At 39.9% G+C, this 389,399-nt stretch carries 320 protein-coding genes and 3 tRNA genes; 195 read left to right on the top strand and 128 right to left on the bottom strand.

What is annotated here, in order from left to right; translation table 11 throughout:
* Positions 1-717 precede the first annotated feature (717 nt).
* The 25 genes from ESA94_RS15055 to ESA94_RS14935 all read left to right on the top strand — a co-directional run bounded on the left by ESA94_RS15055 (position 718) and on the right by ESA94_RS14935 (position 25,345).
* The gene (locus tag ESA94_RS15055; RefSeq protein WP_129131754.1) at positions 718-1,764 is read left to right on the top strand and encodes an acyltransferase family protein; all 1,047 of its coding nucleotides are present in this window, start codon (positions 718-720) and stop codon (positions 1,762-1,764) included.
* Positions 1,761-2,786 carry a glycosyltransferase family 4 protein gene (locus ESA94_RS15050; RefSeq protein ID WP_129131753.1) on the top strand — a complete coding sequence of 342 codons (1,026 nt, stop codon included), beginning with the start codon at positions 1,761-1,763 and terminating at the stop codon, positions 2,784-2,786. The genes ESA94_RS15055 and ESA94_RS15050 overlap by 4 nt, the downstream gene beginning before the upstream one ends.
* A 184-nt stretch (positions 2,787-2,970) precedes the next feature.
* A complete protein-coding gene (locus ESA94_RS15045) occupies positions 2,971-3,528 on the top strand; it encodes a hypothetical protein (protein WP_129131752.1) in 558 nt (185 codons plus the stop codon).
* Between the two features lie 24 nt (positions 3,529-3,552).
* A complete protein-coding gene (locus ESA94_RS15040; RefSeq protein WP_129131751.1) occupies positions 3,553-4,683 on the top strand; it encodes a glycosyltransferase in 1,131 nt (376 codons plus the stop codon).
* A complete protein-coding gene (locus ESA94_RS15035) occupies positions 4,680-5,954 on the top strand; it encodes a glycosyltransferase family protein (RefSeq protein WP_129131750.1) in 1,275 nt (424 codons plus the stop codon). Before ESA94_RS15040 ends, ESA94_RS15035 begins: the two co-directional genes overlap by 4 nt.
* On the top strand, positions 5,944-6,834 hold the full coding sequence (locus ESA94_RS15030; protein WP_129131749.1) for an O-fucosyltransferase family protein: 891 nt from the start codon (positions 5,944-5,946) through the stop codon (positions 6,832-6,834). Before ESA94_RS15035 ends, ESA94_RS15030 begins: the two co-directional genes overlap by 11 nt.
* A complete protein-coding gene (locus ESA94_RS15025; RefSeq protein WP_129131748.1) occupies positions 6,831-7,985 on the top strand; it encodes a glycosyltransferase family 4 protein in 1,155 nt (384 codons plus the stop codon). Before ESA94_RS15030 ends, ESA94_RS15025 begins: the two co-directional genes overlap by 4 nt.
* A gap of 16 nt (positions 7,986-8,001) precedes the next feature.
* Complete coding sequence (locus tag ESA94_RS15020; RefSeq protein ID WP_129131747.1) at positions 8,002-9,162, top strand: glycosyltransferase family 4 protein; 1,161 nt, start codon at positions 8,002-8,004, stop codon at positions 9,160-9,162.
* Positions 9,159-10,529 (top strand): hypothetical protein, encoded by a 1,371-nt coding sequence (locus ESA94_RS15015; protein ID WP_129131746.1) that lies wholly within the window; start codon positions 9,159-9,161, stop codon positions 10,527-10,529. The genes ESA94_RS15020 and ESA94_RS15015 overlap by 4 nt, the downstream gene beginning before the upstream one ends.
* A gap of 72 nt (positions 10,530-10,601) precedes the next feature.
* Positions 10,602-11,750, top strand: coding sequence for a glycosyltransferase family 4 protein (locus ESA94_RS15010; RefSeq protein ID WP_129131745.1), 1,149 nt, complete (start codon positions 10,602-10,604; stop codon positions 11,748-11,750).
* Positions 11,751-11,759: 9 nt separating this feature from the next.
* Complete coding sequence (locus ESA94_RS15005) at positions 11,760-12,314, top strand: WcaF family extracellular polysaccharide biosynthesis acetyltransferase (RefSeq protein WP_205755989.1); 555 nt, start codon at positions 11,760-11,762, stop codon at positions 12,312-12,314.
* Entirely contained in the window at positions 12,311-13,069 is a 759-nt protein-coding gene (locus ESA94_RS15000; RefSeq protein WP_129131743.1) for a glycosyltransferase family 2 protein, read from the top strand. The genes ESA94_RS15005 and ESA94_RS15000 overlap by 4 nt, the downstream gene beginning before the upstream one ends.
* Positions 13,070-13,193: 124 nt before the next feature.
* Complete coding sequence (gene gmd, locus ESA94_RS14995; protein ID WP_129131742.1) at positions 13,194-14,306, top strand: GDP-mannose 4,6-dehydratase; 1,113 nt, start codon at positions 13,194-13,196, stop codon at positions 14,304-14,306.
* Positions 14,306-15,235 carry a GDP-L-fucose synthase gene (fcl, locus tag ESA94_RS14990; RefSeq protein WP_129131741.1) on the top strand — a complete coding sequence of 310 codons (930 nt, stop codon included), beginning with the start codon at positions 14,306-14,308 and terminating at the stop codon, positions 15,233-15,235. Before gmd ends, fcl begins: the two co-directional genes overlap by 1 nt.
* A 105-nt stretch (positions 15,236-15,340) precedes the next feature.
* Complete coding sequence (locus ESA94_RS14985; protein WP_129131740.1) at positions 15,341-16,090, top strand: tyrosine-protein phosphatase; 750 nt, start codon at positions 15,341-15,343, stop codon at positions 16,088-16,090.
* A gap of 9 nt (positions 16,091-16,099) precedes the next feature.
* Positions 16,100-17,311: a glycosyltransferase gene (locus ESA94_RS14980; protein WP_129131739.1), complete on the top strand. Its 1,212-nt coding sequence runs from the start codon at positions 16,100-16,102 to the stop codon at positions 17,309-17,311.
* A gap of 78 nt (positions 17,312-17,389) precedes the next feature.
* Positions 17,390-18,274 (top strand): MerR family transcriptional regulator, encoded by an 885-nt coding sequence (locus ESA94_RS14975; protein WP_129131738.1) that lies wholly within the window; start codon positions 17,390-17,392, stop codon positions 18,272-18,274.
* Positions 18,275-18,432: 158 nt separating this feature from the next.
* A complete protein-coding gene (locus tag ESA94_RS14970) occupies positions 18,433-18,933 on the top strand; it encodes an RNA polymerase sigma factor (RefSeq protein WP_129131737.1) in 501 nt (166 codons plus the stop codon).
* Positions 18,934-18,944: 11 nt separating this feature from the next.
* Positions 18,945-20,444: a phytoene desaturase family protein gene (locus tag ESA94_RS14965; RefSeq protein WP_129131736.1), complete on the top strand. Its 1,500-nt coding sequence runs from the start codon at positions 18,945-18,947 to the stop codon at positions 20,442-20,444.
* On the top strand, positions 20,441-21,277 hold the full coding sequence (locus ESA94_RS14960) for a phytoene/squalene synthase family protein (RefSeq protein WP_129131735.1): 837 nt from the start codon (positions 20,441-20,443) through the stop codon (positions 21,275-21,277). The genes ESA94_RS14965 and ESA94_RS14960 overlap by 4 nt, the downstream gene beginning before the upstream one ends.
* A 24-nt stretch (positions 21,278-21,301) precedes the next feature.
* Complete coding sequence (idi, locus tag ESA94_RS14955; RefSeq protein WP_129131734.1) at positions 21,302-21,838, top strand: isopentenyl-diphosphate Delta-isomerase; 537 nt, start codon at positions 21,302-21,304, stop codon at positions 21,836-21,838.
* Positions 21,825-23,318 (top strand): 1-hydroxycarotenoid 3,4-desaturase CrtD, encoded by a 1,494-nt coding sequence (gene crtD / locus ESA94_RS14950; RefSeq protein ID WP_129131733.1) that lies wholly within the window; start codon positions 21,825-21,827, stop codon positions 23,316-23,318. Before idi ends, crtD begins: the two co-directional genes overlap by 14 nt.
* Complete coding sequence (locus tag ESA94_RS14945; protein ID WP_129131732.1) at positions 23,318-24,007, top strand: carotenoid biosynthesis protein; 690 nt, start codon at positions 23,318-23,320, stop codon at positions 24,005-24,007. The genes crtD and ESA94_RS14945 overlap by 1 nt, the downstream gene beginning before the upstream one ends.
* Positions 24,004-24,486 (top strand): sterol desaturase family protein, encoded by a 483-nt coding sequence (locus ESA94_RS14940; RefSeq protein WP_129131731.1) that lies wholly within the window; start codon positions 24,004-24,006, stop codon positions 24,484-24,486. The genes ESA94_RS14945 and ESA94_RS14940 overlap by 4 nt, the downstream gene beginning before the upstream one ends.
* 145 nt (positions 24,487-24,631) lie before the next feature.
* Positions 24,632-25,345, top strand: coding sequence for a lycopene cyclase domain-containing protein (locus tag ESA94_RS14935; RefSeq protein WP_129131730.1), 714 nt, complete (start codon positions 24,632-24,634; stop codon positions 25,343-25,345).
* A 135-nt stretch (positions 25,346-25,480) separates the two neighbouring features.
* Here the strand turns inward: ESA94_RS14935 and ESA94_RS21760 are convergent, their stop codons facing one another.
* Positions 25,481-25,612 carry a hypothetical protein gene (locus tag ESA94_RS21760; RefSeq protein WP_262708035.1) on the bottom strand — a complete coding sequence of 44 codons (132 nt, stop codon included), beginning with the start codon at positions 25,610-25,612 and terminating at the stop codon, positions 25,481-25,483.
* Between the two features lie 42 nt (positions 25,613-25,654).
* Here ESA94_RS21760 and ESA94_RS14930 point away from each other — a divergent pair, with 42 nt between their 5' ends.
* Positions 25,655-26,599 (top strand): SPFH domain-containing protein, encoded by a 945-nt coding sequence (locus ESA94_RS14930; protein WP_129131729.1) that lies wholly within the window; start codon positions 25,655-25,657, stop codon positions 26,597-26,599.
* 49 nt (positions 26,600-26,648) lie between these two features.
* Here ESA94_RS14930 and ESA94_RS14925 read toward each other — a convergent pair whose 3' ends face one another.
* Together ESA94_RS14925 and ESA94_RS14920 are read right to left on the bottom strand one after the other, a co-directional pair.
* Positions 26,649-27,146 carry a hypothetical protein gene (locus tag ESA94_RS14925; protein WP_129131728.1) on the bottom strand — a complete coding sequence of 166 codons (498 nt, stop codon included), beginning with the start codon at positions 27,144-27,146 and terminating at the stop codon, positions 26,649-26,651.
* Positions 27,147-27,197: 51 nt separating this feature from the next.
* Positions 27,198-28,052: a DUF6089 family protein gene (locus tag ESA94_RS14920; RefSeq protein WP_129131727.1), complete on the bottom strand. Its 855-nt coding sequence runs from the start codon at positions 28,050-28,052 to the stop codon at positions 27,198-27,200.
* A 329-nt stretch (positions 28,053-28,381) separates the two neighbouring features.
* On the opposite strand from ESA94_RS14920, the gene serC reads away from it, so the two are divergent.
* From serC to ESA94_RS14900, 4 genes are all read left to right on the top strand, one after another.
* On the top strand, positions 28,382-29,452 hold the full coding sequence (gene serC / locus ESA94_RS14915; RefSeq protein ID WP_129131726.1) for a 3-phosphoserine/phosphohydroxythreonine transaminase: 1,071 nt from the start codon (positions 28,382-28,384) through the stop codon (positions 29,450-29,452).
* Positions 29,453-29,527: 75 nt separating this feature from the next.
* Positions 29,528-30,769, top strand: a complete 1,242-nt coding sequence (locus tag ESA94_RS14910; RefSeq protein ID WP_129131725.1) for a DUF1015 domain-containing protein — start codon at positions 29,528-29,530, stop codon at positions 30,767-30,769.
* 97 nt (positions 30,770-30,866) lie between these two features.
* Positions 30,867-31,883: a tetratricopeptide repeat protein gene (locus tag ESA94_RS14905; protein WP_129131724.1), complete on the top strand. Its 1,017-nt coding sequence runs from the start codon at positions 30,867-30,869 to the stop codon at positions 31,881-31,883.
* 121 nt (positions 31,884-32,004) lie between these two features.
* Complete coding sequence (locus tag ESA94_RS14900) at positions 32,005-33,795, top strand: AMP-dependent synthetase/ligase (protein WP_129131723.1); 1,791 nt, start codon at positions 32,005-32,007, stop codon at positions 33,793-33,795.
* Positions 33,796-33,863: 68 nt separating this feature from the next.
* Here the strand turns inward: ESA94_RS14900 and ESA94_RS21475 are convergent, their stop codons facing one another.
* Positions 33,864-34,004 (bottom strand): hypothetical protein, encoded by a 141-nt coding sequence (locus ESA94_RS21475; protein ID WP_164972755.1) that lies wholly within the window; start codon positions 34,002-34,004, stop codon positions 33,864-33,866.
* Between the two features lie 112 nt (positions 34,005-34,116).
* Here ESA94_RS21475 and pyrH point away from each other — a divergent pair, with 112 nt between their 5' ends.
* The 3 genes from pyrH to pdxH all read left to right on the top strand — a co-directional run bounded on the left by pyrH (position 34,117) and on the right by pdxH (position 36,680).
* Positions 34,117-34,830, top strand: a complete 714-nt coding sequence (gene pyrH, locus ESA94_RS14895) for a UMP kinase (protein ID WP_129131722.1) — start codon at positions 34,117-34,119, stop codon at positions 34,828-34,830.
* A 128-nt stretch (positions 34,831-34,958) separates the two neighbouring features.
* Positions 34,959-35,978 carry a hypothetical protein gene (locus tag ESA94_RS14890; protein WP_129131721.1) on the top strand — a complete coding sequence of 340 codons (1,020 nt, stop codon included), beginning with the start codon at positions 34,959-34,961 and terminating at the stop codon, positions 35,976-35,978.
* Between the two features lie 60 nt (positions 35,979-36,038).
* Positions 36,039-36,680 carry a pyridoxamine 5'-phosphate oxidase gene (gene pdxH, locus ESA94_RS14885; RefSeq protein WP_129131720.1) on the top strand — a complete coding sequence of 214 codons (642 nt, stop codon included), beginning with the start codon at positions 36,039-36,041 and terminating at the stop codon, positions 36,678-36,680.
* Positions 36,681-36,811: 131 nt separating this feature from the next.
* Here the strand turns inward: pdxH and ESA94_RS14880 are convergent, their stop codons facing one another.
* The 11 genes from ESA94_RS14880 to ESA94_RS14830 form a co-directional block, all read right to left on the bottom strand.
* Positions 36,812-36,931, bottom strand: a complete 120-nt coding sequence (locus tag ESA94_RS14880; RefSeq protein WP_129131719.1) for a 30S ribosomal protein THX — start codon at positions 36,929-36,931, stop codon at positions 36,812-36,814.
* Positions 36,932-37,046: 115 nt separating this feature from the next.
* Complete coding sequence (locus ESA94_RS14875; protein WP_129131718.1) at positions 37,047-37,316, bottom strand: HU family DNA-binding protein; 270 nt, start codon at positions 37,314-37,316, stop codon at positions 37,047-37,049.
* 284 nt (positions 37,317-37,600) lie between these two features.
* Positions 37,601-37,906, bottom strand: a complete 306-nt coding sequence (locus ESA94_RS14870) for a DUF4286 family protein (protein ID WP_129131717.1) — start codon at positions 37,904-37,906, stop codon at positions 37,601-37,603.
* A 1-nt stretch (position 37,907) separates the two neighbouring features.
* Positions 37,908-38,678 carry an exodeoxyribonuclease III gene (locus ESA94_RS14865; protein WP_129131716.1) on the bottom strand — a complete coding sequence of 257 codons (771 nt, stop codon included), beginning with the start codon at positions 38,676-38,678 and terminating at the stop codon, positions 37,908-37,910.
* Positions 38,679-38,791: 113 nt separating this feature from the next.
* Positions 38,792-39,763 (bottom strand): c-type cytochrome, encoded by a 972-nt coding sequence (locus ESA94_RS14860; RefSeq protein WP_164972754.1) that lies wholly within the window; start codon positions 39,761-39,763, stop codon positions 38,792-38,794.
* Between the two features lie 129 nt (positions 39,764-39,892).
* Positions 39,893-42,109 (bottom strand): TonB-dependent receptor, encoded by a 2,217-nt coding sequence (locus tag ESA94_RS14855; RefSeq protein ID WP_129131714.1) that lies wholly within the window; start codon positions 42,107-42,109, stop codon positions 39,893-39,895.
* Between the two features lie 18 nt (positions 42,110-42,127).
* Complete coding sequence (locus tag ESA94_RS14850; protein WP_129131713.1) at positions 42,128-43,432, bottom strand: tetratricopeptide repeat protein; 1,305 nt, start codon at positions 43,430-43,432, stop codon at positions 42,128-42,130.
* A 70-nt stretch (positions 43,433-43,502) separates the two neighbouring features.
* Entirely contained in the window at positions 43,503-44,027 is a 525-nt protein-coding gene (locus tag ESA94_RS14845; protein WP_129131712.1) for a DUF4331 family protein, read from the bottom strand.
* A gap of 38 nt (positions 44,028-44,065) precedes the next feature.
* The gene (locus ESA94_RS14840) at positions 44,066-44,725 is read right to left on the bottom strand and encodes a DUF4331 family protein (RefSeq protein ID WP_129131711.1); all 660 of its coding nucleotides are present in this window, start codon (positions 44,723-44,725) and stop codon (positions 44,066-44,068) included.
* Positions 44,726-44,910: 185 nt separating this feature from the next.
* A complete protein-coding gene (locus ESA94_RS14835; RefSeq protein ID WP_129131710.1) occupies positions 44,911-45,489 on the bottom strand; it encodes a fasciclin domain-containing protein in 579 nt (192 codons plus the stop codon).
* 200 nt (positions 45,490-45,689) lie between these two features.
* On the bottom strand, positions 45,690-47,069 hold the full coding sequence (locus ESA94_RS14830; protein WP_129131709.1) for a vanadium-dependent haloperoxidase: 1,380 nt from the start codon (positions 47,067-47,069) through the stop codon (positions 45,690-45,692).
* Between the two features lie 346 nt (positions 47,070-47,415).
* Between ESA94_RS14830 and ESA94_RS14825 the strand changes: the two genes are divergently transcribed.
* Complete coding sequence (locus ESA94_RS14825; protein WP_129131708.1) at positions 47,416-48,183, top strand: LuxR C-terminal-related transcriptional regulator; 768 nt, start codon at positions 47,416-47,418, stop codon at positions 48,181-48,183.
* A gap of 9 nt (positions 48,184-48,192) precedes the next feature.
* Here ESA94_RS14825 and ESA94_RS14820 read toward each other — a convergent pair whose 3' ends face one another.
* From ESA94_RS14820 to ESA94_RS14780, 9 genes are all read right to left on the bottom strand, one after another.
* Positions 48,193-48,987: a hypothetical protein gene (locus tag ESA94_RS14820; protein ID WP_129131707.1), complete on the bottom strand. Its 795-nt coding sequence runs from the start codon at positions 48,985-48,987 to the stop codon at positions 48,193-48,195.
* Positions 48,988-49,050: 63 nt separating this feature from the next.
* On the bottom strand, positions 49,051-51,729 hold the full coding sequence (metH, locus tag ESA94_RS14815; RefSeq protein WP_129131706.1) for a methionine synthase: 2,679 nt from the start codon (positions 51,727-51,729) through the stop codon (positions 49,051-49,053).
* Positions 51,730-51,774: 45 nt separating this feature from the next.
* Positions 51,775-52,164: a GxxExxY protein gene (locus ESA94_RS14810; RefSeq protein WP_129131705.1), complete on the bottom strand. Its 390-nt coding sequence runs from the start codon at positions 52,162-52,164 to the stop codon at positions 51,775-51,777.
* A gap of 45 nt (positions 52,165-52,209) precedes the next feature.
* Entirely contained in the window at positions 52,210-53,226 is a 1,017-nt protein-coding gene (locus ESA94_RS14805) for a homocysteine S-methyltransferase family protein (protein WP_129131704.1), read from the bottom strand.
* A 314-nt stretch (positions 53,227-53,540) separates the two neighbouring features.
* Positions 53,541-53,927, bottom strand: coding sequence for a hypothetical protein (locus ESA94_RS14800; protein WP_129131703.1), 387 nt, complete (start codon positions 53,925-53,927; stop codon positions 53,541-53,543).
* A gap of 25 nt (positions 53,928-53,952) precedes the next feature.
* The gene (recR, locus tag ESA94_RS14795; protein ID WP_129131702.1) at positions 53,953-54,573 is read right to left on the bottom strand and encodes a recombination mediator RecR; all 621 of its coding nucleotides are present in this window, start codon (positions 54,571-54,573) and stop codon (positions 53,953-53,955) included.
* A gap of 45 nt (positions 54,574-54,618) precedes the next feature.
* Complete coding sequence (locus ESA94_RS14790; RefSeq protein WP_129131701.1) at positions 54,619-56,040, bottom strand: Ig-like domain-containing protein; 1,422 nt, start codon at positions 56,038-56,040, stop codon at positions 54,619-54,621.
* A 178-nt stretch (positions 56,041-56,218) separates the two neighbouring features.
* Complete coding sequence (locus ESA94_RS14785) at positions 56,219-59,374, bottom strand: ATP-dependent helicase (RefSeq protein WP_129131700.1); 3,156 nt, start codon at positions 59,372-59,374, stop codon at positions 56,219-56,221.
* 432 nt (positions 59,375-59,806) lie between these two features.
* Complete coding sequence (locus ESA94_RS14780; protein WP_129131699.1) at positions 59,807-60,466, bottom strand: tetratricopeptide repeat protein; 660 nt, start codon at positions 60,464-60,466, stop codon at positions 59,807-59,809.
* A gap of 96 nt (positions 60,467-60,562) precedes the next feature.
* Between ESA94_RS14780 and ESA94_RS14775 the strand changes: the two genes are divergently transcribed.
* From ESA94_RS14775 to ESA94_RS14755, 5 genes are all read left to right on the top strand, one after another.
* A tRNA-Arg gene (locus ESA94_RS14775) sits at positions 60,563-60,634 on the top strand.
* Between the two features lie 598 nt (positions 60,635-61,232).
* Positions 61,233-62,588 carry a sigma-54-dependent transcriptional regulator gene (locus ESA94_RS14770; RefSeq protein ID WP_129131698.1) on the top strand — a complete coding sequence of 452 codons (1,356 nt, stop codon included), beginning with the start codon at positions 61,233-61,235 and terminating at the stop codon, positions 62,586-62,588.
* Positions 62,589-62,729: 141 nt separating this feature from the next.
* Positions 62,730-63,779 carry a hybrid sensor histidine kinase/response regulator gene (locus ESA94_RS14765; RefSeq protein WP_129131697.1) on the top strand — a complete coding sequence of 350 codons (1,050 nt, stop codon included), beginning with the start codon at positions 62,730-62,732 and terminating at the stop codon, positions 63,777-63,779.
* A gap of 206 nt (positions 63,780-63,985) precedes the next feature.
* Positions 63,986-65,125, top strand: a complete 1,140-nt coding sequence (locus tag ESA94_RS14760) for an FIST signal transduction protein (protein ID WP_129131696.1) — start codon at positions 63,986-63,988, stop codon at positions 65,123-65,125.
* A 387-nt stretch (positions 65,126-65,512) separates the two neighbouring features.
* Complete coding sequence (locus ESA94_RS14755; RefSeq protein WP_129131695.1) at positions 65,513-70,111, top strand: PAS domain S-box protein; 4,599 nt, start codon at positions 65,513-65,515, stop codon at positions 70,109-70,111.
* Positions 70,112-70,161: 50 nt separating this feature from the next.
* Here the strand turns inward: ESA94_RS14755 and ESA94_RS14750 are convergent, their stop codons facing one another.
* Positions 70,162-70,590, bottom strand: a complete 429-nt coding sequence (locus ESA94_RS14750; protein WP_129131694.1) for a DUF4345 domain-containing protein — start codon at positions 70,588-70,590, stop codon at positions 70,162-70,164.
* Positions 70,591-70,794: 204 nt separating this feature from the next.
* Here ESA94_RS14750 and ESA94_RS14745 point away from each other — a divergent pair, with 204 nt between their 5' ends.
* The 8 genes from ESA94_RS14745 to ESA94_RS14710 all read left to right on the top strand — a co-directional run bounded on the left by ESA94_RS14745 (position 70,795) and on the right by ESA94_RS14710 (position 82,315).
* Complete coding sequence (locus ESA94_RS14745) at positions 70,795-71,418, top strand: carbohydrate-binding family 9-like protein (RefSeq protein ID WP_129131693.1); 624 nt, start codon at positions 70,795-70,797, stop codon at positions 71,416-71,418.
* A complete protein-coding gene (locus ESA94_RS14740; RefSeq protein ID WP_240671066.1) occupies positions 71,396-72,466 on the top strand; it encodes a LacI family DNA-binding transcriptional regulator in 1,071 nt (356 codons plus the stop codon). The genes ESA94_RS14745 and ESA94_RS14740 overlap by 23 nt, the downstream gene beginning before the upstream one ends.
* 321 nt (positions 72,467-72,787) lie before the next feature.
* On the top strand, positions 72,788-75,709 hold the full coding sequence (locus tag ESA94_RS14735; RefSeq protein ID WP_129131691.1) for a SusC/RagA family TonB-linked outer membrane protein: 2,922 nt from the start codon (positions 72,788-72,790) through the stop codon (positions 75,707-75,709).
* Between the two features lie 31 nt (positions 75,710-75,740).
* Positions 75,741-77,243: a RagB/SusD family nutrient uptake outer membrane protein gene (locus ESA94_RS14730; RefSeq protein ID WP_129131690.1), complete on the top strand. Its 1,503-nt coding sequence runs from the start codon at positions 75,741-75,743 to the stop codon at positions 77,241-77,243.
* Between the two features lie 50 nt (positions 77,244-77,293).
* Positions 77,294-77,839, top strand: coding sequence for a discoidin domain-containing protein (locus tag ESA94_RS14725; RefSeq protein ID WP_129131689.1), 546 nt, complete (start codon positions 77,294-77,296; stop codon positions 77,837-77,839).
* Positions 77,840-78,319: 480 nt separating this feature from the next.
* Positions 78,320-79,624 carry a DUF3472 domain-containing protein gene (locus ESA94_RS14720; protein ID WP_129131688.1) on the top strand — a complete coding sequence of 435 codons (1,305 nt, stop codon included), beginning with the start codon at positions 78,320-78,322 and terminating at the stop codon, positions 79,622-79,624.
* 167 nt (positions 79,625-79,791) lie between these two features.
* Entirely contained in the window at positions 79,792-81,144 is a 1,353-nt protein-coding gene (locus ESA94_RS14715; RefSeq protein WP_129131687.1) for a Gfo/Idh/MocA family protein, read from the top strand.
* Positions 81,145-81,208: 64 nt separating this feature from the next.
* Positions 81,209-82,315: a phosphotransferase enzyme family protein gene (locus tag ESA94_RS14710; protein ID WP_129131686.1), complete on the top strand. Its 1,107-nt coding sequence runs from the start codon at positions 81,209-81,211 to the stop codon at positions 82,313-82,315.
* A gap of 98 nt (positions 82,316-82,413) precedes the next feature.
* Here the strand turns inward: ESA94_RS14710 and ESA94_RS14705 are convergent, their stop codons facing one another.
* Complete coding sequence (locus ESA94_RS14705; protein ID WP_129131685.1) at positions 82,414-83,838, bottom strand: MATE family efflux transporter; 1,425 nt, start codon at positions 83,836-83,838, stop codon at positions 82,414-82,416.
* Between the two features lie 267 nt (positions 83,839-84,105).
* Here ESA94_RS14705 and ESA94_RS14700 point away from each other — a divergent pair, with 267 nt between their 5' ends.
* Entirely contained in the window at positions 84,106-84,726 is a 621-nt protein-coding gene (locus tag ESA94_RS14700; protein ID WP_129131684.1) for a PsbP-related protein, read from the top strand.
* A gap of 79 nt (positions 84,727-84,805) precedes the next feature.
* On the opposite strand, the gene ESA94_RS14695 is transcribed toward ESA94_RS14700, so the two are convergent.
* Complete coding sequence (locus tag ESA94_RS14695) at positions 84,806-86,320, bottom strand: peptide MFS transporter (protein WP_129131683.1); 1,515 nt, start codon at positions 86,318-86,320, stop codon at positions 84,806-84,808.
* Between the two features lie 145 nt (positions 86,321-86,465).
* On the opposite strand from ESA94_RS14695, the gene purD reads away from it, so the two are divergent.
* The 8 genes from purD (at position 86,466) to ESA94_RS14655 (ending at position 95,100) form a co-directional block, all read left to right on the top strand.
* A complete protein-coding gene (gene purD, locus ESA94_RS14690) occupies positions 86,466-87,770 on the top strand; it encodes a phosphoribosylamine--glycine ligase (protein WP_129131682.1) in 1,305 nt (434 codons plus the stop codon).
* A 194-nt stretch (positions 87,771-87,964) separates the two neighbouring features.
* Positions 87,965-88,993, top strand: coding sequence for a rod shape-determining protein (locus tag ESA94_RS14685; protein ID WP_129131681.1), 1,029 nt, complete (start codon positions 87,965-87,967; stop codon positions 88,991-88,993).
* Between the two features lie 44 nt (positions 88,994-89,037).
* Positions 89,038-89,886 carry a rod shape-determining protein MreC gene (mreC, locus tag ESA94_RS14680; RefSeq protein WP_129131680.1) on the top strand — a complete coding sequence of 283 codons (849 nt, stop codon included), beginning with the start codon at positions 89,038-89,040 and terminating at the stop codon, positions 89,884-89,886.
* Entirely contained in the window at positions 89,883-90,413 is a 531-nt protein-coding gene (locus ESA94_RS14675; RefSeq protein WP_129131679.1) for a rod shape-determining protein MreD, read from the top strand. Before mreC ends, ESA94_RS14675 begins: the two co-directional genes overlap by 4 nt.
* Positions 90,414-90,445: 32 nt before the next feature.
* Positions 90,446-92,536: a penicillin-binding protein 2 gene (mrdA, locus tag ESA94_RS14670; protein WP_129131678.1), complete on the top strand. Its 2,091-nt coding sequence runs from the start codon at positions 90,446-90,448 to the stop codon at positions 92,534-92,536.
* Entirely contained in the window at positions 92,536-93,879 is a 1,344-nt protein-coding gene (gene rodA, locus ESA94_RS14665) for a rod shape-determining protein RodA (protein ID WP_129131677.1), read from the top strand. The genes mrdA and rodA overlap by 1 nt, the downstream gene beginning before the upstream one ends.
* Positions 93,880-93,928: 49 nt before the next feature.
* On the top strand, positions 93,929-94,222 hold the full coding sequence (locus tag ESA94_RS14660) for a hypothetical protein (RefSeq protein ID WP_129131676.1): 294 nt from the start codon (positions 93,929-93,931) through the stop codon (positions 94,220-94,222).
* A 134-nt stretch (positions 94,223-94,356) separates the two neighbouring features.
* A complete protein-coding gene (locus tag ESA94_RS14655; RefSeq protein WP_129131675.1) occupies positions 94,357-95,100 on the top strand; it encodes an MBL fold metallo-hydrolase in 744 nt (247 codons plus the stop codon).
* Between the two features lie 229 nt (positions 95,101-95,329).
* Here the strand turns inward: ESA94_RS14655 and ESA94_RS14650 are convergent, their stop codons facing one another.
* From ESA94_RS14650 to ESA94_RS14640, 3 genes are read right to left on the bottom strand one after another with little or no spacing between them, the layout of a single operon-like run.
* Entirely contained in the window at positions 95,330-95,755 is a 426-nt protein-coding gene (locus ESA94_RS14650; RefSeq protein WP_129131674.1) for a hypothetical protein, read from the bottom strand.
* Between the two features lie 20 nt (positions 95,756-95,775).
* Positions 95,776-96,519, bottom strand: coding sequence for a hypothetical protein (locus ESA94_RS14645; protein ID WP_129131673.1), 744 nt, complete (start codon positions 96,517-96,519; stop codon positions 95,776-95,778).
* A 35-nt stretch (positions 96,520-96,554) separates the two neighbouring features.
* Complete coding sequence (locus tag ESA94_RS14640; RefSeq protein ID WP_129131672.1) at positions 96,555-97,103, bottom strand: RNA polymerase sigma factor; 549 nt, start codon at positions 97,101-97,103, stop codon at positions 96,555-96,557.
* A gap of 325 nt (positions 97,104-97,428) precedes the next feature.
* Between ESA94_RS14640 and ESA94_RS14635 the strand changes: the two genes are divergently transcribed.
* Positions 97,429-98,430, top strand: coding sequence for a glycosyltransferase family 61 protein (locus ESA94_RS14635; RefSeq protein ID WP_164972753.1), 1,002 nt, complete (start codon positions 97,429-97,431; stop codon positions 98,428-98,430).
* Between the two features lie 16 nt (positions 98,431-98,446).
* On the opposite strand, the gene ESA94_RS21605 is transcribed toward ESA94_RS14635, so the two are convergent.
* Entirely contained in the window at positions 98,447-98,617 is a 171-nt protein-coding gene (locus ESA94_RS21605; protein WP_205755988.1) for a hypothetical protein, read from the bottom strand.
* Between the two features lie 120 nt (positions 98,618-98,737).
* Positions 98,738-99,727 (bottom strand): helix-turn-helix transcriptional regulator, encoded by a 990-nt coding sequence (locus tag ESA94_RS14625; RefSeq protein WP_129131670.1) that lies wholly within the window; start codon positions 99,725-99,727, stop codon positions 98,738-98,740.
* 81 nt (positions 99,728-99,808) lie between these two features.
* Between ESA94_RS14625 and ESA94_RS14620 the strand changes: the two genes are divergently transcribed.
* Positions 99,809-100,603 (top strand): cupin domain-containing protein, encoded by a 795-nt coding sequence (locus ESA94_RS14620; RefSeq protein WP_129131669.1) that lies wholly within the window; start codon positions 99,809-99,811, stop codon positions 100,601-100,603.
* A 165-nt stretch (positions 100,604-100,768) separates the two neighbouring features.
* On the top strand, positions 100,769-101,023 hold the full coding sequence (locus ESA94_RS14615; RefSeq protein ID WP_129131668.1) for a hypothetical protein: 255 nt from the start codon (positions 100,769-100,771) through the stop codon (positions 101,021-101,023).
* A 121-nt stretch (positions 101,024-101,144) separates the two neighbouring features.
* On the opposite strand, the gene ESA94_RS14610 is transcribed toward ESA94_RS14615, so the two are convergent.
* On the bottom strand, positions 101,145-101,903 hold the full coding sequence (locus tag ESA94_RS14610) for a phosphatidylinositol-specific phospholipase C/glycerophosphodiester phosphodiesterase family protein (RefSeq protein ID WP_129131667.1): 759 nt from the start codon (positions 101,901-101,903) through the stop codon (positions 101,145-101,147).
* Between the two features lie 361 nt (positions 101,904-102,264).
* On the opposite strand from ESA94_RS14610, the gene ESA94_RS14605 reads away from it, so the two are divergent.
* The 13 genes from ESA94_RS14605 to ESA94_RS14545 all read left to right on the top strand — a co-directional run bounded on the left by ESA94_RS14605 (position 102,265) and on the right by ESA94_RS14545 (position 123,018).
* The gene (locus tag ESA94_RS14605) at positions 102,265-103,140 is read left to right on the top strand and encodes an inositol oxygenase family protein (protein ID WP_129131666.1); all 876 of its coding nucleotides are present in this window, start codon (positions 102,265-102,267) and stop codon (positions 103,138-103,140) included.
* Positions 103,141-103,196: 56 nt separating this feature from the next.
* Complete coding sequence (locus ESA94_RS14600) at positions 103,197-106,178, top strand: SusC/RagA family TonB-linked outer membrane protein (RefSeq protein WP_129131665.1); 2,982 nt, start codon at positions 103,197-103,199, stop codon at positions 106,176-106,178.
* 53 nt (positions 106,179-106,231) lie between these two features.
* The gene (locus tag ESA94_RS14595; protein ID WP_129131664.1) at positions 106,232-107,917 is read left to right on the top strand and encodes a RagB/SusD family nutrient uptake outer membrane protein; all 1,686 of its coding nucleotides are present in this window, start codon (positions 106,232-106,234) and stop codon (positions 107,915-107,917) included.
* Positions 107,918-108,056: 139 nt separating this feature from the next.
* Positions 108,057-108,356 carry a hypothetical protein gene (locus tag ESA94_RS14590; RefSeq protein ID WP_129131663.1) on the top strand — a complete coding sequence of 100 codons (300 nt, stop codon included), beginning with the start codon at positions 108,057-108,059 and terminating at the stop codon, positions 108,354-108,356.
* Between the two features lie 260 nt (positions 108,357-108,616).
* On the top strand, positions 108,617-111,880 hold the full coding sequence (locus ESA94_RS14585) for a SusC/RagA family TonB-linked outer membrane protein (protein ID WP_129131662.1): 3,264 nt from the start codon (positions 108,617-108,619) through the stop codon (positions 111,878-111,880).
* 20 nt (positions 111,881-111,900) lie between these two features.
* Positions 111,901-113,481 carry a SusD/RagB family nutrient-binding outer membrane lipoprotein gene (locus ESA94_RS14580; RefSeq protein ID WP_129131661.1) on the top strand — a complete coding sequence of 527 codons (1,581 nt, stop codon included), beginning with the start codon at positions 111,901-111,903 and terminating at the stop codon, positions 113,479-113,481.
* A gap of 97 nt (positions 113,482-113,578) precedes the next feature.
* Positions 113,579-114,661, top strand: coding sequence for an alkaline phosphatase family protein (locus ESA94_RS14575; protein ID WP_129131660.1), 1,083 nt, complete (start codon positions 113,579-113,581; stop codon positions 114,659-114,661).
* 69 nt (positions 114,662-114,730) lie between these two features.
* Positions 114,731-117,181, top strand: coding sequence for a bifunctional YncE family protein/alkaline phosphatase family protein (locus tag ESA94_RS14570; RefSeq protein ID WP_129131659.1), 2,451 nt, complete (start codon positions 114,731-114,733; stop codon positions 117,179-117,181).
* 20 nt (positions 117,182-117,201) lie between these two features.
* Positions 117,202-119,232 (top strand): TonB-dependent receptor plug domain-containing protein, encoded by a 2,031-nt coding sequence (locus ESA94_RS14565; RefSeq protein ID WP_129131658.1) that lies wholly within the window; start codon positions 117,202-117,204, stop codon positions 119,230-119,232.
* Positions 119,233-119,284: 52 nt separating this feature from the next.
* Positions 119,285-119,878, top strand: a complete 594-nt coding sequence (locus tag ESA94_RS14560) for an HD domain-containing protein (RefSeq protein ID WP_129131657.1) — start codon at positions 119,285-119,287, stop codon at positions 119,876-119,878.
* A gap of 41 nt (positions 119,879-119,919) precedes the next feature.
* Positions 119,920-120,606: an HAD-IA family hydrolase gene (locus tag ESA94_RS14555; RefSeq protein ID WP_129131656.1), complete on the top strand. Its 687-nt coding sequence runs from the start codon at positions 119,920-119,922 to the stop codon at positions 120,604-120,606.
* On the top strand, positions 120,603-121,898 hold the full coding sequence (locus tag ESA94_RS14550; RefSeq protein ID WP_240671064.1) for a DUF5690 family protein: 1,296 nt from the start codon (positions 120,603-120,605) through the stop codon (positions 121,896-121,898). The genes ESA94_RS14555 and ESA94_RS14550 overlap by 4 nt, the downstream gene beginning before the upstream one ends.
* Positions 121,891-123,018, top strand: a complete 1,128-nt coding sequence (locus ESA94_RS14545) for a TIGR03364 family FAD-dependent oxidoreductase (RefSeq protein WP_129131655.1) — start codon at positions 121,891-121,893, stop codon at positions 123,016-123,018. The genes ESA94_RS14550 and ESA94_RS14545 overlap by 8 nt, the downstream gene beginning before the upstream one ends.
* Positions 123,019-123,127: 109 nt before the next feature.
* Here the strand turns inward: ESA94_RS14545 and ESA94_RS14540 are convergent, their stop codons facing one another.
* From ESA94_RS14540 to ESA94_RS14520, 5 genes are all read right to left on the bottom strand, one after another.
* Positions 123,128-124,087 (bottom strand): transketolase family protein, encoded by a 960-nt coding sequence (locus ESA94_RS14540; RefSeq protein WP_129131654.1) that lies wholly within the window; start codon positions 124,085-124,087, stop codon positions 123,128-123,130.
* 180 nt (positions 124,088-124,267) lie between these two features.
* A complete protein-coding gene (galE, locus tag ESA94_RS14535; protein ID WP_129131653.1) occupies positions 124,268-125,323 on the bottom strand; it encodes a UDP-glucose 4-epimerase GalE in 1,056 nt (351 codons plus the stop codon).
* Positions 125,324-126,190 (bottom strand): glucose-1-phosphate thymidylyltransferase RfbA, encoded by an 867-nt coding sequence (rfbA, locus tag ESA94_RS14530; protein WP_129131652.1) that lies wholly within the window; start codon positions 126,188-126,190, stop codon positions 125,324-125,326. It lies immediately after the preceding gene.
* Between the two features lie 94 nt (positions 126,191-126,284).
* On the bottom strand, positions 126,285-127,994 hold the full coding sequence (locus ESA94_RS14525; RefSeq protein ID WP_129131651.1) for an inorganic phosphate transporter: 1,710 nt from the start codon (positions 127,992-127,994) through the stop codon (positions 126,285-126,287).
* A gap of 99 nt (positions 127,995-128,093) precedes the next feature.
* Positions 128,094-128,744 (bottom strand): DUF47 domain-containing protein, encoded by a 651-nt coding sequence (locus tag ESA94_RS14520; protein ID WP_129131650.1) that lies wholly within the window; start codon positions 128,742-128,744, stop codon positions 128,094-128,096.
* Positions 128,745-128,891: 147 nt separating this feature from the next.
* Here ESA94_RS14520 and ESA94_RS14515 point away from each other — a divergent pair, with 147 nt between their 5' ends.
* From ESA94_RS14515 to ESA94_RS14505, 3 genes are all read left to right on the top strand, one after another.
* Positions 128,892-130,199, top strand: a complete 1,308-nt coding sequence (locus ESA94_RS14515; RefSeq protein ID WP_129131649.1) for a porin — start codon at positions 128,892-128,894, stop codon at positions 130,197-130,199.
* 169 nt (positions 130,200-130,368) lie between these two features.
* Positions 130,369-133,155: an outer membrane beta-barrel protein gene (locus tag ESA94_RS14510; protein WP_129131648.1), complete on the top strand. Its 2,787-nt coding sequence runs from the start codon at positions 130,369-130,371 to the stop codon at positions 133,153-133,155.
* Between the two features lie 28 nt (positions 133,156-133,183).
* Positions 133,184-134,560 carry a hypothetical protein gene (locus ESA94_RS14505; RefSeq protein ID WP_129131647.1) on the top strand — a complete coding sequence of 459 codons (1,377 nt, stop codon included), beginning with the start codon at positions 133,184-133,186 and terminating at the stop codon, positions 134,558-134,560.
* A 359-nt stretch (positions 134,561-134,919) separates the two neighbouring features.
* Here the strand turns inward: ESA94_RS14505 and ESA94_RS14500 are convergent, their stop codons facing one another.
* Together ESA94_RS14500 and ESA94_RS14495 are read right to left on the bottom strand one after the other, a co-directional pair.
* Positions 134,920-135,978 (bottom strand): sensor histidine kinase, encoded by a 1,059-nt coding sequence (locus ESA94_RS14500; RefSeq protein WP_129131646.1) that lies wholly within the window; start codon positions 135,976-135,978, stop codon positions 134,920-134,922.
* A 39-nt stretch (positions 135,979-136,017) separates the two neighbouring features.
* Positions 136,018-136,704 (bottom strand): response regulator, encoded by a 687-nt coding sequence (locus ESA94_RS14495; RefSeq protein ID WP_129131645.1) that lies wholly within the window; start codon positions 136,702-136,704, stop codon positions 136,018-136,020.
* A 156-nt stretch (positions 136,705-136,860) separates the two neighbouring features.
* Between ESA94_RS14495 and ESA94_RS14490 the strand changes: the two genes are divergently transcribed.
* The 12 genes from ESA94_RS14490 to ESA94_RS14435 all read left to right on the top strand — a co-directional run bounded on the left by ESA94_RS14490 (position 136,861) and on the right by ESA94_RS14435 (position 150,973).
* Positions 136,861-139,053, top strand: a complete 2,193-nt coding sequence (locus ESA94_RS14490) for a hypothetical protein (RefSeq protein ID WP_129131644.1) — start codon at positions 136,861-136,863, stop codon at positions 139,051-139,053.
* A gap of 48 nt (positions 139,054-139,101) precedes the next feature.
* Entirely contained in the window at positions 139,102-140,376 is a 1,275-nt protein-coding gene (locus tag ESA94_RS14485; protein WP_240671063.1) for a DUF5690 family protein, read from the top strand.
* A gap of 95 nt (positions 140,377-140,471) precedes the next feature.
* Positions 140,472-142,316 (top strand): ABC transporter ATP-binding protein, encoded by a 1,845-nt coding sequence (locus ESA94_RS14480; RefSeq protein WP_129131643.1) that lies wholly within the window; start codon positions 140,472-140,474, stop codon positions 142,314-142,316.
* 33 nt (positions 142,317-142,349) lie between these two features.
* On the top strand, positions 142,350-142,559 hold the full coding sequence (locus ESA94_RS14475; protein WP_129131642.1) for a hypothetical protein: 210 nt from the start codon (positions 142,350-142,352) through the stop codon (positions 142,557-142,559).
* Between the two features lie 159 nt (positions 142,560-142,718).
* Positions 142,719-143,066, top strand: a complete 348-nt coding sequence (locus tag ESA94_RS14470) for a hypothetical protein (RefSeq protein WP_205755987.1) — start codon at positions 142,719-142,721, stop codon at positions 143,064-143,066.
* 79 nt (positions 143,067-143,145) lie between these two features.
* A complete protein-coding gene (gene atpB, locus ESA94_RS14465) occupies positions 143,146-144,285 on the top strand; it encodes a F0F1 ATP synthase subunit A (protein WP_240671062.1) in 1,140 nt (379 codons plus the stop codon).
* 32 nt (positions 144,286-144,317) lie between these two features.
* Positions 144,318-144,530 (top strand): ATP synthase F0 subunit C, encoded by a 213-nt coding sequence (gene atpE / locus ESA94_RS14460; protein ID WP_026768996.1) that lies wholly within the window; start codon positions 144,318-144,320, stop codon positions 144,528-144,530.
* A gap of 100 nt (positions 144,531-144,630) precedes the next feature.
* On the top strand, positions 144,631-145,140 hold the full coding sequence (atpF, locus tag ESA94_RS14455; RefSeq protein ID WP_129131641.1) for a F0F1 ATP synthase subunit B: 510 nt from the start codon (positions 144,631-144,633) through the stop codon (positions 145,138-145,140).
* Between the two features lie 67 nt (positions 145,141-145,207).
* The gene (gene atpH, locus ESA94_RS14450; protein ID WP_129131640.1) at positions 145,208-145,771 is read left to right on the top strand and encodes an ATP synthase F1 subunit delta; all 564 of its coding nucleotides are present in this window, start codon (positions 145,208-145,210) and stop codon (positions 145,769-145,771) included.
* A gap of 25 nt (positions 145,772-145,796) precedes the next feature.
* The gene (gene atpA, locus ESA94_RS14445) at positions 145,797-147,377 is read left to right on the top strand and encodes a F0F1 ATP synthase subunit alpha (RefSeq protein WP_129131639.1); all 1,581 of its coding nucleotides are present in this window, start codon (positions 145,797-145,799) and stop codon (positions 147,375-147,377) included.
* Positions 147,378-147,529: 152 nt separating this feature from the next.
* Entirely contained in the window at positions 147,530-148,270 is a 741-nt protein-coding gene (locus ESA94_RS14440; protein ID WP_129131638.1) for a GLPGLI family protein, read from the top strand.
* Between the two features lie 54 nt (positions 148,271-148,324).
* Positions 148,325-150,973 carry a hypothetical protein gene (locus ESA94_RS14435; RefSeq protein ID WP_129131637.1) on the top strand — a complete coding sequence of 883 codons (2,649 nt, stop codon included), beginning with the start codon at positions 148,325-148,327 and terminating at the stop codon, positions 150,971-150,973.
* Positions 150,974-150,975: 2 nt separating this feature from the next.
* On the opposite strand, the gene ESA94_RS14430 is transcribed toward ESA94_RS14435, so the two are convergent.
* Entirely contained in the window at positions 150,976-151,407 is a 432-nt protein-coding gene (locus ESA94_RS14430; RefSeq protein ID WP_129131636.1) for a GNAT family N-acetyltransferase, read from the bottom strand.
* A gap of 225 nt (positions 151,408-151,632) precedes the next feature.
* Between ESA94_RS14430 and ESA94_RS14425 the strand changes: the two genes are divergently transcribed.
* The 4 genes from ESA94_RS14425 (at position 151,633) to ESA94_RS14410 (ending at position 155,067) form a co-directional block, all read left to right on the top strand.
* Positions 151,633-151,869, top strand: coding sequence for an acyl carrier protein (locus ESA94_RS14425; RefSeq protein WP_129131635.1), 237 nt, complete (start codon positions 151,633-151,635; stop codon positions 151,867-151,869).
* A 53-nt stretch (positions 151,870-151,922) separates the two neighbouring features.
* A complete protein-coding gene (gene fabF / locus ESA94_RS14420) occupies positions 151,923-153,173 on the top strand; it encodes a beta-ketoacyl-ACP synthase II (protein WP_129131634.1) in 1,251 nt (416 codons plus the stop codon).
* 70 nt (positions 153,174-153,243) lie between these two features.
* Positions 153,244-153,954, top strand: a complete 711-nt coding sequence (gene rnc, locus ESA94_RS14415; RefSeq protein ID WP_129131633.1) for a ribonuclease III — start codon at positions 153,244-153,246, stop codon at positions 153,952-153,954.
* A gap of 66 nt (positions 153,955-154,020) precedes the next feature.
* Positions 154,021-155,067 carry a TlpA disulfide reductase family protein gene (locus tag ESA94_RS14410; RefSeq protein WP_129131632.1) on the top strand — a complete coding sequence of 349 codons (1,047 nt, stop codon included), beginning with the start codon at positions 154,021-154,023 and terminating at the stop codon, positions 155,065-155,067.
* A 50-nt stretch (positions 155,068-155,117) separates the two neighbouring features.
* On the opposite strand, the gene ESA94_RS14405 is transcribed toward ESA94_RS14410, so the two are convergent.
* Both ESA94_RS14405 and ESA94_RS14400 read right to left on the bottom strand, forming a co-directional pair.
* Positions 155,118-155,204 (bottom strand) — tRNA-Ser (locus ESA94_RS14405).
* Between the two features lie 27 nt (positions 155,205-155,231).
* A complete protein-coding gene (locus ESA94_RS14400; RefSeq protein WP_205755986.1) occupies positions 155,232-156,005 on the bottom strand; it encodes a TatD family hydrolase in 774 nt (257 codons plus the stop codon).
* A gap of 165 nt (positions 156,006-156,170) precedes the next feature.
* Between ESA94_RS14400 and ESA94_RS14395 the strand changes: the two genes are divergently transcribed.
* On the top strand, positions 156,171-157,061 hold the full coding sequence (locus tag ESA94_RS14395; RefSeq protein ID WP_129131631.1) for a hypothetical protein: 891 nt from the start codon (positions 156,171-156,173) through the stop codon (positions 157,059-157,061).
* Positions 157,062-157,174: 113 nt separating this feature from the next.
* Here the strand turns inward: ESA94_RS14395 and ESA94_RS14390 are convergent, their stop codons facing one another.
* Both ESA94_RS14390 and ESA94_RS14385 read right to left on the bottom strand, forming a co-directional pair.
* On the bottom strand, positions 157,175-157,801 hold the full coding sequence (locus ESA94_RS14390; protein ID WP_129131630.1) for a polysaccharide deacetylase family protein: 627 nt from the start codon (positions 157,799-157,801) through the stop codon (positions 157,175-157,177).
* A gap of 61 nt (positions 157,802-157,862) precedes the next feature.
* Positions 157,863-158,807, bottom strand: coding sequence for an ARPP-1 family domain-containing protein (locus ESA94_RS14385; RefSeq protein WP_129131629.1), 945 nt, complete (start codon positions 158,805-158,807; stop codon positions 157,863-157,865).
* Positions 158,808-158,875: 68 nt separating this feature from the next.
* Here ESA94_RS14385 and gltX point away from each other — a divergent pair, with 68 nt between their 5' ends.
* A complete protein-coding gene (gene gltX / locus ESA94_RS14380) occupies positions 158,876-160,390 on the top strand; it encodes a glutamate--tRNA ligase (RefSeq protein ID WP_129131628.1) in 1,515 nt (504 codons plus the stop codon).
* A 50-nt stretch (positions 160,391-160,440) separates the two neighbouring features.
* Here the strand turns inward: gltX and ESA94_RS14375 are convergent, their stop codons facing one another.
* Both ESA94_RS14375 and ESA94_RS14370 read right to left on the bottom strand, forming a co-directional pair.
* Positions 160,441-161,931, bottom strand: a complete 1,491-nt coding sequence (locus ESA94_RS14375) for a hypothetical protein (RefSeq protein ID WP_129131627.1) — start codon at positions 161,929-161,931, stop codon at positions 160,441-160,443.
* A gap of 10 nt (positions 161,932-161,941) precedes the next feature.
* Entirely contained in the window at positions 161,942-163,093 is a 1,152-nt protein-coding gene (locus ESA94_RS14370) for an ABC transporter ATP-binding protein (RefSeq protein ID WP_129131626.1), read from the bottom strand.
* Between the two features lie 139 nt (positions 163,094-163,232).
* Here ESA94_RS14370 and ESA94_RS14365 point away from each other — a divergent pair, with 139 nt between their 5' ends.
* Genes ESA94_RS14365 through ESA94_RS14345 form a run of 5 tightly spaced genes read left to right on the top strand, consistent with a single transcriptional unit; the run spans position 163,233 to position 167,510 of the window.
* A complete protein-coding gene (locus tag ESA94_RS14365; RefSeq protein ID WP_129131625.1) occupies positions 163,233-164,789 on the top strand; it encodes an ArnT family glycosyltransferase in 1,557 nt (518 codons plus the stop codon).
* 49 nt (positions 164,790-164,838) lie between these two features.
* Positions 164,839-165,246 carry a cobalamin B12-binding domain-containing protein gene (locus ESA94_RS14360; RefSeq protein ID WP_129131624.1) on the top strand — a complete coding sequence of 136 codons (408 nt, stop codon included), beginning with the start codon at positions 164,839-164,841 and terminating at the stop codon, positions 165,244-165,246.
* Between the two features lie 24 nt (positions 165,247-165,270).
* Positions 165,271-166,050, top strand: coding sequence for an enoyl-CoA hydratase/isomerase family protein (locus tag ESA94_RS14355; protein ID WP_129131623.1), 780 nt, complete (start codon positions 165,271-165,273; stop codon positions 166,048-166,050).
* A gap of 34 nt (positions 166,051-166,084) precedes the next feature.
* A complete protein-coding gene (locus tag ESA94_RS14350) occupies positions 166,085-166,783 on the top strand; it encodes a hypothetical protein (protein ID WP_129131622.1) in 699 nt (232 codons plus the stop codon).
* A gap of 34 nt (positions 166,784-166,817) precedes the next feature.
* On the top strand, positions 166,818-167,510 hold the full coding sequence (locus ESA94_RS14345; RefSeq protein WP_129131621.1) for a hypothetical protein: 693 nt from the start codon (positions 166,818-166,820) through the stop codon (positions 167,508-167,510).
* 6 nt (positions 167,511-167,516) lie between these two features.
* On the opposite strand, the gene ESA94_RS14340 is transcribed toward ESA94_RS14345, so the two are convergent.
* Positions 167,517-168,938 carry an alpha-L-fucosidase gene (locus ESA94_RS14340; RefSeq protein ID WP_129131620.1) on the bottom strand — a complete coding sequence of 474 codons (1,422 nt, stop codon included), beginning with the start codon at positions 168,936-168,938 and terminating at the stop codon, positions 167,517-167,519.
* A gap of 165 nt (positions 168,939-169,103) precedes the next feature.
* Here ESA94_RS14340 and fumC point away from each other — a divergent pair, with 165 nt between their 5' ends.
* The gene (fumC, locus tag ESA94_RS14335) at positions 169,104-170,501 is read left to right on the top strand and encodes a class II fumarate hydratase (RefSeq protein WP_129131619.1); all 1,398 of its coding nucleotides are present in this window, start codon (positions 169,104-169,106) and stop codon (positions 170,499-170,501) included.
* Positions 170,502-170,551: 50 nt separating this feature from the next.
* Here the strand turns inward: fumC and ESA94_RS14330 are convergent, their stop codons facing one another.
* Both ESA94_RS14330 and ESA94_RS14325 read right to left on the bottom strand, forming a co-directional pair.
* Complete coding sequence (locus ESA94_RS14330) at positions 170,552-170,776, bottom strand: hypothetical protein (RefSeq protein ID WP_129131618.1); 225 nt, start codon at positions 170,774-170,776, stop codon at positions 170,552-170,554.
* Between the two features lie 72 nt (positions 170,777-170,848).
* A complete protein-coding gene (locus ESA94_RS14325; RefSeq protein ID WP_129131617.1) occupies positions 170,849-173,950 on the bottom strand; it encodes a PQQ-dependent sugar dehydrogenase in 3,102 nt (1,033 codons plus the stop codon).
* Between the two features lie 299 nt (positions 173,951-174,249).
* Here ESA94_RS14325 and ESA94_RS14320 point away from each other — a divergent pair, with 299 nt between their 5' ends.
* Complete coding sequence (locus ESA94_RS14320) at positions 174,250-176,595, top strand: T9SS type A sorting domain-containing protein (protein ID WP_129131616.1); 2,346 nt, start codon at positions 174,250-174,252, stop codon at positions 176,593-176,595.
* A gap of 157 nt (positions 176,596-176,752) precedes the next feature.
* Complete coding sequence (locus ESA94_RS14315; RefSeq protein ID WP_129131615.1) at positions 176,753-180,802, top strand: T9SS type A sorting domain-containing protein; 4,050 nt, start codon at positions 176,753-176,755, stop codon at positions 180,800-180,802.
* Positions 180,803-180,856: 54 nt separating this feature from the next.
* Here the strand turns inward: ESA94_RS14315 and ESA94_RS14310 are convergent, their stop codons facing one another.
* The 5 genes from ESA94_RS14310 to gldF are packed head-to-tail and all read right to left on the bottom strand — an operon-like array spanning position 180,857 to position 187,650.
* A complete protein-coding gene (locus tag ESA94_RS14310; protein ID WP_129131614.1) occupies positions 180,857-181,561 on the bottom strand; it encodes a lipoprotein signal peptidase in 705 nt (234 codons plus the stop codon).
* Between the two features lie 58 nt (positions 181,562-181,619).
* On the bottom strand, positions 181,620-184,082 hold the full coding sequence (locus ESA94_RS14305; protein ID WP_129131613.1) for a bifunctional UDP-N-acetylmuramoyl-tripeptide:D-alanyl-D-alanine ligase/alanine racemase: 2,463 nt from the start codon (positions 184,080-184,082) through the stop codon (positions 181,620-181,622).
* 9 nt (positions 184,083-184,091) lie between these two features.
* Complete coding sequence (locus ESA94_RS14300; RefSeq protein ID WP_129131612.1) at positions 184,092-185,060, bottom strand: TerC/Alx family metal homeostasis membrane protein; 969 nt, start codon at positions 185,058-185,060, stop codon at positions 184,092-184,094.
* Between the two features lie 28 nt (positions 185,061-185,088).
* Positions 185,089-186,921: a gliding motility-associated ABC transporter substrate-binding protein GldG gene (gene gldG, locus ESA94_RS14295; protein ID WP_129131611.1), complete on the bottom strand. Its 1,833-nt coding sequence runs from the start codon at positions 186,919-186,921 to the stop codon at positions 185,089-185,091.
* Positions 186,922-186,927: 6 nt separating this feature from the next.
* Positions 186,928-187,650: a gliding motility-associated ABC transporter permease subunit GldF gene (gene gldF, locus ESA94_RS14290; RefSeq protein WP_129131610.1), complete on the bottom strand. Its 723-nt coding sequence runs from the start codon at positions 187,648-187,650 to the stop codon at positions 186,928-186,930.
* A 278-nt stretch (positions 187,651-187,928) separates the two neighbouring features.
* On the opposite strand from gldF, the gene ESA94_RS14285 reads away from it, so the two are divergent.
* The 4 genes from ESA94_RS14285 to ESA94_RS14270 all read left to right on the top strand — a co-directional run bounded on the left by ESA94_RS14285 (position 187,929) and on the right by ESA94_RS14270 (position 197,506).
* On the top strand, positions 187,929-191,708 hold the full coding sequence (locus tag ESA94_RS14285; protein ID WP_129131609.1) for a T9SS type A sorting domain-containing protein: 3,780 nt from the start codon (positions 187,929-187,931) through the stop codon (positions 191,706-191,708).
* Between the two features lie 82 nt (positions 191,709-191,790).
* Positions 191,791-192,633, top strand: a complete 843-nt coding sequence (locus tag ESA94_RS14280) for a class I SAM-dependent methyltransferase (protein WP_129131608.1) — start codon at positions 191,791-191,793, stop codon at positions 192,631-192,633.
* 18 nt (positions 192,634-192,651) lie between these two features.
* Positions 192,652-196,347 carry a hypothetical protein gene (locus tag ESA94_RS21470; RefSeq protein ID WP_164972752.1) on the top strand — a complete coding sequence of 1,232 codons (3,696 nt, stop codon included), beginning with the start codon at positions 192,652-192,654 and terminating at the stop codon, positions 196,345-196,347.
* 301 nt (positions 196,348-196,648) lie between these two features.
* The gene (locus ESA94_RS14270) at positions 196,649-197,506 is read left to right on the top strand and encodes a glycosyltransferase family 9 protein (RefSeq protein ID WP_164972751.1); all 858 of its coding nucleotides are present in this window, start codon (positions 196,649-196,651) and stop codon (positions 197,504-197,506) included.
* Here ESA94_RS14270 and ESA94_RS14265 read toward each other — a convergent pair.
* Complete coding sequence (locus tag ESA94_RS14265) at positions 197,503-197,835, bottom strand: HesB/IscA family protein (RefSeq protein ID WP_129131606.1); 333 nt, start codon at positions 197,833-197,835, stop codon at positions 197,503-197,505. The two genes, ESA94_RS14270 and ESA94_RS14265, sit on opposite strands and share 4 nt — an antisense overlap.
* A gap of 146 nt (positions 197,836-197,981) precedes the next feature.
* Here ESA94_RS14265 and mce point away from each other — a divergent pair, with 146 nt between their 5' ends.
* A complete protein-coding gene (gene mce, locus ESA94_RS14260; protein WP_129131605.1) occupies positions 197,982-198,383 on the top strand; it encodes a methylmalonyl-CoA epimerase in 402 nt (133 codons plus the stop codon).
* A gap of 40 nt (positions 198,384-198,423) precedes the next feature.
* Here mce and ESA94_RS14255 read toward each other — a convergent pair whose 3' ends face one another.
* The 3 genes from ESA94_RS14255 to ESA94_RS14245 all read right to left on the bottom strand — a co-directional run bounded on the left by ESA94_RS14255 (position 198,424) and on the right by ESA94_RS14245 (position 202,600).
* Entirely contained in the window at positions 198,424-199,497 is a 1,074-nt protein-coding gene (locus ESA94_RS14255) for a T9SS type A sorting domain-containing protein (protein WP_129131604.1), read from the bottom strand.
* A 163-nt stretch (positions 199,498-199,660) separates the two neighbouring features.
* On the bottom strand, positions 199,661-200,938 hold the full coding sequence (locus ESA94_RS14250; RefSeq protein ID WP_129131603.1) for a UDP-N-acetylmuramoyl-tripeptide--D-alanyl-D-alanine ligase: 1,278 nt from the start codon (positions 200,936-200,938) through the stop codon (positions 199,661-199,663).
* Positions 200,939-201,052: 114 nt separating this feature from the next.
* Positions 201,053-202,600 (bottom strand): SUMF1/EgtB/PvdO family nonheme iron enzyme, encoded by a 1,548-nt coding sequence (locus ESA94_RS14245; RefSeq protein WP_129131602.1) that lies wholly within the window; start codon positions 202,598-202,600, stop codon positions 201,053-201,055.
* Positions 202,601-202,854: 254 nt separating this feature from the next.
* Here ESA94_RS14245 and porU point away from each other — a divergent pair, with 254 nt between their 5' ends.
* The 6 genes from porU (at position 202,855) to ESA94_RS14215 (ending at position 210,714) form a co-directional block, all read left to right on the top strand.
* Positions 202,855-206,262 (top strand): type IX secretion system sortase PorU, encoded by a 3,408-nt coding sequence (porU, locus tag ESA94_RS14240; protein ID WP_129131601.1) that lies wholly within the window; start codon positions 202,855-202,857, stop codon positions 206,260-206,262.
* A 64-nt stretch (positions 206,263-206,326) separates the two neighbouring features.
* A complete protein-coding gene (porV, locus tag ESA94_RS14235) occupies positions 206,327-207,487 on the top strand; it encodes a type IX secretion system outer membrane channel protein PorV (protein WP_240671061.1) in 1,161 nt (386 codons plus the stop codon).
* 64 nt (positions 207,488-207,551) lie between these two features.
* Positions 207,552-208,028 (top strand): 2-C-methyl-D-erythritol 2,4-cyclodiphosphate synthase, encoded by a 477-nt coding sequence (ispF, locus tag ESA94_RS14230; protein ID WP_129131599.1) that lies wholly within the window; start codon positions 207,552-207,554, stop codon positions 208,026-208,028.
* Positions 208,029-208,035: 7 nt separating this feature from the next.
* Positions 208,036-208,470: a dUTP diphosphatase gene (gene dut, locus ESA94_RS14225; RefSeq protein ID WP_129131598.1), complete on the top strand. Its 435-nt coding sequence runs from the start codon at positions 208,036-208,038 to the stop codon at positions 208,468-208,470.
* A gap of 8 nt (positions 208,471-208,478) precedes the next feature.
* A complete protein-coding gene (locus ESA94_RS14220) occupies positions 208,479-209,309 on the top strand; it encodes a DUF4292 domain-containing protein (protein ID WP_129131597.1) in 831 nt (276 codons plus the stop codon).
* A gap of 79 nt (positions 209,310-209,388) precedes the next feature.
* The gene (locus tag ESA94_RS14215; RefSeq protein ID WP_129131596.1) at positions 209,389-210,714 is read left to right on the top strand and encodes a peptidoglycan DD-metalloendopeptidase family protein; all 1,326 of its coding nucleotides are present in this window, start codon (positions 209,389-209,391) and stop codon (positions 210,712-210,714) included.
* On the opposite strand, the gene bshA is transcribed toward ESA94_RS14215, so the two are convergent.
* Complete coding sequence (gene bshA / locus ESA94_RS14210; RefSeq protein ID WP_129131595.1) at positions 210,700-211,836, bottom strand: N-acetyl-alpha-D-glucosaminyl L-malate synthase BshA; 1,137 nt, start codon at positions 211,834-211,836, stop codon at positions 210,700-210,702. The two genes, ESA94_RS14215 and bshA, sit on opposite strands and share 15 nt — an antisense overlap.
* A 241-nt stretch (positions 211,837-212,077) precedes the next feature.
* Between bshA and ESA94_RS14205 the strand changes: the two genes are divergently transcribed.
* Positions 212,078-213,451, top strand: a complete 1,374-nt coding sequence (locus ESA94_RS14205; RefSeq protein WP_129131594.1) for a M20/M25/M40 family metallo-hydrolase — start codon at positions 212,078-212,080, stop codon at positions 213,449-213,451.
* 42 nt (positions 213,452-213,493) lie between these two features.
* On the opposite strand, the gene ESA94_RS14200 is transcribed toward ESA94_RS14205, so the two are convergent.
* Entirely contained in the window at positions 213,494-215,059 is a 1,566-nt protein-coding gene (locus ESA94_RS14200) for a peptide ligase PGM1-related protein (RefSeq protein ID WP_164972749.1), read from the bottom strand.
* Positions 215,060-215,259: 200 nt separating this feature from the next.
* Between ESA94_RS14200 and ESA94_RS14195 the strand changes: the two genes are divergently transcribed.
* From ESA94_RS14195 to ESA94_RS14175, 5 genes are read left to right on the top strand one after another with little or no spacing between them, the layout of a single operon-like run.
* Positions 215,260-216,003 carry a LiaF transmembrane domain-containing protein gene (locus ESA94_RS14195; RefSeq protein WP_129131593.1) on the top strand — a complete coding sequence of 248 codons (744 nt, stop codon included), beginning with the start codon at positions 215,260-215,262 and terminating at the stop codon, positions 216,001-216,003.
* Positions 216,004-216,051: 48 nt separating this feature from the next.
* On the top strand, positions 216,052-216,405 hold the full coding sequence (locus ESA94_RS14190) for a DUF4288 domain-containing protein (protein WP_129131592.1): 354 nt from the start codon (positions 216,052-216,054) through the stop codon (positions 216,403-216,405).
* Positions 216,406-216,414: 9 nt separating this feature from the next.
* On the top strand, positions 216,415-217,467 hold the full coding sequence (locus tag ESA94_RS14185) for a sensor histidine kinase (RefSeq protein ID WP_129131591.1): 1,053 nt from the start codon (positions 216,415-216,417) through the stop codon (positions 217,465-217,467).
* 29 nt (positions 217,468-217,496) lie between these two features.
* Entirely contained in the window at positions 217,497-218,237 is a 741-nt protein-coding gene (locus ESA94_RS14180; protein WP_129131590.1) for a LytR/AlgR family response regulator transcription factor, read from the top strand.
* Positions 218,238-218,288: 51 nt separating this feature from the next.
* The gene (locus ESA94_RS14175; RefSeq protein ID WP_129131589.1) at positions 218,289-218,687 is read left to right on the top strand and encodes a hypothetical protein; all 399 of its coding nucleotides are present in this window, start codon (positions 218,289-218,291) and stop codon (positions 218,685-218,687) included.
* 35 nt (positions 218,688-218,722) lie between these two features.
* Here the strand turns inward: ESA94_RS14175 and ESA94_RS14170 are convergent, their stop codons facing one another.
* Entirely contained in the window at positions 218,723-219,328 is a 606-nt protein-coding gene (locus tag ESA94_RS14170) for an anhydro-N-acetylmuramic acid kinase (RefSeq protein WP_129131588.1), read from the bottom strand.
* Positions 219,329-219,487: 159 nt separating this feature from the next.
* Here ESA94_RS14170 and upp point away from each other — a divergent pair, with 159 nt between their 5' ends.
* Both upp and ESA94_RS14160 read left to right on the top strand, forming a co-directional pair.
* Positions 219,488-220,138, top strand: coding sequence for a uracil phosphoribosyltransferase (gene upp / locus ESA94_RS14165; protein WP_129131587.1), 651 nt, complete (start codon positions 219,488-219,490; stop codon positions 220,136-220,138).
* A gap of 134 nt (positions 220,139-220,272) precedes the next feature.
* The gene (locus ESA94_RS14160; protein ID WP_129131586.1) at positions 220,273-221,286 is read left to right on the top strand and encodes a PorP/SprF family type IX secretion system membrane protein; all 1,014 of its coding nucleotides are present in this window, start codon (positions 220,273-220,275) and stop codon (positions 221,284-221,286) included.
* Positions 221,287-221,930: 644 nt separating this feature from the next.
* Here ESA94_RS14160 and ESA94_RS14155 read toward each other — a convergent pair.
* Positions 221,931-223,388, bottom strand: a complete 1,458-nt coding sequence (locus ESA94_RS14155; protein WP_129131585.1) for an SLC13 family permease — start codon at positions 223,386-223,388, stop codon at positions 221,931-221,933.
* Between the two features lie 51 nt (positions 223,389-223,439).
* Positions 223,440-224,069: a DNA-3-methyladenine glycosylase gene (locus ESA94_RS14150; protein WP_129131584.1), complete on the bottom strand. Its 630-nt coding sequence runs from the start codon at positions 224,067-224,069 to the stop codon at positions 223,440-223,442.
* Positions 224,070-224,134: 65 nt separating this feature from the next.
* Here ESA94_RS14150 and ESA94_RS14145 point away from each other — a divergent pair, with 65 nt between their 5' ends.
* Positions 224,135-224,896 (top strand): EI24 domain-containing protein, encoded by a 762-nt coding sequence (locus ESA94_RS14145; RefSeq protein WP_129131583.1) that lies wholly within the window; start codon positions 224,135-224,137, stop codon positions 224,894-224,896.
* Positions 224,897-224,934: 38 nt separating this feature from the next.
* Complete coding sequence (locus ESA94_RS14140; protein WP_240671060.1) at positions 224,935-225,630, top strand: SAM-dependent methyltransferase; 696 nt, start codon at positions 224,935-224,937, stop codon at positions 225,628-225,630.
* Between the two features lie 91 nt (positions 225,631-225,721).
* Here ESA94_RS14140 and ESA94_RS14135 read toward each other — a convergent pair whose 3' ends face one another.
* Positions 225,722-227,419: an ArnT family glycosyltransferase gene (locus ESA94_RS14135; RefSeq protein WP_129131581.1), complete on the bottom strand. Its 1,698-nt coding sequence runs from the start codon at positions 227,417-227,419 to the stop codon at positions 225,722-225,724.
* 29 nt (positions 227,420-227,448) lie between these two features.
* Positions 227,449-228,315 carry a sigma-70 family RNA polymerase sigma factor gene (locus tag ESA94_RS14130; protein ID WP_129131580.1) on the bottom strand — a complete coding sequence of 289 codons (867 nt, stop codon included), beginning with the start codon at positions 228,313-228,315 and terminating at the stop codon, positions 227,449-227,451.
* A gap of 307 nt (positions 228,316-228,622) precedes the next feature.
* On the opposite strand from ESA94_RS14130, the gene ESA94_RS14125 reads away from it, so the two are divergent.
* Positions 228,623-229,003 (top strand): START-like domain-containing protein, encoded by a 381-nt coding sequence (locus tag ESA94_RS14125; protein ID WP_129131579.1) that lies wholly within the window; start codon positions 228,623-228,625, stop codon positions 229,001-229,003.
* On the opposite strand, the gene ESA94_RS14120 is transcribed toward ESA94_RS14125, so the two are convergent.
* On the bottom strand, positions 229,000-229,596 hold the full coding sequence (locus tag ESA94_RS14120) for a hypothetical protein (protein ID WP_129131578.1): 597 nt from the start codon (positions 229,594-229,596) through the stop codon (positions 229,000-229,002). The two genes, ESA94_RS14125 and ESA94_RS14120, sit on opposite strands and share 4 nt — an antisense overlap.
* A gap of 15 nt (positions 229,597-229,611) precedes the next feature.
* Here ESA94_RS14120 and ESA94_RS14115 point away from each other — a divergent pair, with 15 nt between their 5' ends.
* The 4 genes from ESA94_RS14115 to ESA94_RS14100 all read left to right on the top strand — a co-directional run bounded on the left by ESA94_RS14115 (position 229,612) and on the right by ESA94_RS14100 (position 234,566).
* A complete protein-coding gene (locus ESA94_RS14115; protein WP_129131577.1) occupies positions 229,612-231,039 on the top strand; it encodes an LptF/LptG family permease in 1,428 nt (475 codons plus the stop codon).
* A 49-nt stretch (positions 231,040-231,088) separates the two neighbouring features.
* On the top strand, positions 231,089-231,838 hold the full coding sequence (locus ESA94_RS14110; protein WP_129131576.1) for a superoxide dismutase: 750 nt from the start codon (positions 231,089-231,091) through the stop codon (positions 231,836-231,838).
* Between the two features lie 123 nt (positions 231,839-231,961).
* Positions 231,962-232,918, top strand: a complete 957-nt coding sequence (locus tag ESA94_RS14105; RefSeq protein WP_129131575.1) for an endonuclease/exonuclease/phosphatase family protein — start codon at positions 231,962-231,964, stop codon at positions 232,916-232,918.
* A 283-nt stretch (positions 232,919-233,201) separates the two neighbouring features.
* The gene (locus ESA94_RS14100; RefSeq protein ID WP_129131574.1) at positions 233,202-234,566 is read left to right on the top strand and encodes a dipeptidase; all 1,365 of its coding nucleotides are present in this window, start codon (positions 233,202-233,204) and stop codon (positions 234,564-234,566) included.
* A 140-nt stretch (positions 234,567-234,706) separates the two neighbouring features.
* Here ESA94_RS14100 and ESA94_RS14095 read toward each other — a convergent pair whose 3' ends face one another.
* The 3 genes from ESA94_RS14095 to ESA94_RS14085 all read right to left on the bottom strand — a co-directional run bounded on the left by ESA94_RS14095 (position 234,707) and on the right by ESA94_RS14085 (position 239,272).
* Positions 234,707-235,477, bottom strand: coding sequence for a hypothetical protein (locus ESA94_RS14095; RefSeq protein ID WP_129131573.1), 771 nt, complete (start codon positions 235,475-235,477; stop codon positions 234,707-234,709).
* A gap of 233 nt (positions 235,478-235,710) precedes the next feature.
* Complete coding sequence (locus ESA94_RS14090) at positions 235,711-237,009, bottom strand: metal-dependent hydrolase family protein (protein WP_129131572.1); 1,299 nt, start codon at positions 237,007-237,009, stop codon at positions 235,711-235,713.
* Positions 237,010-237,106: 97 nt separating this feature from the next.
* Complete coding sequence (locus ESA94_RS14085; RefSeq protein ID WP_129131571.1) at positions 237,107-239,272, bottom strand: S9 family peptidase; 2,166 nt, start codon at positions 239,270-239,272, stop codon at positions 237,107-237,109.
* A 58-nt stretch (positions 239,273-239,330) separates the two neighbouring features.
* On the opposite strand from ESA94_RS14085, the gene ESA94_RS14080 reads away from it, so the two are divergent.
* Positions 239,331-239,717, top strand: a complete 387-nt coding sequence (locus tag ESA94_RS14080; protein ID WP_129131570.1) for an RNA-binding S4 domain-containing protein — start codon at positions 239,331-239,333, stop codon at positions 239,715-239,717.
* Here ESA94_RS14080 and ESA94_RS14075 read toward each other — a convergent pair.
* On the bottom strand, positions 239,714-240,679 hold the full coding sequence (locus tag ESA94_RS14075; RefSeq protein ID WP_129131569.1) for a hypothetical protein: 966 nt from the start codon (positions 240,677-240,679) through the stop codon (positions 239,714-239,716). The genes ESA94_RS14080 and ESA94_RS14075 overlap by 4 nt on opposite strands.
* A 184-nt stretch (positions 240,680-240,863) precedes the next feature.
* Between ESA94_RS14075 and trmD the strand changes: the two genes are divergently transcribed.
* Entirely contained in the window at positions 240,864-241,541 is a 678-nt protein-coding gene (gene trmD, locus ESA94_RS14070) for a tRNA (guanosine(37)-N1)-methyltransferase TrmD (RefSeq protein ID WP_129131568.1), read from the top strand.
* Between the two features lie 57 nt (positions 241,542-241,598).
* Here trmD and ESA94_RS14065 read toward each other — a convergent pair whose 3' ends face one another.
* From ESA94_RS14065 to ESA94_RS14040, 6 genes are all read right to left on the bottom strand, one after another.
* Positions 241,599-243,398 (bottom strand): hypothetical protein, encoded by a 1,800-nt coding sequence (locus ESA94_RS14065; RefSeq protein ID WP_129131567.1) that lies wholly within the window; start codon positions 243,396-243,398, stop codon positions 241,599-241,601.
* 8 nt (positions 243,399-243,406) lie between these two features.
* Positions 243,407-245,653, bottom strand: coding sequence for a hypothetical protein (locus ESA94_RS14060; RefSeq protein ID WP_129131566.1), 2,247 nt, complete (start codon positions 245,651-245,653; stop codon positions 243,407-243,409).
* 2 nt (positions 245,654-245,655) lie between these two features.
* Positions 245,656-246,360 (bottom strand): glycosyltransferase family 2 protein, encoded by a 705-nt coding sequence (locus tag ESA94_RS14055; protein ID WP_164972748.1) that lies wholly within the window; start codon positions 246,358-246,360, stop codon positions 245,656-245,658.
* Positions 246,361-246,373: 13 nt separating this feature from the next.
* Positions 246,374-246,889, bottom strand: a complete 516-nt coding sequence (locus ESA94_RS14050; RefSeq protein ID WP_129131564.1) for a hypothetical protein — start codon at positions 246,887-246,889, stop codon at positions 246,374-246,376.
* A gap of 106 nt (positions 246,890-246,995) precedes the next feature.
* A complete protein-coding gene (locus ESA94_RS14045) occupies positions 246,996-250,112 on the bottom strand; it encodes a WD40/YVTN/BNR-like repeat-containing protein (protein WP_129131563.1) in 3,117 nt (1,038 codons plus the stop codon).
* Positions 250,113-250,196: 84 nt separating this feature from the next.
* Positions 250,197-251,822, bottom strand: coding sequence for an ArnT family glycosyltransferase (locus ESA94_RS14040; RefSeq protein WP_129131562.1), 1,626 nt, complete (start codon positions 251,820-251,822; stop codon positions 250,197-250,199).
* 311 nt (positions 251,823-252,133) lie between these two features.
* Between ESA94_RS14040 and ESA94_RS14035 the strand changes: the two genes are divergently transcribed.
* Positions 252,134-254,641: a DUF5916 domain-containing protein gene (locus ESA94_RS14035; RefSeq protein WP_205755985.1), complete on the top strand. Its 2,508-nt coding sequence runs from the start codon at positions 252,134-252,136 to the stop codon at positions 254,639-254,641.
* Between the two features lie 51 nt (positions 254,642-254,692).
* Here the strand turns inward: ESA94_RS14035 and ESA94_RS14030 are convergent, their stop codons facing one another.
* Complete coding sequence (locus ESA94_RS14030; RefSeq protein WP_164972747.1) at positions 254,693-255,400, bottom strand: outer membrane lipoprotein-sorting protein; 708 nt, start codon at positions 255,398-255,400, stop codon at positions 254,693-254,695.
* 144 nt (positions 255,401-255,544) lie between these two features.
* On the opposite strand from ESA94_RS14030, the gene ade reads away from it, so the two are divergent.
* Positions 255,545-257,206, top strand: coding sequence for an adenine deaminase (gene ade, locus ESA94_RS14025; protein ID WP_129131560.1), 1,662 nt, complete (start codon positions 255,545-255,547; stop codon positions 257,204-257,206).
* Between the two features lie 21 nt (positions 257,207-257,227).
* Here ade and ESA94_RS14020 read toward each other — a convergent pair whose 3' ends face one another.
* Entirely contained in the window at positions 257,228-259,807 is a 2,580-nt protein-coding gene (locus tag ESA94_RS14020) for a gliding motility-associated C-terminal domain-containing protein (protein ID WP_164972746.1), read from the bottom strand.
* A 54-nt stretch (positions 259,808-259,861) separates the two neighbouring features.
* Positions 259,862-260,998 (bottom strand): hypothetical protein, encoded by a 1,137-nt coding sequence (locus ESA94_RS14015; protein WP_129131558.1) that lies wholly within the window; start codon positions 260,996-260,998, stop codon positions 259,862-259,864.
* 226 nt (positions 260,999-261,224) lie between these two features.
* Here ESA94_RS14015 and ESA94_RS14010 point away from each other — a divergent pair, with 226 nt between their 5' ends.
* Positions 261,225-261,596 carry a hypothetical protein gene (locus tag ESA94_RS14010; protein WP_129131557.1) on the top strand — a complete coding sequence of 124 codons (372 nt, stop codon included), beginning with the start codon at positions 261,225-261,227 and terminating at the stop codon, positions 261,594-261,596.
* 35 nt (positions 261,597-261,631) lie between these two features.
* Here ESA94_RS14010 and ESA94_RS14005 read toward each other — a convergent pair whose 3' ends face one another.
* The 5 genes from ESA94_RS14005 to ESA94_RS13985 form a co-directional block, all read right to left on the bottom strand.
* Entirely contained in the window at positions 261,632-262,183 is a 552-nt protein-coding gene (locus ESA94_RS14005) for a TlpA family protein disulfide reductase (protein WP_129131556.1), read from the bottom strand.
* Between the two features lie 202 nt (positions 262,184-262,385).
* Entirely contained in the window at positions 262,386-262,721 is a 336-nt protein-coding gene (locus ESA94_RS14000) for a hypothetical protein (RefSeq protein WP_129131555.1), read from the bottom strand.
* 21 nt (positions 262,722-262,742) lie between these two features.
* Positions 262,743-263,657, bottom strand: coding sequence for a DUF6263 family protein (locus ESA94_RS13995; RefSeq protein ID WP_129131554.1), 915 nt, complete (start codon positions 263,655-263,657; stop codon positions 262,743-262,745).
* 19 nt (positions 263,658-263,676) lie between these two features.
* Positions 263,677-264,414 (bottom strand): glycosyltransferase family 2 protein, encoded by a 738-nt coding sequence (locus ESA94_RS13990; RefSeq protein WP_129131553.1) that lies wholly within the window; start codon positions 264,412-264,414, stop codon positions 263,677-263,679.
* Positions 264,415-264,509: 95 nt separating this feature from the next.
* Positions 264,510-265,208 carry a porin family protein gene (locus tag ESA94_RS13985; RefSeq protein ID WP_129131552.1) on the bottom strand — a complete coding sequence of 233 codons (699 nt, stop codon included), beginning with the start codon at positions 265,206-265,208 and terminating at the stop codon, positions 264,510-264,512.
* 131 nt (positions 265,209-265,339) lie between these two features.
* On the opposite strand from ESA94_RS13985, the gene ffh reads away from it, so the two are divergent.
* From ffh to ESA94_RS13965, 4 genes are all read left to right on the top strand, one after another.
* Complete coding sequence (ffh, locus tag ESA94_RS13980; RefSeq protein WP_129131551.1) at positions 265,340-266,665, top strand: signal recognition particle protein; 1,326 nt, start codon at positions 265,340-265,342, stop codon at positions 266,663-266,665.
* Positions 266,666-266,826: 161 nt separating this feature from the next.
* Complete coding sequence (rpsP, locus tag ESA94_RS21780) at positions 266,827-267,225, top strand: 30S ribosomal protein S16 (RefSeq protein WP_394342830.1); 399 nt, start codon at positions 266,827-266,829, stop codon at positions 267,223-267,225.
* Positions 267,226-267,468: 243 nt separating this feature from the next.
* Positions 267,469-267,987 carry a ribosome maturation factor RimM gene (locus tag ESA94_RS13970; protein WP_129131549.1) on the top strand — a complete coding sequence of 173 codons (519 nt, stop codon included), beginning with the start codon at positions 267,469-267,471 and terminating at the stop codon, positions 267,985-267,987.
* Positions 267,988-268,089: 102 nt separating this feature from the next.
* Entirely contained in the window at positions 268,090-268,899 is an 810-nt protein-coding gene (locus ESA94_RS13965) for an alpha/beta hydrolase (protein ID WP_129131548.1), read from the top strand.
* A 102-nt stretch (positions 268,900-269,001) separates the two neighbouring features.
* Here the strand turns inward: ESA94_RS13965 and ESA94_RS13960 are convergent, their stop codons facing one another.
* From ESA94_RS13960 to ESA94_RS13945, 4 genes are read right to left on the bottom strand one after another with little or no spacing between them, the layout of a single operon-like run.
* Positions 269,002-269,532, bottom strand: coding sequence for a hypothetical protein (locus ESA94_RS13960; RefSeq protein ID WP_129131547.1), 531 nt, complete (start codon positions 269,530-269,532; stop codon positions 269,002-269,004).
* Positions 269,533-269,559: 27 nt separating this feature from the next.
* Entirely contained in the window at positions 269,560-269,982 is a 423-nt protein-coding gene (locus ESA94_RS13955) for a hypothetical protein (protein ID WP_129131546.1), read from the bottom strand.
* A 50-nt stretch (positions 269,983-270,032) separates the two neighbouring features.
* Entirely contained in the window at positions 270,033-270,749 is a 717-nt protein-coding gene (locus ESA94_RS13950) for a tetratricopeptide repeat protein (RefSeq protein ID WP_129131545.1), read from the bottom strand.
* Entirely contained in the window at positions 270,746-271,315 is a 570-nt protein-coding gene (locus tag ESA94_RS13945; protein ID WP_129131544.1) for an RNA polymerase sigma factor, read from the bottom strand. Before ESA94_RS13945 ends, ESA94_RS13950 begins: the two co-directional genes overlap by 4 nt.
* A gap of 197 nt (positions 271,316-271,512) precedes the next feature.
* On the opposite strand from ESA94_RS13945, the gene ESA94_RS13940 reads away from it, so the two are divergent.
* Positions 271,513-273,447, top strand: a complete 1,935-nt coding sequence (locus ESA94_RS13940; RefSeq protein WP_129131543.1) for a DUF7849 domain-containing protein — start codon at positions 271,513-271,515, stop codon at positions 273,445-273,447.
* A gap of 17 nt (positions 273,448-273,464) precedes the next feature.
* Positions 273,465-276,050: a CHAT domain-containing protein gene (locus ESA94_RS13935; RefSeq protein ID WP_129131542.1), complete on the top strand. Its 2,586-nt coding sequence runs from the start codon at positions 273,465-273,467 to the stop codon at positions 276,048-276,050.
* An 8-nt stretch (positions 276,051-276,058) separates the two neighbouring features.
* Here the strand turns inward: ESA94_RS13935 and ESA94_RS13930 are convergent, their stop codons facing one another.
* On the bottom strand, positions 276,059-276,520 hold the full coding sequence (locus ESA94_RS13930; RefSeq protein ID WP_129131541.1) for a DUF6843 domain-containing protein: 462 nt from the start codon (positions 276,518-276,520) through the stop codon (positions 276,059-276,061).
* Between the two features lie 260 nt (positions 276,521-276,780).
* Between ESA94_RS13930 and ESA94_RS13925 the strand changes: the two genes are divergently transcribed.
* A complete protein-coding gene (locus ESA94_RS13925) occupies positions 276,781-277,848 on the top strand; it encodes a hypothetical protein (protein ID WP_129131540.1) in 1,068 nt (355 codons plus the stop codon).
* Between the two features lie 68 nt (positions 277,849-277,916).
* Here the strand turns inward: ESA94_RS13925 and ESA94_RS13920 are convergent, their stop codons facing one another.
* Complete coding sequence (locus tag ESA94_RS13920) at positions 277,917-278,393, bottom strand: hypothetical protein (RefSeq protein WP_129131539.1); 477 nt, start codon at positions 278,391-278,393, stop codon at positions 277,917-277,919.
* Between the two features lie 102 nt (positions 278,394-278,495).
* The gene (locus tag ESA94_RS13915) at positions 278,496-279,125 is read right to left on the bottom strand and encodes a hypothetical protein (RefSeq protein ID WP_129131538.1); all 630 of its coding nucleotides are present in this window, start codon (positions 279,123-279,125) and stop codon (positions 278,496-278,498) included.
* A gap of 71 nt (positions 279,126-279,196) precedes the next feature.
* Between ESA94_RS13915 and dinB the strand changes: the two genes are divergently transcribed.
* Both dinB and ESA94_RS13905 read left to right on the top strand, forming a co-directional pair.
* Positions 279,197-280,381: a DNA polymerase IV gene (gene dinB / locus ESA94_RS13910; RefSeq protein WP_240671059.1), complete on the top strand. Its 1,185-nt coding sequence runs from the start codon at positions 279,197-279,199 to the stop codon at positions 280,379-280,381.
* 104 nt (positions 280,382-280,485) lie between these two features.
* Positions 280,486-281,121: a peroxiredoxin gene (locus ESA94_RS13905; RefSeq protein WP_129131536.1), complete on the top strand. Its 636-nt coding sequence runs from the start codon at positions 280,486-280,488 to the stop codon at positions 281,119-281,121.
* Positions 281,122-281,240: 119 nt separating this feature from the next.
* Here the strand turns inward: ESA94_RS13905 and ESA94_RS13900 are convergent, their stop codons facing one another.
* Both ESA94_RS13900 and ESA94_RS13895 read right to left on the bottom strand, forming a co-directional pair.
* Complete coding sequence (locus tag ESA94_RS13900; protein ID WP_129131535.1) at positions 281,241-281,963, bottom strand: RluA family pseudouridine synthase; 723 nt, start codon at positions 281,961-281,963, stop codon at positions 281,241-281,243.
* Complete coding sequence (locus tag ESA94_RS13895) at positions 281,953-283,071, bottom strand: pseudouridine synthase (protein ID WP_129131534.1); 1,119 nt, start codon at positions 283,069-283,071, stop codon at positions 281,953-281,955. Before ESA94_RS13895 ends, ESA94_RS13900 begins: the two co-directional genes overlap by 11 nt.
* 282 nt (positions 283,072-283,353) lie before the next feature.
* Between ESA94_RS13895 and ESA94_RS13890 the strand changes: the two genes are divergently transcribed.
* Positions 283,354-284,595 (top strand): 6-bladed beta-propeller, encoded by a 1,242-nt coding sequence (locus ESA94_RS13890; RefSeq protein WP_129131533.1) that lies wholly within the window; start codon positions 283,354-283,356, stop codon positions 284,593-284,595.
* A complete protein-coding gene (locus ESA94_RS13885) occupies positions 284,592-287,489 on the top strand; it encodes an outer membrane beta-barrel protein (RefSeq protein WP_129131532.1) in 2,898 nt (965 codons plus the stop codon). The genes ESA94_RS13890 and ESA94_RS13885 overlap by 4 nt, the downstream gene beginning before the upstream one ends.
* Positions 287,490-287,561: 72 nt before the next feature.
* Here ESA94_RS13885 and ESA94_RS13880 read toward each other — a convergent pair whose 3' ends face one another.
* The 6 genes from ESA94_RS13880 to ESA94_RS13855 all read right to left on the bottom strand — a co-directional run bounded on the left by ESA94_RS13880 (position 287,562) and on the right by ESA94_RS13855 (position 295,859).
* A complete protein-coding gene (locus ESA94_RS13880) occupies positions 287,562-289,949 on the bottom strand; it encodes a PQQ-dependent sugar dehydrogenase (protein ID WP_129131531.1) in 2,388 nt (795 codons plus the stop codon).
* Between the two features lie 211 nt (positions 289,950-290,160).
* Complete coding sequence (gene rlmN, locus ESA94_RS13875; protein WP_129131530.1) at positions 290,161-291,216, bottom strand: 23S rRNA (adenine(2503)-C(2))-methyltransferase RlmN; 1,056 nt, start codon at positions 291,214-291,216, stop codon at positions 290,161-290,163.
* Between the two features lie 107 nt (positions 291,217-291,323).
* The gene (locus ESA94_RS13870; RefSeq protein ID WP_129131529.1) at positions 291,324-291,845 is read right to left on the bottom strand and encodes a hypothetical protein; all 522 of its coding nucleotides are present in this window, start codon (positions 291,843-291,845) and stop codon (positions 291,324-291,326) included.
* 83 nt (positions 291,846-291,928) lie between these two features.
* Positions 291,929-292,423, bottom strand: coding sequence for a hypothetical protein (locus ESA94_RS13865; RefSeq protein ID WP_129131528.1), 495 nt, complete (start codon positions 292,421-292,423; stop codon positions 291,929-291,931).
* A gap of 50 nt (positions 292,424-292,473) precedes the next feature.
* Positions 292,474-295,359 carry a T9SS type A sorting domain-containing protein gene (locus tag ESA94_RS13860; protein WP_129131527.1) on the bottom strand — a complete coding sequence of 962 codons (2,886 nt, stop codon included), beginning with the start codon at positions 295,357-295,359 and terminating at the stop codon, positions 292,474-292,476.
* Between the two features lie 293 nt (positions 295,360-295,652).
* Positions 295,653-295,859, bottom strand: a complete 207-nt coding sequence (locus ESA94_RS13855) for a hypothetical protein (protein WP_129131526.1) — start codon at positions 295,857-295,859, stop codon at positions 295,653-295,655.
* A gap of 153 nt (positions 295,860-296,012) precedes the next feature.
* Between ESA94_RS13855 and ESA94_RS13850 the strand changes: the two genes are divergently transcribed.
* The 3 genes from ESA94_RS13850 to ESA94_RS13840 all read left to right on the top strand — a co-directional run bounded on the left by ESA94_RS13850 (position 296,013) and on the right by ESA94_RS13840 (position 297,453).
* Positions 296,013-296,771, top strand: coding sequence for a hypothetical protein (locus tag ESA94_RS13850; protein ID WP_129131525.1), 759 nt, complete (start codon positions 296,013-296,015; stop codon positions 296,769-296,771).
* A gap of 71 nt (positions 296,772-296,842) precedes the next feature.
* Positions 296,843-297,244, top strand: a complete 402-nt coding sequence (locus ESA94_RS13845) for a DUF5675 family protein (protein WP_129131524.1) — start codon at positions 296,843-296,845, stop codon at positions 297,242-297,244.
* 11 nt (positions 297,245-297,255) lie between these two features.
* Positions 297,256-297,453, top strand: a complete 198-nt coding sequence (locus tag ESA94_RS13840; RefSeq protein ID WP_240671058.1) for a hypothetical protein — start codon at positions 297,256-297,258, stop codon at positions 297,451-297,453.
* A gap of 276 nt (positions 297,454-297,729) precedes the next feature.
* On the opposite strand, the gene ESA94_RS13830 is transcribed toward ESA94_RS13840, so the two are convergent.
* The 6 genes from ESA94_RS13830 to ESA94_RS13805 form a co-directional block, all read right to left on the bottom strand.
* Complete coding sequence (locus tag ESA94_RS13830) at positions 297,730-298,698, bottom strand: AlbA family DNA-binding domain-containing protein (RefSeq protein ID WP_129131521.1); 969 nt, start codon at positions 298,696-298,698, stop codon at positions 297,730-297,732.
* Positions 298,699-299,210: 512 nt separating this feature from the next.
* Positions 299,211-299,447 carry a hypothetical protein gene (locus ESA94_RS13825; protein WP_129131520.1) on the bottom strand — a complete coding sequence of 79 codons (237 nt, stop codon included), beginning with the start codon at positions 299,445-299,447 and terminating at the stop codon, positions 299,211-299,213.
* A 265-nt stretch (positions 299,448-299,712) separates the two neighbouring features.
* A complete protein-coding gene (locus tag ESA94_RS13820; RefSeq protein ID WP_129131519.1) occupies positions 299,713-300,153 on the bottom strand; it encodes a DUF6943 family protein in 441 nt (146 codons plus the stop codon).
* Positions 300,154-300,537: 384 nt separating this feature from the next.
* Entirely contained in the window at positions 300,538-301,890 is a 1,353-nt protein-coding gene (locus ESA94_RS13815) for a hypothetical protein (protein ID WP_129131518.1), read from the bottom strand.
* Positions 301,891-301,976: 86 nt separating this feature from the next.
* Positions 301,977-302,840: a hypothetical protein gene (locus tag ESA94_RS13810; protein WP_129131517.1), complete on the bottom strand. Its 864-nt coding sequence runs from the start codon at positions 302,838-302,840 to the stop codon at positions 301,977-301,979.
* A 153-nt stretch (positions 302,841-302,993) separates the two neighbouring features.
* Positions 302,994-304,139, bottom strand: coding sequence for a DUF4365 domain-containing protein (locus tag ESA94_RS13805; RefSeq protein WP_129131516.1), 1,146 nt, complete (start codon positions 304,137-304,139; stop codon positions 302,994-302,996).
* Between the two features lie 1,117 nt (positions 304,140-305,256).
* Between ESA94_RS13805 and ESA94_RS13800 the strand changes: the two genes are divergently transcribed.
* Entirely contained in the window at positions 305,257-307,128 is a 1,872-nt protein-coding gene (locus ESA94_RS13800; protein WP_129131515.1) for a DUF4365 domain-containing protein, read from the top strand.
* A 56-nt stretch (positions 307,129-307,184) separates the two neighbouring features.
* Here the strand turns inward: ESA94_RS13800 and ESA94_RS13795 are convergent, their stop codons facing one another.
* The 11 genes from ESA94_RS13795 to ESA94_RS13745 all read right to left on the bottom strand — a co-directional run bounded on the left by ESA94_RS13795 (position 307,185) and on the right by ESA94_RS13745 (position 319,766).
* Positions 307,185-312,236 carry an NACHT domain-containing protein gene (locus ESA94_RS13795; RefSeq protein ID WP_129131514.1) on the bottom strand — a complete coding sequence of 1,684 codons (5,052 nt, stop codon included), beginning with the start codon at positions 312,234-312,236 and terminating at the stop codon, positions 307,185-307,187.
* 5 nt (positions 312,237-312,241) lie between these two features.
* Positions 312,242-313,333, bottom strand: coding sequence for a Fic family protein (locus tag ESA94_RS13790; RefSeq protein ID WP_129131513.1), 1,092 nt, complete (start codon positions 313,331-313,333; stop codon positions 312,242-312,244).
* Positions 313,334-313,632: 299 nt separating this feature from the next.
* Positions 313,633-314,436 carry an SMODS domain-containing nucleotidyltransferase gene (locus ESA94_RS13785; protein WP_129131512.1) on the bottom strand — a complete coding sequence of 268 codons (804 nt, stop codon included), beginning with the start codon at positions 314,434-314,436 and terminating at the stop codon, positions 313,633-313,635.
* A gap of 1 nt (position 314,437) precedes the next feature.
* A complete protein-coding gene (locus ESA94_RS13780; RefSeq protein ID WP_129131511.1) occupies positions 314,438-315,214 on the bottom strand; it encodes a hypothetical protein in 777 nt (258 codons plus the stop codon).
* A 2-nt stretch (positions 315,215-315,216) separates the two neighbouring features.
* The gene (locus tag ESA94_RS13775; protein ID WP_129131510.1) at positions 315,217-315,594 is read right to left on the bottom strand and encodes a hypothetical protein; all 378 of its coding nucleotides are present in this window, start codon (positions 315,592-315,594) and stop codon (positions 315,217-315,219) included.
* Between the two features lie 31 nt (positions 315,595-315,625).
* A complete protein-coding gene (locus ESA94_RS13770; protein ID WP_129131509.1) occupies positions 315,626-316,600 on the bottom strand; it encodes a nucleotidyltransferase domain-containing protein in 975 nt (324 codons plus the stop codon).
* Positions 316,601-316,636: 36 nt separating this feature from the next.
* Entirely contained in the window at positions 316,637-316,879 is a 243-nt protein-coding gene (locus ESA94_RS13765; RefSeq protein WP_129131508.1) for a DUF2188 domain-containing protein, read from the bottom strand.
* An 11-nt stretch (positions 316,880-316,890) separates the two neighbouring features.
* Positions 316,891-317,517 (bottom strand): transcriptional repressor LexA, encoded by a 627-nt coding sequence (lexA, locus tag ESA94_RS13760; RefSeq protein ID WP_129131507.1) that lies wholly within the window; start codon positions 317,515-317,517, stop codon positions 316,891-316,893.
* Positions 317,518-317,688: 171 nt separating this feature from the next.
* On the bottom strand, positions 317,689-318,132 hold the full coding sequence (locus ESA94_RS13755; RefSeq protein WP_129131506.1) for a hypothetical protein: 444 nt from the start codon (positions 318,130-318,132) through the stop codon (positions 317,689-317,691).
* Complete coding sequence (locus ESA94_RS13750; protein ID WP_129131505.1) at positions 318,122-319,213, bottom strand: hypothetical protein; 1,092 nt, start codon at positions 319,211-319,213, stop codon at positions 318,122-318,124. The genes ESA94_RS13755 and ESA94_RS13750 overlap by 11 nt, the downstream gene beginning before the upstream one ends.
* Before the next feature lie 265 nt (positions 319,214-319,478).
* Complete coding sequence (locus ESA94_RS13745) at positions 319,479-319,766, bottom strand: helix-turn-helix domain-containing protein (protein ID WP_129131504.1); 288 nt, start codon at positions 319,764-319,766, stop codon at positions 319,479-319,481.
* Between the two features lie 191 nt (positions 319,767-319,957).
* On the opposite strand from ESA94_RS13745, the gene ESA94_RS13740 reads away from it, so the two are divergent.
* Both ESA94_RS13740 and ESA94_RS13735 read left to right on the top strand, forming a co-directional pair.
* Positions 319,958-320,926 (top strand): helix-turn-helix domain-containing protein, encoded by a 969-nt coding sequence (locus ESA94_RS13740; protein ID WP_129131503.1) that lies wholly within the window; start codon positions 319,958-319,960, stop codon positions 320,924-320,926.
* Positions 320,927-321,297: 371 nt separating this feature from the next.
* The gene (locus ESA94_RS13735) at positions 321,298-321,633 is read left to right on the top strand and encodes a hypothetical protein (protein WP_129131502.1); all 336 of its coding nucleotides are present in this window, start codon (positions 321,298-321,300) and stop codon (positions 321,631-321,633) included.
* Between the two features lie 34 nt (positions 321,634-321,667).
* Here ESA94_RS13735 and ESA94_RS13730 read toward each other — a convergent pair whose 3' ends face one another.
* The 3 genes from ESA94_RS13730 to ESA94_RS13720 form a co-directional block, all read right to left on the bottom strand.
* Positions 321,668-323,041: a RagB/SusD family nutrient uptake outer membrane protein gene (locus ESA94_RS13730; RefSeq protein ID WP_129131501.1), complete on the bottom strand. Its 1,374-nt coding sequence runs from the start codon at positions 323,039-323,041 to the stop codon at positions 321,668-321,670.
* A 16-nt stretch (positions 323,042-323,057) separates the two neighbouring features.
* Positions 323,058-326,618 carry a SusC/RagA family TonB-linked outer membrane protein gene (locus ESA94_RS13725; protein ID WP_129131500.1) on the bottom strand — a complete coding sequence of 1,187 codons (3,561 nt, stop codon included), beginning with the start codon at positions 326,616-326,618 and terminating at the stop codon, positions 323,058-323,060.
* 134 nt (positions 326,619-326,752) lie between these two features.
* Entirely contained in the window at positions 326,753-327,982 is a 1,230-nt protein-coding gene (locus ESA94_RS13720) for a FecR family protein (protein WP_129131499.1), read from the bottom strand.
* 717 nt (positions 327,983-328,699) lie between these two features.
* Here ESA94_RS13720 and ESA94_RS13715 point away from each other — a divergent pair.
* The 9 genes from ESA94_RS13715 (at position 328,700) to ESA94_RS13680 (ending at position 346,816) form a co-directional block, all read left to right on the top strand.
* Positions 328,700-330,196 (top strand): hypothetical protein, encoded by a 1,497-nt coding sequence (locus ESA94_RS13715; RefSeq protein WP_129131498.1) that lies wholly within the window; start codon positions 328,700-328,702, stop codon positions 330,194-330,196.
* 22 nt (positions 330,197-330,218) lie between these two features.
* Positions 330,219-334,943, top strand: a complete 4,725-nt coding sequence (locus ESA94_RS13710; RefSeq protein ID WP_129131497.1) for a DUF5977 domain-containing protein — start codon at positions 330,219-330,221, stop codon at positions 334,941-334,943.
* Between the two features lie 10 nt (positions 334,944-334,953).
* The gene (locus ESA94_RS13705) at positions 334,954-335,355 is read left to right on the top strand and encodes a hypothetical protein (RefSeq protein ID WP_129131496.1); all 402 of its coding nucleotides are present in this window, start codon (positions 334,954-334,956) and stop codon (positions 335,353-335,355) included.
* A gap of 66 nt (positions 335,356-335,421) precedes the next feature.
* On the top strand, positions 335,422-340,398 hold the full coding sequence (locus ESA94_RS13700; protein ID WP_129131495.1) for a DUF6443 domain-containing protein: 4,977 nt from the start codon (positions 335,422-335,424) through the stop codon (positions 340,396-340,398).
* Between the two features lie 5 nt (positions 340,399-340,403).
* Entirely contained in the window at positions 340,404-340,889 is a 486-nt protein-coding gene (locus ESA94_RS13695; RefSeq protein WP_164972745.1) for a DUF2716 domain-containing protein, read from the top strand.
* Positions 340,890-341,261: 372 nt separating this feature from the next.
* Positions 341,262-341,735: a hypothetical protein gene (locus ESA94_RS13690; protein ID WP_129131493.1), complete on the top strand. Its 474-nt coding sequence runs from the start codon at positions 341,262-341,264 to the stop codon at positions 341,733-341,735.
* 30 nt (positions 341,736-341,765) lie between these two features.
* Positions 341,766-342,119, top strand: a complete 354-nt coding sequence (locus ESA94_RS21465) for a hypothetical protein (RefSeq protein WP_164972744.1) — start codon at positions 341,766-341,768, stop codon at positions 342,117-342,119.
* A gap of 22 nt (positions 342,120-342,141) precedes the next feature.
* Positions 342,142-343,083 (top strand): DUF6263 family protein, encoded by a 942-nt coding sequence (locus ESA94_RS13685; RefSeq protein ID WP_129131492.1) that lies wholly within the window; start codon positions 342,142-342,144, stop codon positions 343,081-343,083.
* Between the two features lie 457 nt (positions 343,084-343,540).
* The gene (locus ESA94_RS13680) at positions 343,541-346,816 is read left to right on the top strand and encodes a T9SS type B sorting domain-containing protein (RefSeq protein ID WP_164972743.1); all 3,276 of its coding nucleotides are present in this window, start codon (positions 343,541-343,543) and stop codon (positions 346,814-346,816) included.
* A gap of 49 nt (positions 346,817-346,865) precedes the next feature.
* Here the strand turns inward: ESA94_RS13680 and ESA94_RS13675 are convergent, their stop codons facing one another.
* Together ESA94_RS13675 and ESA94_RS13670 are read right to left on the bottom strand one after the other, a co-directional pair.
* Entirely contained in the window at positions 346,866-347,249 is a 384-nt protein-coding gene (locus ESA94_RS13675; RefSeq protein ID WP_129131490.1) for a hypothetical protein, read from the bottom strand.
* 79 nt (positions 347,250-347,328) lie between these two features.
* Positions 347,329-347,901, bottom strand: a complete 573-nt coding sequence (locus ESA94_RS13670; protein ID WP_129131489.1) for an RNA polymerase sigma-70 factor — start codon at positions 347,899-347,901, stop codon at positions 347,329-347,331.
* A gap of 107 nt (positions 347,902-348,008) precedes the next feature.
* On the opposite strand from ESA94_RS13670, the gene ESA94_RS13665 reads away from it, so the two are divergent.
* The 4 genes from ESA94_RS13665 (at position 348,009) to ESA94_RS13650 (ending at position 349,473) form a co-directional block, all read left to right on the top strand.
* Positions 348,009-348,287: a helix-turn-helix domain-containing protein gene (locus ESA94_RS13665; RefSeq protein ID WP_129131488.1), complete on the top strand. Its 279-nt coding sequence runs from the start codon at positions 348,009-348,011 to the stop codon at positions 348,285-348,287.
* A gap of 15 nt (positions 348,288-348,302) precedes the next feature.
* On the top strand, positions 348,303-348,581 hold the full coding sequence (locus ESA94_RS13660) for a helix-turn-helix transcriptional regulator (RefSeq protein ID WP_129131487.1): 279 nt from the start codon (positions 348,303-348,305) through the stop codon (positions 348,579-348,581).
* Between the two features lie 209 nt (positions 348,582-348,790).
* Positions 348,791-349,180, top strand: coding sequence for a hypothetical protein (locus ESA94_RS13655; RefSeq protein WP_129131486.1), 390 nt, complete (start codon positions 348,791-348,793; stop codon positions 349,178-349,180).
* The gene (locus tag ESA94_RS13650) at positions 349,180-349,473 is read left to right on the top strand and encodes a hypothetical protein (protein WP_129131485.1); all 294 of its coding nucleotides are present in this window, start codon (positions 349,180-349,182) and stop codon (positions 349,471-349,473) included. The genes ESA94_RS13655 and ESA94_RS13650 overlap by 1 nt, the downstream gene beginning before the upstream one ends.
* A 60-nt stretch (positions 349,474-349,533) precedes the next feature.
* Here the strand turns inward: ESA94_RS13650 and ESA94_RS13645 are convergent, their stop codons facing one another.
* Entirely contained in the window at positions 349,534-349,908 is a 375-nt protein-coding gene (locus ESA94_RS13645) for a helix-turn-helix domain-containing protein (RefSeq protein ID WP_129131484.1), read from the bottom strand.
* A gap of 162 nt (positions 349,909-350,070) precedes the next feature.
* On the opposite strand from ESA94_RS13645, the gene ESA94_RS13640 reads away from it, so the two are divergent.
* The 3 genes from ESA94_RS13640 (at position 350,071) to ESA94_RS13630 (ending at position 353,602) form a co-directional block, all read left to right on the top strand.
* Positions 350,071-351,354 carry a redoxin family protein gene (locus ESA94_RS13640; RefSeq protein ID WP_129131483.1) on the top strand — a complete coding sequence of 428 codons (1,284 nt, stop codon included), beginning with the start codon at positions 350,071-350,073 and terminating at the stop codon, positions 351,352-351,354.
* Between the two features lie 108 nt (positions 351,355-351,462).
* Positions 351,463-352,632, top strand: a complete 1,170-nt coding sequence (locus ESA94_RS13635; RefSeq protein WP_129131482.1) for a hypothetical protein — start codon at positions 351,463-351,465, stop codon at positions 352,630-352,632.
* 58 nt (positions 352,633-352,690) lie between these two features.
* On the top strand, positions 352,691-353,602 hold the full coding sequence (locus ESA94_RS13630) for a hypothetical protein (protein WP_129131481.1): 912 nt from the start codon (positions 352,691-352,693) through the stop codon (positions 353,600-353,602).
* Between the two features lie 11 nt (positions 353,603-353,613).
* Here ESA94_RS13630 and ESA94_RS13625 read toward each other — a convergent pair whose 3' ends face one another.
* The 4 genes from ESA94_RS13625 to ESA94_RS13610 all read right to left on the bottom strand — a co-directional run bounded on the left by ESA94_RS13625 (position 353,614) and on the right by ESA94_RS13610 (position 357,210).
* The gene (locus ESA94_RS13625; RefSeq protein ID WP_129131480.1) at positions 353,614-354,861 is read right to left on the bottom strand and encodes a site-specific integrase; all 1,248 of its coding nucleotides are present in this window, start codon (positions 354,859-354,861) and stop codon (positions 353,614-353,616) included.
* A 264-nt stretch (positions 354,862-355,125) separates the two neighbouring features.
* Positions 355,126-355,214 (bottom strand) — tRNA-Ser (locus tag ESA94_RS13620).
* A 91-nt stretch (positions 355,215-355,305) separates the two neighbouring features.
* Entirely contained in the window at positions 355,306-356,670 is a 1,365-nt protein-coding gene (gene hisS, locus ESA94_RS13615) for a histidine--tRNA ligase (protein WP_129131479.1), read from the bottom strand.
* A gap of 57 nt (positions 356,671-356,727) precedes the next feature.
* Complete coding sequence (locus ESA94_RS13610) at positions 356,728-357,210, bottom strand: low molecular weight protein-tyrosine-phosphatase (protein ID WP_240671057.1); 483 nt, start codon at positions 357,208-357,210, stop codon at positions 356,728-356,730.
* 262 nt (positions 357,211-357,472) lie between these two features.
* Between ESA94_RS13610 and ESA94_RS13605 the strand changes: the two genes are divergently transcribed.
* From ESA94_RS13605 to ESA94_RS13490, 24 genes are all read left to right on the top strand, one after another.
* On the top strand, positions 357,473-358,297 hold the full coding sequence (locus ESA94_RS13605; RefSeq protein WP_164972742.1) for an energy transducer TonB: 825 nt from the start codon (positions 357,473-357,475) through the stop codon (positions 358,295-358,297).
* A gap of 36 nt (positions 358,298-358,333) precedes the next feature.
* On the top strand, positions 358,334-358,573 hold the full coding sequence (locus tag ESA94_RS13600; RefSeq protein ID WP_129131477.1) for a hypothetical protein: 240 nt from the start codon (positions 358,334-358,336) through the stop codon (positions 358,571-358,573).
* 2 nt (positions 358,574-358,575) lie between these two features.
* On the top strand, positions 358,576-359,511 hold the full coding sequence (locus ESA94_RS13595; RefSeq protein ID WP_129131476.1) for a PstS family phosphate ABC transporter substrate-binding protein: 936 nt from the start codon (positions 358,576-358,578) through the stop codon (positions 359,509-359,511).
* A gap of 60 nt (positions 359,512-359,571) precedes the next feature.
* Positions 359,572-361,302 (top strand): tetratricopeptide repeat protein, encoded by a 1,731-nt coding sequence (locus tag ESA94_RS13590; protein ID WP_129131475.1) that lies wholly within the window; start codon positions 359,572-359,574, stop codon positions 361,300-361,302.
* 110 nt (positions 361,303-361,412) lie between these two features.
* Positions 361,413-361,832 (top strand): NADH-quinone oxidoreductase subunit A, encoded by a 420-nt coding sequence (locus ESA94_RS13585; protein WP_129131474.1) that lies wholly within the window; start codon positions 361,413-361,415, stop codon positions 361,830-361,832.
* 89 nt (positions 361,833-361,921) lie between these two features.
* The gene (locus tag ESA94_RS13580) at positions 361,922-362,512 is read left to right on the top strand and encodes an NADH-quinone oxidoreductase subunit B (protein ID WP_205755984.1); all 591 of its coding nucleotides are present in this window, start codon (positions 361,922-361,924) and stop codon (positions 362,510-362,512) included.
* Between the two features lie 93 nt (positions 362,513-362,605).
* Positions 362,606-363,124: an NADH-quinone oxidoreductase subunit C gene (locus ESA94_RS13575; protein WP_129131473.1), complete on the top strand. Its 519-nt coding sequence runs from the start codon at positions 362,606-362,608 to the stop codon at positions 363,122-363,124.
* Positions 363,125-363,206: 82 nt separating this feature from the next.
* Positions 363,207-364,433 carry an NADH-quinone oxidoreductase subunit D gene (locus tag ESA94_RS13570; protein ID WP_129131472.1) on the top strand — a complete coding sequence of 409 codons (1,227 nt, stop codon included), beginning with the start codon at positions 363,207-363,209 and terminating at the stop codon, positions 364,431-364,433.
* A gap of 31 nt (positions 364,434-364,464) precedes the next feature.
* On the top strand, positions 364,465-364,953 hold the full coding sequence (gene nuoE / locus ESA94_RS13565; RefSeq protein ID WP_129131471.1) for an NADH-quinone oxidoreductase subunit NuoE: 489 nt from the start codon (positions 364,465-364,467) through the stop codon (positions 364,951-364,953).
* 1 nt (position 364,954) lies between these two features.
* Positions 364,955-365,161, top strand: coding sequence for a hypothetical protein (locus ESA94_RS13560; RefSeq protein WP_129131470.1), 207 nt, complete (start codon positions 364,955-364,957; stop codon positions 365,159-365,161).
* A 29-nt stretch (positions 365,162-365,190) separates the two neighbouring features.
* Positions 365,191-365,607, top strand: a complete 417-nt coding sequence (locus ESA94_RS13555; protein WP_205755983.1) for a VOC family protein — start codon at positions 365,191-365,193, stop codon at positions 365,605-365,607.
* 146 nt (positions 365,608-365,753) lie between these two features.
* The gene (gene nuoF, locus ESA94_RS13550) at positions 365,754-367,112 is read left to right on the top strand and encodes an NADH-quinone oxidoreductase subunit NuoF (protein ID WP_129131469.1); all 1,359 of its coding nucleotides are present in this window, start codon (positions 365,754-365,756) and stop codon (positions 367,110-367,112) included.
* A 42-nt stretch (positions 367,113-367,154) separates the two neighbouring features.
* On the top strand, positions 367,155-367,532 hold the full coding sequence (locus ESA94_RS13545) for a GxxExxY protein (protein WP_129131468.1): 378 nt from the start codon (positions 367,155-367,157) through the stop codon (positions 367,530-367,532).
* Positions 367,533-367,579: 47 nt separating this feature from the next.
* Positions 367,580-368,692: a 2Fe-2S iron-sulfur cluster-binding protein gene (locus ESA94_RS13540; RefSeq protein WP_129131467.1), complete on the top strand. Its 1,113-nt coding sequence runs from the start codon at positions 367,580-367,582 to the stop codon at positions 368,690-368,692.
* Between the two features lie 5 nt (positions 368,693-368,697).
* The gene (gene nuoH / locus ESA94_RS13535) at positions 368,698-369,750 is read left to right on the top strand and encodes an NADH-quinone oxidoreductase subunit NuoH (protein ID WP_129131466.1); all 1,053 of its coding nucleotides are present in this window, start codon (positions 368,698-368,700) and stop codon (positions 369,748-369,750) included.
* Between the two features lie 232 nt (positions 369,751-369,982).
* Positions 369,983-370,546 (top strand): NADH-quinone oxidoreductase subunit NuoI, encoded by a 564-nt coding sequence (gene nuoI / locus ESA94_RS13530; protein ID WP_129131465.1) that lies wholly within the window; start codon positions 369,983-369,985, stop codon positions 370,544-370,546.
* Between the two features lie 71 nt (positions 370,547-370,617).
* Complete coding sequence (locus ESA94_RS13525; RefSeq protein ID WP_129131464.1) at positions 370,618-371,121, top strand: NADH-quinone oxidoreductase subunit J family protein; 504 nt, start codon at positions 370,618-370,620, stop codon at positions 371,119-371,121.
* Between the two features lie 16 nt (positions 371,122-371,137).
* A complete protein-coding gene (gene nuoK, locus ESA94_RS13520; protein WP_129131463.1) occupies positions 371,138-371,473 on the top strand; it encodes an NADH-quinone oxidoreductase subunit NuoK in 336 nt (111 codons plus the stop codon).
* A gap of 74 nt (positions 371,474-371,547) precedes the next feature.
* Positions 371,548-373,458 (top strand): NADH-quinone oxidoreductase subunit L, encoded by a 1,911-nt coding sequence (gene nuoL, locus ESA94_RS13515; protein WP_205755981.1) that lies wholly within the window; start codon positions 371,548-371,550, stop codon positions 373,456-373,458.
* Between the two features lie 21 nt (positions 373,459-373,479).
* Positions 373,480-374,916, top strand: a complete 1,437-nt coding sequence (locus ESA94_RS13510) for a complex I subunit 4 family protein (RefSeq protein ID WP_129131462.1) — start codon at positions 373,480-373,482, stop codon at positions 374,914-374,916.
* Between the two features lie 17 nt (positions 374,917-374,933).
* Complete coding sequence (locus tag ESA94_RS13505) at positions 374,934-376,313, top strand: NADH-quinone oxidoreductase subunit N (RefSeq protein ID WP_129131461.1); 1,380 nt, start codon at positions 374,934-374,936, stop codon at positions 376,311-376,313.
* Positions 376,314-376,456: 143 nt separating this feature from the next.
* Positions 376,457-377,734, top strand: coding sequence for an ABC transporter permease (locus tag ESA94_RS13500; RefSeq protein ID WP_129131460.1), 1,278 nt, complete (start codon positions 376,457-376,459; stop codon positions 377,732-377,734).
* Positions 377,735-378,050: 316 nt separating this feature from the next.
* Entirely contained in the window at positions 378,051-379,970 is a 1,920-nt protein-coding gene (locus ESA94_RS13495; RefSeq protein ID WP_129131459.1) for an SPFH domain-containing protein, read from the top strand.
* A gap of 108 nt (positions 379,971-380,078) precedes the next feature.
* Entirely contained in the window at positions 380,079-380,957 is an 879-nt protein-coding gene (locus ESA94_RS13490) for an alpha/beta hydrolase (RefSeq protein ID WP_129131458.1), read from the top strand.
* A 60-nt stretch (positions 380,958-381,017) separates the two neighbouring features.
* Here ESA94_RS13490 and ESA94_RS13485 read toward each other — a convergent pair whose 3' ends face one another.
* Positions 381,018-383,579, bottom strand: coding sequence for a zinc-dependent metalloprotease (locus ESA94_RS13485; protein ID WP_129131457.1), 2,562 nt, complete (start codon positions 383,577-383,579; stop codon positions 381,018-381,020).
* 298 nt (positions 383,580-383,877) lie between these two features.
* Here ESA94_RS13485 and ESA94_RS13480 point away from each other — a divergent pair, with 298 nt between their 5' ends.
* The 6 genes from ESA94_RS13480 to mnmE all read left to right on the top strand — a co-directional run bounded on the left by ESA94_RS13480 (position 383,878) and on the right by mnmE (position 388,997).
* Complete coding sequence (locus tag ESA94_RS13480) at positions 383,878-384,732, top strand: MotA/TolQ/ExbB proton channel family protein (protein ID WP_129131456.1); 855 nt, start codon at positions 383,878-383,880, stop codon at positions 384,730-384,732.
* Positions 384,733-384,812: 80 nt separating this feature from the next.
* On the top strand, positions 384,813-385,496 hold the full coding sequence (locus ESA94_RS13475; protein ID WP_129131455.1) for an ExbD/TolR family protein: 684 nt from the start codon (positions 384,813-384,815) through the stop codon (positions 385,494-385,496).
* Between the two features lie 29 nt (positions 385,497-385,525).
* Positions 385,526-386,086: an ExbD/TolR family protein gene (locus tag ESA94_RS13470; RefSeq protein WP_129131454.1), complete on the top strand. Its 561-nt coding sequence runs from the start codon at positions 385,526-385,528 to the stop codon at positions 386,084-386,086.
* A gap of 51 nt (positions 386,087-386,137) precedes the next feature.
* A complete protein-coding gene (locus ESA94_RS13465) occupies positions 386,138-386,965 on the top strand; it encodes an energy transducer TonB (protein ID WP_129131453.1) in 828 nt (275 codons plus the stop codon).
* Positions 386,966-387,108: 143 nt separating this feature from the next.
* On the top strand, positions 387,109-387,585 hold the full coding sequence (locus tag ESA94_RS13460) for an ExbD/TolR family protein (protein ID WP_129131452.1): 477 nt from the start codon (positions 387,109-387,111) through the stop codon (positions 387,583-387,585).
* A 32-nt stretch (positions 387,586-387,617) separates the two neighbouring features.
* Entirely contained in the window at positions 387,618-388,997 is a 1,380-nt protein-coding gene (gene mnmE / locus ESA94_RS13455) for a tRNA uridine-5-carboxymethylaminomethyl(34) synthesis GTPase MnmE (RefSeq protein WP_129131451.1), read from the top strand.
* The last annotated feature ends 402 nt before the right edge of the window (positions 388,998-389,399 follow it).

Raw genomic sequence — 389,399 nt, 5'->3', positions numbered from 1 at the left:
AGAGTTTTGAGGAGGTGGGGGAGATGTACAAGAGGTTGTATAGGGAAGTCATGGCTGATGTATGATTGGAGTTGCGGTGCTACGCCTGGAAAGGTTTGAACCACGGAGGCACAAAGGCACAGAGTAACACGAAGTAAGCGGAAAGATTGCGGCGCTTTGCTTGCAAAGAAGAAATGGAATCACACCTGCCCAGCGGTCAGACAGGGAATACGCAGATGTGAAAGATGTACACGGATTTGATTGCGGCGCTACGCTGAGAAAGGTTTGAACCACGGAGGCACAAAGGCACAGAGTAATACGAAGTAAGAGGAAAGATTGCGGCGCTTTGCTTGCAAAGAAGAAATGGAATCACAGAATACGCAGATGTGAAAGATGTATACAGATTTGATTGCGGCGCTGGGCTGGCAATTGGATTCGCACAGGGTTCACAGGGAGCACAGAGGGTTGCGGCGCTTTGCTTGCAAAGAAGAAATGGAATCACAGAATACGCAGATGTGAAAGATGTACACGGATTTGATTGCGGCGCTGGGCTGGCAATTGGATTCACACAGGGTTCACAGGGAGCACAGAGGGTTGCGGCGCTTTGCTTGCAAAGAAGAAATGGAATCACAGAATACGCAGATGTGAAAGATGTACACAGATGTGATTGCGGCGCTTTACTTACAATAGATTTATGAAAGAATTTGAATTGCTGTTTTTTAAGAGGGTGGTAGATAGATGATCAGGCAGCTTACGTTTACACGATTTCTGGCTGCGATCGCCATTGTTATTTTTCATTTCAGTAAGGATGTGTTCCCGTTTTCGGTAAATGGCATCGACCGGTTTACGATCTTCCTGAATGTATTGGTAAGTTACTTCTTTGTGCTGTCGGGATTTATTTTAGCCATTAATGCGGCAGACAAAATTGATCTGAAACGTTTTTACTTCAATCGCTTTGCACGCATTTATCCGCTGTACCTGTTTGCGTTGCTGGCGGTACTGGCGCTTATCCGCAGTATACGGCCGTTTGATTTTTCACTGGACTTTCACCGTGTATTGTTATCGGTTTTTCTTGTTCAATCGTGGACAGAGAAATATGCACTGGTATATAACTATCCCGGATGGTCGTTATCGGTAGAAATCTTTTTCTATCTGCTTTTCCCTTTTGTATTCAGGGCATTGAAGTTGTTGCCGTTTAAACAGCGGGTGATAGTGGTTGCATTATTCTGGGCTGCTATGCAGACATTGTTTATTGTGCTGGCCCGGGATTATACTGCTTCTGTTTTGTATCATCCCTTATTTCATCTGTCAACTTTCCTTGTGGGCATACTTGGCGGCATGCTGTATAAAGAGAGGCATGATTGGCTTGTGACAAAGCAAGTATATCTGGAACGTATTTTTCTGGTTGCTTCTTTTGTGCTGTTGTACCTGATGTTTACAGGGAATAAACTGTTCAGCCAGGTTTATCATGATGGGTTACCTGCACCGGTGTTCCTGCTGTTTATTTTTATTGTGGCGATGAACAGGCATCAGTTGTTCAACGGCTTTTGTAAACGGGTACCCGAATACCTGGGTGAGATCAGTTATGGTATTTACATTTTGCAAGTGCCCGTGTTCCGGTTACTTACACAAACCTTCGATTTAAAAACCAAGCTGTCTGCTACAGCATTTTTCTATATCTATTTGCTTTTATTGATGCTGGTATCTGTTATCTGTTATGAGTTGATTGAAAAGCCTTCAAGAATATATTTGCGCAATAGATTTTATAAGCCCCTTACTGCATGAAAATTTTAATTGTTATGGATCCGGGTATTCTTGTTCCGCCAAAAGGTTATGGTGGTCATGAACGCCTTGTTTATATGTTCGCCAAAGAGTATACCCGTCTTGGACATGAAGTGCATTTGCTTGTTACTACAGGTTCGGTGGTTGAAGGTTGTACTGTACATCCGTTTGGTAGTGAAGGATTTCCTCCAAAGAAGTGGGATGCACGAAAGGCAATTCCTGTTGCATGGAAATTTCTCTGGCAACATCGTAACAAATTTGATCTTGTACACAATTTTGGAAGGCTTGCTTATTTGCTGCCGATCCTCAATCACCCGATCAAAAAAATCATGACCTATGGTCGTGAAATCAGCAGCCGGAATATTCAACTCATGAATAAACTGCCTAACCGAAATCTTGTGTACACGGGTTGCAGCAAAAACCTCATCAGCCGGGTGGAAGCAGGTGGCCGTTGGGAGGCTGTTTATAATGCCATTCCTTTTCAGCAATATACTGTGCAGCCAACCGTGCCAAGTGATGCGCCCTTGATGTTCTTAGGTCGTATCGAACGGATAAAAGGAGCACATACGGCGATTGCTGTTGCAAAAGCAACGGGGCATCGTTTGATTCTTGCGGGAAATGTATCGCCACTGGCAGATGAACGTGTTTATTTTGAGCAGGAGATAGAACCATTAATTGATGGTAAGCAAATACAGTTTGTTGGACCTGTGAATGATGAACAGAAAAATCATTATCTCGGGCAGGCAAAAGCATTTTTATTTCCTATTGAGTGGAATGAACCTTTTGGCATGGTAATGATTGAAGCAATGGCATGTGGCACACCGGTGATCGGTTTTGGCAGCGGATCGGTGCCGGAAGTAGTACAAGAAGGCGTTACCGGTTTTGTTGTAAAAACTAAAGAGGAAATGATTGCAGCGGTTGGGAAAATTTCTTCTATAAACAGAGAACAGTGCAGAACAGTTGCAGAGGTACAGTTCGATGTGCCGGTTGTGGCAGCACATTATTTGAATTTATTTACGAAGTAAAGAAGTGCAACGAAACATCATTTGTGTAATGGTTTCTGTTGGCGATAGAAAACGCTTAACGGATATTACCTGGCCACGGTTTGTTTGTTGGTGTGAGCGGCATGGGTATAAAGCTGTTTTGCTAAAAGAAAATTTGCTGAAAAAGTATGGGTATGAACGACCTCCACATTTTAATAAGTGCTTAGTGCCCATACATTTTCCAGGTTATGATGAGTACCTGATACTGGATGATGATATTTTGTTTTCGAAAAATGCACCGGCTTTTCCTAAAGGGGGAACAGATAGTTTTTTAATGGCACAAGACCCGATGAAAGGAGTTACCGATGCACCTTTTGTAAGATTCAATGGTAATACAGGAGTTTTGCTTGTTGGTAAAAACAAACGATATCTTCTTGACCGAGTATTTGATTTGCCGGTAACAATGGGTGGAGCACCTCATACAACAAATGAAGGGTTTACCATCTGGGGACCATATGATCAGGGCTTAATAAACGAAGTTGCTTTTAAAGAACAAGCAGTAACCGAGCTGGACTTTCGATTTAATTATGCATTAGTGCCAGAGTACTGGTTAAATGCCAATCAAAAAAAATGGGTGACATCTACGTTATACCGCTTGCGATATTATTTTACCCTAATGTTGCCTTTTCATCGTAATGCACGCAACATGCGTAAAGCATTTGTATTACATCTTATCAACTGCCGTTTTATTCCTTATGTTGATTTTGTTTACAACAGGTTATAAAACCTGCTGTTTAATTGGGTATTTATGAAACCATGTGCACTTTTTGTTTCGAATGAAATTTATTTTGATGCTTCCAAAAAGGAAGGAGGCGTAAGAGTATGTACAGAAGAATATCTTGAGCTGATCAAGAAGTTGTATGATGTAGAAGTGTTTAAAGTATGCTATAATATTTCCTTTGCGTATCGCTTAAGGGTAAGATTTGGACTAAATGTTTATAACGATTACCAGCCTGAGCAATACGCTGAACAACTTGCCGATGAAATCCGTAAGCGTAATGTAGAAGTTGTTTTTTTAAATCTGAGCAATACTGCACCTTTTGCCGCAGTTATTAAAGCCGCATTTGGCAATAAAGTGAAAGTAATTTTGTGTTCGCATGGTAATGAGTCGGGTGATTATTTGCATGAGGCTACCCGTTTTCAAGGACGGACTTCTTTTTTTAGAACATCGTTTTCGTCGTATGCACTTGGTCTTATGTTGAAGAGAGAAGCATTGTTTCGTCAGCAGACTCTCGATGCAGTATTAACTGTTTCTCCTGTTGAAGAGGCTTTGGAAAACTGGCTAGGTGCAAAGCAAGTGCTGATGGTATCCCGAACGGTAACAACACAGTTCGTGGAGCGAAAACCAATTGAAGGATTTGTTGGTTTTATCGGCGATCTGAGTCATGCCCCTAATTTTTATGGCATCGACGAAGTGTGTAAAGCGATTGCATTATTACCTGCCAGAGAAAAGATCAATCTGAGAATAGTAGGAGCACCTATATCTGTTGGAGAGCAACTGGCAGCAAGCTATCCCTTTGTAAGTTATCTCGGTTATATGGATAACGATACATTGCAGAGAGAAGTTAGCAGCTGGACTTACTTCTTAAATCCTGTATTTTATTATTCAAGAGGTGTAAGTACAAAACTTGCAAAAGCGTTTGGCTGGGGAATACCGGTTATTACAACAACCATCGGATGCCGTGGATATGTGTGGCATAATGGAAGTCCAGCTGTTGCAGAAACACCAACCGAAATGGCAAATGCGATTCTTCAGCTATCTACTGATGGGGAATGTTTTGAAAAAGCAGGCCGTAATGTAAAGGAACTCATTGCATCTATACCTGATATGGATGCTAATGCCAAACTGTTATCTGTATTCATCAGCCGTATCTCATGAAAAAAATTCTTATTATCACACCGCATTATCCACCCAGCAATCTTGCAGCAGTGCATCGCAGCCGTTTATTTGCACAGCATTTGCCATTGTTTGGATGGAAGCCGGTACTGCTTACCGTACATGAAGATTATTATGAAGAAGAATTGGATTGGAACCTGCATAAACTTTTACCTTCTGACCAACAGATTGAAAAAACAGCAGCTTACAAAGTAACCAAGCCAAGAATTGTTGGCGATATTGGGTTGCGTGCTTTTTTTCAATTGCGTAAACGGGCGCTTGAGCTTGTGCAAAAAGAAAAAATAGATTTTGTATACATCCCCATTCCTTCTTTTTATGTGTCGTTGATTGGTCCTTATCTGCACCGTAAAACAGGTGTAAAGTATGGTATTGATTATATTGATCCATGGGTGCATGTGTTTCCCGGTTCCGATCAACTCTTTTCCCGTCATTGGTTCAGCACAAAGCTTGCAAAGTGGCTTGAACCAAAAGCTGTAAAAAATGCAGCTTTAATTACAGGTGTTGCTGAGGGTTATTATCAAGGAGTGATCGAGCGAAATCCTCATCTTAAACAGCGTTGTGTATTTGGTGCCATGCCTTATGGTGGTGAAGCAGCAGATCATGCAGGGCTGAAGCAGTTAAATTTAAAACCGTATTTGTTTGAAGCAAACAACAAATTACAGTTTGTGTATGCAGGAGCCATGTTGCCAAAAGCGTATGCTCCGCTTGAAGAAATTTTTAAAACTGTTTCTGCCAATAAGGAGTTGTTTGCCGATGTGGAGTTTCATTTTATCGGAACAGGAAAAACACCCAACGATCCGCAGGGCTACAACATCAAACCAATAGCAGAACGTTATGGTTTATGGCAATCGGTGGTTTTTGAGTATCCTAAACGAATTCCTTACCTGGATGTATTGATCCATCTTGAAGCTGCAGATGCTGTATTTATATTGGGCAGTACAGAGCCACACTACACGCCTTCAAAAACTTACCAGGGTGTGTTGAGTAAAAAGCCAATTCTTGCCGTATTGCATAGTGCCAGTACCGCTGTTGATGTATTGCGTAAATCAGGAGCCGGACTTGTACTTGCTTTTAATGGTGAAGAAGGGCTTGATCAGGTACCGACAGGTTTTGTTTCGTTGTTCAACCAGTTCAGAGCGTTTCAACAAAATTTTAATGCCAATGCAATTGATCAAACAGCTTTTGAGTTGTATTCGGCAAAATCGGTTACAGCAGTTTTGGCCAGGTTATTAGATGCCGTACATGGAAACTAAGTCAATACAAAAAGTTTACGCCTCTTTCCCCGATACAGGCCTGGGAAATAAATTACTCATCTGGGCAAAAGCATTTGCCTTTGCACAAAAACATCAACTGGAATTGTTTTGCGGAGCATGGTGGGGCATTCATTTCGGCTCATGGATAAGAAATGAAAAGCAAAAACGTTTATACCTGGGTTATTTCCATGAAGACAGTTGGATGAAACGTGTCCGCTTGTTCTTCTATCGTCAAAAAGCAAGAAAAGTAAATGAGCCGGTTGTTTTGGAGGATGAACAGCAACCTGTTTTGTATTGTTTTCGGGAAGTGATAACAAGTAAAGATTATTTTGAACAGATCAAGCCTTACCGTACAGAAGTTAAAGAGGCGTTGTATGCAATGCTGCAACCCTCGTTAACGGAGCAATTAAATCAATTAGCTGCACCCACGATAGCAGTGCATGTGCGTAGAGGCGATTTCAAACTCGGGTCAACACTTACTCCTCTCTCTTTTTTTATTGATAGTATTACAGCAATCAGAAATGCATGCGGTTCTGTATTGCCTGTTACGGTATTTACAGATGCACATGCGGGAGAAATTGCCGAATTACTTGCCTTGCCTGCAGTGCAGATGAGCGTTGCGAAAGCCGATATACTCGATATTCTTTTGATGAGCCGAAGTAAGGTATGCTTGTTATCTATAAGCAGCACCTTTAGTTTTTGGGGAGGCTTTTTAAGTGATGGCATTGTACTGATGCATCCCGAAGAATGGCATCCTTCTATCAGGCCGGATGAAGTAAATAGACGATTTTTTGAAGGAAAGTTCGACCCCTCACAAAAAACAGATCCCGTGCTTTTACAGCAAATACAAAAATTGGTGCTTGATCAAACATTGACTTGAAAAAACTTGCTATCATAACCACCCATCCTATTCAGTACAATGCGCCTTTGTTTTGTTTACTTAACGAGCGTAAACGTATTGCCGTAAAGGTGTTTTATACCTGGGGACAGTCGAAGGAAACGGTGTATGACGCAAGGTTTGGTATTGAACGGAACTGGGATATTCCTTTGCTTGAAGGATATGAAAGTGTGTTTGTAAAAAACACTTCCAATAAGCCAGATTCAAACAGGTTTTGGGGAGTTGTAAATCCGCAGTTGTATCATCTGCTTAAAAACGAAAAGCCCGATGCGGTGTTGGTGTACCGATGGAGCGTGTGGAGTCATTTTTTCCTGATGCAACGATTGGGAAAAAAGCCGGCCCTTTTTTTTCGGGGCGATTCGCATCTGCTGCAAAAAGGAAAAGGGTTCAGGGAAAGAATAAAAGACGTTGTGCTGAAGTTTGTGTACCGAAATGTTGATGCCGGGTTTGTGGTGGGTACGCATAACAAAAATTATATGCAGCATTATAGTCAGCAAAATGCAGAACTGATCACTGCTTATCATGCTGTAGATAATGCTCGTTTTTGCATCAATGCTGAGGCAATGGAAGCAAAAGCAATTGAAGAGCGAAAAAAAATCGGCATCCCGGATGAGGCAATTGTTTTTTTATATGCAGGCAAGTTTTATGCATTAAAGCAGCTTGATCTGCTTATCCGTTCATTTAAACAATTGCAAGGCGAACAATACAGGTTGCTGTTAACAGGAAATGGCGAACAGGAAGACCAATTGCGGCAATTGGCAGCAGATGACGTGCGTATTCTTTTTCAGCCGTTCCGCAATCAAAGTGAAATGCCCTGGGTTTACCGTATGGGAGATGTATTTGTATTATCCAGCAACAGTGAAACATGGGGTTTGGGAGTGAACGAGGCTATGGCTTGTGGAAGGGCTGCAATTGTAAGTGATTGTTGTGGATGTGCTCCTGATATTATACGATCCGGAGAAAATGGTTTTGTTTTTCAGTCGGGCAATGAGGAATCTCTAAAGCATTCACTGGAAGCATTTGCAGACAAAACCACAGCTGTTGCAATGGGAAAGAACGCATTGGAGTTTATAAAAGGATTTTCGCTTGAGGCGGTAGCCGAGGCGATTGAGAAAAAAGTTATGAGTTTGTAGTTTACAGTTGATAGAGATGCAGATAAAAAAGAAGCTGGCAATTGTTACATCGCACCCAATACAGTATAATGCACCGTTATTTCGGTTACTAACCGAACGAGGTATCATTGATCTAAAGGTTTTTTATACCTGGGGGCAAACAGAGCAAGGCTTTGTATATGATCCCGATTTTAAACAATCGTTCAAGTGGGATATTCCATTGCTTGAAGGATATGAAAAAGAATTTGTCGAGAATATTTCGAAACACCCGACTGCCGGAAGTTACAAGGGGATCGATAACCGGGACTTAATTGAACGCATCGATCGTTACAACCCGGATGCATTGCTTGTATTTGGCTGGAGTTTTAAAAGTCATCTTCGTGTATTGCGGTATTATGGAGGTAAAAGGAAAATTATTTTTCGTGGCGATTCAAATTTGCTTGATGAAATTCCAGGACTTTCAGTAAAAAAAATACTCCGTGCTGTTTTTCTTACCTGGATTTACCGGCATGTGGATGTTGCTTTATACACAGGGGAAGCAAACAAAAAGTACTACCAGAAATACGGGTTAAAAGAACAACAGCTCGCTTATGCAGCACATGCTATAGAAAACGAGCGCTTTTATGACATTGATGGTCGGCATGAAGTTGCGGCTGCTCAATGGAGGAATGCGTTGGGTATTGGCCATGAAGAAAAAGTATTTCTGTTTGCAGGTAAACTGGAACCCAAAAAAGATCCGCTGCTGTTGCTCGAAGCGTTTCAGCAGCTGAATGAAAAAAATACCCGCTTGATTTTTGTTGGTAACGGTGTGCTCGAAGAAACATTGAAGCAAAAAGCCGGATCTGATAAACGGATTCTATTTCTTGGTTTTCAAAATCAGCAACAGATGCCTGTTGTATATCGACTGGCAAATGTGTTTGTATTGCCTTCAAAAGGCCCGGGCGAAACCTGGGGGCTAAGTGTAAACGAAGCTTTGGCTTGCGATCGGGCAGTACTTGTAAGTAATAAGTGCGGTTGTGCAACAGATATTGTTGGGCAGGAAAAAAACGGATTTATCTTTGAGGCAGGAAATACTGCTTCCCTCTTGCAGGGTATGAAAAAAGTGCTTTATACAAAGTTTGACCCCGCAGAAATCCGGGCTGTAGTCAGTAAGTTTCGTATTCAATCAATTGCCGAAGCTTTAGAAAAAGAGGTATGAACTTATCGAAAATCATTGTAACGCTGATCGCTTTTTTGGTGCCGTTGTTAATGAGCATGGATGCAACGTTCCGGTTTGATGAACTGGCTGGTATCGGTCTGTTTATTTTTTTTCTACTCAATTTTATTAACGATATCGGCAAGTCGTATAATCCACTTGACATACTTATCTTGATTGCACTCCTGCAATGTATGCTGATGCCGATCGTAGTGTTTCATGTGTATAACGATAATGCATTGATCATTGCATTAAAGTATGATATGTCGGTTAGTGCCGATCGTTATTACGGGTTTATGTTTCCGGCAATTCTTGCACTTATTGCCGGTATCAAGCTGCCCGGCCTTTTGCAACGATCGTACCAGGAGCGAATCTATCAAACTATTCAACGGGCTAAACAGCATTTGCAGGGAAAAGGTAATATCGGGCTGTTGTTTATTATCGTGGGTTTTGTAGCAGGCTTTTTAACCATATTCGTTCCGGGAGATCTCGGTTACGTAGTGTACCTGTTTGAGAAATTATTGTATGTAGGGGTTCTCTATATCTACTTCTCTGATTACAAGAGCAAAAAACTTTACCTGGGCTTAGCTTTTTTTGTCATTTTTTCCAAGTCGCTTTTTACAGGTATGTTTGGCGAATTAGTTTACATTATGGCATTAGGTACTATGCTTGTTTTATTAGGTAAACGAATTGGCACATTCTTGAAATACAGCATCGCTTTTTTAGGAATTGTTTTTGTGTTGTTAGTGCAAAGTGTAAAATCTGATTATCGTGATATTGTATGGAAAGGAGCCGGCGAAGGCGGAGCCGGATTATATTTTTCTTTATTAACAAACCGTATTACCGAACCCGAACAGTTTTTTGACTGGACCAGTTTGTTTCCCATTGTTAACAGGGCTAACCAGGGAATGATCATTGGTAAAGTGATGGATCATGTTCCGGCCCGAGCGCCGTTTGCCGAAGGCGAAACAATATTTACCAGCCTGGCAGCTTCTTTTGTTCCCCGCATTTTATGGCCCGATAAACCTATTTCGGGAGGTAAAAAGAATATGGAGCGGTTTACCGGCTTTATTATCGAAGGGTATAGTATGAACATTAGTCCGTTTGGAGAGGCTTACGGAAATTTTGATGTAGGTGGCGGCATTGCATTTATGTTCTTTTACGGCCTTTTCTTTGCTTTGATTATTACCTTATTGCTCTTTATTGGCAAAACGAGACCTACTATTCTTTTGTGGCTGCCGATCTTATTTTTGAATGCGGTACAAACTGAAACCGATGTTCTGATGTGTGTGAATTCTTTGTTGAAAGGGCTAATGTTTGTCTGGTTCTGCTATTGGGCAGGCGATCGGTTTTTGCGGTTGAAGTTATAAAAGATTGAGTTTAAGGTTAAGCTTAAGGCTGAGAAGAAGAATTTAAACAAATTTAAAAGCTGGACTGTTTTTTTGAAACAACGTATCCTTATTTTTTACGATCATTTTTACCCTTCTTATAAAGCTGGTGGACCAACACAGTCGTTGGTTAATCTTGTTCGTGAATTGCATGATGCATATGAAGTGTTTGTTGTATGCAAGCCGCATGAACGTGGGGAAACTACACTACTACAAGGCATCAAAGCAAATGAGTGGACTGCCTGGGAAAACAAAGCAAAAATTTATTATTGGCAATATGGCTGGAGTGCAAGAGTTGAACTGTTGAAACTGATTAAGGAAGTTTCTCCCGATGTAGTTTATATCAACGGCATCTATTCGCTGTACTTTAATTTCCTTCCACTTTGGTATGCAGTAAAATACAAAGCGAAGAAAGCAAGTTTAAAAATAGTATTAGCCGCAAGGGGCATGTTACATGGCGGTGCGCTTTCACAAAAAAGCATCAAGAAAAAGCCTTTTTTGTTTTTGTTTAAATTGCTTGGGCTACATCAACAGGTGTGTTGGCATGCAACCGATGAACGTGAAGCAGCTTTTATTCAATCTGCGATGGGGAGCAATGTGCAGGTAAAAACTGCAGCTAATTTTCCTAACCTGTTACCTGTTATCGGCGGACCTGGTAAAGCCGAAAATGAATTGGTGCTTGGCACTGTTGCATTGATCAGTCCAATGAAAAATCATTTGGCTGTATTGCAGGCTTTGCAAAAAAGTACGGCAACTGTTACATGGTTTATTTTTGGTCCGGTAAAGGATGCTGCTTATTGGAATGAATGTAAGGCGTTGATTGATCTACTCCCATCAACCATTAAAGTTAAATACAAGGGCGAGTTACCACCCACACAGTTGCAGGAAGCTATGCAACAATTCCAGGTTTTTATTATGCCGAGTAAGAGTGAGAATTTCGGGCATGCTATTATGGAAGCGCTAAGTGCAGGCAAGCCTGTTATTACCAGCACCACCACTCCGTTTGGTGACCTGGAACATGCAAACTGTGGTTTTGCAATTGAACCAGGTAATTTGGTTGAAGGGTTGCAAAAAGCGATAACGGCGTTTGCAGCAATGAACAGTCAGGATTTTGAAGTAAGTGCAAAAGCAACACAATCCTATCTCTCTGCTAAAACCGATGCAGCAACTCTGCGTGCAGCTTATCATTCGTTGTTTAACTAAGTTTGTATAATGAAAACAAATCTTGCAGCATATAATAACGATTGGTACAAACCAGGCAGACCGGCTGTTGTTCGTCTGCTATGGTTACTCACCAGTGTTTTGTTTGTGCAGTGCAATTGGAATCCGCTTTCATCTGTGCGTGTGCGGCTGCTTCGTTTGTTTGGCGCAAAAATTGGTAAGGGTGTAATAATTAAGCCGGGTGTGCAAATAAAATACCCCTGGTATTTATCAATTGGCGATCATTGTTGGATTGGAGAGCATGTATGGATCGATAATCTTACATCCGTAACAATCGGCAATGATGTTTGTTTATCACAAGCTGCTTATCTTTTAACAGGTAATCACGATTATAAAAAAAGTACGTTCGATCTAATTGTCAAACCAATTGTGTTGGAAGATGGTGTTTGGATTGGAGCAAAAGCAATTGTTTGCCCGGGTGTAATTTGCCGGTCGCATGCAGTGGTAACTGCAGGATCTGTTGTACGTAACGAATTACAATCCTATACGATCAACAGCGGTAACCCTGCTGTATTTATTAAAGAACGTGTGTTTCAAGTTTCATGAAGGTTTCCATCATTACCGTTGTATATAACAGGGCTGCAACAATTGAACGGGCTATTCTTTCCGTGTTGGGTCAGTCGTATAATAACATCGAATATATTATTGTTGATGGCGCATCGAAAGATGGCACCGTCGATATTATCCATCAGTATAAAGATCGTGTGCACGCTGTTGTTTCTGAAAAAGACAACGGCATGTACGATGCATTGAATAAAGGCATTCGTATGGCCAGTGGTGATGTGGTAGGTATTTTACATGCCGATGATGAGTTTAGTAATGATCTTGTAATTGAAAAAATTGCAGAACGTTTCCGGGCAAACACCGAAGTGGAAGCAGTGTATGGCGATGTTGGTTTTGTTCGTAATGGCGAAGATGACAAAATTGTACGTTACTATTCCTCGGCTATTTTTAAAACCAAACTCTTCACCTGGGGCTTTATGCCGGCCCATCCTACTTTTTTCTGTTACCGCCGTTTTTTTGAAGAATTTGGTTACTACCGCACAGATATGCAAATTGCAGCCGATTTCGATCTGCTGCTCCGCTTTTTGCGTAAGCATAAACTTTATGCACTCTATATTCCTGAAATGCTGGTGAAGATGAATATGGGAGGAAAAAGCACCAATGGCCTTAGCAGCACACTCCGGATCAATAAAGAAATCAAACAGATTTTAAAAGATCACCAATTGCCATCAAATTATCTCCGTCTTTATGCGAGGTATTTTGTAAAGGTTTGGGAGTTTGGGAAGAAGAAGAAATGATGAAGGATGTCTGATGTTGGATTTAGGATATATGATTTAGAGGTAAGAAGGACAAGCGGCAGAGAAGATTTTTAAACAGTAAAACAGCAGTAGTACTACTGCATAGCATAAACCGATCACTACAATGAAAAAAGCATTAATTACAGGTGTTACCGGACAGGACGGAGCTTATCTATCCGATCTGTTGTTAAAGAAAGGATATGAAGTACATGGTATCAAACGTCGTACTTCGTTGTTTAATACCGATCGTATTGATCACCTGTACGAAGATCCGCATATCAATAACCGTCATTTTGTATTACATTATGGCGATCTTACAGACAGCACCAACCTCATCCGCATTATCCAGGAAGTGCAGCCCGATGAAATTTATAACCTCGGTGCAATGAGTCATGTAAAGGTGAGTTTTGATACACCTGAGTATACTGCCAATACCGATGCAATCGGCACACTGCGTATTCTCGAAGCAGTACGTTTACTTGGCTTAACGGAGAAAACAAGAATCTACCAGGCTTCTACTTCTGAATTGTATGGATTAGTACAAGAGGTTCCGCAAAGCGAACGCACACCGTTCTATCCACGTTCGCCTTATGCCGTTGCAAAAATGTACGGCTTCTGGATCACCGTTAACTATCGTGAAGCCTATAACATGTATGCATGTAACGGTATTCTCTTCAACCACGAATCGCCTTTGCGTGGTGAAACATTTGTAACAAGAAAGATCACCCGTGCTGTTGCAAAAATTGCATTGGGTATGCAGGATAAATTGTGGCTGGGTAATCTTGATGCAAAACGTGACTGGGGTCATGCAAAAGATTATGTAGAAGCAATGTGGCTGATGTTACAGCAGGAAAAAGCAGAAGACTTTGTAATTGCAACCGGTGTTACCACACCTGTACGTGATTTTGTACGTATGGCTTTTGCAGAAGTTGGTGTTGAAGTAGAGTTTAAAGGTGAAGGCATCGATGAAAAGGGTTTTGTAACAAGCAGTTCAAATCCTGATCATCCACTTGCTGTTGGTACCGAAGTGGTGGCAGTTGATCCACGTTATTTCCGTCCCACAGAAGTTGATCTGTTGATCGGCGACCCAACAAAAGCAAATACAAAACTCGGCTGGAAACCGAAGTATGATCTGAACGGATTGGTGAAAGAAATGGTAGCAGCAGATGTAGAGATCTTCAAGAAAGAAAAGCTGTTGCACGAAAGCGGTTATAAGATCAAAAATCAATTTGAGTAATGGAGAAGAAAGATAAAATATATGTAGCAGGGCACAGAGGAATGGTGGGCTCTGCTATTGTGCGTAAGCTGCAGGCCGAAGGATTTGAAAATCTCCTGCTCCGTACATCGGCCGAACTCGATTTACGCAGCCAGGAAGCTGTTGATACTTTTTTCAAAGAGCATAAACCTGATTACGTTTTTGTAGCAGCAGCAAAGGTGGGTGGTATCGTTGCAAACAATACATATCGTGCAGATTTTTTGTATGAGAATCTGATGATCCAGAACAATGTTATTCACTCTGCATATAAACATAGTGTAACCAAGTTGTTGTTTTTGGGCTCATCCTGCATCTATCCAAAATTTGCCGAGCAACCCATTAAAGAAGACTATCTGCTTACAGGTATATTGGAGCCAACCAACGAGCCTTATGCCATTGCAAAAATTGCAGGCTTAAAAATGTGCGATGCCTACCGTGCGCAGTATGGTTGCAATTTTATTTCGGCAATGCCAACAAATCTTTATGGCCCGAATGATAATTACGATCTGCAAAATTCGCATGTATTACCTGCGTTACTGCGGAAGATGATCGTTGCAAAACGTACACAACAACCTGCAGTTGAAATTTGGGGTTCGGGTACGCCACGCCGTGAGTTTTTGCATGTGGATGATCTGGCAGATGCCTGTTTCTTTTTAATGCAGGATTACGATGGAACGGATTGGTTGAATATTGGAGTGGGTGATGATGTATCCATCAAAGAATTGGCTGAGTTAATAAAAGAGATTGTTGGATACGAGGGCGAACTTCAATTCAATACATCAAAGCCCGATGGTACACCTCGCAAGTTGCTTGATGTATCAAAACTGGAAAGCCGGGGCTGGAAAGCAAAGATCGGTTTGCGTGAAGGCATTGAACGTGTGTACGAAGAAGTGAAGTCGTTGCCTTTTTAAGGTACAAGAGGCAAGGAAGAAAAACCAGGGTACAAGGATGAAAATCCAAAGAAGAAGGAATAAGAACAATAAGTACGTATTGCGAAGTAAGAGGTAAGTAGTAGTATGTTTGGATTATTTAAGAAGAAGAAAGAAGAGCCAATAGCTGTAACTATTGATTACAGCGCATTGGGCGTAGATATGCATTCGCACCTGTTACCGGGTATTGACGATGGCTCGCCCGATGCTGCTACTTCGGTGAGCTACATTAAAAAAATGATGCAGCTGGGCTATCGTAAGTTTATTACTACTCCGCATGCTTATCCCGATCTTTATCCGAACACACCCGAAACTATTAAGTCAGCGTATACAGTATTAATGCAGCAACTGCAACAGGAAGGAATTGATGTGGAAGTGCGGGCAGCAGCTGAATATTTTATTGACGATACTTTTGCTGACCGGTTAAAAAACAAAGAGCAACTGCTTACACTTCACCAGAATTATGTGTTGGTTGAAATTTCGTTTATGCAACCACCAGCCGATTTAAATGAAGTATTGTTCGAACTGATTGTACAAGGTTATCAGCCGGTGCTGGCACATCCCGAACGTTATAATTTCTATCATTCAAAAAAAGACATCTATCATCGCTTTAAAGATCAGGGATGTCTGTTGCAGGTAAACCTGCTTTCATTGATTGGCTATTATGGAAAGAGCGTACAGGATGCTGCTCATTTTTTAGTGCAGGAAAAGCTGGTTGACCTCATCGGTACCGATCTGCATCATCAACGTCATCTTGAAGCAATGCAACATCCGCAGATCATGCAAGAACTGCAAACAGTTATGCAGCTGAATACTATTTTAAACACCCGTCTTTAATTTTTCTTTTTGCACAAACCAAGAGTACTCATTATTCTTAACAGGCTTGCAACCGGTGGTCCGGCTTTAAATACATTTTGTATGGCCGAAGGATTGAGTACTTCTTTTGATGTATTGGTTGTTGCCGGCGAACCAAATGCCGATGAACAACCTGCCGATTATCTGCTTGATCAGTACAAAGGATTTCACTTTAAAAAAATAGAATTGCTTCGCCGTTCTGTTTTGCCTGCTGTTGACTGGAGGGCTTATCGTCAACTCAAAAAAGTCATCAACGATTTTAATCCGCAAATTGTACATACACATGGTACAAAGCCAGGTGTGTTAGGCAGGGTTGCTGCACATAACTGCAAGGTGCCTGTAATTGTGCATACATTTCATGGGCATGTGTTTCATTCGTATTTCTCCCGTTTTATTTCCAATCGTATTATACAGATCGAAAGATGGCTGGCGGGGTATTCAACTGCAATTATTGCCATCAGCAACATACTTAAACAGGAGCTGGTTTATACTTACCGCATCGCATCAGCAGAAAAAATAAAACTGGTAAGGCTCGGTATTGATACTGCTTTCTTTAAAGATGTGCATGCTGAAAAAAGAAACGCTTTCAAAAAAGAATTTCATCTAACAGCATCAACAAAGGCAATTGGTATTGTTGGCCGGCTTGTACCAATTAAGCAACATCGTTTGTTTATTGATACTGCTGTTACACTTCTTCGCAACCAAAGCAATCTGCCCGCTATTCGTTTTTTTATTATTGGTGATGGTGCAGAAAAACAAGCGCTGCAGGAATATATTTTGCAGCAGGGGAGCAGTTATTGTACTTCTAGTGACGCACAAACCAACCCTGCGCCCTTTGTTTTTACATCATGGCGAACAGATATGGATATTGTATTTGCAGGCTTAGATCTTGTAATGCTTACATCGCTTAATGAAGGAACGCCTGTTTCTGTTATGGAAGCAATGGCCGCCGGCAAACCGGTAGTAGCAACAAATGTTGGAGGTGTTGCAGAACTTGTTCATCACGGGCAAACAGGTTTGCTCGGGCATACAGCCGCCGAACTTGCAATACATGTACAGTTATTATTACAGCAACCGGCAACTGCTGCTCAAATGGCTAATGCCGCACAACAAACAGCTTCTTCACAATTTTCGCATACAACCGAGCTTGCAGAACTTTCTGCTTTTTACCGGCAACTTTTATCCGGTAAGCAGCTTACTTAATTCACTACAGCTAAGAATTTCAGTAATTGGTAAACCTTTTTTGGTCTTTTTTGTAATAGTTGCCGAAGCGTATAAACAATGAATAAGTTTACAATTAAGGATCTTGAAAACCTCAGCGGTATCAAAGCCCATACTATACGCATTTGGGAACAGCGCTATTCGTTTCTGAAACCTCAGCGTACGGCTACTAATATCCGTTACTACAGCGGTCATGAATTGAAAATGCTGCTGAATATTTCTTTGCTTAACAAGTACGGTTTCAAAATTTCGCACATCGATCGTATGAGCGAAGAGGAGTTGCGGGCAAAAACACTTACACTTACCAACAATGAAGCACAACAGGAGCGTGTAATAAATGAGCTGATCCAGTACATGGCCGATCTTGAAATGGATGCGTTTGAAGAATTGATCGAGGATCAGATCAAGGCGTTAGGAGTTGAGCGAACAATTTCACAGATACTTTTTCCTTTTCTTGAGCGAATTGGCATTCTCTGGTTAACCGATCACATCAATCCTGCACAGGAGCATCTTACCACAAATGTTATCCGTCAAAAACTTATTGTGGGTATTAACGGAATAAACGGGATTGCAATTCATAAAAGTAAAATACTGTTGTTCCTGCCGGAAAATGAACACCACGAAGTAGGCTTGCTCTTCCTGCACTACATCTTAAAGGCAAGAGGGTTTAAAGTCATTTATCTTGGTGCAAATGTTCCAATGAAAGATCTGGAGTTTGTGGTTGAAAACCTGAAACCTAATTTCATTTACACACATCTAACTACAGTAATTAAAGAATTTAACTTCGATAAATTTCTGCAACAGGTAAAGAACAAATTCCCTTATCAGCAAATACTTATGTCGGGTACATTACTGAAGGCATTTGAAAAGAAAGCACTGCCGTCGAATATTAGAGTGCTGAAATCGTTTGACGAAGTAAACGACTTTATCAGGCAACTTCCATAAAAGAAAAGATATTCAAATAAAGGATCCCCCGTTTTACGGGGGATTTTTTTTGCTGTTTCGGAGTAATGTTTAATAATTTGACAAAAAAATTAAACAAAAATTTGCTTTCCTCCTTCATTTCTGTTTAACTTTAGGTGTACGATAATTAAACAGATATTATGTCGACAGTAGAATTCAACCAAATGCTTTTGACAAATACAGATTTTCTGAAGCCGTTTGCTTTTACGTTGACGAGAGATAACGAAACTGCAAAAGACTTGCTGCAGGAAACCATGTTCAGGGCATTAGCCAACAGAGAAAAGTACAATGTAGGTACAAACATCAAAGCATGGTTGTACACCATTATGCGTAATATTTTTATTAATAACTATCGTCGCAGGGCCAAGCAACAAACAATTTTCGATTTTACACCCAACGAATTTCTACTCGATTACCAGCAGGTAACTGTTGCCAACGAGGCTGAGGCCAACCTGCAACTGAAAGAAATTAAAAAAGCGGTTTACGAATTGCCCGAAATTTTCAAACAGCCTTTTACGCTTTATTTTGAAGGCTTCAAGTACCATGAAATAGCCCATGTGCTTAATGAGCCATTGGGAACAATTAAAAGCCGTATCCATTTTGCCCGTAAATTGTTGAAAGAACAGATCAGCAGAAACTAAACCTTCGTCATTTGGCTAAAAAAGCAATTGTTATTGGCAGTGGCTTTGCCGGTATGTCGGCAGCATCTTTTCTTGCAAAAGCAGGATGGCATGTTACTGTATTGGAAAAGCATGATCAACCGGGTGGCAGAGCAAGACAACTGAAAATAGATGGATTTACATTTGATATGGGACCAAGCTGGTACTGGATGCCCGATGTGTTTGAACGTTACTTTAATCAGTTTGAAAAAAAAGCAAACGACTATTACGAACTGAAGCGGCTCGATCCATCGTACCGTATTTACTATAAAAATGAAACAACCGATATACCTGCCGATTACACTGCATTAAAACATTTGTTTGAAACATTAGAACCCGGCAGCGGTAAGCAGCTTGATCTATTTATAAAAGAAGCAGCTTACAAATACGAAACAGGTATTAACAAACTGGTGTACAAACCGGGGTTGTCGCTCTCCGAATTTGCAGACAAAGCATTATTGAAAGGCGTCTTCAGACTTGATGTGTTTACATCAATGAAGAAACATGTACGGAAGCATTTTGCCGATAGCCGTTTGCGTGAGCTGATGGAATTTCCTGTTTTGTTTTTAGGTGCACTGCCCGAAAAAATTCCTGCGCTTTACAGCTTAATGAATTATGCTGATGTAAAACTTGGCACATGGTTTCCGGTTGGTGGTATGTACGAAGTTGTGAAAGCTATGCACAGTCTTGCAGTAGCGTTGGGCGTAGAGTTTCGGTTTAACAGCAATGTAGAAGAAATTAAAACGCTTCATGGCAGGGCAACAGGTGTTGTAGTAAATGATGAATACCTGGAAGCGGAAGTTGTAGTTAGCGGAGCCGATTATCATTTCACCGAAACAAAACTCCTCCATCATCACGATCAATCGTATTCGGAAGGTTACTGGAGCAATCGTGTAATGGCGCCTTCCTGCCTGCTTTATTATGTGGGGTTGAACAAACAGCTGCCTCAGCTTACGCATCACAGTTTATTCTTCGATACCGATTTTAACAGGCATGGTAAAGAAATTTATAACGATCCGCAATGGCCAACCGATCCGTTGTTTTATGTAAGTGCAACAACCAGAACCGATGCTTCGGGGGCACCGGAAGGTTGCGAAAATTTATTTTTTCTGATACCTGTTGCTGCAGGTTTACAAGGCGATACAGAAGAGTTACGTGAAAAATATTTTCAACAGATTGTTCAACGTTTTGAACAACGCATTGGTGAACCAATTGCAGATTCTGTTGTTTATAAGAAATCGTATTCGGTAAGCAATTTCGTAGATGATTACAATGCGTTTCGTGGTAATGCATACGGTTTAGCCAACACGTTGTTGCAAACAGCTGTTTTAAAACCGGGATGCCGTAGCCGGAAAGTTGAGAATTTATATTATACCGGTCAGCTTACAGTGCCGGGGCCGGGTGTGCCGCCGAGCCTTATCAGTGGCGAAGTGGTAGCATCTTTAATTAATCAACATTATTCAAAATCTGTTCAAACAACCGAGCGCTTATGATGAATATTTTTCATGAAGTATGCCAGCAGAGCAGCCGCATCACCACAGAGCGGTACAGTACTTCTTTTTCGTCGGCTATCCGTTTGCTGCATCCCGATCTGCGCAAACCGATCTATAATATTTACGGCCTGGTTCGTTTTGCCGATGAAATTGTTGATACATTTCATGAACACGATAAAGCAACATTGATCGCTGAGTTTCGTAAAGAAACATTTGAAGCAATTGAACGTGGCATCAGCTTAAATCCAATCCTGCACAGTTTTCAATTAACCGTTAATCAATACAGGATCGATCATGCACTCATTCATGCCTTTTTTAACAGCATGGAAATGGATCTTGAAAAAAAGCAATACAGCAACGAAGGGTATAACGAATACATTTATGGCAGTGCCGAAGTAGTTGGTTTAATGTGTTTGTATGTTTTTGTAGAAGGCGATCAAAAGCGATACGACCAGTTGAAGTCGGCTGCACAATCGCTGGGTGCTGCTTTTCAGAAAGTAAATTTTTTGCGTGATGTAAAAGCCGATTACAACCAACTCGACCGTACTTATTTTCCCGGTTTGGATTTCTGCAATTTTACCGACAGGCAAAAACAGGAAATTGAAACCGATATTCAGAAAGATTTTGATGCCGCATTCAAAGGCATTATGCAACTGCCTCCCAAAGCCCGTTTTGGAGTGTATGTAGCTTACAAATATTATCTCTCATTATTTGCCAAAATAAAAAAGTTGCGGCCAACAGTTATCCTGCAACAGCGGGTGCGTATTTCCGATTATTACAAGATCATGATTTTATTAAGAGCAGGTGTACGCAGTCACTTCAACATCCTGTAACCAATAATGCTTTATTTTTGATTGATGCACGAAGTTATTCTCGTAAACGAGCTGGATGAAGCGATCGGTTCCATGGAAAAAATGGAAGCACACGAAAAAGCGTTACTACACCGTGCATTCAGCGTATTCCTTTTTAATAAACAGGGTGAGATGTTGCTGCAGAAAAGAGCAGCAACGAAATACCACAGCCCATCGTTATGGACCAATGCCTGCTGCAGTCATCCAATGCCGGGCGAAGAAACGAAAGCTGCTGCCTTACGTCGGTTGCAGGAGGAGTTGGGCTTTACTACCAACATTCACAAAGCATTTCATTTTACCTATAAAGCCGAATTTGATAATGGCTTAACTGAACATGAGTTTGATCATGTTTTTGTAGGCGAATACGAAGCTGCAATGCATTTAAATGCAGATGAAGTAAGTGCTGTGTGTTACAAATCCATAGCAGTTATTAAAGATGAAATTGCACAGAATGCCGGCAGTTATACCGAGTGGTTTAAAATTGCACTTCCCCTTTTAGAAGAATGGTTGCAACAAAACAACCCAACTTATGCAGCAGCATAAAGCAGTGGTAATTGGCAGTGGTGTTGCCGGTTTAGCAGCAGCTATCCGTTTGGCAACACTGGGTTATCATGTTGATGTGTTTGAACGGAATAGCTATGCCGGTGGTAAGCTTTCTTATTTTGAAAAAGATGGGTTTGTGTTTGATGCAGGTCCTTCCTTATTTACGCAGCCACAAAACCTCGAAGAATTATTTGCTTTTGCAGGCGAACCCATTGAAGCCTATTTTCAATATGAAAAGGTTGCTGTTTCCTGTAACTATTTTTTTGAAAACGGAAAACGTGTACAGGCGTTTACGAACGCCAAACAACTGGCCGATGAGCTGCACACACAACTTGGCGAAGAAAAAAACAATGTACTCAATTACTTAAGCAAGAGTGCAACATTGTATAACAATATCGGTGAGTTATTCTTAAATCATTCATTGCAAAAAAGAAGTACCTGGTTGCAAAAGCCGGTACTGAAAGCGTTGCAAACCGTACGTTTACCACATTTGCTGGGCAGCTTGCACGGGATCAATCAATCTTCGTTCCGCACAGCAGAAGCAGTACAGATCTTTGATCGTTTTGCAACATACAATGGCAGTAATCCTTACCAAACGCCGGGCATGATGAGTTTAATTCCGCATCTGGAATTGAACGAAGGAACCTATTATCCGAAGGGAGGTATGATCAGCATTACCCATGCATTGGTTAAGCTGGCAGAAAAGAAAGGCGTACATATTCATTACAATTCACCTGCTGATCGCATTATTCATCACGAAGGAAAAGCAAGAGGTGTTGTGGTGAAGAATGAAAACATCTTTGCTGATGTTGTTGTAAGTAATGCAGATGTTTATTTTACCTACAAGCAATTACTCAACGATCCTGTTGAAACAAAAAAAGTAGAGAAGCAAGAACGCAGCTGCAGTGGACTGATCTTTTACTGGGGCATGAACAGGGAGTTTCCGCAACTGCAGTTGCATAATATTTTCTTCAGTAAAAATTATGCAGCGGAATTTCAATCATTGTTTCAGCAGCATCGTTTGTATAACGATCCTACGGTGTATGTAAACATTACCTCCAAAATGGAAGAAGGCCTTGCACCTAATGGAAAAGAAAACTGGTTTCTGCTGATCAATGCACCTTCAAATGTTGGACAAAACTGGGAAAAGTTGCGTGAACAGTTAAAGCAGGTTGTAATTGCTAAACTCAGCAGCGTATTGCAAACCGATATTGCATCGGCCATTGAAACAGAAGAATATCTCGACCCGATCCGTATTGAAGAACGTACAGGTTCGTTCATGGGTTCGTTGTATGGCACAAGCAGCAATAGTAAAATGGCTGCATTTCTCCGTCATCCAAATTTTACCAGGAAAATTGAAGGGTTGTATTTCTGCGGCGGCAGTGTACATCCCGGAGGCGGTATTCCGCTTTGCTTCAAGAGCGCAAAAATTGCTGTCGAACTTATTCAGAAAGATCAACAAAAACAGAAAGCTCATTAATGTTGCAACAATACAGTAAACAACAAATCGCTACTGCTATAGCCGTACTGTTTCATTGTGTTGGCTTGTGTGGTATTTTGTTTTACGATGTGCAGTTGTTTGCTTCGCTTACACCCATGAATCTTTTGCTGAGTGCTGCGTTACTCATTTACACCCAGCAGCAAAAGAATGTTTGGTTTTTTGTTTTTTTGTTTGTTTGTTATGCGGTGGGTTATGCTGTTGAATATCTCGGCGTAAATCATCAGTTGTTGTTTGGGTATTACCGGTATCTGCCTGCAATGGGCGCACAATGGAAAAATGTGCCGTTGGTAATAGGTGTTAACTGGTTTATTCTGATGTATTGTTGCGGCATTACCATACAGCAGATGCTTAATTATTTCTGGAATAAACTGAAAGAAAAAGATCAGCCGGCCCGCAGCAATGTTGGTTTTATTGCTGTGATTGTCGACAGCGCTTTGCTGGCTACTTTTTTCGATTGGCTCATGGAACCTGTGGCCGTTAGGCTGGGTTACTGGCAATGGCTGGGCGATGGTTCAATTCCATTACTCAACTATGCTTCCTGGTTTGGAGTGAGTTTGCTGCTGCTGTTGTTATTCCGGCTTTTATCTTTTAATAAACAAAACCAATTCGCAGTAAATTTGTTATTGATCCAGTTCATGTTCTTTTTAATCTTACGCACTGTATTATGAGTTTGTTGATCTACATTTTACTGGCATTTGCTGTGTTCTTTACAATGGAAGGCATTACCTGGCTTACACATAAGTTTGTGATGCATGGGTTTTTGTGGTACCTGCACGAAGATCATCATCAGCCACGTGGCCGTTTCTTCGAAAAGAACGATGCATTCTTTCTCATCTTTGCTATACCAAGCTGGTTGTGCATTATGCTGGGTTTAATGTACCAGGTATATTGGGTAGTAAGTATTGGTGCAGGCATAGCTATGTACGGCGCTGCTTATTTTATTGTGCACGATATCATCATACACCAACGCTTTAAAGTTTTCAGCAGGTGGAATAGTACCTATGTGCGGGCTATCCGCTGGGCACATAAAATGCACCATAAGCATTTAGACAAAGAAGATGGTGAAAGTTTCGGCATGCTCTTCGTGCATAAAAAGTATTGGGAAAAAGTGCGTAAGGAAAAGCAACTTAATCCGAATATTAAATAATACGATGACTGCAGAATGAAGAGTAATCGTTTGTCGTAAACAGACCTGACAGGTTAAGCCAACGCTTACTGTTTGTTTAAAATAACAGATGAAACATGTGAGCGCTCAACCTGTCAGGTCGAGCGTTTTTAAATAGAAATAGAATTTGAATTCACACTACACTTATTTTCTTATTCTGCTTGGCTCATTTGCCGGTCCACTGTTGTTAAGCTTCGATAAGAAAGTAGCTTTTTATACCAAATGGAAATACCTGTTTCCTGCTATGCTTCTTCCTGCTTTGTTTTTTATTGTGTGGGATGAGGTGAAAACAAAAGCAGGCGTCTGGAGTTTCAGCAATGCGCATGTCACCGGTATTAAAATTTCAACATTGCCTTTAGAAGAACTGCTCTTCTTTTTTGTTGTGCCTTATTGCTGTGTGTTTATTTACGAATGTATTGTTTGCTATTTTCCATCGGTTAAGCAGAAGAGTTGGGGAAGGCCGGTGCTGTTGTTGGTGGGTTTATTTTTTTTACTTGCTGCTATTTTTACCTATGGCAAAGCCTACACGTTTTATACATCGTTGTTCAATGTGTTGTTTATTGCAGCGCTGTTTATTTTTTCAAAATGGTTTAAAGGTTTCAATGCTTCTGCTTTTCTGCTGAGTTACCTGCTTGTGGTGATTCCTTTTCTTATTGTAAACGGATTGCTTACCGGTATTCCTGTTGTGTTGTACAACGATGCAGAAAATCTCGGCATCCGTATTTTCTCCTTTCTTCCCTGGCCAACGAACAATATTCCGGTAGAAGATATTTTTTACGGCATGCTGTTGATTTTAATGAACGTGGCTTTTTACGAACGGATGCGTAATAAAAAGGCATAACTGATTTGCAGTATTGTTGCTAAAATATTTTCATGCTTGGTTCTTTTGTATGTCGGGGAACATTGTAATTTTGATGTGTAAAAAATACTGTTCTATACAGTCAGCATGAACAACACTGCGTTTCGCATCATCGCCTTACTCCTGCATCTTCTGTCTTCTCTTTTCATTTTGTTTTTCCTGCTCGATTTCGATTTGTCCGGAGGCTGGATACGTTTTTTTCTTTTCATTGCTTTCTGTATGGTCATGCTTGTTCTGCTGATCGCCCATATAACTTCCCTCATCCGCTTTCTTAAAACCAAATAATAAAATATGATCTCTGTAATTATTTTTATTCTCGCTGCAATTGTTGCAGGGTTATTTTTCGGCATCCTCAAACGATCCACTTATGTAAATGAGCAAGGTCGGTTTAAACTTACAGCATTGCTACGTTTAGGAGCTGTAACGCTTATCGCTTTTATTGTTGTAGTAATCAATCCCATCGATATTGAACGTATTGATGCCGGACATGTAGGCATTAAAGTAAGCAACGTTGGCGATAACCGTGGCGTAGGCCGTACAGAATATGTTACAGGTTGGGTGTTTTACAATTCCTGGATCTCCAGAATTTTTGAATTCCCGATTCACCAGCAGCATATTGATTACGAAGCAAACGATATTGTTACAAAAGGTGGTTTTCGTGCAACTATTAAACCTTCGTTCAACTATTCCATCAATGCCGGTAATGTTGCCGATATGTTTCAGAACCTGCGTGTAGGTGTGCAGGAAATGGAACAGGGTTGGTTGAAAAATGCAATTGTAGGTTCGGTGAATGATGTGGCCAACCGTTACACCGTCGATTCAATTTTCAACCATAGAGAAGAGTTTGAAGCTGATATTGTAAAAGAATGTAACAAGCGGGTTGCAAAGTGGTTTAATGTATCGCAACTGCGTACCAACATTGTTCCTCCCGCAGAAATTTCGGAGTCCATCATTGCAAAAACAAGAGCAATACAGGAAGTGCAGGTAGCAGAAAACAGAAGACAGGTAGCAATAGCAGAAGCAGAACGGAAGATTGCCGAAGCAAGAGGTGATTCGGCACAGGCTGTTATCCAGGCTGCCGGCCGTGCAGAAGCCATCAGAAGAGAACAATTGTCGTTAACGTCTTTGTATATCGATTATATAAAAGTGCAGAAATGGAGTGGCCAGGTACCAACTACCGTTGCAGGTGCTAACAGCGGATTTTTAATTCAGCTGCCAAAAGATGTAAAAGAATAACCATGAGGAACCTCAATAAAAAAGCGGAGTAAAATACTCCGCTTTTTTATTATAGCTTAAGATACTCTTTTAGTTTCCCTTCTTTATTTGCATCGAGCAGTTTTTTTAATCGTTTGTTTGATTGCACGTTATTTTTTTCATTCGCACAGTAATCGGCAAACAGCTTCATTGCTCCGTAGGTTATTTCCTTGCTGTCTTTTCCTTTATCAGCATTATCCATTACAAACTTTGTAAGGCAAGCCATGTAAACAGCAAGAAGCATATCTTCTTCTTTACCATATTTGGTAACATCTGCATTCAGTTCAAAGGTATAATCGGCAGTTGAAGTCATCCATTTAATAAGAAAAGACATTGCAGAAAGTCGATTAACATCGGAACCATTAACAGGTGTAGATAAAATAAAATCAGCCGCTTCCAATGCTTTCGAATTGTAAGTACGGCATTCTTCAGCAGTTGCAAATTTAATGTCGGCTAAAGGGCGAAAATCCTGGGCAAAAATTGTTGTGTTAGCCAGAAAGAGAATGGCAAGCAAAAGTGGTTTCTTCATGTTGTTTTTTTTTGGAAAAGTACCGCAGATAAAAGACAAATCCAAACAGCTTTAGTATCCTTTTTCTCTTGTACCGGGGCAACCTACTTTTTTATTTTTCTTAAACGAAGCAATGCCCGAAGTGCGTTCGTACCAATCAACAAACGGGCGCCATACAAGTGTAAGCTGTATAAAATAATAGGCATCTTTATTTTTTTCGCTGCCACGCAAAGTGCCAGCAGTTGGATAAGCTCCGCCACCACGGTAGGCTAAGTCAACTGCAGTCTGTCCACGTGCGGAAAGCAATGCAGCCTGGTCTACATAACGTGTGCTCACATCATCAATATAATCGGTAAACGTTTTGCGATAGCCCAGTTCTAACCCAACACGCAGGTCTTCGGTAAGCAAATATTCGCCACCAATACCAAACGGAATAGCGAACTGTGTTGATTTATATGTTTTCTTTCCTGCTATAAAGCCTTGCCCTTCGGTGCTAAGTGGTTGCAGAAAAGTTTTTGCTCCATTGTTATCGGCAGTAAATGGTTTTATGCGGTAAAGGGCGCCACCTGCAAACACATAAGGTGTCCACCATTTATAATTCAGGTTAAAAATATTGTATTGCCCACCGAGCTCCCATTCAAAAAGATTGGTTTGAAAATTAAGATTACGGCTTTGATGCGATGCACTTTTGCTTTTTGCATCATCGGCACGCAGCATACCCAGGCTGATATGTGTACGGGCCAGCAAATGTTCGGTTAAATCGTAACGGGCACCAATGCTGCCAACAAACTTCGCCTGGTTGAATGTGAAATTTCTGCGTTGTAAATCGCCCTGGTAATTGGCAAAGCCACCACGAAAGGATAAATGAAAATTTTGTGCTGATGCAAAAACAGGTGCGAGGCAAATTAGCAGTATCAGTTTTTTCATTGTGTATTGGATTGTTTTCAACGATAATCCGCAACTAAGAACGCAAAACAATCGGAAAAAGTATAGGGCTAACGGGGTTGATAATGTATCGGGAAACTTCAATCCCAAGTCTGAAACAATAAACCATAAACAGGGTTCAGGTGTCTGACGCTTGCAGCGTCCTGACAGCAGTCTCCGAAAATCAGAAAGTCTTCGGCGTCAGTACGTCGAAGAGGTCAGACACCTGAACATTACAGCTAAAAACATAACCGTCGCTTCCCCGGCCGACCTTCGGTCAGACGGGGAAGCTCCTAACACCCGTTCCTAACAAATGAATTAATTTCGCCTCCATGATCCATAATTTCAACGCAGGACCTTCTGTTTTACCGAAAGAAGTATTTGAACAGGCCAGCCAGGCAGTACTCAACTTTAACAACAGCGGCTTATCCATTTTAGAAATCGGTCACCGTACGCCGTTGTTTGAAGAGGTGATGAATGAAGCCCGTTCGCTTGTGAAAGAATTAATGCAGCTGGATGATGATCATGAAGTGCTGTTCCTGCATGGTGGTGCTACTACACAGTTTATGCAGGTGCCCATGAACCTGCTCAACGAAAACGAAGTTGCAGCTTACACCGAAACAGGTACATGGGCAGGCAAGGCCATTAAAGAAGCCAAACTGTTTGGCCATGTTGAAATTGTTGGTTCATCTAAACATACCAATTACACAACCATGCCGCATGATTTGTCTGTTCCGGCAACAGCGGCTTATCTGCATATTACTACCAACGAAACAATTGCCGGTACACAGTGGCATCAGCTGCCTTACGATTGCGGTGTGCCCATTGTTGCCGATATGAGCAGCGATATCCTCAGCCGTGTACTCAACTTTAATAAGTTCGATCTTATTTATGCAGGCGCACAAAAGAATATGGGTGCAGCAGGTGTAAACCTGGTTGTGATCAACAAAAATATTCTGGGTAAAGTAAACAGGATCATTCCGGGTATTCTCGACTATCGCAATCATATCAAAGAAGGCAGTATGCTTAATACACCGCCAGTGTTTGCAGTATATGTGGCGATGCTTACACTGCGTTGGTTAAAAGAGCAGGGTGGTGTGGCTGCTATTGAAGCAATCAACAATAAAAAAGCGGAGTTGATCTATGCAGCACTGGAAGCAATTCCGTTTATTAACCTGCCGATAGCAAAAGAAGACCGTAGTAAAATGAACGTGGTGTTTACAATGGACGATCCTGCAAAAGAAGCAGCATTTATGCAGCTGTGTAAAGAACAAGGCATGTATGGGGTGAAAGGTCACCGCAGTGTGGGTGGTTTCCGTTTAAGTTTATACAATGCGTTGAAGATGGAAAGTGTGGAAGCAATGCTGCAGTTGCTGAAGGAGTTTGCAGCGAAGAATGGGTAACAGTAAATTGATTTATCGGACAAGCAGGGGAAAATTCCTTTTCTTTGCAGCCGGTTAGTAAGTACAACAAAATATATGGCTATCATCGTTCCGTTTAAAGCCCTGCGTCCGCAGGCACAGTTTGCCAAACAGGTGGCGGCACGTCCGTACGACGTGTTGAACAGCAAAGAGGCGAAGGCAGAAGCACAAGGCAATCCTTATTCTTTCCTGCATATTACAAAACCAGAGATCGATCTTCCCGAAGAAACCGATCAGTATGCTGCTGAAGTATATCTGAAAGCAAAAGATAATCTTGCTGCGTTTATTCAGCGTGATGTATTGTTTCGTGAAAATAAACCTTGCTATTATATCTATCGCCTTATTATGAATGGCCGCAGCCAGACTGGTTTGGTTTGTGGCAGTTCGGTAGAAGATTATGAAAAGGATGTGATCAAGAAACACGAGTTCACCCGCCCCGAAAAAGAAAACGACCGTATCAATCATATCAAGATCAGCGGTGCACAAACCGGTAATGTATTTTTAGCTTACCGTGATGTAGCTGCTATGAACGAACTGATTGAAAAATGGAAGGCTGATAAGAGTCCTATCTACGATTTTACAGCCGATGATGAGATACAGCATACCATTTGGGTAGTAAATGATGATGCAGCTATTGCAAACATCAGCAATCTGTTTGCAACACAGGTTCCGCAAACCTATATTGCCGATGGTCACCACCGTGCAGCATCTGCAGCAAAAGTGCGTGCCGCATTGGGCGATGCTTCAACAGAAGAAAGTGATTATTTCTTAACAACATTATTTCCTGCAAGCGAACTGCAGATTCTCGATTACAACCGTGTGGTAAAAGATCTCAACGGATTGTCGGTTGCTGAACTGCTCGAAAAAATAAAAGAAGATTTTCAAGTAAAGCTGGTTGGTAAAGATCAGGTGAAACCTTCGCAATTGCATGTGTTTGGTATGTATGCCGATGGCAACTGGTACGAGCTTACTGCAAAAGAAGGCACTTATAAAACCGATCCTATCGGCATATTGGACGTAACCATTCTTTCCGATAACCTGCTCGATAAACATTTAGGCATTAAAGATCAGCGTACCGATAAACGCATCGATTTTGTAGGTGGTATCCGTGGACTGGGCGAATTGCAAAAACGTGTTGACAGTGGTGAAATGAAAGTAGCTTTCAGTTTGTACCCTGTTACGATGGAGCAACTGTTCGATATTGCTGACAGTGGTAATGTAATGCCTCCCAAGAGCACCTGGTTTGAACCGAAGCTGCGGGATGGTTTGCTTACACATCTCATCTACAACGAAGCCTGATTGTAAAGCCTGGCAAGGTTTTTAGCTTTCTTAATAAAATTGCAATATTGCAGAGGCGGTTTTACAATCGCCTCTTTTCGTTTAATTTTGAGGCGATATGAAAAAATTACTTAGTGTATCTGTTTTGATTTTAATGTGTGTAACAGCTTTTGCCCAAGACCCCGATGCAGCGCAACTGCACGAAACGGGTAAGCAGTTTATGCGTGGTGGCGATTGGTCGAATGCGGTATTGGTCTTAACCAAAGCATTGCAGAAAGAACCAAACAGCATCTCCATTCAAAAAGATCTTGCGCTCACTTATTATTATCAACGTGATTTTGGAAAAGCACGTGAAACAGTGAAACCTTTAATTGATCGTGACGATGCAGATGTACAGGTGTTCCAGATTGCCGGCAATATTTATAAAGCATTGGCCGAACGTAAGGATGCGGAAAAAATGTACAAGAAGGCGTTGAAGAAATATCCAACTAGTGGTCCGTTGTATGCAGAGTATGGCGAATTGTTGTGGATGCTCAACGATAATTTTGGAAGTATAGAACAATGGGAGCTGGGTATTAAAACCGATCCTGCTTATGCCGGCAACTATTATTTTGCTGCACGTTATTATTTCTTTACAACCGATAAAGTGTGGGCATTGGTATATGGCGAAGTGTTCATCAATATGGAAAGCTATACAAGCCGTACAGCCGAAATGAAAAAATTGTTGCTTGATGGCTATAAAAAATTCTTCACTATCGATGAAAAAACACAACCATCAAAAACAAAGAATGAATTTGCGGATGCGTTTATTGCTGTTATGAAACAAAACAGTGCAGTAACCAATAACGGTATTACTACCGAATCGCTCACAATGTTGCGTACACGTTTTCTGCTCGACTGGAATAAATCGTATGCAGCAAAGTTTCCGCATCGTTTATTCGATCATCAAAAACAACTGGTACAGGAGGGTATGTTTGATGCATACAATCAATGGATATTTGAAGCAGCAGGCGATTTAGCTAAATACGAAAGCTGGACAAAACTGAACACCGAACAATACAACGAGTTTACAAAATTTCAAAAATCGAAACTGTTTAAACTACCCTCAGGGCAGTATTATAAACAGGCAAACTGATCAATAAAAATCCTCCTTTCAATGGAGGATTTTTTATAGGCGCATTGCGCTTTTCTGCTTAACTTACTTTTGTCAAAAAACAAGATCTGTTTTTTGTTGCGTACACTTAATTGCATGCTATATGAATCCCACAAGATTATTCGACTGCATTGATGTGCAGTTTGCAAAATTTCCGCAGGAAGCAATGTTTGCTGCTAAAGAAGAAGGCGGCATCTGGAAAAAATATTCAACAGCAGAAGTAAAAGAAACTGTTGACAGGCTTGCAGCTGGCTTAATACATCTTGGCGTTGGCGGTAATGATATGAGTGCGGAGAAGCGTGATAAAATCGCTATCATCAGCAATAACCGCCCCGAATGGATGATGCTTGATCTTGCTGTTCAAAAAACAGGAGCAGTATTGGTTCCAATTTATCCAACACTTGCAGTAAATGAACTGGAGTTTGTGTTAAATGATGCAGCTGTGAAACTGGTTTTTGTAAGCGATCAGGATCTGTACGACAAAGTTCAATCAATACGTTCTAAAGTACAAACTGTGCATGCAGTGTTTACGTTCGATTACCTGCAGCCATCATTGCATTGGAAAGATATTTTAAGCAAAGCAACCGAGAACGATTTTAAAACACTTGCAGTTTCGGCACAAAGCATCCGTTACGAAGACATGGTGACGATCATTTATACTTCAGGTACTACCGGTACACCTAAAGGTGTAATGCTTAGTCATAAAAACATTCTCAGTAATGTACTGTCGTGTACACCTGTGTTTGCAGATTTTTGTGTACCCGGCGATAAGGCATTGAGCTTTCTTCCGCTCAATCATATTTTCGAACGCATGGTTACGTATGTATATCTTTTTAACGGCGTGTCTATCTGGTATGCACAAAGTTTAGATACCATTGGCGATAATCTTAAAGAAGTGCAGCCTTCTGTTTTTACTACCGTACCACGTTTGCTCGAAAAAGTGTACGAACGTATTATGGGCAGAGGACAGGAGTTAACCGGGCTTAAGAAAAAATTATTCTTCTGGGCGGTTGATGTAGGCGGCGAGTTTGCAATCAATAAAAATCAAGGCTTCTTTTATAAACTGAAGCTGGCCATTGCCAATAAACTCATCTTTAAAAAATGGCGTGAAGGTTTAGGTGGCAAAGTAAAAGCAATTGTTACGGGTGCAGCGGCCTGCCAGGTGCGTTTGCTGAAAGTATTTACTGCCGGAAAGATCGTTATTATGGAAGGCTATGGTTTAACAGAAACATCACCGGTAATTGCAGTCAACCGTTTTGTTGAAAAGAACCGGATGTTTGGTACAGTTGGTCCTGTGATTGATGGCGTGGATGTACTGATAGCAGAAGATGGCGAGATCTGTTGCAAAGGCGATAATGTAATGATGGGTTATTACAAACGTCCCGATCTTACTGCAGAGGTAATTGATAAAGATGGTTATTTCCACACAGGTGATATTGGTATGCTGGAGCAGGGGCGCTTCTTAAAAATTACCGATCGTAAAAAGGAAATTTTTAAAACAAGCGGCGGTAAATATGTAGCTCCACAGCCGATTGAAAATAAAATGAAGGAGAGCAAGTTTATTGAGCAGATGATTGTAGTGGGACCCGAACGGAAATTTGCCGGTGCGTTGATTGTTCCATCGTTTGAAAATTTAAAAGTGTGGGCTGCACAGAACAATATCAGTTTTGGAACAGTACACGACCTGGTACGCAATCCGAAAGTGCTGGAAATGTTCAAGCATATTGTGGAAGAGTTTAATCAGCAGTTCAACCATGTGGAGCAAATCAAGAAGTTTGAACTTTGTCCTAATGAATGGACGGTTGATGGTGGTGAACTTACGCCAACATTAAAGTTGAAACGGAAAGTGATCATGGAGAAATATCGGGATGCGATTGAAAGGATTTATTTGTAAGACTAATGATTAAAATAAATGAATGAGAATTGCTGACACTGGCGCAAGCGTCTCGCTTGTGTCTTCGCTCAAACGATATAACTCAATTCAATCAACCCGTTCTTATTGTGAAAGTCCCTCGCACTACTGTACAGGTATTCTTCTTCTAATTCTACAAATCCTGCTTCTACAGGATTATAATGAATGTAGTTTGATGTCTGGTAAAACATTTCAACCTAGTTGTGGCACAAGCGAGACGCTTGCGCCAACTCCTGCATTACCGCCAGCCATCAAAAACCGCATTCCTTTTTTCCGTAAAACCAAATCGTTTATCTTCGCAGCATGCTTCCAAAATACAAACGCATCCTTCTTAAACTTTCAGGCGAATCATTAATGGGCGATAAGAATTTCGGTATGGACTCTGCCGTTATTTCGCAATACGCTCAAAGTATTAAATCCATTGTTGAGCTGGGTGTTCAGGTAGCCATTGTTATCGGCGGTGGTAATATTTACCGTGGTATGAACGAAGCAGAAACGGGTATTGAACGTGCGCATGGCGATTATATGGGTATGCTGGCAACCGTTATCAATGGCATGGCTTTACAGGCAGGTTTGGAAAAAGCAGGCGTGTACACCCGTTTACAAAGCGCCATTAAAATGGAACAAATTGCTGAACCATACATCCGTCGTCGTGCCATTCGTCATTTGGAAAAAGGTCGTGTGGTGATCTTTGGTGCAGGTACCGGCAATCCTTACTTTACTACCGATACAGCAGGTTCGCTCCGTGCAATAGAAATTAATGCCGATGTAATTTTGAAGGGTACACGTGTAGATGGTATTTACACTGCCGATCCGGAAAAAGATCCTACAGCAACCAAATACGAAACCATTACCTTCCAGGAATGCCTCAGCAAAAACCTGCGTGTAATGGATATGACGGCTTTTACACTTTGCATGGAAAACAAGTTACCCATTATTGTGTTCGATATGAACCGTACCGGCAACCTCAAGCGTGTAGTTACCGGCGAAAATGTGGGTACTGTTGTTAACGGTTAACCTGTTCGTTCACACTTTCGTTTTGTTGGGGATAAGTTTCGCTTACCAACATTTCCGCAATCCTGTTATTGCAATTAACTTTCCATTGTTATTCTGAAGTATTCTTCTACGTAACAAATTATTCGTTCATGCCAGTAACCCTGTTAGCTATAGAAATATCTGTTTTCGAAATAGCCATGTTCCAGATCGGCGCATTGGTACTCGGTTTCGTTATTCATTATTTCTGGAGTATGCGTCACGGCAACCAGTTCGATCAGGAGCTGGATGTAAAGAAGTTTGAGAAAGAAGCATACGATTGGCGCATGAAGTATTACAACATTCTTGAGCAGCAGAAAGACAGTGGCGAACATTTGCAGAAAGAACTTGCCTCGGTACAACAAAGCGAACAGGCATTGATGGAAGAGATAGAAGAACTCAACGATCTGATAAAAGAACTGAAGCAACGTCCACAACAGGTAATTGTTGAAACAGTTACAGCTACATCTTCGGGTGCTGATGTAAGTCCTGCTGCATACCTTGCACAGTTGAAGAAAGCGCAGGACGATCTGTTGCAGCACAATCAAAGTATCTCTCAATTGTTGAACCAGGTAGATCTGCTGGAGAAAGTGGAACAGAAGCACCAGGATACGTTGCAGCAAAATCAATACCTCAACGAACAGCTTACCATACTCCGTCGCTCATTAGCAGAAAAAGAAGGCGAGCTCAATACCATTCGTCAGCAAACGGTGCTTACACAGGAAATGAAAAACCGTTTGGAAACAGCGTACGATGAGTTCAACGAAATTCAATCGAAGCTGATGAAGGTTGAGCAACAGCTGAGTGTGCCGCAAACAAATGCTTTGCGTTACGATGAGCTGGAAGAAGCCAATCATCTTTTATCGGTTGAGCTGAACGATCTGCGCAGCAAACAACGGGAGTTGGTAGAAGAAAACTCCAGGCTTTCGCAACATGTTATTGAAATGGAAAGCAAGCTGAAAGAAGCCAACCTGCAACGCCAGCAATTAAGCAAGCGAAACGATTTTCTCGAAGAGCTCAACAAGGACCTGCAGCAGGTATCGGACCATAATAAAAAGCTTGAATCGCAACTTTCCCGTCTTTCCGAAATTGAAGCAATGCTTGCACGGATTTCTTCCGGACAAAATCAGTAAATCAGCGGTTATTATTCGTTCGTTCCTTAGATTTGGCGCTTCACTAAAACAGCTTGTTTTATGGCGTCCATTGCAGATATCCGCAGAGATTATTCCTTAAAAACATTAATTGAAACAGAAGTAACCGATAACCCTTTTCTCCAGTTTGGAGATTGGTGGCAGCAAGCCATTGAATCGGAAATTGATGAAGTAAATGCAATGACACTTGCAACTTCATCGAACGAAGGCGTACCATCGGCACGTATTGTATTATTGAAAGGTTACGACGAAAAAGGATTCGTGTTTTATACCAACTACGAAAGCATGAAAGGGCAGGAACTTGCGGAAAATCCGAGAGCCTGTTTGTTGTTTTTCTGGAAAGAACTCGAACGCCAGGTACGCATTATTGGGTTGGTTGAAAAAGTGAGTGTTGAAGAAAGTGATGAATATTTTTTATCACGCCCAACAGGATCGCAGGTAGGTGCATGGGCTTCGCCGCAAAGCAGAGTTATTGAAAACCGCAGTTGGTTAGAAAACCGTGTGAAAGAAATGGATGAGAAATTTAAGACAGAACAATTAACCCGTCCGGCACATTGGGGTGGCTACAGAGTAAAGCCCGTGATCATCGAGTTCTGGCAGGGAAGAAGCAGCCGTTTACACGATCGTATTCAATATACGTTACAGGAAATTGGTGGCTGGAAGATTGAACGTTTAGCACCCTAAAGGAAAATGGCTGATGTAGGATTTATGATGTAGGAAGTATGAGTGCAGGAATTGGTTTTTGGGGAAATAAAAAAAGCAGGCGATCACTTGCGTAACAACCTGCTTCAGGAATTTTTGCTTATAGCGGAAGCTTATTTAGTTTCAGCTTTCTTCGCAGCTTTCTTTACAACAGCAACTTTCGCAGGACGGCTTTTGCCGAAAGAACCTTTGAAACGTTTGCCTTTTGCAGTTTTTTTATCTCCTCTGCCCATGATAATTCGTTTATTTAAATGAGTGAATTGCAGCAATGCTGCGTAGTTACAAAGTTGAACATAAAAAAAGCAAGAAACAAAAAACGTTTCCTGCTTTTTTTATGCCTGTAAATAATCAGAGCTTCGCTGCTAATTCTTTACCTGCTTTAAATTTAGCTACTTTCTTCGCTTTGATTTTGATAGTTGCACCTGTTTGTGGGTTACGACCTGTACGTGCAGCACGCTTGGTTACAGAAAATGTACCGAAACCAACCAGTGTAACTTTACCACCACCTTTTAATGTTTTTGTAACGGCTTCAACAAAAGAATCCAGGGCAGCATTCGCCTGTGTTTTTGAAATTTCTGCATCTTCAGCAAGCTTTGCAACTAATTCTGCTTTGTTCATATGAGAGTTTTTTTAAGTGGAGCAAATATAGAAGGTTTTGAAAAGCAACAAAATTTTTTTCGCTCACAGAAAACACTTAAAAATTTTGCTGTAATGCAGGCAGGGCAAGGATTGTAAAGATTTCAACCCCCAAATTATTTTAAGAAAAAGTAAAATAAGAACGCTGAAAGCCTTGTGCAACAAGCATTTCAGCGTTCTTGCTGCTGTAATCCTTTGCCAGCAAGGGTTTCAGCAATGTGTATAATTAAATTGCGGGCAGTTGATTTTGTTGCTGTTTTCCACAATTACTGCACAACTTCCATTAATGAACGGAATGCGATAAACTGGTTACCCCATTTATCGAATGCTTTTTGCCGCAGTGTATTGGCATGTGTGTTTACATAATCTTCCTGCAGTTCTTTACTTGCAGCAAAGTACTGCACAGTGTATGTTGGCCCTTCTTCTTCTTCAGTTTCAAGTAAGCGAAAAAAACGTGCATCGGTAAAACAACCGGTTGCAATTACTTCGGGTATATGCTCTTCCTTCATCCAGCTAAGCCATGCATCATGTATAGCCCAGGTTACTTTGGATGTTACGTTGTATACGATCATATTATTTCATTTTCAGTTCAAGATAAACAGGGCAATGATCGCTGTGTTTTACATCAGGATAAATTTCTGCATCTTTCAAATTTGCTTTCAACGGTTCGGTAACACTGATGTAATCAATACGCCAGCCTTTGTTTTGTAAGCGTACACTGGGGAAACGCTGGCTCCACCAACTGTAACGATGAGGTTCGGGATGAAATGCACGAAACGTATCAACCCAGCCACTGTTATAAAACTTCGTCATCCACTCACGTTCTTCGGGTAAAAAACCGCTCGACTTTTTATTTCCTTTCGGATCGTGAATATCAATTTCATGGTGTGCAATATTGTAATCGCCGCAAAGAATCAGTTTAGGATGCGTTTTCTTTAATTCGTTCAGCCAGTTGAAATATTCATCGAGCCAAACATATTTAAATGCCTGGCGTTCGTCGCCACTGGTACCGCTGGGGAAATAAGTATTGATCAAACGAACATCACCAAAGTCAAGCTGTATTACACGGCCTTCATCATCGCTTGGTCCATGACCATTGCCTGTTACAACATTATCGGCTTTTATTTTTGAAAACACAGCCACCCCACTGTAACCTTTCTTCTGCGCACTGAACCAATAATCGTGGTAACCCAGATCGTTAAACAGTTTGTGATCTACATCTTCTTTGGTGGCTTTTGTTTCCTGCACACAGATAATATCGGCAGGATCTGTTTTCAGCCAATCAATAAACCCTTTTTTTATGGCAGCACGAATGCCGTTAACGTTATAAGAAATAATACGCATGCGAGTGAATTTATGTTGCAGCAGCGAATGTAAGCAAGGCTGCTTATATGCACATAAAAAGAAAGGCATTCCTTCCGGAATGCCTCTTCAGGAAACATCAAGACTCAGTACAACTAAGCTTTCTTTTCGTAGAATGTTTTTTCTATTTTTTTATTAACCGGTTTTACGGTTTGCAAAAATTTGTAAATGGCTTTTATTTCCATATCGCTCATGCGGCTGAATGGGCCCCATGCCATCGGGCTGTGTTTAATAAGTTTTCCCTGGCGTATGCGGTTGCGGAAAGTTTCTTCGTTCCAGCCGTAAATGCGGCCTGTTTCTTTATCGGGTGTAAGGTTGGGGCTTTGGCATTCGTAATGTTCCGGATCAATGATCGATTCCATTTTAAAACCACCGGCAAATGGTTCACCAATAAAAGCACCCGTCATCAAATCTCTGTCGGTATGGCAACCGTTGCAATTAGCAACACTCATGGCAAGGTATCTTCCATATTCAACAGTAGAATCTGCTTTTACAGATTTGGGTGGTGTGGCGGTTGGTCCAACAGGTTTTAATACAAATGCTTTGATAACCATGCCCAGCAAATTCATTTTATTATCAGGCACTTTATTGCTAACCGGTTTTATGGTGCGGATGTAGGAGATAACTGCTGTAAGATCTTCATCGCTCATATCATGAAATGGCATAAAGTCGAACAGTGCTCTGCCATCGTGCCCAACGCCAAAACGCAACGAGCGTGCAATGGCTTCATCAGAAATAGTACCGATGCCGGTTTCTTTATCGGGTGTAATGTTCTTTGGATAAATATGACCGATGGGCAATTTGAAATCTCTGCCACCGGGCAAATCAACTTCTGCGCCGCTGTTTACAATTTCTTCGGTTCCGGGTTTTGCATGACAGTCGGCACAATGCGCAGGCCCATACACAAGATATTTGCCACGTGCAATAACAGCACTGTCGGAAGAAGCTTTGATAGCGGGGTAAGGCGCATCGTACTTTTTGTTTTGATTAAGCAGTACAATGGCCGCAAGGCCAATAATAAGAAAGAGCAGGATGATGCCTGTCCATTTCAATGTTTTTTTGAGCATGTTAGTTTGGTTTTGTGATTGGCAGAAAAAAGGTAGAAACATTTTTGAGAAGATGCAATACCTGACGCTGATTAGTAAAACAAAAAAAGCCACAACAAAAGTTATGGCTTACTCTGCTTGATTGTTCTGTTAAAAGTGTACGGCTAATTTAAGTTTTAGAAAAAAAGGATTGCCGGGTGTAAAATGTAATTCGGTAACGGAAGCGGGTTCATTGCGTAATCTTGATTCTGTTGCAAACTGTGCTTCATTCCATTTTGAATTGAAGAGGTTTTCTGCTACTGCGGAAATTTCCCAATTATATAAAGCATAGCTTACAGAAGCATCCGTAATAAAATACCCTTTGGCAGTAATGCTGTAATCTTCGTTTGCTGCACGTTTGGCAATGTAACGGTAACGAATTGCTGCACTCAAGTTGTTTTGCTGATAGTTGATACCTCCTGTGCTGGTAACTGTTGGTGCTAAGGGGATGTAATTTTCATCTTTTGCATTCTCAATACTTCTGGTATGCGCCAGGTTCAAATTGCCATCGGCAAAGAGTTGCTTTAACAGTTGCCAGCGTACTGAAATATCTGCACCATAACGGCGTGTTTTGCCGGCGGGTTCAACAATTCCTTCATCGCCTACATATACAAACTCCTGTTGGAGAAAAAGATGCCATACAGCTGCATTGAGCAACAAGTTTTTGAAAGGTTTCCAGATGAAACCAAGATCAGAGCCATAAGAAGCCGGCAGCACTTCTCTGCCTGTTTGTGGTAATACTACCCGTGTATCGTTACTGTGAAATCCCTTTCCATTTTTAAAATACAATTGGAGGGTTTTATTTAACGTATAAAACAAATTTGCTTTTGGGCTAACAATGAACTGCTCCTGCGCTTTTAAAGAAGGGTTTAGTTTATCGCTGTACTTAAAATGAAAATAGTCGACTCTGGCACCAAAAGTAAGCAGCCATTTACCCATCTCGATCTTTTCATCTGCATACAACCAGCCATTGGTTTCATGCACATTACCCAAGGCAATGGCTTCGAGAACTTCTGCTTTGTTTTTAGTATGTGATAACTCCGAATTGTCTGTTATGTCAAAACGTAATCCGCTGCCAATGCTGCTTGTAAAATCTGTTTTGCCTTTTGTGTGTTTCGACTGCCAGTTCGATTGCCAGCCAAAAATATCTCTTGCTTCCTGCTGTAATATCTGATCGCCATTAACAGCATCGTTGAGAAAGAAAGTGAAATTCGAAAAAAGATTAAAATGATAACGGGAATAATACAGCTGATGTTCGAGCTGATCCTTACTATGTAAACGCTGCTGCAGTTTTGCACTGAAATTGATGCGGCCTGTGTAACCACCTTCGGTATTATCAATAGCGCCAAAGCGACTGATGCTGTTATTGGCTACTGCACGCTCCGGAATCTGGCCAGATGCATCCCATTTGCTATTAAATACGCTTGCTTGAATAAATATTTTATTGCGCTCGTTAAGCTCAGCATTGTACTTACCCCAAATATTGAAACGGTTAAAATGCTGTGCACTTTCAAAAGGCCCATCGGAATAAATGAATTCAGATGCAAGAAAGGCATTTTGTTTTTTGTTGGATGCAGGGAGCAGGTTAATTATTGCCAATGCCCGGTAACTGTTAAACAAACCTGCTTCAAGCTGTACCGTGTTTTGTATAAGCCTGTTTACTGTTTGGAGTTCTACATAACCTGCTGTGTTGAAATTACCATGCTCAGTGTAATAGCTTCCCTTTCCATAGTCGATTGTTTTTACCAGCTCGGGAATTACAAAATGCATATCAGCATAACCTTGTCCGTGTGCATGCGATGGCATGTTTACCGGTATGCCATCAACTGTAATCTGTACATCGGTACCATGATCTACATCGAAACCTCGTAAAAAAATCTGCTCTGCTTTACCGCCACCCTGGTGTTGTGCAATAAACAAACCCGGCACATAACGCAAAAACTCCTGTGCCGAATTAACAGGCCGTTTATTCAAATCAATTTTGCTGATGGTAGAATACACTTTGTTGGCATTACCGGCGGCAATAACCAGTTCTTTTAAATTAAACGTTGTACGGCGCAGGTAAATAACAGCTGATTTTCCTGCAGTATTTAGTTGTAAAGATTGGTAGCCGATAGCGGTAATACTGATGTTTGTTGTTGTTGCCGAAACCGAAATTGAAAAGCTGCCATCTTTTGCAGAGGTTGTTGTTTTATTATTGCAGAAAATAACAGCGCCTTCTACGGCTTCATTGTTTACACTGTCTATAATACGTCCGTTAAAAAAAACTTGTGCCTTTGTTGTATTAACAAGAAAAACGCTGAACAACAGAAGTAGCATTTCTTTCATAAACAACAGAAGTTAAATTCAGAGCGATTGCAGCTCTTGGGTAATATTTTTGGTTACTTGCGGTCCTAATTCAAAACTGCTTTCCAGAGCCTGGCCCAGGTAGTACTTTGCAAGGTTGTTATTACCAGCTTTTTTAAAAATTAAACCTATATGATAAAGGGCGTCGGGTTCAAATGTTTTGTTTATTACACGTCCGTTGGCTATGCCAACAGCTTCATTCAGCCGGTTGCTTTTGTATAGCGACCATGCGAGCATATCGTAAGATTGAGCGGTAGGGCGGTTCTGAATTTCTTTTTGTGCAATTAACAAAGCTGCAGAAGGGTTATTGTATTCATCCGTAAGAATGTTAAAGAGATATTTATTGTACATATCGCCGTAGCCGGGAGCCTGCACTTTTTTAATAAAGGAAAGCAGCCACTTGTTTTTTTCGGTGATGTTATTTTCATAGCCGGCAATTTCACTCAACATCAGATCATAATCAGGTATGGGATGAATTTTTTGAAGACGATGAAGGATTGTTTTTGCAAAATTTGTGTTTTTATCGTTCGAGAATGCAAGCCAGGCAATTCCTTTCCATGCATGATAGTAATTGGCATCGCTGCTAATTACTTCGTTATATAATCTGTAAGCATCATTAATTCTGTTCTGATGGCCATACATATCTGCAAGATTTGTTTTTACCCACAGCAGCAATTGTGTATTCCTGCTGTCGGCTACATCGGCATATGCTTTTTCCATATAGCGGATGCTTTCTTCACTGTTGCCTTTATGATCTTCTAACTTTGAAGCACGGATGTAGTAATCAAAATTATTTTTTGGATGAATACTTTGAAGAATTTGTTCGGCACGAAACTGTTGTCCTAACTCAAGCTTTATGTCAAAAGCTTGAAGCAAGGTTAAATATTTGTTGTCGCCCATTGTTAGTGCGGTGTCTATATACCTCTCTGCATCTTTAAACCGGTGCTGTGTAACAGCATTTGCAGCAAGTGCACGGTAAACACCTGAGGAGAAAAATTTCTGCAGTTGATTTGCTGCTTTGTATAAACTATCACTCTTAATTATATCACCGATCAGGCCACTGTGGTGAAACCGCATTGAATAAAGTGATGCAAGTTTCAGTACAGATGCATTTTCTTCTCTGTTTTCTGCAATTCTTGTTTGCCAGAAATAAATATCTTTTTCAATTAACAGAGCGCTGTTGCTTTGCGCAGGTTGCTGTTGCAGCAAATGAAGCAACAGTTCTTCCTTTACTACTTTACCGGAATTGTAAGAACAGCTGAAGCAGGTTGCAACGACAAACAAAAGCAGGAACAGTTTATACATAGCAAATACTTGTAAAGAGTGAGAATAGTACAAGCGAAGCTGAACTACAGCTTCGCTTGTAATGGTTTTGTTAGTGTGGCGTAGCTAAGTAAGGAAACGAAGCAAGAAAAGCTTTGTCGTTTTCGCTTACATGATCGCTCGTTAAACCCGGATTTGAACCTCCGGTTGGCCCGCCAAACAGTAAAAGCAGCTCTACATCAATCACATCATCGGCCAAAGCACGACCGGTTAAAATATTAGTACCGTCAAAGAAAGTTGTAGGTGCAGTTTTAGAAACATTTAATACATCAGTTGCAAGTAAACCGGTGAACTGATCGGCATTCTGACCTAACGCATTTGTTGTATATCCGGCATTTAATGCAAGCAGTCTTGCTTTAAACTTTGCTGCAAATGCTGCACCCATAGCCGAAGGAATAGTGGTGTTAAAAACATCTTTTTCTGAACTTCCAACAAACACTGTGTTAATGGCCGGGCGTGCCATCTGGTCGCCCATTTCATAAACAGCCTGCGTTGGTGGTGTGTTTTCTTTATTGCATGCAGTAAACAGAATTACTGCTGATGCCATTAAAACGGATAAACCTGTTCTTAATTTCATTGTAATGATTTTTTGAAATGAAAAATTTCTTCAGCTTTTTAATTGATTGCCTTTTTTGATTCGGCCCAAACGTTTATTGTGTTGGTACTTCCCAACAGCGATTTGGGAACTTCAATAACAATGCTCATTACGTTTGTTCCTTTAAACGTATCTGTACCGGGGTTGTTAAACCCACTTGCAGTACCGCCAATTATTTTTTGATATTGGCCAAGATCAAAAAAGAAAGGATCATCACGAGGACCGGCAAAAACTTTAATACCGTTTTCTTCACCGATTTTTGCAGCTTGTCCATATACAGTTATATCTGCCTGTACAGAAAATGCAGAAGGAGAAATTACACTCTTTGTACCAGTAGATACAGGCTTATAAGGCCCATATACTTTCATTTTTCCATTTTTAGCAATGGCTTGTATTACCAGGTCTTCAACATTATCACCATTGTTGTCGATATTAAATTCAATCAGTGTTTTTTCATCAAACATGGCCATGCTGCTTGCAGACGGAGAAAGTAACCCTTGTGTGTTTGCTACAAACACAAGGTTGCTTGTGTTTTGACCTCGAAACACATATACATCGGTAATGTCTGTTGTTTGATTAGATACAGCAGGAGAGTCAAGATGGTCAGCAGCGTAAATAATGCCGCCTGTTACAGTAACTGCTACGATAAAAGCAGTTAACAGAAATTTTCTCTTTTTCATTGTTTAGTTTTTTAATGAATAATAAATGGCGAGTATGTTTTTTATACGAGGTTAGGCGAAGCTTTAATTACTGCAGATAGAATAGTTACGTTAAAAATGATAGTATTGGATTTGAATTTTTTTTTGCGAAAAGTAAGGGCCGGTAAAAACCGACCCTTATACCAAAACCAGGACTACATCATTTGTTAACTTTTAGGCATTATTACCGTATCAATTACATGAATAACACCATTGCTCTGATAAACATCTTTAATGGTAACAACAGCCATTCCGCCTTTTTCATCTTTCAACCACAGTTTTCCGTCTTTCATCATTAGCCAGAGTTTACCACCCTGTACTGTTGTTAATTCCGTTGTGCCATTGCCCTCTTTTATTCGTTTGGCAATTTCTTTTGCATCCAATTTACCTGCTATAACATGATAGGTTAGTACGGCCGTAAGTGTTGCTTTGTTTTCCGGTTTCAGCAACGTTTCAACGGTGCCTGCAGGTAATTTATCAAACGCAGCGTTGGTAGGTGCAAATACAGTAAACGGTCCTGCACTCATTAATGTTTCAACAAGGCCAGCTGCTTTTACAGCTGCAACCAGTGTTGTGTGATCTTTTGAGTTAACAGCATTTTCTACAATGTTCTTAGATGGATACATAGGTGCGCCACCAACTTCAACTGTTTTTTCTTTCATCTTCATAGAAGATGATTGTGCAAATACATTTGCTGTAACAAGCATAGCAATAGCTGCAGCGGTAAAAAGTTTTACGCTTTTCATTTTGTGTTTAATTTATAATGAAAGGAAAAATAATGAGGCAGTAATACTGCCGGTTCTCTTTGTTTGTTGAGAACATAAATAACTACGAAGGCTGAAGCTGGATGGATTTACGAAAGCAAAAAATGTATAATTAAAAGACCCATGCAAAGCATGAGTCTTTCAATCAACAAGAGTCAGGTGTTTCTGGTGTTGCAATAATTTTAATCGTCGTCTTTCAAAAATTGAATGGTTTGTAAAATGTTTTGTGCAACCTTCTTGCCCTGTATTCTGCTGTTATCGCAGGTAGATTGGTAATGAATTCCTCCATATATTCTGCTGTTTGCCATTTCAATACTCATCTCTTCAAACGAAGCAAAACTTCTGGCAGAGAAACCAAGGTAATCGTAGGTGTGCAACGTTAGTGCAAAGTGATCGCCAAACACATTGGTGAGCATATCCATTACAGCCGAATTAATGGTTGCATGGCCCGATGGAAATTCGGGATGATTTGGGGTTGGTATGATAGTGTTCCATGTTGTATGCCCCATTACATTGCGTATGTACGTAATGGGCCTGACGGTAAGATGGATATATTTATTAGTGAAACAAATAATAGTAGCATCGTGTTGTGCAAGACCAACTTTTGCATACGCCAATGCTGCAGCATCGAGTGGAAGTTGAGCTTTACTTAATGCCTGTAAAAAGATCGACACAAAATGTCCGCCACCGGGATAGCCCGGATTGTCTCTGTTATAAATAGCCGAAGCAATCTGGTCTGCAGTAAGTACAAACGATTTATCGTAAACATCTTTTACCATATTCCAGAAATCAGAACCAGGTGTAATGGAATAAGGCGGAGGTGCAGGTATCTCTGTACCTGCAGCAACATCCGGAACCAGTAATCTGCGCTGAAAGTAATACGCATTTGCAGCAGGTGCAGCAGGCGATGTTTTTACCCATTTACCAAAACCAACCGGTGGCTCATAAGCAGGATTAGGATTACTTTGTCCGTCGGTTGCGGCCCATGCAAATATTCTTGTTGCAACTTCTTTACCAAAAGCAATGGAGCGTTCAAGTGTGGAAGCATTTACTTCTGCTGCATACATGTTTTGTAAAGTAGTTTCAAGATTGTTGATGGCTGCTTTGTTGGCATCGGATGCTGTTGGAAAAAGTTTGCGGTTCATTTCTGCCAATGCAGCATTGGCACTTGCAGCCCAGTGGTAAGCTTTGCCTGGTTCAACAGCCGGCATATCGGGAAAAACAGTTAATTGCCCCGAGAGTGAACGATAGGCAGGCATACCGTTTACAACAGCTTCATAAGCTGCAATGCCACAATAGCCTTGTGCCCGGTCGGCAGTCTGCGAGCCTGCTCCTGATGCAAGAGGAACACGCAACAGATCTAATTGCATATTAAGCCAACGCATAATTACATCTGATGAAAATGTTTTCGTTTGCTGCAGATGACCTTGTACTCCGGCGTTGTTTGCTTTTGAGGGAATATCTTCCGGTAACGATTCGGGTTTTATTTCTTTCTTGCAGGAAAGGCCTGTTATTGAAACAAGCAGCAACAGAAAGAATGCTTGCTTAATGTTCCTGGTCATGGTTTTAGCTTTATTGGTTAAATGATGTGGTTGCTGCAAAACATATTTCTGCAGTAACTTTCTTTGCTTGCGAAAAGCAAACTCAGTGTTCAATTATTTCGGGAGCGGCACAAAGTCCTGCTTCAAAAGGATAGCGGGATAAAGATGCGGAAGTGTAGAAGGAGAGAAGTGTTTGTTTTTAAACAACCTCTTTTAAATAACAAAGCTTAAATGTAATTTTATTAACCAAAGACTGAAATACCCATTTATAGGTACACAGTTGTTTTGCACACTTACTGCCTGTTTTGTCCGGCCTTTTTAACTGCTCTTACTCCGACTCTTATTTTTTATTGTTCAATCAGCGTGTATGAAGGAAGATCCTTTCCAGCAGAAATTCAGTAATGTGTTGGCCGGTACAGAACGAAAGCGTTTACATAACAAAACAGCCATAAAACAGTTTGCATTTGCAAAATTGTACAACCTGTTTCTTACAACCGATTCGTTTTATTTTATCGTCAATCACCGAAAACCTTCGGTAGAATATGTAAGCAAGGAAATTGAAAAAGTATTAGGCTACAAAGTACAGGAGTTTAACTGGGAGTTTCTCAGCAGTGGCTTACACCAGAACGACCGGTTATGGTTTTTAGCCATAGCCAATGCGGTGATTGATTTTTTTGCACATCTGCCTTTAGAAAAGCAAATGCAATACAAAGTGCGGTACGATATACGCTACCGTAAAAAGAATGGGTTGTATACACGTTTGCTCTATCAGGGTATACTGCTTGAGCAGGATGCAAAGGGCCGCATTGTACGCAGCTTTGGATTGTTTACCGACATCGGCTATTTAAAAAAAGAAGGCAACCCTGTGTTATCGTTTATTGCAGTGAACGATGATCCTTCGTTTTATGATGTGGTAGCGCACTCGCTTTTAGCCGACAATCGTGAAGCGTTAACCACAAGGGAAAAACAGGTGTTGAAACTGATGATCGAAGGCAAACCAAGCAAACAGATCGGCAGTGTGCTAAAGATCAGCAAACAAACTGTTGATACGCACAGGAAAAATATGTTGCGGAAAAAACATCTTCATAATACGGGTGAGCTGATAGGGAAGGCGATCAGATATGGATGGTTGTAGAATGAATCCTCATTCTTCATTTGGCATTGCAACGGTTATCGTTTGGTTTTTGTTTAAACGAACGAAGACTTTGGTAAAAGATCTTACTGCTCTTCCTCCCTGTAAGTTAGGTTTCCATTGACAGGCTGTACGTAATTCATCAATAAAAAACTGGGCAAAGCTGGAGTAGTTTCCTTGTGTTAGTTCAATGCGTAAAAGGCAACTGCTTTTGCTGTCTACAAGTATGGAAAACAAGAACGCAGAATCTGCAGAAGAGTGTTGACTTTTTACATATTTATTTTGATAGGCTGATTGGATTTTTTGTTGAAGTGCTTTTACTCCTCCCTCATAGCCCCATGGCACCTCCACTTTTGTAAATACTATTTCGTCTGAATCATTTTTTATTTCAACCGGGCATTGGAACTCTATTTTGCAACGAATCGAATCAGGATATATAATACCCCTTACATAAGGAAATTCACTGCATTTATTTTTTGATAAAGAATCAATCTCTCTGTCTGGAAAGCGTATAGTTCCATATTTTTTCTGGAAAAAGTAATTGTCGCCAATAAAATTTAAGTCATAGGATTCATAGCTATTTGGAATGGAGTAGTTATAAGAATCAGCTTGCCAGATTCCTTTTCGATAAACATCAATGTGTTTTGATCCGTCGGCGTAATTAGAGAAGGAAATTTTCTCAACAAGAGTATTTTGTTTGAAGAACTGTTTAGATGAAGTGTTAGCGAAGAAGGTATCGATCGTTATCAGTTGAGCATTACCAATCAGGGAGTAAACCAAGAGAAAGATGGTTAGTTGCATTTTCATAGAAATAAAGCTACTATTTAGCTTCAATATAAAAACGCCCCGTGTTGCGGGGCGTTTTTATTATCATTCTAAGATCGGTCTTAGCCATCTCGTCACTTCTTCCAAACTCATTCCTTTACGTTTGGTATAATCTTCCAACTGATCGTTACTGATCTTTCCTACACCAAAATATTTACTGTCAGGGTGTGCAAAGTACCAACCACAAACAGATGAAGCAGGGAACATCGCCAGCGATTCGGTTAAATGAATACCGGTTGCTTCTTCGCCACCTAACAAACTAAACAGTTTGTATTTTTCTGTATGATCGGGACAAGCAGGATAACCCGGTGCCGGACGAATACCCATGTATTGTTCTTTGATGAGATCTTCATTCGTCAACACTTCATCTTTTGCATAACCCCAGAACTCTTTACGTGTACGTTCGTGCAAACACTCAGCAAATGCTTCTGCAAAACGATCGGCCAATGCCTGCAACGTAATCTTGCTGTAATCGTCATGTGCTGCTTCAAAACGTTTGATGTGTTCTTCAATGCCATGAATGGTTACGGAGAAAGCACCGAGGTAGTCGGTAGCCGATGGTTGTGAGTCGTTAGCCGGTTGAATAAAATCAGCTAAGGAAATGTTTGGTTGGCCTTCTGCTTTCTTGATCTGTTGACGAAGAAACTCCAATCGTACTTTGTCATTCGTACTTCGTACTTCCACACTGTCCTTCCCATCACTGTTCGCCGGCCAGAAACCAACTGTTCCTTTTGCGGTCAACCATTTTTCTGCAATGATCTTATCAAGCATTGCATTCGCATCGTTGTACAATTTTGTTGCTTCAGTACCAACAACTGCATCCGTTAAAATTGCAGGGAAGTTGCCATGCAGTTCCCATGCGATAAAGAATGGTTTCCAGTCGATATAATTTCTAAGCTCGTTTAAATCGTAATTATCGAACTGTTTTACACCGGTGAAGGTTGGAGTGACAGCTGTGAAATTTTTCCAGTCGATCTTTGTTTTATTGGCTTGTGCATCTTCTAACGACAGGAATTGTTTTACAACTTTCTTATTATTAAAATCATCACGCAGCTTGTCGTATTCTCCTTTGATGCCTTGCAGGAAAGCAGGTTTCTGCTCCTTGCTTAACAAACTGCCCGCAACAGTCACACTACGACTTGCATCCAACACATGAATCACACCATCATCATATTGTGGAGTAATTTTCACTGCCGTGTGCATACGTGAAGTAGTAGCGCCACCAATCAACAATGGTTGCTTCATTCCCCTGCGTTTCATTTCGTGTGCCACGTGCACCATTTCATCAAGCGAAGGCGTGATCAATCCACTCAAACCAATGATGTCTACATTTTCTTTTTGAGCAACATCTAAAATTTTATCAGTCGGCACCATTACACCAAGGTCAATGATGTTGTAACCGTTACAACCCAGCACCACACCCACAATGTTTTTACCAATATCATGCACATCACCTTTTACGGTGGCCAATAAAATAGTTGGTGCGTTGCTTGCTTCCTGTTTTTCTGCTTCGATAAAAGGAGTTAACCAGGCAACACTCTTCTTCATTACACGTGCACTCTTCACCACCTGTGGTAAAAACATTTTACCTGCACCAAACAGATCGCCTACAACACTCATGCCTGCCATCAACGGTCCTTCAATTACTTCCAACGGACGGTTGTATTGCAATCTTGCTTCTTCGGTATCAACATCAATGTACTCGGTAATACCATTCACCAATGCATGCTTCAAACGTTCTTCAACGGAAGCGTTGCGCCAAGCTTCATCTTTTACTTCTGCTTTGCCTTTTGCTTTTACTGTTTCAGCAAATGCAATGAGTTTATCGGTGGCTTCGTTGTTATCGTTGTTACGGTTGAGAATTACATCTTCACACAACTCTCTTAACTGCGGTTCAATTTCATCGTACACCACCAACTGACCGGCATTCACAATACCCATGTCCATGCCTTCCTTAATGGCATAGTAAAGGAACACACTGTGCATGGCTTCACGCACATGATCGTTACCACGGAAAGAGAAAGAAAGATTACTTACACCACCACTGATCTTAGTGAGCGGCATCAGTTGTTTGATCTCTCTTGTAGCTTCAATAAAATCAACACCATAGTTGTTGTGTTCTTCCATACCCGTTGCCAACGCAAAAATGTTCGGGTCGAAGATGATATCCTGTGCATCGAAACCAACCTGCTCCGTTAAGATCTTATAAGCACGGTGACAAATTTCTACTTTACGTTGTTTGGTATCTGCTTGCCCTACTTCATCAAACGCCATTACAACAACAGCCGCACCATACATGCGACAGATGCGTGCCTGCTCAATAAACTTGTCAACTCCTTCTTTCATGGAGATAGAGTTCACAATACATTTACCCTGCACACATTTCAAACCTGCTTCAATGATCTCGAATTTCGAAGAGTCGATCATCACCGGAATTTTGGCAATATCGGGTTCACTTTGCAAGAGGTTGATGAAGGTGGTCATGGCCTGCACACCATCGAGCAAGGCATCATCCATGTTTACATCAATCACCTGTGCACCGTTCTCCACTTGCTGACGTGCAATACTCAATGCCTCTTCGTATTTGTTTTCTTTGATGAGGCGTGCAAATTTCTTTGAGCCGGTAACATTGGTACGTTCACCAACATTCAAAAAGTTTGTTTCAGGACGAACGACTAAAGGTTCTAATCCTGAAAAGCGGCTGTATGGTTTAATACTGTTCATGTTTTTTGAACCACCAAGACACGAAGTCGCAAAGTGGCACTAAGTTTATAAGATTAATCTTTTTATTCCTTCTTTCATTAGAGGCACATGGAAGTTGAGAAGAAACCCTAATCTTTTCTGAGATAATTTCAGGTAGCTTAAGATCTGAGCTTCCCACACAGGATGATAATTTTCCTGTGCTTTAAATTCCACAATAACCAAGTTATCAACTAAAAGATCTAATCGAAGGCCGTCGTCAATTTTTAATGCTTGATAAATGATCGGCACCTCTTTTTCTTTTTGAAATGGTATTTCTCTTTGGTTCAATTCATAATAAAAACACTTGGCGTACACACTTTCTAACAAACCTGGTCCAAGTTCTTTGTGAATCTTGATGGCGATATCAACAATTTCACTCGCAAGAAATTCTTCTTGCTCACTCAGTAATTTATACATAGGCTTTGTGCTACTTCGTGTTTTTAGTGTCTTTGTGGTTCAACCTTAAAAAGTCGCTTCTACCACAGGCAATTCTCTCGGCTGAATTTTTCTTACATGCTCGGCAATATGTTTAATATGATCAGGTGTGGTGCCACAACATCCACCAACGATATTCACCCAACCTTCTTCTGCCCATTCTTCTAAATAATGACCGGTATCTTCCGGACGTTCATCGTACTCACCCATAGCATTTGGTAAACCTGCGTTGGGATAAGCCGATACATAACAGGAAGCAATTTGTGATAATTCTTCAATATGCGGACGCATTTCATGTGCACCCAATGCACAGTTTAAACCAATGCTCAATGGTTTGGCATGCATCACCGAAATATAAAAAGCTTCGAGTGTTTGCCCGCTGAGGGTACGGCCACTTGCATCGGTAATGGTTCCGCTGATCATGATCGGCAACTCAGGCTTTTGCTGATCGGCAAAATATTTCTTCACAGCGAAGATGGCAGCCTTTGCATTGAGCGTATCGAAAATGGTTTCGATCAACAACACATCAACACCACCATCAACCAATCCTTTGATCTGTTCGTAATAAGCAGCTACCACTTCATCGAACGTAACTGCACGATAACCAGGGTTGTTTACATCGGGCGAAAGCGATAATGTTTTATTCAACGGCCCGATAGCACCAGCAACAAACTTTGTGCTTTGGGTAGATGGATTTTCTGCATTGTATTCTTCAATCGCTTTTCTTGCACATTGTGCCGATGCAACATTCAATTCATACGCCAGCGATTGCATTTCATAATCGGCTTGTGCTATACTGGTGCTGCTGAATGTATTTGTTTCGATGATATCGGCACCTGCATTTAAATATTGTTTATGAATACCGGTAATGATCTGCGGTTGTGTAATGCTCAACAGATCGTTATTGCCTTTTACATCGGAATGCCAGTCTTTAAAACGTTCGCCACGGTAATCGGCTTCCTGTAATTTATGCCGCTGGATCATGGTGCCCATTGCGCCATCGATAACGAGGATTCTTTTTTCGAGTTCTTTTCTGATGTCCATAACTAAGCTATTTGCTGTTGGCTGTGAGCGATAAGCAAAACAGTTCAACAGAATGATCAAATGATGCAGTGTTACGCACTGCAAACAGACGAATTGAGTATAAACGCTGGAGAAAACCGGTGAGAGTTTTTGTAACGTTTATTAGTTCTGAATGTATTTCTCGACTCCGCTCGAAATACGAGCAAATGGTTAGACTTGGCTCACCACTTACTCCGGCCGAACAATAAACAAATCCGCCTGAATAATGTGCAAATGTAAATGAAAAAACCGCATCAGCAATGATGCGGTTTTTCGGCTATAATAATGTCTGGTCTTCAGTTCTTAACGAAATATACTTTGTCGTCCTGGCCTGCATTATCATCTTTCAGCTTTAACGAAGTAGTGGTCTTTTCTGTTTTCAGCCAATCGCCATTCAAACCGGAGAGAACAGGATCGCTGCCAAAGTTGAGTGTGAGTTTGGTAGCCGTTTCGCTCCAGGTACCCGTAACCATCGATGTGCTGGTATGTGCCATAATGCTGCCGCCGCTGTTGAACATAAAAATGTATGAAGTGAAACTGGAGGTTTCATCCTTTGTATCCCAGTAATAATTGATGCGCCAGGTTCCGCTCTGGAGATCAACATTGTTGTTGGTTGTTGTTTCTTTTTTACAGGAAACCATGCAAACAAACAAAACAGTATAAAGTGAAAGACGAAGTAGCATAATTGTTGATTGTATAAGATTTGTTTTATTTCATACTCACATAGCTTGCAACAGGCTGACGGTTCTGTAAGCTTCTTGCGAGTGTTAATTCATCGGCATATTCCAGTTCGCCACCAAAGGCAATACCACGGGCAATGGTGGTTATTTTAATGGGGTGCTCTTTTAATTTTTTGCTGATGTAGAACAAAGTTGTATCGCCCTGAATATTCGGGTTGAGTGCAAAAATGAGCTCTTCCACTTCATCTTCTTTAATACGATGCAGCAAAGCTTCAATGGTTAACTGATCGGGACCAACACCATCGAGCGGTGATATTACTCCGCCCAATACATGATACAAACCGTTAAACTGCTGGGTACTTTCGATGGCAATCACATCACGGATGTTTTCTACCACACACACAATTTGTTTTTTACGGGATATATTGCTGCAGATATTACACACTTCTGTATCGGACACGTTACAGCATTTTGTACAGAACTTAATTTCCTTACGCATGCGGGCAAGTGTATCTGCAAAAAACTGTGTTTCTTCTGCCGGTTGTTTAATAAGATGCAGTACCAGTCGCAATGCTGTTTTTTTGCCAATGCCGGGTAGTTTCGCAAACTCATTTACAGCCTGCTCAAGTAAAGAAGAGGAAAAAGACATACAACGAAAGTACGAAGGAACACAGAATTTGGTTTACAGAAGAAGCTATTGCTTTCTTGTTGCTGTGCCTGAAGCCGCAGCATCGATCACCAGCTCATTATCCCAGTTCTCTTTTACAAGCACATCTTTGTTGATGGGTTGTACCAACTCCGGCTGACGTTTTGGTTTTGCAAAATAATCGCCTGCATCCCAAACGCCGTTGTTGTTTACATCGTAAAGGATAGCAATTTTATAGTTGCCCGGTTTAAACAGCTTCCTGTAAAACTCTTTGCCGTTAAAAGGATAACCGCCAACAAGATCTTTGTTGTTATAGAACAACAGCACAGGGTGACTGCCTGTATCGATACCTGTAAAACGGATACGCAGCGATCCATATTCTTTTTCGGCTTTTACACGAAAAGCAAGTGTATCAACTTTAAGAACAGCTAAACCACTGGTATCTGCTGCATAGCCTTTATCGAGAAAGAGTTGGTATTTCGATCCCGGCTTCCAGTTATTGATGATCTGTATTTGTTTGCGTACAGAATCGTTTTTAATTGTGAGGTTGCTGATGGTTTGCACAGAATCCTGCACCAGTTTTATTTTCGATACATCCAATGTTCGAACAGGCTTGGGAAATGCAATGGTAAATGTGTCGAGGAAATCGAAAGCACCTGCTGCAACATTTGCGTTGCCGATCAATCCTTTTGCTTTATCAACAGCGGTTGATTGCATCTTCGGTTTTTGCTTTTCTGCGGCAAAAGCATAGAGTTGTACAGGAGCGGTTGTTGCTCCGATTGTTACGGCAGAATCAAGAAAAGCAAACTGCTCAAGCGGCGAGCTGTAACGCTTGTCGCCATCTTCTTCTTTCAGTGCATATACATAAAACTGTCCTGCAGGCAGGTTGGAAAAACGAAAATTGCCCTGCGCATCTACTCTTGCAACATACATGGGCTTTTCTTTGGAAACAGTAGAGTCTTCCTGTTTTTTATACAGAAGAGCAAACATAGTGCTGTCGGTTTCGCCTGTTTCAGCTAAAATAATTTTACCGCTTAACGAGTTGCTGTCGATACTGGCACCTGTTGAAAAGCTGAACTCAAAATTCTTCAGCACATTGCCTTCGTTCAAATCAACAATGGCGTCGCCAAAGTTGATGTTGTAGGTTGTGTTGGGCAGTAACGAATCTTTTAAGCGAACCGTTACAGTGCGGAGTTTGTATTCGTACACCGGCTCTTTTACCGGATAAGGTGAGATGATGATTTTTTCGTTGGCATTCTTCAGCTCCACAAATTCATCAAACACAATGGTGATCTTTTGTTCTTTAACAAACGTGCCGGAGTCTTTGGGCGAAGATGCAACAGCAACAGGTGGTAAACTATCTCTTGGTCCGCCGCTCGGAGGCACAATATTGGCACAACCTGAACCGCTGAACAAACCAATAAACAAAGCACCGAAAAAGAAGAGTGATATAATTCTGCCTGCTGTCATAGAAGTTGCAAACTTAGGCTAATTGTACGAACCGTGATTTTGGCGGGGAGAAGGATTAACAAGGTTTTGGTAGAGTTCGTTTGATGTTCGGCTTAGATAAGGGGGCGCAAAGTAAAAACGCAGAGACTTGTAAAAATCTCTGCGTTAAACTCTTATTCTCTTTTCTCAGCGCCAAAGCTTACGCTGCATCTTCATCCTCTAACTCATGCAATGCCACCGCCATTTCATTTGTTTTTACAAAATTGCACCAATGGCAATCTTCTTTGCCACAGCCGATATAAAATTCCCTGTTCTGAATTTTCTCCCATACCGATACGATCTGTTGTGTTACCGTTTCAATATCGGCCGGAGTAATAACGATCTTTTCCTTGCGGTATTCTTTTTTCTTATCAGGTTCTACAAAATCAAATTCTGTACTTACTACTTTCCAGTCTTTTGCTTCGTAATTATCAACAAGAATTTTGTAGAACACTGCCTGGCGCCAGTAATCGCCACCATCGGGTTGTTTATCGTTAGGGCCTTTTAATTTGTCTTTTGCTTTCTCCACATCACCTGTTTTGTAATCAACCACATTTACTGCTTTTCCGTCAAACTCCAGTTTATCCAGCTTTCCCTTTAACGGAACGCCTTTAATGGTTACGTTGCGGATGTTGCGTTCAATAGCCACAATTTTCGAAAAGCTGTTGATGTATTTATCGTAGTAATTACTCAACACTTCCACGCCGTATTCCATACGTCGGTTAAACTGTTCCCTGGTAAAGCTTTCTCGGTGGCGACGCATATACCATTCGAAGTCTGCAATAAACTGTTCTTTGGAATGGAAACTGTCTGTTTTGCTTTCCTGCATTTTACGGAACAACTGTTCCAATGCATGATGCACCGATGAGCCGAATTCTGTTGCTTCGTTTTTTGGCGATGGGATGCGGATGAGATTTTTAAAATAAAAATCCAACGGACACTTCAGGTAGTTGTTGAGCGCTGTTACATTCATTACAAATTTTTCCAGTATGGGCGCAATGAACTGCTCTTCAATTTTATCAATTTCAGGAGCTTGTGCTTCACCAAACAGCAAAGCTGTAAACTCATTTAATACTTCCGGCGCTAATACTACAGGAATATCTGTTAGCGGCTGCTCTTCTTTTATTTCTTCCAGGAACATTGACGGTTCCATTTCCTTACCATCGTTTTTAAAACGACTGTAGGAAAGTGTAAGATGCGTTTCGGCCCTTGTCATTGCCACATAAAACAAACGGCGGAGTTCTTCAACCGAACTTTCTTTGTCATCTGCTGCAGTAAAGAAAAGATTTTCGGGTAGTTTATATCCTTTGTTGTTATTCTTTTTCTTTTCCCAGAAAGCAGAGTTACAACCGGCAACAAATACATGTTCAAATTCCAGGCCTTTTGAGCCATGTGCCGTAAGCAGGTTGATGCCGTTTTCGCTGCCGCTTACCTGTACCAATGGTAGTGAAAGACCTTCTTTTTCCATCAGCTCAATAATGGAAATCAATCCTTCGAGGTTCAGCATTGGGTTGCGTCTTGTTTCTTCTTTCACAAAATCAAATAAACCCGTAAGCACTTTCAGCAACCAATGTTTATCGGGGCTTTGCATAATGTATTTAAGAATACCCGTTTCCCGAACGCAGTTTTCGAAGAGATGTTGCAATGTAACATTCGGTACATCGCCAATGAGTTTTTCAAACATGCGGCTTGCATCTTTTAAGCCGTGATGGATGCCTTGCGAAAAAAGATCTTTTGCAGGTGCATGTGCTTTTTCGTACAATAATCTGCGAAGCGATGTCCTGTTCTCTCCGAATTGTAAACCCGATACTTCTACTGTTAATTTTGCAATTTCAACAGGTGGAATATGAAACCAATTGAAGTGCAGTAATTCAAAAAGCATTTCATCGCCACCGTACGGTATATCGTGTTCGGCAGCAAGGTATTTAAGAATAAGAATGATTTTTTGTGCAAGTGGTAACTCCAAAATATTCAAATGCCGCTTGCTGTAAAATGGTACCGCTAAGTGATTGAAGTAATGGGTTAATTCTTCGCCATACTTATTTTCTTTATAGATGATTGCAATATGGCCAGGTACCACACCTGCAGCAATTAACTGTTGCACCTGCAGTGTAAGGTCGATCATTTCTTCCCGTTGTGTCTGGTACACTTTAATTGCAGGAGCATGCGCAATGTTTGCGAGTTTGCTGTTTGCTGATTGCAGATCTTTACTGAGATTGGGCAGTTGTTTGGTTAAACGTTCGTTGTTGCGGTCAATGATTGCTTTTGAACTGTCGAGTATGGTTTGTGTACTTCGATAGTTGCTGGTAAGCACAACCGTTAACAGATCGTTGCTGTAGTTGTTGGCGAAGTCGAGCATGTTGCTCACGTTTGCACCCTGGAAACGGAAAATGCTCTGATCGTCATCACCCACAACAAATACATTCGGCTGTTGCCAGTAGCTGATGAGTAATTCCACAATTCGGTTTTGTGTGCCACTCGAATCCTGGAACTCATCAACTAATATGTATTGAAACTGCTCCTGGTAATTAGCCAGCATGTTTTTGTTTTCTTCAAACGCTTTAATTACCCAGGTGATCATGTCATCAAAATCGTAACGGTTACGATTACGCATTAGTTTCTGGAAACGATCGAACTCATTTACAGCCGCACGGAGTTTTTCCATGCGTTCGGTTTCTTCTTCCAGCTTTTCTTTTTTTACATCACCTGCGTTGAATTGTTTGTACTTGCGTTTGTATATAAACTCATCACGTGTTGGCAGGTCTTTCAGGTATTCATCAATTTTGCCAATAATGAAGTCAGGTGTCCAGCCTTCTCGTTTCATTGTGCTGAACAATTTATCGAGGTTGGTAATTTCGTAATACACATCACCACGGTAACGTTTCAGCAGATGATTTTTTGGAAAGGAATCAATCAACTCTTTAAAAAGTTCGATCTTTTCTAAATCGGAAAGTGGATCGAGCGCTGTTTTTTCAAACTGCGAAAGATTTTCCTGTATTACATCGTTACAAAAAGCATGATAGGTATAGATGTTTACTTTATATGCGTCGGTGCCAATAAATTTAAGCAGGCGTTTACGCATGGCTACCACACCGGCATCGGTATAAGTAAGACAGAGGATGTTTTGAGGCAATGCATCGGTTTCGAGCAAAATTTTTCCAATACGGCTGGCAAGGATCTGGGTTTTGCCTGTACCGGGCCCGGCAATTACCATTACGGGTCCTTCAATACGGTCAACAGCCAGCTTTTGCTGTTCATTCAAACGCTCATATTCTTCCAGAAATTTCTGCCGGAGCTTTTCATTTGCAATAGACATGTAGTAAAGTTAGTTTTCTCTTTTGGTTTGACTCTGAGATGTTTAGCCCTTTAAATTTACCCGAATGTTTGCTTTTGTGGATAATAGTTTGATAAATTCTTCAACAAGCAGACAAAACAATTGCCTTGTTTCTCTATCTTGAAACAGTTAAAAAAAGCCCGTTTTTAAAATCCAGACTTAAACGTCACTAAGCCGTCTTTTTCTTAAGAGAGAGGCGGTTTTGCTTTGGTGGGGCAGGGGATATACCCTAAAAGTGGTATTTTTTAGAAGAAGCGGCGGAGGTATTTTTACAGCATAGTAGGTTTTATAGCCGTTGTTTTTCCTTACCACACCCGCTGATTTATCAGCTTTCCTGTAAAGAGTTTAAAGAGGCAGGAATTCCAGCTATCTGAGTTTGCAAATACCTTTCGTTTCTGCCTCTTAACTTTTACCTTATCCCGGAAGACGGGAAATATATTTCTCCATTTGTTTTATCTGATCGGCAATTTGCTGCGTTGTTGGTTTTAACGCTTTTGCCTTACGGAAATAATCTTTAGCAGCACGGAACTCTCGCTTGTTCATCATAATACTGCACATCTGGAGGTTGGCAGCTGCTTGGTTTTCTTTATCGGGCAATCCTTTACGCAAAGCCTGGCGGATATAGCTTTCAGCCTGTTTAAAATTATTCTTCTGCATAGCCAGCATACCCATTTGTAAAAGACTTGCACCTTCGGTGCCCTGCATCAGCGATGAACCGGAGCCGAGGTCCATGCCCTTCTTCATCATTTTTTCTGCGCCATCAAAATCCTGCTTCATCATGGCAATATTGCCTTTCAACGTGTAGAATACAGAACGGATAGGTTTAAAAAGAAGATTAGGAAAAGTAACTGAGTTGAGGATTTTTTCAGCACCATCCATGTCGCCTGCTTCCATGTATTCCTGGATAAGGCGTAACGGGCCAAAAAAGAAATGACCAACAATACTGATTAACGCAACAAGGTAAATAATGAAAGAAGACCAAAAGCTGGTATAATAATGCACTACGCCTGCAATAACCAATAAAACGATTCCGATTATGAGCCTGTAGCGGATATAAACATTTAATAATTTCATACGTCGACAAATTGGGCAGCAAAGGTAGGGTTTGACGGCAGATTTGCGATTGGCGATTGCTGATTTATGTTATTTTTGCCCTCCTTTTTAAATTCCGGTCCCGTAGTTCAATGGATAGAATAGAAGTTTCCTAAACTTTAGATACAGGTTCGATTCCTGTCGGGACTACAGAATTAATTATTAAACAAAAGCCCTGCAGGAATAAACATTGCAAGGCTTTTGTTTTTAATAAATGCTTCATTGATGCAGTAGCCAAAAGATAAAATCGGGAGTCTCTTAAGTACCTTCTGCTTACTTTCTTTGTTTTTAAAGGGGAATACAGGACTAAAAATGCCAATCAGCCTGATCTTTGTTTTACAAAATGTGCAAACATTACAGGATGCTTTTGTGCAATTGAAGATGCCGTTGACACGGCAGTTCTAAATTTATTCAGCAGGATACAGTAACTTAATTGAGTTTTACCAGGGTTGAATTACAGTTTTCAAGGTACACGATTAAAAAAGTGGGTTTTGGGTAACCGGATTAAAAACGAGAACAATTATTTGTCTATAGAGTACGGGATTTAATATGACATCTATATATTGTATTTTGGGTAAGTACTTTCAGCGTTATTGTGTTTAACTCAAGATTTCAAAGCTGATGCCAAATGATAACTATATAAAAATCAAATGCTTAAAAAATTGCATTCTTTATTCTTGTCTAATTATTGGAAATAGTCCAATTTTTGTACTATCCTTGAACTGAAAAACCGATAAACAAATTGACTATGGCCTACACTATTTTTATAGTAGAAGACGATCCCTGGTATGGGGAAATATTAGCTTATCATCTTTCATTAAACCCCGATTATAAGATTACCCGATTTGAAACTGCAAAAGATTGTCTTGCAAAACTTTCAGCAAAGCCCGATCTTATTACCATCGACTTTTCTTTACCAGATATGAAAGGGGACGAGTTATTTAAAAAAGTAAGAGAGATTTATCCTTCCGTTCCTGTTATTATTATAAGTGCACAGGAAGAAGTTTCGGTAGCAGTAAACCTCTTGAAGCTGGGTGTTACGGATTACCTGGTAAAAGATGAAGCAACAAAAGATCTTTTATGGAACAGCGTTATTCGTATAAAGGAAAACCAATCGCTTAAAAAAGAAGTAGAACATTTGAGGGAGGAGTTGGGACAAAAATACTCATTTCAAAAAACGATTATTGGCCAGAGCGAAAATTTGAAGCGTGTATTTACAATGATGGAAAAGGCTGTTAAAACAAATATCAATGTATCGGTAACAGGCGAAACGGGTACGGGTAAGGAAGTAGTGGCTAAAGCCATTCATTATAACAGTGAAAAAAGAAAGAAAAACTTTGTGGCAGTAAACATGGCTGCAATTCCGAAAGAGTTAATTGAAAGCGAATTGTTTGGTCATGAAAAAGGCGCATTTACAGGAGCTGTTTCACGTAAAGCCGGAAAATTTGAAGAAGCAAATGGCGGTTCGATTTTTCTTGATGAAATAGCTGAGTTGGATCTGAGTCTGCAAAGCAAATTACTTCGGGTATTGCAGGAGAGAGAGGTAATAAGAGTTGGCGGAAATGAAAAAATAAAACTTGATGTGCGTTTAATTGTAGCAACACATAAAAACCTGGCCGATGAAGTAAAGAAGGGAAACTTTAGAGAAGATCTCTACTTCCGCATTATGGGTTTACCAATTGAGCTGCCACCCCTGAGAGAAAGAGGAAATGATGTATTGATTCTTGCCAAACACTTTGCCGATGATTTTGCTAAAGAAAATAAACTTGGTAATATTCAGTTTTCAAAAGAGGCCAAAGAGAAATTATTAAAATATCATTTTCCTGGAAATGTGCGGGAACTAAAAGCTGTAACTGAATTAGGTATTGTAATGTGTGAGGATAATGAAATAAAAGCCGACGACATTACTTTTACTTCCACAAAAACAGACGATTTGTTTATTCCGGAATATAAAACACTCAGGCAGCATACCTGCGATATTATTAACCATTACCTGAAAAAAAATAGTAACGATGTGGTGGCTACAGCAAAAGCATTGGATATTGGCAAAAGCACTATTTACAAAATGATACAGGAGGGTGAAATTGAAGTAGCAAATAATTAATTCCAGAATTTGTAAAGCTGTTTAAATAATAGAAGCTGGTTATTGAATTTATAAAATTGTTGATTTTTTGTTGGCGGATTAGGTTTCTGAATTGGCAGAAATCTGACCAATGATTGTGATGTATAACTTAAGACAACTGTTATGGCGGGTAATTTGAAAGTGCTTTTTGTAGACGACGATGATTTTAGCAGAGCTTACTATAGTAAGATTCTGGAGCTGGCAGGCTTCGGAAACGTAAGTTTATTGGAAAATGGTTCGCAGCTGATAGATGCTTTACAAGATAAACCAGATATCATATTCCTCGATTATCAACTTAACGATTATAATGGATCGGAGTTGCTCGAAAAAATTAATCAAAGAAGTCCTGAAACGCTTACTGTAATTCTTAGTTCACAGCAAGATGTAAAAATATCGGTTGAACTGATGAATAACGGAGCTTTCGATTATGTAGTAAAAAGCGAACAGGATGTAGATAAGTTTAAACAGATTTTTGAAAGAGTTACGGAGTTACAGTCGCCGGTTCTAAAGTCGCTTGGTTCGCTTCGGTATGCTTATATGGCTCAAAAAGAAAAAACAAAGGCACAGGAAGCGTTTGCATCGGAATTACACGACAGTATTAACCCCCTTTTATCAATATCAAAGCTGTTTCTCGAAATGGCATTGAATAACCCGGCTAAATCCGGCGATTACATAAACGAGTCGAAAGAAATTATTACATCAGCAATAGAGGAGGTAAGAAACCTTACGCACCAGGTTTTCTTTAACAGACAACAGGCAGAAAATCTGGAAACACAGCTAGGGAAATTTCTTCATTTACTGGAGAAACAAAGTATGATCCTGTTTGATATACGAGTTGATATACAAGATTTAAACAACGTTTTATCTCCAGCAGAACAAAACGATTTTTTAATGCTTTTTAAAGAAATCGTAAACAACCTGATTAAGTATTCAGAAACAGAAAAAGCCGAAATTAAAATAGAAAAAGATAAACACTACCTCAACTTAATTGTAAAAGATTACGGCAAAGGTTTCGATAGCTCTCAAATATCCTCAGGTATAGGAATGAACAGCATTACGCAACGTATTCACCGGTTAAAGGGAACTTATGTGTTAAGTTCTAAGCCGGGCGAAGGTTGTTGCTGGAGTATAAACATTCCGGTTAATGGGTTGCATTCTGCAACGTTTACTTAGCTAGCTAGCAGTAGCACATTTTCACAAAAAAGAAAGGGTTTTAGAAAACGAAACCAGTCCAGAAAATGGATTTTTTTCTAAATTCCGGAAAAAGGATTACTGTTTCGTTTATCGTAAGCTAATGATTTTCATTTGCTTAAAACTGTTTTTTTGTTTGGTTAGTAGTTTGTACTGTTTAAGGATTTTAAATTTTCTCCAAAGAGTAAATGAATACATCAATTTATAGGTTGACAGACAGTACTTGGAATTTACACCCAAACAGCCAATCCGTCAATCCTAATGAAGCCAACCTTGTGCTTTGTTTTTCGGCAAAAGCTCTTTTGGAAACTGAAGAAATTTACAATACACTCAGGTCTAAATTTTCTACAGCAGAGATTGCTTTTTGCAGTACTGCAGGTGAAATTTATCAAAACGAAGTGTTCGATAATTCATTTATAGCAGTAGCAATACAATTTGAAAAAACAAAAGTAATTGCAGCATCTGTTAACATCAGCAACTATTCAAACACACAAGAAGCGGCAATAAGCTTAGCATCAAAATTACCATCGGAGAATCTTGCACATGTGCTTGTGTTTTCAGATGGTGCACTTGTAAACGGAAGCGAATTGGTTAAGGGATTAACTACGCAGTTGCCGCAAAATATTTTAATTACAGGCGGGCTTGCCGGCGATGCTGCAAACTTCAACTCTACTTTAGTAGGTTTAAACAAACAGCCTGCGCATGGCGAAATTGTAGCAATTGGTTTATATGGAAGTAATATAAAAATTACACATGGCTCGCAAGGTGGGTGGGAAATGTTTGGGTTGGAAAAAAGGGTAACCAGATCGTCTGCAAATGTGCTCATGGAAATTGAAGGACAAAATGCACTTGATCTTTATAAAAAGTATTTAGGAAAAGAAGCCCATAACCTTCCATCCTCTGCATTACTTTTTCCTCTTTCAGTAACAATTCCCGATGCAAAAAAACCGCTTGTACGTACAATACTTTCTGTAAACGAAAAGGAAAAGCTGATGATTTTTGCAGGGGATATTCCTGTAGGTTCAACAGTAAGGTTTATGAAGTCCACCTTCGATAAGCTAATAGCAGCAGCAGACCAGGCAGCAGCATTAACGGTTACAGGGCATAAAAAAATGCCATCCTTTTCATTGCTTATTAGCTGTGTTGGTCGTAAATTAATATTAGCCGATAAAGTAGTTGAAGAAGTAAAAGCTGTTCAACAATCGTACACTAATGAAACAGTAATGGCGGGGTTTTATTCGTACGGCGAAATTTCTCCTTTTAACGAAGGCGGTAATTGCCAGTTACACAACCAAACCATGACGATAACTTCTTTTTACGAAGACTAAAATTCAGCTCCAATTGCAAACATCAGTACGAAATGCGTCTGCAAAATGTAATAACTAAAAGCTGAGCAACGATAAACAAAATTGACCGGTCAAAGAAAGGATGCAACTGCTCATGTTGTATCAACAAATTGTTCCGTAATGTTATCAGATTAAACGACAAGAGCTGTTTTTTAAATAGTAAGTTTGTTGGCAGATTAAGTGTTGAATATATTTGAGAAGAAATAACTCCTGGAAAAATGAAAACAGAAAGCATCTATCAAAACCTGCAACCGCAATTTGTATGGCTTTGCTAATCAGGCTAGGTAAAAGTGGAGGACATTCTATTGCAGAATCAAGTCAGAAAAGAAATACAGCAAGCTTACTGAACTATTTAAAGTAACCGATAAAGTGAATCGATCTTTTTTATTAGATAATGCTCAGTTTAACCGTTTGTTTCCTTTTTATCTTGTAATAAACAGGGAGCTTAGGGTGAAATCGATGGGCAACTCCATTTCGAAATTATGTAACATAAAGCCGGGCGATGTTATTACGCAGCATTTTTCAGTTCCGCAACTGAATATGCTTACAACTTCTTTTGATGAACTGGTGAGTTTACATAACCAGCTAATAGCATTAGAATCGAATACAACCGGTAAGATAAAATTAAGAGGACAGTTTGAATATCTTGAAAAAACAGATGAAGTATTGTTTGTTGGTTCTCCATGGTTTGGTACTATGGAAGAAGTAAACGAGAATAATCTTGAACTGAAAGACTTTGCCTATCACGATCATTTAATAGATCTGCTGAATATTTTAAAATCGCATGAGGTAACTAACGACGATCTTAAGAAACTGATAAAGACATACAATGAGCAAAAAGAAGATCTGAAAGCTGCAAATAAAAAAGCACACGATTTTGCACTGTTTCCAATGCAAAACCCCGACCCAAGGATAAGAATTGATTTTAACGGAGAGCTTTTACTTAATAACCCTGCGGCAGCTTCATTTGATTTTATTGAGTTTGAAAAGAAAACACTTCGTAATGATGATTTTTTTAAACTTATTGCAGAACGAATAGATAAAACAATATCCAGGTGGGATATTGAAGTGGCAACAGAGAACAAGTATTATTCTTTTGTTTGTGTGCCGATGCAACAGGAACGGTACATAAATATTTATGGAAAAGAGATTACCAAAGAAAAGAAAATTGCAAATGAATTAAGAAGACTTTCTTTGGTTGCAAGTGCAAATAAAAACGGGGTATTGTATACACAGCCCGATGGAAAAATAACCTGGGCAAACGAAGGTTTTTGCAAAATGACCGGTTTTACACTCGAAGAGGTTATGGGTAAAACACCGTTTGAACTTTGTCGTGGTCCATTAACAGATCACGAATCAATCAAAAAAGTGCTGGAGGCATTTTTTGGCGGGCTTGAGTTTAATATTGAAATTATTTATTACAGGAAAGATGGAAGTTGGTTTTGGGGGCGTTCATCTACACAACCCGTTAAAAATTCGAAAGGCGGGGTAGAAGAATATTTCGGAATAATTGAAGATATTACTGAAGAGAAGATTAATGAGGAAAAAATGAAAGTATTATCTCAGATTGCTGAAGATAATATCAACGCAGTTATAATAGCTGATGCAGAAGGATGTATAACATGGATAAATAAGAGCTTTACTAAAATGTCGGGCTATTCGCTTGAGGAGGTTGTAGGGCGTAAGCCCGGTCACTTGTTGCAAGGGGCAGAAACAGATATAAAAACAATCGACTACCTCAGCAGACAGATTAAAGATGGTAAGCCGTTTAATACCGAAATAATCAACTATCATAAAAACGGAGCAAGGTATTGGGCAAGAATTCAGGGCCAGCCAACCAGAAATCAGAAAGGAGAAATAAGCGGATTTTTTGCTTTAGAAGAAGATATAACTAAGGAAAAAGAATCGGAAAGCAGTTTTAAAAAAGCGTTGGAAAATATTGGCGATAACGTTTGGGAACATGATTTCAGATTAGGTAAAACATCATTCTCAAAAACCGACAATGAGTTTTTAGGTTACCAAATGGATGAGTTAACAAATAATGAGGAATTGTGGTGGAATAGCGTGGTTGACGAAGACAGGCATTTGTTAGTAGAAACTGACAGGAAGTACAGAAATGCAGAAGCAGATTCTCACAGTCTTGAATACCGCATCAGGGATAAAGATGGCTCTGTAAGATGGGTGTTAGACAGAGGAGTAGTTATTGAAAAGGACAGGAATGGAATGCCTTTGCGCATTACCGGTACACACACAGATATTACCAGTACTAAAAACACCGAAACAGAGCTTAGCAATCGTGTTAAACAGTTTCAATCGCTTTCAGAAAATATTCCGGGTGTAATTTATGAGTATGAGTTTAAGAAAGACGGAACAGAAGGCCTTATTTATATAAGCCCGGCAATAGAACGTATTTTTGGTATTAAGCCCGACGACTTCAAGAACTATCTTAACTACATTCATCCCGATGACAGAGATGAAATCATTCAAAAAAACCTGAGCTGCCGCAAAACGCTTGAGCCGTTTTATTGTGAATCGAGATTGATAGTGCCGGGCAGAACAATAAAGTGGCATTCGGTTCATTCTTCTTTTTCTTACCAAACAGAAAATGGCGATAATGTATTTACCGGATTTATTCTTGATATAACTGAGCGAAAGAATGCAGAGCAAAAATTAGAAGAGCAACGTAAGTTTTACGAAGACATATTAAACAATATGCCTGCAGAAATTGCAGTGTTTAATCAGAAACATGAATATCTTTTTGTTAATCCACGGTCAATAAAAGATCCGGATTTGCGTAAATGGATAATTGGTAAAAAAGATGAAGACTACTGCCTGTACAGAAATAAACCGTTAAGTTTTGCAGAAGATCGGCACAAGTCGTTTACCAATGTTCTTGAAACAAAAAAACCATTTGAAAAGGAAGAGAAATACATTACCAAAGCAGGCGAAGAAAAATATGTACTGCGCAGGTGGTTTCCTGTAACAGATAAAAATGATAATGTTTCGATTGTTATTGGATACGGGGTTGATATAACAGAAAGAAAAAAAATTGAAGAGGCAATACGCATAAACGAAGAAAAGTACCGTGGCATTATTGCCAATATGAACCTGGGCTTAATGGAAATGGATGCCACAGGTAAAATTGATTTTGCCAACCAAACATTACTTAAGATGACCGGGCTGAAAGAGATGGAAGCGTTAGGGTATGATGCAATGCGGTTTCTTGCAGAAGACAGTGTTACGGATGTAACCCAACGGATGCAGAAAAGAGTGGATGGTATAAGCGAAGCATACGAAGTACAAACAAATATTAAAGGAGCAAAAGGCTGGTGGTTTGTTAGCTCTGCACCAAAGTATGCTTCAAACGGAACGCATGTTGGTTCTATTGTGATTTGCCTTGATATTACGAACCAGAAAAAGCTGGAAAAAGAACTGATTAAGTCAAGAGAACAGGCACAATCATTAGCAAAGGCTAAAGAAAATTTTCTTGCTAACATGAGCCATGAAATACGAACACCCATGAATGCCATTATTGGCATGGGTAATCAACTGGCTAAAACAAACCTTTCCGATCAGCAAAGTTTTTATCTCTCTACAATTAATTCAGCAGCAGAAAACCTGCTTGTTATCATCAACGATATTCTTGATCTGTCAAAAATTGAAGCAGGCAAACTTACTATTGAACAAATCGGATTTGAGCCAAAGAAAATAGTTGCTGGTGCTATGCAGGTATTGATGCATAAGGCCGAAGAGAAAGGACTGCGCCTTACCAATTCGTTTTGCGATAAAGTGCTTTCGCCTGTTTTAATTGGCGACCCCTATCGTCTTAACCAGGTAATGTTAAACCTGCTGAGCAATGCCATTAAGTTTACAGAAAGAGGTTCGGTAGATGTTACCTGCACAGTAATAAAAGAAACGGCAACTACACAAACCATCGAGGCTAAAGTAATTGATACGGGTATTGGCATGGAACAGGAGTTTGTAGACAAGCTGTTCGATAAGTTTAGCCAGGAATACGAATCAGTATCCCGTAAATATGGAGGTACAGGATTGGGGATGAGTATTTGCAAAGAACTGGTTGAGTTAATGGGTGGTAAAATTGAAGTGGAAAGTATAAAAGGGAAAGGCACAGCTGTTTCCTTTACAATAGAATTTAAAAAAGGCGATAATAAAGATATTAAAATGCAAATGTTGAACGATATATCAGAAGATTTTCTTAAAGGGAAAACTATTTTAGTTACGGATGATAACGACATGAATCGCCTGGTGGCTTCAACAATATTAGAAAATTACGGAGCAGGAATTGTTGAGGCAAAAAATGGTGAAGAAGCAGTGTTTACACTAAATAAAGGCAATATTGATTTAATTCTGATGGATATTCAAATGCCCGTGCTGAATGGCTTTGATGCTTCACGAATAATAAGAAAGCAAAACAGTAACATACCTATTATTGCATTAACAGCAAATGCAATTAAAGGCGAAAGTGAGAAATGTCTTGCCGCAGGTATGAACGATTATATTGCCAAACCATTTAATGAAGAGGAGTTCCTGAAAAAAATTGCTCATTGGTTAAACAGGCAATTAACTGCCATGAATGCTGAAGAAGTAGTTAAAGAACAAACAAGTCCGCAGTTGTACGATTTATCGGCACTCAACGAGTTAAGCAGAGGAAATAAAGAGTTTATTCTCAAGATGGTTAAACTTTTTTGCGATCAGTCGCCGGTAATGATTCAGCAAATGAAAGAGTCGTATGCTTCCGGAAACTTTGAGGCAATGGGGGCAGTTGCACACAAACTAAAACCAAGCATCGATAACATGCGCATAAGTGTGCTTAAGCATGTTATTCGTGAAATTGAAAAATCGGGAAAAGACAACAATGACAATGCAGATCTAAAGAACCATATCCGACTTGCAGGCGAAGTAATTGATAGTACTGTAGCGCAATTAAAAACGGAGTTTTCTATTTAAGCATAAGAAAGATATTTTTTAAAAGGATGCTGCCGGCAGCATCCTTTTTTTTATGCACGAATAAGCGAAGCGTTTTTTTGTAAAAGTTTCACCCTTACGAGTAACAGTGTTACAGAAACAATGCATAAAAAGCTTTCGGTATAAAGCCATTGTGTGCCAAATGCTCCTAACGGGCCTTCAATACAAACGGTTATAATTCTGGAGAGCGCATAAGAGCCCCACAGAATGGATGCAAATGCAAGGCCTTTGGTATGATCTTTAAATGCGAGATAAACAAGGCTTATGCAAATGGTTAAACCAACACCGCCATATACGCCACGTATAGAACTGAAGGCATCATTATTAGGCAATGTAACCTGTACAAGGTCCATTACTTTTTGCGGATTTTGAAAAGCCATTACACTAACCATCAGGATAGCGAAAGCAGAAAAGCCGATTAACCCGGCTGATGCGAAACGAAGTAATTTGTACTTTTTCATATTGTGTGTTTTTGTAACACAAAATTGAAACCGACAAGCGAAGTAGTTCTTGGTGTTTACCAAGATTTATGTTTTTCAGCTTCAGCTGCTTTTCGCTTAGTAGCTGCGTAAGCGGTTTGCGCATACGTTTGTGCAACGCAACAGGTTCGTGCGGGCCTAATTCAGCTTAACTTGCTGTATCTATTTTTGGAGGATAAAATGTTTATGCAGGAACTTCGTATACCATATTGTGCTGTTTCAGGAGAGCTGCGTGCAGCAAAGCAATTGTTGCTTGCGGCCAATGATTTTGCATTGGAGCAACAGCCATGGCCGGCTTATAAAACAGATACAGCCGTGCGTTTTTCAATTGCACATAATAATGAAGCGGTATTTATTCTTTACCGGGTAAAAGAAAAACATGTTCGGCATGTTGCAACAGAAGTAAATGGCGCAGTGTGGGAAGATAGCTGCGTAGAGTTTTTTATTGCTTTTGATGAGGGCGGTTATTATAACTGTGAATTTAATTGCATTGGCACTGCATTAATTGGGTATGGTGCCGGTCGTACAAACAGGGAGCTGTTGCCGGCAGATGTTGTAGGTACGGTTAAATACGATGTAGCTATGCAGAAAGAAGGTGCTGATTATGCCTGGGAACTGCTGTTGCAAATACCGGCTAAAGTTTTTATAAAACATCCTGTAACTTCACTAAGCAATACCGCAGTAAAAGTGAATTTTTATAAGTGTGGCGATTTGTTGCCGGAGCCGCATTTTATTAGCTGGAAAAATATCCAAACAAGCGACCCTGATTTTCACCAACCGGCTTTTTTTGGCAAAGCCGTTTTTGAATAAAACAGCCCGTAGTAAAATGGAAAAATTACCAACTATCAAAGAAATTGCCAAGAGACTTAACGTTTCGGTATCAACCGTATCAAGAGCGTTGAGCGATCATCCACGTATAGGTTTAGGCACAAAGCTGAAAATAAAACAACTGGCCGAAGAGCTGGGTTACGAACCCAATGCGCAGGCTATTTTTTTCAAGCAAAAGAAAACATTTGTTATCGGGGTGGTAATACCGTTTATACGGGAAGAATTTTTTTCGCAGGCCATCAGCGGTATTGAAGCTGCAGCGATGGAGCATCAATACACCATCCTTTTCGGACAAAGTCATGATGATCCGGAAAGAGAAAAAGCTGTTGTGGAAGCAATGAAGAAACAACGGGTTGATGGATTGATCATTTCTTTATCGAAACAAACAAATAAATACGAGCATCTTGAAGCGTTGAATAAGTTTGAAATACCTGTTGTGTATTTTGATCGTGTTCCTCCTTTTAAAGAAGCCCATAAAGTGTTTTGTAACCTGTACAAAGGAACGGTGGATATGGTAGGGTGGCTTTTCAATAAAGGTTACAGACGTATTGCATTTATTAACGGGCCCGATAAGCTGAACGCCAGTAAAGAACGAATGAATGGTTATATAGAAGGCATATCCAAACAAAAACTGAAAGTGGACATGCAGATGGTTGAGAAAACCGATCTGTCGAAAGAAAGTACACACAATGCAATGAAAAAATTACTTGCATTAAAACATCCGCCAACGGCCATCATCACGTTTAACGATTATGTACATATGGATGCAGTACAGTTTGCACAGAAACAAAATATCCTGGTAAATAAAGATATTGTGTTTGTGAGCTACGCCAATCTGCCTATTACAAGCTACACAGCTTTTCCTCCACTTGTTTCAGTTGAGCAATATCCATACGGGCAAGGTGAACGGGCAATGGAATTGATGATCAAGATCCTTAATGAAAAAACAGATAATAAGATCATCAACACTTCTTTTTATGTAGAAGAAATGCCGGCAACCCTGGTTGCTTATCAACAAACAATTTCCTGATAAAAGATAACAGCAATAAAAAACGGAGCACTGATACTGCTCCGTTTTTTTATTCTTCAATTGCAACTCCTGTAAAGCTGCACAATCGTTTGCGCATGCTGAAAACCTTTGCTGTAAAGGGTTTCGGCGTTTCGTTGCATTTTACGAACGTTTATTTTGCGCCAACGTTTGCACATGAAAATGAAATAACAGCTGCTTAATATTGAAAACGATTTGCTTGCAACGGTTCTTTATTTTATAAGAACTACAACTAACTGCCAATACAATTACAGAGTACTGTTACAGGCATCGCTGATTATTTCACTAAACCAGATTATTGTTATGAAACAAAAACGAATGCTGGTCTTTCTGTTTGCATTGCTTGCTGCAATCTACAGTTGGGCTCAGAACAATTCCACCATTATCATCAGTGGAACAGTAAAAGACAAAGAAGGACTTTTACTTCCAAATGTTTCCGTTACAGAAAAGGGAACAAGCAACACCGTCATCACAAACGAAGCAGGTACGTTCCGTATCTCCGTTAAGAACCGCAACGCAGAGTTGCTCATCAGCTCAGTAGGTTTTCAACCACTAACCGTAAAAGCTGCCGACAACATCAGCATCGTACTTGAAGCAAAATCGGAAGAGCTGCAAGAGGTTGCTGTAGTGGGTTATTCATCAAAGAAAAGAATTGAATTGTCAAGTTCAGTATCGGTGGTGTCAGGCGAAAAATTAAGAGACGTTACATCGAACGAACTTACCAGCCTTTTGCAAGGTAAAGCACCGGGCGTGGTAGTATCAACAGGAAGTGGTGATCCTACCAGCGGATCGAATGTACTTATCCGTGGTGCCGGTACCATTAACGCAAGTACAGCACCTTTGTATGTGGTAGATGGAAATATTGGCGGCACTTTCAATCCAAACGATGTGGAGAGTGTTACCATTCTGAAAGATGCAGCGGCAACAGGCTTGTATGGATCACGTGCTGCGAATGGTGTCATCATTGTTACAACCAAAAGCGGTAAATCAGGAAAAGCAAAAATTGAATTTACATCAACAGCCGGGTTCAGTGAAGCAACAACCGGCAACTTCCGCTTAATGAATACGCAACAGTTGTACGATTACCAGAAAACATTTTTCAATCCTAATCCTGCAGCGCTCAACACAAATACAAACTGGTGGGATCTTGCGTTCAGAAGAGCAAAAGTGCAGAGCTATAATTTATCAGCATCAGGTGGTTCAGATAAAACAACCTATTACATTTCCGGAAACTATTACAAAGAAGAAGGTACATTGATCAATAACGATAAAACGGCTTATAACTTTCGTACCAATATTTCGCACAAGTTATCGGAACGTTTGAAAGTAAGTGTATTGCTCAATGGTATTTTCACAAAAGATACGTACAACCCCGATGCAACAGTATACGATGCATACCTGAACATGCCGTTTGATTCTGCATACAATGTTGACGGCACTCCGAAAGATGCACGCTATGGTACATGGTACGGACGGGACAGAGATAATTTTCTCCATTCACTTCAATATAATTTTTCGAAAGCGAAAAGCTTTAACATGAATGGTGATCTGAATCTTGATTACAAAATTTCAAAGCATTTCAGCTTTGCAACGTATAACCGTGCACGCCTGTTTAACTATCGCAGTGATGCATTTTATGATAAACGTTCAAAAGAAGGTGCAACAGATGCAGGTGCTTTGTATAATTCGACATCATTTACGAATAAACTTCTTACTTCAAACAGGTTGAAGTACACGAATAATTTTGGCAATCACGGTATAACGGCCTTGGCAGTTGCCGAAGTTGAAAAAACGTTTGCAGAATCAATTGATACCTATGCAACGGGATTACCTCCAGGTCGTCCGGTATTATCTACTTCAACAGGCGAAAAGAAAACCATTAGTGGTCGTGTAGATGAATCCATCTTCAGCAAATACCTTGCACAGGCCGATTACAATTATTCAAACAAATATTTCTTTGTTGCTTCATTTGTAAACGAATATTCTTCCCGTTTTGGTAAGAACAACCCCAGCGCCAACTTTTACCAGTTAGGTGCATCATGGATCATCAGCAATGAAGATTTCCTGAATGTAAAACCAATTACGTTCTTAAAACTTCGTGCAAGCTATGGTACAACAGGTAATGCCGATGGTATTGGCGATTATGCTGCACTCGGTTTGTATTCCATTTCACAAGGAGCAAGCTATGCAGGATTGCCCGGTGCTGCACCATCACAAAAAGCAAATCCAGATCTTACCTGGGAACGTATGACCACCAGCAACATTGGTGTGGATGTAAGTTTCTTTAAGCGTATCGATCTTACTGTTGATGCGTACAATCGTGTATCAACCGATCTGTTGTTCTTCCGTCCGTTACCGGCAACAACAGGTTATGATGGTGTTTATGAAAACGTTGGTTCAATCCGAAACCGTGGTATAGAATTCAATATCACATCAAAAAATTTCACAAGAAAGTTCACATGGGAAACAAACCTCAACATGGCATTCAACCGTAACAAAGTGTTGTCTGTTAACCAGGGAAGAACAGAAGTGTTTACAGGTGCAAGACAACCGGTTGCTGTTGGCAGAGATATGGATGAATGGTATATGCCTGTATGGGCTGGCGTAAATCCAGTGAACGGCGAACCGTTATGGGAAAAGCTATTGACAGATGCTGATGGAAAAAGTTATGTGATTTACACAAATTCATACAACGCAGCAACACGTCAGTATATCGGCAAATCAGCAGCTCCGAAGTTTACAGGTGGTGTTACAAACACGTTTGCTTACAACAATTTTACACTGACTGCCTTTTTAAATTTTGTATATGGCAATCGTGTATATAACGACAGCCGTTTTTATTTTGATAACGATGGTTTATATGAAAGCTATAACCAGATGCAATTGGCAAAAGGCTGGAGCCGTTGGTCGAAGCCAGGCGATATTGCCACACATCCTAAACCGGTTCATGGTCGTACAGATGCTTCCAATGCATCATCCACACGCTATCTCGAAGATGGAAGTTATATCCGCTTACGGAATATCCGTTTAAGTTATGATCTGCCAAACAGTGTCATCAGCAAAGCAAAACTTTCTGCAGTACGCTTCTTTGTAAGTGGCGATAACTTATGGACACTTACAAACTTCTCCGGTGTTGATCCTGAAGTGGTGCTTAGTGGAGGTGAATCAAGCATTAAATACCCGATCAGCAAAAAAGTATTATTTGGTTTGAACATTTCTTTCTGATCAGTAACTGTTCATCACAAAAACATTATTTATGCAAACAGCAAATAAATTCTTATTCATAACAGCATCGGCATTGGTGCTTGGGTTAAGCAGTTGCCGTAAAAGTTTTCAGCCATCAACTGCTATTGATGAAAATGCTGCTTTAACAAATGCAGGCGATATTGAAACAGCAACAGTGGGTACGTATGCGTTGTTTAAAAACGCAGGTTACGTTCGCAGTGGCCATTTTTTAATGGAATATCCTACTGATGAAATTGCACAGGGACAAAATTCATCGGATGATCTGACCAGAGCCTACCGTTATACGCATTTAGTCACATCAACACATCCTGCTTTATTCTGGTCGCAGGCATACAAAGCAGCAGAAGCAGCCAACAGAATTATATCTGTGATCAAGGATGATGCTACTGCCGATATGCGTCAGCTCAAGGGAGAAAATCTTTACATCAGGGCAATGATGCATTTTAATCTTGTTCGCATTTTTGGGCGCCCTTATCCGCAAAATAGTGGCAACAATCCCGGTGTGCCTATTTTGAAAGATGGCTTAAGCGATTCTGCAAAACTCTCACTTGCACGCAGCACAGTAAAAGAAGTATACGATTTTATTATTGCTGATCTTTTGAAAGCTGCAGACTTGATGAGTGTGTCAAAAACAAATGCATTTGCATCAAAGGAAGTAGCGTTTGCGTTGTTATCAAGAGTGTATTTATACAAAGAAGATAATGCAAAGGCAATTGAATACGCTGATAAGGTAATCGCATCGGGCCGGTACAATTTAATAACCGGCGCAGAGTATACGAATTACTTCCGTGGGGTTCCTGAAGGAAACAAAGAAACGATTTTCTGTATTCGTCATACAAAAGTGGAAGATCGTGGTTATTCATCCATCGGTTCTATGTATTTCAGTGGCGATGGAAGTGGTAATGCACAAAACCAGGCCTTCAGTGGTTGGGGTGAGATCTATGCCTCAAAAAAATATGTTGATAAGGTGGCTGAAAACCCTGCGGATCTGCGTATGAGTTTTGTTTCTCCCTATAAAGTAAATAATGTGTTGCAGCTTAACAGCAAGCTTACGCCGAATACGCCAATGTATTATGTCAACAAGTACAGTTTGCAGGAAGGTATTGTGAACTTGAGTTCTCCGGTTTATATCCGTCTTGCAGAAATGTATCTCAACCGTGCAGAAGCAAATGCAAAACTGGGTAATGGTCAATTAGCATTGGATGATGTGAACCGCATTCGTCAGCGTGCAGGATTAAGTGGTGCAGCATTGCACACGCTTGCAAGTGTTGCGGCAAGCAGCAAAACGGTATTGGACGTGGTGATGGAAGAACGTTGGCTTGAGCTTGCGTTTGAAGGTCATCGTATGTATGATCTGTTCCGTAATAATATGTCGATGGTTCGCAACTATCCGGGTTCACATGTGGTATCGGGTAATGTTAACCAAACCATATTGCCAACAGATAACCGGGTGATATTTTTTATTCCGCAAGCTGAAATTGATAAGAATAACAAGCTTGCTCAAAACCCATAATGTGAAAGTTGAAGGATAGAACCTGTCCTTTCATTTAAAAACTTAAATACATGAAAAAAATATTTTGTTATACATCAGCACTAATACTGTTTTTGAGTGCATGTAATAAACCGGAAGCAATTTTGTTCAACGACCGGTCAACTGCTGGTAAAGCCGACCGCACAGGTTGGACGGCAACTGCAAGCAGCGAAGAGCTGGTTGGTGAAGGTGCAACCAATGGTCGCACTACTGCATTGTTCGATGGTAATTATAATACCTTCTGGCATTCGCAATGGATGGGCGCATCGCCTGCTTACCCACATTGGATCATTGTTGATATGAAAACAGCAGTGAAAGCCATTTCAATTGATTTAACTGCAAGACAGAACAACTCAAACGGAATGACAAAGTTTACACTGGAAGGAAGTACAGATGCTACCACATGGACAAACCTGAAAAAAGGTGGAGGCAATTTTGTATTTGATCCGGCAAATAAAGCACCGCAGGGATATGCTGTGCTTTCCGGCAATGCCATCCGTTATTTACGTGTAATGATGACCGAAGGAAAAACCACCTCAACACACCTTGCAGAAATTGAAGTGTATACTGCAAAATAGAGGCAATCGTAAAACAGTTTTCTCATAATCATATAGTAGTTCGCCGGGCTTTTCTAAGCCTGGCTTTTTTATACGTAGAACGTAAGCAGAATCACCTGTATGCGCAAATTGCATGAGCAACCGTTTGCGCAGGCTGAAATGCTTTACTACAAAGGTTTTCATGGAAAACGAACAGGTGAACATTGTTGATTTTGCGCCACCGTTTGCGCATACAAAACAAAAATCGAAGTATTAATATTGAAAGCTATTTACCTGGTTTCATACAATGTAGTTTTTTCTGGTTCAGAGGTACTTGAAATAATACAGCGCAATGAAAATTTTGCATCAGTAAGCGTCTGTATGTACAATGTAAATAGGTAATTGTATTTTCAAAACAACACTGCAAAATCATTCCATTACATTAAGATGGCAGCAAAGTCGGCAGGGGATGGTTTGCAATTAGCAGCACTGCAGAAGCAGGTCTTTATTAAATAACCGAAGATGAGACAGGAACGTAGAAACATATTTGAAATCGGTCGATTGTTAGGGTTAATAAGCATACTCATGTTGCCGGTTACCGTTACTGCACAACAGGAAGTATCTGTTCCGTTGGGCGGTAACTCCTGGGTTACTTCAAAGGCCGGAAGCGAAAAGGTAACGAATAATGGATGGGTTAACTGGCAGCATGCAGATGCAATATTCAGCACATGGGTATATGTAAAGCAAAAAGGCAGTCTGCACATTGCATCAACCATTGCAGTGCCCGAAGGCAAGTCTGTTATTAACTGTACAGTAAATGGTAAGTCTGCACAAACTGCACTGGAAGGAACAGCAAAAAAATATTCATTAGGTGAATTTACTGTTAACGATAGTGGTTATGTACGGATAGATGTACAAGGCATCAGCAAAACAGGAACTGTATTTGCATCAATGGATGCATTGCAGCTATCAGGCTCGGCTGTTGATGCACAAACGCTGTTTGTAAAAAATAACGAAGGCAATTATTTCTATTGGGGACGAAGAGGACCTTCTGTACATCTTAGCTACGATGTTACTGAAGTGAAAGAGGATATAGAATGGTTTTATAACGAAATTGTTGTGCCGGCGGGAAGCGATGTAATTGGTTCCTACTATATGGCGAATGGTTTTGGCGAGGGTTATTTTGGTATGCAGGTTAATTCATCAACAGAAAGAAGAGTATTGTTTTCAGTATGGAGTCCTTTTCATACAGATGATCCCAAACAAATTCCGGAAGATAAAAAGATCATCATGCTAAAGAAAGGAACGAATGTATACACCGGCGAATTTGGTAACGAAGGTTCCGGCGGACAAAGCTACTTGAAGTATAACTGGAAAGCTGGTGATACCTGCAGGTTTCTGTTGCGTGGCAAACCGGTCGATAATAATTATACAAACTATACAGCCTGGTTTTATTCAACTGTTGAAAAGAAGTGGTTGTTGATTGCAAGTTTCAACAGGCCCGCAACATCAACCTATCTCAAACGTTTGCATTCCTTTCTTGAAAACTTTGATCCAACTACGGGATACATTACACGTAAAGCCTGGTATCAAAATCAATGGGTGCGTACTGTTGGAGGAGAATGGAAGCAATTATCAAAAGCTACATTTACTGGCGATGCAACTGCTCAAAAGCAATACAGGGTTGATTATGCAGGTGGTGTTGATGCGGCAAAATTTTTTCTGCAGAACTGTGGTTTTTTCGGCAACCGTACTGTATTACGTTCTCAGTTTGCACATACTGTAAAACAAAATGTGCCGGTAGCAGATCTTTCGGTACTTCAATAAATAGTCAACCATTTGCAGTACTTTAATAGTTCGTCATTACGGTACAAAAGCGATTGCAAACAATACATTTTGTGCAAACGGCTGCGCTTCTTTGGGCTGATTATTTCGTATAATTTCACACAAACATGAAAAGATAGTATCTGATTAAATGTTTAAAAAAGGAAACCATGCATAGAAAAGATTTTATAAAGAATACGGGGCTTACAGCTGCATCACTTGCGGTATTGCCAACAGGTTCATTGTTTGCCAATGCTGCAGATGCTAAAGTGAAAATGGTAATGATCGGCGTTGGCTTGCGTGGACAAAATCACCTCGATCTTGTGTTGCGTCGTAATGATGTTGAGCTTGTTGCCATTTGCGATATTGATGATCGTATGCTTGCAAGTTCGAAGGAAATGATTAGCAAGAGCGGAAAGAAAATGCCGCAGATCTTTACCGGCGATCCTTATGCATGGAAGAAGATGCTTGAGCTGAAAGGAATTGATGGCATCATCATCGCTACTCCCTGGGAGTGGCACAAAGAAATGATCATTGGTGCTTTGCACGCAGGTATTAAATATGTTGGTAGTGAAGTAATGCTAGGTATTACATTGGAAGATCATTGGGATGTTGTAAAAGCAGCTGAGCAGTACAACGCACATGTAATGATGCTGGAAAATGTATGCTACCGCAGAGATGTAATGGCTGCACTGAACATGGTGCGCCAGGGTTTGTTTGGTGAGCTGGTGCATTTGCAGGGCGGCTATCAGCACGATCTGCGTGAAGTAAAATTTAATAACGGTGTTGATGCATATGGCAAAGGTTGCGAATTTGGCGATAAAGGATGGAGCGAAGCAAGATGGCGCACACATCATTCTGTATATCGTAACGGCGATCTGTATCCTACACACGGTATCGGACCCATTGCCCATTACATCAACATTAACCGTGGTAACAGGTTTGTAAATATTTCTTCTTTCTCATCAAAAGCAAGAGGATTACACGATCACATTGTAAAAAAATGCGGACCTGAGCATCCTAATGCAAAAATTAATTTCAAACTGGGCGATGTTGTAACTACATCGATCGGTTGTGCTAATGGAGAAACAATTCTGCTGCAACACGATACCAATCTTCCACGCCCTTATTCATTAGGTTTCCGTGTACAGGGTACAAATGGTTTGTGGATGGATGTTGCGAAGGGTGTACACATAGAAGGCAAATCAAAACCACACCAATGGGATGCAGCAAAAGATTGGTTCGATAAATATGATCATCCGCTTTGGGCACGGTGGAGTAAAGAAACAGAAGGTGCCGGGCATGGTGGTATGGACTTTTTTGTGATCCATTCATTTGTTGAAAGCATCAAACGTAAAACAGCTACACCAATGGATGTTTACGATGCGGCAGCATGGAGTGCTATTACACCATTAAGCGAACTCTCTATTGAAAAAGGAAATGAAACCATCGAATTCCCCGACTTTACCGGAGGAAGATGGATGTACCGCAAACCCTTTTTTGCATTAAACGACGATTATTAACAGGCGAAGCATCCGGTTATAATACAACAACAAATGCAGTGTTGTAACCGGATTTATATAACACATGAGGAACAGTATTTACACAGAACGGCCGTCTATTGCAGAAACAGTGTTGCCACTTTTTGGTTGGCAGCAAGTACCCCTGTCAATAGAACCATTTGGCAGCGGTTTAATAAACAGTACCTGGAAAGTAACAGCAGTAACAGGCGAAGCATTTATTTTACAAAGGCTCAATATGCAGGTGTTTACACAACCCAACCATATTGCAGCTAACATAAGGCAGATAGCAGATTATTTACAACAACATACCCCGGGCTATCTGTTTGCAGCTCCGGTGCAGGCATTAAACGGAACTTCTCTTGTTACAATTGAAGGAACAGGTTGTTTTCGCATGTTTCCGTTTGTAAAAGGATCGGTTACCAAAGATGTTGTTGCGTCGGCGGCAGAAGCATACGAAGCAGCAGTACAGTTTGGACAGTTTACACATTTGCTCAGCGGTTTTGAAGCAGCACAATTGCACATTACCATTCCTTCGTTTCACAATCTTTCGCTGCGTTACCAACAGTTTTTAACAGCCTTGCAGCAAGGCAATACAGAGCGAATTGAAGAAGCAAAAGAACAGATAGAACAGGTAAAACAACTGGCTTCTGTTGTGCAGCAGTACGAAGCCATCCGCTCCAACCCGGGTTGTAAACTGCGGGTTACACACCACGATACAAAAATCAGCAATGTGTTGTTTGATGAACAGGGCAAAGGATTGTGTGTAATTGATCTCGATACGGTAATGCCTGGCTACTTCATCAGCGATGTAGGCGATATGATGCGCACTTATCTTTCGCCTGTAAGTGAAGAGGAGAGCGATTACAGTAAGATTGTTATACGTACCGATATTTTTGAAGCCATTGTGCATGGCTATTTTGAGCAGATGAAAACAGACCTGTCTGCAGACGAGTTGAAGCTGTTTGTATATGCAGGTAAGTTTATGATCTATATGCAGGCAATACGGTTTCTTACCGATTACATCAACGATGATGTGTATTACGGAGCCCGTTATCCAACCCATAATCTCGTACGTGCCGGAAACCAATTGGTGTTATTGCAACAGCTACTTGCAAGCGAAACGGTATTACATGAAATAGTAAACAAGGTTTGCGATTTGAAACAATCGTAAAAGCAAGAAATAAAAAAGCCATCTCAAAGCTTGATAACTTCTTTCCTGCATCACTGCCGGGAAAAAGAAGTCCGGTTCTTTGAGATGGCTTTTGTTCTTTATACTTCTACCAATTTCCATTTACCCCGTTTAAAATAATACCAGGCAACGAGGGCAATCAGTGTTTCTGCAATTGGAATGGCGAGGAATGCGCCAACGGGTCCGAGGTTAAATGTTTTGGCGAGCAAATACCCAAGTGGTATCTGAAAAAGCCAGAAACAAATAAAATTGATCCATGTTGGTGTTTTGGTATCGCCGGCGCCATTTAACGCTTGTATCATAATCATACCAATACCATAAAAAACATAACCGCTGCCGATAATTTGTAACGACAGTACACCAAAGCGATGAACCTCCGGTTCTTTGGTAAAAATGCTGATGATCGGCGCTGCAAAAAAGATAAACAGCAGCATTACTGCCGACATAAAGATGGCGTTATACTTTGTTGTTAGCAGTACACTTTGTTCGGCCCGTAACGGCTGTTTGGCGCCAAGGTTTTGACCCACTAATGTAGCAGCAGCATTACTCAGTCCCCAGGCAGGAAGAATAAAGAATACAACATTTCGAATGGCTATCTGGTAGCCGGCACTGGCATCGGTGCCACCGGTAACAGATACCAGCCATGCTAATACAATCCAGCTTCCGCTTTGAATAAAAAACTGCAAGGTAGCAGGCCAGGCTACTTCAAAAAGCGTTTTAATAACAGGAGTATCCCATTTAAAATGCGGTAATCTCATTTTTATTGATCTGCTGCCGCCAAATAAATGATAGCATTGGTACAATACACCTGCGCCACGGCCGATTGTTGTTGCAATAGCTGCGCCTTTCAACCCCAGTTCGGGAAAAGGGCCATAACCGTAAATTAAAAGCGGACAAAGAATGATGTTGAAAATGCTGGCAATCCATAAACTACGCATGGCCATTGCGGCATCGCCTGCGCCACGAAAAATGCCGTTAATAAGAAACAGCAGAATGATAACGGTAGATCCACCCATCATAATACGTGTAAAAGAAGTTCCTTCTTCTACCACAATCGGAGCAGCACCCATAAGCCGTAGAATATCGGCTGCAAAAATAACTCCTGTTATACTCAGCACTATTGCAACAAACATTGAAATAATAATTGCCTGTGCTCCTGCGTGTGTGGCTGCATCTGCATTCTTTTCGCCTATACGTCTGGCTACAACAGCGGTGGCTGCTGTACTAAGGCCAATGGCAATGGTGTACACAAGTGATATTACCGATTCGGTGAGCCCTACTGTTGCAACGGCGTTTTTACTGTTGGGCAAATGGCTTACAAAATACATGTCTACCACTGCAAAAACAGACTCAAACCCCAGTTCAAGAATCATGGGTATTGCCAGTAATACCACGGCTTTGCGAATGCTGCCTTGTGTGTAATCCTGCTCTTCTCCGCTTAGAGATTGTTTGATTATTTGATAGATATAGGATAGCCCTTTTGGCTGATGATGGTTTGTTGTCATGAAACAGGTTAAATGGTTAAAATAGAAATAACGGCTGAAAACTTCAGCTGAAAAAGTTTGTCGGGAGAGTTGTCTTCTTAAGCGAAGACGAATTAGAACTTCATATGCTAATCTGTAAGAGCAACAAAGCTACAATTTTTCTTTTTGTAACAGTGCCTTTGTGATAAAGGGATTGCATCCGTGTGAGACGGTATTTTATGTGCCGGCGACCCTTTTATTATGAGAAAGCAAAACAAGTTTGTACTTTTAGATTCATAACTCTGAGTAATGAAAAAAATAGTTGTAGCCCTCACTTTCCTGTTAACCGGTTTGGCTGCCTGGGCACAGCCCGCCCGTATACCCGTTAACGATCTTAATACAAATACCAACACAAAGCCGAACAACACAACACCAAAAACAGAAAACAACAACAATACAACTACGGGCAGCGGCGAGTTAAAAAAGTACAGCGATCCCAACGGCCGGTTTACAATCGGTTATCCAACCGACTGGACGTTTGATAACACATCGCAGGGAGCTATTGTAAAAATCACTTCACCTTCAGAAGGCAGCAGCGATCAGTATAAACAAAGTTTGAACCTGCAGATCGAAGAGCTGAAAAGCGCAATGACGATTGAAGAGTATGTGAAAGTGAATGTGGATGCAGTGAAAGATTTGATGAAGGGTTATAAAGAAGTGTCGTCTATGTATTTTAACCGCAATGGCGCACGAGCTTACCAAATCGTTTATAAAGGTAAATATGGTGATATGGCATTCGATATTCAGGTGAAACAACTGTTTATTGTTGCAAGCAGCAAAGCTTATATTCTTACTTACATCAGCAAAGAAGGAGAGCGTGATGCATTTGAAACAACAGCGAATAAAATTTTCAATTCGTTCAAATTATAACGAGGTGTTTTTATTATAAATCAAGAGGGCGGTTGCATTGCAACCGCCCTCTTTTTATTTTTTCAGATGAACCGGATATTTATTTTGTTTCGGTATGCATCATGGTTTGAAGTTTTTTGGTAAGCAGGAATAAAATGAGAGAGGCTACGCCTGCCATGGCAACAAACAACATAAAGAAGTCGTAGAGGCTGTTCATTTGATAGCCTAAGAACTGGGTTGTTTTTCCGTTTTCAGGATATAGCGCACTGAGTACACCTGCCAGTTTGTTGGCAAATGCATTGCCTAAAAACCATACAGCCATTAATAATGAAGCATATTTAAACGGCGCCAGTTTATTTGCAAGTGATAAGCCAATTGGAGATAAGCAAAGTTCGCCCCAGGTGTGCAATACGTACATACCTGTTAACCAAATCATACTCACTTTTATACCTGCGCCAACATTTTTTACCCCAAATGCAATCCAGAGGTAACCGACCGCAAGCAGCAATAAACCGATAGCCATTTTGGTAGGAGCTGATGGATCTTTTTTACCAAGCTTTAACCAGAGCCATGCAAAAACCGGCGCAAAGGATACCACAAATACAGAATTAAGCGATTGAAACCAGCTTGAAGGGACTACAAAAAAGCCAAGGTCTCTTTGTGTTTGTTCTTCAGCAAAAAAAGTAAGTGAGGCGCCGGCTTGTTCAAATGCACTCCAAAAAAAGATTACAAAGAACACTACGGCAAACAATACAATTACCCGGTGCTTTTCAAACTTAGTTAATGTTTTATCACTCATTACCATTGCAAAAATGAAAATGGCAGCACCTGCAAGTAAATAAGTTAAATAGCTTACAACTTTGGCATCAATGTATAACATGCCAATTGCAAGACTCGAAAATGCTGCCAATCCAAGGATCATTGCAATAGGCTTTGTCCAAACAGCAGGTGAATTCTCAGGCGTTAATCCTAATACTTTGTTGTCAGGCCCTGTCACATATTTTTTATGAAACAGTAATTGTACAACAACACTGATCAGCATGGCAATACCGCCGGCTAAAAATGCCCATTTAAAATCTGCAGGATCACCTGTGTCGCCAACCAAACCACAAACAAACGGTCCAATGGCCCCGCCCACATTAATACCCATGTAGAAAATAGTGTAAGCCGGATCAATACGTTGATCGTTTTTAGGATAAAGTTGCCCAACAAGTGAAGAGATATTGGGTTTAAAGAAACCATTACCTGCAATCATTAAACCAAGTCCGGAGAAGAAAAATAAGGTAGAAAGATCAGGCGAAGAAGCATAAGTTGAGCCGCAGAAAAACAAAATAAATTCGCCAATAGCCATTACCAAACCACCTGCAATAATGGAGCGTTGGTTACCCCAGTATCGGTCGGCAATATAACCACCAATCAACGGTGTTAAATAAACAAGACTGGTGTAGCTTCCATATAAATTAGAGGCAAAAACTTTGTCGAATAAGAGGGCTTTTGTCATAAAAAGAACCAATACGGCACGCATACCGTAGTAGTTAAAGCGTTCCCACATTTCAGTTCCAAATAATACCCAAAGGCCTTTGGGATGCCCCTTTTGTGTGCTTGTTTCCGTCATACAGATGGTTTAAATTAACATTAGTAAGTGCCGAAAATAAGCAAATAATGGAAACGGAAATTTGGGTAAAATACCGACGATTCAGGAATGGTTTTAGGAAGTTCCTTTGCGAAGGTTTAATTTCGGGCCGGAGAAAAAAATCGTAATGAACATCTTATTACTCGGATCGGGCGGTCGTGAACATGCGCTGTCCTGGAAATTAAAGCAAAGTCCTTTATGCGAAAAACTGTACATCGCTCCCGGTAATGCGGGAACAAGCGAATGCGGTGTAAATATTCCCCTGCGTATTGATGGCGATTTTGAAGCAATGGAACAGTTCTGCAGAGATCATGCTGTGCAATTGATCATTGTGGGACCTGAGGATCCGCTGGTAAAAGGCGTGTACGATTATTTTGAAGAAGCGCATGCAAAAAATCCTTTTGCCGAAGGTTGGGTGGGTGTAATCGGCCCATCGAAATATGCAGCACAGCTCGAAGGCAGTAAATCGTTTGCCAAAGCATTCATGGAGCGTCATAATATTCCTACTGCTTCTTACAAGGAGTTTACTGATGTTAATTTCGATGAAGGCCGTGAATACTTAATGAATCATGCCTTGCCTGTTGTACTCAAAGCCGATGGCCTGGCTGCAGGAAAAGGGGTGATCATCTGTAACAATCACCTCGAAGCGGTTGCGGAGTTCGATATGATGATTCACCAACACAAATTTGGCGATGCAGGTAAACGGGTGGTGATAGAACAATTTTTAAATGGTATTGAAATGAGCCTGTTTGTTCTTACTGATGGTAAAAACTATTGCATACTCCCCGAAGCAAAAGATTACAAACGCATTGGCGAAGGAGATACCGGACTTAACACCGGTGGTATGGGTGCTGTAAGCCCCGTTCCTTTTGCAGATGATGTATTTATGACGAAAGTGGAGGAGCGTATTGTAAAGCCAACCATTAACGGTTTCCATAGCGAAGGAATGGTATACAAAGGTTTCGTGTTTATTGGCTTAATTAAGGTAGATAACGAACCTTATGTAATTGAATATAACTGCCGCATGGGCGATCCGGAAACAGAAGTGGTTATTCCACGACTGCAAAACGACTTGGTAGAGCTGATGGTTGCAACTGCCAAGGCAGAGATTGATACCGTTACCATTGAGCAGGATCCACGTTTTGCAGTTACAGTTGTGGCTGTAAGCGGCGGTTACCCCGGCGACTATATTAAGGGCTACGAAATAACAGGTCTCGACCAGTCAAATACCGATTCGATCATTTTTCATGCAGGTACAAAAACCGAAAACGAAGCCGTTGTCAGCAATGGGGGAAGGGTACTTGCGGTTACAAGTTTTGGCAATAATGCAAGCGATGCAGTAGCAAAATCAAAAGGCTTGCTCGAGGGCATCCGTTTTATGAAAATGTATTACCGTAACGATATCGGTTACGAGTTTGCAGAAACTAACTGAAACGGATAAACGAAGATTTTTTTGTTCGCATTTTACGGGTATTTCAATTTTGCTGAAATGCCTGTAAACAAAGGGAAAAACGGGCTGTGGTTTTTTTTCTGAAAAAACACTTACGGGCACGGTTTTAGCGTTGTTATTCCAAATTTTTCTCTCAAATTTGCAATCACCGGAACAAATAATTTCCATTTAACAATATGGGCCTTTTTAATTTTTTTATTCAGGAAATAGCAATGGACCTGGGTACTGCTAATACCCTCATTATACATAACGATGAAATTGTAGTGAACGAGCCTTCAATTGTTGCACTGGATCGTAATAATCCCAAGAACGTGCTGGCAGTTGGTAAAAAGGCGTTGATGATGCATGAAAAAACCCATGAAAGCATCCGCACTGTTCGTCCGTTAAAAGATGGCGTAATTGCCGATTTCAATGCGGCCGAGCTCATGATCCGTGAACTCATCAAATTGGTTCTTACAAAAAAACCATTGTTCGCCCCTAAATGGCGAATGATGATCTGCATACCTTCCAGCATTACCGAAGTAGAAAAAAGAGCGGTAAGAGACAGTGCCGAACAGGCTGGCGCACAGGAAGTTTACCTCCTGCACGAACCAATGGCAGCTGCCTTGGGTATTGGTATTGATGTGGAAGAGCCTGTTGGTAACATGATCGTTGATATTGGTGGTGGAACTACCGGTATTACTGTTATTGCACTGGCAGGTATTGTGTGCGACCAAAGTATACGTATTGCAGGCGATGAGTTTACTGCAGATATTATGGAAGCGCTTCGTCGTTACCACAGCTTGTTGATTGGTGAACGTACAGCCGAACAGATTAAGATCCAGATTGGTGCAGCCATGAAGGAACTCGATAACCCACCGGATGATATTCCTGTAAACGGTCGTGACCTTGTAACAGGTATTCCCAAACAAATTATGGTAAGCTATCAGGAAATTGCGGAAGCACTCGATAAGAGCATTTTCAAAATTGAAGAAGCGATTCTGAAAGCACTTGAAATGACTCCTCCCGAACTGGCTGCCGATATTTACCGCAGAGGTATTTATATTACCGGCGGCGGTGCCCTGCTTCGTGGCCTGGATAAGCGTCTCAACCAAAAAATTAAATTACCTGTTCATATTGCCGACGATCCGTTGAAGAGCGTGGTAAGAGGTACTGGTATTGCATTGAAAAATTACAATCGCTATCCGTTTGTAATGCGCAACTGATAAGGGCTTACGCAAACAACGGAACAAATTAAATCCACCTTATTGTGCGGAATCTTTTTGCTTTTATCAGGCGTTTTTCCGTTTTAATGTTCTTTCTGCTTTTACAGGCAGTAAGCTTTGCTTTGTTGTTCCGGTACAACAAATTTCACCAGGCAGCGTACATGGATACTGCCGGCGAAATAACCGGGGCTATGGAAGTACAGTACAGCAAAGTAGACGGGTACTTTCACCTGAAAAAAGAAAACCAGGATCTGCGTCGCAGGTTAAACGAATTACAGAATAAGCTTTCTGAAAATTTTCAAAGTCCCGATACAACACAACGCATTGTTTCTGATTCGATACCGGTTGATACAACAGGTACATTGCGTAAGTATTTGTATATGGATGCAGCAGTGGTGAACAATTCGGTTACACAGCCCAATAATTATTTTACTGTACACAGAGGAAGTAAGCAAGGGGTGGAACCGGGCATGGTGGTAATATCATCCAATGGTGTGGCAGGTGTAGTAATGGATGTGAGTGAAAACTTTGCCACTGTTATGAGCATGCTCAACAAGCAAAGCCGCATCAGTGCACGACTGAAGAAGACAGGCGAAAGCGGACGTATTGAATGGGATGGCGTAAATGCAAGACGAGTGCAATTAAGAGATATACCGAAGAGTGTAAAACTCAAGGTGGGCGATACCGTATTAACCAGCCAGTACTCTGATTTTCCTGCAGGCATTATGATTGGTCGGATACAAAAAATTATTCTCGAACAGAGTACAAATAACTATTTGTTACAGGTTGAGCCATCAAACGATTTCAGTCGTTTGCAGAATGTATTTGTAGTTGCCAATTTGCAACGTGCCGAACAACTGGAACTTGAAAAACGTGTGAAGCAGAAAAAATGAGCAATCTCTTACGAAATATTATCCGGTTGATTTTGTTTGTGCTGTTGCAGGTGTTTGTCCTCAACAAAGTACCACCATTGCATCAATACATCATCCCTTATATTTATTTCCTTTTCATTTTGTGGCTTCCATTCAGCATCAGCCGAAGTGGATTGCTGTTGCTTTCGTTCGTTACAGGTATTTGTGTTGATTTCTTTACCAAAACACCGGGTCTGCATGCAGCGGCATGTGTCCTTCTCGGTTATATCCGTCCTTTCCTTATTAATTTATTAATGCCGCAACAAGGAGTAGAGTTTAACTACAGAGAACCATCAGTAAGCAGTCTCGGGTTTTCGCAGTATGCAACTTATGTATCTGTGCTTACACTCTTTCATCATACATGGTTGTTCCTTATTCAATCGTTTCAATGGGGTAACATGTTGTATGTGTTGCTGAAAATAATCGGTTCAACTGTTGTAAGTCTTCTGTTAATCGTTATCATCGAGATTATTTTTATACGCAAACAGAAATTCTTAACCAATACCTGATCGTTCATCTTTGAAAAACCTCAGCAAAGGCCATGGCCGAATTTAATCAATCAAGACAAATCACCATCCGACTCATCATTGCAATTGTGTTTGCAATTATTCTTGTGCGGTTAATGACGTTGCAGTTGTTTACATCGAAGTATGCAAAGCTTGCAAACGACCAGGCCATCCTCCGTAAAATTGTTTATCCCAGTCGTGGTATTATTTTCGATCGTAAAGGCAAAGCCATTCTTGATAATGTTACTATGTACGATCTGATGGTTACACCATCTCAGCTAAAGGGTGTTGATACATTTTCGCTTTGCCGCATTCTTGAAATTGATACCGCCGAGTTTAAGCAACGGGTATTAACGGCCATCATCAAAAATTCAAGAAACAGACCTTCGGTATTTGAAGCATTACTTACGCCTGCCAAATATGCTAAAGTAAACGAAAACCTTTTCCGCTTTCAACCGGCGTTCTTCTTACAGGAACGACCGATACGCAGTTATCCGTTTAAAGCAGCAGCACACTTATTGGGTTATGTAGGTGAAGTAGATTCCGGCATGTTGAAACGCTCAAACTTTTTTTACCAGATGGGGGATTTTGCCGGACGAAGCGGTTTGGAAAGCTATTATGAAAAAGTGCTGATGGGACAACGGGGTATTCAATATATCCTTCGAGATAATTTTAACCGGCCAATTGGTCCGTATGAAAATGGCGAGTTTGATACAGCTTCAGTAGCAGGTCGTCATCTCAATACCTACATCGACATTGAAGTACAGCAACTGGCAGAAAAATTAATGCATGGTAAAGTTGGTAGTGTGGTTGCTATTGAACCAAAGACAGGTGGTATCATTGCAATGACATCGGGCCCAACTTATGATCCGAACGAATTAACAGGAACAGAATCACGAAAGAATTTCAGTCGCTTGTTTTTAGATGCGGCATCACCTTTATTAAACCGTGGTATGCAGGGTGTTTATCCTCCCGGCTCAACTTTTAAACCATTGGGTGCATTGGTTGCGTTAGATGAAGGGTTGATTACACCTGATTTTGGTTATGCCTGTTTCGGCCGTTATGGCCCATGTGGCCGACCTGCATGTACGCACAGTGGAGGCGGGCACGCAGCAAATCTTAGTTTATCCATTGCCAACTCCTGTAACTCGTATTATGCACATGTGTTACGTATGGCACTCGATAATAAAAAGTTCGGCAACATCGAAGGCGGTTTGATGAAGTGGAAAGAATACATGTCGGGCTTTGGATTAGGACACAGGCTGGGTATTGATCTGCCCGGCGAATATTCCGGTTATATTCCTGATACAGCCCGTTACAATAAAGTATTTCGTAAAGGAGGATGGAGCAGCTGTACCATCGCATCATTAGGTATTGGCCAGGGCGAAATACAGGCAACACCTTTGCAAATGGCAAATGCAATCTGCTTAATTGCAAACCGTGGATGGTATTACACGCCGCACTTTGTAAAAGATATTGAAGGTGAAACAAAAGAAGATACGATTCTGAATAAATACAGGCAGAAGATATCTCCTCTGCATATCCCCAACGATTATTACCAGGCCGTAATTGACGGAATGGAAATGGTGGTAACCAACGGTACAGCACGCAATGCCGCCATTGATGGTTATGCCGTTTGTGCAAAAACAGGTACAGTAGAAAACTATTTCAAGAATAAGAAACAACAGAACCACTCGTTCTTTGTGGCGTTTGCGCCAAAGGACGATCCGAAGATCGCTATTTGTGTAGTGGTTGAAAACGCAGGCTTTGGTTCAACATGGGCTGCACCAATTGCATCGTTACTCATGGAAAAATTCCTGAACGATTCCATTGCAGGCGACAGACGCAAAGCAGAAATTGAGCGCATCAGCAATGTTGTTATCACACCCGCAAGAATCAAGTACGAAATGCATAAGCGTGATTCGATCAGGCAGGCAAAAGATTCGCTGCAACGAAAACGTACACGTCTCGATACAACGGCAATCGGCTTTGTGCATCCATCAACAACATTGCCTGTAAAGCAGCCGGCAAGAGAAATGCCGCAACGCATCAACTGGTTTGCTATATTGCCGGCAGACAGGTTTAACGTCTATAATTACACTCAACCACAGCAACGAACAGCTTAATGGAAAAACAGGCAACAATAGGAAAAGGTGTTGATACGGTAACGGTACTGCTGTACTATGCATTGGTGCTGGTGGGGTTTATTGCTATTTTCTCCGTTGAGTTTCGCATGGGCGATTCGTTTGTACAATCGTTGCTCGAGCTGAAGAAAAACTATTCGAAGCAGGTGTTGTTCATCGGCATCAGTTCGCTTGTTGCGGTGTTTGTATTGTTAACCGACAGCAAATTTTTTACAGCTATTGCCAACCTGCTGTACATGGGTGGTATACTGTTGATGCTGCTTACGTTCGTGATTGGTAAAGATATCAGTGGTTCTAAGTCATGGATTGCACTCGGTGGTGGATTTAACCTGCAGCCTGCCGAACTGTGTAAAGTGTTTACAGCATTGGCGCTTGCGAAATATTTAAGCCGGCCGGAAACAGAGTTTAAAACCTTGCGATCGCATTTGATCGCATTTGCATTAACGCTTGGCCCTGCGGTACTTTCCATTGCACAGAAAGAAACAGGTTTGGCGTTGGTGTACTTCTCTTTCTTTTTAGTGATGTACAGAGAAGGATTGCCTGCAATTTATCTTATTGTCGGGTTCTCGTTTGTGGTGCTGTTTATCTCTTCAATTGTATTATCTTTTTTAGTTTACGCAATTGCACTGGCTATCATCGCATTCATTATCATATATTATTTCTGGCGGCAGTTTAAACGGAACCTGTTCTTACTGTTGGGTATAATTATTATCTATATCGCACTACTCGGTTTTCATTGGTTTGTAAACTATGTTGTGTTTGATAAAATATTAAAGCCTTACCAAACTGCACGTGTATTAAACATGTTTGGTAAAACATATATACCAAAAAGTCCGGAGCGAATTGCACAGTTTGAAAAAGAACAGGCAAGTGGTAAGAAAAAAGATTACACTTATAACGTAAAGCAATCGAAGATCGCCATTGGTTCTGGTGGCTTTGCCGGTAAAGGCTTTTTGAAAGGCGTAACCACTCAAGGCGATTTTGTACCGGAACAGCACACCGACTTTATCTTCACCGCCATTGCCGAAAGTTTTGGCTTTTGGGGCAGTGCTCTGCTGTTGGGCTTATACTTTTTTCTGCTTTACCGCATAACCGCAATTGCCGAACGGCAGCGAAGTACCTTTTCCCGTGTTTATGCGTACAGTGTAGCCTGTATTCTTCTTTTTCATATCATGATTAACATCAGCATGACAATTGGCCTGATGCCTGTAATTGGTATTACACTACCTTTACTGAGTTATGGAGGCTCATCGCTGGTAACATTCACCATTCTTATCTTCATTATGCTCCGTCTTGATGCAGACAGAAGTATGGTTCTCCGGTAAACAGCCACAGCTTCTTTTTCGTTGTTCCCGAATTGTGAATTTGTATTGTATGAAAAAGTATCTCTGTACATTTTATTTACCCGCTTCACTGGTCGACGATTTTTGGTCAACTATTCCCTCCCATCGTCAGTATATCAATGATTTAATGCGTGATGAAACAATCGTAACCTATGCTGTAAACGAAGTACGCAGTAAAGGCTGGGTAGTACTCAATGCCAAATCGGAAGAGGAAGCAAAAGAGATTGTTGAGCAGTTTCCTATTCGTCCTTTCATCAGCTACGAAATTGATGAGCTTTTTATTTTTGATTCCATGATCGGTGCGCCTAAGCTCGTCTTAAACTGATTTATTTTCCTGCCTGTATCTTTGCAGCGCTTTTACACTGCTGCAGTATTTATTCTGTTCTTATAAAGCGCAAACAACAGCGGTTCGGAATTACAATCCGGGTTGCAGCTGCAGCATAAAACTAAATATACATAATGAAGATAATTCCACTTTCCGAAGGCAGTTTTACAGTTGATGGCACCAAGAAGTTTGTTCCTTTCGATACAACAAAAGACAGTTTAAAAGACCGACCTGCAGGAAGTTTGCTGGTTGAAGTGCAGCCTTTTGTCGTGATTACTGAAAAAGATATTCTGCTTCTCGATACAGGGTTAGGTTTTACCATGCCCGATGGTACTTTGCAGATCCATCATAACCTGATGCAGGCAGGCATTAATCCAATGGAAGTAACAAAGGTATTAATGAGTCATTTGCACAGAGATCATGCAGGCGGCATCAGCAAAGAAGATGCTGTATTGAAACAACGCTTCCTTAGTTTTCCAAACGCAACTTATGTTGTAAATAAACAGGAACTTGAAATTGCGTTAAGCAAACTTTCAAAGTCGTATGCAATTGATGATGTAAGCATTCTTGGAGAAACAGATAAATTACAACTCATCGAAAGCGAAGGGGTGATTGATGATTACATTTATTATGAATGGACAGGTGGACATAGTCCGTGGCACCAGGTTTTCTGGATAAAAGAAAACAACGAAACCGTTTTCTTTGGTGGCGATGTTGCACCGCAGTTATTTCAAATGAAAACAAAGTTTGTAACCAAATATGATTTTGATGGAAAGCTTGCTGCAGACTTACGTGTAAAGTGGTGGGAGCAGGGGCGTAAAGAAAACTGGAAATTTCTTTTCTATCACGATTTAAAAACACCCATCTTTAATTTCTAGCGAAAGTAGTTATTGCATTCTTCAGCATAAAACAGAAAAGCATCGATCTGCATTGTAAAAAGATCGATGCTTTTTTTATTTACAAAAATCAAATAGTAATACGAAGCTGATGTTTGTATAACTAAACTAACAACAAAAAAATAGGCCAACCCTGAAAAGAGTCGGCCGTTGCTAACCTATGAAAAACACCTATTCGCAAATTTATAGCATAAGAAATAATTTTTCCAAATTATTTTGAGTTTCGACGTTGCAACACTGGCTTATTGGGGCGGTTTTTAAGCTGATTCAATAACACACCACGAAACTCTCTTTCTGCTTCAAAAAATTTATTCATTCTAGGCTGTCCTATAACACCAACAAAGCGTTCTTTATATCGCTTACGTACATCAACAAGCATTTGCTCATCATCAATTACATCACGCTTTGGGTTGTTGCGTTGTGTAAGCATCACTTGTCGTACATCACGTTTGTATTCGTTGTAAATAGGCCAAAAACGTTGTGCTTCATTTTCGGTAAGGTTTAACTTACGGCTGATGAAGGCAATTTCCAGTGCCCGTATTTTTTCCTGTTCTTTTGTATCGGGTTGGTCCTGGGCATACAGCATACTGCTTAGGCCAAACAGAACAATCATTGTAAGTGTAACTATCTTTTTCATAACGCTTTTCTTGTGGTGTTTTAATTTGTTTGCTTTGCTTCCAGTTCTTTCATAAATGCTTCCAGAAACTCTTCATCAATATAATCTGCTTCTTCGGGCAGTTGTGTTCCGTCAATTAATTGCTTAATCGATTCGGCGTCTTTCGTATCGGCAGTAAGTTGCAGGTAATCAATAATTGCCTGGTCGCTTACACTTGCAAGTTGTTTATTAAACTGTGCTTCTGTTTTAATTTTTGCAGCTATTACTTCTGCATCTGTACCTTTCCGCAGACTGTAATTAATGCCAAACGCAATCATGGTAAGTACAGCAGCAGCGGCCGCATAACGCATCCATTTTTGCATACCGGAAACAGCTACAACTTTGGCTTCGGGTTTCAGCTGAGCTGTAATTGTAGTTGCAACTGTATCAAAATAACCGGCCGGCACCTGGTAAACATTGGTTTTACTGATGCCCGCTAATACAGGCGACAATTCCTGTAACTCATCGGCTATCGCCATGCTGTTTCCTGCAGCCTTAACTTTTAAAAGAATGGTATTGGCCAACGAATCAAAATAACCAGCCGGAGTAGTTTGCGGCATTTCCTTGCCTGCTACCTGCAATAGCGAGTTTTCTTCGTTACCACCGGCGGCAATGCGGGCCATAATTACGGTACTGAGTGTTTCGAAGTACACTTCGGGCACCTGGTAAGGAACCACAGCATTGATCTGTGCTACCACCGGGCTTAATGCCTCCAACTCTTTCACTATGTCTGTACTACGTGTCATATTCGTTTATATAGATGTTTGAATGGGCTGATAGTTTAACGGTTCAGGATAAAATCCTCGATTTTTTTAACAGCATGATGATAGCTTGCTTTGAGCGCTCCCTCGCTGGTTTCCAGCACTCTGCTCATTTCTTCGTAAGGCATTTCATCGTAATACCGCAGGTTAAACACAGCCCGTTGCTTTTCGGGTAGTTGCTGTATAGCCAGTTGCAGTTTCCATTCAAGGCGGTTGGCATCAAAATGCTTGTCGGCTTTAATGGTATTGCTCAGGCCGGCCTCTGCTTCGTTCATCGATACGGCCGAACGTTTCTTCCGCTGCTCAAGAAATGTAAGACTTTCGTTGGTGGCAATGCGGTAGAGCCAGGTGTACAGCTGGGCATCTTCCCGAAAGTTTTCCAGGCCGTTCCACACTTTAATAAACATGTTCTGCAACACATCGTTGGCATCTTCATGCTCAACAACCATGCGGCGGATATGCCAGTAAAGCTTCTCCTGGTATTTTTTGATGATGCGGGTATAGGCCCTCTCTTTTGTAGAGGGGTCGTGGAATTGCAGCAATAATTCCTTATCGTCGGGTTGCGTCATGTTTGAATAGAGGTTTTCTGGTTTGGATTTTTCTACCGGTATAAAGGTAAAAAATCCGCAGGTTAGATAGAGAATATGAATAAAAGTTTAAAGCCGTAAGAAATTTTTCCGGTGATGTTTAGATTTCAAAAACACAGTTATGCAACTATTTGCACAGCTGTTAAATTGATTTTCAGATTTGCATGTAATCTGAAACGTTATTCGTCTTCGCTTCCTATTTTGGTTGCAGGTAGCTGAAAAACATTTATTTACTGTTTAACCTGTTAACTCATCTATGGCGGATTCTTTACCTATTATACATAGAGCCGAAGCTGTTTATCGGAAAATGCCAGTGAATTTTAAAACCGGCGATTTTGATTTTTGCAAAGACGAATTTTATTATCAAACCAATTATGTTACTGCAAGCAGTTATACCAATGTGCTGGTAAGCGATGCCGGTTTGGTTTACGATTCTTCGTTAAAAATTATACCTGTTTCCAAGGTTGATGCAAAACAGGCCAACAGGTTTAAGAATATCAAGCAGCTCGTTTTCCGGCCTAAAAAAAGAATGCCTGATGTTGCGTACGCTTTGTGTTTTGATGGACGGACAAGTAATCACTACCACTGGATCTGCGATTTTCTTCCAAGGTTATATGCTGCAAAACACATGTTTGGCACACATGTATTTCTGTTGCCCGATACTGCTTATGTGCGCACAACAGGTGTTGAAATGTTGAAGATGATGGGCTTATTGCCGCCTGCAATTGAATGGATACTGCCAAGAACAATGCATAAGATTAAAAATCTGTCAATTGTTGAACGCCCAGTGCAATCGGGCCGTATACACGATCCGTTAATGATGCAGTTGAAAAAGTTAGTGTACAAATCGTTTCCGGCGCACGAACAGACTGCAACAAAACGTATTTATATAAGCAGAGAAAATGCAACGCATCGCCGGTTACTGAACGAACACGAAGTACAAGCTGTTTTTTTCGATTATGGATTTGACATTCTGCGGTACGAAAAATTATCCATTAAAGAGCAAATACAACTTTCGCAATCGGCCTCTATCATTGCATCCATACATGGTGCCGGACTTACCAATGCATTTTTTATGCAACCAGGTGCAGCTGTTATGGAGTTTCGCAGAGATGGTATTTATCAAAACCAATGCTTCTGGCATTTAGCCGATGCGATGCAGCTCGATTATTATTACCAGTTTGGAAAACCTGATGCAGACAGGTTTATTGAAGGGCCCAACGGGTGCAACCTTACACTCTCCACTGCTGTGTTGGAAAAGAATTTAGATCTGTTTCTTTCACGACAACCAATACCTGTAGCTAATTAACCGGAACAGTTTTGTTTTAACGTAAACTTTTATCGGTTTCCACATCTCCTTCTTCGTCTTTTGTTTTATGAAAGTCGTTGTTGAGTTGTTGTTCAAACTCTTGTTCGTCTTTTTGATTTTTGCGAATGAGAAAAACAAGAAGAGCTATAACAGCAATGCCAACAATAATAAGTACCGGCCAGTTCATGTTGTTTTTATTTGACTAAAAGTTACGTTATACATTACTTTAAATCAATGATGCACAAAAACTTAATATTGGAAAGTAACCAAACAGAATTCTGACGACATCAAAAAAGAAAGCCGGTACTTAATCCTGCCACTTAATGCCCCCGGGATTATACCCAAACATCTTTTTAAAGGCATACGAAAAGCTGCTGAGGTTGTTGTAGCCAATATGAAAGGCAACATCCGTAACATTCATTCTTCTGTCGGTAAGCAATTGTTTGGCTTCCTGCATTCGTAAGCGGTGGATATCACCAAATACGGTTGTTTGAAAAAGATACTTGTATCCTTTCTTCAATTTGTATTCGTTCAGCCCAAAACGATAGGTGAGTGCTTTCAAACTTACTTCATCAAGATAACTGCTGCTGATATATTCTTTAACAGCGTGTAGTTTTTCTTTGTCGGCTGCAGACCATGTTGTTTCAACAGATCTTATTTGCGTTGCATGCACCTGCTCCATTTGCAATACAAACAACTCAAGCAATTTGCTTTCGATAAAAAGATAACGGGTAACACCGGTAAACGGGCATTGTCGTATCAACTGAATGACCTCTGCAATACGTTGCTGCCAGTAAAAGGCATTGGAGGCTGCAAGAAAGTTGGTTTTCTTTTGCAGGTGCTTACAAAAACCGGCAAGAGCTGCAACAGGCTCTTGCTCTGCAAGACTGGTTAAATACTCTTTGTGATAGGTAATGGTGCATGCATGAAACGTTGGCGAATGAATAATATGGGTGCCTGAAAAACTGGTATTGTATTGAATGTTGTGTTGCTGTTTACCAAAAAACAAAGGAGCTTTTACATTGTCGAACCTTGATTCAACATTGCCCTGTATTACAAAAACCGATTCGGTTGATTCCTTCGGTTCTGCATCAACCATACAAAATGGTTTGCCTGCTTCAATAAATAATTCTGTAAACAACATACCCGGTGTATTGATAGCATTGATGGTACCCGACGCCAATCCCTGTTCACTGAATTGTGCAGTAAAATGCTGGTAACGTTCACTACGGTGAAGGAACTCTTGTTGGGTTGAACCGAAGTATTGGTTCCACTGCGTTATATCAAGTTTATCCATTTTTCGAAAGTTTTAATCCGTTTATCTAAACAGGTTAGCAACTATTAAGCATCAATTTTGTTCCATCAAAACAAAAACAAAATGGAAAACAATGCTAACACGGCAGTATGTATTGATGTTAATGCAGCATCAACTGCTAAAAAACTAAAATGGAAAAACATCCTCTTACTTCTTTTTTACCCGGCAGGGGTTGTTCGCATGTGGCGAAGCAATGCAAAACGATGGGTAAAGCTCCTGTACACTATTGTTGCGCTACCTTTTTTTTTACTTGTTGCCGGTTATGTCAGCATCGTTTTATTTGCGGCTTTTCTGCCTCCGCTCGATCGTTCGGTTGGTAACAGAAGCGACCGAACCATTTATAACAAAGAAGGGAACTATTCCGCCACATTTGTAAAAACAGCAAAGGAAACAAACAATGCTTACGAGTTGGTGCAGGTTGAACTTGAACCACTCGGCGGTAACGATTGGCATTATCATACAAGCTTTGTAGAAGAGTTTACGGTTGCAGAAGGACAGGTTAAGATTGGTAATAATGGCGATGAAATTATTTTGAATAAAGGCGAAACAACATCGGCTGCTAAAAGCGATATGCACTATTTTAAAAATGCATTGGACAAAAGATCAATGTTGCTGGTAAAAGTTACACCGGCTGCAGGGTTAGAAAAAACATTACGTGTAGCATATGGACTGATTAATGATGGCTTGTTGAAGAATGACATGACGGAAAACCCCTGGCACATGTGCCTGTTACTTGCCTACAGTGAATCTTATTTAAAGGGAATGCCTGGATGGTTCCAGGAACCATTAATCGCAGCTTTGGCAAAGATTGCACAGTGGAAAGGAGAGGATAAGGAGTTGGAGAAGTATTGTATGTAGCATTGCTAAAGAAAATGAAATCACATTGTTGCGGTTAGGTTTATTTAGAGCAATTCGAAAATTCATTAATTAAATGATATTATCGTTTTTAGGGGCGCTATTAAAACTTAACATTAGCCTGTTGTATCCAACATTAATTTTGTATTAATTAATTGTTACCAATCTATGGCAGAAGAAAAGAAACAAAAGAAACAGGCCGGTAAAAAACTGGAAGCAACAATCAGAACGGCGTTAACTGCATTTGCAAAAGGTATAGATAGTAAAAAGCTTCATAAAAAAATTGAAAAGCACAGTGCAGATCTGGCTGAACTTATTCTGAAGCTGAAACAGCCTGCAAAAAAACAAAAGAGCAAAAAAGAAAAAATAAAAAAAACAGCGAAGCCGGCTAAAAAAGTAATTCCGGCTATTAAAAAGAAATAAATTTCAACGAGCAACTTACAATTACAAAGCGGGAATAATGTATTGTTTAGTACATCGTTCCCGTTTGTTTTTGTTACAGGATATTTTTTATCACTTCGTTTAGAATAGCAGTTGCGCCTGATTATTTCGGAAAGTTTTTACAAAATGCTGCCAACGCTTCAACCTTATCTGTATTAATAAAATCAACACCCAGTTTTATAAATTCTTTCCATGCAAGTTCTGTGTCAGGGCATCCCCAAAAACGGAATGGCTTATTCAGTCGTTTTGCTTCTGCAATCACTTTACTCAATTTGTTTTCATCATCTGCAGCCAATGATTGTTTTCCATCCCACTTTGAAAAGGAACTAAAACCAATGCTAATCAAGGAAACTTTTTTTAAAGCGGCTTCGCTGTAATGAATGCCGGGTCTTCCATCAAAAAAAATGTAATCAGGATAATTGGTATAATCTTCTTCTTTAGGCCGGTTGCCGCTTATTGTAAGGATGATACGCTTATTTGCAGTGATGGATGAGTAGTCTTTTAACAAGCTGATCAATACATTCAATGTTGCGTAAGCTTCTGTCTTAATATCGATCAGTAGTTGCAGCTTCTTATCAGCGTTATTATAAATGTTTCCTTTAGTTGCTGCAAGCGCATCAGCAATCGGTTGCAGGTATAACTTACTCAATGTTCTGTTGGCTTTAATATCTTCCGGATTGTGTGCCACAAACAATTCGCCATCTTTTAAAAATATATCAGCCTCTATTGATTCAAATTGATGTTGATAGGCTGTAAAGAATGGGTTTGCCTGTTCGTAATCGTTATGCGAATGTTTAAAAGGTTGTTGTGCACTCAACAGAAGTGCTGTGCAAAAAAATACTGTTGTTAAGAATAGCCTCATAGTGTTCTAAATTAAGAAAAGAATACAAGCTGATCTTTGCAATCGCTTGCATTGATCAGCATCTGTTACTTCATCATTTTTACCGAAAACGATTTCGTAAATAAAAGGTTCGTGGCTGTTTTATTTGTGGTTGAAAATTATCACTTTAGTAAGTAAGGTACACCAACGATTGCTTAAGAACATGCTTGCTGAACAATGTTCGAATCTCTTTTCTACATCTCTACAAATTGTCTTCTGCAATTTGTTGTGTTCCTGCATTCTTTTCCTTGTTAACACGGCGGTAATAAAATGATAATAGTTACTTATTACTATTGATGATTGCTGCAACGCCGGGTTACCTACTTTAGTAAACCAGAATGTTATGCATACAAACAACTTTGAAGCTGTCCCACTTAAAAACCTCGACGAATGGGAAGAAGATCTTCTGCGTCGTTATCCCGATCCTGATTCGATCGCTACTGCAAAAACAACAGAGGAGTACAGGAACTACGATAATCCTGAAAGAGATACCGTAAAGGAGTTCTACCGGTTGAATCACCAGTACCAGACTTACGATTTCGTTATGAAAAAAAGAGAGGAGTTTCTTTCTTTTTCAAAAAGAGAAATGCCTGTGTGGGAAGCATTTAATTTTTTAAATGAATTAGTGGATGATTCTGATCCTGATACTGATCTTGACCAGTTTCAACATTTGTTACAAACATCCGAAGCAATCCGCAGAGATGGTCATCCAGATTGGATGGTGCTGGTGGGCTTAATGCATGATATGGGAAAAGTACTTTGCTTGTTTGGCGAACCACAATGGGCTGTTGTTGGCGATACATTCCCCGTTGGTTGTGCTTATTCCGATAAAATTGTTTATCCCGAATTTTTTAAACTCAATCCCGATTTTAACAACGAAACATACAGCTCTAAATATGGCGTGTATAGTGAAGGGTGCGGTTTAAGAAATGTACACATGTCGTGGGGGCATGATGAGTATGTATATCAAATGATGAAGAATAATCTGCCTGAATCAGGATTGTATATGCTCCGCTATCATTCATTTTATGCATGGCATCGTGAAGGTGCTTATGAGCATTTATTAGACGACCACGACAGGGAAATGCTGAAGTGGGTACAATTGTTTAATCCGTATGATCTCTATTCAAAAAATCCTGAACCTCCTGATTGGAAAAAACTAAAGCCTTACTATGAAGAGCTGGTTGCAAAATATCTGCCGGCTACACTCAGGTTTTAACCTGCAAACAAAGCGCTCATTAACTATTGTATAACTCAAATTCAAAACCAATTGCTATGCGAAGATTTAACCAACGATCATTGTTCTTTGGTGCGTTGCCCGTATTCCTCATCTTTTTCTTTTCTATGTTGTCAATTGTTGTGCAGGCACAGCAAAGACAAATTGCAGGAACAGTAAAAGATGCAAAAGGTGCTGCGGTCACTTCAGTATCTGTTGTTATTAAAGGAGGCAATGCTTCAACAATAACCGCCGAAGATGGATCATTCAAAATTTCTGCGAAAACAGGCGATGTACTTGTGCTCAGTGCCGTTTCGTTTGAAACTGCGGAAGTAAAAATAACAGCATCTTCTTCTTATGATGTGGTACTTACATCATCCTCTGTTGCATTAACAGATGTGGTGGTAGTGGGTTACGGTACGCAAAGAAAGAAAGATGTTACAGGTGCAGTAAAATCATTAAAAGCTGAATCATTTAACAAAGGTATCATCACATCTCCACAACAACTTTTGCAAGGAAAGGTTTCAGGCGTGAATGTTACTTCTGTAAGTGGTGAGCCAGGTGTTCAACAAGGCATCACCATTCGTGGACCGGGAGGTGTGCGTACCAGTAACACGCCTTTGTTTGTGGTGGATGGAATTCCACTTGATAATAACTTAACCGGTCGTGGCGATCCATTGAATTTTTTGAACCCACAGGATATTGAATCAATGGATGTATTGAAAGATGCATCAGCCACTGCAATTTATGGTTCAAGAGGTGCAAACGGTGTTGTGATTATTACTACTAAGAAGGGTAAGGCAGGTGCATCTCAATTAAGTTTTTCATCGAGCCTGGGTATTTCTAAAATTGCAAGAAAGCTGCCGGTATTTACTGCTGCAGAATTCCGCAGCGAAGTTCCAAAAACGGGTGCAACAATTGATGACAAAGGTGCTTCTACCGATTGGCAGGATGAAATTTTCAGAACAGGTATAACACAGGATTATAATTTATCATTAAGCGGTGGAGCTGAAAAGCTGACTTACTTTGGTTCATTCGGAATGCAAAAGCAAGAAGGTATCATTAAAAAAAATAACCTAAACAGGTATTCCGGCAGATTCAATGCATCACAAAAATTCTGGAACGACAGATTGGTAATAGATGTAAACCTTGCAGTTAACCAAACAAAAAATGACCGGCCTTTCTTTTCTGCTATACTCGGCCAGGCCATCAGCAACAATCCAACTTATCCTGCACGTGATGCAAACGGAAATCCTGTATTTGTAGCTGGTGTAAACAACCCGTTATTCTCAATCGACGGTGAAGGCGAAATGAGTACCATCAATCGTGTCATCGGAAGTATTTCTCCTTCCTTAACGATCGTAAAAGGATTAGTTTATAAACTCAATTTCGGTATCGATAATTCAAATGGTACAAACGATATTCAATCAAAGCCAAGTGTAACGCCTTTCCGTGAAGGCAGATTGGAAACATTTTACAATTACAACCGCAACAGGTTGATTGAAAATTATCTTACTTATAACTGGGTGAAGAATCCGCACAATGTATCTGCATTAGCAGGTCATTCCTACCAACGAATTTTCTTACAGGGAAGAAATTATAGTATCAACAGGTTTACTGCAGGTGGGGTAGAGCCACAATACAATCCCGGAACAGGTCAGCTATTGGATCTTGCAACGAATCGCCCCGGCGGTTTTGCTGTTATTAATGAATTGCAATCTTTCTTTGGAAGATTAACCTATCAATATAACAGCAAGTATCTGGCAACAGTTAATTTTCGTGCAGATGGATCTACAAAATTCGGAGAGAATAATAAGTATGGATACTTCCCATCGTTTTCTTTAGGATGGAAAATAACTGAAGAAGACTTCATGCGGAATTCAATTTTCTCAAATTTGAAATTGAGAGCAGGTTGGGGTATAACAGGTAACCAGGAATTACCTGAGAAGCAAACTCAACCGTTGTTTACATCTTCCACTGCCGGTAATCAAAGCTATCCTTTGTATCCATCGGGAACTTATCCTGCAGGTACTATTTATGTAAGACTTGCCAATCCCAATCTTCAATGGGAAACATCAACACAAATTGATGTTGGTTTGGATTTTAGTTTGAGGAACGCAGGTTTATCAGGCACCATCGATTATTTCAGAAAAGTAACCAATAACATTTTGCTGGCAGTGCCACCTGCCGATCCGATTGTACCGGCAAGTACAGTATGGACAAACGTTGAAGATATGAACATCATCAACCAGGGTGTTGAATTAGAATTGGACTACAGACACAGCGGAAAAAACGTTAGCTATAATGTTGGTGGTAATGTTACGTTCATAAAAAACAAAGTTGAAAACTCGCCTTACACAGTTATTACTACGGGTTTAGCTGCAGGAGCCGGTTTAACCTCATCACCACTGAATGGTTATATTAATGGAGAACCCATTGGTACGTTCTATTTGAACAGATGGGATGGAATAGGAGCTAACGGCCAAAGTGTTTATTTCGATAAAGATAAAAACGGAAGCACTTATACAGATAATGACCGCATTGCAGCAGGTACCGCATTGCCGAATATTATTTATAGCTTTTATGGTGGTGTAAACGTTAAAGGGTTTGATTTTAATTTCAATATGAATGGCGTATCAGGAAATAAAGTTTATGATCTCACTGCTAATTCAACTTTCACCAAGGTAAATCTTTCGAGAAGTGGGAATGTTACGGCTGAAGCTGTTGCTGCAGCGAATGAATCATCCAGCAATGCTGCACCAATTAGTACACGTTATCTTAAGAATGGTGCTTTCCTGCGGATGAATAACATGTCACTTGGTTACAACGTCAATACGTCAAAACTTGGTGTAAGTAAATGGGTATCTAATCTGCGTGTATATGTAACAGGTCAAAACCTGTTTGTGATAACAGATTACAATGGTTATGATCCGGAAGTAAATACTGACAGAAATTCCGGAGGTGTTATTTCCTATGGTATTGATTATTTAAGTTACCCAAAAGCTAAGTCATTCATTTTTGGATTGAATCTTTCATTTTAAATGACAAGTGCGAAATGAAATTTCACTTTGACGAAAACATTAAAAATATTCAAATGAAAAAGAAAATAGTTTATCTCCTGTTACTCTTCACCGGCACCTCTCTTATTCATGGCTGTACAAAGCTAAAAGAGAAGGTACTCGATGAATCTTCTGCTACGGGACTTACAGAACAGCAGGTTGCCGAAGGGAACATAGCACCTGTATATGCGCTTCTGCCAACATTGTTTCAACACACCAACCTGTTTTCATTGCAGGAAATTTCTACAGATGAAGCCATTCTTCCTTACAGAGGTGGTACCGATTGGGGTGATAACGGCATTTACCTTTCACTTCACCGGCATGAAACGTTGAGTTCTGATCCCAATGTCAACAACACATGGAATCAAATTGTACAAAGTATTTCGAGAAGTGTAACAGCCATCAGTGCATTATCAACCAATAATTTTGTAAATGCTAAAACATTTTTAGCTGAAGCAAGAGGAATGAGGGCCTATTATAATATGCTGGCTCTTGATCTTTTCGGAATATCTTTTAAAAAAGAAAATCCTGATGCAACATCTGTGATATTACGTGGCGATGATGCAATCAATTACATTAAATCGGAATTGCTTGCTGTTGAGCCTTTGCTTGATAACACAACAGGACCCGGAAGAATGACGAAAGCAGGTGTGTGGGGCTTGCTTGCAAAATTGCATTTGAATGCTGCAGTATGGCGTGATCGTTATGCAGCTACTTTTACTTTCAGACCTGATGACATGGATAAAGTAATGGAGTACACGGATAAGATCATTTCTTCAAACCAGTTTCAATTAGCTGCTGAGTATTTTTCCATTTTCGATAATAACAATCATAACAACAAGGAATTGATCTTTGCAATTGATCAACGCCAGGATCTGAATGGTCATAATCGTATGGCTTATTTTTCTTTATCGGGCGATCAGTTTCCTTTACCATCAGTACCGAATGCGAATGGAACCGATGGTCCTGCGATCACGCCTGATTTTTATCAAAGCTGGGTGAGTGCTTATGGAGCTACAGATCCTGCAGCTGCTGATCCCCGTTTCTACAAAAAGAATCTGGTTATACCTGCAGACTCTTGCATTCTTGGTACAGATTTTAAAATTGATCGTGGTGTGTTGAGAGGACAACAGTACGGATTGATCGGTGGAAGAAATATTCCTTTTACCACATGCGGTACCGGCCGATATAAAATTGGTAAGCTTTATCATGTTACACGTGGTAAACCAACTCTTCCTGTTGATTTTACTGAAACAATCAATTTTACGGTAGCAGGTAGTGATTATTTCACTGGTTACAGGGTTGAGAAATATGAATTCAGCAGCGCCACAACCGATGGAAGAAATCGTGGCGAGCATGATATCGTTATTCTTCGTCTTGCTGATGTTTACCTGATGCGTGCAGAAGCAAAACTCAGAAAAAGTAATGATGCGGCTGGCGCACTTGCAGATGTAAACATTATACGAGCTGCAAGAACAGCAAGAATAGTTGCTCCGCCATTGGCTTCAATGTCACTCGATATTCTTTTCCGTGAAAGAGGTTTTGAATTATATTGGGAACACCAGCGTCGTACGGATATGATACGCTTTGGAAAATATGAAGGTACATGGACAGAGAAATCGAATACCGATAAAAACAAACGATTATTCCCGATACCAATCAATGCAATTAATGGTGCTTCAAATATTCCGGGCTATTTAGTTCAGAATCCGGGTTATTAATTGAACAGATAATTTTTACTGAGCCGGTGCATACATGCACCGGCTTTTTTATGCACGATTCTTTACGATTTTATAATATGCAGATTGATATAATAAGAAACGGAATCGAATATCTTTCGTGTATTAATAACATCATCTTATGGCATCGGTTGTAAACCCGCAGATTCATATTACTTCGGATGTGTACGACTTTATGTTTATCCGGATTAACGATTCGGAATTTAATGATTCGTCTCTGCAGTATTCTATTCAAACAAATGATGGAGAGTTGATTCGTAAAGGTGTATTCAGAGGAGCGGTAATTCAGTTGCGGTTATCACATCTTGCTGATGGGTTGTACAATATTGTGGTGCAGTGTAGCGAAGAGTTACAGCCATTTGTTTATCCCTTTAAAAAACATACTCCGGCAAAAGGCGAGCAAACAATGTTTGATTTTTAAGTAACTGCTTGTTCAAAAAAGAGTTTAGCATACCATGTTTACTTTAAATTAACAGCGGAACTATTCGTGGTTCTGCTGTTAAAAGCAAATGCAAAACATTCTGCGATGTTGTTTTATTCAACTACTATTTTTTAAAATGTTAGTAACCTGTGCATCGAAACAATTCCATCACAGTTCGGTAATCTTTCCATAACAGTTCATTAAGAAATCGGTAATACTGAACCGGCACATTTGCCGCACAATCAAAAACTTACTGTTTTATGTTTCGTTCAACACATTGCAAGCAGCTGCTCTTATCACTGTTGCTTGTTGTCATTTCATCAGCAGCATTTGCGCAAACGATAACCGGAAAGGTTGTTTCTGCCACAGATCAACAACCTGTTCCTGTGGTATCGATTCAGCTTAAAGGATCGAAAAAAGGAACTTTTACCGACAATAACGGGCAATTCTCCATTGCTGCAAAAAGCGGCGATGTATTACTGCTTTCCGCTTCGGGTTTTCTTGAAAAGGAATTTGCAGTTAATGGTGAAACCTCTGTTACAATTGAGTTAGATGTAAATTCTAAATCGTTAAACGAAGTGATTGTAACAGCGTTGGGTGTTAAAAAAGAAACCAAACGCATTACCTATGCTGTGCAGGATGTAAAAACAACAGAGCTTGTAAAGGCACGTGAGCCAAATGCAGTAAACAGTTTAAAAGGAAGAGTAGCAGGTTTAAATGTGAATGTAAACAATGAACTGTTGCGTGCTCCTTCAATTAACTTCCGTGGCGAAGGAAATATTTTATTTGTAGTGGATGGTGTACCTATTACAACCGATACATGGAACATCAGCCCCGATGATATTGAAAGTTATACGATGCTGAAAGGACAAACCGCATCGGCCTTATATGGTGCATTGGCCCGTAATGGTGCAATCATCATCAACACCAAAAAAGGAAGCAAAGATAAAAGAGGCTTCTCGATTGAGTTTAACTCAAGCACTATGTTTGAAAAAAGCTTTCTTGCATTTCCTTTATACCAGGATGAATACGGTCCGGGTTCAAGAGGTAAGTATGCATTTGTAAACGGACTTGGTGGCGGTTTAAATGATAATGATTACGATGTATGGGGTCCACGTTTTGCAGGTCAGTTAATTCCTCAGTATGATGGACAACGTACGCTTGGTCAGACATACACAACTACGTTTGCTGATGGTACAAGCATTACCGGCAACATTAAACCTACACCATGGATAGCAAGAGGTAAGGATAATTTCAAACGTTTTCTTGAAACAGGTGTGCTTACTACAAACCACGTAGCAATTGGTGCAACAGGTGATAAATACAATGTGCGTTTTGGTGTTGGTCATACATACCAGAAAGCAATTGTGCCAAACATGGGCTTAAATACAACCAACTTTAATTTAAGTGCAGGTTACGATTTCAACAGTAAAATAAAATTAACTGCTGATATCAATTACAGCCGTCAATATTCTCCTAACTTTCCTGATATCAACTATGGCCCAAACAGTATGATCTATAACATGGTGATCTGGGCAGGTGCAGACTGGAATGTAGATGATATGCGTAATTACTGGCAGGAAGGAAAGATCGGTACACAACAGATCTATGCCGAATACCAACGTTACAACAATCCATGGTTCATGGTGAAAGAGTGGTTACGTCCGCATTATAAAAATGATGTGTATGGTTATCTTTCATTGAACTGGAAAGTTGCAAAGGGTGTTGAGTTGATGTATCGCCCCGGCATTTCAACCTATAATATTTTCCGCCAGGAAAAAATGCCTTACTCGGCAGGTTCGTATGGCCGTGATGAGCGTATGGGCGACTATCGTGAAGATGCCCGTATGTTCTTTGAAGCAAACAACGAGCTGCAGGTAAAATACAATTCAAAATTCTTCAACAACTTTTTAAGTGTTGATGGTTTTGTAGGTGGTAACGTACGCACTGCACGTTACAACGGAACATTTGCAAGTACAGACTACCTGAACATTCCAGGCTTATATACATTAGCCAACTCATTGCGTGCACCACGTGTTGCTTCTATTGCAGCCGAAGGTTTAACATTGAGCAGCTATGGATCGTTTGATTTGGGTTTAAGCAAGTATGCGGTGGTAAACATTACAGGTCGTTACGACAAACAAAGCACATTACCGTTAAACAGTAACAGTTATTTCTATCCATCGGCAGGTGTATCAACAGTAATATCAGATTATGTAGACAATCTGCCACAAGCAATTTCTTTTCTGAAGTTAAGAGGTTCTTATGCTGAAGGTAGAAGCGCAGGCTTAAATGCATTTGTAGGTCAGCCATCGGTTGGTATTGGTACAGGACAAGGTTATGGTCAGCAATATTATTCGCCATTGAACATGGGCTTGTATGAATTGACTTCTATTGGTTACAGCATTGCAAATACCGGTACTTATAATAATACATTAGGAGCAAGCTATGCAAACGGTTTATTGAATCCTGAACTGGTTGCCGATAACAGAAAAACAACTGAAGTAGGTTTGGATATGCGTTTCCTGAAGAATCGTATTGCTGTAGATGTTACGTGGTTCCGTTCGATCAGCGAATTGTTGACACAACGTTCAGATATCATCTCACAATCTTCAGGCTATAACAGCGTAACAGACAACTATGGCAAAGTGCAGAACATGGGTTGGGAAGTAATGTTGAATGGTACTGCAATCAACAAAAAGGATTTCCAATGGAATGTAAATGTAAACTGGTCAACATTTAAACGTACATGGAAAGAACATCCAAATCCAAACTTCTGGAGCAAGAATGGTTCACGTGTTGATTTGATTTACCAGGAAGGATTTATTAAAACACCCGATGGTCAGTTGGTACATGGAGCAGATGGCATCCTTATGCGCTTCAGAGATGCAGGTGCAGGTGCTGCAAGAAGAATCATGGGTCATGCTGATCCTGACTGGAGCTGGGGCGTTATCAATTCATTTACTTATAAAGGGTTCCGTTTAAACTTCCAGTTTGATGGTGTAGTAGGTGGTGTGTTTCATGATTATGTGCGCCAGAAAATGTTGCAGGGTGGTCGTCATATCGAAACAGCAACAGGCTTGTGGGGGCAACACCGTCCGAACGATGTAACAGGTGGTTCATTTGTTGCGCCGGGCATTACATTAACAGGAGGTGCTATTCAGTTAGATCCGAACACGGGTGAAATACTCAACTATAAAAATTTAACTGCAGTTCCAAATGCAAAAGTAACGACCATTCAAAGTTACTCAAGCCGCTACGCAGGTTTGGAAGAGTTGAACATCATTGATAAAACATTTGCCAAGCTGAGAGAAGTTACATTAACCTACCAGTTACCTGCTTCATTCATTGGTAAATCGGTGATCAAAAAAGCAGAAGTATCACTTGTGTGCCGCAACGTGTACCTGTTCTTCAATAAGCGTTATAAAGATGTAGATCCGGATCAGTACACACAGGATGGTGGTTCAGGTTTGCAGACACCAACAACACGTCGTTTCGGTTTCAACATCAATCTTACTTTCTAAAATCATTAAAGAATTAAAAAATGAAAAAGCTTCTTTATATAAATGTTGTTGTGCTCTTGTTGGCATTGGCTTCCTGTCAGAAACGTTTCGAAGAGCTGCAAAGCAATCCAAATATTGCAACATCAGTTCCGCCCGATCTTATCTTAAACCGTTTAATTAACGGTGTTGCAGGCGGCATGGGTGGTATTGAACCTTGGGGTGCTGTTGCACGTTACAACCAGTTTTACTGCCGCAACTTTGAATACTATGGCGATAACCAGTATAACTGGAACAGTGGACCGTTCAGCGTGTACCAGGATATTTTAAAGAACGTAACGCAAATGGAAACGGAAGCACAGAAAAGTTCGGGTACCGATAAAACACCTTATCATGCTATTGCAAAATTCCTGAAAGCTTATTACTACTACAATCTTACATCCTTAATGGGCGATGTGCCGATGAGTGAAGCTGCTAAAGCACTGGACGGTGTATTGCAACCGAAATATGATACACAGAAAGAAGTATTTCTGCAGATCATTAAATGGCTGGAAGAAGCGAATACTGATTTTGCTTATCTCAAGAGCAGCACAAATCTTACAGTAAAAGGCGATATTTTTTACAATGGCGATTACGATAAATGGCGCAAGCTGGCAAACAGTTACAAGCTTCGTGTGTTGATCTCTTTGAGCAAAAAAGATGCTGATGCTGATCTGCGTATTAAGCAACGTTTCCAGGAAGTGTTGAGCAGCGCATCATCATTCCCGGTGTTTGAAAGCATGGCGGATAATTTCAAGTATGTTTACATTACACCAACAAACAACTACAGCACCAATCCTGTATCGTTTGGTTTTGATGCCATCCGTTACAACATGGCAGCAACCTATGTACGCAACAGTGCAGAAACAAATGATCCTCGTATTTTACTTACCTGCGAGCCTGCATGGAAGCTGGTGAACGATAACGGATGGGCGCCAACTGATTTCCGTGCTTATGTAGCTGCAGGTACAGGTGAAGCAATGGATGTAATGGAAAGCAAAGCACATAGTTACAGCATCTGTCATATCAATCGTTATCGTTATTACAGAACATACACAGGCGAAAACTTTACCATTGCCGGTTATCCTGAAATGTGTTTCAATATTGCTGAAGCAATTAACAGGGGATGGGTTACAGGTAATGCAGAAGATTGGTACAAAAAAGGGATACAAGCTTCGATTTCTTTTTATGGAATTGTTGATGGTACAAATACCGGTAACTATCTCGCTATTGGTAAAACACTCGGCGAATGGACGAGTGCCAACTTTACTTTCAACTTCAATACTTATTATAACCAATCAAAAGTTGTGTACGAAACCGGTACAGCAGGTTTAAATAAAATCCTGTTACAGAAATATCTTGCCTTCTTCCAGAACTCCGGTTGGGAAGCATATTACAATTATCGACGTACAGGAGTACCTGCATTTTCAACAGGCGTGGGTATTGGTAACAACGGTAATATTCCGAAGCGTTGGGCATACCCGTCAAACGAACAACAACGTAATGCAACAAACTGGAAAGCTGCAGTTGACAGACAGTTTGCCGGCAGCGATAATATGAACGCAGAAATGTGGCTCATCAAATAAATTTCATTAAAGATTCTATAGCAAGTTTTCTCATGCAGTACGGCGGAACTATTCCTGGTTCCGCCTTTTTTTAAAATTCAACATTAACAGCAACGACATGAAAAAGATTTTTCTTCTTGTTCTTCTTTCAATAGCAGTCAATACTTATAGTCAGTCTAAAACAGAACATGTAGTGGTTGTAACACTCGATGGTTTCCGTTGGCAGGAATTATTTAACGGTGCCGACAGTATCATCATCAACAGAAACAGGTACACCGAAGACAGCAAAGGAATGAATGAACGCTTCTGGGCTGCAACAGCAACAGAGCGAAGAAAAAAACTGCTTCCGTTTTTCTGGAATACCGTTGCAACACAAGGACAGTTATATGGAAACCGTTCGTTTGGCAATTTTGTAAACAATGCCAACCCGTATTGGTTTTCGTATCCGGGTTATAACGAAATCTTTACCGGCTTTCCTGATACGGCTGTAAACTCAAATAACAAACGCTGGAACAAAAACGAAAATGTGCTGGAGTTTATTAACAAACAAAAAGGATTTGAAGGGAAGGTTGCTGCCTTTACTTCATGGGATGTGTTTCCATATATCCTGAATGAAGAACGCAGCAAAATTTATGTAAACAGTGCGTTCGAAAAAACAAAGATCAATTCGCCAACCTTTAATCTACTCGATGAAATGCAGGACCATGCACCTCGTTTTTTAGGCGATGGTGTACGTCCGGATTTGCTTACCTTTTACATAGCGAAGGAATATTTAAAAACCTACAAGCCCCGTGTGTTATACATTGGTTTTGATGAAACGGATGATTTTGCACATGGTGGTAAATATGATCTCTATCTGCAATCGGCTTACATGGTCGATCAGTTGATTGCTGATTTGTGGGGATGGTTACAGGTTGATCCGTACTATAAAAACAAAACAACATTGATCGTAACAACCGATCATGGCCGTGGCGATGCCAATAAAGATCAATGGAAAGATCATGGATCAAAAGTGCCCGATGCAAGCGAAATATGGATGGCAGTAATGGGTCCCGATACGGAAGCAACAGGCGAAATAAAACAGCCAATGCAATTGTACCAGCGCCAGGTGGCAACAACCATTGCATCAATGCTTGGTTTTGAGTTTAAGCCAAAGCAGGAAGTAATGGAGCCGGTAGAAAGCATCCTGCGCAAACGATAGCTCAATCAATTAGCTTTTACAAACGGTATAGTTAACTTTCGCTCCTGTAATTATTATAAACTCTTTATTATGAAACGTTGGTTGCTTTTCTTTTGCCTGCTTACACTTTCTTTTTCTATAACTGCTCAGCAAAAAGTACAACTGCCGAACGGCTGGTACTTATCGCCTGCAGGAAGACATTTGCCTTTAGGCGATCTTCCGTTGAATATTGCTGTAAGTAAGAGTAAGAAGTTAATGGCCGTTACTAATAACGGACAAAGTGTGCAAAGCCTTCAACTGATAAATCCGGTAACAGAAAAAGAACTTGATCGTGTCATTGTTCCAAAATCATGGTATGGTTTAAAGTTTTCGGCCGATGAAAAAATGCTGTATGCAAGCGGTGGTAACGATAACTGGATCTTGCAATATGCCATCAGCAATAATAAGCTGCAACTGAAAGATTCAATTAAACTAGGCAATAAATGGCCGGAGAAAATTTCACCTGCAGGTATTGAAATCAACGATGCAGCAAAGCGGATGTATGTGGTAACAAAAGAAAACAATTCATTGTATGTTATCAATCTTGCAGATAAAACCATTCTGCAGCAATTGAAACTGGATGATGCAGCGTATACATGTTTGCTGTCAGCAAATAAAAAAGAATTGTACATCTCCGTATGGGGCGCAAAAAAAGTAGTGCTGTATGACATTGCGTTGATGAAGATCACAGCCGAAATTCCTGTTGGAGAAAATCCGAACGAATTGTTATTGTCGAAAAACGGCAAACAACTTTATGTCGCCAATGCAGGAGATAACTCTGTTTCTGTGATCGATGTAGTTAAACGTAAAGAAATTGAAGTGCTCAACGCAGCATTGTATCCAAATGCACCAACAGGCTCTGCCAGTAATGGATTAGCATTGAGCGAAGATGAGCAAACATTATACGTTGCCAACGCCGATAATAATTGTTTGGCAGTGTTTGATGTAACCAAACCGGGCTTTAGCAAATCGAAAGGATTTATTCCTGTAGGTTGGTATCCTACCAATGTGAAAGTAATTGGTAAAAAAATATTTGTGAGCAACGGTAAAGGTTTTACATCAAAACCAAATGCAAAAGGCCCAGACCCAACAAAGAAAGACCAGGAGGTTACATACCAGCAAGGAGATTATAAAAACAAGCAAAGTCGTGTTGAATACATTGCCGGTTTATTTAAAGGGGAGATGAGCATTATTGATCTACCCAACGATGCGAAACTTGCTGCTTACTCTAAAATGGTGTATGATAATACGCCGTATACAAAAGAAAAAGAATTGCATGCAAAGGGTGAAGCAGGTAATCCTATCCCCATGAAAGTTGGTGACCCTTCGCCCATTAAATATGTATTCTACATCATCAAAGAAAACAGAACATACGACCAGGTGCTTGCAGATGTGCCCGGTGGTAATGGCGATACATCGTTGTTATTGTTTGGCGAACGTGTTACACCTAACCAACACAAACTGGTAAAAGAATTTGTGTTGCTCGATAATTTTTATGTGGATGGGGAAGTGAGTGCTGATGGTCATAACTGGAGCCTTGCTGCCAACGCAAACGATTACCTGGAAAAAACATGGCCTACAAGTTATGGCGGTCGTGGCGGTAGTTATGATGCAGAAGGTAACAGAGGCATTTCAAATCCTGATCGTGGTTTTATCTGGGATTATTGTAAACGTGCTGGTATCAGCTATCGCACATATGGCGAGTTTGCAGATGATTACAAAGCAAATATTCCTGTACTCGAAAATCATTTCTGTCCTTACTTCACCAGTTGGGATGAAGCTGTGAGAGATACCACCCGCTTTTATCAATGGAAGCGTGAGTTCGATTCGTTGCTTGCAGCGAACACAGTGCCAAGATTCAACTCCTTACGTTTTATCAACGATCATACAGAAGGGCAGCACATTGGCAGGCCAACACCATTTGCACATGTGGCCGATAACGATTGGGCTGTTGGTTTGTTTGTGGAGTATTTGAGTAAGAGTACGATCTGGAAGGAGACAGCGATCTTTATTGTTGAAGATGATGCACAGAATGGTCCCGACCATGTAGATGCACATCGCACCACTGCTTATGTTGCAGGTGGATTTGTAAAACGGAAGTTTATTGATCATACCATGTATTCCACTTCATCCATGTTACGTACGATAGAATTGATTCTTGGTTTGCCGCCAATGAGCCAATACGATGCAGCAGCAGAACCAATGTGGCGTTGTTTTTCTGCAACTCCCGATCTTACACCGTTTCAATCGGTGCCGGCATTGGTTGATCTTAACGAAAAAAATACAAAGAACACCGCCAGCGCAAGATTGAGTGCCAGCTTCGACTTTAGTAAAGAAGATCGTATTCCCGATTTAGTATTCAGTGAAGTGATCTGGAAAGCAGTAAAAGGTGAAGAAAGTGTAATGCCTGCACCACGACGTAGTGCATTTGTAAAAATGGTAGAGAATGAAGAAGACGAAGAGGAGGAGGAAGAAAGAAAAACGAAACGTAAAAAGAAATAAATAAACTGTTAGTTGAGCGTATGAGAAATAAAATGAAGTTCATTGCAATTGTGATGTTGGTTGCGGCAGGTAAAACCTATGCACAAACTGATACTGCAGCAAAGTCGCTTGAAGAAGTAGTTGTTACTGCAAGCAGAACAGAGCAAAAAGAAAAAGCAATTCCCTACACGGTAAATACAATTAAACGAAATGAGTTAAATCGCTTTCAACCCCGAACTACACCGGAAGCATTGATGGGTGTAACAGGGGTGTTTGTGCAAAAAACAAATCATGGGGGCGGTTCGGCTTTTTTACGTGGGTTAACCGGTAACCAAACATTGATATTGGTTGATGGCATACGGTTGAATAACTCAACATTCCGTTATGGCCCTAATCAATATCTCAATACCATTGATGCCTATTCCATTCAGCAAATTGAAGTAGTGAAAGGAACCGGCTCTGTACAATACGGCACAGATGCACTGGGTGGTGTAATACAAGTGCTCACAAAAGAACCACAGTTCAGGAATGTGAACAGCAGCAAAAAAGTTTCGGGCATTGTTGCAGGAAAATTAATGACAGCAGGCATGGAGCATACCGGTCGGGCAGAAGTGAAATACAGCGGCGACAGGTTTGCAGCAGCAGCCGGATTTACTGTTCGCAATTTCGGAAATGTATTAGGTGGCGATACAACAGGCTTTCAAACACCAAGCGGCTATAGAGAATTGGCCTATGATGTAAAGCTGAAGTTTTTGTTGAAACAGAATGTTGAACTGATAGCTGCTCAACAACTGTTGCGTCAAAGCCATGTACCTGTTTACCATAAAGTAAGGTTGGAAAATTTTCTGCTGAACGAAATGGATCCGCAACAACGGATGCTTAATTACGCAAAACTCAGAATTAAAAATGCAAACCCGTTTGTGCAACTGATCGATGTAACAGTTTCGCATCAGCAATCGATTGAAGGCCGTAACAGTCAAAAAAATGGCAGCACTGTTTTGCGTAAAGAAAAAGACGAAGTAAACACAGCAGGCTTAACTGTTGATATCCGTTCAGCGATAACTAAAAACTGGACTGCCAGTTCGGGCATTGATATTTACTTTGATAAAGTAAACAGTACACGTACCGATGTAAATACAGTTACACAAAACAAAACAATGTTGCGTGGCCTTTACCCCGATGCAGCAACTTATGGTAACTATTCGGTATTTACACTTCATCAATACCAGCTTAAAAAAGTTACCGTAAATGCAGGGTTGCGGTTTAATCAATTTGATATTCATATTACCGATACAAGCATAGGCAAAACACAAATTAAACCGTCGGCATTGGTGGCAAATGCAGGAGTGGTATATGCCGTAACAAAGCAACATCATTTCTTTGCAACCTTCAGCAACAGCTATCGTGCACCCAATGTAGATGATATGGGCACATTAGGTATTGTTGATTTCCGTTACGAAGTGCCTGCTTATAACCTGTTGCCCGAACGTTCTCATAATTACGAACTTGGTTATAAACTGCGTACGGCAAAACTGAATGTTACCGTTGCAGCTTATTATATGCAGCTGCAACAACTTATTACCCGTGTGCGTGTGCCTAATGAAACGATAAACGGTTACAATGTGTATGTAAAAGAAAACACCGATGAGGCATTTGTAAAAGGGCTGGAGATAGATGCAGATGCTGAACTTACAAAAGGATTAAACATACAGGCAGGTATAGCGTATGCATACGGGCATAACAGTACCCGTAACGAACCACTGCGTCGTATTCCTCCAACGAATGGAAGAGTGAGAACAACATACAGTTTGCAGCATTGGTTTTTTGCAGCAGAGAGTTGGTTTGCATCAAAGCAAAACCGTTTGGCGCAAGGCGATAAAGATGATAACCGTATTCCTAAAGGAGGAACAACGGGTTTTAGTATCTACAACCTGTATGCAGGCTGGCAATTGAAAAATATCCGGGTACAGGCAAGTGTGCAAAATCTGTTGAATGCAGATTACAGAACACATGGCAGTGGTATGAATGGATACGGCCGTAGTGCATGGCTTAATATTCAATTTACATTATAGTAACATCTGCTTCATCTTCGTCGGCTACTTTGTGTCATTAATATAACGACACATGGAGAAGATAAGGGCAATGCAGATTGCAGATGAAATTATTGCACTGTATCATAAATACGGCGGTAACGAATATTTCGGCGAAGCTGTAACACAATTGCAACATGCCTGTCAGAGTGCAGAACTTGCACAACAGGCAGGTTGCGATGTTGAAATGATACTGGCTGCATTCCTGCACGATGTGGGACATATTTGTGCAGCAGGTCATAATGTAACCGTAATGGAGAATTACGGTGTAATGAATCATGAAAAGATCGGAGCTGCATTTCTGCGCAACCGGAAATTTTCCGATCGCCTTATTCAATTGGTGCAGGCGCATGTAAGTGCCAAACGCTATCTCACACTAAAAGATCATAATTACTACAACGAGCTTTCAGAAGCAAGTAAGCAAACACTTGTGTACCAGGGTGGCAAAATGAGTCATGATGAAGCACTTGTTTTTGAAACAGATCCGCTGTTTGCAGAAATGATCCAGATGCGCAAGATCGATGAAGCGGCAAAAGACGAAAGCAAACAGCCGGGTACAATTGATAAGTACCACGCCATGATTGTTCAGCATCTTGAGCAACGCTCTGTTGCAACAGTGTATTATTAAGTAAAAGCATCTTAACAAATTTTCTCATCAACAAATACGATATGTCTAATTATTCTTTAGTGGTTTTTGATATGGCCGGAACAACGGTGTACGATAAAGGCGATGTTGCAGATGCATTTATCCGCTCGTTACAGCAATTTGGTATTGAAGTGCCGGAGCCGGAAGTAAACAAGGTAATGGGATGGCGGAAGAAAGATGCCATTGTTTTATTGCTGTCAAAATATCATCCCGAAAAAGAAAAGATCAACGATGTACTTGTCGATCAGATTCATGATGTGTTTATAGATAACATGGTTACATTTTACGAGCGTGATGAAGAGCTTAAACCAATGCAGGATGCAGAAGAGCTGTTTGCATGGTTAAAGAAAAAGAATATTAAAGTGGCGCTTAATACCGGGTTTACACGTCGTATTGCCGATGTTATTTTACAAAAACTGGGTTGGAATGATGAGCAGCTTGTTGATTTTGTAATTGCAAGTGATGAAGTAACTGATGGAAGGCCTTATCCGTTTATGATTGAACAATTGATGCAACATGCAGGTGTTGTTAATGCGGCTGATGTTGTAAAAGTAGGCGATACAGAAGTGGATGTACTTGAAGGACGCAATGCAAATTGCGGACTTGTTGTAAGCGTAACTACCGGTGCGTACACAAAAGAGCAACTGCAAAATTATAAGCCCGATCATATCATTGATTCACTCAACGAACTGCCTTTGCTCATTGCATGATGTTGCTGAAAAAAAATACACGCAGCAAAACAGATAGGGATCAATGGAAAGTGTCTGTATTTGCAGCGCTGGTTGCGTTTCTTACCTATGCATCTGTTTATGCATACCGTAAGCCATTTACTGTTGCAACTTTTGATGAGCTTTCTTATTTCGGTATCCGTTACCAAACATTGCTGATCATTTTCCAGGGAACAGGCTATATGCTCAGTAAATTTTTCGGCATTCGTTTTATGTCGGAGCTGAAAAGGATCGGCCGTTGGAAAACAGCATTAACGTTGATTGGCATTGCATGGCTTTCACTTTTTCTTTTTGCATTGTTGCCACCTTTGCCGGGTTTGTTTTGTTTACTCATCAATGGATTTGCATTAGGCTTTATGTGGGGCATAGTGTTTAGTTATGTGGAAGGAAGAAAAGCAACTGATTTTATTGGATCGGTTATGGCCATCAGTTTCATTTTTGCAGGCGGGTTTACACGCAGTGTTGCAAAATGGTTATTACTGCAATGGAATGTAGCAGAGCAATGGATGCCGTTTGTAACGGGGTTGATTTTTATTTTACCCTTACTGCTCTTCATTTATTTACTGGAACGGATTCCTTCACCCGATACCGCTGACATTGAACAACGTACTGAACGGATAAAGATGACGGCAGCAGATAGAAAACAAATACTCGGCATGTTTGGCGCAGGGCTTGCAATTATAACGGGCACATATGTGTTTCTTACAGTGATAAGAGATTTGCGTGATAATTTCATGTCGCAGATATGGACGGATCTTGGCTACGCCGGCGATTATGGCATTTTTACAAGAACAGAAACGATCACTTCTGTTATCATCCTTATTATGGTAAGCCTCCTGGTATTGGTAAAAAAAAATATGCAGGCATTTCGTTTAATACACCTGCTCATTTTTGCAGGCTTTGTAATGGCTGGGCTTTCATCGTATTTGTTCATCATTGGATTAATGAATGGTGCTGCATGGATGCAGTTAGTTGGCTTGGGTTTGTACATGGCCTACATTCCGTTTAATTGTATTTTTTTTGAACGCATGATCGCTGCATTTAAACTGCAGGGCAATGCCGGATTTTTAATGTACATCGCCGATTCGTTTGGCTATGCAGGTACCATGTTGGTGATGCTGGCAAAAGAATTGTTTATTGTGGAAGCCGACTGGCCTTCGTTTTATGCACGTGCCGCACTTTTTTGTGCAATGGCTGGTATTGCAGGGGTATTATTTTCACTCGCTTATTTTAACCGTAAATATTTTTTAAGCAAGACTTCATTTTATGGCTAACCGAAAGGCAATTGTTATAGGAGCAGGCATAGTTGGCCTTGCAATTACAAGAGCATTGGCAAAAAAAGAGTTCTCAGTAAAAGTGTTTGAACGCAGCAGTTTTGCTACAGGCGCTTCTGTACGCAATTTCGGAATGGTGTGGCCTGTCGGTCAGCCAACTGGTGAGTTGTACGAGCGTGCATTGCGCAGCAGAAGCATCTGGAAAGAAATTGCAGATACAGGTGCATTCTGGAGTGATGCTGTTGGAAGTTTGCATGTGGCCCATGATCAACTTGAGTGGAATGTATTACAGGAGCTGTACGAAGAATTTAAAACAGATCGGCCTGTTCAATTATTTTCTGCCGCTGAAGTAATGCAACGATCGGAAGCTGTTGTTGAAACAAATCTCTTTGGCGGTTTATATAGTGCAGATGAATTAATTGTTGATCCGAGAGAAGCCATTGCATCGCTGCCAGGCTATCTCGAATCTGTGTACAATGTTGAATTTTACTGGAACAAATGCGTGAGTTATATCGCAGATAATACTGTTTACATTGGCAATGAAGAAGATTATGAAGCCGACATTATTTTCATTTGCAGCGGCGCCGATTTTGAAACTTTGTATCCCGAAGATTTTGCAAACTATCCGATTACCAAGTGCAAACTGCAAATGATGCGTATGCAGGCGCAGCCCGGCAACTGGCGTATTGGCCCTGCTTTATGTGGCGGTTTATCACTCATTCATTACAACAGTTTTAAAATTGCAGAATCGTTACCGTTGTTGAAAGCGAAGTACAGTGATGAAATGGAAGAATATATTGACTGGGGTATTCATGTAATGGTTTCGCAAAACGAAGCAGGTGAGCTAACCATTGGTGATTCGCATGAGTATGGTGCAACGCATGATCCGTTTGATAAGGACTACATCAACCAGCTCATTAAAAACTATCTGCACAAGTTTGCAACGTTTAAAGACTATACCGTTACTCAAACATGGAATGGTATTTATTCCAAGCTCACCAATGGTGATACAGAACTACTCTTTTCACCTGAAGCGGGGGTATATGTGCTGAATGGTTTAGGAGGCGCAGGTATGACGTTGAGTTTCGGGTTGGCAGAGGAAGTGGTTGCAGGATTGTAAATAACCAGTTATTGTTGAAGAAATTATTCGTCGCGCTTGCATTATATAGGTGCAAAAAACAAAACCCCGACACCTATGTTCGGGGTTTATTATTCTAAGCAAGTAGTTTTTATTTTCTGCTCATCACTTTTTCTGCAGCAGCAACAATGTCTGCTACATCCAAACCATACTTCTTCAATAGTTCAACGGGCTTACCGCTTTCGCCGAAAGTATCTTTAGTGCCCACCATTTCAATAGGAATAGGGAAGTGCTTTGCAGCAACCTGTGCAATGCTATCGCCCAAGCCTCCAATAATGTTATGCTCTTCGGCTGTAACAGCACATTTTGTTTTTTTGATTGAAGCCAATACAGCTTCTTCATCCAATGGCTTAATGGTGTGGATGTTGATTACTTCAACAGAAATACCTTTTTCCTGTAATTGCAAACCGGCTTGAATTGCATACCAAACCATGTGTCCGCATGCAAAAATGGTTACATCTGTTCCATCGCTGAACTTTTGTGCTTTACCAATTACAAAATCACCTTCTGCAGGGGTAAAGATTGGCCATACCGGACGACCGAAACGCAGATAAACCGGCCCGTGGTGTTCGGCCACAGCCATTGTTGCCTGCTTGGTTTGGTTGTAATCGCAGGGAACGATCACCGTCATACCAGGCAACATTTTCATCATACCAATATCTTCAAGAATCTGGTGTGTAGCACCATCTTCGCCCAATGTTAAACCGGCATGCGATGCACAGATCTTTACATTCTTATCGCTGTAAGCAACTGATTGACGGATCTGATCGTATACACGACCCGTACTGAAGTTGGCGAAAGTAGTGGTGAAAGGGATTTTACCGCCAATGGTTAAACCGGCAGCAATACCAATCATATTTGCTTCGGCAATACCTACCTGTACAAAACGTTCAGGAAATTCTTTAATAAATGCCTGGAGTTTCATAGAGCCGGCTAAGTCGGCTGTTAATGCTACTACGTTTTCGTTTTTACGGGCTGCTTCTAAAATACCATCGCCAAAACCGCTACGGGTATCTTTATTGCCGCTTACCTGGATATCCTGTAATGCCATTTGCAGAAGTTTAAAAAAAGAAGTTTGTTATGTTTTATTCCATCAGGCTGTCGCAAGCTTTCTGCCTGAATTTCGCTGCAAAGAAAAGGGAAAGTTTTGAGTTGGAGCCAAACAAAAATGGCTGAACGAACGAATGTCGGTCAGCCATTTTGTTGCTGCAACTTTATGCAATTTTTGCACTTAATTTAAGATGCTGTTTTGGCTGCTGTGGAGGCTTTCGTCCTTCTTTACGCTCAACTCCCATTTCCACGCAGTATCCATCATTTCATCAAGATTGTATTGAGGCTCCCAGCCCAGTTTCGTTCTTGCTTTATCGTTGTTGGCATAGGTAGCTATTACGTCGCCAGCTCGACGTGGCCCGATCTTGTAATTCAGTTTTTGTCCGCTTACTTTTTCGAATGTGTTAATTGCTTCCAACACTGTTACACCATTACCTGTGCCGAGGTTAAATACTTCGCAACGGCTTCCGTTCTTTCCTTCTACGAGATAATTAATAGCAAGGGTATGTGCATGCGCCAAGTCACTTACATGAATAAAGTCACGCACACAGGAACCATCTCTTGTATCATAATCGTTACCAAAAACAGTCATTTGCGGCAGTTTGCCAATTGCTGTTTGTGTAATAGCTGGTACAAGGTTTTGCGGCTTGCCTAAAGGCAGTTCGCCAATAAGAATGCTTGGGTGTGCGCCAACCGGATTGAAGTAACGTAAGAGAATAGCATTGGTAGAAAAACTTTTTACGGTTTCACTTACAATTTGCTCACCCATTTGCTTGGTGTAACCATATGGACTTTCAGCTGGTTTGGGTGGTGTTTCTTCCGTTACCGGTACTTTGTCGGGGTTGCCATACACCGTACAGCTTGATGAAAAAACAAAATGCGGAATCTGAAACTCCTGTACACATTTCAACAGGTTCATCAATGAAACCAGGTTGTTTTCAAAATACATCAACGGTTTTTCTACACTTTCGCCCACAGCTTTGTAGGCAGCAAAGTGAATAACACCGCTAATATCGGGGTTCTCCTGCAATACAGCATAGGTTTCGTCGTAATTGCAAAGATCAACAGTGTAGTTTTTGATTTTTTTGCCAAGAATCTTTTCCGCTCCTTCAAGCAAACGAAGATTTGATCGTGAGTTGTTATCTACACAAACAACATCGTAACCGTTTTCAACAAGATCTACAATTGTGTGGGCGCCAATATAACCGCAACCACCTGTTACAAGTATCTTTTTCATTTATTTTTCTTTAATAAGATTCATGATGTACTGACCGTAACCGCTTTTAAGCAACGGTTGCGCCAATGCTTTTAATTGCTCGGTTGTAATAAAACCTTTACGCCATGCAATTTCTTCAATGCACGCAATTTTTATACCCTGGCGTTGTTCAATTACCTGCACAAACTGCGATGCCTGCATTAACGAATCGAATGTGCCTGTGTCTAACCAGGCAGTACCACGATCAAGGATAGACACCTTCAACTTTCCACGGCGTAAGTATTCTTTGTTTACATCGGTAATTTCGTATTCGCCACGTGGGCTTGGCTTCAACTCTTTCGCAATCTTCACTACTGCATTATCGTAAAAGTATAAGCCGGGAACTGCATAGTTGCTTTTTGGATGCTCAGGTTTTTCTTCAATGCTCAATGCAGTAAAGTTTTCGTCAAAATCAACCACACCATAACGTTCAGGATCACTTACATGATAAGCATAGATGATACCACCATCGGGCTGGGTATTGTTGGCAAGCAGTTTGCCTAACCCTGCACCATAAAAAATATTGTCGCCCAATACCAGCGCCACATCATCGTTACCAATAAATTCTTCGCCAATTACAAAAGCCTGTGCCAAACCGTTTGGTACAGCTTGCTCAGCGTAGGTAAAGCTAATGCCTAAATTCTTACCATCGCCGAGCAATCGTTTGAAATTGGGTAAGTCTTGTGGAGTGGAGATAATTAAAATTTCACGGATACCTGCCATCATTAAAACCGAAAGCGGATAGTAGATCATTGGCTTATCGTAAATAGGCATAATCTGTTTGCTGATGGCAAAGGTGATGGGGTGTAGTCTTGTACCGGAACCGCCGGCAAGAATAATTCCTTTCATATGTTCATTAATTGAGCCGCAAAGATGCAACTACCTGTCAGAAATAAAAAATCCAACCTTGAGGGTTGGATCTTTCATTTATTGTTGATTGATTTTATAAAAATAAGCTTACAAGAAGGTACGAGATAGCTGCCAGTACCGCACTTACCGGAATGGTGAGTACCCATGCCCAAAGGAGGTTAACGGTAACCCCCCAACGCACAGCACTCAAACGTTTGGTAGCACCAACACCCATAATACTACCGGTAATAGTGTGGGTAGTTGAAACCGGTATACCCATTTGTCCTGTAAAGAAAAGTGTAAAAGCACCCGCTGTTTCTGCAGCAACACCTTCAAGCGGAGTAACCTTGGTAATTTTAGTACCCATGGTTTTAACGATCTTCCAACCGCCACTCATTGTACCAATACCAATGGCAAGGTAACACGCAATTGGTACCCAATGCGGCAGATCGGAGAAGTTTTGAATAGTACCATTTGCAATCAGTGCAGCGCCGATAATACCCATTACTTTCTGTGCATCGTTACCACCATGACCAACACTAAACGCTGCCGAACTAAAGAGCTGCAGTTTCTTAAACATGTTGGCTACTTTATAAGCTGTAGGCGTGCGCACTTTCTCTACATATAAATAAACAAGTGAGAAGAAAATTGAGGTAAAGATGATACCCCATACAATGCTGCTGTTATCGGCTTTGTCAATATCTTTTGCCAGGGCTTTTTCGATATTGAACTTTTCCATTTTACCCTTTACTTTTTCCTTGTTTGCATCTTTAATGGGGTAGATGGCGCTCATCATTGCAATAGCACTGTCGGCAGTAACTTCTTTGCTGAAAAATTTCTTAAGCGGATCTTTATACAGTTCGGTTTTTTCTTTTGCAATATCATACTCCTTCTTTACCGCAGGTTCAGAAGTTGATTTTGCTTCCATAATAAGAAAGTCATTTGCATTACGTACATCATCTTTCAGGCGGCTTGCTTCAATATCTTTTAACCAGCCGGAGTCGGTTGCTGTTTTCGCAATACCGTTTGCACCAAGCTTATCAAAATCGTGTACAAGTACATTGATCTTATTGTAGTTTGGTAATGCTTTGTCAAGTTTACCTTTAGCCGTTTCGTAAGCTGCAATAGCCGAAGAATCGTTCGGGTTTTGCTTAAGCTTTGCCTGTGCTGATTTTACTTCTTTCTTGTACTTGTCGATCTTTAAAAACTTCTGCAGGTTCTCATCCATTTTGTTTGTTTCAAACCTGTCGAAAAGTAATACCGTTAAAAAAGTAACCACTGCAATAATTCCTAAGCGCAGCCAAACATTTCGCATTACAGTAATGATGGTAATAAAAATAGAAATCACCATACCAATCAACGGCGCAAGGAAAATAAACAGCACTGTATTAAGGATCACTTCCGATTCAACCACTTTACCCCAGCCAATGCCCCAGCCTTTGGTTACAATGGCATGCGTTATAGCCGAACCTGCCAAACCACCAATTAATGTGTGCGATGAAGAAGAAGGAATACCATACCACCAGGTAAGCAGGTTCCAGAAAATAGCCGCAATTAAACCTGCAAGAATTACAGGAAGGGTAATAAATTCTTTGATAACCGTTTTGCTAACGGTGTTTGCTACCGCATGATCTTTAAAAATAAAATAGGCAACGGCGTTAAAGAATGCTGCCCATAATACCGCCTGAAAAGGCGTTAACACTTTTGTTGAAACAACAGTTGCAATAGAGTTGGCAGCATCATGAAAGCCATTGATGTAATCGAAAATGAGCGCCAGCGCTATAATTACGATAAGAAGAGTCATAGAGACAATTTGAAAATGATTGAATTTGAGAATTTGAAAACGCAGGCCTCTTACGGCTTTAAATTTTCAAATTGATACATTAGCGAATTTTCAAATTGCTTATGCGTATTTTACAATAATGCTTTCAATAACGTTTGCTGCATCTTCGCATTTATCTGTTGCATTTTCCATTACCTGGTAAATCTCTCTTTTCTTGATCACTTCTTTTGCATCAGACTCGGTTGCAAATAAACGCTCAATGCTCATATCAAAAACATCATCTGCCTGGTTTTCGATGCTGTTTACACGAACCAATGCATCAGTGATCTGGCGCATGTTCTTCATGTCTTTCAGTTCAAAAATAGCCGTCTTGATATTTTCAGAACCTTGTGCAATTAAATCGGCAAACTTAGCAAAGCTTTCATGCAAAGGATCTACACGATAGAAGTTGATCTTTTTTGCAGATGCAAAAATGTAATCAGCAACATCGTCCATTGCATTGGCGAGGTAGTGAATATCTTCCCGATCAAATGGAGTAATGAAGTTGCGGCTTAACTCCGTAAAAATTTTATGCGTAAGATCATCGTTTTTGTGTTCAAGATCTTCAATCTGTGCAATCAGTTTTTCACGCTCTTCAAACGAAGGTTCTTTAACGAGTTTTTTAAGCAAGTGCGACATTTCAACAACAGTTGTTGCTACTTCTTCAAACAACTGGTAAAATACACGGTCTTTTGGGAGGAAAATTTTAAGAATAGAATTGATTCCTGACATGTTTTTAAAATTTCCGCAAAGGTAGTTTTTTGAGCTTTTTCAGAAGGGTTGTAGGCTTTGTTAATGATTTCTTAACACAGGGGTAACGATAGCTTAACATGGTAAAAATGTCGGCTTTATACCTTTGCGGCGCTTAAGGAAATTATTATGACTAAACCAATGTACAGGGCTTTTCTGCTCCTGTTATGTACTTTGCCCATTGCCGCAAAGGCCCAGTTTCTGATGGATATGATCGATACTACGAAAGATGCCGGTAAGGGCATGCTGGGTATTTACAAAAAATTCGACCATTTGCGTTTAAGCGGCTACATCCAACCGCAATTTCAGGTGGCTGAGAGCAAAGGAATTAAAACTTTTGAAGGTCCTGATTTTGGCACAAACGTAAGTAATCGTTTTATGCTGCGCCGCAGCCGTGTGCGGATAGATTATGTACATTTTGGAAAAGAAGCCAAAGCAGGGGTACAAATTGCTTTTCAGTTTGATGTAAACGAAAGAGGGTTTACCATACGTGATGTATGGGGAAGGGTGTTTGAAAACAAACTGCAAACCTTTGCCTTTACAACCGGTATGTTTGCCCGTCCTTTTGGTTACGAAACAAACCTCAGCAGCAGCGACAGGGAATCGCCGGAACGTACACGTATGAATCAAACACTCATGAAGAGTGAGCGAGACCTTGGTGCGATGATTACATTTGAACCACGGAAAAAAGATGCAAAAATGCGTTATCTGAAAATGGATGCAGGTATGTTTAACGGACAGGGCATCAACGCAACAGGCGATTTTGATAACAGCAAAGACGTTATTGGCCGTGTGGCACTTAAACCTTACCCGGTAACAAAAAAACTAGCTGTTTCGGCAGGCGCTTCGTTACTCTACGGCGGATTGCTGCAAAACACAAAGTATAAATATTCAACCGGGCAAAGTGGCGGGGTAACCAAATTGTTAGTGGATTCTGCGGTGGCTAATATCGGTACGGTATCGCCCCGAAAATATTATGGTGCCGACCTGCAGCTAAAACTTAAAAACAGGAAAGGCTTTACTGAACTGCGTGGCGAATATATCGGTGGCGTGCAAACAGGTACATCTACGAGTAGCGAAACTCCCAATGCATTACTTACCGGTATTGAAGGGTTTCATGTACGAAATTTCAGAGGTGGTAATGTTTATTTTCTGCAACACCTTTTTAGCACCCAACACCAGCTTATTGTAAAGTATGAATGGTATGATCCGAATACAAAAGTGAAAGGAACTCAAATTGGAGCATCCGGTAAATCGCTAACCGCTGCTAATATTCAATACAACACATTGGGCATAGGCTATATTAATTACCTCACCGAAAATGTAAAACTGGTATTGTATTATGCAATGGTAAAGAATGAAAAAACAGCGTTAACCGGTTATACGAGCGATATAAAAGATAATGTACTAACCTGTCGCCTGCAGTTCCGTTTTTAAATTATCAGAAGAAATACAGAGGTACGAAGCGGCCTGCATCTACTATGATGCAGGCCGCTTTTTATACATGCAGTTAACATTGGCTTAATATGCAGGTAATAGTTCCTTAACACGGGGTTTACGTTGGCATAACATTGCAGGAGTTCCTTTGCCGCATCAAATTGATACTATGCTTAGGAAATTTAAAGGATCACTGCTTACCCTTTTTACACTTGTTCTTTTTGCCTTCTCCACATCGGCACAAACAACCAAATTAAACGGCCGTGTTCTTAATCAGAAAAATGAACCTGTTGCAGGTGCATCGGTTTCGGTTAACGAATTGGGCAAATCTTTTGCTGCTGATATTGAAGGACGTTTTACAGTTAGTCTTGAACAGGGGAAAAAATACACACTTACTGTTACTGCTGTTGGTTACCAGACCAAAATGGTTGATGAGGTTGAAGTAAAGAATAACATTGACGAAAACGTAATTACCATTTTACTCAATGTTGCAGCAAAAGAAGGTACAGAGATTGTTATCCGTTCTACAGCACGTAAAGAAAATACATCGGGCTTATTAAGTTTTCAACGAAACAATACATCGTTATCAAGTGGTCTTTCTGCCGATTTCATCCGACGTACTCCCGATAAGAACACCGGTGAAGTATTGAAGCGTGTAAGCGGTGCTTCTATCCAGGATAACAAGTTTGTAATTGTTCGTGGTTTGAGCGATCGTTACAACCAGGCGCTCATCAATGGTGCACAGTTGCCATCTTCTGAACCTGATAAGAAAGCATTTTCTTTCGATGTAATCCCTTCTCAACTTATCGATAATATCATCATCAACAAAACGGCAACACCCGATTTAACCGGTGAGTTTGCAGGTGGGTTGGTGCAGATTCAAACGAAAGATGTTCCTACAAAAGATATTCTTTCAGTTGGTGTAAATCTTGGTTACAACTCACAATCAACATTTAAAGACTTTGTAACCAACCAACGTGAAACAAGCGATTGGTTTGGTTTTGATGGTGGCCGCAGAAATTTACCCGACGGCTTTCTTTCCCGTAACCAATATGCAAAACTTGGTGCTGATGCTAAGGGCGAGCAATCGAAACTTTTCCGTTCGGATGTATATAACGAACGTAAAATAACTGCTGCGCCAATTCAAAGCTATAATCTTACTTACGGTAAAGGCTATAAGTTCAATAATGGAAACTCATTCGGGTTTATTGCCGGACTTACTTACCGTAACGCACAAAATATTTATGATGTAAACAGAAACATCAACGACTTTGTTGGAACTGTTGAGCGTAGTTATACCGATCACCAGAACCGTTTTTCAACAAGTGTTGGTGCTGTTGCAAACGTTGCGTTTACCAGCCGCAAACTGAAAGTGGCGTTCAAAAATCTCTACAATCAATTGTACGACGATAACTATTATGTAAGAAATGGTAAGAACCTGTTAGATGGTCAGGATATTAACTTCCGCAGCAGCTATCTCAACCAACGTTCATTGCTTTCTTCTCAACTTGAAGCAGAACAGCAATTATCAAAATCAGGTATTAAGTTGAAGTTGAACGGTAACTTCTCTTACAATATTAAATCGCAACCCGATCTGCGTACGGTTTCTTATTTGCGCAGTACAGGAACGAATAATCCGTTTACATTGGTTACCGATGAAACGGGCCGTTTCTTCAGCAGCCTTAAAGATTTTTCGTACGGTGGTGGTGGTGCATTAACTGTGCCTTTTACAATGGCCGGCGAAAAGCAAACGTTTAAAGCGGGAGGTGGTACGCTTATCCGCATCCGTGATTTCCAATCGAGAAACTTCCGTTACCGTTTGGATGATAATACAAACAGCAACTTACTTACGCTCCCTTTCAACGAGGTGTTTAAGCAACAGTATATCGGCAACGGACAGTTTGTTTATGCGGATGAAACACAAAACGAAGACAAATATTTTGGTGTAAGCATTATCAACAACGGTTATGCAATGTTCGATAATAAGTTTTCCGATAAACTTCGTTTGGTATGGGGAGCACGTGTTGAAAATTTCCAACAGTTTTTAACAACAGTACGTTCCGATTTAAAACGTGTTATTGTTAATACCAGCAAATGGGATGTTCTTCCTTCACTTAATTTAAGCTATAGCATAAAAGATAAGCATCAGTTACGTTTGGCAGGTTACCGTACCGTTGCCCGTCCTGAATTTCGTGAAATTGCTCCGTTCTCTTTCTACGATTACGAACAGAACTATGCTGTAAGTGGTGATACTACTTTACGCAGAAGCGATATCTGGAATGCGGATTTGCGTTACGAATGGTATCCGAAAGCAAGTGAAGGTATTTCTGTTGCGGTTTTCTATAAACACTTTGCCGATCCTATTGAATTAAGAGCATTGGCTGCAGGTAGCGTACGCCGTTACCAGTTCCAGAATGCAGGTGAAGCACAAACTTATGGTTTTGAGGTTGAGGTGCGTAAAGGTTTAGGTTTTATTGCTCCCAAACTCGATGTGTTTAACATCTTCACAAACGTAACAGTTCTTTCTTCTGCTGTTCAGTTATCGGGTGTTGGTGCAAACGGCCAGGCTCAATCGTTCGATCGTCCGTTACAGGGCCAGTCGCCTTACCTCGTTAACGTTGGGTTACAGTTTAACGATAAGAAAGGAAAAGTAAACGCTTCCTTACTCTACAACAGAATTGGTCAGCGTCTTGCATTGGCTGGTGGTAAAGATCAGTTGATCTATGATATTTACGAACGTCCAAGAGATTTAGTTGACTTCCAGATTTCAACCAAAGTATTAAAGAATAAAGGTGAGTTGCGTTTTACAGTATCGGACATTTTTAACCAGCCATTCTATTTCTACGAAAATATTGATACCAATAACAAGTTTACCCGTGGTACCGATCGTTTGTGGAACAGCTATACACCGGGTACAACATTTACAATTGGATTTACTTACGATTTGACTAAATAAAAACTAAAAATTCACAAAGAAACATAGTATGAAAAAGCTATTAGTTGCAGCAATTACAGCCTTAACATTTACCGCTTGTATTAAGGTTGACTTTAACGAAACTGTTGGCGGTTCGGGTAATACAGATACAACTGTTATTCCTTCTACATTAACAGGTAGAATCGATCGCAGTCTTTCGTTGCCTAAAGGAAGATATAAATTGTCTGGTTTTGTATATGTAGGTAAAGGTGCAACACTGGAGATCGCAGCAGGTTCGGTAGTACTTGCAGATGCCTCTGTAAAAACAGCGTTGATTATTGAACAAGGTGGTAAGCTGGTTGCAGATGGTAAAGCTGATGCGCCGATTGTATTTACAAGTGATAAAGCTGCAGGTTCACGTCGTGAATTTGATTGGGGTGGTATTTCAATCTGTGGTTATGCGCCTACAAACCGCCCGTTAACCCCTGCACCTATTACGGAAGGTGGTAGTAACCGTCCTTACGGTGGTACAGATGCCGGCGACAACAGTGGTATTCTCCGTTATGTGCGTATTGAGTTTGCAGGTATTACTGCAGAAAACAACAGCGAATTGAATGGTCTTACTTTATACGGTGTTGGTGCAGGTACAATTATTGAAAATGTACAGACTTCTTTTTGTGGTGATGATGGTTTCGAATTCTTTGGTGGTACAGTAAACGCTAAGAATCTTATTTCTTTTGCAAGCGGTGATGATGATTTTGATTTTGACTTTGGTTACAATGGTCAGATCCAGTATGCAGTATCATTGCGTGATAAATATTCTGATGATGATGATGCAAACCAGATTGAGTGCGATAACGATGCATCGGGTACAACTGCTACTCCTGTAACACGTCCTATCCTCAGCAACTTTACACTCATCGGACCATACGATACAACTGGTACAGGTACAAATGGTTCACGTCACCGTTATGGTAACAGATGGCGCCGTTCTGCCCGTTTTGAATTCCGTAACTCAATCATTCTTGGTTCAAAAGGTAATGCTATTGTTCTCGAAAGCGATAATACGATCAACGATTATAAAAGCGGTACAAGCATTTTCAGAAACAACCTCGTGTTTTCTTACAATGCTTATCCGGTAGGAGCTCCTGCAATTGCATTTACTACTAATAACCAAACCTTACTTGCAAATGCTGATTTTCAAACTGCAGTTCTTGGTCAAGGCAATACATTACTTGCAGACAGAAACGCAGCACAGTTAACCGATCCGTTTAACTTTAGTGCTCCTAATTTCTTACCAAAAGTTGGTTCACCTGCTTTAACCGGTGCAAACTTCAGTGGTATGAGTGCTTACTTCAATACTGCAGGAACATTTGTTGGTGCATTTGGTACAACAAACTGGGCGCAGGGTTGGGCAAGCTTTACACCTCAAACAAACGTATACTAATAAAATACTTACTCGAAAGAGTAAAGAAGGATTTCCTTAAGCAAGTATCCTCTATTCAGCCTCCTGTTCTCAGGGGGCTTTTTATTTAAGCTGTTAGCTGCAAGCAAGACAGAAGAAGTTTGTGAGATATGAATCGGTTTGAGGCGATTGGCTGATAGCTTACAGCTTCTTCCGAAATAACAATTCCTACATACTATAATAATCTTCCGGTAAAACAGGCGTAGCACATTTGTATTGCAATCGATAAGATCAATAAAGTCTTATAGCAATCAAGGGTTCATTTTCTCATTACTTGACTGGGAACTTCACCGCTCCGATTCTTCAGAGCGGTCTTTTTATTTAAGCGGAGGAAAGAAGGCTTATGCAGCGTTGTCTTTTCTGCCTTCTAATGTAAAACCAAAGGTGCTGCCCACATCAATCCTGCTGCGTACATGCATGGTTTGTCCGTGAGCTTCAATAATGTGTTTACAAATAGAAAGACCTAAACCGCTGCCACCTTCTTTGCGGCTGCGGGCTATATCGGTACGGTAAAATCGTTCGAAAATACGGGTGAGGTGCTCTTCAGCTATACCATAACCATCATCACTTATTTCTGCAAGCACCAGGTTGCCATGTGTTTTGTATACACTAAAAACAATTGTGCCATTTTGTTTGCCGTATTTAATGGCATTGCTTACAAGGTTGATCAATACCATGCGTATCTTTTCTTTATCTGCATAAACAGTAATCGGCAGATCGCTGTTTTTTTTAATCGAACACTTAATGTTTTTCTCAGCAGCTTTTAATGAAAGGCTTTCGTACACATCCTGCACCAATTCCTGTATAATGAAATTTTGTTTGTACAGTTGTTGTTGCCCGCTTTCCAGCTTCGAAATTTCATCAAGGTCATCAACAAGGTTTACCAGTCGGTCGATATTGCGGGAGGTATTGAGCAGGAATTTTTTTGCAATCTCTTCTTTTTGCATAGCGCCACTCAGCAACGTATCAACGTAACCTTGCACCGCAAAAATGGGTGTCTTTAATTCATGACTCAGGTTTTGCAGAAACTCTTTGCGGTATTGCTCGTTCTGTTTCAGTAATTCAATTTCTTCACGCTTCTGTTCGGCCCATGCTTCCACTTCGGCGCTTACTTCCTGCAAACTTTTTTCGGGTAACAGCGATTTGGTATAAAACTCTTCCCGTTTGGTGGCTTTGGTTTGCGAAATGAATTTGTAGATGAGTTTAATATGCCGGTAAATAAAACGTTCGGTAAAATAACGGATCAACAAGTAGCTGATGAGGAACAGCACCGCAAAACTCAGCAAGGCTATCCACCAGCTGCGGATAAAGAAATAGTTTGCCAGGCCCACCAATAACGAAATGGTAAAGGCTGTAAATGCAGAAAGCTGAACGGGGGTAAGCTGTCGGGAATTGATCATGTTGTTTGTACTTATGCAGGCACAAACAAATTTACAAGCTTAGGTTGTGCCAAGTTCAAATTTATAACCCACACCTTTAACGGTGGTAATACAATCGATGTTGAGTTTCTGGCGGATCTTGCGGATGTGTACATCAATGGTACGATCGCCCACAATAACATCGGCACCCCAAACCTGGTTTAAAATTTCGTGACGCAGAAACACACGACCCGGCTTTGATGCCAGCAATGCTAACAGTTCAAATTCTTTTTTCGCAAGAATAATGTCCTGTCCATGATACTTCACCAAAAACTGTTCTTTATCTATCTGCAGATCACCGATCTTAATAATGGCATCATCGCTGCGGAAACTGCGGCGGAACAGGGCGTTAACACGGCTTATGAGTACCTTAGGACTGATGGGTTTGCTTACATAATCATCTGCACCCATTTCAAAACCTTTCAGATGACTGGCTTCGTCGTTTAATGCAGTAAGTATAATGATGAGTGTATTTGCAAACTCTGCCTGCGAACGCAGGATCTGGCAAACTTCCATGCCTGTTTTACGGGGCATCATTACATCCAGAATAATTAAATCGGGTTGCTGTTGTTTGGCTAAATGAATTGCTTCATCGCCATCTTTTGCCTTAATAACGGTAAAACCTTCTACGGTGAGATTATATTCCAGTATTTCGAGAATATCCGGTTCGTCGTCGGCAATGAGAATTTTTTTTCCTTTGGGCTCCATGACTGTGCTGCAAAATTAGAAGGCTCAACCCATGCAAAAGCCTGAACAATATTATATAATTGTTAACGAGTTTTACCGGTTTATTTGAGCAAATCTGCGTCTTGGCATAAACTGTGCTTAGATTGGTTTGAGTTTTTGAGGTTAATTTTGCAAACGATGAGAAAATACGCCCTTTTTATTCTGTTTCAGATTTATGCAGGAACTGTGCTGATGGCACAGAGCCAGAACCGCATTACGTTCGATACTTCGAAAGTTGAAATTCCGATGAGCCGTGTGATATGGCATGAGAATATTGATAAAGAACAAAAACGTACCGATAAGGTAGATGGTAAGGTTGATAATTTTTTAAAGCTTACCAGTAACGAAGATCTCAATATTCAGATTACCGATGTTATTCTGCGGGAAGTAGATGAAATGCAGATCCGCATTGAAAGAGGCGAAGGCGATAATAATTTCAAGATCGGTCAGCTGCGTTCGTTAAGAGAATTGTTGCAGGCAATTGCGGGCCGTGCTAAAGAAAAAGAAGTACCGCCAATGATTCCATTGTTGTTTACGAGTTATGAAGAAGTGATGAAAAGGCAGTCAACAGGTCAGTCAGTACTATCTGTGTTTGAAAAACTGCCATACCAGGGCACAGAAATTCTTTCGGGCATTTTTACACAGTTAAAAGAAGCGCAGCAGATAAAGAACATGGCCTTTTTAAAAAAGGTACAACTCAATCCATCAAACATTTTATCGGGCATTGCAGCATTTTCCGATCAGCCCTTTGCAGATAGTTTAATTGAAGTGGCAGCAAATAAAATTCCGTTGGAAGTGTATACCTATGCACAGGCTGTTAAAACACCGGCCGCACAGGTTATCCGCCGCAACAAAAATCCGAAAGTGCAAACCATAGCCAAGCTCAGCAGTATTATGAACGGCACCTTGTACCTGCCTTTTCTTGATGAGTTATTAAGTGGTCAGCTGGCAATTGATGATATTAAAGCGGTGGTTGAAAATGAGCTGGCGTATTACAAACTGATTGTAAAAACACAGATCAAATATTACAACCGCATTTCACAAGGCGACACGCCGGTGCTTGCGCCTGTGTTGTTTCAGATGCTGGAGCGTAAAGCAACTGATGTGTTTGTGAATGTGATGAATGACTTGCACGATTCACCCGATGCGGTGCGTATGCGTGTAAGTGATCCGTTAACATCAGAAGAAATTTATTACCTCCTTGTTACAACAGAAGAAGTGATTTATACGAGTACCTATACAAAACTGTACGATCGTATGATGACCCGTTTTCCCGGTCGCAGAAGTGATTCGTTGATGATGGCTGTACATTTTGACAGGTTTAAGAAGTTCATCAAAATGGCAGCGAACTATAACAGGCTCGACGATTTTTTGAAATCGATGCCGGAGATCAGAAGCAATCAGCTGATGTATGCGTTTGTACAGGGTTTACAAAAAACATCATCGTTGGAAGATGCAGTAGATGTTGCAGACAGCTATGGCAGTATTACCAATGTTGATCTGCAGAATTTCTTAAAACGCCAGGTAAAGGAAAACTATGAAAAGAGTTTGCAGGTAAAAGACAGAAGAGGAGAGGTGATCTATAACATTCTGCTCACCTTATTTAAATCGGCAGCAGATACCTCTATGAATCTTTCTGCATTGTTGGGTATTCCACCTGTGTATAAAGTAGATTTTAACAGCATTACCGACGATAGTGGTCGTGTGGTACAACATGTTTTTTTCTATGGCGATGAAGATGGTATTACATCGTTCCGCAACTTTATGGGCATGTTCAACGGCAAACCCGAGTGGAAAGTGGTAACAGGTAAAGAATGGGTAACCATCACTTCTACAAAAGGTAAACCTTATACCATTTATGCCAACCTGCCTTTGGATTATAAACAGGATCTGGATGCGCAGGCACAGGCGCATTTAATTGAATACCTCAATAAAAACAATATTAATCCTTCGTTTGTTGTACACCGTGGGCACAGTTATCACTTAAAATATACTTTGCAGCAGATGTTGCCATCATCACGCATTGTAATGTTGGGTTCCTGTGGTGGTTATCAAAACCTGGCGAAGATCCTCAACGTAAACGAAGATGCCCATATCATTTCTACAAAGCAGGTAGGTAGCTATTCGGTGAATGAGCCGATCCTTCGTGCATTGAATGATGATATCCGTAACGGAAGAAATATCGAGTGGATTCCATTATGGCAACAGATCGCCAATTCGGTTAAAAGCGATGTCCGTGCAAGCGAGCTGTTGAAAGATTATGTACCACCGCATAAAAACCTCGGCGCAATTTTTATCAAAGCTTATCGCAAAGCAACTGGAGAAATGTAATTGACGGGTTAGTAACCCGGGCAAAAAAACAGTTATCTTCCCGTTGCATTGAATCAGCAACAAAATAGAACCACAACTTTTTCAGCTAAGCAAATTGCAACAGCAGTTTATTTAGCTGTTGTTGTTTTTTGTACCTACGCTTCCATTTTCGCCTTTCGCAAACCATTTACCGTTGCCACATTCGATGGTTTGCAGTTTTGGGGAGTATCGTATCAAACCTTACTAATCATTAGCCAGGTTGTTGGCTATATGCTCAGCAAATTTTATGGTATTCGTTTTATTTCCGAATTGCAACGGCATGGCCGTTGGCGTACAAGTGTGCAGATAGTTGGTGCAGCATGGATAAGTCTTTTATTATTTGCTGTTGTGCCCGCACCATTTGGTATGCTTTGTTTTTTAGTGAATGGCTTTACTCTTGGCTTTATGTGGGGTGTGGTATTCAGTTATGTGGAAGGGAGAAGAACCACAGATTTTATTGGCGTTGTATTAGCGGTGAGTTTCATTTTTGCAGGTGGTTTTACAAGAAGTGTAGGCAAGTGGTTGATGCTCGACTGGAATGTAAGTGCATACTGGATGCCTTTTGTAACGGCAAGTGTTTTTGCAATGCCGTTGATCTTATTTTATATCCTTCTGGAAAAAGCAAAGGCGCCCGATGCAGACGATGAAAAAGAACGCACCGTTCGCAAACCAATGAATAATGAAGAACGCAAACTGTTTCTTTCGCAATACAAGTTGGGCGTAGTGGCATTTGTAATTATTTATTTGCTCTTAACGATTATGCGGGATCTGCGGGATAATTACATGGCCAATATGTGGAACGAACTTGGCTATGCAAAAAATGCAGCCGTGTTTGCAAAAACTGAAACCATTACATCGCTTGTTGTGCTGGCATTGATAGGAACTTTGGTGTTTGTGCGCAAAAACATAAAAGCTTTTCGCATTATTCATTGGTTGCTTATGTTGGGCTTTTTGCTGGCAGGTATTGCATCATTACTTTTCCGGATCGATATGCTGGATGGTGCTTTGTGGATGCAGTTCACCGGACTTGGCTTGTACATTGCTTATGTGTTGTTCAACAGTGTGTTTTTTGAACGTTTGTTGGCAACATTCAGTATTGCAGGCAATGTGGGCTTTCTTATCTATCTCGCCGATGCATGGGGTTATCTTGGCAGTATTTCGGTTATGCTGTCGAAAGAATTATTCAAACTGCAGTTAAACTGGGTTTCGTTTTATTCGATGCTGGTTATTGCTTTTGCTGTAATTGGTATTGTAGCCAGTTTCTTTTCATTCAGCTATTTTAATAACAAGTATAAAAAGAGCTGATCAGCACCACTCATCCTTTTTAGCAGCTGTTTTTGTTTTAGTGCGTTCCCGAACGAACTGAAAGCGGTTAACTTTGCCGGTAAATTTTTTAGGGATTGGAACAGAACGCCGGGAAAAAGAAGTTATTCGATTTTAAATTGCTGAAGAGGGTTATTAGCTATGCTTCGCCATACAGGAGCCGGTTAAATGCTTCTATTATATTAGCGATCGTACTTGCGGTTTTAGGACCTGTGCGTCCGTGGCTCATCAATACTACTGTTAACGATTACATCGCAAAAGGAACAGAGCCCGGACTTAAGTTTACTTTTAGGTTGTTCGGCAACGATCTGTTGTTTACGGTTGGCGAAATGATCTTTCTTATTACAGCCATCCAGGTATTGTTCATCATCATTGAAACTGTTCTCCGCTTTTTCTTTTCTTATTACACTTCATGGCTTGGACAAACAGTGGTGCGTGATCTCCGGGTGAATGTATTTAAGAAGATCATCGGTCTTAACCTTCGCCAGTTCGATAAAACACCGATCGGTACACTCACAACAAGAAGCATCAACGATATTGAAACCATCAGCGATATTTTTGCAGAGGGCTTTATTCCTATCCTCGCCGATTTTCTTACCATCATTGCTGTACTGTTCACCATGTTTTACATCAACTGGCAGTTAACATTGGTGTGTTTAATTCCCTTTCCGTTTTTGATTCTTGCAACCTACTACTTCAAAGAAAGTGTAAACAAAAGTTTTCATCGTGTACGCAATGCTATTGCAGCATTAAATGCATTTGTACAGGAACACATTCAGGGCATGCAGGTGGTACAGGCATTTGCCGTAGAAAAAAAGGAATTCAACAAGTTTAGCAAAATCAATAAAGAACATCGCAACGCCAACATCAATGCCATTTTTGCGTATTCCATTTTCTTTCCTGTGGTTGAAATTATTCTGGCTGTTTCATTAGGGTTACTTGTTTGGTTTGGAGCAAGACAGGCGGTAGCAGAAAACAGCGTAGAGGCAGCGAAGATGGCAGGAGAGATCATGGCGTTTATCATTTTACTCAACATGCTGTTTCGTCCGCTGCGGTTTATTGCCGATAAGTTTAATGTATTACAAATGGGTATGGTGGCGAGTGAGCGGGTGTTTAAAGTGCTGGATAATACCGATGAAATTGCGCCTTCTGCAACCGATGCTTTTAAACCTGTTGGTGCAGTACCCGGCAAACTTGAATTTGAAAAAGTATGGTTTGCATATAACGATGAGAACTGGGTATTGAAAGATATTTCACTCAAGGTTAATCCGGGTGAAACAGTTGCAATTGTTGGGCATACAGGCAGCGGCAAAACATCCATCATTAGTTTATTAAACAGGCTTTACCATATTCAGAAGGGAAGTATAAAGTTGGATGACGTAGAAATTGAAACCTATGATCTGGATGTTTTACGCAGTAAAATTGGTGTGGTATTACAGGATGTGTTTTTGTTTGCCGGAACCATTACCGAAAATGTAACACTGCGTAACGAAAACATCAGCAGAGAGAAAGTTGTTGAAGCAGCAAAGCTTATTGGTCTGCACGAATTTATTATGCGCCTGCCTGGCAATTATGATTTTAATGTAATGGAACGTGGGGCAACCATGAGCCAGGGGCAGCGCCAGTTGTTGAGTTTTATCAGGGCTATCTTATTTAATCCTTCGGTGCTTATTCTTGATGAAGCAACATCGGCAGTTGATACCGAAACCGAACAGATGATCCAGCATGCGATTGATAAGCTGATCGAAGGGCGTACATCAATTGTTATTGCACATCGTCTGTCTACTATCCGTAAGGCCGATAAAATTATTGTGTTGGATAAAGGAGAGATCAAGGAAAGTGGCACACACGAAGAACTGCTGCAACTTGGCGGCTACTACGCCAAACTCCACGAAATGCAATTTTCGAAAGCAATTGTATAGGTAAGGCGGAGGATATTTTTTAACTTGCAGGAAGTGGAAAAGAAGCAATACGATAAAAGCAACAGGCTTTCAGTTGTGAAAGAAGAGTTCGTTCCTTACGAAAATCAGAACGAGCATGAACAGCTTTTGTTACAAAAAGCCATTACCACTACTGCATCAGAAAAATTTCATCTTCTGATGAATCTTATGAAGGCCGGCGAAATGATGAAACGGGCAAAAATTCATCACAAAACCAATCTCTAAATTTTAGATCAGCATGGATGTTTATGGCCAGATTTTTCTCGACTTGTGGCAAAGCTTGAATAAACGAAATGTCCGCTACATCATGGGTGGAGGATTTGCAACCAACTTCCACGGATTTCACCGCTATACAGGGATGTTGATCTATACATTGACGACACATTGGAAAACAGAAAGAAGCTCAGAGAGGTGTTTATTGATTTAGAGTTGGGCGATTTTCAGTCGTTGGAAACCATGCAGTTTATTCCTGGCTGGACTGATTTTCAATTAAATAATGGAATAAGGATGGGCTTGATGACCTCCTTAAAGGGTGTTGATCTGTCATTTGATGAATGCTTTAAGGTTTCACCAGTAGCAGAAGTTGAAGGCATAATGGTCCCTTTTCTTCATATCAACCAATTGCTCGCAAACAAAAAGGCTGTTTTTCGTCCCAAAGACCAGATTGATGTTCTGGAGCTCGAAAAAATCAAAGCAGAGCGGATTAAAATGGGGCTCGATCTGCCTGAATAACTTTTTTCAGTATTCCTTCCTGTAGAACCCCCTTTTTCACCCGCCACTCCTTATCTTTGCGCCAAATTTCAGGAAACGTATGATGGGTAAAAACTTCAAATCCTTACTGGTAGCGGCTTTCAGCTTAGGTATGATGTTTTTTTATAATTCAAGTAAAGCGCAGGATTCTGTACATCACGCAACAGAAGAGCACGGGAAAGCAGAGGGTGGTCATGCCACAGAAGGCAAGTTTGATGTTACAAAAACAATCTTAGAACATATTAAAGATGATCATAGCTGGCACTTATGGGGGCATACTTCGCTTCCGCTGCCTGTTATTCTTTATTCTGATAAAGGTTTCGAAGTATTTTCTTCTTCTAATTTAGTGGATGCACATCATGAACCGGCAGCATACCAGGGAAATTACCTCTACAAAACAGTAGAAGGTAAAATGAAGGTGGTTAATGCAGATGGATCAATTGATGAAGCTGCTACTAAAAAAGTGTGGGATTTCTCAATTACCAAAAACGTAGCTTCTCTTTTATTTACAGTAGCACTTTTGCTCATCATTTTCTTAAGTGTTGCGAATGCATACAAACGCCACGGTGTAAAATCAGCACCGAAAGGATTTCAGTCGTTCATGGAACCATTGATCTTGTTTGTGCGTGACGATATTGCAAAACCCAATATCGGCCACAAGTATGCGAAGTACATGCCTTTCCTTTTAACAGTTTTCTTCCTTATCTGGATCAACAATATTTTAGGTCTGGTTCCTTTCTTCCCCGGTGGCGCTAATGTGAGTGGCAACATTGCTTTTACAATGACGTTGGCTGTGTTTACCTTCATTCTTGTAAACATCAACGGAAATAAAGATTACTGGAAACACATTTTCTGGATGCCCGGTATGCCGGTAGCAATGAAAATCTTCCTTGCACCAATTGAATTACTGGGTGTGTTTACTAAACCTATTTCATTGATGATACGATTGTTTGCCAACATCACCGCAGGGCACATCCTGGTGTTGAGCTTAATCTGTCTCATCTTTATTTTTAAATCGGTATTTGCTGCAACCATTGCGGTGCCGTTTGCAATTTTCATCAGCTTAATTGAATTGCTGGTGGCTTTCCTGCAGGCGTTCATCTTTACCATGCTGGCAGCAATGTATATCGGAATGGCAATTGAGGAGCATCATCACCACGATGATCATGAACCTCATTACCATGAACCAGACGTAGCATAACTTTTTTTCAATAACAATTAAAATTCAAAACAATGGTAGTAGGTAGTGTTGCTGCAATTGGTGCTGGCTTAGCTGCAATCGGCGCTGGTATTGGTATCGGCCAAATCGGTAAAGGTGCAGTAGAAGGTATCGCTCGTCAGCCAGAAGCTGCAAATGACATTCGTGCAAACATGATCGTAGCTGCGGCTTTCGTAGAAGCGGTTGCTCTGTTTGCGGTGGTAGTTGCCCTGTTGGGTAATGGTTAATCCATCAAAACTTTATACAGGCTCAAAACACAGGGTGGCGAGCCTGTATATTCTCTACGTTGTTCAAAATTGTTCGTTCGTATTTTATTAAATAAATAATATGTTTTTAGAAGTTAATCCTTTGGTACTCCCCGATATCGGGTTGGTTGTTTGGAGCACAATTGCTTTCCTTATTTTATTGATTGTTCTTGGAAAGTTTGCATGGAAACCAATTATGAAGGGAATTCATGAAAGGGAAGCCGGTATTGCTGATGCTATTGCTTCTGCAGAAAAAGTAAAAGCAGAAATGGCGCAATTGCAGAACGAAAACGAAGCTTTATTGGCAAAGGCACGTGAAGAGCGTGCACAACTGCTCAAAGAAGCACGTGAAACAAAAGATAAAATTGTAAACGAAGCAAAAGAACAGGCGAAAGCTGAAGCAAATAAAATTATTCTGGAAGCGCAGGCGGCAATCAATCATCAGAAGCTGGCTGCAATTACGGAAGTAAAGAACCAGGTAGGTAACCTTGTTATTGAAGTAAGTGAGAAAGTATTGCGTCGTGAACTTTCTAACAAAAGCGAACAGGAAGCATACATCAACAACCTGGCAAACGAAATCAAGTTAAACTAAGAAAAGGCAAAGTGTTTAGGGGTTAAGGCCTTACAGCTTTCTCCTTATAGCTTCAACCATAATAAATATGCAAAATCCCCGTCTCGCAACACGCTATGCAAAATCACTGGTGGTGCTCGCACAAGAGCAAAACCAGCTTGATGCTGTACAGGCAGATATGAAATATCTGCAGGTTACCTGCAGACAAAGCCGTGAGTTAACGAATTTGTTGCGCAGCCCTGTAGTTAAAAGCGATAAAAAAAGCAGTATTGTAAAAGAAGTATTGGGTGATAAAGTAAGTGCTTTATCGGCTGCATTTATTAACCTGCTGATCCAGAAAGGTCGTGAAAGCAACCTGCCTGAAATTGCTGCTGCAGTAATAGAACAATACAACGAAATTAAAAATATTCACCACGTAAAGCTTACTACTGCTACTGAAGCAAGTGAAGAGCTGAAGCAGGCCATCATTAAAAAAGTAAAAGCAGATGCTGCTTTGCAGAATGTTGAACTGGAAACAGTGGTGAACGATGCTATTATTGGTGGTTTTCAACTCGAATACAAAGGCAACCTCATCGATGCAAGTATTGCACGTGACCTGCGTGATATTCAGACTCAGTTCCAGAAAAACACTTATATACGTAACATCCGTTAATAAACTTTTTAAATAATAAAGCGTCATGGCAGATATTAAACCAGATGAAATTTCGGCGATACTTCGCCAGCAGTTAAGCAACTTCAACGTAGGTGCTGACCTGGAAGAAGTAGGCACAGTATTACAAGCGGGCGACGGTATTGCCCGTGTTTATGGATTGAACAACGTTCGCTACGGTGAGCTTGTTGAATTTGAAAACGGCGTACGTGCCATTGCCCTTAACCTTGAAGAAGATAACGTGGGTGTGGTATTGATGGGTGAAGGAAAAGGAATTAAAGAAGGTTCAAAAGTTCGTCGTACTTCGCAAATTGCTTCTATTAAAGTTGGTGAAGGAATGAGCGGTCGTGTTATCAACGTATTGGGCGAACCAATCGATGGTAAAGGGCCTATCACCGGCGAATTATACGAAATGCCATTGGAGCGTAAAGCACCGGGTGTAATCTTCCGTGAGCCGGTAAAAGAACCATTGCAAACAGGTATCAAAGCCATTGATGCCATGATCCCTATCGGTCGTGGTCAGCGTGAGTTGATCATCGGCGACCGTCAGACAGGTAAAACTGCAATTGCGATCGATACCATCATCAACCAGAAAGAATTCTTTGATGCAGGTAAACCAGTATACTGTATTTATGTAGCCATTGGTCAGAAAGCTTCTACCATTGCCGGTGTTATGAAAACATTGGAAGATAATGGTGCAATGAAGTACACTACTATCGTTGCGGCTTCTGCAAGCGATCCTGCTCCTCAGCAGTTCTACGCTCCTTATGCGGGTGCTGCATTGGGTGAGTACTTCCGTGATACCGGACGTCCTGCATTGATCATTTATGATGATCTTTCTAAGCAAGCGGTAGCTTACCGTGAGGTATCTCTGCTGCTGAAACGTCCTCCCGGTCGTGAAGCATATCCTGGTGATGTATTCTATCTGCATAGCCGTTTGCTCGAGCGTGCAGCGAAAGTGATCAACGATGATAATGTGGCGAAGAATATGAACGACGTACCAGACAGCATTAAGCATTTGGTAAAAGGTGGTGGTTCATTAACTGCATTACCGATCATTGAAACACAAGCTGGTGACGTATCTGCATACATTCCAACAAACGTAATTTCAATTACCGACGGTCAGATATTCCTTGAAGGTAACTTGTTTAACGCAGGTATCCGTCCGGCCATCAACGTAGGTATTTCTGTAAGCCGTGTGGGTGGTAATGCACAAATTAAATCGATGAAGAAAGTTGCCGGTACATTGAAACTTGACCAAGCTCTTTATCGTGAGTTGGAAGCCTTCTCTAAGTTTGGTGGCGATATGGATGCTGCTACAAAAGCGGTTATCGATAAAGGTGCACGTAACGTAGAAATTCTGAAACAACCTCAGTACACTCCGTATGCAGTAGAAAAGCAAATTGCAATTATCTACCTTGGTACAAACGGTTTGCTGAACAGTGTACCTGTACGTAAGGTGAAAGAATTTGAAGAACATTTCTTATTGGAAATGGAAAACAAATTGCCTGATGTATTAGCTGAGTTTAAGAAAGGTGCATTACCTGAAGATGGCATTAAGAAGATGGTTGACCTTGCAAATGCAATCATTCCTCAGTACAAAGCATAATTGAACGCTTTAGTATATCAAAGGGAGTCGAAAGACTCCCTTTTTTTGTTGATACAAAGAAGAAAAAAGTAAATTCTTAAGAAATTTACAAACGGTTAAAATCAAATAGTAATTTTAAAAATATTAAATTGGAACACTAAGCGCTAAATTAAATGAAACACTTTTCCTCTTTGCTTGTTACAATTATTTCTATTCAAATCTTATATAGTCAAAGCTTAAATACCTTAAAACTAAAGTATACTGTAACGCAAAAAAAATTCAACATAAATGAAGAGGGCCAATCAAGATTGATAGCAAAACAGGAACGGTTAGGTTTTTATTTTAAGGTTGGGAGCCAATATTTCTTTTACTCTACGCCGTTCGACACCACATCAATAGTTAACCAGGAAGTAGTGGGCAATAATCGTGCTTCTGTCAGTTTTTTAAAAGATAGTTTACAACAGGTACAATACAGAAACACCGATTCAATGTTTAACCTGGTAATGATTCAAAGATCTGGCCAGCAAAGAGTAAATCGCTTTGATTTAGTAAAGGGAGAACAAAAGTGGGAAATAAAGCCTGAGACAAAAAAAGTTGGCACATTTCAATGCCAGAAAGCGGTTTGGATAGATGATGGATTTTTAGTTGCCGAAATATGGTTTGCTCCCGATGTACCCGTATACTTCGGTTTGCAAAATTATAATGAAGTGCCCGGGATGATTGTGGAGGCAACACAGTTTTATCCGCATATTGAGTATAAACTAATCGAGTATGTTGCGGATGCCGAAGTGAAAGACGATGAAATTTTCCCTGCTTATTTACGAGTGAGCCCAAATTATATGTCGAGGGAAAATTATGAGCAAAATTTAAAAAGACTCAGAACGCTTCGTAAAACACAGGGGCGTATTAATTAATTCCATAGATTATTCTTTGTCTTGAGTTGCCGTTATTGTGCATATCTATTTCTCTTGTTTGTATTGCTTTCTGTGCAATCAGTTGCGCAGGTTACAATTCGTGGCGTTGTAAAGAGTACTGGTGGCGAGCCTCTTACTAATTACATTCTTAAAATAAAAAAGAAGAACAAACCTTCACTGCTTTTTTTTGATCCTGCAATAGCAGATGCTCAGTTTCAGGTTAAGCTACAGAAGCTTCAACAGAATGATACGCTTGAAGTAATTATTGAAAAATCTTCTTTTGAAACGGTAGTAAAAGAAATTACTCTTACCTCTTATCCGTTTGAAACAGTTATCGAAGTTATACTTCCATTAAAGCCAAAAGAATTAAAAGAAATTGTTATCAAACCATCTGTGTGGCGACGTGGTGATACAACCATATATACTGTCGACAGTTTTAAAATAGGTGAAGAGCGAAAGTTAAAAGATATTCTGACAAAGCTTCCTGGGTTCTCAATTGATGAAGAAGGAAAACTCAAGTTTAAAAATAAAGAAGTTGCAAAAATTTTAGTAGAGGGAGAAGATCTATTTGCAGATAAAACAGGGTTGTTACTTGAAAGTTTCCCGGCTCATGTACTTGCAGAAGTACAAGCTGTAGAAAACGACCCTAAAAATAAATTGCTTGCAGGTGTTTCGCTGGAAAACGAAACCATTATTAATCTTAAATTAAAAAAGCAACGAACTGTATTTTTTGGCGATGTTGAGTTGGCAGGAGCAACGAATAAACGATATGCAATTAATCCTACGTTTTTTTCAGTAAGTCGTAAAACAAAGTGGGCCGCTGTTGGTTTTCATAACAACATTGGCACACAACTAAACACAGTATTTCCACTCAACGTTACAAACGATATTCCGCCGGGCTTGCAGTTGAATTCAATTTATCAGATCAATAATTTCAGCCCTTCAAGATATTTAATAAATAAGTTGTTAAACGAACAGTTTGTTTTTAATTATCCTGCGTTGAAGAAGTTGAAAATGAAAACTGAGATGGTATATGGCAGGGAAACATTGAGTCAATATGTAAAGCAGGGAAGTAGCTACCTTAATAATGAAACATACTTTAAGCGCACGGATAGTAATGGAATTTTCAATACGGATGAAAGGGTAAAGCTGCGGCAAGATTTTGAATGGATGCAATCCAATACCAAAAGTTTAATTGCACGGTTTACATTTCAACAAAACAATATCAAAGCACAGTCGATAAATTATATCAACCAAGACAATTTTGCTGATAGTGTAAGTAATAATGGTGCTAACCACTCTTCTCATTTCTCAGGTCAAATTCAATATACCCAACGCTACGATTCGTTACGAGCTCTAGCTATTTCTTTTTCTGCTGCTTTTCAACGTAATAATCAACAGGCTTTAACAGTCAGTCGAAATATTGATGTTATTTTTTCTCAGGCTGGAACTTTATTTAATGTTGCAAAACCTCTAGGAAACACAAATGTGTTTGAACAGCAATTATTGGTTGACTGGATTTCGAAAAAAGGGAAAAAAATACGCAGTCAGCAATTCGTTTTTTCCAGCGGCAATATTTCGTTAAGTAATGGTTTAAGAATTGGTAAAACAACCGAGCCAAACAGCGAGGATGTGATTGACCGATTTAGTAATGCTGGTATTTACAACGACTTAAATGTAGGGTATCAATCAAGGCTTAACTGGAGCAAAGAAAAAGCGATTACAAGCGTGAGTTGGTATGCAGGGGCCAGCCATATTGCACGAAACGACAAAGGGGTTTTAAAAGAATCAAAATTGCTTCCCGTTGCAACTTTAAAGGTTTCGCATACAATTTTAACGAAGGGCAGAGGAGGTTTTCCAATGATTTTTGAGTTTTCGAATAAAGCCGTTCCATTAGATCAATTGTCGAGGGGTGAAAATGCAGTACAATTTAATTCCTTTCAGCAGTTACGTTATACGTTGCGAAGTATGCCGGTATTGAATATGAGTATGGGATACACTAAATCAAGTTTAACAGGAAAGAGTATATATCTACTAATACGGGGAAGCAGGGATTTTGTATCCCCTTTGTTTACAAACAGCTTTGAGCTGTTTTATAATTTCAATATTAAATCTATTGTTAACCTCCCAACAAACAAGTTTGGTATTTACAGCAGTCAAAATTATCCTTTACCGTTTATCAGAGCTATGGTTGATTTGCATGTTAGCTTCGATTACTGGGATCAGTATATAAGTAATACAACCAATGCCAAGATTACAAGAAATGGCAATTTATCAGCAACCGGTGGTGCAGGTTTAAAATTCAACAGTTTTCGTAAGTTTTCAATGAAGGCAGATGTTTTACTTGGCTACAATAAAAATGTGCTTGCCAAGGAAATTACTACAACAGGAGCAGACAAAGCAGCGCTAAACCTGAAAAGCAGCTTACTTGTTCGGTATTTTCTAACCAAAAATAGTTCTGCAGGGGTTAAAACCAATTCGTACATCTTTGACGTACTAAATCGAAAACAAAATTTGTTGTTTTCAGATGTAGATTACTCATGGAGAGCGCCGAAAGGTAAATTTGAATTTCAGTTACGGGGCGAGAATCTTTTTGCAGAAACGAAGTATGTGCTTACTTCAGTATCTCTTTTGTCGCAAAACAGGACCGAAATTCCACTCATTGGAAGAAATATTCAGTTGTCAATAAAATTCAACTTTTAATTTTATCGCAGCTTCTTAATCATTCTAAAATGCGGTATTGTAAGCTGAATAAATTCATCGCCTTCTATTTTGTAGCCCTGCTTTTCAAAAAAATGGCAGGTTGTTTTTCTCGAGTGCATCATCATGGTTTTATAGCCACGGTCTCTTGCAATGTTTTCGGCAAAATTCATCAGCGAAGCGCCAATACCTTTTCCTTGTAAATTGTTCTGCACGGCCATCTGGCGTAAGCGAACAATGTTGCTATCTACATGGGTAAGAAAGCAGCAACCCAGCATTTTCTCTTCTTCAAAAGCTGCAATTAAAATATCGTTCTTTTCTTTTTCTAACTCTTCCTGTGTAAAATTGAGCCCAAGAGGTTTCCGCAGTATCTCGTACCTAAGATTCACCATCTGCCTGTGTTCGGCTGTTCCGTAGTCGATTTGTTTTAGTGCCATAAGTAAGTTTAAGCAGGGGAAAACAAGTTACATTTTTTTATCTAAAAACAAACAGTTGTACTAAAAACAAACAAACCATCATCGTTTAAAAGGGGAGTTTTTAGGCAACACAAAAAAACACGTTGGAACAGATTGATAATGATAGATTTAACACATTTTTGAAGGAACGCTTGTGAATTGGTTAAAAACTCTATTTTTGCAACCTGTAACCAAATTATTACGACAATGTCAGACATCGCAGCAAGAGTAAAAAAAATCATCGTCGACAAGTTAGGTGTTGAAGAATCAGAAGTAAATCCTGAAGCTTCTTTTACCAATGATCTCGGAGCTGATTCATTAGACACAGTTGAACTGATCATGGAATTCGAGAAAGAGTTCAACATCTCTATTCCCGATGAGCAAGCTGAAACCATCACTACTGTTGGTCAGGCAGTAACTTATTTAGAAGAACACGCTAAGTAATTTATCACTGAACCTTTTCAGTGTAATTCATTTTTTCCCCAGGCAACTTACTTATGGATCTTAAAAGAGTAGTAGTTACCGGAATTGGCGCCCTTACACCATTAGGCAAAACTCTCGATGAATATTGGGAGGGATTGACTAATGGTGTGTCAGGTGCTGATTTCATTAAGCAGTTCGACTGTTCAAAATTCAAAACAAGGTTTGCCTGCGAGGTAAAAGAGTTCGATGCAACAACCTACCTTGATAAAAAGGAAGCAAGAAAAATAGACCGCTTCACCCAGTTTGCATTAGTTGTAAGCGATCAGGCAGTTAAAGATGCCGGCATCAGCAAAGACAATGTTGATGTGGATCGTGTGGGTGTGATCTTCGCCAGCGGTATAGGTGGTTTAATCACCTTCCAGGAAGAAGTGGTAAACTTTGCTAATGGCGACGGTACTCCACGTTTCAACCCTTTCTTTATCCCGAAAATGATTCTTGATATTGCTGCAGGGCAAATATCAATGCGTCATGGTTTTCGTGGTCCAAACTTCGCTGTAGTTTCGGCATGTGCTTCATCAACAAATGCAATTATTGATGCCTATGATAATATTCGCCTGGGTAAGGCAGATATTATTCTTACCGGCGGTAGTGAAGCGGTTGTAAGTGCTGCAGGTGTTGGTGGATTTAATGCCATGAAAGCACTGAGCGAACGTAACGATGATCCGGCAACTGCAAGCCGACCATTCGACAAAGACCGTGATGGTTTTGTAATGGGCGAAGGCGCAGGTATGCTGGTGCTCGAAAGCCTTGAACATGCGTTAAAGCGTGGCGCTAAAATTTATTGCGAAATTGCAGGTGGCGGCGCTACTGCCGACGCACACCATATTACTGCCCCCCATCCTGAGGGGTTAGGTGCGAAAAATGTAATGACTGCTGCTTTAAAAGACGCAGGATTGCAAGCTTCGGATATCGATTACATAAACGTTCACGGAACATCTACACCGCTTGGTGATATTGCAGAAACCAAAGCCATTATGAGCGTTTTTGGTGAGCATGCATACAATCTCAACATCAGTTCAACCAAATCAATGACAGGCCACTGCCTAGGTGCTGCCGGTGCGTTGGAGGCAATTGCATGTGTAATGAGTGTTGTACACGATATTGTTCCGCCAACAATCAATCACTTTACAGATGATCCCGAACTGGATCCAAAATTAAATTTCACGTTCAATAAAGCACAGAAGCGTACTGTTCGTGCAGCATTGAGCAATACGTTTGGATTTGGTGGACATAATGCCTCGGTGATTGTAAAGAAATATTCCTGATTTCCTTAGATTTGTTGCAACATCGGCCATAAAACTGTTTGTTTTTGGTGAATGATGTATATTTCAATCTATGGTGCGGAATTTCGTCCGGCAAATATTACCAGCTAAGAATAAGTTTGAAAGTAACCTGCGCAATATTTTAGGTTACAATCCCGGCGACGTTAAACTTTACAAAACCGCCCTCAGTCATCGTTCCATTAAAGAAGGAAGCGATCAGAACAATGAGCGTCTTGAATTTTTAGGCGATGCTGTTTTAAGTGCAGTAGTTGCCGATTATCTCTTTAAAAAATATCCCTACAAAGGCGAAGGTTTTTTAACGGAGATGCGGAGTAAAATGGTAAACCGTGCCACGCTCAATGATATTGCTGTGCGTATGGGTTTGAAAAAAATCACACTTTATAACAAGGGCGATAATTCACTCAAGGTTTCGCAGATATTTGGGAATACACTTGAAGCTTTACTCGGAGCTATTTATCTCGATCTTGGCTATAAAAAAACACAACGCTGGATTGTTAAGAATGTAATTATTCCCTACCTGTTTATGGAAGACCTGGAGGCGCTTGAAATAAATCACAAGAACAAACTCTATGGATGGGCCAATAAAAATGGCAAGAGCCTGGAGTTTGATACGATTGATGAGCGATTGGAAAACGGCCGTCGTTTGTTTACCATCGGTGCAGTGGTAGACGGTGAAGTTGTGGCAGAAGGAAAAGCCTTTAATAAAAAAGATGCGAGCCAGATAGCAGCACAGGCTGCAGTGGAAAAGCTTGGGATAGTGTAATAAGTTTTTGACTAGAGTTTATTTTTTGAATACGAGATTTATTAAACCTATCGATAAGACATATCTATGAGAAAATATCTTTCAGCTATTTTATTTGCTTTCGTAACTACATCTTTATCTGCACAAATTAAATTTACCATTGTTGGGAAAATTGCTGCAGATACTATAAAGGAAATCTCCATTCAGTATAATGGGGAAAAATCAGTAATACCGGTTTTAAAAAATGGTACATTCTCATTTGAAGGGGATATTAAATCAGACTGTAGTGCAACGATCATATTTAATGAAGATGAAACCGACGTGTTATGGTTGGATAGCGGTAAAATAGAAATGACGATTGAACAACTAGCTGAGGCTGGTACTTCTTCAAAGAAGGTATTTAAAATTACGTCAGTAAAGGGGCCAAAAATTTCTGAGAGTTATTTTAATATCAGCAAAGTAAGAGATGAGCTTTACAAAAGCTTTGATAATGTAAGCGATACCGTAGTGCGGAATTCACCTGTCTATAACCGACTTTTTTTAATGATCGATCAGTTTGTAACAGAACATCCCAAATTAAATTTATCAATTGAGTTCATAAGGCTTTTTGGGTTGAATTTTAGAGAAAAGGAAGTGTTATTGAATAAGCTTGATAAAGGCAGTGAAATGAAGGATATTGAAGTTCTTGCCAGTGATATTGAAAGAGAAAGAAAATTGGCTCCGGGAAATGTAATCGACGACTTTACAATGGCAAAGTCCGATGGGAGTGTATTCCAGCTAAGTAAGGTACAATCGCAATATGTATTATTGGAATTTTGGTCAAGTTGGTGTGCACCTTGCCGGGCAATGCGGCCAAGATTAAGCGGTATGTATAAGAAGTATCATGAAAAAGGATTAGAAATTGTAGGTGTTTCGGTTGACGAGCGCAAAACTGACTGGATCAAGGCCATAGAAAAAGATAATGTGCAGTGGATTGAAGTATCAGATTTAAAGGGGTTTAAAAACAGTTTTGCATATACAACATATAAGATAAATGCTATTCCTTACTGGATTTTAATCGATAAGAATCGGAAAGTAATTCAATCAGGAATTTGGAGTGTACCCGAACAAACCCTTCAAAAGCTTATGCCATAATTAAGCAGGCATTAAAAAAGCTCAACAAAAACTGTTGAGCTTTTTTAATGCAGAGAGGAAGGGATTCGAACCCTCGATGCAGTTTCCCGCATACACACTTTCCAGGCGTGCTCCTTCAACCACTCGGACACCTCTCTTTTTTGTGGGCAGCAAAAATACATTTATCACTTTGAGCTGCCGAATAATTTTTCAGCATTCATTGTAGTTTTTGCTGCAATTTCTTCAACCGGCAGCTTCATAATCTCGGCCATCTTTTCAACAATATATTTTAGATAAGAAGGTTCGTTTCGTTTGCCCCGAAACGGAACAGGCGAAAGGTAAGGTGCATCTGTTTCCACAACCAGAAATTCCAAGGGAATGTTTGGCAATACTTCAGCTAATCCCGATTTCTTATAGGTAACAACGCCCCCGATACCCATCAAAAAACCGAGATCTATAATTTGTTTTGCTTCTTCAACAGATCCGCCAAAGCAATGAAAGATGCCCCGAAGCTTTCCGTTTTGATGTTCCTTTACAATAGCAATACAATCCTGCATTGAATCCCGGCTATGAATAACGATCGGCAAATTCAACTCCAACGCCCAATTGATCTGTTGACGAAAAGCATCTTTCTGCTGAGGAACAAAACTTTTATCCCAATAGTAATCCAGACCAATTTCTCCAACTGCCGCAAAAGAGTGTTTTTGGAGCCAATCCTGTACAAGTTTTAGCTCATCGGCTGCATTCTCTTTTACATAACAGGGATGAAGCCCCATCATGGGTATGCAGCTATCAGGGTATTTTTCCGCAAGAGCAAGCAAATCGGCAATTGAAGTACTGTCTACATTTGGTAAATAGAACTTTGTTACCGCTTCGGAAGCTGCTTTTTGCAGAACTTCTTCAATGTCAGCCTTAAATTCTTCAAGATAAAGGTGGGTATGCGTATCAATAATGGTCATAAACTGCAAAAATAAGCCCTTCGGCGCAGGTACTTTCCTTGTATTTGAAGCGTTATAAATGGCGTAATTTGAATTTATTTTAACATGCTTTAAACCAATATTACCGTTCGGGGTCTTTGTATAGTTCAGTTTTTAGACATTAACCAATAAACAAAAGCGTATATCATGAAAACAACTCTCATTACAAAAAGCACATTAGCAGTTTTGCTACTCGGTGCACTCACATTCACAGCCTGTAAAAAGGAAGCAAGTAAATCTGCTGAGGAAGAGCAGGCAACTATTGAAAGTACCGAAAGCAACAGCGAAGCCGACGCTGCATACGACGATGTATTTAATAACACAATGGGTATTGGTGCCGAAGCAAATGGCGAATCATTAGGTATTACTGGTGGTGTAGGCGTTTTCGGACGTGTGGAAGGCGGAAGCTACTCCGGACGTGTAGACAGCAACCGTTGCTTTACGGTAACTGTAACTCCCTTAACAATTGGCGTTTTCCCGAAAACAGTTGTGATTAATTTTGGTGATGGCTGTAAAGGAAAAGACGGCAAAATACGTAAAGGAAAAATCATTACTGTATTTACAGGCCCAATGCATATTCCCGGAAGCAAAGCCACAACAACATTCGAAAATCATAAGATCGATAGTGTGAAAGTGGAAGGCAAACACGAAGTAACCAATAACAGCACAAGTAACAACCGCATTTTTACAGCAAAGGTTATTGAAGGTAAACTTACCTGGGATAGTGGCCGTTGGGTTAAATGGACGAGTGTACGCACAGTAGCACAAATTGAAGGCAATGGTACTCCATTATGGCCTTTAGATGATATTTTCTCAATCACCGGTGGTGGCCGTGGCGAAAACAGCCGTGGCAAAACATGGGGTCATGAAACGCTTGAACCGCTCATTAAAAAATTCACTTGTAACTGGATTTCGAAGGGCGTTCTTCGAATCAGATATAACGATATAAACGGAGTACTCAACTTCGGTGATGGCCGTTGCGACAACAAAGCGGAGCTTACCATTAATGGAAATGTGAGAATCATTACGCTCCCTTAAGAAAAAACACTTGCATCTGATAAAAGAAATTGTACCTTAGCAAAAGTTTTCATAGGGTACGGATTAAAAACGGGCCAGGGTTTCCACCCCGGCCCTCCTTTTTTAACTCATTCTCAAGGAATTACTTCAAACCGATACCCCTTATCCGCATAAAATTTCAAGGTCTCTGGCAATGCATATCTAAGGTTTGGGAAAGCTTTGTCACTATCATGAAATACTACAATGCTCCCGGGTTTTGCATTGTTCTTTACAAATTGGAAACATTTTTGTGGGCTGTTTTTCTCGTCAAAGTCGGCACTTAAAACACTCCACATAATAACTTTAAATGGAGGGTTCGATTCCTGCAATACTTTAGCCTGAAAAGCTTTGATTTTTCCATAAGGCGGACGAAACAAATCCGAATCAATCCACTTCGCTGCTTCTTTTATATTATTCAACCACACTTCATCTTTTGTATGAAAGCCATTGAGATGATCGTGTGTATGATTACCGATGCGATGTCCTTCAATAAAAAGTTGTTTATATAGCTCCGGTTCCTGTTGTACGTTATTACCAATACAAAAGAAAGTTGCTTTTGCATTATACTTTTTTAATTCAGCCAATACAAACGGAGTTGCAATAGCATTAGGTCCATCATCGAACGTGAGGTAAAGAATTTTTTCTTTTGTTGGAATACGCCACGTAAGCTTCGAAGGAAACAACATGCGTAACCACCACGGAGTTGTTGTAATGTATAGCATAAGTTGAAGTTAATACACAAGTGAACTGAGCTGTATAAATTTTATAGTAATTAACAGGAAACTAAAAAGATGCACTTGAAAAACCTGTAACCTGTATTAATACAGCTTTGTAAAAAAAGCGCTTTCCTCTTTTTGAAAGAAAGGCAGGTTGTGTTTGTGGCATAAATAATTCGTTTGCATAAGCCGTTTCTTTACCATGCTCAATTGATGCTTTTGTTCCGGTAAGAATTGCTTCAGTGCTGTATTTCTCCAACAAACCAGGCAGGGTTTGATAAAATAATGATGTACTGATGAATACATCGGCGCCAAGTATTTTATTGCCTGTTGATGCAATGATGCCAACAATGCTGCTGTCTTTACGACGCAGCTCCTGTAAAAAGTAACGGCTGTATTGATTGGTAGTGTCGGCAATTTTTTTATTGTTGAGCAATGCAGCATACGATGATGATGCCGTTTGATTGTTTTGTTTTAGCAGACGTCGTATTTCATCCCAAACCTTTGTTTGATTATGAGCAGTATCAATTATTGCCTGCAGACCACTGCCGGTAGTACCCCGATAAATAAACTTTTTCTCCCTTTCACTCCAGCGATTTTCTTCAATGCAGAATACAGGCACAAGATGTTCTTTGCCTGCAGCAAGTACAGTATCTCTTGCAAATACACGATCCTGTCTGCCTCCCATTACAATTTCACCGCTTTTAATAATAAGATCTTTGCCACTTTTATTTTCGATCAGAAGCACATTGATGTTATCGATCATGTAGTCGCCCCGTTCTTTCAGTTTTACTGTTCCGTTTGCCATGCCTGCTTTTAAGCTAACGGATACCGGTGTATTGTAAGCGCTGTCGCTTCCTGTATCAATCCTTTTAATGGGGATGAGTTTAAGATTACGATAAACGATCGCACTATCGTATTCAATTATAAGCGATGGAATCTGAAATTCTGTTTGCGCATGTGCAATTGTTGTAAAAAACAGTAACAGCAGAAAATAGAGTTGTTTCATCATTTATAAACATGAAGATAAAGAAAGCGCTTGCTTTCGGGGTTTGCTATTTTACACTTTATCTTTGCCGCATGAGTGTACGAGTACGTTTTGCCCCGAGTCCAACGGGAGGTTTACATTTAGGCGGTGTACGCACCGTATTGTATAATTATTTATTTGCAAAGCATCATGGGGGCGAGTTTGTGTTGCGTATTGAAGATACCGATCAAACACGTTTTGTGCCCGGCGCAGAAGATTATATTTTCAACTGTTTAAAATGGTGCGGGCTACAGCCCGATGAAAGCCCGGTGCATGGTGGTCCTTATGGTCCTTACCGCCAGAGCGAGCGTAAAGAAATGTATCGGCAGTATGCAGAAAAATTGGTAGCAGAGGGTTATGCGTATTATGCCTTCGATACGAAAGAAGAGCTGGAACAAATGCGTGAAGAAAATAAAACCGAAGAGAACCCTTCACCACAATACGATCATCGGGTGCGTTTAAAAATGCGTAACAGTTTAGCACTTACAGAACCCGAAGTAAAAGCATTGCTCGCTGCAAATACAGCACATGTGGTGCGTATTAAAATGCCGCAGAACGATGTGGTGAGCTTTACCGATATGATCCGTGGGGAAGTGAATTTTCAAACCGGGTTAGTAGATGATAAAGTTTTATTAAAGGCTGATGGCATGCCTACCTATCATTTAGCAGTTGTGGTGGATGATTATTTAATGAAAATCACACATGCATTTCGTGGCGAAGAATGGTTGCCCAGCGCACCGGTGCATTTATTGTTATGGAAATATTTGGGATGGGAAAGTTCGATGCCGCAATGGGCACATTTGCCACTAATACTTGGCCCGAGCGGCAAGCTGAGTAAGCGTGATGGTGCTAAATATGGTTTTCCGGTTTTTGCAATGAACTGGACCGACCCGAAAACAAATGAATTAACCGAAGGCTTTTTTGAAAGAGGATTTTTACCGGAAGCATTTGTAAACTTATTAGCAGTACTTGGCTGGAACGATGGTACAGAAAAAGAACTGTACAGCATGGACGAGCTCATTGCCAACTTTGATATAAACCGTGTACACAGTGCAGGTGCAAAATTCGATTATGAAAAAGCAAAATGGTTTAACCAGGAATGGATCAAACAATTATCTGCAGAACAGTTGCGTGTACAGGTTGAAGGTTATTTTTTAAGTGCAGGCATTGCTGTTGATGATATAGCGAAGCTGGACAAGGTAATTGAATTGGTTAAAGACCGCTGTACACTGTTGCCCGATTTTGTACAACAGGCAGGCTTCTTTTTTAAAGCGCCGGAAACATTGGAACTGGATGCTGTAAAACCAAAGTGGAGCGATGATAAGAAACAGTTTTTTGTTGAGTATGTGGATGTGTTGAAGTCGGTAGGAAACTGGGAAGTAGCTGCAATTGAAAATGCATTTAAAGAATTAGCTGCGGCCAAAGCAATTAAGCCCGGCGAATTGCAATTGCCGATGCGTATAATGCTGGTTGGTGGCAAGTTTGGTCCGGCAGTATTTCAAATAGCAGAGATCATTGGCAAAGAAGAAACAATAAAACGAGTGGAATATGCATTGAGTTTGTTGTAATCACTCATCAACGATTATAAAAAAACGGGAGGCAATTGCCTCCCGTTTTTTTATTCTTCCGGTTTTGCAAACCAGCTTCGGTAAAATCGTTTAAAAACAGGTTGCAGTAAAATAAGAAACAGCAGGATGCTGCCGATTTCGGTAATTAACTCAACAGTATTCTTTGTTTCGAGATAGCCGGGTGGATAATTCAAATCGTGTCGATAGAGTTTGTCCTGTCCTTCGTAATACAACTGTACAGCTATAATGGGTACAAGGAATGTGCAAAATGTAACAATGTTTAGCGCTATACCTGTTATGCTGCTTCGGATGGATTTGCTGTTTCCTGCCAATGCAATGGCAAAGAAAATAATATAGTAGGTAAGGCAGAATATATATATACTTTCAATGTTGCTGTTATGCGAAAAAGCAAGTAACAATGCCGTTAATATAAGCAGTACAATACAAGTTAATATTGAAAGGAGGAAAGCTTTAACTGTACTGTGCCGAAATATAAATACAAGCAATGCAAAAATGAACGAAAGGTAAAACCATACCCTGAAGCGTGACTCGTTTTCTGTATACCAGCGATATTTTTTTTCAATCAAATTGCCAAGCCCGTTATTGGCGCTGTATAAATTGTAGCGTTTGTTAATTACGTCGTAGTAGGTTTCGTTAGGCTGGACGGTATATATATCAGTTTCGCTGTAGTAATAGGAATATGTACTGTAACTATATTTTTTAAGCAGTGTTCTCAATTCTTTTTCAACGGCAGTTTTGTTTACCGGTTTAAAATTTTTGATGAGTTCTTTAAATAAAACGGTATCAGATTTGACTTTTGTTTTGGCATACAAATCACCTCTGTACTGATCTCGTAAATATGTGTATTTAGGGCAAGAAAAGAAATGGTATAAACTATCGTTTTCACGAACAACACTATCTTTTTCTAATAATTTGTTACGCAGCTCCGCTGTATCAATATATTTAGTCTTGCCGTCATCAATATACGCATCATCATCTTGCCGGTATAAAACCCGCTGACTAACTGAATCTCTTACGATATAACTTTCTTTTGCCCAATTATGATTTAATGAATCGTATTCAAGCTGATTAATTTTTATGTTGATGGCATTTATGTCATTCACAACTTCTTCATTACTAAAAGCAGCATTGGCTCTTGCCGATTCAATAGCAGTTGGAATATATGCTGGTGCAACAAGTAAGCCTGCCACTGCAAAAAACAACAGAAAGTTTTTAACAGCGTCCAGTTTTCCATTATCGCCAAAACGTTTAAACACATTAAAGCGAAGCAGATAAATGATCCACACGATCAATCCGAGAAACGAAAGAACGCCGGTTAAGGTTGTCCATACAAAACTGTTGCTGTCGGCCAACGGATTATCAGGAACAACAAAACAAAGCAGTGCAAGTACAATTGAAAATAAGAATGAAAACCACGCAACTAAATGGGCACGTGCAGTCCAGATAACAGGTTTATGCAATAGCAAATACCGATCGAGTTGATTGATGAACGGAAGTGTAAGCGGTCGTTTTGAAGCCATAGGAGTATGTTTAGAAAAAACGTTTTGTAGAATGAGTAATATCACGGAAGTATGTAACAGGCAGATTATTTGTAATAAGCGAGCCGATCAGCTGTTGTGCATCAGCAGCGGTGGTGCTGATGGTGTAAAAGCCGCCGTTGAAATGAATCGTTGCTTCAATAGCATTTAATGCAGCTGCAATTTCCTCTCTTGATGCAGTTGTTTCAATTTCAATAATGGTACGTTCGGGCTTATAGTCTGCTTCTGTTGTATGATGGTTGATGCAGGTTCCGTTTTTGATCATCAGCACAGTGTCTGCAACTTTTTCAACTTCGTGCAACTGTTGCGAACTCAACACAATTCCCATTGGATGATTGGTCCAGGCTGTCATGTATTTTAAATCGGTAAGGATGGTTTGCTGTGCTTTAATATCAAGATTGGCCAGCGGTTCATCTAATATCAGCAGCTGAGGTTTTTGCAATAAAATTCTTGCCAGTTCAAAACGTGTACGGTAGCCACTGCTTATCTGGTTCCAGTTAAGCGATGCATAACTGCTGAGGTTTAGGCGTTCCAGCATAAACTCAACCATCGCTTCGTTTGTGTAACCGTGCATGCCTGCAATCGATGCGCTGAAATGCAGGTTGTCTTTCAACATACCATACCAACGTGGAATGCGTTGTGGAATAAAGGCCACGTAACTCTTAATGGCATAATAATCGGGCGACTGAAGTAAGGAGTAATTTATTGATCCGCTGTCGGGCAACAGTTGCCCGGATAAGCATCGAAGCAATGTTGTTTTGCCGTTACCGTTTTCGCCAACAACACCAAGAATGTTTCCACTCGCAATTTGAACACTGATGGGGTTTAGTTTAAACACACCCCTGTTGTATTGCTTGGAAATATTAACTGCCTGTAATAAAGACGTGGTTGTTGATGTGGTGTTTTTTAAAAGAGCAGTTGCTTTTGCAAGCAATTCTTCCGCTGTTGAAAAGAAGGCAGCTATTGGCTCAGCAGCATCTGCTTTGTACAGATTGCTGTTCCATGCTTTGCTGAAAGCGGTTGCTTCTTTCATTAACGAAAGATCGCCGCTGTCGTAACTGAGGTCGAGCAAACGGCGAACTGCAAGCGCATAATCTTTGTGCCGCAGGTGTTCAGGAATTTCGAGTTGTATGTGTTGCTGCATATGGGGTTATTATCGGTTAGTAAGATAGCTGCTTTCGGTAAATATCAAATACCATCTAACCACAAATCAATTAAAGTTTCGTTAATGCAATTTGTTTAAGAGTTTGGGTTAATACGGGCTTAAGGCTTATCTTAAAGTTATGGCTACAAAAAAACAAGCAACCTTATTGATCCTGGTTTTGGCTATTATCAAATTTGCATTGCCCTTTTTTCTACAGCATCCTGTTTACGAACTACACAGAGATGAGTTCCTTTATCTTGAACAAGGCAAGCATCTGGCATGGGGTTATATGGAAGTACCGCCCATGTTATCGTGGCTGTCGTATTTAACTCATTTATTTGGCGACAGTTTCTTTTGGGTAAAATTCTGGCCCTCAATTTTTGGAGCATTCACACTCATCATTACCTGTGCAATGGTATTAGAGATGGGTGGCAAATTGTTTGCAGTATTTATTGCAGGCTTATGTATCATGTTCACCGCTTACCTGCGTTTGCATTTTTTATTCCAGGCAAATTTTCTCGAGGTTTTCTGGTGGGCATTGAGTGCTTACTTCATTATACGTTACATAAATTCAAACCAGGTAAAATATCTCTATGGGATCGGCCTTGCATTTGGTTGCGCATGGCTCAGTAAAAACTCAGTTTCATTTTTCATTATCGGATTTGCAGTAGCATTAGTACTTACTCAATATCGAACATTGTTGTTGAATAAGCATTTATATGGTGCAGGTGTACTTGCGTTGATCATTGCATTGCCAAATCTCTTATGGCAGTATAATCATAACTGGCCGCTGCTTCATCACATGGAAGAGTTGCGTGAAACACAATTGAAGTTTATCAGTCCGGTTGATTTTTTAATCGGACAGATATTAATGTATTTCACTGCTTTTTTTATTTGGGTGATGGGCTTAATCTGGTTGTTTACTTCCAAAGGCAAACCATACCGCATGCTTGCATGGATATATCTTACGGTAATTGTATTACTGATCGTAAGCAGTGGTAAAAATTATTATTCCATTGGGTTATATCCTATGTTGTTTGCAGCGGGTTCAGTGGCTTTGCAACAATGGACAACAATTAAACTGAAATGGACAAGATGGGTAGCCTCTACAGTTATCCTTTTTCTTGCTGTGTTCACTTTGCCAATGGCGATGCCATTATGGGAACCAGATAAACTTGCAACTTATTATAAAGAGCGTGATGTGGAAGGCACAGGAATGTTGAAATGGGAAGATCAGCAAAATCATTCTTTGCCACAGGACTTTGCTGATTATTTAGGGTGGAAAGAAATAGCTGAAAAGACAGAGAAATTCTATCAATCATTACCACAAGTTACAAAGGACAGTATCGTTATTTATTGCCGGCATTACGGATTGGCAGGTGCATTGAAGTATTATGGAAAAGATGAAGTATTTAAATTGAAAGTGATCAGCGATAATGGTTCGTTTCTGCATTGGATACCCAATGATTTTGGCTTTAAACATTTGCTTTTTGTGGGGCGGCGTATGCCCGCTGCTGATGATGAAGTATTTCAGCATTTTAAAAAAGTTACCATTATAGATTCTGTTACCTACAAGCATTCCCGTCAATTGGGTGATAAAGTGATCTTTTTTGAACAGGCCGATTCGCTTGCATCAAAGCTTGCAGCCGAAGGATTGAAGCAAATGAAACAGGAGTTCAGTCGCAAGAAGTTATAATTACAGTCGTTAGTTGATATTGCCTATTTTCGCAACATAAGTTTGCTGTATGAACAGACCCGTTAGAGTTCTTGTTGCTAAAGTTGGATTGGATGGCCACGATCGTGGTGCCAAAGTAATTGCTACTGCTTTGCGTGATGCCGGTATGGAAGTGATTTACACCGGGCTTCGGCAAACACCTGAAATGGTGGTGAACGCAGCAATGCAGGAAGATGTGGATGCAATTGGCGTAAGCATTTTAAGTGGTGCACACATGACTGTTTTTCCAAGACTTTTACAACTGATGAAAGAAAAGCAAATGAATGATGTATTGCTTACAGGTGGCGGCATCATCCCCGATGAAGATGTGGATGCATTAACAAAAATGGGTGTGGGCAAATTGTTTTTGCCCGGCACCAACACACAGGCTATAGCAACGTATATTAAAGAATGGGTTTCGCAACACCGCAGTTTCTGATTACTATTTCTCTAAACCGATTTTATGAGCTATCAAACATTACTCACATCTTTAGAAGATGGAATTTTTATCATTACCATCAATCGTCCCGATAAATTAAATGCACTCAACAAAACAGTGATCGAAGAATTGTCTGCAGCAGTTGATGAAGTGTACAGTAATGCTGCAATTAAAACCGCTGTTATTACAGGAGCAGGGCCAAAAGCATTTGTTGCCGGGGCCGATATTTCTGAGTTTCTTTCGTTAGATGCAAGTGGTGGAGAAGCGCTTGCTGGAAAAGGACAGGAGCAGGTATTCAATAAAATTGAGCGATCGCCCAAGCCGATTATTGCAGCAGTAAATGGTTTTGCATTGGGAGGCGGTTGCGAGTTAGCAATGAGTTGTCATTTCAGATTAGCAAGCGACAATGCAAAGTTTGGTCAGCCGGAAGTAAATCTTGGATTAATACCCGGTTATGGTGGCACACAACGGTTGGTTCAACTGATTGGTAAAGGCAAGGCAACAGAGTTGATGATGACGGCTGCAATGATTGATGCAAACGAAGCAAAACAGCTTGGCCTTGTAAATTATGTTACAACAGCAGATGCGTTGTTGTTAAAAGCAAAAGAGCTGCTAACAACTATTATGAGTAAGGGGCCAAATGCCATTGCGAAAGTGATTGCTGCTGTTAATGCATATTTCGATCATTCGCAAAACGGGTTTGCTGCAGAAATAAAACTTTTTGGCGAATGTTTTGGTACGGAGGAGATGAAAGAAGGAGTTGCTGCATTTTTGGAGAAGCGGAAAGCAGAGTTCGATAAATAGTCTATCTTTAAGACGTAATGATAACAAACTGCTTATGAAAAAATCTATCTTTTTATTCATTTTTACGGCTTTTACTTTTTGCGCATTTTCACAAAAAGTAAAATATTACACGGTACAACCGGGTGAAAACATTTTAGATATAATTCCCAAATCTGAAATGTATGAGTATCCGGCATTCGAATCGGGAGTTGTTTATTTCAAAAACGGAAAACGATCTGCATCTAAGTTGAATTATAATTTTGTTTACGAAGAGATTCTTTATATTTCAACAACAAATGATACACTTACAATTGCAAATCCGGAAGAAGTAAAGTATGTATCAATAGGTAAAGACGAATATTACTACGCAACAAACCGGTTTGTTAAGCTTGATACTATAATTGGTGATGTAAAACTTGGAATAGCAGGCTTTTTTGCTACTGTAAGTAAAAGGCGAATTGGTGCTTACGGAACAACTACAGACGGGGGGTCGGAGTCATACGGATCTTATGTTGTGCCTAATAATGCAAAACTCGAGCTTATTCCTAATGTTGTCACAACTGTAGCATACAGTAAGGCATTGTTCATAGGAAACCGATTCAATCAATTTATCCCTGTGAATAAAAAGAATATTTTTTCTTTTTATCCAGAAAAGGAAGAGAAGTTGAAACTGTATTTAAAAGACCATAAGGTGAATTTTGCGGAGTATGCGGATATCGTTTCATTGGTGAAACATATGAATACAGACAGTTAGGTCAATACCCCATTTATATTATTAACTAGCTGCTATGTCTAAGTTTTTTCTTACAGCAATCCTTATCACTGCATTTGTAACTTCAAACGCACAGGAAATTAAATATTACACTGTTCGTCCGGGTGAAAATATTTTCGACAAAGTACCTGCTGAAGAAATATATGCTTACGATCAATTTGAGCAGGGGATCGTTGTGTTTAAAAGTGGCGAGAAATCGGCTGCAATGATGAATTATCATTTTTTTTACGAGGAGATGCTTTTCATTAATGGCAGTAAGGACACTTTGGCACTGCTTAACCTGGGAGAAGTGGATTGTATTTACATCAAAGGCGATCAATACTTTTATGCTAAAGATCGTTTTGTGAAAATGGATACTACTGTAAACGACATAAAACTTGCTAATGCCGGTTTTTTTACAACAGTAGCTATGAAAAAACTTGGAGCCTACGGTACAGCAACTGATGGCTCCATGAATCAATATGTGGGTTTTACTGCTCCCAATGGAAGAAAGGTTGACCTTACTCCAAATACAGTTACAACTTACTCATTTCGTAAAACACTTTTTATTGCTGATAAGTTTAACAGGTTTGTTCCTGTAAACAAGAAAAATATCTACAATTTATATCCCGAAAAGCAGGCTCAGTTAAAAACGTATTTGCAAAACAATGAAGTAGACTTTTTTTCAAGGAAGGATATTGTTGCATTACTTGTTTATATGAGTAAATAAGGGTGCTTAATTTTCGATATTGTGTTCAGGTATCAAGTACGCCTCTATCTCAGCAATCTTCGTTGCTCCTTTTTGTTCAAGTATTGTTAACTCAATTGTACTGATGTCAATTGCAGGAAATGTGAGTATCCTTTTTCTGCCGATAGTCGAACCTTTTATTTCTTTGATCAGCTTATCGTTCTTATCAAACAATAGCAATTTGAATGCTGCACATTGCTGACCATTGTGCAAATCTTCACGCAACACAATGCAGTTGATTCTTTTGTTTTCTTTCAGCTCTGAACCTGCTGCATGTATTTCTGTTACTTTCATTGTTACTGCAGTTGCAACTTTACCATCTGTTAAAACAGGAACTTTCTTTAAGATACCCGACTGCAGATAATAGCTTGAAGTGTTTAGTAACAGGTTTGTTTTAAACGATTGCTCTCTAAGTTTTCGAAAACCAACCAGAGCAGCTGAATCATTTGCATGAAATTTTCCTCGTCTGTCGGGCGGAACATTCAATAATAATGTTGCACCACGGCCAACAGACTTTAAATACAATTGAAATAATTCTTCAGGCGATTTTACCTTACTGTCTTCTTCTGCATGGTAAAACCAACCTGGCCGAATACTTACATCACACTCTGCAGGTATCCAGTGCTTGCCGTACTTATTGCCAATGTTTAATGTGTCGGTTGAAGGTGCACCAAGTCCGGGAGTGAATCCTTCAATATTTAATGTATTCCAGTTTGTAGTTCCTGCAATTCCTTTTTCGTTACCAACCCAACGAATATCCGGGCCAACATCGCTGAACACAACAGTTGTTGGTGAAAGTTTACGAACCGTTTCTTTAAAACGTTTCCAATCATACACTTGCTTTTTACCACTAGGTCCTTCGCCATTTGCACCATCCCACCACAACTCTGTAATAGGGCCATAATTGGTGAACAATTCTTTCATCATATTCACAAATACATCATTGTATTTTTCTGTTCCATAATCGGGGTGGTTACGATCCCACGGCGAAATGTACACACCGAAATTCAACCCAAACTCTTTGCAGGCTTTCGATAATTCTTTCAATACATCGCCTTTCCCATTTTTCCATTTACTTTCCCGAACGGTATGTTTTGAATATTTGCTTGGCCACAAACAAAAACCATCATGGTGTTTAGCGGTGATGATGATACCTGTTGCACCAGCCTGTTTTGCTATCCGGCACCATTGCCTGCAATCAAGTTCTGTTGGATTAAAAATGTCTTCCGGTTCATCGCCATGTCCCCATTCCTTATCGGTAAACGTATTAGGTCCGAAATGCGCAAACAGGTAGTACTCTGTATTATGCCATTTCAATTGTTGTGGCGTGGGTACAGGCACGGTAATTTGAGCGAAGCAATTGGCGGCAAGGCTAACGCAAACGAATGCGCAAAAAATGATCTTTCTCATATGAATTGAAAACTCAAATTACAAAAAGCAACTCAGTTAACACCTACCTTTGCGGCACTTCTGACAAATGCAGCCATCTGTGCTTGCCAGGCAGTTCTTCTTTTTGTAATCAATTCACATCAATAACCGCTCTTAGCTTACAGCTATTAGCTCAAAGCTTGTTTTATGACTTACAGGATTGAAAAAGATACCATGGGCGAAGTAAAAGTGCCTGCTCATGCGTACTATGGTGCACAAACTCAACGCAGCATCGACAACTTTAAAATTGCACAGGACATTAACCGCATGCCAAAAGAAATTATCTGTGCATTTGCTTACCTGAAACATGCTGCAGCATTAACCAATAATGAAGCCGGTGTATTGCCAAAGAAAAAAGCTGTACTAATTGGTAAAGTGTGTAAAGAAATTTTAGAAGGTAAACTTGATGATTTTTTTCCTTTGGTTGTTTGGCAAACCGGTAGTGGTACGCAAAGCAATATGAACGTGAATGAAGTAGTTGCTTATCGGGGACATGTGTTGAACGGTGGGAAACTGGAAGACAAAGAAAAATATCTGCATCCAAACGATGATGTAAACAAAAGCCAGAGCAGTAACGATACATTCCCGACTGCAATGCATATTGCAGCCTATAAAATTCTGATCGAAACAACAATTCCCGGAATTGAAAAACTTCGCAACACACTCGATAAAAAAGCAAAAGCTTATAAAAAAGTAGTGAAGATTGGTCGTACGCATTTTATGGATGCTACCCCGCTTACATTGGGCCAGGAATTCAGTGGTTATGTTTCGCAGTTAGATCATGGTTTGAAAGCGATCAAAAACACGTTAGCGCATTTGAGCGAACTGGCATTAGGTGGTACAGCCGTTGGTACAGGCATCAACACTCCTCCGAATTACGATGTAAATGTTGCAAAGCATATTGCAAAGCTTACCAAGCTTCCGTTTAAAACAGCAGATAATAAGTTTGAGGCATTGGCTGCACACGATGCAATTGTGGAAGCACATGGTGCACTGAAAACTGTTGCGGTAAGTTTAATGAAGATCGCTAACGACATCCGTATGCTCAGCAGTGGTCCACGAAGCGGTATTGGCGAAATTTTTATTCCTGATAACGAACCGGGTTCTTCAATTATGCCGGGTAAAGTAAACCCAACACAGTGCGAAGCATTAACCATGATTGCTGCACAGGTAATGGGTAATGATGTTGCTATTAATATTGGCGGATCGATGGGGCATTTTGAATTGAATGTGTTTAAACCGGTAATGATCTACAACTTCCTGCACAGTGCAAGATTAATTGGCGATGGTTGTGTAAGCTTTAATGATAAGTGTGCAGTTGGTATTGAACCAATTGAAGCAAACATTAAAAAGCACGTTGAAAATTCGTTGATGCTTGTTACATCGCTTAACACCAAGATCGGTTATTACAAAGCAGCCGAAATTGCACAGAAAGCACATAAGCAAGGAACAACATTGAAAGAGATGGCAGTGAAACTTGGTTATGTTACTCCCGAACAGTTTGATGAGTGGGTAGTTCCTGCAAACATGGTTGGTAAAATCTAAGTTGCATTTATATAAAATAAAAAAGGAGAAGCTTGCTTCTCCTTTTTTATTTATTCGTAATTGCAATAATAGTCGGGATCGGAAATGATTTCTTCTGCCACAATAGCTTTTTTCAAAACCGGTGGTTGACCGCCAAAAAACAGCTGATACAACTTAGAAGAATTGCTCACTATTTCCTCCCGAAGAATATACAATCCGTTATCGGTTGGCAATACATTTTTTTCTGCAGAAAACACATCAGAAAGAAAAGAGGCCGGAATAAATAGTTTTTGCATAACAAAGGTTTTCAGATTAAGAACGAAAAAATCCCGGTGCAGGTTTGCCCGGGATTTCGTTTTAACAGTAGTTTATTGTTTTATAAGCTTTGTTTTTTGGTTGATGTTTTTACCAACAACATCGAGGTAGTATAACCCGGATGGCAAACTGCTTACATTCAGATCAAGTGTGTTTCTGCCTTTTGTTAACAGAATGTTTTTACTCATTACTGTACGGCCCGTATTATCGGTAACACGCAGTTGTACAGTTTCTTCCGCAGCACTCATTACAAGTACGGTTGCATTATTAACAACGGGGTTTGGTTGTACAGTTACAAAGGCACGTGTATATGCTTCGAACGATACAGGTACTACATTTGTGTATTTGGCACTACCATCTTTATCAGTAATTTTTATACGATAATAAACTGTTGCTGCAATAGCTGCTGCATTAGCATCCGTAAACAAGTAGTTTATTTTTTCATTGGCTGTACCTCTTGCCTCAACTGAACCAATTGCAGTAAAGCTGATGTTGTTGCTGCTTCTCTCAACAATATAACGCTCTACATTTTGCTGCTCTTCGACAGTCCATTGCAATTTAGCAGCATCGCCAGCTCCTGTTGCAGTAAAGCTGATGATGTTTGCAGGCAATGTACTAGAAGTAGACATGAAGTAGAATGTTGAAAACGATCCAATGTCGGCCTGTACTGCATGGCCATATGTACTTTGTGTATAACGACCGGTAATTGTTTGCGATGTTGCTGTTGCAGACATAGAAGAGCCGCATGCATCACTGTTTTTAAATACGCCGATATCATTGATTGATGTTACACCACTACCAACTGTATTGATGAGATCCTGCAGCTCTGTTGCTGTAAGATATAGACGCACACTTACATTACTAGCAGGTTGGTTTTGTACACTGATTGTAATATTCCTGTTAAGATATTTTCCTGAAGATGCAGTTGTACGTGCAGCACCTGAACGAACAAAGAAAGAAGAGGTTACATTACCAAGACTGTTGCCGTTTGCATTTATCTCCGCAACAATATTTCCATCGGGGCCGGTTAATGGTACCCATAGGTTTGTATTAAGGTTTGTAGCGTTAATGGTAACTGAACTTCCCGTTACACAATTGTTAAGCGTACCTGCATCAATAGGAATACTTGTTGGAATAGTGCTTGTACCGCCGGAATGGTTATAACCAACAAATTTATATTTGATAATACAACCCGGGCATGTACTGCTAACAGGAGTTGTGCTTGTTGGTCCCGATGTGCTGCCACTACGGTCAATTGCACCATAGATCGTATAACCATCCGGATCAAATGCTAAATCACGAAACCTGTTTTGTGTATTAAAAATTGCAGAAGTATCGGCACCACCTATTGCTTCAACATCGCTGCCATCTGCAGTTGGTTTCAAACGCATCATATAACCTCTTTTTAACGAAGCAAGAATGAGCGAATTTTTCCAACCGGGAATTTTGTTGTTGGTATATGCTCCCATGCCCGATGGCGCTATTGATGGCCAGCCTGAGTTACTTGGATTGTTGGCATAGAGATATAACACAGTTCCGGAAGTTGAAGTTGATCCGTTTGCTGCATCGAAAAATGAAAAGATAGGAGCTTTAAAATTGGCGATTGTTGTGTTCGCCTCATCTGTTACTAATGGAAGAGACGATACCAATGGATTAGATGAAAACTCATTGCTCCATCCTGCAAATGTTGCTGTGGCTGCTCTTGCGTTATTGTAGTTACCATCTTTGTAACCAACAATACGTGGATGACCGTAATGCTTACCGGCTTCAAGTACATTCAGCTCATCATCACTAAAAGGTCCATGCGATGATCCGAAGAGCATACTGTTCATATAAGCAAGCCCCTGTACATTTCTGTGACCAATACTCCACACAGCACTTTGGCCTGTTACGGGTGCAGTGTTGTTATATGGATTATCATTCGGTATCCATTGATCTAAACCCGATTCGTTATCTGTTTCAAGATTGAAGCGTAATATTTTTCCTTCATACGAATTGGTTAATTCTGATTTGATAGTACGTTCTGAACTGTAAAATTGACCTGCACCCATATCGCCCACAGAATAAAAAAGATAGTCTGTTCCATTTACAGGTGCAATTAAAAGACGTCCGCTGTTATGATCATTACTACCTGTAATCGTATCGCACAAAGCAACCGGATTTTCCAATGCTTTAGTTGTTGTATTATAATCAAAGCGAACAACGAATGTTGTAAACAAATCGCCTTTAACTGCTTCGCCGTTATTCGGGTTTGTTGCTGTACGGTTGCGGAAACCATTTGCAGGACCGGCACCAACAAATGCTCTTACATAAGCTACGTACACATAGTTTTTTGCATTTGATGCAGCTAAAAATTGCGGATGTATTGCAAACCCCATCATGCCGCCTTGAGGCCATGGGTTTTGAGAGCTGCTGAAGGTTCTTCTAAATGATGAAAAACTTCCGGTTTCCGAAAGGTTTAAAATAACTCTCGATTGACCGGTTGAAGGACTCATTTTACGAATGAGATAAGTTTTGTTTTCTGTGATCCACAAAGAATCTTCCTGGTCTTCGTAAGTAATTTCCCAAGGGCTGTCTAAGCCGGCAGCATTGTTGGCTATAACTGTTTCCTGGAAAACTTCATTCATACGTGTTGGGTTAGGTCCCGAAAGCGTTGGCAATGCTGTGTAAGTAACACATATTCCAAATTTCCACTGATTGACTGGGTTGCCCGACACAGTTGACGAAGTGGTAAACACACGAAAATAATATTCTGTTGATCCGTTTAATCCGTTAACGGTTAAACTTGTTCCAGTGCCGGTAGTAACTGCAGATGTACCCAATGATGTACCTGTAAAAGTACCCGAGTTGCAAGCTCCGCCGGAGAACGCTTCTATGTATGTATTGTCGTCAATACCATTTCCTGGCGATGACAAAGTAATTACAACACTGGAAATACCGGAAGGGGTGGTAAACCTGTACCAAACATCTTTTACTGCACCATATGTAGCATGGTTAGGGCTGCCGGTTGCAGAACTGCTTTCGAGTGTTTGGTTACTGGTAACGGTACAGCTTGTACCTGGATTTAGATTACTTGCACCCGTGCATGCATCAGGTTGCGCATAGGATGTTAAATAGAGAACACAAAGTAATAGAGTAACGAAGTTACGTTTCATGGTTTTACTGGAATTATTGGATGCTGTAAAAGTAAAATGGATACACTTACCGGCCAATAGAGCTTTTGCCTCATTTATTGTGGAAATTACCAGTAGGCTTTATCGCAGTTTTACCGTTTAGAATATTTTGTTCCTGAAATTATACTCTTGTAAAAATGAGTCTCTTTCTGCACGAAAGTGAAAGAGAAGTTCATTAATTACGTAAGCGTCTTTACCGTATTTATTCATCTTGTAACAAAGCTGTATCGTTGTTACTTTTATATGTTGATTTCATTCAATGTGTTTTAATCCGATAGCTTATGAATAAATTTTTACGCACAACATTATTGGTTCTTTTTTATACACTTCATGCAGGATGTATTTTATTACATGCACAATCTGTGCAAACAGGTAAAAGTTACATTTCTATTACACGGCCAACAGGTGGCACTATACAGCCCGGCGATGAATTGGAAATACGTGCCGTAATTGCAGTATCAGGCAACTCTGTTTATTTTGCCCGGTACAACGATACGATTCCAACAGGCACAACTTATATAGCCAACTCCATCCGCTTTACAACAAATGAAGGAATGAACTATGGTACGCCATTGCAACCAACAGGATTGCTTACAGACGCAGGAGGAGATGATGAAGCAAGATACAACGCAGGTGTTTTGCGTGTAAACCTTGGAAGCTTAACCAGAAGTGGTGGCGGACAAACTGCAGCTTATAATGCTGTTGCAGCACCTAACGCAATTGATGTGCTTCCGGCCGCATCGGGTTGCCGGATTTACCAAACAGGACGACCCAGTTTTTATGGCGGAACCTGCATTATTATGATTACATACAGAGTTACTGTAAATGCAGCAATTGGAAACACATTTACAATTCCCGGCGGGGCTTTCCGTTATAAAACCGCCAATACTGCAAGTGAAGTAACACTGCCAAGTATTGCCCGTTATCTCAACAGAATGACGGTTATGGTTTCTGATGCATTACCTGTTTGCGATGCAGTTGGTGCCAATTCAATTACAGGTAATGGAGGAAACTTCGGAAGCGGTACTACCCAAAATTTAAATCCAGCACCGGCAGCAGGCACTGTTGTACCGGGTTATCAGTGGCGGGCATTTTCTGCCCCTTCAAACGGACCCAACGACAGTATGTTTACTGTTGCAAATAATACAAGCCCTACTGCAAGTACAAATACAAATCTTGTTTATCCCAACAGTAATCGCTTATTTAATGTGTGGGATATTATAGGCGATCATACAAATGCTGCAAATCCTTTCTTGGGCAATGCTCCAACTACTGCAGGACAAACAGGTGGGTATATGGCTGTGGTAAATGCAGCATATGGCATTAATAATGCAGTACAGCAAACTGTAAGCGGATTGTGTCCCGATACGTACTATGAATTTTCTGCATGGTTCAGAAATATATGCAGGCGCTGCAGTTGCGATACTTCCGGCAAAGGATCAGGAACCTCCGGTTTTAAAAGTTACCTGTTGCCAACCGTACCATCAACAAACGACTCGGCAGGAGTATTACCTAATCTCACTTTCCAGGTTGATGGAGTTGATTATTATACAACAGGCAATCTTGATTACAACGGGCAATGGACAAAAAAAGGATTCTTGTTTAAAACAGGATCATCTCAAACATCAGTTAACATTGTTATCCGTAACAATGCACCGGGTGGAGGCGGAAACGATTGGGTAATGGATGATGTTGCTTTTGCAACCTGTTTACCCGGTCTTAATATGCGGCCATCAAACAATCCAATGTACTGCCAAAACGGACAGGTAGATATGTCTGTTGTTGTACAATCGTTTTACAATAACTATCAATATTACCGATGGGAGCGAAGTAACGATAATGGAAGTTCCTGGCATAACGCACCGCTATCACCAACTACACTCTCGTTTAATTATACATACAACTCTCCTTACTATGTAGATACAGTTGAGTACCCGAGTTTTATTGCAAACCCGGCCAACAACGGGCATCGCTATCGCATACGTGTTGCTACTTCAACTTCCAATCTTTCAAACAACAGCTGTGCTTCGTATAATACAACCGATGTTATTACAGTAGGTGTACATTCAACCTGCGATGTTTTACCTGCAACGTTTATTTTCTTCAATACCAATATTGTTCAAGGCAATGGTTTGCTTAACTGGAAAATTTCAGATGAAGCATTAAATACAATATATAGTATAGAAAGAAGTGCTGATGGGCGTCGCTTTTTTGAAGCAGGCCGAGTAAGTGGAAATAATAGTGCCTTTTACAAGTGGACAGATTCAAGTACTGCTGCGAATAGTAGCGGACGTATATATTACCGGATTAAAATGATTACAGCAGCAGGAAGTAAATACAGCTCGGTGCAACTTGTAAACCGAACAGGTAAAGAACTTGAACTGAAAATACGTAGTAACCCGTTTTATCATCAACTTGTAGCTGAAGTAACAAGCAATAACAGACAAAAAGCGGAAGTACAGCTGATTGATATGGAAGGAAGAGTGCACAGAAAATTGACGCAACAACTTTTTACCGGCGTTAATTATATTATGATTGACGATGCTTATAAACTCCAAAATGCGGTTTATCTGTTACGGATAACCGTTGGCAATACAATTCTGCAAGAGAAAGTAATTCATTGGTAGTTAACGAAAAAGCTCAGGCTTATATGGTTAGAGTAGTTAAAATGCGATTTTGAGTGTGGTGGTTTTTACTGATATATTTAGAGGTTTTACTCTAGGTTAATAAAGGTTGTTTGTTGATTTTTGTAATAGAATACCATTATCCTAATCAACCACCAAGATGAAATTGCACTTGTATCCTATGTTTTTTCGAACGGCAATGCTTGCTTTATTGCTTGCAGCGTATCCCTTTACAATAATTTTTGCTCAAAATGAATGCACGAGCGCTCAGGCACTCGTGTCATCTACAGGCTGTAACAATACCAATATTAACTTAAGTAGCGCTACCGCAAGTTCAGGAATTCCTGCAGGTTGCGAGGCAGCAGGAACTTACAATGATTACTGGTATAGTTTTACTGCTCAAAGTACATCGCATACTATTACATTAAGCAATATCGGAACCCGTATAACTGCTCCTCGTATTCAATTATACAGTGGTAGTTGTGGTTCGCTTACATCTGTTGCGTGTTCTTCTTCACCGCATACATCATTAACACAAACCGGTTTAACAGTTGGTGCAACGTATTATTTACGTATATCACAGTACGGTGCGTTTGGTGGTGCCGGTAATTACAAATTGGATCTTTGTATTACACATCCTATAGCGCCTCCGGCAAATGATGAGTGTGCAAGTTCTGTATTACTTACATCGGGAATAGCCTGTACAAATGTTACGGGCAATTTGTTTTACGCAACTGCCAGCTCCGGCGTTACTACAACATGTGGCTCCGGTTCTTTGTACGATGTTTGGTATCGATTCCAGGCAACAGCAAGTACGCATGCGGTTACACTCAGCAACCGTGGAGCAAGCCTTACAACATCAAATACGTATATACAAGTGTTAAGTGGCTCTTGCGGCACCTATACTTCTTTAGCATGTGGTACAGCTGCAAGCAGGTTAAATGTTACAGGTTTAACAGCCGGTACATTTTATTATGTGCGTGTGTATACAAGTGCAAGCCCAACTGTAATTCCATCTACTGCATGGAACTTTGATATTTGCGTACAAAACGGACCGGCTAACGATGAATGTTCCGGAGCAGTAACGTTAACACCAGGTGCAGCATGTACAAACACCGCAGGTACATTAGATCTGGCAACTGCAAACGCAGCTACACCAACTGCTACATGTACAGGTACAATGTATGATGTTTGGTATCGCTTTACTGCAACATCAACCACGCATAATATTAATGTTAACAGTTTAGGTTCTAATATCGCCAGTCCGAGAGTTCATGTTTATACAGGCGCATGCGGAAGTCTTGTTCAGTTTGGCTGCGCATCATCTTCCACTTACTCATCTACTTTATTTGTTGCAGGCGTTACCTATTACATACGTGTATCTAATGCAGCAACCGATCCTTCGGGTACAGGAGGTGTTGCAGTATTTAATATTTGTGTTACAAACTCCACAACGGCGGCTCCTGCAAACGATGCGTGTTCAACACCACAATCGTTAACAAGCAGTACAGTCTGCAATCCTGTTAGTGGTACATTGTTTAATGCAACAGCATCAACCGGTGCACAAATAACAAGCACATGTGGTAATAACGCAAGTGCTTCTGATGTATGGTATAGTTTTGTTGCACAAACAGCTTACCCAAGTATTGTCTTTAATAATATCGGTATCCCCGCTGCCAATGGTGGTGGAGGTAGTGGTAACAGGGCAATTGTTCAATTACTTTCTGCTTCTTCACTTTGTACGAATGCTTACACATCGATGTCGTGTACGCTGCTTACCAGTACAGGGTCAAGTACTATTACAACGAGTGCGCTTAACAGTGGTGCAGGGTTAACAGTTGGTCAAACATATTACATCAGAGTTTTTTACAACCAATCGGGCACGCCTGCAAATACGTGGACGTTTACACTTTGTGTTCAGGATGCAGCCAGTTCAAGCGTTACTATTGAAACATCTAAAAGTTATACGAACGTTACAAAAAGTAATGGTGGGGGAAGTATTGATGTTGGCGATATTCTTGAGATTCGTTCCACTTTGTATTTAAGTGCAGGTACTATCGATAGTTTATCGTTTCAGGATACATTAAAAGCAGGAGCGGGATTAACATACCAATCGGGTACAGTTGCATTGCGTACGAATGAAGGAAAAATTTATCCGATTGGAGCATCGGCCTATACTGATGCAACTGGTGATGATGCAGGACATGCAACAGGAACCGGTGCAGCATCTGATGCGAACATCCGCATTTTTATGGGTGCGAGTCCAACTTCTGCAAGAGGAGGTACTGCGATTTACAATACTACTTTGCCAAAGGGAAGCGGTTTTCATCTTGTAATGGCCACCTATCGTGTGCAGGTTACCGGTGTGGAAGGAACAAGGATCAATTTTGGTGGCGGGTCTTTCAGGTATCGAAATCAAAGTACCGGTTCTTTTGTTGAAGTGGTTTTTCCGAGAGATAGTTTGATTGTATATGCAAGCCCTTCGGTTTGCCCGAACGCTGTATCTGCAACAAATGTTATTGGCGATGAATATAACGGAACTTTTGGTACAGCCACAGGAACAAACCAAACAAACAGGAATGCTTCAGCAAATACCAAGTATACTTTCGTAAACTTTAGTGCCAGTGCACCACAGGACAACTATTATGGTATAACCAATAATACTGCGTCATCTGGCACGGTAGTTACACAAACATATCAAAAACAGAGTTCAATCCCGCAAAGAGTATTTAATGTTTGGGATATAAGCGGTGATCATACTGGAGCTGCCGATCAAAACAAAGGAAATCCTCCTTGCAATAGTTCATTGCCTGTGAGCGCAACCAATCCTTGTGGTTATATGATGGTGGTCAACTCATCGTATCGTACAGATACAGCCTTTCAGTTCAACGTTGCAAATGCATGTCCGAATACGTATTACGAAGTTTCGGCTTGGTTTAAAAATGTTTGTTATAAGTGCGGTGCAGATTATGATGGAACCGGATCTTTTTATGGCGGAGGCGATAATATTTATTTGGCAACTGGAACCGGCGATTCTTCAGGGGTAAAACCAAACGTTGCAATTAAAGTAAATAATCTCGATTATTATTCAACCGGTGACTTGCAATACCAAGGTTTGGGTGGTACACAAACAGGGTCAGATACATTGAATAATTGGGTGAAGAGAGCATTTGTATATAAAACAGATTCAGTAACTACATCGTTTACGCTTACGTTAAGAAATAACGCACCGGGCGCAGGTGGTAACGATTGGGCAATTGATGATATTTCGTTTAAAACCTGTTCACCCTCTATGCAAATGACGCCAAATGCAAGTCAAACATTTTGTGACAATGGCCAGGTTGATATGCGGGTGTATGTAGAATCGTATTATAACATGTATCAATACTACCAATGGGAAAGAAGTACTGATGGTGGTAACACTTGGTCGGCAGCACCGCTTGTATCTGGAGCACAATCGTTCAGCTATACTAACATGGGCAGCACTTACAGAGATACTGTTTCTTATCCATCGATCGTTGCCAACAGTGCAAGTAATGGTCATCGTTATCGCATTCGTGTAGCAACTACACAAAGTGGATTGTCTAACTCTTGTGCAGTATTTAATACCGATGATGTGATCATGGTAAACCTTGCAAGTTCAGGTTGCGCCGTATTGCCTGCAGAAATGTTGAAGTTTAATGTGGACTTAAATGGCGATAAGAGTGTTCTTACCTGGAAAACAAAAAACGAAAGCTTAAAAGGGTATGAAGTTGAGCGTAGTAACGATGGTGTGCACTTCAGCTATATCGGCTTTGTTAATGCAAAAGGTATTGGCGTAAACGAAACTGCTTATTTGTTTAACGATCCTGTTTCTGTTGCAGGTAAAGTGTATTACCGTTTAAAGATGGTGAGCTTTGCAACAGAAAGCAATAAATACAGCAATACTCTTTCTGTGGTTGTTGATCCTGCACATCAATTGGAAATTACAAACCTTGTTAATCCATTTGTAAGCAAAGTGAGCTTCCAGTTAAATGCATCGCTGGCCGAAGTTGTAGAGCTGCAGTTAACCGATGCATTGGGACATCCGGTTGTAAATAAAAAGATAACAGTTAATAAAGGTGCAAACGCAGTGTCGTTCGATATTCCTCAAAACCTTGCCAGAGGTTCCTACCTGTTGCGGGTTATGTCGGCATCGGGAGCTGTACATCGCATTATTCAGAAATTATAATAAAGAAGAAGCCCCGATTAATTGCGGGGCTTCTTCTTTTATTGCAAATATTTTTTACATCACTTGCTTATCATCACTTACTTCCGAATCGGTTTCAACAGTGGTAGTAGTTTCTTCTTCGTTACGGTGTTTGAAAAAGCGTTTTTGAAACAATAGAATTGTTATTACACCGGTAGAAATAGAAGCATCGGCAATGTTAAAAATAGCCTGGAAAAACGTAAATGGTTTTCCACCCCATACAGGAACCCAATCGGGCAAAATTTTATTTTCAATAAGAGGGAAGTACAACATGTCTACTACATGGCCATGCAGAAAAGAGGAATATCCTTTTCCTGTAGCTTTAGCTAAACCATCGTAACCAAAATAACTATCTGTTGCGGCGTTGTACACCATGCCCTTGTCGAAGATCATTCCATAAAACAAACTATCGATGAGGTTGCCTAATGCACCGGCATAAATTAAAGCAGCACAAATAATAAAACCTTTGTGGTAATTCTGTTTTACAATTTTTACAAGGTACCAGCTGCCGAAAATAACAGCACCTAAACGGAAAAGTGTAAGCGCCATTTTTGCCCATTCGCTATTGCCTAGTTTCCAGCCATAGGCCATACCTGCGTTTTCAATAAAGTACAAGCGAAACCAACGGCCGAAAATGAACTTTTCATCCTGGTACAGCATGTTTGTTTTGATCCAGATCTTTAAACCTTGATCTGCGAAAAGAATAATCAGAATGACAAAAATTACGTAGCGAAGTCTCACGAATTAGATTTTTTTAGTTGACAAAGATAGGGAGTTGAAAACAAGCGCTGAAGTCAGCCTATTCTTCATAGTATATACGCTTCACCCGTTGATTTATACCCGTCATAACTTCATAAGCAATGGTTCCGCTTTGTTTGGCTACTGTTGTAACAGAAAGTTGAGGGCCAAATACAATCACTTCATCACCTTCTTTTACATCAACTAGGTCTGTAATGTCGAGCATGGTCATGTCCATACAAACGGTGCCAATAACCGGAGCTTTTTGCCCATGTACAAGCATATAGCCAACACCATTGCTGAGGTTTCGTGGATAACCATCTGCATAGCCAATACGTACCGTAGCAATAACTGAAGGTTTTGTAATAACTCCTCTTCGGTTGTAGCCAACTGTGTCGCCTGGCTGCAGTTGTTTTATTTGTGCAATGGTTGTTTTAAGTGTGAGTGCTTCTTCCAGTTGCAGTTTTGCGGCTGCCGAACTTATACCATACATGCCAATTCCCAAACGAACCATGTCGAATTGCAATTGCCGATGACGGATGGTTCCGTTTGAATTATCTAAATGTTTTAAGAAAGGATAACCCAATGCATTTTCAAGATAACTGCAAGCATCTTCAAACAACATTGCCTGCTGTAAAGTAAACGCATCTTCTGCAGGATCTTCACTTGCGGCTAAATGACTGAACACAGATTGTATGCTGAATGTTTGTTGGCGGTTTAAAACCGCAACCAGTTCTTCTAACTCGGAAGGCATAAAGCCAAGCCTGTGCATACCCGTATCAATTTTAATATGTACAGGATAGCTGTTGATGCCTTCTTTTTCCAGAAAGCTTTCAAACGCATGCAGTATAGAAAAAGAAAACAGTTCCGGCTCAAGATTATAATCGATCAACGCATCAAACGTAACAGGCTCAGGATTCATGACCATGATTGGTAAGCTGATACCTGCTTTACGCAGGGCAACACCTTCATCAGTAAATGCTACAGCCAGGTAATCAGCTTTCATAAACTGCAGCAGGTTGGCAATTTCGTAACTGCCGCTGCCATACGAAAATGCTTTTACCATTGCCATGATCTTTGTTGAGGGCTTTAGTAATTGCTGGTGTGCACGAATGTTACGTGTAATAGCACTGAGATTTATTTCGAGTACTGTTTGATGTGTTTTTTGTTCGAGCAGTTGTGCAATACTGTCCAGTTCAAATACACGGGCTCCTTTTAACAAGATGGTTTCGTTTTGGAACGAAATGTTTTCGATCTGTTGTGCCAATGCAGGTGTAGTATCGAAACTGATGCTGTTGATGGAAGAATTAAGCAGAGGAACAAGCAATGCTTTTGTACGTGGTCCTACTGTAAGCAACCGCTGTACTTTGTGCTGCAGTAATAATTCTGCAATAGACCGGTAGGTGGCAGTTTCCTGTTCCGGTGTTAATTGGAAATCGGATATAATAACAGTACGTTGCAGATGCTGACCTTGTTGCTGCAGCATGTTGAGTGCAATGGTAAGCGAACTAAGATCGGCACTGTAACTGTCGTTAATGATGGTTGTATTGTGAATGCCGCTTTTCAATTCGAGTCGAAGACTTACAGGACGCAGCTGCTGGAATTTTTCTTTGATGCGTTCAAAGGACACTTGTAAGTACATACAAACTGCAAGACAGGTAACTGCATTTTCTATCGAGGCATCATCAACAAACGGAATGGTAATATTATCTGTAATTGTGTTTGTACTGAACACAATTGTTGTTTCCGACAATTGCCTGTTGATTGCTTTTACAACAAGTGCATTGTTAGCGGAGAATCCCCAGTTGTAAATATTTGCATGCAAAAAGGAGAGCGGTTCCAGTTTTTCTGTTGAGCAGATAACTGTTTCTGCCGATGAAAAAAGCTGTTGCTTTTCCCGTAGTTTTTCAGCAGCATCTGCAAAACCTTCTGCATGTGCTTCGCCAATATTGGTTAATATGCCAATAGTTGGTTGAATGATTTCCTGCAATGCATTCATTTCATTTTTCTGCGAAATACCCGCTTCAAAAATGGCGAGTGTATGTTGTGGCTGTAATTGCCACACACTTAAAGGCACACCAACCTGCGAGTTATAACTCTTCGGACTGCGGGCAATACTGTATTGCTCATTGAGTAATTGATAGAGCCACTCCTTTACAATGGTTTTGCCATTGCTGCCGGTAATGCCAATTACAGGAATTGAAAATTGCCTGCGATGATAAGCCGCCAGTTGTTGCAATGCTTTTAAGGTATCATCTACCAAAAGAAAAGATGCTTCAGGAAATTGCTGAACGTCTATTTCTTTCTCAACAGTAAAAGAACGTACGCCTTTGTTGTATGCTTCTTTAATAAAATCGTGCCCGTCTCTTCTTACAGTAGCAATTGCAAAGAACAGCGCAGCAGGTGGATGAATAACACGGCGGCTGTCGATAAGCAAATGTTCTACAAAATTGTTGCCGGCAGCCTGCTGTAAAAAGCGGGCCCGCATAATTTCGGCTACAAGTTGAAGGTTATACTGAAGCATAAAAGTATGTTAGGGCATATCGGGCGGTGTGCCTTTCTTTTTATGATAGATGGAATAAAGAATAGAACCTCCGATACAAGCAATAATAACTACCAATGAAATAATTACCTGGCTTGGCTTGTCGATAACGGTACCAATTAATTCTTCGCCCAGCATTTTAATACCAATGAACACAAGTACAATGGCAATACCCTGTTGCAGAAAATCGAATTTGCTCACAGCACCACGCAGCAGGAAGAATAAAGAGCGTAATCCTAATACTGCAAATACGTTTGATGTGTAAATAACCAATGCTGCATGATCGCTTTTTCGATCAACAATACCCATTACAGCAGGGATAGAATCGAGTGCAAATACAATATCGGTTGTAGCCAGCATTACCACTACTACAAACAAAGCGGTGTAAACAGGTTTGCCATGCTGCTTAATGCGATACTTGCCATCGCCATCATCCATTGTTATCGGTAAAAACTTTTTAAGGAAAAGATATACACTGCTTTCTTTCGGATCGAATTCTTCTTCCTGGTTGGTGGTAAACATTTTAAAACCGGTGTAAACAAGGAAGGCGCCAAAGATGTAAAGAATCCAATGGAAACGGTTCACCAGTTCAACACCCAATGTAATAAACACCACACGAAAAACAATCGCCATCAATACACCAATCAGTAACACACGGGGTATATATTGTTCTTTTACTTTAAAAAAACTGAAGATGAGTACAAACACAAAAATGTTATCGATACTAAGGCTCCATTCCATTAAATAAGCACTCACATATTCCAGTGCAGCCTGTTTGCCATCTTCGTACCACATAAATGCGGCAAAGCCAAGTGCAAGAATAACCCAGAAGATGGTTTGTTTTAACGCTTGCTTAGTTGTAAGCTGCGCAGATTTTTTACTTAACAAGCCAAGATCGAATACAATAGCAAGCAATAGTACAATGCCGAAAACGAGATAGGTAATTTGAGTTGGAGTCATTCTTTTATAATTCTTATGTAAATAGTTGTTATGCTTTTCTGCTATATGCTTTCTTACGCCATTGCATATATACAATGCCGATAATAATAACAAGCAATACCGGTACTGCAATATTAATAAGCTGCCACAGTGTACGTTGCTCATTAACTTTTTGCGGATTTAATAAACGCAACGCCACATCCTTATTACGTAGTGCAACAATACCTGCATTGCCCGTCATATATTCCAATGTGTTTTGTAAAAACGCTTTGTTGGCAAAGCTGCGTTCCTGCACACGGCTGTAACCCATGGGGAAAGGTTCCTGTTTGGTAAAGCTGTTTAATACAACATCGCCATCGCCAATAATAAGTTGTTGTGTTGGTTCGTTGCTTTGCGTTTTAAACGAACCATAAGCTGTTGTAAAGTATTGACGCATTTCGGCAGAAGCACGGTTGCCATACAAGCTGGAAAAACGACCTTCCAGTAAAACGGCAGCAGGTAAATTCTTTTTCGTGTACAGTTTCGGGTCTTCAATTGTTTGCAATTCCTGCAGACTTATAATTGCAGGGGTGCTTACAAACTTTGCATTTTCGCTGGAGGTTAATAAAATGTTTTTTGTTATACCATCAGCCTTTACTGTATCGAGTGTATTGGTGAACTGTGTTAATACAGGCTCCAGATTTTTGGTAATGGAATGATTGCCGGTTGCAGTAAGCAAGGGGTAATAGTTGAACGGCACATCGGCCAATTGCGGCTGTCCGCCTGCATTACCTACAACGAGTTTGCTAAGATCGCATTGCATATCCTGCAAAAGATCACGGTTAATGCGCACACCGTACTTGAATAACAGATCATCAAGATTTAATCCACGATCGTATGCCAGCGTTTGTGCAACAAATGCAAGACTGTCTTTTTCAGCATGTAGCATATCTAAAAACCACAGTACTTTACCGCCCTGCATAATGTACTGATCGATCTTCATCTTTACCGAATCAGAAAAACCAATTGTTGGTTTTACAATAAGAATTGCAGAAAGCTCTTTGGGTATAACGGTTGCTTTCGTTGGATCAACAATACGGAATTGATAATCGGCATCTAATGTTTGTACAAGATCAAATGTTTCCGGGCCCATCGGCTCTCCGTTGCCTGTTAGATAGCCAATGAATGGTTTTTGCTTACGTTGAATTTTTTCAATGGCATCGGCAAATTTAAATTCAAGTAAGGCTTCTGCATTGCTGATACTTTTTGCTTCATCAGTAACAAGACTTCCTGTTAACGGATCACGGCTGTATTCAGTTTTGCCGCTTAATAAGTCAATTGAAATAACACGGCTGCCTTTGCGTACCAATGCCGATGGATAGATAACACGTTGCGTTGTTGCTTCTTCTTTTTCCTGTACTTCGAGTGTGTACGGTAAAATACCCAATGCTTTTAACGAATCGCCCATCATTTGCTGAATCACTTCTTCACGAAAGTTGACTTTGGTTTGCATGAGGCTGTCAACATTTACGCCATTCATCCGCAGTTCGTTCATCACTTCTGTAAACATGAAGTTCTTTGCTTCATCGTTAAACATCTCATCAACCGACTTGTAATTGATCTGCAGTTTGCCACGGCTGAATTCTTTCATCTCGTTTAATAGGTCGCCTGTGCTGTTACGCAGTTTTCTGAAAGAAGAACGGAAGTCACCTTTCAGAAAAACATCTACTTCAATAATCGTATCAATATTTTTCAACAATGCTTTTGTTTGGGGCGAAAGCGAATAACGCTGCTCAGCTGTAAGATCCCAGCGTGTACGGGTTGAAGAGGAGAGTACGTTTGCAACAATCAACGCCAACAGTACAATAGCCCAACTGTATTTTGAAGAAAAGAGTTTGTTCATTGCTGCTTAGTTTTTGCGGCCAATGCGTTGTATGGTAATGAATAAAGTAAAACAGATAATGCTGAGGAAATAAACAAGATCACGACTGTCGATTACACCTTTTGATAAACTGCGGTAATGAAATTCCATGCCAATCATTTCAACAATGTAGTCGATGCCAGTACCACCAAGTTTGCTTAAAGCACCAAAGCCGCTGTAAAGCACAAAACACAAAAATGCACTCAACAAAAACGCAACAACCGGGTTGCCGGTAAAACTGCTGCTACACAAACCAATGGCTGTAAATGCAGCGCACAAAAAAAGCAAGCCAATGTACGATCCGGTAATACCGCCCATGTCGAGTACCGTGCCTTCGGCGCTCATTGCCTTAATGGTAAACAGGTAAGTGAGTGTTGGTAACAGTGCAATAAGCACTACAAACAAAGAAGCAATAAACTTACCCATTACAATTTGCCGGGCAGTGAGCGGACGGGTAAACAGGATCTCTAACGTGCCGGCTCTTTTTTCGTCGGGGAAAAGACGCATGGTTACAGCAGGTATTAAAAGCAGTAAAATATAAGGCGCCAGGTTAAAGAAGTTCTCCAGCGTGGCATAGCCGAAGTCGAGAATGTTGAAACTTGAAAACACAAACAGGAACAATCCGTTCAACAGAAGAAAAAGGATGATGGTGATGTACCCCGTAAGATTGCTGAAAAACTGGCGGAATTCTTTTTTGCAAATGGCCCACATAGAGTTGCAAAAATAGCGGAATAAAGCACTTCGCCTGAACCTTCCTTTGCCAAATAGCTGTGAAAACGGCTTCTTGTTAGGATATAGAAAATAGTAACCCTGCTCTTTTGCTGTAGCATGCGTACAAGTTTTGGCAAGACCGGGTACCCGAAAGCTTAGGATAAAATACGTATTTATACTGGTTTTTCAGAAACGAAACACTATCTTTAAAGCTTCTCTAAATATCCGCTGAAAACGTTTGGCTTTAAACCCGGGAAACAACCCCAAAACCAAAGCAAATGATGAAAGCGTTTTTTGGCGTACTCTTTTTTTCTGTTATAGTTGTATCTGTAAGATCTCAAATTTCTATAGCAGCTGTAAGTACAACTTACTCTCAAAATTTTGATGGAATGGGATCCTCTGCTACTGCAGCTCTTCCGTCTGGTTTTGTTGTATCATCTGGTTCAATATTTTCTGCTGGAACAAGCGCTACAGGTGCGGCTGCGGGTACAACAGGTGCCGGTGTGTTAACAAGTACATCAAGCGGCGCTGTTTATAATTTTGCTAACGGCATAACTGCCAGTGCTACAGATCGCTCTTTGGGCTTTTTAACCTCCAGCTCTTTTTCGTCTCCCAGAACGATAATGCTTCAGATAGTCAATAACACCGGGTCTACTCTAACGTCATTAAATATCTCTTTTGATTATGAGAAGTATCGTTCGGGGTCAAGAGCATTTGACTGGTTATTTTATCATGGGTCAGATGGAGCTAGTTGGGCATCTGAAACAGCAGGCAATCAATCTTATACTGCCGATGCTGCAAATACAACAGTTTATAATCCGCCAACTGCTGCTTCAAAGTCTTTTTCAGTTTCTGGTTTGAGCATTCTTAATGGCTCTGTCTATTATCTACGCTGGACATTTACAGGTTCAGGCGGTTCAACAAACGGACAGGCAATAGGAATTGATAATTTTTCAGTTTCGGCAACAAGTACTCCAATTACACTTAGCAATTCAACAGACCATTTCAGATCAAAGCAAAATGGTGATTGGGGAGTTGCTTCAACTTGGGAAAGCTCAGGGGATGGAAGTAGCTGGATAAATTCTACGTTGATACCTACAAACTTGGCTAATACAATAACTATCAAAAATACCCACACTGTCACAATTGTAAATGCAGTTACCGCAGATCAATTAACTATTGAGTCCGGAGCTGTGTTAAATCACTCTACAGGAATTGCTTTTTCAATTAACGACAATTCATCCGGAACCGACATGATTATTAACGGTACTTATGTAATCAATGGTGAAATGCCATCGGGGTCAGGTACTTATATTGTTAATAGTGGAGGAATTATAAGAGCAGATGATAATACAGGTAGCAATTCAGACAATATTGCTTTCTTAAGTAATTTAAATTGCGAATTTAAAACAGGCAGCATCTTTCAATGGAATACAACCGATGCTTTTGAAACAATTGGAATAGAGTATTTCAGAAACAATAATGGGGCTGAAAAGCCGATTTTCAGAATATCACAAAGCCCAAGTATAGGTTCAAACAGTCAGACAAATATTTACGGATTGCTTGAAGTGACAGCATCTTTAACATGGAATGGAACAGGCGCAAAATATTTTAGAGATGGTATAACAGGAACAGGAAATATTACTCAAGCTTCATCGGGTACTTTTTATATAACCGGTACAGATGCTGAACTGGGCGGATCGGGCGCTATATCTTTAAATAGTGGCGGTTTGCAAATTGCAAGTGCTGCAAACGTTACCTTGAGTTCCAACAAAACAATTAACGGCAACACCTACGATTTTACGGTTGCAGATGGAGCAAGATTAAATTGCTCAACCTTTGTTATATCTGGCGGGGCCGACTTTATTCTGGCAAGTGGAGGTACATTAGGAATAGGTTCGGCCGATGGTATTACTTCATCAGGAGTGGGGAATATTCAAACTTCTACCCGTACATATAGCAGCGGTGCAAACTACATTTATAATGGCAGTACTAACCAGCTTACCGGCAACTTTACAACCACGCCTGTAGCCAATACTGTTAATACATTTACTATTGCCAATACCGGCACAACAGGAAACAGAACAGTAACTCTAACTGTTAACAACACAACTGCAACAGCGCTTTACCTAAATAACGGCCTCTTTGCTTCGGGCACAAATCAAACATTGCGTATTGCAAGCGGAGGAAATATTTACGGCAATGGGGCAAACAACCCCAATGACGCTTCGGCCGGAAATATTGAGTTTTTGGGTAATGGTACCACGCAGGGGTATTCTACCGGGAATCCTTTTTTGTATTCCGTAATTCTAAATAGTGGAGGTGTTGATTTTAACGGGGTAACAACACATTCTGCTACAATCATGAACCGCTTGCAACTTAATACAGGAGCTTATGTTTCAGACGCACCTTATTACCAAACAGGTTCTTCGCTTGTTTATAATACGGGAGGTACGTATGGTAGAAATGTAGAATGGGGAAGTTTAAGTAACCAGGGATATCCATATAATGTAACTGTTCAAGGTGGTACTGTTTTAAATCTTAATACAAATGCAATTTCCCCTTCAAGGCTTGAGATTGCCGGAACCCTTACTATTGGAAATGCAAATGGCAGCGGACAGGTTTATTTAAATAACGGAATGCAAGTTCCACTTTCTGTGTTAGGAAACCTGGTAATTGGTTCAACTGATGCAGCTTCAAATGGCAGCGTATTGCAACTGTCAACAGTTATTGGAGGCGATCTGTGGTTAAATGGCGACTTTACCCGGTACAGCAATGGCTCGTACAACGATAATAGTAGAGCTGTTTTCTTTAAAGGTTCCGTTAGCTCCTCAATCAACACTCCAAACACTACTATTACAGCAGGTGTACCAACACAAAACTTTAGCTACCTGTTAATGGAGAAAGATGCAGCTTCGAATATTCTTACCCTAAATTGTCCGGTTGGTATTACCGGGCAAATAACATTAACAACCGGTGTTATAACTACAAGTACGACCAATTTACTTGTTATCGAGAGCTCCGCCGTTTCAACAACAGGTAGCGTATCTTCTTTTGTAAATGGTCCTGTTCGAAAAAAAGGCGGTACAGCATTTACGTTTCCCACAGGTGTAATTGTAGGGTCAGAATATCATCACCGTACAATTGGCATTACTGCAACAGGAGATGCTTCGTCTTCTTATACAGCTATGTTTTATCGTGCTGATTCTTATTTACGTGGAGCAATCAGCAATGCGGCTAAAACTGCCGGGTTGCAAAGGGTTAGTCGTTGTGAATACTGGTCGTTAACCAAAGAGTCTGGTACAAACGCAGGAGTAGAGCTTACATGGACTACACAAAGCCCCTGCAATGTCGGCTACGTAACGCAACCATCAACAATCGTAGCTGTACAGTTCAACGGAACACAGTGGGGTGATACTTTTGGAGGCACGGGCATCGGTACAGCTGCTTCCGGTAGTGTTACATGGACGGGCGGCCCATCAATCTTTAACTATTTTACGTTAGGCAGTACCGATTTTAATGAAAATCCGCTGCCATTCGATCTTTCAACTTTTAAGGCAACAGCACGTAAAACAGACGTTGTGCTCGATTGGTCGACCAGTACAAATAACGAGCAAGTTGAGTTTGTGGTTGAAAAAAGCAGAAACAACTTTGCCTTCGATGTTTTCAGGAAAATATCTGCCAAAAGCGGAACCGCTCTTTATGCATATACCGAAGTAGATGAACAGCCATTTAGTGGTTGGAATTACTATCGGTTAAGAACAATAGATAACCAAGGCAGGCAGCAATTATCAGCAGTTTCAAAAGTTTGGGTTGGCTCAGGACAGCAGATAAGGATCAGTCCAAACCCCGCCAGCGAAAAAATTGTCATAAATTTTTCAGAACCAAGCAGCATATCCGAAATTGACATTGTCAATATATCCGGTCAGGTGTTGAAACACATTTCGACCGTTCAATTTAGTAACGAGATTAACATTTCTCACTTGCAAGCGGGAATGTATTATGTTCGAATAATGGGTAAGAACGGGCTTACCACTTCTAGTTTTATTAAACAATAAAGACCCGAAACCAACTGCTGAAAGAATCCCTTCTGTAAAGGAAGGGATTTCTTATTAATGGCTTTTAAGTATTATTGCTGCGATGAAGAGTGTTAATCTTTCCAGCCAGCAGGCGTTTAATTACGAAAAACATGTTTGGGGGCATGCCATTGATCAAAACGGGTACGATTTTCCGAGATTAAAATTCGACCATTTATACCATGCCCTATCCTTTTCATCACCGGTAAAAATTCTGGAAGTTGGTTGTGGGGCAGGAAAGTTTTTGTTTTCTTTGGCAGAACTATTTCCCCATTCAGAGTTTATTGGAGTTGATATCAGTGAACCTGCAATAAAAAAAGCTCAGGCTGTTAATGTAAACAAGAAAATCAATTTTATTGTTGGTGATGCAGAAAAGCTTCACTTCGAAGAAAATGTTTTTGATGCCATTATTATGCTGGATGTGCTCGAGCACCTGGAAAATCCCCAAAAAATGATCGATGACTGTTACCGGTTCTTAAAGCCGGGAGGTGTTATTCATACTTTTATTCCTTGCGAGGCCCATTCCGTTTATTGGCTTGGTGAGAAAATTTTCGGATTTCATACGAAAGAAAAAACAGTAGGGCATATACAACGGTTTTCAAGAAAAAGTGCCGAAGCTTTGTTTAGCGGAAGGTTTGTTACAATCCAAAAAAAATTCAGCTTTCATTTGATGGGCAGTATTATGGATTATATATTGTTTAGCGCACTGTTAAATAAGAAAATCAGTTCAATATTCTGGACAGGAAACAAATACTACAACAGCAGTTCCGGAAGTAAAAGTATTAAAGCAAAGCTCCTGAATAGCTTACTTGTTGCCGGTAGTTTTATCGCCTACTTCGAATCATTTTTAATGCAAAACAGTTGTTTTTGTGCCACAGGAGTTCATCTTACACTTCAAAAAAAATAATTGATACAGACGTTGCTTATGAAATTACCTTTTAATGCCGATTCATGGAAGAAGAGTTACATGCTTGCAATACTCCTTTTCGGTGTTGGGGTTGTTGGAATGTGGAACCAAAAGGATTTTTCTTTAGCACCTGTATTTACAGACATGATCGGAACAGCTACATTTGATAATGTTCGTGTAAGTAAAAGAGTAGCTTTTTTTTCAAATGCAGTCATTCTTTTTTTTATTGCGGGGGTTGTTGCATTGGTTACTCAGTCGGCGGTAAAAATAATTTTCAGGGAAAATGTCATTGCTCGTCAAATAAACAGGTTTGCTGCAATTTCAGCTTTGTTTTTTCTTCAGCAGGTATTAATAAACGAAATAAGTTATTTTTTTATTCTTTTTTTTGGAATAGCAACATGTGTATATATAGTTATTCTGAAGTTTAAGCAGGGGTATTCAAATGCAGAATTGCTGGCAATACTTGTGGCGTTAATATCGTCCGCATTGCTATCAATTTCAACATTGCCAATGGAATTGCTATGTTCTTTTGAATTAAGCCTTCTTCTGTTATATAAGCATTTTAATCGTAAATGTAAACTAACTGAAAGGGCATTAGAGTTAAAAAAAGAAGCGTTATTCTTTGTAATTACAGCAAGTGTTGTTTTTATTCTTTTCTTTCTGCTTCTTCTTTTCCGGGTCGACTTTTTTGATATTGTACAACATATTCAATGGAAAAAAGAAATCCCTGTTGCAATAATTCTTATTTGTCTATTTCCATTACTTGCGGTTTTCCCCGTTTACTTTTTACTTAAACGAAAATATTATTCTTCGGATTTGTATGTGATTAGATGGTTCTGTTTTGTGTTGTTTTTTATTGTAGCCCAGTTTGCTGATAATTATCTTCCTGTATTATTAATGATGCTTGTTTTTCTATTAAAAGCATTTGTACTAAAAAGCCGAAAAACTCTTGAATATTATTTACTGGCAGTAGATGTACTGTTAAGTCTTTCTGTATTTTATTTAATTAACCTGTTTGGTATTGTAATAATTAATGAGTATAGTAAATTCATTGTTCCTTTTTTGTTTTTGATTATCGCTTTTATCCGGGAAGTTGCTTTTAGTAAAGTTGTTAATACCGGAAAATATAAGTATGTAGTTCCTGTTGTTTTAACGCCATTGTTATTGTTTTTTATACAGGAATTATATATGTTATTCAATCAACATAATATTTTTTTAGGCAAACTGGGCTTTTGGGTACTATTGCTGTTTGCTTATGGTTTACTTTTTATAATCACTTTTTTTTGGAAGCCCAACTCTTTAAAGCCTGTTTTTTCTGTAACGTTTGCTTTTGCTATTGCTGGAATTGGTATTTATAATTCATATACTCCTGTTTGGTTAGGTGATATTAATTTCTTTGAAGACGCAAGCTCAGCAGTTGCAATAAAGCGCATGGTTTCTAATGGTGAATTACCGGTGTTCGAGCATTTTAGCCCTCATAATCTAAATGATTTTATAACAGGAATTTTCTATGCACTGCTGAATAATGACTTATCATTTGGTTATAAAATCTACAACTGTATTTACGGTTTGTTCTTCCTTGTTTATTACTTCCTGCTTTCATCTCTTTTTAAAAGTAAACTTCTTGGCTTTATATGGACGATGTTTTCCGGAGTGCTTTGGATTATGCTGCCGATGTATCATGCCATTTCCGTTCTTGCATTTATGAATCTGTATTGGTATTTCAAAAGTGAGTATAAATTCTTGAGAGTAATAATCACTTCATTTGTATTACTGGCTACTTTTTTTTTCAGAGTTGATACAGGAGTTGCTGTTCTCGCTTCTGTAATTGTTTCAACTCCTTTTTTTGTTATGCATTATAAAAGAGGAATGAAGAAGTTGAAATTACTAATAATTACAAGCACAATAATTCTGTTTGTGTTGGCAGTTGTTGCTCTTTTAAAAATTGGCTATAAACAATCGATGGACAGCGTGCAAATGATTCTGGGATATCTTGATTCTGCCCAATCGTGGGGATATAGTGTGTTGTCGAGAGTTTACAATTTCAAGTTCAGAATACATTATTTTATTTTTCCTGTTGCTGTTATAACAGGACTGCTATATGTTTTACTTCTTTTCAGAGAGAAATTCAAATCGCTTGTTTTTTTGCAATTGTGCCTTGTATTTTTCTCGGTCTATTATCTTGTCAACTTTCAACGGGGATTAATAAGACATTCTTTTTTTGAAAACAGAGACGTAAATCTTTCCAGCTATATTTACTTTCTCATTGGTCTTTTCGTTGCATTAGTTTTTGTAAAAGGAGGCCGCCAATTAAAGCTCATAAGTCTTTTTCTCGTAACCGTTAGCTGCAATATTTGGTTGTTTAAATTTCCGAGAACGTTTGAGAATCGGAGCCTGTATTCAGCTTCAATTGATAAAATAAGAACAACAACCGAGCTTTCTTTTGCTTGCCAAAAAATCAAGCGGTTTGATTTGGAAAAGCTTTCGCAGATTAAAGAAGGCGCATATGAATTGTTTGTTTACTCGAGAATAGATCAATTGGGCAATGTATATAAAACCAGGGAAAAGGCAAACCTGGATTTCATGGGCGTGAAATTGCATAGTTACTCACGCTATTTTTTAGAACCCTATGGTATGAATGAAAGCTTCTTTCCAGACCTTTCAAAACTTGTACAAGCAGGAGTCATCAGCGAACCTGTAGATGAAGTATGCTATCAGCCAATGCTTAACTATTTTGTAAACAGCAAGCCTGCTCATTTATTTAATCAGGGTATGCATTTTTATCATACAAAAAAAATGCAGGAGCAGTTCATAGGAGAGCTGGTAGAATCGGAATGTAAATATGTTTTGGTAAACAATGTTTCTGCCGATACACTTGCCGATTACCTGGACGACGTACCACATAGCATCCGGCATTATCATATACTTCAGCATATCTACAGAAACTATAAACCCGCAGCTATTGTTGATAAGAAAACACTATGGGTAAAAGATAGTACCCTATTGCGTACACAACCTCTGTTGCAATACAAAAGTTTGATGGCGGATTCTTTTTATAAGTTTCCAGATCCTGTTGACGTTAATGGTAAAAAGCTGCTGCTTACTTTTATTGGTAAAGAAATTATCAACGAGGGAAATATTATTATTAATGATCGATTTGCATTCCCAATTAGTTTTACTAATCGTAACGATAAAAAAAGTTTTGTACTGATTGAAGGCGGGATTGATGAGATCAGGGATGTTCTTTTGCCAGGGAAGGCGGATAGTTTAATGGTTAGCCTCCATAATTATTTCCCTGACGTTTATACAAATGTTCCATTAACCTATAAATTAAAGCAGTTACCTTATGTATTAGCCCAATCGGGTGTATTTAATAACATAGGTGAAGAGTTAGCGTTGGATGTAAAACAGCCGCAGGCAATTGAGTCTCTTTTGAAAGCGAATGAAGATTTAAGAGGAGCAGCACTTTGTTTTACATTTTCCAATTATACAAAAGAGGACAGAATGGTTATTGTGCAGTATTATAGGGCAAACGAATTTTTGGGAGAATTTCATTTTTTGGCAAAACCCGGAAAGCATATTCCATATTTGCTGCAGGTTGCCAGTCAGCCAAATTGGAATTTGGCAAAACCAGGTAAAATAAAAATCATTATGCCCGAAAATTTGCAGGTGGATGCATTACATTTAATTACCAAAGATGAATTATCGTACTAAACTGTTTGTAGATCGAATTATTGGCCCACCAGTAAGCCTGTTGTTTAATATGATCGCTTTAGCTGCAGGTGCTGTCTTGAGACGAGATCACAGCTTCAGGCCTTTAGATGGAAAACGGGTTGTTGTTTGTAAAATAGTAGGTATGGGTAGTATTGTTGAAGTTGCACCACACTTACTTTCATTAAAAAAGAAATATCCAAAGGCAATTGTTACGTTTGTTACATCCTCTTCTAACAAAGAGTTAATGCAAATGTTGTCGGAGTATATTGATGAAGTATTGTATGTAAACGACAGCAGTTTTTTGAAATTGGCATTGTCAACAGCAGATACAATAGTAAAACTTATGCTTAGGAATGCGGATACATTTATCAATCTTGAAGTGTATTCTTATTTCACAACTTTTATATCTATTCTCAGCCTGTCCAGAAACAGGTACAGTTATTACAGAAAATCAGCAGCATTCAGAAACGGGATAGATACCCATCATATTTATTTTAATACTAAACGACCTTTACAGGAAGTTTATGCACAGGTAATGCTTTTACTTCAAGTGGAAGCAATTGAACAAACATCAAAATTTCCTTTTCTTATTGCCGATGAGGATAAGCAAAAGGTAAATGAGTTTTTCAGAAATAATAATGTTGAACGTTTCGTTATCATTAATTCAAATGCTTCGGATTTGATGCCGGAACGGAAATGGCTTGTGGAAAATTGGTTAACTACCATCGAATATCTTCTAAAAGAAACTCCTTTTACGGTTTTACTTTCAGGTTCCAGCGCAGAAAAAGCGGGAGTGGAAGAGCAGTTTTCAGAAGTGCTTTACAAACATGCAGACAGAGTAAAAAATGTTGCAGGAGATTTTGGGCTGGCTGCTTATACGTTTTTATTACGCCATGCTGAGTTTATGATCAGTAATGATTCGGGGCCTTTGCACCTCGCATTTTCTCAAAAAACAAAATGTATCTCCTTGTGGGGACCAACCGATCCGGCACATTTGGCACTCAAATCCAAGAATAATTACGAATTATATAAGGAAGTTTATTGTTCACCCTGTTTACACCATGCAGATAAGCCACCTTGTAAAGGCAATAATATATGTATGAAAAATATCACTTCTGCTGAAGTAATTGAGAAAATACAATTGTTACAAAATAGCTAAACTGCAAAACTTTCGCCACAACCACAAGTGCGGCTGGCATTAGGATTGTTAAAGTGAAATCCTTTTCCGTTTAAACCGTCACTAAAGTCCAGTGTTGTATTGTAGAGGTAAAGAAAGCTTTTCATATCCGTTACCACTTTAACGCCGTTATCTTCAAATACCTGATCGTTAGGTTTGTTCTCATTATCAAAATCAAGTTTATAACTTAACCCGCTGCATCCACCACCTACAACACTTACCCGAAGGAAATAAGAATCGTTCGCACCAACGTTTGCCTTTTGCATCAGCTCGGCAACTTTCTCTTTTGCTTTTTCTGTAACAAAAATCATAACACACTTTTTTAATCAATGATCAATACACGGGCCAGCGAACCGGCTGCTGCCGTATTGACTGTAAAATTAGCTAAAATGCTTGTCACGGTTGTCTCACTTTTTTGCATCGCATGGAGGTAGTAAATTGCTCTAAATTGATTGTTATGCTGAATATTGAACACATTGGTATTGCTGTAAAAAGTCTGGATGTATCTGTTCCTCTTTTTGAAAATTTATTAAATACTGTCTGTTACAAAACCGAGGAAGTTGAATCTGAAGCGGTAAGGACAGCTTTTTTTAAGCAGGGCCAAACAAAAGTGGAGCTCTTAGAAAGCACATCAGAAGCCGGAGTAATTGCAAAATTCATTGAAAGGAAAGGCGAAGGTATGCATCATATTGCTTTTGAAGTAGATGATATTTATTCGGAAATGAAGCGGCTGCAAGCTGAAGGTTTTGTTTTGCTTAATGACGCTCCCAAAGATGGGGCGGATAACAAACTGGTATGTTTTCTTCACCCTAAATCAACAAACGGTCTTTTAGTTGAATTGTGCCAGGAAAAAAAATAGCCGCTTTGCAGCAGCTATTTTTGTATGTGGATTGTAAGTTTTATTGCTTAACAAACGGAATTTTTTCAATTACCTGGTTTCGATCGGTAATTTGAATAAGATAAAGTCCGTTGGTAAGATTTGTTAGATCCAACTGGAGATTATTTGAGCCGGAAGGATTTATTTTTCGAACAACTGCTCCTTTTGCATCAAGAATTAGGATGGCCTGAGCCGATGTAAATCCATCTTTTGAAAATAGTCGGGTTGAAGAAGATACAGGATTGGGGAACAAGCTGAATTTTTTTGTGATCGTAGTGTTGTAACGCACAACTTCTGAATAGCTTATTTCTCCTTTGTAGTCTATTTGTTTCAGTCGATAATAAGTAATACCTGCAATGGGCGCTTTATCTGTAAAATTATATGCCTGTTTTTGCGAACTGTTACCAACCGATTTAACAGAACCAATGCTGCTCCATAATTTCTGATCTGTACTGCGTTCAACAATGAAAACATCGCTGTTTACTTCATGTAAGGTGCCCCAGTCTAATTGCACCTGATAAGGTTGTGGTTGACTGGCCTTGAAATAATCAAAAGCTGTACTTAATACACCGGCACCGGTAAAAGGATAGGATAAAATCCAGGGGCCGTTCACATCACCCTGATTACCTGTGCCCGGACCTCCCCAAACAATATTGCTGCCAACTTGAATTAAATCGCTACTACCAGTTGCAGCAGTAATTTTTCCTCCCGAGTAAACTTGAATAAAACTAAACGGTGCAAGAAAAAGTTTTCCGGAAGGTTCGAAATTGATAGTGCCGCAAACGAAAATTTGTAAGCGGGGGGAATCTATTGAGTTCGCAAGTGGAGGAACAGAAGTACTTGCTTTATATGTTTGGCCTTTAACATTTACAGTAATATACTGCGGTATACAAACAATATCATCGGTCTTTGGAACGCCTGATGGATTCCAGGTGGATGCAACGTCCCAATCTCCGCCAATAGCTACTTTGGTACAAGTTGGTGCAGTCATAGTACTGCATCGTGGATACGGGCTTGACCCATGCGGCCAGTATTGCTGTGCATTAATTTGAAATCCAATGAATAAAAGGAAAACAACAAAAGAAATAATTTTCATAAACGAAACCAACTAACAGTTTAACGGAATAAGTTAACGGTTCGTTTCAGGGGGTTGGATCACTTAAGCAAATAGAGGGAGAGTTGGATTGTTAAGTGATTCTTCTTATAGGAGTTGGATAGAAGTCCGTAAAAATACGGATCGTTTTGGCTTCTGCAAGTATTTAAGCAAGAATTTCTTCCATTTTCATGCTGCGTGAGCCTTTAATAAGCAGGTGCGTGTGGTTAAACGATTGAGCCTTATACCATTTTTTTGCTTCAACAGAATTAGTAAAATAAATATAGGATTGACTGGTTTTTACGAAATCGCCCCCAACAAGCACTACATTGGCCCATTTATATTGATCAATCAAATCAACAATTGCCTGATGCTCTGCTAAACTTGCTTCGCCCATTTCGGCCATACCGCCTAACATCAACACCTTTTTACTAGCTTGAAGTTTTGCAAAATTTTCAATGGCTAATTTCATGCTGCTGGGGTTGGCATTATAGGCATCCAGAATAATTTTATTACTCCCGGCTTCTATTAATTGGGAGCGGCTATTGGTTGGCTGGTAGTTTTCAATTGCAGATTTGATTGTAAGTGCCTGCACTCCAAAATGTAACCCTGCACAAACAGCTGCAAGCACATTTGGCAAGTTATAATCGCCAACAAGATGGGTTCTGATAACACCAATCTCAGGGTGACTTGTTACCTCAACTTCCAAAAAGGGCTCACTTTTCAATAACTTTCCGGTAGTAGAAGCATTTGCAGTACCATAGGTTATTTTATTTGCTATACCTGTGCTCATTTCTTCCAGGTAATCAAAATCGGTATTAATAAAAATTGCGCCTTTGTTTGTACGGATGAAATCGTACAATTCGCCTTTGCCTTTTTTAACGCCTTCTATTCCGCCAAAACCTTCAAGGTGTGCTTTACCTACATTGTTTATGAGACCGTAATTGGGTAAAGCATATTTACAATAACCTTCAATTTCTTTTTGGTGATTGGCACCCATTTCAACTACAGCAATTTCTGCGTCTTGCTTTACTTTAAGCAAAGTGAGTGGAATGCCAATATGGTTGTTAAGATTGCCTTCGGTTGTATATGTTTTGAGTGTAGATGAAAGAACAGCATGTATTAATTCTTTGGTAGTTGTTTTTCCATTACTACCCGTAATTGCCAAAAAGGGAATATTGAATTGAAGGCGGTGCAGCTTTGCCAGCTCTTGTAAAGAGGTAAGCACATCATCAACTACAATTATTCTTTCATTTTCTTGCTCCGGAGATTCATCAACAATTGCATATGCTGCTCCTTTTTCAAGGGCCTGTTTGGCAAAAAGGTTGCCGTTAAAATTGTCGCCTTTTAATGCAAAAAAAAGATCGCCTTGTTTTAATTTCCTGGTATCAGTTTGTACAGAAGGATGTGCCAAAAACAACTTGTAAAGCTCTTCAATATGCATAAACCAAAGATAGGCGCTTGTACTTTTCTGTAAACGATAAAAATGAAAATGCTTTACATAAAAAGAAAACCCTCCGCAAACGGAGGGCTTTCTTTTATTGATAAAACGAGGAGATTAATTTCGTTTTCTGTTGTTTTGTTTTCTTGTACCAAACCAGTTACCTGTCTTACGACCGTTACCTTCCTGGCTGCCATAACGTGTCATAGCACAACGGAAACCGATCATGGAACTGCTTTGATCTTCTTCAAGGAAGCGGCGTGAACCGGGGCTGAGCCAGTATGCACGATCGTTCCAGCTGCCACCTTTATAAACACGGCTCTTATCACTAACCAATGTTGTTTGGCCATAACCGTATTGAACAGCACTTAAAGAATCACCATCCAGATAATCGATAACATAACCTTTTTGATAGTTACGACGGTTTTTCACTTCGTCTTCTGTTTCATCACGGTACTTGATACGACCCATTGAATCTCTTTCAGCTTTTCCTGTGCTGAGGTCGATACGTTGGAATTTGTTACCACGATAAATATTGAAATCTTCACCGTCAGTTTGTGTCATTGGTCTGTACACATCGGCAACCCACTCACTTACGTTACCGGCCATGTTATATAAACCGAAACCATTTGGATAGAATGCTTTGATTGGACCAGGAATTACAGCACGGTCGTTCAAACCACCTGCAACACCCATGTTATCACCAGAGCCACGCTTAAAGTTTGCGAGGAACTGACCTTGCCAGCTGCTGCGTCTTGCATCACGCAAGCCATTTACGTTTTGTGCCCATGGATAAACCTGCTTGTTAGCAGTTAACTCTTCACCACGACGCTTTTCGCTGCGGCGTGGGTTAGGGTTTTGAGCAATTAAACCGTAGGCTGCATATTCCCATTCTGCTTCTGTTGGCAGGCGATAATCAGGTAAAATAATACCTTCTTCAAAGCTGATGCTTGTAGGCACCTGTTTAGTTAAAGGATCCTGATATTTTTTTATGCCCTTACCGGGAGTTGCCTGGTATTCACCTAACAAATATGCTTTTGTATTAAAGTTGTCCTGTCCGCCACCCTGCATTTGTTTTTGCAGTTCGGCTTTTTTGTTGGTAATCCCTTTTTCGTAAAGAATATTTTCGTTTACACGATCGCTACGCCATAAGCAGTAGTCGTAAGCCTGTTTCCAGCTTACACCAACTACAGGATAAAGATTGTAAGAAGGATGACGGAAATAATATTCAACGTAAGGTTCGTTGTATGCAAGTTCACTTCTCCAAACCAATGTATCGGGTAAAGCACGGTTTGTGATAGCAGTATCCATGAACACACGGTCGAGCCAGTAGAGGTATTCTCTGTAGTGAACGTTGGCAACCTCAGACTCATCCATGTAAAAAGAAGCAACAGTAACACGGCGTGGAATGTTATTCCAGTCACGCATTACGTCTTCTTCTACAGCACCCATGGTAAAGGTACCACCCTCAACAAACACAAGGCCGGGCCCGGTTTTCTGTTCTTTTTCTTTAGAAACACGGAAACCGCTGCCGTTTTTGTCGTTGTAAGTCCAACCGGTTGAAGAAGACTTCTCAGGCTTCTTCTTAAATAAGTTACATGATGTAAAAATGGTAGCCCCAACAAATAGGATACACAGATTTTTAATGCAGAAAAGGTTTTTCATCTCCTTCGTTTTGATAGTTAACGAGTAATGTTCAAAAATATTGTACTGGATTTCAGAGTCCAAAATATTTATTGGACAGGTGACAAACTTAAAGTAATCTTTCCGAAATCTGAAGGAATCGGGAGCTAAGGAATTTAATTTCAGTATTTCTGCTTAGTAAACCGTGAATTTACGTTCACCATTACAGGCATCAAGCTGGTTTGTTCTTGCCGTAAATTTCAAAATAGTATCCGGTATCTTTGGTTTTACTGTTTATGCGATACGTTATACTGATTTTGTTTACATGCATACTAAGTTCTGCCGCTGCTCAACGCACATGGCGAAATAATTCTGTATTGGCAAGCGGAGATTGGTACAAACTCTCGGTTAAGCAGCCCGGTGTTTATCGCATTAACATCGCTTTTCTGCAATCGCTGGGTGTAAATGTTTCCAACCTGGCAAGCGGCAACATACGCTTGTTTGGAAATGGCGGACAGATGTTGCCCGAAGATAATGCTGTGTTTTCTGCAGATGATCTTACTGAAAATGCCATACAGGTTGCTGATGGAGGTGATGGGGTAATAAACGGGAGTGACTATATTCTTTTTTATGCGGCAGGTCCACAACAGTGGATAAAAGATTCAACAAACAAACGCTTTCGCCATCGAAAAAATTTATACAGCAGCGAATCGTTTTATTTTTTAAACATCAGCACAAACGGGTTACGTATTCAAAACAGGGCAGCTGCGGGTTTGCCTAATCAAACAGTAACATCGTTCAAAGACCGGATGTTTTATGAACTGGATACTATCAATTTTCTGCGAAGCGGTAAGGAGTGGTATGGTGAAGAATTCAGTAATACGCCGGGCAGCACATTAAACCGAACCTTCAATCTCAATATCACAAATGGCATAGCAGGGAGTACGATTTTTAGCTCCGGTGTAGCATCGAGGAGTAATGGCATTGGCAGTTCGTTTACCATAAGAGCAAATAATATCAATATTGCGCAACACAGTGTTTCGGCAGTAGGTACAGGTACATACGATCCTGTAGCTGCACCGCATGAGCTTACAACTACATTTAATCTTACACAGCCGCTGTTGAGTTTGCAATACAGTTACCAACCGGGCAGTGTTAATGCGCAAGGCTGGCTCAATTGGTTCGAATTATTTCCACAACGCCAGTTAAGTATGACGGGCATTGATCAGTTGCATTTCAGCGATTGGGAAACAGTTGGTCCCGGTAATATTGCAGAATTTCGGCTACAGGGCGCTGTTGCGTCAACACTTGTTTGGGATATTACCGATCCGTTACGGCCGCAGAATATTACAGGCTCATTAAACGGAACTGAATTTCGATTTACAAACACAGCCGATCGTTTACGGGAATACATCGCTTTTCAGCAACAGAATTATTTACAACCAACAGCTGTTGGAAAAATTGTCAACCAGGATTTACACGGAGCAAACTTTCCCAATTACATCATCGTTACACATACTTCTTTTTTAAGTGAGGCTCAACGTTTGGCAACATGGCACAGGCAAAACAATGGCTTAACCACATTAACGGTAACAACGGAACAAGTATACAATGAGTTTGGTTCAGGTACGCCCGATCCATCGTCCATCCGCAATTTTGTAAAAATGTTTTACGATCGTGCAGGTAGCGATACAACCAAACGCCCACGTTATTTACTATTGTTTGGCGATGCATCGTACGATTATCTCAACCGCATCAGCGGCAATACAAACTATGTTCCCTGTTTTGAAAGTGAAGTAACACTCGATCCGTTATCAACCTATACCTCTGATGATTTTTTTGGTTTTCTTGATGATAATGATAATATCAACCGTCTTTTTCCTGTGAGTTTGCTGGATATTGGCATCGGTCGTATTCCTGCAAAATCAGTACAGGAAGCAAAAGCCGTGGTTGATAAAATCATAAAATATCATGCAAAAGAAAGTTTTGGCCCCTGGCGAAATGATATGACGGTGATTGCAGATGATGAGGATAATAATATTCATTTGGATGATGCAGAATTTCACAGCAATATTATTCAGCAAAACAAAAACTTCAACTTATCTAAAATTTATCTCGATGCTTTCCGTCAACAAAGCGGAAGTGGCGGCAGCCGTTACCCCGAAGTGAACCAGGCCATCAACAATAAAATATTTGCCGGCACATTAATCTGGAATTACAGCGGGCATGGCGGCTCAAGAAGATTAGCCGAAGAAGCAATTTTGGAACAGGATATGGTAAACAGCTGGAGCAATATCAGTAAGCTGCCGTTGTTTATTACAGCTACCTGCGATTTTGCTCCTTACGATAACCCATCGGTAAATTCAATTGGTGAAAATATTCTCTTACGGGAACGCACAGGTGCTATTGCGCTAATGACAACAACAAGGGTAGTGTTTGCCTTCAGCAACCGCATCATCAACAACAATTATTTTCAACAGGCATTGCAAAAAGATGCAAATGGAAAGTATCCATCGTTGGGCGATGCAGTGAAACGAACTAAAAACTTTACTTACCAAACCTTTGGCGATATTATTAATAACAGAAAGTTTACGTTGCTGGGCGATCCTGCTGTTCGGCTTGCTTTTCCTGAATTGAATGTGCGTACAACAGCTATCAACAACCATGCACCAGCCGCCGATACATTAAAAGCGTTGGATCGTTATACCATTAGGGGTGAGGTAACTGATGCGATGGGCAACAAACTGAGCAATTTTAACGGGAACGTCTATCCTGTTATTTTCGATAAACCGCAACAGCAAAAAACATTTGCCAACGATGCAACAAGCATCAGTACAAATTTTAGCCAGCAGGCAAACATCATTTTCAAGGGAAAGGCCAAAGTAACCAATGGTGAGTTCGTATACAGTTTTGTTGTGCCGAAAGACATCAATTATCAATTCGGAAATGGTAAGATCAGTTATTATGCTGAAGATGGCTCAAAAGACGGTAACGGTGCCGAAACCACGATTATTATTGGCGGAGCATCAGCAAATCCTGTAACAGACAATGCAGGTCCAACCATTAAAGCATACCTCAACGATGAAAAGTTTGTAAACGGTGGTATTACTAACGAAAACCCTGTTTTATTGCTGAAGCTTGCCGATTCGAGTGGCATTAATACAGTAGGCACAGGTATTGGTCATGATTTGATTGCAACACTCGACGATGATAACAGTAAGTTTTATGTATTGAACGATTATTACGAAGCAGATGCCGATAGTTACCAATCGGGTACTGTACGTTTTCAATTGCCGGCATTAACAGAAGGATTGCATGTGTTGAAAATAAAAGCATGGGATGTGCAAAACAACAGCAGCGAATATAGGCTTGAGTTTCGTGTAATAAAAGATGCGGAATTTAAACTGGATCGATTGTATAATTATCCCAACCCTTTCACTACCCGAACAACATTTATGTTCGAGCACAACCGGCCCGGCGATCAGTTGCTATGCCTCATCCGTATTTATTCAATCAGCGGTAAAGTGGTAAAAACAATCACCCGCACAATAATAAATGAAGGAAACCGTTCTTTTGACATTGAGTGGGACGGAAAAGATGACTTTGGCCAGAAAGTCGGTCGGGGTGTTTACATCTACCAACTTGAAATAAAAGATTCAAATGGTAAAAAACAATCTGCTTTACAAAAGCTCGTTCTGCTATAACCAAAATCCGTTAACTGAAAGGAATACATTTTCCTCTATTTTTATGGCTCAAATAATAACTCTTATGAGAAAAAACTCAGCCTTGCTTATAGGCTTGTTTACCTGTTTGTCTTTACCAGCGCTTGCCCAACAAACACAATCGATCAATGTAGTTACAACAGCAGTACCCATGTTACGTATTTCGCCCGATGCACGTGCAGGTGGTATGGGCGATTTGGGAATTGCCACTTCTGCCGATGGAAATTCTTCTTTTTGGAACCAGGCAAAAATTCCGTTTGCAGCACAACGTTCTTCTATTGCATTAACGTATACACCCTGGTTAAAAGATCTTGGCTTAAATGATGTATTTATTGGCACTGTTGCAGGCTATCATCAAATTGATGAGCTGCAGGCCATTTCCGGTTCGCTCCGTTATTTTAATTTAGGTAGTATTCAGTTTACCGATTTTGCAGGTAATGATCTGCAAAAATTCAACCCACGTGAATTTGCATTTGATGCAGGTTACAGCCGCAAACTCAGCGATAAAATTGGCGTAGGCATTGCTCTTCGCTTTATCTATTCAAACCTTGCAAATGGTAACACCAATGGTGTTACTTACAAACCGGGTACTGCAGTAGCTGGCGACATTTCGTTCTTCTACAACGGTCTTAACGAAGAAGGTACAGGCATTACAGCCGGTGCTGTTATGAGCAACCTTGGCAGCAAGATCGCTTATACCAACGATGCCCGTGGTAAAGATTATATTCCTGCCAACCTCGGTATTGGTGCAGTTTATACAAAAGCAATTGATGAAACCAACAAGATCAGCTTTGGTGTAGATATCAATAAATTACTGGTGCCAACACCACCAACAGATACATCAACTGCAGCACGTGATGCATACCGCAACAAAAGTGTAGTGGGTAGCTGGTTCTCTTCATTTGGTGATGCTCCCGGTGGCTTTGGTGAAGAAATGAAAGAATTCCAGATTTCAACAGGTTTGGAATATGGCTACAACGATCAGTTTTTTGCACGTGCAGGTTATTTCTACGAAGCAAAAACAAAAGGTAACCGTCGTTTCTTTAGCGTAGGTGCCGGTGTAAAGTACAACCGCTTAGGATTTAATTTCTCCTACCTCGTACCAACAGGCCAGGGTATTAACCGTAATCCATTAAGCAACACTGCCCGTTTTAGTATTATTTTCGACCTTGGTGGCGATGATGGCAGCGGCACTTCTAACGAGTAATACATTTATATAAAAGATTTTGCCAGAAGCGGAGGTACTTTACCTTCGCTTTTTTATTTACATTATGGCATTTAGAATTGGAACAGGCATTGATTATCATCAATTAGCTGAAGGAAGAAAATTGTTTATCGGAGGGGTTGAAATTCCGCACCACAAAGGAGCACTTGGCCATAGCGATGCCGATGTATTATTGCACGCTATTTGCGATGCTATGCTTGGTGCACTTGCTTTAGGCGATATTGGTACACACTTTCCCGATACTTCTGCTGCGTTCAAAGATATTGACAGTAAAATACTGTTGCAGCAGAGTTATGATAAAATAAAAGCGAAAGGATATAAGGTTGTAAATGTAGACAGCACTTTGTGTTTAGAAGCGCCGAAGATTAAGCCCTACATTGCACAAATGCAGCAAACCATTGCAGCAATTTTAGAATTGGAGGTTGATGCTGTTTCTGTTAAAGCAACTACAACAGAAAAAATGGGTTTTGTAGGAAGAGAAGAAGGTTTGGTAGCACATGCTACTGTATTGCTTGAAAAATAAAACAGACATGACAGTTAAAATCATCAATCAATCAAATAACCCACTGCCTGCATATGCAACTGAAGGAAGCAGTGGTATGGATTTACGTGCCGCTATTAACGAAACAATTACATTGCAACCACTGGAACGTACGTTAATACCAACGGGTTTGTTTATTGAACTACCCGTAGGTGTTGAAGCACAGGTTCGCCCACGCAGCGGACTTGCAATTAAACAAGGCATTACCTGTTTAAACACACCGGGAACAATTGATGCCGATTATCGTGGAGAAATTAAGGTTATTTTAATCAACCTCAGTAACGAAATACAGTCTGTACATAATGGCGACCGTATTGCTCAGCTGGTGATTCAGAAAGTAGAAAAGATAAGCTGGGCTCCTGCAGTTGAGCTGGAACAAACAACAAGAAATGAAGGTGGCTTCGGCAGCACCGGAAAACAATAGTTTATACAATGAAGAAAGTAGTATCAATCGCATTTGCAGCGTTACTGTTACTCGGTTTCAGCGCATGTCGTGCAACAAAGAAAATTCAACAGGTAATTGTAAAGAAAGACACCGTTGCGGTTATAGATACACCTGTGCTTAAGTTGCCCACACATGCCGATACTGTGCGTATGGCAAACGAAGTATTGGTTAATGTTGAAAAGAAATACATCAGCTTCAATACATTTTCTGCAAAAATTAAAGTTGATTATACCAATAATAAAGGCAAGCAGCCCGATTTTGTTGCCAATGTGCGTATGCTCAAAGACAGTGTTATCTGGATTTCGCTCAGTAATGATATTGGTATTGAAGGCATCCGTGTCTTGATTACTAAAGACAGTATTAAAATGCTCGACAAGCTGGCCAATACATACCAGGTACGGCCATTGAGCCATATACAGGAATTGGCACAACTGCCATTTACGTTTTCCGATTTGCAGAATATATTGGTGGGTAACCCTATCTTCTTCAGTAAAGACAGCATTACATCTTATAGCAATTCGCCAAACGGTTATTCCATTTTAACCTATTCAACATTGTTTAAAAATCTGCTTTCTGTTTCGGCAGATTATTCAATTACGAAAAGTAAACTTGATGATAATGATCCTGCCTTAAACAGAACCTGCGATTTAATTTATAATGATTTTGAAAATAAAGCGGGTGTTCTGTTTTCAACACAAAGACAGATAACCATATCGCAACGTAACAAACTGGAAGTGCAGTTAAAGTTTAAAGATTATAAGTTTAACGAGGAGTTGAGTTATCCGTTTACAGTTCCTAAAAAATTCAAAAGAATCTGACACGGCATACGTTTTTAAAAAGGAGTGCGTTTACCCTTATCGTCAATAGCCTTATTTTTGTCACTTAAACCCATTACCTATGCGGAAATTCTTTTTCATTACAATCTGCATGTTGTTACAGTTTACCTTGCCGGCACAGGAAAAAGCTGAGCTGGAAAAGAAACGTAAGCAAACACTGCAGGAAATTGAAGTACTGAACAGGCAGTACAATGAAATCAGAAAATCAAAAAAGCAAAGTATTGGACAGCTGGCGCTCATCCAGAACAAGATCCGTTTACGTAACGACGTAATTAATACCATTAATAAGCAGGTACGCAGTATTGATAAGGATATTAATACCTCGTATGTAGAAATGCGCAGATTGAAAAAGGATCTTGATACTCTCAAGATGAACTATGCACACAATGTGGTGTATGCCTACAAGAACCGCAGCAGCTACGATTTTTTAAATTTTCTTTTCTCCGCAAATACATTTAACGATGCTATCCGCAGAATATCGTACATGAAAGCCTATCGTAGTTACAGGGCGCAGCAACTTGATGCGATTTATAAAACGGAGTCATTGTACAAAGACAAAATCGTTGAGTTAACCAACAACCGCAAACAAAAAAGCCTGGTATTGCAGGATGAAACAAAAGAAAGAACAGAGCTTGAAAAAGATAAGCAGGAGCAAGCAGTAGTTGTAAATGATATTAAGAAGAAAGAAGGTGAGATCAATAAAAGTCTTGCTGCAAAGAAGAAACAGGCGCAGCAGTTGCAGTCTGCAATTACAGCTGTGATCAATCGTGAAATTGCTGCTGCAAAAAAAGAAGCAAAAGAACGGGCAGATAAAGAACGAAAAGATAAAGAAGCAGCGGATCGTATAGCAAAAGAAAATGCAAAAACAAATCCAGCAACAACCAATCCAACAACATCGGTTACTGCACCTGTTGTAAAAAAGGACGAGCCTAAAAAACCGGCAAGCTACCTTGAATATAATAAAGACGATATTGCTTTAGGTGCAAGTTTTGAAACAAGCAAAGGCAGACTGCCTTTCCCTGTTGATAATGGTTATATTACCGGCAACTTTGGAAGAAATGTTATCCCGGAAACAAAGATTGTTTACGATCAAGACTTCATCACAATCGCATCTCCTGCTGGAACTTCTGTTAAAGCTTGTTTTGACGGAGAAGTTGCAAGCGTGTTTGATGTTGGTGGCAATACGGCAGTAATGATTCAGCACGGTAAGTATTTTACTACCTACAGTAATTTATCATCTGCTAATGTAAGTAAAGGGCAAAAAGTGAAGACAGGCCAGGTAATTGGCCGTGTGGGCACCAACCTAGATGGCGATGGTGAACTAAACTTTGTACTTGCCCGTGAAAATCAAATGATCAATCCGGTGCCCTGGTTAAGAGGTCGCTGATACGTGCACAAAACGTTCGTATAACTCTTCATACAAAGGAACAATGTGATGAATATCAAATTTCATTGCTTGTTCCTTTGCTCTTTGTTTAAAGCCGTTGAGTTTATCATCATCTTTCAACAAGTCAATCCCAAGTCTGCTTAACTCTTCTACATCGCCGATGTTGGCCATGTAACCTGTTTCGCCGTGAATATTAATTTCGGGGATACCACCTGCATTGCTCGATAATACAGGTACACCTGCTGCCATTGCTTCTAACGCCGATAAACCAAAACTTTCATATTCCGATGTAAGCATAAACAAATCGGAAATAGCAAGAATCTCTTCCATTTCCTGTTGCTTACCAAGAAAGCGCACTTCATCACAGATGTTTAATGCACGGCATAACTCTTCTGTACCCGGACGTTCAGGACCATCGCCCACCATCAACAATTTAGAAGGAACCTGTTTGTTGATCTTTGCAAACACGTGGATGATATCGTTTACACGTTTCACTTTACGGAAATTAGATGCATGTGTAATAATGCGTTCGCCGTTTGGTGCAAGTACTTTGCGGAAGGCATCCAATGGTTTTTTATCGAAGCGTTTTACATCAACAAAATTGTAGATCACTTCAATTTCTTTTTCTATCTGGAAGGAGTGATAGGTTTCTTTACGCAGGTTGTTCGATACTGCTGTAATGGCATCGCTTTCGTTAATTGAAAACGTAACAACCGGTTCAAAGGTTTTATCCTTTCCTACCAACGTAATATCGGTACCATGCAATGTTGTAATAACAGGAATATCTTTTCCCTTCTTCTTTAAGATCTGTTTAGCCATATACGCAGCCGATGCATGCGGTATAGCATAATGTACATGCAACAGATCAAGATCATGATTCAACGCCACATCTACCATTGTACTGGCCAGCGTGGTTTCGTACGGCGGATAATCGAACAAAGGGTAATGCGGTATATGTACTTCGTGGTAAAAGATGTTGGTGAAAAAGCCACTCAAACGCACCGGCTGCTGGTAAGTAATAAAATGAACCATGTGTCCTTTCTCTGCCAGTGCCTTTCCTAATTCTGTTGCTAACACACCGCTACCGCCAAAAGTGGGGTAACATACTATGCCTATTTTCATCGTAACTGTATTTAATTGCAAACCCAACAGGGCTTGAAGAATGTATATGGCTTCTGTCACTTATCATGCCAGAACAACCGGCACTGTACATTTGACAGATTGGGAACGAAGTTACTACTTTGCCCTAACAGCCATCGTATGACCGATACCGCTTATAAAAAAGCTATCCGTAATGCCTTGTCTGTTTTTTGCAGGGTAAAAGAGTTGGTTTATTTTGAGCATTCTATTTTAAAACCACAGCATGAGAAAATTACAAATGGTCTTTTCTTTTTGCATAGCTGCAAGTGCAGTTATGGCACAGTCAACCGATTCGGCAATGTTTAAACGTATTGCCGACGATGTTTTTACCAACAGCACTGGTTATGAGAACCTGCGTATTTTATGTAAGAAAGTTGGTCCACGTTTAAGCGGATCGCCACAAGCAGCAGCAGCAGTTCAGGAAACATACAAAATGATGAAAGCAATGGGAGCCGACACGGTTTACCTGCAGGAATGCATGGTGCCGCATTGGGTGCGTGGGGCAAAGGAAAGTGCATTGTTGGTTGATGCAAAAGGCAAAACCTTTTCGTTAAACATTTGTGCGTTGGGTAACAGTGTGGGTACAGGTAAGCAAGGCATTAAAGCAGAGGTAATAGAAGTACGTTCGTTTAAAGAACTGGAGCAATTAGGTGTGGCAGGTGTAAAAGGGAAAATTGTGTTTTATAATTTCCCCATGAACCCAACCAATGTTGAAACTTTCCGTTCGTATGGCGAAGCAGGACAGTTTCGTGGCCGTGGTCCATCTATGGCAGCTAAGTATGGAGCTGTAGGTGCAATGGTTCGTTCGCTGGCAAGTAATATTGACGATTACCCGCATACAGGTACAACGACGTACAACGATTCGTTCCCGAAAATTCCGGCTATTGCAGTTTCAACACGCCATGCAGAATACATTAGTGCTGAGTTGAAGAAAAATAAAACCATGCAACTGTATTTCCGTACAGAATGTGAGATGTTGCCCGATGTAAAAAGTCATAATGTAATTGCAGAAATAAGAGGAACAGAATTGCCGAACGAAGTGATTACAGTTGGTGGCCACCTCGATTCATGGGATTTGGCAGAAGGTGCACACGATGACGGTGCAGGTTGTATACAAAGCATGGAAATTATTCGTGTGTACAAAAAGCTGGGCATTAAACCGAAGCGCACTATTCGTGTGGTTATGTTTATGAATGAAGAAAATGGTTTGCGTGGCGGACGTAAATACGCAGAGGTTGCTGCAACGGAAAAAGATAAGAAATTCATTTTTGCATTGGAAAGCGATGCCGGTGGTTTTACACCAAGAGCATTTGGTTTTACAGCCGAAGCACCTGTGTTGACAAAGTTGCGCAACTGGGCACCATTGTTTAAACCTTATGGTGTGTATGAATTTGCTGATGGTGGCGGTGGTGCCGATATTGGCCCATTACGTCCGTTGGGTACAACGCTTTCAGGATTACGTCCCGATTCGCAACGCTACTTCGATCATCATCATGCAGCAAACGATACATTTGAAATGGTGAGTAAACGTGAACTTGAGCTTGGCGCTATTAACATGGTGTTACTGTTGTATGTAGTTGATCAGTACGGATTGTAAGCAATAACAATAATTGAATGACGAATGTGAATAAGCGCAAGCTCATTCACATTCGTCGTTTAATACCTCTACTACTTTTTTATAAAAATCCACTGCACGTTCCGGTGTACTGCCAATGGCCACAAGACCTGTTTTGCCAAACTGTGATAAGGCACTTATCAGGTGAAACATAACACCTTCTTCCTGCGCATTACTGTAATGTAAACCATTGAGCATGGCAATATCAATAAGATCGTGTGGAGTAAGACCTTTGTAACAATCCCGTTGCAGGTTGTCTGTTGCAAAATAATAACGCTTCTTTCCATCGGGCATAAAGTATTCGCCTTTTTCAGGATCATAATCGCCTTCGGTTAAAAACTGCAACATTAAATAAGGGTGTGTAGTGCCGCCTTTCCGTAAATTAATTTCAATGGCATAATGTTTAAATCCATCGCCATCTTTTGCACTCATAAAATCAACAGCAAAGCGACCAAGCACGCCTTTCTGTTTTAATCCATCCGCAATAACAGCACCTATGCGTCCAATTTCAACAGCGTAGTCTTTATGTGCAGGAAACGTAGCGCCTAAAAATATCTGGTTATCTTCTCCGCCCAACATCTGATCGTGTGTTGACAATACTGATACGCCACCCAACGGATCAATAAGGCATTGTGCCGAAGGAGAAGTAATATAATCGGCTTCAACAAAAGCTTCTACAATGCCTTCCATCTCTTCAAACTTTTTAAAGAAAACATCAGCAGTAAGTTTTGCTGCAACAATTTTCAGTTTAACAGCAAGATGTTCGGCAATCCAGCTGCGTAATGTATCATTAGCCGGTGCATCTTCATACGAAAACACAGCGTTACCTTCTCCCGAAAAACCATCATTCATTTTTACAACCGCTTTCCGTAACGATGGGTTTTGTTGTTTCAGTAATGCAAGGCACCCGATCACCTGTTCTTTGTTTTTTACATCTTCAAAACCATCGGGTGTAAGTACATTCAGCGATTTGAATAATTTTCTTGCTGCGCTTTTTGTACCTAAATAATTGAGATCGGGATCGCAACCATACAACGGTATTTGTAATTGCAGAGCCAGTGTTTGTTCGTAAGCTGTAACATTAAAGCAGGTGATGTGTGCAGGCGAATGCGGATCGATATGTTGTTTAATACGTTCGATCAATCGTGGACGTTGCAGAATTTTTTCTGTTAATGGAACAGACGAAGCATCGAAACAACTGATGAGTGTAAGCCGTTGCCTTGCATGATAACCCGTAATGCCCGGCAACAGGTGCAAATAATAATCAATAATTGCAGGATCAACAGGTACACTTGTTACATAAATAATTTTTGTTCGGGGCATTCGCAACAGCATGAGTAAACAGAGCAAACGCTCTTCGTAAAACACATGACCTTTTACTTTTGAAAGAATGGTATGATCGAGTGTAAGACTTGGAATTACAACCACGGTTCTTGGTGCAAGTTTATCGGGAAAGGTTGTTTTAAACTGCTGAACAAGTTGCTCCTGTAATTGGTTGTACCGTTCTTTATCGGTGCTGTTGAGTGTATGAACCTGAGCAGTTAACTGCTCTGTTTCTGCTGATGGATGCTGTTGTATAATGTTGGGCATAGCACAAAATATAAAATGGAAAGAAGGATGTCAAGACGCCGCATTGCCACATGAACAGCTGTGTTGATTTTACTTTACAGCTTACCGATGGGATGCTGCCGTTTACCGACTTTTACCCTTGCCTGCTCGATAATGCCTTGCCTGCTGCTTGAAGGACTGATAGTTTTGTTCTAAATTCATTGAAAATGATTTGTAACGAAATGAAACAACGCAATAAACGCTCAAGCGAAAGATGGATAGGTTTGGCAGTGTTGGCAGTAGGTGTACTTATTCTGCTGCGCAATCTTGATTTACCCGTGCCATCTATTTTGTTTTCATGGCCCATGATCTTAATTGTAATAGGTGTTATTATTGGGCTGAAAGAAAGTTTTAAAGGCAGCAACTGGTTAATCATGATTGGGCTTGGCGGGTTTTTTCTGCTCATGAAACAATACCCCGAATGGAACCTGAGCAATTTTATTGCACCTGCAATTCTCATTGCGATTGGTTTGAGTTTTTTACTGCGCAGAAAAAACTCATCTTACAACGAACAGGAATTTATACAGCAACCTGCAACAGCAGCTACCGGTTATTCAAGCTCAACAGCAGTAGACGACGATGGTCCCGGCGATAAACTTGAAGCAGTAGCATTGTTTGGTGCAGTGAAAAAACTCAGCTATTCCAAAAACTTTAAAGGCGGCGAATCGGTTGCCATTTTTGGTGGCTCGGAAGTTAACCTGATGAATGCCGATTTTACCGGCATTATAAAACTGGAACTGGTAAATGTGTTTGGTGGTACCACCTTGTTTATTCCTGCACATTGGCAAATACGAAGCGAAGCTATGGCCATTTTTGGAGCTATTGAAGATAAACGTAAACAACCTGCCGGTGTAAGTACCGATAAAATTCTGGTGATCGAAGGCTTTGTAATGTTTGGCGGTATCGATATAAAATCGATTGGCTGATAGGCAGTACCATTAACCAAAACCTTATCCAATTAAACAACTGCAATTATGAACTGGTTTCTGGCAAAAATCGTTTACCGGATTATTTGTGGCAACGGAAAACACACCGCACAATTTGAAGAACAGCTTCGTTTAATACAGGCAACCGATGCATGTGCTGCAATGCAAAAAGCAAAACAAATAGGCGAAAAAGAGCAGGTGTCATTTCTAAATCATGCACAGCAAACAGTTTGCTGGAAGCTGATAGCTGTAACTGATGTTTATCCTTTTAGTGCAGATATGGATGGCGCAGAAATTTTTTCCTGTATTAAAGAAGAAGAGCAACCCGCTTCTTTTATTTACAGCATGCAGCTGCGTGCAGGCGATGCACTAAAAAGATATTCATCCATTGTGTTATCCTAAACAATTGTAATGGCAGTATCTCCTTTTCGGACAAAGCAATTTATGATACCGTTTTGTGTAGGCTGGTTTGTATGGATAGCCATGCAACAGCTTGCACTTTACCAAATGGGACTTAACTGGTTCGAAGCATTAACCGATAGCCTGGTTACGAATACGTTGCTCATTTATGTATCGTTACTTCTATTTACCATTCTTCGGTTTTACGTACCACGGTCAAGCAGCTTGCTCAATCTTTTTTTCTGGATAAGCATACTTACAGCAGGCTGGTTTTTTGCGGGCAGGTTTATTCTTGGATTATTTTATAACGAAACCAGTCATTATGTAGTTGCAACCAAAAACACATGGCCTATACGCATTGCAATCGGTTTTTTAATTAACGGCTGTATCTGTCTTGTTGGCTATGCCTATTTTAACTGGCAGGAGCGTACAGAAACAGAAAAGCAAAAAACAGAAGCAGAACAATTAAGTAAAGAAGCAGAGTTGTATAAGTTAAGGCAACAGCTGCAGCCGCATTTTCTGTTCAACTCTTTAAACTCTATTAATGCATTGATCGGTACCCGCCCTGCAGAAGCAAGACAAATGGTGCAGCAGCTATCCGATTTTCTGCGCAGCACATTAAAAAAAGAAGAGCAGCAATGGGTAAAGCTGGAAGATGAAATGCAAACGTTGCAATTGTATCTTGCTATTGAAAAAGTACGCTTTGGGCATCGTTTGCATACACAACTTGAAATGGATGCTGATGCCTTGCAGCTGCAATTACCTGCGTTGCTGTTGCAGCCATTGGTAGAGAATGCTATTAAGTTTGGCTTGTACGATACAACCGAAGAATCGCATATTCATTTAAAAGCAACAGCACGGGCAGGCCAGTTATTGATCGCTGTAGAAAATCCATACGATCCTTCTACTTCTGCAGCACAAAAAGGAACAGGCTTTGGATTAAGTTCGGTACAGCGTCGTTTGTTTTTGATGTTTGGAAGAAACGATCTGTTGAAAACAGAAACAAACGGAACAACGTTCAACACACAATTATTTATTCCGCAACCAAGCGTGTCCGACTTGTAAAAAAATGTCTGACACATTAAATGCAAAAGATGAGCTACAATGTTTTAATTATTGATGATGAACCTTTGGCCCGCAGTATGGTAACAGAGTATTTGCAGGCGCATCCGCAATTCACCATTGCAGAAGAATGTAATAACGGATTTGAGGGTGTGAAAGCTGTGCAGCAACACAATCCCGATCTTATTTTTTTAGATATACAAATGCCCAAAATAACAGGATTTGAAATGCTGGAGCTGTTGGAAGAACCACCTGCTGTTATTTTCACCACGGCGTTTGATGAGTATGCAGTACAGGCTTTTGAAAAAAATGCAGTTGATTATTTACTGAAACCTTTTTCGCAACAACGTTTTGATAAAGCCATTTCAAAATGGCTGGAACAGGAGAAACCGGCAACTGTTTCGCATGAACCTTTGTTGAAAGATGCAGCAAAGCATCCGCTGCAGGCCGAACGTATTGTGGTGAAAACAGGCAATAAAATCAGCATTATTCCCTTGCAGGATATTCATTATTTAGAAGCAGCAGATGATTATGTAAAGATCGTTACAGCAGCAGGAAGCTTTTTGAAAAAACAAACCATGAGTTTTTTTGAAGGGAGTTTAGATGCGGCAAGGTTTGTACGTACACACCGTTCGTTTATTGTACAGGTAAAAGAAATTACACGCATCGATCCTTACGAAAAAGAAAATCATATTGCATTGTTGCGATCCGGTGAAAAAATTCCTGTAAGCAGGGGAGGCTATCCGAAGTTGAAAGCGATGCTGGGTTTGTAACTGCTGTTGCTTTTCGTAAAACTTCCGCCTACTTTTAAGAAAAAATAATCTATGGGACTTTTGAAAGACATCTGGGATATTGGCCATGATCTGCTGGGCCTGTCTGGCGATTTGAAAAAAGGAAAGCAGGAACAAAAAGACCGGCTTGCAGATTTGTTCATCAACATCGCCAATGTATTAACTGATACATACAGTAAGCTGATGCAAAATATTTATCCCGGTGGTAACTGTGTGCAGCTGGATGTGTTTTCGCAGGAGCTATACGATAAAATGAAACCCATCACAGGCGAAGTAAAAGCGAAAGCGTTGTCTGATAAATTGGCCAGTTCGCACAAAGTGGAAATGCTGTTTGGTCAACTCTCAAGTGGAGAGATTGATAAAAAAGAATTGCTGCAGCTGGAAGAGGCTGCTGGCTTTTTTAAAGCAACAGCGGCAATGTTGAAAGTGTAGCTCCGTACCTTGTACTTCTAACTTCTTCCTTCTCCTCACCATTCCTGCCCAACCCAAACAGCACCGCCAATACTGTTGCGGAGTGCGCCGGTATCGGCAGCATGCATATTGTTTTCTTCACGCCAGCGGAGCAATGCAAAAAAGGCCGAATAGAATGCATCTTTATGAACGCCTTGCGGCGCTTGCAATAATGTTTCAGCATAAGCAAAAACAGGATCGCCGCTACCTTCAAGTGCAAGATTGCTGTTGCGAAAATCGCTTACCACATTTACACCTGTAATAGCTGCAACTGCGGCAGCATCGCCCAATGCATGGCTTAATTTTGTTGCAGGAGAATGAATGGCAGTATGCCCCATTAAACCAATCAGCTGTACCTGGTAATCGAGCTGATGATCGTCGATAAACTGTTTGGCCTGTGCAGCAACCCAATGGCCATAATCAACATGTAGTTGCATATAACCAACAGCAGGAACTTGTGCAGCATTCGCCAGTTTTTCCCACAAACCGGCAGGGTACGCAACTGTATTGGAGTGCCTTATTTCTACCGCCCATTTTTGACCGGTTACTTCAAAAGATGCAAAAACAAGTTCCAGACTTTGTGTTGCTGTATTACTGGCTAAGCCAAGGGCCCGGTAAATCATATATGATGAGTTTTTAGGATTGCAGAAATTATTTGCAAGTCAATCCTGTTCACAATATTATCTGTTAGATTTGTAAAAATACGGCTGCAAAGCTACTGATGCAGATGGTACCATCAAACAGCATTATTTCTGTGGCCGTTTTTTGAAATCTTCAGCACTATGGTTATCAATTTAAGCGATCAACATTCACTTGTTTCCAACTGGGTTGGCGAGTTAAGAAGTACAGAAATTCAAACCGATCGTATGCGTTTTCGCCGCAATCTCGAACGTATTGGTGAAATAGCAGCATACGAAATAAGCAAGCTTCTTGAATGGGAAGAGAAGGAAATAACCACTCCGCTGGGCACTTCTCCTACCAAAATGTTGAAGGCGCAACCGGTACTTGCCACAATTTTAAGAGCAGGTTTGCCGTTACATCAGGGGCTGCTTAATTATTTCGACAGGGCCGATAATGCGTTCATATCTGCATATCGGAAACACCACCGGGATGGCAGCTTTGAAATAAGCCTGGATTATGTAAGTTGTCCCAGCCTGGAAAACAGGGTGGTGATCATTGCAGACCCCATGCTTGCAACCGGAAGTTCTTTGGTAAAAACCGTACAGTATTTAAGAGATGAAGGCTTGCCTTCTGAAATTCATATTGTATGCGCCATAGCCTGCACAGTTGGTATTGAATATGTGCTCCGCAGCGAACCAAAAGTAAAGATCTGGTGCGGTGCTATTGATGATGAGTTAACAGCCAAAGGTTACATTGTACCCGGCCTTGGCGATGCGGGTGACTTGGCTTATGGTACAAAAGTGCAGATGTAGTTTTTGCTACAAATGTTAATTCTGCAATTGTTATTTGTGTGCCTGAAAGTTTATTAGTTGTTTTACCTGCCGTATCCTTTAGGAGAAAGCAGCATAATAAAGTTGAAAAACGTCTTACTTATTAACCGCTCTCAATGAGAAAAATTTTACTACTACCATTTTTGCTGATCGTGTTGCAGACCTATGCACAGGATCCTAATTTCTCCCAGTTTTTTGCTTCACCTTTAACGCTTAACCCTGCTTTAACCGGCAAGTTTAACGGTGTAGTGCGTGTAGCAGGCAATTACCGTAACCAATGGCCAACCATCAACAATGCATTTCGTACGGCAACCGTTTCGGCCGACTTTGGTATTCTTGGCAATACCATTCCCGAATTCGATCAGTTTGGAGTTGGCGTAATGGGTATGTACGATATTAATGGCGATGGTGTAATGAAGAACAGCTTTTTTTCGGGCTCGGTAGCTTACCACAAAGGCATCGATGAAAACGGCTATCATTCAATTGGTGTTGGTTTTAGCGGCAGCTATGCACAACGCAGGCTCGACATCAGCAAACTCGATTTTCAGGATGAGTTAACAAGTCTTGGTTTTACCGGCAATACTGCTGAAATTTTTGGCAGTACAGGTTATAGAAATATTAGTTATGCCGATGTAAATGCCGGGTTTATTTATACCGGTGCCACCAACGATTACAATAACTTTTATATCGGTGCATCGGTTTACCATATTAACCGGCCTAAAGTGAGTTTCTTAAATGCACAGTACATTATGAACCCCAGATTTACCGTACATGGCGGTGGTTATTTTCCTGTTGCAGATGCTACTACTTTATTTGTGAGTGCAAACTATCAACGTCAGGCAGGCGCAAGCGAAGCTATCTTTGGTGCAGCATTAGGCCGTACTGTTAATGGCGATTTTACTGAAAACCCTACCGATGTTTATGCGGGTGTTTGGGTAAGATATGGTGATGCTGTTATTCCTTATGTTGGATTGGAGTTTGCCAACTATCGTTTTGGATTTTCATACGATGTTAATACATCACGTTTAGCCGCAGCATCACAACGCAGAGGTGGTATGGAAATTTCACTCATCTGGACAAAGAAGTATGTTGATCCGAATAAGAAGAAACTTAACTGTCCACGTTTCTGATTTATTCAGCAAATCGTTTACATAAAAAACGGCATTGGTTTAACCAATGCCGTTTTTTATTACTCAATTCAATTTTTATATAACGATCACGATTCTTTTTAGCCATAACACTGCTGACAACTTTGTTGGAATGCAGATTTTGTAGAATATATACGACGAAGTTGTACTGGTTTTAACGGGCACTTAGTCGTTGATTTTTTTTAATATTAATACTTTAGACTCCTGCTAAGTATCCACACTTACTTACCCTCTATGCTGCTACTGTTTTTTAAAAACGACCTTACAAAATGTTTTGAAAGCGGTTGAGCCGGCTGTAGTTTTACATCATAATAACAGAGTACAAAAATCCAGATCCAGAAAAAACCAAAAACAAATCCAAATCCAAAAACCGAATCCTAAATCCTGAAGAAAAACTAAAACGTATCCGAATCCTGAAAAACCAAAAGATCCAAATCCTAAGCTGCTAATCAGCAATGAAAACCAACCAGTCCAATGCCCGTTTTTGAAAACGGCCTTATGAAAACCAAATCAGACTTCTCTGTACCCAATTAAAACAGGTAAGACCAAAAGGACCAGAAAAACAGAAGTCATTGTTACCCCCGGAAATCGGGGGTAATTTTTTGCAGTAAAGTTTTTTTGATGATTTATTTCGCTATCACGTGCATTACCAAAGGCAACACATACCAGCAGAATAAACTGATAAGAACAATACTAACAATGTTCATTACAAAACCTGCTTTGATCATATCCTTGAGTTTAATATGACCACTGCTGAAGACAATTGCATTGGGGGGAGTACCCATCGGCATCATAGCAGCTGCACTTGCTGCAAGCGTCATTGGTATACCAAGTAATAACGGGTCGAGATGTAATGCATCGGCCAAAGCAGCAAGTACCGGTGCAAAAACAATAACCTGCGCAACATTGCTCATTACTTCGCTAAGGAAAATAGAGATCACTACAATAATAATGAGTAATGCAAAGCCATTAATATCACTGAAGCTTGCAAGCCATTTCCCCACCTGTGCCATTACACCAACTTTTTCCAGCGAATTAGCTAATGCAATACCTCCTCCAAATAAAAGCAAAATACCCCAAGCCATTTTAGAAGTATCGCCCCATTCGAGTAACATGGCCGGTTTTTTATTTTCAGTTTTGCCTGCAGGAGTTACAAATAAGAGTAATGCTCCAAATATGGCGATCATGCTGTCGTCGATTTTTACGGAACCAAAGCGGTTAATTAAATCTTTTGTAATCCATAAAAAAGCAGTGAGCAAAAAAACAAACAACGCTCTTTTTTCTGCTGTTGACATGCTCCCGAGTTTTTGCAATTCGCCCTGTACGTATTCATTCGCTTCTTTACTGCTGCTGATGCGGGACGGGAACATCCATTTTGCTAATACCCAATACAAAGCTGCTAAAAGTAAAATAACCATGGGTGTGCATACAAGCATCCAATCAATAAACTGTACGGTGTAGTTATATTTTTTTTCAATGAAACCTACAAAAGCAACGTTGGGAGGCGTACCAATTATAGTGGCCATGCCACCAATATTACTGGCATAAGCAATTACCAGCATTAATACCATGGAGAAATTTGCAAGACTGCTTCCCGTTTTTTCATGCTCCCGCATTACGCCAATTACACTTAATGCAATGGGGAACATCATCATTGTAGTAGCAGTATTACTCAGCCACATACTTAAAAATGCAGTGGCAATAATAAACCCGAGAATAATGCGATTGCCACTTGTACCGGTTTGTTTTACTATAGTTAAAGCAATGCGTTTATGCAGGTTCCATTTTTCAATTGCCAAACCAATCATAAACCCACCCATAAATAAAAAGATAACAGGGTTACTGTATGCTTTCGTTGTTTCTTCCATAGTACTGATGTTGAGTAATGGAAGCAAGATCAACGGTAGCAATGCAACTGCAGGCATCGGCATTGCTTCGGCTATCCACCAGGTAACCATCAATACAGCTACGGCAACAGCTTTGTTGGCAGCAGCATCTAAACCAAACGGGTTAAAAAAATAAGCGGCAAGCGATAACGCAATCCCGGCAATTAACGAAAGCCGGTACTGAATGGTTGGGTTCATGCAATAAATATAAAATAGTTTGGGAGATGGTGAACGAGCACCGCAACAGAATCAATCACGCTGCAATGCAATGGCTGTTTTATTGAGAATATGTTTTGAAACCTGCGGATGATCTTCAATAAAAAAACGATAAAGCCATTTTGCATGATCGCCTGCATAATCAACACCAATACGTGGCGAAATCATGATAGAAAAAGGTGCTTGTATTTCTTCTGCAAGAAAAAGTTGCTGTTGCTGCAACTGCAAACCAGTATGCAATGTGGAAATGCCGAGTGCTTTACTTACGTTTCCCGGGCCACGACCAATGCTGCTGTTAAATTTTTCTTTTTGAAACCGTTGTTGCATGAAAGGCATTCCTTCAACCGGTTCAATGCCTCTTATTAAAACTGCATCAGCTTTACCGGGTATGTTACACACAACATTAAACAGGTGATGAATACCATAACAGAGATAAACATACGCATGCCCTGCTTCACCAAACATAATTTCTGTTCTTGCTGTTCGCCTGTTGTTATAGGCATGCGATGCCTTATCAACGATTCCTGCATAAGCTTCTGTTTCAACAATACGGCCAACACTGTACTGATGATCGAAATTTGTAACAATGTATTTGCCCAGTAATTCCTGTGCAATCAATGCTACATCATCTCTTCTGTAAAAATCTATGCCGAGCTTTTGCATTTTGTTGTATTTTGCTGCTAACGCCTGTTAAGCACCAATATCATCACACTTAAAAAACGGATCATTTGTTAAAGGAATTAGTTATTGCAGTTCAGGCTTATTTCAGAGCGCATCAGTTTATCGTTCGCCACAAGTTATGGAAATGGATCCTTATTCCGGGGTTCATCTACATGCTGTTGTTTATGGGCGGTATGTGGCTATTCTGGACATCGAGTGGCGATTTTCTCGATTGGTTGTTTAATACAGTTGGTATTAAAAGCTGGCTCGATTCGATGAACAACAGTCTTATTAATTTTCTGTTTATTACAGCCAGTATTATTTTCCGTTTGATTCTTTTGTTCTTTTATTTTTCGCTCTTCAAATTTTTATTTCTTGTGGTGGGCTCGCCGGTATTTGCATACCTAAGCGAAAAAACCGAAAATATTATTGAGGGTAACGATTATCCGTTCGATTTAAAACAATTATTGAAAGATGTCTGGCGTGCAGTACGTCTTGCTTTGCGCAATACCTTATGGCAAACAGTGTATGTTATCGCCATTCTGTTATTTTCATTAATACCTGTTGTGGGTTGGGTTAGTCCCGTAATTGCTTTTTTGGTTGAATGTTATTACTATGGATTCTCTATGCTTGATTACAGTACCGAAAGGCATAAACTGAGTCCATCGCAAAGTATTGCGTTTATCAGCAACCGCAAGGGTTTGGCAATCGGTAATGGCATGGTCTTTTTTCTGTTTCACATTATTCCATTTGTAGGTTGGGTATTGGCACCCGCTTATGCTGTTGTTGCAGCTACGCTTAGTTTATACCATCAGGATGACAATCCGTAAACAGCTTCTGTTATCTTTACGGCAATCAAACATTTATTTTGGCAACAGTTTTTCTTATACCTGCTCCGTTAGAAGAAGAAAGTCTGCAGGCAATACCTGCGTATGTATTAGCTGCAATTAAACAATGCAACGTGTTGTTTGCAGAAAACGAACGTACGGCAAGACGTTATTTAAAAAAGCTCGATAAAGCAATTGTAATTGACGATTACGAGTGGTACACCATTCATAAAGCAGAGCAGGAAGTAAAGCAGGCGTTTATTCAACAACTCAAAGCCGGAAAAACAATCGGCATTGTTAGTGAAGCCGGTTGCCCTGGTATTGCCGATCCGGGACAAGTGCTGATTGACGCAGCACATCAACATGGCGCAATTGTAAAGCCACTGGTAGGCCCAAGTTCTATTTTGCTCGCATTGATGGGTAGTGGCATGAATGGTCAGCAATTTGCATTTGTTGGGTACCTGCCCATTGACGAACAGCAGCGCAAAAAGAAATTACAACAGCTGGAAGAATATTCTTCAAAGCAACAAAGTACCCAGGTGTTTATTGAAACGCCTTACCGCAATAATCAATTATTGGAAACCATACTTAAAACCTGCAAACCAACAACACGCATTTGTGTAGCGGCGAATCTCACTGCAGTTAATGAATCGATTGTTACAAAAACGGTAGCCGATTGGAAAAAAGAAAAGCCGGAGCTTCACAAACAGCTGGTGATTTTTTGTTTGATGGGATAAAGAGGTTTAAGTTGAAGGGCATAAGGTTTAAGGCTCTTAATACGATGAAGCCGATTTTTTTGAAACGACCTCAACCCTCAACCCTAAGCCTTTAACCTTTTCGCTTATAAAACACAAATCCATTCTTACGGCCGACCACTTCTACTTTGTCTGCGTAGTTTTTCATCACTTCAGGTTCATAGGTATTCTTGCTGATGAAATAAGTTGGTTTGTCTACCTGCCCGGTTAACAACCAGTTTTCATCTTTCGTTTCTTTGCGCAAGCCCGGTTTAATAAGTGTATAGAAATATTGAGCGTAGCTTTTGTATCCGAGCGTTTTTATATAAACGTCCTTTCCCTGCAACGATTCATAAAATTCAATAGCTGCATGTTGCGAATATTGCTCAATACGTGGCGCAAAGGAAGTTAACAATACCTGCATTGATCCGATACAGGCGATCAACAGCAAAACAAATGCTTTTTGAAATTTCTTTTTCTGCAGCCATGCAAAGCTGAGAATCACTGCTGCTAAAAATAAAATGCCTGGGGCCATCAGGTAATAATTCCAGCTAACCTGTGCTTCAATATTCGCCATTGCAAACGCATCTTTTGTAAGCAGAGGTTTTATCCAATGAATGTTGTTCCCTATCAATGGCAATGCAATAAATAGAAAACTCCAGATAATGCCCAACAACAGTAATGCAATTTTTTGCCAGCCTTTAATGGTTGCTGTACGATTAATAATGCCGGTAATAGTTGCAGCAGCTAAGTAGCCTATTGGTAAATAGGTAAAGGATGAATAGTGAACGATCTTGGTTTTTACAATGGTAAACACAACCAGGATAACAATCAGCGAAGCGATCATCAGCATACGAAAAACCTGTTGTGTTTTGTTTTCGTATTGTTGATTACGATACCGGAAAATAAGTAACGATGCAGGAAAACAACCGATCAACACAACAACAAAATGATACAGCAGAAAACCTCCATGCCCTGCATCTTTTGTTTTAAACAAACGCACCTGGTAAGTAATAAATTCATTTACAAACCACCAGCCATGTTCTGCAATTTCCAATCCAAACCAAACAAGTGTCACAAGTAAAACAACTAATCCCCAAATAAGATAGTATTTGATGTTTACCCAACCTTTCCAACGGTTAAAAAGAATAAACACCGCATAACTTAGTAATACAACCAATAAGGCAACCGGCCCTTTGGTTAAAATAGCAACTCCTGTAAATAAACCCGAAAGAATTAAGTGCTGTAAGAAAGGCGTCCGTTCTACTTTTGCTGCAAGAAAACGGGCGAGAAAGTAGATGCCAAGAAAGATGAACAGGTTAAACCAGGGATCGATAATGCCGCTTTTAAAATAAAGATGTGGCAGAAAAGTACCTGCATAAATAAACGCCCACCAAAGGCCAAACTGTTCGTTATGTAATCTTCTGCCAATGCCAAAAAGAATAAGTAATGTAGCAACGCCGCACAAAGCATTTGGCAGTCGTGCAGCAAATTCATTTACACCAAAAACTTTCATCGATGCTACCTGCATCCAGAAGAATAAAGGTGGCTTTTCCCAAAACGGTTCGTAATTGATTTGCACCTGCATGTAGTTGCCTGTTTCAATCATTTCACGGGCACTTTCAGCAAAGTTGATCTCATCCCAATCGAACAGAGCAACCTTTCCAAGCGAGTGAAAGAAAAGCAATGCAGCAAGCACAGTAATCAATAGGTAAGATGCAAACCGGTTCATAATAAAACGAAGATAAACGATTAAGCGTTTAATGCTGTACGTCATAAAAAAAGGGAGCATAGCTCCCTTTTCTGATAGTGTAAATTTTTTTATCCGAGATAACCTTTAAGCAATTTACAGCGACTGTTTGTTTTAAGCTTGCTGATGGCTTTGTCTTTAATTTGACGCACACGTTCACGTGTTAAGTTAAAACGTTCGCCAATATCTTCAAGACTTAAAGGATGATCTACACCAATACCAAAGAAATATTTAATTACATCCTGCTGGCGTTCGGTGAGTGTTTTTAACGAACGTGTGATTTCTGTTTTCAACGATTCGTTGTGATCCAGTTCGCCATCTGTTGCAACAGCATTTGGATTTTCAAGTACATCCATTAATGTATTTTCTTCACCATCACTTAGTGGCGAATCCATACTTACATGGCGGGATGAGATACCGAGTGTAGATGATACTTCTTCAATTTCAATTTCAAGCATTTCTGCAAGTTCTTCTGCTGAGGGTTCACGTTCGTACTCCTGTTCTAATTGCGAAAAAGCTTTATTGATACGATTGGTTAAACCTACTTTGTTAAGTGGTAAACGTACAATACGTGATTGTTCGGCTAAAGCCTGTAAAATGCTTTGACGGATCCACCAAACAGCGTAAGAAATGAATTTAAAGCCACGTGTTTCATCGAAACGTTGTGCTGCTTTAATTAATCCGAGATTACCTTCGTTAATAAGATCGGGGAGTGAGAGTCCTTGGTTTTGATATTGCTTTGCCACAGATACTACAAAACGTAGATTGGCTTTGGTTAACCGGTCAAGTGCCCGTTGGTCACCTTGTTTGATCCGTTCAGCTAATTTTACTTCTTCTTCGGGGCTGATAAGTTCTACTTTACCGATCTCCTGCAAGTACTTTTCAAGACTTTGCGATTCACGATTTGTGATCGATTTTGTGATTTTGAGTTGGCGCATGCTCATAAGCTCTGGTTTTTAGGTTGTTGATGTTGTTTCATAGTTCCGGACCTTAATAACCCGGAAACATAGTGAACCACAAATAAAAACAACTATGTTACCTCGGTGTTAGGTCGTAAAACTTTATCCTAATTTAACGGTATTTACAATTTTGGCCAAAAAAAACCCTTACTGGGCGTGCATTTCAGCAAAATAGTCACCTTTTGTTTAATAATTATTTTGCATTGTTAAACAAAAAAGGCAAAGTAAAATTTTGATTCCTCTTTTATTTTTTTATTATTGCAACAAATCGCCTGGCGAAACTGAAATGAGCAAGAAAGTTTTATACACACTGGAGTTTCCTGTAAGATGTTCACCAACTATTTTATATGAGTTTTTATCAACTCCTTCCGGATTGCAGGAGTGGTTTGCCGATAAAGTGGATGAGCGTGATGGGATCTTTTCTTTTAACTGGAACGGATCGGACGAAAAAGCAGAAATGCTGGACAGCGAATTAGATAAATTTGTACGCTATCGCTGGGTACATTCTCCTAAAGACGAATACTTTGAATTTCGTATTGAGCGCACTGAAATTTCCAATCAAACAATATTGGTTGTAAAAGATTTTGCAGAGAAGAAAGAAATCAAAGATCAAAGTCAATTATGGGAATACCAGGTGAAAGATCTGTTTCACCGTATTGGAAGCTAATGCTCCAATACCGATTGCAAGAACAACCGGAACTTTTTCATAAGTATTTCTTCTGCGTTATCCCAATCATTTAAACTGCAAACAAAAGCAAGTTTCAACAACTGCTTATTCTGCAGCAGTGCACTATTGTTTTTAAGTAACTGCATATTGTTACTCCTGAAATGATGTTGCCATTCTTCATTGCCGGTATTCACCCAAACATCATTCTCAATAAGTGTTTCTTCATTTTTAAGTAATGAAGTATTGTATTGTTGCAAGTAGGTTCCTTTCAAATGCAGTGTTATGCTGAAGAAGTGTCCCCACCAGAAAAATGTTCGTATTGCAAACACATCATCCTTACCAAAGCAACGAGGGTAGTCAAGCATTACATACGGTAGTCCCTCATAATTTTCACCCCGGGATATTTTAGCGCCTGCTGCGCTTATCTCTGCAGGAAGTGGCAGCAATTGCACTGTTTGCTTATAAGCTTCACTAAGATTTCCGAACAATGCATAAACCTTTTCAATAATGCCGTTCTTTGTTAAAATCCACGCAGGATCGTTTACCAGTTGCTGCTCAAAAGCCGAAAGACTTACATTTGCTTTTTCCTGCATAAAAAAAGAAGATCAGTGATAAAAAAGTTAGACAAACTTATCATAAAAGCGTTTATCGGGCCTTTTCTTGCTACCTTCTTTATTGCCCTTTTTATTCTTGTTATTCAGTTTTTCTGGTTATACATCGATGATTTTGTTGGCAAGGGCATTGATGTGCTCACCCTGGTTCAGTTTATTGGTTACGTAAGCACCACGCTTGTACCATTGGCTTTGCCGTTAGGTATTTTGCTTTCTTCCATTATGACGTTTGGTAACCTCGGCGAATCGTTTGAACTGGTTGCTATAAAAAGTGCAGGTATTCCTTTGGTTCGTTTTATGCGCCCGGTGTTGGTTGTATCAGCTATTTTAGGATTGGTTGCGTTTGCTTTCGCCAACTATGTTATACCTGTTGCTGAATTAAAAATGCGCACACTGCTGTACGATATACGTGTAGCGAAACCTGCTTTCGATATTAAGGAAGGGGTTTTTTATAAAAAGCTGGATGGATATACCATCAAGATCGGGAAAAAAGAGAACGATTCAATTATTCATAACGTAGTTATTTACGAACACAATTACACGTTGCAGGATAATATTATTCTTGCAGAAAAAGGAACGATGACGATCTCACCCGATCAGCGTTTTCTTTCCTTCAACTTACAGAATGGCTGGCGATACCAGGAAAAAGGAAATCCCGGTACGGTTGAAACAGAGTATTACCGTTTAGGGTTTAAAGAGTATAAGAAAGTATTTGATCTTAGTTCGTTTAAGTTGAATAAAACGGCCGACTCAACATTTAAAACCTATTACAAAATGTTGAGCCTGCAACAACTGAATACGGTTGTTGATTCGCTGAATGGAGTAGTAAAAAAATTGCGTGACAGATCGGAAAGAGAGTTGCGGCCATCAATGCCCATGCAATCGGTACCCGACAGTGTGTGGAAGAAACACAAAGCAGTTGCAGTAAAAGCAAAAAACGTTGATCAGCTGATACCCGATACATTAAAGCGGAATGTGTATTCAAATGCCGTAACAAAAATATCGGGTGTAAAAAGCGTAGCCGAGTTTTTAGCTTACGATTATATTGAACAGCAAAAGCAACTTCGTCTGCATAAGCTGGAACGTCATCGTAAGTTCACGCTTTCCTTTGCATGCGTGGTACTGTTTTTAATTGGCGCTCCGTTAGGTTCTATTATTCGTAAAGGAGGATTGGGTTTGCCATTGGTTATTTCTGTGTTCTTTTTTATTGTGTTTCACATCATGAATACAACAGGAGAGAAGTTAGTAAAAGAAGATGCGATGCAACCAGTTACAGGCATGTGGATGTCTACTGCTATATTAATTCCTATTGGAATGTTTTTAACCTGGAAGGCCATGAAAGATTCGAACCTGTTTAATGCAGAGTTCTATTACCGAACCATGCGGCGAATTGGTCTTAGCCGTTGGCTAAAGGAAAAACAATAACAGGTGCAAAGCATTTGGTTGTACCTTACATGAACAAAAATTAAACATTATGTCAAATCATATTTCACGCCGTAAGTTTATTAATCAAACAACAAAAACAACAGTAGCTGTTGCTGCTGCAAGTGTTGTTGGGGTTGATTTGCTTGCAGGCTGTACTTCTGCAAAAGTATTGGGCAGCAGCAATGCACTGGTAGGCTTTGAGCAAACAGCTTTGCCTTACGCTTATAAGGATCTTGAGCCAATCATTGATGCCACAACAATGGAGATTCATTACAGTAAACATGCAGCAGCGTATGCAACAAACCTGCGTGATGCTGCTAAAGCAGAAAACATCGATCAGTCGAAACCAGTAGAAGCTGTTTTCAGCAATATTTCTGCGTACTCAGCAAAAGTTCGCAATAACGGTGGTGGTCATTACAACCACGAGTTATTCTGGCGTTGCATGAAACCAAATGGTGGCGGACAACCAACAGGCAAACTGCTTTCATCTATCCAGCAATCATTCGGCAGTTTTGAGGCATTTCAAACACAGTTTACCGATGCCGGTAAAAACCGTTTTGGCAGTGGTTGGGCATGGTTGTATGTTGATGGCAACAAACAATTAAAGATCGGCTCAACACCTAACCAGGATAATCCGCTAATGAATGTGAGCGATATTAAGGGTACACCTTTGCTCGGTTTAGATGTGTGGGAACATGCTTATTATCTCAAGTATCAAAACAAGCGTCCCGATTATATTGCAGCCTGGTGGAAAGTTGTGAACTGGGAATTTGTGCAGCAACGTTATTCAGCATTATAAAAGCATACAGAAATAACAAAAAAGCCCCGCAACATTGCAGGGCTTTTTTGTTTACAGTATCTACGCTTTGCGGTATTGCATCTTCCTTATTGAAACAGTAACTTACTGAAATAAATCATCAATATGAGTACAATAACTGTTGCAACCTTTAACTGCGAAAATCTGTTTCGCCGCTTTCGCTTCAACGAAAACCTTAGTAAGGAACAAGTAGAGAAAAAAATTAAAGACGGATTCATCATTGATAAAGCTGTTTTATCAACCGTTAATCAAACCGAACGGAAACTTACTGCAGATGCAATCAAAGCAACAAAAGCAGATATTGTTTGCCTGCAGGAAGTGGAGAATATGGATACGCTGAAAAACTTTCTTTCCGAATACATGTCTTCTTCCGGTTATAAATACAGGATGTTGATTGATGCAAATGATCCACGCCTCATCGATGTGGCCATCATCAGCAAAATTCCTATCAGCTATGTAAAAACGCATCAGTATCTCAGGAACGGATCTTCAGCTGTGTTTTCAAGAGATTGCCTGGAAGCAGAATTTATTATTGGCGATAAGCCGCTTACATTGTTCGTCAACCATTTTAAATCGATGTTCGATAAAGGCGATCTTACACCTGCACAAAAAAGGGCAAAGACTGCTGCCCGAAGAGAATTGCAGGCACAATCTGTGTTAGATATCATCAAACAGAAGTATAAAAACAAACCGGAGAAAAGTAATTGGATTGTATTGGGAGATTTAAACGATTACCCCGACGATAAAACAAGCTTGAAAAAACTTTTAGAAAGCAGCTGGATGGAAAATATTGTGCAGACAAGAATTTCTGACCCCGCAGAACAATGGACGCATTTCTGGGATACAACAACAGTGCCTGTAGAGGAACGTTACAAACAGATCGATTATATTTTTCTGTCGAAACATCTCGCAAATGCAAACCCAACAGCAGTGCCGGTGATTGTTCGTAAAGGTTTAATTACTAAAGCAACACAGTATGCAGGAGCACGATTTACAGGAGTTACAGATAAACAGGGAGCTTCAGACCATTGCCCAGTTGCAGTAACATTTAATGTAGTATAGCGGTGCTTAAAATAGTCACGGCCCCTGCAGAAAACATCTTCACTTTAGCAAGCGGGAAGTAGCATCTGCAGCGGCCGTTATGGATGCAATATTAACGAGGGAAGCGATAGAATGTTGCAGAACTTATGAACATCTTTTCTTCTTCACATTTCTTTAACCTGCGGGTAAAATGCTGCCATTTTTTTGCAAAAAGAAATACGGTTCTGCAACTTTGTAAAAACTTGGCAACCTTGGGCCGAACGCCTACATTCGTACTCCTTTTAAAAGCATTAAACTATTGTATATGCAGGCATGGAAAGATTACCAGGAACAAAACAAGGAACGTTTTTTAAATGAGTTGCTCGAACTTTTACGTATTCCTTCTATTAGTGCGAAAAGCGAAAACAAAGCCGACATGATCACTTGCGCAGAAGCAGTGAAACAACGTTTGCTCGAAGCCGGTGCCGATACGGTTACGATTTACGAAACGGCCGGTCACCCCATTGTGTATGGCGAAAAGATCATTGATGCGGCAAAGCCAACAGTATTGATGTATGGCCATTACGATGTGCAACCTGCTGATCCATTGAACTTATGGAACAGTCCGCCATTTGAGCCTGTAATTAAAGACGGAAAAATTTTTGCACGTGGCGCCTGCGATGATAAAGGTCAGTTTTATATGCATGTGAAAGCGTTGGAAACAATGGTGAAAACAAATTCGCTCACTACCAATATTAAATTCTGTATTGAAGGTGAAGAAGAAGTGGGCAGTCCTAATCTTGCAACCTTTGTAAAAGCAAACAAAGAATTACTGAAGGCAGATGTAGTGCTCATCAGCGATACAGCCATGATCAGTATGGAAAACCCAAGCATTGATATTGGTGTGCGTGGCTTAAGCTATATTGAAGTGGAAGTAACAGGCCCTAACCGTGATTTGCACAGTGGTGTGTATGGTGGTGCTGTTGCAAACCCCATTACCATGTTGGCAAAGATGATCGCAAGTTGTCATGATGAAAACAATCACATTACTATTCCCGGTTTTTATGATGATGTGGTAGAAGCAAGCGAAGCAGAACGCAAACTGATGGCCGCTGCTCCTTACGATGAAAAAGAATACAGCACCGATCTTGGTGTAGAAAAGCTCTGGGGTGAAAAAGGATTTACAACAAATGAACGCACCGGCATTCGTCCAACATTGGAGTTGAATGGTATCTGGGGTGGTTATACGGGTGAAGGTGCAAAAACTGTGTTGCCTTCAAAAGCATTTGCAAAAATATCTGCACGTTTGGTACCTAATCAATCGAGCGAAGTGATCACCGAAAAATTATTGAACTACTTTAAGAGCATTGCTCCTGCAGGTGTAACTGTGAACGCACATGAACATCATGGTGGCGAACCTTACATGACTCCTGTTGACAGTAAAGCGTACAAAGCAGCCGCTGCAGCCATTAAGGATACGTTTGCAAAAGACCCGATTCCTGTACGTGGTGGTGGCAGTATTCCTATTTGTGCATTGTTTGAAAAAGAGCTGGGCATTAAGATCGTATTCATGGGTTTTGGTTTAGACAGCGATAACCTGCATAGCCCGAATGAGAAGTACGATATTTTCAATTTCTACAAAGGCATTGAAACCATTCCTTACTTCCATAAACATTTTTCGGAAGCATAGTTGGTTGCTCATAGATAACACAAAAGGCGCAGAGATTTTTCTTTGCGCCTTTTGTGTTTGCTGAGTTCAGTCATGTCGACGAAGGAGACATCTCTAAACTTAAAAACTACAATTGGATAATCTACGGCATTAAACATGCATCATTGCCTTACAGGCATGTGCACTAATTTATTTCTGTCACGAATCTTTTTTGTGTTTTCTGCTTTAATAAAAAAGTTGGGATCAACCTGCGAGACCTTTGCTTTTAACTCCGGATTCTTTTCAAGGAATCCTGCTACCGCTACAATCGAATCTTTTACTGCGCTGTTAATGTCAATTGCTTTACGGATAAGTATTTCATGTAACTCATCATTGAAACTTACATTGTATGCTGCAATATCCGGATGCGGTAATTCACGGTTTAAACTGATGACCTGGTAACCCGTAACCGGATTGTACACACAGATCCATTTCGGCGGATTGGCTTTGCCCTGTGCAGCAATGCTTCGCTTGATGAGTTCAAAACTGCCATCAGGATTTTTGGATGTAGTGCCATCATCAAAAAAGAAACGGGTGCCTTCTTTTTCTCCTGGCGATACAATACCCTTGATCTTCCAGTCGATCACCGGATTTTTTCCTGCTTCAAGTTGTGAACGATAGGTTTGCATCAGTTGACTGCTGTCGTTGATGGATTGCATCAGTTGCTCAATTTTCTTCCCTTCTTTACTCGTCATCACAACGTACTGCAATCCCAGGCTTAACAACACCAGTAAAAAATAACCGGCAAAAGCACCTTTCAATTTTAAGTTGAGTTTTTTATAAGGCCCTTCCACATTGGTTTCGCTTTCGGGCAAAAATTTATAAATGATGTAAGCAGGAATCAATGGCAATAACAAGATAGCAGCCAATGCAAGATAAAAATTGTCGATCATGGTTAGATGTTTTGAACGGATAAGGTACAGCGGAAAACAGAGTTATGCAATAGGAGAAATGCGGTGGAAGAAAGTGTTTTCTCTATGCTGATTATTAAAACAAAAGCTGATAAAAATTGTCATCCCGACGAAGGAGGGATCTGTTTAATAACAAGATTAAACTCGACAGATCCCTCGCTCCTCGGGATGACAGCAAATTTTTGCAATATGAATCACTTCATCATCTAGTAATCTCACAACACCTGCACCCCATCCTTCTTAAACACTTTCCCCTCTTTCATCACAAACACAACCTTGCCCATTACGTTGATATCCGTTAACGGATCACCATCAACAGCAATAATATCAGCGATCTTTCCTTTTTCAATACTGCCCAGCTTATCCCACATGTTCATCAGCATCGCACCATTCTTTGTTGCAGATTGTATTGCTTCCATTGCTGGCATACCGGCTTCAGTCATGTACACAAACTCCATCCAGTTCTTACCATGCGCAAACACACCGGCATCGGTACCAAAAGCAATCTTCACACCTGCCTTGTATGCTTTTGCAAATGTGTTTTGTATATGCGGGCCAACTGCTAATGCTTTTGGTGTAACTACATCGGTATAATAACCGGGGATCTTTGCACTATCAGCAGTTGATTTACCTGCTGTAATAGTTGGTACCAGCCAGGTTCCATGTTCTTTTGCAAGAGCAATGCCTTCATCATCTAAATAAGTTCCGTGTTCAATACTTGTAACACCACCTTTAATAGCACGTTTGATGCCTTCTGCACCGTGTGCATGCGCTGCTACAATAAATCCATAATCTTTTGCAGCAGTTACAATCGCTTTTACTTCCTCCACAGTAAACTGCGGACTTGATCCATCTTTCGCCTGGCTTAATACACCACCTGTTGCAGTGATCTTGATCACATCACTTCCATCTTTGTAACGCTGACGAACGGCATGATACGCTTCTTCGGGTCCGTTAATCACACCTTCAGCAGGACCGGGATCACCCATCAATGCTTTGCTGTAACCATTGGTAGGATCGGCATGACCACCTGTTGTAGCAATAGATTTACCTGCAGAAAAAATGCGTGGCCCTACAACAATTCCTCTGTTAATAGAATTACGCAACGAAAGATTTACACCACTTCCGCCAAGATCACGCACTGTAGTAAACCCGGCCATGAGTGTAACACGTGCATACACGGTACTTTGAAAAGCAAGATCGGGCGGGTTCATGGTAAAACGATCTGCTGCTGCACCTCGCTTAGTTTCACTTTCGAGATGAACATGCATATCCATTAAGCCGGGCATCACTGTTTTATTTTTTAAGTCGATGACTTTATCGTTGGCAGCAGGCGTTGTAAATCCATTCACCACATCGGCAATTAAATTGCCTTGCACAATAATGGTGACATTGCTGACTACTTTGCCATCTTTTGTATCGATGAGTTTACCGCAATGGATCAATGTACGTTGAGCTGTTACCTGCAATGCTGTTAACAGCAACAGGAAAAAGAAAAAAGATTTTGTTCTCATGCATGTTTGGTTGAGCAATTAAGATAAGATTTTTTTGAGCGTTGTGTACGCCAATAAAAAACGGGATGCAATGCATCCCGTTTTTTATTGGAAAAATTTATCTCGCTCCCGGAGGACATTTCTCTTTCAAATAAGCTGTGTACAGTTTCATTAAATGCTGAAACGTTCCCGCACCTTCGCTGATGCTGTGTGTACGATTGGGATAAGGCATAAACTGGAACAGTTTGCCATTTTTGATCAATTCATTCACCAACACTTCCGCATTGCTGTAATGCACATTATCATCACCTGTGCCGTGGATGTACAATAAATTTCCTTTCAGGTTTTTTGCATAGGTAATGGGCGAACCTTTTATAAAATCATCTTTGTTCTCCTGTGGAATACCCATGTAACGTTCCTGGTAAATGTTATCGTAAAACAATTGGTTACCTACAGCTGCAATGGCAATACCTGTCTGGAACAGATCGGGGTACTGGAACATCAAATGCAAAGTAGTTGAACCGCCACCGCTCCAGCCCCAAACTGCAACACGGTTTGCATCGAGATAAGAACGATCGGCCAATAATTTTTTCATACCCATTGCCTGGTCACGGATGTTGATACGGCCGATTTGTTTGTAAATACTTTTACGCCATTCGGCGCCTTTCAATGTTGGCGTACCACGACTGTTGAACGATACATAGAAATAACCCTGTGCATTCATATCGCCACCAAACAGAAAATTATTCCCTGAGTAAAATTCGTCTTCCACCGTTGTGGTTGCAGGTTCGCTATACACATATAATACAACAGGATATTTTTTTGATGGATCATAGCTCTTTGGTTTGCTGATCCAGCCATCCATGGTAACACCATCTTCGGTAGTAATGGTAAAGAATTCAAGATTGTCTTTGTTAACCGGCTTGATGGTTTTCAGCAACTCATCACCTGCAACTGGTTTGTGTGTAGCAAGGTTGAGAAATTGCGAAGCAGGTGCAACTGTTCTGCTGTTAAATCCATGCACAGCATAACTTCCGTTGGGCGAACATTCGTAACTGTTGGTGCCTTCGTAACCCGCAGGTGTAACACGAACGGCTTTACTCTTGCCATCCATTTTTACTTTGTAGAGATAGCGTTGAATCGGATTATCGGGCGAAGCAATAAAATACAATTCGTTCTTTGCTTCATCAACTGCACTGATCGTTGCAATATCGTAGTTGCCAACAGTAAGCAATGTTTCTTTTCCATCACGTGTTACCTTGTAAATATGTCGCCAGCCATCTTTTTCACTCACCCATAAAAACGATTTTCCTTTTTCCATAAACTCCCAGCCACGAGGATCATCATCGTTCCAGCGACTTTTAATATCGATCCATGCTTTATCGCTTTCTGTATAAAATTGTTTTGCTTCGCCGGTAGAAGCATTGCAGAAATACAATTTGCTTTCGTTTTGTTTGCGGTTGAGTTGTTGAACGATCAGTTCGTTTGCAGCACTCCATTCCATACGTGGCAGATAATTATTTGCAGGATCGCCGGGAATATTCATCCATGTTGTTTTTGCATTTTCAACATTCACTACACCGATCTTTACCGGCGATGGTGCTTCACCTACTTTCGGATACTCCACCGGAATTACTTTTGAATAAATATCATCGGTTGTATTGAGCATGTAATAATCTTTGATCTGGTTGGCATCCACCTGCCAGTAAGCAATGCTCTTGCTATCGGCACTCCAGCGGAAACCATCTCTGCAACCAAACTCTTCTTCATACACCCAATCGAACGTGCCGTTGATGAGTTTTTTGGAATTGTTGGTTGATGTAAGAACTGTTGCTACACCTGTTGTTACATCTTCCACATAAATATTATTGGCATGTACATACGCTACTTTCTTCCCATCGGGCGACAGTTTTGCATACAATAATGTTTGAGCAGGTTTGTCTTTTCCTATCTGTTGCAATTTGGCCGAAGCAATATCAAACAACCAATAATCGCCACGGGTATTGTAACGCCACACACGGGCTGTGTTGGTAAAAATGAGCACCTGTTTTTCATCAGCACCGATGGTAAAATCTTTGATATTGATCTTGCCTGCTTTCAATGCATCGGCAGGTACAATTACTTTTTGCGCGCCGGTTTTGAAATTGGTGCTTACTATGGCATTGTTATCGTTTTCGTACAAACCATTGTTGTCGGCTGTCCATTTTATTTTATCGGCCTTAAACTGTGCCTGCGATAAAAAGCCAAGCATTAAAAAACAAAATCCAAGAAAGAAATGCTTCATATTGTTTAATTGAGTGACCGAATATAGTTAAAACACAAATTGTAAATTTGCATCCGTTATGGAAGCGAAAGAAAAACTGAGGATCGATAAATATCTCTGGGCTATCCGGCTGTTTAAAACACGCAGCCAGGCCGCAGCCGCCTGCGACAGCGGCAAAGTGAAGTACAACGGCGACAGTTGTAAAGCATCAAAGCTGGTAAGCGTGGGCGATGAATACGAAGTAAAGACGGAAGCCAAACGCTGGCGCATTAAAGTAAGCGGACTGTTGCACAATCGTGTACAATACAGCGAAGCCATTAAATTCTATATTGATGTTACGCCAGCCGAAGAGCTGGAACGGATGAAATCTGTTGCCTCTTCTTTCCATACGGGCAAACGTTTGAGCAAAGTAGGACGGCCCACCAAGAAAGAACGCAGAGACCTGGATGAGTTTATGGAAGATTAATTATCCGTTGCCGGTAAATCGTCGCTGCTGTAATAAGTATTCTGAATTTCGAAGTACAACACTTCCTTTCCTTCTACAATTTTATAGCGTGTGATCTTGTCAGGTAATCCATTTGTACGATAGATCGTTTCTTCTGTCCATAAATTTCCCAGCTTCTTTTTCTTCAATGTTTTCTTTACCGGCAGCCCTGCAGCATTATAACTACTTTCCAATTCGTACTTTTCAAGATTATAATAGTTATCTTTTTTAATCATGACAACTGCTTTCCCACGATCCGGTCCGTTTAATTTAAAATCACTCTTCAACACAGGCACACCGTTTACAAGTACCCGTTTCGTAAATAAATTATTCAGTGTGTCCATACGAAATTCCCAATCATCCTGCGGAGTATAAACAGATGCATGATCTTCGAATAAATAAATGTCTCTGAAAAAAAAACGTCGGGTAAAGCTGTCTTTCAACGACAGGTTCTTTCCGTTAAAATCATAACTCATGGTAAATATCTTGGGATCAGGATTATCATCCGGCCATATCCGAACAACCTGCTCTTTAAGAATCTCAGACATATAGTCAATATTCTCTTTGTATTTAAGACCGATGGCAACCAGTTTCTGAAAAATCTGCACTGTATTTGTGGCCAGCGACGTAGTAGTGACTGTTTGTCCGCCAATGTCATTTATCAATAAAGCATCAACGCCTTCCTGCTTAGCCTTTTCTCTCAATTTTTTCAGCATTGCATCGGCACGCTGTTCAGAGAAATCCTGTACTTCTACCAGTTTCACTTTGTAGTAAGGCTTCGCTGGTTTTTCCTGCCCGAAGAATACATCTACTTCATGATCATGAGGCTTGAGAGGAATGGAAGACAATGTGTTTTGCTGCGATGTAAGATATTGTCCACTATAGAAAGGCGCACAAGACGACAATGCTACTGTAACGTACAGGATCAAATAAAAATGCCGCATAGGTTGTGTTTGTTTAAAAGTAATTCCGGATTGCAAAAAGGAATTGTTAATTCAACTGAATTATAAATGTCTGAAATGAAACTTAGCAATTACACTTCAGTTATCAGGGGTATTGCTGACCTCCGTCAGAACTTTAAGCGGCTGGTGACTTTCGTACTTCTCCCTTCGTACTTATCTTTGCTGCATGCACATTCACATTATTTCCATTGTTCCTGAGTTGCTGGATAGTCCGTTGAATCATTCCATTATGAAACGGGCGAAAGAAAAAGGACTCTTGACTGTTACTGTTCATCACCTGCGCAAATGGGCGGTGAATGAATACGGACAGGTGGATGATTACCAATATGGCGGCGGTGCAGGTATGGTGATGATGTGCGAACCATTGGAAAAAGCCATCAACGAACTGCAGCAGGAAAAAAAGTTTGACGAAATTATTTATCTCACACCTGATGGTGTTACGTTGAAACAACAAACTGCTAATCGTCTTTCACTCAAAGAAAATTTATTACTCATCTGCGGTCATTACAAAGGCATTGATGAACGCATCCGCCAGCATTATGTAACCATGGAAATTTCCATTGGTGATTATGTATTGAGTGGAGGTGAACTGGCAGCAGCTGTATTGGTTGATACAATTGGCCGTATCATTCCCGGCGTACTCAACGATGAAACATCCGCATTGACCGATTCCTTCCAGGATCAATTATTAGCACCTCCTGTTTATACACGCCCGGCAGATTACAATGGCTGGAAAATTCCTGACATTCTTTTAAGTGGTGATCTTAAAAAAATTGAAGAGTGGCGGCATGAGCAGGCTTTACAACGTACGAAAGAAAGAAGACCTGATCTGCTGGATGAATAATAATGCAGTTGAGAATTTGCATCATTGCAGGATATGAGGCCGTGCTTAAAGTAAAGTTTACTTTTCCAGTAACAGTACCTTTAGATCATCAATCAAAAGTGGTCGATCGCTGCCTGAATTCCAGAAAGAAACCGATGCCTTGTTAACCCCCTTCGGAAGTTTAGCATCAAAGAAAAGACGTTTGGTTTCATTATCGTTCAGTACCCGAAACACACGAACCATTTTATAGTCAAGCAACGCATTATCGTTATACAGCTTTACAATAAACTGTGCCATGCCCCAGGTATTCCACTCTTTCCGTTCTGTACGGAATGTGGCAGATGCACGCAGATAGTCGCCGCTGTTTTGTGGAACAGCAAAAAAGTATTCGGGGGTTGATTGTTTTTCTCCAGTAAGTAAAATGCTCTTGCCACTAATAGCATAATTGGTAGTGGCATATGAATCCGATTCTGTATCAAAATTATTTGTGTATAGCTCACTTGCTGCAATCAATTCAGAGCCTGCATTGTCTGCACGATCAAGTAAAAACTGTGTTTGCGGTTCAACTTGCCATTTCAGAAATACCGCCTTCAGGTATGCGTCTGTCATTTCTCCGGCACGGTATAACCCGCCAAGATGTGCCTGGTGTGTAAGCCAAACATTGTAATACAAACAAAAGCCAATAAATAAACCTGCAATTGTTTTTACATAATTTTTTGCAGCAATAATTCGCTCAATGGCAGCAGCTAATGCAATAGTTAGAAGCGGGTAAGCCTGAATCATTGCACGCATACCCATGCTGCCACCATACCACCAGATATCCCATGCAAAGCAGATATAAATAAACAAGCATGTAAACAGAAAAACCGTATAGAATAACTGCCGCCGTTGTTTATATAGAAAAGGCAGACCAATAAATGCGAGCAGCATTACAGGGGTGTAAGTGATCCACCCATTATTACTGCTAAACATACCACGATATAAGTGCGGATGCAACCAGCTGAAACCCTGATCCTGATAACTGTAAACAACCCATTCGTTGCTTACATATTTCCAGTAAGCTAATTGCACAAATAGAAAAATCGCCATGCCTGTTGCAGCCACTAAGAGATAGCGAATGTTTTTTATAAAGAACTGTAACCTGTTTTTTAACGCAGTGAAATTATCGATACCCCAAAGCAAAGGAATGAGGATCGAAATTATTTCAGTAGGGCGGATAATGGTTGCCCATCCAATGAATAATCCGATATGCAGTGCTTTTTTAATGGTTGGTGTTTTGTAAAAAAGAATGCAGTTGTAAATAAGCAAAGCGTAGATTGTAAAGAGACTGTTATGCACCATGTTATTATCGATAGCTGCATAATTAAAATAGTTGGTAATAAGCGCTATGCAAAAAATACTGAGGGCAGTAACAGTATCGGAATAGAAGTGCAGTAAAATTTTACGCAACACCCATAAGCCGAGAAATGCAATAAGCAACATGCCAAAGCTTAGTGCAAACTGGTACGGTTTAGAAAAACCATTTGCAGCTCCATTCGTTGCTTTTGTATAAAGATGAGCTGCGGTAAAAAATGGCAACATCACCAATGCCTGTCCCAAAGGGTATTTCATTACATAATTACCGGAAGAATGGAGAAAGGCTTGCTGAAAATCGGGTGTTGGTTGATATTTTGCAAGAACGCTGTCTTTAAATGTACATTTTTTGAGATCCTTATAAATGAATGTTGCAGGCAGATACATGTAATAACCTGAAACATCCCAACTGATGGTTGCTTCACTACCTTGTTTGTTCCATTTGGGATAATAAAAAAATGAAGTAAGCAGCATCAGCACACCACAAAGGAAAAATGTATTTCGGGAGAGGCTGCTTTGTTTCATAAAACCGGTTATGGAATAAAGATATTATTAAAGTAAAACGATTTGCCCGAAGGCATAAGAATGATTTCATTTATCCGGCAGACCTGTAAATTGAAGATACGGGCAGGGTTGTACAACAGAATAGATACCTGTACTGCGTTTGGATGCATTACAAAATTGTTAACTGCCATTACATTGTTACCATACACATTTGTTGCCCGTTTAAACGATGCTTCATCGTAGCGGATATCTTTTCCTTCTGCGTCCTGTTGTGTGCAGGCAAGCACAGGAAAAGTTTCAACATCTGCTTCAATGCTAAGCCATGCACTCATGCGTAGCGTATCGCCGGCTTTGTATTTACCAACAGGAAATTTCAGGAGCTCACTTAATTCATTTGCAAACTGTACCCCATTAGCCGGCTTATTAATCGAAGCATCAACATCTGTAAACTTTAATATTGCAGAAGATGCGCTATCGTTGCTGAAGTAACTGCCGTATTGTTTAAACAGTTGTTGGCGATTCGTAAACTGCATTTTTACCCATATATGATTTGCTGAAAGGGAAGCAGGCTGTAATGCATACAACGACCACCCGTTTTGCGAGGCCAGTAATTTGCTTTTTCGTACAAGTTCTTGTTCACTGCCTGTTAATTCCTGAGGGGTGACCAATACAAGTATTGGTTTGCCGGATAGTTTATTGATGAGTTGTTTCTGCACAAGCGAATCGGAAATAAACTGTACAGATTGTTTGCTTTGCTCCAGCGAAGTTCTCGACAGCATTACATTCATTAAAGGCAGTCCGGTTTGCAAGGATGTTTTCATGGCATGTATTTCGGAAAGCCCGTTGTTCATGCTGAATTTTTCGGAGCCAACATGGAAATAAGGAAGCACGAGCAGCGATTGAAATTCGCTTGCATAATGTCCGCTTTTATTTAACAGATCGGCAATGTTTTGTTCGGCAATAATGCGGTAGTGTGCAACTGCACGTTTAGCCAGTTCATTGCGGTCAATCATTCGGTAAATGCATTCTGCTGTCCATACCAATGCAAGCAAAACAGAAAATGAAAGAAGTAAGTTTTTAACGAATGCTTTTTTTGCGTCTTGTATTAACCGGCAGATATAAACAATGCAAAACACGCCTGTTACATAATAGAATGGCCAGGCAAAACGTCCCGGTGCACGAAACTGCCGAAGCATTGGCAACTTATCAATCAACGATTGCAAGCCCCATTTAAACGGAATGCTCATGGAAAACAGCAGCAGCAAAACAGCAGAAAGTAAAAACAGGTTTTGTTCTGTTGTGAAAATTGATCGTGGTTGTTTTGTTTGAACTAACCGAACAATTGAATGAATGATAAAGATGATACAAAAAAGATTTGCAGTCATGCCTATGTAAGCAAAACCCTCCCAGTACCGATCGAACAAAGGCTTGGCAGGATTACCAAAAAGATCAACAATATGCGGCAGAAAAACAGAAGTCCAGTCGCTTGTTGCGTAAAAAAAGCCCCATGGTTTTGTTGGTCTGTCGGTAATACTGTCGGTAGTAAGCATGAATAACTGCAACAAAACGATTGGCGTAATTACAATTGCCCAGCGAAGAAGTAACTGTTTTCGGTCAGTTGTTTTAAACTGAAGAATACTTGCAGGCAAGAGATAGGCAGTAAGGAATAATGCAACGATTACCGCCAGGTAAAAATGCAATAGCCCGATCCAGGAGATAAACGCAATCAATACAACTGCAGAACGAATCGTTTTCTTTTCTTCAAACAGCAGAAAAAAATACCAGGCCGCACAAAAGAAAAACGGATAGCTTAAACCGTAATGCGCTTCAATGCGAAATAACTGCGGGCTTAAAAAACAGATCAGCAGCGCTCCGGTTATTGCAAACGCATTCGATACATGGTAGTGCCGTAATATTTTATACAAAAAGTATGGTGTAATAAATATGCCAATAAGCACAGCTGCATTGGTTAAACCGATACCATACTGTTGCAACGATGGAAACAGATAGCTGATCCATTTATAGGGCAATGAAAGTCCGGGTTGTCCATCAGCAAACGAAAGATGCTCGCCAAATGGATAATTCATGCCTGTAAAATGCAAGCCATGATTGTGTTGCAGATACCAGCTGACTGCATAATAGTTTTTCAATCCATCACCGGAATAGGTAAACATTGCACTGTTAAGGTGTGTAACAACAGGCCAAAACACCAACAATGTAATGGCTGCAGATGCACACAAAAGAAGCAACAGGCTGTATCGTGAGGCAGTTTGCATATTTAACTGAACAGTAAGCCGATAAAATTTTTTAATTCCCGTAGCAACACTTTTAGCGGCATGCGACTAAGGTGTACATCTTTTCTTAATTCAACCGCTACTGTTTGTACAACAGCTTTTGAACGCACTGCCTGTAACACAAATTCCATGTCGAACAGATAAGTAGGTATACGTGTGTTTAAAAATATTGTTTTGCCTTTTTGGTTGAAGCTCTTTAAACCACATTGAGTATCGTCGAAAGGCATTCGCATTAAAACCCGTATAAAGAAACGAACCAGTTTTGATAAGCCGGCACGAAAGGAATTGATCTGCCGATAATATTGATTGTTTCGATTGCCAATTACCAGGTCGGCATTGCCCGATTGCATTAATTTGATAATTGCAACCGCACTTGCTGTTGTGTAAGGAAAATCGACATCAGTAAATACATAATGGGCTGCCTCAACAAGCTTAACTCCTGTACGTAATGCAGCACCTTTCCCTTTGTTTCCGGTATACGATTCAATGATAACAGCCGGCAATTGCTGTTGCAACCAATTTGCAGCCGGTTCAAAATTTCCGTTTGTACTGCCATCGTTTACAATACAAAGCTGTAGTGGTTGTGATAATGCATCTGCCAACTCTGTGTAACGTTGATGTAACAGTTTTTCCCAACCCGGCAGCGGATTGTAAACCGGAACAATAAGCACTGTTGCAACTGTAAACATGAATGATTGCTGATTATTCAAAACTGATGCGGAAATCGTCGACAAAAAATTTCTGTGCCCCGGGATTCCACACATATACCTTCGCAATAACGCTGCCGTCAAGTATATCAGCAATGTCAAGTTCTGTTTTGTATTCGATCCATTTGCCTTTCCCTTGCATGTCGGCGACAGGAATAGGCATGTACACGTTCTTAACCGATTTGTTTTCTGTAGGCGAATACATGTCAATTACCAGCTTAAGATCTTGCTGTACTTCCGGACCGGTAACCCACACACTTGCTATTATTTTTTTTAAATTTTGCTTACCGGTTTCTGCTAACGGAAGAATAAAGGTGTTGCTGTAAACTTTATCGGGTGTAATACGTTCGCAATACTTTCCACTTCTGGCAAAACCTTTTTCCAGTTGAATAGAACTCCAGCCAACCACTTGTTCATAATCGAAGAAATAGCTGTTTTCAGCAGATTCTTTTTTTGAGCAGGCAGTTAAAAAAAAGAGTGAAGCGATAATAGAACTGCAAAACGTTTTCATGCCCCCGAAAGTAAAGGATTCGCCTGTTTTGGCAAAACGGCACAGGTTATAAAACAGTAGCGGCGGCCGAAGGCCGCCGCTACAATAAGCTCTATGCTAAAAGTATTTATTTAATCCCAATCACCGGTAAACTCTTTTCCCTGATGAGCTGGTTAAACTTCGGCACATCCTCTGCAATTATTTTCTTCAGCTTATTCAACTGTTCATCGGCTTGTTTGCTCAGGTCAGCAAACACTTCTTTTGATTGTTTGCTCGGAGCGTTTACGCCGCTGTTGGCAACATCAAACACACCGCTCAGTTTATCGTTGATGCGGATGGGATAGTTCAACGGATCTTGTCCACTTTTTGATTTTGTTTGATACAATGTTTCTTCAATCGTTGTCAACTCTTTGGTAATTGACGTTGCCATGTCTTTAATTTCCTTCGGAACATCTTTGCCTTGTCGGCCAATGAAATCGTTGATCTGTGTACGTAATGCACGAATGTCTTTAATACCTTTCTGCACATCATTGAATTTTTGCTGCACGCTCAACAGGAAGTTGAACTGTTCGTCGTATGCATCCTGTGTCATTGCATAATTCGGATCGGCTTTAATGGTAAACGAAACCTGTGTGGAATCGTTCCCCACTTTCACTGTTGCAAAATAATTACCCGGTGCTGCTGTAATTGTACCCGGTGCACCATTCCAGAGAATCATACCTTCACTTGGTTCAGCAGGAGGATATTGCAGATCCCAAACAAAATTGTTCATTCCTTTTTTAATCTCCAGTTTATCCTTACCATCGGTGCTGAATGTTTTAATCAGCTTTTTGTTTTTATCGTACAACGCAACCGATGCTTTGGTACTATCAGCTACATCTTTTGCATAGTAAGTAATGACCAACGGGCCTGCAGGGTTTTCACCAATGTTTTGTGCGGTGCCTCCAAAGCGTCGTGAGAAACGGCTCATCGGCATACGCCAGCTATCATTCACCGGAAACACATGCAGATTTTTTGCAGCAACATCCGCTTTCACTTGTTGCAATACCGTTAAATCATCGATCACATAAAAACCTCTTCCTTGTGTTGCAACGATGAGATCATTTTCTTTGATCGTCATGTCTGTAACAGGTACAACAGGCATATTTAACTGAAAAGGTTTCCAGTTAGCACCATCATCGAATGAAATGTACATACCAAATTCAGTACCTGCATACAACAAACCTTGTCGTTTACGATCTGCACGCATGGTTCTTGTAAAATGCATTTTGTTGATGCCGTTGGTAATGAGCTTCCATGTTTTACCATAGTCTTCTGTTTTGTAGATGTATGGTGTGTAATCATCAACTTTATAACGTGTGCCAACAAAATAAGCGGCACCTTTTTTTACCGGATCAACATCAACACAATTCCACATCATCAATTTCGGTGCATCTTTGGGTGTAACATTCTCCCAATTCTTACCGCCATCCTTACTTACATGAATCAAACCATCATCACTACCTGTCCACAACAGATCTTTCTCAACAAAACTTTCTGTTGCGGTGAAAATGGTGCAATAATATTCAACACTTGTATTGTCTTGCGTAATAGGGCCGCCGCTTGATTTTTGTTTGCTCTTATCATTTGTTGTAAGATCAGGTGACAAGGCAGTCCAGCTTTGACCTTCGTTTTCTGTTGCAAACAATACATTACCTGCGGTATATAATTTCTTTGGATTGTGTGGTGAAAAGAAAATTGGGAAGTTCCATTGAAAACGATACTTCAACACATCTGCACCTGCGCCCATTGGATTATCGGGCCACACACTAATGGCTCTGTTCTCACCTGTCTTGTGATCAAGACGTGAAAGATAACCACCATAGTTGCCACCATAAACAATATCCGGATTATTGGGATCAGCAACAACATATCCACTTTCACTACCTGCTGTTTCCTGCCAATCCTGTTCAGTAATACCTGCACCGGTTGTTCTGCTTTTAATACGCACTGTTGAATTATCCTGTTGTGCACCCAATATGCGGTAAGGAAAACTGTTGTCGGTTGATACACGATAGAACTGACCTGTTGGTTGATTCATGTAAGTGCTCCAGTTGTTACCGCCATCATAACTCACCTGTGCACCGCCATCATCTGCAACGATCATACGCTTGCCATCTGCAGGATCGATCCACAGATCATGATGATCGCCATGTGGTGTACGTAGCGATTGAAAAGTTCTTCCACCATCACGACTGTACATGAAGTTTACATTGGGGCAATAAACCAAGTCAGGATTTTTCGGATCAACAAATACTTTACTGTAATACCATGCACGCTGACGAATATTATTATCGCTGCTCATGAGTTGCCATGTTTCGCCAGCATCATCGCTGCGGAATAAACCACCATTTGCGTTTTCAACGATGGTATAAATGCGTTCAGGATTCGATGGTGCAAATGCAACACCCACAATTCCCCATGTGCCTTTTGGCAAACCTTTCTTTGCAGAAACATTGGTCCATGTTTCACCACCATCTGTTGATTTATACAAGCCACTTCCTTCACCGCCACTTTCTAAACTATATGGCGTGCGTATCAAACGCCAGGTACCTGCATACAACACAGAAGGATTTTCCGGCTCCATCACCAAATCACTTGCACCTGTTTGATTATTTACAAACAACGTACGCTTCCATGTTTTACCACCATCAGTTGTTTTATATACACCACGTTCTTCATTTGGCCCAAACAAATGCCCCATCACCGCTACCCACAGCACATCAGGATTTTTTGGATGAATAAGTATACGTATGATGTGACGACCATCTTTCAATCCAATATTTTTCCAGCTGCGTCCGCCATCATCGCTGCGCCACATACCACCAAGACCTTCGCTCACATTACCACGCATGGTATTTTCGCCTTCGCCTACATACACAATGCTTTCATCGCTTGGCGCTACTGCCACTGCACCAATGGACGAACCAAAATATTTATCGCTGCTATTTTTCCAGTTGTTACCACCGTCAGTAGTTTTCCAAACGCCGCCACCGGTAGCACCCATGTAAAAGGTTGTTTTGTTGCTGAAGCTTCCGGCAACCGCAGCACTTCGTCCGCCACGGTAAGGACCAATGGAACGATACTTCAACGAACTATAAATTGATTCTTCGCCGGATGATGCAACGGCTGTTGTTTGCTTCTTTTGTGCAAATGAAAACAGTACGCTGAAGAGCGTACCTGCAAGCAGGATTGACTTTCTCATGTTCAGTACAATTGGTTGAAGCGGGAAATTACAAAGCTTTTTGCAGCTATGCAGTTGCATTTTCTGTTTATGGATGAGCGGCTGTTATTCGGTGTACAGCAGGTTGTTCCAGTTGAGTTGTTTGCGCTGTTCCAGTAATGCAGAATCAGCTTTTTGCTGCCATCGTTCCAATGGAAGACGTAAAGATGTGTCGGCCAATTGTTGCTGGAGGATAAATGTTTCAGCAGACAAACGGTAAGCCGCTTCATCCCGTTTTAAAAGAAAGCGATCCCACATGTATCGTTTTACAGGTTTAAACACGGGAGGAATGTTGCGAATTTCATCGCCGATAACATACACGTAGTTGATATTGTTATAGCCGGAGATTTCGTTTGTTTTAAGAATCGGTGGAAGCTGCCGGTTGAACATGCGCTTGTTATAAAACTCCATCGATTGCCAGAACAGCCAGTTAACAGCAGTGTTTTTCGGTGTTGTATTTTTATCGGCAACAATATACTGATATGCCTTTTTGCTGCTGGCATCGTACCACCATTCAAAACAGGAATAAAAATTAAAGATGCCTGCAAAATGCAAAATACTTAAGGTGGCGGCTACTCCTGTAAACGATTTTACAAACCGTGGATACACATCAAACAACCATACAGCAACACTTAACAGCAACAACAACAAAACGGGGAGGTACAGCAGCGCTTTTCTTCCATCAATATAAAATGTGTTGAGGAGATGCCGTTGAACAATAGTAGAAATAATAAGTATTGCCAGCATGCCTGCAGCAGTTATAAGACTGTAACGTGCAAAAACCGGTATGTTTTTCCATTTATTGAAGAATAGGTTTTGTAAAAGCAAAACAGCTGCAGCAAGAGCCAGCAGTATCAACACAGTTTTCAGCAATACTATCCTTATATCGTAATGCAGTAAAAAGTAGGAATGCGTGTAATGAAGATTTACAGCAAACGAATGAAAAGAGGTGAGCCATGTTTCACTGCCCCATTTAAACTCGTTATTACTGTTTAAATAACCAATGGGTTTATAAATAAGTAATACCAGTAAAACTGTTGTAACAAGCGGAATAATATTGGCCTTTAAAATTGGTTTAAGCAACAGTATATTCAGCTTTTGCTTTTCTGCAATTAGTAAAGCTAAATTAAGCAGTGCCCATTGTGCAAGCAGCACGTTCAACCACGTAAAGTTTGCGTACACTGCAAGGCCAATGAGTACAAAAGAATAGATCAGTTGTTTTTGCTTGCGCTCGGCAAAATAGAGCAGTAAAAAATACAAACTCATCATTTCAAGTGCAGTTGCCATACCGTACCCCCGGGCCAGCGAAAAATAATCGAGTAAAAAATGCGGCGTGCAAAAAAGTACTATGCCCGTTACCTGCAGCCACCGGTTTTGCGTAATGCGTTGTACAATTAATATAGCTGCTGCATAGTATACAAGAAAGAATAGAACATTCGGAAGGCGGATGCTCCACTCATGCCACCCGAAAAGCTGTACCGAAAATTTTAAAAGGAGCGAGTTCAATATATGGTTATTGGCTGTTCCAAACATGTTTGCAGCAAACATGATATCGGTAAAGCTGCCGTCTACAACATTGGTTGTACTGCTTTCATCATGCGTCATCGATAAAGCAGCAGAGCGTTGGGCTAAGTACCAAAGAAAAAACAATCCAACTGCTGACAGGAAAATGTGATAAGCTCGTTTGTTCATCTTTTTTTTGCTGGTACAATTTGTTCGGAAGATAATCTATTTGCTGAAATCTACTTGTTGGGGTGATCGGCCACTCATCGATTTTGTAAAAGAATTAGTTGCTGTTTCTGCTGCACGGCATATTTCTTGGTATGAATATTTTTTCAGCACCAGCTCAACCATCCTTGATTTTTTCCGTCTATCCGCCATATTGTTTTCATGAAAATACGTGGCAAAAAAATGTTGTCAGAAATCTACCGTTCGTCTAATTTTTTAACAAACCCGGTGTAACTAATCTACTTTAGTGCCGTTATAGTATAAACCTCATCATCATGCTGAAACTAACCATATCATCGATCTGTCTATTCGTGTGCACATGCGTGTATGCACAAACGTCGAAAACCAATCCTCCAAAAATTACGGAAAAAGCAGCGCCACGTTTACTTGAAGCAAAACGTGCAACCAAGCCTGTTAAGATCGATGGTTTACTTGATGAAGAAGCATGGAAAGATGCATCGCTTGCAACAGACTATATTGAATTTCGTCCGGCAGTTGGTGTAAAAGAAGCAGAAGAGTCAAAAACAGTGAGTTATTTGATGTATACTGATGAAGGTATTTATTTCGGAGGCTTTTGTTACGAACGCACAAAAGACAGTATTGCAAGAGAGTTGAAAGGCCGTGATGGTTTTGGTATGAACGATTACATCGGTATCATCTTCGATACCTATAAAGATAATCTCAATGGCTTTGAATATTTTGTTACTCCCCTTAACGAACAATGGGATGCAAAGATGGCTCCCAATAATGATGGCAACAGCGAAGATTTCAGCTGGAATGCGGTATGGAAAAGCGCAGTAGTAATGCATGACAATGGCTGGAGTTTTGAAATGTTTATTCCCTACGGCGCTATTCGTTTTGGAAAAAAAGAGGTACAGGAATGGGGCGTTAACATGACACGTCGCCGCCAGAAAACCGGTCAGCAGTTTACATGGAATCCTATTGATCCAAACGTAAATGGCTTTTTAACACAGGAAGGTTACTGGACAGGTATCACCAATATTAAACCGCCTGTACGTTTACAGTTCTCTCCTTATTTTTCTGTGTACGGAAATCATTTCCCCATCAATCAAACAGGAACAAAAAATTTAACCGGCCAGGTAAACGGTGGTTTGGATGTAAAGTATGGATTGAACCAGGCATTTACATTGGATGCAACATTGATCCCCGATTTCGGACAAGTACAAAGTGATAACCAGGTGTTGAATCTCTCTCCGTTTGAAGTACAGTTTAACGAGTACCGTAACTTTTTTACAGAAGGTACAGAGTTGTTCAGTAAAGGCGGATTGTTTTACTCACGCCGCATTGGTGGTACACCTATTCATTACGGACAGGCAGCAAACCAACTCTCGTCTTCCGAAAAGCTGTTGAAGAATCCATCCGAATCGAAACTGATTAATGCATCAAAAATTTCAGGCCGTACGCAAAGTGGTTTAGGTATTGGTATTTTAAATGCGGTAACCAAAACACAGTATGCTACTATTGAAGATATCAATACAAAAGATCAGCGGAAGTTTGTTACCGATCCACTCACCAATTACAATATTATCGTTCTTAATCAATCAATGAAAAACAACAGCAGTGTTTCATTGATCAATACAAATGTTACCCGCAGCGGTGCAGATTACGATGCAAACGTTACGGCCGGTCTTTTTGATCTTAACGATAAAAAGAACACCTGGAATGTAGGTGGGAAATTTGCAGTAAGTCAGCTCATGGGTTATTTGCCCGGAGGAAAGAACGAAAATGGTTACAGTCACCAGCTTTATTTCGGCAAAACAAGTGGTCGTTTTAATTTCAATGTATGGCAGGAGTTAACGGATACAAAGTATACGCACCGTGATCTTGGTTATTTCACCAACAACAACTTTCTTGATCATGGTTTATGGATGGGTTATAAATGGATTGAGCCGAAGAATTGGTACAACCGCATTTTCTTAAACGTAAACGGCAGAGTAAGCAAGCTGTTTACACCAATTGCTGCTGTAAAAGAAACCTACCAAACCGGCAACGTAAACTTTAATGCAGAAATACAAACGAAGAAATTGTGGTGGGTTGGTATGTTTATGGGCTACACAACTAAACAAAACGATTTTTACGAGCCACGTAAAACAGGTTTGTTCTTTACACGCAATCAAAGTTTTGCTTTAGGCGGATGGGTAAACAGTAACCAGGCGAAGAAATATTCATTCTGGTCGGAAATTTTTGCACGCAGACATTTTGACTTCTATGATATGTTTGGAGTAGATGCAACAGTAAATCAAACCTATCGCTTTAACAGTAAGTTCTCTGTTACGCATAAACTCGGTTACTACCCTCGATTTAACAATATGGGCTTTACAACCATCGCTAACAATGATGTGATTTTTGCAAAACGCAAAGTAAACACAGTGGAAAATGTGCTGAATGTGAAGTATAGCTTTACGAATATGATGTGGATCACGTATCGTATGCGCCACTATGTAAGTACGGTTGACAACAAGGCGTATTATACTTTACAACAGACCGGAAAATTGCAGCCAAACAATACATTCAACGGAAACGTTAACCAGAATGCTAACTTTTTTAATATTGACATGGTGTATACCTGGCAGTTTGCACCGGGCAGCTTCCTGAATGTAGTTTGGAAGAATTCGATCTTCACGTTTAACAGAACGATTGAACGTGATTATTTTAAAAATTTCGGCAATACGCTTGATGCTGATCAGAACAACAATATTTCATTGAAAGTAATTTACTTTCTCGACTACCTGGATATGAAAAAATGGGGTAAGAAGAAATAAAAAAGAGCGGCGCCAAAGGCGCCGCTCTTTTTTATTGAAGCTGTTGTTAGCTTACTTAGCAGGCTTAAACAACGATTCATCAACCGGTTTATTGATCTCAATTTTAGAAACGGTAAAATCAGCTGTAATGCCGTTGCCTAATGGTACCACTGAACTCATTGCTACAACAATACCTTCAGGTAATTTCTTAAAGTCGCTGAAAGTAGTTACAAGCTCATTGCCTTCGGCAGTACGAACAGATTGCACAAGGTTGTATGTTTTCTTGTCGATAAAATATGTTACAAAAACACCGCTTTTGGCAGTCATCTTTAATTTAAAGCAATCAACGCCTTCAACTGTTTCGGAGCCAATCAGCTCAAAACTGTGCCCTTTACTTTTGTAATCAATAAACGATCCCTGAACATCGAGTTGTTCCTGTGCATCTTTTACCTGCTCATCGGGCATTTTTTGTACTTCTGTTTGTTGTTGCACCGGCATAAACATCCAGCCTTCAGTTGGCGTTACAATAACATAATTGTTCATGCCCATGATCGTTAAATCCTGTCTGCTTCCTTTTTGGTGCAGGGTTGTTTGTGTTACTTCAATTGTAATACCCTGCAGACTCATCGATCCTGTGCGGATAACACTTGATATTTTTTTCCAATTGGCAGCGCCGCCAATTGCTTCAATATGTTTTGCAATAATTTCATCGGCTGTTTGCGCTTTTGCCGCATAGCTTCCAATTACAACAGCCACAAAAAGGCTGAAAAATTTCACCATTTTCATTTGTTACATTTTAAGAATAGGTGGTAAAATAACTCAATTTGTTACAGCCCTGTCAACATTTTTTTGTTTCCCGACAGCAGATAATGGGTTTCTGCCCCGCTTAAAGTAACTTGGCCCCGATTTTAAACCACCAGCTTCATGAACGCTTACTCTATCCACGGCAATATTGTTAATCTGTTTAACCGTACCGTATTTGCAGGTACTGTAACTGTGCAAAACGGACAGGTAAAGGAAGTGCTGCAAAGCTCCCCTGTGGAAGATTCAGGTCTTCCTTATATTCTTCCGGGTTTTATCGACAGTCATGTGCATATTGAAAGTTCGATGCTTGTGCCATCGGAGTTTGCAAAGCTGGCAGTGGTGCATGGTACGGTGGCCACGGTAAGCGATCCACATGAAATTGCCAATGTGTGCGGCATGGCCGGTGTGGAATACATGATCGAAAACGGCAAGACCGTTCCGTTCAAATTCAATTTTGGAGCGCCCAGCTGTGTGCCTGCTACAACATTTGAAACAGCAGGTGCAGTGTTGAATGCAGCCGATGTAAAAACATTGTTGCAGAAAGATGAGATCAAATATTTAAGTGAGATGATGAACTTTCCCGGTGTGTTACATGCCGATGCGGAAGTAATGGAAAAAATTAAAGCTGCACATGCGTTGGGCAAACCTGTTGATGGACATGCGCCGGGATTAAGAGGAGAAGATGCGAAAAAATACATTGAGGCTGGCATCAGTACCGATCATGAATGTTTTACCAAAGAAGAAGCGTTTGATAAGTTGAAGCACGGCATGAAGATCATTATCCGGGAAGGAAGTGCAGCCAAAAATTTTGAAGCATTGTACAGCCTGATCGATGAGTATCCTGACATGATCCTGCTTTGCAGCGATGATAAACATCCTGATAGTTTGGTGGAAGGGCACATCAACCAGCTTTGTGCAAGAGCAGTAGCAAAAGGTTTAGATGTGTTCAATGTATTGAAAGCAGCTTGCATAACACCGGTATTACATTATAAACTGGATGTAGGTTTATTGCGTGCAGGCGATGCTGCTGATTTTATTGTGGTGAATAATCTTAAAGAATTTAAAGCAGAGAAAACATTCATCAATGGTGAGCTTGTTGCAGAAAATGGTAAATCATTAATTGAAAGCAACCCATCAGCCCCCATCAATAATTTTAATTGCGATGTAAAACCTGTTGCTGAATTTGAATTTCATCTCAACCGCTTTGGCAAGGCTGATGAAGAGAATATTGAGCAGGTGTATGTGATTGAGGCAATGGATGGTCAGCTTATCACCAATAAACGCATTGAGCCCATTACTTCCTTTACTGTTACAAACGATATTATCCAGGCCAACACAGAAAAAGACCTGTTATATATGGTGGTGGTAAACCGCTACAGCAATGCACCTGTTGCCAAAAGCTTTGTAAAGAATTTTGGTTTGAAGCAGGGAGCTATTGCTTCTTCTGTTGCTCACGATAGCCATAACATTATTGCAGTGGGTGTTGATGCAGAAAGTTTAAGCCGGGCTGTTAATCTTGTAATAGAAGCAAAAGGTGGGGTAAGCGTAGTGGGCAAAGAAGCAGTACAGGTGCTACCTCTTCCTGTTGCCGGTTTAATGAGTACAGATGATGGCTACAAAGTTGCTGAAGCATACAGTGCTATTGATGCGGCTGCAAAAAAACTAGGTTCAACATTGGCTGCACCGTTTATGACACTTTCGTTTATGGGACTGCTGGTAATACCACATTTAAAGCTGAGTGATATTGGGTTGTTTGATGGCGATGGTTTTAAACTAATTTAATTTAGCAAAACATCCTACCGCTTATCTGATTAACGTTATAGTCCCATTTTTTGTAACAGGTTTTTTGTTTTTAAAGTGATATCGTATGATCCACGTATATAGACCTGGAGGTTGTTGTTTGTTTTTAAAAGCCCCATCCCAAGCTTTGTTTTTTTGTGTTGAATTGAATACTATTTCTCCAAACCTGTTGTAAATAAGAAATTCGTATGCAAGTACATTCCCCTTAATGATTGGTTTAAATTCATCATTAAGACCATCATTATTAGGGGTAAAACTATTGGGAATAAATACTGTTTCAGCACATTCGTCCACCTTCACTGTAATAAGCTGTTCTAACTCACAACCGGTAAATTTCTTGGCTCTTACAGAATATGTGGTGGTTGTAGGAGGAAATGAAACAGTTTCTCTTGCGAAGCTATTTGACAAAAAGGGCGAAGGAGTCCATATGTAATCATAAAAACCAGGGGAGGCTGAAAGCAGAAGTGAATCTCCTTTGCAGATAATTGTATTGACAGGGTTAATAGTAAGCGCAAAATCCTGTGGAAAAACAGTAACACTGTCTTGTGAAAGGTTATTGCAATAATCTACAACCTGTACTTTGTAAGTACCGGGCAGGGTTACGTTTATTATACTGTCTGTTGCTCCTGTATTCCAGTAATAACTTTTAAACTTTGAACCTGCACGTATTGGTATCGGTAGGTTGCTACAAAGCATCGTGTCGTTTCCCAGTTCTAGCTGCATTGGTTTTTCAATTACGGTAAGAAAGAAAGAATCAAGCAGTGTTGAGTCGCAGCCGGGTTTACTTAAATAAATATTCCCTTTCCATGGTTGCTGGAAATTAAGTTGCAAGCTGCTGTCAGTAACAAATACTGTGTTTGCAACCTGTTTCGGAACAATCCAAATAAGGGGATCGTAACAATTTACATTTTTCTTTACTGATAAAAAAAGGTCGGTATTAGTACAGGCTGTATCAGTGGCAATAATCTTTGTGCTGCTGCAATCGCTTGTAATGCCGCAAATAATTTCTCTGTCAGGTAAGGCTGTCGCTGCAAGCGTAACCGATGCTGATAATGGCAAAAATAAATTACTATTCAGTAACTCGTTATAATATAAATCGGTTTCCCCTACCGGAGCCTCAGTTATTTCCACAAAGCTTGTATCGGTCGTAAAGCAGTTGTTGTTATACCGAAGCATGGGATTAAAACGTAACAGATCAACATTAAATTTACCGGCAGTTTGTTCAGTCCGCTTGACATATCCTAACGCAATTTGTGTTAAACAGGTTTTTGTTTCAAAAATAGAGGGGGCGGAAGCAACCTGGCTTCCCGGAGCAAAAACACTTGCTTTTTTTTGCCATTGTAACTGGTGGCTGGCGTTGATTTTTGTAAAATAATACCGAAGAGAATCTTCTTCTATAATTTCTCCAAGAAAACTCTTGGCTTTTGCAGCAGAAAAGCCAATTTGCAAAGAGCCGTCGGTTGAAAAATTATTCGTAAGAGAAACATACATATAGTTGTTTGCATTAGGATTAATTGCAACATTGTTAACCCTCACTTCTGATGCATTAATGACTTCTAACGATTTGTTCAAAGTAAGCAAGAAACCTATTCGACACTTATTTCCATCGCTTGTAAATCGTCTCAAATAATTAAAAAGCTTTATGGTCGTGTCATTGTAATAAACCTGGTGTGTATTAAATGAATGATCATCGTTTTTAGTGCCAAATAAAGATTCTGGCGGGGGGACATCAGCATAGTTTATTTTTTTGGAAGACGTAATTACTCCTGTTTTTGAGTTAAGGGTTATTATAGCGGCAAACGATTCGTAATTAAAACAGTCGGGGTCATTTTCATTTGTGCAAGTACTTGAAACATTATTATATATAAGCAGATTGTTATCTACTTCTGCAATGCCCGGATTCATATGTCCCTGTTCATCTATATTCAGCAATCTATATTGGTTTTCCCAGAGTTGGTTTCCATTGCTGTCAAATTTTAGTGATAGTCGAAATGTCGAAATTGGTGAAGCAGGGTCATTAATAAAACGGGTAGCCGTCAGGATAAAGCTTTTATCTGCCATTTCCAACAACGCATAACCAGATAAAAGATTCGGTTGATCAGGGTTTGTATTCAAACTGTAAGACTTATCCCAAACCGTAATACCATCTGAGGAAATTTTAAGGATGAGAATCTTACTTCTGTTAGTTTTATTTGAAGAGGGTATTTTATTTGTAAAGCTACCTGCCAGCAAAATAGATTCATCGGATAGCAAAATAGCATTTTCAATACTGGCTTCATGGTCTGTTAATGTTCCCTCAATTTTTTTTTGCCATAAAACATTCCCTTGGCTATCCAATTTCTGTAGTGAGATTACTTCGGTTAGTTTTCCGGTATTGTTTCTCCCAATAATCTTTAGCAATAACAGAGTGGAATTGTCTTGTAATAAAAACTGTTTAAAAACAGACGAACCATTTTCTAATTGAATATTTGCAGGGCTTTGAAAGGTGTATCTTGTCCTGCTGTTTACCTGGCTTATTGAATAGTTTACCAGAAACAACTGGACTGCAAATATCAACAGTATTGATTTTACTGGAGATTTCATAAGCATTACTTGTAAAATACCAACCGGCACTTTGGCAAGTGCCGGTTGATTAAATTAGAATTGCCAATCTTCAATTGTTTTGAAAGGAGTTCTGCAGCTAAGAGTTCCATATTGAGGAGGCGCACCAAAATCGCAGGTTTGATTTTTCCGGTTGTTATACTCAAACCGATATTTTTTACCAACTTGTAAATAGGATAACGATTTAAACCCTGTATTTAACAGCGTTTCCTGTCCCACCAGCGTATAACTTCCGTTAGTAATATCGTAAATCGAAATTTCATGCGTACAAGGGTTTACGTAATTAGGCCAGTTACAAACGGGGCCCTGTCCTAATAATCCGTTTGTTCCGGCAATAGCTGCATACATGCCACTATAGGCAGGATTAATCCACACCTTATCATTTCGTTTGCAAGGATCAGACTCAATATTTGCAGTATAAAACGGCGAGCCTTCGCTTGTGACATAAGCCTGTCCACCGCAAACTGTATAATAGCGTAGCGATAAACGGAAATTTGTGCCGCTCAACTGAGGCACCTGTGCATAGGTAAAAGTTGCAGAAAACGAAACCTCATATTCGTTACAAGGAACGCCTCCATTATTAAGTGTTTCTTTTATATATACAATGTTATTTGCGGCTATATTATATTGGTGGTAGCCAGTAGCTGGATCTACCTGAGTATTTCCATCCATGATACGAACCCTCCCCACAGTTTTATTGTTTGCATTTGTTGGACTTTGAGTAAGAACTTGTGCGTCCAGTAAAATACGGAATTTAGCAGAAAGTTTATACTCACCTGTAGCACAGTCAAACACTAAAGATGTGTTTAAGATTGTTGATTCAGGAGCTTCATTGCAATCATCAGGTACTTGCAATGTATTGAATGTATTGCTTCGGGGATTTAATTGGTGGTACTTTTCCCAGCTTAACATTGTGCCATCTTCCAGTTCAATCATTGTTTTCAACTTTTCGTTTGTCTCAACGGTAAAACCTTTGCTGGTTACGTTTTTATACCTTTCCTGTAGTGCGTCAAAAGCTTCTTTCTCTTTTTGTTCTTCACTTACTATTTGCCTTTCAGTTTTTGTTTTGTTGCAGGCATTAAAAAACAGGATCAAGCCAACTGCCAGGAACGCAACTGGTAAACAGTTTGCTAAAGATTTCTTTTTTGAATTGGGGGAGGGTAAATGTTTCATTTTGTGTTTTTTGATTAGTATTAAAGGTGAGTTTATCAAAAGGTTTTAGTGTTTTGGTTAATTTGAAACTGAGTATAAATATATAAAACTATTTTATAATGTTGTGCTTCGATATTAATTTAATCAGAGGGCTGTGATCAAATTGATTTACACCTGAGATAGTAAGCATAAAATACGCTGATAGCTAATAAATGAAAATGCTTACTTTTAAAAATAAACCTTTTCTATGCGAAAATTCCTTGGCATCTTTTCTACTGTACTGATTGTTGTATTGGTGATTTTTATTTACTGGCGTTACTACTATGTATTCGGCGAAGGTGTAAAAGCAGGAGAATTGAATTATATGGTGAAGAAGGGATACGTATTTAAAACCTACGAAGGTAAATTGATTCAATCGGGCCTTCGTTCAAGAACACCCGGCACTGTTGCCAGTTACGAGTTTGAGTTTAGCGTAGAAAACGATAGTGTTGCAAACATCCTTATGATGAACAGCGGCAAAGTATTTGAACTGCATTACAAGGAATACATGGGCACTATCCCCTGGCGTGGTCATTCAAAATATATTGTTGATAAGATCATTAATATGAAAGAAGAATAAAGAAACAGCCCCGAAAAACCGGGGCTGTTTCTTTATCACTTTGTTTTGTTGTATGCATCTTTGTATGCACTCCTGCTCAATATCTTCAGCAGATCCTTTTCCAAACTTTCAACCGGGTATTCAACAAAACGATTGATCTCGTTTCCATTCTCCAATACCAGCAATGTCGGCACACGAAAAATATTCAGTCCTTTTTCTTCGTGCGTGGGACTTTGCTTGTAAGCTGTATCATGGTTACTCACCATCACTAATTTTATCTGTTCCGGTTTTACGCCACAATAATCGAAAATTTTATAGAGGCGTGGCACTTCCCGTTTGCTGTCGCCACACCAGGTTCCGAGGAACAAGACAAAAGTTTTATTATTGATGTGTTGTTTTAGCTGAGCAGCTGTACTGCTGTCAACAACGTAGTTATTATAATTGGGAACAAACCATGCGGCAAAAGGCTCCTGCAATAATGCTTCACGTGTGCAGCAACCTTCGAGCATGGGATTACCATTTCGGTCTTTGCTGATGTTATTAAGCGGTTGCGAAAATGACAATGTAGCGCATGCGCATAGCAGCATGCTTATGAAAAACTGTTTCATGTGTAATTTTTTATTGAGTGATAGTCACATAGTATAACAATAAAAATGATCAGCGCTGCGGATATGAATTAGCATTGATCATTTTTATTATTATATCATAACTGATCGTTTTGTAGAAAATGAATAAGTACATGCAGCATACAACAATACGGCCCGGCCGCTTGCTGCTACTGGAAATAAAAATGAATTGATTGAAAAAAGATCAGGAGTTGGGCGGCTGCAGTAACTGATTTGTAAACCCTGCTAATAATTGTGGCGAGCTGATACGGTTGTGAGCAGTTGCTGTTGTTGAAAAAGCAGCAGGCTCAGCAACATGAACTTCTGTAAAAAACTCTTCGGTATAATTTTTCAGGTGATGCTGATGGAAGGGTAATGAAGCATCTTCAGTTGTTGAATTTGAAATCAGTTTTTCATCACAACCGCAATCCTCAACAGAGGCAACTGCGGCAGCAATGCGGCATTCCATATAATCGATCATTTTTCCGTACTGGAAAAGAAAAAAGATGCTGAGGAAAAATATGGAGAGTAATTGCTTCATCTGCAGAAACAAAATACTTAATTATTCCGGCTTTTTCAATTTCGTTTCTTTTTCAACAATTATACGGGAAGGATATGCTTTATTGCCCAGTACTAAACTGTCTGCCAGGTTGAAGTAGGATTTACGGTATTGCAGAATATGAGTTTGTTTTTGTACTGTAATTTCATCAAACGCTTCCGAAGAAAGCATCTTGTTCTTTAACATCGAAAAAGGAGGGGCTTGTTTCAGACTGTCATTCAAAGTAACCCGACCGCTTCCTGCAAGTGTCTGGCTACTGTCAGTTTCGCTGCGAATATTGTATTTGTATTGGAGGCTGTGTGTAAAAGGAAGATAGGAGGTAAAACGAATGTTAAAGCTGCTGTCTTTTATCAATGCAGTGCCCGAATAAAATGCATATGTTTCGCTGGCCAATCTATGAACAATAAAATAATCTGCAATTTTGCGTAGTGCCGATGTTAGCTGAGGATTGCTTAAACCATTACGATTGTAGTCATCAACCATTTTTTGTTTAATCTGTTCAACAGCTTTTATTTCCAGTACCCGACCGACCGAAGAAAAGGTCATGGGTATCTTTTTCCCAAGCAATGAATAATAGAACCATAGATCGGGGCTTTCCGTATCCGGCTTGTCGAACTTTGTATCAAATACCTGAATGCCTTGACCATCTTCAAATTCTATTCTGAAATTATCAAACGTCACAGTACCGTTAAGTGTAGTATCCTTTCGATCGTATATTACTGAATAATCGTAAAAATGTTTACCATACACTTCCTTATTGCCATCAGGAAAATCGATCATTATCTGAAACTTATCTTCAACGGCATAACGATAAACTTTTCCACTCTCGGGCTTTAAGGAAAAGACATTGCTCTTAGACTTGTTAGCAGTACAACTTAAGAAGAGAACGCAGATGGCTATTACTACAGTTGTTTTCATAAGGTTCACTATAAATTTATTAATACAGCTTACTCTTCATCAGTCCCCATTTACAAAGACGATAAATGAGCGACACTTTTAAACAACCCAAACCGTATTTCATACTTCTACGGAAATTGATGCTGCTTGCTTCTTCAAAATATTTGGTTGGGCAGGTTACTTCGCCAATCTGGTAGCCTTTATAAAAAATCTGCGATACCATTTCGTTATCGAAAATAAAATCATCATCGCAGGCACTAAGCTTTACCGCCTCTAATACTTCCTTGCTGAAAGCTCGGTAACCGGTATGGTATTCAGAAAGTTTCTGACCGAGTAAAATGTTTTGTGTGAGTGTAAGAAAACGGTTGGCAATATATTTATACATGGGCATGCCGCCTTTCAATGCGCCATTACCCAAAATACGACTGCCAAATACAACAGGATACACATCGTTACCAATAATACTGATCATTGCATGCAGCAACATGGGCGTGTATTGGTAATCGGGGTGCAGCATCACCACAATATCGCCGCCAAGCTCCAGTGCTTTTCCGTAGCAGCTTTTCTGGTTGCCACCGTAACCTTTGTTTTTTTCGTGACTGATGATATGTTTAATGCCCAGCTCTTTTGCTTTGGCTACCGTTTCATCTTTGCTTGCATCATCCACCAGCACCACCTCATCCACAATATCAAAAGGGATCTCGTTATAAGTGATCTCTAACGTTTTGGCTGCGTTGTATGCAGGCAGTACGATAATAACTTTCTTGTTGTTAAACATGGCGGCAAAGATAAGCTTGAAGTACGAAGTACAAAGTTGGAAGTACGAAGTTCGGTCTGCAGACAGCTTATCCCCTACCGAAAGGGGCATCTTATTTATTTCCTTTTTCCGAAATAATAGCCCACCATAAAACCGGCATTGCGGTTGAAATACCGATCCTGGGGTTTGTAAGTCGTATTCCCATATTGATCAGTACTGTTCGATTCTGCACCATTTCCTAAATTATGTAAGCCATGTGTATAATACAACCGCACAAAAAAGCCTTTTGGTATTTCAAAGCCCAATGAAAAATGCGCACCAATGTCTCTTTTTTTCAGTTGTTCATTATTAACCATTCCAAACTGTAAATTTTCTTTTATGGTTATTGTTTGGCCAAAAATTTTGTTAGTTTCTTTATAATAGCCGGATAACGCAGTGGCTATTGTTGGACCAGCTCCGACGCTGATAGTATATTTTTTCAGGGAGATATTATAAGAGAAAATTAAGGGGAGCTCCAGATAGTTTATTTTTTGTTCTCCATCCGTTTTGTAAGAGTCACCGTCTTCGTTTTTTGCTTCATTATATTGATATCCTTTTACCACGTAGTTTAAACCGGGATTGAAGTTTATTCTTTTGCCCAATTTTATTTTAGCATCAATGCCTGCAGAAAAGCCGGAGATTGCCTGGTTCTTAACATCATGCATATTTTGCTTTACGCTGGCCATATTTGCTCCCGCCTGTATGCCGAATTTTAGCTGTGCATTTGATACGTAAAATAGAAGACAGAGTACGATGGATAAAAAAAACGTTTTCATATTAATCGGTTTTGAAGTTGCAAATATAGAAGGAAACGATTGAGGGTAGATTAACTATGACCCATACCATGAAGTTGGGCTTCAACCTTACCCATCTTTGCGTACATTTGCAACCCTTAATTAAGCGAATTATGTTTCAGAATTTAAGCGAACGGTTAGAAGGTGCGTTTAAGAATATAAAAGGTGAAGGCCGTATTACGGAGCTCAACATCGCCGCTACGGTGAAAGATATCCGTCGTGCATTGGTGGATGCCGACGTAAACTATAAAATAGCCAAAGATTTTACCGATACAGTAAAGGATAAAGCCCTCGGCAGCAAAGTATTGCTGGCGGTAAATCCCGGTCAGCAGATGGTGAAAATTGTGCAGGACGAACTGGCCGAGCTGATGGGCGGTACCGAAGCTGAACTGGATATTAAAGGTTCGCCAGCCGTAATCCTCATTGCCGGTTTACAAGGTAGTGGTAAAACAACCTTCAGCGGAAAGCTGGCCAACTACCTCAAAACCAAGAAAGGCAAAAGTCCGTTGCTGGTAGCGGCTGACATCTATCGCCCGGCGGCGATCGATCAGTTGACCGTGCTTGGCGGACAGATCGGCGTGGATGTGTACAGCGAACGGGAGAATAAAGATGCAGTTGCCATTGCACAAAATGCCATTAAGGAAGCAAAAACAAAGAATAAGAATGTAGTGATCATCGATACTGCCGGTCGCTTGGCGATCGACGAGGTATTGATGACCGAAGTAGCGAATATCCGGAATGCGGTTACCCCGAACGAGATCCTCTTTGTGGTGGATAGTATGACGGGACAGGATGCGGTGAACACGGCCAAATCCTTCAACGACCGTCTCGATTTTACAGGTGTGGTACTTACGAAGTTAGATGGTGATACACGTGGTGGTGCGGCGCTTTCCATCAAATACACGGTGAACAAACCCATTAAGTTTGTAAGCAGTGGCGAAAAGATGGATACGCTCGATGTATTCTACCCCGACCGTATGGCCCAGCGTATACTCGGCATGGGTGATATTACTTCACTCGTGGAAAAGGCGCAGGCCCAGTTCGATGAAGAGCAGGCCAAAAAACTGGAGAAAAAGATCCGCAAAAACCAGTTCGATTTTGAAGATTTCAAGCAACAGCTGGAACAGATCAAAAAAATGGGTAACCTCAAGGATCTGATGGGCATGATTCCGGGAATGGGCAAGGCCATGAAGGATATTGAGATCAGCGACGACGCTTTTAAAGGTGTGGAAGCGATCATTAACTCTATGACACCGCAGGAAAGGGCAAACCCCGACCTCATCAGCCAAAGTCGTCGCCAACGCATTGCCAAAGGCAGCGGAAAAGATATTGCTGAGGTAAATGCTTTTATGAAGCAGTTTGAGCAAATGAAGCAAATGATGAGCATGATGAACAAAATGCCGATGGGCCGTATGATGCCTGGTTTAGGCCGTCGATAAAATTTAATTTACCGGGGGTTGGAACTTTGCCTATCTCGGCTTACTTTTGCCTCCTTAGTTAACCTTTATTTATTCACGCATTTAAATTTTAATTTACGATGCCAGTTAAAATCCGTCTGCAAAGACACGGGTCGAAAAAGAGACCCTTCTATTTCATCGTAGTGGCCGACGCAAGAGCCCCCAGAGATGGAAAATTCATTCAGAAAATTGGTACTTACAACCCTGTAACAGAGCCTGCTGTGATCCAGATCGATCGTCAGAAAGCACTGGAGTGGTTACACAAAGGAGCTCAGCCTACAGATACTGTGCGCAAGATCCTTTCTACCAAAGGTGTATTGTACCTGAAACACCTTTTACGTGGTGTTAGCCTTGGTCTGTTCGATCAGGCTGCTGCAATGGAAAAATTCCAGGCATGGCACTCTGAGCATGAAGCTACAGAAGCGAAGAAAAGAGAAGAAGCCCGTAAGGCAAGATTCAAACAGCGCAGTGGTGGTAACTATCAACGCCGTCCGATGGCTCCAAGACGCCAGGAAGGTGGTGAAGCACCAGCAGCTGAGTAATCCCATTACTTACATTCGTCTTCATAAAAATCCCTCGCAATTTTGTGAGGGATTTTTTTTAGGCTACGTATTTGTTGCCGGGAAGACAAGAAGACGGAAAGAAGATTTTTTTTGTACTTAGCTCTTATGCTGCTATGTAGCTTTTGTTGCGTCGCACACTTGTACTGTTTGTTTTCTATTCTGCAGTTGACGGATTTTCGTACCTCGTACTTCTTACTTCGTACTTAACAATATCTTTGCCGCATGGAACAATACTTCAGCATCGGACAAATACTCGGCACATTCGGATTAAACGGCGAAGTGGTATTAAAACATAACCTCGGAAAAAAAACTTCCTTGAAAGGGTTGGAAGTATTGTTCATCGAAGAATCGAAAGATAAATTCCTTCCTTACTTTATTACCGGTACAAAAATCAAGAACGAAGAGGAAGTGTACATAGCCATTGATGGTATTACTACCAAAGAACAGGCAAAGAAACTCTCTCCCAAAAAAGTATGGTTGCGTGAAGCCGATTTTCAAAAACAAGCAGGCAAGACTGCTCCTATTTCCCTCATTGGCTATATGATGATCGATGGTACTAAAGAATTAGCCATTATACAGGAAGTGATCGAACAACCGTTACAGATCTTATGCAGGTTAGAGATTGATGGCAAAGAAGTATTGATACCACTGCACGAAGAAACCATCCGCAACATCAATCATAAAAAGAAACAGGTGCTGGTGGAACTGCCCGATGGTTTGCTGGAAGTGTATTTGGGATAAGTACGAGGTACGCTTGCTCAACGTAGCTTTAGCGAAGTTGAGAAGTTGGAGGTACATAATACCCTGCACATTGAACTCCCTCACAAAAACATTGCTTACACTATGCATTATCGTTTTTTGCTTGCTGTTGTACTTTTATTTTCTACAACATCTTTATCCGCTCAAACAAAACCGAAGGAAGAAATTTTTTCGCTCGGTATTGTTCGCCAGCTACATTCTGTTGTGCTGAATGAAAACCGTACGCTCAATATTTATTTGCCCGAAGGTTATCATAAAGATTCAAGCTACCCGGTCATTTATTTACTCGATGGTTCGGCTGATGAAGATTTTATTCATGTGGCCGGGCTTGTACAGTTTTGTAATTTTTCATGGGTGAATGCATTGCCAAAATCCATTGTAGTGGGTATTGCCAATGTTGATCGCAGACGAGATTTTACTTTTCCTACAACAGTTGAAAAAGATAAAAAAGATTTTCCTACAACGGGTGGTTCTGAAAAATTCATTCAATTTCTCGAAAAAGAATTGCAGCCGTACATCAATCAATCATTCAAAACAACGGGAGTAAACATGCTCATCGGTCAGTCGCTGGGCGGTTTACTTGCAACAGAAGTGTTGTTCAAGAAGCCCGATCTGTTTTCACAGTATGTAATTGTAAGTCCGAGTTTGTGGTGGGATCATGAATCGCTGTTGAAAACAAAGCTTTCTGCTTTTGAAAATAAAATAGCCGTGTACATTGCAGTTGGCAAAGAAGGAAAGATCATGGAAGATGATGCAAAAGCATTGCATGAATTGATCAAAACAAAACTCACCAACGGCACCGTTCAGTTTGAATACATCAGCAACAAGCAACACGGAAATATTTTTCACCAGGCGGTGAGTAATGCGTTTGAGTTTTTGGGAGGGGTGAAGTAAGCTGTCTTCCCGACGTAGGAGGGATCTGCTGAACACTTGTACAATATCTGACAGATTTCTCGTTCCTCGAAATGACAAAAAAACTCAGCTACAATACCTTTTTCATCCAGTATTATTATTTCTCCTTTTTTGCATAAACATATACACTGTTGCAGTTAATAGACCTGCTATGCCTCCGAGATAGCTACTGTTGTGAATAGAACCTACAATGATAAAGGATGATTTATCAATCAAATCATCAGGTAACCACCAACTAACTCCGTTATTGACAAGAATAAATTTTCCATACACAAATCCACCAATTCCGGTAAGAACAGCAATCAGTATCACAAGGAATAAAGACTTCTTAAGAACACTTGCCATTTTTTTATAGTCAGGAAAAATCAATGAAAGTAAACCTAGAGGAATGCCGATAAATAATCCCATCCACCAGGTTGCCAAAAAACCAATAACAGCAACTGTTGCACGATGGCCTCCGAATTGTTCGGATTCAAATCCAAATTGTTTGTACTTAAATTTTGTAAAGTATTCGGGAGAGATGGAGTACGTTATTTGATCGTGAAGGATGCCGTAGATGCCTGCAATGATTATAACAATAAAGATGAGGGAAGTAATGACACCGAATTTCCGCATAGCAATAAAATGAAAGACTTAACAGCACTATCCTCTTATTTTGCGATTTAAGAATTCTATATCTTTCTGCAATTCATCTTTGTTATAGTTCCATGCTTTCTTGTTCATACTTTTTGTTCTTGTGCATAGGCTGGTTTGAAGCTTTTCGTTCTCTCTGTATGCAAATATCAGCCACTGCTCACCCACTTTTGGAGAGATTCCACATGTGCCTTCCTGAGCTGAAGTTGTGATTACGATTTGGGAAAGTTTCTGAATACCTTTAAATCGTATTTGAATTTCAAAAGTAACTTCCTTCGTCCATTGCTTCTTTTTTATTGCTATAACTTTGCCGGAAAAAATCGCTTCGTATTCATTGTATTGCTCATCATCAATTTCCCCAAGAGGTATACATGAACAACTATAAGATGTTCTTGACAAAAGCAAGATAAAAACGATTAAGAAAATACGCATTTGAACAGTTTGTATGAAGATTCAACTATCTGAAAAATCCACAAAAGAAGTTACTTCACCTTCTTCTTTATCACCTTCGCATTCTTCCAATACCTGCTTCCTTCCTTCACCTTCTCTGCATATTGCCTTGCTTTTACATTCTGTTGCAAATGGTATGCACTTAATGCTGTAAAGAAGTTCGCATCTTCTGCATAAACTGATGTGCCGTTTGCCAACGTTTCAAACAAGGGCAACGCATCAGCATATTGTTCTGTTTTCAGCAGACTGATGCCGAGATAAAAATCAACCGCTGCATCGGGACTTGTTGTTGACCGCAATTGCTGAAAAGCTTTCGCCGCATCAGCATATTGTTCGTTGTTGAACAGTTGTGCTGCCTTTGCTTTCTCGTCTTCATTTCCACGCACAATTGCGCCCGGCATATCATCAAACGAATAATTATCAGGTGAGGTACCCGGTAATGCAACTAATAAGATCAATACGATTGACGCTGCTGCAGCCAGCATATACATCGTACGCCGCATGGTAAATACTTTTGCTTTTTGTTGTTTGAAGTATTGATGGGTAAGCGGATCAAGTATTTGTTTCAGTTCCGGCAAAGTTTGTTCGGCTTGCTGATGCTTCCCTACTGTACTGTTGAGTAAACGATAAGCATTCACCTGCTCCTGCAGTTGTGTGTTGCTGCGGAGTTCCTGTTCAAACTGTTGCTGTTCTTCAGCATTCAGTTCGCCGTTCAGGTAAGCATCAATATCAGAGTACGTGTAGTTCATGACATCAGTTCTTTAAATTGAGGTTTGTTACGTACCAATTCTGCCAGTTCGCCCATGCAATTGCTTTTTCGCTTACGGTAGTATGCATACGTCATACCCAGTTCTTCCGCAATTTCCTCCTGTGGTTTTTTCAGCAGGCTTTTTAAGATCACTTCTTTGCAGTTACCCATTTCATCGAGCACAAGCATTACAAGTTGTTCTTTCTCCACCTGCGCCACATGTTCGGCTGCACCAGCGTTGGCATCGTCCGGTATATGGGTATATGCATCTTCCTCGCCGTTTGTTACCACAGTTAGCGAAGTTTTTTTCGTTTTGTTGATGAACTTACGTTTGCAGAGCAGTAAAAGAAACGCTTCAAACGGACAGGTAAGCTCAAACTGTTTATCATTCGCCAGCTTATAAATATCAATGAGTGCTTCCTGGAACACATCGCCGGCATCATCCTCACTGCAGCCACGGCTAAGCAGGTAAGCCTTCATGTTTGGCGCAAATCGCTGATAAATTTCACTGATAAGCCGCTGGTCGTGCTGGAGCAAAGCAGTTATATATTTCTGGTCGGCGTGCAAAGGCAATGGTTTAGTATTGAGCGTATCTCAAAAGTCGTCTTTGCGAACAAAGTGAAGCAATCTTAAAATTCAGACTGCTTCGTGCCTCGCAGTACGATTATCTTTTGTGTACAAAGACTTTTGAGATTCTGGTTAAAAATAAGATTTTTATATTTAGGGTAACAGTTTGCCAGCCTTGTTGATATACCTGTATCAGTATGAAAAAAATAGTCATCCATATTGTAGCATTGCTTGCCTGCATTTCTGCATGGGCACAAAGCGATACATCTGTCAACATAACACAGAAAGAAAACAAAGTTTCCTTTAAAGCAAGTCTGCCGCCGTTAACACAAATACCCGGCGCTCCCAAACCTTTTTATACGTATCTGTGGGATTTTGGTGATGGCCATTTCAGCACCGAGGAAAATCCTGAGCATGTGTATGCAAAAGAAGGCGATTACGAAGCAGTGTTGTATGCAGTAAATAATTATGATGATGGCAAGAAGCCCGGCCGCAAACCAAAAAAAGTGGGTGTAAAGCAGGTGAACAAAAGCTACCTCGCAGCTGTGTCGCCATCCGAACAAAACTTCTTTAAAGCCAATGGTTTTTTTGAACTGAAGTATAACTGCATGGCCAAACCCGGTGATACAATGGTATTGATGGCTGGTTGGAAAAATGACGTAGCAGTGAATGGCAAAGTGTATCTGTTCATCAATGAAAAACAATTCGGGCAAAACAGTTTTGATACAGCAGGTTTTCGTTTGTACAACGATGCAGCTTTGATCAACGATAAGAATGCGATTGCTGCTGTTCGTCCGTTTGATAATCTGTTGCTCACCAGCAGTGGCAGCCCTGCATCGCATTTTAAAGAAGAGAAAAAGTTCAGCGGCGTAGAAAGCAAAACATTTTTGATGAATACATTGAAAGGTTACAGCAATGTATTTGCAGTGGATATCAAACAAGCCACAACCGATGCACAGTTTATGTTCACCAATCTGTATGTAACACCGGGTATGATCAAGGATACAAATGCCACCATCATCATCACCGGTTTATTTGTGCCCGATACGGGTGGTGTGTACATGCATCAACTCAATATTCCGATCGTTACTTCGCATGATCCCAACAAAATGAATCTGAAACACGGACGATTGAATTACCGCACACTTAAGAAAAGTAAATCGCTCAGTTATAAGATCCGTTTTCAGAATGATGGCGAAGGTCCGGCACGGAAAATAAAACTGGCCATTACACTTCCTTCGGCGATGGATCCGCAAACAATCACAATAAAAGATATGTCGCCTTATTGTTTGCCTTGCGACAGTGTGCCGACAAGAACAGGTTGCTGGGAATTGCAAACAACAAAGGATAGTGCTGCATTTATTTTCAACGGCATTTATTTGCCAGGCACCAATCAAAAAGGCGTGAATGATAAAGACAGTACCAAAGGTTTTGTGGAGTTTGATGTAAAAACAAAAAAGAAATTAGACAATCTTCCCTTTAAAGGAAGAACAGCCATTTATTTTGATAAGAACGAACCTGTGATCACCAATTTTGCTACAGGTAAATTCAAACCTGCATTATCACCGATTGTGATGGCAGGTTATGAAATGAATCTTGGTTCGAATGGTTTGAGTGATGGCGTGAATGTTGGTGTGGGTATTGCACGGCTTGCACCTTACAAGCCTTATTTTCAGTTTGAATTGTTTGGCAAGTATTATCAAACAACAACGGCGCAACAAACTTTTCAAACACAGGGTGTGGTGGTGATCGATGGAAAGAATTATGATTACCGTGGCTACAGGGAACAATTGCAAAGTCGCATTACACGTATTGGCTTAGTGCCCCTGCATCTTCGTTATAATTTCAACGACCTTTTATCGGCTGGTGCAGGTGTGCGTGTTGATGCTGACTTTGCCGGTTCGATTGATACAAGTCGTACATATCAGCTAAACAATTTCAATGGACAGGTTAATTTTCCATACGATATTATACGAAGTGCTTCCGTCAAAACATTTTCCAACGCACAGTTTCTTCCTTTCATTGATGCCCAGTTTGGCAAAGTGAGATTAGGTCCGCAGATTGGTGCCCGTTTTTATTATGGCGGAACAAACCGATCTTATCTCTATTTTTATGCATCCTGGCGACTGTAACAACTTCATATCGTTCATTGCTTCGTCGTTTGCTGCCATTTAGCAGCGTTGTATTTCTATTCTTGTTTTTTTCTGGTGATGATGAACCGCAGCAAAAAGCAAAATGGATTGAAGTCTATCAACCAAAAGATCAGCTGCAGGCTTATCTTGAAAAGTTGTATGATCTTACGGATGAACAACCGTTCTATCTTTCCAACAAAGCCGATTCATTAGAACAAACCTTGTGGCGAAAGCCAAAAGCAAAAGAAGAACAAACAGCTTATCTCGATTTTGTACTCAATATCGCTTATCATTTATTACAACAAGGACAAATACAAGCCAGCACACGTTGGTATGAAAAAGGTTTGAAATATCAGCAGCAACAGAAAGTTGTTTATGAAGCGGAAGAGTTTATTATTAAACCGCTTGGCAATAACTATGTGCGTTTAGGTAATTATGATAAAGCCATTGCCTTGCAGCAATCCGCCATTGAGCAGGCCACTGCAGAACAAAAATTCAATTTACTTCCATCGCTGTACAGCAACCAAGCCATTACTTATTACTGGCTGGGCAATTATGATGCAACACAAACAGCCTGTAATAAAGGCTTGCATTTTATTTCGCAACAACCAACAGCAACCGGTTTATTGTATAATGTAAAAGCTGATGCATTTTATGCAGCAGCGAAAACCGATAGTGCTTATTTCTATAATCAAAAGGCGTTAACATTCTTTCGATCTGCCGATGCAACCGATGCAGATGCTTCCTGGATGGTGAGTGCATTGCAACTTTCAGCAAAACTTTTGTACGATCAACAGCAATGGAGCTATGCCTTAAAGAAATTGCAGAATGCAGAAAAGATACTCGAGCAATCGTACCCCGATAGCAGACAGCGTGATAAAGCCAAACTGAAAATAGAAACCGGGAAATTATTTCTGCAATTACAACAACCCGACAGCAGCATTCAACAGTTAAAAGAAGGATTGCAGTATTTCAACAGTAATAATGGTTACTATCCTGATCATACAGTAACAGGTTTGTATGCAGTTCTGGCAAAAGCATTTGCACAACAGCAGCCCGATAGTGCGGCACATTATTATCAACTCGCTGTTGCCAACGATTATTACTGCAACCAGTTGATCACTGTTTCAACAAACAGTTTGCAAAGCAGCAATACAACCAGCAGCAGCGAAGAAGCCATTGTGTTTTTTGAAGAACAGTATCGTAGGACAGGTAAACAAGAATTGTTGCAGCAGTTGTTATGGCTGATCGAATTATCAAAAGGCCGTAAGTTGTTGAACGAGCAAAACCGAAGCAGACAATGGCAGGCAGACAGCAGCAATAGTTTGCAGCAGCAGTTATTTGCCGAATTACGGAACGACTATCTTTTATTGGCTGAAACAAATGATGCTGCAAAGAAAACATTCATCAGCGAACGTATCCGTAAACAGGAGTTGCAACTTGGCTTGCAGGAAAACCGTTTTGCACAATTGCTGGAACAACCTTCACTGCAACAGTTTCAGCAGAAGTTAAAAGAAGTAACTGAAAAAGCAGATTTTATCAGTTATGCAATTGTAAACAGCAATATTTATCTGCTGCATACGAAAGATGGAAAAGTTGATTGCAAACTACTGCCGTTGGTGACGGTAAAACAGCAAACTGATTCGTTGCTGCAAACTTATTTTTCTCCTACATCATCAGCTTATAACAATGATCCATCGGCCTATTTCCAATCATCAAATGAAGTAAGAAAGCAATTGCTTCCTTTTTCAATCAATCACAAACCGCTCATTATTTCTGCAGATGGCTGGTTACATAATCTTCCTTTTGAAGCATTAAGTATTGATGACAAACAACAATTCCTTGCAGAGCAAACTGCAGTAAGCTATGTGTATTCTTTTCTGCAATATGTACAGGATGTAAAACAGTCAATAGAAAAACTGCCGCTCACTGTTTACAGCTTTAGCAAAGAACAGAATGGTTTCGCAGCATTGCCTAATTCAATTGTTGAAGCAAAACAACTGAGCAAACAATTCAAAGCAAACAGTTACGAAGCAACAGTAACCGATGCCAATGCATTTGTTCAATCGATGCAGTCAGGTGCGGTGTTGCATATTGCCGCACATGCAGTGGCTGATAGTACACAGCAACCTTATCTTGTATTAAAACAAAAATTTTATCTCGGTCAGTTGCAGTATGTAGTTACTGCCGCACCGTTGGTAGTACTTACTGCCTGCGAAACTGCAGCCGGAAAAATTCAGAACGGTGAAGGCGTTACAAGTATCGGTCGTGCATTCATCAGCAAAGGAGTGAAAGCAGTTGTTGCAAGCCGCTGGCCGGTGGATGATGCTGTAGCACCTTTATTTGTTCAATCGTTTTATACTTCCTTACAAAAACAACATTCGCCAGTAACAGCATTGCAGGATGCAAGAAAAGAATACCTGCAAAACGCAACAAGTCTTGCGCAAAAAAATCCATTGCTGTGGAGTGGCTTTTGTTACATAGGTGTTGATCAGCAGTTGCAATTACAAACTTCTTTTTTTAGTTGGTATTGGTTGTTGCTATTATTTATACCAATAATATTCCTAATTCAACGAAAGTGGAAAAGAAAAATATCTGCCTGAGATTACTATTACAAACCTAATGTGTCGATTGAATTTGGATTTTCATAGGTTCCTATTACAAATTTTTGGTAATATCTATTGCCCTCTTTACCTGCTATTCCCCATAGCATAATCAAAGTATCCTTTATGTGATTTTTTTTGAATTGAACAGCTAATTCTGGCTCGTCATAATAAAGTTTAGTGCTGTCAAGAGATATTTCCTTTTTATTTCCACTTTCAAGAACGTAATAGAATTTCTGATCTAACCAACCGTTGTTCACTTCAAATTGTGTGTTTAGAACATGGTTTTGAGGTATGTTATAAACTCTTCGGTTATCCATATAATTTTTTCGTTCTCCTGTAGATTCATTATAGTAGATAGTAATATTTCCAGTAAGCCCCTGAGGAATTAGGAAAGTTTCTGATTCTGCATTTTTAGAAAAACAGCCATGCAACAAAGCAACACAAAGAAAAAATAGTGTGAATTTCATTTTGCAGGTAAAGCTAATTGAAAAACATAATGTAAAAAGAAAGCTGATAGTGTTGTTGTTCCTGTAGTGTGCGACGCAACAACTGGTTCATAGTTATTCAACACCCCGTTACCCCAATAAACTCTCTTTAAGCCCATTCTAAATCAATGACTTAGAAATAATCTGAAAATTTCTTTCCCAAACAGGGTAACAAACTTTTCCTGCTGCTGATATACTTCCAAACAACAAACAAAACAACTCAAACAATTAAAACTCATTTTATGAAACAGTCAATCATCTCAACCGTAGCAATTGCAGCAGCCATCAGTTTTACTGCTTGTAAAAAAGATCGTGGCACATATGTAGTGCCACATGTGTTCGAACAAAAAGTAAAAACCTTTTTCGATGCCAATGCACCCAAGTATGAAGCGTTTACCATCGATGCATCAACAGGTGGTAACCTCATCACCAGCAAGGGCACAAAGATCAATTTTCCTGCAAATGCCTTCAAAAAATCAAACGGACAACTTGTAACAGGTAGCGTTACGGTACAGGTAAAAGATATGTACCAGGCAGCTGATATGTTGCTGGCCAATCGCCCTACAGAAGCAAGCGGCAACATGCTCATCTCTTATGGTGAAATGACCGTGAAAGCAAACCAGGGTGCTGATGAATTACAATTGAATGCTCCTGCGCAGGTAGTGGTTCCTGCTGCTCCCAAAGCCGGTGCCAATGGTCAACAGATCCGTGAAATACCAATGTGGCGTGGCGATAGTGCAGTCACCTATACCATCAATGGACATGATCATGAGAATACATCTGTCAGTCTTTCGCAAACAGGTTATGTACCACGTGGTGTTAACTGGGAACAGAATGGCAACTTCGCTGTGAACAATAACAATGGTACTTCTTCTTTCAATCTGGATAGTCTTGGTGTATGGCGTAACTGTGATGCATTGATGAGTGATCCACGTCCGAAAACAACTGTGCTGGGTTATTTCAGCAACCAATGGAATTCGGCAACAAGCACAAGTTATATGGGTGGTGAGCCAAGCATGCTGTTCTTTAAAGTAAAACAACAAAACACACTGGTGAAATTGTACAACAAAATTGTGAACGCACCTGCAGGTAAAGATGGTTTGTTAAGTTACCAGAACAGTTTCCCTATCGGTATCGAAGGTACATTCCTTGCCATCACATTTAAAGACAATAAAATTTATGCAGAAATGCAGGATGTAACAGTAGGTGCGCCTGCTAGTGGTAAAACATATTATGGTGTAACCTTTAACCTTACTGAAGTAACCGAAGCCCAATTGCTTGCCCTGATTCAACAATTAAATACCAAATAAGGTCCGTTGTTCATCCGTCGAAAACATCTGTACTGTGAAACGACCCCGACTGTAACGTCGGGGTTTGTTTATTTGAAATCACTTCTTAAAAAATCAGCCAACAATTTCATACGGAAATAAAGATTGCTGATCATGAGTTGCACATTGTTCTTTACATCTGCAATAGAGCCATTGCTCATTTTCTTCAATGTTTTCAGCTCTACAATTTTTTCATCGATCTTGTCAATGAGTCGTTCTGCATTCCAGCCGATATAACGTTTATTACGATCGTCGTACACATGATAGGGTTCAATAGTCCCGGCCTTTAATTTTTTAAACGCAAAGTTTTGTTTGATGGCTTCTTGGATAGCGTCGTTGCTGAGCAGATCAATGATCTTATCAGCCGATACTTCGTTCAGAAAACCATTTTTGAAAACATTAAGATTATTGCGGAGTTCCATGAGTACCTGTTTCTTCAGTACATCACTTGTTTTGCTTTGCTTGTGCAAAAAGGAGATAAGGTTGTCTAATGGTGCAATGCCGCTTTTAAGCCAATCGAGGTTCATGAAATAAAAATAACGGTTCAGGATTTAATCTGCAACCTAAATTGGGCGCATAAAAAAAGCTCCCGATCAAAGGAGCTTTAAAGACAGGAAAAAATCAATTTGTTATTGTTTTTCGAGTACAATATTCACATCTGTACTTTGCGTAACCTTTAGTGTAATACCATTCTGTGTAATTACCTGCGGTATACTTGTTTTCATAATAAAGGTAAGACGATTACCTTCCAGTTTGTATTTACAGCCTACACCTGTTACTGCAGGAGCAGTACTACCTGGTGCTGAAGGGCCGCTTAAAGCTCCTGTTTCAAAGTAAATAGAATCTGTACCGATCAATTTGTATTTGCTTTCGCTGTTTGAAGGAGGCATGGGCATGCTTATATCCGATGAATCTTCAAATTGTACAACATTGTTTTCGAGTTGGCGAAGAATTAACTTGCCATTATAATCATAACCTACACCAACGCCTTTAAATATTGTGCCGCTGATGTTATAAACTCCAACAGGGTTACTGGAAGCATAGCGTAGGATGATTTCAGCCTTCGATTCTATACCTGAATTATTCTCTACAGTAGAAGTACTGGTTATGCCGGAAGTAGAAATAAATTTCCAGTTACCTTGAATGCTGCCTGTGCCGGAACCGTTTGATCCATTGGCACTAAACGATTTTTCTTTTGAACAGGATGCAGCTACAAACGCAATTGCAAAAAGTGCAGCAACTATTTTTGGAGATTTCATTAAGTAAAAGTTTGCGCAATACTACTCATTTTTTTCAATGTTGTACCTTGCTGTTTAATAAGCGTGTTGATTTGGCGAATAAACGTATCATAGCACATTTTGATCTCGATACATTCTTTGTATCAGTTGAACGGTTGAACGATCCTTCACTCGTTGGTAAACCTGTTATTGTAGGTGGAACAAGAGAGCGGGGTGTGGTAAGCACCTGCAGTTACGAAACACGTGTGTTTGGTGTACACAGTGGCATGCCCATGGCGCAGGCGATGAAACTTTGTCCGCAGGCAATTGTGTTGCAGGGAACGAGAGGCGATTACAGTCGCTATTCACGTTGGGTAACAGATATTATTGCAGCAAAAGCGCCTTTGTTTCAGAAAGCATCCATTGATGAGTTTTATATTGACCTAACAGGTATGGATCGTTTCTTTGATCCGGTACAATGGACCATCGATCTGCGGCAGGAAATTATTGATGCCACACAGTTGCCTATTTCGTTTGCAATGGCATCGAACAAACTGGTGGCAAAAATCGGAACAGACTTAGCCAAGCCCAACAATTATATAGTTATTGAACACGGAAAGGAAAAAGAATTTCTTGCCCCGTTGCGTGTAAATAAAATTCCGGGTATTGGCGAGAAAGCCTATCATACATTACTCGACCTCGGTATTGAAACCATTGGCGATCTGCAGAATGTAAATCCTGTAATGCTTGAACAACAACTGGGCAAACATGGCAGAGACCTATGGCAACGGGCACACGGCATCAGCTTCAGCGAGGTGGCAGCTTACCACGAATCGAAATCAATTTCCAGCGAAAATACTTTTCACGAAAACAGAAGCGATATTCCTTTTCTTGAAGCAGAGATCGTTCGCTTAACTGAAAAAATTGCACATGAACTAAGGCAGGAAAATAAAATGGCCGGTTGTGTTTCCGTCAAGATACGTTATCCAAATTTTGAAACACAACAGCGGCAGGCATCAGTTCCCTATACATTTTATGATGATGAGCTGATCTATAATGCCAAACAATTGTTTCATCAATTGTATAAAAAAGGGCAACCTGTTCGTTTGCTCGGCGTTAAATTAAGTGAGTTAACAGAAGAAGCAGCTCAAACAAATCTTTTCCAGGATGTACAAAAGAAAAATGAACTGTACAAGGCAATTGACAATGTAAAAGAACGCTTTGGAAAAGCCTTACTCACCAAAGGCCGCAATGCTAAACGCAAAGATGAAAGCAATGAGTTACCCGATGTTTCCTAACTGATGTTTGTAGGGAAAATTTTTTGTACATAAAGTCTATTCATTAGGTAGGGAATACATATCTTTACGGCCTTAACAATTATTCACTATTAAATCTGTTTAACATGAGTTTACGTTTAGGCGATGTAGCGCCAAATTTTAAAGCAAAGACCTCCATTGGTGAAATTGATTTTTATGAGTTCCTGGGCGATAGCTGGGGCGTGTTGTTTTCGCACCCTGCAGATTATACGCCTGTATGTACAACCGAGCTTGGTAAAACTGCATTGTTGAAAAGCGAGTTTGAAAAGCGTGGCGTAAAAGTATTAGCGTTGAGTGTAGATGCTGTTGAAAGCCACAAAAGCTGGATCAACGACATTAACGAAACACAACATACCAGTGTTGAGTTCCCCATCATTGCTGATGAAGACAGAACGGTTGCCGGTTTGTACGACATGATTCATCCGAATGCAAACGAAACATTAACTGTTCGTTCATTGTTTATCATCGGCCCCGATAAAAAAGTAAAACTGTACATCACTTATCCTGCTTCAACAGGACGTAACTTTACCGAAGTATTGCGTGTAATTGATTCATTACAGTTATCTGCTCAATACACAGTTGCAACACCTGCTGATTGGAAAGATGGTGATGATGTGATTGTTGCCAACTCTGTAACAACAGAAGCGGCAGTTGCTAAATTTCCAAAAGGAGTGAAGATTGTAAAGCCTTACCTCCGCTATACACCCCAACCAAACAAGTAAGTAAGTTTCCTATTGGTTATACTCTGCTGTGCAAAAGCCCCTTAACGGGGCTTTTTTATTATTGGTAGTAAGACTTTCTTCTTTTGCTTGAAGCTAATTAGCTAAAAGCATGCAGCTGTTTATTTAATCCATTTCTCGAACTGCTGCAACATTGCTTTCAGGTCTTTTGATACTGGTGCTTCCAGCTCTTTCGTTGTACCATCTACATCGGTAAACTTCAGTTTCCATGCATGCAATGCAAGTCTGTTCATCAACGGACGTTCTTCTTCATCTGCTTTCGACAGTTTGAATTTTTTCCGTTTGAGAGAAGACAATAAAACAGGTACAGTTGTTCCATAAATATCATCGCAAACAATCGGGTGGCCAATGTGCTTCATGTGTACACGTATCTGGTGTGTACGACCCGTATGTATCTGAAACTGCACCCAGCTGTAAGAGCCATATTCGTGCAGCACTTTGTAATCGGTTAACGAAGCCTTTCCTTTAGCATGCGTTACGTATGTAGATTTTTTTACCGAATGCTCCATAATGGCTGCATCAATGCTGCCCTCTTCCTGCACCGGCGTGCCATGTACAAGACCGAGGTAAAATTTTTCTACTTCACGTTCTTCAAATTGTTTTGAAAGCAACTTGTGCGTTGCTTCATCTTTTGCAAAAACAATTAAGCCACTTGTAAATTTATCCAGGCGATGAACGATCCATACTTTACCGTATTTCTCATTCAGCCAATCTTTCAACGAAGGTTCGCTTTGTTCCCTGTCGGGTATGGAAAGAAGCCCGGAAGGTTTGTTCAAAGCGATCCAGTGTTCTGTTTCAGCAATAATATCAATCTTATTCCTCATCTCTGTTCTTGCCTTTTTTTTCTTCTTTCTTTTTTACAAACGATTTGTTCAGGAACTTGAGTAAACGCACTTCTTTTTCATTAAGGTAACGCCATCTGCCACGATCAACATTCTTCTTGGTAAGGTTGGCGAACAATACACGATCAAGTCCTTTTACATCGTAACCCAAATGTTCAAACATACGGCGCACAATGCGGTTACGTCCGCTATGAATTTCAATGCCAACAATTTTTTTATTTTTCGGATCGGCATAGCCCAATGCATCTGGTGCAATAAACCCATCTTCCAGCGTAAGCCCGTTCATCATTTTTTCAAAATCGCCTTTTTCCAACGGACGATCCAGTGTTACTTCGTACACTTTCTTTACCTGGAAACTTGGATGCGATAGTTTCTGTGTAAGCTCTCCGTCGTTGGTGAGTAACAGTACACCGGTTGTATTTCTGTCTAAACGTCCAACAGGATAAATGCGGTTGGTTGAAACGCCTCTCATCAGATCCATAATGGTTTTTCTTCCCTGCGGATCATCAGACGTAGTAATATAATCTTTGGGTTTATTAAGCAGGATGTACACCAGTTCTTTCTGAATGGCAATTTTTTTGCCGTTTACAATTACAGCGTCGTTATCCTGAATTTTATGACCGGGCTCGGTAACAACCGTTCCATTTACTTTTACTTTCTCTGCTTTAATTAATTCAACAGCATCTCTTCGGCTGCAAACACCGCAATGAGCAATGTATTTGTTCAGCGGCATTTCTGCATCGCTTTTTTCTTTTCTGAAAGTGATAGGTTCCGGTGCTTTTTCTGCTTTGAAGCGGGTGTCTTCTTTTACTGTTTTTTTAACCTGTTTTGCGGGAGCTTCTTTTTCAAATCGGCTTGGCCGCTTGTTGCCCGTTTCTGGTTTCTCGTTTCTGGTTTCAAATCCTTTGCCTCTTGGTTCTTGTTTCTTGAACCTTGTGTCCTGCGGTCTTAATTTTTTTTCTTCTGCTTTTTTCTTTTCGAAGTAGGCATTCTTTTCTTCACGTGCCTTTTTCTTTTCCTGGCGGAATTCTTCTTTGATCTGGGCATTGGTTTTACGCCCGGTAAATTTTCCAAAATTGCTTTTTGCCATGCTTGTATGTTTTGCTGTTTTGCAACAGGATGAGGCGCAAAGGTAACTTAAATGGACAAGGGCAGAAAATTGCCCTTGATTACTTAGAAAATGAAGAAAAGATATGCGCTTTTAAAACAATGAGGCCGTTAAAATACCAGTTGTTAGTTGTCGGCTTTTTCAAGTGCTGAAATTTTTAGCACGGCCAAACGTTTACATAACCGTTCAACCATTGCATAAACCATAGGTGCATTTCGAAAATTATCTTGCAAGTATTCTTTAAACAAATCGTCAAACTGGACTATGAGAAATGTTTTTGCTGCCTTACTCCTTTTTATTGCCCAACTGTCAGCAGCTCAACCTGCACAAACACTTTATTTCGATCCGGCTTCTGCTATTGGAGCACCCGTTTCCCGTTTATTCGAAAGTGTAACCTACATTCCTCTCGAAACAACCAGGCAAAGTCTTTTCGGACAGATCAGCCAACTGGTGGTAACAACACAGTATTTTATTGTTTTTGATTTTGATACGCAGGCCCTTTACTTCTTCGATAAAACAGGAAAGTTTGTAAAGAGGTATAAAGATGATAAATACACAATTGCAGCATTGCAATGGATGCAGAAGGAAAATGCACTGTATATTCTGCAGGCAAACAAATCGTATCGGTTAACCGAGCAGGAACGAGACGAACTGGTACATGCACCGCTTTCGAAAAGTGCATCGAAGTATGGGAGAGCAGTGCTCTATAATCTTAACAACATCGAAAAAGAGCAGATAAGCGAAGTGCCGGACTTGGGAATTTTTATGGCAAATCCGGTTTTGCTTTCGCCCGGCCAATGGGTTTACAGTTCGGTTATGAGTTACAGCGATGCAAAAGACACTTTAGATTATGAATTAAAAATATCAAACGGTCAAAAAACGATCGGTTCATACTTTCCATACAGTAAAAGAAAAGCAACATACTTAGGCGAACCTGCAAATATTGAATTTTTCAGTACGGGTAAACCAAATACATTGCTCTTTACACGACCTTACTATAATTCGGTTTATCAATTAACTCCCGATAGTGTTACAGTATTGTACAATTTTGTTTTGCCATTTGAAAACACAGTACCTAAAACATTTTTTACAAAAGAATTTTCATCACGCAACGAGTTGAGAGAGTACAAGCAAACAAACCCTGGTTTTGCGTGGCGAATAAATGGATTGATTCCATTCAATAACTTTTTATTTTTTGCGCTGGACTATCAGAAAAGAGACCGTCGTTTCATTTTCGACAAAAGCACGAACCGCTTTTACAATATGAACAAAGTATCGGCCGATAGTACAAATGCCTATCTGCCTGTTATGGGCTGGAATATTCAGTACTACGATAATGCGGCTTTGTACAGCAGTATTTCGTCCGATGCAATGTTCCGTTCACGAGATGCAGAAAAACATCGCAACCCGGTATACAGCGAATTACTTACAAGCTATTTTGATAAGAGTAAATCAACTTCAAATCCCGTTATCATCATCTTGAAACCTATCATCAAAAACAAATGAAACTAAAACCAGCAACCCTTTTATTACTGCTTTTACCCACATTCATTTTTGCACAACAAAAAACAGAAACTCCTGCAGGCTCAATAGTTGGTGTGGTGAAGGACTCGGCCAACGATTACGGATTAGAAGCCGTAACTGTGCTGTTGTATAAAAAAAGCGATTCATCATTGCTCAATTACCAACTTACAAATACTGCCGGAGAATTTAATTTTCAGCAGGTGCCTTTAAATGTTCCCATCATTGTTAGTCTTACGTTTTCAGGCTTCAAATCGTTTTCAAAAATTATTACACTGGATAGTTTAAAGCCTGCGTATAATTTCAATACCATAAAACTTAATACAAATTTTAAAGCACTTGATGAGGTTGTGATTACAGCCGTAGTGCCTATACGTATGAATGGTGACACGTTGGAAATTAATCCTGCTGCATTTAAACTCGATTCAAATGCAGTTGTGGAGGATATGTTGCGGAAAGTGCCCGGTATTACTTTGTGGGGCGATGGTACCGTAACAGTAAACGGAAAGAAAGTTACCAATGTGTATGTTGATGGGAAGCCCTTCTTTGGTAACGATCCTGCTATTGCAACACAAAACCTTCCGAAAAATGCCATTGAAAAAATTCAGGTATATACCGAAGAAGACCGAACGAAGAGTGCTGCTGAACGTACCGCTGCCGATTCGTTGCTTACCATGAACATTAAACTGAAAGCTGATAAGAAAAAAGGATACTTCGGAAAAGGCAGTGCAGGCATTGGTACCGATAAACGCTTTGAAGCTGATCTTGGTTTGCAGGCATTCAATAAAAAAACAAGGCTTGGCATTGGTGGCGCCATCAATAACATTAATAAGAATGTAGATGATCTGCAGTCGCTGTTGGGCGAAACCACTTTCCGCAGCTTTAATCCACGCAACAGGTATGTGGCAAATTTTGCAGGTCGTGGCGTAAACAAATTTTATTTTCTGGGTGCTAACCTTCAGCATAGTTTTATTGAAACAACCAATAATCAGCGAAGCAACGAACTGGATTTCGATTTAACCGGCAGAGGAACGATCAACTACGTCAATTCTCAATCCGATGCCATTACAAGTGCAGCAGGTAATTCGTTTTACAAATCATCCATCCGTAATTCAACACAGGAAAACGACACCAAAACATTTTCGGTAAGTTATAATAAAAGAGATATTGATAAAGATCTTAACCTTCGTGCATCGGTAAACGACAATGTTGGCTTTGGCAATTCAAACGGAAAAACAGTTACTGAGCGTGAAGGAAAAGGCGTTGTTAGTGAAAGCAACGAATTTTCGGAGTCGGAAACAAAAAGCCGCAGCTTAAGTTTTGGTGGTAACTTTTTAAATAAAGACAGCGATGAACGTAACCTGAAAAGTTTTTCATTGCGGTTTAATGCAAACTATAGCGAAAACGAGAGCATCCGCAAAAGCCTCAGCGATCTTGTGTCTTTTGAAGATCCGGGCCGTAATACTTCATTTAACCGTTTGTACAATACAAACTCAAGCAACTGGAATGGCACAGTTAATGTTACTTACAATGCGTTAAAGCGTCTGCTGTTCGGAAGCAATAATCTCTGGAATATAAATATGCGATTGACCAACAATCTTAATATTGGCCAGTCCGATCTTACATACAATGTGAGCGATTTCGATTCTGTAACTAAGTTTTATGTAGGCAACGCCAAAATCACAAACATTCACCAAAGCAATCGTATAAGCGAAGAGCCCGCACTTAACCTGTCGAAATCTTTTTCAAAACGATTGTCGAACAGATACTTCAGGACTATCACCATTTCCACAAACCTGGGTGGGCAGTTTCTGCGTGAAAAAGATCAATCGAATTTTGCTAATCGAAATCTTACAAGGGATTTTATATTCTTTACGCCTAACTCCAACATCAACTATTATTACCAGAAAGCGAATGGTTATAATGTTAACGCCAGCCTTTCGCACAATATCAACTATTCAATTCCGGGGTTAGACCAGTTGTATCCCATCATCGACAGTGCAAATCTTTATTCGTTCAATTATGGCAATGCTTCTTTAAGCCCGTCGAAGTCAAACACATTTGGCATTAATCTTAATTACGGAAGAGGCGGCAACAGAAATAAAAAAGCCGATATCAATTTCGGCATTAACGGTAATTATGTTACGGTAAGAAATGATGTTGCGGACAGTAGTTTCTATGATAGTCTCGGACGTAAAAATGTTTACCTGATCAATATTGACGGAAGAAGTAACTGGAACATCGGCGGTAACTTTAATACATCTATCCGCTTAAAGAAAAATGTTTTACAGTTTACCTATAATGGATCGATCAATAACAGCAGATCGCCCAACTATATCGATAATATATTTTCAACTTCACGCATTCAGAATATAAACAATTCATTGCGTGTTTATTTTGCTGTGGGTGAAATTGTAAACTTCTCCGTATCGCAGGGCATTAATATGAGCAACAGTATTCAAACAGGTGCCAATCTGCGATCGTTTAAAAACAAGAACTACATCACCAGTGCAAATATTAATCTGCAATACCCGAAAGATTTTACATTGAGTAACACACTTAATTATGTAAAGAACACAACAACCAACCAAACCTCTGCACTGTGGAATGCATTCCTCAGCTACCGCTTCTTAAAAAGCAAGCAGCTGGAAGCAAAATTTTCTGCAATGGATATTCTGCGTCAGAACAAAAACATTTCAATCGGTTCCAGCAACAATACCATCACTACAACTGTTACAAACGGGCTGCAGCAATTTTACATGCTTACCGTTGCGTTTTACCCACGTAAGTTTGGCGGAGGTCAAGGCGGTGGTCGCCGTACAGGAACAGGAACTCCCGGTGGAAATTTTGGAGGCCAGGGCGGAAGACCAAGATTTTAATTTAAAAAGTATCGAAAGCAATAATAAAAAAAGCGACTCCAATTGGAGTCGCTTTTTTTATTACTGCTCAGTTTATTTTCTGATTACAAGTTTTTCGGTATGGAGTATAGATCCTGTTGCATTTGTAATGCGGAGAATATACATTCCGTTCGGAACTTCCCGTGTATCTATTCTGGTTGCAGTTCCATTGGTGAGCTGTTGTTTAACGGTTCTTCCATTCATATCGAAGAGAGTTACCATTCTTCCCGCTTCTGCAGCATAGTTGTACACCACAATAAAATTGGTAGCAGGGTTAGGATAAATATCAATTGTATTATCCTTTTTATCTGCAGGCAATGTGTTTTGGATAGTAGTTGGCCCTGTTTGTACATATTGACGCATAGAACCTGGCACATAAGTAAACTCTAAAATACTTCCGGGGTTTGCAGGTGTTGTTGTTACATTGCCTGTTGGGCCTGATGTTGACCCGCTTGAATCGCAGGCAACATAAATTTTTAAACCATCGGGGCTTACAGCAACATCACGATAGCGACCCATGCCACGGAAATAGTTGATGGTGTCAGAAATAATCTGCAAACCATCGTTACTTAATTTGTAGCGTGCAATAACACCGCCTTTTAAAGTTGCAACCAATAAAGAGTTTTGCCAACCCGGAATTGAAGTGCTGCCATAAAAATCGGTACCCGAAGGACCAATTGAAGGCCACAACATATTATCGCCACCGGTAGGAGGATTTGATGAAGGGAAGATTGAACGTAATGGCTCTTTTGCATTTAAGGTTGTGCAATTGGTTTGCTCATTTACAACATCAAAGCCACCAATATTACGTCCGTTATAGTTGCCGTCGCAATAACCGGAAACCTGTGGCCAGCCATAGTTACGTCCCGACTCAATAATATTGATCTCATCGTCGCTATACGGTCCATGTTCCGAGCTGTAAAGAATAGATGTACCATTTACATTACCCCAAACCAAACCTTGAGCATTGCGATGACCGAATGAAAATACTGCAGTTGGTTGACCGCCGCTTGTAAACGGATTGTCTGCAGGAATCCATGAACCGCTTTCTAATTCTGTATTAAAGCGAAGAATTTTTCCTTCATAAACAGAAAGGTTTTGCGAGTTGTTGGTACGGCTGATATTATCAAACTGGCCTGCACCCATATCACCAATCGTAAAATATAATTTAGTATCCGGACCAACTGCTAAACGACAAGAGTTATGATCGTTACTGCCGGGAATATTTTCCAGAATGGTTACAGGATCAATAAGTGTTTGTGTAAACGCATCGTAGCTGTAACGTTCAACACGTATTCTGCGCACTGTATTGCTTAACGATTGATAAGTGTATGCAATGTATACAAATGGTTTACCTGTTAAAAATTCGGGATGTAATGCCAAGCCCATTAATCCATCTTGTCCGCTTACACGAACCATTTTACTGCCCAGCGTTAATACAACTCTTTTTGTTCCGGTTGATGGATTAACAAAACTTACCGTACCTGCAAAACGTTCGGTGTACCAAAGGTTATCGTCGGGGCCATACAGCAGATCGTGTGGCATACGCTGCCTTGCAATAACAGTACGCATATTAAACGATTCGGTGGCAACAGTTACAGGCAATGTGGTAACCGGAAACTCAGCACTTACCGATTCGTTACCTGCAGCATCTTTTGCACGAACCGTCATATTATAAGTTGTGTTAGGTGCAAGCCCTGTTACACTGTACGATGGAGCAATTAAAGTTGTGCTGTTAAGCTTTACACCGTTACGGTAAACATCGTAACCGGTAACAGCTATATTATCTACTGATGGAAGCCATGCAAGTACATACGAACTTGTGGTAATGAAGTTTGCGGCAAGGCCAGAAGGAACTGAAGGTGCTTCGATATCTGAAACAAGATCTCTGGATAAACTTGAGCCTGGAATAACTTCCGATGGAGCAGAAGAGCTTTGTCCCGGCTTAGACCATCCAACAGCCAGGTTATCGTTGCCTGTTGATTCTTTCATCAATGCTTCAACATAATATTTAATACCGGCCACCAACGGAATAGCAACAGATTTCTGACTAGTTGATGCATTCCATTGTCTTGCCTTTGTTGCCTTTGATGTATAAGCAATACGTACTTTGTTAACTGAAAACGACGTTGTACTTAACCAGAGTTCACCTGCATTATCTGCAGCAACCCAGAAATAATAAGTACCTGTTACAGGAGGGCAGATATAACCATAAATACGAACACCAATATTGTTCCCAATATTACTTGGCGCTTCAAACAAATTAACGCTTCCTGTTACAGAGGGATTGTTGGGGTAGTTTGCATTTGATGTGAGGTTGCTCACATTTCCCCCGGTAATATTATTCCATTGTTGATAGTTGATACTTCCTGTACCTGTGCATTGCGAGTGAAGAGTATTGATTGCAACCAGGCACACGAATGAAAGCAGTAGTTGTTTCATTTTAGTGAATTTGGGTTTATGTTTATCAAAGGAAGGATTTTTTTTGCAAACAGCTACACAGGTTTATTACTTCGTAAAAGTATCATTTCAATTATTCAGTTAATAGTTGCAAACAATTGTAAGTTGTTTGTGCAAAATGATAATTCTTTAATAACAAAAGGCATTTGATCATGTACCAAATGCCTTTTGCTTTTATGAAAACAAAGTTGATTTATATCTGCCCTTCTTTATTGGCTAATTGTCCGCAAGCCGCATCAATATCTTTACCACGGCTTCTTCTTAAACGTGCATTTACACGATTCTTTTCAAGATAGGCCATAAACTTATCCGTTACAACTTCATCCGGTTTCTGAAACTTCGCCATGTCAATTGGATTGTACTCAATAATATTGATAAGGTCGGCAGGAACCTGGCGATAGATTTTAATCAGCTCATCTGCATCCTTTAGCGAATCGTTGAAATCCTTAAACAAAATGTATTCGAAGGTTATTTCATTACCCGTTTTCTTATAGAAATAATTCAGTGCTTCAATCAGCGACTTAATATCGTTGCTGTCGTTAATGGGCATTATCTCGTGGCGCTTCTCATCATTCGCCGCATGTAAACTCAAGGCCAGTTTAAAACGCACTTCATCATCGCCCAGTTGTTTTATTTGTTTGGCAACACCTGCGGTTGATACAGTAATGCGGCGTGGGCTCATACCCAATCCATCGGGTGATGTAATTTTTTCAATCGCCTTCAATACATTTCTATAGTTGAGCAAGGGTTCGCCCATACCCATAAAAACAATATTGGTGAGCTTTTTTTCATACACTCGTTCACTTTGCTGGTTAATGAGTACTACCTCATCATAGATCTCATCGTAATTCAGGTTACGCTTCCGATCAATATAGCCGGTGGCACAAAACTTACAGCTGAGTGAGCAGCCGATTTGAGAAGATACACATGCTGTTTTACGATCGTCGGTAGGAATCAACACCCCCTCAACCAAATGCCCTTCATGTGTGCGGAATCTCGATTTTACGGTACCATCTGCAGAGTATTGGGTTGCATCAACAGCCAGTGCAGGTAAAGTAAATGAGTCACCTAATTTTTGACGGAGCTCTTTACTAAGATTGGTCATATCGGCAAAACTGTGTGCATGCTTTTGCCAAAGCCATTCGTACACCTGTTTTGCTCTGAATTTCTTTTCGCCAATGCTTTCGAAGTAATCTGTGATTTCTTCAAGACTTAAGTGGCGTATATTTCGCTCGTTCGCTACTGCCATAGCGGCAAAGGTACAACCCGGAAACGGATTAGGTTACGAAACAAGCAATATTGTACAAAAAGAAAGCCTTCCGGTTAAAGAAGGCTTCAAAATGAATAAGTTATTATTTACAGCAGACCGGCTTTTACTTTAAACTTAATATCGGCACGAATATCTACTGCTTGTGTAAGCGTTTCCTTCGTTATTACTCTTGTACGTAATTTATAACTGCTTGCTTTTACGTATCTGGCAAGATCTTGTGTTGTTGTAGTTAGGCTTATGCTTTGCGACGTTGAGGCAATATTATCGAGACTAGCCAATAATATTTCGTTGCTGCTGTTGGTAGAGATATACACTTCAACAGATTTTAAAAAGCTGAATGTTTTTGAAGTTGGACTGGTAATGCTGAGTTTTAATTCTTCCAGTTTTATTTCTTTAATAAGATTAGCCGCAGTGTTGTTATTGCCAAATTGCTGCGATGAATTTGTGGTAACATCCGGTGTGCCCATTTCAAAAGGCAGGTTAATAGGAGATGAACTTTCTACCCGGAAATTTGTTTGATTGGCAATGGAAAAATTTACACCTAATTTTTTACATCCTGTTAATGCAACTACACATATAAAAAAGGAGAGAACAATATTTGTTTTCATTTGATAATAGATTTTGTACAGTAAAGATAAAAAAAAGCTGTTACGGAATGTACGTAACAGCCTGATTTAAAGATTTACACTTATTACTGTTTTGCGGAAGATGCTATTGTTTTCCAAAACCTGCTGCCAAGGAAAAATGTTTTACCGTCCTCTTTGTACTGTATTAATAACTGATAACTTCTGTACCCACGAGGAAACATTTTTCCATCTGGCGAAGCATTTTTATCGGTTATCAGTTCTAATACTTTGTGTTCGGTTTTGGGAACAAGTGTTTCTGTTGCTGATTTGCCGGAAAGACTTACACCTGCATCAATGATAACAGGGCTTGTTATTTCTCCTGTTTTAAATTGAACAGCTTCGCCATTTATCCAAACTTGTTCTACTTCAATTTGTCTGTTTTGTTTTACTAACAGGTAGATGTAGTTCCGGTAAACAGTTTTATCTTTTTTATCGAAAGTGGAATTTACTCCGCTGGTTATTTTTTGCCTGTAAGCATAAAGTTTCGCTACAGGATAATTGACAGAACCTGTGAATGAACTCAAAACCAGTAGTAGCAATAAGCCCGAAACGTATTTCATGCTTTTATTGTTTGTATAATGGATGCATAAAAACAACTGATTACATAATGCTATTTAGCTTTTACAAATTGCTGAAGATGTTTGTACCTTATGTCGTTGCTCCAGATTTCTAATAAATAAGATCCTGTTGAAAGATTGCCCAACTGCAATGTGCCAGCCTGGTATGCCTGTGTTTTTTGCAGCAATACCTGGCCGCTCATATTTGTAACACGTAAATTGATGCTTCGTATACCTGTAATAGTACCTGTGCGGAAATTGATATCGTTACTGATAATTGTTGGGAATACAGATGTAATAAAACGCTTATCGTTTACAATAACATCCGGTACAGCTGTAGGCACGTTACCAATTGTTGTATAGAACATACCATTGCCATGTGTGCCGATCAATAATGTGTTGTCTGTAGTTCGTAATGCCAGGTCGTTTACAATTGCTCCTTGTAATACAGGCGGTCCTTCCATTGTCCAGGTTGTACTTGCTCCATTAATTGTAGTAGTGCTAAACAGGCCAATAGAAGTGCCAACATAGTATTCAACGCCGGTTGTTGTTGTAACAATTGCACATGTTCTGAAAGAAGCTGTAGAAATATTTCCTTCAACCTGTTGCCATGTTGGCGTTGCAGTTGTTGCATTGCCACTCCAGAAGGCACTTACAACACCGTAGTTTGATACAACGGCCAATACAGTATCGGGGTTTCGTGGGTTAACTGCAATTTCACGAACAAGTGAACTTGTTGTCATGCCTAGAGAAGGGCTAATGTTTACAGGAACTGCGGATGCAAGTGCATCACGAGGGTTTGTTAAACGATATATTCTTCCATTGCTTGTTCCAATATACAAATGACTGGATGTTCCATTGTAAGTTCCCCTTGATGTTGCAAGAGAAAAAATACTGCTTGTTAATGTACTTGCAACACCTGTCATCTGTGTCCAGCCTGCTGCAGAAACTGTTGTGGCATTTGTTGTGCGATAAAGTGAATTTAAACCCGCATAGTACATGATGTTTGTATTGTCCGGATCGAGGTGGAAGTAAGTAACGAATTCACTTTGCGATCCGGTAGGTTTCAGATCTCCTGAAATGGCCGAAGCTGCTCCATTTGCAAACACTCTATATACACTTCCTTCCTGTACGCTGCCAAAAAAATACTGATTGGCTCCTCCGCTGGAAGTTAATGCTACAGCGCCTCCATCACCGCCAATTAATACATAATGATCATTAGCATCGGTTGGTGGCTGCAATCCGGAACCGTTTAAAAAGTTTTTAGAATCACGATAAGTAGTTGAGTTATCCTGTGCCCCTCCACCAAATGTAAGCGAACCGGGTGCCGGGTCAATAGCAATATGATAATACTGTAAGGTTTGATATTGATTACCCAACCCACTCCAGAGAACTGTACCGGCTGTTATATCATTTGTAACAGCCAGTCCGCCATCACTTCCAACAACCATTCTATTTGGTGAGGTTGGATGAAACGCAAAAGAATGAAAGTCTACATGAATAGCAGTATTGGGATCGGAATATGTATTTGATGTTAATCCTCCAATAAAAGTACCCACAGTGCTGAAAGCATTTGCAGAGCGATAAAGATTTACTCCACCGGCAACAACAATATCGGGGTTGGTGGGATGCACAGCAAGCAACATATTGTAGCCTCCTTGTGTTTCCATATAACTTCCCGTAGTTCCGTTTCGCAATGCCTGCAGATTGGGCCCCCGGTTGCTGCTCCACGCAACTGTTGGAAAACTGGTAAGATCGGCACGGAAGATATCTGCTTCAGGTACATTTAATGAAGCGCTGAATGCATTTTGATACATCACATACAAAATATTGGAATTGCTCGGAGCAACAGCCAACACTGTTTTACCCCATCCTCCTGTATAATCTCCATTTGCGTCGGTGCCATTATTGTATGCACGCCATCCCGCAACCTGATCGCTATGTCCAATTCTGGTCCATGTGCCAAAAGCTCCGTTTGTTGAAGTCCATACGCCTGCAGTATCTCTGTCACGATTTCTTCCTGAAAAGCAAGCATAATAACGAACAGGAACAACACCTGGTTTAGAAATAACAATATCCGTCATCATGTTTTCAATATTCTGATCCGGATTTTCTAATTCGCCGGTTTCATTTAATATCAAACCCCAACTGGTTCCACCATTAGTGGATCGAATGATGTAACTAAGAATGGCTGCATATACATTGCCATTACCATCTACCTGTACATTAAATACCATATCGAATATACTTTCGAAGCCTTCTTGCGTACTGCTGATGATGGTAGAACTGAGCTTACTCCATGTTAATCCGTTGTCTGTAGATTTATAAATACCATAGCCGGGTACAAAAGCATTGGGATAAGCAGCAGATGCACCTAATAATTCACCTGTACCTGCATACCATGTATCCTGAAAACCGGAACGAGGATCTTGTGCAAGACTTGTTACAATACGCACATCACTTACCGGGCTAACATAAGTCCAGCTGCTACCTCCATCGGTTGAGCGATAGATGCCGCCCGTTACACCTGCAGCCAGCATTACGCCGTTATTGCGCATATCATAAGCAACAGTACGTGTACGTCCGCCATTTTGCGAGGGCCCCGCAGCTGTATATGTATTGTTAATGGTTTGACGAAAACCTGCTTTGCTTTGCCTTGCCTTTATAGTAGAAAGTAAAGTTGCATCCTTTCGTTGCGCATCACGGGGAATTTTCCCTGTCGCAGGATCATGCAACATTTTCCATTCATACAAACGTCGCTTTTCGCCACCTTCTTCTTTTTCTTCTTCATCCTCCTGCCGTCCTTCAATACGTAATGCCTGGGGCTTGTTAACGGATTTTTTTTGAAAGAAAAAAGATGCAGTGTTGAGGAGGTAAAAACCAATAGAGCCGAATGTTATTACAAGTAACGTAATAGCCAGAGCCGTTTTTGTACGCATACAGTAAAATATTAGGTATGCTGTAAGTTAAGAAAAAAAAGAGGGGAAAGAAAGCCCCGAAACGGGATCGTCAATAGAAACAAAGCAAAACGAAAAACCATCGCTTTTGCGATGGTTTTTGTGCGGTGAGGGCGGGATTTGTAATGATTTCCGAAACGCATGCCTGTATTGGATTTCAGGAAATGGCATCTCGGTAACGCACCGAATTACGCACCGAACAGTTTGGAGGACTTTGGTACAATTTGTTGATGGCCATACTTTATCCATGCCTGTGATATGGCTAGAAGTAGGCTTTAAGAGACCAGAAAAGGAGCTACTTTTTCCTCTTTTAAGCCTGTGAAATCGCAAAACTCATCTACTGAAATAAACTCCCCGTTTTTCTTTTGATACTTTTTCCTGATCTGGGCAAGCAACTTCCGGGCGGCTCGTTCTTTACGGCCGGTGATATTCATAATGTCTTTTGCATAAATGACTATGCGATTTGGGATCGTTTGCTGCATAAGCCTGCACGTTCGGAACGGTTGCTTTGTATTGTTTGAAAGTCATTTTAATCTTGTGATGACAGTTGCAAAAATATAAAAAAGTTATAGCTATAACGGAGTACAGTAAGTGCTTTTGCAGCAACCAATTTTAAACAAAACAATCCAAATCTTATGGCAAGACAAAAAGGAATTATTAAACTCGACGGAACGATTGGCGATTTGACGTTTTACAAATCGAAGGATGGCTATTTAGCCAGGGAGAAAGGCGGTGTGCCAGCCGACCGTATTGCAAACGATCCTGCATTTCAACGAACTCGTGAAAATGGTGCTGAGTTTGGCCGTGCAGGTAAAGCCGGAAAAATCTTACGGACTTCATTACGTGCATTGTTACAAAACACGGCCGATAGTCGAATGGTGAGCCGCTTAACTACTTTGTTTGTGAAGGTAATCCAGGAAGATGCAGTCAATCCCCGTGGTTTACGAAATGTGATCGATGGTGAAGCAGAACTCTTACAAGGTTTTGACTTCAATCTGAATGGCAAACTTGGTACCACCATTTATGCGCCTTTCACTTCAACGATTGATCGTGCAGCAGGTACACTGGTTGTGAACATGCCTTCATTTGTTCCTCTCAACATGATTGCAGCACCAGGTGGTGCAACACATTTTAAAATCATCTCTGCGGGTGCAGAAGTTGATTTTGAAAACGAAGTGTTTGTGGTGGATGCACAATCAACGGCAATTCTCCCATGGGATGCAGTCGCAACTGCTGTTGTCAATCTTTCCAATGCGGTGACAGCAAACAGTACGCATCCGCTCTTCCTGGCTCTTGGAATCGAATTCTATCAACAAGTAAATGGACAGATGTATGCGTTGAAAAATGGAGCATACAATGCGTTGAATCTTGTGAAGGTGGATGGTGGTGTTTAATACAGTCGTGAATCGTTATTGGTGAATCGAAAGTAGTAAAGCAAATTATCAATCTTAAAATCCTATGAAAGATGGAACTGGAATTAATCAGAACATATTTTCCTGACGGCACGAACGGAGAGTTGCTCCATAATAACAAGCGGGTATGTTCAACTATAGAATTGCCATGGCTTGCGAATAAACAAATGATCTCGTGCATACCTGAAGGAAGATATGAACTGACAAAGCGATACAGCCAACGATACAAGCATCATTTGCATGTGAATGATGTGAAAGGAAGAAGCCTGATATTAATTCATGCATTCAATGATGCTTTGAAAGAATCGAAAGGCTGTATCGCTCCGGTTTCCATTTGTACTGGTGAAGGAAAAGGAAACAACTCAATGCTTGCTTTAAAAAAGTTACTTGCTGTCACATCTATTGAATTTGACAAAGGGAATAAAATATTTCTAATTATAAAATCTGTTAACTGATGAAACAACTTATGCGACGGGTAAATGCACCCACGCCCAAATTTTTCAAGAAGCTTCGAACAATCGGATTGGCATTAGCAGCTGTAGCAACTACAATCGTTGCAGCGCCGGTGGCGCTTCCTGCGGTAGTGATCAAAGTTGCTGGATACCTGGCGGTGGCCAGCGGTGTATTAAGTGCGGTTAGTCAGACTGCAGTGGAGGGTGAATAATGCAACAGCATTTCGACAATACTACGAAAGCCGGAACAGCAGCTGGTACCTTGCTTTCGATCTTCGCAAACATTCACAGCGAAGATCTTGTTAAGACCGGTGTGCTTGCTGCTGTTGGTGCAGTTGTAAGTTTTGGAGTTACGATGTTCTTGAAACTTCTTGTGAAACGAATGAAAAAATAATTACTTCGTTTGTGGTGAGCGAAGTGAACGAGCCCCGATGTTTATCGGGGCTTTTTTATTTAAATGATCTTTTTAGGGATTTAAAAAACACAACCTACAGATTTCCAACTGTGAGGTTTTGGGATAATGTTGATCCATTCGAAAAAATGAAAAGCATATCTGAAAAAATCAAGGTTCTTGAGTTTAGTCGAAAATGTTGAATCCATGAGTGAACTTCTTTAATACTATAACCATTATAATCTTCGCTGGTAAATTGTAATGACTTAAAAACAATATCTCCGGGCTTCAATATAATGGGGTGTAATACAATTTCATGAGAGGAAAACAAATTTATAGACTCACTTATTAAAGTAGCATCGCTAAACAACGAAACAATGAAATGCATCCGTGAAATTGATACTGGACGGCTGCCTACATTTTCAAAGAAGATAGGCGCAGTAAGTTTTACGGAAGTACATTGATTGGCCAGATTGGTTGTGGAGAATTCTAAGCTATTGGAAGTGATTGTTGAAATGATTCTATATTCAGGAATGATGTTTTTACGGTCATAATACATTAGTTCTAAATCATGCTTTGAAGCTGGATATGTGCTAGTGTTTTTCCGAACAAATATTTTTTGTTGCTCTTCGTTTTTAATATTCTCATTTTTATCAAATGTCTGGTAATTTGTAATAAGATGGGGCTTGTCAATTGATGGCGGAATATGAATGACAGAAATGCGTTGATTCATTACTGTTATATCAAACGAACTAAAATCAAAAATGCGATCGACTCGTTTGCTTATTAAGCCCATTAATTCGGCCGGATCTTTCTTGCCACAATCTGAAAATTGTGAAGGGTTAAATTGTTTTGTTTTGGGATCATACCCGATAATTATAAAACCGTCTAAACCGAATGTGTTGGCAATAGCAGAAGTGTCCTTTAGAAATTCATTCTCGCCTTTTTTCGAAGTAAGATCATACCATTTGAGTTTAAAATCAATTTTGTTGTTTTCGATCTCCTGGCCTTCGTAAGATTGCCTAATGTATGCATCGATTAGATGAGTTAGTGTTTCTCTGTCCATAGTAATTAAATAATGTAGAAATATAGTAAAGTAAATGATACTAATTTCTTTTGGAATTTCAGAGTTTAGAGTCTGCAATGCATTCGTAAAGCCCCCTAAAAAGGAGGCTCACATGATGATGCAAAACAAAAGCCCAACTGTGATGCAAACACAAACACACCAGGTGATACATGCCAGCATGAAACCCAAATGCTGCCAACGAACCAACGATTAACAAGGACTGCCATAACAAACAATTGAAGGATTAAAAAATAAAATGACCGTCCAATAAAAGCGAAGGGTTTGTAGCTGGCTGTATAAAAGAAAGCCTTGTGAGAGGGTAATGTGTTTATGCTGCGCTGTTTAGGTCTGTGCCCCGAAGCTAAATTGGCGGTAATTTTATTTTTTCAATTGGATAGCAGGCTGGTCCGGAGTTGGAAGGTCAGCAAAGTTTATGTGTCAAAATATGACAGTAATTCAGGAAGGTTATCATGACAATGCCCCGCAGAAACGGAGCATTGTTTATGCAGCCTTTAGAATGGCAATGCTGCAAGCTGACGACGGCCGGATGGATAACAAAGGATAAACCAGCCAGAAGCCAACTGATAAACACGAACTAGCGGAAGAGGCCGTGAATGCAATGGATGCCGCTGAAAATGCCTACTAAATGCAATGGCCGGCACTGCAGGAACAGGAAGTGGAATGTAAGCAATGCTGAGTGGGCAAACCGACATGCGGCGACTGGTGATGATACGAAGTTGCTTTTGCATAATAGTGATTTTTAGAAGCACCTCACAGTGAAGGCAGCAACGAAAACAAAAAGGAAACGGAATAAAGGAAGGGTCAGCGCATTGGTCGGGTGTTTATGCCGTAGTCTTTTTGTTTTGTTATCAGAGTAAGTGTGTCAGCCTGCCTAAACTATCTTAGCTGAATAAAAACACGATCACAGCAAAAGCGTTATGGCACACTGTTAGCCAATGGCATTGATCATGCATCCGCTTACCAGGTCGTAAATCTGTCATCAGCAAACGCCCCTTATTTAGGGGCATTTTTAATTTGTTGGAAGTATTCATGTAGTAAAGCCTTTTGCAGTTTTTCTGTTGCAACGATTTGCTGTGCAAGATTTGATTTAAGCTGACTGCATTTTTCAAGTGCTGAAAAAATTTTCTGAAAGCGCTGCCAATTGGGATGAATGAGTAAAGCAACTTCCCTGATGCAAGTGCGGACATCTTCAATGTTGATGTAAGGAATGACAGAGCCACGATGATGAACTTTAAACTTGCCTGACTGATGCAAGCCATACACCAACCAAAAGAAGAACTTGTAATACTCTTCATTCGAAGAAGTGGCAATAAATGAATTAGGCCATGGAGTTAAGGAAGGCTTGCCAGCATTGTTCCCTTTGCAAAGAATAAAAAATGAGTGTTGCGGAATAGAAGCGTTTTGATGATAGCAACGAACCATTGGATACATCATAAATTTTGTACCGCTGTTTTTTGCTATGCGGCAAGACACCACATTTGGCCAGCGATAGGCAACTCAAATGCAGCGTGGGCAGGAAGGCAAGGTTTTTTGCATAAAAAATACTACCCGGAGTGAGTATAAATTAGCGAAGCAGAAAACGAAACGAAGGGCTGGAGATTTTTTTGCAAAAACCACAAGGCAAGCGGAACGAAGTGGAGTGCAGACCTTGCCGACTATAAGGAGCATAACTTGCCTATCAGCTGGCCATAGTGGATTACTAAGAAATAAATAGTAGGGATTTTTTTGCTAGAGAAAATGATGCTGAAGATGGAGAACGCTTTCAACAGTAGTTTAGTACACTTCCTTTTTGTCAATGTTTTTGTTACTAGCAGGCTTCTATACAAGTCGTTCTTTTAGCCTATGTCGCCACTCTACAAAACCTTCTTTAATAGCAGAGTTAATATTAGAGTGTTCAATAGTGCAGAAAGACAAGTCGTTGTCTACTTTGTTGCTTTTAAAATTATTCTTGTAAGCCTCTCTGCCCATATCCCTAATGATATTGATTGTTTCCTCAACTCTTTTAAATTGAAACTTTACGTCTGCCTCAATTTTGTCGAAAGACCAAAGATATGTTGCATGTGAATTTAGCAGCTCCCAACAAAAGTGATTTTTAGTTTCGCCCTCAATGAAAAATAGAAATCCAAATAATGGCTTTAGAGTGAATCGCAATTTTTGTTTTGCCGAGTGCTTCGAACCTGACAAAAATTGAAGATGCTTTGCATTTCTAACATTCCTTATCTCAATTAAGAAGTTTAAAATGTCTTCTTCAGTTTGGTTGAAAACATTTCCATCTTTCAGGTCGTCATCGAAACTGTTGAATATGTCGTCTGATGTGAAAAGAGATTTATCAATTGATTTTCGCAAGGGAGTAGATGTGAGGTTTGCAACCCGTTCTCGTTTTATACTGTCAATAATATTTTCATTGATGCCATCAATTTCTATAGACGTAGTAACAATGTCTGTTACCACTTTGTCTTTTAGGGTAAAGGTGATGTTTATTGTAAACTGCTTTTTTCCACCAAATGCTTTAGGAAAATAGGATTTAACAGCATTAAACTCAGGTAGTAAAAAGTAGTTTTCAATTTTGAGGTTGTATGTATTGTTTAACCTCTTTGATTTGTAGCTAAAAGCAACAAATCCTAAGTTAAAATCTGCGTCTTTAAAATAAACCTTTGCCTCTTCTGTAATTTTTTCAATGACCGGCTCTCGTTGCTTAAACTCGACGTTGTTCGGTATAGATGTATTATAATTTTGGCTTAGTTTATCAGCATATTCTTCAGCCTTTGATTTGAATGTACTTAAAGGCGATTTCTCTGTATCTTGATTTGCTCTTGGTGCTTTATCCTCAATTACGATTCCTTCTTTTAGTAATATTGATTTTGTATAACTTCCCAGATGTCTTTCAATATAAGTCCACTTTAACGGTTTAAAATGGACGAATAATACAGGAGCTTTAGCGTTTTGTTCTTTGAATTTTTCAATATCCTTGGGCTGATAGTCGATTACTTCAAGGGTGATTTTATTTTCTACTTTGTTATAGTCTAATACCTCTACTTCAAAATAAATATCTTGAACTGACCTAAAGCTAAGATGTATGCCTGCCAAACTTGTTTGGGAGAGGTTTAAGCTCATTTCAGGTGTCAAAAAAACTTTATTCTTAGTGATACGTATGAGTCTCTTTTTTTCCATTTTGAGTGATATATTTACAGAGCCCGAAAACGTTCAAACATTGACAACGGGCTCTGCCATGTTGGTTTTAAAGTTGCACTGTGGTTTTAGTAGTCGTTAGGTTTTTCATCAAGATGTACAATAGTTAAAGTATTACCGTTTAGTGTTAGCTCAGTAAAATATGTCTTTCTATCTTCTCCCGTATATTCAAGTAGTAGTCGTAAGCCTTGCAACTGGTCCGGGAAGTGAGGCTTCATTATTTTATTTGCTTCTTCACCTGTTCCTTCAAAAAATCTTGATGTTTCGGCTCTTAATGACAAGTCCCTGTAAGGCGGGAGATTATTTATTTTCGGCAGCTTTTCTTTTAAGTGAAAGAATGAGTTACTGTGATGCTGATGAAGCTTTAAGTTAAATAATCCCACTGATGAATTGTTATAGATTTTCAATTCATAGTTCCATGCGATATGATTGTACCAAATAACTTGCATTATTGAAATGGGAGTGTCCCCGTATATTTCATTTGTCTTTTGACTTGCTCCTTGAGGTCTTTTAAAACCATGAGTCCAAATAAGCTCAGCTTCAGCATAAGGTCGGGCCTGGTCTGCTTTTGGCGTATCAGCATAATTCCTTTGTTGTAGTGCCTTAAAGGCTTCGTCTTCTGCATTTATTTTCCACTTTTCTAATAACGGCACTGTGTATTTGACAGTGTCTTTGTCAATAAGAGCTGAACAATTCTGACATAACCAAATAGCGTTGTCTATATCAGCTCGTTCTTCTTGGGACAAGTCAGCATTATATCGTGGACCGCCAACAGAAGCAGCAGTAATATGAGCTGCTACTCCAATAAGAACAGTCTTATTTGGGTCAGAGTTGGGCCCAATAGTAGGTTTTTTACAATCAGGATTGCTACATTTATGTGTGACCCTTTTAGCTAAAATTTCTTTTGTCTTTGCTGAAAAATCATCTCTCATAAAATAATATTGAACGGTTGATTTTTGCGGAGTTATGGGGCTACACCCGCAGGTTTAGTTTGCAATATTCTAGTACCGAAATAGAGATATTCACTATGTCTATAAAAATTCAAAGTATATGGTAATGGAACTCAGTTAAGTAATATATATCCGTTACATATTGCTTTTCTTGGCTTCTTTAAGTTTTTTGTTCTTATCAATTATATCGTGAACGAAATCGTTAAAATGCTCTTTATTTTCAAATTCAGTTTGCTCATAGTTGACATGAATCATTTTCTTGTGAGTCCTTTCGACAGGTATTTTTGTTTTAAATACTAATTTTAAATACGGCATGTCTTTGTATATCCAGTAATATGCGCCTTTTATTACAAGCATGCTATAATGCTGTATCTTGTCTAATAGTAATGGAAACAAAATTTGTAATGGTTTTTTGGCCACTTCATTTGAAATATCATCGCCAGACCAAGCAGTAATTCTTGCCCAGTAATCAAATTCAAAAATATTATTTCTTTCTTCTTCTGTTAAATTCGTATCAGACAAATTATTAATTAGAATTTTACTGCACTCTAATAAAGTTTTGAACACATCTAAAGATTGAACTTCTGTCCAAGGGTCATAGTGCCACGTGTCTGTGTAAAGCTCGAAAACCGAGTGTATGTTTCGTAGAATTGTTTTATGAGCATAAATGATGTCAACAATACTACTTTGAAATGCGGTTTGTTGAATAAGAATAGTTGATACATAATTTTCTGTTTTCTCTATTGTCTTAGAGTCTTTTTTGGTTATATCATCCGCTATTTTTGACAAATCAATAGTAGGCAAAAACTCAATTGTTTTGGATTTCTCTGAACCATCAATTAATGCAGTAGCTTGCCAAAAAATTGATTTAGTAAAGTAAATTTTCTCTGTATACAAGTCAACAGCAAAAGCAATAACATGTGATCTATAGCTAAGTTCTGTCCAATATGCTAGTGTTGTTTGTTTTATGCCACTTACGGTAGGAATTCCGTCTGCTCGAATGTAAAGATCTTCAGCACTTTTAACTTGAGCTTTTAAGTATTTCCCAATAACCCTTTCCTTAATAACCATTTCTATTTCAAAATCAATTCCATAATCATTTTCTGTCGCACTTCTGAAAATACCTAGGTCCTTAAGTTTGTATAGTAGTATAGAAAACGAATCAGATTGTGATTTATGTTGTTTTATCCTTTTTGGGAAGTCCATAATTTCTTTGTTGTTATTCTTTATGATGTGACGAACAGTACTTTTAGCGAATGTTATATTTTTCAACTTTCGCATATCAAGCTAATGTAATGTGTATTTATGAAAATGAAAAAGGTCATATGACGGTGTAGGATACCCGGTAAAAGCGCCTGCGGCAAAAAAGAAGCTTGGCCCGCCGGGAGTAACGGCGGTGAAGGGTGGGCAGCAAAGCGAGCCATGAGGAGCCGGAGAGAGGAACGAACGGAGGCGACGGCGAGCCCCCGAAAGGGGACAGCAGTAAAGCAGCAGCCCCATTTCAGGCCAATGAAAAAGAAGCTTGGCCATGGGGCTGCTGCGATGCTGGCTACATAGGACGCCGCCGTAGTAATTTACCCGTCAGGGTACGGAGGCGGCGGACGTATGCAAGTGAACTGATGTGCAGCTTTGCGAATGAGAGGTACGAACAAAGCAATTAGCAGCACACAGAGAACGCAGCCTGAAGGGGCGGCCGGCGAGCAAAAAAGTGTGGCAGCGGATGGACTGAACAGTACTGAACGAAACCCGACGGAATGAAGTGAAATGTAACCCGGTGAGCGGTGAGTGTTGGCTTGCGGAAGTGCATGTGCATCCTGCTGTGTGTTGGTATTGTGTTTGGATCAGGATGCCAGGCACTATAGCAATTGAATAGAAGCGAACGAGGTGGAATGAAATGTAATGAAGGAGCGGTTGAGTAAAGGGCTGTGAAGGACACAGTAGCTGCCGTGAGGAATGAGGAGGAGCTGCAAGCAGTATGACAAACTGCGAAGTGAAACGGAGCACCCGAGACATGATGAGGTACGAAGAATGCGAAGGGCATTGCAGCTATAAAAATGCCTGTAAGGAACAGCCATTGAATTCATTTTTTTTGCTGCAATGGTTTGGCGTACCTGCTTGCCGACAACGAATGACGAACACCTATTTACCGGCTTACGAAGAATGGTGATTGAAAGAAACAATAAGTTCATTAATCGAATCCTTGCTTACAAAATGGAATGGAGTAAGCAAACACTACGAGATCGTGCCGAAGGCACACATTGTTTTTCACAAACTATTTTGCATGTGAATATTTATTGCTTAATGAGAACGAGTCGGTATTTCTTTGGAAACGCATAATGGATGTGAGGAAGAAGAATGGCAATGGTTAAATTTGTAGTTCATAGAAAATTTTGAATTAATGGAAGAAGACGCAAATAAATTAATTGATGGTAAACCTGCCGGTTATTCTTCAACATCTGCAACAGAGCTAGAGAGCAAAAACATATTTCAAAGTTTATTAGATACTCGTTTCATCAAAGGTGAAATCCGGGTTATGGATAAGTATCCAAATTCTGATGGAATATTAGAAATCACAGATGAAGAACAAATTCCAATTGGTAAAATTGATATTCAATTAAAAACACTTCAACCGAAAAATTTCAACTCACCATCTTATCAATGTGAACGAACTTTTTTTTCATACTGTGAAAATTCTTCGCTTCCTGTATTCCTTGTAGTTGTGGATAGGCAAAATAAAAAAGCATATTGGCGGCATATTGATGCTGCTACATTAATTGAAGTGGCTTCAAAGATGACCGGAGCAAGCTATACCATTTCTATCCCGATTGAAAATTGTATTGATGGTGAAAAAAGAGCGTACATTGAAAAGTGGGCCGAAAAAGCAAAGGAAACTGTTAATAAGGTATGGAATTATGATACTCTACGAGATCAAAAAAGAACTATTGAAACGCAGTTGGAAGAATTAAATCATAGGCTGCAAAACCCCACGAAGCTGCCTTTGCAAGTATTGAAATCTATTCATAATTATTTAGACAAGTATAACTACATATTAGATATTGAATTTGGCTCGGTTAAAGAAATTCTATACCCAAACTATTGGAAAATCGGAATAGGAATTGTAAAGTATGAATTTGCAGATATACGTTATATCCTATTTCCGGTAGAATATAAAAAAGAACAAACTTTGATTAAAGAGGTTGTTTTTGATGCAAATACTGACATCGGTCTAGAAATGATGAATGGTAATATTCTTGTTTTTGTACACAGTAAAAGCTTGGATAATATAAGGGATTTTCCTGTGCAAACGGCCTATAAATCGCTAGAGGATTCAATTTTGAAAGTAGCCGGCAAGTTTAAGTTCCCGATTGCAGATGATTTTATTGCACATGAATATCTTGTCAGTTTTATTGATCATAATTGTGTTTACCTGGATATGGAACCAGGGCAAGATTCATACTCATTGCAGGAACTAAAATACAAGATATTTAAAGTGCTTCCGGTACTTGCAGCAACTGAATTAAGTTTTGCGGACTGGGTAACAGAATGTAATCACAGTATTGATTCTTACAGTGGTTGGAAAACTTCTCCTCACTTCAAAAAAAGGGTTAAAGCAGCCATAGAAAAAGTACAAGAAGGTTTTGTACCAAAGGTTAAAGTATTTATCACTTCTGAACTTTACAATATTGATCTGATTAAAAATTATATCAACTATTTGCAGAATAAAGGATTCGTTTCTACAAATAGACAATATCAACAAGGGCAATCTGATCAAGCTAATTATAGAAATTCAATGCCTTTTAAGGACACATGGGACATAGATGTATTATGGAAAAATACAATATTGTTTTTCAAGCAGTACTATAAATTATATGACAAGTATATAAGCACGCATTTTTTACAGATTAGGCATTTGTTGCAGATTATTCCTTCTGAATCGGGAACGGTAATTTGCCTTCTTATTACTGATAAAGTCAAAGGCGGGCCCTACTTGGAAATATATTATCTCCGTCCTGAATTGCATACAGAAAAGGAGCTTTATTTTTTTGTTGATACAGATGCCGATAACCCAATTGACAGAAAAAAATTCTTAGTGGACGACGAATACGAATGCATAGTTAATCGTAAGAAGTATCAAATCACTCATATGCATATTCAGACATTGGATTTTATGTTTGAAATATCTCCTACATATGCATTGATAAATAAAAAGCTTCAGGAAAAATTAGGAGAGTTTTTTCGTGAAAAGCAACGAAAAGTTAAACAGGATTAGTTTTTTATATAAGAAACGACAACTATATAAATCAAAATAGGGAAGTGAGAAAATGATTATTTAAATGAAATCAAGTACTCTCTTATCCAGTAAGCATCGGAAGAGCCTTCTTTGATTAATTCATCAAGCATGGATATATAGTTAGCAAGAGTAACCGAGTTTCTTTTTAATTCTATAAGATGGTAATTATATACCCTATAGACAAGTTGCTCTATATGGGGTATTGATCTAAGAGTTGGTCTTTCAGAATTTTGTTGCAAACTTGTCCATAAAATAGTTAAGCCATCCGGCAATAATGTTTGATCACCAATGTGACTAAGAAGATTGACTGTGGCTTCGGGATAATACTTTCCAGCCAACAATATAAGTTTCTTGAAAAAAGGAGCCATAACATCCAAAGGTTTCCAATGTCTTGAGTTTTCATTCCACCCAACGTTTAAAAAAAGTAAATCACCAGAAAGAAGAGTTTCCCTTTGGACTAAAATGTTGAAGTATTCTTCCCAAACATTTTTAAAGCAATTGATAGTATGCAGCAACTTTTCATTATTATTATCAGGCAAATTTCTATCAGCATCATAAATGATATTCTTCATAATATCCCGGAACAATCTTGAAGTTTCTCCTTTAACTTCCATATCGGGGAAGACCGAATTGTAACAGCTATAATACAAATCAATTATACTGTTCAGGAATTCCCTTCCATTATGCAAAGCGTTCCACAGAATGACTTTCCCAGTTTTTTCTTCTAACGCAGGTTGAATATGATGTATTAGGCGATCATCTTCGTCCCAACGGTTCTTTCTTGTTTGCTGAAATTGAATAAAAAGGGTTATAGATTTTAATAAAAAGTCACGACAAACTACTGGAGTGTTATTCACAGGAACTATTTTAATAGCCTTCAATAATATCCATTGCGAATAGTTTTTGAAATCAATCTCGTCCATGGTTATCGATACAGTGCCTTTACTGATTGAGTCAATTAATATATTGACAGCTTTATTGTAAGATTCGACTTCCTCGTCTGCAGGCTTCCTGTATGAATGAAATGGATTTGTTTGTTCAATTTTGGCAAACTGCAAAAGACCTAGCCATAAATGCAGAGCCTCGTCAGGGCAAGAATTCCACAGGTGGTTGCTGAATGCGTTAAGAAATTTATTGTACCAAATACTGTTATAATTTATGTTAGCAAAAAGTACGTTTATTAGAAAAAATTTGTAATCTTTTCTGTCTATTCCATTCGCACCTAGTAGCAAAGGGATTACTTCCATAACAGCATCATCGTCAAACGGCGAAGTGTCAAATGAAAGATAATCATTAGCCAGGTCTTTTTGTATTAAACGGCTTGAGATATGATAGATAATGTCAATGCACCATTGTTTGTCATCTTCTGTGAAATCGTTCCAAAAGTGTTTAACAGCTATTGAAGCGGCAATTCCCGGATGATGATTATGAGGATTCAGTTCTGCTTGTGATTGATAGTATTTTATAATTTCCTTTAACCTTTTTATATCCGGCTGCTCCTTTGAATCTAAAACTTTTAATAACCAATTTGTATGGGATGAGCTTTCCACATATCCTGACATTTCTTCCTGCATTTTCGCAACTTCCTGTTTCAGCTTTCCTTTGTGTACTGGCTCAAGTTGAACCCGCATTTTGTCTTCGATAATAGTTTTATTTGTGATTTCCCAATTCCTAATATCAATTTCAAAAAGAATTTTCTTCCACTCCCAATCATTTCTTTTTGCCGCTTTCTTATGTTTTTCCAGCAATGCAAAGATTTCCTTATTGTATTCCCTATAGTTAAAACAGTAATTAATAATGAACCCTTTTAATCCCAAATTATGTGCAGATCTATGCGGTAACTTGTCGGCGGCAATTCTTTCTTGTTGAAACAATTTGTCATTATCTAAACCAGGAAGGTAGAAAGGAGTTTGATCTGCTCTGTAGCGTTCCATATCCCAATGCATTATTTTTCTTCCTGAGAATAAACTGACAATCCATTTGCCAACCATTAGAGGGTATGCTTGAGCAACACTTGAAATTACTGCCGTAAGTGATATATTGTTGCTTCCTGTAATTATTCTTTCAATCAAAGATTGAAGAAATTCTTTTTGGTCAATTCCTTGATCGCCTATTTCAAATAAGTATTTTTCAAGACCCATCAATACTGACTGCAAAAGATAAGGTGTTGCAATGCCTGTACCTCTAAACATGGACCACAAACCCATACTCCCGTGTTGTGAAATAATTCTTCCATCAGGTAAGTATATATCAATTTTTAACCGTTCGTCCGACCTTGCATAGTCAGACTTTAAAAATGCTTCAGTGGAATGGTTAAGCAAATCAATAACAAAATCGATTGTTGGAATGGTATGATACTTAAGCAACCAATAAACCGGAGTTTGATAAGCAGATGCCGGGAAATAATCTCTCTTATATTCTGATGCAAGACCGAAAGATGTGTTTGAATCACGGCTATTACGTCGTGACGAAATAGCCCAAGTATCGTCATTTACTACTTCTGGTTCATCCGGTAAAATCCATTCTTTTTTCATTAAACTAATAAGAATGGCTGGTAGATGTTTTGCAAGTTGCGTAGAAGCGGGGCCCGACAAGGCTGTTTCAACAATTTTCTCGTAAAAGCGAATTTTCTTCCAATCTCTATCTATTCCATCCTCTTCCTTTTCATAATTGGCCGAAGCTATTTCAATCAATTTTTTTGTTTTATCTGGAATAGCGCCGCAACAATCAAGAAGTAATTTTACACATAGAAGCGCATTATCGTTTCTATAATAGTAATCATCTTGATTTATATACTGATTTTCTAAAAGATGCTCAACAATAATACCTGCTTTGCCAGCAACAGGGTGAATATCTTCAGTGCAATAAAGAACGTAATGCCAGTCGTTAATGGTATGTAACACTAAATCATATTTCTCTATGGGTAGTTTATCCAAGTGTTCAGCTATAAAGCTGATAATGTGATTCCACGATTCGCTAATCGGAATAAATTTCTTTTCAATCAAGAAATCAATATTTCCATATTCACGACAAGAAGTTCGCATAATGTGAATGAACCTGGATAAGAGAGCCCATTTATTTTTCAGAAGCAATTCTTTATTGGATTCTAAAAACGTCGCCAGATATGGAGAGTACAGAAGTGCAATAACAGATTCATCCTGCCAGTAACTTTCAATATTAACGGCTGATAATATTTGGGTAAAGAATCCTAATTTTTCTTCATTCTGTGACTTTAAAGCCTGAAGAGTCCACAGCCTAAAGGCTCTTCGCATCGCTGGCTCTGTGCCGAGATGAGTGAAAAAAAGCAGAGGATCTTTTTGTTGGAAAAATATCCAATCTACATATTTTATTAAAGCCCAATCTTCCAGTATATCGTGAGCAGGCGTATATGCGTCGGTCTCATTTGATTTAGCAACTACTCCGTCCTTTAATAGATTTGCCAATGCTTCAACATCTGGATTCAATGGTATAATGTAAGGGGCCATTTTTTTTGCCCGAGTGACAGCCAAATCAACAAACTGTTTATTTCTCCTTTCCGGTAAGCCAATGCTACTATTATTAAGCTTGTTCTCAACAATAATATCCCAAAGGTTTTGAATAAACGCATGTTCATCACTCTCAGAAAAATTGTCACCTGATAGCTGATTAGCCCGGTAAGCAAAATCCAGATATTTCGGAACCTTAAGCAAAGAATGTATCCTTTTATTTTTCAGTATAGCAGCAAGAGTAGGAAGCTTCTCCTGCAATATGAGCAACTCTTCATCATTCAATAACTTTACTTTAATTGGCTCTGTCTTGCTTTCAGATAAATATTTTATTCTGATTAATGACAAGTCAGCTTCTCTGCAGGTAGCAATTATTTTAATCTTACTGTTGGCTGAAGTTATATTTAGCAACTGCTTAAATGCATCGCTTTCGCCTTCCAGAAGTTTTTCAAATGAATCTATATAGATATAATGTTCATTATGAAGTGGAAAGAAACTAAATATTTCGGAAGTGGTTAAGTGAATGTCAAATTTTAAAAAGTAGTCTCTTAAACTTATTTTATTAAGTTCATCTGCTTTAAAAACCAGTGTATAGCCACTGCTATTTTTTCTTATGTTACTGATGAATTGCTTGGCTAAAACAGATTTACCACTCCCTGCTACGCCTGTTATAATCGTGATATTATTGTTGATAGATTCAGTAGTAATTCTTTCGAGGTAGCTTTGGCGATCTAGAGTAATGTTGCCAATCTTATCATTAATGATGTTTATTAGTTCAAAGCTTTGCTGGCTTATTAACAATAATTTCTTTTGTGCATTTGTATAATAGGAGCTGTTGAAAAATGATTTTAAATGGGCTGGAATGTTCGTACTATTGAATGAGCCACCCTTATTGTCAGCATGACTTACAAATGAGAAAACACTATCCCAAATCTGTACGGAAGGTAAAGTGCAAGATGAATCTTTAGAACATTCAATTAGGGTAAGTAAATTCGCTTTTGCTGTGCTTGCCGCTTCTCCGAAATCATACTCAATAAAGTCTAGGCAAACAAAAAGGCGGTAAAGATTTTCGTCATCAATTTCTTTATTAAGTATGTTCTTTAGCACTTTCCTGAACAAGAGTAGGTAGTTATTCTTGGATGGAATACGCTTTGCCTCATTTATAAAATCTTCGGATGTGCTTTTTACTTTCGCCCAATTACAAAGTGTTTTCAGGTGTTTTTTTTCATCCGAAGTTAGATAGCTTTTGACTATGTATATTTTGTCAACATTTGGGTTAAATAGTTGTTCATTTACAAAATCATCCCAAATTTTCTTGAGAACTTCTGAGAATAAGGGACTTTTTTCGGAAATAGTCAGATTGTGTTTTATTTGAAATAATACTTTTGTTTTTTGGCCAGTTTCATTAGAACATTCAAGTAATAAATCATCAGTTTGGTAGTTTAGTGACCCGGATTGTAAGCGAATTAAATCAATACGGCTGTCGGAAATACCAGGCATAATGCCTCCTATTATGAATTGAATCATAAATGCGGTTTGCACTTCAAATTCATAAGTAGTGCCACCGCCACCTTGCGAATAGACATTGCTTTTGGTGCTCATAGATTCTAATCAATTGATAATAGTTCCATTAATCTATAGTTGATATAATAAGTTGTTCTGCCAATTTTATGAGGCTTAACAATTTCTGCATCGGTTAGTTTTTTCAGCCAAGTTGATGCAGTTTGTCTGTGAGCTATCCCCTTGCTTTCCAATATTTCAATTTTTAAATATGGTAAAGTAAACATCAGTTGTAGTAACTCGTAGCTAAAAGATGAACCAAGTGTTTCTTTCATTTTTATTTCAAATTCTTCCTTTAATGAAAGCATACTACGAATTTTATTTGTTGTAAGCTGCGATGTTTCGATCAATGCTGTAAGCATATACATTACCCAGTCATGCCAGTTATTCTTTTCTGTGACGCCTTTTAATAGCTGGTAGTATTCGGCTTTATATTTTACGATGTAAGAACTGAGATACAGTACTGGCTGTGATATCAATCCCTGTTGAACGAGGTATAATGCATTCACAATTCTCCCTGTTCGCCCATTGCCATCGGAAAAAGGATGTATTGCTTCAAACTGATAATGTATCAATGCCATTTTAATTAATGGGTCGAATTCTGAAAGAGAAGGATCATTGATAAATTGTTCCAAGGAGGCCAGTTTTTCTCTTATTATATCTTCACAACATGGAGGTGTATATATTACCTCACCATTAATTGCGTTCTTTAACGAAGTGCCGGGTGAATTTCTAATACTTGCTTTGTTTTGTTTTATAGTCTGTACTATTTCGACCATCGTATTGGTAAGTAGTAAACCTTCCTGGCTTTTCATTTTTTCAAGTCCAACATATAGAGCCTCCCTGTAATTCAATACCTCTTTTGCTACAGGGCTGGCGGATTCGTGCTCTGATGCTGCTTTGTACAACTCATCTTGTGTAGTCACAATATTTTCAATGGCGGAACTGTCTTTACTTTCCTGTAGAACGATTGTATTAATCAATAACTGAGGATCTGGAAGAGAGGCGCAAAGGCCGTTTAATTCCCCTAAATGTCTAGACGCTTTTACGAGTTGTTTCAGGATTTCCGGGGATTCGGTAAAACCAGTGGAGGTAAGAGCAGGCAGGTCGTTATATGGGTTATTCCTATTGTATGTCATTGATGGTGGGTTTTGCTATATTTTTCGACATAATTGTTTTCTGATGTCGAAGTGTTCGATATTTTAATTATTTAATGATGAATTTAAGGGTAAATTTCGACATTAATATAATCTAATGTCCAATAGATCGTCATGAAATGCATAATATGTCGATTATTTCGACAATTTTCGACATATAAAAAAGACCAAATACGCTAGAATCAGGAATCATGCGGAAATAACCACTCAGTTGAACTACAGCCAAGGTTAATGAGAAGTGTCGGCACTTTTACCTAGAAATGCCAATATTGTTAACTAATCTAACTAAATCCAGGCAATATTCTTTCAAGGGTGCTTTTGGCTTTTTGGAGGTCTCCATGATCAAGGTATTCATCAATCCTCCCAGCATTCGTTTTAAGTACATCCAATTTTGAAGAGGCCCATCCAGGTAAATCAGAGCCTGAAAGTTCCTCAATTGCGTATAGAAAACCACTCTGGTAATTTTCATCACTAAAATTCATATCTACTACTTCTGTTTCTAATTCAAATGAGAAAAACGGATAACCGTTGGAAGCATTCCAGTATTTTAATAATCGTATTATCGGTTTTACAATTGAGTTGTAATTAGTGTTTGCTTCAGTAAGAGTATCATTAAATTTATCAGGTTCAGTTTCCAGCCAGCCGCCATTTTTATCGGGAATTTCGATGCTGTCGTAAATAAGACCTACGTCAAAAATAGCTGGTACAAGATCGAATTTTATATGACCTAATTCGATAACAATAGAAGGGTGATCTTTAATAATAGGGGAGGCAGTATAGTTCGTTTCCGCAAACCTTTTTAAATGGTTGCGATAGGTTTCCGGTTTTAATTTGTCAAAGTCAGTTGTATTGAATTGAATAAGAATATCAATGTCAGAGGCAGAGTCAAAGCGGCGAGGAAGAATTGTGTCTCTTGTGTATGAACCAAAAACTATAGCTTCATCAATTTGGTTGTCAAAATAATTGTCTAGCTTCCCAATAATACTATTAATTGATCTGTCAATTTTCTGTCTTTCCTCCGCATTGTATTTGATAAATAATTCGGAGGAGATTTTTCTTAAGTGATTATTTAAACCTGCCTCCATTCTATAGTGCCTTGATGTTGTATTCCTGTTTTAACTCTTCCCAGTCCTGAGCTAACTTAACCTTATGTTTCCAAAAAATTTTAGAATCCAGAGGAGTTGAAGCCCATGATAAAGCTGTTTCATATTCCAAAATATCTCTTAACGATTCTGCTGTTTTATCGTCAAAATTTATTTTTAGTAAATCATTGAAAAGTGATTTAAAATGATCTTGTACATCTGCCATCCGAGTTGAGAAATATAATGCTTTGATAAGTTTTTGGATTAAGATGGCTGGCAAAGACAATTCGAAGAACATGCGAATTATTTCCCGATTTCCTATATAGGCGGAAATAATAAAGACTAAAACAATAATGATAGTCTGTGTAATGAGTTTAGGAAGCATTTTTGAAATAATGAATTGAGTATGAAAGCTATTTTCAAAGCAGTTAACCGCAAGTTTATAGAGGCCGGGAGAAAGATGATCGTTGGTAAAATAGTCTTTCGATTTTTTTCCAGAAAAATTTGTTTGAAATGAATTATCAAGCCAATCAAGGCGACGACGCATTTCTGCTTTCGTAAAAATGTAGTTAGCTCTATTATCAAGATAGACGAATATACAAATGAACAATATGTTTAATCCAATCAGCAAGTTTTTCAAATCTGGGATTAACTCATAATACCCCAAGAAGCTAATAGCAATTGTAACTAAAGTCGAAGTATAAAGTAGAATGTCGGCATAGTTATTAAGCCGATTAACAGTTTCATATGATACACTATTAGGTACAAATCTAAATCCCATAATTAGTTAGTTTCAAATTTTGATATATCAATGGAATGATCTGCTTCGGGACCAAACCATTTGCCGGTTTGTAACCATTTCTCATAGAAATAAATCCATGCTGCAGACCAAGATACTATGTCTTTTGCAATAAGCTTTTCCTTAGACCATTTATAGTTGTCCGGATGATACAAGCAAAGAGATTTGCTTTCCTGATAAAAATGGGGTGGTTTCAAAACTAATTCGGGCTTGATAATCCTTACAAGAGGCCTCGATGAACCCAAATAGTTGATGGATACAGTGTAGACTGGTAAAACAGGGCTCACATGCAGTTCGCCAATGAATTCAATGTCAAAATCACTTCGCTTAATGACTTTAAACTGCGGATACTGGGCTTTCATTGCCTGTATCTGAATTGCAGGATTGTAATATTTAGGCTTTTGAAATATCACCAAAGTAGCCTTTTGATGCGGAGATAGCTGTACCCACTGTGGTAGACAAAGCACCTGAAGGCGAAATTTTTAAATTGCCTTCAGACAATGATTTTGAAAAGTTTTTTGCTTCATCATCAGAAACCGTAGGAAACTCTTTGCCAAATATGTCTTTCCAGATCTGAATTGCCTCATCCTCCTTATTATCTTCGTATTTCTTCAAGGCATCATTGAGTTTGTCCTTAACCCTTCGTACTTTATTGATGGCTTTTGTATACTCGTCGTTTGATTTGAATTTACTTGAATCCAAATAAGTCTCGGCGTTGTTAAACCATAAACGTATTGATTGCTCAAAATTTTTAAAATCGTTGAGCTGGAAAATATTGATAGCTACTTCTTCAATATGATATGATGGAATCAACTTGTTGTTTTCACGGTTCCAATATTTTACTGACATAATGGTTGGCTTGACCTTATATCCTCTTTTCTTGTGGATGTCATCCAGGTTATTTGTTAACTGCTCAGGATAAGAAAATGTCCAAGATTCTAAATCATAGTTTGGTATGAGGTATCCACCACCTAATTGTGCAAAACTGGGTAAAACATCAAAGTCTTTGTCGCTAAGCTGAACTGTAACACAAGGACGATCTTGTTTTACTTTGTCTTTGTAATCATTTTGGTCGTTTAGATAATTACGGAATTTAGTGAGCACGCTTTGCGGGTTCGGTAAGTTGCCATATTCATCTTTCCATTTGTCATAGTCAAGAACAGCAAAAACATCAACGTCATTTAAGGGACGGATAATCGTGTCCCTGTCGTAAGATCCATTTGTAAATGTTCTTAGAATGTGTAGCCCATTGTCCTTATCCAACAGATGCCCTTCAAGGTTGGATAGGGATGCTTTGATGTTTTCTTCTTGTTTGTCTGTAACAGAGATGTTATCAATCAAGCCTTGGATACATTGAAGTAAGGTCATGGTTATACAATTTAAATTTTAAGAATTAGATTGTGATTAATGTTTGGTGTCTTTACTAGATGTTGGATCGTTAGCAGGAGCAACAGTGTCACTATCTCTAATCTTGCCATCTAAGCCGTGAATGCGTACTTCACCGCCTCCAGAATTGGCAGCATATTCTTTTGCAGTTTTTTCTGCCTCTTTTTGCGTATCAGCAGAACCGCTTGACCTCTGGCCACCTTCTTTTTGAATATTCCATTTTCCAGTGTCTTTGTCTTTTGAAACGTGATAATTTGCCATGGTATTTTTTTTTAATTGTTTACTTTAGGAATAACGGCCGCAACGATTCCCTGAATTCTTAGATTGGATGTAACAATGATTGGCTGATGCGTAAGATTCGAAGATCTTGGAACCAAAGTAACAATCTGACCAGAGTGATGAAATTCTTTTACAGTTGCCTCATCATCAATTAAGGCAACTATGTTTTCGCCGTTGTCTGCATATTTTTTTTGCATTACAAGAATCATGTCACCATGATTAATTCCTGCCAAATCCATTGAGTCTCCTCTGACTTTCAACAGGAAGTATTTTTGACCGGACTTAATCAAAGATGTTGACACAGGAATCATTGCTTCAATGTTTTCGTCAGCAAAAATTGGTGTGCCTGCAGCAACTGATCCAATCAAGGGAATTGAAACAGTTCGTACGGTTTCAGTTTCCTCCAAATCCTTGATTAGTTTATAGCTGCCGTCGATTTTCTTTTTTAAAAATCCATTCGTTTCAAGCTCTTCCAGTAAAAGCATTGCAGAACGAGGTGATTTATATCCCATCGCTGTCATAAGCTCTCTCATTGATGGAAACCTAGAATTGTGCATTATCCAATTTCTAATGTGCCGGAGAGCTTCTTTCGCTTTAATACTTAAGTTTTCTTCACTCATTTTTATTGTATAATTGGTGTATAACACTGTATAACAAAATTAAAGCAATTTTTCACATACAACCTTGTCTTTTTAAAGCAAAGTTGTATATAATTGAATATCAATTATATACAAGGTATTTAGTAAAATGAAGGCAGGTGTTGAAAAAAGCTGATCGATAAGAGGAGTGTTTTACCCGACTAACAATTTTGCTTTGCCGGTTGCTACTTTCTCGAATAGGGTTTCATTTGTTTTCATGTCGTACACGAAGGGTAAAAACATTTGTAACGGTTTGGCCTGACCGAGAAGAATCATGCTGCATTGAATCTCTGTCCAATCGCTGAGGATCTTCCATGCGGTTTTGGCGGCTTGCTTTTGGAGTTGGTCTTTGGTGTCGAGACGAGGACGTTTTACGTCTTTCCAAAGTATGAGGAAACATTCTTCGGCTTGGGCTTTGAGGTGGAAGGGAAGTGTTTGCTGCAGCTGCTGGTCATACAATAGAAATGTGATGCCGGTGCATAGTTTATTTTGGTATTGCTTGTTGATGTTCGTTGCTCCGATCTCCACAAGTAGTTCTTCTATACGTGCCATGGATTTGCCTGCTTCTACTGATGAGGTGTAATTCTTAATGTTCATGTTGCTTGTTTTTTTGTGAATAAAAATGCTTTATTACTGCAATGCGTTTTGCAAGCAGAATGAAGTTTGGTTTGTCTTGTTGTACTAATGGGTTAGAGGGGTCATTGGTTTGGTATGCCTGCCATAGCTGACTAAGCGAATGCTGGTTTGTGCCGGTGAGTTGGTTGATACGTTCTGCCCAGGCTTTGTTTAGTACATCGTCCCCTAACGTTAGTGCCAGGTGTTTGAAATGCTCTGCTGTAACCTGGTGAAAGATCTTATTGCCTTCAAGGAAGCTTTCATAGAGATAGCTTAGTTCTTCTTCAACGGAAGGTTTAGCTGGAGTGCTGTTGCTATTTTCGGTTACAGGGTTGAGCATCCATTTGAGCGCAAGGGATTGCCAGTTTGTGATCGGTATCTTATCAGTCAGCATCCAGTTCTTTGCATTGTTGTAATGGAAAAACTTATGTGCTTCGGCGACAGGATAATTGTTTTCACGGAAGTATGCTTCGATTTCAGCAATTGCGGGTATTGATTTTAAGACACGGGGCGAACCTGTTTCTTTCTTTCTTTTTCTGTCCGGCTTATCAAAACTGTTGGGTGTGTTTGTAACACTGTTTTCTGTTTTACTGTTTGGTTTTATAATGTGTCCCATATTTGATACTGTGTCGGTCTTAGTATTGGTACTGGAAGGTCGCAAGTTTGCGACTCGTCCGGTCTCACTTTTAACCCTCGGGCTAAAGCCCGGGGCTATGTCACCAGGAGCTATGTCAAAGAGATCAAGTTGATGGTACCTAGTTTTTGGTTCTTCTTCTTTATCGAGCCGGACAATGCTGATACGGACGGCCTGAAATTTTGAAGCGGATGGATGGTAGTAAATGTATTTGGCCTCATGCAATTCCTTTACACACTTGTGATAGGTGTTCTTTGAAAGCTTGCTTAACTGCATGATATTTTCCCGGTAAATGGAAAAGGGATTGCCGAAGCGGTTGAAATTCCAATATTGAAATAATGCCATGTACAGACTTACATGGGATGATGAAAGACGATCATCTGTTTTAATACAGGTGAAGAATGCATTGAGGTGGCGGATGTAGTTCACAAAATGCAGTTATGTGTTATGAGTTTTGAGCCCTTCGACTGGCGCTCAGGATAAGTATTGTAACATGGCAAACAGTGTTTCCAGACAGGAAACATTTTGGCTAATCGTTTTTGTTGCTTTCTTTTTTTACGCTCAACTGCAGTGATTTTTGGTTTGCAGGTGTTTCGGTGTTTTAAGGTATGGCAACGGCCTTTGTATGGTTTGTAGTTCATGGTTCATAGTTGATGGTGAATCCTTCGACTTCGCTCAGGACAATATGCAAGTCTTAATCAATAGGTTTTGTGGCCAGCTGAAGATTGTGCCGGAGGATTTTTTCGATGTGATCGTAATCGTAATAGATGATGCCCCCTAGTTTGGTGTAGCTGAGTGTGCCGTTAATGCGGAGGGTTTGCAAAGTGCCGGGTGATACTTTCAGTAGTTTTTTAACCTCGTCTGTTTTGAGCCAACGTTTTAGTTTGAGGTTTTCGTCTTTTGGGAGAATGGTTTGTAGCTCCTGGAAGAGTTCGGTTTTGAACTGGTGAAGATCTTCCTTGGTTAAAATTTGCATCGACATATACGAGTTGTTTTGTTTGATGCAAATGGCGTGAGTTTTTTACTACTTAAAGCTTGCACTACTTGTACAAGGCTGCTGAAAAACCTGATCGTCAACTGATATTCGTTTGTTTTTTTGAACTGTCGTTGTGCCAAATAGCGGCATTTTGCATTATTAATGTTATTTTACATAAGAGGATTACCCAGCTACACATGAACGAACCCCTGCATGCACTCACCCATGCACAGTTGAAGTGGACTAGCCAACTTCCTGAGAATTTTCCCGGAGTACGACTCCCTGGAGGAATCGTTTTCTCCTGCACATCCGATTTTGGAACGATATGCATACAGGAATATGCAACAGCTGAATACAGAATCAGGTACAGTTGTATTGATGTTGTTGAACATTTTCAATATGAACGGAAAGAAATTGCAAAGGGAGTTGATTCGTTAATGCTCTTAAAGGGTAGCCTGATACAGGAATTTAATTCTTCGAAAAAAAATGAGTTGCTCGAAAATCAATGGAGGTTATTAAAAGCACCTTTAGAAATCATTACATCCACGCCAAGTATTGAGCAATATCTACAGAAGGTTTCAATTTGGTTTTCAGAAAGGTTTGTCAATAAATTGATTGGAATGTTTCCAATAGTGGCAACGCATATATCGGAGGACAAGGAGAGTATTCAATTCCCTAATACACCAGGATGGAATGATACAGAAACACTGCAATTTATTCAGAGCATACTTCGCTGTCCGTACGATGGGGAATGGAGGAAAGATTATTTTGATTCAAGAGCAAAGGATTTGTTGTTTAAGTTTTTCGTTAAAGTCAGCAGAGAGAAGCAGGTATTGGTAGATGTTGATGAAAGAGAAATTGGTAAAATCAACGAAGCAGCTAATCTGATTTTGAAAGATATACGCAAGCATTTTTTAATACCAGATCTTGCTAAAAGATTTCTAATGAATGAGTATAAATTCAAACGACTTTTTAAACAAGTATACGGTTTAGGGCCTTATGATTTTTTGCGTCAGGAAAGATTGAAAAAAGCAATCGAACTTTTACAGGAAGGTAAATCTGTAAAGTATGCAGCTATCGAAACAGGGTGGCGACCTGCGGACTTAGTTTTTGCTTATCGTGAAAAGTTTGGTACTACTCCCAGTAAAACGTTCCGCTCTAAATAAATGATAGCCAGCCCGCTGCCTGAAACCGATCTTCTAATTCCTGAAACCGACGTTGGTATTTTTGGAATGAAGCGCTTTTCATGCTGAACTTAGACTCATAAAGCTATTTATGAGAAATACATTTTTATCATCCGACTTATTGTTCAGGCATTCTACAGAACCTGAAAATTCTACCACAAGATTTGTTTCAAAATCAGCAGACCAGTTTTTATTCAGAAACAATCATAAGAACAAATCCTCATCAGCATACTGACGGGTTAAACTTTTTATTGCAATAAATCCACTGCCAAACCAAGGCCATGGTGAAGCAGCAGGGGTATTCTGAAAACCTGTAAAAGAGTAAGTAAATTATTTCACCAAAATTTCCAGTTATGAAAAAGATCGTTCTTCTTGCAGCAGTGATAGTTACTGCAGCTGTTGGTTTTGTACTTGCACAAAACAATTCAAAAGCAAGTAAAAAAGTGTTAACTACAACCGTGTGGTATTACACCGGCACAACCGATGAGGAAATTACAAATCCACTTTTCTACAGTCAAACAGGATCTGAAAGTGGTTGTGGCAGCACCGGAAATGTGCCTTGCGCCATCGATGTTCCAAACAACATGACACCAGGTGATGCTGAAGATGATCTGGAAGCCTACCTTGCACAGTTTGCAGAAGAACCTAGTGAACTGCTACCTGAAGCAAGAAGCAGAAAGACCTTGTAACAAGAATAGGAGAGGGCAATCGTGCCCTCTCTTGTTATCTCGGATTCTGCGGCATGCCCGTCATTTTTATAATATCTTCGGGTATTGGCAGTGCAAACCTCAAAGAATTTGGATCAAGAACATATTCCTGTGCGTTGATTATTCTGCGTAGACTAATGTTATATCCTTCTTTGTTTAACCTTTTAATGTCTAACCATCGTAGACAACGCATTTGCAATTGTTTTCTTCTTTCAGTCAATATTATATTCAGTGCGTCCTGTTTTGAATTAAAAAAATAAGGTTGATACGTCCCTTGCTTCCATCTTGTAACAAGAAGTTTGTTTAAATCAATAGCTGCTTCATTTAATCTTTCAGCTCTTGCATGCAATTCTGCACGCATAAGATAGAGTTCGTCAGTACAGATTCCTGTAAACAAGCCAATATTTCCATCATAACCTCCTTTAAAACCATAAGTGCCATTATTATTGCTTCTGAAGAAAAGAGTTTTTCGGAGATCGTTTGAATCGAATGAACGATAGAGATTTGAGTCAACTTTTGCTCTAGCATTCAGAAGAATTGAAGGCGTGTTTACCAGCGAATAAAAAATAACTTCTGCATTAAACGGCTGGAATGGGAATGATGCTGTTGGTTTTATTTCAGGTGAATTGTTATAGTTAAGCAGTGTGTTTTTATAGGTTATAGCAATATCGGCATATTTATAGCAACTGTCGTACTCTCTCATCGATAGATACACTCTTGCCAACAGACCGGCAGCTGCTGGTTTTGAGGGACGAGTTACTGCTTTGGGTACAATATCAAGTAACCCCAAAGCATTTTTAAGATCATCTATTATAAGCGTATGTGTTTCCTGTGCCGAGTTCCTTTGCGAGGGAGCATTAAAGTCTGTTGTAAGACGAAGCGGAATTCCTAAATCTGATGAAGCTGTAGATTTATCGTATGCAAGCGACCAGATATTTGCAATACGAAAGAAAAGGCGGGCACGCAAAAAATACGCCTGGCCTTTGATATTATTCCAATCCGCTTTAGTAGCAGGCAAAGGTTCAATTTTATCTATTGCTTCTAAAACAGTATTAGCATAGTAAAGTGAACTGTAGGCTGATGACCATTCCAGTGAAGGAATAGGAAATAAATTGTCTTTTTCCCAAATGTACATTCGCCTATGCTGTTCGTTTTGTGATTGCCAATCGGAAGTTGTTAAGTAGTAGTCGTCGGAACTTATTTCATCTGACCCGGGATCGTTTATGTTTAACCGACTATATCTGTCTAACAAACCCTGTAATTCAGGTAATGTATCAGGAGTATCTACGCCACTCACCGGCTTTTGTTCTAGATATTTTTTGCAACCTGCAAATACTGTCAATAAAATGCACCAAGCAGTATATATAATGTAAGTTTTGATTTTATGCATACAATGTGATTTACAATTAGAAATTAGTTCTGATTCCAAATGAAATAGTCAAAGACGGCGGTATGGTTAACAAATATTCAGGATCAATACCGGATTTAGTTGATGACCAAATAATGCCGATGTTATTCATGTTTGAATAAAAGTCCATTCGTTTAATGGCCAATTTTTTCATCCAGCTTTTGTTTAGTGAATAGTTCACCGATATGTATTGTAAACGGATATGGTCGGCCCTCTCAACCATTATTTGCGAATTAAGATAGAATGCATCCCGATTTGAACTATTCGGGTATGGCATCGATGGAATATTCGTGAATTTTTCATCACCCGGACTTTGCCACCTTTCCGCAATTTCTTTATGCTGGAATTGAGAAACTGTAAGTGATGTATATTCTATACCAGGACGCCTGAAGTAGTGACCGAATTTGTACATCAACCTTGCCGTTACAGAAAGTTCTTTCCACGTGATTGTATTCCCCAATGAACCGAAAATTGTTGGTAATACGTATCCGTGGTAATTCAAATCGGTAATCTGTGTTGATGCGCCAGTTAACCGAGAATAGTCTTTGGAAATGTTACCAGCGAAATACCCTTGCGGATCACCTGTAGCAGGGTCAAGGCCAGCCCATTTATAAGAAAACATGGCGTAAACAGGTTTTCCTTCAATGCCGGTTATATTATTTTGTTTACCAACGAACAGACTACCTCTTTGGGAAGAGATGTAATAACGATCAACCCGGTCTTTATTCATGCTGAAGTTTACATCCAGTATCCACTTAATGGATTTGTCGATTACCAAACTATTTAACTCAAGATCAAAGCCCTTAGTAGCCATAGACGCTACATTCTTTTCTACAGTGATACCAATGCCCGAAGTGTAATCAATCGGGATCACTCCAAACAGATCGATTGATTTCTTAATGTAATAATCGAGTGAAGCTTTAACTCTGTTCCCTTTTAATGTCATATCTATCCCTCCATTAATAGTGCCTACTTTTTCCCATCGTAGTTCCGGATCGGCAAAAGACAAGAATGCATAGGTTGGTAGTTGAGTATAAGGCGACATTGAACTTGCGGAAGTAGTTGTTACTGCCAGTTTATTTGGATTAACGTTACCACTGTAACCATAACTCAGTCTTAACTGCAAGGATTGAATGGGTTTTAACCGGAAAAATTTTTCTTTGGAAATATCGTATTTACCACCAACTGACCAGAGTGGTGTCCATTTATTATTTGTACTAACTCCAAACTGGTTTGATGCGTCTCTTCTTGCACTCGTTGAAACTGTATATTTTTTATTGAGGGTATATGATGCATTCCCAAAGAATGATACAAAGCGCAGATTGCTTTTTGAATAGGGGCTGCCTAGTGAAGGAATCTGCATATTGGTGCCATTAACCAAACTAGGATATAAGTTGATGTTATCGACTGTGCCGCTCGATAAGGGATCTTCTATATATCCATAAGTTCTGAATTTACCAGTGTTTAACAGTCGCTGTCTTATTTCACTTCCTGCAATAAATATAAGTTCAGATTTTTGCCACTGCTTTGCGTAGTTGACTCCTGATCTAAAGTTTGAACCGACCAAAGATTCGTTTGCAACATCATAGATTCCTCCCGGAGGTATTTTATTTATAACAGTGCCGGATGCGTAATTAATTTGCGAGAATGTGTTTACTAAGTCACGGGCAAAGTAACTGTTAGCGGAATAGTTGCTGATACCCTCAGCCTCTTCCCGTTCTAACTGATAGAGTAAGTTAACAGACAGCGATTTTGCCAACTTATAATCAAGAGCAACATTGAGTAAGGTATTCCTCGTTTTTTGCGTGAATGTTTCAAACCTGTTGTTTGTTAAAGGATAATAATGCCAGTTTAAAAGTCTGCCAGCTCCAACAGTATCAAGATAGGAGAGACGATAAAGTTTTTCGTAGGGCATAGCAATGCCGTTTTCATCGGCAAGCCTGGCGTAAGGATATAAACCAATGTTACCGGTAACAGCACGGTAAGAAAGATTGCCGGAGTTTGAATAAGATTCAATTAAAGTTGCACCTGTAGCTAATAATAGCCGGTTTCCAATGCGAAATGTATTTTGCAATCTTACCGATCCTCTTTTGTACCCGGCTGAAAGATTATCTGAATTATTATCGAAACCTGCAGACAATAACCATGCATGATTGCCTGACCCGCCTTTTGTAGTTATAGCATATTGCTGGCTTAAGCCTGTTTTATAAAGGTATTTGTTGAAATCGTTACGAACATCCTGCGAATGAAGTTGATTGATGGCTGCATCTGCTTCTGTTGCTGTTATTTTTCCATTTCTTTTTTTAAACAGCAGTTCATATACCGGTGAAAACGGAGGTTTGTTGATATTATTGGTATCTGCAAAACGAAACCCATTGCTGAAAAGGAACAGTTCTGCATCGATATAATCTGAAGCAGAAGCCTGTGGCAGGTACCATAGATCGGGCTTTAATGTGATCGTTGAGTTTATGTTTAACTCTGTAGTTATAGGTTGGTTAAACTTTGATTTCTTTGTTGTAATAACGATAACACCATTACCGGCTTTAGTACCCCATATTGAAGCAGCTGCTGCATCTTTCATGATGCTGATGTTTTCAATATCGTTTGGATTCAGGTTGTCGATATTACCTTCAAACGGAAAATTGTCAACAATGATTAATGGTGATTTCGGACCACGGATTGAACTCAATCCCCTGATTCGAAAACCAGGCGAACTACTTGAACGATCTACATAAAAGCTATTGGTAACAGCTTCCAGACGACTCATAATATCGGATGAAACCTGCTGGTTAAATGTTTTATTATCGATAAAGGAAAAGGAACCGGTTGCTCTTTCTTTCGGAATCAGCTGGAAGCCGGTACTAAGATTAATCGTTACTTCACTCAGCTGATTTATTTTTTGAGACAACGCAATCTCAATATAAGCTTCTCCTTTCCATTTGTATTCAACTGTTTCATAGCCCACATTCGAAATAATTAAAACCGTTTCCTGTTCCAGAACGGGTATTGTAAATTCTCCTTTGCTGTTTGTTGAAAATGCATTGTTTTTATTTTTCATTGTTATTGTGGCACCAATCAGAGGTTCACCTTTTTGGTTGGTTACCTTGCCGCTAACTCCGGAACTATTCATGGGCTTATTACTATCTGTTCTTTTTGTAACGATGATATAACGGCCTGATAGTTTATACGTAAAAGGCTGCTCGTAAAAACAAACTCTAAGAACACTCTCTAATGAAGCGGACTTTATATTTATCGATACCGGTTTACTTTGTTGCAATTCTTCCTTTGTATAAATAAACCGATAGCCCGATTGGCTCCTGATTTCAGTAAAAACAGTTTCAAGGCTTACGTTAGTAAAAGAAAGCGTGAGTAATTGACTCTTGGCTGATGCCTGAAATGAAAAAATTACGGTTAAAAAGAAGATGAATTTTATCATCCTTAAGCGTTTGCAGGTTAAACAATGTCGTTTGCGGGTGGTTGTTTGTAAAGTGCCCGAAATAGCAGAAGGGCAACTGAAGGCAGCATCTTTACAGATGCCGCCAGCAATTTTTAATTCCATACTTTTGAATTGGTTTAGTTAATAATATCCCATTCGGGAAACGATCTGCACAGGTTGTTTTGTTAATTAGCCGTTTAACCGCTTCGTCCGCTAACGAGGCGGTTTTTAGCTTTGTTATACCATAGGCAATGAGTTTAAGGTTTTACAATTATTTTGTTATCCTGTAATGTAAAATGAACGTGCCCTGTTTGTTCCAGGAGGTAAAGAAGTTGTGCTGCTGTTACATTCCTTTCAATTGAAGCATTAAAGTGGTAATTTATCTTGCCTTTATATTCAACATCTATGTTGTACCACCTGGATACCTGTTTCATAATAGCTTCAATGGATGCGTTTTTAAACTCGAACCAGCCGTTTTTCCATGCCAGCATTTCTTCTTCATTTACTAATGGACTAATATTTATTTTCCCGTTCGTAAACATTGCAAGCTGACCTTTATGCATGTATGTGATGTTTCCTGTAACGGATGTTACTTGAATTTTACCCTCAGTTAAAGCAATGGATGTGTTGTTCTCTTCTTTATACGCATTGATGTTGAAACTTGTACCCAGTACTTTGATCTCTGCTTTTTCCTGCCTTCCATTATTATTTGCGGAAAACGTTACATAGAAAGGCTGTTGTTCATTTTTTATAACATCTACGAAAACTTCTCCGGTAATTTCGATTTGACGTTTAGTTTTATGAAACACAGAAGGAAAACGAATACTGCTCTCTGCATTCAGCCAAAAAGTTGAACCATCGGGCAGTTTTAGCTGATAGTGTGCCCCCCTCGGAACAGAAAGTGTGTGATACTGTAATTCGCCTTGTTCCCCTTCCAGAGTATAAGGGGAGTATACAAGGCGGCCGTTGTCATAGCTGAAACCAAGCTTACCAGCCTGCAGCGATTTTTCATTTACTGAATCGAGCAGTATTGTTTCGCCGGTTGCAAGCGTGAGCATTGCTTTGCCTGAACCCGGTTTAATTTCTGCAAGACTTGTAAATGAGTGGACTTTCACAGGAGTATTATTTCTTGTAAAAACATATATACCAACTAAAAGCAGCAGTGATGCTGCAACTGCATAAGGCAGCCATTTCATTTTTCGTACTTTACTCTGATGCGTTGATTGTTGTTCTACCAGCTGAGCTTTGATAATACTGATTGCTTTTTTGCTATTAAAGGAGTTGTAAGATTTTAACGCTTCATCCAGCTGAGAGGGATTTGTAAGCCTGGCAAACAGTTCAACATTGTGATCGTTTAACGTAATCCAATCATCCAGTTCGTCTTTTTCTTTATCTGTTAATGTACTTCGGATGTAACCTGTAATGAGAAATGCAATGCGGTCTGCATTTTCAATGCTAAGAGGTGATATGGGTGTTTTATTTTCCATTACAGTAATAGTTTAAGTGGTATAGCCTAAGAAATATACTGCTTTTCTTACAGCTTTTATAGAGCTGCAGGGTTAAACCTGCAAAGCCCTATAATCAACATGAGGTAAATAAGACAACAAAAACTGGAATAAGAGTTAAAACACTCTCGACAATATTTGAAAAGTGTGGCTTTTGTTTCCACGAGCAGTTACATAAAATAAAAAATAACTATCAATTGAGATAAAAGCTATGCTTATCTAATTTATTATGTATCCTTATGGTTTGGTATAATGATACCAACAATAGTTTAATTTTAAACGATCATTGATTTGAATAAGTGTTTATGCTTAAAAACTAAAAATACCTGAAAAGTAAGATTCTTAATATCTGTGATTTTTCTCTTCTTGTGTGTGTCAATGTGAGTATAAGTGGGTAAATGTGGATTTAAATCCTATTTTAAACTGATTCGAATTACTTAAAGCTACTTGGAAAAATGAATTTTAGTAAATAATATTGATTGGCCAAAATTAACTATGACCATCTTACAAATGAGAAGTACCATCCTTAATCTGTTTGCTTCCTCAAGCACCATCTTCAAGTTCTGCACTCCAAATTATTCAGATAGCCTTTTCAACTGCGATAGTTAATGTATTTGTGTGCTGAGTAGGCCTTTCGCCTCAAAAATTATCCCTTTAATCTCTATTAGGCTTGACATTATGTTGAGTAAAACAAAGAATATGACAAAACTGGTTACGATTAAGATTGTAATGATCTATCATACAAACTTGCTGTTGCTTTTTATTGGATTTTTATTTTTTGCGAATCAGTCCTTTGGTCAAGACAGTTCAGGAACATTTGAGACTATTCACAAAAAAGTAATCAAAAGTACCTCTTATAAAGTTGAAACTATCGAAAAGAAAATTACAAATCGAGCAAGAAAACGCTTGGAATTGCTATTGAAAACTGAGCAAAAATTAAAGAACAAATTAAATTCATCAGATTCCAATTTTTTACAAGAGTTGTTTCCGGAAGATTTATTCGCAAAATACAATTTGCTGATAGAGAAATTTAGCAGTACCAATAATGCTACAGGAAACTCACTAATGCGGGGTGCTTATTTACCATTTGTTGATTCTACACATCAGGTAATGGCATTTCTTGCAAGTCAGAATGAAATGCTAAATGGCGTTGTGTCAAAAAATGTTCAACAGCAGGCCGGTGATGTGCTCAAGAAAATAAAAATTATCGAGAGCAAATTTAACTCAGCCGATCAGGTGGAACAATTCATTAAACAACGGACAGCGCAATTGCGGCAAGTATTTCTAAGTCGTGGCAAAACCAGTCTAGCTACGCTGAAAGCTTTTAATTCTTATGCAAAACAGGTTCAGTATTATAGTCAACAAGTAAAAGAACTTAAAGAACAGTTGAATGAACCTGAAAAGGTATTAAGCAGCACGTTAAAACATCTTAATAAGATACAGGCTTTTCAAACATTCATGGCAAAACATTCCTTTTTGGCTCAGGCGTTTCCATCAGGCGATAATTATCAGACAACAACTCAAACCGTAGGATTGCAAACAAGAATGCAAATTAGCGAGACTATTAAAAATCAAACCGGGCAGGTAATGAATTATGAAGGATTGGTAAAGAACCAAGCCTTAAAAGTCAATCAAAGTATGAATACCGGTGGAATTGTAACCCTTCTCAAGAAAGCAAAAGGCGAACTGAAAACTTTCCAAGTGAAAGTGAATAGTCAAAAAGGAAAGAACATAAAAGACAGAATTGAATATGGTTTCAATATGCAAACATTGCAAAGAACAAATTATTTTCCCAATGTGCTTGAGATTGGGGGTTCAATGGGATATAAAATAAATGATCAGAGTATAGCAGGATTAGGCCTGTCATACCGAGCAGGACTTGGAACTGATATAGAGCATATTCGTTTATCACACAATGGTATAGGGCTTCGTACTTATATCGACTGGAAAATCAAAGGCCACATTTTTATTAGTGGCGGATTTGAATATAATTATCAAGGTGTTTTTTCAGCAAGCGATTTCGTTAAAAAGAATATGGTATGGGGCAAAAGCGGATTGTTGGGAGTGACAAGTATTGTACCAGTAAAATCCAGTTTCTTCAAAGCCACAAAAATTCAACTACTGTGGGATTTTCTTAGCTATGATCAACTTCCACGAACTCAACCTTTCAAATTCAGAGTCGGATACAATTTCTAATCTGGTTTAATAATTAAAAATTTTGCTACTCGATAAATCAAAAAAAATGGGTAAAAGGTATTTGTTATTTTTTGTTTTGTTATTCAGCATTCATCAAGTATCAGGACAGGTGCAATTACAAAATGGTAGCGCAACTTTTTCGCTTCCTATGTTTGAATGGAAAGACCATAAGAGCAACCTTTTCCTTTCCGTGGGAATGAATTATAATTCTGGCAATGGATTAAGGGTTAATGATATCGCATCAAACGTTGGTCAAGGATGGAATTTAGTTTCGGGTGGTGTCATATCCAGGATGCAGGTTGGCGAACCTGACGACCAATATCCTTATAATGGCAACGGTACCCCTGAAGATATAAAGAAGTATCCGGCTGGTTATTTGTATGCCCAAAACGCCGCAGGATTAGGATGCCCGGAAAATTTAAAAAGATATCCATTATACAGAAGTCAGAATCAGGTTTATTCGCAACGAAATGTTGTGGCTGAGGATAAACAACTGGACTATTTTTATTTTCAGTTTAATGGTAAATCGGGAGTTTTTGTTATCGATACAATTGGTGATGATCACGGTGTTGCATTAAATGATGAACGGATAAAAATCACATTTGAACACAACGCAAATTTGAGCTTCTCCCAAGGAAGCATACGAACCACTATACAATCTTTTACAATTCAGGATGTTGATGGCTTATTGTATAAGTTTTCAACTTTGGGTGTGAGTAGAGTTTTAACCACAAAGTATTGTGACCAAAGTTTTACACATATAAAATCACAGCCCAAGTTTAAAAATAATAAGGTTTTTTATCAAACTGGGTTTCCTGACCAATATGCATATAAGCCTTGGGTGGTTGGTAGTTGGTATCTTACTGAGATTCGTGATCCATTTACCAACAGAGTAATTAACTTAACTTATCAGACGAGAGTTATTAATAATCAGGCAGGTGATGAGGTAAGTTTTATGAAAGGACGAAAAGATTATGCTGTGATAAACCGGAAAAAAACGCATAACTATCTTCCAGAAATCTCTTCAATAACAACGCCGGATGGGCATACCGTTGATTTTGTTTACGGAAGTGATCGTCTTGATTATAACGGACTAAAAGTTTTGAATGCTGTTGATGTAAAGTATAATAACAGATACGTTTCAAAGTATCATTTTAATACGAGTTACTTTATCCTTAGACGCTATGGCACTCCGCAGACTGCTGAACAGAGAAAAGTATCCCGCTTGTGCTTATTAGGTGTTCAGAAATATGGTGTTGATTTAAAAGAAGAGGCTCAGTCATATAAATTTGATTATTATTTGGGTTCTGCAGCACCCGACGATTTTGTCCCGCCTTATTTTTCCAGTATGAAGGATAACTGGGGATTTCATAACGGATATAAGAGCCGAGCTTATAATACCACATTCCTTTTTGGCCTCATCACAATATCTGGCAATACTCCGCTGGATGCAGCATTACTAAATTCCAATCAAGCTAAAGGTCTTTGCTTTTTACAAGAAGGGAATAGCGATATCTATATTAATCCAAATGATGGGTATGCAAAAAATGGGTTACTAAAGCAGATAATATTACCCAGCGGAGGTGCAGTCAAATATAATTATTCTCAAAACAAGGGAGTATTAAATGCAACAGAGCAATCAGTTGGGGGAGTCCATGTCTCTTCAGTGAGTTCAACCGACGGCGGTTATGCGAACGGCTGTGACAACCCTCTTGTGACAAACTATAAATATGTCCTTGATGGCGTTGGTAATCAATCCTCATTGTGGGGGTTGGAAAAACCATTACATTCATTGCAGACCTCCAGTTATTATAAACCTGAATCAAGATATTATCGATATGATCTGACACAGTGTGGAATATTTGGATGTTGTGAGTGGAGATTTAAATATCCAGGAATTCCCTCCTTAGATCAGGCTATTAATTTGGGAACATGGATGAATATTTTGAACGTTGGTTCGCAGGTTTTGAGTGTAGTTTCTGCCGTTTTAACAGTAATTGATGTTATTACATTAATTACCGCCCCAACGCCAGGTGTGATAGTAGCCGTTGCCCTTGATATTTTGGTCGGGTTATTGGATGTAGCATTAACCTGTATTGGAGATCAGGACAAAACTTATACTACGGATGTTTTTTATAATTCGGATATAGGTTCAGTCAGCCCGATGCCAACTCAGTTTAAGCGAGTCGAGGTCGTCGAAGGGGAAGGGGGTAATGGAAAAACTATACATGAGTTTACAGACGACTCCTATTATTCCTTGTGGGCACCAACAAATACTGCTTTATCGTCCAAACAGCGATTTGCGCCATGGGCTTATGGACTTCCTAGTAAAATAATATATAAAGATGCGGCAAACAGTAAAGTAAAAGAAATTGAACATCAGTATGAGTTTGTAACATATGATTTGGGACGTGATCATGGAGTAAGTAAAATGGAATGTGTGAAATGTTTTGTGAAGAAGGCTTCTTCGCAGCGGCACACTGACTGGGCTAATTCCAATGTAAACTATGCAGCAACATCCAATTCTGAAATGCTGGTGGATATGTACAATATTCGTGTAGGAAGGGCAGACCTTATAAGTACGATTGAACGGAGTTATAAACCAAACGATGAATCGGTATTTGTTGCAAATAAAACAGATTATACTTATGATTTCTGGACAAATGAGGTGGCAAGGATAGTAACAAAGAATAGCAATAATGACCAGTCAGAAACTATCATTACCTATAATGGGGAGCAAACAGCTGGCGTTTTTGGTATTCTGAAAAACAACAATGTCTTAAATCTTCCTATTAACACAGTAAAATACAGCACAAAGAATGGTGGGGCTTTAAAGTTAATAGAAGAAAGTTCAAGTGTTTTTACACAGGTTGGAAATGGAAATATTAAACTATATCAAACGCTTTCTCGTGATTTAACAAAACCTGTTGATCTCTGGCCAAGCCCGCCGTCTTTAACAGTAAAGCAAACTTATTCATATGATGCATCTGGTAATTTGGTATTACAAAAGGATGATGCAAACAGGAAAATCAGAAAGATGTACGACTACGATGATAAATTTGTTGTAGCAGAGATCATCAACGCAGATATTACGGATAAAGTACTTTACACAAGCTTTGAAAATGCAAATAACTATGGCGGTTGGACTACAGGCGGGTCAGCTAATACAAGTACGCTTCCAATAATTACTGGTGCTAAAGTTTTTCAATTAGTTCAAGCACAGAATTACATCACAGCAACTGGCCTTGGTTTAAATAGAACATATTTGTTGTCATTCTGGGCCTCTGGAAATGTGGGAATTGTAGGTGGGGCAACGCTCCTGAAGAATGGGCCAACAATTAATGGGTTTTCTTATTATGAGTATGACATCGCCTCAGGGACTAACACGATAACAATTTCATCTACGTCAGGAAGTATTTATATTGATGAATTGCGCCTTTATCCGAAGGATGCAAGAATGCAGACAACAACTTATGACCCTCTGGTAGGTCAGACCACAACTTGTGATGCTAATAATCGTCTTACTTTTTATGAGTATGATAATTTAGGAAGGTTGCAGTTTATCCGTGACGAAAAGCGAAACATTGTAAAAGCGTATGAATATAATACAGTTTCAAATGCTAAAATGAACGGCTGCCCTGTTACTTACTATAATCAATTAATTACAGAGGATTTCAGGAAAAGCAATTGTGGTTCAGGTTATGTCGGCGGTTTGGTCCAATACATCGTTCCGGCCAATAAGTATAGTTCATTGATCAGTCAACAAGATGCTGATAGAAAAGCTGAAGACGAACTTGCTGCGTTTGGGCAAGCTAATGCGGATAACACAAGTAGTTGTATTCAGGTTTGGGTTAATCAAGCAGTATCATTGACCGATACTACGGAAAATTGTTCACCAGGATGGATTGGCGGACCTGTTACGTATACTGTCCCGGCTGGAAGATACTCTTCAACAATTAGCCAGGCCGATGCAAATGAACAAGCTTTGGATGAAGCAGAAGCGAATGCACAGGAGTACGCTAATCAAAACCCTAATTGTATTTATACAACAGCACCGGACTGGCAATGGCAGGATACTACAAACAATTATTATTGCCAAACAATCAATGGGCAGTTGCCTGCACACATTTTTGTGCTGGAAAAGGATATGAACCCCAACAGCAGCACCTATAGCCAAATAAGGTGGAAAGATGCTGGCCCTTCTGATTTCTGCCCCTCTAATACTTATTACAATTCTGAGCAAAGTGCAAGTTTTACAAGGGATGATTGTGGTTCTGGATACAACGGTTCTTCTGTAACATACACGGTTCCTCCTGGTAAATACAGTTCAACCGTCAGTCAGGCAGCAGCTGATCAACTTGCACTAAATGAAATTATTGCCAATGGACAAACATATGCAAACTCAAATGGACAATGTACACCCGCTGTGATTTACGCTAGGCTTACAACAGAAAATTGGAGTTATGGGTATAATCAAGAGTATGCAGATATTATAATACGATTTTACAGCGATGCAGCTTGTACACAACCAGTATCGGTAAATGGGCTAGATATAAATATTATGGATGCTACAGACTATTATGACTATTACTATGGTTGGTATTCAAGTTCGAATCCATATACTATTACAGCTTATGGATATGAAACTGTTCTTAATTATTCAGTTCTTATGTATGAGCAAAGCACTTGGTATGAAATGTATCGATATATTTATTTGGAACCGGGCACAGGATATTCAATACAATAAAAATCATAACATGAAATTCATTAAAGTACTTTTCTCGTTTTTCAGCTTTATTGGTGTACTAAATCAAGTTTCCGCTCAGGCTCCAAAAGAGTTAAATCAAGAGAATTCTATAGCGTTTGCAAAACGAGAAACGGACAGCTTGCAAAAAGTTCTGAATTTGAATATTAATCAGGCAAAACAATTGAATTCAATAGAAAGGACGTTTCTTGAAAAACGGTTGAATATTCCAAGACAGATTACTTCTTCTGAACGGGCAGCACTTATTAGAGAGATTGAGATATGGCATACAAATCAATTGAAGGAAATATTTTCAGCAGCGCAGTATAAAAAATATATTGAAGTTGTTGAAGAGAAAAAACGTAAATCAATTGAAAAGCAAAAAAGCTTTGAACAGAAACATAAAAAAGGGTAAGCTCCAGTTGCGTCCATAATCACTATGTAATTTGAAAACTGAACTGCTAAAATAATTGTACATAAAATGAAAAACAGAAATTGTGTTTTTGCAAAATTAGCTCATAGGCAGATAAACAATTTGACGACGAAGTATCGCCTCGTATATCTATTTCTGTTTTTATCAACAGTTTCAGGCAATGTTTTTTGTCAGAACTGGAACCCTGCACATGCGATAGGTACAATAAGCGGCAATTACGGAGTTGTGTATAACCAAAGTGCAGATCCAATGACAGAACTCGCTCCGGCAGCTTACCCACAGACAGGACTAAGCTATCTTTGGGAATTCAGCGCTACTCCTTTATCTGGATTTGGGAACGCACCTGGTACTAACAACCAGGTTGGATATACTTATCCAAATCCTGTTTTACAAAATCTGTGGTTCAGAAGAAAAACAGTTTATACTAACGGTGCATTCGTTTATTCGAACACAATTAAAATAAGCTTGGTTTCGAGTACATGGGATAATATTAACTACATACGTGAGATCGAAGTAAAGACAACAGGTGTTCAAAGTTTTCAGCAAATTGATGCATTGCCAAATTCTCAAAAAGAACAATCAACAACTTACATTGATGGAATTGGTCGTGTCTTACAACGTGTCAATACTGCAACTGTAGCACCTCAATCCGGTGGATCTCAGTGGGGGGATCAGGTAAATGTTGAGTATTATGATACTTACGGCCGTGCTACCAAACAATACCTTACATATGCTACGGTAACTAATCCTGGTAAATACAAAACAAATACCGTTACTGAGCAACAACAATATTATTCAACCGTTTACAATGAAACATCTGCTTTTCATACAGTTACTTTTGATAATAGTCCGCTGGAAAAAATCAGAAATGTTAAACAAGCTGGTAATACATGGTCTGCAAGTGCCGGATTTTCGCAATGGAGAGAAATGAATGGTGTGAATGACGAAGTACATAAGTTTGATGTGGATTATGTTCAGGGCAATGGGCCTATTCATGCAGGTGTTTATGATGTTAAGACACTTTTCAAGGATGTACAAACTGATGTTGATGGAAAACAAATAATTGAGTTCTCAGACAAATATGGTCGTATCATTTTGAAAAAAGTACAGTTAGAAGATAATCCTTCGTCATTTTATAATGGCTGGATATGTACCTATTATATATATGACGAATTTGGACAATTAAGGCATGTCCTGCAACCTGAGGCGGTTAAATATCTAGCTAATAATAGCTGGTCATTTGCAGGAACAAATGGGCAGCAGGTGTTGAATGAATTGTGCTTTTTTTACGATTATGACGCATTAGGGAGAATGATATGGAAAAAAGCACCCGGCGCTATGCCTTTAAAGATGCTTTATGATAAAAGAGACAGGCTGGTTTTTACCCAAGATGGTAATCAGGCAGCCATGTTAACCCCACAATGGACAGTAACATTGTATGATGAACTTGACCGGCCAATAATCACAGCATTATACAACACTTTTATAACTCAGGCACAATTACAAAACAATATTGATAACGCTCCTGCAGCAACTTCGATGACGGTTTATGCTAATGGGGTTGCTCCGGTAAATGTAACAATGTCTTTATGTCCAATTGTTAGTACAATCAATAATTCTGATTATACTTCAATTATCAAATACAATTTTTATGACCATTACAATTTTACTGGCGTAAAAACTTTTAACACAGGCTATACTAACCTTCAGGCATATAGTGACACTGATCCCAACGTACAGCCGATCACATGGTCAAAACGAACCATGAACTTTCCAACGGGAAGTATTACAAGAGCATTAGGTACCACTACTTTCTTGTCTGAAACTAATTACTTTGATGAAAGAGGGGATCTAATTCAGATATTAATGGATAATATCAAATCCGGAGTAGATATTACGACCTCGCAATACCATTTTGATGGCAGGGTTTTAAGTCAATGTTCAGACCACACTGTTTCAGCAGCGGGGTACACGAATTTTAAAACGCTGAACAAATATTTGTTCGATCAACTTGGCAGGGTAACAACCATTTTAAAGAAAGTAGGATCAAATGACTTTAGAGAAATGGTGGCATATTCATACGATGACTTTGGAAGATTGAAATCGAAAACGTTTGATCCTACTTATATCGGCGGGGGTAATCCAGGCCTTGAAACTTTGAATTACTCTTATAACATACACGGAAATATAACAGGCATTAACAAAGATTATGCGCTTAAAACTCCCGGGCTTTACAATAAATGGGAGCATTTTTTCGGGCTCTATCTGGGCTATGATAACAGGGATAATGTATTTACAAATGCAAACCTTACAGGAAGGGTAGGAGGTATACTCTGGAGTACTTTAGGAGATGATGTTCAACGTCGTTATGATTTTGCTTATGACAATGCAGGCCGCTTAATAAATGCGTTATTTAAAGAAAGAAAGTATCCTGGTGATGCGTGGAGCAATGCTAAGATGGATTTTACGGTTTCAGGTGTAAATGGAAAAATTTCCTATGACTTAAATAGTAATATTCTGGAAATGTCGCATAAAGGCATTGTTCCGGGAACAACAAACCCAATTTTGGTAGACGATTTGCGCTATACTTATGCCAATCTTAGTAATAAAGTTGTTGCTGTTAAGGACGAAACGACCTCAACCTCAGTTAACGGAAAGCTAGGCGATTTTAAAGATGGAAGTAACGGAGCTGGAACGAATGATTATGTATATGATGCCAACGGTAATTTGGTAGTTGATCTGAATAAAAACGTTCAGTCGCTGATTGCAAATGGATATGGAATTGTTTATAATCATCTTGATAAACCCGAGCAGATAAAAATTACGGGGAAGGGCATTATAAAAATAGTATACAGTGCTGATGGTGATAAACTCCAGCGGGTGTTTATTCCTGAAGCAGGTTCCGGACAAACAGAATCAGTAATAACTACTTATATCCAGGAATTTGTTTACCAGGAAGTTTCAACTACGCTGACATCATCTTCATCTGCACCTTTCAGTGGCACTAATTTGTCTCTTTCATACTTCAGTTTCGAGGAAGGCAGAATCAGGGTGATCACTCCAACATCTCAAAGCAATGGGTTTGATTACCTGACTGTTGATGGAGATTTTAGTTTGCCAAACGGCAAAAAAGGAGCAATCGACTTTTTTGTTACTGACTACCAGAAAAACGTCAGGATGATTCTCACCCAGGAAACGAGATTTGCGAGTAACGTTGCAACAATGGAAACTTCCAGGTCTAGCGTCGAGGCTCCTGTATTTGGGCAAGCAGGTTCGGCAAACGAAGTAGAAACAACCAGATTTGCAAGACCAACTGGCTGGACAAATAATAGTACAAACAGTGTAAGCAGGTTAGGTAATTTGGCAGGAAAAAATCTAGGTCCGAATACTTTTCAGAAGGTGATGGCAGGTGATATTGTTTCGGCGCAAACTGCTTACTATTTCCAAAATTCTACAGGCGGCTCCAATTCGGGATTTGTAAATGCAGTAGTCAATAGTTTGTTACAAACGATAACCGGAGGAGGTGCCGCAACGGGTTTAATAAAAGATAATGCAGTTGGAGTTACGAATCAGCTGGGATCAACAACAGGATTAATTAATACCCTTCAAAATCCGGGATCAGGAGGTACAACACCATTAGCTTTCTTAACTGTAATATTTCTTGATGAAAGATTTAATTATATTCCTCCGGAAGAAGGAGGCGTTTATCAACAACAGGTTTTAAGCAGTTGGAGTACGTCAACTCAACCGTTAATAATTAACCAGGTTCAGGCTCCCAAGAATGGTTACATGTTTGCGTTCATCAGTAACCGAAGTGACCAGGATGTATATTTTGACGATTTTCAGGTAAGTGTGAACAGCGGAAGAATCCTAGAAGAAAACCATTATTATGCGTATGGATTAAAAATTGCGGGTATAAGTTCAAAACGTGCAAGCGATACATATGACGGACAAGCTAAAAACCTTCATTTATATAACGATAAAGAGTTGTGGGATGATGGAGAATTAAATTGGTATGATTACGGTTTCAGGAATTATGATCCCCAAATTGGCAGGTTTGTTCAATTAGATCCATTAACTGACGTGTACACAACATTATCTCCTTATCAATATGCAAGTGCCGATCCAATTATGAATATTGATATCGACGGGTTAGAAGGTGCTTCGTCAATTTTTACTTTGATAAATGGAGCAGTTGAGTCAGGTAAAACAGTATTGCAGGAAATAATAATCACCGCACCAAGGAAAGCTGTGCAAAAAACTGTTGCAGCATCCTCCAGTACTGCAAAAATTACAGCAAGGCTGGCGTTAATTACTGCGAGGGGTACGTCCGATGCTCTTTATAACGCCAACACTTTAGGTATGTATGATTTTTTTGGAGGTAATCACTTAAATGAGTATAAAACGAGAGATGAGCAAATCGCATATCTCAGGGGACGAGTAGCTGGAGACCTATTAGCGATTGCACAAGGAGGGGTGCAAATGAAGGCAGGCACAACTGCTATGGGCGTCGGATTGGCTACGGGTGGTATTGTTTCTGCAGGCGGAGCATTGGTGGCTGCCCATGGAGGAGGGGTTGGAGTCGCAGCATCAATAGATATGGGAAAAAGCCTTCAACAACTATATAAGTTAAATGCTTCCGCAACAGCAGGCGGTGATGCTGGAAGTAGTGGATCAAACACTTCGGGCAGTAGTGGAAGTGGTAAAACATCCCCTAAAAATGAAGGAACCAATGCCGCTAATCAGACTCCGAAAAAAGCATTAGATGTTGTGGAACATGCTGCAAAAAACAAAGGAGCAGCTAAGCCGGGATACAAAGGAGGGGGGAATTTCGCAAATGATGGCAGAGGAGGAGGACAAGTACTTCCTAAAACTGATTCAAAGGGGAACCCAATTAAATACAAAGAGTATGATGTAAATCCATATCAAAAAGGAGTTAATAGAGGCACCGAAAGAGTGGTGATAGGAAATGGAAAAGCATATTATACAAATAATCATTATAAAACCTTCACCCTTATACAATGATAATCATGAATAACTGGAAGATATTAAAAGATGTAGAGAATAAGAAAGTGTGGGATTTTGTATTTAGTGAACTTCACTTTAAGCCTCATGAAGAAAAAGAATTAATTACTCTACCCTTGCCAAATAAGTATTTTGACATCTCACGATTTTACAATGACGGATTTGTAGAAGAACTATACAACAATCTTCACGAATCAGCACAAGCATGGTTTGAGAAAATATCTAATGGCGAAAGAATGTTTGCGCTTAATTGGCAACACGATTGTTATTCATTTACTGCTGATTTGCCATTTGAAAAAGATGAATATAATGAATGGTTAATCCCTGTTTTTCCAAATGGAGATTATTTGTTTTTTTTGACGAATGATTTCAAAAATGGAATTTTTGCAGATGGGGTTAACTTCCAACTACTAATATGGGGAGGGGACATTATTAAAGCTTTTGAAACAAAAACACCAGATATGCTAAAAGTGAACAATAGTCGCCGTTAGGGGTAAAAACAATATCAAGCTTAGATGCTGTGGGAAAATGGTAAAGGATTTTATATAAGTTTGCGAACTAAGTAACCACCTTAATATGATTAAAGCCTAATCATCCAACATGCTATAATGAAATGTCAGACGGTAAACTGTTATTCTCTTAGCTTGGTTATACGAATCGATTTTAAAGAAAAGCCTTTATGAACGGGAAAAATGGGGAGCTAGTTTTATTAGACAAATTCCCTTGCGAGGAAAAATGAAAAGGGAAACAAAATTGAGACATTTTGGATGTGAATTAAAAACTTTAATTAACAAGAATGTAGTCAATCAATTTTGCCTTACTTATCTTTTGATTCGACTGATATTTGGGAAATTTGTCTTTATATGATTGTCAATAAAAAGGAACTTTACGAAACGGTTGATGAATTAATGAGCGCAGAAGGTTACGTGAGGAAGAAAGAAACATATTACAAACACAATGATCAAACAATCACGATTTTCGTTCTTGGGAAGTCGGAGTTCTCAGGGAAGTATGAAACTATGCTTGGTTGTTTTTACAAGGAGCTTTTAAACGAAGACACCCCTTATCCGAAATCTCACAAAAGACATTTGCATTGGGGGCCAGATGATTTGGCGGATAAAGACATGGTAAATAATGCGTTTAACCTGGATCATGTCGGCTTTAATAGCAATGAAAGAGAGAAACAAATAGAGGGCATAATTAATGACTATGTTTTACCTTTTTTAAAAGGAATTGAAACAGCAGAAGGAATCCATAACACAATAAAGAAGTATCCACTATTAATACACACGACAAGATTAGATTTGCGGAATAAGCTTGGTTTGAAAGAGGAATAGATTTTTAATAATGATGTTGCAGAATGAGTGATGAAAAAGGAATTTTTTTTTAGAAGTATAATCAATTCGCAAAAAGAAAATTCAAGCGAAAAGATTTCCAAAACAATAATCACGTCGCTTTCGATAGAGGATTTTAGGATCATTGAATTTCAGCCCTATTGGAAGGATCAAACCAAGTATTTGTTTGAGATTTCTTTCTTCAAAGAAGCTTCCAGTGCTAGTGAATTACAATGCGAGCTGTTGAGAGTAATGTCCAAAATGTCATCCACCTGGAAAATCATTTTGGACGAAAATTATTCCCTTGAAAATTCAAATTTTTCTGCTGCGTCAGAATTTTTGAAATTGCCAGGAGTTGATTGGGTGAACATTGAATATGTTGTATAATTTCTTTTGATAAATCATGAAAATGAAAAAACTATTAGTTTGTATTCTGTGCTTTGTTATGTGGTCTTGCAGGTTTGTTCCTTCGGATGATAAGAATCATGAGAATTACCTTAAAGAAGGGCCCGGATATCAACTGGTTTTTGATCCTGAGCCAGGTACTGTTTATCAATACACAATCGTTAATAAATCTAATTCCGAGATGAAAGTTTCGGGGAAAGAAATAACAAATAATAACTCATCAGATATTGCCTTTTCATACCTTATTAATAAAGACACAGGCAGTGGTTTCAGTGTAGGTATTGAATATAGTAAAATTCATTTATCCAGTAAAGTAGGTGATACTGAGACCGAAATGGATGCCGGCAATGCAAAATATTCAACCAACCCTATCGAGAAATTATTAGGAGCATTGAAAGAATCGAAAATTAATATTGTATTGGACAGAACCGGAAAAGTGAAAGAGGTAGCGGGATATGAAGAATTGACAAATAATGTATTTGAACAATTAAGATTTACAGATACATTAACTGCTTCTATTGCCCGACAACAATGGAATCATTTAGTATTAGGGAGTTTGGTAAAGCAGAATGCAGAACAGTTTTTTGGATTTTTCCCGGATTCAACTGTTCATCTTCATGAAAAGTGGAAGGCTTCCTCCAGCCAAAAAGGTGAATTCGGACTGAAAACTACGACCACCTATTTTGTAAAAGCAGTAACTGAAAATGAGGTATTTATTGAATCTTCAGGCGAAATATCAAGTGATAATAATGAGATTGCGTCACGAAACGGAGTGACATCGACTAACTTGACAGGTTTGCAAGAAGGCGAGTATGTAATGGAAAGAAAAACAGGGATGATTCTAAAGGCTTCTATTTCTGCAAAAATTAAAGGTTCGGTGCAAATGCGTGGCATGGATATTCCGATCGACATTAAAAATACGGTTGAGATAAATTCAGTAAAATAATTCATTGTGATGGGCAGGGCTCATCACTGATTGATATTAAAAGCTAACCTTCCTGATAAGACGTCATAGTATAACCTTGATAATTAATGAATATAATCACTCTTTCCCCGTATCTTATTTTTTAATCAATGACTTAGTAAATATATAACCAGTTAGCCGCCTGAGTCGCATGCAAGAATTTATCTGTTTACATAAATATCCAATTATTCTTTTTACATTATTATTGTGTATACGGATTGGTTATTCTCAGGAATTTAGACAAACACCGACAGGGCTGATTTTTTATGAAAAAAATGGCCGCTTTATTTTTCCAGGAAACCCCAGCACAATTGACACTTTAACAAAAAAGCAAAGTCTTAAAAGCTTTTTTTTAAACGAAGCGCAACCGGTGAATGCGAATACCAAAGCTATATTCAATTTCCAGCCCCTTGCGGCAACCTCGGCAATCGTACTCAACGTGATTGTTACGCAACCAACTTGTGGTTATTCTAGTGGAAGCATAGTTGTTGAAGCAACAAATGGCACTCCCCCTTATACCTATACACGAATAGATCAATATAGTTCTTACACACAGCAGACGGGTAATTTCCCGGTTGCAATTGCCGGTACATTTTTAATGCGGGTAACTGATGCAAATGGGTTGATTGGTGAACAAGTCGTTACGTTAACCGATATCGCCCCCGGTCCCGTTCGGGTTTTGCCAGAAACAATAAAAGTGCCCAGCAAATGCAACCTTAAAGATGGTTCTATCAGTTTGAAAGTGACGGGGGGAACTCCGCCTTATTCCTACAGTATAGATGGTATTAACTGGCAAATCAGTAATACCTTTTCCAATTTATACCAGGGGATTTATGATTTTCTGGTAAAAGATGCGAATGGCTGCCTTGGGCGGTACACTTCATTCGCTACTTTTTATGCTGTTAATGCTTGTATGGATAACGGATTAATTGGTGGCGGCAGTGGCTCTGCATGCGGGCCAAGTTCGAACGTTAATCTTACGATTCAAGGTTCGAATGGACCCTACCAATATTCGATGGATGGTGTAAATTATCAGGCAACCGGAGTATTTCCGAATATCGGCCCAGGTGTGTACCAGGTGTTCATCAAAAAAGCAAATGGGGAAATACTTGCCTGGGGGTTTAACCGTACAGAGTATTGCGTTTTGTCTATCGAATATGTTGCTGTATCTGCATCTTGCTTTGGAAGCAATGGAGAATTAGAAGTAGTTGCCAGCCAAGGGAAGCCCCCCTACCAGTACAGTATTGATGGTATTAATTATCAGACAAGTAATGTATTTAAGAATTTAGCACCGGGCAATTATTCGATTACGGTGAGAGACGATATAGGCGTGCAAAGCTCCATCAGGGCAACTGTTTTTGATAAATGCCCGATTGTAAATGCAGTAAGCAAAGCAGAAACCTGTACCGGTAATGACGGAGCGATTACTGCAGGTGGATTCAGAGGAACAGAACCTTACCGCTATTCTCTTGATGGGGTTAATTTTCAAACATCGCCTGATTTTACAGGATTAAAAACGGGCATGTATACCATTATAATTAAAGATGATTTGGGTTTTACAGGAACAACGAATATTACAGTACCGTATAGTTGTTTACAGATGCAAACGGTTCAAAAGGATGCAACCTGTGGTTTAAATAATGGGAGTATTAAAATTACCGCTAACAACGGCGTTGAACCCTACTTATATTCTCTTGATGGAATTACATACGGAACAGCAAATACGTTTACTAATCTTACTCCCGGTATTTTTAATGTAGCTGTGAAAGATGCAATCAATAATGTTGTAAAGCAGGCAGTAGCGATCAAGGCAGTTACAACACCCATTTTGCAACTTGATACACTACCCACTTCCTGTTTAAAAACAGATGGGAAAGTTACGCTTGGAGTTACAGGTGGAGTTGCACCATATCTGTACAGTTTTGATGGTGTAAATTATGCTGCAGAAACGACACTTCAAAATGTAAAGGCCGATTCACTGATTACGGCTTTTGTAAAAGATAAGAATGGTTGCATTAGCAGTAAATCTTTTAAACTTTCTGCACATTGTCCTGTAGTGGGGGCCGCATCCAGATCTGAAATATGTGATCAAATAAACGGTATTATAACAGTGAATGTTAGTGACGGTTTTGGTCCTTACCAATATTCATTAGACGGCATCAACTATCAGGTATCAAATATATTCAGCAGTTTGAAATCAGGAGATTACTCTATAACAGTACGTGATGCTGTTGGTATAAAAAACGGCATAATGGTAACTGTACTAAAAAGCTGTACAATTGCTACTGCCTCTATTACAAATGAAACATGTAGTTATGCCAACGGAAGTGTGTTTGTAAATGCGGATAAAGGAACAGCACCTTATATGTACTCGATTGATAATAGTAATTATCAGGCTTCTAATTTATTTAACGGATTACGACAAGGCGATTATACTGTTACAGTGCGTGATGCATTGTTAACTGAAATCAGGTTGTCAGTAAAAATCTTAAATACTCCCGGACCAGTTGTTTCAATTACAAATAATCCAGTGTCTTGTAATAACAATGATGGAAAAATTGAAGTGCTTGCAACCGGTGGTAAACAGCCCTATACTTACAGTATTGATGGAGCCAACTTTGGGACGGGTAATATTTTTACCGGACTACCAAAAGGAGTTTATCAAATATCTGTTCGGGATGCAAACGGGTGCACTTCCGTTGCATCAGCCACAGTAGAACTCGTAAGCGAACTACGTTTAAGTGTAGAGAAGGCTAAAGAGGTTTGCGAAGGTAGCTACGTTCAATTAAATGCTGTTTCAAACGGAACGCAGTTCAGCTGGATACCTGTTGCGGCATTGAATAATAGTACTGTTAGTAATCCTATCGCCAGCCCTCAAACAACAACTAAATATTTTATAGAAGTAACCAAGGGTATTTGTAAGGCGAATGACTCGGTTGATGTAAACGTAAACCCTGCACCCATAGCTGTAGCAAAAAAAGATACAACTATTTGCTATGGGCAAAGTGCAAGACTGGTTGGCGAAGGAGGTATACAATATTCCTGGAGCCCTAATCAATTTCTCGATAATCCTTTAAACGATACCGTAAATATTAACAGCCCCACTGTTAGTACAACTTACCAATTAAAAGTTACAGATATGAAAGGATGTACTTCGCTGAACAATGCTGCTGTAACGATTACTGTAAAGCCACCTCCTAAGCTATTTGCAGGAAATGATATTTCTGTAGCAAAGGGAGAGCCTTTGCAATTATTTGCTATAGATGTTAATAATACAGGGTTTATTTATTTTGATTGGCAACCTGGAACCGGGTTAAGTAATAACCGTGTTCAAAATCCTGTTGCTGTATTATCGAACAATATAACATACCGTGTAACCGCTAGTACGTCAGAAGGATGTAAGGCAATGGATACTTTGAACATTACTGTTTTTGATAAGCCGGATATTTTTGTTCCTACAGGATTTACCCCCAATAATGATGGATTGAATGATCTTTTAGTAGCTGTACCGGTTGGCATTAAATCCTTTAACTATTTTAAAGTTTATAACCGGTGGGGGCAGGTTGTATTTTCCGGGAAGGATTTTGCTTCTGGCTGGAATGGTTATTTTAAAAATGAACAGCAAATACCGGGAATTTATTCCTGGGTTGTTTCCGGAACAGATTACAAGGGAAACATTATTAAAAAAAGCGGAACTGTAACATTAATTCGCTAGCTGTGATTTTCAATCCGGAGCTTCATGAGGTAAGAATTTGTGAAATTGTTTATTCCATCGCCTCTAAAAATGCCTCAGGGATAGGCATCGGCTGAATAATGAGCGGAATTTGTTTTATGAATACTTTTTCATCCCAAATTAAGTTGCCGTCTTTGTTTACCGGAATTGAAATGGGCCGTCTTTTACTAAAATGCAAATCAACCCTGTCGGGGTAATGCAGACAGAGGTACGTGCTTTTGGTAAGTTTGGAACGGTTGAATAATGAGCGCATTCGTAAAGTGGCTTTATTGCCTTTGATAATAATTGATTCTTCCAGTGCTTGCTTGCTGTGTTCTTCTGAAGAAACATATTCTCCATTGTGCAGATCTGTTGCAGTTTGTTTGCAACCGAGGAGTGTGAGCAAAACAAACAGGATGCTGTGTTTTAATTTCATAAGCGTGCCGGTTTTGGTTGAGCAGATGAGTTGTTAGCTAACTCAATATACCATCTTCATTTTAAGAATCAAAGCCCCACTAGCCTGCCAGCAATCCCATCGCCAGCCAAAGCTCCAAAGGCATTTCTTTGCGCAGCAATTTCAAACCATACTGCCGTAACGATTTAACTGTTTCAACTGCAATCTGCAGCTCATCGGCTGTTTCACGAATGGATTTTCCTTCTTTATAAAGTGATGTAATAACCGAACGGCAACGGGCTGGCAGTGTTTCAATTGCGGCATTGAGAGCCCGCATGGTTTCTGTTTGTATAATAGCATCGAGGATGGCCGGTTGTTCCAGGCTTTGGAGTTGTTGCCACTGTTCTTCTTTTTGCGAAAAGCGTTGCTGCTGTTTTAAGTGGTTAATGCAGGCATTACGAACAGCCGTATAGCAGTAGGAACGAAACACCCGGCTATTATTTAAAGCAGGTGGTTTTTGCCAGATACGTGTAAAAAAATCGGTTACAATATCTTCTGCAGCTTCTTTACTGTTGATGAGCTGGAATGCGAAATAGCAAAGGGGAGAGTAAAAGTTATGAAATGCATCTTCGATATTATCGAAATCCTTTTTATTTGATAGGTTAACTGTAATATGTTCTGACTCCAGATGCATTTTCTGATTGGTCTTCTAAGGTACTTAAAATAATAAATATTAGCCTCATAAATTTTAGGTCAATATTTATTGGTTGTTTCAGATATACATATCCTGTTATTTGCAACATGTCAAAGTCAAGAAAAAAAGATAAGAAACGTGCTACTCTTGGACATTTTGACTATGACGAGTTTTACGGAAAGTTGAGTAACAGAATTAAGACTTTACGTAAAGAGAAAGGGTTTTCTTCAGCAGAGAATTTTGCTTATGATATAGAAATATCGAGGATTAGTATGGGTAAGTTCGAATCTGGAAACTTTACAGGGATTCAGATGAGTACACTTCTCAAAATTATAGATGGACTGGAAGTAACGCCAGCTGAGTTTTTTGCTGAAGGGTTTGATTAAACCTGCAATTCTCCAATGAATTTTATTCTTTATAGTTTTCGCCGGTATCATCAATTCACAAAAGAAGAAATTTCCCAAAAACTGCAACTTAGTTTGAGCGAATACAATGCCTTTGAATCGGAAAGCCGCAGGATTGATCGCAAGTTGGCAGCTAAACTTTCTGCAGTTTACAACGCTCCAGGGTATGTGTTTTTAATGGAGCGAAGCACTGCTACTTTACAGGTTGTTTTCAATCATAATCATTTCGAAAACAGTAACGGGTTTGTACAATACCAAAATTTAGTAACTTCTTAGTTGAAAAGTTATTTTGACGCAAAAAAATTAAAGATCCTAACGGGAAAGGAATTGGGAATTATAATGGCTATGCAAATAATACTGATTTTCAAGGGCTTATTATGGTATTCTAAGCAATTTAGCAATTAAAGAATATTGAAAAAATTACGTTATAATGTAAATTGTATCAGATTTGATACCTAACTTGCAAATTGAAAGCAAAACACAAAATGAACACAACCGAAGCAAATATCAAAATTACTCGAAGCGGTGACAAAATCAGTTCCGTGTCTGTCTTTATGCCGATATGGAATAAAGTGTCCGACCATGGTAATTTGCTCGTACAACTTCCCTTGCTCGGTATTGACACAATTGCCAAGGATGAAATTGATGCTGAAAAAGCAATTGAAGAAGCTATTGCATCTTTCTGTTTTGTGGCTGAAAAATTTGGACAGGGACTAGAAAAAGAATTACAAGCGTTGGGCTGGGTAGCTATCAATGGTGAAACTGGCGAACCTCTTTTGGGGTACAATGTGTCAGATACAGATGCTATGCTTGAAAGGCTGATGCAAACTGGCGAAAATTATGTAAATCCACATTTGGAAGTAGAAGCCGCCTAATGCCAGACCCACATTACCCATCAGTAGATTTAGATTTTATTCTCAATCACGTTAATGCAAGTGGGAAACTTGCACATGGAGGAATTGCAAGGTTTGGATCAACTACTACTTTAGTCATTGAGGGGCATCAAGCCATATATAAAAGAAGTACATTAATTCGTGAGCTTGAGCCTGGACAAATATGTTTAGAGCAAGCTACTGCTGTAGCATTGAAGTTTGCATTTCTTGGACAGCTTCTTGAATGGTTGGTAACTAACCGCAATTGGCGAGAAGGTGCTTACATTGTTCCATAAAATGCTGCTAATTAAATTTCCCTTCTTTAAAAGAATTTTTATTTGACAGCCTGAAGCAGGCTATCCATTTAAACGGGTGTTTATCATTTTTAATAACTCTTCGTTTTGTTTGCGTAAGTATGCAATTTCATCTTTGAGAGTAGCATTTTCAGCGGCACTTGCTGAAATATGATTGTCATTTTCAATGCTTCCTACATATGCATTGTTTTCAACCTTGGTATCGTTAAATGTAATTGAAGGCGTTCCTTCAGTAAGTAAATCTGCAATGTTTACATTATAAAAGTCTGCTAACTTCTGCGCCTGTTCGGATGTGAGGTTTTTAGGGTTACGTTCCAGGCGGCTGTAGGTATTTTGGCTTATGCCCAACACGTTTGCAATTTCTTCCTGTGTGCGATCATTGATTTCTCTAAGTATCTTTAAGGTGGTAGTAGCCATAATGTGTTATATGGATAAAAGTATAATTTTTTGATTAAATCAGCCTGTATTTGGTTTCGGTAACCAAGCCGGAAGCATCAACTTTATGCTTCTGCACAGGTTGTTCCGCTCAGTAATGTCCGTCTGTTACGGACCAGTTTTTCATTTTCAATTAAAATTTTCATGCGTTTACTATATGTACTGGCCATGTTATGGCTATGTGTTCCTGTATCGGCACAAACCGTTAAAAAGCAAACTGCTTTTCCGGCAAGAGATACAACAATTGTTTTTACTCAAACTTTAAGAAGCAATAAAACGATTTCGCTGGCCGATTACCGGGGTAAACTGGTGATCTTGGATTTCTGGGCAAGCTGGTGTGCGCCCTGTGTTAAATCGTTTGGAAAGATCGATACACTACAGGAAAAGTTTAAAGACCGGGTGCAGTTTGTATTAATCAATTCGAAAAGAAGCGGCGATACACGAGCCAAGGTGGAAGCCGTTTTTAAGAGTTGGGAACAACGGAACGGACGGCCATTGAACCTTACCGCCGTTGTGGAAGATACGGTTGCTGTTAACCGTTACCCGCATTTGTTATTGCCCCATTATGTGTGGTTGGATACTGCAGGAAATTTGATAACAGAGACTGGTGCTGATGAAGTGAACGCTGCAACCATTGAAGCAGTGCTGGCGGGAGTGCCGGTAAAGTTTGAAGGAAAGCAAGACCAGCAAACAGAAGCGCCATTATACAGTAATAGCGATTTGCCAAAAGATCAGTTGCAGCAATATGCTTTGTTACTTAAAGGTCGTAATGCAGGGCTGCCCAGTGGTAACCGTTACCGGGTTACGAATGGCATTATACATGGAAGGGCCATTACCAATAACAGTCTGCAGGAGTTGTACAACATTGTTGTACACAAACTCTATCCTAAATTTTCAGCAAAGCAAATGTTGTTGGAAGTAAAAGATTCTTTGCCACTGCACCTGTCGTTTACAGATAGTCGTTATGCTGAGTGGAGTAAGGAACATCTTTATTCACTTGACTTTGTGGTACCGGTTGAGAAAGCAGATTTGCTCTATCCTTTGTTGTTACAATACCTGAACGATTACACTGCCTTAGAAGGAAGGGTAGAAGAGCGTTTGATGGATTGTTGGCTATTGCGTTTTACCGGCGATAGTTTACAACTGAAAAGCAAGCAGCAAAAAACAGTCAACCGATTAGCTGCAAGGGAAAAACCTTACTTGCAAAATGGAGAGATGAAAGCATTGGTGAATTTTTTGAACGAGTCGGAAGCAGTTGATTTTCCAGTGCTGGATGAAACAGGTATTCTCTACCGGATAGACCTGGAGTTTGCCAATGGGTTGGAAACATTTTCTGCAATTGAAGCGGCGTTAAAGCAATATGGTTTTGTATTGGAAAAAGTACAGCGAAGTATATCGGTTTTTGTTTTGCGGGATGATGTGCGGTAATGTAGAAAGAAATTCCTGAAACCCGTTTAACTACTCCTGAAACCGACCTGCTACTAAGTTGCAAGGTTATTAAGTTTGCGGCCCTACCAAACCAGTGGGGCGCTTACTATGGCCTATGAACTTGCTTTGTTCGACGATTTTGTTCGTTTGAATTTTGATAGAACGGTAATACTTACTGAAGAACAGTTGCAGACTTACTGCAACCTGATACAAGAGGAGGCGAATGCTGTGTTGCAGAATTTTCGTAACCGGGTATTTCATTTTAACCGGAGTAAGCAAAGGGAGTTTTATGTGCGTCAGCATCAGCAAAGTATTACACGACTTAAAAATCAGTTACTGCTTTTTAAAGAACGGCAGGTAAAACGTAAGGATGCGAATGTGTTAAAGCTGACGGGAACACTAATTGATGTGCTGGAGTTGTTGCTCGATTTTCTTAAAACAGAGTACCCGGTTTATTTTGATTGTGAAGCTGCGGTGCCATTACACTACCTGCACAAAATGCAAATACAGTTACGCAAAGATTTTGAACGGGTAATGCATTGCCTGGAACGATGTGAAGTGGAACAGGGTTTTCAACAGGCTTTTCGAAGTTCTGTTGAGCCGAAACTGGATGGTCACTCGCAACGGTCTATCAGTTTTCGGTTGCTGGATTATTTGTCGCTTCTGTTTGACCAGGTATTGTGTTTGCCGGTGAAGAGTGATGATGTGTTTTTTCATTCGGCATTTGTGGATCTGTTGATTGGGATGAATTTTAATACTGGTCCGTTTTGTAAAGCGTTTGTGATGCATTTGAAGCAAGAGATACATGCATTAGAGGATAAGCATGAACAGCTGCAGTTTTGTTTATCGAAGATGCATGAGCTGGAGCATTTTGCTGTTGAAAATATTACTGGAATTGAGCCAGGCAAATTAAGTGTAAGAGATGCAGCATTAAGTATGTTTCAACAGGTGTTGTTTATGATGGAGCAAAAACCAGTGGTATCCGTTACTGCCCCTACAATTGCAACCGAAACAGAACCTTTGCTGCATTTGAACTGGACGGTGGAGGAGTTGGGTTTGTATGTGCGGCTGTTACAGGATAATGGTCAACTGGTGAACCGCAACTTGCGGGATGTGGCAAAACTGTTGAGCGGACAGGTACGTACTACCAGGAAAGAACAGTTGAGCTGGCAGAATATTTACAATTGTTTCAGTAAGGCGGAGATGAATACAATGCGGTCGCTGGATAGTAAGTTGATGGATGTGCTGAATGGGTTGAGAAGGATGAAGAGGGGGTGAGAATAAATTTGCTAATAAGATTTTGTATTATGCAATAGATTAGATTGCGGAAAAAAGTATGGCAAGAGGAAGTATTCAAATGCTTGGCGGAAACAGAGATCTAACTGTTTTGACCGATCAGATAATTGGATTTGGGGGTGCAAATAGTCCAATCTTACAAGTTCCAATAAAAATTGATTTTGGAGGAGTGCTTACAATAAATAAAAGAGGATTGTCACGACTTGAAGTGCTATCGATAAAAGGTGAATTAAAATCGATTGAAGGTGAAATTCATTGTAGTGAGAGTTATACAATTTTAACACGCAACATTACACTGGAAACGTCTTTCCATGACAGTATCAATTTTTCATTGACCAGTGAAGTTGTTAACAAAATTGAGAAATACAGGAATGGGAAAGTGGCTTTCTGGTTAAATGTCCATATACAAACGGGACAATATCAGGAGATTTCATTTCAAGACGGGAATACTGGTTCCTTTATGACCGGAACAGAAACTTCACTTGGCCAGTTGAAATTTGAAGTTGAACAATCAAAATGGGTAAACTCAATACTGCCACAACTAGGACATAATTCTTACAAGCTTATTGAGTTGCCTCTTGCAAATGATATTATTCCAAAGGAGTATCAGAATTCTTTGACTGAACTAGAGGCTGCACGAAAGTACTTTATGAATGGCGACTATGATAAAACAGTGGCACATTGCAGGTCGGCGATTGATCCGTTTAAACAAATAAAGTCAAAGGAGCTACGAGAATTTATTGAAAGTAAAAGTGAGCTGGATTGGGTTAGTGCTGTAATTGACGCTACAGGAGACTGGTTGGATAAAATACTTAAAGCAACTTCAGGATTTACCTCAAAGACGCATCATATTCCATCGACTGGTCATTTTGGAAGAGCAGATGCTGAAATTTTAATAATGATGACGACTGCAATTGTTGCATATGTTGGCAAAATTCAAGGGAAGAAATAACAGGTTCTTTCTTAGGAGCCCGTTTTTAAATCAGCTGTTTCTTCTTTCCTTGTGAATTTATTGCGGAGTGCGTTCATGTCACTACTTACTTTCTTGTCAAGCAGCTTCGCATAGTGCTGGGTTGTTTTTATGGTTTTATGCCCCAGCATTTTTGACACACTTTCAATGGGAACATCATTGTTTAATGTTACCGTTGTTGCAAATGTGTGTCGTGCAATATGGAAGGTTAATTCTTTTGTTATGTTGCAAACGTCTGCGATTTCTTTCAGGTAGGCGTTCATCTTCTGATTACTGGAAACCGGTAATAGTTTGTTTTGATTGATGCATGCAGGATAGGCGCTGTACTTCTCGATTATCTCCAAAGCCACAGGTAACAAGGGAACACGGGAAGGAGTATCGGTTTTGGTACGATTAACAAAGAGCCATTTTTCGCCATCAATGCCGGTGCTGACATGACCCGGGCTGAGTTTTAGAACGTCTGCATAGGCTAAACCTGTAAAGCAGGAGAACAGAAAAACATCTCTTACTTGATTTAAACGTATTGAGGTAAATTCTTTGGTTTGGATAGCTTGCAGTTCTTCTTCTGATAGAAATGCTCTGTCAACTACTTTCAATTTCACCTTGAAGTTTACAAATGGATCTTTCTCTATCCAACCATTGGCGATACAGATGCGAATGATTTTTTGAAAGTATTTACTGTACTTGACTGCCGTATTGTTTGCACACTTTCTTTCTGACCTTATGTAGAAATCAAAATCTGCAACAAACTCATGATTAATTTGCCGAAGTTCAACATCTGTTGTTTTATACTTCCACAGTAAAAATTCTTTGAGGTGGGATAGGGTAATCCTGAAGCGTTCCAATGTGCCTTCTGCGTACTCCTGAGGTATGAGGGCTTGCATTTCATCGTTGTGTTTTTTGAAAATAGGAATAATGGTGCGCTGTCTTTCACCGGCACCGATGTATCGGTTCTTTAATGTTTCGGCTGTAATGGGTTTGTTTTCCCTAATCAATGCCTGATGTGCATCGTATAACTTGGATTGCAGTGCATCTAAGTGTGCATTGAATTTCTTTACTTCTTCTGACTTGCCTTTTAATCGGCCTGCTTTGGAAATCCAGTTACCAGGTTCTACTTCCCGGTTAATTGAAACTTCAGCTCGTTTGCCTTCAACAGTGATGCGTAAATAAATGGGAACAGGTCCGTTTTGGTAGTTTTTTGGTTTCTTCTGGTAGAAGATGTGGTGAAAGGTCTTTACCATGTACGATGATTAGCGGTGAGTAGGTGTTTTACTAAATAAAGATACAAATTGCCGACTGCAATTGCAAGTTTTATTTCTCCTGAAATGCTTGCTGGATAAGGGTTTTGTGCAAATTCGGTGAGTAAATTGAGTGTTATTTTCTACTCACCGAATCGCTCACCTGAAGGTTGAATATTTTGTGTTTTTTTGGAATTTACTCACCGAACGAAAAAGCCGCAATCATTTGATTTGCGGCTTTTTCGTCTTAAAATAATTAATTAAGAGCGGTGAGGGCGGGATTCGAACCCGCGGTACAGAGTTACCCGTACGGCAGTTTAGCAAACTACTGATTTCAGCCACTCATCCACCTCACCGACTGAAATTTTAAGGGTGGCAAAAATAAAGATAAGCACCCATACAACCCAAAAAAGAATGAAAGGAATTATTGAAACGCTGAAAATAGTTTTACGCAGTAAATTTTTTCAGCATTTCATCGAAGCTTACAGTTTCCTGTAAACCCGTTGCCAGTTCCTTAATATTACAGGTATTTGTTTCCAGTTCTTTGGTGCCAATGATAACAATAAACGGTATCTGCTTTTTCTCAGCGTATTTGAATTGTTTATCGAATTTGCTGTTTTCGTGGTAGAGCTCTGCTGCAATTCCTTTACTGCGGAGTTCCTGCATTAATGCAAATGCTTTTTTGCTTTCAGCATCGCCTAAGTTGAAAAACAAAACCTTTGTACCTGTATGTACACCTGCAGGAAAGAGCTTTAATTCTTCCATTACATCGTAAATACGATCTACACCAAAGGAAATACCAACACCTGGAATATTAGGCACACCGAATAATCCTGTAAGATCATCGTAACGGCCGCCGCCGCCAATACTACCCATTTGTACATTGTTGGCCTTTACTTCGAAAATAACACCGGTATAATAGTTTAAGCCACGGGCTAAGGTGAAATCGAATTGCAGATTATTAATTGCCGATTGGCGATATACCGTTTCTATTTCTTCAATTCCTTTGGCGCCTGTTTCGTTACCGCCGATTAATTGTTTGATGGCTGCAAGTTTTTCTTCGTTGCTGCCGGTAATGTTGAGGTAGTTTTCAATAATGCTTATTTGGGCGACATTTAATCCACGTTGTGCCAGTTCTTCTTTTACTTTTTCAATGCCGATTTTATCGAGTTTATCGATGGCAATGGTAATATCAACCATCTTATCTGCACCACCACATATTTCGGCTAAGGCTGCCAATATTTTACGACTGTTGATTTTTATCTCTACACTTACACCCAGTTTATTAAATACAGTTGCATAGATATTACTCAGCTCAATTTCATTTAATAACGATTTACTGCCCACCACATCTGCATCACATTGGTAAAACTCACGGTAACGGCCTTTTTGCGGACGGTCGGCACGCCAAACAGGTTGTACCTGGTAGCGTTTGAAAGGCATTGTAAGCTGGTTATGATTCATTGCCACATAACGTGCAAACGGAATGGTGAGATCGTATTTTAAAGCACGCTCTGTAATACCACTGCTGTTTTTTCCGGCCAGTACTTTTTCAAAATCTTCTTTTATTTTTTGTTGTTTATCCGGATTGTCTAAGCCGTTATTGAGAATTTTAAAAATGAGTTTATCGCCTTCTTCGCCGTACTTACCCATCAAAGTGTCGAGGTTTTCCATGGCTGGCGTTTCCAACGGTTCAAATCCATATAATTCAAATACCGATTTAATGGTTGAAAAAATATAGGTGCGTTTACGCACAACTTCTGCTCCAAAATCTCTTGTGCCCTGCGGTAATGATACATTAACCTTCGCCATTGATATTTTTATAGTTTTTTGTTTGAAGTTTATTGTTTTCAAATCATAAATCCGAAATCATACATCAGCAATCAACTCAGTTCGTGCCCCGTATTTCTGTATGATTTTGTCACATGCCTGATCGATCATTTCATATACTTTATGATAACCATCTTCTTTTCCATACCAGGGGTCGGGTACATTCCTGTTTTGGCCGGGATGTAATTCGTTTAGCAGCAGATCAACTTTCGTTTCATTCCAGAGTTTTCCACTCATTTGTTTTACATCAATGTAATTACTGCTGTCCATTACATAAATAAAATCGTAGTTGAGAAAATCTTCTTTTACAAACTGACGAGCACGTTGTTTGCTGATGTCTACACCATTGAGCTTAGCCACTTTTGTACTTAAATGATGTGGAGGTTCGCCTGCATGCCATGCACCTGTGCCTGCACTTTCAACACTCCATTGCAAACCGGCTTTCCATGCTTTGTGTTGCAGTATACCTTCTGCTAAAGGGCTGCGGCAAATATTTCCCAAACAAACCATTAAAATACGCATGGCCGCAAAGATAATTGAGAGTTACAAGTTTCATCTTCTTATTTCGTATCGCTTACTCCTTACTTCGTTTGTGGATTTCTTTCAGCAACGCATCTTAATACCAAACAGTACAACAGCAAACTACTGTTATACAAACAAACGTTTCAACAATTGTCGGCCGACGAATATGTATGAGCTTTTGTTTTTCATGAAAAGTAAAAATCAAACGGCGCCACAGCTAAATGTGCATGCTGTTTATTGTTCACAACCAAACTGTAAAAACATGAAAAGCGAAGAAATTCTCAAAGCCGATGTATTAGACATTTTATTCGAAAACAGAAATAAAGCCTACGGTGCTTATTCTATTCGTAAAGCCTATCCGTCACATCTTAAAAAAGCAATGGCAACAATGCTGCTATTAGTAGGTGCAGGTTTTGTAATTGTGATGAGCCAATCAAAGAAAGCTGATGTTCGATTTACTGCAAGGGAAAAAATCACAGAAGTGGTTTTAGACCCCTACGTTGAACGTGAGAAGCCAAAAGAACAACCAAAGCCGCAAGAGCGAACAGTAGCAGAGAAACCTCCCACAAAAATTGATACAGATCCTGAAATAGTTCCCGATGACCAGGCGAAAAATTTACCGCCGGACAGAACTGATCCTGCAATTTACAATCCGGGACCAATAGACGATCCGGGAACTCCTGGTGGCGGAGATTATATACAGGCGAAGCAAGGCAATGAAACTGTAATTACTCCTGATAATACCAAAGAAAAACAACCGGAAGCGCCGCAAATTCTCGAAATATCTGAAATAGCGCCTGAGTTTCCTGGCGGTATGCAGGCATGGATCAGTTATTTACAAAAAATGCTTCGTGTGCCCGACGATCTGGAGGCTGGTGACCGTAAAACAGTACGTGTAAAGTTTGTAGTAAATGCCAATGGCGATGTTACCGATGCGGTAATTGTTGCAAGTGGAGGTAACCAATTCGATAGAGAAGTGTTGCGTGTTATCGGTCGTATGCCTAAGTGGAAACCGGGTAAACAAAACGGAAAAGCAGTAGCTGTATATTTTACACAACCGGTTACTTTTACCGCTCCCGAAGAGTAAAAATTGGTTAACTTGCCCGCTCCCTAAAAAGCTTACATGTCACTACAGGAAGACTTTAGAAAGAAAAATAAACCCGTTAACATAAAAGCATTATTCGATTTTGTGATGGGGCTCATTTATGCGGTTGTGGGAGCGGTGTTAGCTATTTCGAAATTTATTGGTCTGGAAATAACTTTTCCTCCACCGGATATTGTAACAGTTTTTGGTATTGGAGCTTTTCTATATGGCGCCTTCCGCATTTTCAGAGGCTTTAAAACATATAAAAACCCTTCTTAAGTATGGTTAAGCGGTTTGCAGCTTTTGTAAGTATTCTTTTTATTGGTTTTGTTTCCTGTAAAACAAAAAAGCCTCAGCCAACTGATACCGGCACTGCCGGAACAATTCATATTAGTGTGGATGAGGCTTTTAAACCTATCCTGGAAGAACAGATAAAGGTTTTCGAATCGGCCTATCCTAAAGCAAAGATCATTGCAGAATATAAGCCCGAAGCAGAATGCTGGAACGATTTGCTGAACGACAGTACCCGTATGGTGATTGTTACCAAAAAACTCACTACCCGGGAAGCCCGTTATTATTCCGATTCGCTGGGTTTGTATCCGAAAAGTGAATTACTGGCAAGGGATGCAGTTGCATTGGTAGTGAACAGAAATGCTGTTGATTCTGTTTTTACTAAAGAAGATGTGCAGCAACTGTTGCTCGGAACAAGTAAAAAGCCTTACAAATTGGTTTTTGATGGGGTGAAGGCAACCAGCTCCGTTCGTTATGCCATTGACAGTATTTTAAAAGGAAAGATGTTTAACACATCGGTAATAACTGCTGCAAAAAACAGCAGGGATGTAATTGAATATATTGCCGCAAACCCCGGCTATGTTGGTTTTGTTGGTGTAAGCTGGATAGGCAACCCCGAAGATGTTGATCAGTTGGAGATGTTGAAGAAAGTACGTATTGCCTGGCTGCCTTGCGATAGTTGCGATGAAGCAGGAACATTTACAAAACCCTGGCAGGAAGAAATTTTAACAAAACGTTATCCCTACTCACGTGAGATTTATTACGTCTTGAAAGAAAATCACGCAGGTTTGGGAAAAGCGTTTATAAATTTTATGAACAGCGACCGGGGCCAATTGATCTTTAGAAGAGGTTACCTGGTACCAGGCAGAAGAATTTATATAATGAGGGAAACCCAGTTGAAATTAGTAAAACCGGTAACCCAATAATTTTAATACTTTTACCAACCCTGAGCAAACAGATTACTTAAACCAAAGAAGAAAGAAAAAATGAAACGATCACTTAGTTTAGCATTTGTGGCAGTTGTATTTGTGCAGCAGTTGTTTGCGCAATCAGTCGATGAAGGCAAAAAGTTCATGTATTATGAACGTTTTAAGAGCGCAAAAGATGTTTTTGAAAAGCTCGTGGCGGCAAATCCCAAAAACGAAGAGTCAGCTTATTGGTTAGGTCAGGCATTTATTGGCCTGGAAGATGTGGCCAAAGCCAAACAAACCTATCAAACCGCATTAGCCGCTAATGCAACTTCTCCTTTGTTGATGGCTGGTATGGGACATGTGGAATTACTTGAAAACAAAGCAACCGATGCCCGCAATCATTTCGATATGGCAATTAACAACAGCAAATCGAAAGACAATGATGTATTGCATGCAGTTGGCCGTGCAAATGCTTATACAAAAGCAGGCGATGCAAACTACGGTATTACACATCTGCAAAAAATTCTCACTACTAAAAAATTCAACGATCCTTCGGTTTATGTAACCATTGGTGATGCTTATCGTAAACTCGTAGATGGTGGCAATGCTGTATTGGCATTTAAAAATGCATTATTGCTCAATCCTAAATATGCTGCTGCAAAGCACAAAGAAGGATTGATCTACGAAAGTCAAAAAAATAAAGATTACTACCTGCCGGCATACGAAGAAGCGGTAACAATGGATCCTGCATACGGCCCTGCTTTATATTCTTTATACTTCTACTGGTATTTCAGAGATGTTGCAAAAGCAGAAGATTATTTACATAAATACATCGCAGCTATCGATAGCGATCCACAAAACGATTACTATACAATCGATCTGAAATATGCTGCCGGTAAGTACAGCGAAGCAATTAGTTTGGCCGATGCATTGATTGCGAAAGTTGGTGCTAATGTAATTAAGCCACGTATCTACCGCTTAAAAGCTTATAGCTACTTCAAAAGCGGCGATCTGGCTAATGCAAAAGCAAATGTTGATGAGTTTTTCAAAAAGGCAAAGCCGGAAGATATTGTTCCTAAAGACTACGAACTTTTGGGTGATATTTTTGCAGGCACAGCAGGTAGCGAAGCACAGGCTTATGGCAACTACGAAAAAGCGATGGATGCAGACACCGTTCAGGACAACAAAGCTTCTTACCTGGATAAAGCGGTTGCTTTAGCAAGAAAGAAAAAAGATACAGTAGCAACTGCTGTTTGGATGAAAAAACAATTTGAAACCAAGAAGTCTCCAAACAATGTTGATATTTATAATCTTGGCAGAGCATATATGAATGCAGGTGCTATAGAATTTAAGTATTTCTACACAGCGGACAGCATTTTTAAACTTTATACAGATAAATATCCTGATCAGTATTTTGGATATTATTGGAGAGGCCGTGCTAACTGGAGCATTGATACCAGTATGACAAATGGCTTAGCAAACCCCCATTTTGAAAAGTTTATTGAATTAGCATTGCCTACATTAAAAACTAAGGATTCCGTAAACTCTGTAATACCTATTAAAACGGCTTATAAATACTTTATCGGTTATAATATTTTTACTAAAAAGGATTACAAAGTAGCCATAGAGTTTTGTGATAAAGTCCTTGCTATAGACCCAGCGGATAAAGAAGCAGCTGAATACAAGCGTCAGCTTACAGGCGGCAAATCACAAACAACGGGTAGCACCACAACAACAAAACCCGGTGGCGCAACATCGAATTCAGGAGCAGCGTCGGGTGGAGGCTCAGCTCCTAAAACCAAGTAGTTTCATTTCTTCTTCTATAAATCCCTTCGCAATATGTGAAGGGATTTTTTTTTATACAGGGAATTTCGATCACCCTGCCTTATTTTTGCGGCATTCAAAACCGTCTCTTAATGCATTGGCTTTTCTTTTTACAGTCCAGTCCTGCTTCTACAGTTGCTTCAGCTGTAAACGATTCCAGTAACTATTTCCCAATCGGCATACAAATTCTGTTTGCAATTGGCTTTGTGGCGCTTATGATGGCGCTTACACATTTGTTAGGCCCCAAACGCCCAACAGCACAGAAACTGGAAAACTTTGAAAGTGGTATCGAAATTCACGGTAATGCACGCCAGCCAATGGCCGTAAAGTACTTTCTGGTAGCAATTTTGTTTGTATTATTTGATGTGGAAGTGATCTTTTTCTATCCTTATGCTGTTAACTTCAGAGAGCTGGGATGGAGTGGCTTTATGGCGGTGTTGATGTTTGTCGGCTTTTTCCTTTGCGGCTTCTATTATATCATTAAAAAAGGAGCATTAAACTGGGAAGATTAATATGCTGATTTGAGAGTTTGAAAATGTGCTAATGTTAACGTGGAAGAATTTTCAAATTGTCAAATCAATAAATTTTCAAATTTACTATTATGGCACGTCCCGTACAATATAACGTAAACCCCAAACCTGCCGATTACAACGGACATATCAGCATGGTTGATATGCCCGAAGGTCATATGGGTGAGGGCTTTTTTGCAACAAAGCTGAGCGAAGTAGTTGGTTTGGCCCGTAAGAATTCGATCTGGCCTTTACCGTTTGCTACTTCCTGTTGCGGTATCGAATTTATGGCTACAGCTGCGGCGCATTACGATCTTGGTCGTTTTGGTTCGGAGCGTATGGCCTTTACACCACGCCAGTGCGATCTGATGATGGTAATGGGTACCATTTCGAAGAAAATGGCGCCTGTGGTAAAACAGGTTTACCTGCAAATGGCCGAACCCCGTTGGGTAATGGCGGTTGGTGCATGTGCAAGCAGCGGTGGTATTTTTGATACCTACAGTGTTCTGCAGGGCATCGACCAGGTGGTACCGGTTGATGTGTATGTGCCCGGCTGTCCTCCACGCCCCGAAGCAATTCTTGATGGATTGATGCGTGTACAGGATTTAGTAGGCCAGGAGAGTTTACGCCGCAGAAACAGCGATCATTACAAAGCATTATTGGAGAGTTACGGAATACAATAAACACAAATGAAGCAATTTGAGAATTTGAAAATGAGGTAGAGAACAGCGGCAGATAATTTTCAAATTTTCAAATCATCAAATTTTCAAATTGAGATGTCATTGACCAACGAACAGATTCAACTCAAATTGCAGGAGAAATTCGGGGAACAGGTGAGCAACTTTTCCGAACCTTTCGGTATGCTTACTTTCGAAGCACCAAAAGAACAAAACCTCAAAGTGCTTCAGTTTTTATACGATGACGAAGAACTGAAGTTCCGCTTTCTTACCGATCTGCAGGCGGTACATTATCCCAACGATAAAGGAAGAGAACTGGCAGTTGTGTATCACTTACACAACCTGGTGGATAATGTGCGTATCCGTTTTAAAGTATTTACCAATATCAATACACCCGATGTGTTTACCGCTACACAGTTGTTTGCAACTGCAAACTGGATGGAGCGTGAAACGTACGATTTTTTTGGGGTAAACTTTGTTGGTCATCCAAATCTTAAACGCATTTTAAATGTGGATGAAATGGATTATTTCCCGATGCGGAAAGAATTTCCATTGGAAGACCAGACAAGGATTGATAAGGATGATGAAATGTTTGGCAGAGGAGGAAGTATAAATTAGATAATTTGAAAATTTGAGAATTTGAAAATTGTATTTCCATTTTCAAATTTTCAAATTGAATCATTTTCAAATTGAATTTAACATGAGCGACGTTCAAAATATATTATTGCCCGAAGGTTCGATTGAGAAAAAGACAATCACCCTTAACGTTGGGCCTACGCATCCTGCAACACATGGTGTGTTTCAGAACATCATGGAAATGGATGGTGAGCGTGTAATGAGTGCTGAGTCAACAGTAGGATATATTCACCGTGCATTTGAAAAGTTAGCAGAGCGTCGTCCGCTGTACCAGATTACACCCATTACCGATCGTCTCAATTATTGCAGCAGCCCTATTAATAATATCGGCTGGCATCTTACCTGCGAAAAATTATTAGGCATTCAAACACCAAAGCGTGTTGATTACCTGCGTGTGATTTTAATGGAGCTTGCCCGTATTGCCGATCATCTTATCTGTAATTCTATTGTGGGTGTTGATACCGGTGCGTTCTCCGGCTTCGTTTACCTCATGGAATACCGTGAGTTGATCTATGAAATTTACGAAGAGATCTGTGGCAGCCGTTTAACAACAAACATTGGTCGAATTGGTGGTTTCGAAAGAAACTTTACACCAGTTGCATGGCAAAAGCTGAAAAAGTTTATTGCTGAATATCCGAAAGCATTAAAAGAGTTTGAAAACCTGTTTACACGTAACAGAATTTTTATGGATCGTACCATTGGTTGTGGTCCTATTTCTGCGGAGCGTGCATTGAACTATGGGTTTACTGGTCCGAACCTGCGTGCTGCCGGTGTAGATTATGATGTACGTGTACACTCACCATACTCTTCCTACGAAGATTTTGATTTCATTGTTCCTGTAGGTACAACAGGTGATACGTACGATCGCTATCTGGTGCGTAACGTAGAAATGTGGCAGAGCTTAAGCATTATTGAACAGGCAGTACAAAAAATTGAAAACATTAAAGGTGCTGATGCAGAAGTGTATCATGCCAATGTTCCGGAATATTATTTACCTGCAAAACAAGATGTGTACAGCAGCATGGAAGCACTCATCTGGCACTTTAAGATCATTATGGGTGAAATTGAAATGCCAAAAGGTGAATTGTACCACAGTGTAGAAGGTGCAAATGGCGAGTTGGGTTATTACTTCATCAGCGATGGTGGACGTACACCTTATCGTTTACATTTTCGCAGACCATGCTTTATTTACTACCAGGCTTACGAAGAACTGATTAAAGGAAGTATGTTGAGTGATGCGATTGTGGTGATGAGTAGTTTGAATTTGATTGCAGGAGAATTAGACGCATAGAAATTGATAATTGATTAATTGAAAATTGATAATGAAGTTTTCAGAAGAACAGTTGAAGAAGGTAGAAGAGATGATCTCTCACTATCCGGAAGGAAAGCAGAAGAGTGCATTGATTCCATTGTTGCATTATGCCCAACAACAGAATGGTGGTTGGTTAAGTGCAGAAGCAATGGATTATGTTGCGGAGTTGTTGAACATTACTTCTATTGAAGTATATGAAGTGGCTACTTTCTACAGCATGTATAATTTGCAACCTGTAGGTAAAACCATATTTGAAGTTTGCCAAACAGGTCCCTGTATGTTGAATGGCAGCGATAATATTATTGCTTATATCTATGAAAAATTAGGGATCAAACCCGGACAAACAACGCAAGATGGTTTGTTTACATTGAAGGCAGTAGAATGTTTGGGCGCATGTGGTTATGCACCCATGATGCAGTTAGGACCGGATTACCGTGAGCACCTGACCAAAGAAAAAATTGATGCACTGATTGCAGAAGGAAAAGCTAAAGCCAATTAAAATGAAGAAGAAAACAGCAATGTATATCGGCTTTTTGCTTACAACATCGGCAATGATTGTGATGGTTGTTTTTTTGATGGCAAAAGATAAAGTAACCATGCGTCCATTGTTATTTATTGGAGTAGGGTTGGCATTTGTCTCGCTCATTTTCAGAAATATCCTGCGCTTTAAACCCGATTGGTTTAAAGACAATGAAGAAAATAAATAAATAAACCTTTCATCCTTAAACCAAACAACATGAACGCAATTGTTCCATATCTCAATTTTAACGGTAATGCAGGCGAAGCACTTGCTTTTTACAGCAAGGCATTAAATGGTGCTGTTGAGTTTCAGCAAACCTTTGGTGAGTCGCCAATGGAAGTTCCTGCCGAAGCAAAAGACTTCATCATGCATGCAACTTTTCGTGCAGGAGATTTAACGTTCATGGTGTCGGATTGTATGCCTGGTCAGCCAGTAGCAGGTGGATCAAACCTGAGCTTATCAATTCATTTTACAGATCTTGACAGCATCAACAAAACCTTTGCTGCATTAAGTGAAGGCGGTACAGTTACAATGGAACTGCAGGATACATTCTGGGGCGCACGTTTCGGCATGTTGAATGATAAGTATGGTTTTCAATGGATGTTTAATTACGATTATCCGAAAGAAGGGTAGTGGTGAATAGGAATGTCAAACTCTGGATGATAAGAAGCACAACAGTAGAAGTGTGCGACGCCAATGCAGATGAACAGGGCTGTTGAGGTTGATTACAAAAAAAGAATTGCTTTAAGCTGCAAGCTAAAAGCTAAAAGCTGAAATAAATGGGTAGAAAATTATTATTAGAAAAGGCACATGTAGAAGGCATCAGGCATTACGATGTGTACCGCCGTGAAGGTGGTTACCGCAGCGTGGAAAAAGTATTGAAGACGATGAGCCCTGAAGCTGTAGTGGAAGAAGTAAAGAAAAGCGGCTTGCGTGGTCGTGGTGGTGCCGGTTTCCCTACGGGTATGAAATGGAGCTTTTTGGCAAAGCCTGAAGGAGTTCCCCGTTACCTTGTTGTAAATGCCGATGAGAGTGAGCCCGGTACTTTTAAGGATCGTTATCTCATGGAATTCATTCCGCATTTGTTGATCGAAGGAATGATTTGTGCATCGTATGCATTGGGCAGTAACACGTCTTACATCTATATCCGTGGCGAATACTGGTGGGTAAAAGAAATTTTGGAAGTGGCTGTGCAGGAAGCACGCAATGCAGGGTTCCTGGGTAAAAATATTTTAGGCAGTGGTTTCGATTGCGACATTTTTGTGCAGCCCGGTGCAGGTGCTTATATCTGTGGTGAAGAAACAGCGTTGATTGAAAGTCTGGAAGGTAAACGTGGTAATCCTCGAATCAAACCTCCTTTTCCTGCGGTAAAAGGTTTATGGGGTTGCCCAACTGTGGTGAACAATGTAGAGTCGATTGCTGCAGTAGTGCCGATTGTAAACGATGGTGGTGAAGAATATGCAAAGCTCGGCACAGGAAAATCTACAGGTACAAAATTGATTTCTGCATGCGGCAACATCAACAAGCCTGGCGTGTATGAAATTGAAATGAATATTTCGGTTGAAGAATTTATTTACAGCGATGAATATTGCGGTGGTATTGCTAATGGCAAAAAACTGAAAGCATGTATTCCCGGTGGTTCATCGGTTCCTATTCTTCCTGCAAATCTTTTGTTGAAAACAGCAAAAGGTGAAAGTCGGATGATGACGTATGAAAGTTTGAGTGATGGTGGTTTTGCAACAGGTACTATGATGGGTAGTGGTGGCTTTATTGTAATGGACGAAGACCAGTGCGTGGTAAAACATACCTACACCTTAGCCCGTTTTTACCGTCATGAAAGTTGCGGACAGTGTTCGCCTTGTCGTGAAGGAACAGGCTGGATGGAAAAGATTCTGTTGAAGATCGATCAGGGCAAAGGAAGCATGAGTGATATTGATCTGTTGTGGGATATTCAACGCAAGATCGAAGGAAATACCATTTGTCCGTTGGGCGATGCAGCAGCATGGCCGGTAGCAGCAGCCATCCGTCATTTCCGTGATGAGTTTGAATGGCATGTTACCAACCCAAGCGAAGCAGTGGTAAGAAATTATGGTTTGGCAAATTATGCGAAGCCATTGGAGGTGGCGACTCCGGCGTAATTTTTTCACGCAAAGGCGCTAAGTAAAAAAGACGCAAAGACAATGACCGAAAATGAAATTTCAAAAGTAGTTGTTGATTTGTGTTTCAGGATCCATAAACAATATGGTCCGGGATTGTTTGAAAGTGTTTATGAAGAGATATTTTGTTATGAGTTAGCGAAAACAGGCTTGCGTTTTAAACGACAACATCCTGTTCCATTAATTCATGAAGAAATAAAAATGGAAGTTGGTTTTAGAGCTGATGTAATAGTGGAAGATAAAGTGATTGTGGAACTGAAATCAATAGAAGCACTTGCAGATGTGCACTACAAACAAGTGCAGACGTATTTAAAACTATCAGGTTGTAAATTGGGATTGTTGATCAACTTCAATGTACCACTGATAAAGGATGGGATACACCGAATAGTAAATAACTTATAAACTTTGCGACTTAGCTCCTTTGCAGCTTTGCGTGAAAAAATGATAAAATGGCCGAAGAGAAAAAACTTTTTAAAGTAACCATCGACAACATCACCATTGATGTGGAGCCGGGAACAAGTATCCTCAATGCTGCACGACAAATTGGTGGCGATGTTACTCCGCCTGCAATGTGCTACTACAGCAAATTAAAGGATAGCGGTGGTAAGTGCCGTACCTGTTTGGTAGAAGTGGCAGCAGGTTCAACTGCCGATCCACGTCCTATGCCGAAGCTGGTAGCAAGCTGCCGTACCAACGTTATGGACGGCATGGTGGTAAAGAATATTACCAGCGATCGTGTAACAGATGCAAGAAATGGCGTGGTAGAATTTTTATTGATCAACCATCCGCTCGATTGCCCCATCTGCGACCAGGCCGGTGAATGTCATTTGCAGGATCTCAGCTACGAACATGGTAAAGGCGCAAGCCGTTACGAGTTCAAACGCAGAACTTTCGATAAGCACGAACTGGGTCCGTACATTCAACTGCACATGACTCGTTGCATTCTTTGCTACCGTTGTGTGTACACAGCCGATCAGGTGAGCAATGAACGTCGTCATGGTATTTTGAGTCGTGGAGATCATGCAGAGATTGCTACATACATTGAAAAGAGTTTAGATAATGATTTCATCGGTAACGTAATTGATGTTTGCCCGGTGGGAGCATTAACCGATAAAACTTTCCGCTTCAAAAACCGTGTATGGTTTACCAAGCCTGTAGATGCACATTGCAAATGCGATAAGTGCAGCGGCGAAGTTCAGTTGTGGATGCGTGGCGATGAAGTGTTACGTGTAACAGCACGCAAAGATGAGTGGGGCGAAGTAAAAGATACAACCAAAGGCGAACCCGGATGGATCTGCAATACCTGTCGTTTTGAACGTAAGAAAATCAGCGATTGGGTAATTGAAGGACCAACACAGGTAAACCGTCATTCAGTTATTTCGCAAGGCCATTATGTAGGCGTTAAGAAACCACACGAAACCATTGCGAAAGTTATGGGTGGAAGAGATCCGAAGTTACTCATGAACATTAAAGATGTAAGTGAAGTAAACCAGGTAGAGTTAAGTGAGTTGAAGGGACCGGCAACATCTGAATCATTTAAACAGTTGAAGAAAGGAAATTAATGGATATGATTTTATTAGCAGTCGATTGGGCACTGGTGCTGGAGAAAACCCTGTTTATCGGGTTTATCATCAGTATTTCATTGGTGGTAGCCATGTATGCAACATATGGCGAACGCAAAATTGCAGCTTTCATCCAGGATCGTCTCGGTCCTAACCGTGCAGGCCCTTTTGGTTTGCTGCAACCTTTAGCCGATGGTTTAAAGTTGTTCATGAAAGAAGAGATCATTCCTACTTCTTCCAACAAAGTATTATTTATTCTTGGCCCATCGTTGGCAATGATCACTGCCATGCTTACAAGCGCAGTAATTCCGTGGGGCGATAAAGTTGAACTGTTTGGCCGTACAATATCTCTGCAAATTGCTGATGTAAACATTGGGATTCTGTACGTGTTCGGCATTTTAAGTTTAGGTGTGTATGGTATTATGATTGGTGCATGGGCAAGTAACAACAAGTTCTCCTTGATGGGTGGCTTGCGTGCAGCATCACAAATTATTTCGTACGAACTGGCAATGGGTATTTCGCTCATCGCTTTGTTAATGATCACCGGTTCATTAAGCCTCGGCGAAATGGTGAAGCAACAACAGGAAGGTTTGTGGAATGTAATAGTGCAGCCACTTGGTTTCTTCATTTTCTTAGTGTGTGCGTTTGCAGAATGTAACCGTACGCCATTCGATTTGGCTGAGGCAGAAAACGAATTGATTGGTGGTTATCATGCAGAGTTCTCCAGTATGAAGCTTGGTTTTTATCTCTTTGCTGAATACATTAATATGTTCATCAGCAGTGCGGTGATGGCTACTTTGTATTTCGGTGGTTACGATATTATTCCGTTTTACGATGAAAGTGCATGGGGCTTTTCAACCAATATCATGGCTTTGTTAGGCGCAGCAGCACTCTTTGTAAAAATATTGTTCTTCATTTTTCTTTTTATGTGGGTACGTTGGACCATTCCACGTTTCCGTTACGATCAGTTGATGAACCTTGGCTGGAAAGGATTGATTCCCTTGTCACTGTTCAATATGATTGTAACAGCAGCAGTGATTTTGTTTTTGAAGAAATGATAAGATGAGTGATGAATGATAAATGATGAGTGAAAGAGGCGGAGTGATTATCCCCTCCTTGGAGGGGGTGGCAGAGAGTTACACAGAAAGAATGATTGAAGGGGTGGGTCATTCGACTCAGCTCAGGATGAATAGAATTGTCGAAGTACAAGTGTGCGACGCAACAAAAGGTGAAGAAAGATTGGAAGTTGACACCAAAAAATACATTTGCAAACTTTTTTAATAAACGTTGATGCAATTAACAAACAGAGCGAAACCGGTAGACCGTAAACCATTAAGCATTGCGGAAAAGATTTATCTGCCTGCAGTGTTGAAAGGTATGGGTATTACATTTTCGCACATTTTTAAAAAGAAGGTAACAATCAATTACCCCGAAGAAACACGACCGTTCAGTCCTGTGTTTCGTGGGTTGCATATTCTTAACCGTGATGAAGAAGGCAGAGAGAATTGTACTGCTTGCGGTTTGTGTGCAGTGGCTTGTCCGGCAGAAGCAATTACAATGGATGCTGCAGAACGCTTACCCGGCGAAGAAAATCTGTATCGTGAAGAAAAATATGCAGCCAAGTACGAGATCAATATGCTGCGTTGCATTTTCTGTGGTTTGTGCGAAGAGGCTTGTCCGAAAGATGCGATCTATTTAACGGAAACATTTGCGCCTGCTAACTACAGCCGTAAAAGTTTTGTATATGGTAAAGACAACCTGGTTATTCCTCATCCAAAAGAAAACCCGGAAGCATTTGCCAAAGCGAAAGGATTAATTGACGAACGAAAGGCAAAAGCCAATCAAGCGAAGTAAAAAACAAGAAGCACGAACGACGGAGTACAAACAGCGTACTTCCAACTTCGTACCTCGTACTTAAAAAGTTTATGGATATTACTCAAATTCTATTCTGGTTCCTGTCGATTCTTGCAGTGTTTGGAGCCTTAATGATGGTTACAAGCAAGAACCCGGTGTACAGTGTGCTGTGGTTAATTGTGGTGTTCTTTGCTATTTCCGGTCATTATATTTTATTGAATGCACAGTTTCTTGCAGTGGTAAACATTATTGTGTATGCCGGTGCCATTATGGTATTGTTCCTGTTTGTGATCATGTTGATGAACTTGAATGCAGAAACGGAGCCGCAGAAAAACAAATGGCTCAAAATAGCAGGTGTAATTGCAGGCGGAAGTTTAATGCTGGTGTTTATTGCAGCATTGCGTCATAGCAACGAATTGATAAAAACACAGGTGAGTATGGGGGGAGAAGCAGGACTGATTAAAACATTGGGCAAAACATTATTTACCGATTACGTATTGCCTTTTGAAATAAGCAGTGTGTTGTTCTTGAGTGCAATGGTTGGTGCCGTGGTAATAGGAAAGAAGGGAGATTAAATTTTCAAATTAAATTATGCCGATTAATTATTATATCTATTTAGCAGTTGCCTTATTCAGCATTGGTGTGGCAGGTGTGTTAACACGCCGCAATGCTATCATTATTTTCATGTGTGTGGAACTGATGTTGAATGCGGTGAACCTGTTGCTGGTTGCATTTTCAAAAATGCATGCACAAACTGCATTAGCAGCAAACCCTTCAGCAATTACAGGTGTGGAAGCGCAATTGTTTGTGTTCTTTATTATGGTGGTGGCTGCAGCAGAGGTAAGTGTGGGTTTAGCCATTATTGTAATGATGTACCGTAACATTCATAGTGTGGATGTAAACTTTTTGAACAGACTTAAACATTAAAGCAGCAAGTACGAAGTACGAGGTACGATCTACGATTGCGTACTTCGTACTTCGTAACTCGTACTTAAAGTATTATGAATAGTATTATCGACTTGGTTTATTTGGTTCCGTTGTTTCCGTTGATCGGCTTTCTCATCAATGGCTTAGGAAGAAATTATCTCAGCAAATCGCTCAGCGGAATTATCGGCAGTACCGTTATTCTTGCTTCGTTTATTGTGAGTGTACTCATCTTTAACGAAACAAGAGCCGAAGCATTTACTGCAACTACTGTAAACCTGTTTGAGTTTATTAATGTTGCCGGACTGAATATTCCTTTTGCTTTCCAGGTAGATCAATTATCGGCTTTGTTTCTGCTGGTAATTACCGGTGTTGGTTTTTTAATTCACTTGTATTCTACTTCTTACATGCACGAAGAAGCAAGTCATCATTTTGCACGCTACTTCGCTTACCTGAATCTTTTCGTCTTCAGCATGTTGTTATTGGTGTTAGGTGCTAACTACCTCATCATGTTCATCGGTTGGGAAGGTGTAGGTCTTTGTTCTTACTTATTGATTGGTTACTGGTTTAAGAACACAGAATACGGTAATGCAGCCCGCAAGGCTTTTGTAATGAACCGCATTGGTGATCTTGGTTTCTTACTCGGTTTATTCTTCATTATTCAACAGTTTGGGTCATTAACATACAGTGAAGTGTTTCCGCAAGCTGCAGGTATGTTTAAAGGCGACAGTATTCTTGTTGTAATTACATTGTTATTGTTTGTTGGTGCAACAGGTAAGAGTGCACAAATTCCATTGTACACCTGGTTGCCCGATGCGATGGCCGGTCCAACACCTGTATCTGCACTCATCCACGCTGCAACAATGGTTACCGCAGGTATCTACATGATTGCACGCAGCAACATCTTATACACGCTTGCCCCTGCAACACAGGTGGTGGTAGCAGTAGTTGGTTTGGCAACAGCAATTCTTGCTGCAACCATTGCTATCAAACAAAACGATATTAAGAAAGTACTGGCTTACTCAACGGTTAGTCAGCTCGGTTATATGTTCCTTGGCTTGGGCGTTGGTGCATACACAGGTGCTGTGTTTCATGTAATGACACATGCATTCTTTAAAGCCCTGTTGTTCCTTGGTGCAGGTTCTGTTATTCATGCCATGCATCACGAGCAGGATATTCGTAAAATGGGTGGACTGGCAAAAAAACTTCCTATAACAAGATGGACTTTTTGGGTTGGTTGTATCGCCATTGCAGGTATTCCTCCGTTCAGCGGCTTTTTCTCAAAAGATGAAATTCTTGTACATGCATTTGCTGCCAATCCTGTTTTCTACATCATTGGTTTAGCAGGCGCATTGATGACTGCTTTCTATATGTTCCGTTTATATGCAATGACGTTTAAAGGAACGTTCCGTGGCACACACGAACAGGAACATCACCTGCACGAAAGTCCCTGGCAAATGACAGTGCCTTTGATCATCTTAGCATTTCTTGCTGTAGTTGCGGGCTTTGTTGGTATTCCGGAATTGTTTGCTGCAGACGCACATAAACTTGAACATTATTTAGCACCGGTGTTCAAAGCATCAACCGATGCTGTAGAGGCACATCATTTAGAACATAAGACTGAATATATTTTACTGGCAGTAAGCTTAACACTGATTGCTTCTGCCATCATCTTTGCGTTGAAGCGTTTCAGCAAGAATCCTGAGACAGGCGAACTCGAAGGTTTTGGAAAAGTATTGGCAAACAAATGGTATGTAGATGAGTTATATCACAATATCATTACCAAACCGCTTAATAGTTTAGGTGTGTTCTTTAATCGTTTTGTAGAAAAGAGTGGTATCGATGGCCTTGTAAACGGAGTAGGAAAAGGCGTACAGTGGAGTGGCCGCCAGTTGCGTTTGTTACAAAGCGGACAGGTTGGTTCTTATGTATTGTGGATGGTGATCGGCATTCTGCTCTTATTCGTTATCACAATTAAATTCCTTTAATTAACCAGGCATAGCTGTATTATGATTGCATTATTGATGATATTGGTTCCGTTGATTGGTGGTTTGGTTGCTTTCTTTTTAAAAGAAGAGAAGCAGGCGAAAACATGGAGTTTGCTCGTATCGCTTATTTCTCTTGCCGCCATCACGTATAGTCTTGTTAGCAACAACGAAGAAGGCAGAACATTTACTGCGGAATGGTTACCACAACTGGGAGCAAGCTTTGCATTAAAGATGGATGGCGCCAGCACATTACTTTGTTTACTCGGTGCACTTTCTTATCCTGTTATTTTTGCCTCTACCTGGAAATCAACTTATTCATCGCCCAATATTTTTTATGGGTTGATGTTGTTGGCGCAGGCAGGTATACTCGGTGTGTTTTTAGCAGCCGATGGGTTGTTGTTCTATTTCTTCTGGGAGCTTGCATTGATTCCGGTGTATTTCCTCTGCAGCAAATGGGGCGGCGAAAAACGCATTGCAGTTACATTTAAATTCTTCATCTATACATTCATCGGTTCGTTGCTGATGCTGGTTGGTTTGCTGTACATGTACTTCCAAACTGCCGATGCATCGTTTGCAATGGAATCATTGTATGCAGTGAAATTATCCGGCGATCAGCAAACATGGTTGTTCTGGCTATTCTTTATTGCATTCGCCATTAAGATGCCCGTGTTTCCATTTCATACCTGGCAGCCCGATGCATATGAGCAATCACCAACTGCAGTAACAATGGTGTTAAGTGCATTGATGGTGAAGATGGGTTTGTTTGCAGTGGTTCGTTGGTTATTGCCTTTGTTCCCCGATGCTGCTGTGGAGTTCGATAATGTAGTGATTGGTTTAAGTGTAATCGGTATGGTGTACGCAAGTATCATTGCTATGCAGCAGGATGATCTGAAACGTTTAATTGCTTACTCATCTATTGCACATATTGGTTTAATGAGTGCGGCTTTGTTTGTAAACAACGAAAGTGGTTTGCAGGGAGCCATCATTCAGTTCTTCAGCCATGGTGTAAACGTATTGGGTATGTGGATCGTGGTTGAACTGATCGAACGGAAATTCGGTACACGTAAAATGAGTGAGTTGGGTGGTCTTGCACAAAAAGCTCCGGCATTAACCATCTTACTGGTAATTGTTGCGTTGGCAAACGTGGCATTGCCGCTTACCAATGCGTTCATTGGTGAGTTCCTCATGTTCAACGGTCTGTTCAAATTCAATGCATGGTATGCAGCTGTTGGTGGTTTAAGCATCATCCTCAGTGCTATTTACACATTGCGTATGATCCAGAAAGTATTTTACGGTAACGAGAATGCATTAACTGCAAACAATACAGACATCAGCTTTATTGAAAAAGCAGCGTTGGCTGTAATTGTTGTGGCCATTTTTGTAATGGGTGTGTATCCTTCACCTGTTTTCAATTTAACCAAGGATACAGCAAGTTTTATACTGGGAATCTTTAAATAAACTTTTAACGAAGAACGATGAACCTGATTTTACTTTCGGCGATTTGGGGTATTGTGATGATGTTCAGTGGTTTGTTCCTGAACAGCAAATCGGCGGCTAAAACCGTTGCCCTTGTGGGTGCGGTGGCATTACTGATCGGAAACATATTTGATCTCAGTGGAAAAATGATCATCAACAGCGACTTTAAAGGTATGCTGCAGTATGAGCGTTTTGGATTGCTGTTTCTTACGGTGTTGATACTGGCCTTGATCATTTATATTTTACTCAGCGGTAAAGATGTGGAAGCAGTTGGTAAACATCCGTTCGAATATTTTGCGCTCATCTTTTTTGTAATGAGTGGTGCAGGACTCGTTGCTTTATTCAACAACCTGCTGATTCTTTTCATCGGCATCGAAATCGTTTCTATTCCATTATATATTTTAACCGGTGCAGATAAACGAAATCTGAAAGGGAATGAAGCGGCGTTGAAATACTTCCTCATGGGATCTTTTTCAACGGGTATTCTGTTGATGGGTATTGCATTTTTGTATGGTGCTGCCGGCTCGTTCCAGGTAGAACGTTTGGCAATGATCACATCCGAAGATTTTACAGCATTTACAACTATTGGTATTGTAATGGTTATGGTGGCATTGGCATTTAAAGTTTCTGCTGCACCTTTTCATTTCTGGACTCCCGATGTGTACGATGGTGCGCCAACGGTATTTACATCGTTTATGGCAACCATTGTAAAAGCTGCCATCTTTATTGGATTTTTAAATCTCTTCATCAACGCATTTGCAGGCAAATCCGATTCGTGGAAACTCACAGTTGCGATCATTACTGCACTTACATTGTTTATCGGCAATATCACCGCCGTATATCAGCAAAGCGTAAAACGTATGCTGGCTTACTCAAGTATTGCGCAGGCTGGCTTTATGTTGTTTGCAGTATTTGCCGTAAACGATTTGTCGAAGCAAGGCCTCTTGCTTTACGCCGCAGCCTATTGCTTTGCAACCATCGGCATTTTTGCTGTGTTGGTAAAAATGAAAGATTATACATTCGAAGGATTTAATGGGTTGGCTAAAAAACAACCATTGGTTGCGTTTGTATTAACTGTTTGTTTCTTATCACTGGCGGGTATTCCGTTAACAGCAGGTTTCTTCGCAAAGTATTTTGTACTGGCTGCTGCCGTTAAAACAGGTACTTACCTGTGGTTGGTGATCTTTGCAGTGGTAATGGCGGCAGTGAGTGTGTATTACTATTTCCGTGTTATCCAAGCCATGTATTTTAAAGAAGGCGAAACACAGGAGTTGGAACTTGCAACTCCTTTTAAAGCCCTGCTGGTGCTTGTAGCTGCAGTTATTATTGTGCTTGGGGTTTATCCTTCGCTGTTATTAGACATGTTGATCTTTTTTTAAGATCTTTTAATAAAACAGATACGCAAAGCCCCCGTTTTAAAGGGGGGCTTTGCCGTTTATAGAAACAGCTTGCAATTCGGCGGAGCTTTCTTAATTTCGGGAAGAATAAAAAGGCTGGTTGCCGCTTTATTTCAAATGCGCATATGACATTCTCCGACATCTTATCATTAGCCTGGCGAACCATTCGTTCCAACAAATTACGTACGGGCATTACTGTGTCCATTATTGCGTTTGGTATTATGGCATTGATTGGAATTATTACAGCTATTGAAGCAATGAACCAGAGTTTGTACGAGAACTTCTCTATTCTCGGCGCCAATTCCTTCAGCTTACGTTATAAAGAACGGAATATTCGTTTTGGTGGCGGCCCTCGTAGCGATTTAACCCGAACTAAAAAAGGCGGAACAAAGCAACGCAGTTCCAATCTTGATCGCTTTATTACGTTTGATGAAGCACGAAGGTTTAAAGAACAATTTACTTTTCCTGCAACTGTAAGTATTTCGAAATTTGCAAGCGGCAACGCAACGGTTTTCTTCGAAGAGCAAAAAACAAATCCGAATGTGCGTGTTATTGGTGGCGATGAAAATTATTTATTGAACAGTGGTTATACATTAGAGCAGGGGCGTGATTTTAATAAGCTTGATGTTGAAAGTGGCCGCAATGTGGTTATACTTGGCAGCGATCTTGTGCGCAAACTGTTCAAAGGAAAATCAGCTTATGCTATTGGTAAAATCATTCGCATCGGTTCTAACCGTTATCGTGTTATTGGAGTATTGAAAGCCAGAGGCGCCAGCTCGTTTCTTTCGCTTGATAATATTGGGTTAATTACCTACAACAATGTGCGTCGTGTATTCAGCGGCAGCGGCAGTTACAACATCACCATACGTGCAAACGATTTTGCGCAGATGGATGCTGCTGTAGGAGAAGCTACCGGAGTCTTCAGGCAGGCAAGAAGATTGCCTGTTAAAGAAGCCGATAATTTTTATGTAGACAGAAGTGACAGCATTGTTGAATCGTTGAAAAAAACGCTGGGCTTTGTACAAATTGCAGCTATTGTTATCGGGGCTATTACATTGTTAGGCGCAGCAATTGGTTTAACCAATATTATGTTGGTGGCCGTTAGCGAACGTACAAGAGAAATTGGTCTGGCAAAATCTATCGGTGCAAAAAGTTCAAATATCCGTAAGCAGTTTTTATGGGAAAGTATTCTCATAAGTTTACTTGGTGCTGTTATTGGGATTATCCTCGGCATACTCGTAGGTAATCTTGCAGCGATCTTCTTCAAAACCGGTTTTGTTGTTCCCTGGCTTTGGGCTGCAATAGGTGTGGCTATCTGTTTTGGTACAGGTCTGGCTGCTGGTTTATACCCTGCAAGAAAAGCATCTAAGCTCGATCCGATCACTGCTTTACGCTATGAATAAAAGCAAAGTCCTGTAGTTTTTATTTCTTACCACTCATCATACATGCTTTACCGATGGTGAAAGTGTACTTCCCGTTCTCACCGGATTTTATTCCGCATGTGTAAACGGTAAAATATCTTTGTTCTTCCTTTTAAAGGAAAATACTCCAATGTAGAACGTACATCTTTTCGATTTTAGCGTAACTGCTTCTTCAGTCATCTCCCGTAAGTTTTTAACAAGGTGCACCTACTTACTAACAATGCTCCTGCATAGCTGTACAACGCTGTAAATCCTGCTTAACAACAATTATTTTTCATTATTAAACCATTAATCAATCATGGACATTGCATCCTTATTTTTCGCCTATTGGTGGGTGTTAGTATTATTCTTTTCACTCATCTTCTACAAATTTGTATTACGTGTTTTCTTCGGTATGGTCATTGTACCCGAAGATAAAATTGGTCTTGTAACTAAAAAGTTTGTGCTTATTGGTGCAAACCGTGAGCTGCCCGACGGTCGTATTATTGCAACGAAAGGCGAGGCCGGTTTCCAGGCAAAAACATTAGCACCCGGTTTGTACTGGTTTATGTGGCCCTGGCAATACGGAGTAGATATGATTCCGTTTACGGTTGTACCCGAAGGTAAAATTGCACTCGTATTAAGTAAAGACGGTACAGAAATTCCAACAGGTCATATTCTTGCCCGCAAGGTAGATTGTGATAATTTTCAGGATGCTCATGCATTTCTGGATAATGGCGGACAACGTGGTAGACAAACAGCGTTTATCACTGCAGGTTCGTATCGTATCAACCGTCATTTGTTTGATGTAAGTGTGGTTGACCAGGTAACCATCAACGAAAACATGGTAGGCATAGTAACTGCACTGGATGGTGAACCTATTCCTATCGGTTCCATTGCGGGTAAGTTTGTTGAAGGACATAACAACTTTCAGAATTTCGACTCATTTCTTACAAACGGAGGTAATCGTGGTTTGCAGCCGCAGGTAATACTTGCAGGTTCGTATTACATCAACCCGTGGGCATTGCAGATAGAAGAAACGCCAATGACGGATATTCCGATCGGTCATGTAGGCGTGGTGATCTCCTATATTGGTGAAGTTGGTAAAGACTTAACCGGCGATACATTCAAGCATGGTAACATTGTTGAAAAAGGTTATCGTGGTGTGTGGATGGAGCCTTTAGGTCCGGGTAAATATCCCGTTAACAAGTACACCACAAAAGTTGAGCTGGTGCCAACAACCAACCTTGTATTGAACTGGGCAAATGCAAGAAGTGAAGCGCACTCATTAGATAAAAATCTATCAACAATTACAGTGCGTTCGAAAGACGGTTTCCCTTTTAATCTTGACGTGGCTCAGATCATCCACATTCCTGCAACAGAAGCGCCAAAAGTAATTGCACGATTCGGCAGTATGAACAACCTTGTAAGCCAGGTACTGGAACCAACCATTGGTAACTACTTCCGTAACAGTGCACAGGATAGCGATGTGATCTCTTTTTTAAGTACCCGTAAAGAGCGCCAGAATGCTGCTAAAGAGCATATCAAAGAAGTGCTGGAAGAATACAATGTTAATGCGGTTGATACATTGATTGGCGATATCGTTCCTCCTGAAGCGTTGATGAAAACATTAACCGATCGTAAAATAGCACAGGAAGAAGAGAAGACTTATGAAACACAACGTATGGCACAGGAAAAACGCCAGGGTGTAGAAAAAGAAACGGCTATTGCTGATATGCAGAAGGAGATCGTAAAAGCACAACAAAGTGTAGAGATTGCTCAACGCACTGCAGATGCAACTGTAAAGAAAGCAGAAGGTGATGCTACCAGTTTAAAGTTGAACGTAAACGCAGAAGCAGAAGCAACCAAGATGCGTGCAAATGCAGACTCTGAAGCAATTAAGATGAAAGCTGCTGCACAGGCCGAATCTACAAAACTGAATGCTGCTGCTGATGCGGAACGTATTTCTAAAACAGGTTTGGCCGAAGCGGAAAAGATCATGGCTATTGGTAAATCAACTGCAGAAGCATACGAATTGCAGGTGAAAGCAATGGGTGGCGATAACTTTACCCGTTACAAGATCACCGAAGAGATCAGCAAAGGTCAAATCAAAATTATACCCGATGTATTAATTGGCGGTAACAACGGATCTGATGGTCCTATTAGCGGATTGCTTGGTTTGAAGCTGATGGAAATGATGGACGCAGATAAAAAGAAAGATCTGAATAAAGAAAATTAATCACATCAACGAAAAGCGAAAAAAAGCAGCCTTAATTAAGGCTGCTTTTTTTTAAGAAACCTGTAAGACGGACAACCGCTTCTTCTGTTTAACTTGTCAATATGTTTTATGGCAACCACTAACAACAACCTGATGAACGGCACAAAATTTTTTCAAATAAGATCAATGCTGTTGATCCTGGCAACAAACTTCTTTTTTATGGCACATGCTAAAGATGTTGAAGCGAAGAGCAAGATTAATTTTCTTTTTGTTGAGTGGAGAGATAAAGAAAACCTGCTTTTATTCGGACACTTTATTGATCAATCAAAAAAAGTTGTTGAAATAAGAAGTTCTCCTGAGGAGCTAAACGACTTACAATTGCAAAAATGGTTGAAAGGGGATAATGCAGTTTTATTGTTTCATTGCATGTGGGGGCAACAGTCCTTCTTTCATAAGGTTAAGTATCTAAAAACATTCAACGAAATATTTAGCCCATCAGCCGGTAAAAACTATACAGTTATTTCTTTTCTATGGCATGCAGGCGGACTTAATTACAAACAAAATTGGGAGCAATCATTTACAAAAGGCAGTAAACTTGCATCAGTTGTACAAAAGATTAATCATTATTACGCAGGTAATACATCTGTTCTTTGTCATTCAATGGGCGCCCGTTTTTTTGAAGGAGTTTTAGCAGGCAACATTGCCGGGCCGAAATTTCGGGAAGTGATCTTGTTTTCTTCTGACATAAGCGCCAACACAACAGATCCGGACTTTGTTACTATTACCAAATCAGCAAAACAAGTTTGTGTATTTAAACATCAAAAAGACAAGATGTTACTTTTTTCTTCACTGATACATGGCAATAAGCGAATAGGAAGAACGGGACTGGAGGCAAAACAAGATGGCATCACTGTTTATGATATGACCGATCATATTCATGGGTTTCAAAATCATGCGCACATTAACCGGCGTTGGGTGAAAGAACAATTACTACAGCGGTTTCAATAAATAAGCCTAAATAAAAAGCCCCCAATACATCGGGGGCTTTTTATTTATTGGAAGAGCTTGTTATTTATTCTCCAGTATTTCAGTAATACGATCGCTCAAATCCTGCAGGTGCAGTTTCGTCATTGCATCTGTTGTTAAAGGAAGAGCTGTTTTAATATCGTTACGCAGAGTGCGTAATGTTCCTTTTAGAATAGAGTACACATCTGTATTTTTTACGTTTACAGATGGTGTTATCTGGAACGTAATTGTAAGACCACCGGTATTAGCAGCAGGTGCTCCCGGCAGCAACGAAATAATACGTTCAACAAACATCTTCTGCAAATTGCGGCGATAGATATCTGATGCTTTACGTGTATACACTTCGCTGAAGATAGAGCGACGCAGATCGTCCATTAATTCAGTTGCTTTGTAAGCGTTGTTACCAAGTGCAGCTTCACCTGCAAATAACTTGCTCATTGTGGAGACAGCTACCAAACGGTTAATGATAGCTTCCTGTCTGTTACCAATGATCTCTTGTGGATTAATTCCTGTACGTCCGAAGATGTCGTTATTGATTAACCAAGTTGGTGTAGTAAACAATTGGTTACTTAAGAAAGTAACAGCTTCTTTTTGTTTTGCTTTCGAAACAAACTCGTAAACAGGACCTTCCTGTTCAACCATTTTGGGTGTTTCGTAGATGCCACCAACCCATTTTGCAACATGACCCATATAACGGCCAAACTGCGATTGTACCTGGTTGTACATTTCATCTAAACCATCGTAACCTTCGTTGGGTTGTTTGGTCCAGTTGATGAGGTTCGGTACAATACGTTGAAGGTTTTTAATACCGTAAGCACTTGCTTTCATTGCATCATTACCTAAATCTTCGTTTTGCGAACGAGGATCGTCAGGATTTGTTTCTGTACCAAACCATAAACGTTTATTCTTTAAACGTTCTGTGGTGAGCTTTTGCAATACCGGAACTTCTGCTTCTGCAGTTTTGTATTCAGGCATCCAGCGGTAACCCCACTCAATGGCCCATTTGTCGTAATCGCCAATGCGAGGGAACAAACCAGAACGTGCAATATTATCTTCCGGTTGTGCTACATAGTTAAAGCGGGCATAATCCATAATAGAAGGTGTGTGGCCATTTGCTTCAACCCATGCTTTGTTGCGCAAACTGTCAACAGGTACTGTTGAAGATGAGCCATAGTTATGACGAAGACCAAGTGTGTGGCCTACTTCGTGTGATGATACAAAACGAATCAATTCGCCCATTAACGCATCATCAAATACCATTGTACGTGAACCCGGATCAACAGCAGCTGTTTGAATAAAATACCAGTTGCGGAGCAAGCTCATTACGTTATGATACCAGTTGATGTGGCTTTCCAGAATTTGTCCGCTGCGTGGATCGTGCACATTCGGACCGCTTGCATTTGCAACCTCACTTGGTTTATAAACAATAGCACTAAAGCGTGCGTCTTCTAAACTCCATGTGCTGTCTTCTTTAGCAGTAGGAGCAATTTTTCCGATGATTGCATTTTTAAAACCGGCTTTTTCGAAAGCAGCCTGCCAATCGTTTACACCTTGTACTAAATAAGGAACCCATTTTTTTGGAGTAGCAGGATCGATGTAATAGATGATCGGATTCTTAGGTTCTACTAATTCTCCCCGGAGATATTTTTCTACATCTTCTTCCTTTGGCTCAAGTTTCCAACGTACAGCCATTTGAATTTCCTTAATGCCTTGCGGGTTTGCATCAAAATCTGTTACACGACGGGTGAAGAAGCCAACACGTGGATCGAAGTATCTTGCTTTTGCAGGTGTTTTTGGCAACAGTAACATTGAGCTGTTTAGCTCTAACGTAAATGTGCTTGCACGGTTACCACCTCCAAAACCACCTTGTGCTGTTGCAGGCGATGCCGTACGGCCATATGTTTTTACAGTTTTGATTTCAATATTAACAGGGTACGATTTAACTGTTTGTGTGTACGATTTGTCGGCCTGGATCATGCCTAACTGAAGACTGCTTTTTGAACCGGTGTTGAAAAACAGCACATCATTATCTCCTGCAATAAAATCGGTCATTTCAATTACAGTAAAACGTGTATTGGTAACAGAATCTCTGTTGAAAGCTTTTACATCGAAGGCCTGCATAATAGGTTGTGTGTTTGAGTTAACAACCGATTTGTACATGCCGTTTTCATCTGTACCACGTTGGTCGAAGGAGACACGTTTTAAAAAGATCTTGTTGTTCGGACCTCTTTCAAAACGGATTACGTTATTGTTAACAATATCACCTGCATAACCGGAAAAACCATTGCTTAAACCGGCAGCAGATTTTGAAATCCGGGTAACCACAAGAATGTCTCTGTTCAGCAAAGAGTCGGGCAATTCAAAGAAGTACTTATCATCAAGAAAATGTACTTTAAAAAGACCTTCATCAGTTTTTGCTTTGTCTGTAATTACGTCTTTATAAGGTCGGGGTGCGGTGCGAGGGCCTTGTGCAGCGCCTGGCGTACCTGCAGGAGATTGTGTTGGAGCGCCTCCTGTAACCGGAGCCCCCGGGCGGTTTTGGGCAACTACGGTAGTTAAGCTACCTGCAAGCAGCAGGGATAACAGCATACTTTTTTTCTTCATACTTTGTTGGGATTTAAAATCGGTTGAAGATAATGGTTAAACAATGAAACAAATCGGGCACAAAAACGAGTGGAAACAGGAACTGACAAGCGGCGAAAAATGATAAACGGCTGCAAACGATTGTTGTAACTACTCAAAAAATTAAAATGAACGGAAGTTGCAGAAAATAAATATTTCCCTAACTTGTGCCACCCTGTTAAGGGGAATTGGTTTGATTTTTTGAAAAAGAAATTTCATAGAATTGTACCACTATTTAAGATTAAAACTTACTTAATTAAAAACCAAAAAATCAATTGTCATGGCTGAAACAAAACCAACGGCAGCAAAAGCCGCTACTTCAGGGCAAGCAAAGCAGAGCACAAACGTTATTTCATGGATTGCACCAATTGTGTGTATCCTTGCCGGTTACTCTATCTGGCGTTTTATTTTAGGTAACCCAAGTGGTTTTGAAGAACCGGCAACAGAAGGTTGGTTCTGGCCTAAGCATCACAAACCAAAAGGAGCCCTCAGTGCAATTTACGAAGGTGGTATCATTGTACCTTTCCTTATTGGCTTATTCCTCATGGTAATCGTGTTCTCTATTGAGCGTTTCCTCACTATCACAAAAGCAATGGGTGCTGGTAGTGCAACCGATTTTATCCGCAAGGTTCAATATCACCTCGCTAACAAAAATATCGATGCAGCTTTAGCTGAGTGCGACAAACAAAAAGGTTCTGTTGCAAACGTTATGAAAGCAGGTTTGAAAAAATATCGTGAAATGACAACTGCAGAAGGTGTTGATCACGATCAGAAAGTAGGTGCGATTCAGAAAGAAGTTGAAGAAGCTACAGCTTTGGAACTTCCAATGCTTTCTAAGAATCTCGTATTCTTATCTACCATTACTTCTCTTGCAACATTGATTGCGTTGTTGGGTACTGTATTAGGTATGATCCGTTCATTTGCTGCCCTTGGTAAAGAAGGTGGTGGTGGTGATGCCAGTGCGTTAGCGGTTGGTATCTCAGAAGCCCTTTACAATACTGCAATTGGTATCGGTACTTCATCTTTTGCGATGATCATGTACAACGTATTTACAACAAAGATCGATTCAATCACTTACGGTATTGATGAAACAAGTTTCACATTAACTCAAAGTTTTGCTACTCAGTATAAATAAGCTTACCGGCCAAAATAAGTTGGCTTTCGAGTATGGATTTTTACTGAATCTGAATCTTCATAATTCAAAACTTTAATCTAGTGTCAAAACTTAATAAAATAGCCCGGAAGAGTACATGGGTGGATATGACAGCCTTTGTGGATGTGTCGTTTCTGATCCTTACCTTCTTCATGTTGGCAACGAAGTTCAAACCACCAGAAGTGGTTAATATCGACAATCCGAAGTCGGTTTCGTCCGAAAAGGTAGAAGATAAAGATGTGTTCAAAGTTTCTTTTGATAAAGAAGGCCGTGTTTTCGTCAGCTTTAGTGCTGATAAAGATGGCAGAGAAAAAGCACAATTAACAGCAGAGGTTTTAGGTCGCCAGAAAGGTTTGGGCTTAACACCTGCTGAAATTTCAAACTTTATCAAATTCTCCAGCGGCGGTATTGGTGTTCCTGTTAATCAGCTTAAAAGCTTTTTAGGGTTAAGTGATACAGAATACAAAGCGTTTAAACAGCCTGGCATTCCGGTTTCAGATACATTGAATAACCAGTTAAACGATTATATCAATGCCTTGTTAACTGGTACAGGAGGACGTAAACCAGCTAATGTTATGCTTAATGGGGATAATGCAACAACGTATCCGTATTTCAAAAACATTCTTTCAGCGTTTAAGAAAAACGGCATCTTCTCTTTCAAGCTTATTACGGCAATGGAAGGTGTTCCTTCAGGAACTCCGTTGTATAAAACCCAACAAACGCAGGGTGGAAAAGCTGCTGAGTAAAACTATTTTTTAAATTAAAAAACTGAACAATGGCAGAGATAGCACAAGACTCCGGTGGAGGTGGCCATAAGAAAGGTCCTGGGGTCAAGAAGCAGGCTCGTAAAGATGCCCGTGTAGACATGACGCCCATGGTTGATCTTGGGTTCCTGTTGATCACGTTCTTTATCTTTACAACTACTATCAATAGCCCTAAAGCATTTAAGCTGAATGTTCCTGATGATAGTGCGAAAGACGAAGAGCAAACACAGGCGAAAGCTTCAGGTGCTTTTACGGTGTTGCTTAGTAAGAGCAATCACGTATACTATTACGAAGGGCAGTTGCAAAGCGATGGATCAAACTTTAAATCATCTAATTTTAAAGAAATCCGTAACGAACTGTTGCGTAAAAAAGCGTCCACAGCAGAAAAAGATCTCGTTGTGATCATCAAGCCAAATGAAGAAGCAAACTACAAAAACGTAGTAGATATGCTTGATGAAATGCAAATACTGGAAATTAAACGTTACGCCGTAGTTGACATAGCTGAGGGGGAAAACGCCCTCATTATGATTACAGAAGGGAAAAGCCCGACACCTGCGGCTGGCGGAAAATAATGTATGGAATAATCCGGATTTTGCATCTAATACAAAACACAACCGTTAATTATGGAAGTAAATAAAATATTAAACGCCGATTTTCTTGATATCCTGTTCGATGGCAGGAATAAAGATTACGGTGCTTATGAACTCCGAAAAAATTACCAACGCCGTTTAACAACCGCATTGTTGATTACGGCAGGGGTAGCTCTGTTAATCTTCATAAGCGTAATTGTTAGTCGCAGTGTTGGTAACTCCGACAAGGCAAAGGTGAAATCAACTGATGTGACACTTTCTGAAATTAAACAGGAAGAGCCGCAAAAAATTGAGCCACCACCCCCACCTCCTCCAAAACAGGAGCCACCAAAAATTGAAATCACGAAGTTTACGCCTCCCAAAATTGTGGAAGATGAAAAATTCGATGAAAAACAAGAAGTAAAGGAACAGGAAGAAATTACCAACGTAGGGAAGATCGACCAGGAAGGTATTAAAGATCCTGAAGTAGTAAATCCTCCGAAAGTAGAAGAAGAAACCAAAGTGGTAGAAGCTCCTAAGGAAGACGAAAACCAGGTGTTTACCAAAGTGGAAGTAGAAGCCCAGTTCCCAGGTGGTGAAGGTAAATGGAACCAATATGTACAACGTGAAGTAGAGAAAAATATTGATGATCTGGTTGACGATGGTCAAGCAGGTACATGTGAGGTTCAATTCATCGTGGATAAAGAAGGTAATGTAAGTAACGTGGAAGCACTTACTATGAAAGGTTCTAAACTCGCAGAAGTTGCAGTAAATGCAATCAAGCGTGGACCTAAGTGGATTCCGGCTATTCAAAACGGTCGTCAGGTAAAAGCATGGCGCCGTCAGAAGATTACATTCCGCTTACCGGATGAGCAACCGTAAAACCTTTTCAGAAAGGAATATACAAGCAAGCTCCCCATCGGATTTCCGATGGGGACTTTTGTTTTTACAACTATTAAAAGCAAAGAAATAAGTTTTGTCGTGTGGATTTTTTTAGTGTAGTCATCTCAATAAAAACAATTGATATGGCTGCAATTAATACCAACGACACACGCACAGCACGGGTTGATTTTACCCCAATGGTAGACCTCGGCTTTCTCTTAATTACATTCTTCATTTTCACAACAGAATTATCGAAGCCCAAAGCTTTTGGATTGCATGTTCCAGATGATAACGATGTGCTTGTTCCCAACCAAACAATCGAGTCGGCAACAATAACCCTGCAAATGAAAGGAAACGGAATTGTAGATTATTACGAAGGTTTTGAAAACCACCCTATTCAAAAAGGGTCACTCACACTTTACAAACAGAACTCTTTACGGGATCATTTAGTAGATAAACGTAAACGCATAATTGAGCAATTGCATACCGATTCGAATTATACCGTATTGATCGCACCTGGCATTGAAGCTTCTTATAAAGAAATAATTGATGTAATGGACGAAATGCGGATTCTCGATATTCGTAAATACGTATTGATTGATGCAACTGCACAAAAGTAGCAAAGCATGCAGGCAAGCGTTAAATTTGCAGCATGCTTGGAAAATTATCTGGTTGGGAAGATACCATAGTTGCTTTGGCAACACCGCATGGTATAGGTGCTATCGGCGTTATTCGTTTAAGTGGCGAAAAAACGATCGAGATTGTTAATCAGTTATTCCCTTCTAAAGATTTAAGCCAGCAAAAATCGCATACCATTCATGTTGGTTTTTTAAAAGACGGCGACAAGGTTCTTGATGAAGTAGTGATTTCTTTATTTAAAAATCCGAAAAGTTATACGGGTGAAGATGTTATAGAAATATCCTGTCATGGTTCGCCATTTATACAGGAGCAGGTAATCCATACGTTAACGAAATATGGGGCACGTTTAGCTAAACCGGGAGAATTTACACAACGGGCCTTTTTAAAAGGAAAGCTCGATTTAACACAAGCAGAAGCGGTTGCAGATCTTATTGCAAGCAATACAGAAGCGTCTCAGAAAACAGCATTACACAACATACGTGGCGGTTTTTCAACTGTGTTGAAAGAATTACGGGATCAGCTGATTTCCTTTTCAGCATTAATAGAACTGGAGCTTGATTTTAGCCAGGAAGATGTTGAGTTTGCCGATCGTTCTAAGTTTTATGAACTCATCCATCGCTCACAAAAAGTAACAAGTGAGCTCTTGCAATCTTTTCAATTAGGCAATGTAATTAAGAATGGTGTAAGTGTTGCTATCGTTGGCAAACCCAACGCAGGTAAATCTACCCTGCTCAATACATTGCTGAATGAGAACCGTGCAATTGTAAGTGATATTGCAGGTACAACAAGAGACACTATTGAAGAGGTGCTGAATATTAATGGCATTCTTTTTCGTTTAATTGATACGGCAGGAATACGTAAGAGTACCGATGCAATTGAAGTGATTGGTGTTGAAAAGAGTATGGAGAAAATGCAACAGGCCGATCTGGTGCTGTATCTTTTTGATGTAAATGCAGAATCGCAAACCGAGCTGGAAACTGCATTGCAGCAGGTACAACAACAGAATAAAAACTATCTCCTTATTGGAAACAAAGTAGATGTAATTGGTGAAGAGGCAGCACAGCAAAAATTTTCAGGAGATGGCGTGTTGTTCATTGCTGCAAAATCGCACAGGCATATCGATGTTTTAAAACAACGGTTGATTGATAAAGTTGTACAGGGTACGGTACAAACAGAAAACACGATAGTAACCAATGCAAGACATTATGCCGCATTGCAGGAAGTAGAAAAATCGCTCAACGATATTAAAGGAGGGCTTGATAACAATTTACCCGGCGATCTGCTTGCATTGGATATCCGCCGTTGTCTGCATTTCTTAGGCGATATAACCGGCGAAATCACAAACGAAGATCGTCTTGATTATATCTTCAGCAAATTCTGTATCGGAAAGTAACGTTGATTTCCTATTTCTTCTTTTATTTGATTTTCAATAATATACGATTATAGATTCTTCTCTTTTCTGCTTTTGGGCAACAAAAAAACACATGTTTTTGTTGCCCTTTTGTTGCCAAGTCTGCTTATTTTGTTGCCCAATCAAAAAATCGGCGAAATTATGCTACACATAGCTACATGCAGCTACACGTAGCAACAAGGAGCTACTTATAGCTACATCATGAGCAGTAACATTCGGATTCAAAGATGTTGTCAGTTTTGTGGAGCGTTGTTTACGTGTAAATACCACCCAAACTAACCCCCTTCCGCCATTTTAAATTGACCCCCTAAAAAAATCATCCAAAAACTGGTGGAGAGATGTTCTGAAGCTGTTAAAGAACTGGCTGTTTTTTGTTTATCAAAC

Origin of the sequence: Lacibacter luteus, assembly GCF_004118265.1 — a bacterium.
Taxonomy (GTDB): domain Bacteria; phylum Bacteroidota; class Bacteroidia; order Chitinophagales; family Chitinophagaceae; genus Lacibacter; species Lacibacter luteus.
Note: the sequence above shows the minus strand (reverse complement) of the source record. Positions and strands in the feature narration are given on the sequence as shown.

Bases quoted from the DNA above. Each gene is read 5' to 3' on its own strand.
- rodA (WP_129131677.1), top strand. From the start codon at position 92,536: ATGGAAAAACAGGCAACAATAGGAAAAGGTGTTGATACGGTAACGGTA.
- nuoI (WP_129131465.1), top strand. From the start codon at position 369,983: ATGCAATTAACAAACAGAGCGAAACCGGTAGACCGTAAACCATTAAGC.
- ESA94_RS14000 (WP_129131555.1), bottom strand. From the start codon at position 262,721: ATGAAGCAATTACTCTCCATATTTTTCCTCAGCATCTTTTTTCTTTTC.
- ESA94_RS14790 (WP_129131701.1), bottom strand. From the start codon at position 56,040: ATGACAGCAGGCAGAATTATATCACTCTTCTTTTTCGGTGCTTTGTTT.
- ESA94_RS13915 (WP_129131538.1), bottom strand. From the start codon at position 279,125: ATGAAATCTCCAAAAATAGTTGCTGCACTTTTTGCAATTGCGTTTGTA.
- ESA94_RS14550 (WP_240671064.1), top strand. From the start codon at position 120,603: ATGATGTTGCTGAAAAAAAATACACGCAGCAAAACAGATAGGGATCAA.
- ESA94_RS14780 (WP_129131699.1), bottom strand. From the start codon at position 60,466: ATGAAATTATTAAATGTTTATATCCGCTACAGGCTCATAATCGGAATC.
- nuoK (WP_129131463.1), top strand. From the start codon at position 371,138: ATGCCGATTAATTATTATATCTATTTAGCAGTTGCCTTATTCAGCATT.
- ESA94_RS14205 (WP_129131594.1), top strand. From the start codon at position 212,078: ATGAGAAAATTACAAATGGTCTTTTCTTTTTGCATAGCTGCAAGTGCA.
- ESA94_RS13645 (WP_129131484.1), bottom strand. From the start codon at position 349,908: ATGGCTACTACCACCTTAAAGATACTTAGAGAAATCAATGATCGCACA.
- ESA94_RS14170 (WP_129131588.1), bottom strand. From the start codon at position 219,328: ATGATTTACCGGGCCCTTGGCTTAGCCAGTAATACAGCAACACAAAGT.
- ESA94_RS14745 (WP_129131693.1), top strand. From the start codon at position 70,795: ATGCAGGAACTTCGTATACCATATTGTGCTGTTTCAGGAGAGCTGCGT.
- ESA94_RS13960 (WP_129131547.1), bottom strand. From the start codon at position 269,532: ATGCGGAAATTCGGTGTCATTACTTCCCTCATCTTTATTGTTATAATC.
- rlmN (WP_129131530.1), bottom strand. From the start codon at position 291,216: ATGGCAGTAGCGAACGAGCGAAATATACGCCACTTAAGTCTTGAAGAA.
- ESA94_RS14730 (WP_129131690.1), top strand. From the start codon at position 75,741: ATGCAAACAGCAAATAAATTCTTATTCATAACAGCATCGGCATTGGTG.
- ESA94_RS14585 (WP_129131662.1), top strand. From the start codon at position 108,617: ATGTTTCGTTCAACACATTGCAAGCAGCTGCTCTTATCACTGTTGCTT.
- ESA94_RS13950 (WP_129131545.1), bottom strand. From the start codon at position 270,749: ATGAACTACACGTACTCTGATATTGATGCTTACCTGAACGGCGAACTG.
- ESA94_RS14490 (WP_129131644.1), top strand. From the start codon at position 136,861: ATGAGAAAATACGCCCTTTTTATTCTGTTTCAGATTTATGCAGGAACT.
- ESA94_RS14005 (WP_129131556.1), bottom strand. From the start codon at position 262,183: ATGAAACAGTTTTTCATAAGCATGCTGCTATGCGCATGCGCTACATTG.
- mnmE (WP_129131451.1), top strand. From the start codon at position 387,618: ATGCTTGGAAAATTATCTGGTTGGGAAGATACCATAGTTGCTTTGGCA.
- ESA94_RS21475 (WP_164972755.1), bottom strand. From the start codon at position 34,004: ATGTTTTACCAGACATCAAACTACATTCATTATAATCCTGTAGAAGCA.
- ESA94_RS14015 (WP_129131558.1), bottom strand. From the start codon at position 260,998: ATGAAACATTTACCCTCCCCCAATTCAAAAAAGAAATCTTTAGCAAAC.
- ESA94_RS14650 (WP_129131674.1), bottom strand. From the start codon at position 95,755: ATGAAAAAGATAGTTACACTTACAATGATTGTTCTGTTTGGCCTAAGC.
- ESA94_RS14250 (WP_129131603.1), bottom strand. From the start codon at position 200,938: ATGCATATTGAAGAGCTTTACAAGTTGTTTTTGGCACATCCTTCTGTA.
- ESA94_RS13465 (WP_129131453.1), top strand. From the start codon at position 386,138: ATGGAAGTAAATAAAATATTAAACGCCGATTTTCTTGATATCCTGTTC.
- ESA94_RS14940 (WP_129131731.1), top strand. From the start codon at position 24,004: ATGAGTTTGTTGATCTACATTTTACTGGCATTTGCTGTGTTCTTTACA.
- ESA94_RS14880 (WP_129131719.1), bottom strand. From the start codon at position 36,931: ATGGGCAGAGGAGATAAAAAAACTGCAAAAGGCAAACGTTTCAAAGGT.
- ESA94_RS14975 (WP_129131738.1), top strand. From the start codon at position 17,390: ATGAATAAGTTTACAATTAAGGATCTTGAAAACCTCAGCGGTATCAAA.
- porV (WP_240671061.1), top strand. From the start codon at position 206,327: ATGAGAAAAAACTCAGCCTTGCTTATAGGCTTGTTTACCTGTTTGTCT.
- ESA94_RS14495 (WP_129131645.1), bottom strand. From the start codon at position 136,704: ATGGAGCCCAAAGGAAAAAAAATTCTCATTGCCGACGACGAACCGGAT.
- crtD (WP_129131733.1), top strand. From the start codon at position 21,825: ATGCAGCAGCATAAAGCAGTGGTAATTGGCAGTGGTGTTGCCGGTTTA.
- metH (WP_129131706.1), bottom strand. From the start codon at position 51,729: ATGAACAGTATTAAACCATACAGCCGCTTTTCAGGATTAGAACCTTTA.
- ESA94_RS14685 (WP_129131681.1), top strand. From the start codon at position 87,965: ATGGGCCTTTTTAATTTTTTTATTCAGGAAATAGCAATGGACCTGGGT.
- ESA94_RS13700 (WP_129131495.1), top strand. From the start codon at position 335,422: ATGAAAAACAGAAATTGTGTTTTTGCAAAATTAGCTCATAGGCAGATA.
- nuoF (WP_129131469.1), top strand. From the start codon at position 365,754: ATGGGTAGAAAATTATTATTAGAAAAGGCACATGTAGAAGGCATCAGG.
- ESA94_RS21465 (WP_164972744.1), top strand. From the start codon at position 341,766: ATGAAAAAGGAATTTTTTTTTAGAAGTATAATCAATTCGCAAAAAGAA.
- ESA94_RS13970 (WP_129131549.1), top strand. From the start codon at position 267,469: ATGGAACAATACTTCAGCATCGGACAAATACTCGGCACATTCGGATTA.
- rnc (WP_129131633.1), top strand. From the start codon at position 153,244: ATGGTGCGGAATTTCGTCCGGCAAATATTACCAGCTAAGAATAAGTTT.
- ESA94_RS14425 (WP_129131635.1), top strand. From the start codon at position 151,633: ATGTCAGACATCGCAGCAAGAGTAAAAAAAATCATCGTCGACAAGTTA.
- ESA94_RS14555 (WP_129131656.1), top strand. From the start codon at position 119,920: ATGTCTAATTATTCTTTAGTGGTTTTTGATATGGCCGGAACAACGGTG.
- ESA94_RS14020 (WP_164972746.1), bottom strand. From the start codon at position 259,807: ATGAAATCTCCAGTAAAATCAATACTGTTGATATTTGCAGTCCAGTTG.
- ESA94_RS13610 (WP_240671057.1), bottom strand. From the start codon at position 357,210: ATGCGTATTTTAATGGTTTGTTTGGGAAATATTTGCCGCAGCCCTTTA.
- ESA94_RS13920 (WP_129131539.1), bottom strand. From the start codon at position 278,393: ATGAACCTCGATTGGCTTAAAAGCGGCATTGCACCATTAGACAACCTT.
- ESA94_RS14505 (WP_129131647.1), top strand. From the start codon at position 133,184: ATGAAAAAGCTATTAGTTGCAGCAATTACAGCCTTAACATTTACCGCT.
- ESA94_RS14645 (WP_129131673.1), bottom strand. From the start codon at position 96,519: ATGACACGTAGTACAGACATAGTGAAAGAGTTGGAGGCATTAAGCCCG.
- trmD (WP_129131568.1), top strand. From the start codon at position 240,864: ATGCACATTCACATTATTTCCATTGTTCCTGAGTTGCTGGATAGTCCG.
- ESA94_RS13675 (WP_129131490.1), bottom strand. From the start codon at position 347,249: ATGAAATTAAAACACAGCATCCTGTTTGTTTTGCTCACACTCCTCGGT.
- ESA94_RS13685 (WP_129131492.1), top strand. From the start codon at position 342,142: ATGAAAAAACTATTAGTTTGTATTCTGTGCTTTGTTATGTGGTCTTGC.
- ESA94_RS14305 (WP_129131613.1), bottom strand. From the start codon at position 184,082: ATGCTTCAGTATAACCTTCAACTTGTAGCCGAAATTATGCGGGCCCGC.
- ESA94_RS14570 (WP_129131659.1), top strand. From the start codon at position 114,731: ATGAAACGTTGGTTGCTTTTCTTTTGCCTGCTTACACTTTCTTTTTCT.
- ESA94_RS13850 (WP_129131525.1), top strand. From the start codon at position 296,013: ATGGCAAGACAAAAAGGAATTATTAAACTCGACGGAACGATTGGCGAT.
- nuoH (WP_129131466.1), top strand. From the start codon at position 368,698: ATGATTTTATTAGCAGTCGATTGGGCACTGGTGCTGGAGAAAACCCTG.
- ESA94_RS13660 (WP_129131487.1), top strand. From the start codon at position 348,303: ATGAATTTTATTCTTTATAGTTTTCGCCGGTATCATCAATTCACAAAA.
- dut (WP_129131598.1), top strand. From the start codon at position 208,036: ATGACAGTTAAAATCATCAATCAATCAAATAACCCACTGCCTGCATAT.
- ESA94_RS14640 (WP_129131672.1), bottom strand. From the start codon at position 97,103: ATGACGCAACCCGACGATAAGGAATTATTGCTGCAATTCCACGACCCC.
- ESA94_RS14595 (WP_129131664.1), top strand. From the start codon at position 106,232: ATGAAAAAGAAAATAGTTTATCTCCTGTTACTCTTCACCGGCACCTCT.
- ESA94_RS13575 (WP_129131473.1), top strand. From the start codon at position 362,606: ATGTCATTGACCAACGAACAGATTCAACTCAAATTGCAGGAGAAATTC.
- ESA94_RS14375 (WP_129131627.1), bottom strand. From the start codon at position 161,931: ATGGCTTCAAAACGACCGCTTACACTTCCGTTCATCAATCAACTCGAT.
- ESA94_RS21605 (WP_205755988.1), bottom strand. From the start codon at position 98,617: ATGAACTGGCCGGTACTTATTATTGTTGGCATTGCTGTTATAGCTCTT.
- ESA94_RS13510 (WP_129131462.1), top strand. From the start codon at position 373,480: ATGATTGCATTATTGATGATATTGGTTCCGTTGATTGGTGGTTTGGTT.
- ESA94_RS13505 (WP_129131461.1), top strand. From the start codon at position 374,934: ATGAACCTGATTTTACTTTCGGCGATTTGGGGTATTGTGATGATGTTC.
- ESA94_RS15030 (WP_129131749.1), top strand. From the start codon at position 5,944: ATGGAAACTAAGTCAATACAAAAAGTTTACGCCTCTTTCCCCGATACA.
- ESA94_RS14365 (WP_129131625.1), top strand. From the start codon at position 163,233: ATGGCTACAAAAAAACAAGCAACCTTATTGATCCTGGTTTTGGCTATT.
- gldG (WP_129131611.1), bottom strand. From the start codon at position 186,921: ATGAACAAACTCTTTTCTTCAAAATACAGTTGGGCTATTGTACTGTTG.
- ESA94_RS14875 (WP_129131718.1), bottom strand. From the start codon at position 37,316: ATGAACAAAGCAGAATTAGTTGCAAAGCTTGCTGAAGATGCAGAAATT.
- ESA94_RS13795 (WP_129131514.1), bottom strand. From the start codon at position 312,236: ATGAGCACCAAAAGCAATGTCTATTCGCAAGGTGGCGGTGGCACTACT.
- ESA94_RS13545 (WP_129131468.1), top strand. From the start codon at position 367,155: ATGACCGAAAATGAAATTTCAAAAGTAGTTGTTGATTTGTGTTTCAGG.
- ESA94_RS14945 (WP_129131732.1), top strand. From the start codon at position 23,318: ATGTTGCAACAATACAGTAAACAACAAATCGCTACTGCTATAGCCGTA.
- ESA94_RS14385 (WP_129131629.1), bottom strand. From the start codon at position 158,807: ATGATGAAACAACTCTATTTTCTGCTGTTACTGTTTTTTACAACAATT.
- ESA94_RS14970 (WP_129131737.1), top strand. From the start codon at position 18,433: ATGTCGACAGTAGAATTCAACCAAATGCTTTTGACAAATACAGATTTT.
- ESA94_RS14150 (WP_129131584.1), bottom strand. From the start codon at position 224,069: ATGCAAAAGCTCGGCATAGATTTTTACAGAAGAGATGATGTAGCATTG.
- ESA94_RS14860 (WP_164972754.1), bottom strand. From the start codon at position 39,763: ATGCTCAAAAAAACATTGAAATGGACAGGCATCATCCTGCTCTTTCTT.
- ESA94_RS13595 (WP_129131476.1), top strand. From the start codon at position 358,576: ATGGTTAAGCGGTTTGCAGCTTTTGTAAGTATTCTTTTTATTGGTTTT.
- ESA94_RS14750 (WP_129131694.1), bottom strand. From the start codon at position 70,590: ATGAAAAAGTACAAATTACTTCGTTTCGCATCAGCCGGGTTAATCGGC.
- ESA94_RS15000 (WP_129131743.1), top strand. From the start codon at position 12,311: ATGAAGGTTTCCATCATTACCGTTGTATATAACAGGGCTGCAACAATT.
- atpH (WP_129131640.1), top strand. From the start codon at position 145,208: ATGCAAAATCCCCGTCTCGCAACACGCTATGCAAAATCACTGGTGGTG.
- ESA94_RS13695 (WP_164972745.1), top strand. From the start codon at position 340,404: ATGAATAACTGGAAGATATTAAAAGATGTAGAGAATAAGAAAGTGTGG.
- ESA94_RS13640 (WP_129131483.1), top strand. From the start codon at position 350,071: ATGCGTTTACTATATGTACTGGCCATGTTATGGCTATGTGTTCCTGTA.
- ESA94_RS14030 (WP_164972747.1), bottom strand. From the start codon at position 255,400: ATGGTGAAATTTTTCAGCCTTTTTGTGGCTGTTGTAATTGGAAGCTAT.
- ESA94_RS14845 (WP_129131712.1), bottom strand. From the start codon at position 44,027: ATGAAATTAAGAACAGGTTTATCCGTTTTAATGGCATCAGCAGTAATT.
- ESA94_RS14785 (WP_129131700.1), bottom strand. From the start codon at position 59,374: ATGTCTATTGCAAATGAAAAGCTCCGGCAGAAATTTCTGGAAGAATAT.
- ESA94_RS14520 (WP_129131650.1), bottom strand. From the start codon at position 128,744: ATGTCAGGAATCAATTCTATTCTTAAAATTTTCCTCCCAAAAGACCGT.
- atpE (WP_026768996.1), top strand. From the start codon at position 144,318: ATGGTAGTAGGTAGTGTTGCTGCAATTGGTGCTGGCTTAGCTGCAATC.
- purD (WP_129131682.1), top strand. From the start codon at position 86,466: ATGAACATCTTATTACTCGGATCGGGCGGTCGTGAACATGCGCTGTCC.
- ESA94_RS13855 (WP_129131526.1), bottom strand. From the start codon at position 295,859: ATGCAGCAAACGATCCCAAATCGCATAGTCATTTATGCAAAAGACATT.
- ESA94_RS13740 (WP_129131503.1), top strand. From the start codon at position 319,958: ATGAACGAACCCCTGCATGCACTCACCCATGCACAGTTGAAGTGGACT.
- ESA94_RS13540 (WP_129131467.1), top strand. From the start codon at position 367,580: ATGGCCGAAGAGAAAAAACTTTTTAAAGTAACCATCGACAACATCACC.
- ffh (WP_129131551.1), top strand. From the start codon at position 265,340: ATGTTTCAGAATTTAAGCGAACGGTTAGAAGGTGCGTTTAAGAATATA.
- ESA94_RS14870 (WP_129131717.1), bottom strand. From the start codon at position 37,906: ATGATCGTATACAACGTAACATCCAAAGTAACCTGGGCTATACATGAT.
- ESA94_RS14220 (WP_129131597.1), top strand. From the start codon at position 208,479: ATGAAGAAAGTAGTATCAATCGCATTTGCAGCGTTACTGTTACTCGGT.
- ESA94_RS14255 (WP_129131604.1), bottom strand. From the start codon at position 199,497: ATGAAAATTATTTCTTTTGTTGTTTTCCTTTTATTCATTGGATTTCAA.
- ESA94_RS14760 (WP_129131696.1), top strand. From the start codon at position 63,986: ATGAATACATCAATTTATAGGTTGACAGACAGTACTTGGAATTTACAC.
- ESA94_RS14545 (WP_129131655.1), top strand. From the start codon at position 121,891: ATGGCTAACCGAAAGGCAATTGTTATAGGAGCAGGCATAGTTGGCCTT.
- ESA94_RS14325 (WP_129131617.1), bottom strand. From the start codon at position 173,950: ATGAAACGTAACTTCGTTACTCTATTACTTTGTGTTCTCTATTTAACA.
- ESA94_RS14080 (WP_129131570.1), top strand. From the start codon at position 239,331: ATGGAAGCGAAAGAAAAACTGAGGATCGATAAATATCTCTGGGCTATC.
- bshA (WP_129131595.1), bottom strand. From the start codon at position 211,836: ATGAAAATAGGCATAGTATGTTACCCCACTTTTGGCGGTAGCGGTGTG.
- ESA94_RS14735 (WP_129131691.1), top strand. From the start codon at position 72,788: ATGAAACAAAAACGAATGCTGGTCTTTCTGTTTGCATTGCTTGCTGCA.
- ESA94_RS13930 (WP_129131541.1), bottom strand. From the start codon at position 276,520: ATGAAATTCACACTATTTTTTCTTTGTGTTGCTTTGTTGCATGGCTGT.
- ESA94_RS15055 (WP_129131754.1), top strand. From the start codon at position 718: ATGATCAGGCAGCTTACGTTTACACGATTTCTGGCTGCGATCGCCATT.
- ESA94_RS14430 (WP_129131636.1), bottom strand. From the start codon at position 151,407: ATGGCACTAAAACAAATCGACTACGGAACAGCCGAACACAGGCAGATG.
- ESA94_RS21470 (WP_164972752.1), top strand. From the start codon at position 192,652: ATGAAATTACCTTTTAATGCCGATTCATGGAAGAAGAGTTACATGCTT.
- ESA94_RS14515 (WP_129131649.1), top strand. From the start codon at position 128,892: ATGACTAAACCAATGTACAGGGCTTTTCTGCTCCTGTTATGTACTTTG.
- ESA94_RS14370 (WP_129131626.1), bottom strand. From the start codon at position 163,093: ATGCAGCAACACATACAACTCGAAATTCCTGAACACCTGCGGCACAAA.
- ESA94_RS14770 (WP_129131698.1), top strand. From the start codon at position 61,233: ATGGCCTACACTATTTTTATAGTAGAAGACGATCCCTGGTATGGGGAA.
- ESA94_RS14850 (WP_129131713.1), bottom strand. From the start codon at position 43,432: ATGTATAAACTGTTCCTGCTTTTGTTTGTCGTTGCAACCTGCTTCAGC.
- ESA94_RS13490 (WP_129131458.1), top strand. From the start codon at position 380,079: ATGGCAACCACTAACAACAACCTGATGAACGGCACAAAATTTTTTCAA.
- ESA94_RS14120 (WP_129131578.1), bottom strand. From the start codon at position 229,596: ATGCAGGAAAAAGCAAATGTAAGTCTTTCGGCTTTTGAGCAGCAACTG.
- nuoE (WP_129131471.1), top strand. From the start codon at position 364,465: ATGAAGTTTTCAGAAGAACAGTTGAAGAAGGTAGAAGAGATGATCTCT.
- ESA94_RS13865 (WP_129131528.1), bottom strand. From the start codon at position 292,423: ATGAAATACGTTTCGGGCTTATTGCTACTACTGGTTTTGAGTTCATTC.
- ESA94_RS13590 (WP_129131475.1), top strand. From the start codon at position 359,572: ATGAAACGATCACTTAGTTTAGCATTTGTGGCAGTTGTATTTGTGCAG.
- ESA94_RS14840 (WP_129131711.1), bottom strand. From the start codon at position 44,725: ATGAAAAAGAGAAAATTTCTGTTAACTGCTTTTATCGTAGCAGTTACT.
- ESA94_RS13585 (WP_129131474.1), top strand. From the start codon at position 361,413: ATGCATTGGCTTTTCTTTTTACAGTCCAGTCCTGCTTCTACAGTTGCT.
- ESA94_RS13885 (WP_129131532.1), top strand. From the start codon at position 284,592: ATGAAACTAAAACCAGCAACCCTTTTATTACTGCTTTTACCCACATTC.
- porU (WP_129131601.1), top strand. From the start codon at position 202,855: ATGCGATACGTTATACTGATTTTGTTTACATGCATACTAAGTTCTGCC.
- ESA94_RS13525 (WP_129131464.1), top strand. From the start codon at position 370,618: ATGGATATTACTCAAATTCTATTCTGGTTCCTGTCGATTCTTGCAGTG.
- ESA94_RS14155 (WP_129131585.1), bottom strand. From the start codon at position 223,388: ATGAACCCAACCATTCAGTACCGGCTTTCGTTAATTGCCGGGATTGCG.
- ESA94_RS14395 (WP_129131631.1), top strand. From the start codon at position 156,171: ATGAAAACAACTCTCATTACAAAAAGCACATTAGCAGTTTTGCTACTC.
- ESA94_RS14930 (WP_129131729.1), top strand. From the start codon at position 25,655: ATGATCTCTGTAATTATTTTTATTCTCGCTGCAATTGTTGCAGGGTTA.
- ESA94_RS15050 (WP_129131753.1), top strand. From the start codon at position 1,761: ATGAAAATTTTAATTGTTATGGATCCGGGTATTCTTGTTCCGCCAAAA.
- ESA94_RS14620 (WP_129131669.1), top strand. From the start codon at position 99,809: ATGGAAAACAATGCTAACACGGCAGTATGTATTGATGTTAATGCAGCA.
- ESA94_RS14725 (WP_129131689.1), top strand. From the start codon at position 77,294: ATGAAAAAAATATTTTGTTATACATCAGCACTAATACTGTTTTTGAGT.
- ESA94_RS13655 (WP_129131486.1), top strand. From the start codon at position 348,791: ATGAACACAACCGAAGCAAATATCAAAATTACTCGAAGCGGTGACAAA.
- ESA94_RS14055 (WP_164972748.1), bottom strand. From the start codon at position 246,360: ATGTTTACAGTTGCAACAGTGCTTATTGTTCCGGTTTACAATCCGCTG.
- ESA94_RS14345 (WP_129131621.1), top strand. From the start codon at position 166,818: ATGTCTAAGTTTTTTCTTACAGCAATCCTTATCACTGCATTTGTAACT.
- ESA94_RS13555 (WP_205755983.1), top strand. From the start codon at position 365,191: ATGAACGCAATTGTTCCATATCTCAATTTTAACGGTAATGCAGGCGAA.
- ESA94_RS14040 (WP_129131562.1), bottom strand. From the start codon at position 251,822: ATGAACAAACGAGCTTATCACATTTTCCTGTCAGCAGTTGGATTGTTT.
- ESA94_RS14835 (WP_129131710.1), bottom strand. From the start codon at position 45,489: ATGAAAAGCGTAAAACTTTTTACCGCTGCAGCTATTGCTATGCTTGTT.
- ESA94_RS13805 (WP_129131516.1), bottom strand. From the start codon at position 304,139: ATGCGAAAGTTGAAAAATATAACATTCGCTAAAAGTACTGTTCGTCAC.
- ESA94_RS14190 (WP_129131592.1), top strand. From the start codon at position 216,052: ATGAACTGGTTTCTGGCAAAAATCGTTTACCGGATTATTTGTGGCAAC.
- ESA94_RS14500 (WP_129131646.1), bottom strand. From the start codon at position 135,978: ATGATCAATTCCCGACAGCTTACCCCCGTTCAGCTTTCTGCATTTACA.
- ESA94_RS13840 (WP_240671058.1), top strand. From the start codon at position 297,256: ATGCGACGGGTAAATGCACCCACGCCCAAATTTTTCAAGAAGCTTCGA.
- ESA94_RS14340 (WP_129131620.1), bottom strand. From the start codon at position 168,938: ATGAGAAAGATCATTTTTTGCGCATTCGTTTGCGTTAGCCTTGCCGCC.
- fcl (WP_129131741.1), top strand. From the start codon at position 14,306: ATGGAGAAGAAAGATAAAATATATGTAGCAGGGCACAGAGGAATGGTG.
- mce (WP_129131605.1), top strand. From the start codon at position 197,982: ATGCTGAATATTGAACACATTGGTATTGCTGTAAAAAGTCTGGATGTA.
- ESA94_RS13790 (WP_129131513.1), bottom strand. From the start codon at position 313,333: ATGACATACAATAGGAATAACCCATATAACGACCTGCCTGCTCTTACC.
- ESA94_RS13830 (WP_129131521.1), bottom strand. From the start codon at position 298,698: ATGGACAGAGAAACACTAACTCATCTAATCGATGCATACATTAGGCAA.
- ESA94_RS13775 (WP_129131510.1), bottom strand. From the start codon at position 315,594: ATGAAAGCCCAGTATCCGCAGTTTAAAGTCATTAAGCGAAGTGATTTT.
- ESA94_RS14100 (WP_129131574.1), top strand. From the start codon at position 233,202: ATGCAGGCATGGAAAGATTACCAGGAACAAAACAAGGAACGTTTTTTA.
- ESA94_RS13600 (WP_129131477.1), top strand. From the start codon at position 358,334: ATGTCACTACAGGAAGACTTTAGAAAGAAAAATAAACCCGTTAACATA.
- ESA94_RS13820 (WP_129131519.1), bottom strand. From the start codon at position 300,153: ATGATGTATCCAATGGTTCGTTGCTATCATCAAAACGCTTCTATTCCG.
- ESA94_RS13735 (WP_129131502.1), top strand. From the start codon at position 321,298: ATGAAAAAGATCGTTCTTCTTGCAGCAGTGATAGTTACTGCAGCTGTT.
- gldF (WP_129131610.1), bottom strand. From the start codon at position 187,650: ATGTGGGCCATTTGCAAAAAAGAATTCCGCCAGTTTTTCAGCAATCTT.
- ESA94_RS14130 (WP_129131580.1), bottom strand. From the start codon at position 228,315: ATGCGCCAACTCAAAATCACAAAATCGATCACAAATCGTGAATCGCAA.
- ESA94_RS14280 (WP_129131608.1), top strand. From the start codon at position 191,791: ATGAAGAGTGTTAATCTTTCCAGCCAGCAGGCGTTTAATTACGAAAAA.
- ESA94_RS14355 (WP_129131623.1), top strand. From the start codon at position 165,271: ATGAGCTATCAAACATTACTCACATCTTTAGAAGATGGAATTTTTATC.
- ESA94_RS13480 (WP_129131456.1), top strand. From the start codon at position 383,878: ATGGCTGAAACAAAACCAACGGCAGCAAAAGCCGCTACTTCAGGGCAA.
- ESA94_RS14925 (WP_129131728.1), bottom strand. From the start codon at position 27,146: ATGAAGAAACCACTTTTGCTTGCCATTCTCTTTCTGGCTAACACAACA.
- ESA94_RS13905 (WP_129131536.1), top strand. From the start codon at position 280,486: ATGAGTTTACGTTTAGGCGATGTAGCGCCAAATTTTAAAGCAAAGACC.
- ESA94_RS13500 (WP_129131460.1), top strand. From the start codon at position 376,457: ATGACATTCTCCGACATCTTATCATTAGCCTGGCGAACCATTCGTTCC.
- ESA94_RS15040 (WP_129131751.1), top strand. From the start codon at position 3,553: ATGAAACCATGTGCACTTTTTGTTTCGAATGAAATTTATTTTGATGCT.
- ESA94_RS14715 (WP_129131687.1), top strand. From the start codon at position 79,792: ATGCATAGAAAAGATTTTATAAAGAATACGGGGCTTACAGCTGCATCA.
- ESA94_RS14910 (WP_129131725.1), top strand. From the start codon at position 29,528: ATGGCTATCATCGTTCCGTTTAAAGCCCTGCGTCCGCAGGCACAGTTT.
- ESA94_RS14900 (WP_129131723.1), top strand. From the start codon at position 32,005: ATGAATCCCACAAGATTATTCGACTGCATTGATGTGCAGTTTGCAAAA.
- ESA94_RS13650 (WP_129131485.1), top strand. From the start codon at position 349,180: ATGCCAGACCCACATTACCCATCAGTAGATTTAGATTTTATTCTCAAT.
- ESA94_RS13890 (WP_129131533.1), top strand. From the start codon at position 283,354: ATGAGAAATGTTTTTGCTGCCTTACTCCTTTTTATTGCCCAACTGTCA.
- fabF (WP_129131634.1), top strand. From the start codon at position 151,923: ATGGATCTTAAAAGAGTAGTAGTTACCGGAATTGGCGCCCTTACACCA.
- upp (WP_129131587.1), top strand. From the start codon at position 219,488: ATGGTTATCAATTTAAGCGATCAACATTCACTTGTTTCCAACTGGGTT.
- ESA94_RS14985 (WP_129131740.1), top strand. From the start codon at position 15,341: ATGTTTGGATTATTTAAGAAGAAGAAAGAAGAGCCAATAGCTGTAACT.
- ESA94_RS14050 (WP_129131564.1), bottom strand. From the start codon at position 246,889: ATGAAAACGTTTTGCAGTTCTATTATCGCTTCACTCTTTTTTTTAACT.
- ESA94_RS14580 (WP_129131661.1), top strand. From the start codon at position 111,901: ATGAAAAAGCTTCTTTATATAAATGTTGTTGTGCTCTTGTTGGCATTG.
- ESA94_RS14390 (WP_129131630.1), bottom strand. From the start codon at position 157,801: ATGCTATACATTACAACAACTCCGTGGTGGTTACGCATGTTGTTTCCT.
- ESA94_RS14175 (WP_129131589.1), top strand. From the start codon at position 218,289: ATGGGACTTTTGAAAGACATCTGGGATATTGGCCATGATCTGCTGGGC.
- ESA94_RS14360 (WP_129131624.1), top strand. From the start codon at position 164,839: ATGAACAGACCCGTTAGAGTTCTTGTTGCTAAAGTTGGATTGGATGGC.
- ESA94_RS15015 (WP_129131746.1), top strand. From the start codon at position 9,159: ATGAACTTATCGAAAATCATTGTAACGCTGATCGCTTTTTTGGTGCCG.
- ESA94_RS13785 (WP_129131512.1), bottom strand. From the start codon at position 314,436: ATGGAGGCAGGTTTAAATAATCACTTAAGAAAAATCTCCTCCGAATTA.
- ESA94_RS14830 (WP_129131709.1), bottom strand. From the start codon at position 47,069: ATGACCAGGAACATTAAGCAAGCATTCTTTCTGTTGCTGCTTGTTTCA.
- ESA94_RS13570 (WP_129131472.1), top strand. From the start codon at position 363,207: ATGAGCGACGTTCAAAATATATTATTGCCCGAAGGTTCGATTGAGAAA.
- gltX (WP_129131628.1), top strand. From the start codon at position 158,876: ATGAGTGTACGAGTACGTTTTGCCCCGAGTCCAACGGGAGGTTTACAT.
- ESA94_RS14805 (WP_129131704.1), bottom strand. From the start codon at position 53,226: ATGGACATCAGAAAAGAACTCGAAAAAAGAATCCTCGTTATCGATGGC.
- ESA94_RS14510 (WP_129131648.1), top strand. From the start codon at position 130,369: ATGCTTAGGAAATTTAAAGGATCACTGCTTACCCTTTTTACACTTGTT.
- ESA94_RS13560 (WP_129131470.1), top strand. From the start codon at position 364,955: ATGAAGAAGAAAACAGCAATGTATATCGGCTTTTTGCTTACAACATCG.
- ESA94_RS14855 (WP_129131714.1), bottom strand. From the start codon at position 42,109: ATGAAAGAAATGCTACTTCTGTTGTTCAGCGTTTTTCTTGTTAATACA.
- ESA94_RS13815 (WP_129131518.1), bottom strand. From the start codon at position 301,890: ATGGAAAAAAAGAGACTCATACGTATCACTAAGAATAAAGTTTTTTTG.
- ESA94_RS14920 (WP_129131727.1), bottom strand. From the start codon at position 28,052: ATGAAAAAACTGATACTGCTAATTTGCCTCGCACCTGTTTTTGCATCA.
- ESA94_RS14200 (WP_164972749.1), bottom strand. From the start codon at position 215,059: ATGCCCAACATTATACAACAGCATCCATCAGCAGAAACAGAGCAGTTA.
- ESA94_RS13725 (WP_129131500.1), bottom strand. From the start codon at position 326,618: ATGGAATTAAAAATTGCTGGCGGCATCTGTAAAGATGCTGCCTTCAGT.
- ESA94_RS14320 (WP_129131616.1), top strand. From the start codon at position 174,250: ATGAATAAATTTTTACGCACAACATTATTGGTTCTTTTTTATACACTT.
- ESA94_RS13665 (WP_129131488.1), top strand. From the start codon at position 348,009: ATGTCAAAGTCAAGAAAAAAAGATAAGAAACGTGCTACTCTTGGACAT.
- ESA94_RS15035 (WP_129131750.1), top strand. From the start codon at position 4,680: ATGAAAAAAATTCTTATTATCACACCGCATTATCCACCCAGCAATCTT.
- ESA94_RS14245 (WP_129131602.1), bottom strand. From the start codon at position 202,600: ATGAAAAACCTTTTCTGCATTAAAAATCTGTGTATCCTATTTGTTGGG.
- ESA94_RS14865 (WP_129131716.1), bottom strand. From the start codon at position 38,678: ATGCGTATTATTTCTTATAACGTTAACGGCATTCGTGCTGCCATAAAA.
- gmd (WP_129131742.1), top strand. From the start codon at position 13,194: ATGAAAAAAGCATTAATTACAGGTGTTACCGGACAGGACGGAGCTTAT.
- ESA94_RS14540 (WP_129131654.1), bottom strand. From the start codon at position 124,087: ATGGCATTACAGGATATCCAGGTAAGCGGCAATAAAGATACCCGTAGC.
- ESA94_RS14800 (WP_129131703.1), bottom strand. From the start codon at position 53,927: ATGCTACTTCGTCTTTCACTTTATACTGTTTTGTTTGTTTGCATGGTT.
- fumC (WP_129131619.1), top strand. From the start codon at position 169,104: ATGACTTACAGGATTGAAAAAGATACCATGGGCGAAGTAAAAGTGCCT.
- ESA94_RS14625 (WP_129131670.1), bottom strand. From the start codon at position 99,727: ATGGATAAACTTGATATAACGCAGTGGAACCAATACTTCGGTTCAACC.
- ESA94_RS14615 (WP_129131668.1), top strand. From the start codon at position 100,769: ATGGCAGAAGAAAAGAAACAAAAGAAACAGGCCGGTAAAAAACTGGAA.
- ESA94_RS14065 (WP_129131567.1), bottom strand. From the start codon at position 243,398: ATGAAACAAAGCAGCCTCTCCCGAAATACATTTTTCCTTTGTGGTGTG.
- ESA94_RS14605 (WP_129131666.1), top strand. From the start codon at position 102,265: ATGCATACAAACAACTTTGAAGCTGTCCCACTTAAAAACCTCGACGAA.
- serC (WP_129131726.1), top strand. From the start codon at position 28,382: ATGATCCATAATTTCAACGCAGGACCTTCTGTTTTACCGAAAGAAGTA.
- ESA94_RS14350 (WP_129131622.1), top strand. From the start codon at position 166,085: ATGAAAAAATCTATCTTTTTATTCATTTTTACGGCTTTTACTTTTTGC.
- ESA94_RS13825 (WP_129131520.1), bottom strand. From the start codon at position 299,447: ATGCAAAAGCAACTTCGTATCATCACCAGTCGCCGCATGTCGGTTTGC.
- ESA94_RS13900 (WP_129131535.1), bottom strand. From the start codon at position 281,963: ATGAGGAATAAGATTGATATTATTGCTGAAACAGAACACTGGATCGCT.
- ESA94_RS14160 (WP_129131586.1), top strand. From the start codon at position 220,273: ATGAGAAAAATTTTACTACTACCATTTTTGCTGATCGTGTTGCAGACC.
- ESA94_RS14720 (WP_129131688.1), top strand. From the start codon at position 78,320: ATGAGACAGGAACGTAGAAACATATTTGAAATCGGTCGATTGTTAGGG.
- ESA94_RS14655 (WP_129131675.1), top strand. From the start codon at position 94,357: ATGAAGATAATTCCACTTTCCGAAGGCAGTTTTACAGTTGATGGCACC.
- ESA94_RS14590 (WP_129131663.1), top strand. From the start codon at position 108,057: ATGGCATCGGTTGTAAACCCGCAGATTCATATTACTTCGGATGTGTAC.
- ESA94_RS14525 (WP_129131651.1), bottom strand. From the start codon at position 127,994: ATGACTCTTCTTATCGTAATTATAGCGCTGGCGCTCATTTTCGATTAC.
- ESA94_RS14890 (WP_129131721.1), top strand. From the start codon at position 34,959: ATGCCAGTAACCCTGTTAGCTATAGAAATATCTGTTTTCGAAATAGCC.
- ESA94_RS13460 (WP_129131452.1), top strand. From the start codon at position 387,109: ATGGCTGCAATTAATACCAACGACACACGCACAGCACGGGTTGATTTT.
- ESA94_RS13690 (WP_129131493.1), top strand. From the start codon at position 341,262: ATGATTGTCAATAAAAAGGAACTTTACGAAACGGTTGATGAATTAATG.
- idi (WP_129131734.1), top strand. From the start codon at position 21,302: ATGCACGAAGTTATTCTCGTAAACGAGCTGGATGAAGCGATCGGTTCC.
- ESA94_RS13630 (WP_129131481.1), top strand. From the start codon at position 352,691: ATGGCAAGAGGAAGTATTCAAATGCTTGGCGGAAACAGAGATCTAACT.
- ESA94_RS13715 (WP_129131498.1), top strand. From the start codon at position 328,700: ATGACAAAACTGGTTACGATTAAGATTGTAATGATCTATCATACAAAC.
- ESA94_RS13670 (WP_129131489.1), bottom strand. From the start codon at position 347,901: ATGCATCTGGAGTCAGAACATATTACAGTTAACCTATCAAATAAAAAG.
- ESA94_RS14330 (WP_129131618.1), bottom strand. From the start codon at position 170,776: ATGCAAAAACTATTTATTCCGGCCTCTTTTCTTTCTGATGTGTTTTCT.
- ESA94_RS13635 (WP_129131482.1), top strand. From the start codon at position 351,463: ATGGCCTATGAACTTGCTTTGTTCGACGATTTTGTTCGTTTGAATTTT.
- atpF (WP_129131641.1), top strand. From the start codon at position 144,631: ATGTTTTTAGAAGTTAATCCTTTGGTACTCCCCGATATCGGGTTGGTT.
- ESA94_RS14105 (WP_129131575.1), top strand. From the start codon at position 231,962: ATGAGTACAATAACTGTTGCAACCTTTAACTGCGAAAATCTGTTTCGC.
- ESA94_RS13810 (WP_129131517.1), bottom strand. From the start codon at position 302,840: ATGAGAGATGATTTTTCAGCAAAGACAAAAGAAATTTTAGCTAAAAGG.
- ESA94_RS14960 (WP_129131735.1), top strand. From the start codon at position 20,441: ATGATGAATATTTTTCATGAAGTATGCCAGCAGAGCAGCCGCATCACC.
- ESA94_RS13470 (WP_129131454.1), top strand. From the start codon at position 385,526: ATGGCAGAGATAGCACAAGACTCCGGTGGAGGTGGCCATAAGAAAGGT.
- atpB (WP_240671062.1), top strand. From the start codon at position 143,146: ATGATGGGTAAAAACTTCAAATCCTTACTGGTAGCGGCTTTCAGCTTA.
- mrdA (WP_129131678.1), top strand. From the start codon at position 90,446: ATGGCCGAATTTAATCAATCAAGACAAATCACCATCCGACTCATCATT.
- ESA94_RS14185 (WP_129131591.1), top strand. From the start codon at position 216,415: ATGGCAGTATCTCCTTTTCGGACAAAGCAATTTATGATACCGTTTTGT.
- ESA94_RS13965 (WP_129131548.1), top strand. From the start codon at position 268,090: ATGCATTATCGTTTTTTGCTTGCTGTTGTACTTTTATTTTCTACAACA.
- ESA94_RS13845 (WP_129131524.1), top strand. From the start codon at position 296,843: ATGGAACTGGAATTAATCAGAACATATTTTCCTGACGGCACGAACGGA.
- ESA94_RS13605 (WP_164972742.1), top strand. From the start codon at position 357,473: ATGAAAAGCGAAGAAATTCTCAAAGCCGATGTATTAGACATTTTATTC.
- ESA94_RS13495 (WP_129131459.1), top strand. From the start codon at position 378,051: ATGGACATTGCATCCTTATTTTTCGCCTATTGGTGGGTGTTAGTATTA.
- nuoL (WP_205755981.1), top strand. From the start codon at position 371,548: ATGAATAGTATTATCGACTTGGTTTATTTGGTTCCGTTGTTTCCGTTG.
- ESA94_RS13990 (WP_129131553.1), bottom strand. From the start codon at position 264,414: ATGTTTAACAACAAGAAAGTTATTATCGTACTGCCTGCATACAACGCA.
- ESA94_RS14045 (WP_129131563.1), bottom strand. From the start codon at position 250,112: ATGAGAAAGTCAATCCTGCTTGCAGGTACGCTCTTCAGCGTACTGTTT.
- ESA94_RS14300 (WP_129131612.1), bottom strand. From the start codon at position 185,060: ATGACTCCAACTCAAATTACCTATCTCGTTTTCGGCATTGTACTATTG.
- ESA94_RS13580 (WP_205755984.1), top strand. From the start codon at position 361,922: ATGGCACGTCCCGTACAATATAACGTAAACCCCAAACCTGCCGATTAC.
- ESA94_RS14110 (WP_129131576.1), top strand. From the start codon at position 231,089: ATGTCAAATCATATTTCACGCCGTAAGTTTATTAATCAAACAACAAAA.
- recR (WP_129131702.1), bottom strand. From the start codon at position 54,573: ATGTCTTTTTCCTCTTCTTTACTTGAGCAGGCTGTAAATGAGTTTGCG.
- ESA94_RS14675 (WP_129131679.1), top strand. From the start codon at position 89,883: ATGAGCAATCTCTTACGAAATATTATCCGGTTGATTTTGTTTGTGCTG.
- ESA94_RS14700 (WP_129131684.1), top strand. From the start codon at position 84,106: ATGAAAAAAATAGTTGTAGCCCTCACTTTCCTGTTAACCGGTTTGGCT.
- pyrH (WP_129131722.1), top strand. From the start codon at position 34,117: ATGCTTCCAAAATACAAACGCATCCTTCTTAAACTTTCAGGCGAATCA.
- ESA94_RS13985 (WP_129131552.1), bottom strand. From the start codon at position 265,208: ATGAAAACGTTTTTTTTATCCATCGTACTCTGTCTTCTATTTTACGTA.
- ESA94_RS14820 (WP_129131707.1), bottom strand. From the start codon at position 48,987: ATGAAAATGCAACTAACCATCTTTCTCTTGGTTTACTCCCTGATTGGT.
- ESA94_RS13770 (WP_129131509.1), bottom strand. From the start codon at position 316,600: ATGACCTTACTTCAATGTATCCAAGGCTTGATTGATAACATCTCTGTT.
- ispF (WP_129131599.1), top strand. From the start codon at position 207,552: ATGGCATTTAGAATTGGAACAGGCATTGATTATCATCAATTAGCTGAA.
- ESA94_RS13720 (WP_129131499.1), bottom strand. From the start codon at position 327,982: ATGGAAAATAAAACACCCATATCACCTCTTAGCATTGAAAATGCAGAC.
- ESA94_RS14635 (WP_164972753.1), top strand. From the start codon at position 97,429: ATGCCAGTGAATTTTAAAACCGGCGATTTTGATTTTTGCAAAGACGAA.
- ESA94_RS15005 (WP_205755989.1), top strand. From the start codon at position 11,760: ATGAAAACAAATCTTGCAGCATATAATAACGATTGGTACAAACCAGGC.
- ESA94_RS14440 (WP_129131638.1), top strand. From the start codon at position 147,530: ATGAAACACTTTTCCTCTTTGCTTGTTACAATTATTTCTATTCAAATC.
- pdxH (WP_129131720.1), top strand. From the start codon at position 36,039: ATGGCGTCCATTGCAGATATCCGCAGAGATTATTCCTTAAAAACATTA.
- ESA94_RS13940 (WP_129131543.1), top strand. From the start codon at position 271,513: ATGAAAAAAATAGTCATCCATATTGTAGCATTGCTTGCCTGCATTTCT.
- rfbA (WP_129131652.1), bottom strand. From the start codon at position 126,190: ATGAAAGGAATTATTCTTGCCGGCGGTTCCGGTACAAGACTACACCCC.
- ESA94_RS14085 (WP_129131571.1), bottom strand. From the start codon at position 239,272: ATGAAGCATTTCTTTCTTGGATTTTGTTTTTTAATGCTTGGCTTTTTA.
- ESA94_RS14010 (WP_129131557.1), top strand. From the start codon at position 261,225: ATGCGAAAATTCCTTGGCATCTTTTCTACTGTACTGATTGTTGTATTG.
- ESA94_RS14825 (WP_129131708.1), top strand. From the start codon at position 47,416: ATGAAGGAAGATCCTTTCCAGCAGAAATTCAGTAATGTGTTGGCCGGT.
- ESA94_RS13625 (WP_129131480.1), bottom strand. From the start codon at position 354,861: ATGGTAAAGACCTTTCACCACATCTTCTACCAGAAGAAACCAAAAAAC.
- ESA94_RS14905 (WP_129131724.1), top strand. From the start codon at position 30,867: ATGAAAAAATTACTTAGTGTATCTGTTTTGATTTTAATGTGTGTAACA.
- ESA94_RS14285 (WP_129131609.1), top strand. From the start codon at position 187,929: ATGATGAAAGCGTTTTTTGGCGTACTCTTTTTTTCTGTTATAGTTGTA.
- lexA (WP_129131507.1), bottom strand. From the start codon at position 317,517: ATGAGTGAAGAAAACTTAAGTATTAAAGCGAAAGAAGCTCTCCGGCAC.
- ESA94_RS21760 (WP_262708035.1), bottom strand. From the start codon at position 25,612: ATGGGCGATCAGCAGAACAAGCATGACCATACAGAAAGCAATGAAAAG.
- ESA94_RS14695 (WP_129131683.1), bottom strand. From the start codon at position 86,320: ATGACGGAAACAAGCACACAAAAGGGGCATCCCAAAGGCCTTTGGGTA.
- ESA94_RS14095 (WP_129131573.1), bottom strand. From the start codon at position 235,477: ATGATCGACAATTTTTATCTTGCATTGGCTGCTATCTTGTTATTGCCA.
- ESA94_RS14035 (WP_205755985.1), top strand. From the start codon at position 252,134: ATGCTGAAACTAACCATATCATCGATCTGTCTATTCGTGTGCACATGC.
- ESA94_RS14135 (WP_129131581.1), bottom strand. From the start codon at position 227,419: ATGCTCCCTTTTTTTATGACGTACAGCATTAAACGCTTAATCGTTTAT.
- ESA94_RS14765 (WP_129131697.1), top strand. From the start codon at position 62,730: ATGGCGGGTAATTTGAAAGTGCTTTTTGTAGACGACGATGATTTTAGC.
- ESA94_RS13955 (WP_129131546.1), bottom strand. From the start codon at position 269,982: ATGCGTATTTTCTTAATCGTTTTTATCTTGCTTTTGTCAAGAACATCT.
- ESA94_RS14575 (WP_129131660.1), top strand. From the start codon at position 113,579: ATGAAAAAGATTTTTCTTCTTGTTCTTCTTTCAATAGCAGTCAATACT.
- ESA94_RS14610 (WP_129131667.1), bottom strand. From the start codon at position 101,903: ATGAGGCTATTCTTAACAACAGTATTTTTTTGCACAGCACTTCTGTTG.
- ESA94_RS14710 (WP_129131686.1), top strand. From the start codon at position 81,209: ATGAGGAACAGTATTTACACAGAACGGCCGTCTATTGCAGAAACAGTG.
- ESA94_RS14400 (WP_205755986.1), bottom strand. From the start codon at position 156,005: ATGACCATTATTGATACGCATACCCACCTTTATCTTGAAGAATTTAAG.
- ESA94_RS14600 (WP_129131665.1), top strand. From the start codon at position 103,197: ATGCGAAGATTTAACCAACGATCATTGTTCTTTGGTGCGTTGCCCGTA.
- ESA94_RS14215 (WP_129131596.1), top strand. From the start codon at position 209,389: ATGCGGAAATTCTTTTTCATTACAATCTGCATGTTGTTACAGTTTACC.
- hisS (WP_129131479.1), bottom strand. From the start codon at position 356,670: ATGGCGAAGGTTAATGTATCATTACCGCAGGGCACAAGAGATTTTGGA.
- ESA94_RS13765 (WP_129131508.1), bottom strand. From the start codon at position 316,879: ATGGCAAATTATCACGTTTCAAAAGACAAAGACACTGGAAAATGGAAT.
- ESA94_RS13880 (WP_129131531.1), bottom strand. From the start codon at position 289,949: ATGAAACAACTACTGCTTTCATTCGTGTGCCTGGTTGCAATCAATACT.
- ESA94_RS14705 (WP_129131685.1), bottom strand. From the start codon at position 83,838: ATGACAACAAACCATCATCAGCCAAAAGGGCTATCCTATATCTATCAA.
- ESA94_RS13705 (WP_129131496.1), top strand. From the start codon at position 334,954: ATGAAATTCATTAAAGTACTTTTCTCGTTTTTCAGCTTTATTGGTGTA.
- ESA94_RS14265 (WP_129131606.1), bottom strand. From the start codon at position 197,835: ATGATTTTTGTTACAGAAAAAGCAAAAGAGAAAGTTGCCGAGCTGATG.
- ESA94_RS13870 (WP_129131529.1), bottom strand. From the start codon at position 291,845: ATGAAAACAAATATTGTTCTCTCCTTTTTTATATGTGTAGTTGCATTA.
- ESA94_RS14075 (WP_129131569.1), bottom strand. From the start codon at position 240,679: ATGCGGCATTTTTATTTGATCCTGTACGTTACAGTAGCATTGTCGTCT.
- ESA94_RS14060 (WP_129131566.1), bottom strand. From the start codon at position 245,653: ATGCAAACTGCCTCACGATACAGCCTGTTGCTTCTTTTGTGTGCATCT.
- ESA94_RS13730 (WP_129131501.1), bottom strand. From the start codon at position 323,041: ATGCATAAAATCAAAACTTACATTATATATACTGCTTGGTGCATTTTA.
- ESA94_RS13485 (WP_129131457.1), bottom strand. From the start codon at position 383,579: ATGAAGAAAAAAAGTATGCTGTTATCCCTGCTGCTTGCAGGTAGCTTA.
- galE (WP_129131653.1), bottom strand. From the start codon at position 125,323: ATGAAAAAGATACTTGTAACAGGTGGTTGCGGTTATATTGGCGCCCAC.
- ESA94_RS13895 (WP_129131534.1), bottom strand. From the start codon at position 283,071: ATGGCAAAAAGCAATTTTGGAAAATTTACCGGGCGTAAAACCAATGCC.
- atpA (WP_129131639.1), top strand. From the start codon at position 145,797: ATGGCAGATATTAAACCAGATGAAATTTCGGCGATACTTCGCCAGCAG.
- ESA94_RS14565 (WP_129131658.1), top strand. From the start codon at position 117,202: ATGAGAAATAAAATGAAGTTCATTGCAATTGTGATGTTGGTTGCGGCA.
- ade (WP_129131560.1), top strand. From the start codon at position 255,545: ATGAACGCTTACTCTATCCACGGCAATATTGTTAATCTGTTTAACCGT.
- ESA94_RS15020 (WP_129131747.1), top strand. From the start codon at position 8,002: ATGCAGATAAAAAAGAAGCTGGCAATTGTTACATCGCACCCAATACAG.
- ESA94_RS14125 (WP_129131579.1), top strand. From the start codon at position 228,623: ATGAGCAAGAAAGTTTTATACACACTGGAGTTTCCTGTAAGATGTTCA.
- ESA94_RS14315 (WP_129131615.1), top strand. From the start codon at position 176,753: ATGAAATTGCACTTGTATCCTATGTTTTTTCGAACGGCAATGCTTGCT.
- ESA94_RS13860 (WP_129131527.1), bottom strand. From the start codon at position 295,359: ATGCGTACAAAAACGGCTCTGGCTATTACGTTACTTGTAATAACATTC.
- ESA94_RS14195 (WP_129131593.1), top strand. From the start codon at position 215,260: ATGAAACAACGCAATAAACGCTCAAGCGAAAGATGGATAGGTTTGGCA.
- ESA94_RS13800 (WP_129131515.1), top strand. From the start codon at position 305,257: ATGGAAGAAGACGCAAATAAATTAATTGATGGTAAACCTGCCGGTTAT.
- ESA94_RS14660 (WP_129131676.1), top strand. From the start codon at position 93,929: ATGAAAAAGTATCTCTGTACATTTTATTTACCCGCTTCACTGGTCGAC.
- ESA94_RS13995 (WP_129131554.1), bottom strand. From the start codon at position 263,657: ATGAAAACAACTGTAGTAATAGCCATCTGCGTTCTCTTCTTAAGTTGT.
- ESA94_RS14810 (WP_129131705.1), bottom strand. From the start codon at position 52,164: ATGTATAAATTACTGAGTGAGCAAGAAGAATTTCTTGCGAGTGAAATT.
- ESA94_RS14410 (WP_129131632.1), top strand. From the start codon at position 154,021: ATGAGAAAATATCTTTCAGCTATTTTATTTGCTTTCGTAACTACATCT.
- ESA94_RS13780 (WP_129131511.1), bottom strand. From the start codon at position 315,214: ATGGGATTTAGATTTGTACCTAATAGTGTATCATATGAAACTGTTAAT.
- ESA94_RS14560 (WP_129131657.1), top strand. From the start codon at position 119,285: ATGGAGAAGATAAGGGCAATGCAGATTGCAGATGAAATTATTGCACTG.
- ESA94_RS14090 (WP_129131572.1), bottom strand. From the start codon at position 237,009: ATGAGAACAAAATCTTTTTTCTTTTTCCTGTTGCTGTTAACAGCATTG.
- ESA94_RS13745 (WP_129131504.1), bottom strand. From the start codon at position 319,766: ATGTCGATGCAAATTTTAACCAAGGAAGATCTTCACCAGTTCAAAACC.
- ESA94_RS14180 (WP_129131590.1), top strand. From the start codon at position 217,497: ATGAGCTACAATGTTTTAATTATTGATGATGAACCTTTGGCCCGCAGT.
- ESA94_RS13925 (WP_129131540.1), top strand. From the start codon at position 276,781: ATGAAACAGTCAATCATCTCAACCGTAGCAATTGCAGCAGCCATCAGT.
- ESA94_RS13755 (WP_129131506.1), bottom strand. From the start codon at position 318,132: ATGAACATTAAGAATTACACCTCATCAGTAGAAGCAGGCAAATCCATG.